The sequence below is a fragment of the Alsobacter sp. SYSU BS001988 genome, assembly GCF_054796215.1.
Map to the genome: position 1 here is coordinate 110165 of NZ_JBTAMK010000002.1, position 445310 is coordinate 555474.

Annotated in this window: 424 protein-coding genes, 2 tRNA genes, 2 other RNA genes and 3 pseudogenes (1 of these 431 cut by a window edge); 180 read left to right on the forward strand and 251 right to left on the reverse strand. The window is 69.9% G+C overall.

Annotation, left to right across the window (positions count from 1 at the left end; translation table 11 throughout):
- From ACYVO7_RS04500 to ACYVO7_RS04520, 5 genes are all read right to left on the reverse strand, one after another.
- Window positions 1-16, reverse strand: the beginning of a protein-coding gene (locus ACYVO7_RS04500) for a glycosyltransferase family protein (protein WP_460448653.1). It extends 671 nt beyond the left edge of the window; 16 of the gene's 687 nt are visible here — the first part of the coding sequence; it begins with the start codon at window positions 14-16; its stop codon lies off the left edge, out of view.
- A gap of 183 nt (window positions 17-199) precedes the next feature.
- Complete coding sequence (locus ACYVO7_RS04505) at window positions 200-1051, reverse strand: SDR family oxidoreductase (protein WP_460448654.1); 852 nt, start codon at window positions 1049-1051, stop codon at window positions 200-202.
- Between the two features lie 65 nt (window positions 1052-1116).
- Window positions 1117-1377, reverse strand: coding sequence for a hypothetical protein (locus tag ACYVO7_RS04510; protein ID WP_460448655.1), 261 nt, complete (start codon window positions 1375-1377; stop codon window positions 1117-1119).
- 82 nt (window positions 1378-1459) lie between these two features.
- A complete protein-coding gene (locus ACYVO7_RS04515; RefSeq protein WP_460448656.1) occupies window positions 1460-3625 on the reverse strand; it encodes an HWE histidine kinase domain-containing protein in 2166 nt (721 codons plus the stop codon).
- A 135-nt stretch (window positions 3626-3760) separates the two neighbouring features.
- Window positions 3761-3913, reverse strand: coding sequence for a hypothetical protein (locus tag ACYVO7_RS04520; protein ID WP_460448657.1), 153 nt, complete (start codon window positions 3911-3913; stop codon window positions 3761-3763).
- 176 nt (window positions 3914-4089) lie between these two features.
- On the opposite strand from ACYVO7_RS04520, the gene ACYVO7_RS04525 reads away from it, so the two are divergent.
- Window positions 4090-4632, forward strand: a complete 543-nt coding sequence (locus tag ACYVO7_RS04525; RefSeq protein ID WP_460448658.1) for a hypothetical protein — start codon at window positions 4090-4092, stop codon at window positions 4630-4632.
- Window positions 4633-4701: 69 nt separating this feature from the next.
- Here the strand turns inward: ACYVO7_RS04525 and ku are convergent, their stop codons facing one another.
- The gene (gene ku / locus ACYVO7_RS04530; protein ID WP_460448659.1) at window positions 4702-5733 is read right to left on the reverse strand and encodes a non-homologous end joining protein Ku; all 1032 of its coding nucleotides are present in this window, start codon (window positions 5731-5733) and stop codon (window positions 4702-4704) included.
- A gap of 415 nt (window positions 5734-6148) precedes the next feature.
- Between ku and ACYVO7_RS04535 the strand changes: the two genes are divergently transcribed.
- Window positions 6149-6862 carry an outer membrane protein gene (locus tag ACYVO7_RS04535; protein ID WP_460448660.1) on the forward strand — a complete coding sequence of 238 codons (714 nt, stop codon included), beginning with the start codon at window positions 6149-6151 and terminating at the stop codon, window positions 6860-6862.
- Window positions 6863-7056: 194 nt separating this feature from the next.
- On the opposite strand, the gene ACYVO7_RS04540 is transcribed toward ACYVO7_RS04535, so the two are convergent.
- The 4 genes from ACYVO7_RS04540 to ACYVO7_RS04555 all read right to left on the reverse strand — a co-directional run bounded on the left by ACYVO7_RS04540 (window position 7057) and on the right by ACYVO7_RS04555 (window position 10325).
- Window positions 7057-7416, reverse strand: a complete 360-nt coding sequence (locus ACYVO7_RS04540; protein ID WP_460448661.1) for a response regulator — start codon at window positions 7414-7416, stop codon at window positions 7057-7059.
- Between the two features lie 145 nt (window positions 7417-7561).
- Window positions 7562-7753, reverse strand: a complete 192-nt coding sequence (locus tag ACYVO7_RS04545) for a hypothetical protein (protein WP_460448662.1) — start codon at window positions 7751-7753, stop codon at window positions 7562-7564.
- A 32-nt stretch (window positions 7754-7785) separates the two neighbouring features.
- On the reverse strand, window positions 7786-9915 hold the full coding sequence (locus tag ACYVO7_RS04550; RefSeq protein ID WP_460448663.1) for a hybrid sensor histidine kinase/response regulator: 2130 nt from the start codon (window positions 9913-9915) through the stop codon (window positions 7786-7788).
- 188 nt (window positions 9916-10103) lie between these two features.
- Window positions 10104-10325: a Rho termination factor N-terminal domain-containing protein gene (locus ACYVO7_RS04555; protein WP_460448664.1), complete on the reverse strand. Its 222-nt coding sequence runs from the start codon at window positions 10323-10325 to the stop codon at window positions 10104-10106.
- A 176-nt stretch (window positions 10326-10501) separates the two neighbouring features.
- On the opposite strand from ACYVO7_RS04555, the gene ACYVO7_RS04560 reads away from it, so the two are divergent.
- The gene (locus ACYVO7_RS04560; RefSeq protein WP_460448665.1) at window positions 10502-12829 is read left to right on the forward strand and encodes a mechanosensitive ion channel family protein; all 2328 of its coding nucleotides are present in this window, start codon (window positions 10502-10504) and stop codon (window positions 12827-12829) included.
- Window positions 12830-13104: 275 nt separating this feature from the next.
- On the opposite strand, the gene ACYVO7_RS04565 is transcribed toward ACYVO7_RS04560, so the two are convergent.
- Window positions 13105-13980, reverse strand: a complete 876-nt coding sequence (locus ACYVO7_RS04565; RefSeq protein ID WP_460448666.1) for a transglutaminase family protein — start codon at window positions 13978-13980, stop codon at window positions 13105-13107.
- Between the two features lie 173 nt (window positions 13981-14153).
- Between ACYVO7_RS04565 and ACYVO7_RS04570 the strand changes: the two genes are divergently transcribed.
- The 3 genes from ACYVO7_RS04570 to ACYVO7_RS04580 all read left to right on the forward strand — a co-directional run bounded on the left by ACYVO7_RS04570 (window position 14154) and on the right by ACYVO7_RS04580 (window position 15546).
- Window positions 14154-14432: a hypothetical protein gene (locus ACYVO7_RS04570; protein ID WP_460448667.1), complete on the forward strand. Its 279-nt coding sequence runs from the start codon at window positions 14154-14156 to the stop codon at window positions 14430-14432.
- Between the two features lie 263 nt (window positions 14433-14695).
- Window positions 14696-15055: an ElaB/YgaM/YqjD family protein gene (locus ACYVO7_RS04575; RefSeq protein WP_460448668.1), complete on the forward strand. Its 360-nt coding sequence runs from the start codon at window positions 14696-14698 to the stop codon at window positions 15053-15055.
- Window positions 15055-15546 (forward strand): hypothetical protein, encoded by a 492-nt coding sequence (locus ACYVO7_RS04580; RefSeq protein WP_460448669.1) that lies wholly within the window; start codon window positions 15055-15057, stop codon window positions 15544-15546. The genes ACYVO7_RS04575 and ACYVO7_RS04580 overlap by 1 nt, the downstream gene beginning before the upstream one ends.
- Before the next feature lie 81 nt (window positions 15547-15627).
- On the opposite strand, the gene ACYVO7_RS04585 is transcribed toward ACYVO7_RS04580, so the two are convergent.
- Window positions 15628-16431, reverse strand: a complete 804-nt coding sequence (locus ACYVO7_RS04585) for a response regulator (protein WP_460448670.1) — start codon at window positions 16429-16431, stop codon at window positions 15628-15630.
- Between the two features lie 216 nt (window positions 16432-16647).
- Between ACYVO7_RS04585 and ACYVO7_RS04590 the strand changes: the two genes are divergently transcribed.
- From ACYVO7_RS04590 to ACYVO7_RS04615, 6 genes are all read left to right on the forward strand, one after another.
- Window positions 16648-16896, forward strand: coding sequence for a NepR family anti-sigma factor (locus ACYVO7_RS04590; RefSeq protein WP_406854175.1), 249 nt, complete (start codon window positions 16648-16650; stop codon window positions 16894-16896).
- Window positions 16896-17465, forward strand: coding sequence for a sigma-70 family RNA polymerase sigma factor (locus tag ACYVO7_RS04595; RefSeq protein ID WP_406854176.1), 570 nt, complete (start codon window positions 16896-16898; stop codon window positions 17463-17465). Before ACYVO7_RS04590 ends, ACYVO7_RS04595 begins: the two co-directional genes overlap by 1 nt.
- A gap of 164 nt (window positions 17466-17629) precedes the next feature.
- Window positions 17630-18691 carry a type III polyketide synthase gene (locus ACYVO7_RS04600; protein ID WP_460448671.1) on the forward strand — a complete coding sequence of 354 codons (1062 nt, stop codon included), beginning with the start codon at window positions 17630-17632 and terminating at the stop codon, window positions 18689-18691.
- Window positions 18688-19194: an isoprenylcysteine carboxyl methyltransferase family protein gene (locus ACYVO7_RS04605; RefSeq protein WP_460448672.1), complete on the forward strand. Its 507-nt coding sequence runs from the start codon at window positions 18688-18690 to the stop codon at window positions 19192-19194. Before ACYVO7_RS04600 ends, ACYVO7_RS04605 begins: the two co-directional genes overlap by 4 nt.
- Window positions 19195-19297: 103 nt before the next feature.
- Window positions 19298-20167 carry an HD-GYP domain-containing protein gene (locus ACYVO7_RS04610; RefSeq protein ID WP_460448673.1) on the forward strand — a complete coding sequence of 290 codons (870 nt, stop codon included), beginning with the start codon at window positions 19298-19300 and terminating at the stop codon, window positions 20165-20167.
- A gap of 155 nt (window positions 20168-20322) precedes the next feature.
- Complete coding sequence (locus ACYVO7_RS04615) at window positions 20323-20655, forward strand: 2Fe-2S iron-sulfur cluster-binding protein (protein ID WP_460448674.1); 333 nt, start codon at window positions 20323-20325, stop codon at window positions 20653-20655.
- Window positions 20656-20662: 7 nt separating this feature from the next.
- On the opposite strand, the gene ACYVO7_RS04620 is transcribed toward ACYVO7_RS04615, so the two are convergent.
- From ACYVO7_RS04620 to ACYVO7_RS04655, 8 genes are all read right to left on the reverse strand, one after another.
- Window positions 20663-21694, reverse strand: a complete 1032-nt coding sequence (locus ACYVO7_RS04620; protein ID WP_460448675.1) for a cysteine synthase A — start codon at window positions 21692-21694, stop codon at window positions 20663-20665.
- Window positions 21695-21870: 176 nt separating this feature from the next.
- A complete protein-coding gene (locus tag ACYVO7_RS04625) occupies window positions 21871-22623 on the reverse strand; it encodes a MetQ/NlpA family ABC transporter substrate-binding protein (RefSeq protein ID WP_460449120.1) in 753 nt (250 codons plus the stop codon).
- A gap of 82 nt (window positions 22624-22705) precedes the next feature.
- Window positions 22706-23371 carry a methionine ABC transporter permease gene (locus tag ACYVO7_RS04630; RefSeq protein WP_460448676.1) on the reverse strand — a complete coding sequence of 222 codons (666 nt, stop codon included), beginning with the start codon at window positions 23369-23371 and terminating at the stop codon, window positions 22706-22708.
- A complete protein-coding gene (locus ACYVO7_RS04635) occupies window positions 23361-24467 on the reverse strand; it encodes a methionine ABC transporter ATP-binding protein (protein ID WP_460448677.1) in 1107 nt (368 codons plus the stop codon). The genes ACYVO7_RS04630 and ACYVO7_RS04635 overlap by 11 nt, the downstream gene beginning before the upstream one ends.
- 362 nt (window positions 24468-24829) lie before the next feature.
- Window positions 24830-25360 carry a ferritin-like domain-containing protein gene (locus ACYVO7_RS04640; RefSeq protein WP_460448678.1) on the reverse strand — a complete coding sequence of 177 codons (531 nt, stop codon included), beginning with the start codon at window positions 25358-25360 and terminating at the stop codon, window positions 24830-24832.
- A gap of 92 nt (window positions 25361-25452) precedes the next feature.
- Window positions 25453-27729: a glycoside hydrolase family 3 N-terminal domain-containing protein gene (locus ACYVO7_RS04645; protein ID WP_460448679.1), complete on the reverse strand. Its 2277-nt coding sequence runs from the start codon at window positions 27727-27729 to the stop codon at window positions 25453-25455.
- A gap of 121 nt (window positions 27730-27850) precedes the next feature.
- Window positions 27851-28642, reverse strand: coding sequence for an MBL fold metallo-hydrolase (locus ACYVO7_RS04650; RefSeq protein ID WP_460448680.1), 792 nt, complete (start codon window positions 28640-28642; stop codon window positions 27851-27853).
- A 107-nt stretch (window positions 28643-28749) separates the two neighbouring features.
- Window positions 28750-28971: a hypothetical protein gene (locus tag ACYVO7_RS04655; RefSeq protein ID WP_460448681.1), complete on the reverse strand. Its 222-nt coding sequence runs from the start codon at window positions 28969-28971 to the stop codon at window positions 28750-28752.
- A gap of 250 nt (window positions 28972-29221) precedes the next feature.
- Between ACYVO7_RS04655 and ACYVO7_RS04660 the strand changes: the two genes are divergently transcribed.
- Window positions 29222-29476, forward strand: a complete 255-nt coding sequence (locus ACYVO7_RS04660) for a hypothetical protein (protein ID WP_406854188.1) — start codon at window positions 29222-29224, stop codon at window positions 29474-29476.
- Window positions 29477-29593: 117 nt separating this feature from the next.
- Here the strand turns inward: ACYVO7_RS04660 and ACYVO7_RS04665 are convergent, their stop codons facing one another.
- The gene (locus ACYVO7_RS04665; RefSeq protein WP_460448682.1) at window positions 29594-29773 is read right to left on the reverse strand and encodes a CsbD family protein; all 180 of its coding nucleotides are present in this window, start codon (window positions 29771-29773) and stop codon (window positions 29594-29596) included.
- A 285-nt stretch (window positions 29774-30058) separates the two neighbouring features.
- Here ACYVO7_RS04665 and ACYVO7_RS04670 point away from each other — a divergent pair, with 285 nt between their 5' ends.
- Both ACYVO7_RS04670 and ACYVO7_RS04675 read left to right on the forward strand, forming a co-directional pair.
- Window positions 30059-30748 carry a helix-turn-helix domain-containing protein gene (locus ACYVO7_RS04670; RefSeq protein ID WP_406854190.1) on the forward strand — a complete coding sequence of 230 codons (690 nt, stop codon included), beginning with the start codon at window positions 30059-30061 and terminating at the stop codon, window positions 30746-30748.
- 255 nt (window positions 30749-31003) lie between these two features.
- Entirely contained in the window at window positions 31004-32083 is a 1080-nt protein-coding gene (locus ACYVO7_RS04675) for an AraC family transcriptional regulator (protein WP_460448683.1), read from the forward strand.
- On the opposite strand, the gene ACYVO7_RS04680 is transcribed toward ACYVO7_RS04675, so the two are convergent.
- From ACYVO7_RS04680 to ACYVO7_RS04730, 11 genes are all read right to left on the reverse strand, one after another.
- A complete protein-coding gene (locus ACYVO7_RS04680) occupies window positions 32067-33368 on the reverse strand; it encodes a flavin monoamine oxidase family protein (RefSeq protein ID WP_460448684.1) in 1302 nt (433 codons plus the stop codon). The genes ACYVO7_RS04675 and ACYVO7_RS04680 overlap by 17 nt on opposite strands.
- A 67-nt stretch (window positions 33369-33435) precedes the next feature.
- Window positions 33436-35058 carry a response regulator gene (locus tag ACYVO7_RS04685; protein WP_460448685.1) on the reverse strand — a complete coding sequence of 541 codons (1623 nt, stop codon included), beginning with the start codon at window positions 35056-35058 and terminating at the stop codon, window positions 33436-33438.
- On the reverse strand, window positions 35055-36803 hold the full coding sequence (locus ACYVO7_RS04690) for an ATP-binding protein (protein ID WP_460448686.1): 1749 nt from the start codon (window positions 36801-36803) through the stop codon (window positions 35055-35057). Before ACYVO7_RS04690 ends, ACYVO7_RS04685 begins: the two co-directional genes overlap by 4 nt.
- Window positions 36800-37825 carry an ATP-binding SpoIIE family protein phosphatase gene (locus ACYVO7_RS04695; RefSeq protein WP_460448687.1) on the reverse strand — a complete coding sequence of 342 codons (1026 nt, stop codon included), beginning with the start codon at window positions 37823-37825 and terminating at the stop codon, window positions 36800-36802. The genes ACYVO7_RS04690 and ACYVO7_RS04695 overlap by 4 nt, the downstream gene beginning before the upstream one ends.
- Window positions 37826-37834: 9 nt before the next feature.
- Window positions 37835-38188 carry an anti-sigma regulatory factor gene (locus ACYVO7_RS04700; RefSeq protein ID WP_460448688.1) on the reverse strand — a complete coding sequence of 118 codons (354 nt, stop codon included), beginning with the start codon at window positions 38186-38188 and terminating at the stop codon, window positions 37835-37837.
- A 34-nt stretch (window positions 38189-38222) separates the two neighbouring features.
- Window positions 38223-38609, reverse strand: coding sequence for an STAS domain-containing protein (locus tag ACYVO7_RS04705; RefSeq protein ID WP_406854197.1), 387 nt, complete (start codon window positions 38607-38609; stop codon window positions 38223-38225).
- A gap of 9 nt (window positions 38610-38618) precedes the next feature.
- On the reverse strand, window positions 38619-39485 hold the full coding sequence (locus tag ACYVO7_RS04710; protein WP_460448689.1) for an STAS domain-containing protein: 867 nt from the start codon (window positions 39483-39485) through the stop codon (window positions 38619-38621).
- Between the two features lie 181 nt (window positions 39486-39666).
- On the reverse strand, window positions 39667-40329 hold the full coding sequence (locus tag ACYVO7_RS04715; RefSeq protein WP_460448690.1) for a hypothetical protein: 663 nt from the start codon (window positions 40327-40329) through the stop codon (window positions 39667-39669).
- 299 nt (window positions 40330-40628) lie between these two features.
- Window positions 40629-40982: a response regulator gene (locus ACYVO7_RS04720; protein WP_460449121.1), complete on the reverse strand. Its 354-nt coding sequence runs from the start codon at window positions 40980-40982 to the stop codon at window positions 40629-40631.
- An 11-nt stretch (window positions 40983-40993) separates the two neighbouring features.
- Window positions 40994-42511 (reverse strand): RAD55 family ATPase, encoded by a 1518-nt coding sequence (locus ACYVO7_RS04725; RefSeq protein WP_460448691.1) that lies wholly within the window; start codon window positions 42509-42511, stop codon window positions 40994-40996.
- The gene (locus tag ACYVO7_RS04730) at window positions 42508-43320 is read right to left on the reverse strand and encodes a sensor histidine kinase (RefSeq protein ID WP_460448692.1); all 813 of its coding nucleotides are present in this window, start codon (window positions 43318-43320) and stop codon (window positions 42508-42510) included. The genes ACYVO7_RS04725 and ACYVO7_RS04730 overlap by 4 nt, the downstream gene beginning before the upstream one ends.
- A 112-nt stretch (window positions 43321-43432) precedes the next feature.
- Between ACYVO7_RS04730 and ACYVO7_RS04735 the strand changes: the two genes are divergently transcribed.
- The 3 genes from ACYVO7_RS04735 to ACYVO7_RS04745 all read left to right on the forward strand — a co-directional run bounded on the left by ACYVO7_RS04735 (window position 43433) and on the right by ACYVO7_RS04745 (window position 45234).
- Complete coding sequence (locus ACYVO7_RS04735; protein ID WP_460448693.1) at window positions 43433-43684, forward strand: hypothetical protein; 252 nt, start codon at window positions 43433-43435, stop codon at window positions 43682-43684.
- A gap of 105 nt (window positions 43685-43789) precedes the next feature.
- On the forward strand, window positions 43790-44821 hold the full coding sequence (locus ACYVO7_RS04740; RefSeq protein ID WP_460448694.1) for an L-idonate 5-dehydrogenase: 1032 nt from the start codon (window positions 43790-43792) through the stop codon (window positions 44819-44821).
- A 98-nt stretch (window positions 44822-44919) separates the two neighbouring features.
- Window positions 44920-45234, forward strand: coding sequence for a hypothetical protein (locus ACYVO7_RS04745; RefSeq protein WP_460448695.1), 315 nt, complete (start codon window positions 44920-44922; stop codon window positions 45232-45234).
- Window positions 45235-45279: 45 nt separating this feature from the next.
- Here ACYVO7_RS04745 and ACYVO7_RS04750 read toward each other — a convergent pair whose 3' ends face one another.
- The 11 genes from ACYVO7_RS04750 to ACYVO7_RS04800 all read right to left on the reverse strand — a co-directional run bounded on the left by ACYVO7_RS04750 (window position 45280) and on the right by ACYVO7_RS04800 (window position 57924).
- Window positions 45280-47481, reverse strand: coding sequence for an amylo-alpha-1,6-glucosidase (locus ACYVO7_RS04750; RefSeq protein WP_460448696.1), 2202 nt, complete (start codon window positions 47479-47481; stop codon window positions 45280-45282).
- 140 nt (window positions 47482-47621) lie between these two features.
- Window positions 47622-48770 (reverse strand): glycosyltransferase family 4 protein, encoded by a 1149-nt coding sequence (locus ACYVO7_RS04755; RefSeq protein ID WP_460448697.1) that lies wholly within the window; start codon window positions 48768-48770, stop codon window positions 47622-47624.
- A 152-nt stretch (window positions 48771-48922) separates the two neighbouring features.
- On the reverse strand, window positions 48923-49627 hold the full coding sequence (locus ACYVO7_RS04760; protein ID WP_460448698.1) for an ABC transporter ATP-binding protein: 705 nt from the start codon (window positions 49625-49627) through the stop codon (window positions 48923-48925).
- Window positions 49628-49630: 3 nt separating this feature from the next.
- Window positions 49631-50392 (reverse strand): ABC transporter ATP-binding protein, encoded by a 762-nt coding sequence (locus ACYVO7_RS04765; RefSeq protein WP_460448699.1) that lies wholly within the window; start codon window positions 50390-50392, stop codon window positions 49631-49633.
- Between the two features lies 1 nt (window position 50393).
- Window positions 50394-51392, reverse strand: a complete 999-nt coding sequence (locus tag ACYVO7_RS04770; protein WP_460448700.1) for a branched-chain amino acid ABC transporter permease — start codon at window positions 51390-51392, stop codon at window positions 50394-50396.
- Window positions 51393-51396: 4 nt separating this feature from the next.
- A complete protein-coding gene (locus ACYVO7_RS04775; RefSeq protein ID WP_406854210.1) occupies window positions 51397-52281 on the reverse strand; it encodes a branched-chain amino acid ABC transporter permease in 885 nt (294 codons plus the stop codon).
- 57 nt (window positions 52282-52338) lie between these two features.
- Window positions 52339-53577, reverse strand: coding sequence for an ABC transporter substrate-binding protein (locus tag ACYVO7_RS04780; RefSeq protein WP_460448701.1), 1239 nt, complete (start codon window positions 53575-53577; stop codon window positions 52339-52341).
- A 57-nt stretch (window positions 53578-53634) separates the two neighbouring features.
- Window positions 53635-56025: a xanthine dehydrogenase family protein molybdopterin-binding subunit gene (locus ACYVO7_RS04785; protein ID WP_460448702.1), complete on the reverse strand. Its 2391-nt coding sequence runs from the start codon at window positions 56023-56025 to the stop codon at window positions 53635-53637.
- Complete coding sequence (locus ACYVO7_RS04790; protein WP_460449122.1) at window positions 56022-56495, reverse strand: (2Fe-2S)-binding protein; 474 nt, start codon at window positions 56493-56495, stop codon at window positions 56022-56024. Before ACYVO7_RS04790 ends, ACYVO7_RS04785 begins: the two co-directional genes overlap by 4 nt.
- Before the next feature lie 11 nt (window positions 56496-56506).
- Entirely contained in the window at window positions 56507-57394 is an 888-nt protein-coding gene (locus ACYVO7_RS04795) for an FAD binding domain-containing protein (protein ID WP_460448703.1), read from the reverse strand.
- An 89-nt stretch (window positions 57395-57483) separates the two neighbouring features.
- Entirely contained in the window at window positions 57484-57924 is a 441-nt protein-coding gene (locus ACYVO7_RS04800; RefSeq protein WP_460448704.1) for a GlcG/HbpS family heme-binding protein, read from the reverse strand.
- A gap of 109 nt (window positions 57925-58033) precedes the next feature.
- Here ACYVO7_RS04800 and ACYVO7_RS04805 point away from each other — a divergent pair, with 109 nt between their 5' ends.
- A complete protein-coding gene (locus ACYVO7_RS04805) occupies window positions 58034-58912 on the forward strand; it encodes an NAD(P)-dependent oxidoreductase (RefSeq protein ID WP_460448705.1) in 879 nt (292 codons plus the stop codon).
- Window positions 58913-58915: 3 nt separating this feature from the next.
- Here the strand turns inward: ACYVO7_RS04805 and ACYVO7_RS04810 are convergent, their stop codons facing one another.
- A complete protein-coding gene (locus ACYVO7_RS04810; RefSeq protein WP_460448706.1) occupies window positions 58916-59824 on the reverse strand; it encodes a LysR family transcriptional regulator in 909 nt (302 codons plus the stop codon).
- Between the two features lie 107 nt (window positions 59825-59931).
- Here ACYVO7_RS04810 and ACYVO7_RS04815 point away from each other — a divergent pair, with 107 nt between their 5' ends.
- From ACYVO7_RS04815 to ACYVO7_RS04880, 14 genes are all read left to right on the forward strand, one after another.
- Window positions 59932-61038, forward strand: coding sequence for an LLM class flavin-dependent oxidoreductase (locus ACYVO7_RS04815; RefSeq protein WP_460448707.1), 1107 nt, complete (start codon window positions 59932-59934; stop codon window positions 61036-61038).
- Window positions 61035-61838: a 3-oxoadipate enol-lactonase gene (pcaD, locus tag ACYVO7_RS04820; RefSeq protein ID WP_460448708.1), complete on the forward strand. Its 804-nt coding sequence runs from the start codon at window positions 61035-61037 to the stop codon at window positions 61836-61838. Before ACYVO7_RS04815 ends, pcaD begins: the two co-directional genes overlap by 4 nt.
- A 26-nt stretch (window positions 61839-61864) precedes the next feature.
- Window positions 61865-62755 (forward strand): polysaccharide deacetylase family protein, encoded by an 891-nt coding sequence (locus tag ACYVO7_RS04825; protein ID WP_460448709.1) that lies wholly within the window; start codon window positions 61865-61867, stop codon window positions 62753-62755.
- Between the two features lie 124 nt (window positions 62756-62879).
- Window positions 62880-64616 carry a CocE/NonD family hydrolase gene (locus ACYVO7_RS04830; RefSeq protein WP_460448710.1) on the forward strand — a complete coding sequence of 579 codons (1737 nt, stop codon included), beginning with the start codon at window positions 62880-62882 and terminating at the stop codon, window positions 64614-64616.
- Window positions 64617-64742: 126 nt separating this feature from the next.
- The gene (locus ACYVO7_RS04835; protein ID WP_406854221.1) at window positions 64743-65990 is read left to right on the forward strand and encodes an ABC transporter substrate-binding protein; all 1248 of its coding nucleotides are present in this window, start codon (window positions 64743-64745) and stop codon (window positions 65988-65990) included.
- A 61-nt stretch (window positions 65991-66051) separates the two neighbouring features.
- Window positions 66052-66918 carry a branched-chain amino acid ABC transporter permease gene (locus ACYVO7_RS04840; protein WP_460448711.1) on the forward strand — a complete coding sequence of 289 codons (867 nt, stop codon included), beginning with the start codon at window positions 66052-66054 and terminating at the stop codon, window positions 66916-66918.
- Window positions 66915-67850 (forward strand): branched-chain amino acid ABC transporter permease, encoded by a 936-nt coding sequence (locus tag ACYVO7_RS04845; protein WP_460448712.1) that lies wholly within the window; start codon window positions 66915-66917, stop codon window positions 67848-67850. Before ACYVO7_RS04840 ends, ACYVO7_RS04845 begins: the two co-directional genes overlap by 4 nt.
- Window positions 67847-68602, forward strand: coding sequence for an ABC transporter ATP-binding protein (locus ACYVO7_RS04850; protein ID WP_460448713.1), 756 nt, complete (start codon window positions 67847-67849; stop codon window positions 68600-68602). Before ACYVO7_RS04845 ends, ACYVO7_RS04850 begins: the two co-directional genes overlap by 4 nt.
- Window positions 68592-69317 (forward strand): ABC transporter ATP-binding protein, encoded by a 726-nt coding sequence (locus ACYVO7_RS04855; protein ID WP_460448714.1) that lies wholly within the window; start codon window positions 68592-68594, stop codon window positions 69315-69317. Before ACYVO7_RS04850 ends, ACYVO7_RS04855 begins: the two co-directional genes overlap by 11 nt.
- Before the next feature lie 5 nt (window positions 69318-69322).
- Window positions 69323-69829 carry a (2Fe-2S)-binding protein gene (locus tag ACYVO7_RS04860; protein WP_460448715.1) on the forward strand — a complete coding sequence of 169 codons (507 nt, stop codon included), beginning with the start codon at window positions 69323-69325 and terminating at the stop codon, window positions 69827-69829.
- Window positions 69826-71937 carry a xanthine dehydrogenase family protein molybdopterin-binding subunit gene (locus ACYVO7_RS04865; protein ID WP_460448716.1) on the forward strand — a complete coding sequence of 704 codons (2112 nt, stop codon included), beginning with the start codon at window positions 69826-69828 and terminating at the stop codon, window positions 71935-71937. The genes ACYVO7_RS04860 and ACYVO7_RS04865 overlap by 4 nt, the downstream gene beginning before the upstream one ends.
- A gap of 9 nt (window positions 71938-71946) precedes the next feature.
- The gene (locus tag ACYVO7_RS04870) at window positions 71947-72840 is read left to right on the forward strand and encodes an NAD(P)-dependent oxidoreductase (RefSeq protein WP_460448717.1); all 894 of its coding nucleotides are present in this window, start codon (window positions 71947-71949) and stop codon (window positions 72838-72840) included.
- Window positions 72837-73826, forward strand: a complete 990-nt coding sequence (locus tag ACYVO7_RS04875) for a Gfo/Idh/MocA family protein (RefSeq protein ID WP_460448718.1) — start codon at window positions 72837-72839, stop codon at window positions 73824-73826. Before ACYVO7_RS04870 ends, ACYVO7_RS04875 begins: the two co-directional genes overlap by 4 nt.
- A gap of 26 nt (window positions 73827-73852) precedes the next feature.
- On the forward strand, window positions 73853-74926 hold the full coding sequence (locus tag ACYVO7_RS04880) for an amidohydrolase family protein (protein ID WP_460448719.1): 1074 nt from the start codon (window positions 73853-73855) through the stop codon (window positions 74924-74926).
- A gap of 70 nt (window positions 74927-74996) precedes the next feature.
- Here ACYVO7_RS04880 and ACYVO7_RS04885 read toward each other — a convergent pair whose 3' ends face one another.
- From ACYVO7_RS04885 to ACYVO7_RS04900, 4 genes are read right to left on the reverse strand one after another with little or no spacing between them, the layout of a single operon-like run.
- Window positions 74997-75692, reverse strand: a complete 696-nt coding sequence (locus ACYVO7_RS04885; protein ID WP_460448720.1) for a TetR/AcrR family transcriptional regulator — start codon at window positions 75690-75692, stop codon at window positions 74997-74999.
- A 46-nt stretch (window positions 75693-75738) separates the two neighbouring features.
- On the reverse strand, window positions 75739-76272 hold the full coding sequence (locus ACYVO7_RS04890; protein WP_460448721.1) for a flavin reductase family protein: 534 nt from the start codon (window positions 76270-76272) through the stop codon (window positions 75739-75741).
- A gap of 7 nt (window positions 76273-76279) precedes the next feature.
- On the reverse strand, window positions 76280-77503 hold the full coding sequence (locus tag ACYVO7_RS04895; protein ID WP_460448722.1) for an acyl-CoA dehydrogenase family protein: 1224 nt from the start codon (window positions 77501-77503) through the stop codon (window positions 76280-76282).
- A gap of 14 nt (window positions 77504-77517) precedes the next feature.
- The gene (locus tag ACYVO7_RS04900; RefSeq protein WP_406854234.1) at window positions 77518-78015 is read right to left on the reverse strand and encodes a VOC family protein; all 498 of its coding nucleotides are present in this window, start codon (window positions 78013-78015) and stop codon (window positions 77518-77520) included.
- A gap of 146 nt (window positions 78016-78161) precedes the next feature.
- Between ACYVO7_RS04900 and ACYVO7_RS04905 the strand changes: the two genes are divergently transcribed.
- Window positions 78162-79118: a cyclase family protein gene (locus ACYVO7_RS04905; protein WP_460448723.1), complete on the forward strand. Its 957-nt coding sequence runs from the start codon at window positions 78162-78164 to the stop codon at window positions 79116-79118.
- Window positions 79119-79167: 49 nt separating this feature from the next.
- Here ACYVO7_RS04905 and ACYVO7_RS04910 read toward each other — a convergent pair whose 3' ends face one another.
- The 11 genes from ACYVO7_RS04910 to ACYVO7_RS04960 form a co-directional block, all read right to left on the reverse strand.
- On the reverse strand, window positions 79168-80001 hold the full coding sequence (locus tag ACYVO7_RS04910; RefSeq protein WP_460448724.1) for a beta-keto acid cleavage family enzyme: 834 nt from the start codon (window positions 79999-80001) through the stop codon (window positions 79168-79170).
- Window positions 79998-81086 carry a LacI family DNA-binding transcriptional regulator gene (locus ACYVO7_RS04915; protein WP_460448725.1) on the reverse strand — a complete coding sequence of 363 codons (1089 nt, stop codon included), beginning with the start codon at window positions 81084-81086 and terminating at the stop codon, window positions 79998-80000. The genes ACYVO7_RS04910 and ACYVO7_RS04915 overlap by 4 nt, the downstream gene beginning before the upstream one ends.
- 2 nt (window positions 81087-81088) lie before the next feature.
- Window positions 81089-81856: an SDR family NAD(P)-dependent oxidoreductase gene (locus ACYVO7_RS04920; RefSeq protein ID WP_460448726.1), complete on the reverse strand. Its 768-nt coding sequence runs from the start codon at window positions 81854-81856 to the stop codon at window positions 81089-81091.
- Window positions 81853-83157, reverse strand: a complete 1305-nt coding sequence (gene hisD, locus ACYVO7_RS04925; protein WP_460448727.1) for a histidinol dehydrogenase — start codon at window positions 83155-83157, stop codon at window positions 81853-81855. Before hisD ends, ACYVO7_RS04920 begins: the two co-directional genes overlap by 4 nt.
- An 87-nt stretch (window positions 83158-83244) precedes the next feature.
- Window positions 83245-84723, reverse strand: a complete 1479-nt coding sequence (locus tag ACYVO7_RS04930; RefSeq protein WP_460448728.1) for a protein adenylyltransferase SelO — start codon at window positions 84721-84723, stop codon at window positions 83245-83247.
- 90 nt (window positions 84724-84813) lie between these two features.
- The gene (locus tag ACYVO7_RS04935) at window positions 84814-85485 is read right to left on the reverse strand and encodes an aspartate/glutamate racemase family protein (RefSeq protein WP_460448729.1); all 672 of its coding nucleotides are present in this window, start codon (window positions 85483-85485) and stop codon (window positions 84814-84816) included.
- Window positions 85482-86282, reverse strand: a complete 801-nt coding sequence (locus ACYVO7_RS04940) for a DeoR/GlpR family DNA-binding transcription regulator (RefSeq protein ID WP_460448730.1) — start codon at window positions 86280-86282, stop codon at window positions 85482-85484. The genes ACYVO7_RS04935 and ACYVO7_RS04940 overlap by 4 nt, the downstream gene beginning before the upstream one ends.
- Before the next feature lie 74 nt (window positions 86283-86356).
- Complete coding sequence (locus tag ACYVO7_RS04945) at window positions 86357-87277, reverse strand: class II fructose-bisphosphate aldolase (protein ID WP_460448731.1); 921 nt, start codon at window positions 87275-87277, stop codon at window positions 86357-86359.
- 16 nt (window positions 87278-87293) lie between these two features.
- A complete protein-coding gene (locus ACYVO7_RS04950; protein ID WP_460448732.1) occupies window positions 87294-88574 on the reverse strand; it encodes a TRAP transporter large permease in 1281 nt (426 codons plus the stop codon).
- Window positions 88574-89044, reverse strand: a complete 471-nt coding sequence (locus ACYVO7_RS04955) for a TRAP transporter small permease (RefSeq protein ID WP_460448733.1) — start codon at window positions 89042-89044, stop codon at window positions 88574-88576. The genes ACYVO7_RS04950 and ACYVO7_RS04955 overlap by 1 nt, the downstream gene beginning before the upstream one ends.
- 57 nt (window positions 89045-89101) lie before the next feature.
- Window positions 89102-90091: a TRAP transporter substrate-binding protein gene (locus ACYVO7_RS04960; RefSeq protein WP_460448734.1), complete on the reverse strand. Its 990-nt coding sequence runs from the start codon at window positions 90089-90091 to the stop codon at window positions 89102-89104.
- Window positions 90092-90261: 170 nt separating this feature from the next.
- Between ACYVO7_RS04960 and ACYVO7_RS04965 the strand changes: the two genes are divergently transcribed.
- The 6 genes from ACYVO7_RS04965 to ACYVO7_RS04990 all read left to right on the forward strand — a co-directional run bounded on the left by ACYVO7_RS04965 (window position 90262) and on the right by ACYVO7_RS04990 (window position 95822).
- Window positions 90262-91110 (forward strand): DUF4344 domain-containing metallopeptidase, encoded by an 849-nt coding sequence (locus ACYVO7_RS04965; RefSeq protein WP_460448735.1) that lies wholly within the window; start codon window positions 90262-90264, stop codon window positions 91108-91110.
- Between the two features lie 79 nt (window positions 91111-91189).
- Window positions 91190-91600, forward strand: a complete 411-nt coding sequence (locus ACYVO7_RS04970) for a CopG family transcriptional regulator (RefSeq protein ID WP_460448736.1) — start codon at window positions 91190-91192, stop codon at window positions 91598-91600.
- 70 nt (window positions 91601-91670) lie between these two features.
- Window positions 91671-92783 (forward strand): extracellular catalytic domain type 1 short-chain-length polyhydroxyalkanoate depolymerase, encoded by a 1113-nt coding sequence (locus tag ACYVO7_RS04975; RefSeq protein ID WP_460448737.1) that lies wholly within the window; start codon window positions 91671-91673, stop codon window positions 92781-92783.
- Window positions 92780-93460: a spermine/spermidine synthase domain-containing protein gene (locus ACYVO7_RS04980; RefSeq protein WP_460448738.1), complete on the forward strand. Its 681-nt coding sequence runs from the start codon at window positions 92780-92782 to the stop codon at window positions 93458-93460. The genes ACYVO7_RS04975 and ACYVO7_RS04980 overlap by 4 nt, the downstream gene beginning before the upstream one ends.
- A gap of 146 nt (window positions 93461-93606) precedes the next feature.
- Entirely contained in the window at window positions 93607-93873 is a 267-nt protein-coding gene (locus ACYVO7_RS04985; protein ID WP_406854251.1) for a GlsB/YeaQ/YmgE family stress response membrane protein, read from the forward strand.
- Window positions 93874-94103: 230 nt separating this feature from the next.
- On the forward strand, window positions 94104-95822 hold the full coding sequence (locus tag ACYVO7_RS04990; protein WP_460448739.1) for a methyl-accepting chemotaxis protein: 1719 nt from the start codon (window positions 94104-94106) through the stop codon (window positions 95820-95822).
- Window positions 95823-95894: 72 nt separating this feature from the next.
- Here the strand turns inward: ACYVO7_RS04990 and ACYVO7_RS04995 are convergent, their stop codons facing one another.
- The 3 genes from ACYVO7_RS04995 to ACYVO7_RS05005 all read right to left on the reverse strand — a co-directional run bounded on the left by ACYVO7_RS04995 (window position 95895) and on the right by ACYVO7_RS05005 (window position 100267).
- Window positions 95895-96272 (reverse strand): response regulator, encoded by a 378-nt coding sequence (locus ACYVO7_RS04995; RefSeq protein WP_460448740.1) that lies wholly within the window; start codon window positions 96270-96272, stop codon window positions 95895-95897.
- Between the two features lie 101 nt (window positions 96273-96373).
- Window positions 96374-98788, reverse strand: coding sequence for a methyl-accepting chemotaxis protein (locus ACYVO7_RS05000; protein WP_460448741.1), 2415 nt, complete (start codon window positions 98786-98788; stop codon window positions 96374-96376).
- A gap of 459 nt (window positions 98789-99247) precedes the next feature.
- Window positions 99248-100267 carry a LacI family DNA-binding transcriptional regulator gene (locus ACYVO7_RS05005; protein ID WP_460448742.1) on the reverse strand — a complete coding sequence of 340 codons (1020 nt, stop codon included), beginning with the start codon at window positions 100265-100267 and terminating at the stop codon, window positions 99248-99250.
- A 152-nt stretch (window positions 100268-100419) separates the two neighbouring features.
- On the opposite strand from ACYVO7_RS05005, the gene ACYVO7_RS05010 reads away from it, so the two are divergent.
- The 6 genes from ACYVO7_RS05010 (at window position 100420) to ACYVO7_RS05035 (ending at window position 106378) form a co-directional block, all read left to right on the forward strand.
- On the forward strand, window positions 100420-101436 hold the full coding sequence (locus ACYVO7_RS05010) for a TRAP transporter substrate-binding protein (protein ID WP_460448743.1): 1017 nt from the start codon (window positions 100420-100422) through the stop codon (window positions 101434-101436).
- A 44-nt stretch (window positions 101437-101480) separates the two neighbouring features.
- Window positions 101481-102020, forward strand: a complete 540-nt coding sequence (locus ACYVO7_RS05015; RefSeq protein ID WP_460448744.1) for a VOC family protein — start codon at window positions 101481-101483, stop codon at window positions 102018-102020.
- A 4-nt stretch (window positions 102021-102024) separates the two neighbouring features.
- Window positions 102025-103299: a ribulose-bisphosphate carboxylase large subunit family protein gene (locus ACYVO7_RS05020; RefSeq protein ID WP_460448745.1), complete on the forward strand. Its 1275-nt coding sequence runs from the start codon at window positions 102025-102027 to the stop codon at window positions 103297-103299.
- Window positions 103296-104606, forward strand: a complete 1311-nt coding sequence (locus tag ACYVO7_RS05025) for a four-carbon acid sugar kinase family protein (protein ID WP_460448746.1) — start codon at window positions 103296-103298, stop codon at window positions 104604-104606. The genes ACYVO7_RS05020 and ACYVO7_RS05025 overlap by 4 nt, the downstream gene beginning before the upstream one ends.
- Window positions 104607-104712: 106 nt before the next feature.
- Complete coding sequence (locus tag ACYVO7_RS05030; RefSeq protein ID WP_460448747.1) at window positions 104713-105357, forward strand: DUF47 domain-containing protein; 645 nt, start codon at window positions 104713-104715, stop codon at window positions 105355-105357.
- Between the two features lie 16 nt (window positions 105358-105373).
- Window positions 105374-106378, forward strand: coding sequence for an inorganic phosphate transporter (locus ACYVO7_RS05035; protein ID WP_460448748.1), 1005 nt, complete (start codon window positions 105374-105376; stop codon window positions 106376-106378).
- Between the two features lie 21 nt (window positions 106379-106399).
- On the opposite strand, the gene ACYVO7_RS05040 is transcribed toward ACYVO7_RS05035, so the two are convergent.
- Entirely contained in the window at window positions 106400-106726 is a 327-nt protein-coding gene (locus ACYVO7_RS05040; protein ID WP_460448749.1) for a hypothetical protein, read from the reverse strand.
- 522 nt (window positions 106727-107248) lie between these two features.
- On the opposite strand from ACYVO7_RS05040, the gene ACYVO7_RS05045 reads away from it, so the two are divergent.
- Window positions 107249-107716: a GAF domain-containing protein gene (locus ACYVO7_RS05045; RefSeq protein ID WP_460448750.1), complete on the forward strand. Its 468-nt coding sequence runs from the start codon at window positions 107249-107251 to the stop codon at window positions 107714-107716.
- A 179-nt stretch (window positions 107717-107895) separates the two neighbouring features.
- On the opposite strand, the gene ACYVO7_RS05050 is transcribed toward ACYVO7_RS05045, so the two are convergent.
- Window positions 107896-110376 carry a PAS domain-containing protein gene (locus ACYVO7_RS05050; protein WP_460448751.1) on the reverse strand — a complete coding sequence of 827 codons (2481 nt, stop codon included), beginning with the start codon at window positions 110374-110376 and terminating at the stop codon, window positions 107896-107898.
- A 700-nt stretch (window positions 110377-111076) separates the two neighbouring features.
- On the opposite strand from ACYVO7_RS05050, the gene ACYVO7_RS05055 reads away from it, so the two are divergent.
- Window positions 111077-111478 carry an ETC complex I subunit gene (locus ACYVO7_RS05055; RefSeq protein WP_460448752.1) on the forward strand — a complete coding sequence of 134 codons (402 nt, stop codon included), beginning with the start codon at window positions 111077-111079 and terminating at the stop codon, window positions 111476-111478.
- Between the two features lie 262 nt (window positions 111479-111740).
- Here ACYVO7_RS05055 and ACYVO7_RS05060 read toward each other — a convergent pair whose 3' ends face one another.
- On the reverse strand, window positions 111741-111974 hold the full coding sequence (locus tag ACYVO7_RS05060) for a hypothetical protein (RefSeq protein ID WP_460448753.1): 234 nt from the start codon (window positions 111972-111974) through the stop codon (window positions 111741-111743).
- Between the two features lie 224 nt (window positions 111975-112198).
- Between ACYVO7_RS05060 and ACYVO7_RS05065 the strand changes: the two genes are divergently transcribed.
- Entirely contained in the window at window positions 112199-113410 is a 1212-nt protein-coding gene (locus tag ACYVO7_RS05065; RefSeq protein ID WP_460448754.1) for an alkene reductase, read from the forward strand.
- Window positions 113411-113508: 98 nt separating this feature from the next.
- On the opposite strand, the gene ACYVO7_RS05070 is transcribed toward ACYVO7_RS05065, so the two are convergent.
- The gene (locus ACYVO7_RS05070) at window positions 113509-114027 is read right to left on the reverse strand and encodes a phosphate-starvation-inducible PsiE family protein (protein WP_460448755.1); all 519 of its coding nucleotides are present in this window, start codon (window positions 114025-114027) and stop codon (window positions 113509-113511) included.
- A 251-nt stretch (window positions 114028-114278) separates the two neighbouring features.
- On the opposite strand from ACYVO7_RS05070, the gene ACYVO7_RS05075 reads away from it, so the two are divergent.
- A complete protein-coding gene (locus ACYVO7_RS05075) occupies window positions 114279-114989 on the forward strand; it encodes a TMEM175 family protein (protein WP_460448756.1) in 711 nt (236 codons plus the stop codon).
- 179 nt (window positions 114990-115168) lie between these two features.
- Here the strand turns inward: ACYVO7_RS05075 and ACYVO7_RS05080 are convergent, their stop codons facing one another.
- The 11 genes from ACYVO7_RS05080 to ACYVO7_RS05130 all read right to left on the reverse strand — a co-directional run bounded on the left by ACYVO7_RS05080 (window position 115169) and on the right by ACYVO7_RS05130 (window position 126305).
- Window positions 115169-115852, reverse strand: a complete 684-nt coding sequence (locus tag ACYVO7_RS05080) for a DUF5335 family protein (protein WP_460448757.1) — start codon at window positions 115850-115852, stop codon at window positions 115169-115171.
- Window positions 115853-115855: 3 nt separating this feature from the next.
- Complete coding sequence (locus tag ACYVO7_RS05085) at window positions 115856-116749, reverse strand: DnaJ C-terminal domain-containing protein (RefSeq protein WP_460448758.1); 894 nt, start codon at window positions 116747-116749, stop codon at window positions 115856-115858.
- Window positions 116746-117348: a nucleotide exchange factor GrpE gene (locus ACYVO7_RS05090; protein WP_460448759.1), complete on the reverse strand. Its 603-nt coding sequence runs from the start codon at window positions 117346-117348 to the stop codon at window positions 116746-116748. Before ACYVO7_RS05090 ends, ACYVO7_RS05085 begins: the two co-directional genes overlap by 4 nt.
- A 25-nt stretch (window positions 117349-117373) precedes the next feature.
- Window positions 117374-119962 carry an ATP-dependent chaperone ClpB gene (gene clpB, locus ACYVO7_RS05095; RefSeq protein ID WP_460448760.1) on the reverse strand — a complete coding sequence of 863 codons (2589 nt, stop codon included), beginning with the start codon at window positions 119960-119962 and terminating at the stop codon, window positions 117374-117376.
- Window positions 119963-120001: 39 nt separating this feature from the next.
- A complete protein-coding gene (gene dnaK / locus ACYVO7_RS05100) occupies window positions 120002-121903 on the reverse strand; it encodes a molecular chaperone DnaK (protein ID WP_460448761.1) in 1902 nt (633 codons plus the stop codon).
- Between the two features lie 117 nt (window positions 121904-122020).
- Window positions 122021-122674 carry a BON domain-containing protein gene (locus tag ACYVO7_RS05105; RefSeq protein WP_460448762.1) on the reverse strand — a complete coding sequence of 218 codons (654 nt, stop codon included), beginning with the start codon at window positions 122672-122674 and terminating at the stop codon, window positions 122021-122023.
- 12 nt (window positions 122675-122686) lie between these two features.
- Complete coding sequence (locus ACYVO7_RS05110) at window positions 122687-123097, reverse strand: PRC-barrel domain-containing protein (protein WP_460448763.1); 411 nt, start codon at window positions 123095-123097, stop codon at window positions 122687-122689.
- A 120-nt stretch (window positions 123098-123217) separates the two neighbouring features.
- Window positions 123218-123682, reverse strand: coding sequence for a DsbA family protein (locus tag ACYVO7_RS05115; protein ID WP_460448764.1), 465 nt, complete (start codon window positions 123680-123682; stop codon window positions 123218-123220).
- A gap of 28 nt (window positions 123683-123710) precedes the next feature.
- On the reverse strand, window positions 123711-124238 hold the full coding sequence (locus tag ACYVO7_RS05120) for a redoxin domain-containing protein (RefSeq protein ID WP_460448765.1): 528 nt from the start codon (window positions 124236-124238) through the stop codon (window positions 123711-123713).
- A gap of 495 nt (window positions 124239-124733) precedes the next feature.
- Window positions 124734-125456, reverse strand: coding sequence for a helix-turn-helix domain-containing protein (locus tag ACYVO7_RS05125; protein WP_460448766.1), 723 nt, complete (start codon window positions 125454-125456; stop codon window positions 124734-124736).
- Window positions 125457-125738: 282 nt separating this feature from the next.
- On the reverse strand, window positions 125739-126305 hold the full coding sequence (locus ACYVO7_RS05130) for an Hsp20/alpha crystallin family protein (protein WP_460448767.1): 567 nt from the start codon (window positions 126303-126305) through the stop codon (window positions 125739-125741).
- A gap of 198 nt (window positions 126306-126503) precedes the next feature.
- Between ACYVO7_RS05130 and ACYVO7_RS05135 the strand changes: the two are divergent.
- Both ACYVO7_RS05135 and ACYVO7_RS05140 read left to right on the forward strand, forming a co-directional pair.
- Window positions 126504-126593 (forward strand): annotated as a pseudogene (locus tag ACYVO7_RS05135) (integrase core domain-containing protein); the annotation flags it as partial.
- A gap of 447 nt (window positions 126594-127040) precedes the next feature.
- The gene (locus ACYVO7_RS05140; protein WP_460448768.1) at window positions 127041-129167 is read left to right on the forward strand and encodes a methyl-accepting chemotaxis protein; all 2127 of its coding nucleotides are present in this window, start codon (window positions 127041-127043) and stop codon (window positions 129165-129167) included.
- A 521-nt stretch (window positions 129168-129688) separates the two neighbouring features.
- Here the strand turns inward: ACYVO7_RS05140 and ACYVO7_RS05145 are convergent.
- From ACYVO7_RS05145 to ACYVO7_RS05155, 3 genes are all read right to left on the reverse strand, one after another.
- A tRNA-Lys gene (locus ACYVO7_RS05145) sits at window positions 129689-129764 on the reverse strand.
- 231 nt (window positions 129765-129995) lie between these two features.
- Entirely contained in the window at window positions 129996-131567 is a 1572-nt protein-coding gene (locus tag ACYVO7_RS05150) for a 2-isopropylmalate synthase (protein ID WP_460448769.1), read from the reverse strand.
- 335 nt (window positions 131568-131902) lie between these two features.
- Window positions 131903-132361 carry a BLUF domain-containing protein gene (locus ACYVO7_RS05155; RefSeq protein WP_460448770.1) on the reverse strand — a complete coding sequence of 153 codons (459 nt, stop codon included), beginning with the start codon at window positions 132359-132361 and terminating at the stop codon, window positions 131903-131905.
- A gap of 131 nt (window positions 132362-132492) precedes the next feature.
- Between ACYVO7_RS05155 and ACYVO7_RS05160 the strand changes: the two genes are divergently transcribed.
- Window positions 132493-132852, forward strand: coding sequence for a hypothetical protein (locus ACYVO7_RS05160; RefSeq protein WP_460448771.1), 360 nt, complete (start codon window positions 132493-132495; stop codon window positions 132850-132852).
- A 4-nt stretch (window positions 132853-132856) separates the two neighbouring features.
- On the opposite strand, the gene ACYVO7_RS05165 is transcribed toward ACYVO7_RS05160, so the two are convergent.
- From ACYVO7_RS05165 to miaA, 15 genes are all read right to left on the reverse strand, one after another.
- Complete coding sequence (locus ACYVO7_RS05165; RefSeq protein ID WP_460448772.1) at window positions 132857-133576, reverse strand: NUDIX hydrolase; 720 nt, start codon at window positions 133574-133576, stop codon at window positions 132857-132859.
- Between the two features lie 8 nt (window positions 133577-133584).
- Window positions 133585-134490, reverse strand: a complete 906-nt coding sequence (locus ACYVO7_RS05170; RefSeq protein ID WP_460448773.1) for a PhzF family phenazine biosynthesis protein — start codon at window positions 134488-134490, stop codon at window positions 133585-133587.
- A gap of 12 nt (window positions 134491-134502) precedes the next feature.
- On the reverse strand, window positions 134503-135624 hold the full coding sequence (locus ACYVO7_RS05175) for an endonuclease/exonuclease/phosphatase family protein (protein ID WP_460448774.1): 1122 nt from the start codon (window positions 135622-135624) through the stop codon (window positions 134503-134505).
- A 67-nt stretch (window positions 135625-135691) separates the two neighbouring features.
- Window positions 135692-136540, reverse strand: a complete 849-nt coding sequence (pdxY, locus tag ACYVO7_RS05180) for a pyridoxal kinase PdxY (RefSeq protein ID WP_460448775.1) — start codon at window positions 136538-136540, stop codon at window positions 135692-135694.
- 127 nt (window positions 136541-136667) lie between these two features.
- Complete coding sequence (locus ACYVO7_RS05185) at window positions 136668-137588, reverse strand: hypothetical protein (protein WP_460448776.1); 921 nt, start codon at window positions 137586-137588, stop codon at window positions 136668-136670.
- 121 nt (window positions 137589-137709) lie between these two features.
- Complete coding sequence (locus ACYVO7_RS05190) at window positions 137710-138123, reverse strand: DUF1236 domain-containing protein (RefSeq protein WP_460448777.1); 414 nt, start codon at window positions 138121-138123, stop codon at window positions 137710-137712.
- 282 nt (window positions 138124-138405) lie between these two features.
- Complete coding sequence (locus ACYVO7_RS05195; RefSeq protein WP_460448778.1) at window positions 138406-139428, reverse strand: ABC transporter substrate-binding protein; 1023 nt, start codon at window positions 139426-139428, stop codon at window positions 138406-138408.
- Window positions 139429-139488: 60 nt separating this feature from the next.
- A complete protein-coding gene (locus ACYVO7_RS05200; protein WP_460448779.1) occupies window positions 139489-140283 on the reverse strand; it encodes an ABC transporter permease in 795 nt (264 codons plus the stop codon).
- Entirely contained in the window at window positions 140280-141116 is an 837-nt protein-coding gene (locus ACYVO7_RS05205) for an ABC transporter ATP-binding protein (RefSeq protein ID WP_460448780.1), read from the reverse strand. Before ACYVO7_RS05205 ends, ACYVO7_RS05200 begins: the two co-directional genes overlap by 4 nt.
- A 165-nt stretch (window positions 141117-141281) precedes the next feature.
- A complete protein-coding gene (gene ilvC, locus ACYVO7_RS05210; protein WP_406854276.1) occupies window positions 141282-142301 on the reverse strand; it encodes a ketol-acid reductoisomerase in 1020 nt (339 codons plus the stop codon).
- Between the two features lie 260 nt (window positions 142302-142561).
- Entirely contained in the window at window positions 142562-143200 is a 639-nt protein-coding gene (locus tag ACYVO7_RS05215) for a glutathione S-transferase family protein (protein WP_460448781.1), read from the reverse strand.
- A 23-nt stretch (window positions 143201-143223) separates the two neighbouring features.
- The gene (gene ilvN, locus ACYVO7_RS05220) at window positions 143224-143769 is read right to left on the reverse strand and encodes an acetolactate synthase small subunit (protein ID WP_460448782.1); all 546 of its coding nucleotides are present in this window, start codon (window positions 143767-143769) and stop codon (window positions 143224-143226) included.
- A gap of 35 nt (window positions 143770-143804) precedes the next feature.
- Window positions 143805-144488: a glutathione S-transferase family protein gene (locus ACYVO7_RS05225; protein ID WP_460448783.1), complete on the reverse strand. Its 684-nt coding sequence runs from the start codon at window positions 144486-144488 to the stop codon at window positions 143805-143807.
- A 142-nt stretch (window positions 144489-144630) separates the two neighbouring features.
- On the reverse strand, window positions 144631-146391 hold the full coding sequence (locus ACYVO7_RS05230) for an acetolactate synthase 3 large subunit (protein ID WP_406854279.1): 1761 nt from the start codon (window positions 146389-146391) through the stop codon (window positions 144631-144633).
- A 283-nt stretch (window positions 146392-146674) separates the two neighbouring features.
- Window positions 146675-147622 carry a tRNA (adenosine(37)-N6)-dimethylallyltransferase MiaA gene (gene miaA / locus ACYVO7_RS05235; protein WP_460448784.1) on the reverse strand — a complete coding sequence of 316 codons (948 nt, stop codon included), beginning with the start codon at window positions 147620-147622 and terminating at the stop codon, window positions 146675-146677.
- Between the two features lie 33 nt (window positions 147623-147655).
- On the opposite strand from miaA, the gene serB reads away from it, so the two are divergent.
- Window positions 147656-148567, forward strand: coding sequence for a phosphoserine phosphatase SerB (serB, locus tag ACYVO7_RS05240; protein WP_460449123.1), 912 nt, complete (start codon window positions 147656-147658; stop codon window positions 148565-148567).
- 256 nt (window positions 148568-148823) lie between these two features.
- Here the strand turns inward: serB and ACYVO7_RS05245 are convergent, their stop codons facing one another.
- From ACYVO7_RS05245 to ACYVO7_RS05275, 7 genes are all read right to left on the reverse strand, one after another.
- Window positions 148824-150320 (reverse strand): DegQ family serine endoprotease, encoded by a 1497-nt coding sequence (locus ACYVO7_RS05245; RefSeq protein WP_460448785.1) that lies wholly within the window; start codon window positions 150318-150320, stop codon window positions 148824-148826.
- 181 nt (window positions 150321-150501) lie between these two features.
- Window positions 150502-150696: a DUF2065 domain-containing protein gene (locus ACYVO7_RS05250; RefSeq protein WP_460448786.1), complete on the reverse strand. Its 195-nt coding sequence runs from the start codon at window positions 150694-150696 to the stop codon at window positions 150502-150504.
- A gap of 106 nt (window positions 150697-150802) precedes the next feature.
- The gene (hflC, locus tag ACYVO7_RS05255; protein WP_460448787.1) at window positions 150803-151771 is read right to left on the reverse strand and encodes a protease modulator HflC; all 969 of its coding nucleotides are present in this window, start codon (window positions 151769-151771) and stop codon (window positions 150803-150805) included.
- A complete protein-coding gene (hflK, locus tag ACYVO7_RS05260) occupies window positions 151768-152895 on the reverse strand; it encodes an FtsH protease activity modulator HflK (RefSeq protein WP_406854284.1) in 1128 nt (375 codons plus the stop codon). The genes hflC and hflK overlap by 4 nt, the downstream gene beginning before the upstream one ends.
- Before the next feature lie 163 nt (window positions 152896-153058).
- Complete coding sequence (locus tag ACYVO7_RS05265; RefSeq protein WP_460448788.1) at window positions 153059-153568, reverse strand: dihydrofolate reductase; 510 nt, start codon at window positions 153566-153568, stop codon at window positions 153059-153061.
- A 5-nt stretch (window positions 153569-153573) separates the two neighbouring features.
- A complete protein-coding gene (locus ACYVO7_RS05270) occupies window positions 153574-154059 on the reverse strand; it encodes a GNAT family N-acetyltransferase (RefSeq protein ID WP_460448789.1) in 486 nt (161 codons plus the stop codon).
- Window positions 154060-154090: 31 nt separating this feature from the next.
- Window positions 154091-154885: a thymidylate synthase gene (locus tag ACYVO7_RS05275; protein WP_460448790.1), complete on the reverse strand. Its 795-nt coding sequence runs from the start codon at window positions 154883-154885 to the stop codon at window positions 154091-154093.
- 110 nt (window positions 154886-154995) lie between these two features.
- Between ACYVO7_RS05275 and ssrA the strand changes: the two genes are divergently transcribed.
- From ssrA to ACYVO7_RS05295, 4 genes are all read left to right on the forward strand, one after another.
- Window positions 154996-155362: a transfer-messenger RNA gene (gene ssrA, locus ACYVO7_RS05280) on the forward strand.
- A gap of 25 nt (window positions 155363-155387) precedes the next feature.
- Entirely contained in the window at window positions 155388-156029 is a 642-nt protein-coding gene (locus ACYVO7_RS05285) for an SspB family protein (RefSeq protein ID WP_460448791.1), read from the forward strand.
- 18 nt (window positions 156030-156047) lie between these two features.
- On the forward strand, window positions 156048-156287 hold the full coding sequence (locus tag ACYVO7_RS05290; RefSeq protein ID WP_460448792.1) for a DUF4169 family protein: 240 nt from the start codon (window positions 156048-156050) through the stop codon (window positions 156285-156287).
- A complete protein-coding gene (locus tag ACYVO7_RS05295) occupies window positions 156284-156565 on the forward strand; it encodes a ribbon-helix-helix domain-containing protein (protein ID WP_460448793.1) in 282 nt (93 codons plus the stop codon). Before ACYVO7_RS05290 ends, ACYVO7_RS05295 begins: the two co-directional genes overlap by 4 nt.
- Here the strand turns inward: ACYVO7_RS05295 and ACYVO7_RS05300 are convergent.
- The gene (locus ACYVO7_RS05300; protein ID WP_460448794.1) at window positions 156547-160392 is read right to left on the reverse strand and encodes an AsmA family protein; all 3846 of its coding nucleotides are present in this window, start codon (window positions 160390-160392) and stop codon (window positions 156547-156549) included. The two genes, ACYVO7_RS05295 and ACYVO7_RS05300, sit on opposite strands and share 19 nt — an antisense overlap.
- Before the next feature lie 89 nt (window positions 160393-160481).
- Entirely contained in the window at window positions 160482-161933 is a 1452-nt protein-coding gene (locus tag ACYVO7_RS05305) for an FAD-linked oxidase C-terminal domain-containing protein (protein ID WP_460448795.1), read from the reverse strand.
- Between the two features lie 147 nt (window positions 161934-162080).
- Between ACYVO7_RS05305 and ACYVO7_RS05310 the strand changes: the two genes are divergently transcribed.
- Window positions 162081-162614: a thioesterase family protein gene (locus ACYVO7_RS05310; RefSeq protein ID WP_460448796.1), complete on the forward strand. Its 534-nt coding sequence runs from the start codon at window positions 162081-162083 to the stop codon at window positions 162612-162614.
- A 9-nt stretch (window positions 162615-162623) separates the two neighbouring features.
- Here the strand turns inward: ACYVO7_RS05310 and ACYVO7_RS05315 are convergent, their stop codons facing one another.
- Window positions 162624-163256: a LysE family translocator gene (locus ACYVO7_RS05315; RefSeq protein WP_460448797.1), complete on the reverse strand. Its 633-nt coding sequence runs from the start codon at window positions 163254-163256 to the stop codon at window positions 162624-162626.
- A 278-nt stretch (window positions 163257-163534) separates the two neighbouring features.
- Here ACYVO7_RS05315 and ACYVO7_RS05320 point away from each other — a divergent pair, with 278 nt between their 5' ends.
- A complete protein-coding gene (locus tag ACYVO7_RS05320) occupies window positions 163535-165907 on the forward strand; it encodes an ATP-dependent helicase (protein WP_460448798.1) in 2373 nt (790 codons plus the stop codon).
- A gap of 63 nt (window positions 165908-165970) precedes the next feature.
- Here ACYVO7_RS05320 and ACYVO7_RS05325 read toward each other — a convergent pair whose 3' ends face one another.
- Window positions 165971-167149 (reverse strand): YihY/virulence factor BrkB family protein, encoded by a 1179-nt coding sequence (locus ACYVO7_RS05325; RefSeq protein WP_460448799.1) that lies wholly within the window; start codon window positions 167147-167149, stop codon window positions 165971-165973.
- A gap of 123 nt (window positions 167150-167272) precedes the next feature.
- Between ACYVO7_RS05325 and ACYVO7_RS05330 the strand changes: the two genes are divergently transcribed.
- Complete coding sequence (locus ACYVO7_RS05330) at window positions 167273-168193, forward strand: 50S ribosomal protein L11 methyltransferase (protein WP_460448800.1); 921 nt, start codon at window positions 167273-167275, stop codon at window positions 168191-168193.
- 100 nt (window positions 168194-168293) lie between these two features.
- On the forward strand, window positions 168294-170120 hold the full coding sequence (locus ACYVO7_RS05335) for an aminopeptidase P family protein (protein ID WP_460448801.1): 1827 nt from the start codon (window positions 168294-168296) through the stop codon (window positions 170118-170120).
- On the opposite strand, the gene ACYVO7_RS05340 is transcribed toward ACYVO7_RS05335, so the two are convergent.
- The 11 genes from ACYVO7_RS05340 to murB all read right to left on the reverse strand — a co-directional run bounded on the left by ACYVO7_RS05340 (window position 170117) and on the right by murB (window position 183564).
- Entirely contained in the window at window positions 170117-170419 is a 303-nt protein-coding gene (locus tag ACYVO7_RS05340; RefSeq protein WP_460448802.1) for an AzlD family protein, read from the reverse strand. The genes ACYVO7_RS05335 and ACYVO7_RS05340 overlap by 4 nt on opposite strands.
- Window positions 170416-171129, reverse strand: a complete 714-nt coding sequence (locus ACYVO7_RS05345) for an AzlC family ABC transporter permease (RefSeq protein ID WP_460448803.1) — start codon at window positions 171127-171129, stop codon at window positions 170416-170418. The genes ACYVO7_RS05340 and ACYVO7_RS05345 overlap by 4 nt, the downstream gene beginning before the upstream one ends.
- A 76-nt stretch (window positions 171130-171205) precedes the next feature.
- The gene (ligA, locus tag ACYVO7_RS05350; RefSeq protein ID WP_460448804.1) at window positions 171206-173329 is read right to left on the reverse strand and encodes an NAD-dependent DNA ligase LigA; all 2124 of its coding nucleotides are present in this window, start codon (window positions 173327-173329) and stop codon (window positions 171206-171208) included.
- A 44-nt stretch (window positions 173330-173373) separates the two neighbouring features.
- Window positions 173374-175050 (reverse strand): DNA repair protein RecN, encoded by a 1677-nt coding sequence (gene recN, locus ACYVO7_RS05355; RefSeq protein WP_460448805.1) that lies wholly within the window; start codon window positions 175048-175050, stop codon window positions 173374-173376.
- 71 nt (window positions 175051-175121) lie between these two features.
- Window positions 175122-176006: an outer membrane protein assembly factor BamD gene (locus ACYVO7_RS05360; protein WP_460448806.1), complete on the reverse strand. Its 885-nt coding sequence runs from the start codon at window positions 176004-176006 to the stop codon at window positions 175122-175124.
- A gap of 174 nt (window positions 176007-176180) precedes the next feature.
- Window positions 176181-177125, reverse strand: coding sequence for a UDP-3-O-acyl-N-acetylglucosamine deacetylase (gene lpxC / locus ACYVO7_RS05365; RefSeq protein WP_460448807.1), 945 nt, complete (start codon window positions 177123-177125; stop codon window positions 176181-176183).
- Window positions 177126-177437: 312 nt separating this feature from the next.
- Entirely contained in the window at window positions 177438-179168 is a 1731-nt protein-coding gene (gene ftsZ / locus ACYVO7_RS05370) for a cell division protein FtsZ (protein WP_460448808.1), read from the reverse strand.
- An 88-nt stretch (window positions 179169-179256) separates the two neighbouring features.
- Window positions 179257-180519, reverse strand: coding sequence for a cell division protein FtsA (gene ftsA / locus ACYVO7_RS05375; RefSeq protein WP_406858633.1), 1263 nt, complete (start codon window positions 180517-180519; stop codon window positions 179257-179259).
- A gap of 56 nt (window positions 180520-180575) precedes the next feature.
- Entirely contained in the window at window positions 180576-181406 is an 831-nt protein-coding gene (locus tag ACYVO7_RS05380) for a cell division protein FtsQ/DivIB (RefSeq protein ID WP_460448809.1), read from the reverse strand.
- A 125-nt stretch (window positions 181407-181531) separates the two neighbouring features.
- Window positions 181532-182455, reverse strand: coding sequence for a D-alanine--D-alanine ligase (locus ACYVO7_RS05385; protein ID WP_460448810.1), 924 nt, complete (start codon window positions 182453-182455; stop codon window positions 181532-181534).
- A gap of 131 nt (window positions 182456-182586) precedes the next feature.
- On the reverse strand, window positions 182587-183564 hold the full coding sequence (gene murB, locus ACYVO7_RS05390; RefSeq protein ID WP_460448811.1) for a UDP-N-acetylmuramate dehydrogenase: 978 nt from the start codon (window positions 183562-183564) through the stop codon (window positions 182587-182589).
- Window positions 183565-183638: 74 nt separating this feature from the next.
- Between murB and ACYVO7_RS05395 the strand changes: the two genes are divergently transcribed.
- The gene (locus tag ACYVO7_RS05395) at window positions 183639-183881 is read left to right on the forward strand and encodes a type II toxin-antitoxin system RelE family toxin (protein WP_460448812.1); all 243 of its coding nucleotides are present in this window, start codon (window positions 183639-183641) and stop codon (window positions 183879-183881) included.
- A 12-nt stretch (window positions 183882-183893) separates the two neighbouring features.
- Window positions 183894-184286, forward strand: a complete 393-nt coding sequence (locus tag ACYVO7_RS05400; RefSeq protein WP_460448813.1) for a helix-turn-helix domain-containing protein — start codon at window positions 183894-183896, stop codon at window positions 184284-184286.
- A gap of 14 nt (window positions 184287-184300) precedes the next feature.
- Here ACYVO7_RS05400 and murC read toward each other — a convergent pair whose 3' ends face one another.
- The 15 genes from murC to ACYVO7_RS05475 form a co-directional block, all read right to left on the reverse strand.
- On the reverse strand, window positions 184301-185716 hold the full coding sequence (gene murC / locus ACYVO7_RS05405) for a UDP-N-acetylmuramate--L-alanine ligase (RefSeq protein WP_460448814.1): 1416 nt from the start codon (window positions 185714-185716) through the stop codon (window positions 184301-184303).
- A gap of 25 nt (window positions 185717-185741) precedes the next feature.
- Entirely contained in the window at window positions 185742-186851 is a 1110-nt protein-coding gene (gene murG / locus ACYVO7_RS05410) for an undecaprenyldiphospho-muramoylpentapeptide beta-N-acetylglucosaminyltransferase (RefSeq protein ID WP_460448815.1), read from the reverse strand.
- On the reverse strand, window positions 186851-188008 hold the full coding sequence (ftsW, locus tag ACYVO7_RS05415; protein WP_460448816.1) for a putative lipid II flippase FtsW: 1158 nt from the start codon (window positions 188006-188008) through the stop codon (window positions 186851-186853). Before ftsW ends, murG begins: the two co-directional genes overlap by 1 nt.
- Window positions 188009-188011: 3 nt before the next feature.
- Entirely contained in the window at window positions 188012-189427 is a 1416-nt protein-coding gene (gene murD / locus ACYVO7_RS05420) for a UDP-N-acetylmuramoyl-L-alanine--D-glutamate ligase (protein WP_460448817.1), read from the reverse strand.
- 202 nt (window positions 189428-189629) lie between these two features.
- Entirely contained in the window at window positions 189630-190733 is a 1104-nt protein-coding gene (mraY, locus tag ACYVO7_RS05425; RefSeq protein WP_460448818.1) for a phospho-N-acetylmuramoyl-pentapeptide-transferase, read from the reverse strand.
- Between the two features lie 11 nt (window positions 190734-190744).
- Complete coding sequence (locus ACYVO7_RS05430; protein WP_460448819.1) at window positions 190745-192184, reverse strand: UDP-N-acetylmuramoylalanyl-D-glutamyl-2,6-diaminopimelate--D-alanyl-D-alanine ligase; 1440 nt, start codon at window positions 192182-192184, stop codon at window positions 190745-190747.
- Window positions 192181-193626, reverse strand: a complete 1446-nt coding sequence (locus ACYVO7_RS05435) for a UDP-N-acetylmuramoyl-L-alanyl-D-glutamate--2,6-diaminopimelate ligase (RefSeq protein ID WP_460448820.1) — start codon at window positions 193624-193626, stop codon at window positions 192181-192183. Before ACYVO7_RS05435 ends, ACYVO7_RS05430 begins: the two co-directional genes overlap by 4 nt.
- 27 nt (window positions 193627-193653) lie before the next feature.
- The gene (locus ACYVO7_RS05440; RefSeq protein WP_460448821.1) at window positions 193654-195480 is read right to left on the reverse strand and encodes a peptidoglycan D,D-transpeptidase FtsI family protein; all 1827 of its coding nucleotides are present in this window, start codon (window positions 195478-195480) and stop codon (window positions 193654-193656) included.
- Between the two features lie 7 nt (window positions 195481-195487).
- A complete protein-coding gene (gene ftsL, locus ACYVO7_RS05445; protein WP_406854319.1) occupies window positions 195488-195907 on the reverse strand; it encodes a cell division protein FtsL in 420 nt (139 codons plus the stop codon).
- Window positions 195908-196924 carry a 16S rRNA (cytosine(1402)-N(4))-methyltransferase RsmH gene (gene rsmH, locus ACYVO7_RS05450; RefSeq protein WP_460448822.1) on the reverse strand — a complete coding sequence of 339 codons (1017 nt, stop codon included), beginning with the start codon at window positions 196922-196924 and terminating at the stop codon, window positions 195908-195910. It lies immediately after the preceding gene.
- A complete protein-coding gene (gene mraZ, locus ACYVO7_RS05455; protein WP_460448823.1) occupies window positions 196921-197427 on the reverse strand; it encodes a division/cell wall cluster transcriptional repressor MraZ in 507 nt (168 codons plus the stop codon). Before mraZ ends, rsmH begins: the two co-directional genes overlap by 4 nt.
- A 350-nt stretch (window positions 197428-197777) precedes the next feature.
- A complete protein-coding gene (locus ACYVO7_RS05460; RefSeq protein WP_460448824.1) occupies window positions 197778-199136 on the reverse strand; it encodes a cytochrome P450 in 1359 nt (452 codons plus the stop codon).
- An 86-nt stretch (window positions 199137-199222) separates the two neighbouring features.
- Window positions 199223-199612, reverse strand: an RNA gene (gene rnpB / locus ACYVO7_RS05465) — RNase P RNA component class A.
- 71 nt (window positions 199613-199683) lie between these two features.
- Entirely contained in the window at window positions 199684-200550 is an 867-nt protein-coding gene (locus ACYVO7_RS05470) for a lytic transglycosylase domain-containing protein (RefSeq protein ID WP_460448825.1), read from the reverse strand.
- Window positions 200551-200792: 242 nt separating this feature from the next.
- Window positions 200793-201617: a transglycosylase SLT domain-containing protein gene (locus ACYVO7_RS05475; RefSeq protein ID WP_460448826.1), complete on the reverse strand. Its 825-nt coding sequence runs from the start codon at window positions 201615-201617 to the stop codon at window positions 200793-200795.
- A 400-nt stretch (window positions 201618-202017) separates the two neighbouring features.
- Here ACYVO7_RS05475 and ACYVO7_RS05480 point away from each other — a divergent pair, with 400 nt between their 5' ends.
- The 4 genes from ACYVO7_RS05480 to ACYVO7_RS05495 all read left to right on the forward strand — a co-directional run bounded on the left by ACYVO7_RS05480 (window position 202018) and on the right by ACYVO7_RS05495 (window position 204404).
- Entirely contained in the window at window positions 202018-202296 is a 279-nt protein-coding gene (locus ACYVO7_RS05480) for a hypothetical protein (RefSeq protein WP_460448827.1), read from the forward strand.
- A 68-nt stretch (window positions 202297-202364) separates the two neighbouring features.
- A complete protein-coding gene (locus tag ACYVO7_RS05485; RefSeq protein ID WP_460448828.1) occupies window positions 202365-203075 on the forward strand; it encodes a TerB family tellurite resistance protein in 711 nt (236 codons plus the stop codon).
- The gene (locus ACYVO7_RS05490; protein ID WP_460448829.1) at window positions 203075-203845 is read left to right on the forward strand and encodes an N-acetylmuramoyl-L-alanine amidase; all 771 of its coding nucleotides are present in this window, start codon (window positions 203075-203077) and stop codon (window positions 203843-203845) included. The genes ACYVO7_RS05485 and ACYVO7_RS05490 overlap by 1 nt, the downstream gene beginning before the upstream one ends.
- 118 nt (window positions 203846-203963) lie before the next feature.
- Complete coding sequence (locus tag ACYVO7_RS05495) at window positions 203964-204404, forward strand: DUF2852 domain-containing protein (RefSeq protein ID WP_460448830.1); 441 nt, start codon at window positions 203964-203966, stop codon at window positions 204402-204404.
- 62 nt (window positions 204405-204466) lie between these two features.
- On the opposite strand, the gene metF is transcribed toward ACYVO7_RS05495, so the two are convergent.
- The 3 genes from metF to ACYVO7_RS05510 all read right to left on the reverse strand — a co-directional run bounded on the left by metF (window position 204467) and on the right by ACYVO7_RS05510 (window position 207237).
- Window positions 204467-205405 (reverse strand): methylenetetrahydrofolate reductase [NAD(P)H], encoded by a 939-nt coding sequence (metF, locus tag ACYVO7_RS05500; RefSeq protein ID WP_460448831.1) that lies wholly within the window; start codon window positions 205403-205405, stop codon window positions 204467-204469.
- Window positions 205405-206436 carry an ArsR/SmtB family transcription factor gene (locus ACYVO7_RS05505; RefSeq protein ID WP_460448832.1) on the reverse strand — a complete coding sequence of 344 codons (1032 nt, stop codon included), beginning with the start codon at window positions 206434-206436 and terminating at the stop codon, window positions 205405-205407. Before ACYVO7_RS05505 ends, metF begins: the two co-directional genes overlap by 1 nt.
- A gap of 93 nt (window positions 206437-206529) precedes the next feature.
- Window positions 206530-207237, reverse strand: coding sequence for a B3/B4 domain-containing protein (locus ACYVO7_RS05510; RefSeq protein WP_460448833.1), 708 nt, complete (start codon window positions 207235-207237; stop codon window positions 206530-206532).
- A gap of 159 nt (window positions 207238-207396) precedes the next feature.
- On the opposite strand from ACYVO7_RS05510, the gene ACYVO7_RS05515 reads away from it, so the two are divergent.
- Together ACYVO7_RS05515 and ACYVO7_RS05520 are read left to right on the forward strand one after the other, a co-directional pair.
- A complete protein-coding gene (locus ACYVO7_RS05515; RefSeq protein WP_460448834.1) occupies window positions 207397-208551 on the forward strand; it encodes a peptidoglycan-binding protein in 1155 nt (384 codons plus the stop codon).
- Window positions 208552-208584: 33 nt separating this feature from the next.
- Entirely contained in the window at window positions 208585-208761 is a 177-nt protein-coding gene (locus ACYVO7_RS05520; RefSeq protein WP_460448835.1) for a hypothetical protein, read from the forward strand.
- A gap of 6 nt (window positions 208762-208767) precedes the next feature.
- Here ACYVO7_RS05520 and ACYVO7_RS05525 read toward each other — a convergent pair whose 3' ends face one another.
- The gene (locus ACYVO7_RS05525; RefSeq protein ID WP_460449124.1) at window positions 208768-210222 is read right to left on the reverse strand and encodes an AMP nucleosidase; all 1455 of its coding nucleotides are present in this window, start codon (window positions 210220-210222) and stop codon (window positions 208768-208770) included.
- A 229-nt stretch (window positions 210223-210451) separates the two neighbouring features.
- Here ACYVO7_RS05525 and ACYVO7_RS05530 point away from each other — a divergent pair, with 229 nt between their 5' ends.
- Window positions 210452-212533, forward strand: a complete 2082-nt coding sequence (locus tag ACYVO7_RS05530; protein ID WP_460448836.1) for an FIST N-terminal domain-containing protein — start codon at window positions 210452-210454, stop codon at window positions 212531-212533.
- Between the two features lie 33 nt (window positions 212534-212566).
- Here the strand turns inward: ACYVO7_RS05530 and ettA are convergent, their stop codons facing one another.
- A complete protein-coding gene (gene ettA, locus ACYVO7_RS05535; RefSeq protein WP_460448837.1) occupies window positions 212567-214222 on the reverse strand; it encodes an energy-dependent translational throttle protein EttA in 1656 nt (551 codons plus the stop codon).
- Window positions 214223-214459: 237 nt separating this feature from the next.
- Between ettA and ACYVO7_RS05540 the strand changes: the two genes are divergently transcribed.
- Window positions 214460-214535: transfer RNA gene (locus tag ACYVO7_RS05540), tRNA-Ile, on the forward strand.
- A gap of 12 nt (window positions 214536-214547) precedes the next feature.
- Here ACYVO7_RS05540 and ACYVO7_RS05545 read toward each other — a convergent pair.
- The 3 genes and pseudogenes from ACYVO7_RS05545 to ACYVO7_RS05555 all read right to left on the reverse strand — a co-directional run bounded on the left by ACYVO7_RS05545 (window position 214548) and on the right by ACYVO7_RS05555 (window position 217803).
- On the reverse strand, window positions 214548-216266 hold the full coding sequence (locus ACYVO7_RS05545; protein WP_460448838.1) for an FAD-dependent oxidoreductase: 1719 nt from the start codon (window positions 216264-216266) through the stop codon (window positions 214548-214550).
- 10 nt (window positions 216267-216276) lie between these two features.
- Window positions 216277-217082, reverse strand: a pseudogene (locus ACYVO7_RS05550) (shikimate dehydrogenase family protein).
- Window positions 217083-217122: 40 nt separating this feature from the next.
- Complete coding sequence (locus tag ACYVO7_RS05555) at window positions 217123-217803, reverse strand: hypothetical protein (RefSeq protein WP_460448839.1); 681 nt, start codon at window positions 217801-217803, stop codon at window positions 217123-217125.
- 196 nt (window positions 217804-217999) lie between these two features.
- Here ACYVO7_RS05555 and ACYVO7_RS05560 point away from each other — a divergent pair, with 196 nt between their 5' ends.
- The 7 genes from ACYVO7_RS05560 to ACYVO7_RS05590 all read left to right on the forward strand — a co-directional run bounded on the left by ACYVO7_RS05560 (window position 218000) and on the right by ACYVO7_RS05590 (window position 224097).
- Window positions 218000-218719: a TetR family transcriptional regulator gene (locus ACYVO7_RS05560; RefSeq protein ID WP_460448840.1), complete on the forward strand. Its 720-nt coding sequence runs from the start codon at window positions 218000-218002 to the stop codon at window positions 218717-218719.
- Window positions 218720-218747: 28 nt separating this feature from the next.
- Window positions 218748-219653, forward strand: a complete 906-nt coding sequence (locus ACYVO7_RS05565) for an NAD-dependent epimerase/dehydratase family protein (protein ID WP_460448841.1) — start codon at window positions 218748-218750, stop codon at window positions 219651-219653.
- Window positions 219654-219664: 11 nt separating this feature from the next.
- On the forward strand, window positions 219665-220885 hold the full coding sequence (locus tag ACYVO7_RS05570) for a M24 family metallopeptidase (protein WP_460448842.1): 1221 nt from the start codon (window positions 219665-219667) through the stop codon (window positions 220883-220885).
- Between the two features lie 4 nt (window positions 220886-220889).
- On the forward strand, window positions 220890-221717 hold the full coding sequence (locus ACYVO7_RS05575; RefSeq protein WP_460448843.1) for a sugar phosphate isomerase/epimerase family protein: 828 nt from the start codon (window positions 220890-220892) through the stop codon (window positions 221715-221717).
- 1 nt (window position 221718) lies between these two features.
- On the forward strand, window positions 221719-222537 hold the full coding sequence (locus tag ACYVO7_RS05580) for a sugar phosphate isomerase/epimerase family protein (RefSeq protein ID WP_460448844.1): 819 nt from the start codon (window positions 221719-221721) through the stop codon (window positions 222535-222537).
- A 34-nt stretch (window positions 222538-222571) separates the two neighbouring features.
- Entirely contained in the window at window positions 222572-223330 is a 759-nt protein-coding gene (locus ACYVO7_RS05585; protein WP_460448845.1) for an SDR family NAD(P)-dependent oxidoreductase, read from the forward strand.
- A gap of 68 nt (window positions 223331-223398) precedes the next feature.
- Window positions 223399-224097 (forward strand): hypothetical protein, encoded by a 699-nt coding sequence (locus tag ACYVO7_RS05590; RefSeq protein ID WP_460448846.1) that lies wholly within the window; start codon window positions 223399-223401, stop codon window positions 224095-224097.
- Window positions 224098-224226: 129 nt separating this feature from the next.
- On the opposite strand, the gene ACYVO7_RS05595 is transcribed toward ACYVO7_RS05590, so the two are convergent.
- The 8 genes from ACYVO7_RS05595 to ACYVO7_RS05630 form a co-directional block, all read right to left on the reverse strand.
- Window positions 224227-224958 (reverse strand): amino acid ABC transporter ATP-binding protein, encoded by a 732-nt coding sequence (locus ACYVO7_RS05595; protein WP_460449125.1) that lies wholly within the window; start codon window positions 224956-224958, stop codon window positions 224227-224229.
- 64 nt (window positions 224959-225022) lie between these two features.
- Window positions 225023-225667 (reverse strand): amino acid ABC transporter permease, encoded by a 645-nt coding sequence (locus ACYVO7_RS05600; RefSeq protein WP_460448847.1) that lies wholly within the window; start codon window positions 225665-225667, stop codon window positions 225023-225025.
- 10 nt (window positions 225668-225677) lie between these two features.
- On the reverse strand, window positions 225678-226340 hold the full coding sequence (locus ACYVO7_RS05605) for an amino acid ABC transporter permease (RefSeq protein WP_460448848.1): 663 nt from the start codon (window positions 226338-226340) through the stop codon (window positions 225678-225680).
- Entirely contained in the window at window positions 226337-227221 is an 885-nt protein-coding gene (locus tag ACYVO7_RS05610) for a sugar phosphate isomerase/epimerase family protein (RefSeq protein ID WP_460448849.1), read from the reverse strand. The genes ACYVO7_RS05605 and ACYVO7_RS05610 overlap by 4 nt, the downstream gene beginning before the upstream one ends.
- Complete coding sequence (locus ACYVO7_RS05615; RefSeq protein WP_460448850.1) at window positions 227221-228276, reverse strand: Gfo/Idh/MocA family protein; 1056 nt, start codon at window positions 228274-228276, stop codon at window positions 227221-227223. Before ACYVO7_RS05615 ends, ACYVO7_RS05610 begins: the two co-directional genes overlap by 1 nt.
- The gene (gene aroQ / locus ACYVO7_RS05620; protein WP_460448851.1) at window positions 228276-228710 is read right to left on the reverse strand and encodes a type II 3-dehydroquinate dehydratase; all 435 of its coding nucleotides are present in this window, start codon (window positions 228708-228710) and stop codon (window positions 228276-228278) included. Before aroQ ends, ACYVO7_RS05615 begins: the two co-directional genes overlap by 1 nt.
- Before the next feature lie 87 nt (window positions 228711-228797).
- Window positions 228798-229634, reverse strand: coding sequence for a transporter substrate-binding domain-containing protein (locus ACYVO7_RS05625; protein ID WP_460448852.1), 837 nt, complete (start codon window positions 229632-229634; stop codon window positions 228798-228800).
- A gap of 175 nt (window positions 229635-229809) precedes the next feature.
- The gene (locus ACYVO7_RS05630) at window positions 229810-230199 is read right to left on the reverse strand and encodes a YybH family protein (protein ID WP_460448853.1); all 390 of its coding nucleotides are present in this window, start codon (window positions 230197-230199) and stop codon (window positions 229810-229812) included.
- Between the two features lie 185 nt (window positions 230200-230384).
- On the opposite strand from ACYVO7_RS05630, the gene ACYVO7_RS05635 reads away from it, so the two are divergent.
- The 6 genes from ACYVO7_RS05635 to ACYVO7_RS05660 are packed head-to-tail and all read left to right on the forward strand — an operon-like array spanning window position 230385 to window position 237766.
- Window positions 230385-232217 carry a gamma-glutamyltransferase family protein gene (locus ACYVO7_RS05635; RefSeq protein ID WP_460448854.1) on the forward strand — a complete coding sequence of 611 codons (1833 nt, stop codon included), beginning with the start codon at window positions 230385-230387 and terminating at the stop codon, window positions 232215-232217.
- A 38-nt stretch (window positions 232218-232255) separates the two neighbouring features.
- Window positions 232256-233776: an ABC transporter substrate-binding protein gene (locus ACYVO7_RS05640; RefSeq protein WP_460448855.1), complete on the forward strand. Its 1521-nt coding sequence runs from the start codon at window positions 232256-232258 to the stop codon at window positions 233774-233776.
- Between the two features lie 50 nt (window positions 233777-233826).
- Window positions 233827-234822 (forward strand): ABC transporter ATP-binding protein, encoded by a 996-nt coding sequence (locus ACYVO7_RS05645; protein ID WP_460449126.1) that lies wholly within the window; start codon window positions 233827-233829, stop codon window positions 234820-234822.
- Window positions 234819-235934 carry an ABC transporter ATP-binding protein gene (locus ACYVO7_RS05650; protein ID WP_460448856.1) on the forward strand — a complete coding sequence of 372 codons (1116 nt, stop codon included), beginning with the start codon at window positions 234819-234821 and terminating at the stop codon, window positions 235932-235934. The genes ACYVO7_RS05645 and ACYVO7_RS05650 overlap by 4 nt, the downstream gene beginning before the upstream one ends.
- Before the next feature lie 3 nt (window positions 235935-235937).
- Window positions 235938-236879, forward strand: a complete 942-nt coding sequence (locus tag ACYVO7_RS05655) for an ABC transporter permease (protein WP_460448857.1) — start codon at window positions 235938-235940, stop codon at window positions 236877-236879.
- Window positions 236880-236899: 20 nt separating this feature from the next.
- Complete coding sequence (locus tag ACYVO7_RS05660; RefSeq protein WP_460449127.1) at window positions 236900-237766, forward strand: ABC transporter permease; 867 nt, start codon at window positions 236900-236902, stop codon at window positions 237764-237766.
- 52 nt (window positions 237767-237818) lie between these two features.
- Here ACYVO7_RS05660 and mddA read toward each other — a convergent pair whose 3' ends face one another.
- Complete coding sequence (gene mddA, locus ACYVO7_RS05665; RefSeq protein WP_460448858.1) at window positions 237819-238613, reverse strand: methanethiol S-methyltransferase; 795 nt, start codon at window positions 238611-238613, stop codon at window positions 237819-237821.
- 262 nt (window positions 238614-238875) lie between these two features.
- On the opposite strand from mddA, the gene ACYVO7_RS05670 reads away from it, so the two are divergent.
- The 3 genes from ACYVO7_RS05670 (at window position 238876) to maiA (ending at window position 242527) form a co-directional block, all read left to right on the forward strand.
- Window positions 238876-240615, forward strand: coding sequence for a cache domain-containing protein (locus ACYVO7_RS05670; protein WP_460448859.1), 1740 nt, complete (start codon window positions 238876-238878; stop codon window positions 240613-240615).
- Window positions 240616-240786: 171 nt separating this feature from the next.
- A complete protein-coding gene (locus tag ACYVO7_RS05675) occupies window positions 240787-241767 on the forward strand; it encodes an ABC transporter substrate-binding protein (protein WP_460448860.1) in 981 nt (326 codons plus the stop codon).
- A gap of 91 nt (window positions 241768-241858) precedes the next feature.
- Window positions 241859-242527 carry a maleylacetoacetate isomerase gene (gene maiA, locus ACYVO7_RS05680; RefSeq protein WP_460448861.1) on the forward strand — a complete coding sequence of 223 codons (669 nt, stop codon included), beginning with the start codon at window positions 241859-241861 and terminating at the stop codon, window positions 242525-242527.
- Between the two features lie 45 nt (window positions 242528-242572).
- Here the strand turns inward: maiA and ACYVO7_RS05685 are convergent, their stop codons facing one another.
- Window positions 242573-243355, reverse strand: a complete 783-nt coding sequence (locus ACYVO7_RS05685; protein ID WP_460448862.1) for a DUF4394 domain-containing protein — start codon at window positions 243353-243355, stop codon at window positions 242573-242575.
- 147 nt (window positions 243356-243502) lie between these two features.
- On the opposite strand from ACYVO7_RS05685, the gene ACYVO7_RS05690 reads away from it, so the two are divergent.
- From ACYVO7_RS05690 to ACYVO7_RS05705, 4 genes are all read left to right on the forward strand, one after another.
- Entirely contained in the window at window positions 243503-244105 is a 603-nt protein-coding gene (locus tag ACYVO7_RS05690; protein WP_460448863.1) for a sigma-70 family RNA polymerase sigma factor, read from the forward strand.
- Entirely contained in the window at window positions 244102-244878 is a 777-nt protein-coding gene (locus ACYVO7_RS05695) for an anti-sigma factor (protein ID WP_460448864.1), read from the forward strand. The genes ACYVO7_RS05690 and ACYVO7_RS05695 overlap by 4 nt, the downstream gene beginning before the upstream one ends.
- Window positions 244879-245015: 137 nt before the next feature.
- Entirely contained in the window at window positions 245016-245909 is an 894-nt protein-coding gene (locus tag ACYVO7_RS05700) for an alpha/beta fold hydrolase (protein ID WP_460448865.1), read from the forward strand.
- Between the two features lie 110 nt (window positions 245910-246019).
- Window positions 246020-246238, forward strand: a complete 219-nt coding sequence (locus ACYVO7_RS05705; protein ID WP_460448866.1) for a hypothetical protein — start codon at window positions 246020-246022, stop codon at window positions 246236-246238.
- A 348-nt stretch (window positions 246239-246586) separates the two neighbouring features.
- Here ACYVO7_RS05705 and ACYVO7_RS05710 read toward each other — a convergent pair whose 3' ends face one another.
- Complete coding sequence (locus tag ACYVO7_RS05710) at window positions 246587-247357, reverse strand: hypothetical protein (protein WP_460448867.1); 771 nt, start codon at window positions 247355-247357, stop codon at window positions 246587-246589.
- Window positions 247358-247359: 2 nt separating this feature from the next.
- On the reverse strand, window positions 247360-247821 hold the full coding sequence (locus tag ACYVO7_RS05715; protein WP_460448868.1) for a hypothetical protein: 462 nt from the start codon (window positions 247819-247821) through the stop codon (window positions 247360-247362).
- Window positions 247822-248100: 279 nt separating this feature from the next.
- Here ACYVO7_RS05715 and ACYVO7_RS05720 point away from each other — a divergent pair, with 279 nt between their 5' ends.
- The gene (locus tag ACYVO7_RS05720; protein WP_460448869.1) at window positions 248101-248373 is read left to right on the forward strand and encodes a hypothetical protein; all 273 of its coding nucleotides are present in this window, start codon (window positions 248101-248103) and stop codon (window positions 248371-248373) included.
- Window positions 248374-248409: 36 nt separating this feature from the next.
- Window positions 248410-248655, forward strand: a complete 246-nt coding sequence (locus ACYVO7_RS05725; protein ID WP_460448870.1) for a hypothetical protein — start codon at window positions 248410-248412, stop codon at window positions 248653-248655.
- 80 nt (window positions 248656-248735) lie between these two features.
- Here the strand turns inward: ACYVO7_RS05725 and ACYVO7_RS05730 are convergent, their stop codons facing one another.
- From ACYVO7_RS05730 to ACYVO7_RS05755, 6 genes are all read right to left on the reverse strand, one after another.
- Window positions 248736-249758: a Gfo/Idh/MocA family protein gene (locus tag ACYVO7_RS05730; RefSeq protein WP_460448871.1), complete on the reverse strand. Its 1023-nt coding sequence runs from the start codon at window positions 249756-249758 to the stop codon at window positions 248736-248738.
- Window positions 249755-250798: a Gfo/Idh/MocA family protein gene (locus tag ACYVO7_RS05735; protein WP_460449128.1), complete on the reverse strand. Its 1044-nt coding sequence runs from the start codon at window positions 250796-250798 to the stop codon at window positions 249755-249757. Before ACYVO7_RS05735 ends, ACYVO7_RS05730 begins: the two co-directional genes overlap by 4 nt.
- Complete coding sequence (locus tag ACYVO7_RS05740; protein ID WP_460448872.1) at window positions 250795-251982, reverse strand: extracellular solute-binding protein; 1188 nt, start codon at window positions 251980-251982, stop codon at window positions 250795-250797. The genes ACYVO7_RS05735 and ACYVO7_RS05740 overlap by 4 nt, the downstream gene beginning before the upstream one ends.
- 190 nt (window positions 251983-252172) lie before the next feature.
- Window positions 252173-254113 (reverse strand): methyl-accepting chemotaxis protein, encoded by a 1941-nt coding sequence (locus tag ACYVO7_RS05745; protein ID WP_460448873.1) that lies wholly within the window; start codon window positions 254111-254113, stop codon window positions 252173-252175.
- Window positions 254094-254570: a chemotaxis protein CheW gene (locus tag ACYVO7_RS05750; RefSeq protein ID WP_460448874.1), complete on the reverse strand. Its 477-nt coding sequence runs from the start codon at window positions 254568-254570 to the stop codon at window positions 254094-254096. The genes ACYVO7_RS05745 and ACYVO7_RS05750 overlap by 20 nt, the downstream gene beginning before the upstream one ends.
- Before the next feature lie 84 nt (window positions 254571-254654).
- A complete protein-coding gene (locus ACYVO7_RS05755; RefSeq protein WP_460448875.1) occupies window positions 254655-254888 on the reverse strand; it encodes a hypothetical protein in 234 nt (77 codons plus the stop codon).
- Window positions 254889-255027: 139 nt separating this feature from the next.
- Here ACYVO7_RS05755 and ACYVO7_RS05760 point away from each other — a divergent pair, with 139 nt between their 5' ends.
- Both ACYVO7_RS05760 and ACYVO7_RS05765 read left to right on the forward strand, forming a co-directional pair.
- Window positions 255028-257796: an ATP-binding protein gene (locus ACYVO7_RS05760; protein WP_460448876.1), complete on the forward strand. Its 2769-nt coding sequence runs from the start codon at window positions 255028-255030 to the stop codon at window positions 257794-257796.
- Complete coding sequence (locus ACYVO7_RS05765; RefSeq protein ID WP_460448877.1) at window positions 257793-258179, forward strand: group II truncated hemoglobin; 387 nt, start codon at window positions 257793-257795, stop codon at window positions 258177-258179. Before ACYVO7_RS05760 ends, ACYVO7_RS05765 begins: the two co-directional genes overlap by 4 nt.
- A gap of 8 nt (window positions 258180-258187) precedes the next feature.
- On the opposite strand, the gene ACYVO7_RS05770 is transcribed toward ACYVO7_RS05765, so the two are convergent.
- Together ACYVO7_RS05770 and ACYVO7_RS05775 are read right to left on the reverse strand one after the other, a co-directional pair.
- On the reverse strand, window positions 258188-258880 hold the full coding sequence (locus tag ACYVO7_RS05770; RefSeq protein ID WP_460448878.1) for a methyltransferase domain-containing protein: 693 nt from the start codon (window positions 258878-258880) through the stop codon (window positions 258188-258190).
- A gap of 36 nt (window positions 258881-258916) precedes the next feature.
- Window positions 258917-259312: a response regulator transcription factor gene (locus ACYVO7_RS05775; protein ID WP_460448879.1), complete on the reverse strand. Its 396-nt coding sequence runs from the start codon at window positions 259310-259312 to the stop codon at window positions 258917-258919.
- A gap of 274 nt (window positions 259313-259586) precedes the next feature.
- Between ACYVO7_RS05775 and ACYVO7_RS05780 the strand changes: the two genes are divergently transcribed.
- Window positions 259587-259820 (forward strand): hypothetical protein, encoded by a 234-nt coding sequence (locus ACYVO7_RS05780; protein WP_460448880.1) that lies wholly within the window; start codon window positions 259587-259589, stop codon window positions 259818-259820.
- Here the strand turns inward: ACYVO7_RS05780 and ACYVO7_RS05785 are convergent.
- Window positions 259793-261028, reverse strand: coding sequence for a dipeptidase (locus tag ACYVO7_RS05785; protein WP_460448881.1), 1236 nt, complete (start codon window positions 261026-261028; stop codon window positions 259793-259795). The genes ACYVO7_RS05780 and ACYVO7_RS05785 overlap by 28 nt on opposite strands.
- A 115-nt stretch (window positions 261029-261143) precedes the next feature.
- Here ACYVO7_RS05785 and ACYVO7_RS05790 point away from each other — a divergent pair, with 115 nt between their 5' ends.
- Window positions 261144-261557 carry a response regulator gene (locus ACYVO7_RS05790; RefSeq protein ID WP_460448882.1) on the forward strand — a complete coding sequence of 138 codons (414 nt, stop codon included), beginning with the start codon at window positions 261144-261146 and terminating at the stop codon, window positions 261555-261557.
- A gap of 22 nt (window positions 261558-261579) precedes the next feature.
- Here the strand turns inward: ACYVO7_RS05790 and ACYVO7_RS05795 are convergent, their stop codons facing one another.
- The 12 genes from ACYVO7_RS05795 to ACYVO7_RS05850 form a co-directional block, all read right to left on the reverse strand.
- The gene (locus ACYVO7_RS05795) at window positions 261580-262608 is read right to left on the reverse strand and encodes a sensor histidine kinase (RefSeq protein ID WP_460448883.1); all 1029 of its coding nucleotides are present in this window, start codon (window positions 262606-262608) and stop codon (window positions 261580-261582) included.
- A gap of 4 nt (window positions 262609-262612) precedes the next feature.
- Window positions 262613-263077: a response regulator gene (locus tag ACYVO7_RS05800; protein WP_406854419.1), complete on the reverse strand. Its 465-nt coding sequence runs from the start codon at window positions 263075-263077 to the stop codon at window positions 262613-262615.
- A complete protein-coding gene (locus ACYVO7_RS05805; RefSeq protein WP_460448884.1) occupies window positions 263077-265332 on the reverse strand; it encodes an ATP-binding protein in 2256 nt (751 codons plus the stop codon). The genes ACYVO7_RS05800 and ACYVO7_RS05805 overlap by 1 nt, the downstream gene beginning before the upstream one ends.
- The gene (locus tag ACYVO7_RS05810) at window positions 265325-265885 is read right to left on the reverse strand and encodes a biliverdin-producing heme oxygenase (RefSeq protein ID WP_460448885.1); all 561 of its coding nucleotides are present in this window, start codon (window positions 265883-265885) and stop codon (window positions 265325-265327) included. The genes ACYVO7_RS05805 and ACYVO7_RS05810 overlap by 8 nt, the downstream gene beginning before the upstream one ends.
- A 246-nt stretch (window positions 265886-266131) precedes the next feature.
- Entirely contained in the window at window positions 266132-267532 is a 1401-nt protein-coding gene (locus ACYVO7_RS05815; protein WP_460449129.1) for an MATE family efflux transporter, read from the reverse strand.
- 156 nt (window positions 267533-267688) lie between these two features.
- A complete protein-coding gene (locus ACYVO7_RS05820) occupies window positions 267689-268156 on the reverse strand; it encodes a BA14K family protein (RefSeq protein ID WP_460448886.1) in 468 nt (155 codons plus the stop codon).
- A gap of 120 nt (window positions 268157-268276) precedes the next feature.
- Window positions 268277-268939 carry a hypothetical protein gene (locus ACYVO7_RS05825; protein ID WP_460448887.1) on the reverse strand — a complete coding sequence of 221 codons (663 nt, stop codon included), beginning with the start codon at window positions 268937-268939 and terminating at the stop codon, window positions 268277-268279.
- A 155-nt stretch (window positions 268940-269094) separates the two neighbouring features.
- Window positions 269095-271116: an RNA polymerase sigma factor RpoD gene (gene rpoD / locus ACYVO7_RS05830; protein ID WP_460448888.1), complete on the reverse strand. Its 2022-nt coding sequence runs from the start codon at window positions 271114-271116 to the stop codon at window positions 269095-269097.
- Window positions 271117-271374: 258 nt separating this feature from the next.
- Complete coding sequence (gene dnaG / locus ACYVO7_RS05835; protein WP_460448889.1) at window positions 271375-273333, reverse strand: DNA primase; 1959 nt, start codon at window positions 273331-273333, stop codon at window positions 271375-271377.
- An 85-nt stretch (window positions 273334-273418) separates the two neighbouring features.
- Window positions 273419-274240, reverse strand: coding sequence for a nucleotidyltransferase domain-containing protein (locus tag ACYVO7_RS05840; RefSeq protein ID WP_460448890.1), 822 nt, complete (start codon window positions 274238-274240; stop codon window positions 273419-273421).
- 3 nt (window positions 274241-274243) lie between these two features.
- Entirely contained in the window at window positions 274244-274861 is a 618-nt protein-coding gene (locus tag ACYVO7_RS05845; RefSeq protein WP_460448891.1) for a Uma2 family endonuclease, read from the reverse strand.
- A gap of 122 nt (window positions 274862-274983) precedes the next feature.
- Entirely contained in the window at window positions 274984-275436 is a 453-nt protein-coding gene (locus ACYVO7_RS05850; RefSeq protein WP_460448892.1) for a GatB/YqeY domain-containing protein, read from the reverse strand.
- A gap of 281 nt (window positions 275437-275717) precedes the next feature.
- Here ACYVO7_RS05850 and carA point away from each other — a divergent pair, with 281 nt between their 5' ends.
- Window positions 275718-276926, forward strand: coding sequence for a glutamine-hydrolyzing carbamoyl-phosphate synthase small subunit (carA, locus tag ACYVO7_RS05855; RefSeq protein WP_460448893.1), 1209 nt, complete (start codon window positions 275718-275720; stop codon window positions 276924-276926).
- Window positions 276927-276994: 68 nt separating this feature from the next.
- Here the strand turns inward: carA and ACYVO7_RS05860 are convergent, their stop codons facing one another.
- Entirely contained in the window at window positions 276995-277522 is a 528-nt protein-coding gene (locus ACYVO7_RS05860) for a hypothetical protein (protein WP_460448894.1), read from the reverse strand.
- Between the two features lie 193 nt (window positions 277523-277715).
- Here ACYVO7_RS05860 and ACYVO7_RS05865 point away from each other — a divergent pair, with 193 nt between their 5' ends.
- Both ACYVO7_RS05865 and ACYVO7_RS05870 read left to right on the forward strand, forming a co-directional pair.
- On the forward strand, window positions 277716-278096 hold the full coding sequence (locus ACYVO7_RS05865; protein ID WP_460448895.1) for a c-type cytochrome: 381 nt from the start codon (window positions 277716-277718) through the stop codon (window positions 278094-278096).
- Between the two features lie 82 nt (window positions 278097-278178).
- Complete coding sequence (locus ACYVO7_RS05870; protein WP_460448896.1) at window positions 278179-278892, forward strand: class I SAM-dependent methyltransferase; 714 nt, start codon at window positions 278179-278181, stop codon at window positions 278890-278892.
- 12 nt (window positions 278893-278904) lie between these two features.
- Here the strand turns inward: ACYVO7_RS05870 and ACYVO7_RS05875 are convergent, their stop codons facing one another.
- A complete protein-coding gene (locus ACYVO7_RS05875) occupies window positions 278905-279345 on the reverse strand; it encodes a GtrA family protein (protein ID WP_460448897.1) in 441 nt (146 codons plus the stop codon).
- Window positions 279346-279622: 277 nt separating this feature from the next.
- Between ACYVO7_RS05875 and carB the strand changes: the two genes are divergently transcribed.
- From carB to ACYVO7_RS05895, 4 genes are all read left to right on the forward strand, one after another.
- A complete protein-coding gene (gene carB / locus ACYVO7_RS05880; RefSeq protein WP_460448898.1) occupies window positions 279623-282955 on the forward strand; it encodes a carbamoyl-phosphate synthase large subunit in 3333 nt (1110 codons plus the stop codon).
- A gap of 131 nt (window positions 282956-283086) precedes the next feature.
- Entirely contained in the window at window positions 283087-283560 is a 474-nt protein-coding gene (gene greA / locus ACYVO7_RS05885; protein ID WP_406854433.1) for a transcription elongation factor GreA, read from the forward strand.
- Window positions 283544-284059, forward strand: coding sequence for a hypothetical protein (locus ACYVO7_RS05890; RefSeq protein ID WP_460448899.1), 516 nt, complete (start codon window positions 283544-283546; stop codon window positions 284057-284059). Before greA ends, ACYVO7_RS05890 begins: the two co-directional genes overlap by 17 nt.
- A 109-nt stretch (window positions 284060-284168) precedes the next feature.
- Entirely contained in the window at window positions 284169-284678 is a 510-nt protein-coding gene (locus ACYVO7_RS05895) for a DUF2852 domain-containing protein (RefSeq protein ID WP_460448900.1), read from the forward strand.
- Window positions 284679-284757: 79 nt separating this feature from the next.
- Here the strand turns inward: ACYVO7_RS05895 and ACYVO7_RS05900 are convergent, their stop codons facing one another.
- Window positions 284758-286419 (reverse strand): L-lactate permease, encoded by a 1662-nt coding sequence (locus ACYVO7_RS05900; RefSeq protein WP_460448901.1) that lies wholly within the window; start codon window positions 286417-286419, stop codon window positions 284758-284760.
- Window positions 286420-286749: 330 nt separating this feature from the next.
- Here ACYVO7_RS05900 and ACYVO7_RS05905 point away from each other — a divergent pair, with 330 nt between their 5' ends.
- From ACYVO7_RS05905 to ACYVO7_RS05915, 3 genes are all read left to right on the forward strand, one after another.
- A complete protein-coding gene (locus ACYVO7_RS05905) occupies window positions 286750-287763 on the forward strand; it encodes an extensin-like domain-containing protein (protein ID WP_460448902.1) in 1014 nt (337 codons plus the stop codon).
- 86 nt (window positions 287764-287849) lie between these two features.
- On the forward strand, window positions 287850-288113 hold the full coding sequence (locus ACYVO7_RS05910) for a SemiSWEET family sugar transporter (protein WP_460448903.1): 264 nt from the start codon (window positions 287850-287852) through the stop codon (window positions 288111-288113).
- A 66-nt stretch (window positions 288114-288179) separates the two neighbouring features.
- Window positions 288180-288536: a DMT family protein gene (locus ACYVO7_RS05915; RefSeq protein ID WP_460448904.1), complete on the forward strand. Its 357-nt coding sequence runs from the start codon at window positions 288180-288182 to the stop codon at window positions 288534-288536.
- A 7-nt stretch (window positions 288537-288543) separates the two neighbouring features.
- Here the strand turns inward: ACYVO7_RS05915 and ACYVO7_RS05920 are convergent, their stop codons facing one another.
- Entirely contained in the window at window positions 288544-288816 is a 273-nt protein-coding gene (locus tag ACYVO7_RS05920; RefSeq protein ID WP_460448905.1) for a hypothetical protein, read from the reverse strand.
- 149 nt (window positions 288817-288965) lie between these two features.
- Complete coding sequence (locus tag ACYVO7_RS05925) at window positions 288966-290168, reverse strand: pyridoxal phosphate-dependent aminotransferase (RefSeq protein ID WP_460448906.1); 1203 nt, start codon at window positions 290166-290168, stop codon at window positions 288966-288968.
- Between the two features lie 132 nt (window positions 290169-290300).
- On the opposite strand from ACYVO7_RS05925, the gene ACYVO7_RS05930 reads away from it, so the two are divergent.
- Complete coding sequence (locus ACYVO7_RS05930; protein WP_460448907.1) at window positions 290301-291296, forward strand: Bug family tripartite tricarboxylate transporter substrate binding protein; 996 nt, start codon at window positions 290301-290303, stop codon at window positions 291294-291296.
- 249 nt (window positions 291297-291545) lie between these two features.
- Here the strand turns inward: ACYVO7_RS05930 and ACYVO7_RS05935 are convergent, their stop codons facing one another.
- Genes ACYVO7_RS05935 through ACYVO7_RS05945 form a run of 3 tightly spaced genes read right to left on the reverse strand, consistent with a single transcriptional unit; the run spans window position 291546 to window position 294451 of the window.
- The gene (locus ACYVO7_RS05935) at window positions 291546-292460 is read right to left on the reverse strand and encodes a LysR family transcriptional regulator (RefSeq protein ID WP_460448908.1); all 915 of its coding nucleotides are present in this window, start codon (window positions 292458-292460) and stop codon (window positions 291546-291548) included.
- The gene (trxB, locus tag ACYVO7_RS05940) at window positions 292460-293422 is read right to left on the reverse strand and encodes a thioredoxin-disulfide reductase (protein ID WP_460448909.1); all 963 of its coding nucleotides are present in this window, start codon (window positions 293420-293422) and stop codon (window positions 292460-292462) included. Before trxB ends, ACYVO7_RS05935 begins: the two co-directional genes overlap by 1 nt.
- Window positions 293423-293464: 42 nt before the next feature.
- Window positions 293465-294451, reverse strand: coding sequence for a mitochondrial fission ELM1 family protein (locus ACYVO7_RS05945; RefSeq protein WP_460448910.1), 987 nt, complete (start codon window positions 294449-294451; stop codon window positions 293465-293467).
- A gap of 104 nt (window positions 294452-294555) precedes the next feature.
- On the opposite strand from ACYVO7_RS05945, the gene ACYVO7_RS05950 reads away from it, so the two are divergent.
- The gene (locus ACYVO7_RS05950) at window positions 294556-295017 is read left to right on the forward strand and encodes an Lrp/AsnC family transcriptional regulator (protein ID WP_460448911.1); all 462 of its coding nucleotides are present in this window, start codon (window positions 294556-294558) and stop codon (window positions 295015-295017) included.
- 12 nt (window positions 295018-295029) lie between these two features.
- On the opposite strand, the gene ACYVO7_RS05955 is transcribed toward ACYVO7_RS05950, so the two are convergent.
- A complete protein-coding gene (locus tag ACYVO7_RS05955; protein ID WP_460448912.1) occupies window positions 295030-295695 on the reverse strand; it encodes a TetR/AcrR family transcriptional regulator in 666 nt (221 codons plus the stop codon).
- A 146-nt stretch (window positions 295696-295841) separates the two neighbouring features.
- Between ACYVO7_RS05955 and ACYVO7_RS05960 the strand changes: the two genes are divergently transcribed.
- Window positions 295842-297083, forward strand: coding sequence for an amidase (locus tag ACYVO7_RS05960; RefSeq protein WP_460448913.1), 1242 nt, complete (start codon window positions 295842-295844; stop codon window positions 297081-297083).
- A 1133-nt stretch (window positions 297084-298216) separates the two neighbouring features.
- The gene (locus ACYVO7_RS05965) at window positions 298217-298531 is read left to right on the forward strand and encodes a hypothetical protein (RefSeq protein ID WP_460448914.1); all 315 of its coding nucleotides are present in this window, start codon (window positions 298217-298219) and stop codon (window positions 298529-298531) included.
- 27 nt (window positions 298532-298558) lie between these two features.
- On the opposite strand, the gene ACYVO7_RS05970 is transcribed toward ACYVO7_RS05965, so the two are convergent.
- Together ACYVO7_RS05970 and ACYVO7_RS05975 are read right to left on the reverse strand one after the other, a co-directional pair.
- Window positions 298559-299815: a DUF1501 domain-containing protein gene (locus ACYVO7_RS05970; protein WP_460448915.1), complete on the reverse strand. Its 1257-nt coding sequence runs from the start codon at window positions 299813-299815 to the stop codon at window positions 298559-298561.
- 14 nt (window positions 299816-299829) lie between these two features.
- Window positions 299830-300798, reverse strand: coding sequence for a DUF1800 domain-containing protein (locus tag ACYVO7_RS05975; protein ID WP_460448916.1), 969 nt, complete (start codon window positions 300796-300798; stop codon window positions 299830-299832).
- Between ACYVO7_RS05975 and ACYVO7_RS05980 the strand changes: the two genes are divergently transcribed.
- From ACYVO7_RS05980 to ACYVO7_RS05995, 4 genes are all read left to right on the forward strand, one after another.
- Window positions 300791-301252: a hypothetical protein gene (locus ACYVO7_RS05980; RefSeq protein ID WP_460448917.1), complete on the forward strand. Its 462-nt coding sequence runs from the start codon at window positions 300791-300793 to the stop codon at window positions 301250-301252. The two genes, ACYVO7_RS05975 and ACYVO7_RS05980, sit on opposite strands and share 8 nt — an antisense overlap.
- 198 nt (window positions 301253-301450) lie before the next feature.
- Window positions 301451-304396 (forward strand): excinuclease ABC subunit UvrB, encoded by a 2946-nt coding sequence (gene uvrB, locus ACYVO7_RS05985; RefSeq protein WP_460448918.1) that lies wholly within the window; start codon window positions 301451-301453, stop codon window positions 304394-304396.
- 258 nt (window positions 304397-304654) lie between these two features.
- Entirely contained in the window at window positions 304655-305032 is a 378-nt protein-coding gene (locus tag ACYVO7_RS05990) for a PilZ domain-containing protein (RefSeq protein WP_460448919.1), read from the forward strand.
- 100 nt (window positions 305033-305132) lie between these two features.
- Window positions 305133-305645 (forward strand): DUF427 domain-containing protein, encoded by a 513-nt coding sequence (locus ACYVO7_RS05995; protein WP_460449130.1) that lies wholly within the window; start codon window positions 305133-305135, stop codon window positions 305643-305645.
- A gap of 73 nt (window positions 305646-305718) precedes the next feature.
- Here ACYVO7_RS05995 and ACYVO7_RS06000 read toward each other — a convergent pair whose 3' ends face one another.
- From ACYVO7_RS06000 to ACYVO7_RS06025, 6 genes are all read right to left on the reverse strand, one after another.
- Window positions 305719-306366 carry a ribonuclease T2 family protein gene (locus tag ACYVO7_RS06000; protein ID WP_460449131.1) on the reverse strand — a complete coding sequence of 216 codons (648 nt, stop codon included), beginning with the start codon at window positions 306364-306366 and terminating at the stop codon, window positions 305719-305721.
- A 182-nt stretch (window positions 306367-306548) separates the two neighbouring features.
- Entirely contained in the window at window positions 306549-307076 is a 528-nt protein-coding gene (locus ACYVO7_RS06005; protein ID WP_460448920.1) for a hypothetical protein, read from the reverse strand.
- Window positions 307077-307196: 120 nt separating this feature from the next.
- Entirely contained in the window at window positions 307197-307727 is a 531-nt protein-coding gene (locus ACYVO7_RS06010; protein WP_460448921.1) for a winged helix DNA-binding protein, read from the reverse strand.
- A gap of 201 nt (window positions 307728-307928) precedes the next feature.
- A complete protein-coding gene (locus ACYVO7_RS06015) occupies window positions 307929-308918 on the reverse strand; it encodes a TRAP transporter substrate-binding protein (RefSeq protein ID WP_460448922.1) in 990 nt (329 codons plus the stop codon).
- A gap of 35 nt (window positions 308919-308953) precedes the next feature.
- The gene (locus ACYVO7_RS06020) at window positions 308954-310267 is read right to left on the reverse strand and encodes a TRAP transporter large permease (RefSeq protein ID WP_460448923.1); all 1314 of its coding nucleotides are present in this window, start codon (window positions 310265-310267) and stop codon (window positions 308954-308956) included.
- Between the two features lie 3 nt (window positions 310268-310270).
- On the reverse strand, window positions 310271-310819 hold the full coding sequence (locus tag ACYVO7_RS06025) for a TRAP transporter small permease (RefSeq protein ID WP_460448924.1): 549 nt from the start codon (window positions 310817-310819) through the stop codon (window positions 310271-310273).
- A gap of 396 nt (window positions 310820-311215) precedes the next feature.
- Between ACYVO7_RS06025 and ACYVO7_RS06030 the strand changes: the two are divergent.
- Window positions 311216-312710, forward strand: a pseudogene (locus ACYVO7_RS06030) (hydantoinase/oxoprolinase family protein); the annotation flags it as partial.
- 26 nt (window positions 312711-312736) lie between these two features.
- Window positions 312737-314845, forward strand: a complete 2109-nt coding sequence (locus ACYVO7_RS06035; RefSeq protein ID WP_460449132.1) for a hydantoinase B/oxoprolinase family protein — start codon at window positions 312737-312739, stop codon at window positions 314843-314845.
- A gap of 1 nt (window position 314846) precedes the next feature.
- Here the strand turns inward: ACYVO7_RS06035 and ACYVO7_RS06040 are convergent, their stop codons facing one another.
- Both ACYVO7_RS06040 and ACYVO7_RS06045 read right to left on the reverse strand, forming a co-directional pair.
- Window positions 314847-315260 (reverse strand): type II toxin-antitoxin system VapC family toxin, encoded by a 414-nt coding sequence (locus ACYVO7_RS06040; protein ID WP_460448925.1) that lies wholly within the window; start codon window positions 315258-315260, stop codon window positions 314847-314849.
- The gene (locus ACYVO7_RS06045; RefSeq protein ID WP_460448926.1) at window positions 315260-315514 is read right to left on the reverse strand and encodes a type II toxin-antitoxin system VapB family antitoxin; all 255 of its coding nucleotides are present in this window, start codon (window positions 315512-315514) and stop codon (window positions 315260-315262) included. The genes ACYVO7_RS06040 and ACYVO7_RS06045 overlap by 1 nt, the downstream gene beginning before the upstream one ends.
- A gap of 115 nt (window positions 315515-315629) precedes the next feature.
- Here ACYVO7_RS06045 and ACYVO7_RS06050 point away from each other — a divergent pair, with 115 nt between their 5' ends.
- The 3 genes from ACYVO7_RS06050 to ACYVO7_RS06060 all read left to right on the forward strand — a co-directional run bounded on the left by ACYVO7_RS06050 (window position 315630) and on the right by ACYVO7_RS06060 (window position 317660).
- The gene (locus ACYVO7_RS06050; RefSeq protein WP_460448927.1) at window positions 315630-316202 is read left to right on the forward strand and encodes a type 1 glutamine amidotransferase domain-containing protein; all 573 of its coding nucleotides are present in this window, start codon (window positions 315630-315632) and stop codon (window positions 316200-316202) included.
- Between the two features lie 82 nt (window positions 316203-316284).
- Window positions 316285-317151 (forward strand): 23S rRNA (adenine(2030)-N(6))-methyltransferase RlmJ, encoded by an 867-nt coding sequence (locus tag ACYVO7_RS06055; RefSeq protein ID WP_460448928.1) that lies wholly within the window; start codon window positions 316285-316287, stop codon window positions 317149-317151.
- A gap of 287 nt (window positions 317152-317438) precedes the next feature.
- Complete coding sequence (locus ACYVO7_RS06060; protein ID WP_406854464.1) at window positions 317439-317660, forward strand: cold-shock protein; 222 nt, start codon at window positions 317439-317441, stop codon at window positions 317658-317660.
- Between the two features lie 78 nt (window positions 317661-317738).
- Here ACYVO7_RS06060 and ACYVO7_RS06065 read toward each other — a convergent pair whose 3' ends face one another.
- Both ACYVO7_RS06065 and ACYVO7_RS06070 read right to left on the reverse strand, forming a co-directional pair.
- The gene (locus ACYVO7_RS06065; protein WP_460448929.1) at window positions 317739-318506 is read right to left on the reverse strand and encodes an outer membrane protein; all 768 of its coding nucleotides are present in this window, start codon (window positions 318504-318506) and stop codon (window positions 317739-317741) included.
- A 297-nt stretch (window positions 318507-318803) separates the two neighbouring features.
- A complete protein-coding gene (locus ACYVO7_RS06070; RefSeq protein ID WP_460448930.1) occupies window positions 318804-319436 on the reverse strand; it encodes an outer membrane protein in 633 nt (210 codons plus the stop codon).
- 314 nt (window positions 319437-319750) lie between these two features.
- On the opposite strand from ACYVO7_RS06070, the gene ACYVO7_RS06075 reads away from it, so the two are divergent.
- Both ACYVO7_RS06075 and ACYVO7_RS06080 read left to right on the forward strand, forming a co-directional pair.
- On the forward strand, window positions 319751-320611 hold the full coding sequence (locus ACYVO7_RS06075) for a glycosyltransferase family 2 protein (protein WP_460448931.1): 861 nt from the start codon (window positions 319751-319753) through the stop codon (window positions 320609-320611).
- Window positions 320608-321345, forward strand: coding sequence for an SDR family oxidoreductase (locus tag ACYVO7_RS06080; protein WP_460448932.1), 738 nt, complete (start codon window positions 320608-320610; stop codon window positions 321343-321345). Before ACYVO7_RS06075 ends, ACYVO7_RS06080 begins: the two co-directional genes overlap by 4 nt.
- A 351-nt stretch (window positions 321346-321696) precedes the next feature.
- On the opposite strand, the gene ACYVO7_RS06085 is transcribed toward ACYVO7_RS06080, so the two are convergent.
- The 4 genes from ACYVO7_RS06085 to ACYVO7_RS06100 form a co-directional block, all read right to left on the reverse strand.
- Window positions 321697-322506, reverse strand: coding sequence for a TetR/AcrR family transcriptional regulator (locus ACYVO7_RS06085; RefSeq protein ID WP_460448933.1), 810 nt, complete (start codon window positions 322504-322506; stop codon window positions 321697-321699).
- Window positions 322507-322619: 113 nt separating this feature from the next.
- On the reverse strand, window positions 322620-323471 hold the full coding sequence (gene proC, locus ACYVO7_RS06090) for a pyrroline-5-carboxylate reductase (protein WP_460448934.1): 852 nt from the start codon (window positions 323469-323471) through the stop codon (window positions 322620-322622).
- A gap of 86 nt (window positions 323472-323557) precedes the next feature.
- Window positions 323558-324061, reverse strand: a complete 504-nt coding sequence (locus tag ACYVO7_RS06095; protein WP_406854471.1) for a type III secretion system chaperone family protein — start codon at window positions 324059-324061, stop codon at window positions 323558-323560.
- Window positions 324062-324353: 292 nt separating this feature from the next.
- A complete protein-coding gene (locus tag ACYVO7_RS06100; protein WP_460448935.1) occupies window positions 324354-324629 on the reverse strand; it encodes an accessory factor UbiK family protein in 276 nt (91 codons plus the stop codon).
- A gap of 190 nt (window positions 324630-324819) precedes the next feature.
- Between ACYVO7_RS06100 and lgt the strand changes: the two genes are divergently transcribed.
- Genes lgt through pgeF form a run of 3 tightly spaced genes read left to right on the forward strand, consistent with a single transcriptional unit; the run spans window position 324820 to window position 327572 of the window.
- Entirely contained in the window at window positions 324820-325662 is an 843-nt protein-coding gene (lgt, locus tag ACYVO7_RS06105; RefSeq protein WP_460448936.1) for a prolipoprotein diacylglyceryl transferase, read from the forward strand.
- Complete coding sequence (locus ACYVO7_RS06110) at window positions 325659-326771, forward strand: class I SAM-dependent methyltransferase (protein WP_460448937.1); 1113 nt, start codon at window positions 325659-325661, stop codon at window positions 326769-326771. Before lgt ends, ACYVO7_RS06110 begins: the two co-directional genes overlap by 4 nt.
- 36 nt (window positions 326772-326807) lie before the next feature.
- Complete coding sequence (gene pgeF / locus ACYVO7_RS06115) at window positions 326808-327572, forward strand: peptidoglycan editing factor PgeF (RefSeq protein ID WP_460448938.1); 765 nt, start codon at window positions 326808-326810, stop codon at window positions 327570-327572.
- Between the two features lie 68 nt (window positions 327573-327640).
- On the opposite strand, the gene ACYVO7_RS06120 is transcribed toward pgeF, so the two are convergent.
- Both ACYVO7_RS06120 and ACYVO7_RS06125 read right to left on the reverse strand, forming a co-directional pair.
- Complete coding sequence (locus ACYVO7_RS06120; protein WP_460448939.1) at window positions 327641-329455, reverse strand: hypothetical protein; 1815 nt, start codon at window positions 329453-329455, stop codon at window positions 327641-327643.
- A gap of 120 nt (window positions 329456-329575) precedes the next feature.
- Window positions 329576-330463, reverse strand: coding sequence for a branched-chain amino acid aminotransferase (locus tag ACYVO7_RS06125; protein WP_460448940.1), 888 nt, complete (start codon window positions 330461-330463; stop codon window positions 329576-329578).
- Between the two features lie 169 nt (window positions 330464-330632).
- Here ACYVO7_RS06125 and ACYVO7_RS06130 point away from each other — a divergent pair, with 169 nt between their 5' ends.
- The 3 genes from ACYVO7_RS06130 to ACYVO7_RS06140 are packed head-to-tail and all read left to right on the forward strand — an operon-like array spanning window position 330633 to window position 333269.
- Window positions 330633-331157 carry a MarR family winged helix-turn-helix transcriptional regulator gene (locus ACYVO7_RS06130; protein WP_460448941.1) on the forward strand — a complete coding sequence of 175 codons (525 nt, stop codon included), beginning with the start codon at window positions 330633-330635 and terminating at the stop codon, window positions 331155-331157.
- Window positions 331154-331876 (forward strand): response regulator, encoded by a 723-nt coding sequence (locus tag ACYVO7_RS06135; protein ID WP_460448942.1) that lies wholly within the window; start codon window positions 331154-331156, stop codon window positions 331874-331876. Before ACYVO7_RS06130 ends, ACYVO7_RS06135 begins: the two co-directional genes overlap by 4 nt.
- A 46-nt stretch (window positions 331877-331922) precedes the next feature.
- Window positions 331923-333269 (forward strand): ATP-binding protein, encoded by a 1347-nt coding sequence (locus ACYVO7_RS06140; RefSeq protein ID WP_460449133.1) that lies wholly within the window; start codon window positions 331923-331925, stop codon window positions 333267-333269.
- 31 nt (window positions 333270-333300) lie between these two features.
- On the opposite strand, the gene ACYVO7_RS06145 is transcribed toward ACYVO7_RS06140, so the two are convergent.
- The 4 genes from ACYVO7_RS06145 to uvrC all read right to left on the reverse strand — a co-directional run bounded on the left by ACYVO7_RS06145 (window position 333301) and on the right by uvrC (window position 336839).
- Window positions 333301-333768 (reverse strand): molybdenum cofactor biosynthesis protein MoaE, encoded by a 468-nt coding sequence (locus ACYVO7_RS06145; protein WP_460448943.1) that lies wholly within the window; start codon window positions 333766-333768, stop codon window positions 333301-333303.
- A 1-nt stretch (window position 333769) separates the two neighbouring features.
- The gene (gene moaD / locus ACYVO7_RS06150) at window positions 333770-334021 is read right to left on the reverse strand and encodes a molybdopterin converting factor subunit 1 (RefSeq protein WP_406854484.1); all 252 of its coding nucleotides are present in this window, start codon (window positions 334019-334021) and stop codon (window positions 333770-333772) included.
- A gap of 10 nt (window positions 334022-334031) precedes the next feature.
- A complete protein-coding gene (gene pgsA / locus ACYVO7_RS06155; protein ID WP_406854485.1) occupies window positions 334032-334613 on the reverse strand; it encodes a CDP-diacylglycerol--glycerol-3-phosphate 3-phosphatidyltransferase in 582 nt (193 codons plus the stop codon).
- Between the two features lie 108 nt (window positions 334614-334721).
- Window positions 334722-336839, reverse strand: coding sequence for an excinuclease ABC subunit UvrC (uvrC, locus tag ACYVO7_RS06160; RefSeq protein ID WP_460448944.1), 2118 nt, complete (start codon window positions 336837-336839; stop codon window positions 334722-334724).
- Between the two features lie 222 nt (window positions 336840-337061).
- Between uvrC and ACYVO7_RS06165 the strand changes: the two genes are divergently transcribed.
- The 11 genes from ACYVO7_RS06165 to ACYVO7_RS06215 all read left to right on the forward strand — a co-directional run bounded on the left by ACYVO7_RS06165 (window position 337062) and on the right by ACYVO7_RS06215 (window position 345661).
- Window positions 337062-338213, forward strand: a complete 1152-nt coding sequence (locus ACYVO7_RS06165; RefSeq protein ID WP_460448945.1) for a M24 family metallopeptidase — start codon at window positions 337062-337064, stop codon at window positions 338211-338213.
- A gap of 47 nt (window positions 338214-338260) precedes the next feature.
- Window positions 338261-338821: a hypothetical protein gene (locus ACYVO7_RS06170; protein ID WP_460448946.1), complete on the forward strand. Its 561-nt coding sequence runs from the start codon at window positions 338261-338263 to the stop codon at window positions 338819-338821.
- A gap of 153 nt (window positions 338822-338974) precedes the next feature.
- Window positions 338975-339919 carry a ribose-phosphate pyrophosphokinase gene (locus ACYVO7_RS06175; RefSeq protein ID WP_460448947.1) on the forward strand — a complete coding sequence of 315 codons (945 nt, stop codon included), beginning with the start codon at window positions 338975-338977 and terminating at the stop codon, window positions 339917-339919.
- Window positions 339920-340051: 132 nt separating this feature from the next.
- Complete coding sequence (locus ACYVO7_RS06180; protein ID WP_460448948.1) at window positions 340052-340429, forward strand: YciI family protein; 378 nt, start codon at window positions 340052-340054, stop codon at window positions 340427-340429.
- Complete coding sequence (locus ACYVO7_RS06185; RefSeq protein ID WP_460448949.1) at window positions 340429-341703, forward strand: RNA polymerase sigma factor; 1275 nt, start codon at window positions 340429-340431, stop codon at window positions 341701-341703. Before ACYVO7_RS06180 ends, ACYVO7_RS06185 begins: the two co-directional genes overlap by 1 nt.
- Window positions 341704-341817: 114 nt before the next feature.
- On the forward strand, window positions 341818-342489 hold the full coding sequence (locus ACYVO7_RS06190) for a 50S ribosomal protein L25/general stress protein Ctc (protein ID WP_406854494.1): 672 nt from the start codon (window positions 341818-341820) through the stop codon (window positions 342487-342489).
- Between the two features lie 104 nt (window positions 342490-342593).
- A complete protein-coding gene (gene pth / locus ACYVO7_RS06195) occupies window positions 342594-343202 on the forward strand; it encodes an aminoacyl-tRNA hydrolase (RefSeq protein ID WP_460448950.1) in 609 nt (202 codons plus the stop codon).
- Between the two features lie 47 nt (window positions 343203-343249).
- Complete coding sequence (locus tag ACYVO7_RS06200) at window positions 343250-343492, forward strand: hypothetical protein (RefSeq protein WP_460448951.1); 243 nt, start codon at window positions 343250-343252, stop codon at window positions 343490-343492.
- Window positions 343483-343923 (forward strand): type II toxin-antitoxin system VapC family toxin, encoded by a 441-nt coding sequence (locus tag ACYVO7_RS06205; RefSeq protein ID WP_460448952.1) that lies wholly within the window; start codon window positions 343483-343485, stop codon window positions 343921-343923. Before ACYVO7_RS06200 ends, ACYVO7_RS06205 begins: the two co-directional genes overlap by 10 nt.
- An 87-nt stretch (window positions 343924-344010) precedes the next feature.
- The gene (gene ychF / locus ACYVO7_RS06210; protein ID WP_460448953.1) at window positions 344011-345108 is read left to right on the forward strand and encodes a redox-regulated ATPase YchF; all 1098 of its coding nucleotides are present in this window, start codon (window positions 344011-344013) and stop codon (window positions 345106-345108) included.
- A gap of 52 nt (window positions 345109-345160) precedes the next feature.
- Window positions 345161-345661 (forward strand): GNAT family N-acetyltransferase, encoded by a 501-nt coding sequence (locus ACYVO7_RS06215; RefSeq protein WP_460448954.1) that lies wholly within the window; start codon window positions 345161-345163, stop codon window positions 345659-345661.
- Between the two features lie 2 nt (window positions 345662-345663).
- Here ACYVO7_RS06215 and ACYVO7_RS06220 read toward each other — a convergent pair whose 3' ends face one another.
- The 13 genes from ACYVO7_RS06220 to ACYVO7_RS06280 all read right to left on the reverse strand — a co-directional run bounded on the left by ACYVO7_RS06220 (window position 345664) and on the right by ACYVO7_RS06280 (window position 358979).
- Complete coding sequence (locus ACYVO7_RS06220) at window positions 345664-347748, reverse strand: hypothetical protein (protein WP_460448955.1); 2085 nt, start codon at window positions 347746-347748, stop codon at window positions 345664-345666.
- A 22-nt stretch (window positions 347749-347770) separates the two neighbouring features.
- On the reverse strand, window positions 347771-350587 hold the full coding sequence (locus ACYVO7_RS06225; protein ID WP_460448956.1) for a DUF4159 domain-containing protein: 2817 nt from the start codon (window positions 350585-350587) through the stop codon (window positions 347771-347773).
- Window positions 350588-350589: 2 nt separating this feature from the next.
- Window positions 350590-351531, reverse strand: a complete 942-nt coding sequence (locus tag ACYVO7_RS06230) for a DUF58 domain-containing protein (protein WP_460448957.1) — start codon at window positions 351529-351531, stop codon at window positions 350590-350592.
- Between the two features lie 9 nt (window positions 351532-351540).
- On the reverse strand, window positions 351541-352545 hold the full coding sequence (locus tag ACYVO7_RS06235; protein WP_406854501.1) for an AAA family ATPase: 1005 nt from the start codon (window positions 352543-352545) through the stop codon (window positions 351541-351543).
- 276 nt (window positions 352546-352821) lie between these two features.
- On the reverse strand, window positions 352822-353091 hold the full coding sequence (locus ACYVO7_RS06240) for a hypothetical protein (protein ID WP_460448958.1): 270 nt from the start codon (window positions 353089-353091) through the stop codon (window positions 352822-352824).
- Between the two features lie 86 nt (window positions 353092-353177).
- Window positions 353178-354455 (reverse strand): CCA tRNA nucleotidyltransferase, encoded by a 1278-nt coding sequence (locus ACYVO7_RS06245; RefSeq protein WP_460448959.1) that lies wholly within the window; start codon window positions 354453-354455, stop codon window positions 353178-353180.
- Window positions 354452-354709, reverse strand: a complete 258-nt coding sequence (locus ACYVO7_RS06250; RefSeq protein WP_460448960.1) for a DUF6111 family protein — start codon at window positions 354707-354709, stop codon at window positions 354452-354454. The genes ACYVO7_RS06245 and ACYVO7_RS06250 overlap by 4 nt, the downstream gene beginning before the upstream one ends.
- Complete coding sequence (locus ACYVO7_RS06255; protein ID WP_460448961.1) at window positions 354706-355371, reverse strand: CoA pyrophosphatase; 666 nt, start codon at window positions 355369-355371, stop codon at window positions 354706-354708. The genes ACYVO7_RS06250 and ACYVO7_RS06255 overlap by 4 nt, the downstream gene beginning before the upstream one ends.
- On the reverse strand, window positions 355368-355961 hold the full coding sequence (locus tag ACYVO7_RS06260) for a DUF1285 domain-containing protein (protein ID WP_460448962.1): 594 nt from the start codon (window positions 355959-355961) through the stop codon (window positions 355368-355370). The genes ACYVO7_RS06255 and ACYVO7_RS06260 overlap by 4 nt, the downstream gene beginning before the upstream one ends.
- A gap of 31 nt (window positions 355962-355992) precedes the next feature.
- On the reverse strand, window positions 355993-357195 hold the full coding sequence (locus tag ACYVO7_RS06265) for a low temperature requirement protein A (protein ID WP_460448963.1): 1203 nt from the start codon (window positions 357193-357195) through the stop codon (window positions 355993-355995).
- The gene (locus ACYVO7_RS06270; protein ID WP_460448964.1) at window positions 357192-357470 is read right to left on the reverse strand and encodes a hypothetical protein; all 279 of its coding nucleotides are present in this window, start codon (window positions 357468-357470) and stop codon (window positions 357192-357194) included. Before ACYVO7_RS06270 ends, ACYVO7_RS06265 begins: the two co-directional genes overlap by 4 nt.
- Before the next feature lie 88 nt (window positions 357471-357558).
- The gene (hemF, locus tag ACYVO7_RS06275) at window positions 357559-358479 is read right to left on the reverse strand and encodes an oxygen-dependent coproporphyrinogen oxidase (RefSeq protein ID WP_460448965.1); all 921 of its coding nucleotides are present in this window, start codon (window positions 358477-358479) and stop codon (window positions 357559-357561) included.
- Window positions 358480-358496: 17 nt separating this feature from the next.
- Complete coding sequence (locus ACYVO7_RS06280) at window positions 358497-358979, reverse strand: tRNA (cytidine(34)-2'-O)-methyltransferase (RefSeq protein ID WP_460448966.1); 483 nt, start codon at window positions 358977-358979, stop codon at window positions 358497-358499.
- 313 nt (window positions 358980-359292) lie between these two features.
- Between ACYVO7_RS06280 and petA the strand changes: the two genes are divergently transcribed.
- From petA to ACYVO7_RS06305, 5 genes are all read left to right on the forward strand, one after another.
- The gene (petA, locus tag ACYVO7_RS06285) at window positions 359293-359829 is read left to right on the forward strand and encodes a ubiquinol-cytochrome c reductase iron-sulfur subunit (protein WP_460448967.1); all 537 of its coding nucleotides are present in this window, start codon (window positions 359293-359295) and stop codon (window positions 359827-359829) included.
- A gap of 29 nt (window positions 359830-359858) precedes the next feature.
- A complete protein-coding gene (locus ACYVO7_RS06290) occupies window positions 359859-361136 on the forward strand; it encodes a cytochrome b (RefSeq protein WP_406854513.1) in 1278 nt (425 codons plus the stop codon).
- A gap of 29 nt (window positions 361137-361165) precedes the next feature.
- Window positions 361166-362038, forward strand: a complete 873-nt coding sequence (locus ACYVO7_RS06295) for a cytochrome c1 (RefSeq protein ID WP_460449134.1) — start codon at window positions 361166-361168, stop codon at window positions 362036-362038.
- A gap of 112 nt (window positions 362039-362150) precedes the next feature.
- Window positions 362151-363026, forward strand: a complete 876-nt coding sequence (locus tag ACYVO7_RS06300) for an S-methyl-5'-thioadenosine phosphorylase (RefSeq protein ID WP_460448968.1) — start codon at window positions 362151-362153, stop codon at window positions 363024-363026.
- Window positions 363027-363095: 69 nt separating this feature from the next.
- The gene (locus ACYVO7_RS06305; RefSeq protein ID WP_460448969.1) at window positions 363096-363635 is read left to right on the forward strand and encodes an adenine phosphoribosyltransferase; all 540 of its coding nucleotides are present in this window, start codon (window positions 363096-363098) and stop codon (window positions 363633-363635) included.
- A 304-nt stretch (window positions 363636-363939) separates the two neighbouring features.
- Here ACYVO7_RS06305 and ACYVO7_RS06310 read toward each other — a convergent pair whose 3' ends face one another.
- The 3 genes from ACYVO7_RS06310 to ACYVO7_RS06320 form a co-directional block, all read right to left on the reverse strand.
- Entirely contained in the window at window positions 363940-364437 is a 498-nt protein-coding gene (locus ACYVO7_RS06310; RefSeq protein ID WP_460448970.1) for a MaoC family dehydratase, read from the reverse strand.
- Complete coding sequence (locus tag ACYVO7_RS06315) at window positions 364437-364892, reverse strand: MaoC family dehydratase (protein ID WP_460448971.1); 456 nt, start codon at window positions 364890-364892, stop codon at window positions 364437-364439. The genes ACYVO7_RS06310 and ACYVO7_RS06315 overlap by 1 nt, the downstream gene beginning before the upstream one ends.
- A gap of 135 nt (window positions 364893-365027) precedes the next feature.
- Window positions 365028-365528 carry an NUDIX domain-containing protein gene (locus tag ACYVO7_RS06320; protein WP_460448972.1) on the reverse strand — a complete coding sequence of 167 codons (501 nt, stop codon included), beginning with the start codon at window positions 365526-365528 and terminating at the stop codon, window positions 365028-365030.
- Window positions 365529-365650: 122 nt separating this feature from the next.
- Between ACYVO7_RS06320 and mbfA the strand changes: the two genes are divergently transcribed.
- Both mbfA and ACYVO7_RS06330 read left to right on the forward strand, forming a co-directional pair.
- The gene (gene mbfA, locus ACYVO7_RS06325) at window positions 365651-366622 is read left to right on the forward strand and encodes an iron exporter MbfA (RefSeq protein WP_460449135.1); all 972 of its coding nucleotides are present in this window, start codon (window positions 365651-365653) and stop codon (window positions 366620-366622) included.
- 34 nt (window positions 366623-366656) lie between these two features.
- Window positions 366657-367541, forward strand: coding sequence for a metallophosphoesterase family protein (locus ACYVO7_RS06330; protein ID WP_460448973.1), 885 nt, complete (start codon window positions 366657-366659; stop codon window positions 367539-367541).
- A 3-nt stretch (window positions 367542-367544) separates the two neighbouring features.
- Here ACYVO7_RS06330 and ACYVO7_RS06335 read toward each other — a convergent pair whose 3' ends face one another.
- From ACYVO7_RS06335 to ACYVO7_RS06385, 11 genes are all read right to left on the reverse strand, one after another.
- Entirely contained in the window at window positions 367545-368192 is a 648-nt protein-coding gene (locus tag ACYVO7_RS06335) for a hypothetical protein (RefSeq protein ID WP_460448974.1), read from the reverse strand.
- A gap of 297 nt (window positions 368193-368489) precedes the next feature.
- Window positions 368490-370322: a hypothetical protein gene (locus tag ACYVO7_RS06340; RefSeq protein WP_460448975.1), complete on the reverse strand. Its 1833-nt coding sequence runs from the start codon at window positions 370320-370322 to the stop codon at window positions 368490-368492.
- 58 nt (window positions 370323-370380) lie between these two features.
- Entirely contained in the window at window positions 370381-370533 is a 153-nt protein-coding gene (ccoS, locus tag ACYVO7_RS06345; protein WP_406854523.1) for a cbb3-type cytochrome oxidase assembly protein CcoS, read from the reverse strand.
- Window positions 370534-370543: 10 nt separating this feature from the next.
- Window positions 370544-372811 (reverse strand): heavy metal translocating P-type ATPase, encoded by a 2268-nt coding sequence (locus ACYVO7_RS06350; protein ID WP_460448976.1) that lies wholly within the window; start codon window positions 372809-372811, stop codon window positions 370544-370546.
- A gap of 42 nt (window positions 372812-372853) precedes the next feature.
- The gene (locus ACYVO7_RS06355) at window positions 372854-373360 is read right to left on the reverse strand and encodes a FixH family protein (protein ID WP_460448977.1); all 507 of its coding nucleotides are present in this window, start codon (window positions 373358-373360) and stop codon (window positions 372854-372856) included.
- Window positions 373357-374862 (reverse strand): cytochrome c oxidase accessory protein CcoG, encoded by a 1506-nt coding sequence (gene ccoG / locus ACYVO7_RS06360; protein ID WP_460448978.1) that lies wholly within the window; start codon window positions 374860-374862, stop codon window positions 373357-373359. The genes ACYVO7_RS06355 and ccoG overlap by 4 nt, the downstream gene beginning before the upstream one ends.
- A gap of 84 nt (window positions 374863-374946) precedes the next feature.
- Window positions 374947-375819, reverse strand: coding sequence for a cytochrome-c oxidase, cbb3-type subunit III (gene ccoP, locus ACYVO7_RS06365; protein ID WP_460448979.1), 873 nt, complete (start codon window positions 375817-375819; stop codon window positions 374947-374949).
- A gap of 5 nt (window positions 375820-375824) precedes the next feature.
- Window positions 375825-375974 carry a cbb3-type cytochrome c oxidase subunit 3 gene (locus tag ACYVO7_RS06370; protein ID WP_460448980.1) on the reverse strand — a complete coding sequence of 50 codons (150 nt, stop codon included), beginning with the start codon at window positions 375972-375974 and terminating at the stop codon, window positions 375825-375827.
- Between the two features lie 10 nt (window positions 375975-375984).
- Entirely contained in the window at window positions 375985-376719 is a 735-nt protein-coding gene (gene ccoO, locus ACYVO7_RS06375) for a cytochrome-c oxidase, cbb3-type subunit II (RefSeq protein WP_460448981.1), read from the reverse strand.
- Window positions 376720-376729: 10 nt separating this feature from the next.
- Window positions 376730-378388 carry a cytochrome-c oxidase, cbb3-type subunit I gene (gene ccoN, locus ACYVO7_RS06380; protein WP_460448982.1) on the reverse strand — a complete coding sequence of 553 codons (1659 nt, stop codon included), beginning with the start codon at window positions 378386-378388 and terminating at the stop codon, window positions 376730-376732.
- 305 nt (window positions 378389-378693) lie between these two features.
- Window positions 378694-381423 carry a hybrid sensor histidine kinase/response regulator gene (locus ACYVO7_RS06385; RefSeq protein WP_460448983.1) on the reverse strand — a complete coding sequence of 910 codons (2730 nt, stop codon included), beginning with the start codon at window positions 381421-381423 and terminating at the stop codon, window positions 378694-378696.
- A 252-nt stretch (window positions 381424-381675) separates the two neighbouring features.
- Here ACYVO7_RS06385 and ACYVO7_RS06390 point away from each other — a divergent pair, with 252 nt between their 5' ends.
- The 3 genes from ACYVO7_RS06390 to ACYVO7_RS06400 all read left to right on the forward strand — a co-directional run bounded on the left by ACYVO7_RS06390 (window position 381676) and on the right by ACYVO7_RS06400 (window position 384755).
- Window positions 381676-382164 carry a response regulator gene (locus ACYVO7_RS06390; RefSeq protein WP_460448984.1) on the forward strand — a complete coding sequence of 163 codons (489 nt, stop codon included), beginning with the start codon at window positions 381676-381678 and terminating at the stop codon, window positions 382162-382164.
- Window positions 382164-383585, forward strand: a complete 1422-nt coding sequence (locus tag ACYVO7_RS06395; RefSeq protein ID WP_460449136.1) for a TadE/TadG family type IV pilus assembly protein — start codon at window positions 382164-382166, stop codon at window positions 383583-383585. The genes ACYVO7_RS06390 and ACYVO7_RS06395 overlap by 1 nt, the downstream gene beginning before the upstream one ends.
- A gap of 72 nt (window positions 383586-383657) precedes the next feature.
- Window positions 383658-384755, forward strand: a complete 1098-nt coding sequence (locus ACYVO7_RS06400) for an ATP-dependent DNA helicase (RefSeq protein ID WP_460448985.1) — start codon at window positions 383658-383660, stop codon at window positions 384753-384755.
- An 18-nt stretch (window positions 384756-384773) separates the two neighbouring features.
- On the opposite strand, the gene ACYVO7_RS06405 is transcribed toward ACYVO7_RS06400, so the two are convergent.
- Window positions 384774-385748: a D-2-hydroxyacid dehydrogenase gene (locus tag ACYVO7_RS06405; RefSeq protein ID WP_460448986.1), complete on the reverse strand. Its 975-nt coding sequence runs from the start codon at window positions 385746-385748 to the stop codon at window positions 384774-384776.
- Between the two features lie 199 nt (window positions 385749-385947).
- Between ACYVO7_RS06405 and ACYVO7_RS06410 the strand changes: the two genes are divergently transcribed.
- Complete coding sequence (locus ACYVO7_RS06410) at window positions 385948-386166, forward strand: hypothetical protein (protein ID WP_460448987.1); 219 nt, start codon at window positions 385948-385950, stop codon at window positions 386164-386166.
- A 28-nt stretch (window positions 386167-386194) separates the two neighbouring features.
- Here ACYVO7_RS06410 and ACYVO7_RS06415 read toward each other — a convergent pair whose 3' ends face one another.
- The 3 genes from ACYVO7_RS06415 to ACYVO7_RS06425 form a co-directional block, all read right to left on the reverse strand.
- Window positions 386195-387811 (reverse strand): peptide chain release factor 3, encoded by a 1617-nt coding sequence (locus tag ACYVO7_RS06415; RefSeq protein WP_460448988.1) that lies wholly within the window; start codon window positions 387809-387811, stop codon window positions 386195-386197.
- 305 nt (window positions 387812-388116) lie between these two features.
- Window positions 388117-389517 carry a DUF2865 domain-containing protein gene (locus ACYVO7_RS06420; protein WP_460448989.1) on the reverse strand — a complete coding sequence of 467 codons (1401 nt, stop codon included), beginning with the start codon at window positions 389515-389517 and terminating at the stop codon, window positions 388117-388119.
- Between the two features lie 141 nt (window positions 389518-389658).
- Entirely contained in the window at window positions 389659-389946 is a 288-nt protein-coding gene (locus ACYVO7_RS06425; protein WP_460448990.1) for a hypothetical protein, read from the reverse strand.
- Between the two features lie 149 nt (window positions 389947-390095).
- On the opposite strand from ACYVO7_RS06425, the gene ACYVO7_RS06430 reads away from it, so the two are divergent.
- Both ACYVO7_RS06430 and ACYVO7_RS06435 read left to right on the forward strand, forming a co-directional pair.
- The gene (locus tag ACYVO7_RS06430; RefSeq protein ID WP_460448991.1) at window positions 390096-390536 is read left to right on the forward strand and encodes a YsnF/AvaK domain-containing protein; all 441 of its coding nucleotides are present in this window, start codon (window positions 390096-390098) and stop codon (window positions 390534-390536) included.
- Window positions 390537-390570: 34 nt separating this feature from the next.
- Window positions 390571-391527, forward strand: coding sequence for a DUF2382 domain-containing protein (locus ACYVO7_RS06435; protein WP_460448992.1), 957 nt, complete (start codon window positions 390571-390573; stop codon window positions 391525-391527).
- Between the two features lie 39 nt (window positions 391528-391566).
- On the opposite strand, the gene ACYVO7_RS06440 is transcribed toward ACYVO7_RS06435, so the two are convergent.
- The 4 genes from ACYVO7_RS06440 to ACYVO7_RS06455 all read right to left on the reverse strand — a co-directional run bounded on the left by ACYVO7_RS06440 (window position 391567) and on the right by ACYVO7_RS06455 (window position 395994).
- Window positions 391567-392541 (reverse strand): DUF2865 domain-containing protein, encoded by a 975-nt coding sequence (locus ACYVO7_RS06440; protein WP_460448993.1) that lies wholly within the window; start codon window positions 392539-392541, stop codon window positions 391567-391569.
- A 216-nt stretch (window positions 392542-392757) separates the two neighbouring features.
- Complete coding sequence (locus ACYVO7_RS06445; protein WP_460448994.1) at window positions 392758-393369, reverse strand: hypothetical protein; 612 nt, start codon at window positions 393367-393369, stop codon at window positions 392758-392760.
- Between the two features lie 115 nt (window positions 393370-393484).
- The gene (locus ACYVO7_RS06450; RefSeq protein WP_460448995.1) at window positions 393485-394366 is read right to left on the reverse strand and encodes a PCC domain-containing protein; all 882 of its coding nucleotides are present in this window, start codon (window positions 394364-394366) and stop codon (window positions 393485-393487) included.
- Window positions 394363-395994 (reverse strand): acyl-CoA synthetase, encoded by a 1632-nt coding sequence (locus ACYVO7_RS06455; RefSeq protein WP_460448996.1) that lies wholly within the window; start codon window positions 395992-395994, stop codon window positions 394363-394365. The genes ACYVO7_RS06450 and ACYVO7_RS06455 overlap by 4 nt, the downstream gene beginning before the upstream one ends.
- Window positions 395995-396187: 193 nt before the next feature.
- On the opposite strand from ACYVO7_RS06455, the gene ACYVO7_RS06460 reads away from it, so the two are divergent.
- The 15 genes from ACYVO7_RS06460 (at window position 396188) to ACYVO7_RS06530 (ending at window position 421834) form a co-directional block, all read left to right on the forward strand.
- A complete protein-coding gene (locus tag ACYVO7_RS06460) occupies window positions 396188-397204 on the forward strand; it encodes a TRAP transporter substrate-binding protein (protein ID WP_460448997.1) in 1017 nt (338 codons plus the stop codon).
- A 200-nt stretch (window positions 397205-397404) separates the two neighbouring features.
- Window positions 397405-399279 (forward strand): TRAP transporter large permease, encoded by a 1875-nt coding sequence (locus ACYVO7_RS06465; protein ID WP_460448998.1) that lies wholly within the window; start codon window positions 397405-397407, stop codon window positions 399277-399279.
- A 138-nt stretch (window positions 399280-399417) separates the two neighbouring features.
- Window positions 399418-401382: an autotransporter assembly complex protein TamA gene (locus ACYVO7_RS06470; protein ID WP_460448999.1), complete on the forward strand. Its 1965-nt coding sequence runs from the start codon at window positions 399418-399420 to the stop codon at window positions 401380-401382.
- Entirely contained in the window at window positions 401382-405668 is a 4287-nt protein-coding gene (locus ACYVO7_RS06475; protein WP_460449000.1) for a translocation/assembly module TamB domain-containing protein, read from the forward strand. Before ACYVO7_RS06470 ends, ACYVO7_RS06475 begins: the two co-directional genes overlap by 1 nt.
- Before the next feature lie 303 nt (window positions 405669-405971).
- Complete coding sequence (locus ACYVO7_RS06480) at window positions 405972-407417, forward strand: NAD-dependent succinate-semialdehyde dehydrogenase (protein WP_460449001.1); 1446 nt, start codon at window positions 405972-405974, stop codon at window positions 407415-407417.
- 230 nt (window positions 407418-407647) lie between these two features.
- A complete protein-coding gene (locus tag ACYVO7_RS06485) occupies window positions 407648-409195 on the forward strand; it encodes an acetolactate synthase large subunit (RefSeq protein ID WP_460449002.1) in 1548 nt (515 codons plus the stop codon).
- A 417-nt stretch (window positions 409196-409612) separates the two neighbouring features.
- Entirely contained in the window at window positions 409613-411253 is a 1641-nt protein-coding gene (gene treF / locus ACYVO7_RS06490; RefSeq protein ID WP_460449003.1) for an alpha,alpha-trehalase TreF, read from the forward strand.
- Window positions 411254-411315: 62 nt separating this feature from the next.
- The gene (locus ACYVO7_RS06495) at window positions 411316-411987 is read left to right on the forward strand and encodes a response regulator (protein ID WP_460449004.1); all 672 of its coding nucleotides are present in this window, start codon (window positions 411316-411318) and stop codon (window positions 411985-411987) included.
- On the forward strand, window positions 411962-414442 hold the full coding sequence (locus tag ACYVO7_RS06500; RefSeq protein ID WP_460449005.1) for a sensor histidine kinase: 2481 nt from the start codon (window positions 411962-411964) through the stop codon (window positions 414440-414442). The genes ACYVO7_RS06495 and ACYVO7_RS06500 overlap by 26 nt, the downstream gene beginning before the upstream one ends.
- Before the next feature lie 95 nt (window positions 414443-414537).
- Window positions 414538-415632, forward strand: coding sequence for an ABC transporter substrate-binding protein (locus ACYVO7_RS06505; protein WP_460449006.1), 1095 nt, complete (start codon window positions 414538-414540; stop codon window positions 415630-415632).
- A gap of 221 nt (window positions 415633-415853) precedes the next feature.
- Window positions 415854-417524, forward strand: a complete 1671-nt coding sequence (locus ACYVO7_RS06510) for an ABC transporter permease (RefSeq protein WP_460449007.1) — start codon at window positions 415854-415856, stop codon at window positions 417522-417524.
- Window positions 417517-418581 carry an ABC transporter ATP-binding protein gene (locus ACYVO7_RS06515; RefSeq protein ID WP_460449008.1) on the forward strand — a complete coding sequence of 355 codons (1065 nt, stop codon included), beginning with the start codon at window positions 417517-417519 and terminating at the stop codon, window positions 418579-418581. Before ACYVO7_RS06510 ends, ACYVO7_RS06515 begins: the two co-directional genes overlap by 8 nt.
- A gap of 6 nt (window positions 418582-418587) precedes the next feature.
- On the forward strand, window positions 418588-420360 hold the full coding sequence (locus ACYVO7_RS06520; RefSeq protein ID WP_460449009.1) for a M14 family zinc carboxypeptidase: 1773 nt from the start codon (window positions 418588-418590) through the stop codon (window positions 420358-420360).
- Between the two features lie 78 nt (window positions 420361-420438).
- The gene (locus ACYVO7_RS06525) at window positions 420439-421266 is read left to right on the forward strand and encodes a hypothetical protein (protein WP_460449010.1); all 828 of its coding nucleotides are present in this window, start codon (window positions 420439-420441) and stop codon (window positions 421264-421266) included.
- 112 nt (window positions 421267-421378) lie between these two features.
- Window positions 421379-421834 (forward strand): BLUF domain-containing protein, encoded by a 456-nt coding sequence (locus ACYVO7_RS06530; protein WP_460449011.1) that lies wholly within the window; start codon window positions 421379-421381, stop codon window positions 421832-421834.
- A 69-nt stretch (window positions 421835-421903) separates the two neighbouring features.
- Here the strand turns inward: ACYVO7_RS06530 and minE are convergent, their stop codons facing one another.
- From minE to minC, 3 genes are all read right to left on the reverse strand, one after another.
- Complete coding sequence (minE, locus tag ACYVO7_RS06535; RefSeq protein WP_406854566.1) at window positions 421904-422176, reverse strand: cell division topological specificity factor MinE; 273 nt, start codon at window positions 422174-422176, stop codon at window positions 421904-421906.
- Entirely contained in the window at window positions 422173-422988 is an 816-nt protein-coding gene (gene minD, locus ACYVO7_RS06540) for a septum site-determining protein MinD (RefSeq protein WP_460449012.1), read from the reverse strand. The genes minE and minD overlap by 4 nt, the downstream gene beginning before the upstream one ends.
- A gap of 71 nt (window positions 422989-423059) precedes the next feature.
- Window positions 423060-423770: a septum site-determining protein MinC gene (gene minC / locus ACYVO7_RS06545; protein WP_460449013.1), complete on the reverse strand. Its 711-nt coding sequence runs from the start codon at window positions 423768-423770 to the stop codon at window positions 423060-423062.
- A 214-nt stretch (window positions 423771-423984) separates the two neighbouring features.
- On the opposite strand from minC, the gene ACYVO7_RS06550 reads away from it, so the two are divergent.
- On the forward strand, window positions 423985-424281 hold the full coding sequence (locus tag ACYVO7_RS06550; protein ID WP_460449014.1) for a hypothetical protein: 297 nt from the start codon (window positions 423985-423987) through the stop codon (window positions 424279-424281).
- Between the two features lie 16 nt (window positions 424282-424297).
- On the opposite strand, the gene ACYVO7_RS06555 is transcribed toward ACYVO7_RS06550, so the two are convergent.
- Window positions 424298-424528: a hypothetical protein gene (locus ACYVO7_RS06555; RefSeq protein ID WP_460449015.1), complete on the reverse strand. Its 231-nt coding sequence runs from the start codon at window positions 424526-424528 to the stop codon at window positions 424298-424300.
- Window positions 424529-424691: 163 nt separating this feature from the next.
- On the opposite strand from ACYVO7_RS06555, the gene ACYVO7_RS06560 reads away from it, so the two are divergent.
- Window positions 424692-425201 (forward strand): response regulator, encoded by a 510-nt coding sequence (locus ACYVO7_RS06560; protein ID WP_460449016.1) that lies wholly within the window; start codon window positions 424692-424694, stop codon window positions 425199-425201.
- A gap of 71 nt (window positions 425202-425272) precedes the next feature.
- Window positions 425273-425683: a (R)-mandelonitrile lyase gene (locus ACYVO7_RS06565; RefSeq protein ID WP_460449017.1), complete on the forward strand. Its 411-nt coding sequence runs from the start codon at window positions 425273-425275 to the stop codon at window positions 425681-425683.
- A 19-nt stretch (window positions 425684-425702) separates the two neighbouring features.
- On the opposite strand, the gene ACYVO7_RS06570 is transcribed toward ACYVO7_RS06565, so the two are convergent.
- The 4 genes from ACYVO7_RS06570 to mnmA all read right to left on the reverse strand — a co-directional run bounded on the left by ACYVO7_RS06570 (window position 425703) and on the right by mnmA (window position 428681).
- Window positions 425703-425948 carry a hypothetical protein gene (locus ACYVO7_RS06570; protein WP_460449018.1) on the reverse strand — a complete coding sequence of 82 codons (246 nt, stop codon included), beginning with the start codon at window positions 425946-425948 and terminating at the stop codon, window positions 425703-425705.
- Between the two features lie 100 nt (window positions 425949-426048).
- Window positions 426049-426834 carry a 2', 3'cyclic nucleotide phosphodiesterase SpdA gene (gene spdA, locus ACYVO7_RS06575; protein ID WP_460449019.1) on the reverse strand — a complete coding sequence of 262 codons (786 nt, stop codon included), beginning with the start codon at window positions 426832-426834 and terminating at the stop codon, window positions 426049-426051.
- Window positions 426835-426851: 17 nt separating this feature from the next.
- Window positions 426852-427493 carry a class I SAM-dependent methyltransferase gene (locus ACYVO7_RS06580; protein WP_460449020.1) on the reverse strand — a complete coding sequence of 214 codons (642 nt, stop codon included), beginning with the start codon at window positions 427491-427493 and terminating at the stop codon, window positions 426852-426854.
- A gap of 3 nt (window positions 427494-427496) precedes the next feature.
- Window positions 427497-428681: a tRNA 2-thiouridine(34) synthase MnmA gene (mnmA, locus tag ACYVO7_RS06585; protein WP_460449021.1), complete on the reverse strand. Its 1185-nt coding sequence runs from the start codon at window positions 428679-428681 to the stop codon at window positions 427497-427499.
- 244 nt (window positions 428682-428925) lie between these two features.
- On the opposite strand from mnmA, the gene ACYVO7_RS06590 reads away from it, so the two are divergent.
- The 8 genes from ACYVO7_RS06590 (at window position 428926) to ACYVO7_RS06625 (ending at window position 436168) form a co-directional block, all read left to right on the forward strand.
- On the forward strand, window positions 428926-430515 hold the full coding sequence (locus tag ACYVO7_RS06590) for a flagellar hook-length control protein FliK (protein WP_460449022.1): 1590 nt from the start codon (window positions 428926-428928) through the stop codon (window positions 430513-430515).
- A 20-nt stretch (window positions 430516-430535) separates the two neighbouring features.
- Window positions 430536-431201: a flagellar hook assembly protein FlgD gene (locus tag ACYVO7_RS06595; RefSeq protein ID WP_460449023.1), complete on the forward strand. Its 666-nt coding sequence runs from the start codon at window positions 430536-430538 to the stop codon at window positions 431199-431201.
- Window positions 431202-431320: 119 nt separating this feature from the next.
- On the forward strand, window positions 431321-431596 hold the full coding sequence (sciP, locus tag ACYVO7_RS06600) for a CtrA inhibitor SciP (RefSeq protein ID WP_460449024.1): 276 nt from the start codon (window positions 431321-431323) through the stop codon (window positions 431594-431596).
- Between the two features lie 164 nt (window positions 431597-431760).
- Entirely contained in the window at window positions 431761-433401 is a 1641-nt protein-coding gene (fliF, locus tag ACYVO7_RS06605; protein WP_460449025.1) for a flagellar basal-body MS-ring/collar protein FliF, read from the forward strand.
- A gap of 55 nt (window positions 433402-433456) precedes the next feature.
- On the forward strand, window positions 433457-434080 hold the full coding sequence (locus ACYVO7_RS06610; RefSeq protein WP_460449026.1) for a FliH/SctL family protein: 624 nt from the start codon (window positions 433457-433459) through the stop codon (window positions 434078-434080).
- Between the two features lie 15 nt (window positions 434081-434095).
- Complete coding sequence (fliN, locus tag ACYVO7_RS06615) at window positions 434096-434452, forward strand: flagellar motor switch protein FliN (protein WP_460449027.1); 357 nt, start codon at window positions 434096-434098, stop codon at window positions 434450-434452.
- Between the two features lie 11 nt (window positions 434453-434463).
- Window positions 434464-435825, forward strand: a complete 1362-nt coding sequence (gene flbD / locus ACYVO7_RS06620; protein ID WP_460449028.1) for a sigma-54-dependent transcriptional regulator FlbD — start codon at window positions 434464-434466, stop codon at window positions 435823-435825.
- A 94-nt stretch (window positions 435826-435919) separates the two neighbouring features.
- Window positions 435920-436168, forward strand: a complete 249-nt coding sequence (locus ACYVO7_RS06625) for a hypothetical protein (RefSeq protein WP_460449029.1) — start codon at window positions 435920-435922, stop codon at window positions 436166-436168.
- Window positions 436169-436175: 7 nt separating this feature from the next.
- On the opposite strand, the gene ACYVO7_RS06630 is transcribed toward ACYVO7_RS06625, so the two are convergent.
- The 4 genes from ACYVO7_RS06630 to ACYVO7_RS06645 are packed head-to-tail and all read right to left on the reverse strand — an operon-like array spanning window position 436176 to window position 443030.
- Window positions 436176-437285 (reverse strand): mandelate racemase/muconate lactonizing enzyme family protein, encoded by a 1110-nt coding sequence (locus ACYVO7_RS06630; protein WP_460449030.1) that lies wholly within the window; start codon window positions 437283-437285, stop codon window positions 436176-436178.
- A gap of 7 nt (window positions 437286-437292) precedes the next feature.
- Complete coding sequence (locus ACYVO7_RS06635; protein ID WP_460449031.1) at window positions 437293-438441, reverse strand: iron-containing alcohol dehydrogenase; 1149 nt, start codon at window positions 438439-438441, stop codon at window positions 437293-437295.
- Window positions 438442-438501: 60 nt separating this feature from the next.
- Window positions 438502-440520, reverse strand: a complete 2019-nt coding sequence (locus ACYVO7_RS06640) for a hydantoinase/oxoprolinase N-terminal domain-containing protein (protein WP_460449032.1) — start codon at window positions 440518-440520, stop codon at window positions 438502-438504.
- Window positions 440517-443030: a GcvT family protein gene (locus ACYVO7_RS06645; RefSeq protein ID WP_460449033.1), complete on the reverse strand. Its 2514-nt coding sequence runs from the start codon at window positions 443028-443030 to the stop codon at window positions 440517-440519. Before ACYVO7_RS06645 ends, ACYVO7_RS06640 begins: the two co-directional genes overlap by 4 nt.
- Before the next feature lie 474 nt (window positions 443031-443504).
- Between ACYVO7_RS06645 and ACYVO7_RS06650 the strand changes: the two genes are divergently transcribed.
- Window positions 443505-445049, forward strand: a complete 1545-nt coding sequence (locus tag ACYVO7_RS06650) for a trimethylamine methyltransferase family protein (protein WP_460449034.1) — start codon at window positions 443505-443507, stop codon at window positions 445047-445049.
- Window positions 445050-445310: the final 261 nt, after the last annotated feature.

Consider the following 445310-nt stretch of genomic DNA (forward strand, 5'->3'; position numbering starts at 1 on the left):
AGGTCGTGGACGGCATGTGCTGGGGCGACCCTTTCGACGATCTCGCGCCCGCGCAGGCGGGAGGACGCCTTGGCGTGAACGGCCTGCAGGCTGCGCGGCGGGATTGATCAGTGCAAATCGTCGCAGGTGAAACGTTCAAACCCCGGCCGGAGTTCCCTGCCGGGATCAACAAACCTTGCGGGGGCAGCGTCGGAGCGGGTCAGCCATTCACGATCGTTCCGCCGTTGGGATGGATGACCTGGCCTGAGACATAGGACCCGTCCTCGCTCGCCAGGAACACATAGGCCGAGGCGACTTCGCGCGGCTGTCCGGGGCGAGCCATCGGCACGTCGGCCCCGAAGCTCTTGACCTTCTCGGCGTCGAAGGTCGCCGGGATGAGAGGCGTCCAGATGGGACCTGGCGCCACGGCGTTGACCCGGACCCCGTCCTTGGCGAGGGCCATGGAGAGCGACCGCGTGAAGGCGACGATCGCCCCCTTGGTGGAGCTGTAGTCCAGCAGTTGCGGGCTGCCCTTGTAGGCCGTCACCGACGTCGTGTTGATGATGCTGGAGCCCGCCTTGAGATGCGGCCTCGCGGCCTTGGCCATGAAGAAATAGCTGAAGATGTTGGTGCGGAAAGTGCGCTCCAGCTGCTGCTCGGAGATCCCGGTGATGTCCTCGACCTGGTGCTGTTCGGCGGCGTTGTTGACCAGCACGTCGAGGCCGCCGAAAGCGGAGACCGTCTTGTCGACCGCCTCCCGGCAGAGCGCCTCCTGTCCGACGTCGCCTGCGATGGCCAGCCCGCGGGACCCCTCCGCCTCGATCAGGCGGATCGTCTCCTGCGCGTCTTCGTGCTCCTCCTTGTAGACGATCGCGACCGAGGCGCCCTCGCGCGCCATGGCGACCGCGACCGCGCGGCCGATGCCGCTGTCTCCTCCCGTGATCACGACGGACTTGCCGGCGAGCCGCCCCGCTCCCGGGAATTTGGGAGCGTAGTCCGGCTTCGGGTTCATCTCGCTCTCGTGGCCGGGCTGGCTCTTCTGATGCTGGGGCGGGAGCGTCTGGTCTGGCATGGGGTGGTCCGTTCCTGATGGCTGGCGTGGTTCTGGGCCCGCGTCCGCAGCCCGTGCGTCGGCGATCAGCCGTCGGCGTCCTGGGCCAGGCCCGTGCCGATCAGGCCGCAAACCGCAAGGCCGCTCGAGACGCTGGCGATGAGCGCCAGCGCCGCGCCGGGCGTGTCGCTGGTCATGACGAGGCGGCCGAGCCCCTGGGCGTCCAAACCGACGAGAGCCGCGGTGAAGCCCGCCCCGAGCGCGAAGCCGCCCGCGAGGTTGAACATGAGGAAGCGCGGCCACTCCGTCAGGCGGCGCGCCGCGGCAAGGTCTACAGAGCGTTTCATCCGCTGGGTTTCCGCCGTCGCGTGGCTGACCAACGGGGGCCATGCGGGTTCGTTCCCGGCGGCGCGGAACGGAGCGGAGCTTTCAGCCGGCCCAGACTTTTGGGGCGCTAGGCTCGGCGCCGAGGGGCCGGATGTGGGACGCCGGAATGTCGATCGTCCAGCTGAACCCGCTAGGATCATAAGCCAGCTGGGCGCGTCCGTTCAGGGCCCGCGGCACGAGCCGCTCGATCACGGCGTGCCCGAAGCCCTTGTGCCGCGGCGGCTCCACCCGGGGCCCGTTCCGCTCGCGCCAGGTGAACACGAAGCGGCCGTCGGCCTCGGGCCCCGCGGACCATGCGATCTCGATCGAGCCGCCGGGCGTCGAGAGCGCGCCGTATTTGGCGGAGTTGGTCGACAGCTCGTGCAGCGCCAGGCCGATGTTCTGGGCCGCCTCGGGCTCGAACCGCACGTCCTCGCCGGTCAGCCGGATGCGCGACCCGATCAGGTCGCGCCAGTGGCTGAGCTGGGTGCGGACGAGCTCCGAAACGGACGCGCCCTGCCAGTTCTCGTTGACGAGGATGTCGAGCGAACTCGCAAGGCCCTGCAGCCGCCCGGAGAAGCGGGCCTCGAAGTCGCGGGCGGACACGCTGGTCGTGAGCGTCTGCCGGGCCATCGCCTGCACGACGGCCAGCAGGTTCTTGGTGCGGTGGGTGAGCTCCCTCAGGAGGATGCGGTTGTGGGTCTCGCGCTGGCGCCGGTCCGTGACGTCGACGCTGGCGCCCAGGATCCCGACGATGCCCCCCTTGGCGTCCCGCTGCGGCTCCACCCGGACGAGCTGCCAGGTCTCGACGCCTCCGACCGCCACCCTGAACTCGCCGGCGGCGGGTTCGCCCAGGTCGAGCACCCCCTGCTTCAATTCGGTGAGCTTGCGGGACAGGTCGGCCGGAAAGACGTCCGCATCCGTCCGGCCGACGAAGTCGGCGGCGATGCGGCCGTGGAAGTCGCGGCTCATCCACGAATAGCGAAGGTCCGGACCCTGGGCGAAGACCGTGATGTCGGCGCCCTTGAGGGCGACCTGGAAGCGCTGGACGGTGGTGCGCAGCTCGTCGCTCACTTGCGCCAGCTGCTGCTGCACCTGCCGCTCGCCGGTGAGATCGATGATCGCCCCGATGAGTCCGGTGAGCGCGCCGGCCTCGTCCACGACGGGTTCTGTCCTGACCCGGAACCACCGGCGCCCGCCGGACACGTCGACGCTGTACTGGTAGTCCCGGGCCTTGCCGGTCTCGAGCACGGACGTCTTGGCCGGGATCACGATGGCGGCCACCTCGGGAGGCAGGAAGTCCTCCTCGCGGGACCCGATGATCTTCTCCCGGGCGTAGCCGAAGACGTCGCGGCTGATCCACGTGAAGATCCTGTTGATGTCCTGCGTGAAGACGACGACGTCCGCCGCCCGCAGGGCGACCTCGAAGCGCTGCACCGTTCCGGCGAGCTCGCGCGTGCGGATCGAGACGTCTTCCTCCAGCCGCTCATTGGCTTCCCGCAGCCCCTCGCGGTTGCGGGCGGCGTCGCCCAGGGCGCGGTAGGTGCTGATGATCTGGTGAACCCCGAACAGCAGGATCGCCAGCGCGGCGAGGCCGCTGAGAAAGAGCTGCCGGCGGGCCGCGCTGCGGTAGCCCTGCTCCAGGCGCGCGATGTCGGACCGGTTGCTGGCGATGAACGCCAGGACGCTGGACCGAAGTTCGGCCTCCTCGGCGCGGCCCGAAGCCTGGCGCAGCTCCGTCGCGGCCTGCTCGCGCTCCCCGGCCTGGGCGAGGCGCACCAGCCTGTCGGCCTCGGCGAGCCGGCGCTCCAGCAACGAGCCGATGCGCGCGAGCGTGTCCTTTTGACCCGGGTCCGCCCGCGCCTTCAGCGTCGCAAGCGCGGCGTTGGCCTGCGGCGCGAGATCCCGGATGCGGAGCGCCTGGGCGTCGTCGCCCAGCATGATCGCGGATGTCTCGGCGCTGGTGATGGCCGCGAAGGTCGATTCGAGCTGGTAGGCGTTCTCGCGGATCTCCGCGGCGCGCATGCTCAAGGTCGCGATGCGATCGGTGTTGATGACGGCCAGCATGGCGGCGACGGCCGCCGCGACCAGGACGGCGACGGCCAGGATGGCGACCCGCCCTCCCCGGTGGAACGTCGGCGCGGCCCGGCCGGCCCCGGCCCATCGTTCCGCACGAGCCGAATCTGACGGCTCCGCAGGCGCCGCTGGGTCTCCTCCCGATCGCTGCATGTCTGCTTTTGCCCCGACCCGAGCGCAATGCGTCCGTCCGGCGACGTGGCCGCCAGACGCCTGAACGCGCCGTTCAGCGAAAAGGTTCCGCTTCCGCTTGGGTGCTTCTTCGATGATGTCGGCCTCTGCCCGGGATCAGCGCCCCACGGTGAAGTAAAGGACGACGCCGGCCAGGATCGCGAGGCCGAGGCCCATGCTGAGGACGTACCGGACATTGTGGCCCGTCACGCCCTGCCGGGCGCGCGTTTCGTTCCTGCGGGTCGGCTCGTCCGGCAGCTGGTCTGACATCAGGATCTCCAGGCTTCGGGCGAACGGCACCCACGCGGTCATCCTGCGAAACGTCCACACGAGCGAGGGGGTTCCGTAGCGGGCGCAACGAACGGATGTCGGGAACGGATCGAAGTGGAACACGTTTGTCCCTCGCCAGCCCATGCCGTCACGGTGTCGAGCGTTTCGAGGTCTCCATGTCGATCCATGCCTTTCCTCCTGGCGTACGCATCCTGCTGCCGGCCGACGCGCTCTTCGTCATCGACGTGCTGCGTCGGTTCGAGCGCTTCCGCCACGGCTATGACCAGAAGCATCTCGACGCCGCCGCGGCCTCCATCCGGGAGCGGCTGGGCGACGGGGCCGTCGACGGCCTGATGTCCGACGCGCTGCTTCTCGACAACGAGCTGCGCCTGCGGACCAGCGGCGCCTTCGAATGCATGCCGGAGGGCGCGCCTTCGGCGACCGAGCACGAGCTTCTCCTGATCCGGATGATCGCCTGCATGCAGGCCGGCGAGTTCAAGGCGGCGGCGGGGCACGCCACCCAGTTGGAGATCGTCCAGAGCCGCGCGCTCTTGATGCTGGTGAACAAGATCGCCGCCCGGCTGGCCGACCATGGCCTGCGCCTGGACCGCGGCGTGCTGGAGCCGAGCTGGTCCCTCCCCCACGCGCCGCCGCCGCGCGGGTCGGCCGGAAGGGCGCCGGGCCTGCGGATCGTGGCGTCGGCCAGCACGCTGGGCTGAATGCCGAGTTCCCGAACGAAAAAGGCCGGAGGTCCTCGCTCCGGCCTTTTCGATTCCGACGCCGGGGCGTCAGGCGCTCTTGCGCCCGCGCGTCGGCTTCGCCCCGCCGGACGGCGCTGGCTTGCCTTTCGCGGCTGAAGACCGTGCGGCCTCGTCCTTGGCCTTGCCGGGCGCCTTGGCGACGGGCTTGCTGGGCGCAAGAGGCTTCGCCCCTGCGGCCGCAGGGGCCTTCGCGGCGGGAGCCTTGCCCTGCGCCTTGGCCGGCGCCTTCCTGGCGGCGGCCGGTTCCGGCGCGGCGGCCGCCCGCTCCGGCGGCTTGCGCTCGTCGGCCGCGAGGCTCTTGCGCAGCGCGTCCATGAGGTTGACCACGTTGCTCGGCTTGGGCTGGGCCGCCGCCGCGGGCGCGGCCCGTCCTCCCTGCTTGGCCTTCACCAGGTCGACGAGCGCGTTCTCGTAACGGTCTTCGAACTTCGACGGATCGAAGGAGCCCTTCATCCGGCCGATGATATGGCCGGCGAGGTCCAGCATGTCCGGCGGGATCGCGATGTCGGGGATGTCCTCGAAATAGGCGTCCGGCGTTCGAACCTCGTAGGGGTAGCGCAGCGTCGCCGCGAACAGCCCCTTGCCGCGGGGCTCCAGCATGACGATGCGCTCGCGCCGGTAGAGGACCACGCGCGCGATGCCGACCACGTCGTGCTCGCGCATGGCCTCGCGGATCACCGCAAAGGCCTCCTGGGCGACCCTGTCGTCCGGCGCGAGGTAATAGGGCGCATCGACATAGAGCTCGTCGATCTCGGACCGCGGGACGAAGGATTCGATGTCGATCGTATGGCTGCTCTCGATCGCGATTGCGTCGATGTCCTCGTCCTCGATGATGAGGTAGTCGCCCTTGGCGACCTCGTATCCCTTGGCCTGGTTCTCCGTCTCCACCACGTCGCCCGTGTCGGGGTCGAACATCTGGCGCCGCAGGCGGTTGCCCGTCGCGCGATTGACGGTGTGGAAGGCGACCCGGGCCGAGGCCGTCGAGGCGGGATAGAGCGCGACGGCGCAGGAGACGAGGGAAAGCTTGAGGTATCCCTTCCAATTGGCACGCGGCGCCATGACTCAACTCCTGCGCGGCGAACCACGCTCGCCGGACTCTCGAACGTGAGTCGTCCGGGACTCGTTCCACGACACTGATTCATTCGTGATGCAACGTCGGACGACATTATCGCAAACATTAATCAAGAACCCCTCCGAGGCTCCTGCGAGGCTGCCCAGCATTCGCCACATTCAGGCCGATATCCTGCCATCCCGCAAAGTCAACGCTTGGTTAACGCGAAGCTCAAGCCGCCCTGTTTCCATCGGAAACACGGGACGTTGCTGGCAACGACCGTTACTGGAAAACCACACAACGCTCGTTCAACGTCTTCAGACCCCTTCCGGGGCGCAACCTGAATTGAACAGCACCGTTGTGGCGGGTACAGTCTGACAGGCTCAAGCCTCGAGACTCACTCCTCGATAAGGATGCGAAATAATGATCCGTAATCTTCTCCTCGCTGCCACGGCGCTGACCGTGATGTCGGCAACGGCTTCTGCGGCCGACCTGCCGACCTCGAAGGGCGCCCCGATCGCCCCGATCGTCTACGCTCCCGTGTTCACCTGGACCGGCTTCTACGTCGGCCTGAATGCCGGTTACGGCTGGCAGGAGAGCCGCTCGGTCACCTTCTACAGCACCACGACCGGCGCGAACCTCGCCACGTTCAGCAATGGCAGCGACGGCGGCTTCGTCGGCGGCGGCCAGATCGGCTACAACATGCAGTTCGGCCAGTTCGTCGCTGGCGTCGAGGCTGACATCCAGTACGCCGACCTCGGCGGCAACAACAACGGCTTCGCCCCCTACTACTTCGGCGGCAACGGCAACAACGGTAACTACTTCGGCACCGTTCGCGGCCGTCTCGGCTTCGCGTTCGACCGCGCCCTCATCTACGTGACGGGCGGTCTGGCTTACGGCGACGTCGGCTCGAACGTGTTCAGCAACAGCGACACCCGCGCCGGCTGGACCGTCGGCGGTGGTCTCGAGTACGCCTTCACCCCGAACTGGACGGCCAAGATCGAAGGCCTCTACGTCAACATCGATCGCGGCAACAACAATGGCGGCGTTCTCCTCGCCGTTCCGGGCGTTGCGGTTGCGACCAACAAGAACAACGACTTCGGCGTTGTTCGCGTGGGCGTGAACTACAAGTTCTAATCCTCAGCTCACTCTGAGGCTTGACGGCCCGGCGGATCGTTCCGCCGGGCCTTTTTCGTTGTGGGACGGGCGAAAGCCGCGCCCAGTCCGGCATAGGCATGGCGAAGCCCGCCCCGGACAGGCGGTCGCTCCGCTGTCCTGCGCGTTCCTGACGCCCTGTCTGGAGGCGTGGAGGCCCCGTTCGACCTCGAGGCTCAGCCCTTGCGGGCGACCGCCATCAACCGGTCGATCGTGGATTGCAGCTCGGCGACCTGGAACGGCTTGCCGAGATGCGCGGTCGGCGGCTCCGGAGTGATCGGCTGCGGCCCCTGGCCGGTGTGCCCGGTGGCGAAGATGATCGGCAGGGCGGGGGAACCGGTGCGCATCGTCTCGGCGAGATTGTGCCCGGAGATGTCCGGCAGCCCCACATCGGTGATGACGAGGTCGATGTCGTCATGCTCGCCGAACAGGGTCAGCGCCTGGTCGCCGTTCAGCGCCTCGAGCGGCCGGTGGCCGAGCTCCTCGAGCATGTCCACGAGCGTGAGCGCGATCAGCGGCTCATCCTCGACCAGCAATATTTTCAAAGACGCCCCGCCCAACCCGGATGATCCTCAGCAAGAGTCACGGGCGTGATGACGTGAACCCGACGCCCGTTGACCGAGACTATCCCGTCGATTGCAGCGTTTCCAGCGTTCGATGGAGTACCGAACCGTACTCAGCTCAAGAATGCTTCGTCTTGGTCGACGGCCGATGCTCGTCCGGGGCGGTCGAACGGGGCGCATTGACCGGCGTGTGGTCGTCGGGCCGCGCTTCAGCGGTCTGTTCAGTCGTGCTTCCGGGCTGGCCCGGACGCCTGGCCGGCGCGCCCTTCAGTTTGCGGCGGGCGTCCTCGTCATTGTTCTGGGTGGTCATCGCTGGCTCCGTTGTGGAGTGAAACGGACCGGCTAGCCCAGGGTTCCTTCCGGCTCGCGCAGAACGGCGTCGACGCGCGTGACGAGCTGGGCGACCGTGTAGGGTTTCGGCAGGGGATCGAGGTCCGGATCGCCCGGCCCCGCGCCGTCGCGCAGATTGGCGTAGCCGGTGGTGAGCAGGATCCTGATCCGGGGGTGGCTGGCGGCGACATGGCGCGCCAGAGCGCGCCCGTCCATGCCGGGCAACCCGATGTCGCTGAACAGCAGCGAAACGGATGGGCTCTCGTCGAGCATCCGGCTGGCCTCCTCGGCGTCGCCGGCCTCGATGACGTGGTGGCCCAGCTCCCGGAGCGCCTCGACCGCGAAGCGCCGCACCTCGGCCTGGTCCTCGACGACGAGGATGGTGGATGTCGGAGCGGACGGCGGCGCGTGGACGGCCTCGGGGCCGGACGTGGACGGCGCCTCCAGGCTGGGCGGGGCGAGCGGCAGCAGCATGCTGATCGTGGCGCCGCGGCCCGGTTCGCTGGTCAGGAGCACATAGCCGCCCGACTGCTTGATGAATCCATAGACCTGCGACAGGCCGAGGCCGGTGCCCTGCCCGTGCGGCTTGGTGGTGAAGAAGGGCTCGAACACCTTATCCTGCAGCTCGGCCGGGATGCCGGAGCCGGTGTCGGACACGCTCACGGCCACATAGGACCCGGGAGGAGCCGCGCCGCCCTCGACCTCGATGTCGACCCGCCGCGTCGAGACCACGAGCTCGCCGCCCTGCGGCATCGCGTCCCGCGCGTTCACGGCAAGATTCAGGATCGCGCTCTCCAGCTGGTTCGGATCGACGTCGACCGCCGGGAGATCCGGTTCGGTCCTGGTCTGCACCGAGATTTTCTCGCCCAGCGTGCGGTGCACGAGCTCGGTCATCCCTCGCACGAGCTGGTTGAGGTCCACGCGACGTGGCTCCAGAGGTTGCCGGCGCGAGAAGGCCAGCAGCCGCTGCGTCAGCATCGCCGCGCGCAGGGCGCCCTCCTTGGCCAGCAGAGCGGACCGGCGCGCCCGCGCGTCGTCGGGGCCGAGGCGCCGCAGCAGCATATCCAGGTTGCCGATGACGACCGTCAGCAGATTGTTGAAGTCATGCGCGATGCCGCCGGTCAGGCGCCCGACGGCCTCCATCTTCTGGCTCTGGCGAAGGGCGTCCTCGGCCTGCTCCCGCCGCCTGGCCTCCTGGCGAAGCTTGCCGAGGGTCGCGTTCTCCCGCCGGGCCTGTCGGTAGGCCGAGACGCTCAACAGGAACAGCGCCATCGCGCTGGGAGCGCCGAAGGCGAGATAGCTCAGCATCGTCGCCCGCCACGCCCGGACCACCGAGGACCAGGGAAGGCCCGCCGTCACATAGATCGGGTACTCCGGCACGCTCCGATAGGCGACCAGCCGTCTCTCCCCGTCGAAGTTCGACGTGCCGAAATAGAGCCCCGAACCGGGTCGCTCGGCGATTTCCCTCTCCAGCCCGGTCGCGCGTTGGCGGGCCCCCAGAAGCTCAGCCATGGAGGTCGGATAGCGCACCAGGGCTACGCCGTCGTTTCGGAACAGTCCCATGGTGTAGCCGGCCCCGGCCGTGACCCTGCCGTGGAACGCGCGGAAATATTCCGGCTCCACCGACACCGCGGTGACCCCTCGAAAGCGCCCGCCCGGGTCCTCGCGACGCCAGGCGAGCTGGAAGAAGACGGATCCCGTCGCTTTGCCCTGGAGAAGCTGGCTCACATGCGGGGGGGCGCCGGGCTGCAGCTGCGTCTGGAAATAGGCGCGGTCGCTGACGTTCAGGCCGGCCGGCACGGGACTGGCGCTCAGGAGCGGCTGACCCGACGCGTCGATGACCCATGTGTTGGTGATCTGCGGCAGGCCGGCGACCAGCCTGGCGAGCTGCAGCCGCAACTCGGCCTCGCGCGTCTGGATCTCCTCGTCCGTCAGCCCCCGGATGACCTCGTTCGTGTAGGTCGCGACGAGCTTGTGGGTGTCGAAGGTCTTGATCGCATGCTCGTAGACGAGATCGAGCGTCTGCAGCAGCCCCCGGCGAGCCGTCCGGACCTCCGTCCGATAGGACACGTGGCCCAGAACCGCCAGGAGGACCACCGGCGCGAGGACGGAGAGGACGACGAGAAGGCGAAGCGCGCGCATGCGTCAGACAGGCCTGCTGCGCCGCAACGAAGCGCCCGGCCTCAACACATCCGCGGTGCCATCCCGATACGCCAACCGCCAGAACGCTCCCAAGCAGGCGACTCGCCTGTCGCCCGCAGGACGCGAGTGTTCACGGTTTCAACCGCAACGGGAAGTCGCACTTCTCCTTACGGAGCGATCCGTTCGGCTCAGCGCAAAGCGTGGGGGCGAGGCCGAAACGCCGCGTCGAGCACATGCTGCAGCACGTAGAACTGGCGCAGGCTCTCCACCAGTTCCTCCTTGTCCATCGAACTGGCGCCCGCGACGCCCAGTTCTCGGGCGTAGGACCGCAGATCTTCGGTGATGGGGTCCATCGCCTGGGCGGGGTGCGCCTCTCCGGCGGAGACGCTCGGGGGTCTGACGTGACGCATGGGGAACGCAACTCCAGGTCCGGCGCATCGCGGCTCGGACGATCATCTTTGGCCGACGAAACGTCCTATGAAGAGAACGGTTCCTGCCGTCCCCGGAACCGCCGGCCCGGAACTCCGCCGCCAGGCAGGCGTTGGACTGATCGTTTCCGCGCGGAGCCTTGCCTTGAGCATTTCAGATGAGTGACCCGGTCCGGCCGACGCGCCGGCTGGCGGGCTTCGCCGCGCTGGCGCTGGCGTCGCTGCTCCTGGCGGCGGCCCCGTGGGCGTCCGCTCTCGCGGCGTCGTCGCCAAGCAGCTCGGCCCTGGTCCCGTTCTCGCTCAACTCCGGCAAGAAAGACGGCGACGCCAAGGCCGTTCCTCCCGACGATCCCGCCAAGGTGCCGGACTTCGTCAGCCGCCTCGACGACCGGCAGGCCCGGGCGCTGCTCCTGGACACGTTGAGCGGAAAGCCCAAGGGCGAGGAGGCGCGGGACCGCGACACCGTCAGCGACATCTTCGGGAGCGTGCTCGCCGCCGCCCGGCAATATGCGGCGCGGATCGTCACGGTGGCGCAGGCCTGGCCGCAGCTGCTCACGCTGGACGAGCGGCTCACCGACTATCTCGGCACGACGCGGCCCGGCCTGGTGGCGCTCCTGGGATGGATCGCGCTGTCCTTCCTCGCCGCCGGAGCGGTGGAATATCTGGTCCGCCTGCTGTTCGAACGCCTGCTGGCGCGGCGGCGGCGCCTGCGCGGCCTCCCCGCTCCGCCCCAGACCCTGCGTCACGGCGGCAGGCTGGGGGTGCGATGCGTCGGACTGGCCTCCTTCATGGCGGTGTCGTCCGGCCTGATCCTGGCGGCTCCGCACGCGATGTCGTCCGTCCAGCAGGACTTCGCGCTCTCGATCGCGGCCGGGGCGCTGCTGGTGCGCCTCGCCGATACGCTGGCCTATCTGTGCATCGCCTATTTGGTGCCGCCTTCGGAGCGCGCCCATCGCCGCGTGCCGCGCAACGCCGTCCGGCTCGCCGTCGTCAGCACCCATGCGACCATCATCATGGGCGCGCTCATCCTAACGGATCTGCGCGGCGCGGGCGTCGCCTTCGAGGCGAGGCTGATCGTGGGCCTCGCGCTCTGGTGCGTGCTGGGGCTGTGCGTCTTCGCCGGCCTCGGCCGCCTGAAGGCGATCACGGCCGAGCCGAGTCTGGACGGCCCGCTCGCCCGCGAGGGCGTGATCTTCCGGTGGCTGCGCCTGCACTGGTACGGCCTCGCCCGGGCCGTGGTCGGCGCGGTCTGGCTGTTCACGGTCCTCGCGGCCCTGGAAGCCGGGCCGATGGCGTTCGAGGCCGGCGTTCTGAGCCTGTTCGTCGTCGCCTATACGCCCGCGGCCGTGCGCCTGCTGACGCTGGTGCTGCGCCGCAGCTTCGCCCGGCAGCGAGGCCATGACGAGAAGTCGGATCCGCCCTGGATCACCAGCATCGTGCGCTGCGCCCGGATCCTGGCGACTGTCGCGGCGCTCTATGGGCTGGGGCGCGTCTGGGGCCTCGACGTCTTCGCTTATGCGAGCGATCGACTGGGCGAGAGCGTCGCCCGCATGGTCATCGACGTCGCCATCATCCTCCTGCTCGCCTATGTGGTCTGGGAGATCATCCGAGCCATCATCCGCAGCGAATCCGCCGGCGACCCGGTCGACCCGGACGAGCCCGAGATCTCGTTCGAGGAAGGCAGCATGAAGCCGCAGACGCGGATGCAGACCTTCCTGCCCCTCGTCGAGAAGTTCCTCTTCGTCCTCGTGCTCATCGTCGCCGGCATGATGATCCTGAAGACGCTGGGCGTGGACACCGGCCCGCTCCTCGCCGGCGCCGGGATCATCGGCATCGCCATCGGCTTCGGCGCCCAGACGCTCGTCAAGGACATCGTGTCGGGCATCTTCTTCCTGTTCGACGACGCGTTCCGGCTCGGGGAATATGTCGAGATCGACCAGACCCGCGGCACCGTCGAGGGCATCTCGATCCGCAGCCTGCGCATCCGCCACCACCGCGGCGCGGTCCACACCGTGCCGTTCGGCACGATCCAGCGCCTCACCAACTACAGCCGCGACTGGATCATCCTGAAGCTGGAGTTCCTGCTGGCCTTCGAAACCGACCTGAAGAAGGTCAAGAAGATCGTCAAGGACATCGGCAAGGAGCTGATGGAGGACGAGGAGTATGGCCAGCACTTCCTCGAACCGGTGAAATCGCAAGGCGTGCGCCGGATGGAGCAGATCGGCATGGTCATCGGCGTGAAGTTCATGGCCAAGCCGGGCGAGCAGTTCATCCTGCGCCGCGAGGTCTATCAGCGGGTCCGCGACGCCTTCGAGAAGAACGGCATCGCCTTCGCCCGTCCGCAGGTCGTCGTGCAGGTGCCCAACGCCAAGATGTCGCCGGAGGAATCGGAGGCCATCGCGGCGGCCGCCGCGGAGGCCGCAGACATGCCCCCGCCTCCTCCGCAGGAGCTGAAGCAGGGCGGCGGCGCCAAGAAGGCCAGCTAGGCCGGCGCGTCGGCCGCGGCGGGAACGCCGTCGCGGCTGGCGCGTTCGCCCCCGGCACATGGAGGACACGGATGCCGAATGAACCCGCGCCGCAGCCAGGGCCGACGCCGACGCCCCCGACCCCGGCTCCCGGACCGTCGCCCGGCATTCCGCCGAACCAGCCGGACATTCCGGATCCGACACCCGGGCCGGACATTCCGTCCCCGGGGCCGATTCCCGGCATGCCGCCCGCAGGCGACCCGCTGCCTCCCGGGCCGCAGGCCTGACCTGCCCGATCAGCGCCGGGTCGTCACGTCCACGTCCACCTTCATGCCGGTGAAGTCGCCCGATCGGCCCGTGAACGCGCCGCTGATCGGGATCGCCTGGCTGGGATCGCGGGTCACGGCGATGCGCAGCAGCGCATCGGACCCGATGATGCCATTCGTCGGGTCATACTCGATCCACCCCGCGCCGGGCAGATAGGCCTCGACCCAGGCATGCGTCGCGCCGGCGCCCTGGACGCCGTGCGGCCCGCCGTCGAGGGCGGGATCGTAGAGATAGCCGGACACGAAGCGGGCCGCGACGCCCAGGCTGCGCAGGGCCTCGATCATCAGCAGCGCGAAATCCCGGCATGTCCCCGATCCGAGCTCCAGCGTCTCCTGCGGCGTCTGGGTGCCCTCCTCGTTGCGCACGCCATAGCCGAAATGCTGGCGAATGGAGGAGTTGATCGACGACACCAGCTCCAGCGTATCCATCGGCTGGGCGGTGACGAACGCTTTCGCCCAGGCCGCGAGCGCGCCTTTCGGGTCGGGATAGTGCAGGTCCACGAGCCGCCCGAGATCCTGCCTGTCCTCCGAGGAGTAGATGAAAGGGTAGACCCGCGCTTCGGGCGTCACCTCGACCCGGCGCGGATCGCCTGGATAGCGCTCGATCTGGAGGGTGCTTTCGATGCTGAGCTCCGTCGTAGGCTCGTCGAAGCGGGCCAGGGCGATCGAATTGCCGAACACGTCGTGCATCCATCGCAGCGTCGCCTTCGGCGAGATCGACAGGTCCGCCTTGACCAGGCGCAGATCGTGGCTGTCGCGCGGCCTCAGCATCATGCGGTGCTCCCCCAAACGGACCGGGTTCGCATAGGTGTAGGTGGTGGTGTGGCGCACCGTGAGGTGAATCACGCAGGGCTCGCTGACGTTGGAGAGGCGCAGGCCAACACCTGGCCGTGCGGTCAGGTTCCAGGATCGCGGCAGGCATGCGTCGGGCTGGAACTGCGCGACCGCTTCCGACGTTAGAGCGCATCCGCGTGAGCGCGGTGCGAAAAGGGCGTCAATCGTCCTGGGAGGCGGGCTGCATGAGTACAGAGACGCTGGTGTCGCACGACGCCCCGACGCCCGTTCCCGCCGCCCTGCGCAACAGGAGCGAATTCCTCGAGGAGCTCGCGCGCCGCGGAGCGCGCTCTCCCGATCTCCTCGGCGCCTTCGAGGACATGGTCAGCTTGGTCGGCTGCCTGATGGCGCTGGACGACGATGCGGAGCCGGACCGTTGGCGGCGCGAACGCGAGGGCTATGACGCCCTGGCGCGGGCGAGGCGCTCTCTCCACCGCTGCGCGATGAGCCGAGGGCTGGTCTGAATTCAAGATTTTCGGCGCGCCTGGGAACTTCTCCGCAGGCGACGCGTTTGGGCTGGGAGCGTCGACGCGACGGGACGAATGCCCCCTCTTCCCCTCGAGCCGACGCCTCCTGAAACCCGCAACGACCCCGTCGTTGCGGGTTTTTCTTTGCTGTGCGGCACGCTGCGGCGGAACGTGGGAACCGTCCGTTCCACGCTCGCGTTGCGGCTTCAAGTCCCAGGGTATGCGCCCCGGCCTGCGCCCGCGCGGCGTCAGCGTGAATTGTGAAGGAGTTCCATCCCATGCTTGGCAGTCAGGACCGGATGTCCGACGTTCGCGAGGATCTGACGAACGTCCGCAACGACCTTGCGCGGCTCGCCGACACCGTCTCCCGGATGGTGTTGCATCGGTCCCGCGACGCGCAGGGATCGGTCCGCGGCGCCGTCGACCAGGCGCGCGAGCAAGTTTATGGCCGCGCCGAGGACATCACCAAGGCCGGCGCGATGCTGACCAGCGAGGCGCGCGACCGGCTGCTGGACTACAATGCGGAGTTTGAAAACCGCATCGAGCGCAACCCGATCAGGGCGGTGCTGATCGCGGCCGGGATCGGCCTGGTCCTTGGTCTCCTGAGCCGTTCACGCTGATGATCCAGATGCTCGCTCAGCTCAAGGACAGCGCCCTGCGCCCTGTCCGCACGATGGTCAGCAATCTCGTCGAGGACGTGATCGAGATCGCCCTGATCGTCATCCTGGCTCTGATCGCCGCCGGGTTCGGCGTCGGCGCGCTCTATATCTGGTTCGCCGACCGCTACGGGTCATTGCACGCGGCAGGATACATGGCCGGGATCTTCGCGGGCCTCGCCGTGCTGGTCGTGATCATCCGTTTGATCACCAGTTCGGCGCGCCGGAAGAAAGCGGAGCGCGAGCGGCAGCGTCTGGCCGACCAGGCGAGCCGGGCGGCCGGATCGGCGCTCGACGTGACCGCGCTGCTCAGGACCATGGGCGTGGGCGGGACCAAGGACCGGATGGCGGCCGGGCTCGCACAGTCGATCACGAGCCGGGTCAGCCCCTGGACGCTGGTCGGGCTGTCCGTGCTGGCCGGCTTCGTGGGCGGGCGGGTTCTCGACAAGGACTGAATGGGCGCGACGACGTCGCCAGCGAAAAGGCCGCGCAACGGGTGCGCGGCCTTTTCGATTCAGGACGAAGGCGTCGGGCGTTCAGCCCACCGCCGACTTCGACTTGCGGTGCGATTTCTGGTCGAAGAACAGCGCCTGGCTGATCACGGCCTTGACGGTCTCGACCCGGAACGGCTTGGTGACCAGGAACGCCGGCTCCGGCCGCTCGCCCGTGAGGAAGCGCTCCGGATAGGCGGTGATGAAGATGACCGGAACCTCGAAGCTCTCCAGGATGTCGTTCACGGCGTCGAGCCCCGACGAGCCGTCGGCCAGCTGAATGTCGGCCAGCACCAGGCCCGGCTGCTGCCGGCGGACCGCCTCGACCGCCTCGTTGCGCGTGCGGGCGACGTCGATCACCCGATGGCCGAGACCCTCGACGAGCGCCTCGAGATCCATCGCGATGATCGGCTCGTCCTCGATGATGAGCACGTCGGTCGCCATCTGCTGGGCGATTTCGCGGCCGGCTTCGTCGATGAGAGTGGAGACCTCGTCCGGCGTGCGGCCCATGGCGCCGGCGATCTGGTCGTGCGTGAAGCCTTCGACCGAGCTCAGCAGGAACGCCACCCGCGCGGGGGGCGTGAGCGCAGCGAGATTGCGGGTCATCCCTCCGGTGGTCAGAGGCGAATCGGTCATCTGATTGACCGCGATGGATCCCCAGACCTTCAGGAAGGCGCGATAGAGCGCCACGCGTGGCTCCATCTCACGATCGAAGGAGCCTGGATCCGCGATCAGCGCTTCGAGGGTCGCGACCGCATAGGCGTCGCCGCCCTGCTGAGTCCCCGTCAGCGCGCGCGCGAAGCGGCGCAGATAGGGCAGATGCGGTGCGATCGCCTGAGCAATTGACATGGGCGAGCCTTACAGCTTGAGAAGACATTGAGGAGGCGAGCGGTCAGCCATTCCGAGGCAAGCCGAACCTTGACCTCACGGTAACGACATTCCCCCGTAAAAGTTCCGAGCGAGCCCCGGAACCGGGCGGCTCAAGGGACGTTAGTCCCCCGGGCCCCACGCCCGAGGTCGCTCTTCCCCCTATGTAATGCCGCGATCCGCGATGTGGAGGCCTGGATGGACGAGAAGAAGCGCCGGCGACGGGATCGTACAGGGACCAGCATGGATCAGCAGATGGGTGTGTCGGGCGATGCGTCTGTTTCGCCGCAGGGTGGAGCTTTGGATCCCGACGTCAACGCGCAGATCGGACGTCAGCTCCGGTCCATCTACGAATCCGTCGTGAACCAGCCCGTGCCGGACCGTTTCCTGGAGCTTCTCAACCAGCTGGACGTCAAAACCGGGGGAGAGAAGAAGGAAGCCGAGTGATGGACGACGCAGGCCGCCGAATGAAGGACGACCTGCTCGGCGCCGTCCCGGCGCTACGAGCCTTCGCCATGTCGCTATGCGGCAATCCCGACCGGGCCGACGATCTCGTCCAGGAAACCCTGTTGAAGGCGTGGGGCAACCGAAACTCGTTCACGCCGGGCACCAACGTCTCGGCCTGGCTCTTCACCATCCTGCGCAACGTCTTCTACTCCGAGCACCGCAAGCGGCGCCGCGAGGTGGAGGACGCCGACGGCCAGATGGCGGCCAGGCTGGCGACCCATCCCGCCCAGGACGGGCACATGGACCTGGCGGACTTCAACACCGCGCTCCAGAAGCTGCTCCCCGACCAGCGCGAGGCGCTGATCCTGATCGGCGGGTCGGGCCTCTCCTACGAGGAGGCGGCGCAGATCTGCGGCTGCGCGGTGGGCACGATCAAGAGCCGCGTCAACAGGGCGCGGAACCGACTGGCCGAACTGCTCTCCGTGAACACGGTGGGAGACTTTGGACCGGATTCGCGCTGGCGCCCGGCGCTCAGCCAGTACACCCGGGCGGGCACCGAGGACCGGTGACGTCCGCCGCCGGCGCGCCAGGGGCGAAGCCGGCCTTCTGTCGCGCCAAGATGCGGCATGACCGCGCGCGCGCTCGCAAAGGTGATGCGACTTTGAGCCTCGCACGTTCGTAAGGTGCCGATGACGCGGCCAGCGTCGTCCCTTTCGAATGTCGAGGCCGTTGCATGACCGCTCATTTGTCCCCTCGCCTTTTGTCCGTCGCGACGGCGTCGCCTCCCCACGTGCTCCACCAGAGCGAGGTGACGATGAGGGCGCGGGACATCTTCGGGCGTCGCAAGGGCGAGTTCGACCGCATCGCGCCCGTCTTCGAGAACGCCGGCATCCGCACGCGCCGCTCGGTCCAGCCGATCGCCTGGTACTCCGAGCCCGCCGGATGGCCCGAGCGGACGCGCGCCTACCTGGAGGGCGGCTGCGACCTCTTCATCGCCGCGGCGCAAAACGCTCTCGACAAGGCGGGCCTGCAGGCGTCGGACGTGGACACGGTGGTGACGGTCTCGTCCACCGGGATCGCGACGCCCAGCCTGGAGGCCCGTGCCGCCGAGCGCCTCGGCCTCAGGCCGGACGTCGCGCGCATCCCGGTGTTCGGGCTGGGATGCGCGGGCGGCGTCACCGGGCTGGGCCTCGCGGCCAAGCTCGCCAGGGCGACCCCGGGCAGCCTCGTGCTGCTGGTCTGCGTAGAGCTCTGCACCCTGTCCTTCCGCGGCGAAGCGTTCTCGAAAGCCAACATCGTCGCCACCGCCCTGTTCGGAGACGGCGCCGCGGCGGCGCTCCTGCGCGCCGGCGACAGCGAGGGCGCGGTCGAGATCACCGGCTCGGCCGAACACCAGTGGCCCGGGACGCTCGACATCATGGGATGGGACGTCGGCGCGGAGGGGCTGGGCGTGGTCTTCGCCAAGTCCATCCCGCCCTTCGCCGAGGAGCATCTCGGCGCCGCCATGGAAGGCCTGCTGGCCCGCATGGGCCTGGCCCGCGAGGACGTGGGGCGCTTCGCCTGCCACCCCGGCGGCGCGAAAGTGATCACGGCTTTGGAGCGCTCGCTCGGCCTGCCGCAGGGCGAACTCGACGTCGAGCGCGAGGTGTTGTCGGAGTTCGGCAACATGAGCGCCCCCACCGCGCTCTTCGTCCTCGACCGTGTCCTGGAGCGGCCGGGACCGGACGTCACGGTGCTCACCGCCATGGGGCCGGGCTTCACGGCCTCGGCCTGCGCGCTGGCGAGGGTGGCGTGACCTCCGCGACGGTCCTGCTGCTCGCGCTCACCGGCCAGCGACTGGCCGAACTCGCCTGGGGGCGCAGCAACACGACCCGGCTGATCGCCCGGGGGGCGCTGGAACTGGCCCCGGGGCACTATCCCCTGATCGTCGCCTTCCATGCGGCGTGGCTCGCCGGACTGTGGCTGATGGGGCGCGACCAGCCGATCTGGACGCCCGCGGCGGCGGCCTTCGCGGCGCTGCAGGGCCTGCGGCTCTGGGTGCTGGCGACGCTCGGTCGCCGCTGGACCACGCGCATCCTGGTCGTCCCCGGCGAAAGCCTGGTGAGACGCGGCCCCTATCGCCTGTTCAAGCACCCCAACTACATGATCGTCGCGGCGGAGATCGCCGTCGCGCCGCTGGCGCTGCACATGCCGGTCTACGCCGCCGTCGCGAGCGTCATCCATGCGGGCGTGCTCGCCATTCGGATCCGCGAAGAAAACATGGCTCTTGCAAGTTTCACGCGCGCTAATACTGTTTGATACTTAAGGTAGAAAAGACGCGCAGCAGTCGGCCCGTTCGATCTGTAACGTTATATCATGGTTTGTTAGCATGCTGCGCCTCAGCTTCAGCTGGCGCCCTTTCATGCAACGTTTCAAATCCAGCTCTTCGACCATGACGCGCGCCGCCCCAGACGGCCAGCCCGTGGGGAAGGTGTCCAGCGCCGGAACGCCATGGTCCGTCGCGCCGCGGTCGAGCGCCTCGCTGCTCTGCACCGTCGTCGGTCCACCGGCTGTGGCCGCGGCTGCGGAGAAGTCGCCCTCTGCGGCGCCGAGCGGCGCGAGGTTCGGCGGCGAGGACGTGCTGCGCCGCTGCCTCTCAGGCGGCGCGATCGCCTCCGTGACGGAGATCGAGGAGGCCAACGCCAAGCTGTTTCAGGACATCCGGCGGACCGGCGTGGCGGACTGGGTCGAAAGCGTCCGCCGCCATCACGACGGCACCTTCCAGCACTGCATGCTGGTGAACGGCCTCGTTGCGGCGTTCGTGGACCGCCTGGGATTTTCGCGCCGCGACGTGGCCCGGGCCATGCTGGCCGCCACCCTGCACGACATCGGCAAGGCCAGGACCCCCGTCCACATCCTGGACAGCCCCCTGAAGCTCACGCCCGAGGAGTTCGCCGTCATGCAGCGGCATCCCACCGACGCCATCGAGATGCTGGCCGAGGGCGATCCGCTCGATCCGGCGGTGCTGGACGCCATCGAGCATCACCACGAGTATCTCGACGGCTCGGGCTACCCGCATGGCCTCTGCGGGTCGCAGGTGCTCGACCTCACCCGGCTGCTCACGATCAGCGACATCTTCGCGGCTCTTTCAGAGCGGCGGTCCTATAAGCCCCCGATGGCGCCCGACGAGGCGTTCAGGGTGCTCGAAGACATGGGGCCGAAGCTCGACCAGGCTCTGGTCAAGGCGTTCCGTCCCATTTCCGAGATGCTGCCGCCGTCCACAAACACGTGATTCATCTGTAAAACAAAAATTTCCACAGAGCATGATTGAAATTACCTCGCCCATGCTGCATGGTGCCGGAACGCTCCGGTCGTTGCGCCGGATCAATGCTGACCATTGCGCGTTCGTGGTTGAACCGAAGCGCCGGCGTCGAGGATTGAACGGGCATGCACATCAAGGTCGTCGATCACCATGGAACGGAGCACACGCTCGAAGCCCTCGACGGCTGGCGGGTGATGGAGGTGATCCGAGACTGGGACGTCGGCATCAAGGCCGAATGCGGAGGCGCCTGCGCCTGCGCGACGTGCCATGTCTATGTCGACCCGGAGTGGTTGGACCGGCTGGCGCCGCCCAACGACGAGGAAGTCGACCGGCTGGACGACGCGCCGCTCGTGGAGGCCAATTCCCGCCTCTCGTGCCAGATCCTCATGAGCGAGGACCTGGACGGATTGAGGCTGCGCCTGGCGCCCGGTTCGGAACCGGAGGCGGTCGCGGCCTGAGGGCCGGCTAGACCAGCGGCGCCGTCACGCGAGACGCCATTTCGAGCCAATGCGGCGTCGGCAGGCCCTTCGTCTTCAGGAAGGCCGGGTTGAACAGCTTCGACTGATAGCGGGTCCCATAGTCGCACAGGATCGTCACGATGGTCTTGCCGGGGCCCAGCCGCTCGGCCAGACGGATCGCGCCCGCGACGTTCACGCCCGACGATCCGCCGAGGCACAGCCCCTCATGCTCCAGCAGGTCGAACACGATCGGAATGGCCTCCTCGTCGGGGATCTGGAACGCCGCGTCGACGGGCGCGCCCTCGAGATTGGCCGTGATCCTGCCCTGCCCGATCCCTTCCGTGATGGACGAGCCGGAGGATTTCAGCTCTCCGTGCTCGTAGAAATTGTAGAGCGCCGCGCCCATCGGGTCGGCGAGCCCGATCTGGATCGCCGGGTTGCGCTCCTTGAGCGCCATCCCGGTCCCGGCGAGCGTGCCCCCGGTGCCCACCGCGCAGATGAAGCCGTCGACCTTGCCGTCGGTCTGGGCCCAGATCTCCGGCCCGGTCGTCTCGATATGGGCCTGGCGATTGGCGAGGTTGTCGAACTGGTTGGCCCAGATCGCGCCGTTCGGATCCGAGGCGTTGAGCTGCTCGGCCAGCCGGCCCGACACCTTCACGTAGTTGTTGGGATTGGCGTAGGGCGCGGCCGGCACTTCGACCAGATCCGCGCCGGCCAGCCGCAGCATGTCCTTCTTCTCCTGGGACTGCGTCTCGGGGATCACGATGACCGTCTTGAAGCCGAGCGCGTTGGCGACCAGGGCGAGCCCGATGCCGGTGTTGCCGGCGGTGCCTTCCACGATCGTCCCGCCCGGCCGCAGGGCGCCCCTGCGCACCGCATCCTGGATGATGAAGAGCGCGGCGCGGTCCTTCACCGACTGGCCGGGGTTCATGAACTCCGCCTTGCCCAGGATGCGGCAGCCGGTCCGTTCGGAGGCTCGCTTGAGTTCGATGAGGGGAGTGTCGCCAATGGCGTCGACGACGCCTGAACGGATGGACATGGTCGCGCCTTTACGCCTGTTCGGCCAGGAAGCCGACGAGGGGCGGCACTATAGGCCGGGCGCCGCCGGGATCAACCCAAACGCGTGGGCCGCCGCAGAATGGTCCGTTTCACGTCCAAGGCCGGAAAAAGGCGGCCCGGCCCCCGCGAGAGCCGGGCGTTTCGGCGGTCAGGCGCTCACCAGCTCGTCAGCACCGCGCCCTTGAACTTGGTCTCGATGAAGGCCTTCACCTCGGGGGTGCGATAGGCGTCGACCAGGTCCTTGACCCAGGGCTTGTCCTTGTCGACGGCCCGAACGGCGATCACGTTGACATAGGGTCCCTTGGGCTCCTCCAGCAGGATCGCGTCGCGCTGCGGGCTCAGGCCGGCGGGCTCGGCGTAGTTGGTGTTGACCGCCGCCGCGTCCACGTCGTCCAGGGTGCGCGGGGCCTGGGCCGCGTCGATCTCGATGAATTTCAGCTTGCGCGGGTTCTCGACGATGTCGAGAACGGTGGGCTTGAAGCCGACGCCCTGCTTGAGCTTGATCACGCCCTTGTCCTGCAGCAGCAACAAGGTGCGCCCGCCATTGGTCGGATCGTTCTGGATCGCCACCGCGCCGCCTGCCGGGATCTGATCGAAGCTCTTGTGCTTCTTCGAGTAGATGCCCATCGGGAAATTGACCGTCGTGGCGACGCTCACGAGCTTGTAGCCGCGGTCCTTCACCTGATTGTCGAGATAGGGCTGGTGCTGGAACGAGTTGGCGTCGAGTTCGCCGGCGTCGAGCGCCTGGTTGGGCACCACATAGTCCGAGAACTCCTGGATCCTGAGGTCGACGCCCTTCTTGGCCAGCACCGGCTTGACCGCCTCGAGGATCTGGGCGTGCGGCCCGGGCGTGGCGCCGATACGGACAACCTGGTCGGCGCGCGCGGCGGCGGATCCGAGCAGGGACAATGCGAGCGTGGACGCGAGCAGGGCCCGCCGGCTGAGAGACTGGGACACGGTGTATCTCCGTTTAGGTCGGTGCTGAAGGAGGTCAGGGTTGGCGCAGGCGCCGGTTGAGGCGCTTGGCGAGGCTGTCGCCGAGGCTCTGGACGGCCTGGACGAGGACGATCAGGACCACCACCACGGTGGCCATCACCTCGGGCATGAAGCGCTGGTAGCCGTAGCGGATTCCAAGGTCGCCGAGGCCGCCGCCCCCTACCGCGCCGACCATCGCCGAGTAGCCGATGAGGCTCACGACCGCGAGGGTCAGGCCGAGCACGATGCCGGGCAGCGCCTCGGGGATGAGCACCTTCCAGACGATCTGCAATGGAGTCGCCCCCATGGCGCGCGCGGCCTCGATCAGGCCATGGTCGACCTCCCGGATCGCGCCTTCGACGATCCGCGCGATGAACGGCGTCGCCGCCACCGTCAGGGGCACGATCGCGGCGGCGGTGCCGATCGAGCTGCCGGCGATCAGGCGCGTGAAGGGGATGATCGCCACGACGAGGATGATGAAGGGCGTCGACCGCGCCGCGTTGACGACAAGTCCGAGCGCCGCGTTCACGGCCGGGGCGGCGAAGAGCTCGCCCTTCCGGCTGGCGGCGAGGAAGACGCCGAGCGGCAGGCCGAGCAGGCTGCCGATCACGGCCGCGACGGCCACCATGGACAGGGTGTCGAGGGTCGCCTGCCAGACGAGGCGCAGCAATTCAGGGGACATGGCCGACGACCTCCGAGCCGAGCTCCAGACGCGCAAGCGCCGACAGAGAGGCCGACAGCCCCGGCTCGTCGGAGGGAAGACTGACGAGCAGGCTCCCATAGGGACGGCCGGCGATGCGTTCGATCCGCCCCGCCAGGATGTTGAAATCGATGCCCAGAACCCGCGTGAGCCGGCTGATCACCGGGCTGGTGGCGTTTTCGCCCGTGAAGGTGATCCGCACGACGGCGCTGCCGCCCGGGAAAGCCTCCGGCCGAAGCGTCTGGGCGATGTCGGGAGGCGGCTCGACCCCTGTCACCGACGCCAGGAAGCTGGCGGTCGTGGGATGCCGGGGTTTCGTGAGCACGTCGAAGACGGCGCCCTCCTCCACGATGCGGCCGGCCTCGAGCACGGCGACGCGGTCGCAGATCTCCTTGATGACCTGCATCTCGTGCGTGATGAGCAGGATCGTCAGGCCGAGCCTGTCCCTCAGGCTGGCGAGCAGCTGCAGGGTGGAGGAGGTCGTCTCCGGATCGAGCGCCGACGTAGCCTCGTCGCAGAGGAGGACCGTCGGATCGGTGGCGAGCGCCCGGGCGATGCCCACGCGCTGCTTCTGGCCGCCGGACAGTTCCGCCGGATACCTGTCGCGCTTGTCGGAGAGGCCGACCAGCGCGAGCAGCCGCTCGACCGTCCTGCGCGCCTGCGCCTTGTCGCCGCCCGCGATTTCGAGCGGCAGGGCGACATTGTCGAACACCGTCCGGGACGAGAGGAGGTTGAAGTGCTGGAACACCATGCCGACCGAGCGCCGCACGGTGCGCAGCGAGGCCTCGTCCAGTCCGGCGACGTTCACCCCGTCCACCCAGACGGCTCCGCCCGTCGTGCGCTCGAGCCCGTTCACGAGACGGATGAGCGTGGACTTGCCCGCTCCCGACCGGCCGATCACGCCCACGATGGAGCCCTTGGGAACCGAAAGGTCGATGCGGTCGAGCGCCGTCAATGCGGGCTGGCCCCGGCGCGGCCCGAAGACCTTCGAGGCGTTCTCAAAGCGGATCGCAGCCGTGGCCGGCTGACGCTCATGCAAAGGCGGGCCGTTTGGGGCGACCCTCAAGGGGGCGTTCATGATCATCTCTCGTGAAAGGTCTCGACGCAGGCCGGACGCAGAGCGGGCTTACCGCCAGGCTCGCATGGGCGTCAGACGGTCGGGACGCTTCGGCGCGCTGCGAGGCGCGATCGCTGTATCGTTCGGCATGCGGGTCTCCCGGTCACGGAGCCCACGACGTCGTCGTGGCGCTTTAGCGTTTGGTGACGCGGCGCAAGCTGCTGGCTCAAATGCCCGCGGCGGCGACGCCGAGCGCGTCGCAGCCAGGAGAACCTACCTGTTTTGACGGGAGACGCAATCGACAAAACGGAAAAACGTTCGTTATAACGGAATGGCCGCTATGCGTTGGGAAGGCCCCGGCGTGGCCGGAGCCTTCCATAGGCTTAGCGGTCGGCCCGCGAGCCGCTCGCCTTCAACTGCAGGTATTTGGTGGTCACCGTGGCGACGTTCTGGTCGATCCACGACGCCATCTGCTGCTCCTCGCGCAGCGACTGCTCCAGGATCTGGGCTTCCTGGGTGAAGCCGCCGGCCTGGGCCATCGCGATCAGCGACTTGTAGGACGCGATCTCGAAGTTCTCGAACGCCAGGTTTGCGAAGGTGTTCTTCAGGATCTCGTCATCCGCCGTCGCGTGCATCATCGCGCCCAGATTGGCGGTGAACTGCATGGCGGCGTCCTTGATCACCGACCGGCTCTCATCGAAGCGCGCCAGAAGCTGGTCGATCCGCTCCTCCTGCTGGTTGGTCTCCTGCAGGTGCCTGCGCAACGCCTGGGCGACCTCCGGATAGGATTCCAGCCGCTCGAGCTGCCGCTCAATCAGTTGCCTCGCCTGCTTCTCCAGCGCGTGGGCGTTGCGCAGTCCGGTCACGAATTCCGATCGGATCGTGTCCGCGGAACCGTCGCTCGTCATCGTCATGGTCCATCCTCCAAGGGTTGGGAGAACCGGCCTAACGATGGCGGACTGGCGATGTTCCGCCCCCCGGATAGCGCGTTCGGAAACGCCGGCCGCTACGGGGTCGGGCGCGCCGTGTCGACCCGGGCCGGTTGCTGGACCATCACGGAAGACGGCCGGTACTCCAGCACCGTCATCCGCGTGCGCCCGGAATGCGGCCCCACATGGACCTCGACCGGGCCGCCGCCGTCAGGGGCGGCGAAGCGGCCGCCGGGCTGCCAGTAGGCGAGGTCGCTCTCCTTCAGGGTGAAGGAGATGACGCCCGTTTCGCCGGGCTGCAGGGCGACGCGGCCCATCCCGCGCAGCTCCCGCACGGGACGCGACAGGCGCGCCACCTTGTGGCGGACATAGAGCTGCGCCTGCGCGACCCCGGGCCTCGGGCCGACATTGGTCACGTCGACCGTGACCTGCACCGACTGGCTCCCCACCATGCGCAGCCGGTCCAGGCGGGGTTCGCCCATCTCGAAGCGCGCATAGGAAAGCCCGTAGCCGAAGGGGTAGAGCGGCGTCGACGGCAGGTCGATATAGGCGCTGGTGTAGGGCTTGTAGGTCTCGGCCGCGGGCCGGCCGGTCGGCAGGTGATCGTGGTAGATCGGGATCTGGCCGACCGACCGGGGGAAGCTGATGGGCAGCCGCCCGGTGGGCTCGTTCAGTCCGAACAGCGTGCGGGCGACCGCGAGGCCGCCTTCGCTGCCCGGGAACCAGGCTTCGAGAATGGCCGGCGCGTCGCGATCGAGATCCTCGATGGTCAGCGGCCGCCCATTGAACAGCACCACGGCGGTCGGCTTGCCGACGGCCAGCACCGCGCGGGCCAGCGCCAGCTGGTCGCCCGGCAGGTCCAGGGAGGCCCGGCTCGCCGCCTCTCCGCTCTGGGTGGCGTGCTCGCCGAGCGCGAGCACGACGACGTCCGCCGTCGCGGCGAGCCGCACGGCCGCGGCGACGTCCGCAGCCGTGGAGCGCTCGACCGAGCCGGCCGCCAGCGCGGTGACGCGCGCCGACGGGCCGAGCACCTGGGCGATCCCCTCCTTCAGGGTGATCGTCGCGTCAGGATCGCCGTGGGCGGCCCAGGGCCCGAGCGTGTCGGCGCCGGCGTCCCCGAGCGGCCCGATCACGGCGACGGACTGGGCCGTGGCGGCGAAGGGGAGCACGTCCCGGTCGTTCTTGAGCAGCACGAGCGACTTCTCGGCCAGCGCGAGCGCGACGACCTTGTGCTGCGCGCTCCCGATCACCTCGGCTTCGCGTTTTTTGTCGGAGCGGCCGAAGGGCTGGTCGAAGAGGCCCAGATCCTCCTTCAATTGCAGGATTCGCCGGACGGAGTCGTCGAGCTGTCCGCCGTCGACCAGCCCCTCCCGGACCAGCAGCGGGAGCGACCCGACATAACTCCGGCTCTCCATGTCCATGTCGGTGCCGGCCTGGAACGCGATCCGGCTGGCGTCGAAGGCGTCCTCGGCGACCCCATGCACCGGAAGTTCGCCGATCGCGCCGAAGTCGCTGACGACGATGCCCCGGAAGCCCCATTCGCGCCGCAGGACGTCGCGCAGGAGGCGCTCATTGGCGACGCCCGGCATGCCGTCCACGGCGTTGAACGCGGCCATCACGCAGCGCGCGTCGGCGTCGACGGCGGCCTTGAAGGGCGGCAGCTGCTGCTCCCGCAGGGCCCGCTCCGACAGATCGAGGGCGCTGTAGTCGCGGCCCGCCTCGGTCGCGCCGTTGCCGGCGAAGTGCTTGACGCACGACGCCACGGAGTCGGGCGCAGAGAGCGACCGTCCCTCCAGCCCATGGACCCGGGCGGCGGCGATCTGGGCCCCCAGCCAGGCGGACTCGCCGCTCCCTTCCGCCACCCGGCCCCAGCGCGGATCGCGCGTCACATCCACCATGGGCGCGAAGATCCAATTCACCCCGGCGGCCGACGCCTCGGTGGCCGAGACCCGCTCGCCGGCCTGGATGGCCTCCATGTCCCAGCTGGCGGCCTGGCCCAGCGGAATGGGCAGGATCGTCCGATAGCCATGCAGGACGTCGAACCCGAGAAGGAGCGGGATGCCGAGCCGTGTCTCGGTCAGCGCCATGGCCTGGAGGCTGCGGGTGTACTCGGCGCCATAGACGTTGAAGAGCCCGCCCGCCTGCCCTTTCAGGATCGCGTCGCGAACGCTCTGGGGAGCGAAAGGCCCCGTGACGGCGTGGTTGCCCGAGACGAGATTGAGCTGGCCGACCTTCTCCTCCAGCGTCATGCGCGAGAGAAGCTCCTCCACGCGCGGGCTCGCCTGGGCGGATTGAACGGCGGCGCAGGCGGCGAGCGCCAGCGCCGCGCAGGTTCGAAGCCAGGAACAAGCCATCTGGAGTCTCGCCATTGATCAATCGTCAGCAGGGCGTCGGGGTCGTCGGGACCATAAGCTCAGCCCGGGCGCGCAGCAATCGCCCAGGCCGGACAGGCGATCACGTAAGCTCGATGGACGCTCAGCGCCCGGGAAGCACGATCACCGTGGGCGTCTCGGGCAGGGTCTCGCGCGACACGATGAGGACCGGATCGTCGCGCCGCTCCACGGGCCATTGCCGGCCGGCGCGGTCGAGGAAGCGGGCCAGAGTGGCGGAGCCGAAATAGTGCATGGGAATCATCACCCGTGCGTTGAGCTGGCCCAGCACCTCGATCATGCCTTCGAGGTCGAGCGTATAGCCCCCGTCGACGGGCACGAGGACCACGTCGATCCGTCCCAGATTCTTCAGGTGACCGGGCAGCAGCGTGTGATGCAGGTGACCCAGATGGGCCACGCACAGGCCCCCCGTCTCGAACACGAAGATGGAGTTGCCGTCCCGTTCGGTGCCGCCGGACCAGTCGCGGATGCTGGTCGGCACGTTCCTGATGTGCACGTCCCCGACCACGACGTCGTGCCGGGCGGCTCCGCCGTTCACGTCCCAGCCCCGCAGCACCAGCGGGATGGAGGGATCCGGCCGGTCGGTGAAGTGCGTCGAGTGGGCGTGGTTCATGGTCACGGCGTCGAGCCGGCCGGGCGGCCGCAGATAGTCGTTGTAGTCCGTCGCGATGCGGATCCCGCCCGGGCTCTCGATGACGAAAGTCGCGTGTCCGATGAAGGTGAGGCCGACCTGTCCGACGCCGAGCGCCGCAGGCTGGATGAACGGCCGCGTCGAGGAGACGAGGCCCGTGCAGGGCGCCTGGCGCTCCTCGGCCTGCGAGAGGGTCGAGGCGACGGCGCCGACGCAGGCCAACAACACTGTGGCGAACCTGATCATCCCCGGCCTCCCTCAGCGCGCCGTCATCCAATCATCGTTCCGCGTTTCCCGCCATATGGGTCTTGTCCGGCGGGCGCGACGGGTCGTCGCGCGCCGCCAACGTCGGATCAGGCCGACCGGGCCAGCTCCACCACCACGCCGTCGCCGAGATCCGCCAGCGCCGCGGTCAGCTCCTCCTGGAGACGGAGGTTCTCGCGGCCACGCGGCGCCACGCTCACCACGATCCGGGACGGAGCCTGCGATGTCGAAATCCGGGGCTCGGTGATTTTCTGTTCCGCGAGGAACGGCGCGAGCCTGCGCCTGATCTTATCGTCATCGATAGAAGCCATCGAAGCCCTCCTGAAGGTGCAAGAGACTGCAATATTGAAGGGGAGCCCGGGTGCTGCACTGCACAGCGAGCTTGCCGCACTGCAGCACGCCGAGAGCCGCCGCGTCAACTCACGGCTGTGTCGCACGCGCCTTGGCGACCCCCCGCGCCGACTCTCCGGCGACAAGCTCAGTCTTCACGGAACGCATTGATCAGCCTGACGTTGTCAGGACAGCGAACACGTGTGGTCGCATGACAAACGAGGGAACGTGATGAAGACTGTTGCAATCGCCATCGCCCTGGGGCTGCTCGGCTCGTCCGCCGCGATGGCGCAGAGCGTCACCATCGACACCGGCGGTCATCGGGGTTGGGACCGCGGCCGCCACGAGGGCTTTCGCATGCATCGCGACCGCGACGTTTCGGTCCGCCGCGTGGAGACCGGTTCGGTGGGTTGCCGCACCACGACGATCCGCAAGCGCAATTTCGACGGCGACATGGTCGTGAAGCGCATCCGCCGCTGCGACTGACCGTCGCGGTCGTGGACGTGAGAAGGCCGGCGCTCGCCGGCCTTTTTCGTTGGAGACATGCTCCAGACGAAAGGGGCCGGCTTGGCGCCGGCCCCTGTCCGTCCCTGCGGGTTGGCCTTAGCGGGTGGCCTTCTTGACCGCGTCCTTCACGTCGCCGACGGCGCTGCGAGCCTCGCCCTTGGCCTTGTCGGCCTTGCCCTCGGCCTGCATCTTCTGGTCGCCCGTGAGCTTGCCGGCCGCGTCCTTCACGGCGCCCTTGGCTTTGTCGGCCGCGCCCTTGATGTGCTGCTTGTCCATGCTGCGCTCCTCTCGTGGTGTCTCGTCCCACAACGCATGGGGAGGCCGCTTGTTCGCGCCCTGCCGGATAATTCGGCCGCGCCATTTCTCGGTTTTCGATCTTTACACTCTGTAATACAACCTATGAGATAAATCGCGTCTCGGATTGTCATGCATTGCAACGCATGACGGCGCAACTTCTACGCACGGTCAAGTGGGTGATTCGCGTAAGCCGCGAAAAGCTCCCTGACCTCAAACGGTGGATGGCCCCCTGCTCCAACCGCCTCGTCTTGAAGGAAACTTCGTATGTTGATGACCATTCAGCAGAGCTACTCCGTCGAAGGTCTTCGTTCGACGCCTTTGTTCCGGGACTCCTCGCCCGGAACTCTCGAGCATTTCTCACGACTGTGCCTGGTTCAGCGCGTTCCATCCGGAACGGAACTGATCGGCGCCCGTGAACGACCGGGCTTCGTCCACATCATCCTGGACGGCGCGGTTGAGCTGTTTTCGACGGAAGCCGGTCGCGAGGCCATGCTGTGCACCGTCCGCGACGGCCTGGCCGTGGGCCTGGACGCCCTGCTGTCGAGCGACGAACCCGTGCATGGCGCGCGCACTCTCACCACCGCCCGCCTCCTGGCGGTCCCGGGGGGAGCCCTTGCGCCGGCGCTCGCCAGCGACGCCGGCCTCGCCATGGCGGCCGCGGTGATCACGTCGACGCTCTCGACCCGTCTCGCCAAGGAGCTGGCGGAACAGAAGCTGCGCACCTCGATCGAGCGTCTCGCCCACTGGCTGCTGCGCGTGCAACGCCATTTCGGAGGGGCGGAGCGTTTCGAATTGCCCTATTCGAAGCGCACTCTCGCGCTTCGGCTCGGGATGACGCCCGAGAGCCTGTCGCGCAACTTCGCCCAGATCGAGAAGAGCGGATGCCGGATCGACGGCCCGTTCGTCACCGTCACCGACGCCGCCAAACTCGAGTCGCTGGCGCGGATGAACTGACGGGTCCGCTCGCGTGGGCGGCCGAATGGCCGCCCTGCGACACGAGATCGCATATCGCCGCGCATTCGGCGTACGCTTTGGCACGGGCTATATTGATTCCGCAATTGAGCGAAGTCATTTGGTTGACCTACAAGCGAGTAGCACGCCTAAGTAGGCTGTGGCTCCAGAATCGCACAGATGGTCAGCATCCGCCAAAGTCGCCCCCATCGAGACCCGCCCCCCCACAGCCGACTGCCCGTCTTGCGGCCGGGCTTCATGCGCGTTGGCCCGCTGGCGGCCGCATCGGACGTGCTCGCGGACTTCGGGCGCACCCTGGAGGACGCCTGCCGGGCGTCCGGAGTGAGCGCAAGGCTGCTGCGGGATCCCGATTCCGTCATCTCTTTCGAGGACTGCGGACGCTTCCTGCAGGCTGGGGCGGCCCTGTCCGGCGCTCCTCATTTCGGCCTCCTGGTGGGGGTCGCCGCGACCCCGTCCTCGCTGGGGCTGGTCGGCTTCCTCGCCCAGCATGCGCCGACCGTGCGCTCCGCCCTGGCCAATCTCAGCGCCTTCATGCACCACCAGGGACGCGGGCTGCTCATCCTGGTGGACGAGAAGGACGACGTCGTCACGCTCAACTGCATGGTTCTGCACGCGCAGGTCACGGGACTGGTCCAGACGTCCGAGATGGCTCTGGGCGTCGCCTGGACCACCCTGAAGGCGATCTGCGGCCCGGACTGGCGCGCCATCCAGGTCTATCTGTCCCGCAGCCGGCCGGAGGAGGCTGGACCCTATCGGAACTTGCTCGAGGCGCCGGTGCGGTTCGATTCCGAGGAGGCCGGCATCGAATTTCCGACGTCGTGGCTGGACCGCCCCGTGCCGGGCTCCGACAAGGCGCTTTACCGCTTCCTGCGGGGCCAGATCGAGGCGGCGGAGGAGCTGACCGAGCACTCGATGTCGGAGGAGGTCAGCCGAATCATCCGGACGCGGCTGCAGGACAGCGACCTCTCCGTCGATGCGGTGGCGGCGGCCATGAGCTTCAACCGTCGCACCCTCAGCCGGCGGCTCGCCGCCGAGGGCGTGAGCTTCTCATCCCTCCTGGCGGCCGTCCGATACGACGTGGCCAAGCGGCTGTTGCGCTCCACCGCCATCCCGCTGAGCGAGATCGCCTTGTCGCTCGGCTATTCGGAAGCCAGCGCGTTCACCCGGGCGTTCCGCGAGTGGTCGGGCGCGAGCCCTCAGCAATGGCGGACCGACAACCAGAGCCCGCTGGCCCGCGTCTCGAAGGCCCTGAAGCCGCAGGGAGCGGTCGGCGCGTCGCCGCAGGCCGACAGGCCCGGGCTCACGCCGGATCAGTAGTCGCGGCCTTGTGCGCCATCAACACGGCTTCGGCGGCCTTGCGGCCGGCCAGCGTGGCGCCGCCGACCGTCATGGCCCCGCCGATGGTGTCCGCGCCGCCCGACGTCGCCTCGCCCGCCAGGAAGACGCGCCCGCCGATCGGCGCCGCCAGCGCCTGCCTCGCCGCCGCCTCGCCGGGAGGAGCGTAGGAATAGGACCCGCGCGCGTACGGGTCCGTGACCCAGTCCGACAGACGTCCGGCGCGCAGGCGATCCCTGGCCCGGACGCCCACCACGCCGCAGAACGCATCGAGGAGCGCGTGGACGGCGGCCGTCTCGCCCGCGTCGATCAGGTCCCGGGCGGGCGTCCCGCCGATCGTGCCGATCACGATGTTTCTGTCGAAGGGCCAGAGCTCCAGGTTGAAGCCCGTCTCCAGCGGATAGATGTCGCTGGGGGAAGGCCAGTCGAAGCGCTCTCCGTCGAATTCGAGGACCACCTTGGTCAGCGCGCCCATCCGCAGCGCGCCGATGGCGTCCCGGACCGGCGACGGCGGAACAGGGTCGAAGCGGATCCCCTCTCCGGCCAGCACGCCCAGCGAGACGGTCACGATCACGGCGCGGGCCCGGATGGCGCCCCAGGCGCCCTCGACGACCACGCCTGCGCCTCCCCACGCGATGCGCGACACGGGGCTGTCGAGCCGGATCGGCAATCCGGCCGCCGATGCGGCCACAAGCGCGCCATAGCCGGACGGAACGGTCCTGTCCGGCCCTTCCCAGAGCTGCCGGAGATCAGCCAGCCCGATCCGCCCGGGATCTTCCCCGATCGCCTGCCGTCCGTACCGGTCGGCCGCCTCCCGCACCTCCACGGGCTCGTCCCGCACGAGGTCGGCCAGCGTCCGGTCGGGTCCATCGTCGGCCGCGTGCATGAGGTCCCCCAGCCGGTCGGCGCCCGCGCGGCGTCGCCGCCGCTCCGGCTCGCCCAGGCGCACCCCGTCGCGGAAGGGCGCGCCGCCGCCCCAGCCGCGGTGAGGCGGCAACGGCGTCCCGAGGGAGCGTGCGATGTCCACCCACGGATTTCGGTCGGCGTAGTGCACATAGGCCGCGCCCGCGTCGAACGGCGTGTCGCCGCACCGGTCCGTGAAGGCCCGTCCGCCCACGCGCGCGCGCGCCTCCAGGACCAGCACGCCGGTTCCCGCAGCCTGCAACGCCCGAGCCGCCGCGAGCCCAGCCGCTCCCGCCCCCACGACGACGACGTCGACGTCGTTCAGCTGGTCGGATCCGGCGATGCGCGATGAAGGAATGGACATGAAGAGGCGCCTCGGGCTGCGAAGCTGGGATGTAGGGCCAGCCTGCGCCCGGTCCAGCCGCCGCGGCTCAGCCCCCGCGGCCCAGCTCGTCGCGCAGCCGCGACGCGAGTTCGTGCAGGGCGAACGGCTTGCGCAGGAGATGGTGCGCGCCCGGCACCCCGGCGAGCGCGCGGGTGTCCGCATGCCCGCTCGCGAACACGATCGGCAGGTCGGGCAGGAACTCCTTCAACTGCTTGGCGGTCTCGGCCCCGGTGAGGCCGGGCATGACATAGTCCAGCACGGCGATGTCCACAGGGATTACCCGGGCCAGCCGCAGCGCCTCGTCTCCGTCGACCGCCGTGACCACCTGATAGCCCAGCTCGAGCAGCGCGGCCGACATGACCGAGCGCACATCCGCGTCGTCCTCGATCAGCAGCACCGTTTCCTGCTTCCCCGGCTGGGGCTCGCTCTCGGGCGGCGCGGCCTCCTCGATCGCGTCAGCCGCCGCGGCCGGAAGCAGGATCGAGACGGTCGTTCCCTCTCCGGGCTGGGTGTCGATCGTGGCGTGGCCGCCCAGTTGTCGGGCGACCCCGTAGACCTGCGACAGGCCGAGCCCGGTGCCCTGCCCGGCGGGCTTCGTGGTGAAGAACGGATCGAAGGCGCGGTCCTTCACGTCGGCGGGCATTCCGGGCCCGTTGTCCTTCACCGAGATGCAGATCCAGGCTTCGGCGTTGGCGTCCGCCGGCTGCGACGTGCGGGCCGTCGCGAGCACGATCCGGCCTCCGCCCGCCATCGCGTCGCGGGCGTTGATGGCGAGGTTCACCAAAGCGAGCTCGAGCTGGTTGGCGTCGGCGAGCACCAGCCCGGCGTCCGGATCGAGCTCCGTGCTGATCTCCACCATGGGGCCAATGGACTGCCGCAGCAGCGATTGCATGCCGCCGATGAGCTGGTTGACGTCCACGGGCCGCGCTTCCAGCTCCTGCGTCCGTGAGAAGGCCAGCAGCTGGGAGATCAGCTTGACGCCGCGCTGGGCGGCCTGGAGGGCGTGGCCGGCGATCTCGCCGACGCGCGGCTCCGTCGACCGCCGCTGGATCAGGTGCAGGCCGCCCACGACGGCCGCGAGCAGATTGTTGAAGTCATGCGCGATGCCGCCCGTGAGCTGGCCGATCGCCTCCATCTTCTGCGCCTGGACGAGCGCGGCCTCCGCCTTGGCGCGCTCGGCGATCTCGGCCTGCAGCCGCGCATTCGCCTCCGCGAGCTCGCGGGTGCGCTCCTCGACGCGCTTCTCCAGCGTGTCGTTGAGACGCAGCAGCGCGCTCTCGGCGTTGCGGATCCGAAACAGCGCCCCCACCGCCGCGATCAGTTCCTCCGGCTCGGCCGGCTGGGTCATGTAGGCGTCGGCGCCGCTGTCCAACCCCTTGGCCCGGTCCGCGCTGGCCACCAGCGACGCGGAGACCTGCAGGACCAGGATGCGCGGGTGCTCGCGTTTGATCCGCTTGCAGATCTCGATTCCGTTGATGTCGGGGAGCTTGATGTCCAGGAGCACGACCGCCGGTTGCCGCTCGGCGACCATGCGCAGCGCATCCGCGCCGGTTCCGGCCTCCACGACGTCGTAGCCCGCCCTCTGCAGCGTGCGGGTCTTGGCGTAGCGGAGCGGCTCGGTGTCGTCGACGTTCAGGACGAGCTGCGGCTCGGCGGAGGTCTGGCTCATGCGCGTGGTCCCGCCACCCCGGCCAGCAGGGAGAGAAGCACGTCGCGCGAGAGCGCCTCCTTGCTCAGGAGGGCCCTCGCCGGCGCCAGGCGGCTGCGCAGCTCCGGATCGATCACGTGCGACGTCGACATGATCACCGGCAGCGAGCGCATGTCCGGATCGTCCTGGAGGGCCTGCAGGACCGCTGGACCGTCCAGTTCAGGCATCTGCACGTCGAGGAGAAGCACGTCCGGCCGCGCCTGCCGGATGCGCTGCAGGGCTTCCACGCCGTTGCGCGCCTCGACGAGTTCGTACTGGCCGTCGGACCCGATCAGCTGCCGGACGATGTAGCGGAAGGATTCGTCGTCGTCGGCGACCAGGACCTGGCGCGGCGACCCTCCTCGCGCATCGCCCGACGGATGGTCGGCGTAGCTGGACGGGATCGTCAGCGTGAAAGTGGAGCCCTGGCCCGGGACGCTCGCGACCGTGACGTCGCCGCGCAGCAGCTGCGCCAGCTTGCGCGAGAGAGGCAGGCCCAGCCCCGTGCCCTTGGCGCGCGCCTGCAGCCGGTTCTCCAGCTGCACGAATTCGTCGAAGATCTTGCCTTTGTCCTCGGCGGCGATGCCGATCCCCGTGTCGGCCACGCTGAACGAGACCCTGTTTCGGTCGGCGTCCCAGGATGCGCTCACCACGACCGAGCCGGCCTCGGTGAATTTCAGCGCGTTCGAGATGAAGTTGCGCAGAATCTGGGCGACCTTGCCCTCGTCGGTGCTGAGCAGCGGCAGTCCGTCCGCGTCCTCGAAGACCAGCGCCACCCGCTCGGTCGTCTGCAGAGGCCGCATGGCCCCGCGCAGGCCGCCGAACAGCTCCGTGACGCTGAAGCGGCTCGTGCGGACGTCGAGCTTGCCGGCCTCGACCTTGGCGAGATCGAGGAGGTCGTTGACCAGTTCGGTCAAATGTTCGGCCGACTGGCGGATATAGCCGACCTGCCGCATCTGCTCGGGCGTCAGGTCCCCGTCTATCCTGTCCTGCAGCATGCGCGAGATCGCCAGGATCGAGTTCAGCGGCGTGCGGAACTCGTGGCTCATATTGGACAGGAAGCGCGTCTTGAGATCGCTCGCCTGGCGCAGCTGCTCGGCCTTCTCGTCGAGCTCCGAATAGAGCGCCACCACGCCGCGATTGGTGTCCTCCAGCTCGCGGCCGAGCTTCTCCAACTCCTCGTTGCGGTCCTTCAGCTCCGAGAGGCTGGCCACGAGCTCCCGGTTCTGGTCGCGCAGAGCGGACATCGGGTCGCCGTCGAGCTCCTTCGCCACGGCGGCGGCCACCGCCGACAGCGCCGCGGCCGGCAATCGGGCGAGCCTCGCGGAGCGCCGTTTTCGCAGCTCCACCGTCGTCCCGGCGTTCGGCGCGGTCTGGACGTCGAAGCCGTCCATCAGGCGCTTGGCGCCGAGGATTCCGAGGCCCATGCCGGTGAGGGAGCGATAGCGGCCTTCGAGGATGGTGGAGAGGTGCGGGATGCCCGGGCCCTGGTCGGCGATCCGCACCACCATTTCCTGGGGCTGACGGTCGAGGTCGACGAGGAACTCGGCCCGCCCTCCCCCCGCATAGGCGAAAGAGTTGCGGGCGACCTCGGATACGGCCGTGGCGATGCGGGTCTGGTCCTGCGCGTCGAAGCCGAGCTTCTCCGCGATGCGCCGCGCGCGCTGGCGGACGAACACGACGTCCGTCTCGCTGGCGATGCGGGTGGACAGGATCGGCAGGGTCATGACGGCCGCGCCCTCGCGACCAGCACCGTGGCGTCGTCCCGCCCCCTGTTCTGGTCCCGCCAGAGGACGGCGGCGATCAGGCTGGGATGGGCGGCGAGAATGCCGGGATACCGGTCCAGCGACCAGTTGGTCGAAAGCCCGTCCGAGTGGAGGATGAGGTGTCCGCCCGCCGGAAGTGCGTATTCGAAGGCCTGGACGCGCCGCGCCATCAGCCCCGCGGTGCCGTTGTGCGACACCATCCGGCGCACGTCTCCGGGCGATGCGATCGCGCCCGCGATGTTGCCGATCCCGCCGAAGAGGACGCGGTCGCGGCCGAGATCCACGAGGGCCACCGCAATGGCCGCCCCCCGCGTGGCGCGCAGTCCGTCATGGATGCGTTCGAGGCTGTCGACCGGATCCGAATCCTTGCCGGCCGCGCCGGCGAAGAGGCGCACGGCGGCGGTGGAGGCCTCCGCGGCGGCCGCGCCGTGGCCGAGCCCGTCCGCCACCAGGATGGCGGGCTGGCCGTCGCGGAAGGACGCGATCGAATAGGCGTCCCCGCAGGCCTCTTCGCCCGGCTTGGGCGTGGAGATCGCCCCCCAGCACATTCGGCTGTCGGCCGTCGAGGCCGCCTGGCCTGCCGGGGACGATTTCTCCAGCCTGGCCACGACGACGGTGCCGAGGCCCGGCCAGGACGCGATGTCGCTGAATTGCGAGAGCCGCTCGATGGCCCCGAGGCCCTGCCCGGCGCTGCCGCTGCTCGAATGCCCGTCCCTGCGGCAGGCCGAGACGTCGCCCATCCCGGGCCCGCGGTCCACGGCGATCAGCTCGACGCCTTCCCGTCCCTGTTCGGAGAACAGCGAGGCCAGGACCGAGCCGCCGCCGCCATGCTTCACGAGGTTCGTCGCCAGTTCGGTGGCCACGATGGCGGCCCGGCCTGAATCGACCTCCGAGAACCCCACGCGGTGCGCCAGAGCCGTCGCGGCCCTGCGCACTTCAGACACCTGGCTGGCTTCGGTCACGCTGATCGCCTGGGTAGCCATGGGGGATCCTCAAGACCAGCGCACGATGGTGACCCGCGTCCCCTCGCCGGGAGCGGAATCGATGGAGAACTCGTTGGAGAGCCGTTTGGCTCCACTCAATCCCAATCCAAGCCCTTTCCCGGACGTGTAGCCGTCCTTGAGGGCGAGCTGGATGTCGGCGATGCCGGGTCCCTGGTCCTCGAACGTCAGCCGCACGCCGCGCCGGCCGCCGTCCTGGATGATCTGCAGCCGCGCCGTTCCGCCCCCGCCATAGTCGAGCGTGTTGCGGGCGAGCTCGCTGGCGGCGGTCACGATCTTGGTCTGGTCCACCAGGCTCAACCCGATCTCGATGGCGCGGGAGCGCACGTCCTGGCGCACTCTCACGATGTCATCCGAACTTCGGATGGGCATGACATCGTCACGAATGACGGCCACTGAACTCTCCGAGCCCACGAAGGCGTTTCTGAATCAGCAGCATGCCGCGTTCCACGTTCAGCGCGGTCTTCACGCCGGTGAGCGAAAGGCCGAGTTCGACCAGCGTGATCGCGACGGCCGGCCGCATGCCGACCACGACGGTTTCGGCGTCGAGCATGCGTGAGACGGCCGCGATGTTGTCCAGCATGCGCCCAATGAAGCTGTCGACGATCTCCAGGGACGAGATGTCGATCAGCACGCCCTTGGCGTGCGTGGCCGCGATCTTGGCGGTGAGGTCCTCCTCGAGCGCCAGTGCCAGACGATCATGCATGTCGACCTGAATGGTGATCAGCAGGGCGTCGCCCATCTTGAGGATGGGGATACGGTCCATCTTGGGTCCTCACCGCTGCATGTCGCCCGGGGCGGGAGCCCCGACGTCGACCACGCGCTTGCCGATCCGCTGCAGGGCCAGAGCGAGAGCGTCGGCCAGGCTCGCTTTCGAGACCACGTTCAACTCCACCCCGAGATGCACCATCGTCTGGGCGATCTGCGGGCGGATGCCGCTCACTACGCAGTCGGCGCCCATGAGGCGCGCTGCCGCCACGGTCTTCAGCAGATGCTGCGCCACGAGGGTGTCGACGGTCGGAACCCCGGTGATGTCGATGATGGCGATCTCGGCCGAGTGATCGACGATGGACTGCAGCAGGTTCTCCATCACGACCTGCGTGCGCTCGCTGTCGAGCGTGCCGATGAGCGGCAAGGCCAGCACGCCGTCCCAAAGCTTGACCACCGGCGTGGACAGCTCGGAGATCTCCCGCTGCTGCCGGATGATCACCTGCTCGCGGCTCTTCTGGTAGATCTCGATCGTCAGGAGCGCGAGCGCGTCGATGGCCTTCATGGCCTCGTTGCTGGTCGCCAGGGCGGAGGCGCCGCCGTCCGCCTCCTCCCGCAGCGCCTCGAACAGCGGCGCCTTCACGGCCAGGACGAAGTTGGCCGTCTCGCTGGGCGTGAATCCCTGGACTGCGCGCGAGCGCGACAGGGACGCCAACATGTCGGTGATCCCGTCGCCGGGAGAGGCCGCGCCCGGACCCTTGGCGAGATACGGCCCGAGAAGCCCGAGGAAAGTGCGGCACTCGGACGCCAGCTCCGCATCCTTGATGCGGCCCGTCTGGAGCGTGCTGTCGGCCCTGAGAGCCTGGAGCCAACGTTGAAGAATGCCTGCTTCGTGCTGAGTGACGATCCGCGCCCAATCGGCCGTGACGGCCATGTCTCATGTCTCCCGATGCGGGAAGGCGCCGGATTGTCTCACACGTCCAAACGCGTGGTCGAAACCACGCGGAAGTTCAGCAGGACCGCCCCTGACCCCTCACCCAAGCCGCAGCTGAGCGTAAACTCGCAGCCAAGATGACGGTTCCCGCATAGGTTCAGCTTTTTTCAAGGCGCCCGGATCAGCTGTCCTGACCGGCGAAGGGCGGTTTCCTGGCCTCGACCAGGCGGATTTCCGCTGCGACCTCGATGGCGTCCAGAGCGGCCAGCATCTCCGGATCGCTGGTGAGCTGGCTGGCGCGCGCCGTCGACGCGATCGTCGCCGCCAGCCGCTGCGACTCGCTTTCGTCGGGGGGACCCTCGTCCCGGTCGAGTTCGCCGGGGATCGTGAGCCGGTGGCTGGCCACCACGAGGAACACGACCTTCGGACCGCCATCCGCCGAGTAGGGCATGGTGAGCCTGACATACTCGTAGGGTTGCCCGCGCCACCTCGCGGCGATCTTCCGGCAGACAGGACGGCCGAGCCGCACGGCCTCGCCATAGTGCTCTTCCACCATCGCGCCGAAGACCCTGTCGGCGTAGTCGGCCGTGGTCCGGCCGGACATGTTGAGGCCGTCGGGGTTCGTCGTCGCCCGTGCGTAGTGGAGGAAGCGATAGGCCCCGCCGGGCTGGACATGCATGAGGTGCACGCGCCCGGCCATGAGGCCGACCAGCGACGGATCGAGGTCCTTCAGGCGCGGCAGCGCGCCGAACCGCGTCTCGGACCAATGATCGTTCAGGGTCTTCAGAGCCTTCGTCGGAAGGTCCTCTGCGGGGATGATGGACGAGCTGATCGGAGAAAACATGGCGAGCCCTGAGGCCTTCTCCATCGCCCGGCGAGAGGCGCTTGGCAAGCGCCCCGACGGCGCCTCTCACGAAAGTCTGACGTTATGACGATGAAGTCCCGGAACCTAACCGTTGGCGTATCCGTTATGTTTGCAAGTTGAAACGCAGGAGGACGACGATGGGTCTGGGAAAAGGAGCTCTTCTTTGGATGATCGGCATTCCGCTTCCGATCATTATTCTTCTGGCGCTGTTCTGGCGCTGAAGCCTGAAAGTCGGTGACCAGCTAACGGCCTCGTGGATCATGGATCCGCGGGGCCGTTTACTTTGAAGACAGGACCTGTTGTATGGCGAGCAGCACGTCTCCGATCAGGAAAGGCTTGCGCAGGAAGGCGACATACCCCCTGCATCGCTCCCGCACCGTCTGCTCTGGCAGCGAGCTCATCATGATCACCGGGATGTCCCTCAGCCGCTCGTCCCGAGCGAGGGCTTCGAGCGTTTTCGGTCCGTCCAGGACCGGCATCATGTAGTCGAGCAGGATCAGGTCCGGCTTGTCCGAGAGGGCGCGGTCGATGCCCTCCTTGCCGTTATTCGCGACAGAGACCCGATACCCGTCGTCCCCGAGCACGTCCTCAAGCACCTCGGCGATCGCCCACTCGTCGTCGACAACCAGCACTGTGCGCAAGATCAGTCTCCGCGTCCGAGCTGGTCCGGCGCAGCGGCGGCCGGGGAGAGCGCCTGGGCGCCGTCGGACATGGACGAGAAGCCGCCGAGCAGCCGTTCAGCGGCGGTCGCGTCGCTTTCGATGATCAGGCCGCCCTCCTCGATCCGGTAGCGGCGGAACTGAAGGCTGGTCTTGGACTCGCGCACCTTCAGCACGGCGATCAGCCGGTGCAGTTGCGAGCGGGTGCCGACGAAGCGCATCAGGACGATGTTGTCGGCGACGGGCGACATGTCCCGGACGGAAAGTCCCGCGAGCGGTTGCCCGGGAACGATGCCTGCGAGGTCCATCTCGGCCGTCGAGAAGGTCGACACGGAACGCGAGCGCAGCTCGTTGCTGAGCGCCGTCAGCAAGGGCCCCACCCGGCCCTGTTCGCTGGCCAGCTTGGCGAACCCGTCGATGCCGTCGATGAACAGCCGGCGGACGCCGCGCTTGCGCACGATGTCGAGAAGCGAGTCGCACACCGCGTCGACGACGCCCTCCGTGACGGGGTTCCAGAGCACGCCCACATGGCCGCTCTCGATCAGGTCCACGACGGGAAGCTTCAGCCCCTTCGCCTTCACGGCGATCGAACGCGGGCTCTCGTTGAAGCTGAAATAGAGCCCGGGCTCCGACTTGCCCCCTCCGCCCAGGAACTGCAGCCCGACCGTGCTCTTGCCGATGCCGGCGGGGCCAAGCAGCAGGGTCATGGAATGGCGGCTCGGGCCGCCGCCCATCATGTCGTTCAGCAGCCCGACGCCCGTGTCGATCCGCGGACCGTCCGCGTCGTCCAGATAGGTCGGCTTCGCGTAGAGCGCCTCGATGCGCGGATAGACCTGCACCCCATGATCGTTGATCACATAGGAGTGTACGCCTCCGATCATGGGGCCGCCCCGGAACTTGTGGACCTGCAGCTCACGGTCGGACCGCCGGCCATAGGATCGGTTCTGCAGCTCGAAGAGGCCGTCCACCATCGTATGTTCCGCCGACACCATCCGCTGACCCGTATAGGCGCTCGTCAGCAGGAACATGGTGCAATCCGTCAGGCCGGCCTGCGTCTGCAACTCGTGAATGAACTTCTTCAACTCCCGGGGAGAGGCTGCGGTTTCCTCGGCCGAAACGAGGCCGTCCAGCACGAGGGTGGTCGCCTGACGGCTCCTGATCTCCCGGCGCAGCATGTCGACGAGGCCCTTCAGCCCGTCTTCCTCCAGCGTCTTGAAGCCGCTCAGATACGTCACCTGGTCGGGGACGCGGTTGGGGTCGAAGAAGCTGAACGCGCCCAGATGCCCGATCATGCGCGCGTGGCTCTCGGCCAGCAGCGTCACATAGAGCGCCCGCCCGCCCGTGGCCGCGGCGCCGAAGCAGATCTGATTGGCCAGGATCGTCTTTCCAGCGCCGGGAGCGCCCTGGATGATATAGATCCCGCCCGTGAGGACGCCGCCTCCGAGCAGGGTGTCCAGACCCGGGATGCACGTGGGTGACCTCGGCAGTCCGCGATGCTTCATACCCGCCCCTCCATCTCTCGCGACGACGCGCCCCCGTCGGCGTGGCGCGGAAGCGTGACGCGGAACGCCGCGCCTCGACCCGCCTGCGACGACACGTCGATCGCGCCTCCCATCGCCTCCGCCAGCTGGCGGACCACCCACAGACCCACGCCGAACCCGCCCGCGGTGGAACCGCCGGCGAGGACGCGCTCGAACCGCTCGAAGATCCTGTCCCGGTTGTCCGGACTGATCCCCGGACCTTCGTCCGCCACCTCGAAGACGACGCTCGACGCGTCTTCGAACAGCGAGACCGTCACCGGCGTGCCCGCCCCATATTTGATCGCGTTGCTCACCAGGTTCTCCAGGATCTGTTCCGCGGCCAGCCTGTCCAGGGTGGCCGGCAGGGCGGCGGGCGCCCGAAGCGTGATGGCGCATCCCGCATAGGCGGCCGCCGGACCCAGGCTCTCCACCACATGCCGGGCCGTCTCCACGACGTCGTGGAGTTCGGGCTGCAGGTGGAACTTGCCCGCGTTCATCCGGGTCACGTCCAGCAGCATGGTGACGCGCTTGATGTAGTGCAGCACCAGCTTCTCGGCCCGCTCCGCAGCCGCGCCGACCGCGGCCGCGCTCGTGGTCGGCTCGCCCGAAAGCCTCTTCAGCCGCTGCACCTGCGCCAGGATCGGCGTCATCGGATTGCGAAGCTCATGCGCCACCAGGGCGAGGAAGTTGTCCCGCGACGCCACAGCCAGACGCAACTCCGCAATCTCGGCTTCCAGGCTGATCGGAGCCGCCGGCGCGTCATCCCGATCGGGCCCGATTGGATCGACCATGGGACGTGGCGCTCGGCTCGTGCTCAACAATTCGGGCGACCATAGTTCGGGATGCGCGAAAGAAGCAAGCATCCAGAACCCGCTCGCCCGTGTATCGCAAGCAGTCTAACGTTTGTCGGTGAAGAACCTCGCTCCGACCCAGCACAGACATGAACAAAGCAATTCTTATTTTTGGAAAAGATCATTTCTTCTTCTCTACGGCCAGGCTTCGGGATTTGGGCAGGAACAATGGTCCGCCGGCCGCGTTGACGCCGAAACCTTGGCGCTGGAGGCCGCCGTGGAGATCACAGCCGAGTTGCTGTTCGCCCTGACGGCGGCGGTTTTCGCCGTCTACGAGTTCGCGCTGGAGATGACGCCCCGTTAGACGCAGCGGCGCTCGTCCCGACGCGACGCTTGTTCACGCGGCGTTTTGCGCTATGCAGTCCGACGTCTCAGCGCCGGCGAGCCGGCGCGATCAGCGGAGGGTTCCATGCGCGGCGTACGTATCCATTCGGCCAGGGACCTGCGCGTCGAGACCGTGGAGGTCACGCCTCCGGGACCGGGCGAGGTGCGCATCCGGATCGCGGCGGGCGGGATCTGCGGCTCGGACCTCCATTATTATCAGGACGGCGGCTTCGGCGTCGTCCGGGTGAAGGAGCCCATGGTGCTGGGCCACGAGATCGCCGGTTCGATCGCCGAACTGGGCGAAGGCGTGTCCGGCCTGGCCATCGGCCAGCGCGTGGCGGTCAACCCGAGCCGCCCCTGCGAGCGCTGCTCCTATTGCCGCGAGGGCCTTCATCAGCACTGCACCGACATGCGCTTCATGGGCAGCGCCATGCGCACGCCCCATGTCCAGGGCGGCTTTCGTCAGGAGCTGACCGCCTCCGCCCTGCAGGCCATCCCGGTGAGCGACGGCGTCAGCATGGCCGAAGCCGCCATGGCCGAGCCGCTCGCGGTCTGCCTCCACGCCGCGCGCGTCGCCGGCCCGCTGCTGGGCAAGCGGGTGTTGGTGACCGGCTGCGGACCCATCGGCGCGCTGTCGATCCTGTGCGCCCGGCTGGCCGGAGCCGCGGAGATCGTCGCCACCGACGTCGCCGACGCCCCGCTGGCGATCGCGTCACGCATGGGCGCCGCCCACACCATCAATGTCGCGAAGTCGCCCGAGTCCCTGGCTCCCTACGCGGTCAACAAGGGCGTGTTCGACGTCCTGTTCGAGGCGTCCGGCAACCAGGCCGCCCTGCGCGGCGCGTTCGACGTGCTTCGGCCCGGCGCAGTGATCGTCCAGGTCGGCCTTGGCGGCGACGCCACGCTGCCGCTCAACACCCTCGTGGCGAAGGAGCTGCAGCTTCGCGGCACCTTCCGCTTCGACGCCGAGTTCCAACTGGCCGTCGAGCTCATGAACAACGGGCTGGTGGACGTGAAGCCCCTCCTCACCGCCAGCGTGCCGTTCGAGAACGCGATCGAGGCGTTCGAGCTGGCCGGCGACCGCTCGCGCGCCATGAAGGTCCAGCTCACCTTCTGACGTTCGCCGGGTTCGGGCCAGCGCGCTCCGTCGATCCCGGCGAACCATGGCCGCCGCTCGCCGTTGTTCCGGTCCAAGACCGATCAACGGAGAGAGCGATGGCGAACGCCAGCAAGAACAACATGGGCTCGGGCGCGCAGGGCAAGGGCGCCGGCGTCGGCGCGATGACGGACGACTCGATCCTGGACGGCAGGCTCGAGGAGAACATGGTGTTGAGCAACCGCGACAAGTCGCGTCACACGGGTGAACGCGGCCTCGACGGCAAGGCGGTCCAGACCGATCAGTTCCAGGACCACAGCGCCAATCACCTGGCCGATCCCGCCGAGGAGGCCGGCCAAACCAGCGCGCAGGCGGGCGGCCCCATGACCGATCAGGACGCCAGCCAAAGCAGCCTCGACAAGGCCGGCCGCTAAACTGCGGGAACGACCGGGCGGGGCGACGCCCGCCCGGTCGACGGCCTATTTGCAGACGAGGACGGTCGCCCCGCCCGACCGGCGCAGCACGTTCAGCGCCACGTCTCCGCTGTATTTGTGGATCCTGACATCCATGACGGAGCTTCCCAGGCGCAGCCCCCGCACGACGATCTCGTCCAGGAACGACGGCAGCACCGGGTCGCTCAGGCGGATCTCGTTGCGCTGCTCCGACATGTCGAGGCCGAGGCACGCCGCCAGGAGCCCGAAGGGCGCTGCGGCCGCCCACGCCTGGGGCGAACACGCGACCGGATAGCCGACGGGACCGCGCCGGCGCTTGCGGAGGAAGCCGCAATAGAGCTCGGGCAGCCGCCGATGCTCCTGGTAGTTGGCCGCGTCGAAGATCGCCTGCGACACGAGGGCCGCCTCGCGCTTCAGGCCGTACCGGCTCAGGCCGATCGCCACCATGGCGTTGTCATGGGGCCAGACCGAGCCGTTGTGATACGACATGGGATTGTAGCGCGGCTCGCCCCGCGCGAGCGTGCGGACGCCCCAACCGCTGAAGCCGTCCTGCGACAGCAGCGTCTCGGCCGTGCGCTTGGCGCGCTCCGGCGAGGCGATCCCGGCGAACAACGCGTGGCCGGCGTTGCTGGTCCTCACCCGGCAGGGCTTCTTGTCGCCATCGAGAGCCAGCGCGTAGGTGCTCAGCTCCTCGCACCAGAAGACCTCCTCGAAGCGGGCCTGCAGCGCGCTCGCGGCCGCCAGCTGCCGCTTGGCTTCGCCGGGGTGCCCGAGCGCGGCCGCCATTCTGGCGGCGTGCTGCCGCGCGGCGAAGAGATAGGCCTGGACCTCGACCAGCGCGATCGGCCCCAGGGCCGACGAACCGTCCGCGTGGAAGATGGAGTCGTGGCTGTCCTTCCAGCCCTGGTTGGCCAGCCCGTGCTCCGTCTCGCGGAAATACTCGACGAAGCCGTCGCCGTCGCGATCGCCATAGGTCTCGCACCAGCCCATGGCGGCTTCGATCGAGGGCCAGATCGAGCGGATCAGCCCGATGTCGCCGGTGCGCTCGTAATACATCCCGGCCAGCATGACGAAGAGCGGGGTGGCGTCGACGGTGCCGTAGTAGCGGCGGAACGGCACTTCGCCGGTGCGGGCCATCTCGCCCTGACGCCGCTCGTGAAGGATCTTTCCGGGCTGCGCGTCGGCCCGGGGATCGACTTCGGTCGCCTGCGTGGCGGCGAGATATCTGAGCACGCCGGCCGCAACGGCCGGGTCGATCCACAGAAGCTGCATGGCCGTGATGATGCCGTCCCGGCCGAAGACGGTGCTGTACCAGGGGATGCCGGCGTAGGGGTAGAGCCCATGCTCGGTATCGGTCGTCAGCATGTAGAGGTCCGAGGTCGAGCGGCAGAGGAACTCGTTGAAGATCTCGTTCGAACTCTCGACCGTGGCGATCCCGCGCGTCGCGGCGCGCCCCGCGCGTCGCTTGTCCCGGAACGCCGTGACGAAGTCAGGCGGCGCGCCGCGCTTCTCCTCCTCGCACACGACCTGGATGATCAGGGAGCTTCGGCCGCCGGCCGGCAGGGTGAGGGCGAAGCGCGCCCTCCCGACATCCAGCTTCGCGGGCGGCTCGGAGAAGATCATGGTCATCGTCCGGCTGACGCCGTCCAGCCCCGTATAGGCGAACTCCACCCGGTTCGGCCCCGTGACGCGCGACGAAACGGTCCCGCGGCGCAGACGGTCGACGCCGCGCACCTCGAAGAGATCGCGGAAATCCGAATCAAAGAGGATGTCGAGGGTGAAGCTCCTCGGCTTCTTCTCGAAGTTCTTCAGGCCGATGCGTTCGAAGCAGACGCTGTCCCACAGGAACTTGGTGCGGTCGAGCGAGATCGTGTCGCGCGGAACGCCGTCGTCGTCCTGCGGCCTGATGTCCGGATTGGTGAGATCCACCGAGAGCGCCGCGTTGTCGTCCTGCAGCACCGAGCTCAGCAGCAGAGGCCGCTTGCCTTCGAACCGCAATTCGAACCGGGACAGATAGCGGGTGTCCCGGAAGAACAAGCCTTCCGGAGATCCGGGCCGCGTGCCGATGTCCCCATAGGCGTCCAGGACCGCGAAGGCGTCCTCATGCTTCAAGGTTCGCAGCGGCCGGTCGACCAGGGAGACTTCGGCCTCGATATAATGCTCCGAGACGTGGTCCTGCTGCTCCTGCGGGTCCGGGGCGCTTTCGCGAGTCTTGGGAAGTCCCATCATGAGTGCGCTTGGTCCTTGTCTCTGTGGCGCCGGGCGTAGATGCGCCCGACGAATCGCGGCAGATCCTTACGTCCGCTTCGGGCAGGAGGATGGCCGCGCCATGCCCGGCGCCGCTATTCCGGGGCCGTGTCCCGCAAGCCTCAGTTCGCCCGCAGGATGGACTGCGGCATCGCGAGGGCCGGACGCGGCGCGCTGACGGGCGCCGGCCGCAAGGGCGGCCTGCCGTCGCGCCCGAACAGGGGCACGGGCGCACGGGCCTCGCCGGTGTCGGAGCGCAGCGCCGCATAAGTCTCCACATAGGCGCGGGCCATATGGGTGGCCGTGAAACGCTCCTCGAAGCGGGCCCGCACGGCGGCCCGGCTCATGGAGCGGGCGCGTTCGACCGCCTTCACGGCTTCGTCGACGGACGACACGATGCAGCCCGTGACCCCGTCGTCGACGACTTCGGGCACGGAGCCCAGCGGCCAGGCGATCACCGGAGTCCCGGACGACATGGCTTCGATCATCACGAGGCCGAAAGGCTCGCACCAGTCGATCGGGAACAGCAGCGCCATGGCGCCGCCCAGGAAGGCGCATTTCTCCCGGTCGTTGATCTCGCCGATGAACTCGACCAGCGGGTGGTCCAGCAGCGGAGCGACGACCTTGTCGAAATAGTCCTGGTCCGCCTTGTCGACCTTGGCTGCGATCCTGAGCGGAACGCCGGCCTTGATCGCGATCTCGATGGCGCGGTCCGGCCGCTTCTCCGGCGAGATCCGGCCCAGAAAGGCGAGATAGTCGCCGCCCTTGGCGTTGTACGGGCAGTGCGTCGCCGGCAGTCCGTGATAGATCGTCCGCCGCCAGTTGCATCCGGCCGGCATCGGAAGCCGCTGATTGTCGGAGATCGAGACCAGGGGCATGTCCGGGAAGCCCCGGTAGATCGGGTGGAAGTCCGGCAGGTCGAGGCGCCCATGCATCGTGGTCAGCGTCTTGTGGGCGATGTCCTGGCAGAGCGGAAACTGGATGAGGTCCACATGGAAGTGGATCACGTCGAACTCGGCGGCCCGCTTGCGCACATGGTCGACCATCACGAGGTGGCTGGCCAGATGATCGCGGATGCCGGCGAGGCGAAGTCCTTCGGGAGCCATGGGGCACAACTTCGCAGAGGTGAGCGAATCGCCGCTGGCGAAGAGGGTGACGTCATGGCCGTCGGCCACCAGAGCTTCCGTCAGCCAGGAAACCACCCGTTCCGTTCCCCCGTAGAGCTTCGGCGGAACAGCCTCCGCCAACGGGGCGACCTGTGCGATCTTCATGCGTCGAGCCTCACTCGTTCAGGCCCCTGCGCGACGGTTCACGCCAGTGGCCTAGGCTCAACCCGGACCGATAAGGTCGGTTCCGCATAAAAGTTTCGCAAGACCGAAGGCCGTCGGGAACCAATCCGCAGCCCTGTTCGAACGCCCGCGCGTCAAACGGCGCAGTAGCGTTCCTGGATCTCGGCGTCCGCCAGCAGCTCGCTCGCAGACGCATGATGGGCGATAGCGCCCTGGTCCACCACATAGGCGCGATCGGCGATGCCGAGCGCCAGCTCGACGTTCTGCTCGACGAGCAGAATGGTGGTCCCCTGAGCCTTCATGGCCCGGAAAAGCTCGAACATCTCGTCCACCAGAACAGGCATGATGCCTTCGGACGGCTCGTCCAGCATGACGAGTTTGGGATCGGAGATCATCGCGCGGGCGATGGCGAGCATCTGCTGCTCGCCGCCGGACATCGTGATGGCGGTCTGGTCCAGCCGTTCCGCCAGTCGGGGGAAGATCTCCGCGGTCCTGGCGATCAGTTCGTCCTCGCGCCTCTTGTTGGCCGAGGCGATCAGTCCGAGCCTCAGATTCTCGCGCACGGTCAGCCCGGGCACGATTCGGCGCTCCTCGGGCACATAGGCGAGGCCCTTGCCGAAGCGCACATGCGCCGGCCGGCCCAGCATCTCCTCTCCCAGGAAGGAGACGTTGCCCCGGGTCTTGTCGAGCAGGCCCATGATCGATTTCAGCGTCGTGGTCTTGCCCGCGCCGTTGCGGCCGATGAGGCAGACGATCTCGCCCTGCTTCACCTCCAGGTCGATGCTCTGGAGGACATGGCTGGAGCCGTACCAGGCCTGCAGGTTGCTCACCTTCAACATCGCCTAGTGCTCCCGCTGGCCGAGATAGACCCGCTTGACGGTCTCGTTGCGCCGGATGTCGTCAGGCGATCCCTCCGCCAGGAGTTCTCCGTGATGCAGCACCAGCAGCCGGTCGCTGATGCCCATCACGAGCTTCATCTTGTGCTCCACCAGGATGACGGTCCGCTCCTGCCCGAGCCGCACGATGAGGTCCATCATGGTGCGGGTCTCCTCCGGGCTCATGCCGGCGGTCGGCTCGTCGAGCAGGAGTAGGCGCGGCTCGCTGGCGAGCGCCATCCCGATCTCCAGGGCCCGCTGTTCGCCATGCGCCAGGCTGCCCGCAGGTCGGGTCCGGCGGTCGGCGAGCCCGACGCGCTCGAGCAGGTGGTCGGCCTTGTCGGCGAGCTCGGTCATGGCGGCCCTGGGCCGCCAGATGTCGAAGCGCGACGTCAGCGCCTGCGCGGCCACCCGGACGTTCTCATGCGTCGAGAGCTGCGGGAAGACATTGGTGATCTGGAACGACTTGGCCACGCCCATGTGGGCGAACTGGTGCTGGGCGAGGCCCGTCACGTCCCTGCCCTCGAACTCCACCCGGCCGCTGGACGGCGCGAAGGCGCCCGAGAGCAGGTTGAAATAGGTGCTCTTGCCGGCGCCGTTCGGGCCGATGATCGACGTGATGGCGCCGCGCCGGAATTCCGCCGAGATGTCCTTCAGGGCCGTGAAGCCGCCGAAGCGCTTGCCGACCTTGAACGTGCGCAGGATGACTTCGGAAGACGCCGCGCTCATCTCAACGCTCCATCCAGTGCAGGATCGTGCCCCAGATCCCGCGCGGGAAGAACAGCACGCAGACCACGAAGGCCGCTCCGACGAGGAGCTGCCAGTGCACCGTCCAGATCGACACCAGGTTCTCCAGGAGCAGGAACACCGCCGCGCCGACGAACGGCCCGAAGAAGGTGCCCATCCCTCCGAGCAGGCACATCATCACGGCGAGGCCCGACGTGTCGTAATGCAGCGTCTCGATCGGGACGATCGACAGATGCAGGGCCAGGAGCGCCCCCGCCAGGCCGCAGAAGCCGCCGGAGAGGACGAAGGTCAGCAGCCGCGCCTTCACGACGTCGTAGCCCGACGCCCGGGCGCGCGCCTCATTCTCCCGCACCGCTTCGATGACGGCGCCGAAGGGGGACGCGAGGATGCGCGACAGGACGAACATGGCCGCGATCACAAAGGCGGCGATGACGTAGTAGCGCGTCAGCGGGTTCAGGAAATCGAGCGTGAGGCCGAACAGGTCGATCGTCCGCACGTCGATGCCGCGAAGGCCGTTCTCGCCGCCGGTCCATCCGACCGCCTGGTAGAAGAGGTAGTACACGCATTGCGACAGAGCGAGCGTGACCATCGCGAAGTAGATGCCGCGCGTCCGGATCGCCAGGGCGCCGATGACGCAGGCCATGACCACGCCCGCGACCGTTCCCACCGCCACGGCTGCGAACCAGGGCGCGCCGAAATGCACGATGGCGATGCCGCACAGATAGGCCCCGGTTCCAAACAGCGCCGAGTGTCCGAAGGACAGGAGGCCCAGATAGCCGAACAGCAGGTTGAACCCCAGCGCGTAGAGCCCGTAGATCAGGATCATCACCGCGAGCGCCTTGAACGGCACCAGGAGCGGGAACACGAGCAGGAACAGCGCCGCCAGCAGAACCCTGTGGCGTCGCGCGAGCTCCACGAGGCGGATGCGCGCCAGCGGGGCGACGGCGACGGCCGGAGCGCGTGAGGTTTGGTCCAGGCTCATCGGTTCAGCTCATCAGTCCGGCGCGGCCGAAGAAGCCTTGCGGGCGGACCAGAAGCACGACCGCCATCAGGAGGAAGATCGAGACCTTCGCCATTTCGGGCGCGAACAGGGAGGTCAGGCTCACCACCACCCCCACGAGCAGCCCGGCCAGGACGGCGCCCATGAGCGAGCCCATGCCGCCCACCACGGTCACCACGAAAGCCTCGGCCAGGATAGGGCCTCCCATCTCGGGGATGACGCCCTGGAGGGGAGCGGCCAACAGTCCCGCCACGCCCGCGATGGCGGTGCCCAGCCCGAAGACGACGAGCCAGACCTTGGAGACGTCGACGCCGAGGATGCGCACGATCTGCGGATCGCGGGCGCCGGCGCGGATGATCAGCCCATAGCTGGTCTTCTCCAGAAAGACCCAGAGGCCGGCCAGGATCACGGCCGTCACCCCGATGACGAAGAGACGGTAGAGCGGGAAGTAGCCCACGCCGATGTCGACCGCGCCTTGCAGGGCTTCGGGCGTGTCCACCGGATAGCCGGTGTTGCCGAACGCGATGCGGACCAGTTCGACCATGATGTAGCTGAGCCCGAAGGTCAGCAGCAGCGGATAGTCGATGCCCCGCCCGTAGAGCGGCCGGATCAGCACCCGTTCCACCGCCAGCCCGACCGCGCCGATCGCAAGCGGGACGCCGACCAGGCACAGCCAGAAATTCGCGCCGTGCATCAGCATCCACAGGCCCACATAGGCGCCCAGCATGTAGAACGCGCCATGGGCGAAGTTCACCACCGTGAGCATCCCGAAGATCAGCGACAGGCCGATCGCCAGCAGCACATAGACGGCCCCCAGCGCCACGCCGGTGAACAGTTGCAGACCGATGAGGTCGAGCGAGAGGCCCGCCATGATGTTCTCCGCTTGATGGCGCGCACGCGATCCCGTGCGCGCCATGTCAGGCCGTGGTCAGGAGTGTCCGAGCGCCTGGCAGGTGCGCAGATTGGCTTCGTTGGGCTCGTCGGTCGCGACGATGTTGAACACGTCGGGATCGTTCGCGGCCGCCGCCTTGGACTCGATGATGAGCACCGACTGGACCGACTGGTGGTCACATTTGCGGTAGTATTGCGGGCCCTTGTAGTAGTCGTACTTCAGGGCCTCCATGGCGGCGATCACCGCTTCCTGCTCGGTCGTGCCCGCGGCCTTGGCGGCCATCAGCAGCGTCTTCACGCCGCCATAGGCCAGTGAGCCGTAGTCGGACGGCACGCGCCCGCCATGCTGCTTGCGGAAGCGGTCGTTGAAGGCCTTGGCGGACGGCAGCTTCGATTCCAGCCCGTAATAATAGGACGTGCCGCCCGTGACGCCCTCGAAGGCCTGGGCGCCGGCCGCGATGCGGCCCGTGTAGAGCAGGATCGGGGTGATGATCTTGATCGACTTCTTGACCCCGAAGTCGGTCGCCTGCTTCAGGGCGATCTGCTGGTCGCGGCCGAAATTGCTGATCGCCAGGATGTCGGGCTTCAGGGCCTGGATCCGGGGCAGCAGGGCCGAGAAGTCCGTCGCGCCCAGCGGGTGGCGGATGTCGGCGAGGGTCTCGACCCCGAACGCCTTGCCGGCTTCCTGGAAGCCGCGGACCATCTCGTGCCCATAGGCGTAGTCGGCGGTCAGGAATACGACCTTTTTGCCGAATTTCGGGAAGGCGTAGCGGCCGACCGCGCCCGCCGTCATGTGCGGGTTCAGCGCCTCGTGGAAGGTGTAGCGGCTGAAATCGGCCGCCTCATTGATGGCGTCGGACTGGCTGATGGAGTTGTAGAGCACCTTGCGAGCCTTGGTGACGTTGTTCACCGCCAGTTGCACGGCCGCCGAGAGGCTGCCGACGATGAACTGCACCTTGTCGTTCTCGATCAGCTCGAGCGCGCGGGTCGCCGCCTCGCCGGGGTTCAGCCGGTCGTCGCGCACGAGCAGTTCGGCCTTGCGGCCGTTCAGGCCGCCGCTTTCGTTGAACTCGGCGATGGCGACCTCGGCCGCGCGCACCTGGTCCTGCGCCTCAGCCCCGTAGGGTCCCGTCAGCGGCACCGGGAAGCCGACCTTGATCGGCCCTTCCTGCGCCCGCGCGATGTTGAACATGAACGGCGAGGCCGCCAGCGCCGCTCCGGCCCCCAGCACCTTGCGCCTGTTCCAGCCGTGCGGTCCCTTCGTGTCCTCGGTCATGCTTCCCTCCTGGCGTCGTCCCGTTCGTCGGGCGCGTTCGTTGAGCGATGTGTCATGTCAGCTGATCGTCTTCAGCGCACGCAGGATCGCCTCGGGCGTGAGCGGAATCTCGGTCAGAGTCGCCCCGAAGGGCGACAAGGCGTCGTTGACGGCGTTGGCGACCGCGGCGGCCGCCCCTGCGGTGCCGGCCTCGCCCGCGCCTTTGGCGCCGATCTCGGATTCGGCCGTCGGCGAGACGATGTGGCCGACGTCGATGTCCGGCATCCCGGCCGCCATGGGAACGAGATAGTCGGCCATGTTGCCGTTCAGGAGCTGCCCGCGGTCGTCATAGCGGCAGTGCTCCATCAGGGCGGGGCCCAGGCCCTGCACGACACCGCCGCGCACCTGCTCGTCGACCAGCTGCGGGTTGAGGATGGTGCCGCAGTCCTCCACGACCCAGTGGCGCAGCAGCGTGACGAATCCCGTCTCAACGTCCACCTCGAGCCATGACGCCTGGACGCCATTGGTGAAGGCGAAGGGATATTTGCGCGGAACGTAGTGGCGCGTCGCCATCAGCTCCGCCTGGAAGTCGCCAGGCAGGGTGTCGGGGCGGAAATAGGCGATGCGGGCGACCTCGTCGAGGCCGATGCGCTCCCGGCCCGTGTCGCGATCCACCACCAGTCCCGACGCCACGTCCAGGCTGTCGGGATCGGCCTGCAGCACGGCCCCGGCCACCTTGAGCACGTTCTGGCGCAGCGCCTTGCCGGCCTGCCAGGCGGCTTCGCCGCCGATGCCCGCGGCGCGCGATGCCCATGTGCCGCCCCCATAGGGGGTGTTGTCGGTGTCGCCCAGGATCACCCGGACCTTGTCCATGGAGACGCCCATGGCGGTCGCGACGATCTGGGCCGTGATGGCCTCGGAGCCCTGGCCCTGCTCGGTGATGCTGGTCTGGCAGACCACCGCGCCGGTGGCGTCCAGCTTCACGGTCACGCCGTCCTGCGACGAGATCCTGGCGCCGCCGACCCCGTAGAAGGCCGCGCTCGGATTGGTGACCTCGATGAAGCTCGCAAGGCCGATCCCGCGATAGATTCCGCGGTCCCGAAGCCGGGCCTGCTCCGCCCTGAGCCCGTCGTAGTCCATCATGGCCAGCAGCTTGTCGAGCGCGGCGTGATGGGACAGGGCCTCGAATTTGAGCCCGGAGGGCGAGTCGGTGGGGTAGGCGTCGTCGCGGATGAGGTTGCGGCGGCGGATCTCGACCGGGTCCATCCCGATCGCTCGCGCCGCGAGGTCGACGAGCCCTTCCGTCACCGAGCAGGCGATGGGATGCCCCACGGCGCGGTACTGGCACATGACGTTCTTGTTCTGGAACGCCACCCGGGCGCGGGCCCGGTAGTTGCGGGTCCGGTAGGGTCCGCCCACGAGATTGACGACCTGATTGGCCTCGATCGCGCTCGTGCGCGGATACATCGAGTAGGGGCCGATGCCGGTGAGGTCGTCGATCTCGAAAGCCGTGATCTCGCCGTCGCTCTTGACGGCGATCCGCCCCTTGCAGCGGTGGTCGCGGGCGTGGATGTCGGTGACGAAGCTCTCGATCCGGTCCGCCACATATTTCACCGGCCGCCGCAGCAGCTTGGAGAGCGCGGCCGTGGCCATGTCGTCGGCGTAGACATGGACCTTGATGCCGAAGGACCCGCCCACGTCCTTGCAGACCACCCGCACCTGGGATTCGGAGAGCCCCAGATGCAGCGCGAAGATGTTCTGCATCATGTGCGGGGCCTGGGTGCCCTGATAGACGGTCAGGCGCTGCTCGCCGGGGTTCCAGTCCGCCACGATCGAGCGCGGCTCGAGCGTGACCCCGGTATGCCGCCCGAAGACGAACTCGGCTTCCGCCACGGCGTCCGCCTGGGCGAAGGCGTCGTCCACCGCCCCGGCGTCGAGGCGGCGCTCGAAGGCCAGGTTGTCGCCGAGATCCGGATGGATCACGGGCGATCCCGCCTCGAGCGCGTCGGCCATGTCGGTGACCGGCTCGAGCTCCTCGTACTCGACCTCGACCCGTTCGGCGGCGTCCTCGGCTTCCGCGCGGCTGCGCGCCACCACGGCCGCGACCGCCTCGCCCACCCAGCAGGCGCGGTCCACCGCGATCGCGTGCTGGGGCGCCGATTTCAGGCCCTTGAGATGCGACAGCACGCCCACCCATGGGGTGCAAACCTTGGCCAGTTCGGCCCCGGTCACCACGGCCACGACGCCGGGCATCGCCCGCGCGACGTCCGCGTGGACGCCGAGGATGCGGGCGTGCGCGTGGGGAGACCGCACGAAGGCGACATGCGTCATCCGCGGCAGGACGAGGTCGCTGACATACTGCCCGCGCCCCTGCAGCAGCCTGCCGAGATTGGGCCGCGGCACCGAGCGACCGATATAGGAGTTGGGCCGGTCGAGCGCCGTGAGGCCGGGTTCGACGACGTCGCTCATCGCGCGCCCTCCGAGCGCTGGCGGGCCGTCGCGTCCACCGCGTCGACGATGGCGTGATAGCCGGTGCAGCGGCAATAGTTTCCGGACATGTGATCGCGGATGGCCTCCCTGTCGGGACAGGGGTTGGCCGCCAGCAACTCCTGGGCGGTCAACAGCATGCCGGGCGTGCAGTAGCCGCACTGCAGCGCGTTGCGCGCCTCGAAGGCCGCCTGCAGATCGGCGATCTCGCCCGTGTCCGACACGCCCTCGATGGTCTCGACCACCCCCCCCGACGCCTGCACGGCCAGTACGAGGCAGCCGCGGACGATGTCTCCGTCCAGCCGCACGGTGCACGCCCCGCAGACGCCGTGCTCGCATCCGATATGGGTGCCGGTGAGGCCCAGTTGTTCCCTGAGGAAATCCGCCAGATGCTGGCGCGGCGGCGCCTGAGCCGTCACGGCCTCGCCATTGACCGTGAGGGCGACCTCCATCGTCGAGCCGGTCACGCCGCCCTCCCCTGCCGCGAGCGGAGGCCCGGGACCATGCCGGCCAGAACCCGATGGAGCAGAACTCCCGCAAGGTGCAGGCGCATCGCCCCGGTGGCCTGGAGGTCGTCGGGCGGATCGAGATCCTGGGACAGGGCGGCGCGCGCTCTTGCGACAGCCTCCAGGCTCGGCGCACCCCCCTCCAGCGCGGCGGCGGCGGACTTCGCCAGCATGGGCCTGTCGCCCACGGAGAAATAGGCCAGCCTGACCTGCCTCAACTCGCCTGCGTCCGACAGAACGGCCGAGCAGGCGAGGCCCGCGAGCGCATAGTCGCCGTTGCGGCGCGCCAGCTCCAGGAAACCCGAGGTCCGCCCGGCCGGCGCCGCCGGGATCTCGACCGCGGTGAGGATCTCGCCGGGCTGGAGCGCGGTCTCGTAGATGCCCGTGAAGAACGCCTCCGCCGGGATCCTGCGCTCGCCGCTCCGCCCCTCGACCACGATCGTCGCGTCGAGCGCCAGCATGCAGGCCGGCAGCTCGGACGCCGGATCCGCATGGGCGAGATTGCCCCCGATCGTGCCGCGGTTGCGGATCGCGGCGTGCGCCACATGGCGGACCGCCTCGCGCAGGAGCGGATGCCTCGCGGCGACGAGGTCGGAGGACAGAAGGTCCGCGTGGCGCGTAAGCGCGCCGATGCGGAGCGTCCCGTCATGGTCCTGTACGCCGCGCAGATCCCCGATATGCGAGATGTCGATGAGGATCTCCGGCGCGAGCAGGCGCAGATTCAGGGCGGGAACGAGGCTTTGGCCTCCCGCCAGCAAGCGCGCTCCATCGCCGTGCCGCGCCAGCAGCTCCAGCGCATGCGGCACCGATTCGGCCCGGGCGTAGTCGAACGCCGCAGCTTTCATCGTGGGCTTCCCATCCCTGCACGTCTCCGGCGGGAGTAGAGCGTTCCCCCCGGAGGTCGTCAAGCTTGTTTATCGCTCGATTATTAGCCTCAGCTGGCGACGCCGGGATCGGCCTTCAGCCCCGCCGCCTCGATGCCCGCCACCGCGCAGATCTCGTCATTGTCGGAGATGTCGCCCGAGATCCCGACCGCCCCGATGATCGTCCCTTCCTGGTCGCGGATCAAGACGCCGCCGGGGACGGGCACCATTCGGCCCTGGCTGGCCGCGGCGAGCGCGGTGAAGAAGGCCGGCGCCTTCGCGGCCCTGCCGAACAGCTCGCGCGAGCCGAACCCCATTCCGAGCGCGCCCCAGGCCTTGCCGGTGGCGATGTCGACGCGCAGGATGCCGGACCGGTCCTCGCGCTTGACCACGACGGGGTGGCCGCCGGCGTCGAGCACGACCACCGTCAGCGGTTCGAAATTGCGGTCGCGGCCGGTCTTGAGCGCCACGGATGCGATCTCGTCGGCCTGGGCCAGGGTCAATGGGTTCATGTCGTTCCTCCGCGCCGCGCGCCGTTGCGCCGCCGTTCGACCTCGTTTATCGCTTGATCATTAGACAGCGCGGCCGCGAACGCAATGGCCGTCAGCGGGAGAGGCGTCCATGGACAAGACGGTCGGGATCATCGGGCTGGGCATCATGGGCGGGGCGATCGCCCGCAACCTCGTCGATCGCGGCTGGACCGTGGTGGGGACCGACGTCGACCAGAACCGCTGCTCCGAGTTGTCCGCGGCCGGGGTGCGGATCGCATCCGGGGCGGCCGACGTCGCCCGCGCCGCGCCGGCGATCCTCACCAGCCTGCCCAGTCCGAAGGCCGTGGCAGCCGTCGCCCAGGAGATCGCCGAAGCCGGCGTGGAGCGCAGGATCGTGGCGGAGGTCAGCACCCTCGCGCTGGACGACAAGCTGGCCTTCCAGCAGACGCTGGAGGCCGCCGGACACGTCCCGCTCGACTGCCCGCTCAGCGGCACCGGGGCGCAGGCCAAGAACCGGGACCTCGTCGTCTACGCCAGCGGCGACGCCGCCGCGATCCAGTCGCTGTCCCAGCTTTTCGGCGATTTCGGCCGCAAGACCGTCAATCTCGGCGCCTTCGGCAATGGCAGCCGCATGAAGTTCATCGCCAACCTGCTGGTGGCGGTGAACAACGTGGCCTCCGCCGAGGCGATGGTGCTGGCCATGAAGGCGGGCCTGAACCCGGACGACGTGGTCGACGTGATCGGCGCGGGCGCGGGCACGTCCCGCGTCTTCGAGCTTCGCGCTCCCATGATGGCGCAGGACGTCTATGAGCCCGCCACCATGCGGGTCTCGACCTGGCAGAAGGACATGGCCGTCATCGAGGCCTTCGCCCGCGAGCTCGGCTGCGAGACGCCCTGCTTCTCGGCCACGCGGCCCGTCTATGACGAGGCCATGCGCCAGGGCCTGGGCGACCAGGACACGGCGGCGGTCTGCCGGGTGCTGGAGGACAAGGCGGGCTTCACCCGCTGACGCCTAGCGCGGCAGGATGCCGGCGATCCGCGCGGACTCCGCCGTCAGCAGATCGGCGAACAGCCGCGCGGCGGGCGCCAGCGCCTTGCGGGCCGGCTCGATCAGGACGAATTCGGCCGAGAGCTTGGGCTCGTCCAGCGGCCGGATGTCGTAGCGGGCGCCGTCGAGATCGCCGGCCATGATGACGCCGGGCAGGATGGCGACCCACTCGCTTGCGGCGACGAATTCGAGGGTTCCCATCATGGCGTCGAGCTCGAGCCGCGACCGGACCTCCACGCCATTGGTGGCCAGGTAGGTCTCGATGTTGCGGCGCCGGGTGTTCTGGGGCCCAGGCAGGACGATGTCGATCGGGCCGAGCGCGCTGAGGCGCACCGGGCTGAGATGCCGCCCCGCCCTCCCCCGGGCCGCCACCAGCATCTCCCGGTCGCTCAGGATGCGCGTGGTGGTCAGCCCCACGTCGCCCTCGAAGGCGGGCACGATCGCGAAATCCAGTTCACCCTGGCGGACCTTCTCGGTGAGGACCGCCGAATAGGCTTCGAGGATGCGGACCTCCGCGCCCGGCGCCTGCGCCATGAAGGCCTTCAGGGTCGGCGACAGCACCGCGCGCGTGAAGGTCGGCATCAGCCCGACTTTGACCTCTCCGCCGGACCGCGCGATCGCGCTGGCGGCGTGGCCCGCCTCGTCGAGGCGGCGCAGGATGGCGACGCACTCGCCGTAATAGCGACGGCCCACCGCGGTCGGCGCGACCAGCCGCCCATCGCGCGAAAACAGCTGCGCGCCCAGCCCCTGCTCGAGTTGGCGGACATGCTGCGACATGCCCGACTGAGTCGCTCCCTCCCGCTCCGCCGCCGCCGTGAAGGAGCCTTCCTCGAACACGGCCACGAAGGACCGGATCTGCCTGAGGGACTGCATGAGCATCAAGATCCATAATGCCAGGAAGTAGGAATAATCATTTTTTGCGCTGAAGGTCGAGGCCTTACGCTGCCGCCAAACACGACAGATACATCGAGGAGCGCCTGATGCAGCTTGGCTTCTTCACGATGCCGATCCACCCGCTCGACAAGGATTGGCGCCAGTGCCTGGCGGAGGACCGCGAGGCCTTCGTGCTGGCGGACGAACTCGGTTTCGTGGAGGCCTATGCCGGCGAGCACGTCACCGACAAGGCCGAAAACATCACCTCCTGCATCACATTCCTGGCGTGGATCGCGTCCGCCACGAAGCGCATCAGGCTGGGCACCGGCACGGTGAACATGCCGAACGCGCATCCGGCGGCCACGGCGGCGCAGATCGCCATGCTCGACCACATGCTGGACGGGCGATTCAATTTCGGGATCAGCCCCGGCGGGCTGCTGTCCGACGCCGAACTGTTCGGCAATCTCGACGCGAACCGGAACGAGATGTTCTTGGAGGCGATCAACGCCATCCTGGCGATCTGGGACGGCGAGGCGCCCTACGACATCAAGGGCAAGTACTGGACGATCTCCACCGCCCGCACGATGATGCCGGAGATCGGGCAGGGCACGATGCCCAAGCCCCTGCAGCGTCCTCACCCGCCCATCGTCGTGACCGCGGTCGCGCCCTTCTCAAAGGGCGTCACCGAAGCGGCGGCCCGGGGCTGGGACCCGATCTCGGCCAACTTCCTTATGCCCGAATGGGTGAAGAGCCACTGGCCCAAATATGTCGAGGGCTGCGAGAAAGGCGGCCGCCCCGCCGATCCGGCGAACTGGCGGGTGGCCAAGAGCGTCTTCGTCGCCGACGACGCCGCGACCGCCAAGGCCTACGCGATGGACCCGGACGGCCCCTATGTCTCTTACTACCGGTCCCTCTTCACCAAGCTGAAGAAGAACGGCCGCATCGAGCTCTTCAAGACGCGGCGCGATCAGCCCGACGACGAGGTGACGCTGGAGTCGGTCTGCGATCGGCTGATCATCTACGGGACCCCGGACAAGGTCGCGGACGACCTCCTGGCCTTCCGGGAGACCGTGGGCGACTTCGGCACGCTGCTCTACGCCGGAAAGGACTGGAAGGACCGGGCTCTCGGGCGGCGCTCCATGGTCCTGCTCGCCGAAAAGGTGCAACCCTTGGTGAACGCCGCCTCGCCGCGCGCGACGCAGGCCGCCGAATGAGCGCCTCCGTCCTGGTCGACTGCGGCGGATTCCGGCTCGCCGCCGAGGTGTCCGGCGCTCCCGAGGGCGCGCCGTGGCTGGTGCTGTCGAACTCCCTTGGGGCGTCCCGCGCCATGTGGGCGCCCCAGCTCGCCTGGCTCGGCCGGCGCTTCCGCGTGCTGGGCTACGACCAGCGTGGACACGGCGAGTCGGACGCTCCGGCGGGACCCTACGGGTTCGATGACCTGACGGGGGACGTCATCGCCCTCATGGACCATTTCGGCGTCGGGACGGCGAGCTTCATGGGGCTGTCGCTCGGCGGCATGACCGGGCTCGGGCTCGCCCTTCGCCACCCGTCCCGCTTCGACCGGGTCGTCTGCTGCGACGCCCGCGCGGACGCCCCGCCGGCTTACGTCCAGGGGTGGACCGACCGCATCGCCGCGGTGCGCGCCGGGGGCATGGGCGCCATCCTCGCCGGCACCATGGAACGCTGGTTCGTCCCGCAGACGCGGGACGCCCGGCCGGATCTCATGGCCGCCATGCAGGCGATGTTCATGGCGACGTCGCCCGCGGGCTATATCGGCTGCGCCGAGGCGCTGAAACGCCTCGACTACCTCAAGGACCTTCCCGGCCTGAGCATTCCGGCGCTGTACGTGGTGGGCGACAGCGACCTCGCCGCCCCGCCCGCGACCATGCGGGCGATGGCGGATGCGACCCCCGGCTCCCGCTATGCGGAGATCCCCCGAGCGGCGCACCTGGCCAACATCGACAACCCCGCCGACTTCGCTTCCGCCGTGGGTCCCTTCCTCGGCCTCGCCTGACGTCTCCCCGATCCCGGACGATCCCCATGGCTCTCAGCGACCGCATCCCCTACCAGGCCATCGTCGATCGGCCGAAGCTGACGCTCCCCGGCGGCGCGAGGCTGGCCGTGTGGGTGATCCTCAATGTCGAGGAATGGCGGATCGAGCGGCCGATGCCGCGCACGGTCCTGCCGCCCCCGATGGGCCAGCCGCTTTTGCCTGACGTGCCGAACTGGTCCTGGCACGAATACGGGATGCGCTCGGGCTTCTGGAGGCAGTACGAGGCCCTGACGAGCCGCAACATCCCGACGACCCTGGCCACGAACGGAAGCGTCTGCCTCACCTACCCGCGCGTGGCCGGCGCCGCACGGGAGGCCGGCTGGGAGTTCATGGGCCACGGCTTCCTGCAGGGGCCGATGCACAAGCTCGAGGACCAGCGCGGCGCCATCAGGCGCGCCGTGGACGAGATCGCGGCGTTCTCCGGCAAGCCGCCGCGCTCGTGGGAGAGCCCCGGCCTGACCGAGACTGAGGAGACCCTGGATCTCCTGCGCGAGCACGGAATCGAATATGTGGCCGACTGGGTCATCGACGACCTGCCGCAGGAGCTCGCCACCCCGCACGGGACCATCACGACGATCCCCTACACGGTCGAGACCAACGACATCGTGGTCTTCGCCCTGCAGCACCAGACATCCGACCAGTTCCTGCGCCGGGGCATGGACCAGTTCGACCGTCTCTACCAGGAGGGGGCCGACAACGCCCGCGTGATGGCCATCTCGATCCATCCCTACATCACCGGCGTCCCGCACCGGATCCGCTACCTGGAGGACCTGCTGGACTATGTCGCCCAGCATGAGGGCGTGGCTTTCATGACGGCGAGCGAGATCGGCGACTGGTACTCCGGGCAGATGGCGGCGCACGCGAAAGGCGAGCGCTGACCGACGGACGCCACCTAATTTTTCGTTTGATAAATTAGCAGCGCCCGTCGATACTTTCGGCCAACGAGAACGGCCTCGCCGGGTCCCACCCGGAACGAAGGCCACGAAACGGGAGGCGCCCCGCATGGGCCACACGACCATTCAGGACGGCATGCGCATCGACTGGGATGTCGAGATCGCCACGGATGACGGCGTCGTGCTGAAGGCTGACGTGTTCCGTCCCGTCGAGGACGGGCGCTATCCGGTTCTGCTCACCTATGGCCCCTACGCCAAGGGCCTCGCCTTCCAGGACGGGTATCCGAGCGCGTGGCAGAAGATGGTCGCCGGCCACCCCGACGTGGCCTACGGATCGACCAACAAGCACCAGAACTGGGAGGTGGTGGACCCGGAGAAATGGGTGCCTCACGGCTATGTCTGCGTGCGGGTCGACTCGCGCGGCACGGGGCGCTCGCCTGGCTTCGTCGACCATTTCTCGCCCCGCGAGACCCGCGACTTCTACGAGTGCATCGAATGGGCCGGGGTCCAACCCTGGTCGTCCGGCAAGGTCGGCCTCTCGGGCGTGTCCTATTACGGCATCAACCAGTGGCACGTGGCGTCGCTCCAGCCGCCCCACCTCGCCGCCATGTGCATCTGGGAGGGCTCGGCGGACTGGTACCGCGACATGACCCACCACGGCGGCATCCTGTCGACCTTCTGGGCGAACTGGTACGACATGCAGGTCAAGACCGTGCAGTACGGCCTGGGCGAACGCGGTCCGCGCAGCAAGGCGTCGGGCCTGCTGGTCTGCGGCGACGAGACGATGTCGGACGAGGAGCTGGCGCGCAACCGCTGCAGCTTCGGCGACGACATCCTCGCCCATCCTCTGGACGACGAGTATCACCGCGCCCGCTCGCCGCAATGGGACAAGGTCACGGTCCCCTTCCTCTCCGCCGCGAACTGGGGCGGACAGGGCCTGCATCCCCGCGGCAATTTCGAGGGCTTCACCCGCGCGGCCTCGACGGAGAAATGGCTGGAGGCGCACGGCCTCGAGCACTGGACGCATTTCTACACCGATTACGGCCGCGACCTGCAGAAGCGCTTCTTCGACTGCTTCCTGAAGGGCGAGCGGAACGGCTGGGCCGAACAGCCCCGGGTGCTCCTGCAGGTTCGCCACGTGGACCGTTTCGAGCCGCAGGGCGCGACGGCCTGGCCCCTGCCCGACACGCGCTGGACGAAGCTCTATCTCGATCCTCATCGCCAGACGCTGTCCCTCACGCCCCCTTCGGCCAAAGCCGAGATCCCGTTCGCCGCGATGGGCGACGGCCTGACCTTCATGTCCGAGCCTCTGGAGCGGGAGACGGAGATCACCGGCCCCCTCGCGGCGGGCCTGCGGGTGTCGTCGTCGACGGCGGACGCGGACATCTTCCTGGTTTTCCGGGTGTTCACCGCCGACCTGCGCGAGGTCACCTTCGTCGGCGCCATCGATCCCCACACTCCGATCGCCCAGGGCTGGCTGCGGGCGTCGCATCGCAAGCTCGATCCGCAGCTGACGCAGCCCTGGCGGCCTTACCACGCCCATGACGAGGTCCAGCCCCTGACTCCAGGAAGCCCGGTCGATCTCGACGTGGAGATCTGGCCGACCTCGATCGTCGTTCCGGCGGGATGCAGGATCGCGCTCTCGGTCCGGGGCCGCGACTACAAGTGGCAGGAGACGACCGGCGCGCGGCTCTCCAACTTCAAGAACGAACTGACCGGTTGCGGCCCCTTCCTGCACGACGATCCGCGGGACCGCCCGGCGTCGCTCTTTGGCGGAACCACCACGCTGCATCTCGATCCGGACGGGTCGAGCTACGTCCTGCTGCCCATCATCGACCGGGCCTGAGAAGCCCGGCGCTGCGCCAACTGAACATGTGCTCAACCTCAAGTTGAACATGAAGAGACCCAGCTCCGCGATTCAGAACAAAGCAAACGCTACCGGGAAGAACCGTCCTCAAGGGAGGCATCATCCATGACCATCTCACGTCGCACATTCGTTCAGGGCGCGGCCGGCGTCGCGCTCACCGGCGTCGCAGCGCCGGCCGTTCTCGCCCAGTCCTCGGACCCGATCCGGGTGGGCCTGCTCACCGTCAAGACGGGACCGTTGGCCTCCGGCGGCATCGACATGGAGCGCGCCCTGGTCATGTACCTGAAGGAGCGTGACAACATGCTCGGCGGGCGCAAGGTGGAGCTGATCGTCGCCGATACGGCCGGCGTGCCGGCGACCGCCCGCACCAAGACGCAGGAGCTGGTCGAGAAGAACAACGTGCATTGCATCATCGGCCCGCTGGCCGCCTTCGAGGCGCTGGCCATCGACGACTATCTGCGCCAGGCCCAGATGCCAACGCTCTCCGTCGCGGCCGCCGAGGACATGACGCAGCGCAATCCGAACCCCTGGTTCGTGCGCGCCACCTCGACCTCGGCGCAATGCGCCCACCCGATGGGCGAGTACTGCGCCAAGGAGCTGAAATACAAGCGCGTCATCACCATCGCGGACGACATCGCCTATGGCCACGAGATGTGCGGCGGCTTCCAGCGCACCTTCGAGGAGAACGGCGGCAAGATCATCCAGAAGCTCTTCCCGCCGCTGACGGCGCCCGACTACGGCACCTATGTGGCGCAGCTGAAGAACGACGCCGACGCCATCTTCCTCGGCTTCGCCGGCTCCAACGGCTTCCGTTTCCTGCGCCAGTTCGTCGAGTACGGCCTCAAGGACAAGATCCAGGTGGTCGGCGGCATGACCGCCCTCGACGAAGGCGTGCTGCGCAACATGGGCGACGAGGCGCTCGGCATCATCACCGCGTGCTGGTACTCCGCCGAGCTCGACGCCAAGCCGAACCAGACCTTCGCGCCGGCCTTCCGCAAGGAATTCAAATACGATCCCGGCTTCTACGCGGCCGGCACCTATGTGGACGGCGCCGTGCTGGAGGCGGCCGTCAAGGCGGTCAACGGCAAGGTCGAGGACAAGAAGGCCTTCATGGCCGCCCTGCGGGCCACCGACGTCGACACCGCCCGCGGGCCGGTGAAGTTCGACGAGTACGGCAACGTGGTCGGCAACGTCTATCTGCGCAAGGTGACCCGCAAGGACGGACGGCTGGTCAACTCGGTCATCAAGACCTACCCGAACGTCAGCCAGTTCTGGACCTACGACCCGAAGGCGTTCCTGGCCAATCCGGTCTATTCGCGGGACTACCCGCCGGCCAAGAACCTCGAAAAGTAGGCCCTCGCCCCCGCGGCGCGGACGCCCCGCGCCGCGGCTCCCTTCCCGCCCAGGGACGCCCATGCAGTTCTGGATCATCCAGGGTTTGAACAGTCTGGCTCTCGGTGGGCTGCTGTTCCTGCTCGCCTCCGGCTTCTCGCTCATCTTCGGGCTGATGCGGCTCGCCAACCTCACGCATGGGGCGTTCTTCATGCTGGGCGCCTATCTGGGCGCGAACGTGCTGCGCAGCTACGAGGGCGCCAATCTGTGGTTGGCGGCCCTGCTGGCCGGTCTGGCCGTGGCGGCGGCGGGCGGCGTCCTAGAGCGGCTGGTCTTGCGCCAGCTGGCCGGCAATTCGCTGGGGCAGGTGCTGGTCACCCTGGGCGTGTCGTTCATCATCGCCGACGCTTGCCTGATGATGTGGGGCGGCGACCCCATCCCGGTGCCGACGCCGCCCGGCCTGTCGCGCCCCATCCTGCTTTTCGGCTTCGCCTTCCCGACCTATCGCCTGGTCGTCGTGGTCGCCGCCGTGGTGGCTGCGCTCGGGCTCTACCTGATGCTGGAGCGAACCCGCCTCGGCGCCATGATCCGCGCCGGCGTGGACGACATGCAGATGGCGCGGGCGGTCGGCATCCCGGTGTCGCGCCTCTTCACCGCCGTGTTCTGCCTCGGCGCGGGGATCGCGGGCGCCGGCGGCGTGCTGGGCGGCCCGATCCTGTCCGCCTATCCGGGGCTGGACGCCGACATGCTGCCCCTCGCCCTCATCGTGGTGATCCTGGGCGGCGTCGGCAGCCTGCTCGGCGCCTTCGTGGGCAGCTTCATCATCGGCCTGATCTACACCTTCGGCACCGCGCTCTTTCCGGACCTCGCCTATGTCATCCTGTTCCTGCCGATGATCGTGGTCATCGCCTACCGCCCGCAGGGCCTCTTCGGACGGATCAGCGCATGAACCGCATCGTCCTTCCGGCCGTCCTTCTCGTGCTGGCGTTCCTGCCGCTGGTCGCGGGCGACTTCTACGTCAATCTCGGCAGCCAGATCCTCATCGCGGCGATCTTCGCGATGAGCCTGAACCTGCTGGTCGGCTATGGCGGCCTGACGTCGCTCGGCCACGCCTCCTTCCTCGGCTTCTGCGCCTACGCGTGCGCCTGGGCGAGCCTTCGGCTGGGCTTCGGCCATGGCGCCGCGGCGGCGCTCGCCATCGGGATCACGACCCTGATGGCCGCGCTCTTCGGGCTGATCGCGCTGCGGGCCACCGGCCTCGGCTTCCTGATGATCACGCTGGCGCTCTCGCAGGTGCTCTGGGGCCTCGCCTATCGCTGGGTCTCCGTCACCAACGGCGACAACGGGCTCTCCGGCGTCAGCCGCCCGCATCCGCTCGGCGTCTCCATCGAAAGCGCCGCGGCCTATTACTGGTTCACGCTGGCGGTCGCCGCCGTCGCGGCCCTGCTGATGGGCGTCTTCGTGTCGTCGGCTTTCGGCTCCAGCCTGCGCGGCACCCGCGATCAGGCCCGCCGGATGGCGGCGCTGGGCCACGACGTCTGGATGATCCGCTGGATCACCTTCATCTATGCCGGGTTCTGGGGCGGCGTGGCCGGCCTCCTCTACATCTACTATCACAAATACATCCACCCGACCGCGCTCTCCATCACGAACTCGGCGGAGGGCCTGCTCGGCGTGATCGCCGGCGGCTCCGGCACGCTCGGCGGCCCCGTGATCGGCGCCACGCTGGTGGTGCTGCTGAAGAACTACGCCTCCGCCTATATCGAGCGCTGGAACATGCTGCTCGGCTTCGTGTTCCTGTTCATCGTGCTGGTGATGCCGGAGGGCATCGTGCCCGGCGTGAAGCGGCTCTACGCCCGCGCCCGCGGAGGCGCGCGATGATCGAGAGCGACGGCGCGCCGGCGCTGGAAATCATCGATCTGCGCAAGTTCTTCGGGGGGCTCCCGGCCACCCAGGACGTCAACATGCGGGTGATGCCGGGCGAGCGGCGCCTGATCATCGGGCCGAATGGCGCGGGCAAGACGACCTTGTTCAACCAGATCGCCGGCGACTTCCTGCCCAGTTCGGGAACGATCAGGCTGTTCGGACATGACGTCACCCGGATGAAGCCGCAGCAGCGGGCCCATCTGGGCCTCTCGCGCACCTACCAGATCATCACGCTGTTCCCGAAGGACACCCTCGAGCACAACATCGTGCTCGGCCTGCTCGGCCTGCGAAAGGCGCGGTGGAACATGTTCCGGCCCTTGTCCTTCTACCCGGACATGCGCCAGGAAGCCCGACGCGCCCTGGCCCAGGTGGGCCTGGAGCATCTGGCGGACCGCAAGGTCTCGGAGCTCGCCTATGGCGAGAAGCGGCGCGTCGAGATCGCGATGGCCCTCGCCCAGAGGCCGCGCCTTCTGCTGCTCGACGAGCCCCTGGCCGGCCTGTCCAGCGAGGAGCGCGGCTCCATCAAGAAGCTCATCGCCGCCATCCCGCGGGAGACGACGCTGATCATGATCGAGCACGACATGGACACCGCCCTGGACCTCGCCGAGACCGTGACCTTGCTGCACTACGGCAAGGTGATCGTGGACGGCCCGCGCGACGCCGTCATCGCGGACCCGCAGACGCGCGAGGTGTATCTTGGCCACTGACGCGCTCACCCTCACGGACGTTCACAGCTATTACGGGGACAGCCACGTCCTGCAGGGCGTCTCCTTCAGCCTGAAAGCCGGCGAGGTGCTGGCCCTCCTCGGACGCAACGGCGCGGGCAAGACGACCTGCATCAGCACGGTCGTCGGTTTTCTGACGCCGCGCCGCGGCGAGATCCGGCTTTTCGGCGAACCGATCGGCGGGCTGACCCCGGAGGCGATCTGCCGCCGCGGCATCGGTCTGGTCCCGCAGGGGCGGCGCATCTTCCCGTCCCTGACGGTCCGCGAGAACCTCATCGTGGCCCGGCGCAGCGGCGACGACGCCCGCAAGCCGTGGTCGCTGGAACGGATCTACGATCTCTTCCCCCGCTTGCGCGAGCGCCACGGCCAGCTCGCAGGCTCCCTCTCGGGCGGAGAGCAGCAGATGCTGGCCTTGGGGCGCGCCCTGATGGGCAATCCGCGCGTCCTCCTCCTGGACGAACCGTCCGAGGGCCTCGCCCCGCTCATCGTGGCCGAGGTCGGCCGCACGATCGCGCTGTTGAAGAGCGAGGGCCAATCCATCGTCCTGGTCGAGCAGAACAGCAACCTGGCCCTGGACCTGGCCGACCAGGTGGTGATCCTCACCACCGGACAATGCGTGTTCGACGGAGGCATCGACGAGATCCGCGCCAACGAGGCGGTGCTGACGCAAAATCTCGGCGTGTTCCAGGGCCATTGATCGCCATGGCCGAGTCTCTCTCGCTCACGGTGAACGGACGGCCCGAGGTCCTGGCCGTGTCGCCCGACCTGCCGCTCCTGACCGCCCTGCGGCGGCATCTCGGCCTCAAGGGCGCGCGCTTCGGATGCGGGGAAGGCCAGTGCGGGGCCTGCACGGTGCTGGTCGACGGACGCGCCATGCAGGCCTGCCAGACGCCGCTCTGGTCGGTCGAAGGCAGGTCCGTCACCACGATCGAGGGCCTGGCCGTCGATGGCGAGCCGGGACCCATCCAGCAGGCCTTTCTGGACGAGCAGGCGGCCCAGTGCGGCTACTGCACCAACGGGATCATCATGACCCTGGCGAGCCTTCTCTCGGCCGGGCCCCGCCCCAGCCGTTCGGCCGTCGTCGAGGCGCTGGACGAGCGGCACCTGTGCCGATGCGGGGCGCATCCCCGCATTCTCCGGGCCGTGGACCGGCTGCTGGAGAGCGCGCCCCCCGGCTCGCCCGATCCCAGCGCGGGGGCGCCCGAATGACGGCCCTCCCCGCCGACCTCGCCCTCAATCCGCTCCTGTCGCGCTGGTTCGCCGTCGAGGCCGACGGCGCCGTCACGATCCGGACCGGGAAGGTGGAGCTCGGCCAGGGCGCGGTGACCGCCATCGCGGCGCTGGCCGCCGCCGAACTCGGCGTCCCGCTCACGCGGCTTCGGGTGGTGGCCGGCGATACGCGCGCCGCGCCGGACGAGGGCATGACGGCGGGAAGCCTCTCCGTCGAGCAGGGCGGCGCGGCGATGCGGGTCGCCGCCGCCCAGATCCGCACCCTGTTCGCCGCGGCCGCAGCGGCCCGGCTCGGCTGCGCCGCGGACGCGGTGATCGTCCAGGATGGGATGTTCTCCGGTCCCGGCCGCAACGCCAGCCTGTCCTATGCGGACCTCGCGCCACAGGTCGATCTCGACCGGTCCGCCGCCGATCTGCCGATGCCCGACCTCCTTGGCGGCGTCGCCGCGGAGCGCGAGCCGCGGCTCGATCTCAGGGCGAAGCTGACCGGCGCGGCCTTCATCCAGGATCTCGACCGTCCGGGCCTGCGGCACGGCCGCGTCGTGCGCCCTCCCCGGCCCGGCGCGGAGCTGACGTCGCTCGACCGGGCTGCGCTCGCCGCCCTGCCCGGGGTCGTGGCCGTGGTGGTCGACGGCTCCTTCGTGGGCGTCGTCGCCGACCGCGAGGAGGACGCCGACCACGCCGCCGCCGCCGCGCAACGGCTCGCCGCATGGACCGCGCCGGACCTGCCCTCGGTCGATGACGAAGGCGCCTGGATGGAGAGGGTCGAGCCTGTCGCCACGATCCCGGTCGTCCGCGACGACGGCGAAGCCGCGCCTGCGGAGCGCCGGCATGAGGCGGCCTATTCCCGCCCCTATCTCGCGCACGCGTCGATCGGACCCTCCACCGCGCTGGCGGAGTGGAGCGGCGACGGCCGCCTCACGGTGTGGTCGCAGACCCAGGGCGTCTATCCGTTGCGCGCCCAGCTCGCGCGGGTGCTCGAGATTGCGCCAGAGATGGTCGACGTGGTCCACGCCATGGGGGCCGGCTGCTACGGCCACAACGGCGCCGACGATGTCGCGCTGGACGCCGCGCTCCTCGCCCGGGCCGCGCAGGCGCCGGTGCTCTGCCGCTGGACCCGCGCCGACGAGCTCTCATGGTCGCCCTTCGGCGCGCCGATGCGGATCCGGCTCGCGGCGGGCCTGGACGCGCAGGGCGCGATCGTGGACTGGACGCACGAGGTGTGGAGCCCGCCGCACGTCGCGCGGCCGGGCTTCGGCTCCGGCGTGAACCTCCTGGCCGCCCAGCATCTTGCGAAGCGCTCGGCGCCCTCCCCGGTCGTGCAGTTTCCAGGCCCGTCCGGCGCCGGAGACCGGAACGCGGTTCCGCTCTACCGGGTCGGCCGCCGCAGCGTCGTCCATCATCTCTTGCCGCAGGGGCCGCTGCGCAGCTCCGCGCTGCGCTCGCTGGGCGCCCACGGCAACGTCTTCGCCATCGAGAGCTTCCTCGATGAGCTCGCCGCGTTGGCGGGCCGGGATCCGCTGGAGTTCCGCCTGGCCCACATGGAGGATCCGCGCGCCCGCGCCGTGCTGGCGGCGGCGGCCGAGGAGGCCGGATGGGATCCGGCCGAGCCCGGCGGCGAGGGGGTAGGCAGCGGCCTCGCCTTCGCCCGCTACAAGAACATGGGCGGCTATTGCGCGATCGTGGCGCGGGTCGAAGTGGCCGAGACGGTCAGGCTGACGCACGTTGTCGCCGCCGTCGACTGCGGCGCGGTGGTCCACCGGGACGGCCTCGTGAACCAGATCGAGGGCGGCGTGGTCCAGGCGGCGAGCTGGACCCTGAAGGAGCAGGTCCGCTGGACCGCCGAGGGCGTGGCGACACGGTCCTGGGCCGACTACCCGATCCTACGCTTCTCCGAATGCCCGCGCATCGCGGTCCGGATCATCGAGCCGACAGGCGCGCCCCCGCTCGGCGCCGGCGAATGCGCGACGGGGCCGACGGCCGCCGCGATCGGCAACGCCGTCGCGCATGCGCTCGGGGTCCGGGTGCGCCACATGCCGCTCACGCCGGAGCGGATCGAAGCCGCCATCCATGCATCAACATTCTGAGGTCGCAGCATGAACATCGGACTCTGCGGAACCGGGCGCATGGGAGCCGCCATCGCCCAGCGCCTGCTCTCCGTCGGCCACACGGTCACGGTCTGGAATCGGGACAAGGCGAAGACGAAGCCGCTCGCCGACGCCGGGGCGGCCGTGGCGGACACGCCGGCGGCCCTGGCCGCAGCCTGCGACCTCACCATCACGATGCTGCTCGACGACGCCGCGCTGGACGCCGTCTATTCAGGCCCGGACGGCCTTCTGTCCGCCGACCTCTCCGGCAAGGCCGTCATGGACATGAGCACGGTGCTGCCCGAGACCGAGGAGAGGATCGGCGCCGCGGCGCGGGCCCGGGGCGCGGCCTTCGTCGAGTGCCCGGTCGGCGGCACCGTGGGTCCTGCGCGCGACGGCAAGCTGTTCGGCCTCGTCGGCGGCGACGACGCCGACGTGGCCCGTCTCCGCCCGGTGCTCGACCAGCTCTGCCGACGGGTCGAGCATGTCGGGCCGGTGGGCTCCGGCGCACGCCTCAAACTCGCGATCAACCTGCCGCTTCTCGTCTACTGGCAGTCGCTCGGCGAGGCCCTGGCGCTGTGCAAACCCCTGAACCTCCCGCCGGAGCGCCTCGTGGACATCATGGCGGACACGTCGGGCACGACCAACGGCATGAAGCTGCGCGCGCCCGACATCGCCAAGGCGCTGGCGGGCCAGCCGCTCGGCGCCCCGGCCTTCGACGTGCGGGCGGCCCGGAAGGACCTCGCCACCATGGTGGCCTACGCCAGGACGCTCGGCCTCGAGCTGCCGACGGCGCAAGGAGCCCTCGGCTCCTTCACGGAGGCCGCGCAAAGCGGGCTGGAAGGCCAGGACGCGATCAGCGTCCCGGTGCGCTGGGCCGGAAAGACGGGTGCGCGCTCATGATCAGGGCCGCCGTCATCGGGCTCGGCTGGTGGGGCCGAACCATCCTGCGCGAATTGCGCGACAGCAAGGCGGTCACGGTCGTGCTGGGCGTGGACCCCGATGCGGCCGGCCGCGAGGCCGCCGCGGCGGCGGGCCTGGCCGTCTCGGCCCGCTTCGAGGATGCGATCGAGCGCGCCGATGTGGACGCCGTCATCCTGTGCTCGCCGCACAAGTTCCACGCCGTCCAGATCGTCGCCGCAGCGGGCGCCGGCAAGCATGTCTTCTGCGAGAAGCCGCTCTGCGCCACCGCCGCCGAGGCCGAGCGGGCCATCGCGGCGGTGCGGCGGGCCGGCGTCCAGCTGGGCATCGGCCATGAGCGCCGCTTCGAGCCCGCCGTCATCGACCTGCGACGCCGGTTCGCCACGGGCGAGTTCGGCGAGACGTTGCTCATGGAGGGCAATTTCAGCCAGGACAAGTTCCTGGCCCTGCCGCCGGACAACTGGCGACTCTCCGCCACCGAGGCCCCCGTCGGGCCGCTCTCGGCGACCGGCATCCATCTGGTGGACCTCGCCATCATGCTGTTCGGGCGTCCCAAGGAGGTCTGGGCCCGCCTCGCCACCCGGGCGACCCGCTTCGCCAATGGCGACACGCTGTCGGTGACGCTGGGCTTCGCCAACGGAGCCACGGCCCAGATCACCGCCATCCTGACCACGCCCTTCGTGGGCCGGCTCGCCGTCTATGGATCGACCGGCTGGATGGAGATCCGCGACCGCACGCATCCGGAGAACCCCACCGGCTGGGACGTCACCACCCTGCGGCGCGGCGAGGCGCCCACGACCATCTTCCAGCCGCCGCACCCCGTCGTGCGCGACAACATCGAGGCCTTCGCCCGCGCGGCCTCGGGCGGCGCGGCCTATCCGGTGTCCCTCGACGACATGCTGGACAATGTCCGCGCCTTCGAGGCCGTCACCCGCTCGGCCGCCAGCGGCCGCATCGAAACCGTCTGACGCAGAAATCCCGCCAGGAGACGTCCATGTACGACGACAAGAAGAACCGCTACGGCCGCACCGCGGCGCGCCAGCACACGGCGCTGGGCCGCGCCCGCCGGCCCTCGACGCCTACCATCGACATCCATTGCCACATCGCGGTCCCGGCCGCCGGCCAGGTCGCCGGACCCCATGTCGACCTCACCAAGGTGCCGCTGGCGCACTTCGCCGACGACGCCACCAAGGCCATCAACGCCCTGCAGGAGAAGGACCGCTCCAAGGTCATGGTGGACATGGACGCCCGCCTCTTCGACATGGAGGCCATGGGCGTCGACATCCAGGTCGTCGCGCCCGTTCCGCCGCAGTGCTACTACAGCGTCGATCCGAAGATCGCCGAAAAGGCGCATCTGCTCGCCAACGAGGGCGTGGCGGAGTTCTGCTCCCAGCGTCCCGACCGCTTCGTCGGCCTCGGCGTGACCACCATGCAGGAACCGGAACTCGCCGTCCGCGAACTGGAGAACGCGGTCACGAAACTCGGCCTCAAGGGCGTGCAGATCCTCACCAGCGTCAATGGCGAGGAGCTGTCCCACGAGAAATACCGCCCGTTCTTCGCCAAGGCGGAGGAGCTCGGCGCCTTCATCATGATGCATCCGAACGGCTTCACCCATGGAGAGCGGTTCACGAAGTTCTACTTCAACAACGTCATCGGCAATCCGCTCGAGACGACCATGGCGCTGCACAACCTGATCTTCACCGGAACGCTGGCGCGCTTCCCGGAGCTCAAGCTGATGGCCGTGCATGGCGGCGGCTTCCTGCCGGGCTATTCGGGCCGGATCGACCACGCCTGGGGCGCGCGCGACGACAGCCATGCGGATCTGCCGCTGCCGCCTACGACCTATCTGCGGCAGGTCTATCTCGACACGGTGGTGTTCACCTACCACCAGCTCGCCTACATGATCGAACTCTTCGGGCCGGACCGCATCCTGATGGGCACCGACTATCCGTTCGACATGGCCGAATACGACCCCATCGGGCATATCGGCGGCCTGGACCTGGACGACCGCACGATGTCGGCCATTTGCGGGGGCAACGCCGCCCTGGCGCTTGGATTGAAGCTCTGACGCGAACGGGCCGCCTTCGCCCCGACGGGAGAAGGCGGCCGCCTCGTTCGTCGCCCGAGAAGGCGACGCCTCAGCCTTCCCCGGTCCGCCTCACGGCCGTGTTGCGGGCCTTCACGGTGGTGCCGAAGACCCGCGCGATCCCCTCCAGGAAAACGTCGAGCGCGTTCGAGATGACGCGCGACTTGTCCTCCAGGACGGGCGAGTTGTAGATGTATTTCCGCACGCCATAGTAGAAGATGCCGCCATGCAGCACCCAGGCGAGCTCCAGCTCGGCCGGGGGCGGCGTCTTCAGGGCGGGAAGCCCGGCTTCGTGCCTGTATTCCTCGACGATCCGGTTCAGGATCCGCGACTCCACCACGCCGACGTACCAGCGGTTGATCTCGACGCCCTTCAGGCCCGAGAACAGATAGATCCTGATCCACTCGCGCGTGAAGATCGCATCCGTATAGGCCTCATAGAACTGCTGCAGCCGCAACCGGATGGGTTTCGACCTGTCGCCCAGCAGCTCGTCCCATTCGGGCTTCCAGCGGTCCAGATAGACGCTGCGATAGACGGCCTGGATCAGTTCGTCCTTGCTGGGGAAGTAGCGATAGAGCAGCGGCTGCGTGACGCCGAGCTTGCCGGCGAGTTCGCGCGTGCCGCCGCCGAAGCCTTCTTCTGCGAAGAACTCCGCCGCCTTGCGGATGAACTCCTCACGGCGCGCTTCGGGCGAACGCCGCTTCTGCTTGGGCCGGGTTGCGCCCGGCAGAGTGTCGGCGGTGCTCACGCGTTCGTGCTCGCAGGTCAGGAGCGGCCCAGGGATGGCGGCCGCGTCAGGAGCCGGGTGTGAAGGACCCGAACGTTCCGCGGCTGAACAGCAGCGGCTCGTGGCCCCCGTAGCTATAGGATTCGACCGCGCCGAGGAAGATCACATGGTCGCCCCCGTAATAACGATAGGCGTTCCGGCACTGAAACTCGGCCACGACGTCGTCCAGGATGGGCGCTCCTCCCAGCCCCGGCTTCCACGCCACCCCGGCGAACTTGTCGTCGGAGGCGCGGGCGAAATGGCGCGCCAGGTGCTCCTGATGCTGCGCCAGCACATTGACGGTGAAGTGGCTCGCCTCCTGGAACACCGGCAGGCTCGGCGAATGCATCACCAGGCTCCACAGCACCAGCGGGGGGTTGAGCGACACCGACGAGAACGAATTCGCCGTGAGGCCGACGCGACGCCCGTCCGCCGCGACGGCGGTGATCACCGTCACGCCCGTGCCGAAACATCCGAGCGCGTTGCGGAAATCCCGGGGATCGAGGGTGTGCTGGGCGGCGAGCGCCTCAGAGGTCTCCGCCGCGGCGGTCGCCTGGGTCATGGCCGCCTCACAGCGTGGGGTTTTCGGAGGGGAGGCCGAGCGCGACGCGGCCGAAATTGGCGCCGGCCGCATCGAAATTGAACGCGATATGCGAGTTGACCGCGTGCGCGTCGCGGAACTGCCTCTGCAACGCTCCCGCCCGGTACAGCCCGCCCGCGCCGCTGGCCTGGAACAGCAGCGACACCGCGTCCGTGCACAGGTTGACCGCATAGGCGCCGTCGCGCCGATACGCGGTCTTGACCGTGAGGTCCGGAACGCGGCCCGCGCGAGCGTCCTCCATCGCCTCGATGCAAATTCCCCGCATGATGCGGCGCGCCGCGTCGACCCGCGCGGCGGCCGCCGCCACCTTGATCTGGATCGACTGGAAGTCCGCCAGCTTGGCGAGATTGTATTTGGAGGCCCGCTTGCGGGCCGAGGCCTCGTAGTCCTCGAGACACCCCTGGGCGTTGCCCAGCGCGACGCCGGACAGCACGAAGGGAAAGAGCGCGAAAACCGGCAACCGGTAGAGAGGACCGGGATTGGCGGCGCTGCCCGGCGTGGCGCCGCCCGCGACGGCCGAGACCGCAAGGGTCATGTGCTCGGGAACGAAGACGTCGGACATCTCGACGTCCTGGGAGCCGGTGCCGCGCAGGCCGGCGCTGTCCCAGGTGTCGATGATCTGGTACTCGCGGCGATGCACGAGGAAGATGCGGTACTCGCTCGCCTCTGCCTCGTCGTCGGACGCCGTGATCCCGGCCAGCATGTTCCAGTCGCTCGGCTCGACGCCGGAGGAGAACGGCCACCGGCCGGACAGCCTGTAGCCGCCGTCCACCTTCCTGGCCCGGCCGGCCGGGAACACGAAGGAGGAGGCGATCAGCGCGTCGGGATTCTCGTTCCAGACCAGGTCCTGGGCGGCCCGTTCGAACATGGCCAGCATCCAGTGATGGCTGCCCAGGTTGGCGACGTTCCAGGCCACCGAGGCGTCGCCGCGCGCCAGTTCGGCCGCGAAGTCGACGAGAGCCACATAATCGAACTCGGACCCGCCCACGCGCCGGGGCTGGACGATGCGGAAGAGCCCGGCGGCGTGAAGGTCCTTCTCCGTCTCCGGAGGCAGGCGGCGCAGGTCCTCCGTCCGGGCGGCCCGCTCGCGCAACACGGGAACGAGCGTGCGGGCGCGCTCCAGCATCGCGTCATAGTCCTGGACTTCGGCGGGCTGACTCTTGGGGTCGAACTTCACGACCGTCTCCATCATCCTGTCCTCCCGGTTCAGGCGCTCTTGGCGCGGCCCTGCAGATGCGGCCGGTCGTAGTAGAGCGACGCCTCCAGGGCCTCGCCCTGCTGCTCGGCGAACTGCGAGAGGCTCTTCAGGTGCGGGATCCGCGACCGGTCGAGCGTCGACACGTCCGGCCAGTCCACTTCCAGGAGATTGCCGCCGGGGTCGCGCAGATACATCTGGACGGAGCCGTCGGGCAGCTCGTTCACGCTGTTGCGGAAGGTCTTGCCATCGAGAGCGTCCATGTCCCGGGCGGCTTCATACACGGCGTGGAAGTCGTCCACGTCGATGGCGAAGTGCTGGAAGGTCGGGACGGCGTCCTCGAGCTCGAAGACGTGAAGCTGAAGGTCGCCGCAGCGCAGATACTGCGTCTTGAACCCGAAATTGTAGGTCGGGATGCGCTCCATCCCGAACACCTTCTCGTAGAACCGCACGGACTCTTCCATGCTCTTGGCCCCGACGGACAGGTGGTTGAAGCCCAGCGCCTTCATGGCTCGCTCCCTCGTTGATTATCGAGCGATAAATTAGCCCAGATCGCGGCGCAGGGCAATCCCCTTCCGCCGGCCCGTTGACATCCTGGCGAACTTATTTTTCATACGATAAATAACGCGGATCACGCAACACGGGGAGAGACATCATGCCGAAGCCGGTGAACCGGGAGGCGATCGACAAGGCGGCCCAGGAGCTGTCGAATTGGGGCCGCTGGGGCGCCGACGACCAGATCGGCACGCTCAACAACATCGAGCCTTCCGACATCGTGGCGGCGGCGGGCCTGATCCGGAAGGGCAAGGTGTTTTCGCTCGGCCTCTCCCTGAAGGAGCCGATTCAGTCGGGTCTGTTCGGCGGCCGCTGGAACCCGATCCACACCATGCTGGCGACCGGCACGGACGCGGCAGCCGGCAACCAGGACGAGCCCTTCCCCTATCTTCGCTATGCGGACGACGCGATCAACATGCCCTGCCAGGCGTCGACCCAGTGGGACGCGCTCTGCCACATCTTCAATGGCGACAAGATGTATAACGGCTTCGACGCCAAGCTCGTGGACGCCCGCGGCGCCAGGAAGCTCGGCATCGAGAATGTCCGCGACAAGATGGTGGGCCGCGGCGTCCTGCTCGACATGGCGCGCTGGAAAGGCGTCGAGTCGCTGGAGGATGGATACGCCATCACCAATGACGACATGGACGGCTGCGCCAAGGCCCAGGGCGTCGAGATCCGCAAGGGCGACTTCGTGATCGTCCGGACGGGCCACCAGGAGCGGTGCCTCGCCAAGAAGGACTGGACCGGCTACGCCGGCGGCGACGCGCCGGGTTTCGCCTTCGAGACGGCGTACTGGATCCGCCAGCACGACATCGCGGCGATCTGCTCCGACACCTGGGGCTGCGAGGTCCGCCCGAACGAGACCAGGGACGCCAACCAGCCCTGGCACTGGGTGGTGATCCCGGCGATCGGCGTCTCCATGGGAGAGATCTTCTACCTCAAGGAGATCGCCGAGGATTGCGCGCAGGACAAGGTCTACGAGTTCTTCTTCGTGGCCCCGCCCCTGCACCTTCCGGGCGGCGCCGGCTCGCCGATCAACCCGCAGGCGATCAAGTAGGCTCCGCCTAAATGAGGCGCGCGATCCGGAGATGGCGCGCCTCGAGCCCCTAGAAGGGCCTGCCCAGCGCCCGCAGCGCGTCGTCGCGGTTCGCGCGCGGGCGCGGCACGCCGGCCAGACCGCGGCGCAGATCCGCGAGGCGTTCCGCGTTGCTCTCCGCCCGGGTCCCGTCGGCGTTGAAGAAGCTGTTCTCGAAGCCGATCCGGCACTCGCCGCCCAAGGCGGCAGCGCCCACCAGCGAAGGCGTCTCCGCCCGGCCGAAGGCGCACACCATCCAGTCGGTGCGATCCAAGCGATTATGCCGGTCGAGGCAGGCCAGCAGGGGGATGAGCTCGCCCGGGTTGCTCTCCTGGCCTGCGGCGTAGCGGCCCAGCGGGAAGATGACCGAGTGGCGTTCTCCCGGCAGCACGCCGCGCGCGACCAGGCTGACGAAGCGCTCGGTCTCCTCGACAGAATAGAGGATATGCTGGACGGCGACGCCCTCGCGATGCGCCCAAGAGTAGAGGTCCGCGCCCTCCGCCATGGCCGCCTCGTCCGGGATGAGCTCCTTCAGGGCGATGCTGACCGCCTCCGGCCGCACCGCCCGGACGGTTGCGATCTGCTGGGCGGGCGTGAAACGGCCCACCGCCTCGGTGGTGATCTGCAGGACGAGGTCGGCCCCGGCCTCCCGGCGGATGGCGAGCGACGCTTGCTTGTAGAGGTCCGCGTCCAGCGTATGCAGCCCCTGCGCGTCGCGGACATGCACGTGGACCGCCTGGGCGCCGCCGGCGTGGACCTCGGCGCAGGCCCGCGCGGTCGCCTCGATGGTGATCGGCAGGTTGGCATGGTCGCTGGGCATGCGCCGGGCCCCGTTCGGGGCCACCATGATGGTCAACGGTTTCATTCGTGCGTCCTCCCCTCGCCCGCCGGGCTGGCCCCGGCTTCCGGCGCCCAGATCGTTCGGTCATCGTCGCGCACCAGGCCGAAGGCCGGCCTTCGGGCGCTGTCGCGCACCACCAGGGCCCCGGCGAGGGCGACGTGGTGCGCCGGGCGCTCCTTGCCCTCGATCTGGCCCAGCAGGATATCCACCGCCGCGTCCACCATGGGGGCGACCGGCTGCTCCACCGTGGTCAGCCCGTAGCTCGCCCATGCGGCCGGCGGCGCGTCGTCGAAGCCCACCACGGACAGGTCGTCCGGCACGCGCAGGCCCAGTTCGTGTCGCGCCACGTCCATCACGGCGATCGCCATGTGGTCGTTGGCGCAAAACAGCGCGTCCGGGCGCGGGCGGGCGCGGAGCAGCGCTCGCGCCGCGGCCCGGGCGCCCTCCTGCGAATAGGCCCCGACGGCCCGGGCCACCGGTCCGGCCCCGGCCTCCGTCAATGCGGCCCGATAGCCGCGCTCGCGATCCCGGTTGGTCGAGGACGCTTCCGTTCCGGCGACGTAGCCGAAACGCTCATGCCCGCCCGCCAGGAGAAATCGCGCCACCAGCCGCCCGCCATCGAGATTGGCGCTGGCCACGCTCGACACATGCGCGCGGTCCGCTGTGCGGTTGATCAGCACCAGCGGGATGCCGGCCGCCGCGCATTCGTCCGCAAGCCCCGACGACAGCGTCGTGGAGGCCAGCACGATGCCGTCCACCTGGTAGGGCAGGATCTGGGCGACCAGCGGATCGGCCGACGCGTCGGGCGCCCCCGTGAACAGCAGCAGCCGATAGCCGCGCTGCTGCAGCACGGCGGAGAGGCGGGCCAGGAGGTCCGGATAGAACGGGTTGGCGAGATGCCCCATCACCACCGCGATCATGCGCGAGCGGCTGGTGATCAGCGACCGTGCGATCGCGTTGGGCCGGTAGCCCAGCGCCGTGGCGGCCTCCATCACGCGGTGGCGCGTCTCGGGCGCGATGCTGGCCCCGTCCGTGAAGCAGCGCGACACGGCGGAGCGCGACACGCCTGCGCGCCGCGCCACCTCGAAGGACGTGACCCGGCGCGCCATCGCTATTCGGCGGTCCAGCCGCCGTCGACCATGAGGGACGATCCGGTCATCAGCCGCGACGCGTCCGACGCCAGGAACACGACCGGGCCCATCAGGTCCTCGAGCTCCCCGATGCGGCCGAGCTTGATCTTGGACAGGATCATGTCCCGGAAGGCCGGATCGGCCAGGAAGGGCCGGGTCATCTCGGTCAGGATGAAGGTGGGACAGAGCGTGTTGACGCGGATCCCCGCCGGTCCGAACTCGATGGCCATCGCCTTGGTCATGCCCTCGAGAGCGAATTTGGACGCGCAATAGAGCGTCCGCTTCACGCCTCCCACATGGCCCATCTGCGACGAGACATTGATGATCGAGCCCTTCACGCCCGCATCGGCCATGGCGCCGGCCACGTTGCAGGCCACGAAATAGGCGGCGCGGACATTCAGGTCCATCACGGCGTCGAAATCCTCCGCGGTGATCTCCCGCATCGGCTTCGGCCGATTGGTCCCGGCGTTGTTCACCAGGACGTCGAAGACGCCGGCCGAGGCCAGCAGGCGCTCGGTCTCGGCCAGGTCGGTGACGTCGAGGCGCAGCGCGCAGGCCCGGAAGCCCGCGGCCCTGAGCGCCTCCGCGCCGGCCTCGATCTCGTCGGACGAGCGGGCCGCGAGCGTGACGTCCGCCCCGGCCTCGGCGAGGGCGGTGGCGGCGGCCAGCCCGATGCCCCGCCCGGCTCCGGTGACGAGCGCGCGCTTGCCGTCCAGCCGGAACGAGGGCGTCCGAAGCAGCCCGCTCATTCCGCGGCCTCCCCATAGGCGATGTTGCGGCCGCCATAGCGGCGGACCCGGACATTCGCCTGCTCGGCGTGTCCCACGAAGCCCTCCAGCATGCACAGGCGCGAGCAGTATTCGCCCACCATGGCGGAGGCCTCGTCGGTCAGAACCTTCTGCCAGGTGCAGGTCTTCAGGAACTTGCCCACCCACAGGCCGCCGGTGTAGCGGGCCGCCTTCTTGGTGGGCAGCGTGTGGTTGGTGCCGATCACCTTGTCGCCGAACGCCACATTGGTGCGCGGCCCCAGGAACAGCGCGCCGAAATTGCTCATGTTGTCCCGGAACCAGTCGTCCCGGTCGGTCATGACCTGGACGTGCTCCGACGCGATCCGGTCCGCTTCCGACAGCATCTCCTCATAGCCGTCGCAGACGATGACCTCGCCATAGTCCTGCCAGGCGATGCGCGCGACGTCGCCCGTGGGAAGCACGCCGAGAAGCCGCTCCACCTCGGCCATCGTCTCGCGGGCCAGCTCCTCGGAATTGGTGATCAGGACGGCCGGAGAGGTCGGTCCATGCTCGGCCTGCCCCAGCAGATCGGTGGCGCAGATCTCGGCGTCCACCGTCTCGTCGGCGATCACGAGCGTCTCGGTCGGACCGGCGAACAGGTCGATGCCCACCCGGCCGAACAGCTGGCGCTTGGCTTCGGCCACATAGGCGTTGCCCGGGCCGACCAGCATGTCCACGGGCTTGATCGTCTCGGTGCCCACCGCCATCGCGGCGACGGCCTGAACCCCGCCGAGCACCAGGATCTCGTCCGCTCCGCCCATCTGCATCGCCGCCACGATGGCCGGGTGCGGAGCGCCGCGATGGGGCGGCGCCGACGCGATGACGCGCTTCACGCCCGCCACCTTCGCGGTGACCACGCTCATATGCGCCGAAGCGACCATCGGGTAGCGCCCGCCGGGCACGTAGCATCCGACGGCGTTCACCGGGATGTGCTTGTGACCCAGGATCACGCCCGGGAGCGTTTCGATCTCGACGTCCTGCATGGAGGCGCGCTGCGCCTGCGCGAAGCCTCTCACCTGCTTCTGCGCGAAGGCGATGTCCTCCAGATCGCGAGGCGCGACCTTGTCCATGGCGGCCCTGACGTCCGCGGGCGACAGGAAAAACTCACGGGGCGAGTAGCCGTCGAACTTCTCGGAAAGGTCCCGGACCGCGGCGTCGCCGCGGGCCTCCACATCGGCCAGGATGGCTTCGACCGTCTCGCGAACCTTGCGGTCCACCTCTTCGCGAGCAGCTGCGTCCTTGCCCTGCTTGAGATAGCGCATCGTTCCTCCACGGTGTCGTTGCAAACGTGTGCAACGACATTAGCGGAATCCGCCGCGGGCGCAAGACACGCCTCCCCCAAACGAGGCTCAGGTGCCGCAGAAAGTCCGGTAAGGGACGTCGCTCCTGGGCGGGGCGTCGGCGTAGCCCGCATGGTCCGGCCGGGGATCGAAAGGGCGCGTCACGGCCTCCAGCATCTCCTCGAAGGGCCCGAAATCCTGCCGCTCCACCGCCGCCTCGATCATGGCTTCGACGAGATGGTTGCGCGGGATCACGGCGGGGTTCGCCAGCCGCATCGACCTGGCGGCTTCCGCCGGGTCTCGTCCGGCTGACGCCAGGCGGGTCCGCCAGCGCGCCAGCCAGGCGTCGAGGGCCGTCGCGCCGCCCAGCAGGGCGCGCAGCTCCCCGTCATGCGCAGGGCCCGGCGCCGCGTCGGCCAGCTTGCGGAACGTCAGGGTGAAGTCGGCCCGGGCCTCCGCCATCAGGCCGAGCAGGTCCTGGGCCAGCGCCAGGTCGCCCTCCTGCTCGCCGGACAGGCCGAGCTTGCGCCGCAGGCCTCGCAGATAGGCGTCGTTGAACAGGTCGACGAAGCGGTCGAGGGCCTCCTGCGCCTGCGCGACCGCTTCATCCTGGTCGTCGGCCAGGAGCGGCAAAAGACACTCCGCCAGCCGCGCCAGGTTCCACTGCGCGATGCCGGGCTGATTGCCATAGGCGTAGCGGCCGTTGCGATCGATGGAGCTGAACACCGTGGCGGGATCATAGGCGTCCATGAAGGCGCATGGCCCATAATCGATCGTCTCGCCCGAGACGGACATGTTGTCGGTGTTCATCACCCCATGGATGAACCCCAGCAGCAGCCACTGGGCGATCAGCTCGGCCTGCCGGCCGATGACGCCGTCCAGCAGCGCCCGGTAGGGGCGCGGCGCCGTGCGGGCCTCCGGGTCATGCCGCTCGATCACGTGGTCGGCCAGTTGGCGCAGGCCCTCCAGATTGCGGCGCGACGCGAAGAACTGGAACGTCCCGACCCGGATATGGCTGGATGCGACGCGGGTCAGGACGGCCCCGGGCAGCACCTCCTCGCGCAGCACCGGTTCGCCTGTCGTCACCGCCGCCAAAGCGCGGGTCGTGGGCACGCCGAGGGCCGCCATGGCCTCGCTCACCAGATACTCCCGCAGAACGGGTCCTAGGGCGGCCCGCCCATCGCCGCCGCGCGAGAACGGAGTCAGCCCGGACCCTTTCAGCTGGATGTCGCGGCGTGCGCCCGAACGGTCCACGACCTCGCCCAGCAGGATGGCTCGCCCGTCGCCGAGCTGCGGCGAGAAGTGGCCGAACTGGTGGCCCGAATAGGCGGCCGCCAGCGGCTCCGCGCCCTCCGGCACACGCTGGCCGGCCAGGATCTCGACGCCCTCGGGAGAGGCGAGCGCGTCGGGATCGAGGCCGAGGTCGCGGGCCAGTTCGCTGTTGATCTTGACCAGCCTCGGCCCGGCCACCGGCGTCGGGTTCACGCGGGCGAAGAAGCCCGCCGGGAGCCGGGCATAGCTGTTGTCGAAAGGAAAACTCAGGGTCATCGGGCTGCTCCTGAGCCCGAGATAGTGCGCGAGAGCGCAAGTTGGGAGGGTTCCGGCGCGATCGGAGCGAAACCGACGGAGCCGATGTCCCTAAGCCCGCCGAGCGCGCAGGGCCTCGAGCGTCGCCGCGACCGCGAAGGGCGGGCTGGCCAGGACCTTGCCGCGGTCCGCCTCCGGCAGGCCCGGGACCACCCGGGCCATGGACGCCTGGGCGAGCACGATGGTGTCGTTGCGGCCTGCGGCCTCCTTCATGGCCGTCAGGATCGCGTCATCATGGGCCGCCTGGTCGCCCCTCATCAGGGCCTCATAGGCGCCCGGCGCGAGAATGCGTTCGATCGTAACCGATCGGCCCCCGGCGGCGGCCGTCCCGGCGATCAGGTCGGAGGTCGGCCGCAAGGTGGTCGGCAAGGTCGCCATGACGGCGATCCTGTCGCCGCGCCGGACGGCTTCCCGGGCCATCTCGGCGTCGACCCGCACGATGGGAGCCTTGACGCCGGCCTGGGCCTCCGCGCCGAGTTCGCCGACGGACGAGCAGGCGTTGAGGATCACGTCGACCCCGCGCTCGTCCGCGATCCTGGCGTAGGACGACCATCGCGGCGATACTGCGGAGAGGTCGCCCCCCTTGTCGCGAAGCTCCGGCAGAATGGAATCGTCGAGCAGGTTGACGATCCGCACGCCCGGCAGGGCCTCGCGGAACAGCCGTCCGAACAGGTCGACGGTCGCCGGCGAGGTGTGGATGATCCCGACGCTCGGGTTGCTCATGACGGCGTCTCCTCCAGAACGGAATCGCAAAGCGTGACCGCCGTGCCGGCGCTTTCCAGCAGGGCGACGGCCTCGGCCGGGGCGTCGGCGGTCGTCAGAAGTCGCGCCACCTCGCCGGCGCTGGCGAAGGTGGCGAAGCGGCGGGAGCCGAACTTGGCGCCGTCGGCGAGGATCACCGTCTCGCGCGCGGCGGCGATCATGGCGCGCTTCACCTCGGCCTCGTACGGATCGGCGCTGGTGAAGCCGCGCTCGGCGTCGACGGCGGCCGCGCCCAGGAAGGCCCAGTCGGCGCTGACCTGGCTGAGGTCGCGTTGCGCCTGCGGCCCGATCATGCTGAGAGACCCGGGCACGAGCCTGCCGCCGATGACATAGACGGCGGATTCCGGAATGTCGGCGCAGACCTGCGCCACCGGGATCGCGTTCGTGATGATGGTCAGCCGCCGGTGCCGCCTCAGGCATCGCGCAAGCGCCAGCGTGGTGGTCCCGGCGTCGATGATGACGGACTGCCCTGGTTCGACCAGGGCTGCGGCCGCGGCGCCGATCGCCGCCTTCGAACGCTCCTGCACCTGCGCGCGCTGGTCCACCGGCGGGATCCCGAGGGCCGCGAGCGTGGTCGAGGGGCGCAGGACCGCCCCGCCGAACACCGCGTCGGCGACGCCCTCGGCCGCCATGGTCTTGATGTCGCGCCGGATCGTCTCTTCCGACACGCCGAACGACTTCGCCTCTTCGGAGACGCGGATGCTGCCGCGCTCGAACAGGCGGCGCCGCAATCGGCGGTTCCTCTCGGCGCTGAGCATCCGGCGAATCTCCTGGTCGGGCCTCCCTTCGCCATAGTGGCGACCCGAGGCCGGCTCAAGCGCTGCGACGCGGTTCAGGCCTTGCCGGCGCTGAGCAGGTAGGTCTCGATCTTGTCCATGACGGTGCGTTCGACGGCGTCCTGCGCCAGCCGCATCTGGTCGGCGGGAAGCGCGCGGCAGGCCTCGTCCGTCAGCCTTTCGGTGCGGCCCAGCGCGGTCAGCATCGCGTGCTCGAGGTCGGTGGCGATGTTGACCTTGCTCACCCCGCCGCCCGGGATGCGGATCGCGTCGTGGATCATGTGGGGCGGGACTCCGGACCCGCCGTGAAGCACCAGATGCACGGGAGTCAGCGCGCGGATCGCCGTCAGCCTGGCGAGGTCCACCCGCGGCTGGCGCGTGATGTAGTGCCCGTGCAGCGTGCCCACCGCCACCGCGAGCGCATCGACCTTTGTCTCGTCGACGAAGCGGAGCGCTTCGTCGGGATCGGTGAAGTGCTCCTCGTCCTCGTCGGTCTCGATGAAGTCGGTCGTGCCGATCTTGCCGAGCTCGGCCTCCACCGACACGCCCCGCGCGTGGGCCCGCCTCACGACGTCGGCGCTGACCGCGATGTTCTCCTCCAGCGGCTTGGCCGACTGGTCGATCATCACCGAGGTGAAGCCCGCGTCCATGGCGGCCTCGATGACCGCAAGCTCAAACGTATGGTCGAGATGCAGCACCACGGGCACGTCGAGGCCCTCCGTCTCGACCGCGTCGAAGAACGCGTCGGCGAACTGGCGCGGGACCGTGCCGTAGCGCTCGAACTCGCGCTGGGAGATCTGGACGATCAGGGGCGAGCGGGCGCGCATGGCGCCGCGCAGCACGGGCCGGATCATGCTCGTATAGCGGGGCGCGAACGACCCCAGGGCGTAGCCGCCCTGCTCGGCCGCCCTCAGGGCGGGCGCCAGGGGACGCAGCGTCGGGGCGCGGCTGGACGTCGGAGCTTGGCTTGCAGTCATGGTCGATCCGATAGGTTCACATCACGAGGCGCGGGACGATCAGCACCAGGACGGGGAAGAAGAGAAGAAGGACGTCGACCGCCACCAGCGGGATGAGGAACGGCGCCACCGCCACGACGATCCGGTGCAGGCTGATGCCGGAGATGCGGTTCAGCACGAAGAGCACCATGCCGAAGGGCGGCGTGAGAAGCCCGATCATCATCGTGAGCACGATGATGACGCCCATATGCATGGGATCGAGCCCGCTCGTCTTCATGATCGGGAGAAGCACCGGCGTGAGGATGATGATCGCCGCCGTCGCCTCCAGGAAGCAGCCCACGATCAGCAGGAAGACGATGATCATCAGTCCCACCACATGCGGGTCCGTGGACACGCCCGCCATCCATTCCACCATGGCGTCGGTGAGGCCGGCTCGCGTGACCAGATAGCCGTAGATCATCGCCATGGCGACCACGAGCATGATCACGCCCGTATCGACGACGGTGGACCGGGCGATCTCGATCAGGTCGGCGAGGCTCACGGCGCGGTACACGACGACCGACAGGAACGTGGCGTAGAGCGCCGCGATCGCGGCCGCCTCGGTGGGCGTGAACACGCCCGACACGATGCCGCCGATCAGGATCACAGGCGTCATCAGCGGCAGGAAGCCGTCCTTGAAGGACGCCCACACGGTCGCCCAGCGGAACGCCGCCCCGCCCGGCAGTCCGCGACGACGCGCGATGGCGGCGATCCAGAGCATCAGCGCGCCGCCCATCAGGAGACCCGGGATGAGCCCGGCCATCAGGATTCCGCCGACGGAGACGTTCGCCATCAGGGCGTAGATCACCAGCGGCACGCTGGGCGGGATGATGGGCCCGATCGTGGAGGACGCCGCGATCACCGCCACCGCGAAGTCTTCCTCGTAGCCCTCCTCGCGCATGGACTTGATCACGACCGTGCCGAGCCCCGCGGCCTCCGAGACGGCGGTGCCGGTCATGCCCGCGAAGATGATGCTGGCCACGACATTGACCTGCGCCAGCCCGCCCCGCATCGAGCCGACGAGCGACTTGGCGAAGTTGTAGATGCGGTAGGTCACCCCGCCGACATTCATCACCTTTCCGGCGTAGATGAAGAACGGCACGGACAGCAGCATGAAGTTGTCGATGCCGGAGACGGCCTTCTGGACCATGAAGGCCGGATTGAAGCCGACGCCGCGCTCGATCAGGGTGATCAGGATCGACGTGCCAGCCAGCGAATAGGCCACCGGGACGGCGGCGATGAAGAGCCCGAGCAGGGCGAACACATAGGGACCGACCATCAGCGCGGCCTTCCGATCAGCCGGCGCGCATCGGTGACGAGCGGCGCGATGCTGTAGAGCGCCATCAGTCCGAAGCTGGCGGTGAACGCCAGATAGGCCCAGCCATTGGAGATCCACTCCACGGTCGCCAGCGTGGTCGGCCACACCGACTGCACCAGCGGCAGGCTGGCCAGGAACATGAACAGGATGATCGCAAGGCTCACGATCCGCACCAGCGGGCCCATGACGGCGTTCCACCGCGGCCCGATCAGCTCCGGCAGCGTGTCGATGACGATGAGCGAGGCCTCACGTGCGCCGATGGCGGCGCCGACGAAGGCGAGCCAGATGAAGACCAGCCTGCTGACCTCCTCGGTCCAGGGCACCGAGACGGACAGCACGAAGCGGCACAGGATCTGGAGGTTCACGAGCGCGAGCGCCGCTGCAAAGAGCAGGGCCGCGATCACGTCCAGCGCGCGGTTGAGGGAAGCCATGATGGGAGCCTGGGCAAGGGCGCGCGGAGCGAAAGCCCCGCGCCGCCTCGTTCGCGGTTACTGGATTTTCGCGATCTCGTCGGCCGAGGTCACCGACCACAGCTCCGCGAAAAGCTTGTCCAAGGCGGGCTTGGCCTTCGCCATGAAGGGCGCGTAGTCGGGCTTGGTGAACTGCATCCCGGCGGCCTGCAGCTTGTCTCCAAGCGCCTTCTCGCTGGCCGCCGACAACTCGTCCCCATAGGCCAGGGCCTCCTTGGCGGCCGTGTCGATGATGGCCTTCTGGTCGGCCGGCAGACCCTGGTACAGCTTGTCGTTCATCAGCCACAGGGACGTCGCGTAGAGGTGCCCCGTGATGGCGATGTATTTCTGCGCTTCCTGGAGCTTGAAGGTGTAGATCTGGTCGAAGGGACCGTCCGACCCCTGGACCACGCCCAGCTTCAGCGACGTGAACAGTTCGGGCAGCGCGATCGGGACCACCACCGCGCCCACGGCCGTGAAGGCGTCGATGAAGGGCCGTGACTGCCCCATGCGCAGCTTCATGCCCTTGACGTCATCGACGCTGTTGATCGGGCTGTTGGAGGTGAGGTGCCTGTAGCCCCGACCCATCATGCCGACGGTGTGGAGCCCGTGCGACTTGGCGAAGATGTCCCTGACCTCGGAGCCGAGCTTGCTGTCCCAGGTCTTGTAGACATGCGCCTTGTCGCGGAAGACGAACGGCGCATCGAAGAAGGAGTATTTCGGGGCGAGCGAGACGATCGGATAGGTGCCGAAGACGGCCATCTCCAGTTCGCCGAGCTTCAGCGCCTCGACATTGTCCTTCTCGCCGCCCATCTGGCCGCCGGCGAAGATCTTCACGTCGATCGCGCCCTTGCTGCGCTCCTTGACGATGTCGCCGAACCGCTTGGCGGCCTGCATCATGTCCGTGCCCTGGTCGAAGGCGCTGGCGATGCGGATCGTGACGGGCTTCGACTGGGAGAGCGCGGGGGCGGCGGCGAGAAGGGACAGCGTCAACCCGCCGACCAGGCCGACGAATTTGCGGCGCAGCATGATGTTTCCTCCGAAGGCGGCTTCTTCGAGCCGCTGCAATGCTTCATAGCACCTCAAAAATTCCCACACAATCCCACATTTTCGGGCAATTCACGCCAGAGATGGACCAACCGGCGATTGCGATTACAGTCAGCGTGACCGTGACCGCGAGACCAGCGACGGAGGATCCCATGCGCTCCCCACGACTGACCAACACCGTTCTCGCGGCCATGACGGTCGCCTTGGTCCTGGTCGCCGCGCCGGCGGCCGACGCCAAGCCCGCGCCTCGCAGGGCGGGCGTCGAGGTCCGCTACGACCCGCCCAAGAATCCCGAGCACCAGCGCATCTACGACGAGCTCCGTAACAAGAGAGTCCTCGAGCGCGTCCGCGACAGGCTCGCCGGGATCTCCTTGCCTCGCCCCTTGCTGCTGAAGACGGAGGGCTGCGACGGCGACATCAACGCGGCCTATGATCCTGACGAGAGCGCGATCGGCATCTGCTACGAATATTTGGCCTACATCCAGGAACTCGCGGGGAAGATCCCGCCCGACGTGGCCGCCAAGGAAAGCCTCACGCCGGCGAACTACGTCATCGGCCCCTTCCTCGAAGTGACCTTGCACGAGCTGGCCCATGCGATCTTCGATCTGCGGAAGGTGCCCGTTCTGGGCCGCGAGGAAGACGCAGCCGACCAGGTGGCGACCTATGCGCTCCTTCAGTTCGGAAAGGACGAAGTCCGACGCGTCATCTCCAGCATCGCCGTGATGTACGCCTCGGAAGCGCGCGAATCCGCCCCGAAGCTGAAGGACTTCGCCAATGAGCACGGCCTGCCCGCACAGCGCTTCTTCAACCTGATCTGCATCAGCTACGGGTCCGACCCGAAGATCTTCGGCGACGTCGTCTCGCGCGGATACCTGCCAGCCGATCGGGCTGAGCAGTGCCCCGGAGAGTACGCCCAGGTGAAATACGCTTTCGACACCCTGATCCGGCCTGCTCTCGGCGCCCGCAAGCCCCCCGCTGCGAAAGCCCGTCGGAGACCCTGAAGGAAACGGCGAGCCGCCCCTTGCTCCCGGCGCCATCCGTCCCATATACCATCCACACGGATGGCGAGGAGATGGCGCTTTGGCCCTGGACGCACGACAGAGAACGCCCGACAGCGAGAAGATCACGATCAATCTCGGCTTCGTCGACCTGGGCCATGTCGACCTGCTCGTCCAGGACGGCTTCTACTCCAACCGATCCGACTTCATCCGCACCGCAATCCGCAACCAGCTCGACCGCCACTCCGAGGTGGTGAAGAAGTCGGTGGTCAGGCGCCGCCTTGACCTCGGCCTTCGCCATTACAGCCGGCAGGATCTCGAGAAGGCCCGCGACGCCGGCGAGATGCTCCGGATCCAGGTGCTCGGCCTCGCCGTGATCGGCGCTGACGTCACCCCGGACCTCGCGCGCGAAACGATCGCGTCCATCACGGTGCTCGGCGCTCTGCAGGCGAGCCCCGACGTGAAGGCCGCGCTGGGCGACCGCATCGGCTAGCCCCCGCTCCGTTTCCAAATGACCAGACGATCGCCGCCCCCGCGCGATCGTGACCTTAAGGACCATGCTCATGAACAGCCTGCCCAAGATCGACATCATGGAGGCGACCCGTCTCACCCGCGAAGGACGGCTCCAGGAGGCCATGGCTGTCCTGAGAGGCGGCGCGGGGCAGGAATCTCGCCCAGCCGCGGGCGCGGCCGAGGCCCAGCCCGGAACGGGATTCCTGAGCCGCCTTCGGCGCCTGGCGCACGCCCCGACCAGCCAGGGCGGCCCCCGCCCCGCGCCCGAGCCGATGCCCGGCGGAGCGCGCTTCCTGGCGAAGAGCTTCACCAACGCCGCGGGAACGCGCGCCTACAAGGTCTACATCCCGTCCTCCTATACTGGCGATCCCGTCCCCCTCGTGGTGATGCTCCACGGCTGCACGCAGTCGGCCGATGACTTCGCCGCCGGAACCCGGATGAACGTCCTGGCCGAGGACATGCGGTTCATCGTCGTCTATCCCGAGCAGTCCAAGGCTGCGAACCCGTCCAAGTGCTGGAACTGGTTCAACCCCGCCGATCAGCGCCGCGACGCCGGCGAGCCGTCCATCATCGCCGGGGTGACCCGACAGGTGATGCGCGACTATGCGGTCGAGCCTACTCAGGTCTATGCGGCCGGCCTGTCGGCCGGCGGCGCCAAGGCCGCCATCCTCGGCGTCGCCTATCCTGACCTCTACGCCGCAATCGGCGTCCATTCGGGGCTTGCCGGCGGCTCGGCCCGGGATGTCCCGACGGCTTTCGCCGCCATGCGCAAGGGCGGCGCTCCGGGCGCGCGCCAGCCGGGGGACCGCAGCCAGCCGGCGCCCGCGATCGTCTTCCATGGCGACCGCGACGCGACGGTGCATCCGAGCAATGGCGAGCACGTGATTTCGCAGGCGCGGCCGAGCGAGCCTCACGCCGGGGAGCTGTCCGTGGAGGTCAGGACCGGGTCCTCCCCCGGCGGGGTGGGATTCACGCAGACCATTCACGCGGCCGCCGACGGGCGCTCGCTGCTGGAGCACTGGACGCTTCACGGATCGGGTCACGCGTGGTCGGGCGGCAGCCCGGCGGGGACCTATACGGATCCGAAAGGGCCGGACGCCAGCCGGGAGATGATGCGCTTTTTCCTGCAGCACCGCGCCTCCGGCAGCGGACCCGCGCGATGAAGCCCTGGGTTCATCTCGGCGTCGCCCCCGTTCCGGGCGACGCCGGCGAACTGAGGCTGATGCGCCGGGACGCCGAGTTCTCGATCAGGCTGGGCCACACGGAGCTGATGAACAGCCGGCTGCGGGGCTCCGAAGAGGCGCTCGCGACCCTCGCCTTCGCCCGGACGCCCGGCGCGGAGGCGGGCCGCATTCTCATCGGCGGGCTCGGGATGGGCTTCACCCTGCGCGCCGCCCTGGCGGCGCTCGGCCCACGCGCCCATATCGACGTGGTCGAACTCGTCCCGGCGGTCGTCGCCTGGGCGCGGGGACCCATGGCGACGCTGTTCGGCGACAGCCTGTCCGACCCCCGGGTCCAGATCCACGAAGCGGACGTCGCGGCCGTGATCGGCGCAGCCCGGCAGGTCTATGACGCCATCCTCCTGGACGTCGACAATGGGCCCGAAGGCCTCACCCGCTCCGCGAATGACGGGCTCTACGACGTCGCCGGCCTCGGCGCCGCAATGGCGGCGCTTCGGCCGGGCGGGGTCCTGGCGGTATGGTCGTCCGCTCCCGATGCGGCTTTCACCCAGCGCCTGCGCCGCGTCGGGTTCGCGGTGACCGAAGAGCGTCCCCGCGCCAACGGGAAGACGGGCCGCGGCGCCCGGCACGTCATCTGGCTCGCCGTCCGTCCGGCCTGAAAAGCCGCCCGGAACGTGACATCCACCGGATCGACTGTAAAAAAGACGCCTCTTTCGGGCCGAACTGCAACTTTCGTGGGTCTATCCCTGTTGTTTCGCCAGAAGCAGGGTTGAATAGACAACCGGCGGTACACGCAGAGGAAACGATGAGCATCATCTGGACCATCATCATCGGGTTCGTCGCCGGAGTGATCGCCAAGTTCATCACTCCAGGGGACAATGAGCCGGCGGGGTTCATCCTCACTTCGATCCTGGGCATCATCGGCGCATTCGTGGCGACGTATCTCGGCCAGGCTCTCGGATGGTATCGGCCCGGCGAGGGCGCGGGGTTGATCGGCGCGGTGGTGGGCGCCGTCATCGTGCTCGTGATCTGGGGCATGATCGCCGGACGCCGGGCGCGCACGACGCTCTAGAACGCCCGTCCTTCATCGACAGGGCCAAGGCCGTCGCGCGAAAGCGCGGCGGCTTTTTTCGTCCTGGCCTGGCCGCGACGGTCACCCGAATTCGGTAAAGTCTTTAAACAGACCGATACTCGTTAACTTATCATTTGTTGTAAACTGCAACCTTGGGTTTAGGAGACGATTGACGCTCTTCTGCGCCGGCCGGTCGCGCCGCCGGCGGCGTCGGATGCGAGGGGGCACGCATGATCTCGTTGGGAAGTCTTTTCGGCGGAGCGGACGAGGGCTACGCCGCCGCCCTGAATCGATCGCAGGCGGTGATCGAACTGTCGCTCTCGGGCGAGATCATCACCGCCAACGCGACGTTCCTGAAGACGATGGGCTACGCCCTGGACGAGATCCGCGGCAAGCACCACAGCATCCTGGTCGACCCCGCCGAGCGCGACGCCGCCGCCTATCGCGAGTTCTGGGAGAGGCTGCGCCGCGGCCAGTTCGACTCGGGCCAGTATCGCCGCATCGCCAAGGACGGGCGCGGCGTCTGGCTGCAGGCCAGCTACAATCCCGTTCTGGACAAGTCCGGCGCTCCCGTTCGCGTCGTCAAGTTCGCCGCCGACATCACCGCCGAAAAGACCGCCATGGCGGAGATGACCGGCCGGCTGAACGCCCTCGACCGGGTTCAGGCGACCATTGAATTCGGGCTCGACGGCGTCGTCCTGACCGCCAATCCGAACTTCCTGAAGGCGGTGGGCTACACGCTGGACGAGATCAAGGGACGGCATCACAGCATGTTCGTCGATCCGGCGGAGGCCCAGACGGCGGAATACCGGCGGTTCTGGGACAAGCTGCGGAAGGGCGACATCGAGGCCGGCCAGTTCCGGCGGATCGGCAAGGGCGGCCGCGAGGTCTGGATCGACGCCAGCTACAACCCGATCTTCGACGCGGACGGAAAGCCCTGCAAGGTGATGAAGTTCGCCACGGACGTGACCGCCCAGATCCGTGCCTCCATGGCGATCGAGAAGGCGGCCAGCGCGGTGGTCGAGGCAGCCAAGGACAACGACCTCAGCGCCCGCATCGTCCTGAACGACGCGTCAGGGGCGATGAGGAACCTCGCGGAAGGCGTCAACCAGCTGCTTGAGACCTTCTCGGGGATCATCGATTCCGTCCGACAGGAGTCGCGCAGCGCCCTGAGCGCGTCGAGCGAGATCGCCACCGGCAACGAGGACCTGGCGAACCGCACGGAGCAGCAGGCCGCCTCGCTCGAGGAGACCGCGGCGACGACCGAGCAGCTCGCCGCTTCCGTGAAGTCCTCGGCCCAGTCGTCGCGACAGGCCGCCGAACTGGCCGCGGAGGCGACCGGCGTGGCCCAGGCCGGCGGCGAGGTGGTGCGCAGCGCCGTTTCGGCGATGGGCCGCATCGAGGACTCCTCGCGCAAGATCACGGACATCACCTCCGTCATCGACGAGATCGCCTTCCAGACGAACCTGCTGGCGTTGAACGCCGCGGTCGAGGCCGCGCGAGCCGGCGAGGCCGGCAAGGGCTTTGCGGTGGTCGCCTCGGAGGTGCGCACGCTGGCGCAACGGTCGAGCACGGCCGCCAAGGACATCACCGCGCTGATCAGCGAGGCGGCGTCGGAGGTGGCGGCCGGAGTCGCCCTGGTGCGGCGGGCCGGCGAGGCGCTCGACCAGATCGTGGTCGCCTCCAACAAGGTCTCCGCCACCGTGTCGGAAATCTCGGCCGCGTCGGGCGAGCAGTCGAGCGGCATCGAGGAGATGAGCCAGGCGATCGCCCACATGGACGAGATCACGCAGCAGAACGCCTCGCTGGCCGAACAAGGCGCGGGAGCGGCCGCGTCGCTCGCCCAGCATGTCCAGCATCTCGCCGAGTTCGTCGAGGCCTTCAAGACGGATCGCCGGGAAGAGCCCGCCAGAGCGGCCTCCGTCGCGCGGCTGCGCGCTCGGGCCTGAGACGACGAAAGAAAGGGCGCCGGGCTTCTCGCCCCGGCGCCCTTCATTCGGCCCCCGGCGGACGACCGCGGTTCAGGCGCTCATCAGGTAGGGAGCGGCGGGCGACGCCTTTGCGATGCACGCGTGCAATTGAGTGGCCGTGAAAGGCTTCAGCAGGAAGGCCTCGATCTTCAGCCCGTCGATCATGACCCGCGTTTCGGGCCTGCTGTCCGCCGATATCATCACGAACGGAATCTGCGCCGTCGCCGGATTGGCGCGGGCGATCCGGGCCACTTCGGCGCCGCTCATCGGCTCCATGTGGAGATCGCAGATCACGAGCCCGTAGTCCTTCTGCCGCAGAAGGGACAGCGCCTGCGCGCCGTCGGCCGCGCCGTCGACGTCGCGGCAGCCGATCGCGTGCAGCATGGAGGTCAGCACGCGCCTCATGGTGGAGTAATCGTCGACGATCAAAATGCGATTGCTTCTCAGGGCCAAGTTGGGTTCCCCCCTTCGGTGAAGTCCTCGATGTCCCGGGGGTGGGCGCGAGGTGGGCTGATGACGGTGAAAGGACGTCAGCTGGCGCGTCGGAGCGCGGGCTGGCGGGCGGCTCGCTCCGGGGCGGAATTGATCCGGAACCCGGACACGAGATTCTCGAGACCTTCGATCTGCTGGCTCAGCATGGACGCCGACGCGGCGCTCTCTTCGGCCAGCGCCGCGTTCTGCTGCGTGGCGTTGTCCAAAGAGGAGACAGCCTGGCTGATCTCGTCGATACCCGTCGCCTGTTCGCTGGTGGCGGATGAGATCTCGGCAATCGTCGCCGCCACGGAGTGCGAGGCCTGGACGATGCTCTTCAGCGCCTCGCCGGCGGAATTGCCGAGCTTCACGCCGGAGAGCACCTCCGCCACGGAGGCGTTGATCAGGCCGGAGATGTCCTTGGCGGCCGCGCTGGAGCGCTGGGCCAAGGTGCGGACTTCGGAGGCCACGACGGCGAAGCCCTTGCCCGCGTCGCCGGCTCGCGCCGCCTCCACCGCCGCGTTGAGCGCCAGCAGGTTCGTCTGGAACGCGATCTCCTCGATGACGGAGGTGATGTCCGCGATGCGGCGCGACGAGGCTTCGATCCGGCCGATCGCCTCGACGGCTTCGCCGACGATGCGGCCGCCCTCCTCCGCACCCCGCTTGGCCTCCACGGCGAGGCCGGCCGCCTGGGTGGCGGACTGCGCGCTCGCCTTGACGGACGCGGCGAGCTGCTCGGTGGTGGCGGCGTTCTCCTCCAGGCTCGCGGCCTGGTCCTCCGTCCGGGCGGCGAGATCCTCGGAACCGGCGCGGATCTCGGCCGCCGCGGTGGCGACCTCCGAGGCGGTCTTCTGGATCACGGTGATCGTCTCGGCCAGACGCGAGATCGTGTTGTCGATGCTGGCCTTCAGATTGCCGAAGACGCCGTTGTAGTCGCCCTGGACGGGGCGCGTGAGATCGCCCACGGCCAGCGCCGAGAGCGAGGCGCCGAAGTCCTCGACGGCGGACACCACGAGATCGGAGACGGAGTTCAGCCCCTGCGCGATCTCGCGGGCGGTGCTCTTCTTGCCGACCATGTCGACCCGCCGGGTGAAGTCGCCCATCGCGGCGCCACGCACGATCTCTGCGATCTCACGCTCGGCTGCGAGCTCCTGGGTGATGTCCGTCCACACGAGGGCGTGGCCAAGCTTCACGCCGTTGGCGTCCGCCACATAGCTCATGTCGACGTCGATCACCCGCCCGCCGACCTCGTAGCGCACGCGCCGGCGGCGTCCGTCGTCGGAGATCAGCTCGCGGCCCAGTTTCACGTTCTGGCGGTAGTAGTCGATGTGTTCGCCATACATCGCCTGGATCGAGAAGTCTTCGCGACCCTCTCGCAGATAAGGCTCGATCTGCATGAAGAAGTCGACGAGCCCGGAGCTCATGAACGAGATGCGCTCCTCCGTGTCGGTGATCATCAGCATCGCGCCGGAACCATTCAGGCCGGCCGTCGTCAGCGCATGCTCGCCGGTCATGCTCTGAAGCCGCTTGAGCGCGCGGGCGATGTCGCCGAATTCGTTCCTGAGCTCCGTGCCCTGCACAGCCGTGAGGAAGTCGCCGGACTGGAAGCGCTGGATCGCGGTGAGAACGAAGTTCATCGGCCGCCGGATGGACCTGATCACCAGGAACAGGATCAAGGCTCCCAGCGCCAGGCAGACGGCCAGGACGGCGATGTTCCCCAGCCGCTGCTGTTCGAACGTCGAGATGCGGGCGTCGAGCAGGCGAACGAGCTCCTTCTGCGCCGTGGGCCAGATCGCATCGACGGCGGCGACTTCGGCCGCGATCGCGGCGGAGAGATCCTTCACCAGCGCGCCCTGTCCGCCGGTCAGCAACGTCTCGACCAGCGATGTGACGTTCGCGCCCGCCTTGTCGAGAACGACGACCTTGTCGGCCAGCGCCTTCCTGAGGGTTCCATCCGCGTTGCCGTCCATTGCAGAGCCGAGCGAACCCGCCGCCGCCGAGCGGGCCAGCCTCAGGCGCGTCGTCGCGTCGACGAGGGTCCGATAGGCGGCGAGCTCGGGCTTGCCGGCCTTGCCGAAGGGAGCTGCGGCGGCGGAAGCCGCCTGCAGAGCCGAACGCAGCTCCGGCAGCCGCACCGTCACGGCATCCATGACGTAATAGGAGTCGAGATCGGGATCGAGCGTGAGATTCGACCCGTCGGCCACCTTCGAAATGGCGGACTGCCCGGCGGCGGCGATCGCCGCGGCGTCGCCGGACTTCAGGCTCGCGACGAAGGCGCCGACAGCGTCCGTGCTCTTGAGCGTTTCGTCCCGGCTCTTCTCGCTCGCCCGCGCCGAGTCCAGCGCGACCGCGCCGGCCTGCGGATCGGGCGAGACGAAAGCCTGCCAGAGCCTGTCGATGTAGCGCGCTCCGACGTTCTCGACTCTCGCGAACTGAATGTCCTTGTCCACCTGATGCAGGTAGAGCGTCGTCATAAGTCCGAACGGAACCGCTACGACGGCGAGAATCGCCGCGATTTTCAAGCCCACGGTCAAACGTGGTTTTTTGAACGATGCCAACATGTCGCCCCGGTCCTTGCATCCACCGATGCGCAGCCGCGATATTCGCCTGCGTGCACATCGCCGATCACACAATCTAACCGGGCATGCCCTATGAAAAGGTTACGAAACTATCAGAGAGACATACGTATATTTCCGATCATGGACTTGATGCAATTGCATAAAAAGACGCCAGGTTTGTCACAGCAAACTCATTATTTGACGTGTCAGTAGCGGGCCGGAAACGAAAAGGCCCTGAGCCGCGGCATGCCCCCGGCCGTCCCCACCCTGTTCCACGAGCTTCCGACGGAGCCGAATGGCTGTTTCCGCTCGGTCTTCCAGCGCCTTTATCGTCCGGCGGGAGAGCGTCCCGTCGTTTCGCCGAGCGCGCCTCGCCTAGGGCAGGTTCTCGCGCAGTACGATCTCGCTCCTCGGCCGCTCGACCCCATCGAGAGGGTCCCGCCCGGCGCGCAGGTTCCCGAAGATCGTGACGCAGTCGATCAGGGCGTCCTGCGGGTTTTGCGTGATCACCGCGTCCATGACGCCGTCGATGAGAAAGCCCCTCGTGTCCGGCGTCAGGCCGTGCCCGATGAAGACCACCTCCTGTTCGCGGCCCGCCTCCCGCAAGGCCCGCGCGATGCCGTCCGCGCCTCCGCCGATATTGTAGACGCCGGCCAGGTCCGGGTGCTGGGCCAGCAGCATCTTGGTCTGGCGGTAGTTCTTCGCCCCGTCGTCATGGCCTTCGCGCAGCCCCACCACCTGGATCGCAGGATAGAGCTCCTCGAAGAGATGCAGGAAGCCCATCTCCCTTTCCTCATGGGCGCGGTAGCTCAGGCTTCCGGCGATCATCGCCACCTTGGCCGAGCGGGCGCCGATGAACCGCGCCATCAGGTAGCCGGCGGTCCGGCCCGCCGCCCGGTTGTCCAGGCCCACATAGGCGACCCTGCGGGTGTTGGCGATGTCGGAGATCAGCGTGACGGTGGGGACGCCGCGCTCGGCCAACGCGTTGACGGCTTCGCGCACCGCCGGGTGCTCCAGCGCCATGAACGCCACCCCGTCGACCTCGCGGGCGGCGCGGCGCAGATGCTGCGCCAGGAGATCGGGCTTGAAGCTTTCGATGAAGTCGACGCGCGCCCGCATGTGCGATGACGCGAGCCGCTCCTGCGAGGAGGCGATCAGGCGCCCGAGCATCCCGAGATAGCGGTTGGTTCCGGCCGGCAGCAGGAAAGCGAGCCGCATCGCTTGCAGCGCGCCTTGCGGCGCCGCGCCGGGCTTCACGTCATAGCCCACCTCCGCGGCCGCCTTCAGCACCCGCTGGACCGTGCCGGCCCGCACGCCGGGCCTTCGGTTCAACACCCGGTCGACGGTCGCGGTCGACACGCCCGCGCGCTGCGCCACGTCCGTGATCCTGGACATGAGCCGATGCCGCTTGCGGTCCTCAGGGGTGGGAATCGGGGCGCTGCTGTCCATCAATTTCCATCAGAAATGCCGTTTGACGCTCCGGCGAGACCCTTCCTATCGTGAAAGGACGAACGACAAAACATCAAAAACCATCAAAGGAGGAAGCCATGGCCGTCCTGACCCGCCGAACCGTGCTCCGGGCTCTCGCCGCCGCGCCGGCTGCGACGGTCGTCGGCATGCCCCTGGTCGCCAGGGCCGCCGAGTTCGAGCTGAAATACGGCAACAACCTCCCGCTCACCCATCCGCTCAATATCCGCGCCCAGGAGGCGGCGGACCGGATCAGGACCGAGACGAACGGCCGGGTCGACATCAAGATCTTCCCGAACAACCAGCTTGGCGGCGACACCGACATGCTGAGCCAGGTCCGCAACGGCGCGATCACCTTCTTCACGCCTTCCGCCCTCGTCATCGCGACGCTCGTCCCCGTGGCCGCCATCAACGCGGTGGGTTTCGCGTTCGCCGACTATGACCAGGTCTGGTCCGCGATGGACGGCAAGGTCGGCGCGCATGTCAGGGCCGCGATCTCCAAGGTGAACCTCTTCGCCTTCGAGAAGATGTGGGACAACGGCTTCCGGCAGATGACCACGAGCGGCAAGCCGATCGAGACCGCCAAGGACATGGACGGCCTCAAGATCCGCGTCCCGGTCAGCCCGCTGAGCATCTCCATGTTCAAGGCGCTGGCGTCGGCTCCCGCCAGCCTGCAGTTCAGCGAAGTCTACTCGGCGCTGCAAACCCGGATCGTCGACGCCCAGGAGAACCCGCTTCCCATCATCCAGGTCGCGAAGCTCTACGAGGTGCAGAAGAACTGCGCTCTCAGCAACCACATCTGGGACGGGTTCTGGTTCATCGCCAATGGCCGCGCCTGGAACGGCCTGCCGGCGGATCTCCAGACGATCGTCTCCAACGCCATCAACGAGGCCGGCGTGAAGCAGCGCGAGGACATCAAGGCGCTGAACGCCACCGTCCAGAAGGACCTCGAATCCAAGGGCCTGGCGTTCAACAGGACCAATCCGGACAGCTTCCGCGCCAAGCTGCGCAACGGCGGTTTCTACAGCGAGTGGAAGGGCCGCTTCGGCGACGAGGCCTGGGGGCTGCTGGAGGGCGCGGTCGGCAAGCTCGCCTGAACGGCCTCTCTCCGACGACACTCACGAACACGAGAAAGCATCTCATGAGCCGCTTCTTTGGGCAGATCCGCCAGCTCGGCTATGTCGTCCCCGACATCGAGGCGGCGATGGACTATTGGAGCCGGGTGCTGGGCGTCGGCCCGTTCTTCTACAACCCCAAAGTTCCGATCCGGAACTACCGGTATCGGGGCGAAACCTACGAGCCGCACAACTCGGTCGCGCTAGCCAATTCCGGTCCGTTGCAGGTCGAACTGATCCAGTGCCGCAACGACGTCCCGTCGATGTACCGGGAATTCACGCAGGCGGGCCACAGCGGCCTGCAGCACGTGGCCTACTGGACGCAGGACTATGACGCCGACATGGAGAGGCTGGCCGCCCAGGGCTTCACGCCGGTGATGAGCGGCGAGGTCGGCGAGCGCGGGCGCTTCGTCTATTTCGACACCCATTACCATCCGGGCACCGTGATCGAGCTGTCCGAAGTCTCGGGTCCGAAGGGCGAGATGTTCCGCCTCATCCGCGAGGCCTCCGAGACCTGGGACGGCAAGGACCCGGTCAGGCCCTTCCCCGACCTCAGCGCGCTCTGATCCCATGACGGGCGAACGGTTCGAAGCGTCCTACCTCATCGAAACGCCGCTCGACCCGGCCAAGGTCGCGCAGGTGATGGCCGGCGAGCAGTCCTGCGGGACTTTCGCGCGCGTCCATGGCGAGACGGACGCCCTGCGCGAGCGGGCCGCCGCAGAGGTGATCGCCGTCGAGGAGCTCGAGGCCGCGCCGGTCCCCAGCCTGCCGAACGCCTGGCTGGCGCGGCGCGGCGCGTCCGGGCCCTACCGGCGCGCCCGCGTCCGCATCGCGTTCCCCAACGCCAATGTCGGCGCCAATCTGGCGACCCTGGCGTCGATCGTCGCCGGCAATCTGTTCGATCTCGGCGAAACGACCGGACTGAGGCTCGACGGCGTCCGCCTGCCCGGCGACTACCGGCGCCGGTTCGCGACGCCGGCTCAAGGGGTCGCCGGAACCCGCAGGCTGGCCGGCGTGGCGGAGGGGCCGCTGATCGGCTCCATCATCAAGCCGAATGTCGGCCTGTCGTCCGAGGAGACCGCCGCGCTCGTCGGCGTGCTCGCCGGGGCCGGCCTGGATTTCATCAAGGACGACGAGATCTGCGCCGATCCGGCCCACGCGCCCCTCGCGACCCGCATCCCCGCCGTGATGGCCGCCGTGCGCCGACACGCCGACCGGACCGGCAAGCGCGTGATGGTGGCCTTCAACATCACCGACGAGACGGACGCGATGCGCCGCCACGCCGACCTCGTGGCCCGTGAGGGAGGCTCATGCGTGATGGCCAGCCTGAACTGGTGCGGATTCTCCGCCATCGAGAGCCTTCGCCGCAGCACGGATCTCGCGCTGCACGGACACCGCAACGGCTATGGCGCGTTCTCGCGCCACCCCATGCTGGGCGTCTCGTTCCAGGCTTATCAGACGCTGTGGCGCCTCGCCGGCGTCGACCACATGCACGTGCACGGGCTGCAGGGCAAGTTCGCCCAGGAAGACCAGGAGGTCGTGGCCTCCGCGCAGGACTGCCTCACGCCTCTTGCGGAAGGCTTAGACGATGCGGTCCTGCCCGCCTTCTCGTCGGGCCAATGGGCCGGGACGGTCCCGGCGACCTTCGAGGCCGTGGGCGGGACGGACCTCCTCTTCATGGCCGGCGGCGGCGTCATGGCCCATCCGGGAGGCCCCGCGGCGGGGGTCGCCAGCATTCGACAGGCCTGGGCGGCGGCGACGGAGGGCGAGGAGCTCAACGCGGCCGCCGCGAGGATGCCGGAACTCGCGGCCGCGCTCGCCTTTTTCGGAAGGCCCGCCCCGTGACGGGCGGCGTCCGGCGTCGCCCGCGCCTGGGCTGGTACGGCGATGATTTCACCGGTGCGACGGACACGCTTTCGACCCTGGCGGAGCATGGTCTGCGTGCGCTGCTCTTCCTGGGCTCCCCCACTCCGGAGAGGCTCGCCGGGGCCGGCAGGCTGGACGCCGTCGGCGTCGCCGGCGCGTCCCGCGCCCTGGCGCCAGACGCCATGGCGGCCGAACTCGGCCCGGTGGGGCGCTTCTTCGCCGACCTCGGCGTTTCGGTGCTGCACTACAAATGCTGCTCCACCTTCGACAGCGCCCCGGACGTGGGCAGCATCGGCGCGGCCGTCGCCACGCTGCGCAACGCCGCGCCGAACGCCTTCGTCCCGATCGTCGGCGGCCAGCCGAACCTCTCCCGCTACTGCCTCTTCGCCACGCTCTTCGCCGCGGCGGGCGCCGGGGGCGAGGTCGTGCGGATCGACCGCCATCCCACCATGAGGGCGCACCCCGTCACGCCCATGGGAGAGGCGGACCTGCGCCTCCACCTCGCCAAGCAGGGCCTCGCCGGCGTGGCTTCGCTCGACTACCGGGCCTATGAGGCGGGCGACCCCGGGCGCGCGCTCGACGACGTGCTGCGAGCCGGGCCGCCGGCGGTTCTGATGGATGTCTCGCGGGCCGATGACCTGCCGGTGATCGGCCGCCTGATCTGGGCGCACGCCCTGCGCTCCCCTCTCCTCGCCGTCGGCGCCAGCAGCGTGGCGCAGGCTCTGGCGGCGGCGTGGCCGGATGGTGCGCTCTCGCCGCGAGTCCGCGCCGCGGCGCCGGCGAGCAGCGGCCCCGTCTTCCTGATGGCAGGCAGCCTCTCGCCTGTCACGCGCGCCCAGGTCGAGGCCGCCGCATCCTTCGAGCGCATCGACGTCGACGCCGCGAGGCTCGTCGACGACGCCGTCCTGGCGCAGAGCGTGCGGGCGGACGCCGTGAAGAGCCTGCGGCAGGGACGCAACGTCATGGTGGTGACCGACCGCCCGGACGGCGCGCCGCAACGCGCCGCCGAGGTGGCGCAGGCCACCGCGGAGCTCGTCCGCCTGGTCGTGGACGAAGCGCCGATCGGCCGCCTGGCCATCGCGGGCGGCGACACCTCCAGCATCGCGGTGCGCAAGCTCGACTTCTGGGGCCTTTCGCACGAGGCGCGGGTCGCCGGCGGCGTTTCGCTTTGCCGCGGGCGCAGCGACGATCCTCGCCTCGACGGCCTCGACATCGTCCTGAAGGGCGGCCAGATGGGACCGCCGGACCTGTTCGAGCGGGTGGCGCACGGCTCTGACGCAGCCTGACGGCGTCTTGGGGCGGGATAGGCGGACTCTTCGTCACATTTCTGTTGCGGCCGGCCGCAGGGCTGGCCTAGCTGGCCATCCGCGTCAATGGCCGAGGCTGATCGACATGCTCAAATGGTTCAGGGCGATGCTGCCGCGCGAAGACAGGTTCTTCGACCTGTTTGAGCAGCACTCGCGAACGCTGGAGGCCGGAGCCGACGCTCTCCAGAAGCTCCTGGAAGGCGGAGACTCCGTCCCTCACTGGTGCCAGGAGATTGTGCGGCACGAACACGCGGCCGACGAGGTGGCGCACGAGGTTCTGCTCGCGGTGCGCCGGACCTTCATCACGCCCTTCGACCGGGGCGACATCAAGGACCTGATCCAGTCGATGGACGACGCCATCGACCAGATGCACCAGACCGCCAAGGCGATCACGCTCTATGAGCAGCGCGTCTTCGATCCGCCCATGCAGGAGATGGCGGCCATCATCGCCGATTGCGCGCGCCTCACCATCAAGGCCGTGCCGCTGCTGCGCAATGTCGGGACCCATGCGGGGGAGATCAACGTCTTCGCCGAGCGGATCACGACGCTGGAGGGCCGGTCCGACGACCTGCACGACCAGGGCCTGCGCGACCTGTTCCGCCGCCACCGCGACGGCAACGCCATGGACTTCATCGTCGGGACCGAGATCTACAAGCACCTCGAGCGCGTGGTCGACCGTTTCGAGGACGTGGCGAACGAGATCAACGGCATCGTCATCGAGCACGTCTGACCCCGACGGGAACGCCATGGACCCCACAATCGCCTTCCCACTCCTGGTGGGCCTGATCGCCGTCGCGCTCGTCTTCGATTTCCTCAACGGACTTCACGACGCCGCCAACTCGATCGCCACCATCGTGTCGACGCGCGTGCTGAAGCCGCGCTACGCGGTGATCTGGGCGGCCTTCTTCAACTTCATCGCCTTCCTGTTCTTCGGGCTGCACGTCGCCCAGACGCTCGGAACGGGGATCGTGGACGTCGACATCGTCACGCCGCGCGTGATCTTCGGCGCGCTGACGGGCGCCATCGTGTGGAACGTCGTGACCTGGGCCCTCGGCATTCCGTCCAGCAGCTCCCACGCGCTGATCGGCGGGCTGGTGGGCTCCGGCGTGGCGAAGGCCGGCCTGAGCGCGGTCGTGTGGAGCGGCTTCCTCAAGACCGCGGCCGCGATCGTGCTGTCGCCGCTCGTCGGCTTCGTGCTGGCGCTCCTGCTCGTCCTGATCGTGTCCTGGGTCTTCGTGCGCGCCACCCCCTTCGCGGTGGACAGCTCCTTTCGCACCCTGCAGTTCGTCTCGGCCTCGTTCTATTCCCTGGGCCATGGCGGCAACGACGCCCAGAAGACGATGGGCATCATCGCCGTCCTGCTCTACTCGCAAGGCATGATGGAGGGCGGCTTCCACGTTCCGACCTGGGTCGTCCTGTCGTGCCAGTCCGCCATGGCGCTGGGGACGCTCTTCGGCGGATGGCGGATCGTGCACACGATGGGGTCGAAAATTACCCGGCTGACACCCATGCAGGGCTTCTGCGCCGAGACGGGCGGCGCGATCACGCTGTTCCTGGCGACCTGGCTCGGGGTCCCGGTCTCGACGACTCACACCATCACGGGCGCGATCGTCGGCGTCGGAGCGGCCCGGCGCGTCTCCGCCGTCCGCTGGAACGTGGCGAGCAGCATCGTCGTCGCCTGGGTGGTGACCCTGCCGGCGGCGGCCGTCATCAGCGCGGCGGCCTATGCGGCCGTGGGCCTCTTCGCCTGACGATATCCCGGGGCGATCCGCTCAGCCCTGGCCCTGCCGGACGCGTTTGCTTCCCGTCGAGTCGCCTGTCTCGCGTTTGCTGGCGATCCAGCTCCAGACCCAGGTCCGCTCCCAGCCGTCGGCGTCGGACGGATCCACCCCGAACACCAGCACGGACTCCTCCGGCTGGAGACACCCCCGAACCGTCTCGGCGATGCGCCCCGCGGGCGCGTCCGACCACACCAGCCATGTCTGGCCATTCAGCCGGATCCAGTCGGCGAAAGGCTCCAAGGCCGCATCGATGGAATGCGGATCGATGGGAGATGCGGCCCAGCGAATGCTGAGGACGAACATTTTGTGCATACGCATCCATACAACTTCGCGAACGCTGGGAAAAATGACATATGTCAATAAACTCCTCGAGCATCAAGTCCGGCGGCGGCCCGAGGTCGATCCGACCCACCAGCGCAGGCGGCGGCGCCGGTCGGGAATCCCCGCATGGGCTGCCGGCCCGACGCCGCGAAAGACCGGAAACCGGAGTATGCCAGCGGGGCGCCTCAAGCTGAGCCATTCTTGCCCCCATGTTGAAACGGAAATTCTAGCGAACGCGGAACACCCAAACGAAAGGAGCAGTTTTTGCTCAACCGCGGCGCTGACCTGATTTTAGTCGAAATAAGAAAGGACTTCGTCGGTAGGATGCGATACTATTGAGACGTCAAATGACATCTGCTCATTAATTCCATGCCTATCTTGTCGATCTGTTTCTTAAGAATGCATTCTGCTTTAACGAAGCTGTGGACTTCTGCCCCAATCATTCCGGACTCAGGCAACCTGATGCACCCCCTTCCCCCAAATGAGCCCACACGGCTGAGAATCCTGGACGAAACGGGCATGCTCTTTTCGGAGCCCTCGGACAAATTCGACCGACTGTGTGAGTTGGCGGCGGAGTTGTTCGAGGTCCCCATGGCCGCCGTCGCCCTGATCGGGAGGGATGTTCAGTGGTTCAAGGCCAAAATCGGCCTGACCAACCGGATAACGTCGCGTGACGCCGCTTTCTGCAACTATACGATCCTCCACGACGAGGTGCTCGTGGTGAGCGATGCGACGCGGGACCATCGGTTCGCGACGAACCCGATGGTGACCGGCGACCCGGGGATACGCTTCTATGCGGGCGCGCCGATCGTCTTTTCGCCAGCAGTTCGTCTTGGATCGCTTTGCGTGCTCGACACTCGACCACGGGCCTTCAGCGCTCTTCAGAAAAAATGCCTCAAACACATGGGCGAAAGCCTCGGCGCCGAAATGCGCCTCATCTACGCGTTCCGCATGTTTCACCGGGCCATCAGGATGGATGCCGCGTGAACAGATCCGCCACCTGGAGCGACCATGTGTCAGTCTGCCTCGTTCCCGAGCCGGTCCCGCACCCTCGCAAGCTGGCCGATGGACGCCTCTGACCTGAGCGCCAGTCTCGCCCTCTGACGGACCGGAGCATTGATCCTCGCCGCGCTTGGCGGACTGCTCAAGCTCGCTGCCAGCACCTCTCAGTCCGCGTTCAGGTCGGCCAAGGCGGCGAAGCGCACGACTTCAGAAATGGTCTTGACCCCGAGGTGCTGCATGAGATGCGCGCGGTGAGCCTCGACCGTTCGCGGGCTGATCCCGAGCGCCCGCCCCATCTCCTTGTTCGTCTTGGCCAGCAGCCCGTCCAAGACCTCACGCTCCCGCCCCGACAGCTCCGCGATCTGGGCCCGAGCATGATCAGCATGCTTGTTGCGCTCCCCGGACGTGCGAATGCCGGCCGCGGCGGACGCGATCGCGGCCAGCAACTGAGCTGGCTGAAAAGGAATCGCCAGAAAGTCCGTTGCCCCGGCTTTCATAACATTCACCCCGAACATGACGTCTCGCTGTGCTTCCCCCAAGGCGATTACCGGTAGGCCGATTCCTCGGGCCTTGAGCTCCCTCGGGACCGCAAGGCCACCGGGTTGATGCAGGTCGAGGACGACGCACCCCGCTGTGAGGGCCGGTGCGGCCTCCAAGAAGGCCCTGCCGGACGGGAAGCTCCTGGCGTCATAGCCGGCCTCCTTCAGGAGGCGCGAGAGGCTCTCTTGGGACGCCTTGCCGCCGTCGACCAGATAAACAAATCGCCCCTCGTGCGGCGTGACATCTTCTGCGATGCCGCCCAACCGGTGGATCTCCCCCTGCTCATTGCGGATCGGGAAAAAAGTGTTGCGGATCCAGCGCACGGCCCCGTCCGGCCGGATGACACGGAACTCCTCCAATGCGACCTCACCGGAAGCTGCCTTGTCGAACGCATGAAGGACCCGTGGCCTGTCATCAGGACGAACGACCTCGACCAAGCGACTTTTGTCCGGGAGAAACGAGATCCGCGGCGCACCGAAGACCCTCTCAGAGGCCGGGCTCAGATATTCGAGCGCCCCGTCTCTCGCGTTGGCGACCCAGAGCACGTTGGTCGAATGCGCCGCGAACTCGCGGAAACGCTCCTCGGCCAGCTTGCGGCCGTGAATGTCGGTCGCCACGCTTAACCATCCGGTGACGGGTCCCTCGGCGTCACGTACCGGAACGACCCGCGTCATGAACCAGCGATATGGCCCGTCGTGTCGGCGGATGCGCGCCTCGACTTCGAAAGCAACGCCCCCCTCCAGATGATGCAGCCAGGCGGCGCGGTTTGCGCTGCGATCGCTCGGGTGGAATAGGAGCTCCGGCCAGCGTTCCGGAGGCTCGTCTGTGATGCCCGTGTATGTGGACCATTGCTCATTGGCGAAGGTGACCGCGCCCACCGGATCGACGTACCAGATGAGGGCGGGGATCAGGCTCGTGAGCTGCCGAAAGCGCTCTTCGCTCTGGTTCAAGGCGCCCTCAGCCCGGGCCCGCTGGATAGACGCCCAGGTCCGATCCGCAACCTCGCGGATGAGCTCGATCTCAGCATCCCTCCAGTGGCGCGGCTTCACCTGATGGACGAACAGAACCGCGGCGAGAACGCCGTCTTCGACCAGGGGGATGTTGATGACTGCGCGGCCCCAATCGGCCCAATAATCGGCTCCCGGCATGCGCGCTTCGGCGAGCGCATCGTCGTGTCGGGTCATGCGTCCGGCGCGAAGATCCTGCGTCAAAGCCGCGCCGAGGTCCTGCAGACGGGGCTGCCCGGTGATGCTCGGCATGCCGGCGCGGCTCCAGACGGTGTTCACGCTGAGCGTCTCGTCGGGGGCGATCTCCAAAAAGCCCACACGGTCCGTCTCCAGACGTTCGCCGAGCATCTCGGCCGCCAGGCGCATCGCCTGGCGAGGGTCGCTGATGATCTTCAGCCGGTCACTCAAGGTGAGGAGGAAGGCTTGGCGGGCCTCGCTCTCGAGCAGGCGTTGCTCACTGCGCTTACGTTCGGTGGCCTCGACCGCCGCGCTAATGAAGCCGACGGGCTCAACGTGCTCCAAGGTCGTCCGGACCAGCGGTCGATCTTCGGGCTGAATAGCAAGCGAATTCAGGACGCCGGTTCCCGGGTCCCACGTGGACAGTGAAGACCCCATAAGATCGATAGCCGCCTGGAGGCGGGCGAGCGTTTCGCGCAGCGCAGCCTCTTTCCGGACGCGCCGGGTGGTCTCAAAGAACGTGCAGAGCACTCCACCGACATATCCCTTCTCGTCCCAAACGGGGCTGCAGGAGATGGAGAACCAGGATTCCTCTCGAGAGTCTCCGCGCAACGCCATGAGGGGCGGCTCATCGGAAAAGCTGGCTTCGCCCTTCATCGCCCTGGCGGTGATCGGTCCGAGGATGTCCCAAGCCTCCGCCCAGACCTCAGGGAACCCCACCCCGAGCCCCTCCGACTTGTTGACCATGATCGGAACGCACGCTTCATTATAGAAGCTCGTAAGCGCCGGCCCCCAAGCCAAGAAGGCCGGGAATGTGGAGCTGAGTAGGTTGGTTACGGCCATGCGCAGCGATGGCGGCCAGGTCTCAGGCGCTGCGAGAGGCGTGGTGGCCCAATCGTAGCTGCGCACCTGTGCGCCCATGTGCCCCCCACCGGGCAACCATTCAGCGCTACTCATGAGAGTCCTGTGAGAGACCGGTCGAACATACCCCGGTTCTTCCCGTCCGGAATCGCCAATCGTCATCAATGCCGGCTGCCCTCGGATCAGCGGGCGTTTCTGGAAAGCCGGTCTTTCTGGGTGTGTCGTAGCTCTATCGCTAGCGGGAAGCGAATACGTGTCGTTCCTACGTAGGACGACCGCCACGAGCACCAATGCCGCGGGCGTCAGTGTTCGGGCGCCGCAGCGGTTCGCGCAGGGCGCCGAGGCCAGCGCCGGGCGCTTCTGACGTTCAAAGGAAGGACTTGCGCCGCAACCCGGTGATCACCGCCTTCTATGCCGCGCAGTGGGCTGGCGGGCGATGGAGTGCGGCGGCGTCACCCTGCCGGTCGACCTCGCCCGGTCGAAGCGGCAGCGTTCGAACGTGGCCGGATGTCAAAGCGGCCGGCGATCTGAGGTTCGGATAGCTCACCATCTCTGTTCGGTTCAGCGAGCAAGCGCCCCGGACGGCGGGGGATCGGCCCCCTGCTGCGGGTTCACCCTTAGGACTCCGCCTCTCGGAGGAGGTGTGGTGACGAGTTTACGTATGCCAAAGCGCCCACGCCATGGTCGCCGGGGTCCGGAAGGAAGGAATAGATCTCATCGTCTGGAAACAGATCCAGGATCGAATGTAAGGACTGGAGCCATGACATCGCAAAGAGACCCGGTGGATCGCCTGCACAACCAAGGGTGGGCTCCTCGCCTTCTGCCCGGCTCCAACACGCAGGCCGGTTCGCTGCCGACCGTCCGCATCCATCGACCCGACCGCCCCGGGCTGTCATCCGCACCCGCACGGACAGGGTGGGTCCTGGAGTTCGAGCGCAGCTCGGCTCCATACATCGAGCCGCTCATGGGCTGGACCGGAGGCGACGATCCGTTCGGCCAGATCCGATTGAACTTCCCGGACCTGCAAAGCGCCATAGCCTTTGCCGAGCGGCATGGCTGGCCGTACCGGGTCGAGGATCCGCCACCGCGACGGGCGTACCTTCGGTCCTATGCCGACCGGTTCAGGTACGACGTCGCGAACGCCATTCGGCGCGCCGAGTGATTGGCCACTTGGCGCCTGAGTGACATGGAGTCACCCCGACGCCAACCGCGTCGCATGGGAGGTCTCGCCAAGGACGCGGCTCGCATCGATCGAAGAGCTCTGGAGATCCCAGGCGCACGGCCTTGCAGCGCTTGTTCGGCCGGAGACGCAGTCCATGCACCCGCACCGCCCACCGATCCGGCCGAAGCCTTTTTCGCTCTGGCAGCTTCGGGAGGCGGAGCCCTGCTGCTCCACGCGGTCGTGAACAGGCCGCCGGCGCGGGTCACCGTCCCCCACCTGTCTGCGGGCCTCTTCGTACGGTCGTGGCTGCGGTGACCCAGTCCTCCCACATGCTTGGGTCGGCCGGCGATCCGTCCGCCCATTTCAGTCCGCCGATCACAAAGTCGAGCGCCCCGGCAGCTTCTCCGTGGCGCCGACGGATGGCGTGCAGAAACAGGCCCATCGCGTCGAAGGCTTCAGTCAGGGTCAATGTTTCGGAGGCCTGAAGCTTCTTCATCACCGATATCCCGCATGGGCAGCCGGCCGGAACGGAGGCCGAGATTATTATCGGATATTGACCGCTTCGAGTTCGGCCGACGCTGATGGACATCAGGGCCTGCGATTGTCCCGTTCCTATGATCGGGCCGCTGCGGATGGCCCGCCAAGTGCGCAGGGCTTTCGGATCGGCTGATCCGGGCGGCCCGGCCATGTCGGCCGGAGTGCTTGCGAAGGAGGCTCTCCATGGAAGAGACAGCGACGCTCTCGCGACCGCCCGGCCCTGCGACATCTTCAGAGACCGACGTGCTGTTCCAGCCCTACCGGCTGGGCCCTTTCGAACTTCCGCATCGCGTCGTCATGGCGCCCCTCACCCGCTCACGCGCGCGGTCTCCGGGCAATGTGCCGAGCGCTCTTGCGTGTTGCTACTACGCGCAGCGGGCTTCCGCGGCGCTCATCGTGAGCGAGGCGACACAGATCTCAATGCAGGGGCAGGGCTATGCCTGGACCCCCGGCATCCACAGCAGCGAACAGGTCGAGGCGTGGCGCCGCGTCACCAAAGCCGTGCACCAGGCCGGCGGACGCATGTTCTGCCAATTGTGGCACGTCGGCCGGATCTCGCATCCGGCCCTGCAGCCCGACCACATGCTTCCCGTCGCCCCATCTGCCATCAGTCCGGCGGGCAAGGCCTTCATCGAGAATGAGCGGGGCGAAGGGGAACTCGTCCCCTTCGTCCGGCCGCGCGCCCTCTCCCTCGAAGAGATGCCTTATGTTGTGGGGCAGTACGAGCGCGCGGCGAGGAACGCCCAGGCCGCAGACTTCGACGGGGTCGAGATCCACGCTGCAAACGGCTACCTGCTCGACCAGTTCATCGAAAGCGGCACGAACCGTCGCACCGACGCGTATGGCGGTTCGGTGGAGAACAGGACGCGACTGCTGCTGGAGGTCGCCGAGGCGCTCTCTCGGATCTGGGGACCAGACCGCATCGGGGTCCGGATCTCGCCGCTTGGCAAGATGAACGACATCAGCGACGACGACCCGGAAGCCACCTTTGGCTACGTCGCCGAGCGGCTTGGCGAATTCGGCTTCGCCTATCTCCACGTGGTCAATCCGGCCATCGAGCACATGCAGAATGGGGAGCCGCCCGACCAGCGGTCTCTCGCGCTCGTCAAGCTGATCCACGACAGGTTCAAGGGGACGCTGGTCGCCGCCGGCGGTTTCGACGCCAGGGCCGCTGCGCAATGGATTCGCGAGGGGCGGGTCGACCTCGTCGCGTTCGGCCGTAAGTTCATCGCCAATCCTGATTTGCCTGAAAGGTTGCGCACCGGCGCCCCGCTCAACGTCGACGACCCGACCACCTATTATGGCGGCGGCGAGAAGGGCTACACGGATTATCCCTCTCTGGCCCAGGACCGCGGCGAACAGCCCGGGGCCTGCGTCGACCAGAGCTGGAGATGATGAGCGCCAGCCGGAGACGCCGGATCAACAAGCCGTCCGCCAGCCGGGACAGGAAAGGCTGGCCCGAAATGGCGGATGTCGCCTGGCCGTAGCCGACCTCAGACCTCGACGTTGTTTTTGGTCGCCTGCGGCTCTTCTTTCCAGTCCTGATCGCGCACCAGCCAGTACACGACGCCGAGCGCCATCACCGCCATGGCCAGGCCGATAATCGTCCACGGCTCCGTCTTGCCCGTATCCAGGACGATGAATTTGCGGACGAGCGCCAGCAGCGAGACGAGAACGACGGTGCGAACCTGGATGATGCTCTTCTTCCGCTCCAGGACACCCACGATGGAATGATTGAGTTCCAACGCGATGAGAACCGTAAGAACCATCCCGAAAATGGCGTGGAACAGCGCCTGTTCCGCCGGATCGATGAGCCCGAACAAGAGAAGGATGGCGATCCGGAAGGTAAGGTTCAGCACGGCTCCGACGATGACCAGACTGATCAGGACCGTGAGCAGGAGCGAAATGACCTGTTCAAATCTCCCATAGAACGTCAGCGTGCTCCATGCGGTGCGCGTTTCGTCAAACGCGCGCCCGTAACGGTCGAGATGATGGGACCAGGAAGTAGACACGGCATAAGCCCCCGACGTGACCGTGTTCCCCAGAGTTATTCCGGGACCGAACGGGCCGACCTTGTCTTTCTGGACAGCCCGGGGGAAAGGCCGCTCCGACATGAGAAAGTGCAGTGTACTCGCGACGGCCGTACTCGTCACCGCAACAAGCCTGCAATTCGTCGTTAGCTGACGGCTGTCAGAGAAGACCGGGGGGCGTCCCGGTATCAAGAATGCGTCTGAGGATTCGGCAATGAGGCGGGTAGGACCACATGACCACGCCAGTACTCCTATCGGAGAAACGCGAATGGAACGGGGCCGTGCCAGCCTCCGAAGAGCCCTCGCCGGCGCGCATCGAGGCGTTCAGCGACGGTGTCTTTTCGATTATCGCGACGCTGCTGGTTCTGGACCTGCGGGTGCCGCGCGAGGCGATGCTGCGCGGTCAGCCGCTTCTGACAGCGCTTGCTGACCAGTGGCCGCTCTATCTCGCATATGTTGTGAGTTTCCTGCAAGTCGGCGTGGTTTGGGCGAACCATCATACGATGTTCCATCACATCAAGAAGAGTGACCATGTCCTTCTCGTCTTGAATTTACTTCTTCTGATGTGCATTGCCGTGCTGCCATTCACCACCGCGATACTGTCGGAGTATGCCAAGTCGAACTTTACGGACCTGCGCGTGGCGGCATTCACGTACAGCGCCCTACTGGGCCTCGCAGGAGTCTTCTTCGTTCTGATCTGGAAGCACGCCGACCGGCGTGGCCTGATCCAGCCTCACGTGGACGAGCACCGAATCGCGGCGCTCGGCCTGCACTGGCTTTTCGTCCCCTTATTATATGGGCTGGCGTTCCTGCTTGTTTTTATAAACCCCTATCTGGGCATGTCGGTCTATCTCCTTCTCCTTTTCTACTATGCTTTTCCCGGCCCGATCTTCATCCGCTGGATGACGAGACGCAGGACCCGTCAGGGCGGGCCGGCCTCGTAGCAACGGGCCCGACCGTAATCCGGGTAGCAGTCGACCTTCGTGCGGGAAGGGCGAGACTCGCGGGGGCGCCGCAATCGCGGGATCCTGCCCAGGATCCCGCAGCGCGCTCCGGCGCGACCGGCCTCTGGCCGCACCGCGCCGAAGGGACTGGCCCTCCGCTCCGCCGGGGGACGCTGTCCTCAATGAGGCGCGGGCAGCATCAACGGATCGCGGAACTTGATGATCTGACGCGTCTCGTCGGCCGATGTCACTTCGATCGTCAGTAACCCGACCGGACCGGTGTCGACGTAGATGTCCTTCGGCTTCCGGATCATGTGGTCGACGTCCTGGAGCGAGACCTCGACGAGGTCGTTCTTGGGGTCATAGGCGATGCCCAGGAGCGGCAGCCATTCCGCTTCGATCTCGTCTCCGAGTTGGAGGGAGAGAACCTCAATTTCCGCCTGTTTGCCCTGCAGCGTGCGCGAGAGACTCGCGAAGAAGCCGGACCATTCGGACTTGGGCAGCGTGCTTGCACTCATCGGAAATCTCCCTTGCCGCATGACGAAGACGAGCTCCCCCTGCCCCGGTCGGTCCTGAGCGCCGTAAGGCGATCGCGTCGCCGGGCCGCCCCCCCGCAGAAGCGGCTGCAGGATGCTCCTGAGGGCGCAAATCTGGTCGACGAGGTCGAGGATGACCGGCACGGCCTCGTCGTTGACTCCCAGATCGCGACGAAGGTCCACGATCAGTTGGACCCTGGCGAGATCGATGGCCTGGAAGATCTCCCGCCCTCCCGAAAGCCGGGGCAGCAGCCAACCTTCGGCGATCCAGATGTCGAGCTCTTCCGCCGGCACCGAGGCAAGCCTTCCGAGGTCTAACCGGTCCATCGCCTACCTTCCCCTCTCGTGAGTTTGGGTGGTCGGCTCCCAGCCCTTAAGCAAGTTTTCCAGGGCCGGATCGGGTTCGAGCGGCAGCATGATCCTGAAAGTCACGTACTCGTCGCCGCTTCTCCCGTCGGGCCGGCGGACTCCCTTGCCCTTGAGGCGCATCACCTTGCCCCCGTTTGTCCACTTCGGGACCTTCATGGTGACAGGCCCTGTGGGGGTGGGCACGACCACGCTTCCTCCGAGCACAGCTGTTTTGAGAGGAAGCGGCTGGTCCAGCCTTATGTCGTCGCCCTCCCGTCGGAACAGCGGATGCGGCCGAACCGCCACTTCGATGAGCGCATCGCCCTGAGGGCCGCCGGCGCGGCCGGGCGCTCCCTTGCCCCTGAGGCGGAGCACCTGGCCGTCTTCGACCCCGGGCGGGATCGTAACGTCGAGAGTGCTTCCGTCCGACAACCTGACCTGGCGCGTGGCGCCGTTGACGGCGTCCATGAAGTCGATCGGCAACCGGTAGCGCACGTCCGCGCCGCGCGCCCTCGCGCCGGCGCCGCGGCCCATGCCGAAGATGCTGAACAGGTCCTCGTCGGCGAAGTCCGCGAACGCGGCGTCGCCGCCGTAGGGGTTGGGCTCGCCAGACTGCGCAAAGTCGCTGTAGTAGCGCTGTCGCGCCCTCGGATCGCCTGACGCGTCTATCTCGCCACGGTCGTATCTCCCCCGCTTCTCGGGGTCGTTCAGAAGGTCGTAGGCTGCCGACAGCTCCTTGAACTCATTCTCGGCCTGCTTGTTGCCGGGATTGAGGTCAGGATGCTTGCTCTTGGCCAACCGCCTGTACGCCTTGCGGATCTCGGCCGCCGGCGCGTCCTTCTTCAGGCCCAGGATCTCGTAAGGGTCACGGCTCAAGGACCTCTCCCCATCGGCGCTGGGGCCCTGGCGCCAGTCTGGTCGGGATCCGGATCGTCGCCCACTGCAGGTGAGGGTCCACCCCCCGCGACGGCGACGCGTGCGGGACGCAGGAGCCGATCATGGATCGTATATCCCTCCTCGAGCACATCGACGATCCGTCCGGACGGCAGGTCCGGGCGGTCAAGATGTGCGATGGCCTCGTGTCGCTCAGGGTCGAAGGCGGCTCCCTTCGCCTCGAGCCGACGCACGCCGAAACGCCCTAATACGCCTTCCATCTGGCGAAAGGTCGCGCGCACGCCCTCCAGCAGGGATCCGTCCAGGCCAGTAGCGACCTTGGCTTCCTCGGCGGTGCGGATCGCCCGGGCGAGATTGTCCACCACGGAGAGCAGTTCGCGCGAGAAATCGGTGACCGCGAACCGGCGCGCATCCTCGCCGGCCCGCTCTGCCCTGCGGCGCGCGTTTTGCGACTCCGCAAGGGCGCGCAGGAGCTGATCGTGCCGCTCCGCGGCCTCTTCCGGCTGCCCTGCAGCCCCTGGGGCGGCTTCGGTCGCTTGGGCCGCTTTCTGGTTGTCCTGATCAGCCGGACCGGCCGCCATGGCTGCCTCCTGACAATGTCCGCCGTTATGCTGCGTGCGCCAGCAACGCCGCGCGAAGCGAGAGCCGTCCGTCCTTCACCAAGACCTCGACCACGTCGCCGTCCTGGACCGTTCCCGACAGCAGCATCGAGGCCAACGGGTTCTGCAGCTCCCGCTGGATGACGCGCCGAAGCGGCCTTGCGCCGTAGACAGGGTCGTATCCGGTATTCGCCAGCCAGGTCCGAGCCGTATCGTCGATCCGGAGCGTAATCTTGCGCTCGGAAAGCCGCCGCTGCAGATCGGCAAGCTGAATGTCGACGATCCGACGCATGTCCTGCCGACCGAGGCGGTTGAAGAGCACGATCTCGTCGAGCCGGTTCAGGAACTCGGGCCGGAAGGTCTGGCGGACCATGTCCATCACCTTGTCGCGCGCTTTCTCGGCCGGTTGCCCTTCTGGAAGGGCGGCCAGGAACTCGGCCCCGAGATTGGAGGTCAGGACGATGATGGTGTTCCGGAAGTCGACCGTGCGGCCCTGGCCGTCCGTGAGCCGCCCGTCGTCGAGCACCTGCAACATGACGTTGAACACGTCGGCGTGGGCTTTTTCGACCTCGTCCAGCAGCATCACCTGATAGGGCCGCCGCCGCACCGCTTCAGTCAGGGTTCCGCCTTCCTCATAGCCGACATAGCCCGGAGGCGCGCCGATCAGCCGCGCGACGGAATGTTTCTCCATGAATTCCGACATGTCGATGCGGGTCATGGCCTGCTCGTCGTCGAACAGGAATTCGGCCACGGCTTTGCAAAGCTCGGTTTTCCCGACTCCCGTCGGCCCCAGGAAGAGGAAGGAGCCGATCGGCCGCCGGGGATCCTGAAGTCCCGCCCTTGCCCGCCGGATGGCGTCCGCCACCACCTGCAACGCCTGGTCCTGGCCGACGACGCGTTCGCGCAGCTTGTCTTCCATATGGATCAATTTATCGCGCTCGCCTTCGAGCATCCGCTCCACTGGAATTCCGGTCCACTTGGACACGACCGCGGCGATATCGTCCGCCGTGACCTCCTGCTTCAGCATGCGGTTCGCCGCGTCGGAAGACGCCTCGGCGATCTGACGCTCCATGGCCGGGATGACCGAATAGAGAAGTTCGCCTGCCCGGGCGAGGTCGCCCCGCCGCTGCGCCGCCTCGAGCTCCATGCGCGCTTGGTCGAGCTGCTCCTGCAGGCGCTGGACCGCCCCGAGGCGCTCCTTCTCGGCTCGCCAGCGCGCGGTCAGCTCCGCAGACTCCCGTTCGAGTTCGGCGAGTTCGTGCTCGACCGCGCGCAGGCGCTCCTTGGCGCCGGGATCCGACTCTCGGTTGAGGGCCTCGCGCTCGATCTTGAGCTGGATGATACGCCGGTCGATGTGGTCGATGGGCTCGGGCTTCGAGTCGACCTGCATCCGGAGGCGGCTGGCGGCCTCATCGACCAGGTCGATGGCCTTGTCCGGAAGAAACCGGTCCGCGATGTAGCGATGCGACATCGTAGCCGCCGCCGTGATAGCGGCGTCCGCAATGCGGACGCCATGGTGCACCTCATATTTCTCCTTCAAGCCTCGCAAGATCGAAATTGTCTCCTCGACTGAAGGCTCGCCCACGACGACGGGCTGGAAGCGGCGGGCCAGCGCAGCGTCCTTCTCGATGTGCTTGCGGTATTCGTCGAGGGTCGTGGCGCCGATGCAGTGCAGTTCGCCCCGCGCGAGGGCCGGCTTCAGCATGTTGGAGGCGTCCATCGCTCCCTCGGCCTTGCCCGCCCCGACCAGGGTGTGAAGCTCGTCGATGAACAGGATCACGTCCCCGGCCGCCTGCAGCTCCTGGAGGACGGCCTTGAGGCGCTCCTCAAACTCTCCGCGGTATTTCGCGCCCGCGAGCAGGGCGCCGAGGTCGAGGGCCAGCAGGCGCCTGTCCTTGAGCGCTTCCGGAACGTCGCCGTTGATGATCCGCTGAGCCAAGCCCTCCACGATGGCGGTTTTCCCGACGCCCGGCTCCCCGATCAGGACCGGATTGTTCTTGGTCCGCCGCGACAGCACCTGGACGGTGCGGCGGATCTCCTCGTCGCGGCCGATCACCGGATCGAGCTTGCCGGCCTGCGCCTCCACGGTGAAGTCGCGCGTGTATTTCTCCAGCGCATCATAGCTCTGTTCAGCGGATGGGCTGTCGGCCTTGCGGCCCTTCCTGAGATCCTCGATGGCGCGGCGCAGGCCTTCTTGCGTCACTCCCGCCTGCCGGAGCGCGTTCCCGGCTTCCCCCGGCGACGTGACCAGCGCCAGCAGCAGGGTCTCAACCGTGACGAAGGCGTCGCCCTGCCGCTTGGCGAACTGCTCGGCCTCCTCGAAGACGCGGCTGGCCTCGGCGGTGAGGTAAATCTGACCGGCCGCCCCTCCCTGAATGACCGGAATTTTGGCGAGCGCCCGGTCGACCGCCGCCGCGACGGCGTCAGGGCGACCGCCGCTCGCCTCGACCAGGTTCGTGGCGAGGCGCTGGTCGTCCTCCAGCAGGGCCTTTAGCAGATGCAAGGGCGTGAACTGCTGGTGCCCACTGCGCAAGGCTCGATCCTGTGCGGCCTGGACCAGCTCCTTGAGGCGATCAGTGTACTTGTCGATCTGCATGGCTCCGCCCTCGCCCCGTGCCGCGCTCGAAGTTTTGCGTCAGCTCCTTCCGGCGTTGCGGTTGGCGCCGTCCACCTCGCTGAACTCCGCGTCGACCACATCTTCGCCGGGAGAACCGCTCGGCGCGGCGGACGAGCCGGACCCGGCGCCTGCAGCCACCGCGATCTGCAATGCGGCCTGCGTCAGGCGTTCCGCCGTGCTACGGATGGCCTCGACATTGTCTTCTGCGATAGCCCGCCTCACGAGGGCGATGGCTTTGTCCACGTCCGCCCGGACCTGTTCGGGGATCCGGCTCCCCGCCTCGGTCAGTTCCTTCTCGGCCGAATAGACGACGGCGTCGGCCTGGTTGCGGGCGTCCACGAGTTCCCTGCGCTTGCGGTCCTCCGCAGCATGCGACGCCGCCTCCTGGACGAGGCGCTGGATATCCGCTTCCGAGAGCCCGCCCGAGGCCTGGATCCGAATGGTTTGTTCCTTGCCGCTGGCCTTGTCCTTCGCAGAGACGTTGACGATGCCGTTGGCGTCGATGTCGAACGTGACCTCGATCTGCGGCAGGCCGCGTGGCGCAGGCGGGATGCCGACCAGGTCGAATTGGCCGAGCAGTTTGTTGTCTGCGGCCATCTCGCGCTCTCCCTGGAACACACGCACCGTCACTGCGGTCTGGCTGTCCTCGGCGGTCGAGAAGGTTTGGCTCTTCTTCGTCGGAATGGTGGTGTTTCTCTCGATCAGCTTCGTCATGACGCCACCGAGCGTCTCGATGCCGAGCGATAGCGGCGTCACGTCGAGTAGCAGAACGTCCTTGACGTCGCCCTGGAGGACGCCGGCCTGGATCGCGGCCCCGATGGCGACGACCTCGTCGGGATTGACGCCCTTGTGGGGCTCCCGGCCGAACAGCTTCTGAACGGTGTCCTGCACCTTCGGCATGCGGGTCTGTCCGCCGACGAGAACGACCTCCCTGATGTCCGCTGCCTGAAGGCCCGCATCCTTGAGGGCGGCTGTGCAGGGATCGACCGTCTTCTGGATCAGATCGTCCACGAGAGCCTCGAGCTTCGAGCGGCTCAGCGTTAGGGCAAGGTGCTTCGGGCCGTTCTGGTCGGCCGTGATGAATGGCAGGTTCACCTCGGTCTGCGTGGCGCTGGACAGCTCGATCTTCGCCCTTTCCGCCGCGTCCTTCAGGCGCTGCAGTGCGAGCCGGTCCTTGCGCAGATCGATGCCGTTCTCTTTGCGGAACTCGTCAGCGATGTAGTCGAGGATGCGCTTGTCGAAGTCTTCACCGCCCAGGAACGTGTCGCCGTTCGTCGAGCGCACCTCGAAAACGCCTTCGCCTACCTGCAGCACGGACACGTCGAACGTGCCGCCGCCCAGGTCGTAGACTGAGATTGTTCCTTGGCCCTGCTTTTCCAAACCGTAGGCGAGCGCGGCGGCCGTCGGCTCATTGATGATGCGCAGCACGTCCAGCCCGGCGATGCGCCCCGCATCTTTCGTGGCCTGCCGTTGGGCGTCATTGAAATAGGCCGGGACCGTGATGACGGCTTCCGTCACCGGAGAGCCCAGATAGGCCTCGGCCGTCTCCTTCATCTTCTGAAGGATGTAGGCGCTGATCTGGCTCGGGCTGTATCGCTTGCCCCTGACCTCCACCCAGGCGTCGCCATTGTCGCCGGGGACGATCTTGTAGGGGACCATCTCCTTGTCCTTTTGGGTCGTGGGGTCGTCATAGCGCCTCCCGATCAGGCGCTTGATGGCGAAAATCGTGTTCTCGGGATTGGTGATGCTCTGCCGCTTGGCTGGCTGACCGACCAGGATCTCCCCCCTGTCGGTGAACCCGACCATGGACGGCGTGGTCCTGTTGCCTTCGGCATTCTCGACGACCTTCGCCGCTCCGTTTTCGACGACGGCGACGCAGGAGTTGGTGGTGCCCAGATCGATGCCGATCGCTTTCGCCATGGTGGTTCTCCGTCAGCGGCTGCGGCCCGCCGGGGGCCGGAGGGAAGTCGCCCCGGGCCAGGGAGGAGTGACCCGGGGCGTATCCGGCAGCGCCCGGCTAGCGGCGCTACCGAAAGATCACGGACTCACGACGATGCGGTCCTCGACCTTGGTCACGCCCGGCGCCGACCAGGCCACGCGCTCGGCCTCCTCGCGCTCGATCCACGACCGGACGGTGCCCTTGAGCACGACCTCGGCGCCGTGCGTCTCCACGGTGATGCGGTTGGCGTCCACCTCTGCGTTGCGCTTGAACGCGTCCATGATCTTCTGCTTGATCTGGGACGGTTCGGCCGCAGGCTTCACCACAATGGAATTGGTGATCCCTTTCACGCCCTTCACGGGTCGTACGGCGCCTTCGGCGGCGGCGCGGCGGTAGTTCCAGTCAACCGTTCCTTCGAGGGTCACCCACCCGGACTTCACCGTCACCGTGATCTTCTCCCAGGTCAGGGGAAGAGCGGACTTCAGCGCAGCCACGGCGTCGCTGGCGATGTCAGGGTCAGGACGCTGATCGACGTTCGGTATTCTGACTTCGATGTCGTTCGCGACCGCGGCTACCCCCGCCACCCGCTTTGCGGCCCGCTCGGCCTCGTACTTGTCGACATAGCTCTTGACGAACCCCGCCAAGGTCACCACGCCGTTGTTGACCGTCGTTGCGATGTCTTTCGCGTCGAGATCAGGGTTCCACGTGATCTCTTCTCTCACATCCCGTTCGATATCTGCGTCCGTCCTCATGGCTGTTCTCCGCTAGCTGCTGTAGTGGAATTCGGTCAGCCCGGTGAGAGCCTCCCGCGAGGCCCCTGGAAGCTCGATTTTTTTGCCGTCGTCACTGATTTTGAGCGAGTTGTACGGCACGGCGATCAGATGACCGCCGAGACCCAGGAACCCGCCGACCTGGAGGACGGCGAAGAGCTGCTTCTTCTCGTCGATGATGATGTCATCAAGACTGCCGATGCTTTCGCTCTTGTCATTGGTGACTTTGGATCCGAGTATCTTCTTGGCCCTGAAGCCTTTCGCGACCGCCGCGACATCGACCTTCACGAGCTGGACGACTTGCGACATCGCGGAACTTGGAGGGAGCATGGCCCCAATGACGACGAAAGCCGCGCCAAGTCCCAATCCTGATCCGATGCAGTATCGGCGAGAGACGGTGACCATGATGAATCTCCTGGGCTGAGAACAGAGAAGGATCAGCTTCGATCGGTTGTCATGACAGCGTCGCACCTGCTGACCGCCAGTGACTGCGGCCAGTCCTCCGGCGTCTTTCAACAGCCGTCGTTAAACTGGAAGAGCGTTTTGGATCGCCAGCATGAGATCTTCGTAGGCGTACGAGCCGTTGTGACGTATCCCGTTGATGTAGAAGGACGGCGTTCCGTTGACGCCGCTCCTGACGCCTCCGAGGAAATCGGACTGTATCCTGGGTCGATACTTGCCGTAGGCGATGACCTCCTGGAGTTCGGCGCTGGGCAGGCGAAGGCCCTTGGCCAGGGCCACAAACAGGGGAAGGCCCAGCCCTTCCTGATTCTCGAACAGCGCGTCATGCATGTTCCAGAACCGTCCGTGATCGCCTGCGAACTCGGCGCTTTCGGCCGCCGGTTCCGCCAACGGATGAACCTCCGTCAGGGGAAAATGCCGGAACACGAAACACAGGGTGGGCCCCAACTGCTGGCGGATGCTGGCGACGACAGGGTGCGCCATCCCGCAATGCGGACATTCGTAGTCCCCGTATTCAACCAGCGTCACGGGGGCCCCGAGGTCACCGCGGATGTGGTCAGCTGGCCCGACCGGCTCTCGCAACTGTGCCATTGTGCATTTCCTGCTGTGGCTGGCCCGGCTGTGGCAGGCTTTCCAAAGCCTCCAGAATGCCGTCAGCACCGGGGTTTACGGCGATCGGCGAGCGGTAACTCCACGCGATGACGCCTTGGGTGTCGATGACGAACAGGGCGCGTTCGCAAACCCCGTCCTGCTCGCGATAGGCGCCGTAACTCCGCGCGACCGCGCCTTTCGGGTGGAAATCGGCGAGAAGGGGAAAGTGGAGGTTGCGCTCGTGGGCGAACGCCTGGTGGCACCAGACGCCGTCCACGGAAATCCCGAGCAGTTCAGCCTCGAATTTGCGGAATTCAGGCAGGATCTGATTGTAAAGAGTGACCTGGTCGCCGCAGACCGGGCTCCAGTCGGCCGGGTAAAACGCCAACACGATGGGTTTCCCGTAAAAATCACCGAGGGTGAGCTCCTGATCGGGAGTAACCTTGAGCGTGAAGTCTGGCGCTTTGGTCCCGGGAGAAAGGATTCCGCTCATTGCTGACTCCTTGCACGTCTTCTCTCTTCTGGGCTGGAAGCATGGGATACCGGAACCGGCGGCGCCCTGACGGCGGTCAGCAAAACGCCCCGCGGCGTCTGGATCCTCCGAGCCTGTCATGGATTTGCGCCGGCTCCGCCTTCTCTTGGCTCTTGCAAAGCTCGAAGACGGCGACGATCAGAAGGACGCCAAAAATGAGCGAATAGGCGCACGTCCCGTCACAGCGGCCGGCACGCAGCCGCTATGGCGCCCCGGGAAGCGAGAACCGGCATGGCCGCTCGCATGGTTCCGATGGCCAGCAAGGAACCGAAGACGAGCACGGACGCGGATCCGACGTCGTCGCTCGTCATGTTCGGCCGGCGGGGAACATTCGGGATTTCGACGGCGCTCAGGGGATCGCGGCTTCGGACCACGCCGACGACTTCTCGAATGCGCACGCTATAGCGCCGGGCGCGGATGGACCGGCGCTATGGTCGAGCCCCTGCGCCGTCTGACTTACCCCTGGTCCTGGCGGGTGCTGCAAGCCATCGAGAGTTGCTGCAGACCTGACGGATTTCGGAGGTACACAATACGTCCGGTGATGGAAATGAACTCACGAGCGCGCAATATCGTGAACGCGCGGCTGACAGTCTCGCTTGAAAGCCCGAGATAATCTCCGATGTCATAGCGCGACATCTGAAGTTCTACGCGAGTTCGGGCCGACAGTCGTTCGGCCAGATCGAGCAGAAAATACGAAAGCTTCTCGATCGACGTGCCTCGCGCCAACCATCGCAGCTGCTCCGCCCGTTCGCTGTTCCTGACCAGCCAGTTCCAGAGTTGTCGAGCCAAAGTCCTATCGGTCTCCAGCCACGAGTCGAACTGGCTCGGTTCGAACTTGATCAGATGAAGGTCCGACACCGCTTCGGCGGTCGCCATATAGGTGCTTGTGCAACTGATTCCGAAGATGTCGCCGGGCACACAGAAGGACTGGACGATTCGGCGGCCTTCGCTCGTTTGTTTGACCGTGCGCCCAAGGCCGTGCGCAACCTGGAAGATTGCACGGCAAGGCTCCCCTTCCCGATAGATGGTGTTCCCTGCCGGGGTAAGAACGATCTGCCGAGCTGAAGGTGTCCGGAAGCTGTCTGCGTGGGACGGATGACCTTCAAAGCAATCCGAAGCGAAAACCGAGCCGATTCTTGGCCAATTCACCCCCGCTAGATCGAAAGCGTGCTGGGTCATGTCCTGTGTCCCCGGATCGAGAGTGAGCACTTGAGAGTGCACCGGAGACTTTGAGCGCCAATCGACCGGGTACAGTCGGATGTTCCCTAGGGGGGACACCGTATCCGGGATGGTTTCGGCGCACGCGGCGCGCAGGTCGCGCAGATCGGCCAGGCGAGGCGGCCCCCAGCGGCCGGGCCGGCCTTTTCGGGTGAGGAGGGCGGCAGCCCGCGGCTGAGCGTCAGGCCCTTGCGGAGCGCCCTCCTCGCATCAGGACTGAGCGTACACCGTAGGGAGCTGCCTCTACCCGGGCCCGGCGCGCTTCTCGCCAGACGAGGACTGATCGCCCGCGGAGGACTGATCGCCGGTTGAGGAGCCAGCGTTCGCCGCTCCGCTCTGGATCGCCACTTTTTGCGGCCGGTTCGCTCCTTGAGACTTCGGGATCACCAGTTTCAGCACACCGTTTTCGAAGCGGGCTTGGATCGCCTGGGGATCTACGTGGAAGGGAAGCTGAAGATTACGCTGGTACGTTCCGAAATGCCGCTCCACGATGTGGAAATTTTCCCGATCGTCTCTCTTCTCGGCGCTTCTGGTCGCGCGGATCGTCAGCATGTCGCCGTCGACCGTCACGTCTATGCTCGACTGGTCGACGCCGGGGAGATCCAGGCTGATGCGGAGTTCCCCGTCTGTCTCGCTGACATTCATGGCCGGCCTGACGAGTTCGCTCGAATCCTCGAGGGCGGACATCCATCCACCCGCGAGCAGGTCTCGGGCAAACCGGCCGATGTCACGGTCCAGGTAGTAGAGCGGCGCGGGTGCGATCCTGCGCTCCGCGAGGCCTGTGTAGGGCCTGGAAATAGACTGTGCCATGGGACACCTCATGTTCAGGAGCACGAACGGCTCCGCTCTCTTGAGGTCGTGGAGTCTGGTCGAACCTATCGATCCGTGCCGTGACGACCATCAGCAAATCGCAAGGGGGCCAGTGAATTGTCCGGCGTCAGGCGGGGGCTTCGCAGGACCCGCTTCCCCACAGCTTCGGACAACTCGCGCCCCACGATCGTCCGCCGCTTCATCGCGCCGGGAAAACCGATGCGGAACGGCTGTTGCGAGAGCTTTAACGGGCGCATGCCCGACGAGCTCTTAAACGAGAGCCGGTTCGCCAATGAGCTCGAGCTGAGCCATTTTCGCCCAATGTTCAAACGCAGAACATGGCGAACGGAGAAAGTCCAAGATGGTGAGCAGTTTTTGCTTACTGATGTGCTGATTGATCTCTGTTGAAAATAAGAAACAGGTTTCATCAACATTATGCGCTAGCTTGAAACTACGACTTGGCCTGATCTGTCCTGACATGTTCGTCCTCCAGTGCCGCTTCCCCCAGCGCATGAGATTGGGACGAGCCAGCCCAGTTCAACCGCTGTGGTCATCGTGCTCCACGAGGAGAACCGCCACACTTGAGCCTCCGCCAGCGGAGGAAACCGCAATGTTCGTACGCTCGTGGTGACGCGCGGCATGGTCATTCCGGTGATGAGGATCGCTGCGGTCTCTTAGCCGAGCAGGCATAAAGAGAAAGGTTGGCGCGTCAGACGGCGCGCCAAGGAGAAATGCATGTTCAGTGTCAAGAAAACATTCGTAGTTCTGGCTGCCGTGAGCCTTGTGTCGGGTGCGCTGCTGGCAGGAGCCTTGGTCGGATACAGCAAAGCTTCAAGTTCGGTCAGTTCGGCCTATGATGTAAAACATAGGTCGTATCTGCTCGCCGACGAGTTTCGCCAAAGCTCAGATGACCTTACCCGACTTGCCCGAACATACGTCATCACAAGCGATCCTATCTACAAGCAGCAGTACAACGACATCATCGCTATTCGGAATGGGACGAAGGCGCGCCCACGCGACTACCACCGGATTTATTGGGATTTCGTGGCTGCGGGTGAAGAGCAGCCTCGCCCGATCGACCGGCCCATCCCGCTTCTGGACCTCATGAAGCAGGCCGGGTTCACGGCGGAGGAGTTCGCAAAACTTGAAGAGGCGAAAGGCAAGTCGGACGGTCTCGTCGCACTCGAAGTTGAGGCCATGAATGCGGTCGAAGGCAAGGATCGGCTGAGCAACCCCGCACCCGCTAATCCGGCCCGGGCGCGCGAACTTGTCCATTCCAGCCAGTATCACCGCTTCAAGGCGGAGATCATGAAGCCGGTGGACGAATTCTTCGTGCGCCTTGAGCAGCGCACACAGGGCAACGTCGCGGAGGCCGAGGCGAGGCTCAGGTTCTTCGAGTACGCGACCTATCTCGCGGTCCTGATGCTAGTCTGCTCCGTGGTTGCGCTTGCCGGCTTTGTGTGGAGGCGCGTGCTGACAGGATTGGAAGGGATACGCGGCGCAATGGCCGCGATTATGGGGGGCGATCTACACGCCGAGGTTCCCGGCAGCTCCCGCACCGACGAGATCGGCGAAATGGCGGGAGCCGTGGTGCGGTTCCGGGACGAGGCCGCGCGGACGCAGGCTCTCGAAGGGCAGGAGCGATCGGCTGCGCAGCACCGTGCCGCCATGGCCGTGGAGATGGCCCAGGTCGTCAAGGAGGTCAGCACTGTCGTGGACGCCGCCGCCAATGGCGACTTCAGCCGGCGTGCGCTTGCCCAAACGAGCCAGCCGGAGCTCGGAAAGTTGATCGAAGGCGTCAACACCATCAATGCAGCCGTAGATCGGGCGACGGGCGAGTTTTCCGTGGTGCTCGGAGCGGTGGCCAACGGCGACCTGACCCGCACGATCACCACGGCTCATGCCGGGCGGTTCGGCGAACTGAAGGAGGCCGTCAACACGACTGTGGCCCGTCTCTCGGAAACCGTGACGACGATCCAGTCCACGACCGTGGACGTCGGCAATGCGGCGAAGGAAATCAACCTGGGGGCTGATGATCTGAGCAAGCGGACCGAAGGCCAGGCCGCGAGCCTCGAAGAGACTGCTGCGACGACCGAAGAGCTCGCAGCATCGGTCAAGGCCAGCGCCAAGGCTTCGCGTCACGCTGTCGAGGTCGCCGAAGAAGCAATGCAGGTGGCCCAGGACGGCGGCGAGATCGTGCGGAAGGCCGTGGACGCCATGGCTCGCATCGAGTCCGCGTCGCAGAAGATCACCGACATCACCTCTGTGATCGACGACATCGCCTTCCAGACGAACCTCCTGGCGCTCAATGCAGCGGTGGAGGCCGCCCGGGCGGGCGACGCCGGAAAGGGCTTTGCGGTGGTGGCCTCGGAAGTCCGCACACTTGCCCAGCGCTCGAGCGAGGCGGCCAAGGACATCTCGGGCCTGATCATGGCCTCGACGGCGCAGGTCTCGGAAGGTGTGCAGCTGGTGCGCTCGGCCGGCGAGGCGCTCGGGCAGATCGTGCAGGCGTCCCGCAAAGTCTCTGCGACGGTGACCGAGATCTCGGCTGCGGCGGGCGAACAGGCCAACGGCATCGACGAGATGAGCCAGGCCATCGCTCACATGGACGAGATGACCCAGCAGAACGCCGCCTTGGCCGAAGAGAGCGCAGCTTCGGCTGCCTCGCTGACGCAGCAAATCCAGACATTGGACGAACTCGTCGCCGGTTTCCGAACCAGCGCGGGCGCGCCACGCAGCGAGCCAGAGAGACTGATCCAGGTGGCCGATGCAGCCTTCCGGTCGCGCGAGCCTGCCCTTGGAGAACCGCGCCAGCTCCGGAAGTTGGCGGCCGGTGGTTCATCAACCTGGAAGCGGTTCTGAGGTCGGCGACATCCAGGCGCCTTGCGGCGTCGTCTTCGGTCAGGCGCCTCAGGCGCCTTGCCGGTGACGAACTCGGCGACAGGGTCGGAGCCGGCCCACCTGATCCGACCCTCGATGGTTTTAAATGAGTACGGCCGATAGGTCTCGGCCGCCGGCGTCCCATCCGGCTCGCCGCGCACGACGGACGCCGCCACATTCCCATCGGGCTCGCGGCGCTTCCACGTGGCGGCCGGAACCCCAAGCTTCCGCATGTCGTCCGGCGGCATGGACCTCCACGATGGCCGCCGTGAAGATCGCCGGGCGCTCAAAGCGATTCGGTGGACTGGACATGGGCTTGGCGAAGTCAGGTCGATCCTCGGCAGCCGCTGCCTGAGCCGCGACGTCAGGCTTACTGACAGCGCCATCGGCGAGCTCGAAGAGAAGCAGCCGCAACGAAGGGCATGAGCCAGATGTGGAACTCAGAGGCGAGTCTCAGCTCCGCCTCGCGCACGCCCTTCCAACCGGAGAACGTGGGACTTTGATGGTGGGCGCTGTAGGGCTCGAACCTACGACCCGCTGATTAAGAGTCAGCTGCTCTACCAACTGAGCTAAGCGCCCATCAAAGTCTCGCGATTGGTCCGGACCGGCGATCGCCTGGTCCGGCGGGGAGGACGAAAGCTTCCGGAGAGGAAGCGACAGGGCCTCGCCCCCGCGACGAGGGGGTGATTAGCAAACGGCGCCGGGCGTGTCCAGCGCCTCGGCGCATTTTAGTGAAGATCGGGACCCGGCCGGGCTGGATCCCGCGGAAACGGGCGGAGCGTGCCGGCGCCCCGCCCCGTCCGGGCCTGTTCAGCCCGCCTGCAGCGCCTCGGGCTTGCCGCGCAGCCGCTTCGTCATCAGCTTGTTGAGCGCGCCCAAATAGGCGCGCGCCGAGGCGACCAGCGTGTCGGGATCCGCCGCCTTGGCGGTGACCGACTTGCCGTCCTCCGAGAGGCGCACCGACACCTCGGCCTGGGCGTCCGTGCCCTCGGTGACCGCGTGCACCTGATAGAGCTCCAGCCTGGCCTCGTGCGGCGCCAGCGCCTTGATTGCGTTGAAGCAGGCGTCCACCGGGCCGTTGCCGCTGGCCTGCACGGTCTTGTGGGTTCCCTCCACGTCCAGCGTCAGGGTGGCGAGCTGCGGGCCCTGGGTGCCGGCGATCACCGTCAGGGCGACGACCTTGATACGGTCATGCGCGGTCAGGATCTCGTCGTCGACCAGCGCCTCCAGGTCCTCGTCATAGACATGCTTCTTGCGGTCGGCGAGGTCCTTGAAGCGCTTGAACGCGTCCTCGAACGCGTTCTCGCCCAGATCGTAGCCGAGCTCCTTCAGCTTCTCGCGGAAGGCGTGGCGGCCGGAGTGCTTGCCCATCACCAGCGACGTCTTGGAGACGCCTACCGACTCGGGGGTCATGATCTCGTAGGTCTCGGTGTTCTTCAGCATCCCGTCCTGGTGGATGCCGCTTTCATGCGCGAAGGCGTTCCGGCCCACGATGGCCTTGTTGTACTGCACCGGGAACGACGTCACCGCGGCGACCAGCTTGGAAGCGCGGGTGAGCATGCGGCTGTCGACGCCGCAGGCGTACGGATAGGCGTCGCTGCGCGTCTTCAGCGCCATCACGACCTCCTCGAGGGCGGCGTTGCCCGCGCGCTCCCCGATGCCGTTGATCGTGCACTCGATCTGCCGCGCGCCGCCCTGCACGCCGGCCAGCGTGTTGGCCACCGCCATGCCGAGGTCATTGTGGCAATGCACCGAGAAGACCGCCTTGTCGGCGTTCGGCACGCGGGCGCGGACGGTCCGGAACAGGGCCGCATACTCCTCGGGCGTGGTGTAGCCCACCGTGTCGGGGATGTTGATCGTGGTCGCGCCGGCCCGGATGGCGGCCTCCACGCAGCGGCAGAGGAAGTCCATCTCGGTGCGGGTGCCGTCCTCGGCCGACCATTCGACGTCGTCCACCCAGTTCCGGGCGCGGGTGACCGACGCCGTCACCATCTCCAGGACCCGCTCGGGCTCCATCTGGAGCTTGTACTTCATGTGCACCGGCGAGGTGGAGATGAAGGTGTGGATCCGGGGCTTGGCGGCGTGCTTCACGGCCTCGCCGGCGCGGTCGACGTCCTTCTGGCCGGCGCGCGCCAGACCCGCCACGGTCGCGCGCTTCACCCGCTTGGCGATCTCGGTGACGGCTTCGAAGTCGCCGTTGGAGGCGATCGGAAATCCCGCCTCGATGATGTCGACGCCCATGTCGTCGAGCAACACGGCCACCTGCAGCTTTTCCTCCAGCGTCATGGAGGCGCCGGGCGATTGCTCGCCATCGCGCAACGTGGTGTCGAAGATCAGGACGCGATCCTGGGAGGCGTCGCCGGCGGTCTGGGGCGCAGTCATGGGGTGTTCCTTCTCGTGGCTCGCGCCCGCCGCTCATGGGCGAAACAGGGCGCCGTTCGTGTTCGGCTTCCGGCTGTCCCCTGAGCGCCAAGGCGCGTGCGCCCGGCCGGCCCTCAGGGGCGGCTAAGGAGAAGAAGCCCGGAAAGAAGCAGCGAAGCCGACGCGCACGCATCCGCCGGACGGACCGAAGCGGTCTCCGTCTGCAGGCGGCGATGGGTGGCGGATCGAGCCACGGCGTCCTCGTTCATCGCGGCGACGCGCCGCGAGCGCACGTTCATAACCGATCCGGCCCGCTCAAGGCAAGCTGGCCCTTTCGCAGCCGGACGCCGCGGCCGCTAGTGGGCGAGGCCCAGCGCCGCCTCCGCCGGAGGCGTCCAGGGCTGGACCCCGTCCATGGAGGCGAACAGATCGAGGAGTTCGTCGGCCGCCCGGTCGTACGGAACGATGGCGCGGCTGAAGCCCCGTTCCAGAAACGCCAACCGATTCTCGATGGACTTGTAGACCATCGCGAAGCGCCAGCCTTCCCGCAGCAACCGCGGCGCCGGCCGGGCCTCGATCAGCCGCAGATCGAAATGACGGGGATCTCCGGCGATGCGGTGAAGCATCCTGCGCACCGCGCCTTCGGGACCTTCGATCTGCTGGCAGAACCAGTGGGGCGTGCACAGCAGGAAGCTGTCGATGCCGAAGACGACGTTGTTGCGCGTGGCCTGAACCGAGATGTCGACGAAAGCTTGAGCCGACCCGTCCTCTCGAACCGGAAGAACGTGGCTGCTCACGTAGAGCGCCCGGAACATGCCCGCAGCCTCCAAAGATCATGAAATAGATTAACAATTTTTAAAATGATTCGCACGGCCTTCGGTCGCCTCCTGGTTGACGGGCCGGCGCGACTCTCGACACTACCGTCTTCCGATCTGGAGCCTCCTTGATGATCCGCCGCTTTGCTTTCGCCGCCCTCTGCGCGTCCCTGTCGGCCTGCAACGCCACCCAGGCGCCCGGGCCCGTGGCCTCGAGCGCTCCGACGGCGTCGGCCTACGCCAATCTTCCGGTCGGGGTCTCGCCGCCGGGCTTCCGGCTGCCGGACGGCGCGGGATGCGCGGGCGCTGTGGCCCGCTACACGGCCATCATGGACAACGACCTGAACTCCGGCCACACGAGCCAGTCCGTCTACGACCGGATCAAGGGCGAAATCGCCCAGGCATCGGCGGCCTGCTCCGCGGGACGGGAGGCCGAAGCCGAAGGCCTGATCCGAGCCAGCAAGGCCCGGCACGGCTACCCGCAGGGGTGAAGGCTCAGGCCTCGCCCAGCGCCTCTCTCAGATAGGCGCAGACGAAAGGCGGCATGGCGGCTTCGTCGATGTCGCCCGCTCGGCGCACGATGCTGATGTCCGAGAGCTCCGGCTCCTTCTGGCGCGACAGCTCCGCCAGGATGCGCTGGCGCAGCGGCTCCGCCGCCTCCCGAGCCTGCGCCAGGCGCATGAGCGCGATCCGCTGTCCATGCGTGACCACGGTCCAGTCATCCGCGAAGGCGACATCGGCCGCGGTGAGGCCGGTCTCCTCCTCCAGCTCCCGCGCCACGCTGCCCGAGAGGTCGACGGCGTCGCCCACCACGTCGCTCAGGTCAGGGGTCCCGGCCGGGAAGTAGACTTTCCCGGAATTGGCGGTATGCGGCCCCATCACGCCCAGCAGATAGGCCCCGTCGGCGGAGCGCAGCGCCGCCATCGCGAAGGCGTTGCGCATGGTGCGGTCGGGAAACCCGAAGTCGCGCCAGGCGATGAACCGCGAGAAGCCGGTTTCCAGATAGGAGGCCCGGAACACGTCGCCCTCGACCCCGCCGCTGTGCAGCACCAGCACGCGGCCGTCGAAGAGCGCGGGATTTCCGGCTGCAAGCTCGGCCCAGTGGGCCTCGATGCGCTCGCGCTCGGCCTCCGCCCACGCCCAGGGGCGCTGCACGAGCCGGCACTCTACGGCGGCGACCCGGGCGATGACCGGCGCGGCGCTGAGGTCTCCCATCGGCGCATTCACAGGCGCAGCGCTCCTTCGGAGATCACGATCGCGCTGCCGCCGATCGTCGCTCGCGTCAGCCGGCCGCCTTCCACCGAAAGCCCGAGCGTGATCTGGGAGGGCCTGCCCATCTCGTAGCCTTGTTCGATCACCATCGAATGCTCCCCGTCAGCCGGCCGGTCGAACCGCATCACGACGCCCGCGAAGGCCGCCACCGCGGAGCCCGTGGCGGGGTCCTCCATGACGCCCATGTCGGGCGCGAACATGCGGGCGTGGTAGGCGCTGCCGGCGTGGGTGGTCTCCCGGGTGTAGACGAAGGCGTTGGGGTGGTCGGCCGGCCGGGTCCCCTCCTCCCACCGAGAGAGGTCGGGCTTGGCCCGCGCCACCGCCTCCCGGCTGGCCAGGGGCGCGAAGGTGAAGCCGTTGCCGGCCGAGAAGACCGAGCAGCGATGCGAACCGAAGCCGATGTCGGACGCCTGGAGCGACAAGGCCGCGGCGACCGCCTGGTCCGGCGCCGGCGCCCCGACCTCCTCGGGCAGGCGCGGCAGCGTGAAGGTCGCCTCTCCGCAGCCCTCGTGCTTCACCTCGACCACGCAGGGCACGAGCCCCACCTTCTCCTCCAGGCCGAAGCCCAGCACGCCATGGCCCGCCCCGTGGTCCAGGCCGCCCAGCAGCACCGCCGTTCCCACCGTCGGATGTCCGGCGAAAGGCAGCTCCCGCCCGGGCGTGAAGATGCGCAGCCGCGCGCGTTGCCGGGGATCCTCCGGCGGCAGGACGAACACGGTTTCGGAGAGGTTGAACTCCCTGGCGATCCCCTGCATGGCCACGTCGGTGAGCCCTTGCGCGTCGAGGACCACCGCGAGGGGATTGCCCGCCATCGCAATTTCGGTGAACACATCCAGCGTGAAGAAACGACGGCGCATGGCGACCTCCGTTCAGGGAGCCGAGGAAAGGGCGGGAAGATCGATCTCGACGACCAGCAGACAATGGTCGCTGGCCTTGGGCCGGTCCCATCCGACGCGCGGATAGCGGTCCCCCTTGAGGGCGAGCGACGCGATGGACCGGTCCGGATCGCGCGGGTCGAGCGGCGTGCGGTAGGGAAGGCCGCGGCGGACGATGGTCACGGCCGCGCCGCGCGCGGCCAGCGCCGGAGACAGCAGAACATAGTCGAGCTGGACATGCTCCTCGCGGATGCGCTGCTCGGTTTCCGACCAGGCCCGGTGGAAGTGCGTCCAACGCTCATGGACCGGCAGGTCGGCGACGGGGTTGACCCCGAAGCCCTCGATGAGATCGTCCAGGCCCGACGGGGTCCGCGCGGTCACGGATCCGCCCGGGCCGATGATCTCGCGATAGTCGTTGAGGTCCCCGGCGACGATCCAGTGCGCCTCGCGCCAACGCTCGCCGAAGCGTCGGCGGATCAGCGCCCGCACGGCCTGGGCCTCGGCGCGGCGCAGCGGCATGGTCGCCGCGCGGCCGTCGTCCTTGCCGTTGTTCATCGACTTGAGATGGCAGACGAACAGGGTCAGCGGCGCGCCGTCCAGCTGGAGGTCGACCATCAGGCAGTCGCGGTTGAACACGCGGTCGTCCGGCCTGATGCCGAAGGCGGCGATCTCTGGGCCGTAGACGCCGAACTCCCCGAACGTCGCTTCCCGATGGGAGGCGACCTTGACCTGGTCGGCCGCAAGCAGGTTTCGCCTGGCCGCGAAGGCCACGTCGATCCCGCGGCGGTCGTTTCCCTCCACGAGCTTGAAGTGGCCGTAGCGGATGTCCGACATGCGGTGGACGTAGTTGGCGAAGAACGCCTCCAGCACGCGCAGGCTGTCCACCTCCTGCAGGCAGATCAGGTCGGCTCTCGATTCCGCGACCGCCAGCGCGGTCATCTGGCGCTTGTCGTCCTCGAGCGTGAGGCCGACGGAGCGCTCGGCCGTCTCGCGCTCGATCGGCCGGGCGAACTCGGCGAGCGACATGGCCGCCGTCACGTCGCCCCGCTGCGCCTCTGCGAAACGCCAGCGCGACGAGAGGTTCTCGATGTTGAAGGTGGCGACGCGAAGCTTCATGCCCCTTCATCCCACCCCGGGGCCCGCGCTGGCAAGGCTGGCGGGCGCCGCATTCCAGGTTCAGGGATCAAACGCGCTCCACCGGGAAGCGGCGCGTCGGCGCCACGAACTCGTCCTGCGCCGCCACGGTCAGGATCTCGCGCGACCCCGCCTCCTCGGTCCGCTTGAGCAGGCCGTAGACGGAGGCCGCCGCCTCGCCGAGCGCATGGGCGGCCGACCGGCTCCTCAGCCAGTGCACGTAGAACAGCGCCGCGATCGCGTCGCCCGCTCCGTTGACGCTGACGCCGAGCCGGGGCGTCCGCACCCGGTGCGTTCCCTCCGCGTCCGAGGCGAGGAGATCGATGGCGTCCGCGGGCGTCTCGTCCGACAGGAACGAGGTCACCAGCGCCACCTTGGGGCCGAGGCGATGCGCCGCCTCCAGCGCAGCCTTCGCCTCCGCGAGGGTCCCGCAGCGGCGCTCGGCCAGGAGCTCCAGTTCGAACTGGTTGGGCGTGATCACGTCGGCCGCGGGGACCGCCTGCTCGCGCATGAACTCCGGAATCCCGGGACGCACGAAGACGCCTCGGCCCACATCGCCGATCACCGGGTCGCAGCAATAGGTCGCCTGCGGGTTCGCCTCCCTCACCCGCGCGACGGCGGACAGGATGGCCTCGCCGATGCCCACCGAACCCATATAGCCGGACAGGACGCCGTCGCACGAGCCGAGCACGCCCCGCTGGGCGACGCCGTCGACGATCTCCTCGATCATCGAGCCGTCGAAGACCCGCCCGGTCCAGTGGCCGTACCCGGTGTGGTTGGAGAACTGCACCGTATGGATCGGCCACACGTCGCATCCCAGCCGCTGCATGGGGAACACGGCCGAGGCGTTGCCCACATGGCCATAGGCGACATGGGACTGGATGGACATGATGTTCATAGCCTGAACATCGCCGCCGGCGCGTGTCGCGACAAATGAAAAGCCGTGATGCCGGGGATCGATCCGCGTGAAACCACATGCGAAAGCGGCCGGGATCGACCCGGCCGCCCAATTCGAAGTCAAGGGGTCACTGCGCGGTCGAGCCGGAGCCTTGCGGCTTCATGCTCTGCGACCCGCCGGAGCCCTGCATGCCCATCGAGCCGCTCGCCTTGCCGCTCGTCCCGGACATGGAGCCGGAGGTCGACGAGCGGGAGTTCACGGACGCGCCGCCCTGCTGGCGGACCGACCCGGTCTCGACGTTGCGCGAGCGCTCGCGGGTGGCCGAGGCCTCGCCGCGGGTCGTGCTGCGCTCCGCCGAGAAGCGGGCCTCGCCGCGCTGCACGCGGCTGCTGCGCACCGAGACGCTGGCCGACGGCTCGCTGTCATAGCGATGCACGGTGCGACTGCGGCGCGTCACGGACACGGACGGCTCGTCCTCATAGCTGCGCACGATGTGCCGCTTGCGCTTGATGGTGAGCGACGGCTCCTCGACATAGTGGCGCCGATGCTTGCTGCGGATCACGACCTTGCGGGACGGCTCGTGAACGCGGTGGACGACCTTCTTGCGCCGCACCACGGTCGTGCTCGGCTCATCCTCGTAACGGGTGACGGAGCGATGCCTGACGGAGACGCTCGGCCCCTCCGAAACGCGGCTGCGCGTCCGGATCGAGACCCCGCTGTCCTCGCGGGTCCGCGAACCGACCGTCGTGCGTCCCTCTACGTGCGTGCTGGAGCGCTCCGCGCGGGCCGAGCCGCCGGTCGTCTCCGAGCGCGACGTGCCCGCCGCCCCGGACGACTCCGACTTCGCGCTCTGGGCCGTCGCGCCCCGCTCGCCGCGGCTCTGGCCGCCGGCTTTCTGGCGCTGCAGGCTGGAGCCCGAATCGGACCCCGCGCTCATGGACGAACCGCCGGACGCATTCGATCCGGCCGAACCGGCCGACGGGCTGGTTTGCGCCAACGCCGTCGTGCTGATCAGCGCGAGGGCGAGGCCGAGGCTGGCGATTTTCATACCGTTCTCCTTCGTCAGGGACGGGAGGCTCTGGCCCGGCGATCCCGGGGGCCGTCACCGTCCGCGGTTGCGGGACAGGCGCGGCGTCGAGGCGCCGCGCCGGCTGAAACGTTAGTCCGGGTCAGTCGATGACCTGGACGATGCGGCGGGTCTGCGGGTCGACCAGCACAGTGCGGTCATTGACCACCGAGTAGCGGTAGGTGGTCTTCACGCCGGCGCTCGCCGGAACCTCATAGATCTGCACGTTCCGCGGCAGGCTCTCGCCGACGACGACCTTCTCCTGCACGCGCACGGAAGGATGGCGCTCCTTCACGACATATTCCTTGAACCGGGTCTCGTCCGGGCCGGTCAGCCCGCCCACGATCGCGCCCGTGGCTCCGCCCACGACGGCTCCGACCGGGCCGCCGACGACGGCTCCGCCCACAGCGCCCGCGGTCGCGCCTGCGGCGGCTCCGCCGGAGGACTGGGCCTGAGCGGCGATCGGCATGGCGATCAGCGCCGCCAGGGCGGCGCACGAAAGAAGCTTCGTATTCATGGCGTCTTCTCCTCGATCGCCCCCGCCCTCACAACGAGTAAGCGCGGTGACGGTTCCAGGCGGGGCGACCCCCGTGAAGAAACGGCCGTTTGTGAATAGGCATTCATGATGGACATGAACAGACGTTCACGGATCAGCTCCCTCTGATTGCTTTGCAGCGCGGCATGCCTATTCAAAGCGAGCGAAGATCGTAACGGAGCTGAAAGCAATAACGCCCCGGATTGCTCCGGGGCGTTGAGGGATCCGGGCGAGGCCGAATCGTTCAGGCGAGGTTCGGGCCGATCATTTCACCATCTCGGCCGCCTTCTTGGCGAAGCGGGGATCGAAGGTGTCGGCCAGATTGACCTTGGCGTCCTTCAGTTCAGGCTCGAACTGCTTCAGCATATCGTTGGTGCTGGTCATTCCGCTTTCGGAGATCACGCCGGTGATCGAGTAGGTGGGCTTGGAGTTCTTCACGGCGAGAACATAGAGCGCCTTGTCGCCCAGCAGGTACTCCTCCGGGACCGCCGCGGCGATCTCCTCGGGCGAGGACTTCTGGATCCACTGCAGGGCCTTGTAGAGGCCGTTGGTGAGCGCCTGGACGGTGTTGGGGTTCTTGTCGGTGAAATCCTTCTTGGCGTAGAGCACGGCCGCCGGGTTCGAGCCGCCGAACAGCGCCTTGGTGCCCTCCTCCGTCCGGGTGTCCACGACGATCTTGATGTCGCCGGACTGCTCCAGCATGGACAGCACGGGCTCCAGGTGGGAGATCGCGTCCAGCTGGCCGTTGCGGATGGAGGCCACGGCCGACGCCGCGCTGCCGACGCCGATGAAGGACGCGTCCTGCGGCGTCAGCCCCTCTTTGGCGAGCAGGAAGTTGACCAGCATGTTGGTGGAGGAGCCCGGCGCGGTGACGCCGATCTTCATGCCCTTGAGGTCCTTCGGCGACTTGTAGGCGGCTGCCTTGGCCTTGGCGACGCCGACGGCGATGCCCGGGAACCGCCCGAGCTCCAGCACGGCGCGGATGTCCTGCCCCTTGGCCTGCATCCGGATGGTGTGCTCATAGGCGCCCGTCACCACGTCCAGCGAGCCGCCGATCAGGCCCTGCAGCGACTTGGCGCCCCCCGCGAAGTCGGAGATCTCCACGTCGAGCCCCTGCTCCTTGAAGAAGCCCTTCCGCTCGGCGATGGTCAGCGGCAGGTAGTAGAGCAGCGCCTTGCCGCCGACCCCCAGCTTGACCTCCTTCTTCTCCGGCGCTTGCGCGAAGGCCGCGCTCCCCGCCAGAAGCAGCGCGGCAGCCGCCGTCGCAATCAGCCTGAAGGGATTCATGTTTTCACTCCCTGTTGGTGTAATCCTGGAGCGCCTTCGCGCCCTGGTTGAAGCGCTGCATCACACATGCGAGGCGGGCTGCGGCCGCCAGACCAGCAGCCGGTTCTCGATCATGGTCACCAGCCAGTCGATGACCAGCACGAAAGCGGCCAGGATCACCATCCCGGCGAAGACGCCCGTGACGTCGAAGACGCCTTCCGCTTCGTGGATCAGGTAGCCCAGGCCCGCCGCCGAGCCCAGATATTCGCCCACCACGGCGCCGACCAGGGCGAAGCCCACCGATGTGTGGAGCGACGAGAACATCCAGCTCAGCGCGGAGGGCCAGTAGACGTGCCGAAACAGCTGGCGCTCGTTCATCCCCATTAGCCTGGCGTTCGCGAGGACCACCGGGCTCACCTCCTTCACGCCCTGATAGACGTTGAAGAACACGATGAAGAAGACGAGGCTCACCCCGAGCGCGACCTTCGACCAGATGCCGAGCCCGAGCCAGAGCATGAAGATCGGCGCCAGCACCACCCGCGGCAGGGCGTTCGCCATCTTCACATAAGGGTCGAAAACCGCCGCGACCGTGGGCTTGCGGGCGAACCAGAATCCGAAGAGCACGCCCCCCACCGAGCCGATCAGGAAGGCCAGGACGGTCTCGCTGAGCGTGATCGACAGGTGCTTCCAGATCTGCCCGCCGGCGAACAGCTTCCAGATCCGGCCGATCACCTCGAGCGGCGTCGAAAAGAAGAATTTGGGCAGCAGGTACACGCCGCCGATCGGGACCGTCGATCCGACATGCCAGATCAGGAGCGCCACGACGGCGACGAGGGCCTGCAGGACGAGCAGCCGGGTCCGGCCGGGACCGCTCACGCCGCTCCCCCATAGGCCTTGACGACCTCGTCCCGCAGCTCGCCCCAGATGGCCCTGTGGAGGGCGTGAAAGCGCGGATCGAGCCTCACCTCCGACACGTCGCGCGGGCGCGGCAGGTCGATGGCGTGGTCGCCGATGATGCGCGCCTTCGGTCCCGCCGACATGATCACCACCCGGTCGGCGAGCGCGATCGCCTCCTCCAGGTCATGGGTGACGAACAGCACCGCCTTGCGGTCGGCGGCCCAGAGCTCGAGCAGCAGCGTCCCCATGATCTGCCGGGTCTGCGCATCCAGCGGGCCGAAGGGTTCGTCCATCAGCAGGATCTTGGGATCGCGGATGAGGACCTGCGCCAGCCCGACGCGCTTGCGCTGGCCGCCCGAGAGCTGGTGCGGGTAGCGGTCCGCGAACGCCGCCAGCCCCACGCGGCCGAGCCAGGCCCGGGCCTGCTTGCGGGCCTCGGCGGACGAACGTCCTCCGACTTCGAGCGCGATGGCGACATTGTCCAGCGACGTCTTCCAGGGCATCAGCGCGTCCTGCTGGAAGAGGTAGCCGGCCTTGGCGTTCAGCCCGGTCAGGTTCTCGCCGAAGATCGTGACCGAACCGCCGGCCGGGCGCAGAAGGCCGGCGGCGGCGTTCAGCAATGTGGACTTGCCGCAGCCGGTCGGCCCCACGATGGCGACGAACTCGCTGTCGGCGACGCGCAGGGTGGTCGGCGCCACGGCCTCATAAACCGGCTGCGATCCGCCCCCGTACGTGATCGAAACGCCGTCCAGCGCCACAGCAGGAGGCTTCACCCCCGGCGCATCGCGTTCGATGACGCGCAACACCACCATCTGGAACGCTCTCCCGCACGCTTCGCCGCCGCCGCAGCGGCCCTTGTTTTCGGCCCGCAGGGTAGTGAGCGCAACTCCTAAGGGCAAGAAAAAGCCCCCGCCGATCGCTCGGCGGAGGCTGTCCCGTCACGGACGCGGGTGCGGGCGCGAGAGCCCGCCCGAGTCTCAGTTCTTCGACTTGTCGACCAGCGCCTTGGCCTTGATCCAGGGCATCATGTCGCGCAGCTTGCCGCCGACTTCCTCGATCTGGTGGGCGGCGTTGCGGGCGCGGACGGCCTTGAACGAGGTCTGGTTGACCTTGTTCTCCAGCATCCAGTCGCGCGTGAACTTGCCGGTCTGGATGTCGTTGAGGACGCGCTTCATCTCGGCCTTGGTCTCCGAGGTGATGATGCGCGGGCCGGTCACGTACTCGCCGTACTCGGCGGTGTTCGAGATCGAGTAGTTCATGTTGGCGATGCCGCCCTCGTAGATGAGGTCGACGATCAGCTTCACCTCGTGCAGGCACTCGAAATAGGCCATCTCGGGGGCGTAGCCCGCCTCGACCAGCGTCTCGAAGCCGGCGCGGATCAGCTCAACGAGGCCGCCGCAGAGCACGACCTGCTCGCCGAACAGGTCCGTCTCGCACTCTTCCTTGAAGGTCGTCTCGATGACGCCGGCGCGGCCGCCGCCATTCGCGGAAGCGTAGGAGAGGCCGAGGTCATGCGCGTTGCCGGAGGCGTCCTGGTGGATCGCGATCAGGGTCGGCACGCCGCCGCCGCGCTGGTACTCGGAGCGCACCGTGTGGCCGGGGCCCTTGGGGGCGACCATGAGGACGTCGAGGTCCTTGCGCGGCTCGATCAGGTTGAAGTGCACGTTGAGGCCGTGCGCGAACATCAGGGCCGCGCCCTGCTTCATGTTCGGGGCGAGCTCGTCGCGGTAGATGTCGGCCTGCAGCTCGTCCGGGGTGAGCATCATCACCACGTCGGCCCACTTGGCGGCTTCCACCACGGTCATGACCTTCAGGCCTTCGCCCTCGGCCTTCTTCACGGTCGGCGAGCCGGCGCGCAGCGCCACCGCGATGTTCTTCACGCCGCTGTCGCGCAGGTTCAGCGCGTGGGCGTGGCCCTGCGAGCCGTAGCCCACGATGGCGACGTTCTTGCCCTTGATCAGGTTGATGTCCGCGTCGCGGTCGTAATAAACGCGCATGGGTGTCGTCCTCTCTTGGGCTCCCGCCCCCGGCGGTTCGGCCCTCTGCCTGTTGGTGTTCCGTCCGGCCGGGTGGTGGATGGAGGTCCCGGCGGTGCTTTACTGGTCGCAAGGCCCGTAAACAAGCCCCACGCACAAGGTCCGCGCGCATGGACGCCATGCGGCCGCCGACACAATCTTGCTCCCCGACGCGGTGCGGCGACGGCTTCCGTCGCCTGACTTCGTCGAAGCGACAGATCCGGTCCCGCGGCTCCGGGTCGTCAGGGAAGCTGCAGCCCTTCCCGCTCGAACACGCGGCGGACCGCCGGCCGCTCGGCCATCCGGCGGGCATGAGCCGTCCAGTGGGGATAGGCCGCCGGCATGTCGAAGCCCAGGGTCGGGCCGCGGCCCCACAGCCAGAACACCAGGACGTAGAAATCCGCGACCGAGAGGCTGTCGCCCGCCGCGAAGATGCGGCCAGCGAGGCGCGCATCCACCTGCGACCAGACGTCGAGGCACGTCTCGCGCCCCTTCTCCATCACCTCCGCCTTGGCGGCGTCGCTCGAGGCGTAGCGTTCCGGGCGGCGCACATGCGCGTAGGAGACATGCACCGTCGACGAGCACCAGGCCAGCCATTCGGCGCAGCGCGCCTCGTCGCGGGGATCGTCGGGCCAGAGGCCCGCCGCCGGATGCGTCCGGGCGACATAGCGCAAGATGGCGGGAACTTCGGTGAGCACCCAATCGCCATCGACCAGCGCCGGGACGCGGCCCTTCGGGTTGAGCGCCAGATAGGCCGGCGAACGCTGCTCCCCCTCGGCGAAATTCACCCGCACCGGCTCGAACGCGGCGCCGGCCTCCTCGAGGACGAGATGCGCGGCGAGCGAGCACGCCCCCGGCGAATGATAGAGCTTCAGCGACATGGAGATCTCCTGGCTGTCCGGGTCTAGATCGCTTCCGCGCCGCGGCCCATCGCGGCGATGCCGGTCCGCGACACCTCGACGAGGCCCACCACCGCCATGACGCGCAGGAAGCGCTCGATCTCTTCCGTCGCGCCCGTAAGCTCGAAGACGAAGGAGGTGAGCGTGGCGTCCAGCGTCCGCGCCCCGAACGCCACGGCCAGCCGCATGGCCTCGACCCGGCTCTCGCCGGAGCCGACGACCTTCACCAAGGCGAGCTCGCGTTCGATCGCCTCGCCCTGGACGGTGAGGTCCACCACCCGGTGGACCGGGACGAGGCGGTCGAGTTGATGCTTGATCTGCTCGATCACCTGCGCGGTCCCGGTGGTCACGATCGTGATGCGCGAGACATGCGCCTCATGTTCGGTTTCCGAGACTGTCAGGCTCTCGATGTTGTAGCCGCGCCCGGAGAACAGCCCCGCGATGCGGGCGAGAACGCCCGGCTCGTTGTCGACGAGCACCGACAAGGTGTGGCGCGCCGGAGGCTGCGTCTTCGGGGCGTCGGAATAATGGGATTTCATCGGCATGTTCATCGTAGCCCCTTCCACATCGGTTTCGCCGCCCGTCCTCACCTGGCCCTGAAGGGCCCGATCGCGGGCTCATCGACCTCGTCGTGAGCGACGACCCACGATTCGCGCATCCCCGCCTCCTGCCATTCCACGAAGGCCGGATGGTCCAGGACGGCGTCCATATAGGCCCGGACAGGGCCCGGCACGGCGATGCTGTAGGTCTGCAGGCGCGTCACCACGGGCGCGAACATCGCGTCCGCCGCCGTGAAGGCGCCGAACAGGAACGGCCCGCCGGCGGGAGCGCCGAAGCGCTCCCGCGCAAGGGACCAGAGCTGCGCCACCCTGGCGACGTCCTTGGCGACAAGCTCGCCGCGGTCCATCGCGGCGAAGCGCTTGCGCAGGTTCATCGGACAGGCGGACCTCAGCCCGCGAAAGCCGGCATGCATCTCCGCCGAGATCGTCCGCGCGAAGGCCCGGGCCTTGATGTCCTCCGGCCAGACCCGCTTCTCGGGAAACCGGTCGGCCAGATAGTCCATGATCGCCAGCGACTCCCACACGGTGACGTCGCCGTCCACCAGGATCGGCACCGTCGAGCCGGCCTGATAGGCGCTGACGCGCGGCCGGAACTCCGGCGTATCGAGCGGGAACAGGTCCTCCTCGAAGGGGATGTCCAGAGCCCGCATCAGGATCCACGGCCGCAGCGACCAGGACGAGTAGGCCTTGTTGGCGATGACGAGCTTCATGGAGCGGCTTCCTGGAGCAGTGCGACGCGCGGGGCGCCTGGCAGGTCGCCGGCCGCGGCGGCGCGGTCGGCGATGACGAGGGTTTCAGCGTCGCCGCCGAGAGAAGTCGACGGCGAGCAAGAGGTGCGGGGCGCCGATCGCCTCACACCAGTTCGCGCCCCCTGGCGTCGATGATGTCGCCGGTCTCGCCTTCGAAGTCGGGCAGGATCATCTCGTTGTGAGCCTTCCCGGACGGGATCATGGGGAAGCAGTTCTCGTTCTTCGACACGATGCAGTCGAAGATCACGGCCTTGGGACTGTCGATCATCTCCAGGATCGCGCGATCGAGATCGTCCGGATCCGAGCAGCGGATGCCGTGCCCGCCATAGGCTTCGGCCAGCTTGACGAAGTCCGGCAGCGCCTCCGAGTAGCTCTCCGAATAGCGCCCGCCATGCAGCAGCTCCTGCCACTGGCGCACCATGCCCATATACTGATTGTTCAAGATGAAGATCTTCACCGGCAGCCGATACTGCAGCGCCGTCGACATCTCCTGCATGTTCATCAGGATCGAGGCCTCGCCGGCGATGTCGATGACGAGCGCGCCCGGATGGGCCATCTGCACGCCCACGGCCGCCGGCAGGCCGTAGCCCATGGTGCCGAGGCCGCCCGACGTCATCCAGCGGTTCGGCTCCTGGAAGTGGAAATACTGCGCGGCCCACATCTGGTGCTGGCCGACCTCCGTCGTCACATAGACGTCCCGGTCCTTGGTCAGTTCGTACAGGCGCTGGACCGCGTATTGCGGCTTGATCACCTTCGGATCCTTGCGGAACCCGAGGCAGTTGCGCTCGCGCCAGCCTTCGATCCGCTTCCACCACTCGGCGTGGGCGGCCTTGTCGACCTGCGGCGCCTGGGTGCGCCAGAGCCGGACCATGTCCTCCAGCACGTGGCCGCAATCGCCCACGATGCCGATGTCGACCCGCACGTTCTTGTTGATGGACGAGGGATCGATGTCGATGTGGATCTTCTTGGACCGCGGCGAGAAGGCGTCCAGCCGGCCGGTGATGCGGTCGTCGAAGCGCGCGCCGATGCAGATCATGACGTCGCAGTCATGCATCGCCAGGTTGGCCTCATAGGTCCCGTGCATGCCCAGCATGCCGAGCCACTGCCGATCGGCGGCCGGATAGGCGCCGAGCCCCATCAGCGTGGAGGTGATCGGGTAGCCGGTCAGGCGCACGAGTTCGCGCAGCAGCGCGGACGCCTCCGGGCCGGAGTTGATGATGCCTCCGCCCGTATAGAAGACGGGCCGCTTGGCCGAGGCGATCAGGTCGACCGCGGCGCGAATGCGGTTCATGTCGCCCTTGATCTGCGGGCGATAGGTCTTGTGCTGGTTCGACATGGGCTTGGCGTAGGAGCCCTTGGCGAACTGGATGTCCTTCGGGATGTCGACCACCACCGGCCCCGGACGCCCGTTGGAGGCGACGTAGAACGCCTCGTGCAGGATGCGCGGCAGGTCTTCGATGGAGCGGACGAGATAGTTGTGCTTGGTGCAGTGGCGCGTGATGCCGACCGTGTCGCACTCCTGGAACGCGTCCGAGCCGATGAGATGCGTGGGCACCTGGCCGGTGATGCAGACCAGGGGGATGGAATCCAGCATGGCGTCGGTGAGGCCGGTGACCGCGTTGGTCGCGCCCGGACCCGACGTCACCAGCACGCAGCCGACCTTGCCGGAGGAGCGGGCGTAGCCCTCCGCGGCGTGAACGGCCCCCTGCTCGTGCCGAACCAGGACGTGCTTCACCTGGTCCTGATGGAAGATCGCGTCGTAGATCGGCAGCACGGCTCCGCCGGGATAGCCGAAGATGTGCTCGACGCCCTGGTCCTGGAGCGCCTGGACGACCATTTCGGCGCCGGTCATCTGTCGGGTCATCGGTTTGCTCCCATCAGGTTCGTTCAAAGGGTGGTCGGTCGGACGGTCGGCGTTCGGGACGTTCAGGCAACAAAAAAGGCCCCGGTGAGGGACCTCGGACACGGCGCCATCGTCGGGATTGCGGTCTATGACCGTCCCGTCTCTGGCGCCCCGGTTACAATAAGAATGTTGCGCACGCGCGCGTCCCTCGATTGCGAAACGTGCGGGACCGTAGTCGCCCGCCGAAAACCCGTCAAGCGCTTTCCGAGGAGAGCTTGAGCCCGAGCCGCCTCGCCCGGCGGCCTCATGGCGATGTCACCGGCGGCCCCTCGACGAAGCTGAGGCTCGCCAGCATCGCCCTCTCCGCTTCGGCGGGCGTCAGCCAGAGCCAGCCTTCGCCCTGGTGCCGGAACCAGGTGAACTGCCGCTTGGCGTAGTGGCGCGTGTCCGCCTTGGCGCGCTCGATCGCCTCGGGCAGCGCCATCTCGTCCCGCAGCGCCTTGATTAGCCACGGCGCGCCATGGGCCCGCATGGCCGGGAGCGCAGGGTCGAGCCCCCGCGCCGCCAGGGCCTTCACCTCCTCCAGCGCGCCCAGGCTCACCATGGCGTCGAATCTCGCGTCGATCCGGCGGTAGAGATCGTCCCTGTCCGGGGCGAGGAACACCCTCAGGCAGGCCTCCGGCTCGAGGAGGCGTCCCTGCCGCTCGCCCTGGAAGCGGACGAGCGGCCGCCCGGTGGCCTGGAACACCTCCATGGCGCGCACGATCCTCTGGCGATCGCTCGGCCGCAGCGTGGCCGCCGTGTCCGGGTCGCGGTGCGCCAGCTCGGCGTGGAGCTGCTCGGCCGGCACATCCGTGGTGGCGGCCCGCACGGCCGCGCGGACCTCCTCGGGGACCTCCGGGATCTCCGAAAGGCCCTCCAGCAACGCCTTGAAATAGAGCCCCGTCCCGCCCGTCACGATCGGGATCCGCCCGGCCGCCGTCTGCGCGCGTAGCTCGACCGCGGCCGCGCGCGACCATTTTCCGACCGAGTAGGCTTCCGCCGCGTCGACATGGCCGAAGAGCCGGTGCGGGGCGGCCTTCTCCTCGTCCGGGCTGGGACGGGCCGTGATGATGCGCAGGTCCCTGTAGACCTGCATCGAATCGGCGTTGATCACGGCGCCGCCGAGACGCCGAGCCAGGTTCACCGCGAGGGCGGACTTGCCGCTCGCGGTCGGTCCTGCGATGAGGATGGCCTGGAAACCGTGCGCCACCGCGCGTCACCCGCTGAACACTGCAAGGCCATGATCGACCACGTCGCGACGCTCGTCTGCCATCCCGAACGCCCGGCGCTTTCCGATGCGCTGCTTGCGCGCGTCGCGCAAGTCCTGCCCGGGGCGCAATCTCCTCGCATGCTGAATCCGGGGCTGGCGGCGGACATCCCGTTCCGCATTCCGGCGGCCGCGACGGACGAACCTTACGACGCCCGCGCGCAAGCGGATCGCGCCCGCGCCGCCCTGGACGGAGCTCCCGTCGACGTCATCGTCCAGCCGGTCGCGACCCGGCGCAAGCGGCTCTTCCTGGCCGACATGGACTCCACCATGATCGGCCAGGAGTGCATCGACGAACTCGCCGATTTCGTCGGCCTGAAGGAGAGGGTGTCGGCGATCACCGAACGCGCCATGCGCGGCGAACTCGCCTTCGAACCCGCCCTGCGCGAGCGGGTCGCGCTGCTGGCCGGGCTCGATGTCGGCGTGGTGGATCGCATCATCGCCGAACGCATCACGCTGACCCCCGGCGGCCCTGCCCTGGTGCGGACCATGCGGCGGGACGGCGGCTATGCCGCGCTGGTCTCGGGCGGGTTCACGCTGTTCACCGGCCCGATCTCGAGCGCCGTCGGCTTCGACGAGCATCGCTCGAACATTCTTCTGACTGACGGGACCAGGCTGGCCGGGCGCGTCCAGGAGCCGATCCTCGGCAAGGAAGCAAAGCTCGCCACGCTGGTCGAACTGCGCAACCGCTTCGGCCTCGCGCACGCGGACACGCTCGCGGTGGGCGACGGCGCCAACGACCTGGCGATGCTCAACGAAGCCGGTCTCGGCGTCGCCTTCCGGGCCAAGCCCGCGGTGGCCGCCGCCGCGCATGCCCGCGTCGAGCACGCCGACCTCACCGCGCTCCTCTACGCGCAGGGATACCGGGTCGAAGATTTCGCGGAATAGATCTCATCAAGCCCAGTGCTCCAGACCCCTCATCCTGAGGAACATCGCCTCTTGGCGATGTGTCTCGAAGGTGAGGTGCACGGAGAAGGCTCTCCAAAAAAGAAAGCTGAGTCGCCGGGGCATCCCCTTCTCCCCGGAACGGGGAGAACGCAGCCGAGCGCAGCGAGGCCGGATGAGGGGGAGCCGCCCGCCCGGCCACCCTCACCCCAGCCCTCCCCCCGTCCCGGGGAGAGGGGGCCGATCGAGCTTGCGTGGGTCAGTCCAGCCCGACGGCCACGAAGCGCACTTCGCCCTGGGCGTTCGCCACAAGCAGGAGGGCGGACTTCTTGCCGTCCTTCTTGAGGGCGTCGATCCGGCGCGCCACGGCGTCGGGCGTCGTCACGGGCTCCTGCTGAACCTCGACGATGACGTCGCCGGGCTGGATGCGCTTGTCGGCGGCCGGGGAGTTCGGGTCGACGCGGCCCACCACGACGCCCTTCACGTTGTCCTTGATGGAGTAGCGCCGGCGCAGGTCGTCCGTCAGCCCCGAGAGCTCCAGGCCCAGCGCCTTCTTGATCGCCGGCTTCTCCGGCTCGCCGCCGCCCTGGCCGTTGCTGGCGAACTTGGCCTGCTTCTCGCCGTCCTCGAGACGGCCGAGCTTCACCGTCTTGGTCTCTTCCTTGCCCTTGCGGATGATCCCGACGGCGACCTCCTTGCCCACCGGCGTCTGGCCGACGATGCGGGGCAGGTCCTTCGATTCCTTCACGTCGACGCCGTCGAACTTGACGATGACGTCGCCGGCCTCGATCCCGGCGGGCTTGGCCGGGCCCTTCTCGTCGATGCCGGCCACCAGGGCGCCGCGCGGCGATCCGAGGCCGAGGCTCTCCGCGATGGCGTCGTCGACGTTCTGGATGCGGACGCCGAGCCAGCCGCGGCGCGTCTCGCCATATTGCACGAGCTGGTCGATGACGGGCTTGGCCATGTTGGACGGCACCGAGAAGCCGATGCCGATGGAGCCCCCCGAGGGCGACAGGATGGCGGTGTTGATGCCGATGACCTCGCCGTCCATGTTGAACAGCGGTCCGCCCGAATTGCCCTTGTTGATGGCCGCGTCGGTCTGGATGTAGTGGCCGTAGCTCTGGTCCGAGATGTCGCGGTTGCGGGCGGACACGATGCCGGCCGAGACCGACCCGCCGAGGCCGAACGGGTTGCCGATGGCGATCACCCAGTCGCCGATGCGCGACTTGTCGCTGTCGCCGAACTTCACCGACTTGAGCGGCTTGTCCGACTTCACCCGCAGCACGGCGAGGTCGACCTTGGCGTCCTTGCCGACCACCTCGGCTTTCAGCTTGCGGCCGTCATTGAAGATGACGGTGACGTCGTTGGCGTCGCCGATCACGTGGTTGTTGGTGATCACGAGACCCGACGGATCGACCACGAAGCCGGAGCCGAGCGAATTGGAGCGGCGCTGCGGGCGCGGGGCGCCCTGCTCGCCGTTCTGCCCGCGTTGGTTGAAGAAATCGTCGAAGAACTCCTGGAACGGCGACCCCGGCGGAAGCTGCGGCGTGGGTACCGAACGCTGCTCCGTCACGGTCGTGGACGCCGAGATGTTGACCACCGCATCGGTGACCTGCTCGGCGAGGTCCGCGAAGGACTCCGGCGCGGACCGGGCGAGGGCCAGAGTGGGGGCCGCGATCGAGCCGGCTCCGAGGGCCGCGGCCGCGGCCGCCGCGATCGCCGTGCGCCTCAGGGTGATCAGGATGGGCTGGGCCATGGACGTCCTCTGTTCATTCGCGTGATGGTCCGCAGCCGAGAGGCCGGAAGGCGCCCGCAGGCCGGACCATCGCAAGGGGGCGGGTTGGTCGCTGAGTTAGAGAGAATTTAGGGCGGATTACGGGCGCAGGCGAGAGGCCGCGAGAAACTCACGCCGACCGCGCGCCATGCCGCACGCAGCCTCAGCGCAGGGCCGACCGGCAGAGCCAGACCAGCGCCACCCCAAGCGCGGCGCTGACCAGGCCCACGGCGCGCATGCGGCCCTCGCCGAGCGCGAGCGCCTCGGTCATGCGGCTGCGCACGAAGGCCGGGAAGGCCGCGAACAGCAAGCCCTCGATGGCGAAGACGAGGCCCACCCCGGCCATGAAATCCGTCACGCCCGGGCCTCTCCCGATCGAGAAGAGCCCCGGGGCTTGCGCGCGGCGCCCGGGCCGCCTGGATCGCCAGGCGCCCGGCCGCCGCCAGGAGGGAAGGCTCGCCCGGTCAGGGCTTGGCCTCGCCCGGCGCGGGCGGAGCCGCAGTCGAGACGCCCGGAGGCGGCGCGGGGGCCAGCGTGGCCGGCAGCCGTCCCTGCTCCTTGGGCTTGGCCGTCGGATCGCCGAAGTAGCGGAAGAACTCCGAGTCCGGCGTGAGCACCATGCGGGTGTCGCCGGTCTTCATGGCGGTCTCATAGGCCTGCATGGAGCGGTAGAAGGAGAAGAAGTCCGGATCGCGGTTGAACGCGTCCGCCAGCAGCCTGTTCTTCTCGGCCTCGCCATTGCCTCGCAATTCGTCCGCGCGGCGGGTGGCGTCGGCGCGCAGCACCACGACGTCGCGGTCCGCCTTCGCCTTGATGGTCTGCGACATCTGCGAGCCGTTGGCGCGGATGTCCGCCGCCTCGCGCTGGCGCTCCGTCTGCATGCGCTGGAACACAGCCTGGCTGTTCTGCTCCGGCAGGTCCGCGCGCCGCAGCCGCACGTCGACGACCTCGATGCCGAGGCCTCCGGCCTGGCGGTTCACGTCGTCGCGGATCTTGTGCATCAGCGCCTGGCGGTCGGTCCGCACCACCGCGGTGAAGCTCGCGTCCGCCAGGACCGTGCGGACGGTCGAGTTGACGATCGAGGTCAGCCGCGAGGCCGCCCCCGGGACGTTCCCGACGCTCTGGTAGAAGCGCAGCGGATCGGTGACCCTGAAGCGCGTGAACGCGTCGACCACGAGGCGCTTCTGATCGGAGGCGATGACCTCCTGCGAAGGCAGCTCGAGATCGAGGATGCGCTTGTCGATGTCGACGACGACGTCGATGAAGGGCGCCTTGAAGTAGAGGCCCGGCTCCGTGATCGGAGCGCGCGCCACCTTGCCGAAGCGGAACACCAGCGCCTGCGAGGTCTGCTGCACCACGAAGGTGGAGCTGTAGAGCAGCACGGCGAGGAGAAGAAGCGCGATGGCCGTGACCAGACGGACGGTCGAGTTCATTTCTGCGCTCCCTGCGTCGGACGGCGCTGGAGTTCGTTGAGCGGCAGATATGGCACCACGCCCTGTCCATTCCCGTTCTTGTTGTCGAGGATGATCTTGTCGGTCCCGCCGAAGACGCGTTCCATCGTCTCCAGATACATGCGCTCGCGAGTGACGTCGGGCGCCTTGCGGTATTCCTCATAGACCTGCTTGAAGCGGCTCGCCTGGCCGTTGGCCTCGGCGATGATGCGCTCGCGATAGGCCTCCGCCTCCTGGACGATGCGCGCGGCCTCGCCTCGGGCCTCGGGCACCACCTTGCTGGCGTAGGTCTCGGCCTCGTTGCGGGCGCGGTCCTGGTCCTGGCGCGCCGCCTGGACGTCGCGGAACGCGTCGATGACCTGCTGCGGCGGATCCACTTTCTGCAGCTGGACGAGGCGGACCTCGACGCCGGACTTGTAGGTGTTCAGCACGTCCTGCATCAGCTGGCGGACTTCGGTCTCGATCGCGCCGCGGTCGGTGGTCAGGATCTGCTGGATGTTGCGGCGGCCCACCACCTCGCGCATCGAGGCCTCGGCGACCGCCTTCACGGAGGCTTCGGGCGCCTGGATGTTGAAGGCGTAGTCGGCGGCCCGTGCCGGGTTGATCTGCCACTGCACCGCATAGTCGATGTCGACGATGTTCTCGTCGCCGGTCAGCATCAGGCTCTCTTCCAGCACGTCGCGGAAGCCGCTGCGGCGGTTGCCCTCGGCGCTGCGGTAGCCGACCTCGGTGGTGTTCACGGTCGTGACCGGGCGCTTCTCCACGCGGCCGATCGGCGCGGGATAGTTGTAGTTCAGGCCGGGCTGGGTGGCGCCGACATATTTGCCGAACACGAGGTTGAGGCCGATCTCCTCCTGGCGCACCGTGTAGAAGCCCGTCGCCAGCCACAGGAGCACGGCGCCGAGCGCGATGGCGGCGACGCCGCGCCCGCCCATCCCGCCGCCCGGCATCACCTGGCGCAGCTTGTCCTGGCTGCGGCGAAGGAGCTCTTCCAGGTCAGGCGGAGAGCCGTTGCCGCCCCCGCCGCCCTGCGGACCGGTGCCCCATGGCCCCTGCTTGCGGGGTCCCCAGGGGCCTCCCCCTCCGCTTTGATTGCTCCAAGGCATCCAGGTGTCCTCTTCCGCTCTGGTCGTTGTTATGCCTGGGCTTCGCCCCGAAGGGCCCGCCAAGGCGCGTTTATCGCACGGAAGTGGGGTGTCGTCTGCGCTTCGTCAACGGAGGCTCGGCCGGATGGTTGACGAAGATCGCGCAGGGTGGCCGCCGGCGGCCCTATCGGCGGACGAAATCGATGAACGAGAAGGCGAATTCGTCGTCGGGTCCGGCCGGGTGGTCCTCGCGCCGGGCCTCCCGGAACCGGGTGGAATCGATCTGCGGAAACGTCGCGTCGCCGGCCGGGGCGCTCTTCACCAGCGTGAGGTGAATCCGGTCGACCAGATCCATGGTCTCGGCGTAGATCTGCGCCCCGCCGCCGATCACCACGCTGTCGGCCTGCATCCTGGCCCCGATCTCCTGCGCCAGGCGGAGCGCCTCGTCCAAACCGTGCGCCACATGCGCGCCCGGCGCGGCGAAGCCCGGATCGCGTGTGACGATGATGCTCTCGCGCCCGGGCAGCGGCTTGCCGATCGACTCGAACGTCTTGCGACCCATCACGAGGGGACGGCCCAGCGTCAGGGAGCGAAAACGCCGCAGATCCGTCTTGATGCGCCAGATCAGCCCGTTGTCCCGGCCGATGACGCCGTTCTCGGCCGCAGCCACGACGCTGACGAGAGGCAGCGCCATCCCGCTCACCGCGCCTGGTCGGCGAGGCGCCACAGCGCCTCTCCGGTGACGCGGCACCGGGTCCAGTCGTCGAGCGTCTCGGCCCCCTGCGCCTTGTAGAAGGCGATGGACGGCTCGTTCCAGTCGAGAACCTGCCACTCGAGCCGCGCCAGGTTCTCGGCGACGCAGCGCTTGGCCAGATTCGCCAGGAGGGCCTTCCCGAGCCCATGTCCCCGGGCCTGCGGGCGGACATAGAGGTCTTCCAGGTAAAGTCCGCAGCGGCCTCGGAAGGTGGAGAAGCTGTAGAACCACAGCGCGAAGCCCGACGCCTCGCCCCGGTGCTCGGCGATGTCGCAGAACACCTTCGGCGCCTCGCCGAACAGCGCCTCCCCGATCATCTCGGGCGTGGCGTCGATCTCATGCGACAGGCGTTCATACTCGCCGAGCTCGCGGATCATGGCGAAGACGAGGGGCGCATCGCCGCGGGCGGCGGGACGAACGGAGAGGGTCATGGGCGACTCTGAATTCGCGCTTCGGGCGGCCTCAGACCGCCACCGGCGCCCGGATGGCGGGGTGGGGGTCGTAGCCTTCGATCACAACGTCCTCGAACGCGAAATCGAACAGGCTCTTCACGTCCGGGTTGAGGACCAACCGCGGCAGGGGCCTCGGCTCGCGGGTCAGCTGCAGCCGCACCTGCTCCAGGTGGTTCGAATAGAGATGCGCGTCGCCGAAGCTGTGCACGAACTCGCCGGGCTGCAGGCCCGTGACATGCGCCACCATGGCGGTGAGCAGGGCGTAGCTGGCGATGTTGAACGGCACGCCGAGGAAGACGTCGGCCGAGCGCTGGTAGAGCTGGCAGGAGAGCCGGCCGTCCGCCACGTAGAACTGGAACAGGCAATGGCAGGGCGCGAGGGCCATCCTGTCGAGGTCGGCCGGGTTCCACGCCGACACCACGAGACGGCGCGAGTCCGGATTGCGACGGATCTCGTCGAGAACCCACCGGATCTGGTCGACCGTGCCGCCGTCCGGCTTCTCCCAGCTGCGCCACTGCTTGCCGTAGACGGGGCCGAGATCGCCCTGCTCGTCGGCCCACTCGTCCCAGATGCTCACGCCGTTGGCCTGCAGATAGGCCACGTTGGTGTCGCCGGCCAGGAACCAGAGCAGCTCGTGCACGATGGACTTCAGGTGCAGCTTCTTGGTCGTCACCAGGGGGAAGCCCTGTGCGAGGTCGAAGCGCATCTGGTGGCCGAACACGCTCAGGGTGCCGGTGCCGGTCCGGTCGGACTTCGCGGTCCCCTTGCTGAGGATCCGTCGCATGAGGTCGTGATAGGCGTGCATGGCGCTCCCCGAGAGCGTCGAGCTTAACCCGATTCACGACGCCGAACAGCGGCCCTGCAACCTGCATGACGCGTTGTCCAGCGCTCTTTTCGCTGCGCTTTCGCCCCCAGCCCCTTCCGTTCGCGGGAGGGAGGCCCTATATTCCGATCGTCGCCCGAAAGGGCGTCTATAGCGATAAACGGTCATCGGAATAAGCCTTACGGACCCGGGGGCGGTACCCGGCGCCTCCACCAGAACCCAGCGCCTGCTCTTTTGAGCTGGGCTCCGGCGGGGGCGAAATAGGATCGACGTGGGTGTAAAGGGTGCTCTTTCGCTCGGCATGGTACCGCCGTTATCGGGCTAAACTTATAGTTGCCAACGACAACTATGCTCAGGTTGCGGTGGCCGCGTAACGCGGTCTCTGACGCCTAAACAAAGCCCTTGCGGGTAGCACCGTAAGGCGGGGCCCGGAGGCGCCTGGCAACAGAAGCCTCCACTTTCCCTTCCTTGCGCCGGTTCAGGAATGCCGCAGGACCTCATCCGCTACGATCTTCTGGTCCAGGACGCGCTCAAGGGCGTGGTCCGCAAGGTTCTTGCCGATGCGGCGGCTCATGGCCTCCCGGGCGAGCACCACTTTTACATTTCCTTCCGCACCGGCGACCCTGGCGTGCGCATCTCCAACCGGCTCCGCGAGAAATATCCGGAGGAGATGACGATCGTCCTCCAGCATCAGTTCTGGGACCTCGGCCTCACCGAGCACACCTTCGAGGTGGGGCTCTCCTTCTCGGGCGTGCCGGAACGTCTGCTGGTCCCGTTCGATTCGCTGACCGGCTTCTTCGATCCCTCCGTCCAGTTCGGCCTGAAATTCGAGCTCTCCGGGGCCGAGGACGCCGACAATGACGAGGGCGACGAGGACGACGCCGAGGCCTCTCCGGCCGGCGCTCCTTCGACCTCGTCCGCCAAGGGCCCGGCCGCGCTGCCCTCCCCGAAGCAGGGCGCCGCAAAGGGCGGGCCCGCCAGGATCGCGCCGGCCAAGCCCGGTCCGGGCAAGCCGGCCGCTGAGGCCGGGTCGGCGACCGCCAAGGGCGACGCCGACGAGGACGCCGACAAGGCGGCCAGCGGAGCCGAGGTGGTCAGCCTCGATGCGTTCCGCAAGAAGCCCTGAACGCCGCCGCGGCGTCCCATGACCGCAGACATCGTCAATCTCCGGCGCGCCCGCAAGGCGAAGGCCCGCACCCAGGCGGACGCCGCCGCGGCGGAGAACCGCGCCAAATTCGGCCGTCCCAAGGCGGAGCGCGACCTGCGAGCGGCCGAGGACCAACTCGCCGCAAGGCGCCACGAGGGTCACCGCCTGAACGCGGCCGACATCGATCCCAAACCCACAGCCGGCGAGGCCGGAAGCCGGACGGACGACCCGTCTTGAGCGCCCACCGCTCCTCGATCGTCAAGCGCTCGGTGCTGCTGTCCGGGCATCGCACCAGCGTCTCCATCGAGGAGCCCTTCTGGGAGGCTCTCAAGGCCATCGCCCAGATCCGGGGCCTGAGCCTCAATGGCCTGGTGACCAGCATCGACGCAGCCCGGCAGGGCGAAAACCTGTCCTCCGCGATCCGCCTCGCCGTGCTGGCCCATTACAGGGCCATGGCCCCCGTCGTCCCCCCGGCCGAGCGCGCCGCGGCGCCGGCTCAGGGCGCTGCGGGCTGACCGGGGCTTCCCGCCGGGATGCTCGGCGGCGGCGGAGGCGGCGGCAAGGGCGCGATGGACGCCGAAGGCGCCGCCCGGCCCAGGATTCGCGCCGCCTCCGCGGCCCCGTTGGGGTCGTCGCTTCCCGGCCCCTTTGCGGACGCGTCGGCCTGCCGGGCCTGCTCGGCCGCCCTCGCCTCTTCGGCCCGCCGGGCGCCCTCGGCGGCGATGCGGCTCGCGTCCTCCTGGGCCTGAAGACGCAGCCGCTCCTCCTCGGCGCGCTGCATCTGCAGGCGATGCTCCTGCGCCCTTTGCTCGGCCACGCGTCTGGCCTCGGCCACGAGCCTCGCCTCCTCGGCCTTGCGCGCCTCCTCGGCGATCCGGGCCTCCTCGGCGGCCTTCGCCTCTTCGGCCTCGCGCCGCTCGCGCTCCAGCCTGTCGCGGTCGGCCTTGAGGCGCCGCACGAAGAAGGACCGCTCGCGCAGGTCCGCCTCCAGGGCCTCCATGCGCTCCAGCTCGCGGGTGACGGCGTGCGTGGTGAGGGTGTTGGTCAGCAGCGACACGTCGAACTCGCGCTCGGCCGGACCGGTCCGCGTCTTGCGCCAGACCACGCCGGCTTGCGGAGCGGGGCCGAGCCAGCCGGCAGGCGCCTGCGCCGTCATGTTGGCCCGGCCGTCGAAGCGTCCGGTCTTGAGGTCGAAGGTGGCCGCCCCCTGCAGGCTCGTCTGGCCCTCGACCAGAACCGGCCCGGCCCGCACCACGCCTCCCGTGATGGTGACCGGAGCGTCGAGGGAGGGCACGATCAGCCCTGAGCGCTCCAGCGCGGCCTTCAGGGCTCCCCCGACGCGCTGCACGTCCGGATAGCTGGAGTCGGCGTCGAGCGCCTGCGCGGTGGCGGGCAGCGCCTGGGGATCGAGCTTCGGGATCACCATCGAGCGGATCTGAAGGCGGCCGCCGCCCGCGAGCGAGGCGGCCAGCGCCGACGCGGTCTCGCCCGCCGCCGCGCCGTCGAACTCGGCGTCGACCGTCCCGGCCACCTGGGCGTCGGGGAACAGCGCGGGAAGCGACACGCCCGTCAGCGTCAGCTTTCCGCCCAGATTGGCGAGCCCGCCCTGCCGGCGGATGGTCAGCCCGCCGCCGAGCCGGCCCCCGCGGTAGCCGCCGTCGAGCTTGGCCAGCTCCAGGTTCTCGGCGGTCCAGCGCATCGTGAAGGACGGGTCGGCGGCGACGCCTGCGTCCCCCAGGTCCAGGACCTTGCCCCGGACCGCGATGGTGGTGGCGAAGGGCGGCGGCAGCACGGACGCGAAGCGGCTGGACGACCAGACCGCCCCGGAGATGGGCGGCTGCGTCGGACCGAGGGCGAGGCCCAGGACCGTCGCGGCCGAAATCCTGTCCAGCGTCAATGCGCCATCGAGCGTGTCCTTCTCCAGGTCGACCGCGAGCCGGCCCGCGAAGGGCTGCGCCGCGACGGTCCCGCTGAGATCGGCGAAGGTCCAGCGGCCCTCCGCCGTCGACACCTCGGCGCGCGCCTCGACGGGCAGGCGGCTGAGCACGTCGGGTCCCGGCGCCGCGAGGAGCTGCATCAGCGGCCCGGCGTCGGCGGCGCTGAGCGTGAACCGTCCCGCCACGTCCGGATCCTGGGCGGTCTGGCCGATCCGGCCCTCGCCCGACAGCGTCGCCCCCGCCGCGTTGGCGGCCACCTTCAGGGTCGCCCCGCCGCCGAACCGGCCGTCCACGTCGATCGCGAGACGCCCTCCGCCAAAGCCCGACAGCGCCAGGGCGTCGAAGCCGAGCTGGCGCAGGAAGGGGCCGCTTTCCGGGGCGTCGAGCTTCAGGCTGGCCGTGACCTTGTCGGCCGACTGTCCGCCGCCGAGAAGGGCGGAGCCGGACAGCCGCGACCCGGCCGCCGACCCGTCCACCGAGACCGTGGTCGGTCCGGTCGCCCCGGCGGAGCGGGAGGCCGTAAGCTTCAGCTTGAGCGGGCTGAGCGCGGCGGCGCGCGAGGCCAGCAGGCCGGGGAAGCGCCCCGGCGCGACCTTGCGCAGGAGCTCGGCCAACGGCTCCACCCTGCGGGCGTCGACGACGGCCTCCAGCTTGCCGCCCCTCTCGCCCACCTGGCCCGAGGCGGTGACCGAAGCGCCGCCCACATCGGCGATCTCGAGCGTGTCGATCGTCAGGCCCGCCCTCGTCATCGACAGCTTCACGCCGAGCCGGCCGGCGCCGACCGAGGGACCCTTCGCCTGCCCGACCCTGACATTGCGGGCGTTCAGCGTCACGGCGACGTCCACGCCTTGCGCCGCCGCCGAGAGCGTCGAGACGTCCGGCGCCTGCTCGATGGCGAGGCCGTCGGACGTCAGCTGCGCCTCGAACAGTCCCCGCGCCGACGCCTCGGGCGGCGTATAACGCACCGCGCCCTGCAGGTTGGAGCGCTCCACCCGCAGCTTCAGCCCCCTCGCCGCCATGACGCTGGGGGACAGGGACACGTCGGCCTCCACGCCGACGTCCTTGGCGTCGCCCAGCCGGCCGGATCGGCCCGAGCGCTCCGCCTCGGCCCAGCCCAGCAGCCGGGAACCGTCCTTGGAGGCGACGCGGACATGCCCCTCGAAACGTCCGCCATTCGCCAGTTCGGCGCGGCCGGAGAGCTGCACGTCGGACCCGCCCGGCAGCCCCGCCTGGAGGCGCTCGATGACGATCGCCGGGCCGTTCACGACGATGTCGGCGTTCGCGCCGGTCACCACGTCGCCGCCGAACAGCAGCGAGCCCGCTTTCACCGTGGCGGCGATCGGCAGGGGCGGCGAAAGCCCGCCCTCGTCGAGGCCGAACGCGTTGATCCAGGCGCCCAGCACCTCGGCCGGAGGCGGCGCGGTCCGGCCCTGGAGCGTGAAGGGCTTGTCGAGATCGATCTGCTTGGCCTCCAGCGCGAGCTTCAGGCGGGGGGTGACGCCGAGGTCGAGCTGGCCGTCTCCGCTGAACTTGGCCGGGATCTCCTCGCCCCCGGCCTCCAGTTCCGCCTGGCTGAGCTGGCCGGTCCGGCCGTTCAGCCTCAGCGCGGCCGAAAAGGTCCAGGGCTTCTGAGAGAAGCCGTCGCGGTCCGGCCAGCGCAGCCGCCCGCCGGCGAGAAGCCGGCCGTCGAAGGCGTGGGCTCCCGACCCGTCGACGGCGATCCGCCCGTCGATCTCGCCGCGCTGATGCCCATTCACCGCCTGGATGACGAGCTTGAGCCGGGCGCCCTGGGGCTCGGGCGCCCCCGTGGCCACCCGCAGGTCGACGGGGGTGGAGCCCACCAGCGCGCGGGCGTTGGCCCGCCACGGCCCGACGAGGGCCTGCGCGTCCGCTTCTCCGTCGATGTCCGACACGAGGGACGACCGCCCGGTCATCTCGTCCTTCAGGCTCAGCACGCCGTCGCGCACGACCAGCCGCTCGACCGCGACCGCCTGGACGGCGTCGAGAGCCGACGCGAAGTCCGAGAGCCCGACCACGTCTCCCGACGCCGACAGGGAGGCCTCGAGGCGCGGCTGGTCCAGGAACGCCTCGACCACGCGCACCTCGCCGCGCAGGAGGGGCATCACGGCCACTTCGACCGCCAGCCGGCCCATCGCGACGACCGGCCCGGTCCCGGAGCCGGACGCGCTCCGGTTCAGCGTGACGTCCTGCACGTCGAGCCGCGGCGATGGCAGCAGCCGGACCGAGATGGGCCCGGCGATCGACACCGGGGCGCCGATGGCGGCCGCGACCTTCTCCTCGATCGCGCCCCGATGCGCGGTCCAATCGACGAAATACGGTCCGGCGAGCGCCGTCGCGAGGACGACGATCGCCAGGATCGCCAGGCCGGTCAGAAAATCACGCAAGGATCAGCGTCTCGCTCCATGGGGAGAAACCGGCCCACCTTAGCCGACTTCGTGGCGCGAGGGTGACGCCGGATGCGCCGCGGCCAGCCTCACGCGGTCAGGACCTCGGGATGAACAAGGGGCGCGGGAGGCAGGATCTTGCCCGGGTTCATGATGTTCATGGGATCGAGCGCCGCCTTGATCGCCCTCATCGCGTCCAGCGTGGCCGCCGGATGCTCCTGGGGAAGATACTTCATCTTGGTCTGGCCGACGCCATGCTCGCCCGTGCAGGTGCCCTCCATCGCGAGCGCGCGCTCCACGAGGCGCTTCACGAAACCCTCCACCCGGGCCACCTCGTCGGCGTCCTCGATGCTGACCAGCGGCAGGACGTGGAAATTGCCGTCGCCGACATGCCCGACGATCGGCGCCAGCAGCCGGCTCTCGGCGATGTCGCGCTGAGTCTCCTCGACGCATTCGGCGAGCCTGGAGATCGGCACGCAGACGTCGGTCGAAATGCTCTTCGCCCCGGGCCTCAGGGCGTGCGCCGCCCAATAGGCGTCATGGCGGGCCTGCCACAGGCGCGTCCGCTCCTCCGGCTTGGTGGCCCATTCGAACGCGCCCCCGCCATGGTCGGCGGCGATCTCGCCGAAGCGCTCGGCCTGTTCCCGGACGCCCTGGTCGGTGCCGTGGAACTCCACGAACAGCATGGGCCGCTCCGGCAGGTCGAGCTTGGAATAGAGGTTGATCGCCCGGATCTGGGCCTCGTCGGCGAGTTCGATGCGCGCCACCGGAATGCCGGACTGGATCGTCACGATCGTGGCGTCGCACGCCGCCTTGATCGAGGGAAACGAGCACACCCCGGCCGAGATCGCCTCGGGGATGCCGTGCAGCCGGAGCGTGATCTCTGTGATCACCCCCAGCGTGCCCTCGGCGCCCACGAACAGCCTGGTCAGGTCGTAGCCGGCCGACGACTTGCGGGCCCGCCGGGCGGTCTTCACCACCTCGCCATTGGCCAGCACGGCCGTCACCGCGATGACATTGTCCTTCATGGTCCCGTACCGGACGGCGTTCGTCCCGGAGGCGCGCGTCGACGTCATCCCGCCCAGGGAGGCGTCCGCGCCGGGATCGATCGGGAAGAACAGCCCCATGTCGCGCAGGTGCTCGTTGAGGGCCTTGCGGGTGATCCCCGGCTCGACCACGCAGTCGAGATCCTCGGCGTGAACGGCGAGCACGCGCTTCATCAGGCTGGTGTCGATCGAGACGCCGCCCAGCGGCGCGTTGGTGTGGCCCTCGAAGGAGGTGCCCGTCCCGAACGGGATGATGGGCGCCCGCTGCGCGGCGCAGAGCTTCACGATCTCGACGACCTCCTCGGTCGTCTCCGGATAGACGACGATGTCCGGCGGTTGGTTCTCCGTCCAGGTCAGCGTGTTCGCGTGCTGCTCGCGAACCGCCTGGCTCGTCACCACGCGGTTGCCGAACCGCCGGCTGAGGTCGAGCGTCAACGAGACGATCGCCTCGTGGCTGAGCCTCGGGGGTGCGGCGTCTTGCGGCGCTTGCGTCATTGCGTCTTGCCTTCGCTGGGGCGTTTGGGGGATCATCCTAACCGGCTTGCCCGAAGGGGCAATATGGCCGGCCGCCGATGCATGGCCGGCGCCCATGGACGCATGGCGCCTGAGGCGCCGCGGCGTCAGCGGTCGGCGACGGAGCACATGGCCAGGACGTCAGAGAATTCAGCCTTTTTCTTTGCGCCCTTCGTGTCCTCCACGATGCGCATCGAGCCGGCCTGGATCGACTATAACGGCCATCTCAACATGGCCTATTACCACGTTCTGTTCGATCGCGCGGTGGATGAGGCCCTGTCCCGCGTCGGCTTGGGCGAGGATTACGTCCGGGAGCGCAAGGCCTCCACCTTCACGGCCGAATGCCACGTGCAGTACCGGCGCGAAGTGCATCTGGCCGACGCGGTCCGGGCGACCATGCAGCTCATCGAATTCGACCAGAAGCGCATGCATGTCTACATGGAGCTTCGGCACGCGACCGAGTTCTGGCTCTCCGCCACCTCCGAGAACATGATGCTCCATGTCGACCTGACGGAGCGCAAGGTCGCGCCGTTCCCGCCCGACATCCTCGCCAGCCTGGCGATCATGAAGGCCGCCCATTCCGGCCTGCCGCGTCCCGAGGCGCTGGGCAGCGTCATCGGCATCCCGGCCCGCGCGCTGGCGGCCAAGCCCGGCGTGCACTGAACATCCGCCTCACGCCCGCGCCGCGATGCTCCGCCCCGCGTCGGTCAGCGACTTCAGCCCGAACAGGATGAAGGTGACGCCCACCACGCGCGACACGATGCGTCCGTGCTTCAGGAAGAACCGGCGCACGACGGGCAGGCCGGCCCAGAACAGGATCACGAGATAGCCCAGCAAGAAGCCCAGGATCGCGGCTCCCATCAGGCCGGGCGCCGTGTCCCACGCGATCTCGGCCGCATGGCGCACCGTGAGCGCCGTGAACACGGCCAGCGACACCGGATAGGCCTTGGGATTGGTGAGGCCGAAGGCCAGCCCGGCGCGGATCGGCCGCAGCCCGCCCACCGGCGCTCCGCCGTCGCCCCCCTTGGCCAGCACCGCCTTCGCGCCCAGATAGATGAGATAGACGCCGCAGCCGATCCCCAGCGCGTCGAAGAGCGCGGGCCCGACCTCGTTGACGCCGACGATCGCCGCCAGCGCCAGGCCGCCCCACACGATGTCTCCGGCGAGATGACCAAACAGGAAGCGCGCCCCGGCGGTCCGTCCGTGCTGGGCGGCCAACGCGAAGACGGCCAGGAACGCCGGCCCGGGCGTCACGGCGTAGATGAAGCCGGCCAGAACCGTGGCGAGGAAGAGGGAAGAGGACATCGGAAGCCCGGAAAGGATGGGCCGGAGAATGGGCCTTTTTGGGTTAGAACCGCAAGCCGTCCTGGGCCGGGTCCATCCCGTCGCGCCCGGAACCCACAGTCAATGCGGCGCGCCGAGCCGCCCGGATCGACTTCGCCCCCCTTTCGCTCCATTTTGAGATAAGAACGAATCGGAACCATGCGCGATCGACAGGACGGCGCGGCGGCCGGCTTCGGCCCGCCTCGAGTTTCGGCTCGCCGTCACGCCCTTGCCGGATCGCCCGCCGACGGAAAGCATTCGTGAGCAACCCTCTCAGCCTCGACGACGAGTATGTCCCGCGCCCAGGCGGCCTGGCCTCCCGGGCGCGCGCCGGCGTGTCCGGCGGGGCGGCCGCGCATTATCTGGCGAACCTGAACCCGGAGCAGCGCCGCGCGATCGAGGCCACCGAGGGTCCCGTCCTCGTGCTGGCCGGCGCCGGCACCGGCAAGACGCGGGTCCTCACCACCCGCATCGCCCACATCATCGCGTCGGGCCTCGCCTATCCGTCGCAGATCCTGGCCGTGACCTTCACCAACAAGGCCGCCCGCGAAATGAAGGAGCGCGTCGGGCATCTCCTGGGCGGGGTCGCCGAGGGGATGCCGTGGCTCGGCACCTTCCACGCGATCGGCACCAAGATCCTGCGCCGCCACGCCGAACTGGTCGGGCTGCGCTCGGACTTCACCATCCTGGACACCGACGACCAGATCCGCCTCATGCGGCAGGTGATCCAGGCCGAGAACATCGACGAGAAGCGCTGGCCGGCCCGCGCCCTCGCCGCCTTCATCGACGGCTGGAAGAACCGCGGCCTGACGCCCGACAAGGTGCCGGCGGGCGAATCCGCCGCCTTCGCCAACGGCAAGGGCGGCAAGCTCTACGCCGCCTACCAGGCCCGGCTGAAGCAGCTCAACGCCGCCGACTTCGGCGACCTGCTGCTGGAGAACCTGCGCCTGTTCCGGGAGCAGCCGGACGTGCTGCAGTCCTACCAGGAGCGGTTCAAATACATCCTGGTCGACGAGTACCAGGACACCAACGTCGCCCAGTATCTGTGGCTGCGCCTGCTGGCGCAGGGCCGCCGCAACGTCTCCTGCGTGGGGGACGACGACCAGTCGATCTATGGCTGGCGCGGCGCCGAGGTCGACAACATCCTGCGTTTCGAGCACGACTTCCCCGGCGCGACCGTCGTGCGCCTGGAGCGCAACTACCGCTCCACCGGCCACATCCTGTCCGCCGCCTCCCACCTCGTGGCCCACAACGAGGGCCGGCTCGGAAAGACTCTGCACACGGAGGACGAGGCCGGCGAGAAGGTGACGCTCACCGGCGCCTGGGACTCCGAGGAGGAGGCCCGCCTCATCGGCGAGGAGATCGAGGCGCTCCAGCACAAGGGCCAGTCGCTGGCCCAGATGGCCGTGCTGGTGCGCATCTCGGCCCAGATGCGCGAGATCGAGGACCGCTTCGTGACGCTGGGCCTGCCTTACCGGGTGATCGGCGGCCCCCGCTTCTACGAGCGCCTGGAGATCCGGGACGCCCTCGCCTATCTGCGCTGCGTCGCCAATCCGACGGACGACCTCGCCTTCGAGCGCATCGTCAACACGCCCAAGCGCGGCCTCGGCGACGCCACCATCGAGCAGTTGCACGTCTATGCGCGCAAGGCGCGGGTGCCGCTGATGCAGGCCGCCCGGCTGCTCGTCGAGACGGACGAGCTGAAGCCCAAGCCGCGCAGCGCGCTTCGCGATCTCACCGCCGCCTTCGGCCGCTGGTCCGGGCGGGTGGAGGGCATGAAGCACAACGAGCTCGCCGAGCTGGTGCTGGAGGAGTCCGGCTACACCGAGATGTGGCAGAAGGACCGCACGGCCGAGAGCGCCGGCCGGCTGGAGAACCTGAAGGAGCTCGTCCGCTCCATGGAGGAGTTCCCGGATCTCGGCGGCTTCCTCGAGCACGTGTCGCTGGTGATGGAGGCGACCGACAACGACAGCACCGAGAAGGTGTCGATCATGACCCTCCACGGCGCCAAGGGCCTGGAGTTCGACACCGTGTTCCTGCCCGGCTGGGAGGAGGGGCTGTTCCCCAACCAGCGCGCGCTGGACGAGAGCGGCAAGGCCGGACTGGAGGAGGAGCGCCGCCTGGCCTATGTGGGCCTGACCCGCGCCCGCCGGCGCGCCAAGATCTTCTTCGCCTCGAACCGGCGCATCCACGGCATGTGGCAGTCGACCATCCCGTCGCGCTTCGTGGACGAGCTGCCCGAGGACCATGTCGAGGTGACCGAGGCGCCCGCCCATTACGGCGGCTATGGCGGCAGCCGGTTCGAGCGGACGCAGCCCTTCGGGTCGACCTACGACACCCCGGGCTGGCAGCGCGCCCAGGCTCGCGCGCGGGAGACCGGCGGCTTCGGCGAGCGCGGCCCTTCCGCTTATGGCGCCCCTTCCGGCGGGCGCCGGGGACCGCTCCAGATCGAGGGCGAACTCGTCGCCAAGTCGACCGGGACGACCAGCGACTTCTCCGGCGGCGACCGCGTCTTCCACGTCAAGTTCGGCAACGGCTCGGTGGCGGCGGTGGACGGCAACAAGCTCACGATCGATTTCGACAAGGCGGGGCGCAAGATGGTGCTGGACGGGTTCGTGCAGCGGGTGGGCTAGCGCCTGCGACCGTCGGTTCGCGGGATTTGACCCGGCCGCTGTCGCCCGGGCCAGCGGGCCTGCTCACGTGGACTTGCCCACCGTGTCCGCCATCACCGCGCCGCGGGCGCCCATGGGGGCGCCCTTCTTCTCGGTCGTGTCGCGCGCGGTCTGGTGCTCGATCTCCGAGTTCAGCTCGGCTCCGGCCAGGATGATGATCGTCGAGACCCACATCCAGATCATGAAGCCGATGGCCGCGCCCAGGGACCCATAGGTCTTGTCGTAATTGGCGAAATGCGAGGCGTAGATCGACAGCCCGCCCGAGGCCACCACCCAGACGACGGCGGCCACGGCGCTGCCCGGCGTCACCCACCGCCATTGCGGCTCCGTGCGGCTCGGCCCGTAGCGGTAGAGCAGCGCCAGCGCGAGCACGACGATCAGCAGCAGCGCCACCCAGCGCCCGATCGCCACCACCCAGGTGAGCGCCGGTCCGAGCGGCAGGACGTTGAGCACGATCGGGACCACCACCACGGCGCCGATGGCGAGGATCAGGAACACGAACCCGCCCAGCGTGAAGGCCAGCGAGATGGCGTTCAGCTTGATGAAGGAGCGCTTCTCCGTCTCGTTATAGGCGATGTTGAGCGCGTCCAGCATCGCCTTGACGCCGGAATTGGCGCTCCACAGCGATATGAGCAGGCTGACGATGAAGGTGATCCCGAGCGTGCTCGAGCCCTTGGCCGTCACCGTCTTCAGCTGCTCGCCGATGATGTCGGCCGCGCCGTAAGGCAGGATCTCCTTGGCCTGGTCGAGATGGCTCTGGATGGTCGCCGGATCGGCGAACAAGCCGTAGATCGCCACGAAAGCCGCGATGGCCGGAAACAGCGCCAGCAGCGCGTAGAAGGTCACGCCCGCGGCGATCGCCATCACGCGGTCGTTGTTGATCTCCTCGTAGGTGCGCCAGAGGATGTCCTTCCAGCCCGGCGTCGGGATCTCCGTCGGGCTCGTGGCGGAGCGGCCCCGCCCCGGCTGCGCCGCATCGGCCGGTCCTCCATGCGTGGTCTTCCGCCGAGGGTCGGCGGCGGCGCTCTCGCGCTCCGCGGAGCCTGCGTCGGGGTTCCGCTCCAGGAGCCCGGCCACGGCCCCGGCGACGCTCATCGCCAGCAGCCGGATGGCGGCCGAACGCAGGGCCGAGCGCTTGCGCCGGCGACGCGGCGCGGGGCGGCTCTTGGGCTGGGTCCTGGGACGGCGGGAGAGCAGGGGCATGAAGCGGATCCATGGCGTTCCCCCGCAAAAGGCCGGGCTCTGCAAACGATTGCTGACGAAGCGAGGTTCCATCCTGGTGCGGCGACGCCCGTGACAGGGCCGCGCGCCGCTGTATAAGAACCCATGCTCGAAGGACTTCCACCCCACCGCCCGACCCACGTCATGCGCCTCGTCGCCGACGAGACGACCGCCCGCAGCGTGGCCGACATCATCGTCGAGACGTTCGACCCGGCCGAGACCGCCGCCGCGGCCTTCGAGAACGAGACGACGCTCGCCTGGGAGGTGGAGGTGTATTTCTCCGAGCCGCCGGACGAGCCCTCCGTGCGCGACCTTATCGCCTCGGCGGCCGGTCCGGACGCGGCCCAGCGGCTCACCTTCGAGACCATCGGCGAGAAGGACTGGGTGAAGGCCTCGCTGGAGGGGCTCAGCCTGGTGCGCGCCGGCCGTTTCACCGTCCATGGCGGCCACGACCGCGCCCGCATCCCGCTCAACACGATCGGCATCGAGATCGAGGCCGCGCTCGCCTTCGGCACGGGCCATCACGGCACGACCCGGGGCTGCCTCTTGATGCTGGACGCCATCCTCAAGCGCCGCGCCCCGCGCCATGTCCTGGATGTCGGCTCCGGCACGGGCGTGCTCGCCATCGCGGCCGCCCGCGCCCTGCATCGTCCGGTGGCGGCGGGCGACATCGACCCTGTCGCGGTCGAGGCCGCGCGGGAGAACGCCCGCAACAACGCCGTGGGCGGCCATCTCCGGCCAGTGGCGGCCAAGGGCGTGGAGCATCCGGCGCTGAAGTCCCGCCGCTTCTACGACCTGATCTTCGCCAACATCCTGGCGCGGCCCCTGATGCGCCTCGCGCCGTCCATCGCGGCCGTCGCGGCCCCCGGGGCGGACGTGGTGCTGTCGGGCCTCATCCCGCGCGACGTGCCGGGCGTCCTGGCCGCCTACCGGGCCCAGGGGCTGCATCTGGTGCGCAGGATGGAGCTGGAGGGCTGGGCCACCCTCCAGGTGCGCGCCGGCGGAGCCGCGCCTCGCCGCCTCTGAGGGTCGAGGCCTCCCGCGTTTCGGCGTGTCCGGGCCTGTCTTGACGCCATCTCGCCGGTCGTGCACGGCTTTGCGCCTGTTCAGCGAGGATGTGCGCGCCATGGCGAAAGCGGTGTTCCAGTCGTTCGAGGAGAAAGCCGACCCCGCGCGGGGCGCGGCGCGCGCCGCGGCGTTGCGGGCCGAACTGGTGCGGCGCGGCCTGGACGGCTTCGTCATCCCGCGGACGGACGAGCATCAGAACGAATATGTGGCGGCCTGCTCGGAGCGCCTGGCCTGGCTCACAGGCTTCACCGGCTCCTGGGGCCTGGCCATCGTGCTGCGCGACGAGGCGGCGATTTTCGTCGACGGCCGCTACACCGTCCAGGTGCGCGAACAGGTCGACACGGCGGTCTTCACGCCGGAGCACCTGATCGACTCGCCGCCCGAGGCCTGGCTGGAGAAGCGCCTGAAGCCGGGGAGCAAGCTCGGCTTCGACCCCAACCTCCACACCCATGACGGCGCGAAGCGGCTGGAGAAGGCCTGCGCCAAGGCCGGAGCCGAACTCGTCCCGGTGGTCGGCAACCCGGTGGACTCGGTGTGGGAGGACCGCCCCGCGCCCCCGCTCGCGCCGATCGTGCTGCACCCGACCGCCTTCGCCGGCGTCTCCGCCTCCGACAAGCTCGCCCGCATCCAGGGCCGCCTCCAGGAGCTCGGCGACGCCGCCCTGGTGATCACCGATCCGCACGCCATGGCGTGGACCTTCAACATCCGCGGCGGCGACGTCTCCCACACGCCCCTGCCGATGGGCTACGCGATCGTGCCGCGCGAAGGGCGGCCGAGCCTCTTCGTGGAGGAGTGCAAGCTCTCCAACGAGGTGCGCGCCACCCTGTCCGACCTCGCCGAGGTGGAAGGCGAGACCATGCTCGACCGGCGGCTCGCCCAGCTCGGCGCGACCAAGCAGAAGGCCCGCTTCGACCAGGCCACCGCGTCGCGCCGCCTGGTGAGCCTGTTCGAGAAGGCGGGCGGCTCCGCCGACGTGGGAACCTGCCCGGTCGCCCTGATGAAGGCGGTGAAGAACGACGCCGAGATCGCCGGCTCCCGCGCGGCGCATCGCCGCGACGGCGCCGCCATGGTCAACTTCCTCGCCTGGTTCGCCCGCGAGGCGCCGCAGGGGCGGCTCACCGAGATCGACGCCGCCGTGGCCCTCGAAGGCTTCCGCCGCGACACCGGGGAGCTCGTCGACGTCTCGTTCCCGTCGATCGCCGGCGCCGGCCCCAACGCCGCCATCCCGCATTACCGCGTGACGGAGCGCTCCAACCGCCGCATCGAGCCCGGGATCTTCCTGATCGACTCGGGCGCGCAGTACCGCGACGGCACCACCGACATCACCCGCACCATCGCGGTCGGGACGCCCACGGCGGAGATGCGGGACCGCTTCACCCGCGTGTTGAAGGGCCACATCGCCATCGCGACCGTCGTGTTCCCGAAGGGCGTCTCCGGCGCCCAGCTCGACGCCTTCGCGCGCCGGCCGCTGTGGGACGCCGGGCTCGATTTCGACCACGGCACCGGCCACGGCATCGGCAGCTATCTGTCGGTCCACGAAGGCCCGCAGCGGCTCTCCAAGCTGGGCGTCACGCCGTTGGAGGCCGGCATGATGCTGTCGAACGAGCCCGGCTACTACAAGAGCGGCGAATACGGCATCCGCATCGAGAACCTCATCCTCGTCGAACGCCGCGAGATCGCCGGCGCCGAGCGCGAGATCTACGGTTTCGAGACGCTCAGCTTCGCGCCCATCGACCTCGCTCTGGTGGAGCCGGCGCTGATGACCGAGGCCGAGATCGCCTGGCTCGACGCCTACCACGCCAAGGTGCGCGAGCTGATCGGCCCGCTGGTGGCCGGCGACGCCGCGCGCTGGCTTCAGGAGGCCGCCCGCCCGATCGCGAGCTAGAGGCCGAGGCTCCGCAGAGCCACGATCGAGGCCACGCCCACGCCCACCACGCCGAGCAGAGGCAGGCGCGTGGCCGCCAGGGTGGTGATCGCCGCCGCGGCGGTCTCCGCCTTGCCGGTGGCCAGCAGCGCCGGCGCGATCACGGCGATCAGGACGGCGGCCGGGATCGCCTCGAACGCCGCCCTGGCCCGGCCCGCGAGCCTGAGCCGGCCGACCAGGAACAGTCCCGCCGCCCGGGTCGCATAGGTCACCGCCGCCATGGCCAGGATGGCGGCCAGCGTCGTCGCATCGACCGTCATGCCGGGCTGTCCGTCGCGGCCGCCGCCGGTTCTGCGGCGCCGTAGGCGTAGGCCGCGACGATCCCGGCGATCGCGCCCGCCGCCACGTGCCAGGGCGGGCCCGCCGTGACATAGGCCAGCGCCGAGGCGCCGGCGCTCGCCGCCACCGTGACGGCGGTGGCGCGCCCCTTCCAGAAGCCGGCCACGAGGCCGATGAACAGGGCCGTGAAGGCGAAGTCGGCGCCGAGCCGCCTGGGGTCGCCCAGGAAGGATCCGCCCACCGCGCCCAGCGTCGTCCAGATCACCCAGTTGAGCCAGAAGAGCGCGCCCGTTCCGGCGAAATAGGCGAAGGTCAGCGGCCTGTGCAGGGCGCGCCGCTCCGCCATGGCCCAGTTCTCGTCCGCCATCGTGAAGACGCCGAGCGCCCGCTTCCACGGCGCGAAGCGCGCGATCTTCGGCGCCAGCGAAGCCCCCATCAGGATGTGCCTGGCGTTGATCAGCAGCGTCGAGAAGGCCAGCACGGCGATCGGGGCGGGCGTGCGCCAGACCTCGACGGCCGCGAACTGCGCGCCTCCGGCGAAGACGAGCCCGCCCATGAGCGCGACCTCGGCCGGCGACAGCCCCTTGCCGGCGCAGAGCGCCCCGAACAGGAGGCCGATCGGGATGGCGGCGATCATGGCGGGCGCGATGTCCCGCAGGCCGTCTCGGATCTCGTGGACAGGAGAAGACATGGCGAATCCGGCGTGAAGGGCGGGGATCATCGTGGCGTTCGGGCGCCCGGTCCACCCGGTTCCGGCGCGCCCGCCCTCAGGCTTCGGCCTCTCCGACGAGCTTCAGCCAGGCGTCCTCGTCCATCACCTCGACGCCGAGGTCGCGGGCGTTGGCGAGCTTGGAGCCCGCGCCGGGGCCGGCCACCACGATGCTGGTCTTCTTGGAGACCGATCCAGACACCTTGGCTCCGAGGCGCTCGGCCATGGCCTTGGCCTCCTCGCGCGTCATCTTCTCCAGCGCGCCCGTGAACACGACCGTCTTGCCGGCGACCGGGCTCTGCGACGCCACCGCCTCCGGCGGCTCCGGCGTGACCTGCTCCAGCAGCTCGGCGACGACCTCGAGATTATGCGGCTCGGCGAAGAAATCGACGATCGACTCGGCCACCACGGGGCCGATCCCCTCGATCGAGGTGAGCTCGGCCAGGGCGCCCGAAGCCGGGTCGGCGGCCGCTGTCGCGAGGTCCCGGAAGGCTTCGGCGCTCATGCAGTGGCGCGCCAGCAGCTTGGCGGTCGTCTCCCCCACATGCCGGATGCCGAGCGCGAAGATGAAGCGGTGGAGCGCCACCCTGCGCCGCGCCTCGATGGCGGCGAAGAGGTTGCGGACGGAGGTCTCCCCGTAGCCCTCGCGGTCTTTCAGGCGGCGCGTGGAGCGCGCGTCGCGCGCCTGCAGGGTGAAGATGTCCTGCGGGCGGGTGATCAGCCCGTCCCTGTAGAACGCCTCGATCTGGCGGTCGCCCAGCCCCTCGATGTCGAAGGCGTTGCGGGACGCGAAATGGCGCAGCCGCTCCACCGCCTGGGCGGGGCAGATCAGCCCGCCGGTGCAGCGGCGGACCACGTCCTCCTTGCCGGTTTTGGGGTCGATCTCCCGCACGGCGTGGCTGCCGCAGGCCGGGCAGAGATGCGGGAACGCGTAGGGCGCGGCGCCCTCGGGCCGCTTCTCCAGCACCGGGCCGAGGATCTGCGGGATCACGTCGCCGGCGCGCTGGACAGTGACTGTGTCGCCGATCCGCACGTCCTTGCGGGCGATCTCGTCCTCATTGTGCAGGGTGGCGTTGGTGACGACCACGCCGCCCACCGTGACCGGCTTCAGCCGCGCCACGGGCGTCAGCGACCCCGTGCGCCCGACCTGGATCTCGATGTCCAGCAGCTCCGTCGTGGCCTTCTCGGCCGGGAACTTGTGCGCCGTCGCCCAGCGCGGCGAGCGCGACACGAAGCCGAGGCGCCGCTGCAGGTCGAGGTCGTCCACCTTGTAGACCACGCCGTCGATGTCATAGGGCAGGCTGGCCCGCTGCTCCTCGATGGCCCGATACTGGGCGAGCATCTCCTCGATCGTTTCGCAGCGGCGCATCAGCGGGTTGGTCGGCAGGCCGAAGCGCGCGAAGGCCTCCACCATGCCGGACTGCGTGCGCGCCGGCATGTCGCCCTTCACCTCGCCCCACGCATAGGCGAAGAAGCGCAGCGGCCTTGCGGCCGTGATGCGGGGATCGAGCTGGCGCAGCGACCCCGCCGCCGCGTTGCGCGGATTGGCGAAGGGCGGCTTGCCCTCGGCCTCCTGCCGGGCGTTCATGGCGGCGAAGTCGGGCTTGGTCATGTAGACCTCGCCCCTCACCTCCAGCACCTCCGGCGCGCGCTCGATCCGGTTCGGGATCTCGCCGATCGTGCGCACATTGACGGTGACGTCCTCGCCTTCCTCGCCGTCGCCGCGCGTCGCCGCCACGACCAGTTCGCCGTTCTCGTAGCGCAGCGAGCATGAGAGGCCGTCGATCTTCGGCTCCGCCGTCACGGCCAGCGGCTTCTCGGCCGGCCAGTCCAGGAATCGCCGCACGCGGCCGACGAACTCCTCGACCTCCTCGTCCGAGAACACGTTGGCCAGCGACAGCATGGGCACGCGGTGGCGCACCTTGGCGAACTTCTCGGAGGGCTTCGCCCCGACCTGGCCGAGCCCGTCAGCCTCCTTCAGCGCCGGAAACCGCGCCTCGATGGCCTGCGCCCGCAGGCGCAGCGCGTCATAGGCGGCGTCGGAGATCGTCGGCGCGTCCTGCTGATGGTAGCGGACGTCGTGCTCGGCGATCTCGGCCGCCAGCGCGGCGTGCTCGGCCCTGGCCTCGCGCGCCGTCATCGCCTCGGGCGCGAGCGCCCTCAATGCTTCGCCCTTCGCCATGTCTCGGTCAGGTCTCCGGCCTGGATGCTCTCACGGGCTGAACGTCAGTCGGCGGCTTCGAGCAGCCGCCTGGCGGCCGCGCGCGCTTCGTCCGTGATGGTCGCGCCGGCGAGCATGCGGGCGATCTCCTCCCGGCGGGCGGCCTTGTCGATCGGCAGCACCCGCGTGGCGATCCGCTCCTCGCCCCCCTGCGGCGTCTCGACCGGGTTCTTGGCGATGAGGAAGTGCCTCTCCGCCCGCGCGGCGACCTGCGGCGCGTGGGTGACGGCCATCACCTGCACGCGCGCCGAGAGGCGCGCCAGCCGCGCCCCGATGGCGTCCGCCACGGCCCCGCCGGCGCCGCTGTCGATCTCGTCGAAGACCAGCGTCGGCGCCGATCCCCGGTCGGCCAGGGACACCTTGATGGCCAGCATGAAGCGCGACAGCTCGCCGCCGGACGCCACCTTCATCAGCGGTCCCGGCCGGGTGCCCGGATTGGTCTGCACCCAGAACTCGACGCGATCGAAGCCCTCCGGGGCTCGGCTCGCCTCGTCGGTCTCGATCTGCACGATGAAGCGCGCGCGCTCCAGCTTCAGCGGCGGAAGCTCGCCGTTCACGGCCTCCTCCAGCGCCGAGCCGGCCGCCCGGCGCGCCGTCGACAGGGCCCGGGCCGCCGCCGCATAGGCGTCCTCGGCGGCCTGCGCGGCCGTCGCCAGGGCGGCGAGCCGCTCCTCGCCCTGCTCCAGGTTCTCCAGGTCGCCCCGGAAACGTTCGCGCAGCTCGGGCAGCCGGTCGGCCGGCACGTCGTATTTGCGCGATGCGGCCCGCACTGCGAACAGCCGCTCCTCCACCCGCTCCAGCACGCGAGGGTCGAAGTCGGCGGCGCGCTGCGCCTCCTCGAGGGCCACCCGGGCCTCGTCGAGGGCGTTCAGGGCGTTGTCGAGAGCCTTCACGCTGGGCGCCACCAGCTCCGGCGCCTGCGCGCCGCGCCGCTCCAGGCGGCGCAGGGCGGCCGACAGCGTCGCCACCGAGGAGCCCTGCCCGGCCACCGCCTCGTAAGCCTCGTTGATCTCGCCGACCACCTTCTCGGCCTGCATCATGCGCTGCCGCTCGGCCGCGAGCTCCTCCTCCTCGCCGGCCAGCGGCGCGAGCTTGTCGAGCTCGGCGAGCGCGTGCGCCAGGAAGTCGGCCTCCTTGCGGGCGGCGTCAATGCGGGCCTGCTGCTCGGCGAGCGCGTCGCGCGCCGTCTTCCAGGCCCGGTGCGCCTCGCCCACCGCCGCCGAATCGCAGGCCCCGAAGGCGTCCAGCAGGGCCCGGTGCGCGGCCGGATCCACCAGGGCCCGGTCGTCGTGCTGCCCGTGGATCTCCACCAGCGCGGCGCCGATGGAGCGCAGCGCCTGGACGCTGACGGGCTGGTCGTTGACGAAGGCGCGGGTGCGGCCGTCGGCGAACTGGATGCGCCGCAGGATCAGGTCGCCTTCGTCGGGGATGTCATGGCGCTTCACGACCGCTCGCGCCGGGTGCCCGGCCCCGAGGTCGAAGACGGCGGTCACCTGGCCGCGATCCTCGCCGTGCCGCACCAGGGAGCCGTCCCCGCGGCCGCCGAGGGCGAGCGAGAACGCGTCGAGCAGGATGGACTTGCCGGCGCCGGTCTCGCCGGTGAGGACGCTGAGGCCCTCCCCGAACGGGATGTCCAGACGGTCGATAAGGACGATGTCGCGGATCGCGAGCTGAACGAGCATGCGCTATGTGTCGCGAGCCGCCGACGAAAAATCAACAGCCGAAACCGCAGGCGATGTCGCGCCCGGGCGGATCAGCCGATGCGGAACGCCCGCATCGCCTTGCTCATCCAGGAGCCGCCGTCCTCGCGCGGCTCCAGACCCTTGGTCTGCAGCAACGCGTAGGTGTCCTTATACCAGCGACTATCCGGGAAGTTGTGGCCCAGAATGGCGCCGGCGGTCTGGGCCTCGCCCACGATGCCGAGCGCCATATAGGCTTCGGCGAGACGCGCGAGCGCCTCCTCGATCTGATTCGTGGTCTGGTACTGGCTCACCACGAGGCGGAACCGGTTGATCGCCGCCGTGTAGTTGCGCTTCTGCAGATAGTAGCGGCCGACCGTCATCTCGCGCCCGGCGAGCTGGTCCTTTGTGACCTGGATCTTGAACTTCGCGTCCGAGGCGTATTCGGATTGCGGCCAGCGGGTCACGACCTCCTGCAGGGCCAGCAGCGCCTTTTCGGTGCGCTCCTGGTCGCGGGTCACGTCCGGGATCTGGTTGTAGTAGGACATGCCGACCATGTAGGCCGCATAGGCGGCGTCCGGCGTCGAGGGATGCAGCGTCAGGTAGCGCTTGCCCGAGTTGATCGCCTCTTCGTAGTTGCGGCCGGTGTAATAGGCGTAGGTCTGGAGGATCAGCGCCTTCTTGGACCACACCGAGAACGGGTACTGCTTGTCGAGGTCGGAGAACTTCTTGGCCGCGCTGTCGAACTCGTTCTTCTGCAGCAGGCCCAGGCCCTCATTGTAGATCGTCTCCGCCGGAACGGACGGGGTGATCTCGGGCTTGTACTTCTCGTCCTTCTCGAAGGGATTGAAGTTCGAGATGGTGTCGCACGCCGCCATGGGAAGGATCAGCGCCAACGCGAACAGCGAACGCGCGATGCGGGCGCCCTTCGGCGAGATGTTCCGGGTCTGGAAGCGCATGAAAGCGAGGCCCTCAGGTGTACGCCGCCCCAGTGGGGAGAGCATGGAGCGCGGTTGACGCGCGCTTGTGTAGCGCAAGGCGATCCTGATCGCTACCCGTGAGCGCCGCTCAAACGTGAATCGCCGGCATCGCCCGCCGAGGCGGGGCGCCGACGCCACACGGGACGGGTCAGCTCAGTGGGTTTCGGCGGCGAAGGCCAGAGCCGGCCGCGCGGCGCCGGCCTCGGCGTGGCCGCTTTCGCGGCGGCCGCTCTCCACGATCGCGTAGGCCGAGCGGTCGGCGAAGAGCGCCTGCAGCACGGCGATGTTCATGCGGTGGCCGCCGCAATAGGAGCGGTACTGGCCCAGGATCGGAGCGCCGGCGAGCGAGAGGTCGCCCACCGCGTCGAGGGTCTTGTGGCGGACGAACTCGTCCGCATAGCGCAGGCCCTCGGGATTGATCACGCCGTCGTCGCCGAGCGCGACGGTGTTGTCCAGCGAGGCGCCGAGCGCGAAGCCGGCCTTCCAGAGGCGCTCGACGTCGCGCATGAAGCCGAAGGTCCGGGCGCGGGCGACGTCACGGCGGAAGGTCGAGGGCTCCAGATCGAGCACGCGCTTCTGGCGGCCGATCAGCGGCGTATCGAAATCGATCTCCACCTCGAGGCGGAAGCCGCGGGCGAAGGGACGCAGCTCTGAGAAGGAGCGGCCCTGCTCGACGCGGACCGGCTTCAGGATCTTGATGTAGCGGCGATTGGCCGACAGGCGCGTGACGCCAACCTGGTCGATGCCGTCCACGAAGGCGGCGGCTGAGCCGTCCATGATCGGCACTTCCGGCCCGTCGATCTCGACCATGACGTTGTCCACGCCGAGGCCGGAGAGAGCCGCCATGAGGTGCTCGATGGTGGCGACCGCGCCGGAGGCGGCGTCGCCGATGATCGTGCACAGCTCCGTCGCGCTCACCGCGCTGTGCTTGGCCTCGATGAGGCGCTCGCGTCCGCCGTCGAGGCGGGTGCGGAGGAAGGTGATTCCGGTGTCAGAGTCGGCGGGATGGAGGATGATGCGGACCGGGGCTCCTGAATGGACGCCGAGGCCCTGGAATTCCACGCGGTCGATGAGCGTCGTTTGTTTTTGACCAGCCATCATTCCGTTCCACACATCCGTCGTCCGCGACTGAAGCGCCGCCTTCGACCGTCCGTGCTCTGTTTGACGCGCCCCTGCGAGAGTTCTGAGGCTCTTTGTTCTCGAGCCGCTTGGGCCCGTCTCGCGATCCGGAACATACAGAAGGCCCGGAGTCGGGCCAAATCACGCTTTCTAACGCTTTGTAACACATGCCCTGATTGCATTTATTTCAAATGCAATGGAACCAAACGGCATGGTTTCGAAAGGCTGAAAGCCCGGAGCCTTGCGGCCCCGGGCTTCCCGGAGATGCGGAGTTGAGAAGCCGTCCGGCCGTCAGTTCGACTGCCGGCGCAGGAAGGCCGGGATTTCAAGCTGGTCGTCCTCCATCCGCTGATTCGGCCGGCCGTGCATGTCGAGGCCGCCCTGCGGGGCGCGCGCCTGCGGCGCCTGGCGCTTGGCGTATTCCTGGTGGACGGGAGCCGGATGCTGCGGCTGGGCCTGCGGCGCGTAGTGCTGCTGCGTCGGCGCCGGCCGGGGCTGCGGCTGCTGCGCCGCCGGAGCCTGCGCCGGGGCCGGCTCGTCGCGTCCGTCGCGGCGGCCGAAGCCGGCGGCGGCGAGGCGCTCCATCAGGGTGACGCGCTTCTTCTCCAGCTGGGGTGCGGGAGCGGCCTGCGGGGCCGGGGCGCGGTTCTCCATGATGCGCTGCCCGGGCAACGGCAGCTCGTCGACGCGCGGCATGCGGGGCGGACGCACCACCTCCTCGGGACGCGGCGGGATGAAGGCCGCGGGCAGCGGAGCCGGCTCGTGCATCGGGGCGTGGACCGGCTCCGGAGCGGGCTCGTAGTTGGGCTTCGGCTGCATCGGACGCAGGGTGACGTCGTTGTGCATCATCGGCTGCGGCGCGGGAGCGGGCTCCGGCTGGACGTAGGCGTGATGCGCCTGCGGGGCGGGGGCCGGCTCCGGCTGCGTCTCGATGCGCGCGACCGGACGCTGCGCCTGCGCCATCTGCTCGTGACGGGTGCGGACCTGCGTACGCAGCCGCTCGGCCACCTCGGCGATGCCGGCGTCGACGGCCGGGGCGGAGCCCTTCTCCAGAAGGTCGCTGTCGATGCCGGTCGCCACGACCGACACGCGCACGATGCCTTCCAGCGAATCGTCGCGGGTCGCGCCGAAGATCACGTTGGCGTCCTGGTCGACCTCCTCGCGGATGCGGGTCGCCGCCTCGTCGACCTCGTACAGGGTCAGGTCGGAGCCGCCCGTGATCGAGATCAGCAGGCCGCGCGCGCCCTTCATGCAGACGTCGTCGAGCAGCGGGTTGGCGATGGCGGCCTCGGCGGCGCGCAGCGCGCGCTTCTCGCCGGTGGCCTCGCCCGTGCCCATCATCGCCTTGCCCATCTCGCGCATCACGGCGCGGACGTCGGCGAAGTCGAGGTTGATCAGGCCTTCCTTGACCATCAGGTCGGTGATGCAGGCGACGCCCGAATAGAGCACGCGGTCGGCCATCGCGAAGGCGTCCGCGAAGGTCGTCTGCTCGTTGGCCACCCGGAACAGGTTCTGGTTCGGGATGACGATGAGGGTGTCGACGGCCTTCTGCAGTTCGTTGATGCCGGACTCGGCGAGCCGCATGCGGCGCACGCCCTCGAACTGGAACGGCTTCGTCACGACGCCGACCGTCAGGATGCCCATGTCGCGGGCCGCGCGGGCCACGACCGGGGCCGAGCCCGTGCCGGTGCCGCCGCCCATGCCGGCCGTCACGAACACCATGTGGGCGCCCGAGAGCTGGTCGCGGATCTCGTCGATGACCTCCTCGGCGGCCGCGCGGCCGACCTCCGGCTGCGAGCCGGCGCCGAGGCCCTCGGTCACCTGGATGCCCATCTGGATCACCCGGTCGGCCTTGGACATCGTCAAGGCCTGCGCGTCGGTGTTGCCGACGACGAATTCGCAGCCCTGCAGGCCCAGCTCGATCATGTTGTTGACCGCGTTTCCGCCGGCGCCGCCGACGCCGAACACGGTGATCCTGGGCTTGAGTTCGCGAATGTCCGGAACCTTGAGATTGATGGTCATGTCCTTGGCCTCTCGATGTGTCGGGCGCCCCGCAGCGCCGGTGTTGACGTGGGGAAGGCGGCCGCCGCGCCGCCGTCCCGATCCCTGTTTAGAAACTGTCCTTGAGCCACTGCCCCATCCGGGAGAAGTAGCCGTCCGTCCCGGTGGCGCGGTAGGCCATCGGGCGCGGCACGAAGTGTTCCAGCCCCGCCACCTGGGGGTAGACCAGCAGGCCGACCGGGGCCGCGAAGGACGGCCCCTTGGCGGCCTCCGGCAGCCCCTGGACGCCCAGCGGCCGGCCGATGCGCACCTGCTTGGAGACGAGCGTGCGCGCCAGCTCCGGCAGTCCGGTCATGAGCGCGCCGCCGCCGGTCAGCACGACCCGCCGGCCAGTCTCGGCCGAGAAGCCCGCATTCTTGAGGCGGTCGCGCACCAGCTCCAGCATCTCCTCCACCCGCGGGCGGATGATGCGGACGAGGTGCGACTTCGGCACGTGGTTCACGGCGTCGCGGTCGTCCTCGTCCACCGACGCCACCGCGATGGTCTCGCGGTCGTCCGAGGCGGTCGCGATCGTCGAGCCGTAGAGCGTCTTCAGCCGCTCGGCGTGCGCCACGCTGGTGGAGAGGCCGCGGGCGATGTCCATGGTGACGTGGTTGCCGCCCACCGCGATCGCGTCGGTGTGCACCAGGTGCCCGCCGGCGAACACGCCGATGGAGGTGGTGCCGCCGCCGAGGTCGATGACCACGGCGCCCATCTCGGCCTCGTCGTCGACCAGCGCGGCCAGGCCCGCCGCGTAGGGCGTGGCGACCACGGCCTCCACGTCGATGTGGCAGCGCTCGACGGCCAGCATGAGGTTGCGCACGGCGTTCTGGTCCGACGACACGACATGCATGTCGACGCCGAGCTTCTCGCCCACCATGCCGTGCGGATCGTTGATGCCCTTGGTGGCGTCGAGCGCGAAGCCCGTCGGCAGCGAATGCAGCACGGTCCGGCCGGGCCGGGCGCCCGTGGTGCTGGCCGCCTCCAGGACCCTGTGGATGTCGCTGTCGCCCACCGCCGAGCCGCGCAGGCCCACATGGGCGTGGTAGGAGTCCGAGCCGAGCCGTCCGCCCGTCATGTTGACGATCGCGGCCCGGATCTCGACCTTGGCCATGCGTTCGGCCGCGTCCACGGCGAGCCGGATGGCCTGCTCGGCTCCTTCCAGGTCCACGATGGCGCCGCCCTTGAGGCCGCGCGACCGCTGGTGCCCGATGCCGATGATGCGGGCCCGGTGCGTGCGGCCGCGGAGCAACTCGCTCTCGGCCACGGGATCGAGCCTCGCCACCAGGCAGGCGACCTTGGAGGTGCCGATGTCGATGATCGACATCACCATGCTCTTGCGCGGCGAGAGCGGCTTCAGGCGAGGAGTCAGGCTGGGGTGACGATGGCTCACGTCGCGCTGCCCTTTATCTTGCTTTTGGCCTTGAGCGCTTCCGCGCGGGCGGTCGCCGCCTCCTCCCCGAGCCGCATCACGACCCGGTCGGGCATGCGCAGATCGATGGCGAGGACGTCGCGTTCGAGGATCTTCTGGTCTTTCATCAGGCCCGAGAGCCGCGCCAGCGCGTCGCGGACGCCCTCCTCGGGCAGCCGCACGTCGACGCCGTTGTCGAGCTTCAGGTTCCAGCGGCGCTCGCCGACGAAGACGCCGGCGCGGACATGCGCCTTCACGTCGGGGGCGGCGTCCATCAGCCGCGTGAAGGCGGCGGCCTTGAGGTTGGCGCCCTCGCCCACCACCAGCGGCAGCCGGTTGAAGCGCGGATCGGTCAGCCTGTCCGTCACGGTGCCGTCCGCCGACACCACGAAGACCTGGCCCTGCTTCTGCCAGAGCGCGAAGGCTTCGCGCTCCACCAGCGTGATCGCCAGCCCGCTGGGATAGAGCTTGCGGACCGTGGCGTCCTTCACGAGCGGCAGGGTCATGAGCCGCTCGCGGGCGGCCGCGGCGTCGAAGAAGGGCAGCGAGCCGCGCGGGTCGATGCCGGCGACCTGCAGCACCTCGGTCTGGTTCAGCTCGACCAGCCCGGCGATGGTGACGTTCTTGATCGTGAACCCGAAGGTCCGGGCCAGCACGTCCTGCGGCGCGCCGTAATAGGCCACGAAGGATTCGTACTGCCCGCCCTTGACCGCGCCGAACAGTCCGACGCCGGAGAACAGGGCCGCCAGCAGGAGCGTGCCGGCGAAACGGGGAACGCGGGTCCCGGCGCGCTCGGAGGCGCGGACCACCGGCTGGCGCGTCTTCGCCAGGGCGCGGCCCCTCGGCGAAGCGATGACGCGCGTCGGCGCGACGACCGAAGCGCCGGCGCCGGCATAGGCCTGCGATGCGGCGAGCGGAGCCTGAAAAGGCTCGGCTACCGATCGCAGGAGGCGTCCTCCACCATCCATCGAACCAACTCACCGAAACTATGGCCCGCGTGGGCCGCCAATTCCGGCACAAGAGAGGTCTCGGTCATTCCGGGTTGCGTGTTGACCTCGAGACAGACGAGCTCGCCGGTTCCTTCCGGCCGATCGTCGTATCTGAAGTCAGCGCGACTGACGCCCCGGCAGCCAAGAGCTTGATGCGCCGTTAACGCCAACTCTTGAACCAGTTGGTAAATATTCGGTTTAATTTCCGCCGGAAGGACGTGGATGGACCCCCCCTTCGCGTACTTCGCGTCATAGTCGTAGAACATGCCGGTGGCGGGCCGGATGTCGATCACGCCGAGCGGCCTGTCGCCCATCACGGCGCAGGTAAGCTCCCGTCCCGCCACGTAATTTTCCACCAGCATCATTTCCGAGATGGCCCAGTCCTCGCGCCCCAGCTCCTGCGGCGGGTGGGTCCGATCCTCACGCACGATGATGACCCCGACCGAGGATCCTTCGTTAACGGGTTTGATGACGTACGGAGGCTCCATCACGTGCCGCTTGGCCGCCTCCAGGCGGTGCACGGTGACGCCGCGAGGCACCGGGACGCCGGCGGCGGCCATCACCGCCTTGGCCCGGTCCTTCTGCATCGCGAGCGCCGAGGCGAGCACCCCGGAGTGGGTGTAGGGGATGCGCAGCATCTCCAGGATGCCCTGCACGATTCCGTCCTCGCCCCAGCGGCCATGCAGGGCGTTGAAGGCGACGTCCGGCTTCAGCTCCGCCAGCACGGCGGCGATGGAGCGGTCCACGTCGATTCGCGTGACCCGGTAGCCCTCGCCCTCCAGCGCCTTGGCGCAGGCGGCGCCCGAATTCAGCGACACCTCCCGCTCGGCCGAGAGCCCGCCCATCAGAACCGCGACATGCTTGGTCATCGTGTTGTCTCCTGTTTCGCACGGGCGGCCGGTCCCTTCTCCCACAGGAGAAGGTGGCCCGAAGGGCCGGATGAGGGTCCAAAAGCGATTCGCTGACCTGAAACGGAGTCAGGTCTTCGACCTTCAGACCCTCATCCGTCAGCTTCGCTGACACCTTCTCCCGGAGGGAGAAGGGCGCCGCGCTGGCCCAGTGTCAGCCCGACCCGCTTGATCTCCCATTCGAGCTCGACGCCCGAGGTTTCGCGCACGCGCCGGCGGACCTCCTCGCCGAGGCCCTCGACCTCGGCGGCGGTCGCGCCCGGCTGCGCGATCAGAAAATTGGCGTGCAGCTCGGACACCTGCGCATGGCCCATGCGCAGGCCGCGGCAGCCGGCCTTGTCGACGAGCTCCCAGGCCTTGAGCCCCGGCGGGTTCTTGAAGGTGGAGCCGCCCGTGCGGGTGTTCACCGGCTGGGACGCCTGCCGGGCCTGCGTGATGTCGTTCATCTCGGCCAGGATGGCGGCGGGATCGCCCGGCCGCCCCTCGAAGGTCGCCTCGGTGAAGATCACGTCCTCGGCCACGCCGCAGTGGCGATAGGTGAAGCCCATGTCGGCCAGCGCGTAGCTTCGGACTGTCCCGTCCCGCGATACGCCCCGGCAGGAGACGAGGACGTCCCTGGTCTCTCCGCCGTAGGCGCCGCCGTTCATGCGCAGGGCGCCGCCGATCGCGCCCGGGATGCCGCGAAGAAAGGACAGCCCCGCCACGCCGGCCTCGGCGGCCGCGCGCGCGACCTTCACGTCCGCCGCGCCCGCTCCGGCGCGGATGCGCAGCCCGTCGACTTCGATGGACTGGAAGCCCTTGCCGAGGCGCACCACCACGCCCGGAACCCCGCCGTCGCGCACCAGCAGGTTGGAGCCGAGACCGACCACGAGAATCGGAATGTCGGATGGGCAGCCGCGCAGGAAGGCGGCGAGGTCGTCCTCGTCGGCCGGCTGGAAGAGCGCCTGGGCGGGTCCGCCCGTGCGGAACCACGACAGCCCCGCCATGGGCGCGTTCGCCTCCAGCGAGCCTCTCAGGCCCGGCGCAGCGGCATGCAGCATGGCGGTGATGTCTGCGAACGGGGGGGTCATGCAGCCGCCGGTTGGTTGCGCGCCATCGCAGGCAAGCAATAGCTTTGCGCGATATTGCTTCTCGGAATAAATTGATGTTGAAGATCGCTTTGTCCGGAGAGGCGCGGCGACAGCTGCGCGGGTTGCCCGAACACGTTCAGGTCGCCGTCAGGGACAAGCTGGAACGTTATGCGGCGACCGGCGCTGGCGACGTCAAAGCGATGAGTGGACTGCCCGGTCTGCGGCTGCGATGCGGAGACTACCGCATTCTGTTCGACAAGGCCGGCGGACAGATCAGGGTTCGGGCGATCGCCCATCGAAGCAAGATTTACAGTTGAGGACGCAGCAGGATGGGCAAGCCGCAATTCGTCCGGACCGACGCAGGCGAGGAATACGTCTTCCTGCCGCGCGTCGAGTACGATCGCCTTCTGAAGCTCGACGCGGAGGACAAGGCCGAAGAGGAGTGGGCGAGGCGCGTGTTCGCCGAGACGCAGGCCAAGCTCGACCGAGGAGAAGAGATCTTCCTCCCGGACGAGACCTGGACCGAGATCGAGACCGGAACCCACCCCATCGAGGCCATCCGCCGCTACCGGGGGCTGACCCAGACCGCGCTGGCCGCCCAGGCCGGGATCACGCAGGGCTTCCTCTCCGAGATCGAGAACCGCAAGAAGACCGGCGACGTCTCCGTGCTGAAGCGCATCGCGGCGGCGCTCAAGGCGCCGCTCGACGTCATCGTGGAATGAGGTAAGCCCGGCGCTCATCCCTTCGCGCCATCGAGGGCCGCCAATTCGCCCGGCAACGCGTAGGCCCAGTTCGTGATGGTGCCCGCGCCGAGGCAGACCACGTAGTCGCCGGGCTGGGCGACGCCATAGACCAGGCTGGCGAGTTCGGCCGGCCCGCTGAGCCGCATGACGTTGCGGTGGCCATGCGCCTTGATGCCCTGCACCAGCGAGTCGCGATCCGCGCCCGGGATCGGCTGCTCGCCGGCCGCGTAGGTGTCGGCCACGATGACGACATCGGCGTCGTTGAAGCAGGTCGCGAACTGGTCGAACAAAGCCGACAGGCGCGAATAGCGATGCGGCTGCACCACCGCGACGACGTTGCCGGTCGTGGAGGCGCGGGCGGCGCGCAGCACGGCCGCGATCTCCACCGGGTGATGGCCGTAGTCGTCGAAGATCGCGACTCCGTTCCATTCGCCCGTGCGGGTGAAGCGGCGCTTCACGCCGCCGAAGGCGCCGAGCGCCTCGCGGATCTTCCCGGGCGTCATGCCGAGATGGTAGGCCACCGCGATCGCGGCCGTGGCGTTCAGCGCGTTGTGGTGGCCGGGCATCGGCATGGTGAGGTCGTCGATGCGCGTGACCTCGCCGCTCTTGCGGTCGCGGATCTGTACGCTGAAGCGCGAGCGGCCGCCCGTGAGGTCGATGTTGGACAGGCGCACGTCCGACTGCGGGTTCTCGCCATAGGTGATCACCCGGCGATCCTCGATCCGCCCGACGAGCTCCTGCACGGTGGGATGGTCGAGGCACATCACGGCGAAGCCGTAGAAGGGCAGGTTCTCGACGAAGGCCCGGAACGCGTCCTTGATGGCGTCGAAGGTCTTGAAGTGGTCGAGGTGCTCCGGGTCGATGTTGGTGATGATGGCCACGTCGGCGGGCAGCTTCAGGAAGGTGCCGTCCGACTCGTCCGCCTCCACCACCATCCAGTCGCCGGCGCCCAGGCGGGCGTTGGTGCCGTAGGCGTTGATGATGCCGCCGTTGATCACGGTCGGATCGAAGCCGCCGGCGTCCAGCAGGGTGGCGACCAGCGAGGTCGTGGTGGTCTTGCCATGCGTGCCCGCGATGGCGACGCATTGCTTCAGGCGCATGAGCTCGGCCAGCATCTCGGCGCGGCGCACCACGGGCAGGCGCCGTTCGCGGGCGGCCATCAGCTCCGGGTTGTCGCGCTTGATCGCGGTGGACACCACCACGACGCCCGCGTCTCCCAGGCCTTCGGCCGTATGCCCGATCGAGACGGCGATCCCCTTCTCGCGCAGCCGCTTGACGTTGGCGTTGTCGGAGGCGTCCGAGCCCTGCACCGTGTAGCCGAGATTGTGCAGCACCTCGGCGATGCCCGACATGCCGATGCCGCCGATTCCGACGAAGTGAATGGGGCCGAGTTCTGCCGGCAGCTTCATGATTCGGTCTCCATCCTCGTCTGTGTCAGCGGGTCTGACCGGCTGCGGCGACCTCGACCACGAGGTCGGCGAGGCGCTCGGCCGCATCCGGGACGCCGGCGCTTTTGGCCGCTTCGGCGGCCCGGGTCAAACCCGAAGGGTCGCGCAGACGCGCCGCGATCTCGCCGGCGAGGCGCTCGGGCGTGAAGTCCGGCTGCGGAATCACAGTCGCCGCCCCGATGGCCGCAAGCGTCACCGCATTGGCGGCCTGATCGCCGTCGAGCGACTGCGCCAGCGGCACCAGAATGGACGGACGCCCGATCACGGCCAGTTCAGCGACCGTCGACGCGCCCGAGCGGGCGACCACCAGATGCGCCTTTGCGATCCGGGCCGGCATGTCGCCGAAGAAGGGCGAGACCTCGGCGGCGACGCCGAGCCGCGCATAGACGTCGCGCACGCGCTCAAGATCCTCCTCGCGCGCCTGCTGGACTACGGCGAGCCGGCCCCGCTCCGCCGCGGAGAGCCGCTCCAGCGCGGGCGGGACGACGTCGCTCATGACGCGGGCGCCCTGGCTTCCGCCGAACACGACCAGCCGCAGCGTTCCGTCCGGGGCGAGGGGCTCGAACGGCGTCGCGGCGGCGTCGAGGACGGGCTGGCGCACCGGGTTCCCGGTGACGCGCTGCTTGGCCTTCAGGGCGCCGGAGACGCCCCGGACGTCGGGGAAACCGGTCGCGATGAGCCTGGCGCGGGGCGCCAGCAGCCGATTGGCGCGGCCGAGCACCCCGTTCTGCTCGTGGATGATGGCGGGCGTCCCGCGCAGCGCGGCGGCCAGCACCGGCGGCACGGTGGGGTATCCGCCGAAGCCCACCACCGCCGACGGACGCAGCCGGCCGATGAGGCTCCAGGACGCCATCAGGCCTTGCGCCAGCCTGGCGCCCGCCGCCAGCATCCGCGCCGGAGAACCTCCGCTGGGCGTGGCCGACGGGATCTCGTGCGTCTCCTCGGCCGGGAAGGCCTTGCCGTACTTGGTCGCGCGCTCGTCCGTGGCGAGGTGCACCGTCAGGCCCCGCGCGGCGAGCGCGTGGGCCAGCGCCTCGGCCGGGAACAGGTGGCCGCCGGTGCCCCCGGCCGCGAGCAGGATCAGGCCCTTCGCCATCAGGCGTAGGCCTCCTCGTCGCGGCGCGCCGGGACGATGCGGTCGTAATACTCCGAGCGCGGCCGGCGGCGCGTGACGGCCAGCAGGAAGCCCATCGCGAGCGCGAGCGAGATCAGCGACGAGCCGCCATAGCTGATGAAGGGCAGCGTCATGCCCTTGGCGGGCATCAGGTGCACGTTCACCGCCATGTTGATGACCGACTGCAGCCCGAACAGCATCACCAGCCCGGCCGCCGCCAGCCGGCAGAACGGCTCCTCGTTGCGGCGCGACAGCACCAGGCCGCGCAGCACCACCAGCGCGAAGATCGTCAGGAGCCCGATGCAGACGAAAATGCCGAACTCCTCGGCCGTCACCGCGAAAATGAAGTCCGTGTGGCTGTCCGGCAGGATGCGCTTCACCGTGCCCTCGCCCGGCCCTTTCCCGAGCCAGCCGCCCTGCACGAAGCTGTCGATGGCGTTGTCCACCTGGAAGGTGTCGCCCGAGGCGGGATCCAGGAAGCGGTTGATGCGCGCCGCCACGTGCGGCAGCAGGTGATAGGCCACGAACAGGCCCAGCATGCTGACGCCGCCGAGCCCCGCCACCCAGAAGAGGTGAAGGCCCGACAGAAAGACGAGGCCGCACCACACCAGGGTGATCAGCATGGTCTGGCCGATGTCCGGCTGGAGGACGAGCGGCACGATGGTCCCGGCCAGAAGGGCGAAGCCCACCACGTTGCCGGGCACGTCGCGCCGGCGGCCTCCTTCCGAGAAGGCCCAGGCGGCCAGGATCACGAAGGCCGGCTTGACGAATTCCGAGGGCTGGATGGCGACGCCCGCGAAGGAGATCCAGCGCCGGGCGCCCTTGACCTCCGCGCCGAACAGCAGCGTGCAGACCACCAGCGCCATGGCGATCAGGTAAAGCGCCAGGGCCGTCCGCCGGACGTGGCGCGGGCTGAAGAAGCTCACGACCATCATGATCCCGAAGGCCGGGGCCAGATAGGCGATCTGCCGCGTGACGAAGTGGAACGTGGGCAGTCCCAGGCGCTCGGCCACCGGCGGGCTTCCCGCCATGCACAGCACGATCCCGAGCACCATCAGCACCATCAGGCTGAACAGCAGCATGCGGTCGACGGTCCACCACCAATGAGCGAAGGGCGAGCGTTCCAGACGTGACGGCATGGGTCAGGCCTTTCCGGGCGGGGAGGCGTGGGTCGACAGCGTTTCGGGAAGAGCGAGCACGAGGTCGCGGAAGTGCGTCCCACGGACCTCGAAATTCGGGTACTGGTCGTAGGAGGCGCAGGCGGGAGAGAGCAGCACGACGGGCTCGGCCGCGTCCGAGGCCGCGGCGTCCGCCGCCGCCGCCGCCACGGCCGCCTCCAGCGCGCCGCAGCGCGTATAGGCCGTGCGGCCTTCCAGGGTGGCGGCGAAGTCGTCGCTCGCCTTGCCGATCAGGTAGGCCTTGGCGACCCGGCCGAAGAGCGGGGCCAGCGGGGCGATGCCGCCCTCCTTGGGAACGCCGCCGATGATCCAGTGGATGTCGGACGGGAAGGCCGCGAGGGCCTTTTCGGCCGCGTCCGCGTTCGTCGCCTTGCTGTCGTTGACGAACAGCGTCCGCCCGATCCGGCGGACCTGCTCCATGCGATGCGCCAGCCCGGGGAAGCTCGCCAGGCCCTTGCGGATGACCTTCTCGTCAACGCCGATCGTCTCGAGCGCCGCGATCGCGGCGGCCGCGTTCTGGGCGTTGTGCGCGCCGCGCAGCGAGCCGATCCCGGCGAGGTCGGCCAGCACGATGCGCTTGCCGGCGAGGCGGCGCGCGATGATGTGGTCCTCGGCGCTGATCCCCTCCTCCAGCACGCGTTCGACCGAGATCGGGATGACGCGCCGGCCGGCGCTCCGCAGGCGGGCCTCGATGGCGCGGCACCAGTCGTCGTCGACGCCGATCACGGCCACCTCCGCGCCGGCGACCAGCCGCTCCTTGATGGCGGCGTAGTTCTCCATGGTCCCGTGGCGGTCCAGATGGTCGGGCGTGATGTTGAGCAGCACCCCCACGGTGGGCGCCAGCGAGGGCGCCAGGTCGATCTGGAAGGACGAGCACTCCACCACATGCACCCGCCCGGCCGCGGGCGGCGCGAGCGAGAGCACCGCCGTGCCGATGTTCCCGCCCATCTGGCAGTCGAGCCCGGCCTCGCGCACCAGATGGGCGATCAGCGCCGTCGTGGTCGATTTGCCGTTGGTGCCGGTGATGGCGATGAAGGGCGCGTCCGGGGCCGTGGCGGCCCGCTCGCGGCAGAACAGCTCGACATCGCCGATGATCTCGACCCCCGCGGCCCTCGCCTTCTCGACGGTCCAATGCGGGACCGGATGGGTCAGCGGCACGCCGGGCGAGAGGACCAGGGCAGAGAAGCCCGACCAGTCGGCCTCCGCGAGGTCGACGACCGGCACGCAGGCCTCCACCGCCTGGCCGCGCGAGGTCGGCTTGTCGTCCCAGGCGGCCACCTGGGCGCCGCCCGCCGCCAGCGCCTGCGCGGTGGCGAGGCCCGAGCCGCCGAGGCCGAACAGCGCGACGGAGCGCCCGCGGAAACAGGTGACGGGGGTCATGCGCAAAGCCCCCGGCTGAGCCCGACCATCCCCTCGTCCTGAGGAGCATCGCCCCTGGGCGATGCGTCTCGAAGGACGAAGGACTGCAGCGGAGCTGCGCCTCTGAGCGAATAGGATCCCCTCGTCCTTCGAGACGCCATGCTGGCGCATGGCTCCTCAGGATGAGGGGTTTCGTGGGACCAAGAAGGCAGCGCCATCCCGCTCACCGCAGCTTCAGCGTCGACAGGCCGACCAGCGCCAGCACGATGGCGATGATCCAGAACCGCACCACGACCTGCGGCTCGGACCAGCCGAGCTGCTCGAAGTGGTGGTGGATGGGGGCCATGCGGAACACCCGCTTGCCGGTGAGCTTGAAGGAGGCGACCTGGATGATCACCGACAGCGCCTCCAGCACGAAGAGGCCGCCCACGATCGCGAGCACGATCTCGTGCTTGGTGGCGACCGCCACGGTGCCGAGCATGCCGCCCAGCGCCAGCGACCCGGTGTCGCCCATGAAGATCTGCGCCGGCGGCGCGTTGAACCACAGGAAGCCGATGCCGGCCCCGATCATGGCCCCGCACAGCACCGCGAGCTCGCCGGTGCCGGGCACGAAATGGATCTGGAGATAGTTGGAATAGATCGCGTTGCCGGACAGGTAGGCGATGAACCCGAAGGTGGCCGACGCGATCATCACCGGCACGATGGCGAGGCCGTCGAGGCCGTCCGTCAGGTTCACGGCGTTGCCGGCGGCCACGATCACCAGCGCCCCGAAGGCGATGAAGAACACGCCCAGGTTCAGCAGCACGTCCTTGAAGAACGGCACCGCGAGCGCGCTGGCCAGCCGCACGGCGCCATAGCCGGGCATCTTGGGGATCAGATAGGCGATCACCACGCAGGCCGCGCCAGCGATCACGAACTCGATGGCGAGGCGCGAACGGCCGCCGAAGCCGGCGTGGCTCTGCTTCGTCACCTTGAGATAGTCGTCATAGAAGCCGATCGCCCCGAAGCCGAGCGTCACCAGCAGCACAACCCAGACATAGGGGTTGGACAGGTTGCCCCAGACCAGGGTTGAGAACAGGAACCCCGACAGGATCATGAGCCCGCCCATGGTGGGCGTGCCCTTCTTGGCGAGATGGCTCTGCGGCCCGTCCGTGCGGATCGGCTGGCCCTTGCCCTGTTTCAGGCGCAGTCCGTTGATGATCCGCGGACCGAAGAAGAAGACGAAGAACAGCGCCGTCGCGGTCGCCCCGCCGGTCCGCACCGTGATGTAGCGGAAGACGTTCAGGATGCTGAGCGAGGCGGAGTATTCGGAGAGCCAGGTGAGCATGGGTCGCGGCCTCAGGCGGCGTTGGTCGCGAAGCGCGACTTGAGGGCGGCCACGACGAGGCCGGTGCGGCTCCCGTTGGAGCCCTTGACGGTGACGACGTCGCCGGCGCGCAGCGCCCCGGCCACGAGGGGCGCGAGTTCGGCGGAGTTGGCCGCATAGGCCCCCCGCTTCTCCATCGGCAGAGACTGCCAGAGATGCTTCATCAACGGACCCGCCGCGAAGACGAGGTCGACCCCGTTCTCCTCCACCGCCGAGGCGAGCCCGGCATGCAGCTCCGGCGACTCGGGGCCGAGCTCCAGCATGTCTCCCAGCACGGCGATGCGGCGCCCGCGCAGCCCCACCGGGGCCTGGCCGAGCACGCCGAGCGCGGCGCGCACCGAGGCCGGGTTGGCGTTGTAGCTCTCGTCATAGAGGGCGATGTCGCCGCCCGGCGCCGGCAGCCGCACCTGTTCGCCGCGTCCGGACGGGGGCGTGACGTCCGCCATCGCGATGGCGGCCAGAGCCAGGTCGCCGCCGAGCGCCTCCACGACGGCGAGGACGCCGAGGCTGTTCATGGCCGCGTGCTTGCCGGGGCTGCCGATCCGGTAGGTCACCGGCTCGCCGAACAGGGTCGCCTCCACGATCGTCATGTCGGGCTTCAGGATCGCCCGGGTCAGCCGCACGTCGGCCTCCGGGCGCTCGCCGAAGCTGACGATGCGGCCGGCCGGCGAAGCCTCGGCGTGGCGGCGCAGCCGCTCGTAATGGGGGTTGTCGCGGTTGATCACGGCCGTCCCGCCGGCCTGCAGGCCGGTGAAGATCTCCGCCTTGGCGTCGGCGATGGCCTCGATCGACCCCAGATTCTCCAGATGGACGGGCTCCACGGTCGTGATCAGCGCCACATGCGGCCGCACCATCGCGACCAGCGGCTCGATCTCGCCGGCGTGATTCATCCCGATCTCGAAGACGCCGTAGCGGGTCGCCTGCGGCATGCGCGCCAACGTCAGCGGCACGCCCCAATGATTGTTGTAGGACGCCGCGGAGGCGTGCGTCGGGCCCTGCGCGGCCAGCACGGTTCGCAGCGCCTCCTTGGTGCCGGTCTTGCCGACCGAGCCCGTGACGGCCGCGATGCGGGCGTCGGTCCGGGCGCGCGCGGCGAGGCCGAGCCGCTGCATCGCGGCCAGCACGTCCGGCACGGCGAAGAGCGCGCCCGCGCCGGCGAACCCGGCCGCACGGTCCTCGGCCACGACGGCCGCGCCCGCGCCTTTCTCCAGCGCTGCGGCGACGAAGTCATGCCCGTCGCGGGCGTCGCCCTTGATGGCGAAGAACAGCTCGCCCGGCTGCAGCGTGCGGGTGTCGATCGAGACGCCCGTCACGGCCGCCGGCGGTTCTCCGACGGGGCGAGCCTCCATGGCGGCGGCGAGATCGGCGGCCAGCCAGAGGGCGGCGTCGGCGGAATGGGAAGATGCGGTCACGGTCGAGCCTCGGCCAGCGCGGCTGCGACCGCGTCGTGATCAGAAAAGGGAAGAACCCGGTCGCCTATGATCTGGCCCGTTTCATGGCCCTTGCCGGCCACGAGCAGGACATCCCCGGGCCGGAGCTCCGACACGGCGGTCCGGATCGCCTCGCCGCGGTCGCCGATCTCGCGCGCGCCTGGCGCCGCGGCCAGGATTTCGGCCCGGATCGCGGCGGGGTCCTCGCTGCGCGGATTGTCGTCGGTGACGATGACGACGTCCGCGTTCTCGGCCGCGATCGCCCCCATGATGGGGCGCTTGCCGCGGTCGCGGTCGCCGCCGCAGCCGAACACGCACAGGATGCGTCCCGGCGCATAGGGGCGCAGCGCCGCCAGCGCGCTCGCCAGCGCCTCCGGCTTGTGCGCGTAGTCGACGACCGCCAGCGCGCCGCCGCTCTCGCCGACCCGCTCGAGCCGGCCCTTCACGCCCGTCAGGCGCGACAGGGCCGCCAGCACGCGCGACAGCTCCTCGCCGCTCGCCAGCGCGAGCCCCGCCGCCACCAGCGCGTTGGAGGCCTGGAAGTCGCCCACGAGCGGCAGGTGCACGTCGAAGCGCCGGCCTTCGGCCTCCACGATGAGGTGCTGGCCGAAGCCCTCGCGCTGCAGCGAAGCGAGCCGCAGGGTCTTGCCCTGCCGGCCCGTGCTGACGATGCGCAAGCCTCGCGCCTTGGCCGCCGCGATGACGTCGCCGGCGTGCTCGCCGTCGGCGTTGACCACGGCGGCGGCGTCGGCCGGCAACAGGGCGTCGAACAGCCGGAGCTTGGCCTTGAGGTATTCCTCGAGGGTGGGATGATAGTCGAGATGGTCGCGGCCGAGATTGGTGTAGCCGCCGGCGACGAGCCTGACGCCGTCGAGGCGGCGCTGGTCGAGGCCGTGCGAGGACGCCTCCATGGCGAGATGGGTCACCCCTTCCCCGGCCAGCCCGTCCAGGGTCTCGTGCAGCGTGATGGGATCCGGCGTCGTCAGGGAGCCGTAGACCGCGCCGCCCGGGGCCACTACCCCTATGGTGCCGAGGCTGGCGGCCCTGTGCCCGCAGGCGGCGAAGATTTGGCGGGTGAACTCGGCGACCGACGTCTTCCCGCTGGTTCCGGTCACGGCCACGATCACGCCAGGCTGGCGCGGATGCGCCCGCGAGGCGGCCAGGGACAGGGCGCGGCGCACGTCCGGCACGCGCACATAGGCGACCGAGGGGTCGAGGTCGGCCGGACGCTCCGGCTGGCCGACGACCGCCACGGCACCGTTCGCGACCGCCTGCGCCGCGAAGGAGAGCCCGTCGGCCTTGACGCCGGGGGTCGCGAAAAACGCGAAATCCGGGCCCGCCTTGCGGCTGTCCGCCGTCAGTCCCGCGATCCCGCGGTCGCCGTCGGGCACAGGCATGTGCGGAAAGAGCTCTGCGAGCCTCATGGGCGCGGTCTCATCTGGGCGATCTCATCAGCGCGTCCCCCACGCCCCCATGCGGGCCATGACCGGGAACGGAGCGACAGGCGGGTCGAACCGGGGCGGCAGCCCCAGGATGGGCGCCACGCGTTCGATCACCTTACCGGTGGTCGCGCCCGCATTCCAAGCGGCGGTCGCGAACCCGTAGGTTTCGGGCAGGCCCTGCGGTTCGTCATAGATGACCAGGAAGAGGTATTTCGGCTTGTCGGCCGGCGCAATCGCCATGAAGGTCGTGAACAGCCGGTTCTTGCTGTAGCGCCCGCCGATGACCTTTTCGGCCGTGCCGGTCTTGCCGCCGACGAAATAGCCCGGCACCGCCGCCTTGCCGGCCGAGCCCTTCTCGGCGTTGAGCCGCATGACGAAGCGCAGCGCCTCGCTGGTCTCCGGCTTGATCACCCGGTGGCCGAGCTTGGCCGCGTCCTCGGCGGTGCGCTTGAGCACCGTGGGCGTCAGGAAGTTGCCCCCGTTCACCAGGGCGCCCACCGCCGCCACCGCCTGCATGGGCGCGACCGCGAGGCCGTGCCCGAACGCGATCGTCATGGTGTTCAGCTCGCCCCAGCGGGCCGGCACGATCGGCTCGGCGCTCTCGGGCAGCTCGGTCCGCATGCGGTCGAGCTGGCCCATCTTCTTCAGGAACTCCTTGTGGCCCTGCACGCCGATGGCCAGCGCCATGCGGGCGGTGCCGATGTTGGAGGAGTGGATGAACACCTCTGGCACCGTCAGGACGCGGTTGGTGCCGTGGTAGTCGTGGATGCGGAAGCGGCCATAGGCCAGCGCGCCGCGGGCGTCGAAGCTGGAGTTGATCGAGACCTTGCCGCTGTCCAGCGCCATCGCGGTGGTGAGCGCCTTGAAGGTCGAGCCCATCTCGTAGACGCCCACCGTCATCCGGTTGATGCGGTTGGGCTCAAGCGCGTCGACGGGATTGTTGGGGTCGTAGTCCGGGAGCGACGCCAGGGCGACGATCTCGCCCGTCGTCACGTCCAGGATCATGCCGGCGCCGGCCTTGGCCTTGTACTTCTCGATCCCCTTGGACACCTCGTCCCGCAGCGCATGCTGCGCCCGCAGGTCGATCGAGAGCTGGACCGGCTTCAGGTCGGTGGCCTGCCGGGCGAACCCCGCAAGGCCGAGATCGGCCATGCCCTGGCCGTCGATCCACTTCTCGATGCCGGCGATGCCCTGGTTGTCCAGATTGGTGAAGCCGAGCACATGCGCGGCCGCTGGGCCGTTGGGATAGACCCGCTTGTTCTCGGGCAGGAAGCCCACGCCCGGCAGGCCGAGGCGGTAGACCTCCTGCTGCTGCTTGGGGGTGATCTCGCGCTTCACCCAGACGAAGCCCTTCTTGGAGCCGAGCTTCTCGCGCAGGTCGCGCGCGTCGACGTCCGGCAGGACCGCGGTGATCAGCTCCACCGCCTCGTCCTTGTCGATGATGCGGCGCGGCTCGGCGAACACCGACACCGTCTTGATGTCGGTGGCCAGGATCTCGCCGTTGCGGTCGACGATGTCGGGCCGGATGCCGGCCGTTTCCTGCTGGGCGCGCTTGTAGCTGGTCGGCGGATCGGGCCTGAGCCCCAGCTGCACCAGCCGTCCGGCGATCACCGCGTAGATGATCGTGAACCCGGCCGCCACCATGAAGACGCGGTGCCCGCTCTTGTCGAGGCGCATCCGGAACAGGTTGTGCACCGCGCCCAGCACCCCGCGCGGGCCGCGGCCGGCCGGCGGCGCGGCCGCCTCGTCGTGACCGCCCCCGCTTTGTCCGCCAGCATGGGCGGAATCGGCCTCGCGGCCGGCCATCGGATCGGGAGAACCCTGGTGGTCGCTCATGCGATCCTCACTGCTGCTTCTTGCGGGTGGAGGACGTGGTGGTGGTCGTGTCCGTCCGCGCGCTGGTCTTGCCGGGCTCGGGAGTCGGGGTGTTGGTCGGCAGCGCGAGGCCGAGGGCCTCCAGCTTCTTGCCGATCGAATCCACCGGCGCCGGCCGCATCGGGATGTCGGACCAGCGGACGATCTGCTGCACCGCGCCGGGACCCAGATCGGTGTTCTGGTCCGAGAGCGTCTGCAGCCGGTCGGGCTTGTTGAGGAACTGCCACTCCGCGCGCAGCACGGCGATCGCCTCGCGCTCGCGCGAGATCTTGTTCTTCAGCTTCGTCACCTGCTCGGACAGGTAGATCGTGTCGTACTTGATCCGGTACGCGTAGAGCGCCGACCCGATCAGGGCGACGATCGCGACGAGATGGAAAAAGCGGCGCATTCAGCGACCCTTCTTCTTCGGACCGCCCGGGGGAGCGGCCTCGGGAGCCGGAGCCAAGGTGCGTTCGGCCGCCCGCAGCTTGGCCGAGCGCGCCCGCGGATTGGCGGCGAGCTCGTCGTGCTGGGCGGTCAACGGGCGGCGGTTGACGAGCGTGAAGGTCGGCTCCTGGGTCGCCACCGCCGGGGCGTGGCGCGAGGGCGCGGCCTCCCGGCCGGCGCGCTCCGTCAGGAAACGCTTCACGATGCGGTCCTCGAGGGAATGGAAGGTGACGACGACCAGCCGCCCGCCGGGGCGCAGCGCCCGCTCCGCCGCCTCGAGCGCCCGCTCCAGCTCGCCCAGCTCGTCATTCACGGCGATGCGCAGGGCCTGGAAGGTGCGGGTGGCCGGATGGATCCCGTCGGGGCTCTGCCGCACCACCGACGAGACGATGTCGGCCAGCCGCTTCGTGGTCGTGATCGGCTGCTCCTTGCGGGCGGCCAGGATGGCCCTGGCGATGGCCCGCGACCGCCGCTCCTCGCCATACTGGTAGATGAGGTCCGCGAGGGGCCCCTCCTCCATCCGGTTGACGAGGTCGGCGGCGCTGTCGCCCGCCTTCTCCATGCGCATGTCGAGCGGGCCGTCGAAGCGGAAGGAAAAGCCGCGTTCGGCGTCGTCGAGCTGCATGGAGGAGACGCCGATGTCCAGCACCACGCCGTCCAGCGGCGTGAAGCCGAGCCGCTCCGCGACGGCGTCGAGATCGCCGAAGCGGGCCTGCTCCAGGACGAGCCGGCCCTGCATCTCGGCGACGAGCGCCTGGCCCGCCGCGATCGCCTCGGGGTCGCGGTCCAGCGCCAGGACGCGCAGGTCCGGCGCGGCGCCCAGGATGGCGCGCGTATAGCCCCCGGCCCCGAAGGTGCCGTCCAGATAGCGTCCGCCGGGCTGGGGGGAGAGCGTGTCCTGAACCTCCCGCGCCAGCACGGGAACATGACGAGCCGGTCCGCCAGCGGCGTCGGTGACCCGACCGCCGCGACCCGTCATCGTTCCCGTGCTCCGGGGTCGTGACCCTGCCGCAACGCGCCGGCAGGCTCCTTCTTGAGGACGCCGCTGAGTTCCTTCTTGAGATCCCTCACCTTTCGCCTGGCCTCGTCGAGATGACGTTGGAAACGAGAGGGCTCCCAGATCTGGAATTTGTGCCCCAGCCCCACGAAGGTCACCGCATCCGTGATCCCCGCGTGCGACTTGAGCGTTTCGGTGAGACCGACCCGGCCCTCCGGGTCGACCTTGAGCACTTCGCTGATGCCGTAGAGCGCCGTCGAGAAGTGATCCCGCTCGTCCGAGAACGGCGGCAGCGTCTCGATGAGGCTGTCGATCTCCCGAAGGAGTCCGTTGCCTCCGGCGTCCAGCGCGTCCGCCTCCAGCGATGGGTGCACGTAGAGTCCCTCGAACCCGTCCTTCGCCAGGACGGACCGGAAAGACGCCGGGATCGATACGCGACCTTTCGCATCCAGTTTGTTGGTGAAGCTGGATACGAAGCGGTCCATCGAACTCCAGACCCGCACACATGACCGAAGACGCCGCAGCGGCGTCAGCACCCCGGCCGTCGGTGGAGCCGCAAACGACCTTCACGGGAGCGGCGGCCTCCGCCGCGCCAGCGTCTGTCGGATGGGATCCGTACGTCTCGAACGGGATGATTTGGGATAGCATGGGATCATATGGTCGTCAATGGACGCGGGCCGCCGGAGGACGCACCGATTCCACCTCCGGCATTACGGTTGCTTAACGTTAACGAACGGTTGAGAAGGGGGTTGTGCCCGCCCCGCCTCGCCCCTTCCAGGGCGTGAAAACCCCTGGGCGAGCGCAAGCGTGCGAAGGCGTTCCGGGGAAAGAAGCGTCAGGCCGGCCGGCGGTGGACCCGCATGGTCAGGCCGCCCTTCGGCCGCACCGTGACGCGCTGCACGGGCCCGGGCGCATCCGCTCCCGGCTGCATCTCGAAGCGGTGGCTGCGCAGCAGCGTGGCGAGCAGGATCACGGCCTCCTGCAAGGCGAAGGCCGCCCCGATGCAGATGCGAGGCCCGGCCCCGAACGGCAGGTAGGAGAAGCGCGGGACGGCGTCGCGCGCCGGGGCCAGGAAGCGCTCCGGGCGAAACGCGTCGGGCTCGTCCCACAGGCGCCTGTGCCGATGGACGACCCAGGGCGAGATGAAGACGGTCGCGCCCGCCGGAAGCGCATGGCCGGCCACGACGTCCGGGGCGATGGCCTCCCGGCTCAGCGTCGCGGCCGGCGGGTAGAGGCGCATGCTCTCCTCGATCACGGCCTTGACCAGGGGCAGCCTGTCGGGCGCGGCCGCCGGATCGTCGTCGAGCGGCCCTGCGGCGTCGACCTCCGCCTCGCATGCGGCCCGGACGCCCGGGTGCGCGCCCAGCAGCAGCAGCGTCCAAGTGAGCGCGTTTGCGGTGGTCTCGTGCCCCGCCGCCATCAGGGTCAGGACGTTGTCGCGGATTTCGCTTTCCGTGAGCCCCTGCCCCGTCTCGGGGTCGCGGGCGTCGAGGAGCGCGGCGATCAGGTCGTCGCGGCCCTGCGCGCCGGGCTCGCCCCGCCGCGCCGCCACGAGGTCGTCCACGACGCGGCCGAGCGTCTGGACGGCGCCGCTCCCAAAAGCCCGGCCAAGCCGCGGCAGCCACGCCGGAGCGCCGAGGACGTCGAGGGGATCGATCCGGCCCGCCGTGGCGAGGTAGCGCCGCAGGGCCGCGGTGACGATCTTGGGCTCCGTCCCGAGCCCGCCTCGCAGGATCGTGCGGCTGAGAACGTCCAGCGTGAGCTCCGCCATCGCCTGGTCGACGCGGATCGCCGCGCCGTCCGGACAGGCGTCGAGGGTCGCGCGGAACGCCAGGCCGGCGTCCAGCATGGCGCGGGCGTGGAGCGCCGTGCGGCGCGGCGTGAACAGCGGGGCCAGGGTGCGCCGCTGGCGGCGCCAGTCCGCCCCGTCGGCCGTCAGCACCCCCTCGCCGAAGATCGGCTTGAGGACGCGCAGCTGCATCGGGTCCTTGCGGTAACTGGCGGCGTTGTCGATCAGGATGTGGCGGATCGCGGCCGGGTCGCTCACCACCGCGGTGGTCCCGAGCAGGCCCCGCATCGGCACGAACAGCTCCTCGTAGTGCCTGCGGATCAGCAGGCTGAGCGGATTGGTGGCGATGCCGAGGAGGAAGGCCGCGGGTCCCGCCGGGCGCTCGCGCGGCGTAGGGATCGGCAAGCGGGGTGCGAACGCCGTCATGCCGGGACAATGGGCTCAGCTCCCCGAGGGCGCAAGTTGGGCGCCGGGGCGGTTGGGGGAAGAAGAACGCCAGTCGGCCTGTAAGCCGGGTTCTGTAGGGCCGCGGCGCTTGCGCGTCGCGACGTGACGGCCATTCCTCTGGGACGATCGTTACCGACCGCCTCGAGCAACCAACCCGGGCCACAAGGGATTGAGACATCCCCGCGGCGGTTTCCCGCCGCCATGGCCCCTATTCGGTTTTGCTCCCGGCGGGGCTTGCCATGCCGCCTCTGTTGCCAGACGCGCGGTGCGCTCTTACCGCACCCTTTCACCCTGACCCCGGCCGGAGCCGAGGCGGTTTGCTTTCTGTGGCGCTTTCCCTGGGGTCGCCCCCGCCGGACGTTATCCGGCGCCGTGTCTCGATGGAGCCCGGACTTTCCTCCCTCCTCGCGGAGAGCGGCCGTCCAGCCGACTGGCCGGGCCGGTATGGCGGAGCGGGCCGGCGCGGTCAAGCGACGCGCCGGCCAGGATCAATGTCCGGGCAGCCTCAGTTGCTGGCCATGATGGCCCGCGCCTTGCCGCAATAGGCGCGGTTGGCGGCGTTGATGCGCTGGGCGTAGTGGCCGCTCTGGTAGCGCATCACCGTCGCGCAGGTGTTGCCGCCCGACATGCGGTAGGCCTGCGCCAGGTACTTCATCCCGTAGGTCAGGTTCGTCTCGGCGTTCTTCAGGCCGGCCGCGCCGCCCGAATAGCCGAGCCCGCGGGCCGTCTGCGGCTTGATCTGCATGAGGCCGACCGCGCCGCCATTGCTGGCGCCGGGATTGTAGCGGCTCTCGATGCGCACCACCGCGTCGGCGAGCGCGAACGGCACGCCGTTGGCCGCCGCATGCTTGGCGATCAGGCCCTTGATGCCGCCCCGCGCTTCGGCGTCGAAGCCGAGCGCCTTGCCGTGGCGCGGCGCCTTCTCGGGAGCGGCGTCATGCTCCTTGCCGCTCGCCCGGGCGGCGGTCTCGACCGCCGCGGAGGCGGTCGGCAGCTCCGTGGCGGAGGCGGAGGCCACCACGATCGGCTTGGCGGACGCGGCCTTGTCGTCGGCGGTCTTCGTGGCCTCCGCCGTCCTGGCGTGCGAGGCCTTCTCGCCGGCCCTGGCGGCGCGGGCTTCGCGAGCGCGTTCGGCGCGGGCGAGCCTGGCGGCGGCTCGGCGCTCGGCCCTCGATGCGCGCGCGTCCCGGCTCTTGTGGACCTTCGTCGTCTCGACCGGCGCCTCGGCCGCGGCGGCTTCCTTCTTGCGCCCCTCCTGCATCAGGACGGCCAGCGGGCTGGACGTGTCGTTCAGGCTGGCGGAGGCGTGGGTGGCCGAAACGCCCGTGATGGCGCAGGCGGCGAGAATCGCCGCCCCGATCGTGCTCTTCATTCAAATCGCTCCAATGGGAGAAGAAAACCGGCGAGGCCTGCGGCCCGTCTTGCCGGTGGACGCCGTCATGGCGCCCATGGGGTGGCCGGCGTCCCCGTCCCCTGCGGCGCAGGCGGATCATCCGGGCGCGCGCTTCTGGCGCTCCCGGCGAGGGCGTCGACCGTCACGGACCGTGGACCCCGCGGGCGCGCGTTCGCGCCCGGCGATGGGATGCCGACGATCCGGATCTGCGAAAGAGGGGGTTAGTTCGCCGCCACCGTGGTCTTGACCTTGGCGCAATAGGCCCGGGCGGCGCCCGTCATGGAGGTGGCCCGGTGTCCGGCCTGGTACTTCAGGATGGTCCGGCAGGTGTCGCCGCCGGAGAGGCGGTAGGCCTGTGCGAGGTAGAGCATTCCGTACTGGAGATTGGTGTCCGCGTTGAGGAGGCCGCCCGCCGCGCCGGAATAGCCGAGCGAACGGGCCGTGCTGAGGCTGATCTGGGTGAGGCCGAGATTGACGCCGTTGCGCGCGGCCGCGTTGTAGCGGCTTTCGACGCGCACGACGGCGTCGGCGAGAGCGGGGGGAATGCCGTTGCGGGCGGCGTGCTGGGCGATGAGCGCCCGCACCGAACCGGCCGGGATCGCGCCGGCGTCGGTGGCGTCCGCCACGGCCTGCGCGGCGGCCGGGACGGCGTCCGCCTTGGCGAGCGCCACGACGGCGGACTTGGCCGAGGATTTCTCGATGGCGGCGGAGCGTGCGCCGTCGCGCGTCTCCCCGATGGCGATGATGCCGGCCTTCAGGCGGCGGGCGCGCAGTTCGGACTGATCCGTCCTGGCCCCGGACGGGGCGGCGCCGAACAGGGCGGCGAGGGAGGGAGAGACGGGAGACGCGTCGGCGGACGGCTTGGCGGGAACAACCGCGTCCTTGGCGCGTTCCTGGTCCACGCCGCGCTTTGCGGCCGCATCGGTGGATTCCTGGCTGGCCGTCGCGCGCTTCGCGGCCCGACTCTCGGCCAGGGCGGGAGACATCGTGACGGCGATCATCGCCAAGCTCGCGCCGAACGCCGGCAGCTTCGCGCTGGCAATCATGGTGGATCCTTTCGCCAAAAAACCATCCACTAGCTCCCTAGAAGGACGCCGCGCAGGGTAAGCCAGAATGAGGCCAAGATGTGGCTCTTGGCAACCCCGACGTTACGTCAGGGGTTTTCACCTATTCAGCGCAGCCTAAGGCATAAGTTGTTTTATCTATCGAATTCACGCGCTTTGCTTGGCAAGACTCGGTGTCTACTTACCCCCTAAACAATCGTAAGAATTGGCGCCGCCCGTCCCGGGTGGGCGGTTTCGCTCGCGCCGGAGCGCCGGCGACCACGCCAGGACCGGCCTCCGGTTGAGGGGCAAGGTAAGTACCCGTTGTTGCGGAGCTGGAGCGGAGCTATAAGGAGGCGCTCGCTGCGGCGGGCCGCTCCGTGTCAGTTCCGAGGACATCGTCATGAAGAAGTGGATAGCCATCGGCGCCGTGGCGCTCACGCTCGCCGGCTGCGGCAGCACCCAGGGCGACCGGGCGCTCGTCGGCGGGGCCATGGGCGCCACGGCCGGCGCCGTGATCGGCGGGCTGGCGACCGGGCGGGCCGGCGGCGCCGTCGCGGGCGGCATCATCGGCGCCGCGGGCGGAGCCATGGTGGGCGCGGCGACGGCGCCCCCGCCCGAGGTGCGCTGCTACTACAGCCGCTATTACGGACGTGAGATCTGCCGCGAGGTGCGCTACTGAGCGCACGGCCGGCGATGATTTGACGAACGCCGGCGCAAGCCGGCGTTTTGTCGTGAGGAGACGCGAAGATGTGGGGCAAGCTTGGCGGCGCGGGCCTCGGCTTCGCCATCGGCGGGCCGATCGGGGCGCTCATCGGCGCCCTGGCGGGGCATGTGGTGGTGGATTCCGAGCACGGCCTGTTCGGCGGCGACGCCGAGATCGTGTTCACCACGGGCCTGATCGCGCTGTCCGCCAAGATGGCCAAGGCCGACGGCGTCGTCACGCATGACGAGATCGCGGCCTTCCGCCAGGTCGTGTCGATCCCGGACGACGAGGTCGCCCACGTCACCCGCCTGTTCGACCTCGCCAAGCAGACCTCGGCCGGCTTCGAAGCCTATGCGGGCCAGGTGGCCGAGCATTTCCGCGGCAAGCCCGAGCTCCTGGAAGACGTGCTGGACGGCCTCTTCCACATCGCCAAGGCCGACCGGGCGATCCACGAGGCGGAGCGCCGGTACCTGGCCGAGGTGGCGCGCATCTTCGGCTTCGACGCGCGCGACTACGCCCGCATCGAGGCCCGCCACGTCCGCGTGCCGACGGACCCCTACGTGGTGCTGGGGGCCGAGCGCAGCTGGTCGGACGAGGAGCTGCAGGCCTGGCGCCGCAAGCTGGTGGCCGAGAACCATCCCGATCGGCAGATCGCGCTCGGCCTTCCGGCCGAGGCCGTCGGCATCGCCACCCAGCGCCTCGCCGCCATCAACGAGGCGTGGGAGGCCATCCGGCTCGAGCGCGGGCTGCGCTGATGGCCCTCCTCGTCCCGGACAGCCCCCTCGCCCAGAAGGTCGTTCCGTCGCCGAACTCCGGCGAGCGCCGCAACGGACGACGCCCCGACATGCTGCTGCTGCACTACACCGGCATGCGCGACGCCGCCTCCGCGCTGCAGCGGCTCGCCGATCCCCTGGCGGAAGTGTCCTGCCACTATGTGGCGCTGGAGGACGGCCGCATCCTCCAGATGGTTCCCGAGGCGGCCCGCGCCTGGCACGCGGGCGCTTCCTCATGGGCGGGCGAAACCGACCTGAACTCCGCCTCGATCGGCGTGGAGCTCGTCAATCCCGGCCATGACGGGGGCTATCCGGACTTCCCGGACGCGCAGATCGAGGCGGTCACGGCCCTGGGGCTCGACATCGTCGCGCGCTGGCGCATGCCGGCCGATCGCGTGCTGGCCCATTCGGACGTGGCGCCCGGCCGCAAACTCGATCCGGGCGAGAAGTTTCCCTGGGAGCGGCTGCACCGCGCCGGCCTGGGCCATTGGACGAAGCCCGCCCCGCTGGGCGACGGCCGCTCCTTCGGCCCCGGCGAGGAAGGCCAGCCCATCCAGGCGCTGCAGGCCATGTTCGGGATGTATGGCTACGGGCTGGAGGTCACGGGCGTCTACGACGCCAGGACCGAGGCGGTGGTCGCCGCGTTCCAGCGCCATTTCCGGCAGGACCTGGTCGACGGGGTGGCCGACGCCTCCACCATCACCACCTTGCGGGACCTGATCCGCTCTCGCCCGGCCCCGCCCTCCGCCTGAACGCGGGGCCGATGTCCCGGCCGTTCTTTCCGCCTTGCGAGCGCCTCAATCGATCACCATCTGCGGCGCTCGTCCGGATCCGTGCCCCCGGACCATCTCGCCCGCGAGGAGGCCCAACGTGAATCCCATCCCTGACCAGACCAATGGCGGCTTCGGCTGGCGCTGGAAGCCCGTCGACATCGTCGTGCTCGTCATCGCCTTCGCGATCTACTGGCCGCTGGGCTTCGGCGTGCTCGCCTGGAAGCTGTGGAACGACCGCCAGCCGATCCCGCAGGACCTCGGCCAGGCGCTGCAGACCGGCTTCGAGCGCCTCCAGCGCGGTTTCGAGAGCCTGTTCGGCTCGTTCTCGGGCGCCGGCCTGACGGGCTCCGCGCCCGCCCCCACCGGCAACGCCGCCTTCGACGCCCATGTCCGCGAGGAATGGGCCCGCTTGGAGGCGGACCGCCAGAAGCTGGCCGACGAGATCGCAGCGTTCCGCGCCTTCCTGGCGGCCGAGCGCTCCGGCGATCGCGACGTCTATGAGCGCTTCCGCCAGAACCGCGGCCCCGGCACGTTCTGACGAAAGCCTCTGTCGATGCATGAAGGCGCGGGGGACCATCCTCCGCGCCTTTTCGTTTGCGCCTATTGGGCCGCCATCGGGAGCGGCTCGTCGCCGGCGTGGTCCGCCTCGGCCTGGGGCCGCATCCCGAGAAGGTGACAGATGGCGTAGACGAGGTCGGCGCGGTTCATCGTGTAGAAGTGGAAGTCCCGGACCCCGCGGTCGAGAAGATCGATGACCTGTTCGGCCGCCACCGCGGCGGCGATCAGGCGGCGCGTCGCGGGGTCGTCGTCGAGCCCCTCGAAGCGGTCCGCCAGCCAGGCCGGGACGCTCGCCCCGCAGCGCGCCGCGAAGCCGGCGGTCTGGCGGAAGTTCTGCACCGGCACGACGCCGGGCACGATCGGGATGTCGATCCCGCGCGACCGGACCTTGTCCAGGAAGCGGAAATAGACGTCGTTGTCGAAGAAGAACTGCGTGATGGCGCGGGTCGCGCCGGCGTCGACCTTGGCCTGGAGCACGTCGAGGTCGTGCTGCAGGGACGGGCTCTCCGGATGGCGTTCGGGATAGGCCGAGACGAACACCTCGAAGTCGCCAGCCTCGCGCACCCCGCGCACGAGTTCGGCCGTGCTCTGGTAGCCCTCGGGATGGGCCGCGTAATGCGCGCCCACGCCGCCCGGCGGGTCGCCCCGCAGCGCCACGATGTGCCTCACGCCGGCGGCGGCGTAGTCGCGCACCACCGCGTCGACCTCCGCCCGGCTCGCGCCCACGCAGGTCAGATGCGCCGCCGGCAGCAGCGCGGTGTCGCGCACCAGGCGGGTGACGGTCGACTGCGTCCGCTCGCGCGTCGTGCCGCCCGCCCCATAGGTGACGGAGACGAAGTCGGGCCCGAGCGGGGCGAGCCGGTGGATCGAGTCCCACAGGGCGGCCTCGGCGTCGTCGGTCTTCGGCGGGAAGAACTCGAACGACACCCGGATGGGACGCTTGCCGCAGCGGCGGCTGACGCGGACGGGGGCGCGCGACATCAGGCGACCTCCTGGCTGGAGCGTGACGGCATGTCGGTGACGACGCGGCGGTCGCGTCCCACCCAGAGCGACACGGTGAGGCGGTCGGAGACGTCGCCCGGCCCGGCCAGCGCGCGATGCGACACGGCGTCGAGCCCGGCTTCGTCGAGCCACGCCTCGATCTGGTCGCGGGCGAAGCCGAGCCGCCGGTGAGCGTGCGCCTCGCGCAGGAACTCCAGCCCGTGCGGGGCGAAGTCGACCACGATGATGCGGCCGCCGGGCGCCAGCAGCGCCGCCGCCTCGCGCAGCGCCCGGGCGGGGTCCTCCAGGAAGTGCAGCACCTGGTGGACCACGATGAGGTCGAAGGCGTCGCGCTCCACCGGGGGCGCATAGATGTCGCCCTGCCGCAGGACCGCGCCGCGCACGCCCGCGCGCTCCAGATTGGCGCGCGCCACCGCCAGCATGGCGTGGTTGCTGTCGACGCCCACGACGCGCTGCGCGCGGGGCGCGAGCAGCGTCAGCATCCGGCCGGTGCCGGTGCCCAGGTCCAGCAGCGCCCGGATCGGGCGCGGCCCGACGGCGTCGAGCACCGCCGTCTCGACCTGGTCGTCCGAGACGTGCAGCGAGCGGATCCTGTCCCACTCGACGGCGTGCCGGTTGAAGTAGGCCTGCGCGGCGTCCGAGCGCGCGGCCCGCACGGCGGCGAGACGCGCCTTGTCGGCCGCCACCACCGGATCCGCCGGATCGAGCCGGGCCGCGAGCAGGCGCGCCAGGGCCCCGGCGGGCGTGCGCTCCGCGATGCGGAAGAACGCCCAGGCGCCCTCCCGGTGGCGCTCGATCAGGCCGGCTTCGGCCATCAGCTTGAGATGGCGCGAGATGCGCGGCTGCGACTGGGCCAGGATGTCGGTCAGGTCCGAGACGTTGAGTTCGCCTTCCGCCAGCAGGGACAGCACCCGCAGCCGGGTGTCCTCTCCGGCCGCTCGCAGCGACCCCACGAGATCCTGGAGGCTGACGAGCGGGTCCTGGGGCGGAGGCAAGAACGCTTTCGACATAAAGATATGTTTATATCGGCATCACGCTCCTGGCAAGCCTGGACGTCGCCCCGGCGAAAGGCGGCGTCGCATCGGGAGCAGGATGCAAAAGGACTAGAACTCCACCGTGGGAGTCGCCGCGTCCGCCACGACGATTCGGCAGGTTGCGCCGCAGACGCGCCCGAGCCACGCCGCGAGGTCGTCCGCAGCGGCCCTCGCCTCCCCCTCGCCGTTCGATTGCAGCGTCACGACCGCACGTCGGGTGTCGGGCGTGATGATGCTGCGCGCGTCCTGGCGCCAGTTCCAGCGCCGGCAGAGGACGTGGCGGGCGTCGGCGTAGACCACCTCGCCCGGCTTGGGCGGATCGTTCGGGTCTTCCCCGGGCTCGGCCGCCATGTCCATGAAGGTGTCGCCCGGACGGGAGAACCGGAACGCCAGCGGCGGCGCGATCCTGTCCAGATCGTCTGCGCCCACGCACAGCACATGCGCGAGCGACACGGCGTTGTAGGCGTCCACGAAGCCGTTGATCCGCGGCAGCTCGCGCCCGGCCAGCACGTTCTTCACGAGCCGCTCGACCGAGCAGCGATAGCTCGTCTTCTTGATCCCGAACGCCCGGTAGGCGGAGCGCCAGGCGGCGACGCCCGGGATGGCGGACAGGTCCGTCCCGCCCCACCGCGCCCGGCAGGCCTCCTCGCGCTCGGCGATCGCGGCCGCCAGTTCGGCGGAGCGCTCCGCCGGGATGGAGAGATCGTCCGCCACGACGACGGCGGCGGAAAACAGCGGGAAGTCGCGCGTCAGCTCTTCAATCGTCAGATGAGTCATTCGTCATTCACGGGAGTTGTCGTGGGCCGCAACCAAGCATTGTACCTCCCCCGAATTCGTGATGAACTCAGGCTTCGGCATTGTCGAATTTTAGGCGCTCGCGTCCAGCGCCGGAACCTGTTTTCAGCATCAATTGTCGCGAGGTCCGCCGTGAATGGAATGGACGTTCTTGTGATCGCCGAGCGCCTGGTCGGCGACGACCACATCCCCGGTTCGCACGTCAACTACAGGTCGCCCGTCCCGGCCAACCGGTGGACCTCCGCCGACCTCGCGAGCTGGAGCGTCTACCAGGCTTATGGCCTGCTGTTCGGCTGCGACCCCTCCGGGGCCGCGGGCACGGCGAGCCCGGGAGCCTGGCGCGACGACGCGCAGCGCCGCGGGGCCCTGGTCGGCGTGGAGCAGGCGATCCGCACGCCCGGCGCGATCCTGCTCCGCTTCAGCCCCGACGGGCCGCCCGAATTCGGCCACGTCGCCCTCTCGTGCGGAGATGGACGCACGATCGAGGCGGCCGGGCAGCGGCGCGGCGTGGTCGTCGGAGACGCCATGGGACGGCGCCGCTGGGACGCGGGCGTGTTCCTGCCCGAGTTGACCTACGCCAGCCGCGACGCGACGCGCCAGCAGGACGCCGTGCTGCGCGTGGAGGCCTTCCCGCAGCCCTCCCCCGAGGTGCGCGAGATCCAGCTGGCGCTGATGGCCGCCGGCTACGACCCCGGCCCCATCGACGGCCTTTTCGGCCGCCGCACGGAGGCCACCGTGGCGGCGTTCCAGGCCAGCCAGGGCCTCATCGTCGACGGCGAGGCCGGCCCCGAGACCCGCGCGGCGCTCGCCTCGGGCGCCGACGCCGGGGAGCTGGCGCAGGACGCGCCCTATCCGGCGCCCAACCCCGCCGGCCAGCGCCCGCCGCTTCCGGCCGCCCCGGCCAGGACCACCGATTTCCAGGCGCTGAGGGCCGAGTACAGGGCGCTCTTCGCCGGCATGGTTCCTGCGCCGGGCCGGCGCGCGGCCATCCAGGAGGCGGCCGAGCGGGTGCTGCGCTCGCGCGAGCCGGCCGAGCGGGTCGGCGCGCAGCTCGGCGGCGCGCCCTGGCATGCGGTGGCGCTGATCGCCGAGATGCAGAACGGGTCGCGGCTGGACCTGCACCTCCACAATGGCGACCCCTTGACGGACCGGACCGTCACGGTCCCTCGCGGACGGCCTCCGGCCGGCCGGCCGCCCTTCGCCTGGGAGGAGTCCGCGGTCGACGCGCTGACGCTTTTGGGTTTCGCCTCGCCCGCTCCCGACTGGTCGCTCTCGCGCATCCTGCACCGCCTGTAGGCCCATGGCGGGTTCGGTTCCCGGCAGCATGGCGTGTTCGCGCCCCACCTGTGGTGCGGATGCCAGCATTACGTCTCCGGCGCCTACGGGCCCGACGGCTGGGACCCGGGCGCGGTCGCGGACAGGATCGGGGCGGCCGTGATCCTGGACGCCCTGGTGCGGCGGGGCGAGATCCCGCCCTTCAGCCCGGAGGCCGGCCGGCTGCTCTGACGCTCGTCAGCGGAAAGGCGGCTCGTCGAAGCTGCGCAGCTTGCGCGAATGCAGCTGCTCGCGCTGGCTCTTGAGCATGTCGAGGGCCGCGATGCCGATATTGAGGTGCTCGCCGATGGCGCGCTCGTAGAAGGCGTTGGCGGCGCCCGGCAGCTTGATCTCCCCGTGCAGGGGCTTGTCGGAGACGCACAGCAGCGTTCCGTACGGCACTCTCAGCCGGAAACCCTGCGCGGCGATCGTGCCGCTCTCCATGTCGACCGCGATCGCCCGCGACAGGTTGATGCGCCGCCGCTCCTGCGTCCAGCGCAGCTCCCAGTTCCGGTCGTCGTTGGTGACGACCGTGCCGGTCCGCAGCCGCCGCTTCAGCGCCTCGCCGCGGTCTCCCGTCACCTGCGCGGCCGCCTCCTGCAGGGCGACCTGCACCTCCGCCAGGGCCGGGATCGGCACGTCCGTCGGCACCAGCGCGTCGAGGATGCGGTCCTGCCGCAGATAGCCGTGCGCCAGTACATAGTCGCCGATCACCTGGCTCTGCCGCAGCCCGCCGCAATGGCCCACCATCAGCCATGCGTGGGGCCGCAGCACCGCCAGGTGATCCGTGATGTTCTTGGCGTTGGACGGGCCGACCCCGATATTGACCAGCGTCACCCCCATGCCGCCGGGCGCGGTGAGGTGGTAGGCCGGCATCTGGAAGCGGTGCCAGGGCGCGTCCGCCACCAGGGCGTCGACCTCGGCCGACGGCATGCCGGGCCGGATCACGCCGCCGCCGGGCAGCGCCAGCGCATCGTGCGGGCCCGCGCCCTGCGCCAGCTTCTCCACTCCCCACCGGACGAACTGGTCCACATAGCGGTGATAGTTGGTGAGCAGGATCCAGGGCTGGATCGATCGCCAGTCCGATCCCGTATAGTGCACCAGCCGCCGCAGCGAGTAGTCGACCCGCACCGCGTCGAAGAGCGACAGCGGCCGGGGCTCTCCCTCGCGGATGACGAAGTCCCCGTCGGCGATCTCGTCGCCCACCGCCGACAGCAGCGGGGTCGGAAAGAAGCGCGCCAGCTCGGCCGCCGTCACGCCTCCGCGCCCCAGCTCGTCGCCGCGCTCGAACACATACGGATAGGGGATTTCCTGGTCGCCCGGGCCGACGGAGATCACGGCGCCGAACTCGTTCACCAAAGGCCGCAGCTGCTCCAGCAGATAGGTTCTGAACGCCTTCGGCTGGGTGATCGTCGTGGTGTAGACGCCGGGGGCCGGAAACTTGGCGAAGGCCCGCCGGTTGGTCGCCGGCACGCCGTCCGGTTGATAGACCAGCGACAGCGCCGGATAGCGGAACGCGCGCCGCTCCTCGGCGCTGGGCGGCGCTCCATGCGCCAGATAGCGCTCCAACGCCCCACGAAGGGCCGCGGTCGCGGCGTCGTAGAGCCGCTCGAGCGCATCCACCGCGTCCTCGGCGGACGCGACGATGCGCATGGCGGGCTGGTCGTGATGCAGGTCGGCGCCGGAAACGGACACGATGATCCTCGCTTGCGTTTCCTCAGCCAGATACGCCGGGCGGCGGGGGGAAGTCAAAGCGGGGCCGGCGCTTCGCAAGCCGCGCGCCTCCGTGGCGACGCATCGTCCACAGCGTCGATTTAACAATTGTCAATCAAATCTTCAGCTTCAGGCGCCACCTTGTGCAACCGACCCAACCGGATGCGCCATGCTCGCCCGCCTCTTCCAGCACTTCTCGCCGCAGGTCCAGCCCGCCGCGCCGGCGACTCTCGTCCAGCCGGACCCGGCGCGCGAGGAGCCCCGGCCCGCCCCCGTCCACATCGCCACCCGCGTCCTCAGGATCCGGGAGCTTGCGGACCTGAAGGCCGACGCGTTCCACATGAACGGCGAGCCGGCCGCGCTGACGCTGGCCTTCGTCACCCCGCACGGCGACTTCGCGGCCGCCATGGACGCCCTGCGCCGCGTCGCCCCCGCCGCGACGACGCTGCTGGGCGTCTCCACGGCGGGCGAGCTGTGCAGCTCGCCCGAAGCCTCGCTCTATCTCCCGGCCGACGCGCCGTGGGACACCGTCGTCGTCCAGACTTTCTCTCGGGCGATGATCGCCGACGTGTCCATCGCGGTCGTCGACCTCCATTGCGGCGACATCCGCGCGGGCGCGGTCAGGCACACCGAGGCGGAGCGCGTCGCGCTGATCCGCCGCGAGGTGGAGCAGATTTCGCCCCGTTTCACCATCAACATGCAGGACACGCTGGCCCTGACCCTGGTCGACGGCCTGTCGGCCAGCGAAAGCTTCCTGATGGAGGCGATCTACCAGAGCGGCCGCTTCCCCTGCCTGTTCGCAGGCGGATCGGCCGGCGGCGCCTTCGATTTCAAGAACACCTGGCTCTATGACGGCCGCCGCGCCGTCCAGAGCGTCGCGATCCTCGCCTTCCTGAAGGTGGCGCCGGAATTCCGCTTCGGCGTCCTGAAGACGCACAATTTCCGGCGCACCAAAACCAGCTTCCTGGTGCTGGAGTCCGACCTGCCCAAGCGCACCGTGTCCTTCGTCGCCGGAGAGGACCACCTGGAGCCGGCGTCGATCATCGACGCGCTCTGCAAGGTCCTGAAATGCACGCGCGCGGATCTCGCGGCCAAGATGCGCAAGCGCACGCTCGGCATCGAGCTCGACGGCGAGATGTATGTGCGCTCCATCGCCAATATCGACCTGGAGAAAGGCGCCATCGCCTTCTTCTGCGACATCGGGCGAGGCGACCGGCTGTGGCTCCTGGAGGGCGAGGACATCGCCGACTCCACCGCCCTGGCCTTTGCGGAGTTCATGCGCGACAAGCCGCGGCCGGTCGGCGCCATCCTGTCGGACTGCATCTGCCGGCGGCTGAACAACGGGCCCGACCTGGCGCGCATCCGCCTCTTCGACGGCGTCCCGACGGCGGGGTTCTCCACCTTCGGCGAGCTCCTGGGCATCAACATCAACGAGACCCTGTGCGCCATCATGTTCTTCCACGTCCCGGCCGGAACGCCGTTCCGGGACCGCTACGTGGACGACCTGCCGGTGCACTACGCCCGCTTCTCCAGCTACTTCCTGCACCGCCGGGTCGCTCACGCCGACTATCTCGGCCAGGCGCGCCGCCGGCTCATCGACATGCTCAAGCATGAGCTGGAGGCCGGGGCGCGGCTGGTGGAGCAGATCAACCTGGTGAGCCAGAAGGTCGGCGACCTCTCAAACGACATCGCCAGCGTGGAGGCCAAGCTCACCGACACCACCTCGGCGCTGGGCGTCTACGAAAGGTCCCGCGCGCAGCTGGACGCCGAGCTCGGCAAGCTCACCGAGGTGGGCCGCGGCATCGAGACGGTGCTCAACGTCATCAAGGGCATCGCCGACCAGACGGCGCTGCTCTCGCTCAACGCCACGATCGAGGCGGCGCGGGCGGGCGACGCCGGGCGCGGCTTCGCGGTCGTCGCCAACGAGATCCGCAAGCTCTCCACCGACACCAAGATCGCGCTGGAGAAGGCCGCCCACGGCATGGAGCGCTCGGGCGGCGAGGCCATCTCGCTCATCCAGTCGGCGGTCGACGCCGTCGGGCGCCAGGTGCACGACACGTCCCAGACCGTGCGCGTCGCGCGCGGCTCCAGCCAGCGGCTGGAGCTGGAGCTGCGCGGCGTGCTGGAGGTGGCGCGCACCCGCTTCGACGAGCTGCGCACGGAGCTGGGCAGCTTCAGCGACTACAACGACCAGGTCACGCGCCTGTCGCGCGTCGCGTCCCGCCTGGCCGAGCTGGACCGCGCGGCCTGAGCGGCGCGGTCCTGGAGGAAGCGGGCAAGCGCCTCAGCGCGAGAACTTCTTGTACTTGATCCGGTGCGGGATCGTGCTGTCGATGCCGAGGCGGCGCTTCTTGTCCTCCTCGTAGTCCTGGAAGTTGCCCTCGAACCACTCGACATGGCTCTCGCCCTCGAAGGCCAGGATGTGGGTGGCGATGCGGTCGAGGAAGAAGCGATCGTGGCTGATCACCACGGCGCAGCCGGCGAAATCCTCCAGCGCCTCCTCCAGCGCCCGCAGCGTGTCGACGTCGAGGTCGTTGGTCGGCTCGTCGAGCAGCAGCAGGTTGGCGCCGCTCTTCAGCATCTTGGCCAGATGCACGCGGTTGCGCTCGCCGCCGGAAAGCATGCCGACCTTCTTCTGCTGGTCGCCGCCCTTGAAGTTGAACGCCGCGCAATAGGCGCGCGAGTTGAACTCCCGCTTGCCGAGATAGATCACGTCGTTGCCGCCCGAGACCTCCTCCCAGACGGTCTTCTTGTCGTCCAGCGCGTCGCGCGACTGGTCGACATAGCCGAGCTTGACGCTCTCGCCGATCGTGATGGAGCCCGCGTCCGGCTGCTCCTGGCCGGTGATCATGCGAAACAGCGTCGTCTTGCCCGCGCCGTTCGGCCCGATGATGCCGACGATGCCGCCGGGCGGCAGCTTGAAGGTCAGGCCGTCGATGAGCAGGCGGTCGCCATAGCCCTTGGACAGGTCCTGGAAGTCGATGACGTTGTTGCCCAGCCGCTCGGCCACCGGGATGATGATCTGCGCGGTGGTCGGCGCCCTGTCCGACTGCTTGGCGACGAGGTCCTCGTAGCGCTGGATGCGCGCCTTGGACTTGGTCTGCCGCGCCTTCGGCGAGGCCTGGATCCACTCGCTCTCGCGCTCCAGGGCGCGCTGGCGCGCCTCGTCCTCGCGGCCCTCCTGCTGCAGGCGCTTCTGCTTCTGCTTCAACCAGGACGAGTAGTTGCCCTCGTACGGGATGCCGCGGCCGCGGTCGAGCTCCAGGATCCAGCCGGTGACGTTGTCCAGGAAGTAGCGGTCATGGGTGACGATCAGGATCGCGCCCGGATAGTCGCGCAGATGGCCTTCCAGCCAGGCGATGGACTCCGCGTCGAGATGGTTGGTGGGCTCGTCGAGCAGCAGCAGTTCGGGCTGCGACAGCAGCAGCTGGCACAGCGCCACGCGGCGGCGCTCGCCGCCGGAGAGCTTGGAGACGTCCGCGTCGTCCGGCGGGCAGCGCAGGGCGTCCATCGCCTGGTCGACCTTGGAGTCGAGATCCCACAGGCCCTTGGCCTCGATCTCGTCCTGCAGGGCCATCATCTCGTCCGCGGTCTCGTCCGAGTAGTTCATGGCGAGCTCGTTGTAGCGGTCGAGCACGGCCTTCTGGGGCGCGACGCCGTCCATGACGTTCTCGCGCACCGATTTCGCCGGATCGAGCTGCGGCTCCTGGGCGAGGTAGCCGACGCGCGCGCCCTCTTGCACCCAGCCGTCGCCCACGAACTCCTTGTCGATGCCCGCCATGATGCGCAGGAGCGTCGACTTTCCGGACCCGTTGACGCCCAGGACGCCGATCTTGGCGGTGGGGTAGAACGACAGGTGGACGTTATCGAGAACCTTCTTCCCGCCCGGATAGGTCTTGGAGAGGCCCTGCATGTGATAGACGTACTGATAGGAGGCCATGGCCGCCCTTCCGTTCTGCGCCGAGTGGGACTGGATTGCGGCCTATCTAGCAATCGCGGCTTCGCCCGGCAAGGGACGCGACCGCAACGCCTCCGCCCGGGAAGCGCCCCGTCCGGCCGGCCGTCGAGCGACAGGCCCGCCCAACGCTGAAGAACGCGCCGGCGTCGCGTCCAGGGCTCGTCTTCGAGGCCCATGGAGGGGTTGCGCACCGGGTCGCGAAACCCTAGGAAACGCAAGGGGCCTGTAGCTCAATGGTTAGAGCCGACCGCTCATAACGGTCTGGTTGCAGGTTCGAGTCCTGCCGGGCCCACCACCCTCCCTCCCGTCACTCCGTCGTGCGCCCCAGGGCGTGCTGGACGGCGCGGTAGGCGAAGGCGATGGCGGGGCCGATGGTGACGCCGGGGCCCGGATAGGTTCCGCCCATGACGGAATGCGCCTCGTTCCCGCAGGCGTAGAGGCGCCCGATCGGCCGGTCATCGGCCTTCAGCACCTGCGCCCACGGGTCCACCGCCAGGCCCGTCGCCGCCCCGATGTCGGCCGGATAGAGCCGCACCGCGTAGAAGGGCGGGGCGTCGATCCTCCCCAGAGTGGGGTTGGGCAGGCCGGCGGCCGCGTCGCCGTTCGCCCGGTGATAGGCGGTCGAGCCGCGGCCGAATTCGGGATCCACGCCGGTCTCCGCAAAGGCGTTCATGGCTGCGACGGTGCTTTCGAGCGCGGCCGCGTCGATCCCGAGCTTCCCGGCCAGCTCGGCCAGGGTCCGGCCCTCGACCAGATAGCCGTCATCGAGGAAGGGCCGAAGCGTCTTCGCGCCCATGCGGACCATGCCGAGGCCGTATTTCCGCAGGCCCGCCGCGTCGGTCACGATGAAGCTCGGGATGCAGGGGGCCGTCCCGTTCGCCTCGAACATCGCTTTCGCGAACAGGTGGTAGGACGTGGACTCGTTGACGAAACGCCTGCCGGCCTGGTTCACGCAGACCGTGCCGGGCTTGCTGCGGTCCATGACGAAATGCGGGAAGACCGCCGTGCTTCCGTCGGCCCGCTTGCGGATCGAGACCGGCGCCCAGAACGCGTGGTCCTGGGCGCCTTCGCCGAACCGCGCCCCGAGACGGAGCGCGAGGTCCTGCAGGGCGCCGGTCGCGCCGGGCGCGCATGGGCTCTCGGCCGGCGCGGGCGCGTGCAGCATCTCGGCCCGGCGGGCGGGGTGGCGGGTGAAGCCTCCCCCGGCGAGCACGACGCCGCGCGCCGCCTGGACGCGCCGGACCACGCCCTCGCTTTCGAGCACGACGCCCTCCACCCCGGCCGGGCCGGCGACCAGTTCGCGCGTCTCGGTCCGGACGAGGATGTCGACGCCCCGCTTCTTCAGCGTCAGCAGCATGCGCCCGATCAGGGCGTTGCCCATGACCAGCCTTGTCCCGCGCCGGCCGGCCAGCCGATCCAGCCCGTATCGGCCGAGGATCCTGACCGCATGCAGCGTCGAGGCGAGGTTTTTGCCGAGCTTCAGCAGGTGGCCGATGTCCGTGCGGTCCACCATCATGCCGCCCAGGATGGTGAATTCGGGGATCGGCGGGCGGATCAGGCCGAGATCCTCGCCCAGCTGTCGTCCGTTGAACGGCAGGGGCTCGAGGGCCCGCCCCCGCAGGGTGGCGCCCTCATGCTGCTGCTCGTAGTCGGGATGCGTCGCGTAGGGACGGAAATGGACGTCGCTGTCGCGTTCGAGCCGCGCGATCGCGGCCGGGCCGCTCTCCAGGAACGCGTCCCGCAGGCTCCGCGGCGCATGGTTTCCGACCACGGCGGACAGGTACCGGGACGCGTTCTCGACCGTATCCTCCGCCCCGACCGTGGCCGCATGCAGGGAGTTCGGGATCCAGGCCGACGCGGCCGACAGGGCCGTCGTGCCGCCCAGATGCCCGGTCCGCTCCACCAGCAGCACCCGTGCGCCGTCCAGCGCCGCGAAGGCCGCGGCCGCCATTCCGCCCGCCCCGGCGCCGAGCACGACGCAATCGTAGGCCGCCCCGTCGACGATCTGGTCGAGCGTCCGGATCACGGGCGCGGCCTCAGGACGGGTCGGCGAAGAGGAGGAAATCGACCATCGCTCCCTGCAGGGCCTGGTACATGTCGGTCCCGGTCGACGTCCTGCAGCCGAGCCGGCGCGCCGCCGCCACCAGCGGAGACACCGCCGGGGACGTGATCACGCATCCCACCATCATGGCGGCGGTCAGGCGGGCGAGATCCACCGGCGGCGGGTCTTCGGGCCGCATGCCCGCCGGGGTCGCGTTGGCGATCAGGTCGAAGCCCGACGGGTCCGGCGAGCCCACGCTCACCTTGGCTCGGCCGAGGCCGTCGAGGCGGCCGATCAGGCTGTCCCGGCGCGACGCGTCCGCGTCGTGGATGGCGAGCGCGCTCACCCCGGCTTCCACGAGGGCCAGCGCGATCGCCGACCCTGCGCCGCCAGCGCCGACCAGCAGCGCGCTTCGGCCGGCCGGGTCGAAGCCCTGCTGGCGGAGCGCGCCCACGAAGCCGAGGCCGTCCACCATCTCTCGCCATGCCATCCGCCGTCCGGATTGCGGCGCATGATGTTGCAGGCGCGCAGGAATCGGGCCCTGTCGGTCGCCGTTCGGCAATGCTCGAAGCAGCCGAACTTGTGCGGCACGGTGACGATGACGCCGTCGAGGTTCTTGATCCGGTCGCAACTTGCCAGGAAGGCCTTCAGGTCCTCGGTCGCCACCTGCACGGGGGCCAGCAGCCCGTCATGGCCGCGCGCCGCGAAGGCGTCCGTGACGCCGGCCGGCGACTTCACCTGCGCGATCGGGTCTCCGACGATGATGTTGAGGCGGGTCGCGCCGCTGAGTTGAAAAGGCACCTTGCACGCTCCTGGAGCCGGCGCGAAGCCCGCGCCGTCCTCACCGCATCGGGGACAGAAGTTCGAACTCCAGCGCATAGGCGTTCGAGGCGATGTCGCGCGCCCCCGCCCCGGCCAGGATCGCCCGCATGTCGGCGTCGGCCCGCGTCAGGACGGCGGGGCCGAGGCCTTCGACCAGGACGAGATGGCTGAAGGTCGCCGGGTGGACGCTGGGCCGCATGCGCGTCTCCGCCGTCTCGCCGCCGGTCGCCGCCGCTTCGTGCCTGGCCACGTGGACGGCCGTCACTCCGGGGAGCGCCCGCAGGCGCAGCGCCGCCGCCGCGAGGTCGCCCTCGAACCGGGCCCGGTCGCCGTCAGGGGCGGCGAGGCGGACGGTGGCCATGCCGCCGCCGACGCCCTGCCCCACCGTCAGCAGCACCTCGCAGCCGCCCCGCAGGAAGGAGGTCATGGTCGGCTGCACGCGGTTAGACCACGCGGTCGGGTCGTTCAGGCGCGCCAGATAGCCGGGCGAGCGGAACGTCTCGAGATGCGCGCCCTCGTAGAGCGTGAAGGTGGGATGGGGCTCGAGCGACCAGTCGGTGAAGCGGCGGCCGCGCAGGAAGCCCGGGACGCCGAGCCGTTCCGGCATGTGCTCGTGGGTGTGCCAGGCCTGGTACTCGTCCTCATGGCCGGGCTGAACGCCATGCCAGATCCCCACAAGCGCTTGTCCCAACAGCGGCATTTCGCATATCCGGATTGCGACGGCGCCGTACGCGGCCCGCCGGGCCCTTGCGCGAAGCCGCGGAACGTCCCAACGTCTTGCGCCGCAGCTTATTATCTGACTAGTTAGTGAATTAGGGCGCCGGTGTCAAACGACGTCCCTGAAGCCGGCGCGCCGGCGGCCCCGGACATGGCCTCGCCAGGATGAGAACGAGTCGATGACTCTGGACCGAATCGACCCGCGAACGACCCGCCGCCGCCCGGGCCGCCCCCGGAGCCACGGCGCGGGCGAGGCGGGCCCCCAGGGTTCGGCCGAGGGACCCCAGGCCGACATCCTGCGCGTCGCGACGGAGGAATTCGCCGCCAACGGGCTGAGCGGCGCGCGCGTCGACGCCATCGCGGAACGCACCCGCACGACCAAGGGGATGATCTACTACTACTACGGCAGCAAGGAAGGCCTCTACATCGCCGTCCTGGAGCGCGCCTACAGTTCCATCCGCTCGGCCGAGGATCACGCCCGCTTCGCGAGCCTGCCGCCCCGGGAGGCCGTCACGGCGCTCGTGGAGGCCTCCTTCGACTTCCATTGGAAGAACCCGCATGTCGGGCGCCTGATCAGCATCGAGAACATCAACGGGGCGCGCTACCTCGAGCAGGCGCCGCGCATCAAGGAACAGAACGTCTCGGCGATCGCGGCCTGGGATCTGGTGCTGACGGCCGGCCAGAAGGCGGGGCTCTTCCGCCATGACGCCAGCCCGGTCGACCTGCACGCCTTCGTCAGTTCGCTGTGCCTGTTCCGGGTGACCAACAGGGCGACCTTCAAGGCGATCTTCGACATCGACTTCGCCGACGACGCCGTGCGCGCGCGGCATCGCAGGCTCATCGTCGCGATGGTCCTCGATTTCCTCTGCGGCGCGGACCACGCGCCGGCGCAGGCCTGAGCAGCCTGGATCCAAGGGAGTGCAACGCATGAAGATCCTGATCACGGGCGGCGCCGGCTTCCTGGGCGCCTGGATCGCCAAACGCCTCGTCGAGGGGGGCTGCGAGGTCCGCATCTTCGACCGCAACGACGATCCCCGCCTGGTGCGCGCCATCGTCGGCGAGGCCGGCGACGCCATCGAGTTCCGCACGGGCGACGTCACCAGCGGCTCGGACGTCCTCGCGGCCGCCGAGGGCTGCGCCAGCGTCGCCCATCTGGCGGCGCTGCTGACGCCGGCCTGCCAGGCCGACCCGATCCGGGGCGCGAACGTCAACGTCAACGGAACCCTGAACGTCTTCGAGGCGGCGCGGACGCTGGGCCTGCGATCCGTCGTCTACGCCAGCAGCGCCGGGGTGTTCGGCCCCGCGGATGGCGTCCATCCCGCGCCGAGCACGCTCTACGGCGCCTACAAGCTCGCCTGCGAGGGCATCGGCCGCGCCTACGCGATCGACCATGGGGTGGCGAGCGTCGGCTTCAGGCCCCTGGTGGTCTATGGGCCGGGCCGCGAGGTCGGCTCCACGGCCGGGGCCACCCTCGCCTGCCGCCACGCCGTGGAGGGCCGCCCCTACGCGATCCCGTTCACCGGCGAGACGGACATGATCTTCGTCGACGACGTCGCGGCCGCGTTCGCGGCGGCGCTCCTGCGCCCCATCAAGGGCGCCCATGTGTTCAACCTGCGCGGCGAGGTCGCCAGCGTGGACGCCATCATCGCCGAGATCCGCAAGCGCGCCCCCGGGGCCCGGCTCACGGCCGAAGGCCCGCCCGTCCCGATCACGTCGCAGATCGAGGCGCATGACCTGGCCCCGGTGCTCGGCCCGTTGCCGACCACCTCGCTGGCCGAGGGGATCGAACGCACGATGGCGTTCTACCAGGCCGCCGGCCGGTCGGCGGCCTGAGGCGCATGGCCATGGCCCCGACCAGCCCCGCGCCGGCCCTCCCCTTCTCCTTCGCCGCGCTCGACGACCGCCTGGAGGAAGCCGGCGTCGACATTCTCGTCGCCAGCTCCAGGCACAACCTGGCCTATCTGCTGGGCGGGCACAGGCACCACTTCTTCGAAGCCGCCGAGGCCATCGGCGTCAGCCGCTACCTGCCGCTGCTGGTCTATCCGAAGGGGCGGCCGGACCAGGCGGCCTACATCGCCTTCCGCAACGAGAAGGACGCCATCGCGAACCGTGCGCTGGAGGGCCGCGCGCTTTGGCCCGCGGCGGTGCGCGCCGGCGCGTCCGGCGTCGCCGACGCGGCGGCGCTGGCGATCGACCACATCCGCGCGATCGGCGGCCCGGGCGGCCGGATCGGCGTCGAGACGCACTTCCTGCCCTGGCTCGCCGGCCAGGCGCTGCGGGACGCCTTCCCGGCCCATGGCCTCGTCGACGCGAACCGCCCGCTGGAGCGGCTGAGGGCCGTCAAGAGCGACGCGGAGCTGGACCGCCTGCGGGAGGCGTCCGAACGGGTGGTCGCCGCCATGCAGGCCGTCATGCGCACGACCCGTCCCGGAACCTCCAAGCGCGCCATCGAGCGCGCCCTCAGGCGTGAGGAGGAGGCGCGCGGGCTCCTGTTCGACTATGCGCTGATCACGCTTGGAACGAGCCTCAACCGCGCTCCGTCCGACCAGGTCTGCCGGGATGGGGACATGATGTCTCTCGACTCGGGCGGCAATCTCGACGGCTATATCGGCGACCTCTGCCGCATGGCGGTGTTCGGGGAGGCCGACGCCGAGCTGGAGGACCTCCTGGGGGAGGTGCGGACCGTGCAGGACGCGGCGCGCAAGCCCCTGGCGCCCGGCGTTCGCGGCGGCGACGTGTTCTCCTTCGCCCAGGCGGCCCTCGCCGCCCTGCCCTCCGCCGCATGCACGACCTTCGTGGCGCACGGCATGGGCCTCGTCAGCCACGAGGCGCCCAGGCTCACCGCCCAGGGTCCGATCTCCTATCCGGCGGACGACGCCGACCTGCCGCTCGAGGCCGGGATGATCCTCTCGATCGAGACCACCCTTCAGCATCCCCGCCGCGGCTTCATCAAGATCGAGGACACCGTGGCGATCACGCCCGACGGACATGTCGGCTTCGGCGACGAAGGCCGCGGATGGACCCGGGCGGGCCTTGAGCAGCCGCCCCGAAAAGCAGGACCCTGATCCCATGCCGTCTCACGCCATCGGCCTCGCGCCGCTCGGGTTTCTCGACCTCTCGCCGCCGGATTTCGTCCGGACGGCGGGCGCCGCCGGCTTCGGGTCCGTCGGGATCAGGACCCGGGCGGCGGTCCCGGGAGGCGTCGAGCACCCGATGGACCGGAACCCCGCCCTCATGCGCGAGACCCGGGAGGCCATCGCGGCGACCGGCGTGCGCGTGGTCGGCGTCGAGCAGGTCAGCCTGTTTCGCGACACCGTCATCGACACGGTGCGCCCCATGCTGGAGGCCGGCGCCGCCATCGGGGCGACCCGCGTGCTCTGCTCCGGCGACGACGAGGACCTCGCGGTCGTGGCCGACCGCTTCGCCGAGCTGTGCGAAGCCGCCGCCGCGTTCGGCCTCACGGTGGACCTGGAGTTCATGCCGTTCCGCGCGCTCAAGACCTTGGAGCAGGCCCGCCAGACGATTCTGCGCTCGGGGGCCCACAACGCCGCCATCGCGGTCGACGCGCTGCACCTGATGCGCTCGGGCGGCGGCCCGGCCGCCCTCGCGGCGATCGAGCCCAGGCTCATCGGCTGCGTCCAGCTCTGCGACGCGCCCGCGGTCCCGCCCGCCGCCGCCGACCTGGCCGCGGAGGCGCGCGAGCGGCGGCTGCCCCCGGGCGAGGGAGGGCTCCCGCTGAGGGCCATCCTCGACGCGGTCGGGCCGGATCGCCCGATCGACGCGGAGGTTCCGCTCGGCCGGTCCATGCCGGACGCCGATCCGCTCCAGCGCGCGACGCTCGTCTATCAGGCGACCGCGCGCGTCCTCGCCGCCGCCCGGCCCGGCCAGGGCGCCTGAGATGGCCAAGGGCGGCCTCGGGGCGCACACCTTCGGCTGCGTCTGGGACATGGACGCCGCCGCCGCCGTGGAGGCGCTGGCCGAGCAGGGCTTCACCCGCTTCGAGTTCATCGCCATGGCGCCGCATCTCGATCCGCGGCGCGCCTCGCCCGACGCGGCGCGGACGATCCGGCGCGCCCTGGAGGCCGCGCATGGCGAGGCGCTGGCGCTCGATCTCCCCAGCAACGACGTCAACCTCGCCAGCACGTCGCCCGACCTCGTCGACTTCACCATCGAGAGCTACGCGGCCGCCCTGCGCATGGCGGGCGAGATCGGGGCGCGCTGGGTCGTGGTGCTGCCCGGCCGCCGGCACATGCTGCTGCCCCCGCGCGACGACCGGCTTCTCGACGTCTTCCGCGGCGCCCTGGAGCGGCTGGTCCCGCTGGCGGAGCGCTCCGGCGTCCGGCTGCTGATCGAGAACCATCCGCAGACCCTGCTGCCCGACGCCGCCTCGATCGCGGCCTTCCTGGCCCGCGAGGGCCATGGGCTCGTCGACGCGCTCTACGACCTCGCGAACGGCGTCGCGATCGGCGAGGACCCCGGCGCCGCGCTCTCCGCGCTGGAGCCGTTCCTCGCCATGGTCCACGTCTCCGATACGCCCGCAGGCCAGTGGCGCCACGACCCCATCGGGACGGGCGCCGTCGACTTCGACGCCGCGCGCGACGCCCTGGCCCGCCTGAGCTTCGCGGGGCCGGTCGTCGCCGAGATCATCGCGCCGGATCCGGTCGCCCAGCTCGTCCGCGCCCGGGCCGCGCTGCAGGCGCGCGGCTGGCCCGTGTGAGGCTTCGCAAGAACGGTTGCTGGAGGACACGCACATGACGGATCGGCTCAGCGCGGCGGGCCCCGCCCGGCCGCGGATCGCGGTCATCACCGGCGGCGCCGGCGGGCTCGGCTACGCCATCGGCCGCCGCCTGGCCGCCAACGGCGACACGGTCGTCCTGTGGGACATCGACGCCGACGCCGTTCGAAGGGCGGCGGCCTCCCTGCCGGGAGCGCGCGCGGCGGTCGTCGACGTGACGCGGCAGGACTCGGTCGATCAGGCGGCCCGGGCCGTGATGGACGACCTCGGGGCGATCGACGTCCTCGTCAACTCGGCCGGGATCACCGGCCCCAACAAGCTCCTGGCCGACTACTCCTTCGAGGATTGGCGGCGCGTGATGGCGATCAATCTCGACGGGACCTTCCTGTGCTGCCGCGCGGTCACGCCCCTGATGCTGAAGGGCGAGAACGGTCGGATCGTCAACCTCGCCTCCATCGCCGGCAAGGAGGGCAACGCCAACGCCTCCGCCTATTCGGCCTCCAAGGCGGGCGTGATCGCGCTCACCAAGTCGCTCGGCAAGGAACTGGCGCAGACCAGCATCCGGGTGAACTGCGTCGCGCCGGCCGCGATCGAGACGGAGCTCCTGCGGCAGATGACGCCGGAATTCACGCAATTTGTCATCTCCAAGATCCCGATGGGGCGCCTCGGCCAGCCCGACGAGGTCGCCGCCATGGTGGAATGGCTGGCCTCCCCGGCCTGCTCGTTCTCGACCGGAGCCGTTTTCGACATCTCCGGCGGCCGCGCGACCTACTGAGCGGCCCCGCTTCCGCCCGCGACCGGGCGGCCTCCACGGGTTCACGACTTCAAGCAGGGACATCGACGATGAGCGGATTGTTGGGCCAGGGCGCCCTGGTGAACTGGGGCGGCGTCGTCGCCGAGCAGGAAGACGACTACAACATGTGGCACAGCCGCGAGCACATGCCGGAGCGCCTGGCGGTTCCGGGATTCCGGCGCGGCCGCCGCGGCGTCGCGGTGGACGGCGCGCCCGAGGCGCTGAAATATTTCATGATGTACGAGGCCGTGGACGCCGACGTGTTCATCTCGGCGCCCTACCTCTCGCGCCTGAACGACCCCACGCCTTGGACGCGCCGCATCCTGTCTGCCTATATCGCGCCGTCGCGCACGATCTGCCGGGTCGTCGCCACCAAGGGCTTCGGCGCCGGGGGATGGCTGGCGACGCTCCAGCTGCGGCAGGTGGACCGCGCGAAGCTCCGCGACTGGTCGCGCGGCGACTGGATCGACCGCGTCATGGGGATGAACGGCGTCCTGGCCGCCCACGCGCTGGAGGGCGATCCGCAGCTCGGCCAGCAGCCCACGGCCGAGAAGACGTTCCGCGAAAGCCGCGGCGACCGCGATGTGACCGTGGAGTTCGCGCTGCTGGTGGAAGGCTTCGACCTCGGCCCGACCGAACAGGCGGCCGCGTCCGTGGTGGAGCGCGTGCGAAGCGAGCTCGGCTGCGAGGCGCTGACGACGCTGTACCGGACGCAGCACGTGATCACGAACATCGACGTGGGCGCCTGAAGCGGCGCCCTCCCCGGCCTGCGGCGCCGAGAGCCTGCTGCGTTCAAAAGGAAACGCAGCAGGTTCCCGGTTGTGTGGTGGTCGCATGCTTCCAGCGAAAAGCCGGAGCCCATATTTTCGCAGCATCCTCTAGTGATGCCGCAGGATCTCGCCCAGGAAAGCGCGCGTGCGGTTGTGCTGCGGCGCCTTGAAGAAGCTCTCGGGATCGTTCTCCTCGACGATCTCGCCGTCCGCCATGAAGATCACCCGGTCGGCGACCTGGCGGGCGAAGCCCATCTCGTGGGTCACGCAGATCATCGTCATGCCGTCGCGGGCGAGCGACACCATGGTGTCGAGCACTTCCTTGACCATCTCGGGGTCCAGCGCCGAGGTCGGCTCGTCGAACAGCATGGCCTTGGGCTCCATGCAGAGCGCCCGCGCGATGGCGACGCGCTGCTGCTGCCCGCCGGACAGCTGCGCCGGGTATTTCTGGGCCTGATCGCCGATCCGAACCCGCTCCAGATACTTCTGGGCGATCTTCTCCGCCTCGGCGCGCGAGAGCTTGCGCACCCGCATCGGCGCGAGGATGCAGTTCTCCATCACGGTCTTGTGCGGGAAGAGGTTGAACTGCTGGAACACCATGCCGACCTCGCGCCGCACGGCGTCCACGGCCTCCTGGCTGTCGCTCAGCCGGTGCCCGCTGACGATGATCTCGCCGGCCTGCACGGGCTCGAGGTGGTTGATGCAGCGGATCAGCGTCGACTTGCCGGAGCCCGAGGGGCCGCACAGCACGATCTTCTCGCCCTGCGTCACCGTGAGGTCGACGCCCTTGAGGGCCTGGAAGGTCCCGTACCACTTGTCGACCTTGCGCATCTCGATCATCGGCGCGGCGCTGCGCGGGGAGGCGACGGCATCGGCGGGGGTCATGGTCGTCACTCCTTGATGCTCACTTGGCCGTCGCGGCCGACATGCGGCGCTCGAGCGCCCGGCCCCATAGCGACAGCGGCCAGCACATGGCGAAATACATCGCCCCGACCACGCCGAAGACCAGGATGGGCCGGTAGATCTGGTTCGACACGATCGAACCCGACCGGGTGAGCTCGATGAAGCCCACGATCGCGGCCAGCGACGTGCCCTTCAGCAGCTGCACGCTGAAGCCGACCGTGGCCGGCAGGGAGAGCTTGAACGCCTGCGGCATCACGACGTCCACCATGCGGCTCGTATCGTGCAGGCCCAGCGCCAGCGCGGCCTCGGTCTGTCCGTGCGGAACCGCCTGGATGGCGCCGCGCCAGATCTCGCCCAGGAAGGCCGACGCATGGGCCGTCAGCGCGATGCCGACCGCCGCCCAGGCCGGAAGATTGAACCCCAGCAGCGGCAGGCCGAAATAGGCGACGAAGAGCTGCATCAGCAGCGGCGTGCCCTGGAACAGCCCGATCCAGGCGATCGCCGGGATGCGCAGCCAGGGCTTGTCCGACACCCGCATCAGCGCGATCAGCACCCCGAACGGGATCCCGCCCGCGAAGCCCATGGCGGCCAGGGCGAGCGTCCAGCCCAGGCCCTGCAGAAGATAGACGACGTGCTGGAATTCCATGAGCGTCGCCTCAGCGCTGGGGATAGCTGAAGGCCCAGCGCCCGATGCCGGACAGGAGCCACATCGTCAGGAGCGAGATCAGCAGATAGATGAAGGTGAGGGTGAAATAGACCTCGAAGCTGCGGAAGGTCTCGGCCTCGATCCGCTGTCCCACATAGGTCAGCTCATAGGCGGAGATCGACGTGCAGATCGCGGTCGTCAGCGTGAGCAGGATGAACTGGCTCGACAGCGAAGGGTAGATCGCCCGCAGCGCCGGCCGCAGCACGATGAACCAGAACACCTCGTGCTTGTGCAGGCCGAGCGCCAGGCCCGCCTCCGTCTGCCCTTTCGGGATGCTCTCCACGCCGCCGCGGATGATCTCGATGGCGTAGGCGCCGCCGTTCAGCCCCAGCGCGATGATCGCCGTGACGGTCGGGCTGAACCGGACGCCCGCGAGCGGCAGGGCGAAGTAGATGAAGAAGATCTGCACCAGGAAGGGCGTGTTGCGGATGACCTCGATGAAGGCGTTCACCAGCAAGGACGGAAACGCCCTCTGCGAGCGCAGCACCGCGACGCCGAGCACGCCGATGACGAGGGCGAGCGTCATGCCGGACAGCGCGAGATACATGGTGCCGAGCGCGCCCGACAGGATCGCCGGCCACGCGTCGAACACCACGCTGAAATCGAGCTTCACGATCCTGCCCCCGTCCCCTGCGATCGGCCGGCGCCGGCCTCCAGTCTATCCGACAATCCCGGCCTGTCCTGGGGTTTGATCTCTCCCAGCGTCGCCTTGGCCGAGGCCAGTCCGCGCTTGGCCCAGGCCGCCGGCGACCAGCCGGCCGACTCCGCGTCGTTGGGGACCTCGACCGCGATCGGAAGGCCCGCCGGAAGGGCGGCGAAGATGGGCGCAAGGTCGATGCCGCCCTCGCCGGGCATCAGCCGCGCGTGGCGCGCCGCATGGTTCAGCACCTCACGGGAGGACGGAATGTCGGCCGGCCCGTCGCAGATCTGGGCGTAATGGAGCCACGCCGGCGGCAGGGCCGCGATGTCGGCGACCGGCGTCCGCGAGCGCGACACGTGCAGCGCGTCGACGATCACGCCCTGGTTGGGCTGGCCGGCGGCCTCCAGCACCCGCCGCGCGGCGGCCAGGTCGCGGAGCTCCGATTGCGGCATGAACTCCAGGTCCATGCAGAGGCCGAAGGGCGCCGCCGCGGCGCAGAGCTGCGCGTAGGAGGCCGTCAGCCGGCTCTCGTCCGGGTCGTCCCCGGCGACCAGCAGGACCCGGGCGCCCAGGTCGGCGGAGCACTCCAGCAGCCGCAAATGGCGGTCGACTTCGAAATCGGGTCCCAAGCGGACCATCTCGACGTCGAAGACGCCGATTCCGCGATCCGCCATCAGGCTGCGCAGGTCGCGCACCCGCGTGGGCTGGTCCATCAGCGGGAAGGCGACGCCGCCCGGCGAGGCCGGCGCGAGACGCAGGCCCACGAAGTCGTACCCGGCCTCGGCGGCCGCCCGCGCCGCGTCTTCCGGCGCGGCGCCGAGGCACGTCAGGAACGACAGCGACCACTGGCGCATCAGGACAGGGCCCCGGCCTCGGCCAGCATCTCGGCGATCGTGACGGAGCGGTTCTCCTGCCCGGCCCGAGCCGCCGCCAGGGTGGCGGCCAGCGTCAGCATCCCGTCCCGCGCCGAGGTGAGCGGGGCGGCGTCGCCGCGGATGACGTCGAGGAAGTGGTCGAGCTGGTTCACATAGGTCAGCGACCGCTCGGGCGCCCGATGCTCGCGCACCAGCGGGTCCTGCCAGTCTCCGTCCGGCTTGTCGTGACGCCACAAATAGAGGTCGGACACCGACAGCGAAGCCTTCCGGCCCGCCAGGAACAGGCAGGCGCCCGGCTGGGTCGGATGGTAGAGCGCCTGGCCCGACGTGTACTCCCAGGCCCAGGGGCTGACCGCCGCGTCCGAGATCACGAAGGACCCGAGCGCGCCGTTCTCGAAGCGGATGGCGAGGCTGGCCGTGTCCTCCACCGCAAAACCGCGCACGGCCGACGACGTGAAGGCCCGGACGCTCTCGATCTCGCCCACGAGCCAGCGCAGGACGTCGATGTCGTGGATCAGGTTGATCAGCAGCACGCCGCCGCCGGGCTTGCGGCGCCAGTCGACGAAATAGCCGTCCGGCTTGTCGAAGAGCGTCATGCCGTTGACGGCCACCAGCGGCCCGAGCGATCCGTCCTCGATCGTCTTCTTGGCCGCACGGATGTCGGGGCTGTGCCGGCGCTGGTGGCCGACGAGCACCGGAACGCCGGTCCGTTCGGACGCCTGCACGATGGCGAACGCCGACGCGACGCTGTCGGCGACCGGCTTTTCGACGAGGCAGGGGAGCCCGCGTTCGATGCAGGCCACGGCGACCGGCTCATGCAACTGGTTCGGCAGGGCCACGATGACGCCGTCCGGCCTCGTCGCGTCCAGCATGGACTGGAGGTCGGCGTGGCATGGCGCGCCCATGCGCCGGGCGAGTTCGGCCGCCTCGGGGGACGGGTCGCAGACCGCGGCCAGCGTTACGCCCGGATGAGCGGCGATCAGCGCGGCGTGCTCCCGTCCGATCAGGCCTGCGCCGACCAAAGCGAGGCGCATCACCGCGTCATCTCCGCCATGGCGCGCAGCGCGAGGCGATAGCCGAGGGCGCCGAACCCGGCCATCACGGCCGTCGCCGTCCGGGACACGAGCGACTTGTGGTAGATGTCCTCGCGTTTGTGCACGTTGGACAAATGGAGTTCGATCTTCGGACCGTCGAACATCTTCAGCGCGTCCAGGATCGCGATGGACGTGAAGGTGTAGCCCGCCGGATTGATGATGATGCCGGCCGCCTGCTTCCGGGCCGCGTGGATCGCCTCGATGATCTCGCCTTCGAAATTCGACTGGCGAAAGTCGATCTCCAGCCCGAGCTCCCGGGCGTCGGCCTCGCACCACTGGCGGATCTCGTCGAGCGTCGTGGAGCCGTAGATCTCGGGCTCACGCTCCCCCAACAGGTTCAGGTTGGGGCCGTTCAGGATGAAGATCGTCGGCATCTTGCGTGTTCCGGGGGAGGGCGCGCGACGCGGCGGGCCTGGCCGCCGCGTCGCCTGACGTCGAGCCTCTCTGAAGGGAGAAGCGCGTTACTTCTTGGCCGTGAAGGGCACGCCTTCGAGCGACTTCGGGAAGTCGGGCAGCGACGCGTTCAGCCACTTCTTGTTGATCGCTTCGAGCCGGCCGTCCGCCGTGATCTTGTCGACGAAGCTGTTCAGCCAGGCGTTGGTCTTCTCGTCGCCGAGCAGGCTGCAGATGCCCATCCACTGCTCGTTGAAGACCACCTTCTGCTCGAAGTCGTTTCCGGGCGCGGCCTTGTCGAGATTGATCTTGTAGGTGGTGTTGCCGCCGATGGCGTCCACCTGCCCGGACACCAGCGCCTGCATGTTCGAGCTGTCGTCGTCGAAGCGGCGGATGTTGGGGATGTCGCCCAGCGCCGTCGTGATGGCCTTGTCCTGCGCGGCGCCGCGCGGCACGCCGATGCGCAGGTTGCGGGCGTCCTCGATCTTCTCGATCTTGTGCTTCTTGCTGGCGAGCAGGATGATCTTGAGCCCCGCATAGGGCTTGGAGAACTGCACCGCTTTGGCGCGGTCCGGGTACATGCCCATGACGGCCATCTGCAGGTCCACCTTGCCGGTGAGCAGGTTGGGGATGCGGGCCGAGACGACGTTCGGCACGAACTCGACCTTGACGCCGAGCTCCTCGCCGATCAGCCGGCCGACGTCGACGTCGTAGCCGATGTTCTGGCCCGAGGAGTCGAAGGAGCCCCAGGGGGCCTGCTCGCCCATGACGCCGATCCGGATCACCCCGGCCTGCTTGGCCTTGTCGATGGTCTGCGCGACGGACGGGGTCGCGGCCGCGCCGATCAGACCGATCAGCGCTCCCACGGCCAGGGCCGCATTCCGCACGGCGTTCATGCTCGTCATGTCTGTCTCCTCCCTGTTTTTGTTCGAGGCTGCGCAGCGGCCACGTCCTGGCGACGGGTCCCCCGTTCGGCTTGGCTGTAAATTGACTAACTAGTTGGTCGATGTCCAGCGCGTTTCAGCCTGCGCGGCCCGAAACTGTCGGCCCGCCCTGCGATGTGAGGCGTGGATCCCGGCGCTATCCGCCCTCGATCTGGGAGACGTGGTTGAGCGCGATCACCCATCGCCCGTCGCGCTTGCGCATCAGGCGGGTGTTGACGCCCGTCTGGTTCCCGGCGGGTCGCACGAGCGCATAGTCGCTGATCAGCTGCGCCGCGTCCGGGGCGAGGATCTCGATGCGGATGTTCGAGAACGTCAGCTGGCCCTGCGAGCCGGGCGAGCCGCCATAGTCGGCGATGTAATGGTCCAGCGTGCCCTGCCAGTCCTTCTGGATGCGCCCGCGCGAGACGAAGATGACGTCCGGATTGGCGAAGCCTTCCATGTAGCCGCGCAGGTCGCCCCTGTTCCAGGCGTCCTGCATGGCGGCGATCACGGCGCGGATGGCGGCTTCTTCTTCGGCGTTGGACATCGGCGGCTCGGACCTCGGGTGCGGGGCGGGCGAGCAGGACACACGCCCGGAGCATTGCACGCAAGAGATGTAGCGACCGCACCGTGCTGGGCTGGGTTGCGCTAAAGCGGTTGACCTCGGCGACCTCCGTTGAAATACGCATGGCCTGCGAGAGAGTTCTTCGCGTTCAGCAACTTGGAAGCGCCATGACGTTCACGACCCGACCTGAACTCAGGGGCACCTTCGGGGCCGTTTCGTCGACGCATTGGCTCGCCTCCACGGTCGGCATGTCGATCCTCGAGAAGGGCCACACGGCCTTCGACGCCGCCGTCGCGGCCGGGTTCGTGCTGCAGGTGGTGGAGCCGCATCTGAATGGCCCGGGCGGCGAAGTCCCCATCATCGTGACGCCCGCCGGCGCGGACGCGCCGATCGTGATCAGCGGGCAGGGCCCGTCGCCGGCCGCCGCGACCGTGGCCCATTTCCGTTCGCTCGGGCTCGACATCATTCCGGGCACCGGCCTGCTGCCGGCCTGCATCCCGGGCGCCTTCGGGGCCTGGCTGACGCTGCTGCGCGACTACGGTACCGCGGACCTCGAGGACGTGCTCGCGCCGGCGATCTCCTACGCCCGCACCGGCCACCCGCTGGTGCCGCGCATCGCCAACACGATCGCGCAGATGCGAGAGCTGTTCACCACGCATTGGCCGAGCTCGGCCGAGATCTACCTGCCAGGCGGCGTCGCCCCGGAGGCCGGGCGGCTGTTCCGCAATCCGCAGATCGCCGCCGTCTATGGCGAAATCCTGGAGCGGACGCGGGGCGCCGGCGGCCGCGAGGCGCGCATTCAGGCCGCGCTCGACTTCTGGTACCGGGGCCCGATCGCCGAACGCATCGCGGACTTCTGCGCCACGCAGGAGGTGTGGGACGTCTCGGGTCGCCGGCACAAGGGCCTGATCACCGCGCAGGACATGGCGGACTACGCGCCGAAGGTCGAGAAGCCGGTCTCGGTCGCGTATGGCGACTACGAGGTCTTCAAGTGCGGAGCCTGGTCGCAAGGCCCGGTGCTGCTGCAGATGCTGCAGATCCTGAAGGGCACGGACATCGACCGGCTCGACCCGACTGGCCCGGACTTCGTGCATCTCCTGGCCGAGACCGCAAAGCTCGCCATGGCGGATCGCGAGTGCTGGTACGGCGACAGCCCGGATGTGCCGCTTGAGACGCTACTGTCCGCCGCCTATGCGGATGAGCGCCGCGCGCTGATCGGCGCCGAGGCGTCGATGGCGTTCCGCACCGGCTCGCCCGACGGCCGCGCGCCGATTTTGCCGCCGCTGCGTCCCGTCGGGACCATTCCGCAGCCGGGCGTCGGCGGCGGCGAGCCGACGGTGGCGCGGCAGGTCGCGCCCGCGATCGACCGGCAGGGCGAGGCCGCCTTGACGCCCGAAGGCGCCCAGCGCGGCGACACCGTGCAGGTGAGCGCGGTGGACCGCTGGGGCAACATGGTGTCGGCGACGCCGTCCGGCGGCTGGTTCCAGTCGAGCCCGGTCATTCCGGGGCTGGGCTTCAGCCTCACCACGCGCGGCCAGATGTTCTGGCTGGAGGAAGGGCTCCCATCCAGCCTCAAGCCCTCCAGGCGGCCGCGCACCACGCTGACGCCCTCCACGGCCTTCCGCGACGGCAAGCCCTACATGGCCTTCGGCACGCCGGGCGGCGACCAGCAGGACCAGTGGCAGCTCATCATGCTGCTGCGCCACATCCACCACGGCATGAACCTGCAGGAGGCGATCGACGCCCCCTCGTTCCACACCGACCACCTGCCGAGCTCCTTCTGGCCGCGCGAGGTGAGCCTCGGCTCGCTGACGCTGGAATCCCGCTTCCCGCAAGCTGTGCAGGACGATCTCGCCCGGCGCGGCCACAGGATCACGGTCAATGATCCGTGGTCGGAGGGCCGGCTCGCCGCCGTGGCGCGGGAGATGGACGGCGAGGTGCAACTCGTGAAAGCGGGCGCGAACCCGCGCGGCGTGCAAGGCTACGCGGTCGCGCGATGACGCCCGCATCGAACAATCAAAACAGGAGAGGGACGTCGATGAAACCGATCTATCTCGCGCTCGCGGCCAGCCTGGCGCTCGGCGGCCTGGCGGCCGGCAGCGCCCCGGCCGCCGCGCAGAACACCCTGCGCATCGGCCTGCAGGACGATCCCGACACGCTGGACCCGGTGTCCAATTGGAGCTTCGTCGGCCGGCACGTGCTGCAGTCGCTGTGCGACAAGATCGTCGACATCGACGAGAACGGCCAGATCATCCCCATGCTGGCGACGAGCTGGGAGTGGAACGCCGACAGCACGGCGCTCACCCTGAAGCTGCGGCCCGACGCCGTGTTCCATGACGGGACCAAGATCGACGCCGCCGCGATCAAGTACAATCTCGACCGCGAGCTCACCATCAAGATCTCCCGCCGCAAGGCCGAGATCAGCGCCATCGCGTCCGTCGACGTGGTCGACCCGCTCACAGTGAAGATCAACCTGAAGGAGCCGTCGGTGCCGCTGCTCGCGGCGCTCAGCGACCGCGCCGGCATGATGATCAGCCCCAAGGCGGGCGAGGCCCTGGGCGAGAAGTTCACCGACGCGCCGGTCTGCTCCGGCCCCTACAAGTTCGTGGAGCGGGTCACGCAGGACCGCATCGTGCTGGACAAGTTCCCGCAATACTATGCGGCCGACAAGTTCCACTTCGACCGGCTGGTCTATCGCGGCATGCCGGACTCCAATGTCCGCCTGCTCAACCTGCGCTCGGGGCAGCTCGACCTGATCGAGCGCATGGCCGCCACCGACGTGAAGGCCGTCAAGGCCGACAAGGGCTTCACGGTCGTGCCCGTGGTCGGGCTCGGCTATTACGGCATCACCTTCGACATCAACGGCGAGGGCGCGGATCTCGACGCCGGCAAGAAGGAGCTCGTCCGCCAGGCCTTCAGCCTCGCGATCGACCGCGAGGCCATCAGCAACGTGGTGTTCGACGGGCAGGCCAGCATCGGCAACCAGCCCTTCCCGCCGACGAGCCCCTATTACGACAAGAAGTTCCCGGTGCCTGGACGCGACCTCGCGGCCGCCAAGAAGAAGATGGCCGAGGCCGGCGTGAAGTCCGTCAACCTGGAGCTGCTGGTGCCCACCGACGCCGAGCGCCAGCAGGTGGCCCAGCTCGTACAGGCCATGGTGGCCGAGGTCGGCATCACGATGACGATCAAGCCGACCGAGCTGATGACGCTGCTCGACATCGCCCGCCAGGGCAAGTTCGAGGCGCATCTGGTGGGCTGGAGCGGCCGCGTCGACCCGGACCTCAACATCACCCCGATGCTGGCATGCGGGGCGTCCGGCAACGACGCCAAGTACTGCAACAAGGATCTCGACGGGATCCTCGCCAAGGCGCGCTCCATCGGCGACGCCAACGCCCGCAAGGTCGAGTACGACAAGGCCAACGCGATCCTGCAGAAGGATCTGCCGATCGTGTACCTCTACCATTCGCAGTGGATCTTCGCGCACAACGCCAAGATCACCGGCATGAAGCCGGCCCCGGACGGCATCATCCGCCTCTCCGGCGTGAAGCGCGCGAACTGAGGCCGATGAGCATCTCCACCGCCTCGCCCGAGACCTCGCCGACCCGCTCCATGCGGGCCGGCGGGGACGCGCCCACTGTTCTGGACGTCCGAGACCTGCGGGTCACGTTCACGTCCGACGGGCGCACCGTGACGGCCGTGGACGGCGTCAGCTTCACGGTGAAGAAAGGCCGCACGCTCGCGATCGTGGGCGAGTCCGGCAGCGGCAAGAGCGTCACCTCGCTGGCGGTGATGCGGCTGTTGCCGGAGCACTCGGCCCGGATCTCCGGGTCGGTCGCGTTCGAGGGCCGCGAACTCCTCGCCGAGCCGAAGAGGGCCATGCGCGACCTGCGCGGCGACCGGATGGCGATGATCTTCCAGGAGCCGATGACGTCGCTGAACCCGTCCTACACGATCGGCGAGCAGATCAACGAAGTCATCCTGCGCCACCGCCCCTTCACCAAGGCGCAGGCGACCGACCATGGAATCGCGATGCTGCGCCTGGTGCGCATCCCGTCGCCCGAGGCGCGCTACGCGCAATACCCGCACAATCTCTCCGGCGGCATGCGCCAGCGCGTGATGATCGCCATGGCGCTGGCCTGCGACCCGGAGCTGCTGATCGCCGACGAGCCCACGACCGCGCTCGACGTCACCATCCAGGCGCAGGTCCTCGACCTGATGCGCGAGCTGCAGGGCAAGACGGGCGCCGCCGTCATTCTGATCACGCATGACCTCGGCGTAGTGGCGGAGGCCAGCGACGACGTCATCGTGATGTATGCCGGGCAGGTGGTGGAGCAGTGCTCGGTGGAGGACCTCTTCACCTTCCCGCAGCATCCCTACACGGTCGGGCTGCTTGGCTCGCTGCCGCGGCTGGACGAGAAGCGCGACCGCCTGGTCGCCATCACCGGAACGGTGCCCGACATGGCGCATCCGCCCTCGGGCTGCCGCTTCCAGGCGCGCTGCCCCTTCCGCATCGAAAAATGCGCCGAGACGCCCGCCCTCATGGAAATCACGCCCGGCCATTCCAGCCGCTGCTGGCGCGCGCCGCTGGAGACCCTGGTTCCGTGAACGCGTCCCTGTCGGCGGCCCCCGGGCCGATCATCGAAGTCCGCGACGTCGGCAAGAGCTACGTGGTGAAGCGCAGCGTCTTCGGCCGGCCGCTGGCGCGGCTCGGCGCCGTCGACGGCGTTTCGCTGGCGCTCATGCCGGGCGAGACGCTCGCGATCGTGGGCGAGTCCGGTTGCGGCAAGTCCACGCTGGGCCGGCTGATGATGCGGCTCATCGAGCCCAGCGCCGGGCAGGTCTTCATCGCCGGCCGCGACGTCACCGCGATGAGCCACGGCGCGATGCGCGAGCAGCGGCGGCACGTGCAGCTGATCTTCCAGGACCCCTACGCCTCCCTCAATCCGCGCATGACCATCGGGCAGACCATCGCCGAGCCGCTGATGCTGCAGAACATCGTGCCGGCCGGTCAGCGGGCGCAGCGCGTCGCCGAACTCCTCGACATGGTGGGCCTGCGGCCCGAGCTCGCGAACCGCTATCCGCACGAGTTCTCGGGCGGCCAGCGCCAGCGTGTGGTGATCGCCCGGGCGCTCGCCCCGGAGCCCGACGCCATCATCTGCGACGAGGCCGTTTCGGCGCTGGATGTCTCGATCCAGGCGCAGGTCCTGAACCTGCTCAAGGACCTTCAGGCGCGGCTCGGCCTCGCCTATGTGTTCATCTCGCACGATCTCGGCGTCGTGAAGCACATCGCCGACCGGGTCGCCGTGATGTATCTCGGCAAGATCGTCGAGATCGGCGCGGCGGACGAGATCTTCCACGCGCCGCGCCACCCCTACACGCGGGCGCTTTTGTCGGCCATCACGGTCGCGGCGCCGCCCAGCCGGCAGCGTGCGCGCGCCGCGAGGCTGCATGGCGACCTGCCGAGCCCGCTGGCGCCGCCGCAGGGCTGCCGTCTCCACACCCGCTGCCCGCATGCGCGGCCGGCCTGCCAGACGGTGGACATGAGCCTCGACGTCGAGCCCAGCGGCCACGCCAACGCCTGCGCGTTCTGGCGCGAGCTGCCGCCGCAGGACGAGTCGGAGCGCATCCGCGAGCCGCGCAACCCCAAGCTGGAGGAGCTCTTCGGAGCCTTCGAGGCCATGGCGGCGCAAAAGGCCGCGTCAGCGGCGGAGGGCTGAGCCATGTCCTCGCTGCTCCTGCGCCGGCTGCTGCAGCTGGTCCCCACCATCGTCATCCTGTCGCTGATCATTTTCTCGCTGCAGCACATGCTGCCCGGCGACCCGGCCCTCGTGCTCGCCGGCGAGAACCCCGACGAAGCGACGCTCGCCGCCATCCGGGCGCAGTACCACCTCGATCAGCCGATCGTGGTCCAGTACCTGTACTGGGTGAAGGGCGTGCTCACCGGCGACCTCGGCGAGTCCATGCGGCACAACCGGCCGGTGCTCGACCTCATCCTGCTGAAGCTGCCCGTGACGCTGCAGCTCGCCGTGATGGGCATCATCGTGGCGCTGGTTCTCGGCATCGCGGGCGGCGTGATCTCGGCGCTGCGCCAGAACACGCCGGTCGACTACGCCGCCAACATCGTGTCGCTGGCCGGCATCTCGGTGCCGAACTTCTGGCTCGGCATCATGCTGATCCTGTTCTTCTCCGTGCACCTCAATTGGCTGCCGGCCTCGGGCTTCGTCAGCCCCTGGGAGGACTGGCGCATGAACCTCGCCACCACGGTGATGCCGGCCTTCGTGCTCGGCACCGCCATCGCGGGCGTCATCATGCGACACACCCGCAGCGCCATGCTGCAGGCGCTGGAGAGCGACTATGTCCGCACCGCCCGCGCCAAGGGCCTGAGCGAGTGGGTGGTGGTGTTCAAGCACGCCATGCGCAACGCGCTGACGCCGATCATCACGCTGGGCGCGCTGGAGTTCGGCGCGCTCCTGTCGGGCGCGGTGCTCACCGAGCAGATCTTCACGATCCCGGGCTTCGGCAAGCTGATCGTCGACGCGGTGTTCACCCGCGACTACCCGGTGGTGCAGGGCGTCGTGCTGGTCACGTCGCTGTTCTACATCACTCTGAACCTGCTGGCCGACATCGGCTACATCCTGGTCAACCCGCGTTTGAGGAGCTGACCGTGGCGACTTCCCAAACGATCGCCGCTTCGCCCTCCGCCGTCCGGACTGGTCTGTTCCAGAGCCGCGTCTGGCGGCGGCTGGCCCGGCGCAAGAGCGCGCTGGTCGGGCTCGCGGTGGTGCTCCTGATGGTGTTCGTCGCCGTCTTCGCGCCGCTGCTCGCGCCCTATGATCCCATCGCGCAAAGTTGGACGGCGGTGCGCAAGGCGCCGTCGGCCGCCCATTGGCTCGGCACCGACGAGGCCGGCCGGGACATGCTGTCGCGCATCATCTGGGGCGCGCGCGCGTCCCTGATGGCGGGGCTGACCTCCGTCGGCATCGCGATGGCGATCGGCGTGCCGCTCGGGCTCGCGGCCGGCTTCCTGGGCGGCCTCGTGGACGGCCTCATCAGCCGCTTCACGGACGCCATGCTGGCCTGCCCCTTCCTGATCCTCGCCATCGCCTTCGCGGCCTTCTTCGGGCCGAGCCTGTTCAACGCCATGCTGGCGATCGGCATCACCGCCATGCCGCTGTTCATCCGGCTGACGCGCGGGCAGGTGCTCTCCATCAAGGCCGAGGACTACATCGAGGCGGCCAGCGCGGTCGGCAATCCGCAATGGCGCATCGCTGTGCGGCACATCCTGCCCAACATCCTGCCGCAGCTCATGGTGCAGGCGACCCTCACCATCGCGTCCGCGATCATCGCGGAGGCGAGCATGTCGTTCCTGGGGCTCGGCCTGCAGCCGCCCGCGCCGTCCTGGGGGTCGATGCTGAACTCCGCCCAGCGCTTCCTCGGCAACGCGCCCTGGATGGCGCTTTGGCCCGGCATCGCGATCTTCGCGACCGTGCTCTCCTTCAACCTTCTCGGCGACGGCCTGCGCGACGCGCTCGACCCGCGGTCGCGGTGACGCGAAAAGGCCGAGGCGCACCCGCCTCGGCCTCTGGAGACGCGGCGTCTCCTCACCCCTCGGTCGACGGCGCGGCCGGTCCAAACCTCTGGACCTCAGGCCCGTCCGACCGGCGCGCGGCGCCCAGCGACGGCGTCGGGATCAGCATGGAGACCCGCCTGCGGTAATCCGCATAGGCCTTGCCGAAATACGCCAGCAGATCGCGCTCCTCCAGCTGGATGCCCACCAGGATGTAGGCCGTGCACACGGCCGCGAACATCAGGTGTCCCGTCGTCATCACCGGCGCCGACCAGAACGCGACGATGAAGCCGAGATAGATGGGATGCCGGACCCAGCGATACAGGTAGGGCGTCTTGAACGCCGCCTGGGCCATGGGCCGCCCCGTCCAGCCGGCGAAGGCCTGGCGCAGGCCGAAAAGCTCGAAGTGGCTGATCATGAAGGTGCTCGCGAGCACGATCCCCCAGCCGAGCCAGAAGCCCGCGCGCAGGGCGCCGGCCATCATCCCGTGGGCCTCCCAGGCCACGCCCGGAAGCGGTCGCCACCTCCAGAACAGGAGCGCCAGGGCCGAGCTGGCGAGGAAGACGAACACGCTCCTCTCGATGGTCGACGGGACGAACCGCGTGAACCAGCGCTTGAAGGCGGGCCTCGCCATCACGCTGTGTTGCATCGCAAACAGCGTCAGCAAGGCCAGGTCGACGCCGACGCTGGCGACGGAGAGTTCGGCCGGGCCGTCGTCGATGCCCTTGGGAACCCCAAAGCCGCCCGTGAACCCGACGGCGTACAGGAACACGAGCAGGAAGAACGCGTAACTCAAGACGCCGAAACCCAGGCGAAGCGTTTTGGCCATGTGACCCTCCCTTGACGAGGAGAGCCTGACGGAGACGCCGGGCCCGCGATGTGCTGCGCGTCACAGCCGTTCCCCTCCCCGCCCGGGGAGGCCCGGCTTCGATCCTGGTCGAAACTCGTGCTACTCTGCGGGACACCGTCTCGTCCCGCGCCTCAGGTCGCGCGCCTGAGGGCCTCTTGAACGTCGGCGCGCCAGCGACGGCTTTCGGCGGCGAGCGGCGCCCGAATGGTCGAGTCGAAGCCGCTCACGCGAGCCGGTCCTCATGAAGTGGCGACCTCAAGTCCGCGGCCTCTTCCAAAAATACCTGCTCGTGCTGTTTGCGGCCGTCGTCGTCCCCCTGGCGGTGAACGGCGCCAGCGAGGCCTGGCTCGGCTATCGCGACCAGAGGGCGCGGCTGGACCAGCTGCTCGGCCTGCAGGCCACGTCGGCGGCGGCCAGGATCGAAGGCTTCCTGGACGGCCTCGCCAGCCAGCTGGGGTGGCTCGTGCAGCTGCCGTGGAGCGACGAGCCCGACGACCGGCGGCGGACCGACGCGCTGCGCCTCCTGCGCCAGACGCCGGCCGTCGCCAGCCTCACAATCGTCGACGGCGCGGGACGCGAGCGCCTCCACGTGTCGCGCATCGGCCTGAACCGGACCGAGAGCCGCGACGACCTCTCCGCCGAGCCGGCCGTCAAGGGCGCCTTCTCGGCCCGGATCTGGTACGGCGACGTCAGCTACAACCGGGGCTCCGAGCCCTATCTGACGGTGGCGATCGGCGGCAACCGCCGGTCCGTCGGCGTGGTCGTCGCGGAGGTCAACCTCAAGCTGATCTGGGACGTCATCTCGGCCATCAAGGTCGGCGAGACCGGCTTCGCCTTCGTCCTGGACAGCCCGGGTCGGCTCATCGCCCATCCGGACATCAGCCTGGTCCTGCGCGGGGCCGACGAGGTCACGCTGAAGCCGTTCCGCGCCATCCGCCTGGCCGTGGGCCGCGCGGGCGCCGGCATCGCGACAGGCCGGGACGCCCACGGCGCCGCCGTCGCGGCGGCGGCCGCTCCGGTGCCGGGCCCGGACTGGACCGTCGTCGTCGAACAGCCTTTGTCCGAAGCCTTCGGCCCCATCTATGACGCGCTGCGCCGGACAGCCGGGCTGCTCCTCGCCGGCGCGGGCTTCGCGGGCCTCCTCGCCTATGTCCTGGCGTTGCGAATGACGAAGCCGATCCGGCTTCTCGAAGAAGGCGCCGAGCGCATCGGAGCCGCCGACTTCGAGCACCGCATTTCGATCAAGTCCGGCGACGAATTCGAGCGCCTGGCGGAACGGTTCAACATCATGGCCGCCGAGCTGGCCGTCTCGCGGGAGCGCGAGGAGCGCATCGCCCGGCTCCGGCGGTTCCTCGCCCCCCAGGTGGCCGAACTGGTGGACCGGACGGGCGACGACAGTGTCCTCGACGGGCGCCGCACCAATGTGGTGGTCGTCTTCGGCGACCTGCGGGGCTTCACGGCCTTCTCGGCGCGGTCGACCCCCGAGGAGGTGATGAGCGTCCTCGCCGAGTATTACGAGACGCTGGGCAAGGTCATCACCCGCCATGCGGCGACGCTCATCAGCTACTCGGGCGACGGCCTCATGGTCCTCATCAACGCTCCCGTCCCGGTGGACGATCCCGCCCTCCAGGGCGCCGACCTGGCGGTGGAGATGCAGCGCGACGTCCAGGAGCTGCTCGTCGGCTGGCGGGCCCGCGGCTACCTGATCGGGTTCGGCGTGGGCCTGTGCATGGGCGCGGCCACGGTGGGCCGGATCGGATATGAAAGCCGGCTGGACTACACGGCGATCGGGGCGGTCGTGAACCTCGCCGCCCGGCTCTGCGCCTCGGCCGCCGACAGGGAGATCCTGATGGACGCCACGGTCGCCGACGCCGTGCGCGGCAAGCACGCCGTCGGCGCGCTCGGCGCGCTGCCCATCAAGGGCTACGACGAGGAGGTCGCGGTGTTCCGGATCGCCATCGGCGAGCCCGTCCTCCGCTGACCCCGTCCGGGCGGGCGCATGCCTCGTCCGACTGTCGAAGAGCCGGCGCTTCGGGTATCGTGCGGCGGCCTCGTCGAGATCCACGCGACTGGAGGACATGACGGTGATGACGGCCGACGCCAGGGCTGACGCCCGGATCGCCTCTGACCCCTGCGCCGGAGCCGAAAGCCCATGAACCGGCGCGACGTGCTCCTCCTGGCCGGAGGCGCGGCGGCGCTGGCCCTTCCGGCGCGGGCGCAGACGGCGGCCATGCCCGTCATCGGCTATCTGTGCCCTGAATCGCCGACGCTGTTCGCCAGCCGCCTCCAGGCTTTCCGCAAGGGCCTGGCCGAGAGCGGCTTCCTGGAGGGACGCGACTTCGTCATCGACTATCGCTGGGCGGAGGGAGACTACGACCGGCTGCCGGCCCTCGCCGCCGAGCTGGCGAGCCGGAAGGTCGCCGTCATCGTGGCCGCCGGCGGCGCGCCCGTCGCGCTCGCGGCGCGGGCCGCGACCTCGACCGTCACGATCGTGTTCGAGATGGGGGGCGACCCCGTCCAGCTCGGCATCGTCGACAGCCTGGGGCGCCCCGGCGGCAACATCACCGGCGTCTCCAGCCTCAGCGTGGAGGTCTCCCGCAAGCGCCTGGAGTTCATGCGCGAGCTGATCCCGAACGCGTCCCATTTCGCGATCGCCGTCAACCCCACCAGCCCCACCGCGACCTCGCAGGTCGCCAACCTCCACGCGGCCGCCGAGAAGCTCGGCGTGGGCGTCCACGTCCTGCGCGCCAGCAGGGAGGAGGAGTTCGACGCGGTCTTCGCCGCCGCGGCCCAGCTCGGCGCGGGCGGGCTGGTCTTCACGTCGGACCCCTATTTCGCCTTCCGCAGCGATCAGCTCGCCGCGTCCGCCGTGCGCCACGCCATGCCGGCGGTGACGCAATCGCGCGACTTTCCGCTCGCGGGCGGCCTGATGAGCTATGGGGGCGATTTCACCCAGTCCCACCGGCGCGCGGGCGGCTATGTGGGGCAGATCCTGAACGGCGCCAAGCCGACCGACCTGCCGGTCCAGCTCGTCACCAAGGTGGAGCTCTTCGTCAACGTGAAGGCGGCCGAGAAGCTGGGGCTCGTCTTCCCGCCCTCGATCATCAGCGGGGCCGACGACGTCGTCGAATGAGCTCGTCGCAGGGACGGCCGCGTCCCGCACTCTCCGGTTCCGTCGGCGCCCGCGCCATGCCACGATCCGCCGCCCACCGGAGACGCGCCGCATGACCGACGAGCCGACCTACGAACTGTTCTCCTTCTGGCGATCCTCCGCCACCTACCGGGTGCGCGTCGCGCTGGCGCTGAAGGGGCTTTCGGCCCGCGAACGCAACGTCGATCTCGACGCCGGAGAGCAGCGCGGCGCGGACTTCCTGCGGGTGAACCCGATGGGCGCCATCCCGGCGCTCGTGCAGGCGGGCGGGCCGACGATCACGCAGTCGCTGGCCATCCTGGAATATCTCGACGAGACGCATCCGCAGCCGGCCCTGCTGCCGGCCGATCCGGTCGGACGCGCGCGGGTGCGCTCCATCGCGGCGGGGCTCGCCTCCGACACGCATCCCCTGATCACGCCGCGCATCCGGCGCTATCTCACTACCCAGGGCGGCTTCGACGACGCGGCCTGGCGGCGCTGGCAGATCCAGTGGTTCTCCACCGGCCTGCAGGCCCTGGAGGCGCGCCTGAGCGCCGAGGCGCAGACGGGCGCCTATTGCCACGGTGACAGCGTCACCATGGCCGACATCTGCCTCGCCAGCGTCGTGGCGGTGATGCGGGTGTTCAAGATCGAGGTCGCCGACATCCCCACCGTCGACGCCATCATGGCGCGCTGCGAGGCGCAGGAGGCCTTCGCGCGGGCCCATCCGCTGCGGCAGGCGGGCGCGCCCCGGCCGGCGTGACGGCGGCGGGCGCAAGGCCCGCCGCGCGCCGTTGTCGCAAGCCGCCTACATCGCCGGCATGACGGCGATGTCGGTCACCGCGCCGCCGAGGCCCGAGATCTTGCCCACCGGCGTCGCCTTGCCGGTGGCGAGGTCCACCTTGTGCAGCGTGTCGTCGGCCATCAGCCAGCCCTCGTTGGAGCCGCCCTCGCCCGCCGCGATGTCGAACGCGTAGGCCGCGCCCTTGACGCCGAGCTTGCCCACCGCGCCGAGCACGCCGTCATTGGGCGGGGCCTGCTTGAGCAGGCCGCCGATGGTCGCGTCGACGTCGTAGAGGGTGGTCTCCTTCGCCCCCTTCATGGCGTTGGTGTAGGCCCCGGCCACCACCTTGGGCGTCTCGCCTTTGTGCATGTCCGCCTCGGCGAATTTCAGCTTGCCGTCGGTCGTCACCTTGCCGTCGTCGACATTGGCGCGCAGATTCGTGCCGTCGGCGCCGATCACGCGCAGGCGGTCGGCCACGGGGTTGAAGTCCACCGTGGCGGCCACGCCCGCCGGGAGCATCGCGTCGAGCTTGGATTTCATCGTCGCCTTGCCGGTGGCGGGATCGATGGTCACCACCGCGCCGGTGGAGACCAGGCCGTAGAGCATTCCGTCGGCCGGGCGCACGTCGATGCCCAGCACCGTCCCGTCCACGCCGGAGATCTTCATCGCCTTGCCGGCCTTCATCGCCTTGGCGTCGACCATCGCCAGCATGTTGTCGCCCATCAGGGCCGCGACCGTCTGAGCCTGGGCGCCGCCCGCGGTCGCCAGTCCGCCGGCCAGCGCCAGCGCCATCATGGATGTCTTCATCGCCGTTCTCCCTTGGCCGATCCCGTCGGCCTTGCGGTGCGGCTACACGCGGGCCGGACGCGCGGATGCAGCGGCGGCGCGATTTATTTTCGCCCCGGCCGTCTCCGAACGCATCCGACGAGGCCCGCCGCGTGTATGCAGGAGGCCATGCAGCTTGATCCAGCGCCCGGCGGGGCCGCCGCCCTGCGCCAGCCGCCCCTCCCCAACCCCGGCGACGCGTTCGACGCGGCGGCGGCCCTGCGCGGCTGCGCCGGCGGCGACCGCGCGGCCCTGCGGGCGCTCTACGACGCCTTCGCGCCCCGCATGCTGGGCGTGGCGATGCGCCTCCTGCGCCGGCGCGACCTCGCCGAGGAGGTGGTGCACGACGCCTTCATGCGCATCTGGGAGAAGGCGGCGAGCTACGACCCCGCCCGCGGCGAGCCCGCGACCTGGATCTTCACCATCCTGCGCCGCCTCGCCCTCAACGTGCTGCGCGGCGAGGCCCGCACCGATCTCGTCGAGGACTACGACCGCCTCGACGTCGCCTCCGACGAGGCCGACGCGGAGGCCGTGGTGTCCGCCCTCTCGGACGCGGACGCCCTGCGCCGCTGCCTGGAGCGGCTGGAGCCGCTGCGCCGCCACGCCATCGTTCTGGCCTACACGCGCGGGCTGACCCACGGCGAGCTGGCCGGGCGCCTCGGCGTGCCGCTCGGCACCGTGAAGTCCTGGATCCGCCGCAGCCTCGCGGCCCTGCGGGAGTGCATGGCGTGACCCCGGCCCGCACGGACGACCTCGACGGCCTCGCCGCCGAATACGCGCTCGGCCTCCCGACGGGCGAGGACCTCGCCCGCTGCGAGCGCCTCGCCGCCGAGGACGCCGGCTTCGCCGCCGCCGTCGAGGCCTGGCGCGAACGCCTCGCCGGGATGGACCGCGCCGCCCCCGCGCTCGCCCCGCCCGAGGCCCTGTGGAGCCGCATCGAGGCCGGGCTCGCGGCGGCCGCCCCCGCCCCCGCGCCCCGCACCGCGGCGGCGCGCCCTGCGGCGGCGCGGCCCGCGGCGGCGCGGCCCGCGGCGCCGCCGCCGGATCCGTGGTGGCGCGCCCTGTGGGGCGACCTGCGCGTCTGGCGCGGCGTCGGCCTCGCCGGCGCGGCGGCCGCGCTCGTCCTGGCCGTGGCCTTGGGTTCGGCCCTGCGCGAAAGCCGCCGCGCGCCCGTGCTGGTCGCCATCCTGCTCGGCGAGGCGGACAGGCCCGCCGCCGTCGTCAACGCCTTCGCGGACGGCCGCACCGAGCTCGTGCCGCTGGACGCGATCACGGCGCCGCCCGGCCGCTCGCTGCAGGTCTGGACGCTGTGGGACCGGGCCCGCGGGCCGGTCTCGGTCGGCCTGCTCGACGCCCTGCGCAGCGTCGACCTCGCCGTGAAGGGCCTGCCGGCCCCGGCGCGCGACCAGCTCTACGAGGTCACCCTGGAGCCGGCCGGCGGCTCTCCCACGGGCCGGCCCACCGGCCCCGTGCTGATGAAGGGCCTCGCCGCCCAGGCGCTCTGAGCCCGCGACGTCGCGCCGCTGGGCGCCGACCCGGTCGCCGGCGAACGACCGTCCGCCGTCCTGGTTGCCCTTCCGGAGAGCGCGGCCGCCCGCGGCGGGGGCCGCACGGGAAGGCCGAGCGCTGGAAGGCGGAGACGATGACGGACCTGCAAGCGCCCGCGCGCGGCCGCGGCGAGCGCCCCATCCGGCGGCGCGTGCTCGACCTCGGCGACGGCGGCCGGGCGCATGTGCTGGAGCAGGGGCGCGGCCCGCCCGTGCTGCTGCTGCACGGCATGGGCGGCCTTGGCGCCGAGATCCTCGCCCCGCTGGGCCTCCTGGCCGACCGGTACCGCCTCATCGCGGTCGACCGGCCGGGCTATGGCGACAGCTTCGGCCGGCCGGAGGACGCCATGTCGCCCGCGCAGGCGGCCTGGCTGCTCGACGTGCTCGACCGCCTCGGCGTGCCCCGCGCGCTGCTGGTGGCCCATTCGCTCGCCTCCGCGCATGCGCTCTGGATGGCGGACCTCGCGCCCCGGCGCATCGCTGGGCTGGTGATGGTGGCGCCCTTCTGCCGGCCCACCCGCCCCGCCGCGATGCCGATGCTGCGCCTCGCTTCCGCCCCTTTGATCGGCGCCGCCATCCGCCGCGCGCTGCCGACGCTCGCCCCGTGGATCGCGCGGCGCAAGCTGTCGCGGCTCTTTGCCGGCGACGCCCCGGCCTCGCTGCGGCGCCTGCCCTTCGGCAAGATGGCGCAGCCCAGCGCCGTGGCCGCCATGGCGGCCGAGCTGAACGCCTTCAACCAAGGCGCGATCCCCCTCGCGCTGCGTCTGCGCCGGCTGGAGGTGCGCGCCGTCATCGTGGCCGGCGGCCGCGACGAGGTCGCCCCCTGGCGCCGCCACGCCCTCTGGGCCGCCCGCCGCCTCCCCAACAGCGCCGGCCTCGTCCTGGGAGAGGTGGGCCACCTCCCCCACCACGTCTGCCCCGCCGTCGTCGCCGCCGCCCTGGAAAGCGCGCGCGACGGCGGGGGGCGGTCGGAGATGGGGGTGATTTAGGACCAGGAAGCCGTTTGCGTTCTCTCAGCTTGATAATTATCATCCGACAGGACTCAGCTCACGCGGCGGCCACCAAGCGCGGCCCGCACCTTTCCACCATGGAGCCTCCCATGTCCGGCGTCCGAGACAACGGGCAAGACGATCTCCAGGCCTATTTGGCCGAACTGGCCAAGATCGCGGGACTGATGGACGGCGTCCTCGGAACCGTCGTCTTCGATCCCCACGACCCCATCAGCATCGAGGCCGCCATCCGCCAGGCGGAATCGCTCATCGACCAAGGAACGAGCGCGAGTCGGGACGACTTGGCCGCGGGGGCAGTGGGAGCGTAGGAGGGGCTGGTTGAGGTTGAGCAGGTGAGTTGAGGCGCCGACGCCAAAGTTCCCTGTTGTTGGGGCGTTGAGGCCCGTAGGCCGGATGCCCCACAGCGCTGGCGTGGTCCGTAGGCGACGTGGGACGCTTGAACCAACACGTCTGGGCGGGCCTCGTCGCCACGGTGCTGGAGAGCGCGCGACTCGCGGGGGATTGCCCAAAACGCGGATGATCAGGTGATCTTCAGCTAATGGCAGTTTCAGACGCAGACTCAGACGTTCAGCGAACCTTCGTCGCTTCCTGAATGCGGCCGCTGGTTGAACCGTCTGACACGTGCTCAGCCGCTCCAATTTTTTGTTGCATTAGCCCTACGGCTTAACAAGGAGGCCCGACTTCTCGACGTGCGCTTGGCCGGTGGGCAGTATCTGCACGGTTGCGCTGGCCTCATCGAAGTGTACGAAGGCCTTCTTGTGCAGGTCCAGTAAGACTTTGCGCTTGAAGTTGGTGCCGTTCCTGTACTCCGCCCAAGCCTGCAATTGGGCGGCGGACACAGCTTTGCCCTCGGCATAGAGGAGGATTAGCACCTTCTGGCCCGCGGTTTTGGCGGGTTCGAGCACACGGCGCAAGTCGCCGCTAGCCCAGATCATGTTGAAAGTGCGAGCAGTGACCGCCTCCACGACCGCGTGCGAGTCCGCCAGCGTAAGTTGCGAGTAGTTCCGGACAAGTTCACCCATCACCCACTTCATGCTACGCAAAAACAGCTCGGCATCCATGTGGTTAGGACTGATCTCGACTGACACGTGGCCAATGGCTCGGTTATTCCTAAGTTCATACAGAGCAGCCAGAAGCTTCGGAACCTGCATGCACAGGGAGCGGCCCTTGGTGCCGTTGTGTTGCTCTAGATCGCGACACGCCTGAGCGAAGTTGCTCGGCTTGGACGGCGTCGCCACATAGTTGCCCGTCGCGTGGCCCGCGCACACGCAGTAGGCGATTTCGCAGAACTTTCCCGCCTTGAGTCCGACCTTCTCCCAGTCGGCTGCTCGGAACTCATCAAGAGCCTGCTCGAACTCCTCGATTAAAGGATTAAGCAATCCGGCCGGGATGGCAGTCAGGGTATCATTGAGGGTTGGAAGGCCCAAAATCAGTCTCGATCCCAAAAGTACTTCCAGGAGCCACTGCCTTCTTTGGTTCGTTGAATCTCGTTCCGCCCGAACATATTCGTAAGTGCTGCGCCAACTTGGTTTGAGTTGTGCGTCCAGCCTTTGCTCTTGAGCCCCTCAACAATCTCACCAGTGGTGTGATGCCTCTTAAAAAATCCGTCATTCTTCAGCGAAATGATTCGATCAGCGCATGAGTGCCCCTTCGGCGGTACGCTTCGCTTCTTGCCCCTCGCTTTAGCTACTTCTTCAGAAGACGCGACTTCCGGCTGTGACGATCCGCCCGCGTCAGCTGCAAGACCAGCGTGGGTGTTCGGCGGGCGGCTCCCGAAGCCGGCCTCCTCCAGTAGTGGAAAGAGCTTAGAGAGCAGACCCTCTACGAAGTCCTTCTCACCTTCGATTTCGACCACGCCAGCAGGCGCATCAACGTGGACCCTGTTTGTCAACTGGTTCTCCCAAAAGCATGCTATTTGATTAATGATAAAACGTTAGCGGAAATCCGCAAAAAAGCAATCTGTTTTCGTTCTGTGATGTGCAAAGGCTTTAGCTGCTGCCCATAGGCATATGCATCATGGTCGATCCGTCGCTGATCGAACGGGCCGCTGACCTTCCTTGTAAACAGTTATGCTATCCGTCGCTATTAGCCGCGGGTCCCCCCGCACAAACCACCCACCCCCGTGAACCCACCCCGTCCCGCGGCGTTTTCCTCCCCTCAGGAGGAGCCCATGACGGTACGCGATCACAACAACCGATCCGAGAAGCAGAAGGGCCATGTCCCGCTGAAGCAGGGGGAGGCTGACCGGAACGAGGCCAGCCAGGGGCATCAGGGCCAGGAGCGCGGGGGCACGCAGGCGCGGTCCGGCGCGGACGAGCGCCATGACGGGCGCGGCCGCCAGGACGGCGGCGGCGACGGCGCGGGCGGCGCGCCGCGCGTCCAGGGCCAGGGCGGCCATCCGGCCCACCGCGACGGCGGCCCCGGCCAGCACAACAGCAAGTGACCCCGAGCAAGTGACCCACGAGCGAGCGAGGACCCCATGAGCGACAAGCCGCACAACGCCGGCGGTCAGGAGAGCGAGCTGACCGCCAACGCCCGCAAGGCGCTCCGCATGAAGACCGAGGCCGGCCCGCAGACCCGCATCCCCGAGCACGAGACCGCCCGCGAGGGCGGCGTGGGCGCCAGAGGCGGGCAGGTCAACCGCACCGACACGATGGTCGGCAAGGAGCCGACCTCCACCCCCAACCTGAAGCGCAGCCACAACGCCCGCACGGGCGACGCCTGAAGTCCCGCGCGCTCTTGCGCGCGGCCCCGAGGCCGGAGCGCCGGGACGGCCCAGCCGTCCCGGCCTTCGCGTGAGCGGCGTCAGCCCCGCCCGGGCCGCCGGAAGCCGGCGACGTCGAGGATCTCGTCGACGAGCTGCTGCGAGGCCAGCGCCTCCTCGCCGGTCACCACGGGCTCGCGCCCGGTCCGGATCGCCTCCAGGAAATCGGCGATGACGGCGCGGTGCGCGTCATGCGGGAAGTCCATGATGTTCGCCCCGCTTCCGGTGGCGCCCTCCGCCTCCACGGTCTCGCTGCGCCCGTCCAGGAAGGCGAGCTCCAGCCGCCCGCCGACCAGCGAGGCGTGGCCCTTGCGGCCGATGATCTCGATGCGCTCGGGATGGCCCGGATAGGCCGCCGTGGTGGTCATCAGCGTCGCCGGCGCGCCGTCGCGCGTCTCCAGCAGGGCCGAGACGTAGTCCTCCGTCTCCATCCGGTGCAGGCCGGTCGTGCGCGCCTGGGCGGCGACCACGCGCGACACGCCCACCAGCGAGCGGAACAGGTCGAGCGAGTGGATCGCCTGCGTCAGCAGCACGCCGCCGCCGTCGCGCGCGAAGGTGCCGCGGCCGGGCTCGTCGTAATAGGCCTGCGGCCGCCACCACGGCACCGCCAGGGAGGCGGCCTCCAAGGCGCCGAGCTCGCCGGCTTCGAGCGCCGCCTTCAGGCGCAGGCTCGCTGGGCGGAACCGGTGCTGCAGCACCACGCCCAGCGTCCGGCCGGCGCGGCGCGCCGCCTGCGCCAGCGCGGCGCCGCGTTCGCTGGTCAGCTCCAGCGGCTTCTCCACCAGCACGTGCTTGCCGCGCTGCAGGCACAGGGCCGAGACGTCGAGATGGCTGCTCGGCGGGGTCAGCACGATGACGGCCGCCACGCCCTCGTCGGCCAGCGCGGCCTCCATGTCGGTCGTGGTCCGGAACGGGAACCGCCGGCCGTAGTCCTCCGCCCGCTCCGCCGTGCGGCTCACCGCCCAGCGCACCTCCGCCTGGTCCTGCAGGTCGAGCAGGCTCTTGGAATGCGGCAGCGAGGCCGGCCCGAGCCCGATGATGGCGACGCCCGTCCTGGCGGTCATGTGTCTTGTCCCTGCTCGGCCGGCCTGCCCGCGCCGGCGGGCAGCCGCGCCGCCTGCGCCTGCGCCTGCAGGGCCAGCCGGCATACGGTGAAGACGTGGCTCTGCGCCGCCGCCGTCTCGGTGCGGCCGGCCACGTCGGCGATGAGGTCGCGGAAATAGGTCAGCGGCTCGCCCGAGGCGTCGATGTGGCGCACGCCCGCTCTGTCGACGACGAAGACGTGGTCCGCGCCCGGCCGCCCGGCGAGGTCGACATATTTGCGCAGCTCGATCGTGCCTTCCGTGCCCAGGATGGTGAGGCGCCCGTCGCCCCAGGTCGGCAGGCCGTCGGCCGTGAACCAGTCCACCCGCACATAGCCGCAGGCCCGGTCGCTGCGCAGCAGGATCTCGCCGAAATCCTCGAAGTCCGGCAGCTCCGGCCCGCCGAAATGCCCCGTCGCGGAGGCTACGATGTCGGCGTCGGTCGAGCCCGTGAAGTGCAGGAACTGGTCGATCTGGTGCGACGCGATGTCGGTGAGGACGCCGCCGAACCGCGCCTTGTCGAAGAACCAGGCCGGGCGGATGGCCCGGTTCAGCCGGTGCGGCCCGAGCCCGATGGTCTGCACCACCCGGCCGATCGCCCCGTCGGCGATGAGCTTTCCCGCCACGATCGTCGCCGGCACGATGAAGCGCTCGGAGAAGCACACCGAGAAGATGCGCTTGGTCTGCGCGACGGCCGCCTCCACGGCGGCGAGCTGCTCCAGGGTGGTGACGCCGGGCTTGTCGACCATCACGTCCTTGCCGGCCCGCATGGCCCCCACCGCCAGCGCGGCGCGGTCGGACGGGATGGCGGCGCAGACGATCATGTCGACGGAGGCGTCGTCCAGCAGCGCGTCGCGGTCCATCGGCTGCAGGTCCGGGAAGCGCTCCCGGAAGCCCGCCAGCACGCGCGGGTCGCTGGTCTGCGGGTCGAAGCCGGCGCATGTCGCGCCGGCGTCGAGAAGGCCGCCCACCATGTGGTAAATGTGCCGGTGGTCCAGCCCGATGGCGGCGAACCGCATCAGTTCGGCGCCCCGTGGCCGACGCCGATCTCCTGGTCCCAGCGCCGGAACGCGGCCACCAGCCGCTCCGGGGTGAGCGGCGGCTTGGTCGGCAGCCGGGCGATCAGGTCGTCATAGGTCGGCCGGCCATACTCCTTCAGCACGTCGCGGCTCTCCTGCGGGGCCATCGCCAGGGTGACGCCCTTCACGGCCGGGCCGGGGTAGAAATAGCCCTTGTCATAGGTCCCGGCCTGCGATTCCGGCTTCAGCATGTGCGACATCAGCGCCAGCAGGACGGGGATCTTCGCCTCGGCGGTCCCCTTCGGGATGCACATGAACTGCGTGTCGGGGATCCAGTGCGTGTTGGCCAGCACGAAGACCTCGGCCTCCTTGGGCACGATGCCGAGCGCGCGCGGGTTGATGTCCCACCCGAAGGTGGAGACGATCACGTCGCGCGTGCCCTCGCCCAGCTCCTTCATGGTCGGCGTGGTGCCGCCGGGATAATAGTCGATGCCCGTCCCGAGCTCCTTCAGATAGGCCCAGGTCTTGTCCCAGCCCTTCATCGGGTCGGCGGGGTCGGCGTCGTTGAGGATGTAGGGCAGCCCCTGCAGGAAGGTCCAGCCCGGCCCGGAATTCACCGGCCGCGCATAGGTGAAGCGCTTGGGGTTCTGCTTCACATAGGCGAGGAACTCCTCGGCCGTCTTGGGCACGGTCTTCAGCCGGTCCGGCGCGTATTCGAAAAGCGGCCCGGAGGGCGAATAGGCCACCGCCACGCCTTCGTTCTGGCCGAAATTGCGCTGCATCATCAAGGCCTGCTCGTGATAGACCTCCTCGGCCTTGGGCAGCAGCGCGGCCTGCGACTTCCACACGTCGACCCAGAGGCCCTGCTGGATGCCGTCCGACATGGCGCCCGGCCCGGTCAGCACGAGGTCGATGTCGACCCGGTTGGCCTGCTGCTGCGCCTTCAGCTTGGCGGGCAGCTCCGGCGAGGGCGCGCGCGAGAAGTTCACCCGGGACACGAGCTTCGGGTTGTCCTTCACGAAGCGCTCGATGGCGGCCTGCGTGAGCTGCAGGTTCCCGGCGACGTCCACGATGTTGAGAGCGACGGGACCCCCGGCCGGCGTCCCCTGCGCGAAAGCTCCAGTGGCGTGCAGCGCGGCGATGCTCGCCGCCCCGCCCACCACGCTGCGGCGTGTGAAGCGTGTCATGGTTCCTCCCCCGTGTCGGGCCGTCATTGGTCGCGGCCGACCCCCCCCGCCCGGCCCGCGCCTGCGCGCCGACCGGACTTGCACGGCATCCTGAACGAACGGCGGGCCGATGCAACGGCCATCTCGCATGCGAACGCCAGCGGGGCGCCCCGGCCTGGGACGCCCCGCTCGCTCGTCGCCTGCGCTGCTCTCAGAACTCTTCCCAGCTGGCGCCGTCGTTCCCGGCCCGCCGCGCGGGCGAGGGCCGCGAGGCCGCGGCTCTGGCGGCGCGCGCGGGCGGCGGCGGCGCCTTGGGGGCCGGCTTGGCGGCGGAAGCCTTGGCTCCCCCGCCCGCGTCGCCGTGGCTTCGGGCCGCGAAGGCGTCCGCCGCCAGGCGGCGCAGGCGCGCCGGCTCGCTCGTCGGCCGGTCCGCGGGCGGCGCCGCCGGCGCGACCGCGGGCGCAGCCGCCCGCGGCGCCTGGGCGGTGCGGAAGGTCGCCACCAGGTCGTTCAGCCGCTGCAGCTGGCTGGTCAGGGCCCCCGCCGAGGCGGCGCTCTGTTCGGCCAGCGCGGCGTTCTGCTGGGTCATTTCGTCCATGTGGGCGACGGCCTGGCTCATCTCGTCGATGCCGCTGGCCTGCTCGGTGCTGGCCGAGGAGATCTCCGACACCGTGCCGGCCACCTTCTGCGAGGCCTCCACGATGCGTCCGAGCGTGTCGCCCGCGGACCGCACCAGCTTCACGCCCTGCGCCACCTCCGAGGAGGACGAGGTAATCAGCCCGGTGATGTCCTTGGCGGCCTCGCTGGAGCGCTGCGCCAGCGTCCGCACCTCGGAGGCGACCACCGCGAAGCCCTTGCCGGCCTCCCCCGCCCGGGCCGCCTCGACGGCCGCGTTGAGCGCGAGCAGGTTCGTCTGGAACGCGATGTCGTCGATCACGGAGGTGATGTCGGAGATCTTCTGCGACGCCGCCTCGATGCGCGCCATCGCCTCGACGGCCTCGTTGACGATCTGTCCGCCGGTCTGGGCGACGCGCGTCGCCTCCTCGGCGAGGTCCACCGCCTGGCGGGACGACTGCGCCGACGCCTTCACGGAGGCGGCGAGCTCCTCGGTCGTGGCGGCGGTCTGCTCCAGCGACGAGGCCTGCTCCTCGGTCCGGCGCGACAGGTCGTCCGCGCCGGAATTGATCTCCCGGGACGCGGTCGCCACGTCGATCGCCGTGGTCTGGATGGTCGTGACCGCGTCGGCCAGCCGGGCGATCGTCTCGTTCAGCGCCTCCTTGAGGTCGCCGAGCTTGCCGCCATAGCGCTGCGTGATCGGCTGCGTCAGGTCGCCCGCGGCCACCACGGTGGCGGTGCGGGTGAAATCGGAGATCGCCGCGTCGGTCGCCGCGCAGAGCTCGTTCATCAGCGAGGAGATCTCGCGCATGAAGCCGCTCTTGTCCTCCAGCGGGATCCGGCCGGAGAAGTCGCCCGCCGCCGCGTTCTTGGCCACGTGGGACACCTGGTCCTGCATGGCGACCTCGGCCGTCATGTCGCGCCATTCCAGCATGGCGCCGCGGCGCTCGCCCTGGGCGGTGACCACCGGGGTGACCAGGAGGTCGAAGGTGCGCCGCCCCATCCGGATCCGCGCCACGTGCGGCTGGCTGAGCCGCTCCAGCATGCGCTCCTGGTGGGCGGGGTTCTTGTGGAACACCCCCATCGACTTGCCGAGGATGTCGTCGGGGTCGAAATTCGGGAAGGCCGTGCGGAAGTCCTGCACATGCTCCCGGAACAGCGACTTCACCGACGTGTTCATGAACACGATCCGGTGATCGCTATCCACGAGCATGATGCTGCCCATGGCGCACTGAAGCGCCGCTGCGGCGCGCTCGGCGTCCTGGCGCCCCGCATCCGCGTCGGCGAGCGCGCTCTCCAGCCCGCCGGCCGCGCCGGAGCTGCCGAGCTGCGCCGTGATCCGAGACAACGGGCGCAGCAGCCCGCCCGTCACCAGATGGGCGGCCGCCGCCAGGACCAGAAGCTGGAAGGCCAGGAGCGAGCCGCCGGCCGCGGCGTCCATCCCGCCCCGGATCAGGAGCCATGTCCCGAAGGCGGCGGCGAGCGCGGCCGACCCCAGCGACGCCGCAAGGCCGAGCTTAACCGTTTGCGCGTTCATCGCCGGTTCCTTTCGCGATCGAGGCGAGCTCCAGCAGGGCCACGATCGTTCCGCCCTTCACTGCGAGGGTGCGGACAAGGTCGTCATGATCTCCGTCGATGGCCGGCGCGGCCTGCAGTTCGGCGGGCGAGACGTCGACGATGTCGGAGACGGCGTCCGCCAGGACGCCTTCGAGGCGATCGCCATTGGCGACCACGATGACCACGCTCGACCTCGATATGGTGCTCGGGCCAAGGCCGAGGCGCTGACGCAGGTCGATGACCGGCACGATGACGCCGCGCAGATTGATCACGCCCAGGACGTGATCGGACGAGTTCGGCAGAGGGGTGGTCTGCTGCCACCCGCGGATCTCGCGGACGGCGGAGACGTCTATGCCGAATGAGCGTCCATTCGTTTCAAATGTCACGAGACGTTCTGCCAATTTGCACCTGTGAGGAACTGAGGTCGTCAAAATCAATCACAACTCAAATTAGTAAAACTGGGGTAAATCAATCTTCAATTGAAGAGCAAGCACAGGTTGCAGTGAGGCGGGGTCGCGCGTTCACGCCGGGTCGTTGCGCCGCTTCGCGCGCTCGATCAGCTCGGCCTCCGGGATCGGAACCGTCGCGGTGCTGCCGAAGGTCTCGCCGGGAGGACTCCCGGGCGCGATGCCGCCGGGCTCCAGCGGATCGACGTCCTCGTCCTCCACCGGGAGCGTCGGCTCGATCGCGTCGGGGCGCTGGTCCGGGGGGATGTCGTCTGAGGCGGGGCGCCTGGGCGCGGGGGTCTGGGTCATGGCCGGTCCTCCTGCGACGGCAATGCCGGGCCGGGGCGCCGGGTTCCTTCGGCTTGACGTCGTCAGGGCCGCGAATTGCCGAGGGTGGCCGCGTGGGTTACATGCTTGCGGATCGATTCTGGCGAGGGGGCGCGCGCCGGTGCAAGGCAGTGCGGACGAGGCGGACCTGTCGTCGTCGCGCGGGCGCGCGGAAGGTCCCGCGGGCTGGCATTCGCTGGGGCGCTTCGTCGGCTTCATGGGCCTGTCAGGCCTCGCCATGATCCTGGTCGCTTTCCTGCTGCTCGCGCTCGACCAGCGCTCGCAGGTGCAGCGCAACGCCAGCCGCGACCTGCAGGCCACCGCCTATCTGCTGGCCGACCATGCGAGCCGGCTGTTCGAGGTCTCCGACGTCGCCCTGCGCAGCTCCACGGTCGCCATCGCGGACATGGACTGGGCCGCGATCCGGCGCTCCGAGGACCTGTTCCGCCAGTTCAGGGCCCTCAGGCAGGCGCTGCCCTATGTCGAGGACGTCTGGCTGAACGATTCCAGCGGGATCCTGCAGCTCACCAGCTACGCCTTTCCGACCCCGGCCTCCGACGCCTCGGACCGCGAGCCCTTCGCGGCCCTCCGCGAGCCGACCGACCGGCTCTATCTCGGCGAGCGGATCGTCGGGCGTGTGACGAACCGTCCCACCTTCCTGCTGGCGCGGCGCCTGGAGCATGCCGACGGAAGCTTCCGGGGCATGGTCTCGGTCACCGCCGACCTGAACTATTTCGACGATTACTGGAACCGGGTCCGCCTGCCCTTCGACTCGCAGGTGACGCTCCTGCGCCAGGAGGCGCTCGACATCCTGGCCCAGCATCCCGCCCCGGCGCCGGGCCAGGGCTTCGCTCCGCCGCCCGCCGACCTCCTGCGCGGCTCCCTGGCCCGGTCGCCCGAGAGCGGCCTCATCGGCGAGGACGGCGGGCTGGACGGGGACGGGCGCGTCGGCGCCTATGAGCGGGCCGGCGACCTGCCGATCTATGTCTATGTCAGCGTGTCCAAGAAGGCGCTGCGGGCCGAGTGGGCCCAGAGGGTGACCACCTACGGCCTCTTCGCCGGAGCCGGGTGGATCGCTTTCGGCGCCCTGACCATGATGGGCTTCCGCCAGGCGAGGCGGGACGGCGTCGCCACCGCCGCCCTCCAGGCGGCGCGCGCCAAGCTGGTGGAGTCCAACGCCCTCCTGGAGGTGACCGTCGCGGAGCGCACCACGGAGCTGCGCGCCAGCGAGGGCCGGCTGAGGCTGCTGGTGGAGAGCGCCACCGACAGCGCCATCATCACCATGGACCTCACCGGCCAGATCACCCACTGGAACGTCGGCGCCCGCAACCTGCTCGGCTGGGAGCCCGCCGAGGCGATCGGCCAGAACATCCAGATCATCTTCACTCCGGAGGACCGCGCCGCCGGCGCTCCCAAGGCCGCGCTCGGCGCCGCCCTCACGGAGGGCCGGGCCAACGAGGAGCGCTGGCTCCAGCGCAAGGACGGCTCGCGCTTCTTCGCCGCCGGCGCGCTCCTGCCCATGCGCGGCGGCGAGGCGGGCGCGCCCTCCGGCTTCCTCAACATCCTGCGCGACCGCACCCAGGAATTCGCCATCGAGGAAGGCAAGCGCACCCTCAACGAGACGCTGGAGCGCCTCGTGGCCGAGCGGACGTCCGAGCTGGCCGCCGCCAACGAGCGCCTTGTGGCGGAGGCCGCCAGCCGCCAGCGCGCCGAGGAGCAGCTGCGCCAGTCGCAGAAGATGGAGGCGCTCGGGCGCCTCACGGGCGGCGTCGCGCATGACTTCAACAACCTCCTGACGGTGGTCACCGGCAACCTCGACATGCTGAAGCGCCGGCTCGAGGTCGGCCCGGACGACCGCGCCCGCAAGCTGATCAGCCAGGCGATGGAGGGCGCCGACCGCGCCGCCGCCCTCACCTACCGGCTGCTCGCCTTCTCGCGCCAGCAGCCGCTCGCGCCCGAACCCGTGGACGCCAACAAGCTCGTGGCCGGCATGTCGGACCTGCTGCGCCGCACGCTGACGGAGAACATCGCGATCGAGACCGTGCTGGCGGGCGGGCTGTGGCGCACCCACGTCGACCCCAACCAGCTCGAGAACGCGCTCCTGAACCTCGCCGTGAACGCCCGCGACGCGATGCCCGACGGCGGCAAGCTGACCATCGAGACCGCCAATTCCTACCTGGACGACGACTATGCGGCGACCCGCGAGGACGTCCGCTCCGGCCAATACGTCATGGTGGCGGTCTGCGACACCGGCTCGGGCATGACGCCCGAGGTCATGTCGAAGGCGTTCGAGCCGTTCTTCACCACCAAGCCGGTCGGCAAGGGAACCGGGCTCGGCCTCTCCCAGGTCTATGGCTTCGTCAAGCAGTCCAACGGCCACGCCTCGATCTATTCCGAACCCGGCCACGGCACGACCGTGAAGCTCTATCTGCCCCGCTTCAGGCAGGCGGGCGAACCGCGGACCGAGGTCGTCGCGAGCGCCGCCGCGCGCCCGTCGGGCGTCGTCGCCCAAGGCCGCGGCGAGACCGTGCTGGTGGTCGAGGACGAGCCGCTGGTCCGCGACTTCTCCGTCAACGCGCTCGAGGAAGCCGGCTACCGGGTGCTGTCGGCCGAGGATGGGCCGGGCGGACTGGCCCTGCTCGACGCCCACCCCGAGGTGGCGCTGCTGTTCACCGACGTCGTCCTGACCGGGCCGATGAACGGCCGCAAGGTGGCGGACGAGGCCCTGAAACGCCGCCCGGACCTGCGGGTCCTGTTCACGACCGGCTACACCCGCAACGCCATCATCCACCATGGCCGGCTGGACGACGGCGTGAACCTGCTGGGCAAGCCCTTCACCGCCGAGGCCCTCGCCGAGAAGGTCGGCGCGCTGCTGGCGGGGGGCGCATGAGCGCCCAGGCCGCGCCCTACGCCCTGATCGGCGGCGAGGCCGCCGTCCGGGCGCTCACCCGGCGGTTCTACACGCTGATGGACGAGCTGCCCGAGGCCGCCGCCTGCCGGGCGATCCACCCGGCCGACCTGGCGGGCAGCGAGGCCAAGCTCTTCGACTACCTCACCGGCTGGCTCGGCGGTCCCCCGGTCTATGTGCAGAAGAACGGCCCGCCGATGCTGCGCGCCCGTCACCTGCACGCTCCCATCGGCCCGGACGAGACCGAGGGCTGGCTCGCCTGCTTTCGCCAGGCCTGGGCGGAGACCGTCGACCATCCCGCCGTGACGGCGGCGGTGCTGCCGCGCGTCGAGGCGCTCGCCCGCCACATGCGCAACCGCGGCTGACGCCCCGCTCAGACCCGCAGGTCGGAGCGGCGGACCTCGAACACGCTGGCCCCGGTCCAGCTGCGCCAGTGATGCTCGGGCAGGTTGATGTCGCGCAGCGTCGCCTCGTTGAAGCGCTCGGTGGCGTCGTAGCGGGCCGGGATGCGGAAGATCATCCCGATCGTCTCGTGGATGAAGTCCGCCGCGAAGCGCCGCACATGGATCATGGGCCCGAAGCGCTCGATCATGTCGGCGGCGGGCAGGTCGACGAGCTCCTCCGAGAAGCCGCCCGGCAGGATCGGCATGGTGAAGAGCATCACCCCGTCCGGCTTCAGCGCCTGCGCCAGACGCACCAGCGGGACCGTGTAGCTGCAGCGGATATGCTCCAGCACGTGGTTGTGGACGATGAGGTCATAGGTCCCGCGCGGCAGGTCGAAGACGTCGCGGCAGAGGTCGAAGTGCCGCGCCCCGAGGCCCGGATATTTGCCGGGCTCGATGTCGGCGGCCTCGTAGTTGCGCCCCCCGACGCCGCGCAGCAGCGCCGCCAGGCCCCGCTCCGGCGCGAAATGCAGGATCCGGGCGCCCGGCTGCAGCTTGAGGCGCTCCTGGACGTGCAGCCCCACCAGCCGGGTGCGCTCCAGCGATCCGCAGGACTCGCAGCGGACCTTGGGCCGCTTGGGCATGTCGGAGAAGGCGGTCCCGCCGCACAGGTTGCATCGCATCGCGGCGCCTCGTCGTGTTGGGAGCGGCGGGGCGCGTCAGGCCCACCGGTCGGCGGGCGCCGGGTTCGGCAGCCGCCGCAGGACCGAGCGCACGCGCGCCAGCAGCTCGCGAAGGTCGTAGGGCTTCACCACATAGTCGTCCGCGCCGAGCTCCAGGCCAACGATCCGGTCGATGTCGGAGCCATGCGCGCTGGCGATGATGATCCCGGCCGAGCTCTGGTCCATCAGCCAGCGGGCCAGCGAGAGCCCGTCCTCGCCCGGCATGGAGATGTCGAGCACCGCGACATGAATCGGCTCGCGGCCGGCCAGGTCCCGGAACGACGCCGCGTCCCGCGCCGACAGCACCCGGTAGCCATGCCCGCTCAGATATTCGGCGACCGCCTCGCGCAGGTCCGCCTCGTCCTCGGCGATCGCCACCGTCGCGACCGACATGTCCGCCCTCGACGGCTCACGCCCCAGATCGTCCATGCTGCACGCCCCCGTCTCGGACCGAGCCGAGACCACGCCCCGAGGCCCGACGCTAGCATTCCGGCGGCGCCGCCACAACGCGGAGTCTGGCGTCCGGCCGTCCACCTCGCGCGGCTGCGGCCGGCCGATAAATTAACCATTGGTTAGGGAACAAGGATCCGGCGGCAGCGTTGACGTGAGCGCAACAGCGCCGGGCCGTCCGGTCGGTTCGCCGACCGCTCGAGACGAGGGGAACGACATGCCGCATCTGGATTCGCGCGCCATCGACGTCGACGCCGAGGGCCTCGACCGTCTCCGCAGCGTGATCGCCACCGCCGCCGGCGGCGCCCTCGCCTATGATCCGGACGCCTTCGCGCTCGACGGCGACCACCGCGCCGTCGCGGCGCCCCAGCCGGTCATGAAGACGGCGCGCGCGCCCGTCCCTCGCCGGGCGCTGCGCCTCTCCTACGACGCCGCCGTCCTCTGGGCCTGAGCCGGGGCCGGCCGGCCCCGCTTCGCGGCGTCCCGCCCGTCATAGTCGGCCACCGTCCCGACCCGCGGCGCCTGCGTCCGGCGCAGCCGGCGTGAGGCGCGCTCCACCTGCCGGAAGGCGCGCAGGAAGTTGCCGCCCGCGATGCCCGCGATGGCGTCGTCCGACCAGCCCCTGCGGATCAGCTCCGCCAGGAGATGCGGGAAGCGGCTGACATTCTCCAGCCCGACAGGGACCCGCCCGCCGAAGAAGTCGGACCCGATGCCCACATGGGCGAGGCCCGTCTTCTGCACGATGTATTCGATATGGCCGCACAGCTGCTCGAGCGTCGCCTTCGGGGCGGGGCCGCTGCGCCGCAGATGCTCCTCCTCGGGTCCGGGCTGCGCCGGGCTGGGCGCGGCCTTGCCCCATTGGTCCGAAAGCGGCCGGTACCAGTCGCGCACCTGCTGGTTGATGAAGGCCGGCACGAAGGTCGCCATCACGACCGCGCCGGCGCCCTTGACGCGGGCCAGCACGTCGTCCGGCACGTTGCGCGGATGATCGCACAGCGCGAAGGCGTTGGAGTGGCTGAACACCACCGGCGCTTCGGAGAGGTCCAGCACCTGGTGCATGACGCTGTGGGCCACATGGGCGAGGTCGATGACCACGCCGAGCCGATTCAACTCCTCGATCACCGCCCGCCCGAAGGCCGTCAGGCCGCCATGGCGCGGCGCGTCGGTGGCGCTGTCCACCCAGTCCAGCGTCTCGTTGTGGCAGAGCGTCATCAGCCGCATGCCGGCGCCGTACCAGATCCGCAGCGGCGAGAGGCTGTTCTCCAGGCCCACGCCGCCCTCAACGGTCAGGAACGAGGCGATCTTGCCCAGCGCCTTGGCCCTGGCGACGTCCGAGGCCTTGCGGGCCGGCAGGAACACGTCCGGGTAGCGCTCCTCCATCTGCAGGACGACGTCGAGCACCTCCATCACGGTGCGGCCCGGATGGGGCGAGTGGGTCGGGATGAAGCCGGCCCAGAACTGGGCCGCGACCTTGCCCTCCTTGAGTCGCGGGATGTCCGTGTCGTGGCCCTGGTGCACGCGCCCGGGCTCCCACACGGCGACGTCGCCCCTCGCGTCGCGGTCGGCCCGGATCACCCAGGGCAGATCGTTGTGTCCGTCGAGCAGGGGGAAGCGGTCGAGCAGGTCGAGGGCGTGCGCGAGGGCGCGGTCTTTGGCCATGGTTCACTCCGGGGTGGGGCGAATCGGCCACACCCGATCCCTTGAGAATGGGCGGGAAAGCTGACGCCTCGGAAATCGAACGTAAAGCTCGGAACCCGCAGGACGGGTCTGCGTTATGCGACCCATGATGGATTTCTCCGGCCTGCGTGTCCTCGTCGTCGAGGACGAACTCCTGGTTGCGCTCGCGCTGGAGGACATTCTCAACGACATGGGCTGCGAGATCATAGGCCCGGTCTCCCAGATCGAGGAAGCCGAGACTTTCGCGCGCACGCGCGACCTCGACGCCGCGATCTTGGACGTGAACGTGCGCGGCCGCCTCATCTACCCCGTCGCCGAGGTCCTCGCCGCGCGCGGCGTGCCGGTGCTGTTCTGCAGCGGCTATTCCGACACCGCCGTGCTGCCGGCCCCCTTCCGCGCGCTGCCGCAGGTCGCCAAGCCCTATGACGAGAGCGCGCTGCGCCGCGCCATGGAGAAGGCCTTCGGCCATTTGCGGGCGGAAGGCCGGGCGCAGGGATCCGTCCGGGCCTGACCCCTAGAGCCTGGAGCATGCTCTAGGCCTGGACCTGGATGTCCCGCGGCTCCGGCGTCAGCGGGAACGTCAGCACGCATTCGACGCCCGTCGGCGGGAAGGCGAGCTTCACCGACCCGCCGAGCTCGAAGCCGACGCTGCGCTGGATCAGCGTCGATCCGAAGCCGCGCTTCAGCGGCTCGGCCACGGGCGGCCCGTCCTGCTCGCGCCAGGTCAGCGTCAGCGTCTCGCGCTCGTCGGCTTCGCCGATCCTCCAGTCGACGAACACCCGCCCCTTGTCGGACGACAGCGCGCCGTATTTGGCCGCGTTGGTGGCGAGTTCGTGGATGATGAGGTTGACGGTGAGCGCGTGCTGGGGCGGCAGCTGCACGGGCTCGCCGCTCAGCACCACATGGGCGCCGTCGCCGCGGCGGAAGGGCCTCAGCGCCTCTTCCAGCAGCTCGTCGAGATCCATGTCGCCCCAGTTGGCCCGCAGCAGCAGCGAATGCGCGCCCGCCAGCGCATGCATGCGGCCCATGAAGGCGCCCTCGAACTCCGGCAGCGAGCCGCTGCGCCTGAGCGTCTGCTGGGCGATGGAGATCACGGTCATCAGCGTGTTCTTCACCCTGTGGCTCAGCTCGGCCACCAGGAGCCGCGTGCGCTCCTCGGCCCGGCGGCGCTGGTGGCGCACCTCCGACTCGCGCAACGCCCGCTCGACCGCGGGGCCGAGCCGCTGCAGCCGGGGCTTGAGCACATAGTCGGTCGCGCCCTGCTTCAGGGACTCGATCGCGATCTCCTCCCCCAGCACGCCCGAGACGAAGATGAAGGGCGTGTTGGGCGAGAGCTCCCGCGCCAGCGACAGCGCCGACATGCCGTCGAAGCTCGGCAGCGAGAAGTCGGACAGGATGAGGTCGTAGCCTCCCTCATGCAGCTGGGCGGTGAAATCCTCGCGGGACTCGACGCGCTGGATCGTGAAGGTCAGCCCGCTCTTGGCCAGGTATTCGGACACCAGGTCCGCGTCGAGCTCGCTGTCCTCGACGAGTAGGATGTTCACCATCGCGCGTTGGTCCATTCCATCACTTGCCGACGGCGGAGCGGCGGGCGCCGGGGGGCGGCGGCTCGTTGAGGATGGCCCAGAACATTCCCAGCTCCTGGATGGCTTCGAAGAACTCCTGGAAGTCAACGGGCTTGACCACGAAAGCGTTGACCCCGCGCTGGTAGCTGGCGACGAGATCGCGCTCCTCTCGCGAGGATGTGAGCATCACGACCGGGATCGGGCGCAGGTCCTCGTCCTTCTTGATCTTCTCCAGCACCTCCAGCCCGTCGATCTTCGGCAGCTTGAGGTCGAGCAGCACCACCGCGGGCTCGCCCGGCTCGCGCTGGGCGAAGGCGCCCTTGGAGTAGAGGTAGTCCAGCGCCTCCGCGCCGTCGCGCACCACGACCACCTCGTTCGCGAGTTGGCACTTGGCCAGCGCCGCCAGGGTCAGCTCCACGTCGCGCGCGCTGTCCTCCACCAGCAGGATGGGTCTCAGTTCGGCCATCAGCGCCGCTCCATGTGAGGCAGGGAAAAGGAGAAGCACGCGCCCTGGTCGACCACGGCCTCGGCCCAGGCCCGGCCGCCATGGCGCTCGACCATGCGGCGCACATTGGCGAGCCCGATGCCGGTGCCTTCGAAGTCCTCGGCCCGGTGCAGGCGCTGGAAGACGCCGAAGAGCTTGCCCACATAGGCCATGTCGAAGCCGACGCCGTTGTCGCGCACGCTGTAGACCGTTTCCGCGTCGCGCCGCTCGCCGGCGATCTCGATGACGGCGACGTCCTTGCGGGCGGTGTATTTCAGCGCGTTCGAGATCAGGTTCTGCCACACCTGCCGCAGCAGGCTCGGGTCTCCGAAGGTCGGCGGCAGGAGGCCGATGCGCCACTCGATGGCGCGGCCCTCCATCTCGGGGGAGAGCAGGCGGCGCACCTCCTCGACGAGCTTGCCCATGTCGATGCGGACGGGATTGAGCGTCACCCTGCCGGCCTGGGAGAAGCTGAGCAGGTCGTCCACCAGCCGCCCGGCCGAGAACGCCGACTGGATGATGTTGGAGAGGTAGTGCGACGCCTTCTCGTCGAACTTGTCGCCGTCGCGTTCGCGCAGCAGCTCGGCGTAGCCGACGATGTGGCGGAAGGGCGCGCGCAGGTCGTGCGAGACCGAGTAGGAGAACGCCTCGAGCTCCTTGTTGGACTTCTCCAGCTCCTCGCTGAGCTCCGCCATCTGCTCGGCCCGGCGCAGCACGATGTCGACGACCGCGCCGCGCAGGTTGCGGGCCGCGTCGACCTCGGCGGCGGACCAGGGCATCGCGGTCAGCCGCACCGTCTCCTTCCAGGCCTGGAAGGACGTGCGCGGATGCAGGCGCTCGGAGTTCGGCTCGGCGATCTTGCGGGGCTCGCCCGCCCACTGGACGGTGCGGATCACCTCGGGCCGGAACCACAGCACATAGCTGGCGTGGATCTGCGAGATCGAGATCGCCAGCACGCCGCTGGCGCGGTCCTTCAGGGACGCCGCGTCCGGGACCACGCCGGCCAGGGAATCGGTGGCGAAGACGCCGTCCTCGAGATGCGGGCCGATCTGGTGGGCCAGCGCCAGGATCTCGTCCGGGCTGGGCGTCTCGCCCACCCGCCTCACCTCCAGGTCCGACACCACGGCCGCGCCGGCGGCTCCGGTGAGCGCGAGCAGGCGCTCGCCGTCCTGGGTCAGGCCGTTGAGGAACTGCGGCGCCACCGCCATCGAGGTCAGCAGCCGTCCGTGGATCTCCTGCAGGCGCACGCGTTCGGCCGCCTCGGCGTAGAGGCTGAGCCCGGCCAGGCGCATCGCCACGAGCTGGCCGATGAAGTCGCAGGCCGACCTCACCGGCTGCGGCGCCCGCCGGCTCTTCGCGTTGTGGCACGAGATCAGGCCCCAGAGCCGGCCATTGACCACGATCGAGATCGACATGGACGCGGCCGTGCCCATGTTGCGCATATATTCCAGATGCACCGGCGAGACGCTGCGCAGGACCGAGAAGCTCATGTCCAGCGGCTCGGGCGGCCCGCCGTCGTCGGCGCGCAGGATGGGAACCGGCGTGTAGGCGGCGTTCGGGATCTGGCGCACGCGGTTCAGCCGGTAAAGCTCGCGCGCCTGGGCCGGGATGTCGCTCGCCGGGAAGCGCAGGCCGAGATAGGAGGGCAGCGCGTCGTTGCGGCTTTCGCCCCGCACCGCGCCGTTCCAGGCCTCGTCGAAATCATAGACGAGCACGCGGTCGAACCCGGTCGTGCGCCGGACCGCGGCCGCCGCGCTCTGCGCGATCTCCGCCACGGTGGTCGCCTCCTGCAGGTCCGTCGCCAGGCGCCGGACGTCGGCGTAGAGGTCGTCGGCGTGGTGGGGCCCGCCGGTCGCCTCCTCCAGCTCCAGCACGACCAGCCCGCCCGCCCGGTGCGCGACCGGGTGATAGGCCGCGCTCCCGACGTCCACGACCCGCGTCGGCGCGAAGCCCGGCCCGGAGGCGAGCCCCTCCAGAAGCTCGGCGCCGCCGTCGCGCAGCACCTGCGCCAGCGGCCGGCCCAGCGCCTGGGCGGCCTCCACGGTGAGCGCCGCCGCCGCGTTGGCGCTCACCTGCCGGATCGTCCAGTCCGCGGGATCGAGCGCGAACAGCACGCCGTGGGGCTGGATGGCGCCCGGCGTGCGGATCGGCTCGCGCGCGCAGCCGTCGAGCACGGCGTCCGTCACCGGCGCCCGCCCGCCCGGCGCCCCGGCCGTCATGCCGACCGCCTCATCCATGGCGCGTCTCCGCGGGCGCGCACAGGCAGGCCTGCAGGCTCCCGAAGGTCGCGAGGGCGGCGCCCACGATGCGGTCGTCCGCCGCCGGCGAGGACAGCGACGCCAGGGCGTCCTGGAACGCCCGCCAGCGCGCCGCGACGTCGCGCCCGTAGCTGGCGAAATAGGTCGCCCCCGGCCCGGCGAGGCCCAGCCGGCGCGCGACGCTCCTGGCGATCACCTGCCCTCCCATCGTCGATCCCTCGAGCACGTAAAGCGATCCCATCGCCTCCTCGACGTCGCCCAGCCGCGGGATGCGGGGCGTCTCGCGCGACGGCGCCAGGCCGAGCGCCGCGAGGTCGGCCGCCAGCAGCGGCAGCTTGCGGCGGGGGCCGAAGAAAGCCTCGTCGCCGACCAGCTCGCCGATGCGCGGCTCCCAGATCCGGAAGAACGCATGGAAACGCGCGAGCAGCGCGCCGTAGCGCTCCAGCGTCAGCCCCGGCCCGAGCATGTCCAGATCGGCCTCGATCCGGTCATGCGCGGCGCGAGTTTCGGTTCGCAATCTCGTCAGCAGCATCGCGGCGTCGGCGTCCCGGTCAGTCGCCGGTCGCGCGACAGCGTCGTCCGGCCCCGTCCGGTCCGAACGCAATCCCCCTAACGCCGAAACCGCCGCGCGGTTCCGGACCCTTTCGCCATTTTTCAAAGGATCGGCGCGCCCCGCCTGAGGGGGGCGTCAGCCAGGGGAAAACGAGCATGGGGGGGCTTCCTCGTCGCCGGCCCCTGACCGTACCGCGCCTCGCCCCGGGGCGTCCAGCGTGTCCGTTCAGCGCAGCTCCGCCGTCAGGCCGAGCCGGTCGCGGCGCATCCAGCGCACCAGCATCAGGCCCGCCACGATGGCGAGCCCGGTGGCGAGCCCCGACCAGATGCCCGCGCCGCCGAAGCCCAGCGGAAAGGCCAGCACGGCGCCGAGCGGCAGCCCGACGCCCCAGTAGCCGATGGCCGCGTAGATCATCGGCATGCGGGTGTCGTGCAGGCCGCGCAGCATGCCCTGCCCGACGGCCTGCGCGCCGTCGGCGACCTGGAACAGCGCCGCGAAGGCCAGGAACAGGACCGCGGTCTCCACCACTGGCGCGTTGCCGGGAGCCGAGGCGTCCAGGAACACGCCGATCAGCGCGCGCGGGGCGGCCAGCATCGCCGTCGCGGTCAGAACCATGGCCCCGACCCCGAGCCCGAACGCGGTCCAGCCGGCGAGCGTGGCGGCCTCCCGCTCCTTCGCCCCGTAGGCGCGCCCGACCCGGACCGTCGCGGCCTGCCCGATGCCGAGCGGGATCATGAAGGTGAGCGACGCGATCTGGATCGCCACCGCGTGGGCCGCCAGCGAGGTCGGCCCGATGATCCCCATCAGGAACACCGCGCCGTTGAAGATCGACACCTCGAAGACCAACGTCGCCCCGATCGGCAGGCCCACGCGCCAGAAGGCCCGGAACCGCGGCCAGTCCGCCCGCCAGACCCGCCCGAACAGCCGGTAGCGGCGGAACCGCCGGTCCAGCGAGACCACGCCGGCCAGCACGGCGAACATCAGGATGGTCGCGCTCAGGGTCGCCAGCCCGGAGCCCGTCAGGCCGAGCCGAGGCGCGCCCCAGTTGCCGAAGATCAGCAGCCAGTTGAACAGCGCGTTGGCGGCGAGCCCGAAGAACACGCCCAGCATCGCCCAGGCGGGACGCTCCATCGCAGCCATGAAGGAGCGCAGGACGAGATAGAGGAGGAACGGCGCCATGCTCCATTGCAGCATGTGCAGATAGGCGCCCGCCTGCGCGGCCAGCCTCGGCTCCTGCCCGAGGCGCAGCAGCACGGCCTCGCCGTTCCACAGCACCGCCCAGCACGGAACGCAGATGCACAACGCCGCCCAGAAGCCCTGGCGGACGGTGCGGCGCACCTCGCGCACGGCGAACTGGTTGCGTCCCCTCTCGGTCGCCACCAGCGGCGCCGTGGCGCTCATCACGCCGATGCCGAAGATGAGGAAGAAGAAATAGAGGTTCGCCCCCAGCGCGCTCGCCGCCACCGCCTCCGGCCCGAGCCGGCCGAGCATGAGCACGTCCGTGGCCGTCATGCCGGTCTGGGCGAGGTTGGTCAGGATCAGGGGCCAGCTCAGGGCCAGGGTCGAGCGGACCTCCCCGACCCATGCGGCGCGGGTCGGGCGGGAGACGGCGGCGATGGTCATCAGCGATGTTCTAGAGAGAAGGGCGCCTTGCGAGAAGGCGGGTCGCCCGAAAAAGAGGCGGTTGCGGCGGCATGGCTCCCATCCGCCTATGCGGGGCTCGCGCTCCGGCCACGAAAAAGGGGCCCGCCGAAGCGAGCCCCTGGTTCACGCCTCAAGGCCTTACGGGCAGGGATGGCGCAGCCCGTCATAGCCCAGGAAGGTGCCGCTGGCCGGGTCGTAGGACCGGTAGCGCTGGGCGCAATAGGCCGACCCGCCGCCGCCATAGGCGTAGCCCGGCTCCTCGATCACGGTCGTGCGCGGCTGCGAGAGGGCCCCGCCCAGGATCGCGCCGGTCGCCAGGCCGGCGATGCCGGCGGCCGCGGCCGCCCCGCCATAGCCCCAGCCGCGGCGATAGCCGTAGCCGCCGCCGTAATAGCCGCGCCCGTAATAGCCGCCGCGATAGCCGTGGCCGCGCCCGTAGCCGCCGCGCCACTGGACCTGGGTGGCCAGCGCGGCGTCGCTCGCCGCCTGCGCCACGGGCGCGCCCGCCGCCGGCATGGCGGCCGCTGGACGCGCCGCCATCGTCGCGCCCGCCAGCGAGGCCGCCGCGAAGATCATCAGGGACGTCCTGGGAAGAACCATGGTCATGCAAAGCTCCTGTCGTGTCGACGACTGTTGCAGGGTCAACGCGCTGGGCGGCCAGGAGGTCCCCGGCGCGCGACATCGCGCCTCACCGCCGGGCCGGGCCGGGCGTCGCGGATCGTCGCGTCAGGGCTTGGGCTCGGACCCGGTCGATCCGCCCGTCGAGGAGCCGCCCGTCGACGAGCCGGCGCCCGGGCCGGTCCCCGAGCCGGAGCCGGACGGCGCCATGGTCTTGGCCCGGTCCATCAGGCTGATCGCGGCGTCCACGCAGGCCTTCATGGGCTCGCCAGGGCTGCACTGCACACCCAGGCGCACGTCTCCGGCCCGCAGCATGAACCGGGCGCCCGCGCGACCCATGCCCATGCCCATGCCGCCGCCCATTTCGCCTTGGCGCATCATGCGGCGCATCATCTCGCCATGCATGCGCATCTGCTCGGGCGACATGCCGCCCTCGTCCATGCGGCGCTCGCGCCAGCCGCCCCGCCCGGAGTCCCGGCTGCGCCAGGAATCGTCCCTGCCGCCGTCGCGGCCGCCGCTGTCGTCCCGCTGGGCGGACCGGGATCCGGCGTCGCCGTGGCCGCGCCAGCCGGACTCGTCGTGGCGGCTCCACTCGCTGCGGCCGGAACGGCCGCCCCCGCGGTCGCCGTGGTCGCTGTCCCAGTCGCCGTCGTCATGGCCGCCCATGCGCATGACGTCGCCGCGGCGGTCCCAGTCGGGCGCGCCGGATTGAGCGTGCGCCGACAGCGGCAGGCAGGCGAGCACGCCCGCCAGAACGAGGATCCTGCGCATCGTTGAGCTCCATGGATGTCGTTGCGGTCCCGCGGCCGTTCGCCGGCCACGCAGACCCGACCCCCAACGCGCCCCGCCCCCGCGCCGTTCCGCGAGCGACGCCCCGGAGACGGCGAACCCGAAGGCTCGCGGTCCGCGGGGGACGGCTGGTCCGGTCAGTTGTCCAGGAAGCTGCGCAGCTTGCGGCTGCGGCTGGGGTGCTTGAGCTTGCGCAGCGCCTTCGCCTCGATTTGGCGGATGCGCTCGCGGGTCACCGAGAACTGCTGGCCGACCTCTTCCAGCGTGTGGTCGGTGTTCATGCCGATGCCGAAGCGCATGCGCAGCACGCGCTCCTCGCGCGGGGTCAACGACGCGAGAACTCGCGTCGTCGTTTCGCGAAGATTGCTCTGGATGGCCGCGTCGATCGGCAGGATGGCGTTCTTGTCCTCGATGAAGTCGCCGAGATGGCTGTCTTCCTCGTCGCCGATGGGCGTCTCGAGGGAGATCGGCTCCTTGGCGATCTTCAGCACCTTGCGCACCTTCTCCAGCGGCATGGCGAGCTTCTCGGCCAGCTCCTCCGGGGTCGGCTCGCGGCCGATCTCGTGCAGCATCTGGCGCGACGTGCGGACGATCTTGTTGATCGTCTCGATCATGTGCACCGGGATGCGGATGGTCCGGGCCTGGTCGGCGATCGAGCGCGTGATCGCCTGCCGGATCCACCAGGTCGCGTAGGTCGAGAACTTGTAGCCGCGGCGGTACTCGAACTTGTCCACGGCCTTCATCAGGCCGATATTGCCCTCCTGGATCAGGTCCAGGAACTGCAGGCCGCGGTTCGTGTACTTCTTGGCGATGGAGATCACGAGGCGCAGATTGGCCTCCACCATCTCCTTCTTGGCCTGCCGGGCCTCGCGCTCGCCCTTCTGCACCATGTGGACGAGCTTGCGGAACTCCTGGATCTCCAGGCGCGTGTCCGCCGCCAGCGTATGGATCTCCTGGCGGATGTCCTTGATGGTGTCCTTCTCGGAAGCGATCAGCTCGCGCCAGCCGCGGGTGCCGAGCTTGGAGACGCGCAGAACCCATTTGGGGTCGAGCTCGGACCCCTGGTAGTTCTTCAGGAAGTCCTCGCGCGACACGCGGTAGCTCTCGGCCAGGCGCATCAGCCGGCCCTCGAGGCCGATCAGCCGCTTGTTGATGTCGTAGAGCTGCTCCACCAGCGCGTCGATGCGGTTCTGGTTGAGCGACAGCGACTTCACGTCGGTGACGATCTCTTCCTTGAGCTTCTTGTACTTGCGCTCCTGGGCGGGCGACAGCGAGGTGTTCTGCAGCTTGGACTCGACGTTCTGGTCCTGCAGGCGGCCCAGCTTCTTGTAGGCGTCGGCGATGCGGTCGAAGGTCTCCAGCACCTTCGGCTTCAGCTCGGCCTCCATGGCCGACAGGGAGACGTTGTTCTCCATGTCGTCCTCCTCGAGGTCTCCCTCGGGGATCGGCGCCTCTTCGCCCTCGGCGCGCGCCTCCGGCTGCGGCGGGGCGACGCCGTCGACGGCCTCGCCCTCCTCGCCGTCGACCTTCGGGCCGCCCTTGCCTTCGGGGCCCGCATAGGTGGCTTCCAGGTCGATGATGTCGCGCAGGAGGACCTTGCCCTCCATGAGCTCGTCGCGCCAGATGATGATGGCCTGGAAGGTCAGCGGGCTCTCGCACAGGCCCGCGATCATGGCCTCGCGGCCGGCCTCGATGCGCTTGGCGATGGCGATCTCGCCCTCGCGGGAGAGCAGCTCCACCGAGCCCATCTCGCGCAGATACATGCGCACCGGATCATCCGTGCGGTCGGTGGGCTCGGCCTTCTCGGCCCGCGCCACGACGGCGCGCGGGGCCGCCTCCACGAGGTCGCCCGGCTCGTCGTCGTCGTCGGCCGCGGCGGCGCCCTCCTGGCCCTCCGTTCGCTCGGTGTCGGCTTCCTCCGATTCCACCACGTTGATGCCCATCTCGTTGAGCATCGCGTAGATGTCCTCGATCTGGTCCGAGGAGTTCTGGTCCGAAGGGAGGACCTCGTTCAGTTCGTCATAGGTGACATAGCCGCGCTTCTTGGCGAGCTTGATCATCCTCTTGACGGCCTGGTCGGTCAGGTCGAGAAGCGGGCTGTCGACCTGCGGCGCCTCAGCCACGTCGCCCTCGTTCTTCTCAGTCGTTTTGGTCGCCATGCCCGGTCGCTCCAAGCCTGTCCCGCCCCGCCGCGGGTGAATGTTCAACGCAGAAACGGGCGGCAAGGACCATAGGTCCATCCGCCCTTATCGTCTTGTCATCCGGATCAAAGTCGCGAATCGTTTAAGTCACCCTTAACCACGCGCGTCATTCCGGTCGTCACGCCGCCCCTGCGCATCGCCCGACGCAGGCCCGACCGCGGATGGGATCTTCGCCGGTCCTGGCCGCCGAGCGTCCCGAGAGAGGGCGCCGGAGGGTCATGGCCGGGAGGTCAGGTCGTCGTCCCGCCCGCCCCTCTCGATCTCCGCCTCCATCCCGTCGATGGCGGAAAGCTGCAACCGGAGGTCTCGGATCCAGGCGAGGCTGGCCTCGCTCTCGTCCTGGGCGAAGGCCATCTCGGCCATCCCGAGCTCTTTATGTAGCGTCCGCGCCTTGTGATGCAAGGTCGTGGCCTGACGAAGGCTTTCCCTCACTTCGACGGGATCGGCTCCGGAGTCAAGACACCACCGGTCGCCGGGGCGCACCGCCGCCTCCACCCGGGCGAGCAGCGGGCCGACCCCGCGCAGCTCCAGCGTCTCGCGCGAGACGTCCGCTCCGCCGGCCGCCCTGTCGGCGTCCAGGTCGACCAGCGCCTGGCGCAGGCGGTTGGTGTCGGGATGGGCGAGATCGAGCTCCAGCAAGGCCTCCGCCTGGCTGGCGAGCAGGTCCGGGTGAGCCACGAGCGCCGCCAGGATCAGCGCTTCCCGGGGCGAAATGGTGGGCGTCTTGGAGAAGAGCGCGCTGCGCGCCAGGCTTTCCGACGCCCGCACCGGCTCGCCCGAGAAGCCGCCCTGGCGCCGTGGGTCGCGCCCGCGCGCGCCGCCCCGGCCCGCGGCGAAGCCCTGACCGCGGCCGCCCTGCCCATAGCCGCCCTGCTGCGGGCCGGATTGCTGGCCATAGCCGCCGCCGCGGGGCGAGAGCTGGCGCAACCGCGCCTCCATCTCGGCCCGGTAATGCTTGCGCAGGTCCTCGTCGCGGATGCCGGCCAGCAGCGCCCGCAGGCGCTTCTCCAGCATGGCCTTGCGCTCCGGCGTGTCGAGCGGGCCGGCCTCGACCTCGCGCGTCCACAGGATCTCGACCATGGGGGACGCCCCGTCGAGCACCCGCGCGATCGCCTGGCCGCCGCCCGAGCGCGCGAGGTCGTCCGGATCCTGCCCTTCCGGCAGCAGCGCGAAGCGCACCGACTTGCCGGGCTCCAGCAGGGGCAGCGCGACGTCGATGGCCCGGAAGGCGGCGCGCCGTCCCGCCTTGTCGCCGTCGAAGCACAGGATCGGCTCGTCGGCCATGCGCCACAGCAAGGTCAGCTGCTCGGGCGTCAGCGCCGTGCCCAGCGGCGCGACCGCGTGGGGAAAGCCCGCCGTCGCCATGGCGATCACGTCGACATAGCCCTCCACGGCGATGACGGTCCCCTTGTCATGCGCGGGCTTGCGGGCGTTGTGGTGGTTGTAGAGCACCGCGCCCTTGTGGAAGAGCGTCGTCTCGGGGCTGTTCAGGTACTTGGCGGGAACGTCGGCCGCCAGCGCCCGGCCGCCGAAGGCGATCACGCGGCCGCGCACGTCGCAGATCGGGAACATCAGCCGGTCCCGGAACCGGTCGAACGGGACCGGCACGTCGTCGCCATGCACCAGCAGGCCCGTCTCGATCATGGCCTCGACCGGGACGCCCTTGCCGGCGAGGTGGTCGCGCAGCGCATGCTTGTCGGGGGCCGCGTAGCCGAGGCCGAACCGCTTGCGGATCTCGCCGCCAAGCCCGCGCCCCTCGCAATAGGCCCGCGCCTTCAGGCCGGCCTTGCTCTCCAGCTGGCTTTCGAAGAACGCCGCCGCCAGCGCCATCACCTCATGCAGGCTGCGGGCCTTGCGCTCCTGCTCCTCGGCCTCGCGGGAGGCCTTGGGCAGCGTCACGCCGGCGAGGCCGGCGAGCTTCTCCACCGCCTCCGGGAAGGCGACGCCCTCCGTCTCCATCACGAAGGCGAAGATGTCGCCATGCTTGCCGGAGGAGAAGTCGTGGAAGAAGCCCTTCTGGTCGTTGACGAAGAAGGACGGGGACCGCTCCGCGTTGAAGGGCGACAGCCCCTTCCATTCCCGTCCCGCCTTGGCCAGCCTCACCCGCTTGCCGACGACCTCCGACACCGGAAGCCGGGCGCGGATCTCGTCGAGAATGCCGGGCGGATAGCGCATGGATGCTGTGTAGCGGAAATCGCCACGAAGGGTCGAGCCTTCCCCGCTATTCACAGGCGCCGGGAGGCCGTGCGCGGCGGCGCGCTCAGCCCGGCCCGAAGCGGCTCAAGAGATCCCGGAACAGAACGTCCGCCGTCGCCCTGTGGTCCGCGGTGGAGAACTCGGCGCGCCACGGGGCGTCGGCGTGCTCCAGTTCGCCCCAGCCCAGCATCAACAGCGGCTGCGGAACGGGGCCCCGGCCGAGCTCGCGCGTTTCGCGCTTGAGCGCGACAAGCAGGTCGATCTCCCGCCGCGCGTCGGCCGGCAGGTCTGTTTCGTCGCACAACGCGGCGAACGCCATCGGGGCCACCGCCGCTCCGGGCCGCATCCGCAGCCAGCGCAGGGCCAGCGCCGGCCGCAGGAAGTAGAAGAGTTTCTTCAGGTTCACGTTCGACCAGTCGTCGCCGACCCGGCGGCGCATGCTCAGGCCGAGATAGTAATAGTGCCGTGACACCGCGGCCCGATCCAGGACCGAGGCCGCGAACGCCAGGAGGGCGTCCCGAAACGCGGCGTCGCCGCGGTACAGGAGCGGCGAGCCAAGCCACTCCACCGCGACAGCATTGCCTTTCAGCAGCAGCCTGAGCGTCTTTTGCAGGTCCCATCCGCCCACGTCGAGCACGGCGTCCTGCCGCAGCTCCAGCACGTCGCGCGGCGGATACAGGCTGAGGTAGCGCTCAGGCTGCCGGACATAGATGAAGCGGCAGTCATAGTCGCTGTCCGGGGACGGGAAGCCCCAGGCCCGGCTGCCGCTCTCGATCGCCCACGGGATCGAGATGTCCTCCTCCGCCATCGCGGCGGCCAGCACCGAACCGATGTCGGCCACGACGGCGGGATCCATGCCGGCCTCGGCGGGCGCCAGCGTGCGCAACCGCTACTCCGCCAGGTCCAGATCGGGAAGGTCCAGATCGGACAGCCGCAGCGTGAGCTCCGGCGCCGCCGCCGGGACCGCCGTCGCCGCGGCGTCGAGGACCGCGACCGAACCGTAGCCGTCCGGGCCAGGAGCGCGGTGGACGTGGATCACGAGCCGCCTGGCGTCGATGACCCAGAGCTCGCCGATCCCGTGCGCGGCGTAAAGGCTGGCCTTGCGGCCCAGGTCGAAGCGCAGGCTCGTTTCCGCAATTTCGACCGCGAGCAGCACAGTGTCGCCGCGCAGCTCGGAGAGCTTGGTGCGCGTGCGATAAACGATCAGGTCGGGCTCCACGAAGGTGTCGCCGGAGAGCCTGAAGGTCGTTTCAGGGATGAGTTGAAGATGGTCCGGACAGGCGCGGTACCAGGCCCTGAGCAGCGCGGCCTTCAGCGTCTCGCGCCGGATTCCCTTCGGCGACATGGGCACGAGTTCTCCGCCGATGAGTTCGACGCGCTCGTCCTCGGCCAGGAGGCCGATATCCACCATGCGCTCGACCTCCGCGACCGTGAACGCCCGGCGCGGCAGGCCTTCGGCGGCCTGCGTCGTGCGCACGGGGGCGGGGACGCGAATGTCCATCGGCATGAACCTATCATGCCAAGCTGGGGTCGTTTAGCGAGCGCAGATTGCAAAAGCATAGGGGCGAGTAGCGAATGGCGAATCGAGGTCGCCTCCCCCTTCGCCATTCGCCACTCCTCATTCGCCCCTCAGCCTTGCAGCTTCGCCTTGATCGCCGCGCTGGCCTTGCCGAAGTCCATCTGGCCGGCGTAGCGCTCCTTCAGGGCGGCCATCACCTTGCCCATGTCGCGCAGGCCCGCCGCGCCGGTCCCGGCGATGGCGTCGTCGATGGCGGCGGAGACCTCGGCCTCGTCCATCTGCTTGGGCAGAAAGCTGGAGATGATGGCGATCTCCTCGCTCTCCTGCTCGGCGAGCTCGGGACGGCCGTTGTCCTGGTAGATCTTCAGCGATTCCTGGCGCTGCTTGATCATCTTCTGCAGCAGCCCGAGGATCTCGTCGTCGGAGAGCGGGTCCTTGCCGGCGCCGCGCGCCTCGATGTCGCGGTCCTTCAGCGCGGCGGTGATCAGCCGGACGGTGGAGATGCGGCGCTTGTCGCCGGCCTTCATGGCCTCCTTCAGCGACGTGGTGAAGTCCTCGCGCATGGCGCTTGTCTTTCCTGGTTGAGGCGGCGCGCCGGCCTCCCGGGCTTCGGGGCGGCGATGCAGGCCTGGGCTTAAGTGGCTGAAACCTGTTGTGAATTCCAGAAGCAATTCGGGTTGACGGGCTCTGTTGCGCGTCCTAGTTTGCCGGCCCGGCGCTCGGGTCCTGCGGACTCGGGTCGATAGCGTGCGGCGCTGCGTGTTCCCGGCGTTGACTTCCCGGCGGTCGAGTGTCCTGAGCGCAGCGTCTTCGCCGCGCCCGGGCGGCAGGATTTAGGACGAAAATGGCGAAGCTTCAAGATCAGGCCCACGGGCAGGCTGACGATGGCGGCTGGGCGGAGCCCCGCGCGACGGCGCTTCTGGTTCTGGCGGACGGCACCGTGCTGGAGGGGACCGGCGTCGGCGCGGTCGGCGAGGCCCCCGGCGAGGTCTGCTTCAACACCGCCATGACGGGCTATCAGGAGATCCTGACCGACCCCTCCTATGCGGGCCAGATCGTCACCTTCACCTTCCCGCATATCGGCAATGTCGGGGTCAACGACGAGGACGTCGAGACCATCAACATGGCGGCGTCCTCGGGCGTGCGCGGCGTCATCCTGCACACCGCCGTCACCGATCCGTCCAACTACCGGTCGAGCCGCCATTTCGACCTGTGGCTGAAGGCCCGCGGGATCGTCGGACTGACCGGGATCGACACGCGCGCGCTCACCGCCCTGATCCGCCAGAAGGGCATGCCGAACGCCATCATCGCGCATGATCCGTCGGGGAGCTTCGACGTGGAGGCGCTGAAGCGGCAGGCCGCGGCGCTGCCCTCCATGGACGGGCTCGACCTCGTCCCGATGGTCACCACCGCCCAGCGCTTCGACTGGGACGAGACCAGCTGGGCCTGGAGCAAGGGCTTCGGCCGGCAGGAGGCCCCCAAGCGCCACGTGGTCGCCATCGACTACGGGGTGAAGCGCAACATCCTGCGTCTCCTCGCCGACCGGGAGTGCAAGGTCACGGTCGTGCCCGCCACCGCCACCGCCGAGGACATCATGGCCCTGCGGCCGGATGGCGTGTTCCTGTCCAACGGCCCGGGCGACCCCGCCGCGACCGGCGAATACTCCGTGCCGGTCATCCGCGCCCTGCTGGACGAGAAGATCCCCACCTTCGGGATCTGCCTCGGCCACCAGATGATGGCGCTCGCCGTCGGCGCGAAGACCGCCAAGATGCACCAGGGCCACCACGGGGCGAACCACCCGGTGAAGGACTTCACCACCGACAAGGTGGAGATCGTGTCCATGAACCACGGCTTCGCGGTGGATCGCGACAGCCTGCCGGCCAACGCCCGGGAGACGCATGTCTCCCTGTTCGACGGGTCCAATTGCGGCATCGCGCTGACGGACCGGCCGGCCTTCTCGGTGCAGCACCATCCGGAGGCCTCGCCCGGCCCGCAGGACAGCCACTATCTGTTCGACCGCTTCGTCCAGCTCATGGACGACAACAAGCGCTGAGCCTCGCTCCTCGCCGCGAGGGCGGCCCCGCGGGGCCGCCCTGTTGGTCATGCTGCGAGGCGAAGGCCTCAGCGGGCGCCCTGGAGCCCCTTGTCCATCAGCGTCCGCCCGGCGTTCGTGAGCGCCTCGCTGACGCCGGCGTCCCGCACCGCGTCGGCGGCCGCCAGCATGCGCGATCCGGCGAGGAAGAGCTCGCCCGAGGTGAGCTTCTCCTTCTCCTCCCACCACCACGGGGGCGGAGGCGGAGGCGGCCAATGGCCGATCGGCGGCCAGCCGATGGGCCATTTCGGCCAGCGCGGGCACAACTCATCGAAGTCGGCCACCTTCGACAAAGCGAGCCGCACCAGATTCTTGCCCGTCTCTCCGCCGACGCCCTCGGCCGTGCGGGTGAGGGCGATGATCTCGGCCAGATGCGCGTCCGCCGCCGCGATCACGGCGACCTCGCGGGTGGGCTGCGGCTGCGACCCGTGCTCGCGCCGCTCCACGGCGGCGCCCAGCGCGCCGATCGGCCCATGCGGGAACACCGCGTCGGCCGCCTCGGGCCGGATGCGGACGATGAGTTGGGCGAGGAATTTGTACGCTGTCTTGTCGACCATGATGCGCCTCCTGGTTTCGGCCGTGAAAGCGGCTCTGGGAGGAGAACCGCTCTCCAGACGAAGCCTAGGCCTGGCTGTTCCGGGCGAGTGTGAGGCGCATTACACGCCGTGCGAGCGGACCCCGCCGGCTTGCCAGCGCCGGGATGGCGGCCCACGATGCGGCCTCCCCCATCCGCGACACCAAGAGGCACCCATGACCATCGCGGCGCGGCTCGGCGGAGCAGCCCTCGTCCTCGCGATCCTGCTGGCCGGCGCGGGGACGGCCGGCGCGGCCTCCCTCAAGGAGGGCCGCGCGCTGGCGCAGAAGAATTGCGGCCCCTGCCACGCCGTGGGGGCCAAGGGCGCGAGCCCCAACCCGAAATCGCCGCCCTTCCGCACGCTGAGCCAGCGCTATCCCATCGAGTCGCTGCAGGAGGCGCTGGCGGAAGGCATCACGGTCGGCCATGAGGGCCTCGACATGCCGGAATTCCGGTTCGCGCCGGCGCAGATCGACTCGCTCGTGGGCTACATCAAGAGCCTCGCGCCCGAAAAGCCGGCCTCGCCCTCCCGGCCGAAGGGGCCGCCGAAGCCCTGATCCGAGGTCCCGGTCCCGCTTCCCGCGCAATCGCGCTACAACCCTGTTCGGGCCGCGTCGGCCCGGGAGTGCGCGGTTCATCATGGCCAGCTCGTGGCGCGATTTCTTCGACGGCGAACATTCCATCTATGTGAATGCGCGGCACAAGGCGCTGCACGACCGCATGGTCGCGCGCGACGTCGCCGCCATCGTGGCCTCGCTGGCCCCGCCGGGCCGCCCGCTGGCCGTGCTGGACTTCGGCTGCGGCGAAGCCACGGAGGCCCAGGAGGTGGCGCGGGTCTCCTCCAGCCTCATCCTGTCGGACGCCGCGCCCGCCGTGCTGGCGCGCGTGCGCGAGCGATATCGCGGCGATCCGCGCATCCGCGTCCTGGACCCCGGCGAGGTCGAGGCGCTGGCGCCCGGGAGCCTGGACGTCGTGGCGGTCAACTCGCTGCTGCAATATCTGCCGCGGGCGGAGCTCCAGCGGCTGCTGGAGGTCTGGCGCGAGCTTCTGGCGCCCGGGGGCCATCTCGTCGTCGGCGACGTCGTCCCGCCCGACGTCAGCCCGCTGACCGACGCGGCCGCGCTGCTGCGCTTCGGCTGGCAGGGCGGCTTCCTGGCGGCGGCCGGCGCCGGGCTCGTCCGCACCGCGCTGTCCGACTACCGCAAGCTCCGGGCCGAGCTCGGGCTGTCCACCTATGACGAGAACGCCATGCTGTCGCTGCTCGAGAACGCCGGCTTCGAGGCGCGCCGCCGCCGCCCCAATATCGGCCACAACCAGGCCCGCATGACCTTCGTGGCGACCCGGCCGGACTGACGCGCTCAGGCGTCACGGAGGAGCGGGCGGAACCTCGGATCGTCCGCGGAAGGTCCACCAGCGGTTGGCCGCGAAGCTCCACACCATCACGAGCCCGGTGGTGGCGAGCTGCGCCAAAAGGTAAGGCGCGCCCGCTCGCCCGTGCAGCAGCGCCATGGAAAGCCCGGTCAGGCCGAAGCCGACCCCCGCCACCAGGGCGAAGCGCCATGTCGCCTCGCCATGCGGCCGGTCGCTGCGGAAGGCGTAGCGGCGGTTGAGCCCATAGGAGACGACGCCCCCCGCCACATAGCCGGCCAGCGTCGCCCAGACCGCATGGACGCCCAGGAGCTCCACCAGCCCGACGAGCAGCCCGTAATGGACGACCGCCGCCGCCACCCCCACCCCCGCGAAGGCGGAGAACTGGCGCGACAGGGCTGCGGCGGCGGTGCGGGACGTCGGTCGGAATTCGGACACGGGGCGCTTTTGGGCCGTGTCGCCGCCCCGGTCAATGCCGGGGCAGCCGAGTCCACAGGCTGCGCGGCCTTGGCCCTTCCCACGGCTCCGATTCTCGTTTAAGGACACGCGACTTTCGGCGGGAAGTCTCGATGACCGGCGTCCCCGCCCGAAACCTGATCCAGGTTCCCGCGAGGACGCGCTCCGGCCGCAGTTTTGGCCCATAGCGCGGCCTTTTTTTGTGCGCGCGTCCAGGCGGGACCACCCGCCTCGCGCCGAGCCATGATGACGAGGCGACATGCCGAAGCGGACAGACATCTCCACCATCCTGATCATCGGCGCGGGGCCCATCGTCATCGGCCAGGCGTGCGAGTTCGACTATTCGGGCACGCAGGCCGTCAAGGCCCTGAAGGAAGAGGGCTACCGCATCGTCCTGGTGAATTCGAACCCGGCGACGATCATGACCGACCCGGACATGGCGCACCGCACCTATGTGGAGCCCATCACCGCGGAGGTGGTGGAGAAGATCATCGCCAAGGAGCGCTACGCCGTTCCGGGCGGCTTCGCGCTGCTGCCCACCATGGGCGGCCAGACCGCGCTCAACTGCGCGCTGTCGCTGAAGAAGATGGGTGCGCTGGAGAAATACGACGTCGAGATGATCGGCGCCACGGCCGAAGCCATCGACAAGGCCGAGGACCGCGAGCTCTTTCGCGACGCCATGACCAAGATCGGGCTCGACACCCCCCGCTCGCACCAGATCAAGACGCTGGCCGGCGCGCTCGACGCCCTGGCCGACATCGGCCTGCCGGCCATCATCCGCCCCTCCTTCACGATGGGCGGCACCGGCGGCGGCATCGCCTACAACAAGGCCGAGTTCATCGAGATCATCGAGCGCGGCATCGACGCCTCGCCCACCAACGAGGTGCTGGTCGAGGAAAGCGTGCTCGGCTGGAAGGAATACGAGATGGAGGTGGTCCGCGACCGCGCGGACAACTGCATCATCATCTGCTCCATCGAGAACATCGACCCGATGGGCGTCCATACGGGCGACTCGATCACCATCGCGCCCGCCCTGACGCTGACCGACAAGGAATACCAGCGCATGCGCGACGCCTCGCTGGCGGTGCTGCGCGAGATCGGCGTGGAGACCGGCGGCTCCAACGTGCAGTTCGCCATCGACCCGGAAACGGGCCGCATGATCGTCATCGAGATGAACCCGCGCGTGTCGCGCTCCTCGGCGCTGGCCTCCAAGGCCACCGGCTTCCCGATCGCCAAGGTCGCGGCGAAGCTGGCCGTCGGCTACACGCTGGACGAAATCGCCAACGACATCACGGGCGGGGCCACGCCGGCCTCGTTCGAGCCGACCATCGACTACGTGGTCACCAAGATCCCGCGCTTCGCCTTCGAGAAGTTCCCGGGCGCCGAGAAGACGCTGACCACCTCGATGAAGTCGGTCGGCGAGGCCATGGCGATCGGCCGGACCTTCCAGGAATCGCTGCAGAAGGCCCTGCGCTCGCTGGAGACGGGCCTCACCGGCCTCGACGAGATCGAGATCGAGGGGCTCGGCCTCGGCGACGACAAGAACGCCATCCGGGCCGCGCTCGGCACGCCGACGCCGGACCGGCTGCTCCAGGTCGTGCAGGCCATGCGCTACGGCTTCGACGTCGAGCAGATCTACCAGGCCTGCAAGATCGACCGCTGGTTCCTCCAGCAGCTCTGGTCGCTGGTCGAGACCGAGAACAAGATCAAGGCGCTCGGCCTGCCGACCACCCCCGGCGCCTTTCGGCAGTTGAAGTCCATGGGCTTCTCGGACGCCCGCCTCGCCGTGCTGGCGAAGCTCCCCGAGGCGGAGGTCTCGAAGCGCCGCCGCGCGCTGGAGGTGCGCCCGGTCTACAAGCGCATCGACACCTGCGCGGCCGAGTTCGCCTCGCCCACCGCCTACATGTACTCGACCTATGCGCCGCCCTTCGCGGGCGCAGTCGCGGACGAGGCGCAGCCCTCCGACCGCCGCAAGGTCGTGATCCTGGGCGGCGGGCCCAACCGCATCGGCCAGGGCATCGAGTTCGACTATTGCTGCTGCCACGCCTGCTTCGCGCTGAGCGACGCCGGGTTCGAGACCATCATGGTCAACTGCAACCCGGAGACGGTCTCGACCGACTACGACACCTCCGACCGGCTCTATTTCGAGCCGCTCACGGCCGAGGACGTCACCGAGATCCTGCTGAAGGAGAAGGAGAACGGCACGCTGGTGGGCGTCATCGTGCAGTTCGGCGGCCAGACGCCGCTGAAGCTCGCCAAGGCGCTGGAGCAGGCGGGCGTCCCGATCCTCGGCACCTCGCCGGACGCCATCGACCTCGCCGAGGACCGCGACCGCTTCAAGCGCCTGCTCGACAAGCTCGGCCTCAAGCAGCCGCAGAACGGCATCGCCTATTCGGTGGAGCAGAGCCGCCTGATCATGCAGGACCTCGGCCTGCCGCTGGTGGTGCGCCCCTCCTACGTGCTCGGCGGCCGCGCCATGGAGATCATCCATGACGAGGCGATGTTCGATAAATACCTGCTAGGCACCCTGCCAGAGCTGGTGCCCAACGACATCAAGGCCCGCTATCCGAACGACAAGACCGGCCAGATCAACACGGTGCTGGGCAAGAACCCGCTGCTGTTCGACCGCTACCTGACCGACGCCATCGAGGTCGACGTCGACGCGCTTTGCGACGGCAAGGACGTCTATATCGCCGGCATCATGGAGCACATCGAGGAGGCGGGCATCCATTCGGGCGACAGCGCCTGCGCGCTGCCGCCGCACTCGCTGCCGCCCGAGACCATCGCCGAGCTGGAGCGCCAGACCCGCGAGCTGGCGCTGGCGCTCGACGTCGGCGGCCTCATGAACGTGCAATACGCGCTGAAGGACGGCGACATCTACGTGCTGGAGGTCAACCCGCGCGCGTCCCGCACGGTGCCCTTCGTCGCCAAGGTGATCGGCGAGCCCATCGCCAAGATCGCGTCGCGCATCATGGCGGGCGAGAGCCTGGCGAGCTTCGGCCTCCGGCCGAAGACGCTCGACCATATCGGCGTGAAGGAGGCCGTGTTCCCCTTCGCGCGCTTCCCGGGCGTCGACGTGCTGCTCGGACCGGAGATGCGCTCCACCGGCGAGGTCATCGGCCTCGACAGCTCCTTCGGCATCGCCTTCGCCAAGAGCCAGCTCGGCGGCGGCGCCTCGGTGCCCAAGTCCGGCACGGTGTTCGTCTCGGTACGCGAGGACCACAAGCCCCGCATCCTGGACACGATGCGCACGCTGGCGGACCTGGGCTTCAGGATCGTGGCCACGTCGGGCACGCAGCGCTATCTGGAGGATCGCGGCGTCCACGCCGCCAAGATCAACAAGGTGCTGGAGGGCCGGCCGCACGTGGTCGACGCCATCAAGAACGGCGAGATCCAGCTCGTCTTCAACACCACCGAGGGCAAGCAGGCGCTTCAGGACTCCCGGTCGCTGCGCCGGGCGGCCCTCTTGCATAAGGTGCCATATTACACCACGCTAGCAGGAGCCGTGGCTGCGGCGCAGGGGATCAAGGCCTATGCGGGCGGCGATCTCCAGGTTCGCGCGTTGCAGGACTACTTCACGGCCCGTGACTGAAACTCGCCGGACGGCGGGATTCACTGTCCGAACGCGGTCCGCATGAGTCCGAGCCCCTGAAAGGGGGGCCCGGGACGGCGGCCTTTTCGGGTTTGGCGGCTCTTGCGGATCAAGATCGAACGGAAGCAATGATGGACAAAGTTCCGATGACCCCCTCGGGCTACAGGGCCCTCGAGGAGGAGTTGAAGACCCGCCAGCAGGTCGAGCGTCCCCGCATCATCCAGGCGATCGCGGAGGCGCGCTCCCATGGCGACCTCTCCGAGAACGCCGAGTACCACGCCGCCAAGGAGCAGCAGTCCCTGAACGAGGGCCGCATCGCGGAGCTCGAGGACAAGCTCTCGCGCGCCGAGATCATCGACGTCGCAAAGCTGTCCGGCTCGACCATCAAGTTCGGCGCGACCGTGAAGCTGATCGACGAGGACACGGACGAGACCAAGACCTACCAGATCGTCGGCGAATCCGAAGCCGACGTGAAATCCGGCAAAGTGAGCATCACCTCTCCGATCGCCCGCGCGTTGATCGGTAAGAAGACGGGCGACTCGGTGGAAGTGAACACGCCCGGCGGAGGGAAAAGCTATGAAATCGTGGATGTCGCTTTCGTCTGACCGGCGCAGCGTCCTTAGGGCGGGGCTCGGCCTCGCCGCCGCGGCCGCGGCCGGATCCCTCGCCGGCCCCCTGCCGGCGCGCGCGCAGGGCTTCGCCATCCGGGGCGTGTCGGTCGACGTCCGGCCGCTGGAGGCCCGCGGCCTCAACGGCTTCGCCGAGGCGCTGGGCGCCGCGGTCCACCGCCAGTTCCTGGCGCAATTCGGCGACCGCATCACCGGCGACCGCCGCGCTCCCCTGCTGATCGTCACCCTCACCAGCCTGTCGATGAACGCCTCCGCCGGTTCGGCGGGCGGCCGCGCCGGCCGGGGCGGCGGCGGAGGCGGCGAGAGCGACTACCTCCAGGGCGAAGTCAGCCTCGGCGGCCAGAGCTTCCCGCTCCTGGTGCAGCAATATTCCGGCAATGGCGGCTCCTGGCGCGACCCCAATATCGACCGCCGCCGCGTCGAGGCCCTCGCATTCGCCTTCGCGCAGTGGTCCCGGCGCAAGATCGGCGCCTGACGTCCTTCGCCATCCTGACGACCGAGGGCCGGGGCCGACGCTCCGGCCCTTGACATTGGCGCGCGCCGATCCGATGTGAATGAGCGTTACATTCACATGGGAGGGACGAATGTCCTGCTCTGCTGCTTATGGTCGATATGAAGGCCGCGACTGGCGCGGCCGCGAGGGACGCGCCCGGTGGCGTCCGCTGGAGCTCGCCGCGATGATCGCCGGCTTCGTGTTCTTCTGGCCGGCCGGGCTGGCGATCCTGGCCTGGAAGGGCTGGAAGGAAGGCTGGTGGTTCGCCGGCTGCCGCGGCCAGGACACCGAGCAGGGCGGCCGAGGCGGCGCGCAGTGGGGCGGCTTCGGCGGCGGCGGTCAGGGCCCCGGCCCCGGCTGGCCCCGGCGCGAGCTGCGCCGCGACAGCGGCAACTCGGCCTTCGAGGACTACAAGCAGGCGGAGATCGCCCGCCTTCAGGCCGAGTTCGACCGGCTGGTGGAGGAGCAGCGCGCCTTCGGCGAACACCTGGAGAGCCTGCGCCGCGCCAAGGACAAGGAGGAGTTCGACTCCTTCCTGGCCAGCCGCCGCGGCCCGCAGGGCGGCGGCCCCCAGGCCGCCCCCGGCCAGCCCCAGGCCTGACGGCGCCACGGCCATGAAGAAGGGCGCGCCCTCGCCGGCGCGCCCTTTGTCGTGAGCGGGTTCGGGCGTCGGCGCGCCTCTAGTGGATCACCATCGCGCTGAACGGCCAGACATAGGCCTGCAGCATCACCAGCACGCCGACCAGGCAGGCCAGCACGATGGAGTGCCAGAACACGAAGCGCAGGATCGTGCCCTCGTGCCCGAACCAGCCGGTCGCCGTCGAGGCCACCACGATCGACTGGGCGTCGATCATCTTGCCCATGACGCCGCCCGACGAGTTCGCCGCGCCCATCAGGATGGGCGACAGGCCGAGCTGTTCGGCGGTGATCTTCTGCAACCCGCCGAAGAGCACGTTGGAGGCCGTGTCGGACCCGGTCAGGGCCACGCCGAGCCAGCCCAGCAGCGTGCCGAAGAACGGGTAGAGCACGCCCGTCGCCGCGAAGGCGAGGCCCAGCGTGGCGTCCAGGCCCGAGTAGCGGGTCAGCGTGCCGATGGCCAGCATGGCCATGATGGTCATCAGCGAATAGCGCACCACCCAGAGCGTCTGTCCGTAGGCCCGCACGAGTTGGCCGGGCGTGAACTTCATCACGAACCCGGCGATGATCGCCGCGATCAGGATGCCGGTGCCGGTGAAGGACAGGTAGGTGAAGGCGAACACCGCGCCCTCGTTGGCGGGCTTGGCCACCACCGGGGGCACCTTCTGGATCACGTTGTGCAGGCCCTCCACCGGGTAGTTCCAGGTGAAGATCGGGTTGACCAGGTTCTTGAACCACTGGCCGCCCCAGATGATGACCACCACCGACAGGATCGCCCACGGAACCCAGGACATGCGCACCTGCTCGGGCGTCGCCTGCGGGATCGCGGGCGGCGGCGGGGGCGCGCTCAGGGCCGAGTCGTCCTTGGTGCGCAGCGCCGGCGAGAGCCACAGCTCGGCGGGCTGCCAGACCTTGAGGAAGCCGATCAGGCAGGCCATCGAGACCAGCGAGGCCGCGATGTCGACGATCCAGGGGTTGATGTAGTTCGACACCACGAATTGCGGCACGGCGAAGCTGACGCCGCAGACCAGGATCGCCGGCCAGATCTGCATCATGCCGCGGAAGCCCGCGAAGGCCCAGATCAGCCAGAACGGCACGATCAGCGAGAAGAACGGCAGTTGCCGCCCCACCATCGCGCCGAGCAGATAGGGGTCGAGCCCGGTCACGGTGGCGAGGCCCTGGATGGGCGTGCCGAGCGCCCCGTAGGCCACCGGCGCCGTGTTGGCGATCAGCGACAGGCCGGCGGCCGCGAGCGGCGAGAAGCCGAGCCCCATCAGGATCGCGCCCGTCACCGCCACCGGCGTGCCGAAGCCGGACGCGCCCTCGAAGAAGGCGCCGAACGAGAAGGCGATCAGCAAGAGCTGCAGCCGCCGGTCCGGCGTGATGCCGCCGATGGATTGCTGCAGGATCTGGAACCAGCCTTTCTCCACCGTGAGCCGGTAGAGGAAGATGACGTTCAGGATGATCCAGCCGATCGGGAACAGTCCCGTCACCGCGCCGAACACCGCGGCCCGGATGGCCACGCCGGCCGGCATCGTGAAGATGAAGATGGCGACGAGCAGCGCCAGGATCAGGGCGATGAAGGCGGCCACATAGGCCTCCACCTTGCCCCAGGCGATCAGCCCCAGCAGCGCCACGACCGGCAGCGCCGCCAGCAGCGTCGAGAGCACGGTGCTCCCCGTCGGATTATAGACTTGTGCCCACATGGCGTCCCCCAATCCCCAGCCCCGGGCCGTCGAAAGCGGCGCGGCTTCGATCCGCCATGGGGCGGAGGCCGGTCGGGAGCCGGCCGGGAGCGAGATTTGCACGGCCACACGGGGCGTTCGACTGAAAGTTTCAGATATCCACCGAAGCTCTCCGGGGCGATGCGCCGGGGTCACGGCGGGGCGCGGCGCGATTCCTGACGCCGGAAGGACACGGCCCCGCTTTCGTTTATCGTCCTTAAAGAAACCGGTCGCATTGTCGCGATCATGAGACGCGGAGTAGCCCTGTATCTAGTCGGCTCCGCCGTCCTCGGTCTGTTGTCGGGTTGCGGCATGTTCGTCTACGAGCAGCGCGCCCCGTGGCGAGACGAGGCGGAGCAAGCCTGCCTCGCCTCCAAGGCCGTGCAGGTCACCGCCTATGTGGAGCCGGCCCGGGAGATCTCCGGCCCCGGGTCCTGCGGCATGTTGCGGCCCTTCCGGGTCTCGGCGGTGGCGGACGGAACCGTCGCCCTGTCCAGCAAGGCCACCTGGGCCTGCCCGGTGATCCCCGTCATCGACGGCTGGGTCAACGAGGTCGTGCAGCCCGCGGCCGAGATGTATTACGGCAGCCGGGTCGTGGAGCTGAAGGCGGGGTCCTACTCCTGCCGCAGCGTCATGAACCGCCATGGCGGGCCGCGCTCCGAGCACGCCTTCGGCAACGCCATGGACGTGATGGCCTTCCGCCTGGCGGACGGCCGCGAGGTCTCGGTGGCGCGCGGCTGGCGCGGCCAGCAGCCCGACCAGGAGTTCCTCCGGGAGGTCTTCGTCGGCTCCTGCGAGCGCTTCACCACGGTGCTGGGCCCCGGCTATCCGCAGCATGACGACCACCTGCATCTCGACCTCGCCCGCCACTCGGGCGGGCGGCGGGTGTGCAAGCCCATCATCAAGTTCGCGCCGCGCCTCGGCGCCTATGCGGCGGCGGGCGGCGCCATCACGCCGCGGCCGATGGGCGGCGGCTACGGGACTGCGGCGGCCTCCCGCTACGGCGAGCCCCCGCCCGGCTCGGCCGACCGGCGCCCCGTCCCGCTCGGCGGGGCCCAGGCGCTGTCGCAGCCCGTCTACGGCCAGCAGAGCGGCGCCTCCCGGGCGCCCGCCTACGGCCAGGGCGGCGGATACGCCCAGCCCCGCCCGGCGACCTATCCGGGCCTTCGCCCGGGCGGCCCGATGCAGCTCGAATTCCCGGGCGCGGGCGCGAGCACGCCCGAGGGCATGGACATGGACGAGCCGATCGAGGCCGACGACGACCCCTTCGCGGCGCAGCCGACCGCGCCCGCCCGGGCCCCCGTCCCGCCCCGGCGCTATCCCTGAGCCCGGCCGCGCCGGCGGCGGATTGACAGGACGGCGCGAACGTCGCATGCGGGCCGTCGGCCCGTGCGGGCGAGCGGAGCCCGACCGTGCTGAACCCCGTGATGATCGAGGCGATCGGCAGCCTTGCGGCGCTGATCACCACCCTGTGCTGGATCCCGCAGGCCTGGCGGGTGATCCGCACCCGGGAGACGCGCGCCATCTCGCTGCCCGCCCAGATGGCGCTTCTGATCGGCGTCGGCATGTGGCTGGTCTATGGCGTGCTGATGGGCATCGCCCCGCTGGTCTGGTCCAACGTCGTCACCTTCGCGCTGGTGGCCGTGATCGTGGCCATGAAGATGCGCTTCGGCTGATCCGGCCCTTTCCGAAGGCCGCCGGCCGCCTACTTAGCCCAAGCCCGCCATGTCGAGAGATCCCGCATGACCGTGACCCACTCCGCCCTGGTCCTGCCCGTGCTGCTGCTCATCGCCTCGAACGTCTTCATGACCTTCGCGTGGTACGGCCACCTGAAATTCCCGGCCGTGTCGCTGCCGATCGTCATCGTGGCGAGCTGGGGAATCGCGTTCTTCGAATATTGCCTGGCGGTGCCCGCCAACCGAATCGGCCACACGGTCTATTCGGCGGCGCAGCTGAAGACCATCCAGGAGGTCGTGACGCTGGCCGTCTTCGCGGCGTTCTCGGTCACGGTGCTGAAGGAGCCGCTCACCCTCAACCACGCCGTGGGCTTCGCGCTCATCGCCGGCGGGGCGTTCTTCATCTTCCAGGGCCCGCTCTGAGGCGGCCTCAGCGCATGGCGAAGACGGACGGCCCCGCCCGCAGGACGCGCGCGGCCGCCGCCTGCCGGACGGGCGCGGCCTTGGCCGGCGCGGCGGCGATCGCCGGCCCGCTGGAGCGCACCGGGCCGCCGACGGCCACCGCCACGGTTCCGGCCAGCAGCGCGGCGACCAGCGCCAGCGAGATCCGCAGCTGACGCCACGCCTCGAAGCGCGACACGCTCAGCCGGCGCTCCGGCAAGGGCAGGCGGATCGGGTCGTCGGTGCGCAGGGTGCGGGTCATGGCGGGTCTCGGCTCGGGTCTCGACGGCCGGGACCATGCTCCCCCCGCCCCGTCCCGCCTGTGCGCCCGCGCACATGGGAGTCCCCGGACCGCGAGCCTTCAGGCTCGCCCCGGCGCCGCATGCGGGCCCGAAGGCCCGCGCCGGAGGCCTAGCGCAGGCTGGCGCAGAAGCGCTGGATCTTGCTGCAGGCTTCCTCGAGCAGCGCGTTCGAGGTGGCGTAGCTGATGCGGAAATTGGGGCCGAGGCCGAAGGCCGTGCCGTGGACCGCCGCGACGCCCTCCGACTCCAGCAGCTCGGAGACGAAATCCTCGTCGCTGGAGATCACCTTGCCGCTCGGGCCGGTCTTGCCCATGGCCTCGGCGCAGGACGGGTAGACGTAGAAGGCGCCCTCCGGAGTCGGGCACTTGAGGTACTTGGCCTGGTTCAGCATCGAGACCACGAGGTCGCGGCGCTCCTCGAAGGCGGCGCGGGCCTTGACGATGTAGTCCTGCGGGCCGTTGAGCGCCTCCACGGCGGCCCACTGGGCGATGGAGCACGCGCCCGAGGTCTGCTGGCCCTGCACCATGTCCATGGCCTTCATCAGCTCCAGCGGGCCGGCCGCGTAGCCGATGCGCCAGCCGGTCATCGCATAGGCCTTGGACACGCCGTTCATGGTGAGCGTGCGGTCGATGAGGCTGGGCTCCACCTGGGCCGGCGTGGTGAACTCGAAGTCGCCGAACACCAGGTGCTCGTACATGTCGTCGGTGAGCACCCAGACATGCGGGTGGCGCACCAGCACGTCGGTGATCGCCTTCATCTCGGCCCTGGTGTAGGCCGCGCCGGAGGGGTTCGACGGCGAGTTCAGGATCAGCCACTTCGTGCGGGGCGTGATCGCCCGCTCCAGGTCGGCGGCCTGCAGCTTGAAGTCCTGCTCGATCGGGCAGTCGACGAAGACCGGCTTGCCGCCGACCAGCAGCACCATGTCGGGATAGCTCACCCAATAGGGCGCGGGGATGATGACCTCGTCGCCCGGGTTCAGCGTGCACACGAAGGCGTTGTAGAGCACCTGCTTGCCGCCGGTGCACACGATGGTCTGGTTGACCTTGTACTCCAGCCCGTTCTCGCGCTTGAACTTGCCGACGATGGCCTCGCGCAGCGGGTTGATGCCGGAGACGGGGGTGTACTTCGTCTCGCCGCGCCGGATGGCGTCGATGGCCGCGGCCTTGATGTTCTCGGGCGTGTCGAAGTCGGGCTCGCCGACCGAGAGGCTGATGATCTCGCGCCCCTGCGCTTTCAGGTCCCGCGCCTTCTGCGTCACGGCGATCGTGGCGGAGGGCTTTACGCGGGAGAGAGCGTCGGCGAGAAAGGCCATGGTCGGGCTCCGAGAGAGGCTGTGGCGGTCGTTCCCGGAACGGCCGCTCCCGGAACGGGGCGGACCCTAGTTCGCACGTCCTGTCACGTCCAGCCAAAAGCCGTGATCAATAAGCACAAACGGAGGAATGGAATGGGCTTTTCACGTCGCGCCGCGATCGCGGCCGCCGCCGCGCTGGCCGCGGGCGCGCTGGCCTGCGCCGCGCCCCCCGGCGGCGCATGGGCGCAAGCCTTCCCCAGCCGCACGATCACGCTCGTGGTCCCCTATCCGGCCGGCGGACCGGTCGACGTGGTGGCCCGCCTCATCGCCCAGGAGGCCGGGACGGAGCTCGGCCAGTCGATCATCGTGGAGAACCGCGCCGGCGCCAGCGGCATCGTCGGGTCGCAGGCGGTGGCCCGCGCCGAGCCGGACGGCCACACTCTGGTGCTGGGCACCAACCAGACCCACGCCACGAACCAGAGCCTGATCAAGAGCACGTCCTACGAGGCGGCGCGCGACTTCGCCCCCGTGGCCGGCGTCGCCGACATCCAGCACGTCCTGGTCGCCCGCAAGGACCTCCCGGCCCAGACCGCCGGCGACCTGGTGAAGCTCGCCAAGGACAAGCCCGGCGCCCTCACCTACGGGTCGACCGGCAACGGCTCGGCCTCGCATTTGGCGGCCGAGCTGTTCAAGACCCGCGCCGGCGTCGACCTGCTGCACGTGCCGTTCAAGGGCGCGGCCCCGATGACGACGGAGCTGCTGGCCGGGCGCATCGACGTGGCCTTCGCCACCCTGCCCAGCGTCATCGCCCAGATCGAGGCGGGCGAGCTGAAGCCGCTCGCGGTGGCGAGCGCGAAGCGCGCCGCCAAGCTGCCGAACACGCCGACCCTCGGCGAGCAGGGCGTCCCGGGCGTCGAGGCCGACGCCTGGTTCGCCCTGTTCGCGCCGGCCAAGACCCCGCAACCCGTGGTGGACAAGCTCTACCGGGCGGTCGCGGCGGGACTCGCCAGGCCGGCCGCCCAGGAGGCCATGGAGCGGCAGGGCCTGACGGTGGCGATGAAGTCGCCGGCCGAGCTCGGCGCCATGATTCCCGGCGAGGTCGCCAAATGGGCCGAGGTCATCCGCATCTCGGGCGCGCGCGTCGACTGAGCCGCCGCGCAAAAAAAAGGCCGGGCGTCTTGCGACACCCGGCCATTTTGGAGCTGTTCCGGATCGCAACCCGAAAGCCGTCCAGAGGGGAACGGCCCAGACGCAGCGTCGACACCGGGAGGGGAGGTGGAGACTGCGTCCGGAACCACCCCCTATATGCGGGCCGGGAGCTTTGCGTTCAACGCAGATGCCCTCATATCAGGCATGCGCTGCACGCGTGCTGGGCGGCATGGCTCGGTTTGCGGGCGCTCAATAGGTCCAGCGCTGCGCCTTGCTGACCAGGAAGTCGCGGAAGACCTGCACCCGGGCGACGCTCTTCATCTCTTCCGGATAGACGAGATAGCTGTCGAGCGCCGGCATCTCGTCGCCGTTGAGCACCTGCACGAGGCCGGCCTCCGGCTCGATGAGATAGTCGGGCAGCACCGCGATGCCGATGCCGCGCTCGCAGGCGCGCTTCAGGGCGGTGATGTTGTTGACCGTGAGGGCCGCCTGGCGCGGGTGCTTGGCGTCCCGCCCCACGGTGGTGAGCCAGTGCACGTCCTTGAGGTAGGACGGCGTCTCGCCCCCATAGGTGAGGATCCTGTGCTCCTCCAGCTCGGACACGTCGCGCGGCTGGCCGCGGCCCTTGATGTATTCGGCCGACGCGTAGGCGTGGAAATGCACCGTGAACAGCCGGCGCTGGATCAGGTCCCCCTGCACGGGCTGGCGCAGCCGAATGGCGACGTCCGCCTCGCGCATGGACAGGTCGAGCTCGTCGTCGGTGAGCAGCACCTGCAGCTTGACCTCAGGATAGAGGTCGAGGAACTCGCCCAGCCGCGGCGTCAGCCAGTTGGAGCCGAGCCCCAGCGTGGTGGTGACGCGCAGCTCGCCGTTGGGCTTCTCGCGGCTGTCGGTGAGCCGGGCCCGGGTGGACTCCAGCTTCAGCATCATCTCCTTGGCGGTGCGGAACAGCTGCTCGCCCTGCTCGGTGAGGATGAGCCCGCGCGCGTGGCGGTGGAACAGCGGCACGCCGAGATCGCGCTCCAGCGCCCCGACCTGACGGCTGACCGCCGACTGGCTGAGGCCGAGCGCGTCGCCCGCATGGGTGAAGCTGCCGGCGTCGGCCGCCGTGTAAAAGATGCGGACCTTGTCCCAATCCAAGGTGTTGTGCAGGGAAAAGGGCATCACTCCGCGGCCTCTCTCTCGATCAGGACGCCGGCGAGAAACTTTTCCGCATCCAGCGCCGCCATGCAGCCCAGCCCGGCGGCGGTGACCGCCTGCCGGTAGGTCTCGTCGGTGACGTCGCCGGCGGCGAACACCCCCGGGATGTTCGTCGTCGTGTGGCCCGGATGGGTGTGGATGTAGCCGGAGGGCCGCATCTGCACCTGCCCCTTGAAGAGCTCGGTCGCGGGCTTGTGGCCGATGGCGACGAAGACGCCGTCCGTCTTCACCTCGCTGAGGGCGCCGGTCTTGGTGTTGCGCAGCCGCACATGGGTGACCCCCGGCGGGTTCTGGCCGCCGCAGATCTCGTCGACGGCGCCGTCCCAGACCACCGAGACGTTGGCCTGCTGGAACAGCCGCTGCTGCAGGATGCGCTCCGCCCGGAACGCGTCGCGCCGGTGCACGACCGTGACGCTCCTGGCGATGTTGGCGAGGTAGAGCGCCTCCTCGACGGCGGTGTTGCCGCCGCCCACCACCACGACGTCCTTGTTGCGGAAGAAGAACCCGTCGCAGGTGGCGCAGGCCGAGACGCCGTAGCCCTTGAAGGCCTCCTCGGAGGGCAGGCCCAGCCACTGCGCCTGCGCGCCGGTGGCGATGATGAGGCTGTCGCAGGTGTAGACCTGGCCGCTGTCGCCCGTCAGCCGGAACGGCCGCACGCCGAGCTCGGCCTTGACGACGTAGTCCGACACCATCGTGGTCCCGACATGCTCGGCCTGCTTGCGCATCTGCTCCATCAGCCAGGGGCCCTGGATGACGTCGGCGAAGCCGGGATAGTTCTCCACGTCGGTGGTGATCATCAGCTGCCCGCCCTCCTGGAGGCCGGAGATGAGCACCGGCTCCAGCATGGCGCGGGCCGCGTAGATCGCGGCCGTGTAGCCGGCCGGACCGGACCCGAGGATGATCAGCTTGGCGTGCAGAGCGGACATGTCGCGCGTCTCTTGGAGCGCGGAGCGGGCGCTCACATCGATTTAGGCGGGGGTGCTCCTGCGCCGCAGGTATGCGGCTTCGATCGCCGAAGCGATGACTGGGGTGCTATCTAATGCCGGGTATGCATGGCTTTCAAGCCGACCTTGAAAGAAACGCACAGCTCCGGCCTCATTCAGCGCGATTATCTGTCGCCTGAGCCGGTCCGACCCCTTTTTGCAGCGCCAGGACGGCTCGAAGACGAGCACCGGCCGGCCTGTGGCGCAGGCCTCGCCGACCATGTTGGCGGAATCGGCCGTCACCACGATCGCGTCGGCCAGGGCCAGCATGGCGATGTAAGGATTGTCGCCCGTCCCGTCCCAGAAGTATCCGCCCTTGCCGCGCAGGATGCTGCGCACCCCTTCCACCAGCGCGGGAGGCGAACGGCGAGACGCCGTCGCCATCAGGCCAGCCCCCGTCTGCGCCAGCGCGCCGATCTGGCCGGTGAGCCGCAGGATGTCCTCGCCGGTGAAGACGTGGTGGCGGCTGTCGCCGCCCAGCAGCAGCGCCACCCGCGGGCGGGGCAGCGCGGCGAGCGCGGCCGGCGGCGCGGCGCGCGCGGCGGCCAGGCGCTCGGGCGTGACCCGGTGCGGCGAGGTCAGGGTCGCCAGCACGTTGGGGCCGCGCAGCCGGTCGTGCTCGGGAACCCAGATGAAGTCGGCCGCGCCCGTCCCGGTGCGCGGGTCCTTCAGGAAGACCGTGAAGGTGCGCCCGCCCGACGCCCGCTTGAGCGCCTTCAGGGCCGGGACCGCCCGCCTGCCGCTGGCGATGGCGATGTCGGGCGGGGGTCCCGCCAGCGGGCCGCCCGCCCTCCCCGGCGCCTCGCGCGGGTCGACCGGGCCCCAGGGCGCCAGCCACGACCAGGGCGCCCGCGGCGCCACGCGCCGGATCTCGGGCGCCAGGCCCAGGCCCTCGGCCACCCCCAGGCACTGCCCTTCGTCGCCGGCCTTGCCGTCGGTGATGATCCAGCAGGTGGTGGCGGGAGGGAGCATGGGACGCGAGTCGCACGGAAAAGCCGGCCGGGCAAGGCCCCGCCCTTCCCCGCCGAACCGTTCACGTCTAAACAGGGCCTATCGCACCGCAGCGGAATCGCCCCTTGCCGACACGCCTCGACGACATCGACCTGAAGATCCTGCGGGAGCTCCAGGCGGACGGCCGCATGACCAATGTGGAGCTCGCCCGGCGGGTCGGCATGTCGGCGCCGCCCTGCCTGCGGCGCGTGCGGGCTTTGGAGGAGGCCGGAATCATCCAGGGCTACCGCGCGCTGGTGGACGAGAAGGCGCTCGGCTTCGAGATCGTGTTCTTCGCCTTCGTGCACCTCTCCAGCCAGGCCGAGGCCGACCTCGGCGGGTTCCAGGCGCGGATGCGCGACTGGCCGGCCGTGCGCGAGTGCTGGACGCTCTCCGGCGACATCGACTTCATGCTGAAATGCGTCGCGCCCGACCTCAGGGCCTTCCAGGCCCTGGTGGCCGAGCTGACCGCCCTGCCCAATGTGCGCACCATCCGCACCGCCGTCGCGCTCGACAAGGTCAAGGACGAGCCGATCGCGCCCATCTAGGGCGCAGGGTGGTCAGGCCGGGGCCTTTTCGGCCGCCGCCCGGTCGCGCGCGCCCCTCAGCAGCGCCTCGACGCCGCTGACCAGCAGGTCCTCGGCCTCCCCCGGACGGGTGCGCCCGAAGCAGCCGGCGCGCTCCAGGCTGGCGACCCCGTGGCTGAGCGCCCAGACCTGCCGGGCGAACGCCTCCGCGTCGACCCCCGCCCCGCCATGCTGGGCGAGCGCGCCGGCCACCCCGCGCAGCAGGATCTCGTAGGCCGGGCGGCCGGCGCCGTCCGCATCCTCGCCTGACGGCTGCGCCCGCTGCGAGAACATGGCCGCGTAGAAACCCGGCTCCTCGCGGGCGAAGGCCAGGTAGGCCCTGCCCATGGCGGTGAACCCAGCCTGGCCGGGCGCCGAGGACAGCGCCGCCGCCAGCCGCTGGCCGAAGAGCCCGAAGCCCTCGGCGGCGACCTCGGCCAGCAGGGCCTCGCGGTCGCGGAAATGCCGATAGGGCGCGGCCGGGCTGACGCCCGCCAGCTTGGCGGCGTCGGTGAGCGAGAAGCCCTCGGGCCCGCGCTCGCCCAGGAGCTGGCGCGCCGCCGCGATCAGGGCTTCGCGCAACTGGCCGTGATGGTAGCCCCGGCGCCTGAACGGGCCGCAGCCATGGGGAGGCCCGGGCGGGCCGTGGCGCCAACGCATGACGCAGCGTTAGCCCAAGCGGACCGGCTCCGCAAATGCGCCGGACGCGGCGCGCGGAGGCGCTTTCGCCCGCCCGCGCAGGGCCGCTATGGTGGCGCGCGCCCGGCGAGTCCCGCCGCGGCGGCGCATCACGCGAGACCCGGCCCATGCTTTCCCTTGTCGACATCCTCCGCCGCATCGACGCCGGCCAGACGACCGCGGCGGACGCCGTCCGCGACGCCCGCGACGCCGCCATGGCGCGCAACCCCGAACTGAAGGCCTTCGTGCGCTTCGCCGAGCCGGCTGCCGCCTCCGCGCCGGGACCGCTCGCCGGGGTCGCCGTCGGCGTGAAGGACGTCATCGACACGGCCGACATGCCGACCGAGCTCGGCTGCCCGGCGATCTACGGAGACTGGCGCCCCCGCGCCGACGCCGCCATCGTGAGCCGCATCCGGCAGCTGGGCGGAACCATCCTGGGCAAGACCGAGACCACCGCCTTCGCCTATCTGGACCCCGCCCCCACGCTGAACCCGCATCGTCCCGACCGCACGCCCGGCGGCTCCTCGGCGGGCTCGGCGGCGGCGGTCGCGGCCGGGCTCGTCCCGCTCGCGGTCGGCACCCAGACGGCCGGGTCGGTCATCCGCCCCGCCTCCTTCTGCGGCGCGGCCGGGCTGAAGCCCTCCTTTCGGCTGCTGCCCGCCGTCGGGGTGAAGACCACGGCCTGGACCCTCGACACGCTCGGCCTCTTCGCCGCGTCCGCGGCCGACCTCGCTCTGGCGCTGGAGCTGATCTCCGGCCGCGCGATGACGCCGGCGGGGGACCCCGGCGCGCCGCGATTCGGCGTCGCCGCCATGCCGCATGCGGGCGAGCGCAGCGCGGAGTCGATGGCGGCCCTGGAGACGGCCGCCCGGGCGCTGGAGCGCGCCGGCGCGGGCGTCCGCTCCGTCGACCTGCCCGAGCCGCTGGTCGAGGCGGACCGCCGCCAGCCCACCCTCTACCAGTTCGAGCTGCACGGCTCGCTCGGCTGGGAGTGGCGCGAGCGGCGCGCCGACCTGCCGCCCGGGATCGCCGCCGCGCTGGCGGCCGGCGAGGCCACGCCGGCCGAGGACTACGACGCCGCCCGCGGCGCGGCCCGGCGGGCCCGCATGGCGGCCCGCGACCTTTTCGACGGCGTCGACGTCCTGCTGACGCTGTCGGCGCCCGGCCCCGCCCCGGGACGCGAGACCACCGGCGAGGCGCGGTTCAACCGCCTCTTCACGCTGCTCGGCGCGCCCTGCGTCAACGTGCCGGGCCTGCGCGCCGCCGACGGCATGCCGATCGGCCTGCAGGTGGTCGCGCCCTTCGCCCGCGACGCGCGCTGCCTGGCCGCGGCGGCCTTCCTGGAGCGGGCCCTGCGTCCCGTTCTGTGACAACCAACTCTTCTATAAGACTCGGGCCATCTGCGCGACGTCGACGAAGAGCGGCCATGGAAGATGGCATTCCATCCTGGGCATGACCTTCGAATAAAGAAGTCACGTCTACTCGTTACTTGAACAGCATTCTCCATACATGAAGAAAGCCCCTCAACGAATACACAGCATTTGAAACATCTTCCGCATGCTGCAGAGCAGCAAGAAAATCGCTTGCGCAATGCCGGAAGGCTGATAGCGTTAGGATAGTGTTAACCGCCCCAGGAGGACCACATGGCCCTAGTCCAGCGGCTCAACATGATGGCGATGTGTGCGGCGTTCGCGTTGGTCGGCGCTGTGGTGTTCGGCCTCTTCTGAGGCCGGTCCGGAGGGGCGCAAGCCTCGATCCGGAGAGAGTGGGGCTCAGATCGCTGACCGAGCCGCCGAAGAGGTCATGACGGTCAGGCGCATCCGCAGGATGGCCTGACATGTTCGGCGGAACCCTGGCGAACCAGGCGTTTCAGACGACCCATCACAAACGATGATCTTCGCCGCCGTCGGTCCCCGTGATCGGCGGCGGTTCTTGCGTGGCGGTCTCGTGGCCGTGGTCCCCGGAACGGGACGCGCCGCGCGCCCCGTCGCCTGCGGGCGCGGGGGTGGGCGGTCGGCGGCTCTCGCGCGCGGCGCCTGAGGCTGGCGCAGTCTCCCCCGCCGTCCCGCGGCGGGTCGGGCCGCGCATCGCCCGGACGCGGCTCGGAGCGGAGGTCTCCCCATCCGCGGGAGCGAAGCCTGACCCTGCTCCGCGAGGAACGACCGTAACCCTGCGTCGTCCGGGACCGGGCTTGACTCCGCACCGGCAGGGGGCGGCCGAGGAGGCCGCGGGGGTTGCGGACGAGACTGCGTCCGCCGCAGGAGGCGTGAGCCTCGGCGCGCGAGAGCCCGACCGCTCCGGCCCGCATCGCCGGTGGGCGGCGCGGGCGCGAAACCGAAAAGCTCGTTGCGGATGCGAAGAAGGCCGGCGCCGGCCCCGCCCGCATCCGGGCCGAAGCGATATAGGACTATTTTGCTAAAGTGTCAACCCGCCCCTCTCCTCCAGGGCGAGGCGGGGCGGGCGAAAAGGCTGCGTCGGGGGCGTCGTCGTGGTAGGATCGCGCATGCGTCGAACCGGAGTCCCCATGGCGGGCGTGGCGGCGCTGGCCCTGCTGGCCGGCGGAGCGTCGGCGCTGGCGGAGGGGCGGTTCGCGCCCTGGGGGCCGGACCCGCCGCTGCCGCCCTGCACCTGCCGGGCGCAGGGACAGACCTACCAGATGGGCGAGACGATATGCCTGCGCACCGTCGAGGGTTCGCGCCTGGCGCGCTGCGTCATGGTGCTGAACAACACCTCGTGGGAGCCCACCGCGACCCCCTGCCCGCAGGCGCGCGGGCCGTTCAGCCCCGCCCTGCAGCGGTCGCTTCCGGGTTCGGGCTGACCGGGTCCGCCCGCCGCAAGGGGCGGGTCAGGCGATCAGCCCGCGCAGGGGCTGGACCGCGCTGGAATCGGGGAACACCGCGGTTCCCAGCGCCGTCCGCGACAGGCCGAGATGCTCGGCGAGCACGCCCTTCAGCACGGCCCGGAGATCCGTGGTCGGCTTCAGGTCGCGCTTCTCGTAGAGCTGCGCCTCCTTGAGGCCCGGCCAGTCGGCGACGACCCGGCCGCCCTTGACCGCGCCGCCCACCAGGAACGCGCAGGTGGCGCTGCCATGGTCGGTGCCCACGGTCCCGTTGACGCGTGCGGTGCGGCCGAACTCCGTCACCGCCAGGATCGCGGTGTCCTTCCACACCGGACCCAGGGTCTGCTCGAAGGCCGCGAGGGCGCCGTCCAGGCCGCCGAGCAGCTGCGCCAGCTGGCCCGTCGCGCCGCCCTCGTTGGCGTGGGTGTCCCAGCCGCCGAAGGCGAGCGCGGCCAGCCGCGGCCCGTCGTCCTGGGCGATCAGCCGCGCCGCGCCCTCGGCGGCGCGCTTCATGGCCTCCGCGCCGCCGCCGCCCTTGCGGGCCTGCGCGCCGCCGTTGCGGGTGGCGATCATGTCGGCGTCGAGCCCGCGGACCAGCGCGTCGCCGAGCGCCGGGTCCTTCAGGCGATAGAGGTCCAGCACCCGCGCGGCGAGGTCGTCGTCCGCCTTGGGCAGGCCCTGCGGGCTCCAGCCCAGCACCGGCGCCTTGCCGCGGATCACCAGCGGCGTGGTGGCCCCGACCCCGACGCCGCCCAGCCGGGCGATGCGCTCGCCCTTGGGCAGCGCCGCGAGGGCGCGGTTCAACCAGCCGCTGTCCACCGCCCCGACCCCCGGCAGGCCGCTCTCCAGCACGTCCTGGCCGTCGAAATGCGAGCGCCCCCGATAGGGCGTGGCCGCCGCATGGGCCACCAGGGCCTGCCCGGCCTTGTAGAGCCGGGCGAAGTTCGGCATGGCCGGATGCAGGGCGAAGAAGCCGTCCAGCGGCAGCGCCGGAGCGTCGCCGCCGGCCGAGAGCGCGATGCCGGCGCGCAGGGCCTCGTAGTCGGGATCGCCCAGCGGCGCGACGGCCGAGAGCCCGTCCATGGCGCCGCGCAGCACGATGGTGACGAGACGCGGGTCCCTCCCGCCCGCCGCATGGGCGAAGCGCGGCGCGAACGCCCAGGCGAAGAGCGCTCCCCCGGTCACCAGCACGGCGCGACGGGAGGCGTCGGGGGTCTCGCAGCAGGCCAGGGACCCGGGCCCGGACGAAATCATGGGCGACATGGCGCGCTCCTGGCTCATCGACGCTGGAATTCGGGAGACATGAACAGCAGGGCCAGTCCCTGCGCCCGGCTTTCCGCGCGGGCGACCGCCTGCCGGGTTTCGGCCGAGGCGGCCGCGCCGATCACGGCGTCGAGCAGGGCGTTGGGGTCCAGCCGGGCGTTCTGCCGGCCCCACTGGGCGGCCGCGTCGAGGCGCGCCGAGACGCCTTCGGGCGAGGCCCACTCGGCCGACAGGTCGGAGAAGCCGTTCGGGCCGATCGGCTGCCACAAAGGCTGCCCGAGCAGGGCGAGCAGGCTCGTCACCGCGCCCGGGTCCGGCGGCCTGCCGGTCGCCCGCAGCGCCGCGACGACGAAGTCCTGCGGGGTCCTCAGCTTGGTCGCCGGGGCGGACCACGCCTCCGGCGCGCCCACCAGCGCGCGCGTCACCGCGCCGAGGTCGCCGCGCGTCTCCAGGAAGGTCTTCGCCAGCCTGTCCACGAGCAGCGGCGGCGGCGCGTCGGCGACGAAATGGCGCGCCAGCTTGCGGGCGATGTGGCGCGCGGTCGACGGATGCGCGGCGAGGTCGGCCAGCACGGCCTCGCCCTGGCGCTGGGCGTCCTCCCCGTAGACCTTGCCCAGCACGGCGTGGTCGCCCGGTTCGTGCCGGGCCGCCGCGAAGCTGAAGCGGCCGCCCAGCTCCGGGTCCTTGTCGGGCTCCGCCACCGTCCATCCGGTGATGATGCGCGACAGGCTGGAGACGTCCGCCTGCGTGTAGCCGCCGTCGACGCCGAGCGTGTGCAGTTCCAGGATCTCGCGGGCGAGGTTCTCGTTCAGCCCGCGCTTTCCTTGCTGGCCGGCGCGCGAGGCGGGCCCGATCGATTGCTGGTTGTCCAGGTAGTAGAGCATCGCCGGATGCTGCTCGACGGCCTTCAGCATGTCGCCGAAGCGGCCGAGGACATGGGGACGGATGGCCTCCCGCTCGAAGCTCCCCGCCAGCATGCGCACGCCCGGACCCTTGCCGGCCGAGATGGCGAAGTGGTTGGACCAGAACAGCGTGAGGCGCTTCCACGAGCCCGTTGTCCGTGGCGGCCAGCCGGGCGAAGCGCGCCGCGGCCTCGGCGCGGAAGTTGCTCTGCTCGGGGGTCTCCGGCGCCTTGGCCTGCGGCGCCATGGCGCGGGCGGCGGCCGAGTCGTCCTGCATGGCCATGCCGGGCGCGGCCGCGAGTTGGGCGCGCTTCTGCTCCCGGCGCATCCTTTCGGCCTGCCGGGCCTCGACCAGGTTTTCGGCGCTGGGCTTGAGCGCGGGGTAGCCGGCGACGTTCTCCAGCGGCCGCACCGCGGCGGGGTTGACCTGCGCCAGCACGAAACCTCGCGGATCCCCGGCCGCGCGGGCGAGGTCGCCGGGGGCGGCGCCGAGGCCGAAGCGGTTCAGGGCGGTGAGGACGAGGCGGGGATCTGAGGGCATTGGCGGGCGTCCGAGCTGCGCAACAGAACGGCAGACAGAGGCGACATTGGGGCCTAACAATCGTTAAGGTTTGGCGCCCGGTTCCATGACAAGGAGCGGCCTTCCGCCGGATCGGCCTCCGTCGACGCGGGCCTGCGTTGCGCATCGCCCCGGCGGCTTGCCCCGGGCGCTGACTCGTCCCATCTTCCCGGCATGGCGAAAGCACCGAAATCCCCCGCGCGCGCCGCGGCGCCGTCCTCCGGCCGCGACAGCGCGCTCAGCCCCCGCGCGCCCCGCTCCAAGGCGTCAAAGCCGGAGCTGAAGCCGCTGGACGAGCATCTGGCCGCGCTGCTCAACCCCGGCATCGCGCGCGAAGCGGCCAAGACGGCGCGCTCGGGCTCCGGCTTCGCCGAGTCGCCGCAGGCCGGCTACGACCCCGACGACGTCGAGGGCGTGGATCCCGCTCTGGCCCGCAAGCTCGGGCTCGATTTCCCGGCCGACGGCGACAACGGCCGCGCCGCCCCCGGCGCCGCGGCCCGGCGCGCCAAGGCGGCCCCGCCGCCGCTCGAGGGCGAGATCCACCCCGGCAACCGCAAGCGCGACGTCGGTCTCTCGCGCGAGGACATCCTGAAGGCCGCGCCCAAGCGGGTGCGCCAGGGCAACGTGCTGCGCGACGAGGACGACGACGACCAGGTGCGCGGCAACGGGCTTGTGGGCGCGACCGCCACCATGGACTCGCTGAAGGCGCTGCTGGAGCAGGGCGACCCGAACCTGCGCGAGAAGAAGCCCTGGGCGCCGCATCGGCCGCCCCGCCCGGACAAGTCCGAAGGCGGCAAGCGCTTCGACCTCGTGTCCGAGTTCGAGCCCAAGGGCGATCAGCCCACCGCCATCGCGGAGCTGGTCGAGGGCGTGAAGCGCCATGAGCGCGACCAGGTGCTGCTCGGCGTCACCGGCTCGGGCAAGACCTTCACGATGGCGCAGGTGATCGCCCGCACCAACCGGCCGGCGCTGATCCTCGCCCCCAACAAGACGCTGGCGGCGCAGCTCTACGGCGAGTTCAAGAGCTTCTTCCCGAACAACGCCGTCGAGTACTTCGTCTCCTACTACGATTATTACCAGCCGGAGGCCTACGTCCCGCGCACGGACACCTATATCGAGAAGGAATCCTCGATCAACGAGCAGATCGACCGGATGCGGCACGCCGCCACGCGCGCCCTGCTGGAGCGCGACGACGTCATCATCGTGGCCTCCGTGTCCTGCATCTACGGCATCGGCTCGGTCGAGACCTACACGGCCATGACGTTCACGGTGAAGATCGGCGAGCGGCTGGACCAGCGCCAGCTCCTGGCCGACCTCACGGCCCTGCAATACAAGCGCAACATGGGCGACTTCTCGCGCGGCACCTTCCGGGTGCGCGGCGACGTGGTCGAGATCTTCCCGGCCCACTACGAGGACCGAGCCTGGCGCATCAACCTCTTCGGCGACGAGGTGGAGAGCATCCAGGAGTTCGATCCGCTCACCGGGACGAAGTCGGCCGATCTCGAATTCGTCAAGATCTACGCCAACTCGCACTATGTCACGCCCAAGCCCACGCTGCAGCAGGCCGTGAAGAGCATCAAGGACGAGCTCAAGCAACGCCTGGAGGAGCTTTACCGCATGGGCCGCCTGCTCGAGGCGCAGCGGCTGGAGCAGCGCACGCTGTTCGACATCGAGATGCTGGAGGCCACCGGCTCCTGCGCGGGCATCGAGAATTATTCGCGCTATCTCACCGGCCGCCGGCCGGGCGAGCCGCCGCCGACGCTGTTCGAATACCTGCCCGACAACGCCATCGTGTTCACGGACGAGTGCCACGTCACGGTTCCGCAGATCGGCGGCATGTACAAGGGCGACTTCCGCCGCAAGGCGACGCTGGCCGAATACGGCTTCCGCCTGCCGTCCTGCATGGACAACCGCCCGCTCCGCTTCGAGGAGTGGGAGGCCATGCGGCCGCAGACCGTCCATGTCTCGGCCACGCCGGGCTCCTGGGAGATGGAGCGCACGGGCGGCGTCTTCGTCGAGCAGGTCATCCGACCCACCGGCCTCATCGACCCGGTGATCGACGTCCGCCCGGCCCGCGCGCAGGTGGACGACCTGCTGGGCGAGGTGCGCGAGGTCGCGGCGCATGGCTACCGCACGCTCGTCACCGTGCTGACCAAGCGCATGGCCGAGGACCTCACCGAGTACCTGCACGAGAACGGCGTGCGGGTGCGCTACATGCATTCCGACATCGACACCATCGAGCGCATCGAGATCCTGCGCGACCTGCGCCTCGGCGCCTTCGACGTGCTGGTCGGCATCAACCTGCTGCGCGAGGGCCTCGACATTCCGGAATGCGGCCTCGTCGCCATTCTGGACGCCGACAAGGAAGGCTTCCTCCGGTCCGAGACGTCGCTGATCCAGACCATCGGCCGCGCCGCCCGCAACGTCGACGGCAAGGTCATCCTCTACGCCGACCAGGTGACGGGCTCCATGGAGCGCGCCATCCAGGAGACCAACCGCCGCCGCGAGAAGCAGAGGGCCTGGAACGAGGCCAACGGCATCACGCCCGAGAGCGTCAAGCGCAACATCGGCGACATCCTGGAAAGCGTCTACGAGCGCGACCATGTCCGTGTCGACACCGGCGTCGCCAAGGAAGGCGCGCTGGTCGGCCACAACATGAAGGCCACTTTGGCCGATCTCGAGAAGAAGATGCGCGAGGCCGCCGCCAATCTCGATTTCGAGGTCGCGGCCCGCCTGCGCGACGAGATCAAGCGCCTGCAGGCCACCGAGCTGGTGCTGGCCGCCGACCCCATGGCGACCCAGACCCAGGTGGACGAGAAGACCGGCGGCTACGCCGGCCCCAAGAAATACGGCCGCGCCGGCAACCTCCCCCCGGCCGAGCCCAAGCGCGGCCGCGGCGCGGGCACGACGGGGGACGACCGCTTCCCGGACGGGCCGCGCTTCTCGGACGACACGCCGACCGACCTGCCGCCCACCCGGGCCCGCAAGCCCACTTTGGACGAGATGGGCCCCCACAATCTCGGCGGCGGCCTCGGCCGCCCCCTCGGCGGCGAAGCCGCAGCCCGCAGCAAGGCCGGCCGCCCCGGCACGCGGGCGTTCCGGGGCGGGAAGAAGGGCTAGCGCCCAGCCGCCGCCGGCCGAACCCCACCACCCCCTCATCCTGAGGAGCAGGCCCTCTTGGGCCTGCGTCTCGAAGGACGAGGGCTCCAGCGCCCGCCGCCCGCGCAACCTCCTGGACCCCCTCCTCCTTCGAGACGCCTCGCTGCGCGAGGCTCCTCAGGATGAGGGGCGTGGGGGCGATGGCTCGATGTCAGGCGAGGCGGTCCGCCAGCCGCTAACATCAATTATCATTTAACAATTCTCCCCTAGATTGCCGGCATGTCCAACAGCCACCCAGGCGCCGACGGCGAGGTGAACAGGCGGGCCCATCCGCGGCAGCGGACGATGCTGCCCGGGCGGGTGCTGTTCGACCATGGGCGCAACAGCATCGAATGCGTGATCCGCAACCTGTCGGCGGGCGGAGCGCGGCTGCAGATCAGTCCCGCCGTGATGGTGCCGAGCCGGTTCGAGCTCCTGGACGGCAAGTCGGGGCAGCGCCGGATGGTGCGCCAGGTGTGGCGGGCGGGCGACCTGATGGGCGTCGCCTACGAGACCGCCCCGGAAGCGTCGGCGAAGCCCGCGCCGCCGGACGAAGAGACGCTGCGGCAGGAGAACGCCGCGCTGAAGCTGCGGGTGCAGCAGCTCAGCGAGGGCTGACCGGCGCCCGCCGGGCCGGGACGCGGCGCCGCAGGGGCTCGACGCGGGCGCGGCGCGCTCCACCTTTCGGGGGAGCCCCGCCGCCGGAACCTCCGCCATGATCCGCCCCGTCCCCCTGCCGCCCGGCCCCGGCCAGGAGAGCGTCTGGGACTACCCGCGCCCGGCCATCGTGCGGCCCTCGACCCGCCGGGTCGAGGTCGTGTTCGGCGGCGAGATCCTGGCCGACACGCGCGCCGCCTGGCGGGCGCTGGAGACGAGCCACCCGCCGACCTACTACCTGCCTCCGCAGGACGTCAGGATGGACCGGCTGGTCCCCCTGCCGGGCGTCGGCAGCGTCTGCGAATGGAAGGGTCCGGCCGTCTATTTCGACATCGTCGCGCCGCAGCCGGAGGGCCCGCCGCGCATCGCGCGCCGGGCCGCCTGGGCCTATCCGCGGCCGACGCCGGCCTTCGCGGCGATCGCCGGCTACATCGCGCTCTATCCGGGGCTGATGGACGCCTGCCGGGTGGACGGCGAGGCGGTGCGCCCGCAGGAGGGCGGGTGCTATGGCGGCTGGATCACGCCCGACGTGGTCGGGCCGTTCAAGGGCGGCCCCGGCACGCAGGGGTGGTGAGCATGCCCTCGCTTCCTGGCGGTCGCATGCTTTGGCGCGAAAAGCCGGTTTCCACCTTTTCGCAGCATGCTCCCTAGCGGACCGCCGGGACCCTGATCTCGCGCGCGCGGCAACCGCGGCGGTCGATCTCGCGGCAGGCCTGGAACTGGCGCAGGTCCTTGCTGAGGCAGATGCGGACCTCCTGCAACGTCTCATTGCGGCAGGCGACGCTCATCATGTCGACGCGCAGGCCCGGATTGGCGGCCACAAAGGCGCGCTCGAGGTCGATGGCCGTCCAGGTCTGGTCGGCCGAGGGCTCCTTCAGGCCGGGAGGGATCACGACCTTGTCGCGGGCGGCGCGAACGGAGGAGAAGTAGTCGGTCGGGCTCTGGCCCGAACAGACGCCGTGCTTGCGCCACTCGTAGCGGGCGAGGCCCTCGTCCGGGAAGACGCCCTTGGCGGCCTCGACGGCGATGCGGGACGGCGAGCGCCCGGCCGGCGAGCACTCGGACGGGAAGCCGCGCTCATATTGCGGCCAGAGGCCATGCACGACGAAGCCGAGCTTCGAGCCGGAGCGGCACTGCTCGCGCCCCTTGTCGTCCCCGCCCCCGACCGAGCAGAAGCCCGGCGACCAGGACAGGGCCAGCACGTAGAAGTCGAAATCGCCGGCCGCCCCGCCGCGGCGCTCGCCGCCCTCCTGGGCGCCGGCCGGGCCGGACGCCGACAGGCCGCAGGCCGCCATGAGCCACGCAAGAGCGCACGCCCGCAGGACCCGGCCCGCGGCGTGGACAGTTCGCCCGAATGACATGGGAAAGCTCCGATCGAGGAAATGCAAGGCGCTGAAATCGATGCTGAAACGTTCGGGAGAGGGGCCGTCCAAGCGAGGCCCCGGCGGGCGGCCCGACACGACGGGCCGCCGCAAGGTCAGGGCCGCGCCATCTTGCAGGCCGGCGAATAGGCGCGCTCGCGGTCGAAGCCGGTCACGCAATACTCCACGCCCCAGCCCCAGCCGATGAAGCCGAGATCCTCCGCGACCGAGTAGTCGATGCGGTGGCGGCGCCCGTCATTGACCAGGACGGTCCCGGTGCAGAACAGGCGGGGGATGTAGTCGAGGCCCCAGGGCCGGAAGCCCAGCACCCGGACCGTCTCGAAGGCCACGATGGCGGCGGCGGAGTTCCAGTAGCTGCTCTCGGTCTCGGAGAACCGGTCCTGGATCTTCGTCAGGACGGCCGGATCCGCGCAGGCGGGGATGTTGGCCGGATAGGCGCTGTAGGGCAGCGTCCAGCGCTCGGCCGGGACACGCTCCTCGGCGGAGGCGGAAGACGCCAGGGACGCGGCGAGAAGCGCCGTCCCGACGAGCGCCGAGGCGGCCGTAGCCCGAAGGCCGGCCGTCAGAACCCCCGCCCCATGGACGCCGGCCGCCCGGCCGCGCCCCGATTTCATGCTTCGCATCAACCTGCTCCGGTACACTCCGCCTCACGATGCGGAAGCGTCGCCATGGGGTCAAGTGCACGGCGGACACGCCGGCCCACAATCATGGCGGGAATCAACCGGCCCTCCCGCCCAGGGGCGTCAGAGCGACGCGGCGGCGCGGGCGGCCTGGTCGTAGTGGCCGGACAGCGCCCGCATCGTGGAGGCCACCTCCGACAGCTGCTTCTCGTCGAAGCCGAAGCCCTTGACGGCCTTGACCAGCAGGCCCTCCCGGATCTCGCGGTACCGGGCGCAGGCCTCCGCCCCCGGGGCGGTGATCGCGATGGTCTTCTCCTTGCCGGCCTTGCCGCTCTTCACCAGCTTCAGACGCTCCAGCTTCTTCACCGCATAGGTGACGAGGTGGGTGTCCTCGACGTTCAGCACGAGGCAGATGTCGGCCAGCCGCTTGGCCTTGCCGCGGTGGTTGACGTTGTGCAGCACCAGCACGTCCAGCGCCGAGAGGTCCGGGAACCCGGCCGCCGCCATGGCGCGCACCATCCAGCGGTGGAAGGCGTGCGAGGCCAGGATGAGGCCGAACTCGAACTCCGACAGCGCCGGCAGCGCCCCCGAGGCGAGATGCGCCGAGGAGACGATGGGTCCGAGATCCGGGGGGCTGCGCGGGCGTTCGGGCATGGGTGCAGGTGGTTCGATCTGTTGACGGCCTCAAGCGGCGCCCCATCCCCGGCGCGCCGATGGCGCGGAAGGGGATCCAGGGCACTGGGCGCAGTCTGTGGCCCGTCGCCCCTGGATCCCCTTCCCCTGCGCGGGTTCGCCGCTCCGGCCGGGGATGACGGAGGCGTAATCGGGCCGCCCCTGGGAGCCGCCCTTCTTCGCTCACATCTTCTTGTAGGCGTCGACCACGGCCTGGCCGTCGGCGCCGGCCTTCTTGATCCAGTCGGCGGTCAGCTGGTCGCCGATCTTCTTGAAGCCCTCGGCCAGCGCCGGGCTCGGCGCCTGCACCTTCATGCCCTTGGAGGCGAGCTGGTCGAGGTACCACTTGGTCTTGTCCTCGGAGAGCTTCCAGCCGCGCTCCTGGGCGGCGGCGGCGGCCTTCACGACGACGTCCTGGGTCGCCTTGTCCAGGGCGTCGAAGGCGGCCTTGTTGACGAAGATGATGTTCTTCGGCAGCCAGGCCTGCGTGTCGTAGAAGTGGTCGAGGCTCTCCCACACCTTGCTGTCATAGCCGGTCGCGCCGGACGACATGAAGGAGTTCACCACGCCGGTGGCCAGCGCCTGCGGCAGCTCCGCCGCCTGGATGGTGACCGACTGCGCGCCGACCAGCTCGCCGATGCGCGCCGTGCCGACATTGTAGGACCGCCACTTCAGGCCCTTCATGTCCTCGACCGTGTTGAGGTCCTTCTTGGCGTAGATGCCCTGCGGCGGCCACGGCACGGCGTAGAGAGCCGCGAGGCCCTGGCTGGCCAGCTTCTTCTCCACGGCCGGACGCGAGGCGTCCCACAGCTTCTTGGAATCCTTGAAGCTGGTCGCCAGGAACGGCACCACGTCGACGCCGAAGATCGGGTCCTCGTTCTCGTGGAGCGACATCAGCACCTCGCCGATCTGCGCCTGTCCGGTCTGCACCGCGCGCTTGATCTCGGGCGCCTTGAACAGGGAGGCGTTGGCGTGGATCGTGATCGTCAGCTTGCCGCCGCTGCCGCTCTCCACGTCCTTGACGAATTGCTGCAGGTTCTCGGTATGGAGGTTGTCCAGCGGATAGGCGGTGGGCAGGTTCCACTTGGTCTGGGCGCCTGCGGAGCCCGTGAACGCCAGGGCGCCGAAGCCGGCGAGGATGGCGGTGGCTGCGATGTTCTTCAGTGTCGTCATCGGCGATCCTCGTACGGGTTGAATGGTCGGGGTCTTCAGTCGGGGAAGGCGAGCTTCGGCAGCACCAGGACGATCTGCGGGAACGTGGTGATGATCAACACCGCGACGTTCAGCAGCAAGAAGAACGGCAGTGCCGCCTTGGCGATCGTCATGGTGTCCTTGCCGCTCATGTTCTGCAGCACGAACAGGTTGAAGCCGACCGGCGGCGTGATCTGCGCCATCTCAACATGGATGATGAGGTAGACGCCGAACCAGACGAGGTCGAACCCCGCCTGCTTCACCATCGGCAGCACGATCACGGCGGTGAGCACGATCATCGAGATGCCGTCGATCAGGCAGCCCAGGATGATGTACATGCAGGTGAGCGCCAGCACGAGCATGTGCGGGGAGAGCTGCTGGCCCTTCACCCACTCGGCCAGCGCCGCCGGAATGCCGGTGAACGCCATCGCGGCGGTCGTGAAGGCGGCGCCCGCCAGGATCAGCATGATCATGCAGGTCAGGCGCGTGGCGCTCATCACGCTGTCGAAAAAGGCCTCGCGGGTCAGCGTGCCGCTCCACCAGGCCAGCGCCAGCGCGCCGGTGACGCCCCAGGCGGCGCATTCCGTGGCGGTCGCGAAACCCAGGATCAGCGACAGAAACACCACGGCGATCAGCAGCATGCAGGGCAGCAGCTTGGCCGACTGGCGCAGCTTGTCCATGAACGGCATCGAGGGATCGCGCGGCGGCTGCTTGTCGGGATTCAGCAACGCCCAGACGATGACGTAACCCATGTAGAGCGCCATCACGAGCAGTCCGGGCAGGAAGCCGCCCAGGAAGACCTGCAGCACGGAGACGTTCGCCGTCACCGCGTAGACGACCATGGGAATGGACGGCGGGATCAGCAGGCCCAGCGTGCCGGAGCCCGCCAGGGTGCCGAGGCTCATGCGCTCGTCATAGCCGCGCTTCTTGAGCTCGGGCAGCGCGATCTTCCCGATGGTGGCGCATGTGGCGGCCGAGGAGCCGGACACGGCGGCGAAGATGCCGCAACCGATGATGTTGGTGTGGATCAGGCGCCCAGGCAGCCACTGGAGCCAGGGCGACAGGCCCCGGAACATCTGCTCCGACAGCCTTGTCCGGAACAGGATCTCGCCCATCCAGATGAACAGCGGCAGCGCCGCCAGCGTCCACGACGCCGACGCGCTCCAGACGGTGGTGGCGAGCACCTGCCCGATCGGCACATTCGTGCTCAGCACCATCGCCAGGAGCCCGACGAGGCCGAGGCCGACCGCGATCCAGACGCCGCTCGCCAGAATAAGGACGAGAAAGCCGAGCAGGATCATCGACAGTTCGGGAAGGGAGATGGCCGCCATGGTTCAAACTCCCCCGCCCGAGGCAATGCGCTCGATCAGTTCTTCGGGCGTCGCAGCCGGCTCCAATTCGTAGGTGGGCCGGCGGCCCTGGAGCGCCACGGTCAGCTCATCCACGATCGCGATCAGCAGGATGGCGAGGCCGAGGACGAAGCCCGACTGGGGGATCCAGAGCGGGATCACGACCACGCCCTGGGACATGTCGCCGAACCGCCAGGAATCGTAGGCCAGCCGGCCCGCCTGCCACGTGAAATAGCCGATGAAGGCCATCGCGATGCTGAGCGACAGGATCTCGGCGGCTTGCCGGGAGCGTCCGCCAAGCCGCTCCAGCAGCAGGCCGACCCGGATCATCTCGCCCCGCTTGAACGTATGGGCGAGGCCCAGAAACGCCATCGCGACCAGCGACCAGGCGGCGAAATCATCGCCAGACGCGACGTTCAGGTTGAGCTCCCGACCGACCGAGAGGAGCATCATCAGGAGGAAGATGGCGATCAGGAAGAAACCCGCCAGCACGCCGGCGCCAAGGTAGAGCGCGTCGAGGAAGCGGCGGATCATTGGGCCACGCTCCGGCTCGCGACGGAGCCAGGCGCCCGTGGGTGGCTGCGGGAAATCATTGGCGGGCAAACCCTTTCCCTGAGCGGACGAAGGCCGGGCCATCCAATCACGGCCCGAAGCGGATGCTAAGCGGGGATTTCACGACGTCAACAATTTATCGACGTTTTGCGAAAACTGCTTTCCATCGGGGCCGGACGGCGGCTAGGCTCCGGCCAGGCCTCCCATGCAAGCGGGCGGCCATGTTGGTTTGACGCCGTCACCGTCGGCGGCGCTCGCGCCGGGACGGGGATCCAGGACAGGGGCGCCCGAGGTGCGCGCTCGCCAGATCCCCTTCCCCACTGCGCCTGCGGCGCTCCGGCCGGGGATGACGGCGAAGCAGGTTCGAGGGAGACCATCATGACGACGGCGCGCTGGGACTTCTGGATCGACCGCGGCGGCACCTTCACGGACGTCATCGGCCGCGACCCGCAGGGCGCGCTGCACGCCCGCAAGCTGCTCTCCGAGAACCCGGAAGCCTATAGCGACGCCGCCGTACAGGGCATCCGCGACCTGCTGGGGCTGGCGCCCGGCGCCCCGATCCCGGCCGGCGCCATCGGCGACGTCCGCATGGGCACAACGGTCGCCACCAACGCCCTGCTGGAGCGCAAGGGCGAGCGCACGCTGCTGGTGACCACGAAGGGATTCCGCGACGCCTTGCGCATCGGCTACCAGGCCCGGCCCGACATCTTCGCCAAGGCCATCGTGAAGCCCGAGCAGCTCTACGCCGAGGTGGTCGAGGTCGCCGAACGCGTGCGCGCCGACGGGACCGTGGAGCAGACGCCGGACCTCGCCGCAATCCGGACGGAACTGGAGGCCGCCAGGGGCGCCGGCTTCAAGGCGGTCGCGGTCGTGTTCATGCACGCCTATCGCTACCCGGAGCATGAGCGCCAGGTGGGCGCGCTGGCCCGCGAGCTCGGCTTCCCGCAGGTGTCGGTCAGCCACGAGGTGAGCCCGCTCATCAAGCTGGTGGGCCGCGGCGACACCACCGTGGTGGACGCCTATCTGTCGCCCATCCTCGGCCGCTATGTGCGGCAGGTCGCCTCCGAACTGGACGTCGAGCGAAGCGGCGCCCGCCTGATGTTCATGATGTCCTCCGGCGGACTCACGGCCGCCGACCTCTTCGCCGGCAAGGACGCGATCCTCTCCGGCCCGGCCGGCGGCGTGGTGGCGCTGGCGGAGACCGGCAAGGAGGCGGGCTTTGGCCGGGTGATCGGCTTCGACATGGGCGGCACATCGACCGACGTCGCCCATTTCGACGGCGAGTACGAGCGCGCCTTCGAGACCGAGGTGGCCGGCGTGCGCATGCGCGCCCCCATGATGCTGATCCACACGGTGGCGGCCGGCGGCGGCTCCATCCTGCATTTCGACGGCGCGCGGTTCCGGGTTGGGCCCGACTCGGCCGGCGCCAATCCCGGCCCGAAATGCTACCGCCGCGGCGGGCCGCTGGCCGTGACCGACGCCAACGTGATGCTGGGCAAGCTGAACCCGGCGTTTTTCCCGAAGATCTTCGGGCCCAACCAGGACCAGCCGCTCGACGCCGACAGCGTGCGCGCCGCCTTCGCGGAGCTCGCCGCCCAGGTGGGCGACGGGCGCAGCCCCGAGGAGGTCGCGGACGGCTTCGTCCGGATCGCCGTCGCCAACATGGCCGAGGCGATCAAGAAGATCTCGGTGGCGCGCGGCTACGACGTCACCCAATACGCGCTGAACGCCTTCGGCGGCGCCAGCGGCCAGCACGCCTGCCTGGTCGCGGATGCGCTGGCCATGAAGACGGTGCTGATCCACCCCTTCTCGTCGCTGCTGTCGGCCTACGGCATGGGCCTCGCCGACATCCGCGCCACGCGCCAGCAGGCCATCGAGGAGCCCTTTGCGCCCGCCGTCCTGGCCACGCTCGCCCGCGAGGCCGACCGGCTCGGCGCCATCTGCCGCGACGAGGTGGCCGGCCAGGGCGTCCCCGCCGACGCCGTCGCGCTGCATGTGCGCGCCCATGTCCGCTACGCCGGCACGGACACCTCTCTCGAGGTCCCCGTGGAGGTCGCCGCGCTGGCCTCGGACCGTGACTCTCTCCTCGCCGCCATGCGCGAGCATTTCCAGGCGGCGCACCGGGCGCGCTTCGGCTTCATCGACGAGACCAAGCCGCTCGTGGTCGAGGCGATCTCGGTGGAGGCTGTCGGCGGCGGCGCCGGCATCGCCGAGCGCGAGGAGGCCGTCGCGGCCGCGCCCCTGCCGGAGCCGATGGAGCGCACCCGCATCTACAGCGCCGGCGCGCTGCGCGAGGCGGCGGTCTTCGCCCGCGAGCAACTGGCCCCCGGCCACGTCGTGCGCGGCCCCGCGCTGGTGATCGAGCCCCACCAGACGGTGGTGATCGAGGACGGCTGGCAGGCGGCGCTCACCGCCAAGGACCACCTCGTCCTCACCCGGGCGGTGGCGCTCCCCAAGCGGACGGCGGTCGGCACCAGCGCCGACCCGGTGATGCTGGAGATCTTCAACAACCTGTTCATGTCCATCGCCGAGCAGATGGGCGTGACGCTGCAGAACACCGCCTATTCGGTGAACATCAAGGAGCGGCTCGACTTCTCCTGCGCGGTGTTCGACCACGAGGGCGCGCTGGTGGCCAACGCCCCGCACATGCCGGTGCATCTCGGCTCCATGGACAAGTCGGTGGAGACCATCATCCGGCTGAACGAGGGCCGGATCCGGCCTGGCGACGTCTACATGCTGAACGCGCCCTATAATGGCGGCACGCATCTGCCCGACATCACGGTCTGCACGCCGGTGTTCGACCGCGCGGGCGACAAGATCCTGTTCTGGGTGGCGTCGCGCGGCCATCACGCCGACGTGGGCGGCGTCGCGCCGGGCTCCATGTCGCCGCTGGCGACCACGATCGAGGAGGAAGGCGTCTATATCGACAACTTCAAGATCGTCGACCAGGGCCGTTTCCGCGAGGCCGAGACGGAGGCGCTGCTGCTCGGCGCCAAATACCCGGTCCGCAACGTCGTCCAGAACGTCAACGACCTGAAGGCCCAGATCGCCGCCAACGAGAAGGGCGTGCGCGAGCTCTCCAAGGTCATCGGCGAGTTCGGGCTCGATGTGGTGCAGGCCTATATGGGCCACGTGCAGGACAACGCCTCCGAAAGCGTGCGCCGCGTGCTGGACCGGCTGCGCGATTGCGAATTCACCTATCCGATGGACCAGGGCTGCGCCATCAAGGTCCGCATCACGGTGGACAAGGCGAAGCGCGAGGCCACGGTCGACTTCACCGGCACGTCGCCCCAGCGCGGCGACAATTTCAACGCGCCCGCCCCGGTGACCCGCGCGGCGGTGCTCTACGTGTTCCGCGTGATGGTGGACGACGACATCCCGATGAACGCCGGCTGCCTGCGGCCCATCCGGATCGTCGTTCCGGAACAATCCATGCTCTCGCCCGAATATCCGGCCGCCGTGGTGGCCGGCAACGTGGAGGTGTCGCAGGCGGTCACGAACTGCCTGTTCGGCGCGCTGGAGGCCATGTCGGCCTCTCAGGGCACCATGAACAACCTCACCTTCGGCAATGACGAGTACCAGTATTACGAGACGATCTGCTCCGGCTCGCCCGCAGGACCCGGCTTCAACGGCACGCCCGGCGTCCACGTCCACATGACCAACTCCCGCCTCACCGATCCCGAGGTGCTCGAATATCGCTTCCCGGTGCTGCTGGAGGACTTCCACATCCGCCTCGGCTCGGGCGGCAAGGGCCGCTGGAACGCCGGCGACGGCACCAGCCGCACCATCCGGTTCCTGCGCCGAATGGAGTGCGCCATCCTGTCCAGCCACCGCAAGGTGCGGCCCTTCGGCATGGACGGCGGCGAGCCCGGCGAAGTCGGCCGCACCCTGGTGCGCCGCCTCGACGGCCGCGTCGACGAGCTCGGCGGCTGCGATCAGACGGTGCTGGAGGCGGGCGAGGCCGTGACGGTGGTGACGCCGACGGGCGGCGGGTTCGGCAAGGGGTGAGCTAAGGCGCGGCGGGAACGGTTTCGATGTCGGTGGACCGCAAGTGCCGGTCCATCGTCAGGAGAGAAGCGCCGGAGGCTTTGGCGAGAGCAAAATGGAAGCAGTCGAAGTTGCTCAGGCGGCGTTTGCCGATTCCGTGATCCTCGGCCACTCCGACCGCATAGGACAACACGGCCCTCAGGTCAGCGGCGTCGCGGAGCGCAATTCCGCGCTCGTCCAGCCAATCGACCACGACACGTTCCGCCTCCCGATAGGAGCAGTCCAACTGCCCGGGCGACGACAGCACGATGATCGACTCCCACGCGGCGAGGACCGAGGTCCAAGGCGAAACGGCTTCGAGAAGCGCAGTCTCGTAAGCCGTCGCCGTCTCCTCGCCGGCCATGATCGCGACGATCGCGCAGGCGTCGACGTACATCAATCGTCCCCGGTGAGGTCGTGGTCGAGCGCGTGAAAGGCGTCAGGCGTGACAGGCTGGCGATCCTTCCTGAACTTCAGCCCATGCTTTTCCAGGATCCGACGCGCGGTCTCGGAGGGCTTTTCGCGCCTGAGACGCTCCTGCAGCGCTTCACGGAGCGCCAGCACGACAGCGTCCGTGATGGTCCCGCCCTCGATCTCGGCCAGGCGGCGGGCCAGGACGTCGGCCTCGGGATTCCTGATGCTGAGCGTCATGTGTGGCCTCTAACGTGTGGCCAGCATCGTATAGCATCGTGCTGCGACAGAATACCCCGGAACCGCCCCCTCCCCTCCGCGTTGGCCCGGATCCCCATCGCAAACGGAGGTAGCCATGACCGATATCGGGCAGGCCAAGATTCTCATTCTCGCGACCGACGGCTTCGAGCAGTCGGAGCTTCTGAAGCCGCTGGAGCAGCTGAAGGCGGCCGGCGCCACCGTCCATGTGGTCTCGCCGGAGAAGACCATGAAGCCCGGCGAGATCCGCGGCTGGGACCAGACCGACTGGGGCCAGAGCGTCAAGGTCGACAAGACGCTGTCGCAGGTGAGCGCGGACGACTATGACGCCCTCGTGCTGCCGGGCGGCCAGATCAACCCGGACAAGCTGCGCATCGAGCCCCAGGCCGTGCAGCTGGTGAAGACCTTCTTCGACAGCGGCAAGGTGGTGGCCGCCGTCTGCCATGGCCCGTGGCTGCTGGTCGAGGCCGGCGTCGCCAAGGGCCGCACCGTCACGTCCTGGCCGTCGGTGAAGACCGACCTCAAGAACGCCGGCGCGACCTGGGTCGACCAGCAGGTGGTCGTCGACAAGGGGCTGATCACTAGCCGCAAGCCCGACGATCTCGACGCCTTCGTGGCCAAGATCATCGAGGAGGTGAAGGAAGGCCGGCACGAGCGCCGCGCCGCCTGAGGCAGGCTCCCCAGACAGACCGCCGGGGAGGGCCAGGCGCCCTCCCCGTTGACCCGCGGCCCGAAACGCCCTTCATGGCCGCATGAATTACCGCCACGCCTTCCATGCCGGAAACTTCGCCGACGTGCTCAAGCACGCCGTGCTGGCCCGCATCCTCGTCCATCTCGCCCAGAAGCCCGCGCCCTTCCGGGTCATCGACACGCATGCGGGGATCGGCCGCTACGATCTCGCCGGACCGCTCGCCGAGCGCACCGGCGAGTGGCGCGACGGGATCGGCCGGCTGGAGGCCCGGCCCCTGGCGGGCGAAGCCGCCGCCCTGCTCGAGCCCTATTGGCGGGCCGTGCGCGAGACGCGCGCCTTCCACGGTCCCACCGCCTATCCGGGATCGCCGCTGATCGCGGCGGCGCTGACCCGGGCGCAGGACCGGCTGGTCTTCATCGAGAAGCACCCCGAGGACGTGCGGCGCCTGACCCAGGCGCTGGACGGCGACAAGCGGGCGAAAGTGATCGAACTCGACGGCTGGACCGCGCTGAACGCCTATGTGCCGCCGGTGGAGAAGCGCGGGCTCGTGCTCATCGACCCGCCTTTCGAGGAGCCCGGCGAGTATGAGCGCCTGGCCGAGCGCCTCGCCAAGGCCTGGGCCAAGTGGCGGACGGGGACCTACCTGGCCTGGTTCCCGGTGAAGGACGTCCGCCAGCGCGACGCCTTCTACGAGGCGGTGAGCGACAGCGGCGTCGCCAAGACGCTGCGCATCGAGATGCTGCGCGAGCCCGCCAACGACCCCGCCGTGCTGGCGGGCTCGGGCCTTCTCGTCGTCAACCCGCCCTGGACCCTCGAAGCCGAGATGCAGACCCTGGGACCGCCGCTCGCACGGCTGCTGGCGCGCAAGGGCGACGGGCTGTTTCGCTGCGACTGGCTGGTCGAAGAGGGTCGTGCGGCGCGCGACTGAAGCACATCGCACGGGCGCTGAAGGCTATACAGCATTTCCAACAGACTAATCCGTTCGACATAGGACCGAGACGGAAGATCCTGGCGATTTCGTCTTGAAACGTTGCCTGAGTTGACGGACATTTTACATGCGTTCGAGTGGGGCGAGAGAATAAAGCTGTTGGCGCGACTACGCCGGCCCGCCATGCGCGCGCCAGCCGATCGACGCCGCCCTTCGCACCCGTTCGGCGCCGGGCGTAACGGCGCGCGCGAGGGCGCGCGCGGCGACCCGAAAGGGAGCGAACCAGCATGACGCAGCAGGGCGTGGTGAAATTCTTCAACACAGAGAAGGGCTACGGCTTCATCAAGCCGGACGATGGCGGACGCGACATCTTCGTCCATGTCACGGCGGTGTCCCGGGCGGGACTGCCGTCGCTCGACCAGGGCCAGAAGGTCTCCTACGAGATCGAGCCCGACAAGAAGGGCAAGGGCCCCAAGGCCGTGAACCTGACGGTCCTGGCGCACGCCTGAGCCTCGACGCAAAAAGGCCCGGCGGGTTGAGCGCCGGGCCTTGCGCATCGCTGCGGGGCGAGGCCCCGCGCGCGACGCCTAGAACTTGTAGTTCAGGCCGGCGCGGACGATGTCGCCGTCCACCTTGGCCTTCGAGCCGACCGTGAAGGCTCCGACGGGGCCGGAGCCCACGAGGGCGGTCTTCTGGTCGCCGAGATTGTAGTAGAGATACTCGATCTTGGTGGTCAGGTTGTTGGTGAAGGCGTATTCGACGCCGGCGCCCACCGCATAGCCGACCGCCGTGTCGGACTTGGAGCCCGCCCAGGCCGCGCCGGTGTTGAGCGAGGCCGCCGTGCTGCTCTTCACGTTCCCGAAGGCCAGGCCGCCGGTGCCGTAGACGAGCGCGCGGTCGAACGCGAAGCCCGCGCGGGCGCGGGCCGTGCCCAGCCAGTCGGTCTTGGACTCGGTGGAGACCGAGGACGTCAGGACGCCCGAGGATCCGACGAAGCTCTGGCGCTTGCCCGAGCCCAGATAGTTCACGTCGCCCTCGACGCCGAGCACCATCGAGCCGATCTGGTGGTTGTAGCCGGCCTGGGCGCCGCCCGTGAACGAGCCCTTGTCGTCCTTCAGGCGGGCCGGAAAGAGGCCCGCCGGCGACGCGCCCGAATACAGGAAGGTCGTGCGGTTCTCGCCGAAGCGGTAGCCGGCGTTCGCGCCGACATAGAAGCCCGTCCAGGTGAAGACCGGCGCATAGACGACCGGCATGGGCGCGGGAGCGCTGCGGCGGCCGGGCAGGTCGGCGGCGAAGGCGACGCCGGACGCGGAAACGAGCAGCGCGGCGGCGCCGAGGGACAGAATGGACTTCATCGGTATGCTCCTGGAGGGGGCGGGGCGACTGGCCCCGCCATTGACGCGACGCCCGCGGGCCGGCGAAACGCCAGCACGCCTGAAATGAGCGTCAGCAGATGGGAAGCGATCCGGGGAGGATCGCGGGATCGTTGAAGGATGATCCAGCAGCGGTATCGCTGGAGATCATGGCCGCATTGCGATGACAATCAGCGCTTTTGGCGTCCTTCGAACATGATGTCCGGCCCGAAAGGGCCAGACGGCGCGGCGGGAATAGCCGCCGCACAACCTGGAATACTGTGGGTCACGCTCTACAATTCAGAACTTGTAGTTCGCGCCCGCGCGAATGACGTTGATGCTGTTGTCGACCTTAACGGGGCCGAGCAGCGGCCCCGGATATTCGGCGTCGCCGAGGCCGTAATGGAGGTACTCGGCCCGCACGGTGACGCTGGGCGCCATCATCATCTCCGCGCCGCCGCCCACCACATAGCCGCTGCGCGTGCTGCTGGCCTTGCCGCCGAGCGCCTTGATCTCGGTGGCCGCCATGGCCACGCCGCCGGTGAGGTAGGGCATGATGTTGCCGGCCGCGTAGCCCAGCCGGGCGCGGCCGCTGACCAGCCATTTCTGGCGGGTCTTCTCGCTGAAGCTGGTGTTGCTGACGCCGGAGACGCTGGCGTCCGCCTCGACGCCCGCCACCACCGGGCCGGCCTGGAGGTTGTACCCGACCTGCCCGCCGGCCACCATTCCGGAGGTGCTGGCCGGGCCGGCCTTGCCGAATCCGCCGCCGGCATGCGCGCCGGCGTAGAGCCCGCCCCAGTTGGCGACGGGAGCGGAGTAGCCCGTGCTGGCGTAGGGATCGGAGCGCGACGGCAGGTCGGCGGCCTGGAGCCGCCCGTTGACCGAAACGGTCAGCAGCATCGCGACGGGAACGATCATGCGCACAATGGACATCGAAAGAACCTCGTACTCGCGGCCGAACCCGCGGCCGACTTGAGAAGAAGCAATACGTCAGGCGCCCGTTAGTGTTAATCGAAGCCGCAAAACAGCGTCAATTTTGAATGAATGTCTCGAGATCGCGTTTACGCCGTCTTAGGACGGGTGAACAAAAACTTAAGATTTCCGGGTCCGAACCTCACGAAAGCCCGCCGGGCCTCCCCGGCGCGGCGGGCCCGATGCGGCCCGCGCGGGGCCCGCGGCCACGCCTTCCCGGGCCGGCCGGCGGCGGGCCTTGTTCCGGGGCGCCGGACGTGGCAAGGCCAGTCGCGATGAGCGCCACCAAGCCCCCCTTGTCCGTCTTCATCATCGCCAAGAACGAGGCCGACCGCATCGGCCGCACGATCGAGGCGGTGCGGAGCATCAGCGACGACGTGATCGTCATCGACAGCCTGTCGACCGACGGCACGCAGGCGGTCGCCGCCGCGCGCGGCGCGCGGGTGGTCGAGCACCCCTTCGAGGGCTACGGCCCGCAGAAGCGCTTCGGCGAGACGCTGTGCCGGCACGACTGGATGCTCAATGTCGACGCCGACGAGGTCGTACCGGAGGATCTCGCCCAGGAGATCCGGGCGCTCTTCGACGGCGGCGGCCCCGGCGCCGACGCCTACCGGATCCGGATCGCCGAGATCTTCCCCGGCGAGGGCCGGCCTCACCGCTTCGCCTATGCGCTCGCCCCGGTGCGGCTCTACCGCAAGGACAAGGGCACCTATTCGGTCTCGCCGGTGCATGACCGGGTGGATCTGGTCCCCGGCGCGACGGTGCGCAAGCTGCGCGGCACGATCCACCACTTCTCGGTGCGCTCGCTGGGCGACCAGATGGCCAAACTGAACCGCTACACCGACGCGCTCGTAGACGACCTTGCGGCGCGGGGCGAGACCATCAGCGTGTTCAGGCTGGTGGCCGAGTTCCCGGCCAATTTCGTCAAGGCCTATCTGGGCCGCCGTCACTTCCTGCGCGGCGCCTACGGATTCATGACCGCCATGAACTTCGCCTTCTACCGCTATCTGCGGGTCGCCAAGCACATCGAGCTGCGCCGCCGCGAGAAGGCGCTGCGCCAGGCGGGCGACGCGCGCGCGGACGTCGCCGGCGCAGGTCCCGCCGGCAAGGACGCCGCCGGGAACGGGCCGGCGTGACCCGGCCGGCCGCGCTGGTCACGGGCGGCGCCAAGCGCATCGGGGCCGCCATCGTGCGGCGGCTGGCGGAAGCCGGCTATGACGTCGCCATCCACTGCCGGGGGTCGCGCGCGGAGGCGCAGGAGCTCGCCGCCTCGCTGGGCCCCGGGCCGCGGGTCGCCATCGTGGCGGGCGACCTCGCCGACCTCGACGACGTGGAGCGCCTGGTGCCGGAGGCCCATGCGGCGATCGGGCCGCTGTCGCTCCTGGTCAACAGCGCCTCGCTGTTCGACGACGACCGCCTCGACCGGCTCGACCGGGAGCTGTGGGACCGGCACTTCGCCGTGAACCTGCGCGCTCCGGCCTTCCTGGCGAGCGCCTTCGCCCGGCAGGCGCCGGAGGGGGCGTCGATCGTCAACCTGCTGGACCAGCGGGTGGAGCGGCTGAACCCGACCTTCTTCTCCTACACGCTGACCAAGGCGGCCCTGCACGCCGCCACCACCACGATGGCGCAGGCGCTGGCGCCCGCCATCCGGGTCAACGCGGTCTCGCCCGGCCCCACCTTGGCCAACGACCACGACGGCCAGAACGGCCTCGCTCACGAGATCGCCAACGTGCCCCTGCGCCGCGGGGTTGACCCCTTAGAGATCGCCGACGCGGTGCTCTACCTCGCCGCCGCCCGCAGCGTCACCGGCCAGACCCTCGCCGTCGACGCCGGCCAGCGCCTCGGCTGGCGCACCCCCGACATCGCCTGACCCGCCGGCGCCCGGCCAGGCTGAGCAAAGCCCCCTCCAACCCCCTCATCCTTCGAGATGCCTCGCTGCGCGAGGCTCCTCAGGATGAGGGGGGGGTGGTTGGACCGAGATGGTTCAAGCGCCAGGGCGAGCAGTCAGGCTCGCACCCCAAAACCCCCGCACTCCCCTCACCCTGAGGAGCAGGCCCGCTTTGGGCCTGCGTCTCGTAGGACGAGGGCTCCAGCAAGCTGAACCGGCGGAGCGCCCTGGAGGCCCTCGTCCTTCGAGACGCCTCGCCGCGCGAGGCTCCTCAGGATGAGGGGGTGGGTGGTTGGACCGAGCCGCTCGCCGCAAAAGGGCGGGTCCGGCTCGTTAGATGGCGGCGGCGCCGGCTTCGTCCTCGGGGTAGTCCCGGTCGCGCGAGGCGCGGGGGCGTTCGCGGAAGCGGCGGCGGCCGTCGGCGACGCGCTCCAGGACGGCGCGGAACGGGGCGGCGAGGCGGCAGAGGTCGCCGATCCCCCGCATCACATTGGCTCCGCGCCGCAGTTCCCGGTCCAGCGTCGCCATGGTGCGGGCCAGCCCGGGATCGTCGTCGTCGAGCCAGGTCTCCAGCGTGCGGGCCCAGACCAGCACCGCGCCCTGCACGCGCACCGCGCCGAGCGCGTCGCTGGTGTCGATGCCGGCCGCGGCCAGCATGAAGCGCATGGAGTTGACGGCGAGCTGGTTCATGGCGGCCAGCGACAGCGGGTCGCGGCGCATCGCGGGCGAGATCCGGCGCAGCGCGTCGCGATAGGGCGTCAGCGCGTCGATGCGGCGCATGAGCACGTCGAAGAGACGCTCCTTCATGCTCTCGTCGGCCAGGTCCTCGGTCGAGACCTCCAGCACGGCCTTGTCGATGCGGCGGGACAGGCCCGCCAGGATCGCGCCCTTGGACGGGAAGGCGTCGCGGAACTCCGCCAGGGTCACGTCGGCGCGCGCGGCGATCTCCGGGATCTCGATCTCGTCCCAGTCGCGCTCGGCGGCGAGCGCCATCAGGGCATCGATGATGCGGTCGCGCGGCGCCCCGGAGGGCGCGGCGGGCGGCGGCGCGGAGGACCCTGCGGTCGCGCCGGATGCGCCGGCCTCGCCCGGATAGCCGTCGTCGGCTCCGGGGGTGCGCTTGCGGTTCGGTTGCTTGGCCATCGGGCTGCTCCGGGAGGTGCGTGTCTCCCGAAGATAGGGTGCCGGGGCCGCTTTGGCCAACGGCGGAACGCCGCGCCCCGGACGGCCCGACCTGAGCCGGCGGACGGCGCGGCTCAGCCGCTCAGCTCTTCGGCCCGCTTGCGCGCCGCCGCGACCGCCCGGTCCATCAGCGGCGCGAGGCCGTCCGGCGCGGCCAGCACGGCGAGCGCCGCGGCCGTGGTGCCGCCGGGCGAGGTGACGTTCTCGCGCAGCGTCCCGGGCGTCAGGTCGGAGCGGTGCAGGAGCTCCCCGGCGCCCTCCACGGTGGCGCGCGCCAGCCGCTCGGCGAGATCGGGCGGCAGCCCCTGCGCCGCCCCGGCGCGGGCCAGGCACTCCACCAGGTGGAACACATAGGCCGGGCCGGAGCCGGACACCGCCGTGACGGCGTCGATCAGCTCCTCGCTCTCCACCCATTCGACCAGCCCGACGCCCGACAGCAGCGCGTTGGCGATCTCGCGCTGCCGGTCCGAGACCTCCGGCGTCCCGGAGCAGCCGGTCACGCCGCGCTGCACGGAGGCGGGCAGGTTCGGCATGGCGCGGATGGCCGCGCGGGCGCGCGGCAGGCGCGAGCGCAGGTCGGCCAGCGTCTTGCCGGCCAGGATGGAGATGACGAGCGTGTCGGGTCCGGCGAGATCCGTCAGGTCGCTCGCCGCGTCGTCCAGCATCTGCGGCTTGATGCCCAGCACCAGCGCCTCGGGCTCGCTCACCTGCGAGAGCGGCGGGTTCAGGGTGACGTCGTGGCGCTCGCAGAACGAGACGAGGCCCACATGCACGTGCGGATCCAGCACCGTGATGCGCTCGCCCGGAAGTCCGGTCCGGATCCAGCCCTCGAGCAGGGCGCCGCCCATCTTGCCGCAGCCCACCAGCACGAGAGAGGACGGAAGCCGCGACGGATCCTTTCGGGCCAAATCCTGGGACGTCGACATGGCGCTGCCTCGATGCGCGGCCCGCGGGGCCGAAGGCTCCTTTATGGCGTCAGCCCGCCGGCGCTGTCGAGAGCCGCCGCAACCCGTCAGGCGTGCCCGACGGTCTCGAACATCGCGCCTTCCATCGCCTCGCGCGGGGTCTTGCCCGCCCAGAGCACGAACTGGAACGCCTGATAGTAGCGGTCGCACGCTTCCGTGGCGACCTTGAGGAGGGTCTCGCACTGGCGCCCGTTCGGCTCCGCGCCGCCGGCGAGCAGCAGCGAATGGCGGAACATCACGACGTCGTCATTGGCCCAAAGGTCGAAATGGCCGACCCAAAGCTGCTCGTTGATGAGGGAGATCAGCTCCAGCATCTCGCCGCGGCGGCGCGACGGCACCTTGAGGTCGAACGCGCAGGCGACGTGAAGCGCCTCCAGCTCGTCCAGCCAGGTGAAGGCGATGTGGTAGTCGCACCAGCTTCCGCCTACCGAAACGGAGATCTCGTTCACGTCGGCCCGGTCGAACGACCACTCGTGGACGCTGGCGAGGCGCTCCACGATGTCGAGCGGATGCTCGTTGCGTTCGACTGCTTCTAGTTCCATGGCGGACATGCCGTTCCCCGGCTCGCGTGGCGACACCTGTTACGCGCTCGAACGCCATTCGGCGAAACTGACGCGGCCGTGGGCGCCGCGGGGCGCCGGGACCTTTCGCCAGGGATGCCGGATCGCCCGGAAGAGTTTGAACAACCCTCTGGAATCGAACCGCGAATCACCCCTTGTTTCGACGATACAGCGTGCGAGTCACGACGCACAACGAGCGAGTTGGACCCTCGTGGATTCTGACCCCCGGCACAATTCGCGCGGCCGGTCTGTCCACAACCGATGCAGCGCGCCGGCCGATCAATCAGAGTTCGGCGGCTGCATCGCCCGAGGTCGCCCCGGCGAGCCTCGCCTCCAGGGCGGCGACGCGGGCGGCCAGGCGCTCGTTCTCGTCGCGGGCCAGGACGGCCATCTCGCGCACGGCCTCGAACTCCTCGCGGGTGACCACGTCCATGTCGCGGATGAAGCGCTCGAACTGGGCCTTCACGACCCCTTCCGCCTCGCGCCGGACGCCCTGCGCCATGCCGGCGGCGTCCGTGAAGAGGCGCGCCATGTCGTCGAGTATGCGGTTCTGGGCCATGTCGGTTCTCCTCTGGGCGCGGATCGGGAGCGCAGGTCGAAGCGCCGCCCCTTCCGCCCACATGGGTTCGCCTCGCCGCCGGCTCAATAGCACGCCGGACCGGCGCGCGCAGCATTCGGCCGCGCTTGACGCGGCGTGCGCCTCCGGCCCATTCAGGCGCTCCGCGGCGACGCCGCGTCCGGAGCCGGCGATGCCCCTCTTCGCGATCCCGTTCCCCGTGATCGACCCCGTGCTGTTCAGCGTCGGGCCGCTGGCCATCCGCTGGTACGCGCTGGCCTATGTGGCGGGCCTGGTGCTCGGCTGGCTCGTCATGCGGCGGCTCTGCGCCGCGGACGGCCTCTGGGCCGCCAGCCAGAAGCGCCCGACCGTGGAGGACCTCGACGACCTCCTGGTCTACGCCGCGCTCGGCGTCGTCCTCGGCGGCCGCATCGGCCACGTGCTGTTCTACGGCTGGCCCTATTACAGCCAGAACCCGCTCGAGATCCTGCAGGTCTGGCGCGGCGGCATGGCCTTCCACGGCGGCCTGATCGGCGTCCTGGCCGCGATCCTGATCTTCGCCCGCCGCAAGGGGCTGTCGGCCCTTACAGTGTTCGACCTGTTCGCCGTGGTGGCCCCGATCGGCCTGTTCTTCGGGCGGCTCGCCAACTTCATCAACCAGGAGCTCTGGGGCCGGCCGACCGACGTGCCCTGGGCCTTCGTGTTCCCCCGCGCCGACGACCTGCCGCGCCATCCGAGCCAGCTCTATGAGGCCGGCGCGGAGGGCCTGCTGCTGCTCGTCGTCATGGCGCTGGTCGTCCGCCGCGTCGGCTTTCGCCGGCCGGGTCTGCCGGCGGGCGTGTTCGCGGTCGGCTACGCGCTGGCCCGCAGCTTCTGCGAGATGTACCGCCAGCCGGACGAGAGCGAGTTCATCAACGCCTGGTTCACCATGGGGATGGCGCTCTCCCTGCCGATGCTGCTCGCCGGGCTCGCGCTGATCTGGCGCGCGCTGCGCCGGCCCCGGCTCGCGCCCGCCGCGGGCCGCCCCGCGCCATGACGCCGCTCGGCCGCCGCCTGGCCGCCGAGATCGCCGCGGCGGGGCCGATCAGCGTCGCCCGCTACATGGCGGCGTGCCTGGGCGACCCGCTGCACGGCTATTACGCGACGCGCGACCCCTTCGGCCCCCAGGGCGACTTCGTCACCGCGCCCGAAATCTCGCAGATGTTCGGCGAGCTCATCGGGCTGTGGTGCGCGGAGGCGTGGATGCGCCTGGGTTCGCCCCCCGTCCTGCGGCTGGTGGAGCTGGGGCCGGGCCGCGGCACGCTGATGGCTGACGCTCTGCGCGCCGCCCGGGCGCTGCCGCCCTTCCGCGCCGCGCTCGACGTCCGGCTAGTCGAGACGAGCCCGACGCTGCGCGCGCGGCAGGAGGCGGCGCTGGCGGGCGCGGGCGTCCCGGTCGCGTGGGCGTCGGACGTGGACGAGGTCCCGGCCGGCCCCGCCCTCGTCATCGCCAACGAGTTCTTGGACGCCTTGCCGATCCGCCAGTTCGTCAAGGCCCAGGACGGCTGGCGCGAGCGCCTCGTCGGCCTGGCGGAGGGCGACCCCGCCGCGCTGCGCTTCGGCCTCGCGCCCGAGCCGGAGCCGATGCTCGCCGACGCGCCGGGGGAGCCCGGGGCGGTGCTGGAGGTCGGCGAGGCCGGGCTCGACATCGCCCGGCGCCTCGCCGAACGCTTCGCCGCGACCGGCGGGGCGGCGCTGGCGATCGACTACGGCCATGTCCGGCCGGGCTTCGGCGACACCCTGCAGGCCGTCCACGGCCACGCCTATGCGGACCCGCTGGCCGAGCCGGGCGAGGCAGACCTCACCGCCCATGTCGATTTCGCGGCCCTCGGGCGCGTCGCCCGGACGGCGGGCGCGGTCGTGCACGGGCCCGTGACGCAGGGCGCGTTCCTGCGCGGCCTCGGCCTGGCGGAGCGCGCCGCGGCGCTGAAGCGCGGCGCCGCTCCGCCCGTCGCCGCCGCCGTGGACACCGCGGCCGCCCGGCTCGCCGACGGCGGGGACGGCATGGGCGAGTTGTTCAAGGTCCTGGCGTTCGGCTCGGCGGGGATGGGCGCCCTGCCCGGCTTCGGCCTCCCCGGAATTGACACAGGCGGCCCGCATCCCTGAGCGTCGCTCCGCAGCCCCTCGAATCGGAACCCGCGCATGATGATTCGCTCCGACGACCTCGACATGCCCGGCGTCGCGCACGCCTTCTTCACCCGGCAGGGCGGCGTCTCCGGCGGAATCTACGCCAGCCTCAATGGCGGCATTGGGTCGAACGACGACAAGGCCGCCATCGCGGAGAACCGGCGCCGCATGGCGCAGGCGCTGGGCGTCGCGCCCGAGAACCTCGTCAACGTGCACCAGGTGCACTCGCCGGACGTGCTGGTCGCCGAAGGTCCCTGGCCCGGCGACCGCCCCAAGGCGGACGGGCTGGTCACCCGCACGCCCGGCGTCGCCCTGGCGATCTCGACGGCCGATTGCGGGCCGGTGCTGTTCGCCGATCCGCAGGCCAGGGTGGTCGGCGGCTGCCATTCGGGCTGGAAGGGCGCCTTCACGGGCGTGCTGGAGACGACGCTGGAGCGCATGGAGGAGCTGGGCGCCGACCGGCGCAACGTGGTCGCCGTGCTGGGCCCGATGATTTCGGCCGCCGCCTATGAGGTGGGGCCGGAATTCGTCGGCCGCTTCCATGAGCAGGACCCCGACAATGCGCGCTTCTTCCAGCCGAGCGCGCGCGACGGCCACGCCATGTTCGACCTGCCGGCCTATATCGCGGCGCGGCTCGACGCCGCCGGGGTCGGCCGCTTCGTCGACCTGAAGCTCTGCACCTATGCGGACGAGGAGCGCTTCTACAGCTACCGCCGCAACACCCATCGCGGCGCCCCCGACTATGGCCGCCTGATCTCAGCCATCGCGCTCACGGACTAGGGCGCTCCGGGGGTTCAGCCTTCTGGAGCCCTCGTGCTTCGAGACGCAGGCCCGAGGGGGCCTGCTCCTCAGGATGAGGGCAGCGGAGGGGGGCTAGGATGCGCGGCGCGGTGCAGCAGCGCGGCGAGGGCGCGCCGGCGGCGTCGCGCGAGGGCGCGGAGGCGCCCCTCTTCCTCCGGCCAGCCGGCATGGGCGGCGGCCGCCATCTCGGCCGCGCCCAGGTGGAAGGCCGCGTAGCAGGGCGCCAGGAAGTCCACGAGCTCCGGATCGACCGGCCGGCCCGCCGCCGCCCCCGTGCGCTGGATCAGCCGGGCGACGGCCGGAGCGTCGAGGCCGAACTCGACCGCGGCGCCGGCCACGTCCCACGCGACGTCCTGCGGGCCGACGAGGTCGTGCGAGAAGGCGTGGTCGAGCGCGTCCGTCTTCAGGAAGGCGCCGTCGGGCGCGACAAGCCATTCCGGCGCCATCAGCCGGTTGTCGGTGATCACCGGAACGACGCGACGCTGCAGCATGACGGCGCGATCGCGGTATGGCGCCGTGGCGCCGTGCGCCTCCTCGCCGAAGGCCTCGGCGGCGTTGACGGCGAGCATGTGGGCGAGACCGGCCAGCGACGCCCCGAGCGGGACCGCTCCCCCGGCGGGATCGGCCGGAAAGGCCCGCGCCCGGAACCCGAGATAGTCGGCGAGCCTGTCCCGGAAGCGCGCGCCCTGGAGCGCCTCCTCCGGCGCCGGCCGCGCGTCGTCGCGCCAGCGCTCGACCAGGAAGCCGTGGCGCCAGCCGGCCGGGGCGGGGGTGAAGCCGGCCTCGGCGAGGCGCTCGGCCCGGCCCAGAGCCGAGGCGCCGAGCCGGTCGAGTCCGCTGAACTTCACCAGCCAGCGCCGGCCGCCGGACGACGCCAAAAATTTCAGCCGCTCCTGCCCGGCGTTGACGGCGGGCCAGCCCGTTTCGGAGGGACCGCGCTGGACCGCGCGCCAGCCGCCGCCCGAGATCTCCCGCAGCGGGCCGTCGAGAGGCCCGACGACGCTCTCGGCCCAGCCCTGCAGCCCGCGCCGCGGATCGTCCGCGCGCAGGACGAGGTTTTCGAACGGGACGTGCAGCCGCCGCAGGCGCCGCCACTGCGCGCGGTGGCGCGGATCGGCCTGCGGGCCGGGCTCGCCCGCATGGCTCGGCAGGAGCGCGATGCGCTCCGGCGCCGCGCCACGGTCGAGCAGCCAGTCCGCCACGCCGCCGAAGGAGCTGCCGGAGAGGCCCGGCCCCTCGTCCGCGATGGCGAAGCGGGCGCCGGCCGGCGCGGCGCGCAGCCGCGGCCCGGGCTCGGCCTTGCGCCGGAAGGGATCGCCGCCCGGCCGGACCGTGTGGACCGTCGCCGCGCCCTCCCCGGCCGCCTCGGCGCCAGCCGCCGCCATGGCGGCGAGCCCGGTCCCGATGCTGCGCAGGCCGATGACGTGCAACGGCTCGCGCCCGGCGAGCGCCCGCGCGGCGACCCCGTAGGCCTCCGGATAGAGCGCATAGAACGCATAGCCTTCCGGGCGCTTGCAGCGCAGCGGCCCTGCCGGCGCCCCGGCCGGCAGACCGGGCCAGTCCTGCGGCGGCGGCCGGGTCTCGAAACCGCTCTCCCAGGAGGCCAGCAGCGCACGCGCCATGTCCCGCAAGGCGTCCATGACGAGCAGGGAGGCCGGGCCGGGCCCGTCCGCGCCGGCCGCCTCGGCCTCGGCGTCGGCCAGCCCCTGCGCCAGCTCGCCCGCCGCGATGAAGGCCTGCGCGAGGCCGGAATGGCGCGAGAGCGGCTCGGCCTCGCCGCAGGCCCGTCGCCAGGCGAGCCGGACCTCCGACCATTCGGCGACGGGGTCCGCCGCCCTGACCGCATCGCCATAGACCAGCACGCGCCATCTCCGCCGCGGCCCGCGCCGCGCCCGACAACGCGTGAAGGCCGGAGCGGTTACGCCCCGGCCTTCGAGTCTTCCAGGAAGTGCGGGCCCGAAGGCCCGCGGTCCGGTTCGGCCTCAGGCGGCCTTGGCCTTGGGCTGCACCTCGGCCGCGTAGTCTTCGACCATGGCGCGGCTGAGGGCGCCGGGCGTGTAGCGGTTGGGGCCCACCTCGGAGACGGGCGTCACCTCCGCGCCCGTGCCGCAGATGAAGCACTCGTCGAAGGAGGCGAGCTCCTCCGGCATGATCCGGCGCTCGACCACCTCGATCCCGCGCCGCTTGGCGAGGTCGATGACGGTGCGGCGGGTGATGCCGTCCAGGAAGCAGTCCGCGATCGGGGTGTGCAGCGCGCCGTCCTTGGCGAAGAACACGTTGGCCCCGGTGCATTCGGCGACCCTGCCCTGCCAGTCCAGCATGAGCGCGTCGGCGTAGCCCTTCTTCTCCGCGCGATGCTTGGAGATGGTGCAGATCATGTAGAGGCCGGCCGCCTTGGAGTGGCACGGCGCGGTCATCGGGTCGGGGCGGCGATAGTCGGCGATGTCGAGGCGGATGCCCTTCATCTTCTGCGCGAGGTCGAACATCGAGGGCCAGTCCCAGACCGCGACGGCGACGTTGATGGTCGAGTTCTGCGCCGCGACGGCCATCATCTCGCTGCCGCGCCACGCCACCGGGCGCACATAGCAGTTCGCGAAGCCGTTCTTGGCGACGACCTGCGCCTTGATGGCGTCGAGCTCGGCCACCGAATACGGGATCGTGAAGTCCAGGATCTCGGCCGACTTGTGGAAGCGCTCGGAATGCTCCGTCGACTTGAAGATCCGGCCGCCATAGGCCCGCTCGCCCTCGAACACGCAGGACGCGTAGTGCAGGCCGTGCGAGAGTACGTGCAGCTTGGCGTCCGCCCAGGGCACGAACTGGCCGTTGAACCAGATGACGCCTTCGCGCTGATCGAACGGGATGACGGACATGGATGTTCTCCTTGGGATGCACGGCCCTGGATGGTCGCGGTCCGGTCAGGAACGCTCGTCGGAGCGCCTCCTGCGGTTCTTTCCTTTCGCCGCGAGGGCTTGACGAGTAACAATCAAGCTGGGATATGTCAACATCACTGACGTAATCAGCCCGGGGCGCCCCCACGCGATGCAGACAGCCCTCGAAACGCGCAGCCAGGCCGGGACGGATCATACTCCCGATCGGCCCCTGTATGACCTGATCGAGCTCCTGTTTTTCGCCTATCGCGATTTCGTCGGCGATCCCGACCGCACGCTGGAGCAGTACGGCTTCGGCCGCGCGCATCACCGCGTGCTGCATTTCGTCGACCGCAATCCCGGCCTCACCATCGCGGCGCTGCTGGACATTCTGAAGATCACCAAGCAGAGCCTCAACCGCGTGCTCAAGGAGCTGCTCGAGAAAGGCTATGTCGAGCAGCGCGCCGGCAAGTCCGACCGGCGCCAGCGGCTGCTCTTCCCCACCCCGCGCGGACGCGCCCTGGCGCTCGACCTCGCCCGCATGCAGACGCGGCGCATCGCCCGCGCGCTGGAGGAGAGCGGCCCGGGCTCGGACGCCGCCGCCCGGCGCTTCCTCGCCGCCATGGTGGAGCCGGCCGAGCGTCCCACGGTGGCGCGCCTCGCCCATGACGACGCGGAACTCGGGGGCTCGTCGTGAACGCCTCGCGGTCCGCCGCGGCCCCGCCGGACGACGCCCCCCACATCCTCGTCGTGGACGACGACCGGCGCCTGCGCGATCTCCTGGGCCGCTTCCTCTCCGAGCACGGCTATCGCGTCACGACGGCGCAGGATTCGGCCGAGGCGCGGGCGCGCATCGCCAATTTCCTGTTCGACGGCTACGTGCTGGACGTGATGATGCCGGGCGAGAACGGCTTCGAGCTCGCCCGCTGGGTGCGCGAGACATCCTCCGTGCCGATCCTGATGCTGACCGCGCGCGCCGACGCCAAGGACCGGGTCAAGGGCCTCGAGATCGGGGCGGACGATTACCTGCCCAAGCCCTTCGAGCCGCGCGAGCTGCTGCTGCGGCTGAAGAACATCATCCGGCGCACGACGCCCGCGGCCGCCCCGGCCCCGGGCGCGTCCCAGGAGGTGGTGCGGTTCGGCCCGTTCACCTTCCGGCTGGATCGCGGCGAATTGCGGCAGGGCGACGAGATCGTCCGCATCACCGACCGCGAGCGCGAGATGCTCACCGTGCTGGCCTCGCGCCCCGGCGACACCGTGCCGCGGGAGGACCTCGCCGGCTCGGGCGAGGTCTCCAACGAGCGCACCGTGGACGTGCAGATCAACCGGTTGAGGCGTAAGATCGAGGCGGATCCGGCCAACCCGCTGCTGCTGCAGACGGTGCGCGGCATGGGCTACCGGCTTTTCCTGGATTGAGCCCTCGCGCGTGAAACTCGGCAGCGGACTCCAGACCAGCACTGTCCTGCGGCCGCCCGTGGCGGCCTATCACCGGCTGAGCCGCTGGTTCGGCAAGCGGATGCCCAAGGGGCTGTTCGCCCGGGCGCTGATCATCATCATCGCCCCGATGGTGATCCTGCAGTCGGTGCTGGCATACGCCTTCATGGAGCGCCACTGGCAGACGGTGACGCGGCGGCTGTCGGCGGCGGTGACGCAGGACATCGCCGCCATCATCGACATGGCCGAGAGCTACCCGCAGGACAAGGACTACGAGACGCTGAGCCGCATCGCCAGCGACCGCCTGGGCCTCGACGTGGAGATGCTGCCGCCCGGCCCACTGCCCCCGCCGGCGCCCAAGCCGTTCTTCTCGATCCTGGACAGCACCCTCTCGCGCGAGATCCGCACGCAGATCGGCCGGCCCTACTGGATCGACACGGTGGGGCGCTCCAACATCATCGAGGTGCGGGTCCAGCTCGACAGCGGCGTGCTGCGGGTGCTGACGCGCCGCTCGCAGGCTTATGCGTCCAACTCGCACATCTTCCTGATGTGGATGCTGGGCACCTCGATGGTCCTGCTCAGCATCGCGGTGCTCTTCCTGCGCAACCAGATCCGCCCCATCCTCAAGCTCGCGGCGGCGGCCGAGAGCTTCGGCAAGGGCCGCGACATCGAGTTCCGGCCGCGCGGCGCCCGCGAGGTCCGGCAGGCCGGCCACGCCTTCATCGAGATGCGACGGCGCATCGAGCGCGCCTTCGAACAGCGCACCGCCATGCTGAACGGCGTCAGCCACGACCTGCGCACCATCCTGACCCGGTTCAAGCTGTCGCTGGCCCTCATGGATGAGGACACGCCCGAGCTGGAGCCGCTGAAGAAGGACGTCGACGAGATGAGCCGCATGCTGGAGGCCTATCTGGCCTTCGCGCGCGGCGACGCCGGCGAGCATTCGGCCGCCATCGACATGGGCGCGCTCCTGGAGGACCTGAAGACCGACGCCGAGCGCCAGGGCCACGCCACGCAGGTGTCGATCAGCGGCGACCCGGTCGCCACCGTGCGCCCCGACGCGTTCAAGCGCTGCTTGGCCAATCTGGTGAACAACGCCGTCCGCCACGGCGACCGCATCGCCATCTCGGCCGCCCGCGACCCGCGCTGGCTCACCATCACGGTCGACGACGACGGCCCCGGCGTGCCGGCCGACCAGCGCGAGGAGGTGTTCAAGCCCTTCGTGCGGCTCGACGAGGCCCGCAACGTCGACGAGGGCGGCACCGGCCTCGGCCTCGCCATCGCCCGCGACATCGCCCGCTCGCATGGCGGCGACGTGACGCTGGGCGAAAGCCCGCTCGGCGGCCTGCGGGCGATGGTGCGGGTGCCGGTGTAGGGCGAGCGGACCGCGGTCCGGAAGCCCCCCCTCACCACCGATCGGCGGCGGCGTCGTCGGCGGCCTTGGCTTCGACCCAGTCGCCGGCGGAGCCGTCGGCGTGGTGCTCCTTCTTCCAGAAGGGCGCCCGGGTCTTGAGGTAGTCCATCAGGAACTCAGCCGCCTCGAAGGCCGCGGTGCGGTGCGCGGCGGCGGTGACGACGAGCACGATCGGCTCGCCCGGCGCGATGCGTCCGTGCCGGTGGATCGCGGCGACGCCCTGCAGCGGCCAGCGCGCCAGGGCGGCATCGACCACGCGGGCGATCTCCTCCTCGGCCATGCCGGGATAATGCTCGAGCTCCAGCGCCGCGAGCTTGCCGCCCTCGGCGCGGCACAGGCCCGAAAACGTCACCAAGGCGCCGATGTCGGTCCGCCCCGCGGCGATCCGGTCGATCTCGGCCGCGGCGTCGAACGGCTCGGCCTGGATCCTCACCGTGACCGGGACCGGGGCGCCGCCCATCTCAGCCGCCCGTCATGGGAGGAAAGAACGCGATCTCCTGCGCGCCGGCGAGCTCCGCCGTCGGCTTCACGTGGCGCCGGTCGATGGCGGCGCGCACCACGCTGGGGTTCTCGAAGGCGTGGGCGTATTCCTCGCCCCGGCCCGCCAGCCATCCGGCGAGGTCGGCCACCGTGCGGACCTCGGCGGGAAGGTCGAGCGTCTCCTCGGCCTTGCCGATCCGCTCCCGGACCCAGGCGAAATACACGATCTTCATCGCCCGTCCCTCACGCGCCGTGGTCCACGATGTGGTGGATGCCGGCGCGGAAATAGTCGTAGCCGGTGTAGAGCGTCAGGATCGCCGAGATCCACAGGAGCCCGAGCCCGATCTTGACCGTGCCGGGCAGCACGTGCTCGCCGGCCGGCCCGGCCAGCAGGAACCCGATCGCGATCAATTGAAGCGTGGTCTTCCACTTGGCCACCGTCGAGACGGGGACGCTGACGCGCAGCTCCGCCAGATATTCCCGCAGGCCCGAGACGAGAATCTCGCGCGACAGGATCACGATGGCGGCCCAGATCGCCCAGCTGTTGATCGTGCGGTCGGCCACCAGCATGAGCAGCGTGGCGGAGACCAGCAGCTTGTCGGCGATCGGGTCCAGCATCCGGCCCAGCGTGGACTGCTGCTGCCAGGCGCGCGCCAGGTAGCCGTCGAAGAAATCCGTGATGGCGGCGACCGCGAACACCGCCAGCGCCGCCCAGCGCATCCAGAACTCTTCGGGCCAGAACATGCACGCGACCACCACCGGGACCGCGACGACGCGTCCATAGGTCAGCACGTTGGGTAGATTGAGGGGGTTTGCCCGCCGCATATTGCTCGCCAGGGTCATGCGCAGCCGAGGAAACATGCCGGAGGGAGGGGCGTCAACCGGCGCGCCCGCGCATTCGACGGCGTCACGGTCGATCGCCGGGGCGCCATCTCAACTCCGGCTCTCGTGGAAGTAGTCGTACACCGCCCGGGCGGTCGCGGCGTTGACGCCCGGGGCGGTCGCCAGATCCTCCAGCGAGGCCCGGGCGATCGCCTTGGCGGTGCCGAAATGCAGCAGCAGCGCCCGCTTGCGGGCGGGCCCGATGCCGGAGATCTCGTCCAGCGGGCTCTTGGTGAATTCGCGCTTGCGCTTGGCCCGGTGCGTGCCGATGGCGAAGCGGTGCGCCTCGTCGCGCAGGCGCTGCACGAAATAGAGCGCCGGATCGCGCGGCGCGAGCTTGAACGGCTCCCGGCCCGGGACGAAGAAGGTCTCGCGGCCGGCGTCGCGGTCCGGCCCCTTGGCGACGCCGACGAGCGGCACGCCGGACAGGCCGATCTCCTCCAGGGTCTGGCGCGCGGCGTCGAGCTGCCCGCGGCCGCCGTCGACCAGCACGAGATCCGGCCAGGCCGGCATCTCGCCCGCGTCGCGCTCGCCCGCGTCTGTGGCCGAGGGTCCGCCCGGTCCGGGGGCCGGGGCGGCGTCGCGCGGGCTCTCCTTCATCAGGCGCGAGAACCGGCGCTTCAGCACCTCGCGCATCATGCCGTAGTCGTCGCCCGGGGTGAGCTCCTCCGAGCGGATGTTGAAGGTGCGGTAATGCGCCTTCGAGAAGCCCATCGCCCCGGCCACGATCATGCCGCCCACCGCGTTCGTGCCCATGATGTGCGAGTTGTCGTAGACCTCGATCCGCCGCGGCGGGCGCGGCAGCGCGAAGGCCTCCGCGAGCGCGCCCAGCAGCTTGTGCTGCGACGACGTGTCCGCCAGCCGCCGGCCGAGCGCCTCGCGGGCGTTCTTGGCCGCGTGCTCGACGAGGTCGCGCTTCTCGCCGCGCTTGGGGGTCGACACCTCGACCCGCCGCCCGGCGCTGGTGGAGAGCGCCTCCTCCAGCAGCGCGCGCTCCTCGATGTCGTGCGACAGCAGCACCAGCCGGGCCGGCGGCTTGTCGTCGTAGAACTGGGCGATGAAGGCGGCCAGCACCTCGGCGGCGGGCGTCGACTTGTCGGCCTTGGGGAAGTAGTCGCGGTTCCCCCAGTTCTGGAAGTTGCGGAAGAAGAACACCTCGACGCAGAACTGCCCGGCCTCCTCGTGAAGCGCGAAGACGTCCGCCTCCTCGGTGTTCTGGGGGTTGATGTCCTGCGAGCCCTGGATCGCCGACAGCGCCGCGAGCCGGTCGCGGTACCGGGCCGCGCGCTCGAACTCCAGCTCGTCGGAGGCCTTCTGCATGTCGGCGGCGAGCTGCGCCTTCACGCCCTTGCTCTTGCCGCGCAGGAAGTCGCGCGTCTGCGCCGCCAGCCTGGCGTATTCGACATGGCCGATCTCGCCCGTGCACGGGCCGGAGCAGCGCTTGATCTGGTGCAGCAGGCAGGGACGGGTGCGGTTCTCGTAATAGCTGTCCGAGCAGCTGCGCAGCAGGAAGGCGCGCTGCAGGGCGTTGAGCGTGCGGTTCACCGCCCAGACGCTGGCGAAGGGGCCGAAATAGTCGCCCGGACGGTTGCGCGCGCCGCGGTGCTTGGTGATCTGCGGCGATACGTGGTCGCCCGTGAGCAGGATGTAGGGGAAGGACTTGTCGTCGCGCAGCAGCACGTTGAAGCGCGGCTTCAGCTGCTTGATGAGGTTGGCCTCCAGCAGCAGCGCCTCGGTCTCGGTCTGGGTGGTGACGAACTCCATCCGGGCCGTCTCGGCGATCACCCGCAGGATGCGGGTGGAGTGGCCGACGCCCCGCGCATAGCTGGCGACGCGCTTCTTCAGGCTGCGCGCCTTGCCCACATAGAGGACGCCGCCCTCCGCATCGATCATGCGGTAGACGCCAGGCCCGTTGGGCAGCGTCTTCCAGAAGGCGCGGATCACCTCCACGCCGGCCTTCACGCGCGAATTCGCGCCCGGCAGGTCGAAGTCGAGCTCGGCGCCCTGCGCCTGCTCCTCGGCCTCGGCCTCGGGCTCGATGTCCTGGCCGTCGAGGTCGTCGTCCTCGAGCTCGACCAGGCTGCGGTCGGCGAACTCGTCGAATGTGTCCTGGGGCGCGTCCTGCGTCCCGTCGGACGCGGGCCGACTCGTGCGGGGTCCGGATGTCATGGGCCAGATGTAGGACGAACGGACGTTGGAAAAAAGGAGCGAGCGGTCCATCACCGCCGACACGGCTCTCCGTCCGGGTCGACTGTTTGCCTCGCGCCCAGGACGGCCGGGCCGCCTGAGCGTCTCCCTCCACGCTTCATGGACGGCGCCCGCCCGGCGGCCTATAGGGCTCAGGCGGGCGCGGGCGTTGGCGCGGCGCGCCGCCAGACTGGAGAACCGCCCGTGGCCCTGCACTTCACCTCCGACGAATTCGACGCCCGGCGCCGCCGGTTCCTCGCCGCGCTGGCCGAGCGCAGGCTCGACGGCGCGCTCCTGTTCGCCCAGGAGAGCATGTACTGGCTGACGGGCTACGACACCTTCGGCTTCTGCTTCTTCCAGTGCCTCTATGTGGGCGCGGACGGCCGCATGGCGCTGCTGACGCGCTCCGCCGACCTCAGGCAGGCGCAACATACGTCCACGATCCGCGACATCCGGATCTGGCGCGACGGGCGCGACGCCGATCCGGCCGCCGACGCCGTCGCCATGCTGCGAGACCTCGCCGCGGCCGGCAAGCGCATCGGCGTGGAGTTCGACAGCTACGGCCTCACGCACGCCAACGGCCGCCGGCTGGAGGCCGCCTTCGCGGGCGTCGCCGAGCTGGTCGACGCCTCCGACGTCATGCCGCGCCTGCGCGCGGTGAAGTCCGCGGCCGAGATCGCCTATGTGCGCCAGGCCGCCGCCCTGTCGGACGCCGCCGACCGGGCCGCCCTGTCGGCGATCCGCGCCGGCGCCGACGAGGGCCATGTCCTGGCCGCCCAGCACGCGGCCGTCTTCGAGGGCGGCGGCGACTATCCGGGCAACGAGTTCATCATCGGCTCCGGCCGCGACGCGCTGCTGTGCCGCTACAAGGCGGGACGCCGGACGCTGGACACGCGGGACCAGATCACGCTGGAGTTCGCCGGCGTCTACCGCCACTACCACGCCGCCGTGATGCGCACGGTCGTGGTCGGCGAGCCCCGGCCGCTGCACCTCGCCTATCACGCGGCGGCGCGCGACGCGCTCCTGGCCTGCGAGGCCGCCCTGAAGCCCGGCGCGACCGCCGGCGAGGTCTTCGCCGCCCACGCCCGGGTGTTCGACGAGCACGGCCTCTCCTCGCACCGGCTGAACGCCTGCGGCTACTCGCTGGGCGCGAAGTTCACCCCGTCCTGGATGGATTGGCCGATGTTCTACGCCGGCAATGACTGGGTGATCGAGCCCGGCATGGTCATGTTCGCCCACATGATCCTCATGGACTCCGACACCGAGACGGCCATGTGCCTCGGCCGCACCTATTTGGTGGGGGACAAGCGGGCCGAAGCCCTCAATTGCGGCGATCTGGACCTCCAGCTTCGCTAGGGTTAAAAGATCCATAACGAGTCCGCTGAAGCGGGCCGGGAGGGGTCATGCGGTCAGGGCACGGGTCACACGCGTTTCGGCGCGTCGGCGTTTGGGCGTCGGCTCTCGCGGCCGTGGCGCTCCTGGGCGGATGTCAGACGTCCGACCTCTCGACGGCCCGCTACGAGGCCCCCGGCGTGCCGGTCGCGCTCGGCGACGTGGAGGGCGCCCCGGAGGCCATCAAGGCCCGCGTCTCCGCCGAGATCGCCACGCAGGCCAGCGCGCGCCGCATCGAGATCGTCGAGGCCGCCAGCCAGCCCCGTTACCGCCTGAAGGGCTACCTCACCGCCTACCCCACCGAAACCGGCGACACCGCGCTGAGCTTCGTCTGGGACGTGTTCGATTCCTCGAACCAGCGCGCCCGGCGCGTCACCACCACCACGGTGGCCAGCGGCCAGGGCGAGGACCCCTGGTCGAAGATCGGCGAGACCCAGATCGCCAAGACCGCGTCCCAGAGCATGAACCAGGTCGCCGCTTTCCTGTCGGCCTCCGGCGCCTCGGGCGCGGGCGCCCCGGCCGGCGACTCCGCCCCGCCGACGCGCGCCCTGGGCTTCACCGCGACGCCCTGACGCCGGGTCCAAGGCCGGCGCGGGTGTGCATGTCGTCCCGCCGTCATATTGTTTGCGGCTTCGCAGGCTGCTAAGAGCCGGACGACCGCCGGTTCTCGCCCGAGTCCGGCTGTGCGGCGACGCGCCCTAGCGGACCACAACGGAGCCTGCCGGATGAAGACTGCCATCAAGCTCGTGGCGGGCAATTCCAACCGCGCCCTCGCCGAGGCGATCGGCGCCTATCTGGAGGTGCCGCTCGCCAAATGCCAGGTCCGGCGCTTCGCCGACATGGAGATCTTCGTCGAGATCCAGGAAAACGTGCGCGGCCAGGACGTCTATGTCCTGCAGTCGACTTCGTTCCCGGCGAACGACCACCTGATGGAGCTGCTGATCATCATCGACGCGCTGCGCCGCGCCTCGGCCCGACGCATCACCGCGGTGCTGCCCTATTTCGGCTACGCCCGCCAGGACCGCAAGGCCGGCCCGCGCACGCCCATCTCGGCCAAGCTCGTCGCCAACCTGATCACCGAGGCGGGCGCCGACCGCGTCCTCACGGTCGACCTCCACGCCGGCCAGATCCAGGGCTTCTTCGACATTCCGACGGACAACCTGTTCGGCGCGCCCGTGATGGTGCGCGACGTCAAGGAGAAGATGGACCTCAGCAACGTCATGGTGGTGTCGCCGGACGTCGGCGGCGTGGTCCGCGCCCGCGCGCTGGCCAAGCGCATCGACGCGCCGCTCGCCATCGTCGACAAGCGCCGCGAGCGCGCCGGCGAGAGCGAGGTGATGAACATCATCGGCGACGTCACCGGCCGCACCTGCATCCTGGTGGACGACATCATCGATTCCGGCGGCACGCTGTGCAACGCCGCCGACGCGCTGCTCGCCCACGGGGCGAAGGAAGTCTACGCCTACATCACGCATGGCGTGTTGTCGGGCGGCGCGGTCGCCCGCATCGCGGCCTCCAAGCTGAAGCAGCTGGTGCTGACCGATTCCATCCAGCCCACCGAAGCCGTGAAGGTGGCGCGCAACATCCGCGTCATCTCGGTGGCGAGCCTGCTCGGCGAAGCCATCCAGCGCACCGCGCTGGAGGAGAGCGTGTCGAGCCTGTTCGACTGAGCGTCGCCGGACGCCCCCGTCCCCTGAAAAAGTTTGGGGCGGATGTCGAAATCCGGGATCATCGATCCTCATCGGGTCAGGCGGACAGGTCCGCCCGCGGCGGACCCGCCGCAACCCAGCCCGGAGGACGCGATGGACTACGTCTTGATGTTCTATGAGCCCGCCGAAGCCTTCGGCGAGCGCACCAGCCCCGAGACCGCCGGACCCTATTGGGGCGCCTGGAGCGCCTACATCCAGGCGCTCCAGGCCTCCGGGCTCGTGAAGGGCGGCGCCGGCCTGCAGCCGCCCCGGGCGGCCGCGACGGTCCGCCTCAAGGATGGGCGGCGCCATGTGCAGGACGGGCCGTTCGCCGAGACCAAGGAGCAGTTGGGCGGCTTCTTCCTCATCGACGCCCCCAGCCTCGACGTCGCGCTCGAATGGGCCGCCCGGAGCCCCGCCGCATCCTATGGCTCCGTCGAGGTGCGGCCCGTGATGCCGCCCATGCAGGCGGGCTCGGGCCCGGCCGGCTGATGGGCGAGGACGCGCGCCGCTCCGCCGAGGGCGCGGCGCGCGCCTCCTACGGGCGCCTCCTCGCCTATCTGGCGGCGTGGTCGCGCGACGTGTCCCTGGCCGAGGACGCCCTGGCGGACGCCTTCAGGCTGGCGCTCGAGACCTGGCCCGATCGCGGCGTCCCGGACCGGCCCGAGGCCTGGCTCCTCACCGTCGCGCGCCGCCAGATCGGGCACGCCGCCAAGCGCCGTCGCATGCGGGCCGGCCTCGTGGCGGAGCTGGAGCGCGCGGCCGACGAGGCGCAGGACGCCGCAGACTCCGCCCGGGACGAACGCGACATGCTGCCGGACAAGCGCCTGGAGCTCCTCTTCGTCTGCGCGCATCCGGCGATCGAGCCTGCGGCGCGCACGCCCCTGATGCTGCAGACGGTGCTGGGCCTCGACGCCGCCCGGATCGCGTCGGCGTTCCTGACCTCGCCGGCCGCCATGGGGCAACGCCTGGTGCGCGCCAAGGCCCGCATCCGCGAGGCCGGCGCGCCGTTCGAACGTCCCGACGCGCAGTCCTGGGCGGCGCGCCTGGAGGACGTGCTGGCGGCGGTCTACGCCGCCTTCGGCGCCGGCTGGGACAGCGCGCCCGAGGCCGACCCGCAGGGGCCCGGGCTGGCCGAGGAGGCCCTCTATCTCGGGCGACTGCTGGCCGGCCTCCTGCCGAACGAGCTGGAAGCGGCCGGACTGCTGGCGCTGATGCTCCATTGCGGGGCCCGGCGCGCCGCGCGCCGGTCGCCGGCGGGCGCGTTCGTCCCCCTGTCGGAGCAGGACCCCGCATTGTGGTCGGCGTCCATGATCGCCGAAGCCGAGCGCGTGCTCGCCCGCGCCGCGAGGCTGGGCCGTCCCGGCCGCTATCAGCTGGAGGCCGCGATCCAGTCCGTGCATGCGCAGCGGGCCGTCACCGGAGCGACCCGCTGGGACGTCCTCTGCGCCCTCTATGACGGGCTCGCCGCCCTGGCGCCGACCGTCGGCGTCCTGGTCGGGCGCGCGGCGGCCCAGGGCGAGCATGCGGGGCCGGACGTGGGGCTGGCCCAGCTCGACGCCTGCGCGGCGGAGGCGCGGGACTACCAGCCCTACTGGGCCGTCCGCGCCCACCTCATGGCCCGGGCCGGCCGGACGGCGCAGGCCCGCGAGGCCTTCGAGCGCGCGGCGGGCCTGAGCGAGGACGCGAGCGTCCGGGCCTTCCTGATGGAGCGCCGGGACGCGCTGGAGCGAGGCCCCGGCCGGAAAGCCCCGCGGGCGGGCTAGTCGCCCGCGTCCTTTTCGGCTATAGACCCGCGCGCGTCCGCCAGACACCCCTGGAGGCACGGGCGCGTCGTTCGGGCCGCCTGCGGGCGGCCTTGCTCATGAAGGAACACGAAAATGTCCACCACCGTGAAGCAGCTCGAGGCTGCCAAGCGCGTTCAGGGCGGCAAGGGGGCCGCGCGCGCCATTCGTCGTCTGAGCCGCATCCCCGCCGTGATCTATGGCGGCGGCGAGGCGCCCGTCTCGATCTCCCTCGACCAGAAGATCGCCACCCAGCTGATCTTCGCCGGCCACTTCCTCACCACGCAGTTCGAAATCGACGTGGAAGGCGAGAAGAGCCGCGTCCTGCCGCGCGACTACCAGCTCGACCCGGTCACCGACCGCGTCATGCATGTCGACTTCCTGCGCCTGCGCCAGGGCCAGCAGATCCGCGTCGAAGTGCCGGTGCACTTCATGAACAACGAGGCGTCGCCCGGCCTGAAGCGCGGCGGCACGATGAACATCGTCCGCCACACGGTGGAGCTGTTCGTGCCGGCCGACAACATCCCGGCCGCGCTCGACGCCGACCTGACCGGCCTGGAGATCGGCGACAGCCTGCACATCTCGGCCATCAAGCTGCCCGAGAACTGCAGGCCGGTGATCGCCGACCGCGACTTCACGGTGGCCACCATCGTCGCGCCGTCCGGCCTCAAGGACGCCGCCGCCGATGACGCCGCCGCCGCGGCCGCGGGCGCCGCCGCCGCCGCCGCCGCGGCTCCGGCCGCCAAGGCCGCTCCGGCCAAGAAGTGATCCGGACGGCCTGAGCCGTTCGCTTCGCATGACGGCCGGGCCTCGCGCCCGGCCGCTTTCGTCTGAGGCCACGCGCCCGCGCGGCCCGCTGGGACCCAGCCCGCATGCTCCTCTTCGTCGGCCTCGGCAACCCGGGCTCGCGCTATGCGGGCAACCGGCACAATATCGGCTTCATGGCGGTGGACGCGATCGCCCGCCGCCACAAGGCCCCGCCCTGGCGCCGCCGCTTCCAGGGCGACGCCACGGAAGTCACGATCGGGGGCGAGCGGGTCGTCCTGCTGAAGCCCGAGACCTTCATGAACGAGTCCGGCCGCGCCGTCGGCGAGGCCATGCGGTTCTTCAAGATCGCCCTGAAGGACGTGGTGGTGTTCCACGACGAGCTCGACCTCGCCCCCTCCAAGCTGCGGGTGAAGCTCGGCGGCGGCAACGCCGGCCATAACGGCCTGCGCTCCATCTCGGCGCTGTGCGGCAACGACTATCGCCGGGTCCGGATGGGAATCGGCCACCCGGGCGACAAGGCGCTGGTCCACGCCTATGTGCTGAGCGACTTCGCCAAGAGCGAGCGCGACTGGGTCCAGGACCTCTGCGACGCCTGCGCGGACAACGCCGAGCTGCTGGCCCAGGGCGAGGACGCCACGTTCCAGAACAAGGTCCACCTCGCCATGGAAGGCCGCGGCTGGGGCGACGTGAAGGGCATCAAGGACCGGGATTGACAGGCCCTCACGAACTCACGATTTCACGAAAACACGGAGTTCGTGGCATGAAGAACGTGACGATCAGCATGGATGACGAGACCGCCGCCTGGGCCCGGGTCGAGGCGGCCAAGCGCGGCAAGAGCCTGTCGCGCTACGTCGGCGACGTTCTGGCCGTCGAGCGTGGCAAGGCGTCGGCCCCCGGCGCCCCGGCCGATATCGCCGATTGGATCGGGTCGGCGCGCGGGCTGTTCGCCACGCCCGAGGAGGTGGATCGGTTCGTCAGGGCGGAGCGCGACCAGTGGGACTGAGATCCCGGCTGGACGGTCGCCTCGTTTACTTCGACGCCACCATCTTCATCTACGTCCTGGAAGGTTTTCCGGCGTTTCAGAGCCAGCTGACTGACATTCGCGACGGCGTCCGGGCGGGATCGTTTGAGGTCGTCACCAGCGAACTCACATTGTGCGAAGTCCTCGTCGCGCCCTTCCGCAAGGACGACGCCTCGAAGGTCGCCGCCTATGTGGATTTCCTGGAGAAGAGCAGGGCCGTTTCGCTGCTGCCGACGACGAGATCCATCCACAAGCGTGCGGCGCTGATCAGGGCTTCGGTCGGCCTGAAAACCGCTGACGCGATCCACGTGGCCAGCGCGATGGACGCGGGCTGCACCGCGTTTCTCACCAATGACCGGGGTCTGCGCACTCCGCAGAAGCTGGAACGGGTGCTTTTCGCGGCTCCGCACTGACCGACCCGCCATGGCCGCCTTGCTTTTCCGGCCGTTCCCCACCACAACGCGCCTTGGCTTTTCAGGCGTCTCAGAACCGGACCACCCATGGGCTTCAAATGCGGCATCGTCGGCCTGCCGAACGTCGGCAAGTCGACCCTCTTCAACGCGCTGACGCAGACGGCGGCCGCGCAGGCGGCGAATTATCCGTTCTGCACGATCGAGCCGAACGTCGGCGACGTGGCGGTGCCGGACCCGCGCCTCGACGCGCTGGCGGCCATCGCCGGGTCCGCGCAGATCATCCCGACGCGCATCACCTTCGTGGACATCGCCGGCATCGTGCGCGGCGCCTCCAAGGGCGAGGGGCTCGGCAACCAGTTCCTGGCCAATATCCGCGAGGTCGACGCCATCGCGCATGTGGTGCGCTGCTTCGAGGACGGCGACATCACCCATGTGGAGGGCAAGGTCGACCCGATCGCCGACATCGAGACGATCGAGACCGAGCTGATGCTGGCCGACCTCGAGAGCCTGGAGAAGCGCGTCGTCTCGCTCGAGAAGAAGGCCCGCGGCGGCGACAAGGAGAGCAAGGAGCAGCTGGACATGGTCCAGCGCTGCCTGAAGCTGCTGCAGGAGGGCAAGCCGGCCCGCATCGTCGAGCGCAAGCCCGAGGAGGAGAAGCTCTTCCAGGGCCTGAACCTGCTCACCGCCAAGCCGGTGCTCTATGTGTGCAACGTCGAGGAAGCCGCCGCCCATGACGGCAACGCCTTCTCGGCCAAGGTGTTCGAGCGCGCCCGGGAAGAGGGCGCGGTGGCGGTCGTGGTCTCGGCCAAGATCGAGAGCGAGATCGCGGTGCTCGCCCCCGAGGAGCAGAAAGAGTACCTGGAGGCCGTCGGCCTGGACGAGCCCGGCCTCAACCGCGTCATCCGCGCCGGCTACGACCTCCTGCATCTGCTGACCTATTTCACGGTGGGCCCGAAGGAGGCGCGCGCCTGGACGATCACCAAGGGCACCAAGGCCCCGGCGGCGGCGGGCGTGATCCACACCGACTTCGAGAAGGGCTTCATCCGCTCCGAGACGATCGCCTATCCGGACTACGTGGCCCACAAGGGCGAGGCCGGCGCGCGCGAGGCGGGCAAGTTCCGCCTCGAAGGCAAGGAGTATGTCGTGGCCGACGGCGACGTGCTGCACTTCAGGTTCGCCAACTAGCCTCGCGTCCGTTCCGCCCGAACGCGGACCCGCAGCCTTCGAGCCTCATCCCATGACCGACCTGTCCCTCGCCATCCGGCCCGAGAACCCCGGCGAAGCCGACGTCATCGAGAAGCTGCACGAGCGCGCCTTCGGGCCGGGCCGCTTCGCCCGCACGGCCTTCCGCCTGCGCGAGGGCGTGCCGCACGAGGAGGCGCTCTCCTTCACGGCGCTGGTCGGCACGCTGGTGGTCGGCTCGATCCGGCTGACCCGCATCAGGATCGGCGCCGCCGAAGGCCTGCTGCTGGGGCCCGTGACGGTGGAGCCCGCCTTCATGGGCCGGGGCATCGGCATGGCGCTGGTGCGCCGCTCGGTGGAGGCCGCCCGGGCGCAGGGCCACCGGCTGGTGCTGCTGGTCGGGGACGAGCCCTTCTACGGCAAGGTCGGCTTCCGGCGCGTCCCGGCGGGCCGCCTCGCGATGCCGGGACCGGTCGATCCGGCCCGGCTGCTGATCCTGGAGCTCCAGCCGGGCGCCTTCGAGGGCGTCTCCGGCCCGGTCGCGCCGATCGCCTGAGATCAGCGCGCCGGCTTGCCGAGGCGCGATTCGCCGAGCCACGTCATCAGCAGGCTGGCGAGCAGCAGGACCAGCCCGACGAAGCCGAGGAAGACCGGGAACACCGACACGCCCCGCACCACATGGGCGTCGGTGTTGCGCAACGCGATGAAATCGCCGCCCGAGAAGCGCGCGCCCGACGCCAGCGTCAGGATGGTCGGGATGCGCGGCGCCTCCCCGGCGCGCTCGGAGACGCGGCGGACCGAGCCGCCGGTCGCGGCCGCGATGGGGCCGAGCTTCTCGGTGGTGGAGACCACCTCCTGGTACTCGCGCGGGTTCGGCGGGCCGACGCTCACGAAGGCGGTCAGCTTGCCGTCCGTCAGGCGGTAGAGGCCCGGCTCGTCGGTCTCGACGGAGGCGCGCCACAGGCCCGGGCTCGCGCCCTCCAGCGTGGTCACGCGAGTCTTGCCCGACGGACTCGTGAGCGTCACGTCCGCCACCGTGTCGGCCAGGGACTGGCGCTCGACCGTCACCACATTGCCCCGGGCGGTCGCGCGCAGCGCCTCCTCCTCGAGGTCGGGCTCCTTCATCAGCCAGTGGCCCAGCCGGCGCAGCAGGTCGAGATGGGGGCCGCCGCCGCGGAAATTGCGCGCCCACAGCCAGGAGTGGTCCGAGAGCAGCAGCGCCACCCGGCCCTTGCCCTCGCGCGACAGCACGAGCAGCGGCTTGTCGTCCGCGCCCGACATCACCGCCGAGCCGACCTTCACGTCGGCCGAGATCAGCCGCAGCCATTCGCCCCAGGTCGGCGGCTCGCTCTCCGAGCCCGGCAGGTTGCGGGTCACCGGATGGCGCGCGCCGGTCGGCGTCACATGGGCCAGATAGGGTTTCTCGACGATCTTGCCGTCCGGCGTCGCCGGGATGGCGGCCGCCAGGGGCGTGCCGGCGAGGCCGGCCCGGCTGGCGAATTCCGGCCCGGCCGCGACCAGCACGGCGCCGCCGTCGCGCACATAGCGCACCATGTTGGCGAAGTAGACGCCGGGCAGGATCGACTGGTTGGCGTAGCGGTCGAAGATGATGAGGTCGAACTCGTTGATCTTCGTCTCGAACAGCTCGCGCGTCGGGAAGGCGATCAGCGACAGCTCGTTGATGGGCGTGCCGTCCTGCTTCTCGGGCGGACGCAGGATGGTGAAGTGCACCAGGTCGACATTGGCGTCGGACTTCAGGATGTTGCGCCAGGTCCGCTCGCCCGCGTTGGGCTGGCCCGAGACGAGCAGCACGCGCAGCTTCTCGCGGATCCCCTCGACGGGCACCACGGCCTTGTTGTTGTAGGCGGTGAGCTCGCCCGGGGCCTCGTCCGCCTCGATCTCGATGACGTTCTGCCCGCCATGCTCGATGCGGATCGGCAGCCGCACCGTGTCGCCCGGCGTGGCGCGGCGCTCGGCCACCACCGTCCCGTCGCGGCGCACGACGACGCGCACCGGCTCGCTCTGGCCGGGATCCTCGACCTTGAGCCGGATCACCACGTCCTTGCCGACGATGCCGAAGCGCGGCGTGTCCAGGAGCGCGATGCGCCGGTCGCGCTCGCCCGGATGCCCGGTGACGAGCGCGTGCAGCGGCGCCTTGAGGCCCAGCGCGGCGGCCTGCTCGGGGATGTCGTGGACGACGCCGTCCGTCACCATGATGGCGCCCGCCACCCGGTCAGGCGGCACGTCGGAGAGGCCGGACTCCAGGGCCGAGAACAGGCGCGTCCCGTCCTGGCCGCCTCCGGCCTCCTTCACGTCGATGATCCGGGTTTCGACATCGGGCAGCGCCTCCAGCCGCTTGCGCACGGCGTCCACGACGGCGCTGGTCTGCGCCGCCCTGTCGCCGAGGCCCTGCGACGCCGAGCGGTCGACCACCACGGCGGCGACGTCCTTCAGGCGCTCGCGGTCCTCCTGCACGAAGGACGGATTGGCGAGCGCCGCCAGGAAGGCCGCCACCGCCAGCGCGCGCAGCACCGACCCGCGCTGGCGCAGGACCAGCGCCAGGATCGCAGCGCCGCCGGCCACGATCGCCAGGACGATCAGGACCGGAAGGGGCAGCAGGGGGGACCAGTCGACGCTCGTCATGAAGTCCTCGTGATCCGGGCCGTCACTGGCCGAGCCGCTCGAGCAGCGCCGGGACGTGCACCTGGTCGGCCTTGTAGTTGCCGGTCAGCGCGTACATCACGATGTTCACCCCGGCCCTGAAGGCGAGCTCCCGCTGCCGCGCCCCGCCGGGCACGAGCGGATAAAGCGGCTCGCCGCGCCGGCCGGTCGCCCAGGCGGCCGCCATGTCGTTGCCGGTGATGATGATGGGCGAAACCCCGTCGCCGGCGCGGGCCGGGCGCTCGGCGTCCGGGCCCTCGCGCGGCAGGGCCTCGATCCAGGTCTGGCCGTCGGCGTAGCGTCCGGGGAAGCTCTCGATCAGGTAGAACGCCTTGGTGACCACGTGGTCGCGCGGCACGGGCTCGAGCTGCGGCACGGCGATGCCCGACAGGATGTGCCGCAGCGCCAGCGTCTCGGGCGTGGGCGGCCCGCCGGGGCGGCTGGTGCCGGCGTCGCGGGTGTCGAAGATCACCGTGCCGCCGCCCTTCATGAAGTCGTCCAGCTTGCGCACGGCGGCCTCGCCGGGCGTCGGGCGGCCGGCCACGATGGGCCAGTAGATCACCGGATAAACGGAGAGTTCGTCCCGCCCGGGATCCACGGAGGCGGGATCGGCCGGGCTGAGCGCCGTGCGGGCGGACAGGAACGAGCTGAGCCCGGTGAGGCCCGCGCGGCTGATCTCGTCCACGGCGGCGTCGCCCGTCAGCACATAGGCGAAGCGCGTCGCCAGCGCCGCGTCGAGCTCCCTCGGGCTCACGGGCGGCCGCGGCTCCGCCGCGAAGGCCGGCGGGGCGTGGCCCGCCGCCAGCGCCAACGCGAGCGCCAGCACGAGACTGGCGGCCGCGCCGGCCCCGCGAGGCCGGGCGCGGCCGAAGGCCATGCGGCCGCTGAGCCAGAGCACCGCCAGCGTATCGGCGGCGAAGCCGATCAGCGCCAGCGCGATCAGCCAGGGCCGCAGGTCGATCGGCGGCTGCCGCAGCAACGGCTGCATCGTCGCCCCGTAGCCCGCCATGTCCAGCGGCCGGAGCACGGCGTCCGGCGCGAGCGCGTTGACGGCGACGGGCGTATCGGGCGAGCCGTAGAACCCGGGCGGATGCTCCAGCGAGGCCGTGAGCGCGCCCGTCAGGGCGATCGGCCGCGCCGTCGCGGGCGCCGGCTGGAAGGTCCCGAACCCGTCCAGCGTGCGCAGGGGCGCGGCCGTCACGGGTGCGCCGTTGGCGGCGCTCTGCGCCTGCGCCTCGCTGGTCCCGGCTAGGGCCGCGACGCGGCGCAGCATGTCGACGAAGAGGCCGGACAGCGGCAGGTTGGACCAGGTGGTGTCGGCCGTGACATGGACGAGGGCGATGAGCCCCTGCCCCCGCCGCTCGGCTGTGATGATCGGGGTGCCGTCCGCCAGCGCCGCCCATGTCTTGCGGCTGAGATCGGCGTCCGGCTCGGCCAGGAGCTGGCGCGTGACCCCGACGTCGGCGGGCGGCGTCAGGCCGAAGAACGGGCTGGCGCGGTCGAACGGGGCCAGCGTGCGCGGGCTCTCCCAGGACAGGGCGCCGCCGAGCGCACGGCCGCCGCGCCGCAGCCGCACGGGCGAGAGCTCGTCCCCGGTGGCCGCCGCCAGGCGCGATCCGGCGAAGCGCAGCAGAAGCCCGCCGTCGTCGACGAACTTGCCCAGGCGCTGGCGGATGTCGGGCGGCAGCGCGCCGATGTCGGCCAGCACCAGCATCGAGACCTTCTCGTCCAGCAGGGCGTTGATGGCCTCGTTGGGGCCCATGCGGGGCTCGCGCACGTCGGCGTAGGGGCCGAGCGCGCGCGTGACGTAGTAGGTCGGCGACAGCAGCGGCTGCGCGGTGTCGACCGTCGCGCCGGAGACGACGCCGATGCGCCTGCGGCGGCTGGATTCGTCCACCAGCGCCACCGCGCCGGCGGTGCGCTCGTCGGCGACGTCGAGCCGGGCGATCTCGTTGCGCAGGTCGACCGGCAGCGCGACGCTGGCGCGGCTCTCCGTCTCGCCGCCCCCGAACGCGAAGGCGGCCTCGCCGAGCGGCAGGCCGCGGCGGTCGAGCGCGCGCACGACGCCGGCGTCCCGTCCGTTGGGCTCGGCCCGCAGCACCCGCACGGTCATGCCGGCGGCGGCGTTCTCGACGCCGGCCAGCGCCAGCGGCCGCGCCGCCGGCCCGGCCACGATGGTGAGGCTGCGGTCGCCGACGGCGGCCTTGAACGCGTCGCGGAACGCGCCCTGCTCGCCCAGCGCGAGGCCGTCGGCGATCCATACCAGCTCGGCCTTCGGTTCGCGCTCCAGGAACCGGCCGAGCGGCGCCAGGACGGCCGTGCGGTCGGGGCCGTGCGGGGCGGGCTTCAGCGCTCGGACCCGGTCGAGCGCCGCGCCGGCGTCGCCGAGGCGCACGTCCGCCAGGGGCTCGCCGGTCGCCAGGATGGCGACGCCCCGGTTGTCGCGCGCCGCGCCGCGGATCACGTCCTCGGCGGCGTTGACGCGCTCGCGCCAGTCGGGCGCGGCGGCCCAGCCGGAATCCATCAGCACCAGGATCGGGCCGCTTCGGCCGATGGCCTGCTTCAAGGCGTTCCACACGGGCCCCGCCATGGCGACGATCACGAGGCCGGCCACGACGAGGCGCAGCAGCAGCAGCCACCAGGGCGTCCGGGCTGGGCTCTCCTGCCGGGGGATGAGGTCCAGGATCAGGCGCAGCGGCGGGAAATCGATGCGGCGCGGCTGGGGCGGCGTGACCCGCAGCAACAGCCAGAGCGCCGGGAGCGCCGTCAGCGCCAGCAGGACGGCCGGGGCGGTGAAGCCGAGCGACAGCGATTCGAACATGCTCAGCCTCCCCCGCCGATGCGCACGCCGGCCATGCCGGCGTCCCGCTCGGCGATGCGCGCCGCCAGCGACAGCAGCGCCTCCGAGGCGGGCCGGTCCGTGCGATGCACCGCAAAGGTCCATCCGCGGCGGGCGCAGGCCTCCCGGATGGCCTCGCGATGAGCCTTCATGCGGTCCAGCACCAAGGCGCGGAACGCCCCGGCGTCGCCGACGCGCAGCGTCTGCGGGCCTTCCAGCTCGGCCAGCACCGCCTGGCCCTCGAAGGGGAACGTCTCCTCGACCGGGTCCAGCACCATCACGAGGTGGCCGCCCGCGCCGCGCGCCGCCATGCGCTCGATCGCCTCGCGGACGCGCGCTGCAGGAGTGAGGAAATCGCTGATCAGCACGGCCTCGGTGAGCGGCGCCAGCGGCAGGCCGGGAGGCCCGTCGGCGGGCTCGGACCGGTCGGCCGCCAGCGCCTCGGCGATGCGGTCGACGATGGAGCGCGAGGCCTGCGGGTTGGTGAGGCCGATATGGCCGACCCGCTCGCCGCCACGCACCAGGATGTCGGCCAGCGCGAGGCCGAGCACGACGGCCCGGTCGATCTTGGGCGCCTGCGCCAGCGCCGACGCGTAGCCCATCGAAGCGGAGCGGTCGATCCACAGCCAGACCGTGTGGGCGGCCTCCCATTCACGCTCGCGGACATAGTAGCGCTCGTCGTCCCGGGCCGAGCGGCGCCAGTCGACCCGATGCGCCGGCTCGCCCGGCATGAAGGTGCGGAACTGCCAGAACGCCTCGCCGGAGCCGGCCTGCCGGCGCCCATGGATGCCGTGCGCCGCGGTGGCGGCGATCCGGCGCGCCTCGATGGCGAGCCGGGGCAGGCGCCGGGCGAGATCCAGCGCGCCGGTGGCGTGCCGGTTCCCGACCGCTCGTTCCGCCGTGTCGAGAACCCGGACCTTGACCATCCCGGCGCCCTAGCCGATCCGTTCGACGAGGCGCCGGATCAGGCCGCCGATGGTCTCGCCCTCGGCGCGCGCCGCGAAGGTGAGCGCCATGCGGTGCTTCAGCACGGGCTCGGCCAGCGCGGCGACGTCGTCCAGCGACGGCGCGAGGCGCCCCTGCAGCAGCGCGCGGGCGCGCACCGCCAGCATCAGCGACTGGCCGGCGCGCGGGCCCGGGCCCCAGGCGAGATGCTGGGCGATGGCGGCGTCGCCCTCGCCCGGCCGGGCCGAGCGGACGATGTCCAGGATCGCCTCCACGACGCTCTCGCCCACCGGCAGGCGCCGCAGCAGGCGCTGCGCCGCCATCAGGTCCTCGCCGCTCATGGCGGCCTTGGCGCGGGCCGCGCCGTCCGTCGTCGTCTCCAGCAGGATCCGCCGCTCGGTGGCGGCGTCGGGATAGCCCACGTCGATCTGCATGATGAAGCGGTCGAGCTGGGCCTCCGGCAGCGGATAGGTCCCCTCCTGCTCGATCGGGTTCTGGGTGGCCAGCACGTGGAACGGGCGCGGCAGGTCGTGCGGTTCGCCCGCCACCGTCACGTGATACTCCTGCATGGCCTGCAGCAGGGCGGACTGGGTGCGCGGGCTGGCGCGGTTGATCTCGTCCGCCAGCAGCAGCTGCGAGAAGATCGGGCCCTTCACGAAGCGGAAGGCCCGGCGCTTGTCGACCGTCTCCTCCAGCACCTCCGAGCCGAGGATGTCGGAGGGCATCAGGTCGGGCGTGAACTGGATCCGGCGGCTCTCCAGGCCCAGCACCACCGCCATGGTGTCGACCAGCTTGGTCTTCGCCAGGCCCGGGACGCCGACCAGCAGGCCGTGCCCGCCGGACAGGACGGTGATCATCGCGTTCTCGACCACCTGGGTCTGGCCGAACACGACGCCGCCGATCGCCTCTCGGGCGCGGGTGATCTGCTCGAGGGCGGCTTCCGCCGAGCGCACGATCATGGCGTCCAGGCTGGCGGCGTTGGCGGTGTCGGTCATGGGCGGCCCTCGCTTGGACGCTTCGGCGCCACAAGGGCCGGGCGTCACGATCGCGTCGTCAGTGGTCCAGCATCGCGCGCCAAGGGCCAGCGGTTCAAGCCCGGCGGGATGCCGCGCCGTCCCTTCTCCCGCACGATTGCGTGTCGTCTCCCGAGATCGCGCGGAGAACGCCGCAACGCCAATCGAGACGCCTCTAAGCTCACGACCGGCTGAGGCGAAAACGTGGCGGGCGCGAGCGTCGTTCCGTCGCTGCGCGGCGCACAGGCGCGCTTGCGCTCAATCGGCCGTCGGCAGGCGCCGGATCGTGAACTCGATCCGGCCGTCCTCCAGCTCGCGCCACCACTCGATCTCGGTCATGTAGGCCGCCTTCGGGAACCGCGAGAACGCCTCCCGGGCCTTCTCCCGCGCCTCCTCGCGCGGCAGCGTGAAGGTCTCGCGCTTCCAGGCGTCGCTCTTGGAGGCGGACCGCCCCGTCCGCGCCTCCTCGCCGGCGCGCTGCGAGAGCCGGCGCGCCACATCCGCAGGTCGAAAGGGCTCTCGGCTCATCGGGATACGCCTCACGCGAGAGCGAGCCGCCGCTCTCGCGTCGAATGTAGCGCGCGCGCAGCCGAAAGGGGAGTCGGAAGGGAGGGTCAGCCCTCCGCCAGCGCCTGCGCCAGCATGGCGTCGAGCCGGCCCGGATCGTCGGGGAAGCCCGCCGCGATCCAGAGCTCCTCGGCGCGGGCCAGGATGGCCCCGACCCGCGGGCCGGCGGGGACTCCGTGCGCCAGGACGGCGCGGCCCGTCCAGGGCCGGACCGGGACAGGCTCATCCAGCGCCGCGAAGGCCGGGCGAAGCGCGTCCGGGCGGGCCTCGCCCGCGTCGCGCGCCGCCAGGACGGCGAGCGCGTCGCGCGCCGGCCCCGCGCCGCGCCGATAGGCCAGCGCGCGCCAGTCCTGGACCGAGAGGCCGAAGGCGCGCCCATGCAGGGCTTCCAGGAGGGCGGCGCAGGCGTCGAGCCGCTCGGCCTCTGGGTTGGACAGCCGCAGCCGCAGGGCCAGCAGGCCGGCGTCCTCGCGCACCCGCACGGCGAGCGCGGCGAGGCGCAGGACGGGATCGGCGCCGGCCGACGCCACCGCCGTCATGGCGTGCGGATCGGGCGCGATCCCCAGAATGCGGTCGAGAAAGCCGCACTCGGCGAGGATCCGGGCCAGCTCCGGCGCCCGGCGCGTCGCCAGCAGCTTCATGAGCTCCGCCCTCACCCGCTCGCTGGAGAGCCGCGCCAGGCCGGCCCGCAGGCGGATCGACGCCCGCAGGGCCTCGGGGTCGAGCGGGCCCTCGCCATACTCCGCGGTGAAGCGGAACAGGCGCAGGATGCGCAGATAGTCCTCGCGGATGCGCGTCTCGGCGTCGCCGATGAAGCGCACGCGGCGCAGAGCCAGGTCCGCGAGCCCGCCGACATGGTCGACCACCTCGCCGTCGGGCCGCGCATAGAGAGCGTTGATGGTGAAGTCGCGCCGTTGCGCGTCATGCGAGAAATCGCGGCCGAACGCCACCACGGCGCGGCGCCCGTCGGTCTCGACGTCCTCGCGCAGGGTCGTGACCTCGAAGGGATGGTGGTCGACCAGCACCGTGACGGTGCCGTGCTCGACGCCGGTCGGCAGGGCGCGGAACCCGGCCGCCTCGGCGCGCCGCGTCACCTCGGCCGGGAGGGCCGTGGTGGCGACGTCGACGTCGCCATGGGGCAGGCCCAGCAGGGCGTTGCGCACCGCGCCGCCGACGACCCGGGCTTCCTCGCCGTCGCCGTCGAGCACGGCCAAGAGCCGGCGCAGTTCGGGGATGTCGAGCACGCCGGGCGACGGCATCCGCGCGAAGGCGGGCTGCGGGAGGAGGCCGCCGGGCGCCCGGCCGGAGGACGACGCCCCGGTCACTCCACCCGGCCGGGCACGAAGCGCCCGTTCTCCATGTGGGCCGGCACATAGGCGCCCTTGCTGCGCGGCGCCGACAGGCCGGTGTAGACGAGCCACAGGCTGGCGAAGGCCAGCCCGGCGAGCAGCAGCCAGGAGACGCGGCCGTTCCAGTGCACGCGGGCCAGCGGCGTGCGCTTGCGCGCCACGAGCCAGAGCGCGTAGAGCGCGAAGGGCACGAGGAACAGCAGGAACTCTTCGATGAAGGCGCGCGTCATTCGGCGTAGAGCCTCTCATACATGTTCCGCAACATGCCCGCGGTCGCGCCCCAGATATAATGTTCCCCATACGGCATGGCGTAGTAGTGCCGCAGCGACCCTTTCCACTCCCTTGCGTGCCGCTGGTGGTTCGCCGGATCCATCAGGAAGGCGAGCGGCACCTCGAACGCGACGTCGACCTCGTTGGGGTTGATGGTGAGGGCGGTCCCCGCCTCCACGATCGCCAGCACGGGCAGCACCCGAAAGCCGGTCGAGGTGAGATACGCGTCGAGATAGCCCAGCGGGCGGACCCGCTCGGAGGCGAGCCCGATCTCCTCGCGCGCCTCGCGCAGCGCCGCTGCGACGGGCGAAGCGTCCATGGCGTCGATCTTGCCGCCCGGGAAGGCCACCTGCCCCGAATGGTCGCGCAGATGCGAGGCGCGCCGGGTCAGCAGCACGGTCGCGTCGCCGCGATGCGCCACCACCGGGACCAGCACGGCGGCGGGCCGGTGCAGCGCGCCGTCCGGCGACAGCATGGGGGCGAGCTGGTGGTCGCCGCGCTCGGGGATGCGGGCCGGATCGAAGGCGTGCTCGGGCGGCTCCAGCCGCAGCCGCTGCCGGGCCCGGGTCTCCAGCGCCTCCGGGGCGAACGGCGTCTCGATGACGGAATGCGGAACGGTCACGACCACTCCGCCGCTTCCGCCGCGTCCGCCATCGGGAAGAACGTCCCGCCTGCCGCGACCCCGAACTTCGCTTCGCCGGCGACCTCGCGCACCTCGCCGAGCGCCACGAGATCGTAGAACACGGGCCGGACGACGCGCGCCCACAACCCGCCCCGCACCAGCACATAGGGCCGCAGGCCTCCCGTCGCCTCGCGCTCGAAGCGCAGCGGATGCTCCGCGTCGGCCTCCACGACGTCGTCCACATTGGTGCGGAAGGACAGCCGACGCGCGGCGCCGTCGCCCTCGACGGTCATCTCCACCGCCAGGAACGGCGCGTCCTCCACCACGATCCCGACCATCTCGACCGGCGTCACCAGCACGAAGCGCTCCGGATCGCGGCGCAGGACCGACGAGAACAGCTTCACCAGCGCCGGCCGGCCGATGGGCGTGCCCATGTAGAACCAGGTCCCGTCGGCGGCGATGCGCATGTCGATCTCGCCGCAGTAGGACGGGTTCCAGAGATGGACGGGGGGCGGCCCCTTCCTGGCGGCGGCCCGGGCGCCGGCCGTCAGCGCGTCGAGGGCGGGCGGATCGTGGGTCTGGCTGGTCATGATGAGAGAATAGGGCGGCCCGCGGCCGGTTTCATCTGTCGTGCTTGGCGGACGTGCCGGTCCCCCGCGGGGCGAGCGAACGCGACTCCCACGCGGCGACCACGATCAGCACCAGCGTGGCCAGGAGGCTCAGCGCCGCCGGCGAGAGCCGCAGCGTCAGGGGCGCGGCGACCAGCAGCGCGACCAGCACGGCGATGCCGGTGAGGTGCGACAGCTGCAGCCAGCCGCGCACCGCGCGCTTGAAGAGCAGCGTCCCGGCCAGAAACACCAGGGGCCCGCCCACCACGGTGGCCAGCGTCTTGCCCTCCCCGTCGCCGTTCGGATGGGCGAGCACGAACTCGTCGCCGACGGCCGTGATGATCACGCCCGCCACGATCGGCAGGTGCAGATAGGTGTAGGCGAGGCGCGCCAGGCGGCCCGGATCGTCGGAATCGGCGAGCTCCCGGCTCCCCGCCTCGGCGCCGAGATCGAAATAGATCCACCACATCGCCAGGCTGGCCACGAAGGAGGACACGAAGGCGGTGACGGTCCAGCCGCTCCACTCGGTCCTTCCGAAGGTGGCGCCGGTGACCAGGATCGATTCGCCGAGCGCGATGATGATGAAGAGCCCGCAGCGCTCGGCCATGTGGCCGCCCTCGACCTTCCAGTCGCTGACCGCCGAGGCCCCGAGGCCCGGGACCCAGAATTTCAGGATCGGGGCGACGCATTGCAGCGCGGTCGCGACGCCCCAGACCCACAGCCGGGCGTTGCCGTCGATGAAGCCGCCCACGATCCACAGCAGCCCGGCCGCGCAGTGCCACGCCAGGATGCGCCGAAAGTTCATCCGCAGCGCGGTTTCGCTGCCCGGGATGGCGGCGACCACGAAGGCGGACCGCCCGATCTGCATCAGCGCATAGGAGACGCCGAAGGCCGGCGCGCGCTGGCCGAAGGCGTCCGGGATCGAGGTGGACAGCGCCAGCCCGGCCAGCATCATGCCGAACAGGACGGCGCGCACCTGCGGGCGGTCGGGATCCAGCCAGTTCGTGGCCCAGGACGTGTCGATCCACACCCACCACACCGCCACCATCAGGATGCCGGTGCGCAGCATGGTGAGGGCGTCGAAATGCTCCACCAGCGTATGGGAGAGCTGCGTGACCGCGAAGACGAAGACGAGGTCGAAGAACAGCTCCACATAGGTGACGCGGTGATGCCCCTCGGTCGGCTCGCCCCGCAGCAGACCCTGGGCTTCGCTCATGCGGGGCTGCGCCCGAGTCTCCACCAGACGGCCGCAGCCACCAGCGCCGGCGCGGCGAAGACGAGCAGGAAGGAGGGGATCTCGTCCGCGACGGTGACGACGGCCGAGCTCGCCCCCACCCACAGGTTGATGACCGCCGCCACCAGCCAGACCGGGACGAAGGCCAGCGCGGCGCGCCGCATCCCGGCGGCGCCGCCCGGCCCGACGAGGCCGCCGATGACGAGGACGAGCCCGAGGAGGACGACGCCGCCCAGGATCACCAGAAAGGTATGCATCGCGCGCGCAGCCGGGCTCGGGAACGGGCGATCATGATGGAGAACGCGCGGCGCGCCGTCCAGCGCGGGACGACGCCGGTCCGGCGCGTCACGGCCACCGGACGCTGGGCGGCATGCTGGACAGGATGCTCTCCACGTTGCCGCCCGTCTTCAGGCCGAAGATCGTGCCACGGTCGTAGAGGAGGTTGAACTCGACATAGCGGCCCCGCCGGACCATCTGCTCCTCGCGGTCCTCCGGCGTCCACGGCGCGCCGACATTGCGGCGGGCGATGGGCGGGTAGGCGCCCAGGAAGGCCTCCCCGACGGACCGCGTGAAGGCGAAGTCGGCCTCCCAGTCGCCGCTCTCCAGGTAGTCGTAGAAGATGCCGCCGATCCCGCGCGGCTCGTTGCGGTGCTTCAGGTGGAAATACTCGTCGCACCACGCCTTGTAGCGGGCGTAGTCGGCGACCTTGTGGGGCGCGCAGGCCTCCCGCATGGCGGCGTGGAACGCCGCCGCGTCCGGGTCCTCCTGGGTGCGCCGGCGCGCCAGCACGGGCGTCAGGTCGGCTCCGCCGCCGAACCACGCCTTGGTGGTGACGACGTAGCGGGTGTTCATGTGCACCGTGGGCGCGTTCGGATTCCACGGATGCGCGATCAGCGACACGCCCGTGGCGAAGAAGCGCGGATCGTCCGACGCGCCCGGGATCTGGCCGCGGAACTCGGGGGCGAACTCGCCGAACACCGTCGAGATGTGGACGCCGGCCTTCTCGAAGACGCGGCCGCGCAGCATGCTCATCTCGCCGCCGCCGCCCGGCTCGCCCGAGGAGTCGGTGCGCGTCCAGGGCTTGCGCTCGAAACGGCCCGGCTGCTCGGCCCCGGGAAAGAACGGGCCGGCCGCCTCGTCCTCCAGCCGCTCGAAGGCGGCGCAGATCCGGTCCCGGAGGGTCCTGAACCAGGCCGCCGCCTCGCGCTTGCGGCGGTCGAGCTCGTCCGGGGTGGTGGGCGGCGTCACGCCGGAGGCAGAGGTCATGCGGGCGGTCTTTCGGATCAGCGAGGCGCGCCGCCGGAGGGCGGGAAGCCCCCGGTCTGGCGCAGGGCTTCGCCGAGGATCATGGCGGCGGCGACCGCGATGTTCAATGACCGCAGGCCTTCCCGCATGGGGATGAAAATGCGCGCGTCCGCCGCCTCGTGCACGGCCTCCGGCGCGCCGGCCGACTCGCGGCCCAGCATCAGGACGTCGCCGTCGCGGAACCGGAAGTCGGCGTAGGCCTTGGCCCCCTTGGTGGTCGCCAGGACGAGGCGCAGGCCCGCCCCGCGCCGCCAGGCGTCGAAGGCGGTCCACGACACGTGCCGCTCGACGCCGACCTGGTCCAGATAGTCCATTCCGGCGCGCCGGAAGGCGCGGTCGGACACCGGGAAGCCGGCGGGCTCGATGATGTCGGCCGTCACCCCCATGCAGGCGCACAGGCGCAGGATCGTCCCGGTGTTCTGGGGAATGTCGGGCTGGTAGAGGGCGATGCGGAGCGGCACGGCGGACCTGCGTCGGGCGGCGAGGCGCGCGGCTGAAGCCTGGCCGGGCGAGAGCGCCCGAAACGCCGCTTCCGCGCGCTTGCGCCGCAGGATTTCCAGAATGGGCGGGAAAGCCGCCCAAGCCCCTCCCAATCAGCATTCCGCACTATAGACAAGCCTAATCCGCCGTGCGAAACAGCCGCCGCGCGGCGACTCCCGGTCGCATTGCGAGCCCATGCCTTTGCGCGCATACCGCCGGGACTAGCTTCCAGGAACGATCAATCCAGCCCTCTCCGGGATTCTCCGGCGGGGCGCAGGTTGAGGGGATGACTACGTGGCCACCAAATCCGCAGCGACCGCGGCCGAACCGACCCGGCGGGACTTTCTCTTCATCGCGACGGGAGCGGCGGGCGCCGTCGGCGTCGCGGCCGCGCTCTGGCCGTTCGTGTCCCAGATGGGTCCCGACGCCGCCACCATCGCGGCGGGCGCGCCGGTCGACTTCGACCTGACCCCGGTGGCCGAAGGCCAGATCGTGAAGCTCTTCTGGCGCGGCAAGCTGATCTTCGTCCGCCATCGCACCCCCGAAGAGATCAAGGAAGCCCAGACCGTCAACCTCGCCTCGCTGCCCGACCCGCAGGACGACGCCGCGCGCGTCAAGCCCGGCAAGGCGCAGTGGCTCATCGTGTACGGCAACTGCACCCATCTGGGCTGCGTGCCGCTGGGCCATGAGGGCGCGTTCCACGGCTGGCAGTGCCCGTGCCACGGATCGGTGTTCGACACGTCGGGCCGCATCCGGCAGGGGCCGGCGCCGACCAACCTGCCGGTGCCCCCGTACCAGTTCACCTCCGACACCAAGATTCAGATCGGCTAAGGCCGGAACGCGCGTTTCAGGATCAAGCCATGAGTGCACCTTCCACCTATGTTCCGAAGAGCGCGTTTGGGAAGTGGTTCGAAAGCCGCCTCCCCGTGATGGGCCTTCTCCACTCCTCGTTCATCGTGTTCCCCAATCCGCGGAACCTGAACTACCTGTGGACCTTCGGCGGCATCCTGGCCTTCATGCTCGTCGCCCAGATCATCACCGGCGTGGTGCTGGCGATGCACTACACGCCCAACGCCAAGATGGCCTTCGACAGCGTCGAGGCGATCATGCGCGACGTGAACTACGGCTGGCTGCTGCGCTACCTGCACGCCAACGGCGCGTCGATGTTCTTCGTCGCCGTCTACATCCACATCTTCCGCGGCCTCTATTACGGGTCCTACAAGGCCCCGCGCGAAATCCTGTGGATCCTGGGCGTGATCATCTTCCTGCTGATGATGGCGACGGCGTTCATGGGCTACGTGCTGCCCTGGGGCCAGATGTCCTTCTGGGGCGCGACGGTCATCACCAACCTGTTCTCGGCCTTCCCGGTCGTGGGCGAGACGATCGTGACCTTCCTGTGGGGCGGCTACTCGGTCGACAACCCGACCCTGAACCGCTTCTTCTCGCTGCACTACCTGCTGCCCTTCATGATCGCGGGCGTCGTGATCCTGCACATCTGGGCGCTGCACGTTCCGGGCTCCAACAACCCGGTCGGCGTCGAGAAGAAGACCGAGAAGGACACGCTGCCCTTCCACCCGTACTTCACCGTGAAGGACGCGCTCGCGCTCGTCTGCTTCATCATGCTGTACATCTGGTTCGTGGCCTACCAGCCGAACTTCCTGGGTCACGCCGACAACTACATCGAGGCGAACCCGGCCGTGACGCCGTCGCACATCGTGCCGGAGTGGTACTTCCTGCCGTTCTACGCCATCCTGCGCGCCATCCCGAACAAGCTGATCGGCGTGCTGGCGATGTTCGGCTCGATCGCGGTGCTGGCCTTCCTGCCCTGGCTCGACACCTCGCGGGTGAAGTCGGCGAACTACCGCCCGCTCTACCGCCAGTTCTTCTGGCTGTTCGTGATCTCGGCCGTCGGCCTCGGCTGGCTCGGCGCCAAGCCGCCGGAGGGCGGGTATGTGCTCGCCTCCCGCATCCTGACGGCCTATTACTTCGCGCACTTCCTCATCGTCCTTCCGCTTCTGGGCCTGTTCGAGACGCCGCGGCGCCTCCCTGGCTCGATCGCCGAGGCGGTGCTCGGCAAGGGCGGCTCGGCCTCCGCGATGGCGGCCGGGGCGGCCCAGTCGCCGAACACCAAGGGCTGAGCGGGACTTCGGGGATCAAGACGATGACGATGAAAACGATGCACCGCCTCGCCGCCGGCGTCCTGGCTCTCGCCGGCGTCGCCTTCGCGGCGCCCGCCCTGGCGGCCGAGGGCGCGGTGGTCCCGCCGCGCCAGAGCTGGACGTTCTCGGGCCCGTTCGGGCACTACGACGCCACCCAGCTGCAGCGCGGCTTCAAGGTCTACCGCGAGGTCTGCGGCAACTGCCACGGGCTGCGCCTGCTGGCCTTCCGCAACCTCGCCGAGGAAGGCGGACCCGGCTTCTCCGAGTCGCAGGTCAAGGCGCTCGCGGCCGAGTACAAGGTCAAGGACGGTCCCAACGAGTCCGGCGACATGTTCGACCGCCCGGCCCGGCCGGCGGACCGCATGCCGCCGCCCTTCCCGAACCCGCAGGCCGCCGCGGCGGCCAATGGCGGCGCGGTCCCGCCGGACTTCTCGGTGCTGGCCAAGGCGCGCACCTATGAGCGCGGCTTCCCCTGGTTCCTGTTCGACATGGTCACGCAGTTCCAGGAGCAGGGCGTCGACTACGTCACCGCCCTGTTGAACGGCTACGAGGAGACCCCGCCGCACGGCGTCGAGGTGCCGGCCGGCAAGTACTACAACACCTATTTCCCGGGCCACATCATCTCCATGCCGAAGCCGCTCAGCGACGGCCAGGTGGAGTATCCCAAGACCCAGGACGGCAAGCCGCAGGCGCCCGAGACGGTCGCCCAATACGGCAAGGACGTCGCCGCCTTCATGATGTGGGCCGCCGAGCCGCATCTGGAGGCGCGCAAGCAGCTCGGCTTCCGGGTGCTCAGCTTCCTGCTCGTCTTCGCCGGCCTGCTCTACTTCACCAAGAAGAAGATCTGGTCGAAGGTCGACGGCCACGCGGTCACGCACTGACCGGCCCGCGGCTGCGGCGCAGAATCAGGGAAGGGCTCCGGGTTCGGAGCCCTTTTTCGTTGGGCGGGCGCGCGCCGGGCTCTATTCTGGCTTCCGCAACGAGGAGGGGCGCATGACCAAGGCCGTGCTGGGCGTCATCGGCGGATCCGGGATCTACGATCTCCCCGGGCTGACCGACATTCGCGAGGAGCGCGTCGCGACGCCCTGGGGCGAGCCGTCGGACGCGCTGCGCTTCGGCCGCATCGGGGCGACGCCCATCGTGTTCCTGCCGCGCCACGGGCGTGGCCACAGGCTGTCGCCCTCCGACATCAACTCCCGCGCCAATATCGACGCTCTGAAGCGCGCCGGGGTCACCGACATCGTGTCCCTGTCGGCCTGCGGCTCGTTCAAGCCGGACCTGCAGCCCGGGCTCTTCGTGCTGGTGGACCAGTTCGTGGACCGCACCCATCGGCGCGAGAGCTCGTTCTTCGGAGCGGGCTGCGTCGCGCATGTCTCCATGGCGCATCCGGTCGGGCCCCGCCTCGTCGACCGCCTCGCGGCCGCCGCGGAGGCGGAAGGCGTGCCGCACCGCAAGGGCGGGACCTATCTGTGCATGGAGGGGCCGCAATTCTCCAGCTACGCCGAATCCGTCACCTACCGGCATCTCGGCTATGACGTCGTCGGCATGACGGCGATGCCGGAGGCCAAGCTCGCCCGCGAGGCCGAGATCACCTATGCGACGCTGGCCATGGTGACGGATTTCGACTGCTGGCATCCCGAGCACGACGCGGTGGACGTCGCCTCCGTCATCGCCACCATGCACGGCAACAGCGAGAAGGCCCGGCGGCTCGTGGCGCGCCTGGCGCGGGATTTCCCGGCCGAGCGGGAGGACTGCCCGGCCGGCTCGCACCGGGCGCTCGACAACGCGATCATGACGGCCCCCTCGGCGCGCGATCCCGCGGCGCTGGCCAGGCTGGACGCCGTGGCCGGGCGCGTGCTGCGCGCCTGAGCGACGCTGGACCGACGCCGGGCGGCGGCTATGATGCGCCGCCCCCCTCGCCTTTCAGGACGCCCGCCGATGACGCTCCCCTTCGACCTCAAGGCTGCGATCCGCACGATCCCCGACTATCCCAAGCCCGGCGTCATGTTCCGCGACATCACCACCTTGCTGGGCGACGCGCGCGCGTTCCGCCGCACCGTGGACGAGCTGGTGCAGCCCTATGCGGGGCTCAAGGTGGACAAGATCGCCGGGATCGAGGCGCGCGGCTTCATCCTGGGCGGGGCGGTGGCGCACCAGCTCTCGGCCGGCTTCGTGCCCATGCGCAAGAAGGGCAAGCTGCCCCACAAGGCGGTGTCGATCGCCTATTCGCTGGAATACGGGCTCGACCACATGGAGATGCACGAGGACGCCGTGGCGCCGGGCGAGAGGGTGATCCTGGTCGACGACCTGATCGCGACCGGCGGCACCGCCGCGGCCGCGGTCGCCCTGCTGCGCCGGATGGGCGCCGAGGTGACGTCCTGCGTGTTCGTGGTCGACCTGCCGGAGCTGGGCGGGGCGGCCAAGCTGCGCGCCATGGACGTCGAAGTGCGCACGCTCATCTCCTTCGAGGGCCACTAGCCCGGCGGCGTGCAGCGCCGAGACAGGGACCCAAGAGGTGAGACAGGGCGCCCTGCGCCCGGCCTCTCTGGATCCCCTTCCCGCGCCTGCGGCGCGCCGGGGATGACGGCTGTGGGGTTTGCGTAACCCCCTCGTCCTTCGAGACGCCATGCTGCGCATGGCTCCTCAGGATGAGGGGGTTGGTGGGGCTGAACCGTTGGGGAGCGCTGCAGCGGGCCCCCTCGCCCCGGAACGGGGAGAGGGCTGGGGTGAGGGGTGGTGGCGCTCCCCCCGTCATTCCCGGCTTTTCGCGCCCGGGCCGCCCTCACCCCGGACGACGTTGGTGAAAGGCGATGCCGACGAACTCGAACACCCGCGCGCCGTGCTGGTTGACGCCCACATTGAGGTGCTCGACCAGCCCCCAGCCCGGCCGCGAGCCGGAGGGCCGGGCGGCGATGAGCGTGCTGGAGAACGACACCGTGTCGCCGACATAGATCGGCTTCAGCCATTTCAGGTCGCGGAACCCCGGCGACGGGCCGAAGCCCGGGATGGGCAGGCCGACGGCGGCCAGTTCGGCGTCGCGGCGCGCCTTGGCGGCGATGCGCAGCCGCATCCAGACGCCCACGGTCTGCCACCCCGACGCGCAGAGCGCGCCGAAATGGCTCGCCCGGGCGGCCTCCTCGTCCATGTGGAAAGGCTGCGGATCATAGGCCGCCGCGAAGGTCTTGATTTCGTCGGCGGTGAAGATGTGGGAGCCGAGATTCTCGGTCTCGCCGACCTCGAGATCTTCCAGATAGCGGGTGCGGAGGGGCGCGCCGGACATCACGCGGCCTCCGGTCGGGCGACGCCGAAGATGATGCTGTTGGTCTGCTCCATCACCACGTCCCCGGTCTGGTTCAGCACCTCGAACCGGAACCGCACATAGCCGCGGTCGCCGCGGCTCGACCGGCGCGAGTCGAGCACCGTCTGGCGCACGCTGAGCCTGTCGCCGGGGCGGACCGGCCGCTTCCACTTCACTTCGTCGATGCCGCCGGACCCCATGCCGGTCGAGTCCGCCAGGACGTTGTCGTAGAGCATGCGCATCAGCATGGAGCAGGTGTGCCAGCCCGAAGACCCGAGCCCGCCCAGCAGCGTGCCGGCCGCGGCCGCTTCGTCCAGATGCATGGGCTGGGGATCATACTGGCTGGCGAAGGCGATGATCTCCTCGCGCGTCACCAGATAGGACCCGTAGGTCGTCACGGCTCCGGGCTCGAAATCCTCGAAACTCAGGCGGGGCATGGCTCCTCCGGTCAGGCTCTGTCGGCCTTGGTCGTCCAGGCGAAAGTGCCGGAGCGCGTCGTTCCCCGCAAGCCGGTCGCGCAAGACCCAGGCTCGCGCGCCGCGCAGGCTCGCGCCGCGGGCGATGGCGCCGCCTCACCAATAGGGCGACGGCTCGCTCTCCCCCGCGATCTCGGCGAGGCGCGCCCGGGTGCCGCGCGTGATCTCCTCCGGCAGGGCGTCGAGGCGGAAGAAGCGGCCCTCCTGGATCTCCATGTTGGGCGGCTTCGGCGGCCCCACCCGAAAGCTGCGGGCGACATAGACGGCGACATGGTCGCGGCGCGACATGAAGCGGTTCAGGAACACGCCATGCAGCCGCGGCGCGCCGGTGATCTCGATGTTGGTCTCCTCGATCACCTCGCGGGCGAGCGCCTCCAGCAGCGTCTCGCCGGCCTCCACGCCGCCGCCGGGCATCTGCCAGCCGCTGACATAGCCGTGGCGCACCAGGAAGACGCCGCGCTCCTCGTCCAGGATCGCGGCGCGCACCCCCAGCGTCATCGGCCGGGAGAGGCGGAAATAGAGATGCGCCATGCGCCGCAGCAGGTCGGGGCCGCGGAAGGCCTCTTCGGGTTCGGGCTGCATCAGGTCCGTCGTCATGCTGCGTCATCCATGGCCCTACGCTAGCGCACGAGCCGAGTCGAGCGGGGGCTTGCCCGACGCCGAAAATACATTAGAAGAATTCCAATCTAGTGATCGTCGCCGGGAGCTCCGCCATGCCGCTGAAAACCTTCGCCGACCTGACCGAACGCGAGGTCCTGGCGCTCGCCATCAGCAGCGAGGAGGAAGACTCCCGCATCTACCAGACCTTCGCCGACCAGCTGCGCGAGCCCTATCCGCATTCGGCCGCCATCTTCGACGACATGGCCGAGGAGGAGCGCGGCCATCGCGGCATGCTGTACGGGCTCTACCGCGAGAAGTTCGGGGAGCACCTGCCCCCGATCCGCCGCGAGGACGTCAAGGGCTTCCTCACCCGCCGCCCGATCTGGCTGACCAAGAGCCTGCCCGTCGACAAGATGCGGCAGGAGGCCGAGATCATGGAGATGCAGGCGGCCCGCTTCTACGAGAAGGCCGCGTCCCAGACGCTCGACGTCTCGGTGCGGGAGTTGCTGACGCGCCTCGCCGACATCGAGCGCGGCCACGAGAAGAAGGCCGGCGAGATCTCCGAGCGGCACATGGCGGGCGACGCCGGAGCCGAGGAGGAGGCGACCCGCCGCCGCATGTTCGTGCTGCAATATGTGCAGCCCGGCCTGGCGGGGCTGATGGACGGCTCTGTCTCCACTTTGGCGCCTCTGTTCGCGGCGGCCTTCGCCACCCACAGCAACTGGGAGACCTTCCTGGTCGGCCTCGCGGCGTCGATCGGCGCGGGCATCAGCATGGGCTTCGCCGAGGCGCTCTCCGACGACGGCTCGCTGACCGGGCGCGGCGCGCCCTGGATGCGCGGCGCGATCTGCGGCCTGATGACCACGATCGGCGGCATCGGCCACACCCTGCCCTATCTGGTGCCGGACCGCTGGCCGAACGCCTTCTACATCGCCACCTCCATCGCGGCCGTCATCGTGCTGATCGAGCTCTGGGCGATCGCCTATGTGCGGGCGCGGTTCATGGACACGCCCTTCCTGCAGGCGGCCTTCCAGGTGGTGCTCGGCGGGGTGCTGGTGTTCATCGCGGGAATTCTGATCGGCAGCGCTTGACCCACGGGCCGGACCGGGAGAGAGGTTCCCCCGCATGTTCCGGCTCGCCCACCTCTCCGATCCCCATCTCGGACCGCTCCCCAAGCCTCGCCTGCGCGAACTCGCGGGCAAGCGCATGACCGGCTACATGAACTGGCGCCGCGGGCGCGACCGGATCCACGACATGGGGATCCTGGAGCGGCTCGTCGCCGACATGAAGAGCTTCGAGCCCCAGCACATCGCCTGCACGGGCGATCTCATCAATATCGGCCTGCATGGCGAATTCCAGGTCGCCCGCGAGTTCCTGCAGGAGCTCGGCGCGCCCGACAAGGTGAGCTTCGTCCCCGGCAACCACGACGCCTATGTGCGCACCACGATGCGCGACATCGAGCGCTTCCTGTCGCCCTGGATGACGTCGGACAACGGAAAGTTCGAAGGCTTTCCCTATGTGCGCCTGGTCGGCCCCATGGCGATCGTCGGGCTGTCCTCCGCGGTCCCGACCGGGCCCTTCGTGGCCTCGGGCACGCTCGGCCGCGAGCAGCGCGAGAAGATCGCCAACGTGCTGGCCTTCCTGGCCCAGCAGCCGCTGGCGCGCGTGATCCTGATCCACCATCCGCCCCACCGCAGCGGCAGCAAGACCGGCCGCGGGCTGACCGATTCGGCCGCGCTCGAGGAGATCCTCGCCCAGACGGGCGCGGACCTGATCCTGCACGGCCACAACCACGTCACCTCGGTGAACCGCATCGCCGGGCCCGGCGGCAAGCTGATCCCGGTCGTGGGCGTGCCGTCCTGCTCGGCCATCCGGGGCACGTTGACGCACCGCGCCGGCTATCACCTGTTCGACATCGACCTCACCGAGAGCGGCCCCGTGATCACGGGGCGCACCCGCGGCCTGCAGGCCGACGGAGCCATCATCGACATCGGCACGCTGCCGCTCTGAGCGTCAGCCCAGGAGGGGCAGGCCCAGGAAGGCCATGCCGCCGCGCGCCTTCCACCAGGCGGCCAGGAACAGCAGTCCCGCGCCCACGATCATCCCGAGCAGGAACGCGAAGACGAGGTCGCCGATGGTGTAGCGGCGCTCCCGCCGGGGCGCGGCCTCGATGGCGGCGGCTCTCGCGAGGGGCTCCGAGGCGGGCTCCGCCGGACGCGAAGCGGCCAGCGGCGACAGCGTCTCGCCGGCCAGGGCGCGTTCGCGTTCGACCAGGCGGCGGCCCAGATAGGACGTCACCGCCTCGACGATCGGCTCCAGCCGCTCGCTCTCGGCGAGCGCCAGGCGCCCGCCCCGCGTGTCCTGGATGAACCGGAAGGTGCGCCGGTCGCGGCCCATCTCCACATAGGCCACCATGTCGACGAATAGACGCGGCTTCTCAGCGCCGACGATGCCGAAGTCGAACATCTCGGCGTCGTTCGGGATCTGCGCCACCACGGGCGCCAGCTCTTCCCGAAGCATCTCCAGCCGGGCCAGTTCCGCGCCGCGCAGCTCAGCCATGGCGCCGGACCGCTCGGCTTCCTCGATGCGCGCCTGGCGCATGGCCGCTTTCAGGTCCGGACCGCGAGACCGCTTGGGAAAGGCGAAGACGGGGTCGTCCATGAACGGGCTCGAATACGCTGGTGGTCACCGGATTGGTGAACAGAGAGTAAACGCTTGCGGGGCCGCCCGTAAAGCGCGCCCGGTTCGCCGGACCCAGCCGAATGCAGCGTTGCTCCGCCTGTCAGTTCGGGCGTCGGAAAAGCCCCTCATTTCGACGGTTTAGAGGCGGTGTGTGAACTGCTTCACATATGAGGCGAACGTCATCGACTAAAGTCGAACCGGCGGCCGACCAGCCGCTCATGTGCTCGACAAACTTGGCCGGACCTCAACGGTCCGGCCGCCTTTGCCGGGGCCAGGTCAGCCCGCGCCGACGGAGCGCAGGCGATACACCCGCAACGGCCCGTTCCGGACAGCGAGCTCCAGCCAGGCCGGCGGAGCCCCAGCCGCGAGCGCCGCGGCCAGGCTGCCCGCGCCGTCCTGTTCGGGCGTGCGCCCGCACAGCGCCACATAGCGCACGCCCCGCCCCCGGAGACGCTCTTCCGCGCCGTCCACGCTCCCGGCCAGCAGGTCGTGGGACGCCAGGATTCCCGCTGCGTTTCGGTGATAGGGCGCGCCCAGCACCGTGTGGGCCGTGGTCCCGGCCAGGATCAGGGGGCCGAGATCGACCCCGGCCAGCACGAGCCCGGGCGGCAGGGCGCCGATCGGCGCATACACGTTGGGCTCGGCGCAGCCCGGCGCCGAAAGGCTGGTCTGTCCCGGGCCGTGCGGGAGCGCCGCGACGGGCGCAGGGGCCGCGCTGGCGCTGGCGACGCCGGACGGCGCGCCTGGACCCGTTCCGAAGGCCATGTTGAGCAGCATGCCCGGCGCAGAGACGGCCAGCACGCCCGCGAGCGCCGCCGTCCCGACGCGATCGGGCGTGACCTGCAGGCGCCTCACCGCCGTCGCAAGACCGGCCGCGATCAGCGGGCTGGCGAAGGCGTTGACGTAATAGGCGCCGCGGATCTGCCCGGCCGCGACCAGCAGCGCCACGCCTATCAGGACGAGGCACAGCGTCGGGCCTGCGGCCCGGGTCGGGGGCCCCTGCGCCAGGACGGCCCAGGACGCCGCGCCGAAGGCCGCGGCCACGACCGTGCTCGCGGCCAGCATGTCGGCGCTGCGCAGCAGCCTGAGCAGAGGCTCCATCTCCTGCACGCCTTCCAGCCAGACGGGGCCGAGGCGAGGATCGATCTCGGCCACCGGCCCCAGCAGGCAATGCGGCCCGAAAACCGCCACGGCGGCGAGCGCCACGGCCCCCGGCGCGACGGCGAGGGCCAGCCTGGCGGCGCCCGACGGCGTGCGCCGCATCAGGAGCGCGCCTGCCGCCAGCGCGAGCCCGCCCGCGACGGCGGCGCCCAGATAGGGGGCGGAGATCGCGTCGCAATGCGCCGCCAGCACCTGCTGCGGCGGGACCGTCGCCGCCGTGAGCAGCGCGGCGCCGCCGGCGAGGCCGAGCCCGAACAGGACGGCGCCGGGCGCAGCCCGGTCGGGATCATGGGCGCCCATCAGCGCGGCCGCGCCGCACAGCACGATGAGATAGGGCAGCGTCTCGACCCCCACCGCCAGCATCACCGCGCCGGCGAGCCCGGCCGCAAGGCCGGCCCAGCGCGCCGCCGGAAGGCGCAGCACCGCCGCCACCGCCGTCAGGCAGGCCAGGATCTGCACGTTGTGGTGATCGATGCGGCCGGCGAAGAACTGCGTGCCGGCCGGGCCGACGACGCAAAACAGCATGAGCGCGACCGGAATGGCGGCGCGGCCCGCCAGACTGCGGGCGATCGAGGCCACCGCGGCCAGCGCCGGCAGGAGCAGCAGCGTCGGCCAGAGCGCCGCGGCGACCCGCTCGGCGGCGTCGGCGGGCAGCGGCAAGCGCAGGAGGGCGATCAGACCGGCGATGGGAGCGTCGACCAGCCGCGACCAATGCATCACGAGGCCGTCCGGCGGATCGACGCGATGCTGCGTCAGGTCGAACCAGCCCTGACCGGCCAGGAGGTCCCGGACCTGGACCAGCCGCATCACGTCGTCGGTGTCGAGGTCGCGGACGCCGAAGACGCTCGTGGACTTCGCCAGGAACAGCGCGCCGGCGACGCCCCAGGCGAGCGCGACGGCGCTGCGGGGCTGCATGCGCCCGGCGAGGAATGCGGATAGACGGCTCATGGCGACCCCGTTTCTGGGGCGCAGCATACGGATCCGACCTTAACGAAGCGCCCTCGGCTCAGCCCTTGCGGACGTCGTCGTCGTCCAGGATGCGCACCGCCGCGCCGTCGAGGTCGTCATACTGGCCGCTCTTCAGCGACCACAGGAAGGCGCCCAGCCCCAGGAGGCCGAGGCTGAGCGCGATGGGCAGCAGATAGACCAGGATGTTCATGACGGGCTTTTCACGGGATCACGCGCGCCGGGCGCTGGGCCGGAGCCGCGGCGCGCGGCGGCCTTTGCTGCGTAACCGGCGAGGACGCTGCGGGTTCCGTCGCCCGGATGCGGGCCCGCAGCGCGTTCAAGGTGACGATGATGGAGGAGCCCGACATGGCGGCCGCCGCGATCAGCGGCGTGACATGCCCCATAATGGCCAGCGGCACCGCGACGAGGTTGTAGACGACCGCAATCCCGAGATTCTGGCGCATGATGACGTTCGCCTTGCGGGCGAGCTCCAGCGCGTCGGCGACCGGCTTCAGGCGCTCGCCCAGGAACAGGGCGTCGGCCGAAGCCTGCGCGAGATGCGCGGCGGTGACCGGCGACAGCGACGCGTGGGCGGCGGCGAGCGCCGGGGCGTCGTTCAGCCCGTCCCCGACCATCAGCACGCGGCGCCCCTCGGCCGCCATGGCCTCCAGGGCGGCGATCTTCTGCGCCGGCTTCAGCCCGGCTCGCCAGTCCTCGACGCCGAGCGCCCGCGCCGCCTCGGCGACCGGCCGCTCGCGGTCGCCCGACAGGATGGCGATCGCATAGCCCCGCCGGCGCAGCGCGCCCACGACCGCGACGGCGTCGGGCCGAAGCGTCTGGTGCAGCAGCATCACGGCCCGCCTCTCGCCCATCCGGACCGCGATCAGCGTGGCTTCCGGATCGCCCGCCAGGGCCTCGGCCGCCAGCGCCTCGGCCCCGCAGAAGGCGGCGCTTCCCAACCGCGCCTCGACGCCGTCGACGGTGGCCGCGACGCCGTGGCCGGCGTCCTCGCGCGCGCCCGGATAGGGCGTCGACCCCAGCGCGCCCGCCGCGAGAGCCGCCGCCAGCGGATGCCGGCTCGACAAAGCGAGGCGCCGGGCGGCGTCGAGCAGGTCCGGCGCGATCTCATGCGCGTTGGCGACGCGCGGTTCGGGCGAGGTCAGCGTCCCGGTCTTGTCGAAGGCGATCACGTCGCAGGCGGCGAGCCTTTCGATGGCGTCGCCGCTCTGCAGCAGCACGCCGGCCTTGAACAGCGCGCCGGAGGCGACGACCTGCGTGGCCGGCACGGCCAGCGCCAGCGCGCAAGGGCAGGTGATGATCAGCACTGCGATCGCGGTGATCAGCGCGTCATGGAGGCCGGCGCCGAGCGCCAGCCATCCCAGCGCCGTGGCCAGCGCCGTCACATGCACGATCGGCGAGTAGACGCGCGCGGCACGGTCGGCGAGCCTGAGATAACGCGAGCGCGCATTGGCGGCCGTCTCGACCAGCCGGTTGACCTCGTCGAGCAGCGTGCCCTCGGCCGCGGCCCTGACCCGCACCACGAGGGCGCCCTCGAGATTGACCGTGCCGGCGTACACCATCGCGCCGGGGCCCACCGGCTCGCGCGCCGTCTCGCCGGTGACCAGGCTGGCGTCCACCAGCGACCGGCCGTCCTCCACGACGCCGTCGACGCAGACGCGGTCGCCGGGGCGCAGCATCACCCGGTCGCCGGGCTTCACGGCCTTGACGGGCGCCTCGCGGATCTCCCCGTCCGTTCCGATGATGGCGGCGGTCTCGCCCCGAAGCGCGAGGAGGTTGCCGGCGACGGCCCGCGTCCGGCGCCGCATCGTCTGGTCGAGCGCGCGTCCGAGCAGCAGGAAGAACAGGAGCATCACGGCGGAGTCGAAATAGGCGTGATGGGCGTGGTGGATCGTCTCGTAGAGCGACATGCCGAGGGCCAGCGACACGCCGAGTGAGATCGGCACGTCCATCGTCATGCTGCGCGCCCGGATGGCCCGAATGGCGTTGCGGAAGAAGGGCTGGCCCGCATAGGCGGCCGTCGGCAGCGCGATCAGGGCGGAGAGCCAGTGGAACAGGTCGCGCGTCTCGTCGGTGATGTCGCTGACATTGCCGGACCAGACGGACACCGAGAGCAGCATGATGTTCATGGCCGCGAAGCCCGCCACCGCGAGGCAGCGCAGCAGGAACCGCATCTCGGCGGCCTCGATCTCCTCCTGCCGGGACGGCTCGAAGGGATGCGCCCGGTAGCCGAGCTCGCCCAGCCGCGCCAGGACCCGGGAGGCGTCGAAGCCGGGCTCGCGCCATTCCACGGCGAGCCGCCGGTTGGTGTAGTTCAGCCTGGCCGAGACGAGCTCCGGCAGGCAGCGCAGCCCGCGCTCGATGTCGCCGATGCAGGCCGCGCAGGTGATCCCCTCGACGGCGAGGTCGAGGCGCCGGGCGCCGTCGGGGCGGGTCTCGATCAGGGCGGAGTAGTCGAACGCGGGGGACACGTGAGCCTCCTGGCGGCCGGACGCCCGGCCTGGACGGGCGCCTTACGGCAGCATGATGCGGCTGCGCGAGCGGAACACGCGCTGGTCGCCCCGGGCGATGTCGAGCACCAGGTCCCACTGGCCCGGCGCGACGCCCTCGACCGCCGCGCCGAAGCGCCCGCCGCCCTGGGCCGCAAGGTCGACGCGGCGGTCCTCCCGCTTGTCGGCCGGCCGTTCGAGCGTGGCGCGCATCTCGACGCCCGCCAGCGCCATGGCGTTGCGGTCGGACGCGGCGACGTCGATCCGCGCATGGCCGTCGGGGCCGCGCGTGACCGAGGCGTTCACGGTCCAGCCGAGTTCGGCCTGGCGCCGGGCGTCGGCCAGCTCGGCGTTGAAGGCGAGCCCATCCTTGTAGGGCGTGGCGCTCTCCATGCCGCTGAAGGTCTTGATGGCGACATGCATCATGTAGCCGTTCACGGCGAACACGACGCCGAAGAAGCCCAGCAGGATGAGGATCACATGCCGCCCGTTGAGGCGGAATCCACGGCCGTTCATGGCGACGTCGCTCATGGCGCGCTCCCCGGTCCCTTGAAGAAGTCGTCCGCATAGGCCGTCGCGCCGCTGACGATGTCGGTCAGGCGGAAGCGCAGGTTGCGGGATTCGGCGGCGTCGCCCTTGGGCGTGGTCACCAGGGCCCGCAGCTCGCGGGTCTGGTCCGGGAGCACCTCGAGGACGGCCGACTGCTCGGCCCGCCCCGGCTCTCCGATGATCTCCAGATGCGCGTCCGCGATGCCGAGGATCTCCAGCCGGTAGGGCCGCGCGTCCAGAGACTTGTTGGTGAGCCGCACTGTGAAGGCGTTGCGGATCGAGCCGTCGGCCAGCTTCACGAAGACGGGGTTGCGGTCGTGCAGCGCGCTGACCCCGATCGTGGTGCGGGTCGCCAGCGTATAGGCCATGAAGCCCCCGATGGCGGCCATCAGCCCGGCGTAGAGCAGCGTCCTCGGCCGGACGAGGTGGTACTCGGGCTCCTCGCGCGCGATTCGCCGCTGCACGTTGACGTCAGTGTCGTAGCCGATCAGCCCGGTGGGCCGTCCGATCCTGGCCATGACGTTGTCGCAGGCGTCGATGCACAGCCCGCACTGGATGCAGCCGAGCTGCAGGCCGTCGCGGATGTCGACGCCGGTCGGGCACACATTGACGCATTGCCGGCAGTCGACGCAGTCGCCCGCCGGCTCGCCGCGCAGGCGCGCCGCCTCGGCCTTCTTGGCGGAGAGGCGCGGCTCGCCCCGGTCGTACCGGTAGGTGACGTTGAGGGCGTGCTCGTCGGTGAGCGCCGCCTGGATGCGCGGCCACGGGCACATATAGAGGCAGACCTGCTCGCGCATGAAGCCGGCGAGCGAATAGGTCGTGAAGGTCAGGATGCCGATCCACACATAGGCCACCATGGGCGCCTGGAACGTCACCAGCTCGCGCACCAGCGTCGGCGCGTCGGCGAAGTAGAGCACCCAGGCGCCGCCGGTCCACCAGGCGACGAGAAGCCAGATGGAGTGCTTCAGCACCTTCTGGCTGATCCGCTCCAGGTCCCATGGCCCCTGCGCCTTGCGGATCTGCTCGCGGCGGTCGCCCTCGATCAGCCGCTCGACGGCGTAGAAGAGGTCGGTCCAGACCGTCTGGGGACAGAGATAGCCGCACCAGAGCCGGCCCGCGACGGCGTTCATCAGGAACAGCCCGAGCGCGGCCAGCACCAGGAGCCCGGTGATGTAGTAGAGCTCCTGCGGCCAGATCTCGATCATGAAGAAGTAGAAGCGCCTGTTCGGCAGGTCGAGCAGAACGGCCTGGTCGGGGGCGTTCGGCCCCCGGTCCCATCGGACGAAGGGCAGGAAATAGTAGACGCCCAGCGTGACGATCAGGATCGCCCACTTGATGGTGCGGAACTTGCCCTTGACGGCCGCCGGGAAGATGTCCTTGCGGGCCTCGTAGAGCGGGGCGTCGTCGTCCAGGTCGGCGACGGCTGCGGGGAAGCCGCCCGTGGCCGGAATGGGCTTCTGGGCGCCGGTTTCGACGGGTCTCATGGCGGATGCCTCGAAGAGCCGAATGGGGGAGCGGGTCCGGCGCTCTTCGTCCGCCGGACCCGGGCAGAGAGGGAGAGGCGGGCCTTACTGGCCGCCGCCCAGGGAGTGCACATAGACGGTCAGGGCCTTGATGGTGGTCGCGTCGAGCCGGCTGGCCCATGTCGGCATGACGCCGCCGCGGCCGTTCATGATCGTCTCCTCGATGGTGGCCTGGTCGCCGCCATACAGCCAGATATTGGCCGTGAGGTTGGGCGCGCCGACCTCCGGGTTGCCCTTGCCGGCGTCGCCGTGGCAGGCGGCGCAGTTCTCGGCGAAGAGCTTCTGGCCCTTGGCCGCGTCGCCGCGCTCTGGCTTGTTCCCGGCCAGCGTCCGCACATAGGCGGCGAGGTTCGGGATCTCGGCCTTGGGGATGACGCCGTCCTTGCCGAAGGCCGGCATCGGCCCCATGCGGGAGTCCGGATCCTCGTTGCGGATTCCGTGCAGGATGGTCTGCTGGATCGCCTCCAGCGAGCCGCCCCAGATCCACTGGTCGTCGTTCAGGTTCGGGTAATTCTTCGCCCCCTGCGCGCCCTGCCCATGGCACGGAGCGCAGTTATCGCCGAAGGCGGCCTTGCCGAGCGCCCGCGCCACCGTCAGCAGCTTGGGATCCTTCTCGATGTCGGCCAGCGGCGCGGCGGAGAGCTTGGCGACGGTGTCGCCGCGCATCGCCGTCAGGGCGGCCATGTCCTGCTCGATGGCCGTGCGGGTCTGGTACCCGAGCACGCCCCTGGTGTAGCCGCTGACCAGCGGCCACGCCGGATAGGCGATGACATAGCCCACGCCCCAGACGATGCAGGCGTAGAACAGCCACAGCCACCAGCGCGGCAGCGGCGTGTTCAGCTCCTGGATGCCGTCCCAGTCATGCCCGGTCGTGGCGACGCCCGTGACGGCGTCGAGCTTGGTGTTCTCGGCGGCCATCGCGGTCAGTCCTTCTCGAGCGGCAGGCGCGCAGCGTGATCGAACTGGGCGCGGTTCTTGGGGTTGAGGGCGTAGGCGAGCGCGAGGGCGAACATCACGACGAAGCCGACGGTCCCCCAGGTTTGGGCAGTCTCAGACAGGAATTCGTAAGTCACCGACGCCTCCTCAGCGCACGTTCGCCTTGTCGTCGTAAGTCTTGAAGTCGACCATCGTGCCCAGCACCTGCAGGTACGCCACGAGGGCGTCCATCTCGGTGACCTCGGACGGATTGCCGTCGAAGTCGCGGGCCAGCGCCTTGGGGTAGCGCTTGGCGAGGTCGGCCGCGCCCGGGTCGTCGTTGGCCGCCTGGGCCAGGATGTCGCCCTTGGCCTTGGCGATCATCTCGGTGGTGTAGGGCACCCCCACGACGGCCTGCGCCCGCATGTCGTCGGCGATGTGCTCGTAGTCGAGCGCCGTCGACGCCAGGAACGGGTAGCCGGGCATGATCGACGCCGGCGCCACGGCGCGCGGGTTGACCAGGTGGGCGCGCTGCCACTCGTCCGAATACTTGCCGCCGACGCGTCCCAGATCCGGCCCGGTGCGCTTGGAGCCCCACTGGAACGGATGGTCGTACATGCTCTCGGCCGCCAGCGAGTAGTGGCCGTAGCGCTCCACCTCGTCGCGCAGCGGGCGGATCATCTGCGAGTGGCAGTTGTAGCAGCCCTCGCGCAGATAGATGTTGCGGCCCGCCAGCTCGAGGGGCGTGTAGGGACGAACGCCCTGCACGGCCTCGATCGTGCTCTTCAGGTAGAAGAGCGGGGCGATCTCCACGAGCCCGCCGATCGCGACCGCGACCAGGATGCCCACGAGGAGGACGAGCGAGTTCTTTTCGAAGACTTTGTGCTTGGCCCAGACGGACATGTGAGCCCCCTTACTCTGCCGGAACCAGCTGGGGACGGATGTCCGCGACCGCCTGGGTCTCGGGCGACGTGATCGTCTTCCAGATGTTGAAGGCCATGATGAGAGCGCCGGCGAGGAACAGTCCGCCTCCCAGCGCGCGGATGACGTAGAAGGGATGCATCGCCTCTACGGTCTCGATGAACGAGTATTCGAGGAAGCCCAGGCTGGTGTAGGCGCGCCACATCAGACCCTGCAGGATGCCCGACACCCACATCGCCGAGATGTAGAAGACGATGCCGATGGTCGAGACCCAGAAGTGCCAGTTCACCAGCCGCAGTGAATAGAGGCGGCTGCGGTTGAAAACCCACGGCACCAGGCAGTAGATCGCCCCGAAGGAGACGTAGCCGACCCAGCCCAGCGCGCCCGAATGCACGTGGCCGATGGTCCAGTCGGTGTAGTGGCTGAGCGAGTTCACCGACTTGATCGACATGAGCGGCCCCTCGAAGGTCGACATGCCGTAGAAGGCGACGGACACCACCATCATGCGCAGCACCGGATCGGTGCGCAGCTTGTCCCACGCGCCCTGCAGGGTCATGAGGCCGTTGATCATCCCGCCCCAGGAGGGCATCCACAGGATGATCGAGAACACCATGCCGAGCGTCTGCGCCCAGTCGGGAAGAGCCGTGTAGTGCAGGTGGTGCGGGCCCGCCCAGATATAGATGAAGATCAGCGCCCAGAAGTGCACGATGGACAGCCGGTAGGAATAGACCGGCCGCTCGGCGCGCTTCGGGATGAAATAGTACATGATGGCCAGGAAGCCGGCGGTGAGGAAGAAGCCGACCGCGTTATGGCCGTACCACCACTGCACCATGGCGTCCTGCACGCCGGACCAGACGATGTAGGACTTGGGCGAGTAGATCGACACCGGCACGGCGGCGTTGTTGCCCAGGTGCAGCATCGCGATAGTGACGATGAAGGCGAGGTAGAACCAGTTGGCCACGTAGATGTGCGGCTCCTGGCGCTTCCACAGCGTGGTCAGGAAAACCAGCAGATAGACGACCCACACCACCGTCAGCCAGAGATCGGCGTACCACTCGGGCTCGGCGTATTCCTTGCCCTGCGAGATGCCGAGCAGGTAGCCGGTGCCGGCGATGACGATGAAGAAGTTGTAGCCCAGCACCACGAACCAGGGGGCGATGTCGCCCGCCAGCCGCGCGTGGCAGGTGCGCTGCACGACGTAGAAGGACGTCGCGATCAGCACGTTGCCGCCGAAGGCGAAGATCACCGCCGAGGTGTGCAGCGGCCGCAGGCGGCCGAAATTGATCAGCCCGAAGTCGAAGTTCAGCGCCGGGAAGGCCAGCTCGAGCGCCGCGTAGAGCCCCACCGTGAAGCCGGCGATGCCCCAGAACACCGCCGCGATCGTGGCGAACTGGATCGGGCCGTAGCTGTAGTTCGGCCGGCCGTCGACGACCTGCGCCGGCGCCTCGGCCGGCCGGTTGGAGTAGCGGTTGAAGATCGCGAACACCGCCGCGACGCTGCCGGCCGCGAACAGATAGGCGTGGAAGGCGTAGGCTGGCGTCCACGCTTTCGCGGCGATCAGGATCGAGAGGGCCGCGAGCGCCGCGAACGCGATCGCGGCTCCCCCCTCGCCGATCGTGATGCTCTTACTGGTAGACGCCGTATGCGCCATGTTCTCCCCCTTGGGACCGTGATCCGCTCTCAGCGCCTCTCCCGAGCGACGCCTGGCATGGACCAAGGGCCGCGGGGATCGGCTGGATTGGGGGCACCATGGGGAGGGGGCCGGGGGCGCGCGTTGACCTCGATCAATATGCCGCCGAGACAAAAGGCCAAGCCGGCCGATATCGGGCCGAAACGGCTGGAATTCGAGGCTGCGCCTGCGAAGCGGGCCGGATGCGAAGGACTACGTAGGGGTTCGCCACAGGGGCCCCGGAACGACGGTTCCGGCCGTCCGGCGTCGGCCCGGGCCGGACCGACTCAGGCGGCGGACTTGCGCGCGTCCGGCCGGCGGTGGGGCTCCAGGGCGGCCAGCGTCGCGTCCAGCTGCTCGCGCAGCTCGGCGACGGCCGCCGCGTCGACCCGCCCGCCATCCACGCGCACGCGCTTCTCGCAGGCGCCCGCCAGCGCCGCGACGCGCACCGCGCCGATGTTGAAGCTCATGGATTTCAGCGCATGCGCCGCCTTGGCCTGGTCTTCCGGGTCGGCGTCGAGCGACGCCTCCAGCTCGGCCAGCGCCTTGGGGGCGTGGTCGACATACAGGCCCACGATGCGGGCCAGGAAGGCGCCGCCGTCCGAGGAGGCCATGCCCTCCAGTTCGCCGAAGGTCGCGGGATCGAGCAGTTCGGCCTCGCCCGCCGGGTCGGCCTCGTCCTGAGCCAGGGGAGCGGGCGCCGGGGCGGCCGCGCCCTCCTGGCCGGCGAGCCACGGCGCGAGGCTCTCGGCCAGGGCGGCGATCGTGAACGGCTTGTGCAGGATCCCGTCCATGCCGGCGGTCGTCCATGCGTCGGCGGCCGAGCCGACCACATGCGCCGTGAGGGCGATGATCGGCAGGCGGGCGCGGCCCTCCTGCGCCTCCAGGGCGCGGATGCGCCGCGACGCCTCGAAGCCGTCCATCTCCGGCATGCTGCCGTCCATCAGGATCAGGTCGACGCCGCCGCGCCGCGCGATCTCGACGGCGCCGCGGCCGTCCACCGCGACCTCGGCCTGCACGCCGAGCCGCGCCAGCGCCTCCACGGCGACCTCGCGATTGACCGGGCTGTCGTCCGCCACCAGCACGCGCCGGCCCTGGAAGCGCGGGACGGAGTCCGTGCGGCCGCGGCGTTCGCCGCCCAGGGCGCGAAGCGACTGGCCGAGCGCCAGGCGCCGGCCGAGTTCGTCGAGCTCCGCCGCCGCGAGCGGCCGCACCAGGAGCGCGTCCGCGACCCCGCCGGTCTCCAGCTGCCGCTCCGCGCCGTCCCCCATGGTCGTCAGCGCCACGACGCGCCGCGCGCCGGCCCGGCTCTGGCGGGACGCCGCGGCCAGCACCGACCCTTCCGCGAAGAGCACGTCACAGGCCGGCAGCGCGCCGTCCGGCCCGGCGAGTTCGGCGGGATCGCGCCGCTCCACCCCGTAGCCGCACGCCGCCAGGTGGTCGGCGGCGACCCGCGCGGTGGCGTCGCCCCGCACCGCCACGATGGCCAGCGGGCGCTTGCCGTCCAGCGCCGGCGCCCGCGGCAGGGCGCGCGCCGCTCCCGCGTCGCGGACCGGGATCGAGAACGCGAAGGTGGAGCCCCGGCCGGCCTCGCTCGTCACCCGGAACGAGCCTCCCATGGCCTCGACGAGGCGCTTGGAGATGGCGAGCCCCAGACCCGTGCCGCCGAATTTGCGCGTGGTGCTCTGGTCCACCTGCGAAAAGGCGGAGAACAGCTTGTCGATCTTGTCCGCCGGGATGCCGATGCCGGTGTCGCTCACCGCGAAGCGCAGCCGCGACGGGTCGTGCGGGTCGAGACCGATCGAGAGCAGGACATGGCCGCGCTCGGTGAACTTGATGGCGTTGTTGACCAGGTTGCCGATCACCTGGTTGAGCCGCACCGGATCGCCCAGCAGCGTCGCGGGCGTGTCGGGGGCGACGTGGGCGGCCAGATCGAGGCCCTTGTTCTGGGCGCGCTCCCAGAACAGGCTGAGCACGGTGTCGGCGGCCTCGGCCGGGTCGACCGGGATCTGCTCCACCTCCATCTTGCCGGCTTCGACCTTGGAGAGGTCGAGGATGTCGTTGATGATCGCCAGCAGGCTCTTGCCCGAGCGCGCGATGACCTCGGCGTAGCGGCGCTGCCGGGCCGGCAGGTCGCCGGCCGAGAGCAGCTCCGCCATCACCAGCACGCCGTTCATGGGGGTGCGGATTTCGTGGCTCATGGTGGCCAGGAAGTCGGACTTGGCCGCGTTGGCGGTCTCGGCCGCGTTCTTGGCCACGCTGAGATCGTGCGTGCGCTCCAGAACCTGCTGCTCCAGATGCGCCCGGTGGTCCGCCAGCTTGACGTCGCGCTCGCGGATCTCATGCATCATGGCGTTGAAGCTTCCGACGAGCTGGCCGACCTCGTCATTGGCCTCCTGACGGGCGACGCTGTGGAAGTCGTGCTGGTCGCGCACGCGGGCCATGGTCGCCGCGAGGCTGAGGACGGGCTGGGTGATCGAGCGCTGCATGCGCAGCGCCGCCGCGAGGCCGAGGCCGATCGCCGCGACGCCGCCCGCCAGGCTGATGGCGACGGTGCGCATGAGCGCGGCCATGAGCCCGTCGGCCGGCATCACCAGGATGAGACGCCCGATGGGCTCGCGCCCGGGGAACCTCACGGGCTCGACCACCTGGATGGTGCGGCTGCGCAGCATCGCCCAGAGCGAGGCGTCCGACTGGCCGCCCAGGCTGCTGTCGCGCACCAGCCGCGCCGTCTGCCCGAGATCGGCCAGCATGCGCCCGTTCAGCGCCTCGACGCCGATGAACGAGATGGAGCCGCCGCCCTCGCTCCCGTCGAAGGCCCGCATGCCGACGAGGGCGTCATAGATCTGGGCCTCGTTCTCGCTCTCCACGCCCTTGGCCACCGCGGCGGCGAACACCCGCGCGGCGTTCACCAGGATGGTTCGCCGGCTCCTGGCGAACTCGTCGGCCGTGTGCGCGACCGCCACGAGCGTGCTGGCCAGCACGGTCAGGCTGACGGCGGCCAGGACCAGCCGCACGAGCTTCGTCCGAATGGACCGGAATGGAGGGGCAGCAGACAAGGCGATGTTCCGGGGATCCGATGCTTAATGAGAGCATCGAGATCTGACGAAGGCCTTAATGATCATTGGTCTAGACAAAAATCAACTGGAGGATGCACGTCGGTTGAAGCGGAAAATTGTGTGTGCATCACTGAGAACTGCACAGTTGGAGCAATAAATGCTTCACGTTTGCCCGATAGTTTCAGCCCAAATGCTTCAGAGTGCATAGAAATGCTGCTCGGGAAACGAAACCCGCTCGAACTGGCGTTCATCTCGGAAGACGGAGCCAGAATTCTCGTCGCTGACGACGACCCGATCCTGCTCGAATTCGCCAACCTGCACATCGCCTCGTCGCAGGTCGAGGTCGTGACGGTCGAGGACGGCGTCGCCGCCTGGGAGCGCCTGGAGGAAGGCGGATTCGACCTCGCCATGGTCGATCTCGACATGCCGCGCCTCGACGGGCTCGGCCTGATCATGCGGATCCGGGCCGAGCCGAAGCTGGCCGCTCTGCCGGTCGTGGTCGCCACCGGGCGCGACGACCTCTTCGCCATCGATAGGGCCTACGAGGTCGGCGCCACATCCTACGTCACCAAGCCGATCAACTGGCGGCTGCTCACCTACCAGCTCCGCTTCGTGCTGCGCGCCGACCGCGCCGCCAAGGCGGCGGCGCTGGCCCGCAGCCAGAGCCCCGCCGGCGATCTGGGAGCGGCGGCCGCGTGATGGCGCTTCGAGCGGTCTCGCGCGTCCTCCGGAGATTCGCCCGGAACACCAGCGGCGGCTTCGGCGTGGTCGCCGCGGTCGCCATGCCGGCCCTGGCGAGCGCCGCCATGCTGGCCGTCGATCTCAGCAAGGTCTACCAGCAGCAGAGCGTCCTGCAGTCGGCCGCCGACAGCGCCGCGATCGCCGGCGCCAGCGAGTTGCGGGTCGCCAACGCCGACTCCCGCCGCGTCGCCACCGTGTCGCTGAACTACGTGGCCGCCAAGATCGGGGCGAGCCTCAGCCCGACGCAGCCCGACAGCTCCGCCATGACGACGGCGCAGCAGCCTTCGGCCGGAGGCGCCGCGGCCCCGCAGACCTCCACCGCGCTCCTGATCAGCCGCAACGGCGACCTCACCAACGTCACCAGCGTCTATGACGGCGCGGGCGCGACCGTGGCCATCAAGCTGCGCCAGGACGTCGCCACCGTGATGGCCCGCTATGTCGCGCCCTCCCTGACGGAGGTCGAGGCGACGTCGACGGCCCGCATGATGGGCGCCGCGCCGCTGTGCATGATCGCCCTGGAGGAGGCCAGCAGCCAGGCGCTGTGGCTGCAGGCGGGCTCGCGGGTCACGGCCAATGGCTGCGCGGTCTACTCGAATTCCTCGTCCTCGTCGGGCCTCGTCGTCGACGCGACCTCCTCGGTCACCGCCACGAAGGTGTGCAGCGTGACGACGCCGGCCTCCCGGGTGAACTCCACGCCCGCGCCGGTCGCCTGCCCGGCGCTGCGGCCCGACCCGCTGGGCTACAGGACCGCGCTGGCGGCCTCCTGCCCGCTGAACCTGCCGCCGCTCGTCATCCAGGGATCCGCGAGCGTCATGCTCCCGCCGGGCCTGTATTGCGGCGGCATCACCATCAAGGACGACGCCGTCGTCACCCTCACGGGCACCAGCGGTCTTCCGGGCGGAATCTACGTCATGGGAGGCGACCTCCAGGTCAAGAACAAGGCCGTGCTCAAGATGCTCGATTCGAACGCCGGCGCGGCGTTCTACTTCACCGGGCAGAAGAGCCGCTTCGCCTTCGACGACGAGACGCAGGTCGCCCTCTCGGCGCCGCGCACGGGCGAACTCGCCGGCTTCCTGTTCTTCGAGGACCCGGGCCGGGCGACGTCCGGAGACGCGCCGCTGAACTTCGAAATCAAGAGCAAGAAGGTCACCCAACTGCTCGGGACCATCTACCTGAAGAACGGGATCCTGCGCATGGACCTCAACGCCAAGGGGGCAGGCGCGATCGCCGACCAGTCCGCCTTCACGGTGGTGGTCGCCCGCAAGGTGCAGCTGAAGGACGGCCCCAACCTGGTGCTCAACAGCAACTACGCCGGCACCTCGGTCCCCGTGCCGCAGGGCGTGGGCCCCACGGGCGGGATCGTCGCCCTCTCGAAGTGACCGTCACGCGGGCGGCGCCGCGCGCGGGAATCGACTAGTGTTCCGGTTTTGGACACGAGACAGGTTCTCCGCATGGAATGGTCGCCCCAGCAGGACGAAGCGCTGAAGCAGGTCGCCGCCTGGCTGAAGCGCGGGACTCCGCAGGTGTTTCGCCTGTTCGGATTCGCCGGCACCGGCAAGACCACGCTCGCCCGGCACTTCGCCGAGGGCATCGACGGCGAGGTCGCCTTCGGCGCCTATACGGGCAAGGCGGCCCATGTGCTGCGCCAGAAAGGCTGCGCCGACGCCGCCACGATCCACAGCCTGATCTACAGGCCCAAGGCGATGGAGGACGAGGAGGCGCCGCTCTTCACGATCAACCGCGAGAGCGCGGCCAGCAAGGCCGACCTCATCGTCATCGACGAGTGCTCGATGGTGGACGAGGAGCTCGGCCGCGACCTGCTCTCCTTCGGCGTCCCGGTCCTGGTGCTGGGCGACCCGGCGCAGCTGCCGCCCGTGAAGGGGGGCGGATTCTTCACCGAGCACGAGCCCGACGCCATGCTGACGGAGGTGCACCGCCAGGCGCGCGACAACCCCATCATCCGGCTCTCGATGGAGATCCGCGAGGGCGCCGAGCGCCTCGCCGTCGGCGAGTACGGCGACAGCCGCGTGATCCGGCGCGCCGACATCGACGCCGGGGCCGTGCTGGGCTGCGACCAGGTCCTGGTCGGCCTCAACAAGACGCGGCGCCTCTACAACCGCCGCATGCGCGAGCTGAAGGGCTTCCGCGACCCCATGCCGGCCGTCGGCGAGAAGCTCGTCTGCCTGCGCAACGACAAGAAGAAGGGCCTGCTGAACGGCGGCGCCTGGACCGTGAAGGCCCTGCGCGAACCGCTGAAGGGCTTCGTGCGCCTGGAGCTCACCCCCGAGGACGAGGGCCGCCGCAAGGCCGTGAAGGTGAAGGTGTTGCGCGAGTTCTTCGAGGGCGAAGGCGAGGAGATCCCCTTCATGATCCGGCGCGAATCCGACGAGTTCGACTACGGCTACGCCATGACGGTGCACAAGTCGCAGGGCTCGCAATGGGACGACATCGTGCTCTTCGACGAGAGCTGGGCCTTCCGCGAGCACCGCACGCGCTGGCTTTATACGGGCCTCACCCGCGCGGCGCGGCGGATCACGGTCGTGGTCTGATCCGCCCCGACGGCGGGCTCACACGATCGCGTTGCGCAGCTCGGCCTCGCCGCGCCACAGCCGGCCGAGATTGTCCATCAGGATGGCCAGCACATTGGCCTCGTAGCGGCGAGTCTCGCCGGCCGAATGCGGCGTGACGATCACGTGCGGCATCGCCCAGAGCGGCGAAGCCGCGGGCAGCGGCTCGTCGTGGAAGCAGTCCAGCCCGGCTCCGGCGATGCGGCCCTGGGCCAGCGCCTCGGTGAGCGCCGCCTCGTCCACCACCTTGCCGCGCGCCACATTGATGAACAGCGCCCCCGGCTTCAGGGCCGCGATCGCGTCGCGGCCGATCAGGCCTTGGGTCTCCGGCGTCAGCGGGCATGTCAGCGCCACCACGTCGGCCTCGGCGAGCGCCTCGTTCAGCCGGTCCGGGCCCACCACCGCGTCGGCGACGCCCGGCAGAGGCGCCGTGTTGCGCTTCACCGCCACGATCCGCATGTCGAAGGCCCGCGCCAGCGCGGCCAGCCGCGACCCGATGCGCCCCATGCCGACGATGACCAGCGTCTTGCCGCCGAGCTCGTCCTCCCGGCGGGTGCGGTCGCCGATCATCGGGCGCCAGTGGCGCCTCGCCTGGTCGTCGCGGGCGAGATGCAGATGGCGGGTCAGCGACAGCAGCAGCCCCATAGCGTGCTCGGCCACCGCGCGCTCGTTGCCGCCCTGGGCGCTGGCGAGCCTCACGCCGCGGCTCTTCAGCAGCTCCTTGTTGAACTGGTCGGTGCCGGCGCTGATCGACTGCACGAAGCGAAGCTTCGGCGCCCTCTCCAGGAGCGCGTCCCGCCACGCGAAGGAGATCACCAGGACGTCGACCTCCGGCATGCGCGCCATCAGGGCCTCCGGCGTGGAGACCTGGAAATGCCGCACCCCGGTGTCAAGCGCCGCGAAGGCGTCGGCGAGCTGGTAGGCCCCATGCGCGAAGCCGATCGTCAGGGAGGAACGGTCAGGGATCAGGCTCATGGCGGTCTCTCGGGGACGCAGGACCGCCCAGCATTAGCGCCTGCGCGGCCCCCCGGGAAGCGCGGCCGCGCGGCTACGCACAATTGCGAATGGCGCGCGCGGCGCCAGCGGGAGAGACTGCCCGCATCCCCCCGCAGCGCCGCGCGACAGCGGCCCATCATTTGCGCCCGACCGGGCCGTCACTGGGGGAGACACCATCATGATCGAGGCCGCCATCGTCGCCGCTTTCACGATCGCCGGGCTGCTGCTCGGGGTCCTCGCCGGGGTCAAGCCCAGCTTCGTCCTGTTCGCCCTGGCCTATGCGGCGGCCGGCGCCGCGCTGGTCGCGGCCGTGCGCTCCACCGGGCCCAGGATGGCGGAGAACGACGCGCAGCCGGCGCTCGAGCAGCCCGAGCCCGCGCGCGCCGAGGCCGCCTGAGCGGCCGGGGTCCTCCCCAGGCCGCGGGTCAGGCCGCCTTTTCGCGGATCTGGTAGTCCTTGATGTCGGAGAACCGCACCTTGGGAGCCCGCTCCTCGTCGTAGCGCAGCGAGAAGGGGCTCGCCGCCATGAACACGGGCGCGCCGTCGAGATCCGACGCGATCGCCGACATGTTGGCGTCGATGAACTTGTCGAGGTCCGGCCGGCTGTCGGAGGCGATCCACCGGCAGATCGCGAAGCGCGTCTGCTCGTAGTCGATCGGCAGGCCGTATTCGGCCTGCAGCCGCTCCTTCAGCACGTCGAGCTGCAGCGCCCCCACCACGCCCACGATGGCGCCCGAGCCGTCATGCGGGATGAAGAGCTGCACCACGCCTTCCTCGGCCATCTGCTGCAGCGCCTCGCGCAGCTTCTTGGCCTTCATGGCGTCCTGAAGCTTCACGCGGCGCAGAATTTCGGGCGCGAAGCTCGGGACGCCGCGAAACAGCAGGTCCTCGCCCTCCGTCAGCGTGTCGCCGATGCGCAGCGTGCCGTGGTTGGGGATGCCCACCACGTCGCCGGCCCAGGCCTCGTCCGCAATGGCGCGGTTGCGGGCGAAGAAGAACTGCGGCGTGTTCAGCGCCATCGGCTTGCCGGTGCGCACCAGCTTGGCCTTCATGCCGCGGCTGAGCCGGCCCGAGCACACCCGCATGAAGGCGATGCGGTCGCGGTGGTTCGGGTCCATGTTCGCCTGGATCTTGAACACGAACCCGGTCATGCGGGGCTCCTCGGCCTCGACCCGGCGCACATCCGCATCCTGCCCGCGCGGCGGCGGCGCGAAGGCCGCGAGCGCGTCGATGAGGTCGCGGACGCCGAAATTGCGCAGCGCGCTGCCGAAGAACACCGGGGTCAGATGCCCCTCGCGGAAGGGCTTCAGCTCGAAGGGCCGACAGGCCTCGCGGGCCAGCATGATCTCCTCGGCCCAGGCGTCGCGCTCGTGCTCGGGCAGCATCTCGAGCACGGCCGGGGAGTCCGGCCCGTTCACGGGCTGCGCCTCGTCGTCCGCGTCGAGCCGGCGGACGGTGTTCTTCGCCAGGTCGTAGGTGCCCGCGAAGGAGCGGCCGCGGCCGATGGGCCAGTTCACCGGGGCGGTGTCGAGCGCCAGCGTCTTCTCGATCTCGTCGAGAAGATCGAAGGGATCGCGGCTCTCGCGGTCCATCTTGTTGATGAAGGTGACGATCGGAATGTCGCGCAGGCGGCAGACCTCGAAGAGCTTGCGGGTGCGCGCCTCGATGCCCTTGGCGGCGTCGATCACCATGATGGCCGAGTCCACCGCCGTCAGGGTGCGGTAGGTGTCTTCCGAGAAGTCCTCGTGGCCGGGCGTGTCGAGCAGGTTGAAGACGCAGTCGGCGTATTCGAAGGTCATCACCGAGGTGACGACCGAGATGCCGCGCTCCTTCTCGATGCCCATCCAGTCGGAACGGGCGCTGACGCGGTTCTTCTTGGCCTTGACCTCGCCGGCGAGCTGGATCGCGCCGCCGAACAGCAGCAGCTTCTCGGTCAGCGTCGTCTTGCCCGCGTCCGGGTGCGAGATGATGGCGAAGGTCCGCCGGCGGGAGACGGGCGAACCGTCAGTCTTGCTGGCGTCGGTCTTGGAACCGTCGGTCATGGAACCTGCGATCGTGCTGCTGGGCGGCCCGCCCGAGCCGGCGGCCGCTTCCCTGCGACAGAATGGACCAGGGTCTTTCGCACTTGCGGAAGACAGTCGTCGCCCCACATAATCGCTTACCGAAACAATTGAAAGGAGGTGATCCAGTGTCTCATTGTCATCAGCCGCGCCTGACGGTCTCGACCTGGATCTCCGCCCGTGCGGAGCTTCGCGCCTGAGAAGGCGCAACCGGGTCCCGTGAGGACCGCGGACCGACAATGGAAAGGCCGTCCCGCGAGGGGCGGCCTTTCTTCTTGGGCGTCGCTTCAGCGCCGCGGCGGGTCCCGTAGCGTCCCCGTCTCGGCGGGGTCGGGCCGCGGGCGGGGCTCCGGCGCCCGCTGCGCAGCGCGCGCCGGACCCGCCGACATGGGCCCGGGAGCGGCCGGGCCGACCGGGATCGCCGCCGCCTCCTGGGCGGCTTCGGCCCGCAGCTTCGCCCACGCTTGGGCGCGCGACAGCCGGTCCGCCTCGTTCTCGTCGAGGATCACGTCGGGATGCGGGGACGCCAGCACCCGCTCCGCGGGCCGCAGCAGGGCCTCCCAGGATTGGCCCTGGATCTTGCATCCGCAGCCCGGATTGACGCTGCGCCGGTAGAGGAAGGCCGACCGCAACGCGCCGTAGCGCTGTCCGCCCATCGAGACCGCGTCCGCCATCGCGCCGCCGGCCGATGTCCTGAAGACTTCGGTCCGCGCGCCCGGGCAGAGCGACGTGCACATATCCTGCGCGTCGCCGCCGCGGATCGATTGATTCAGGGGAAAGTAGAACCCGTCGCAGGTGCGCACGCAGGCGAACCGGCCGCCCTTGGCCATGAAGCGCTTGCGCAGCGGCGAGCCCGGCGGCTCGACGGGCGGCTCGGTGACCGCATAGGCGCCGGCCTGCGCGACGGAGGCGAGATATCCCGCGCTGATGCGCGTGGGAGCCGGGGCGGCGATCCAGAGAGGCGGGAGGGCCGCGATCGCGCCGGACGTGGGCGGCGGGGCGGGCTGAGGCTGGCGTCCCTCTGCCGCCGGCGCGAAAGCGAGCGTCGACGGCGACAGGCTCGCGTCCGTGGGTCGCGGCGCGGCCGGAGGGGCGATCCGGGGCGGGACCGGCGCCCGCGCCTCGATCCGGGCGTCGCGCGCCGGCGGCCGCGTCTCCGCATCGGCGTCAGCGGCGCGGGTCCGCTGCGGCGTGGCGGCCGGGACCTGCGCGGCGGGACCGCGCCTGGCCGCCCGCGGCTCGACCGGCCGCGGCAGCCGGGCCTCAGGCGCGCGCTGCGTCGCTTCGGCCACGCCGGGCGCAGGGGCCGCGCGGCCTCGCGGCGCCTTGGCCCGGGGGACCGGGGCGGCCTGGGCCGCCGCTTCGTCGGCCTCGACAGGAGCCAGCGCCAGCGGCGGCCGCGAGCCCTCGGGCCCGCACGCCGTCACGCGCTTGCCGAACCAATGATTCAGCTGCAGCTCGCGATGGATGGCGGCGAGCCGCTCGGCCAGCACGGCGCAGTAGTCCTCGGCGCCGGTGATCACCGCCGGCCGTCGCGCGCACCCCATCGCCCCGTAGGAGGCGTGCAACTGCCCATATTCGCTGCGCAGCGCGCCATTGATCGCGGCGCGATCGCTCCAGGGCCAGCGGCGTTGGTCCGGGCAGCCCTCGGCCTGCGCCGACGACGCGATCGCCAGGCCGAGCAACACGGAAAGGGACGTTAAGCATCTCGAAGCCATGGCGAAAACTTGCCATGATCATCTCACGCCATGCTTAAAGAGCATGGTTAGCAAATATCAAAGATGAAACTGCCGAAATCGTGGTTAACGAAGGGTGACCAAGGCGGCCCTTCAGCCTGCGGAGCCGCTCACGAGCCGCAGGCGCGGCCTCTGGGCCCCGCTCATGAAGGTCAGCGCCACCCAGTCCTCGCCGGCGGCGCTCTCGATCGCGCGGTAGCCGAAGCCCTGCGCGAAGGCGCGGGCCTGCTCCAGGGCGTCGCGGCCGATCCGCGCGTCGAAGCGCCTGAGCCCCGCCGCCATGCTGGCGGCCAGGACGCCGATCTCGAACCCCTCGTCGAACTCAGCCGACCGGCCCGGGAAGCGGACCGTCAGGCCATCCTGCACAGTCATGCGACGCATGAAGATATCCCCTGCGTCATTTCTCGGACAACATGGTTAACGAATTCTGAGCAGCCTCCGGCGCACGCGCGCGGCCCGGATGGAACATCGGCGAAGGTCCCGAATTGGAGTTCCGACGAATCACCGAAGCGAGGCGGCGCTCAGCACCCATGACCCATGATCACCACGACCCAGCGCACCGCGCCACGCCGACGCACGGCCAGACCGACGTCCTGCCCCTCGCCGAGGAGAGGCTCGTCGTCGGCAAGGAGGACGTCGTCACCGGCCGGCTGCGCGTCCGGACGCAGACGAAGGAGACGCAGGAGATCGCCAGCCTCGACCTGGCGAGCGAGGACGCCGACGTCGTCCGTGTCCCGATCGGGCGCGAGGTCGACGCCGCGCCCCCGGTCAGGACCGAGAACGACGTCACCATCGTGCCGATCCTCGAGGAGGTGATGGTGGTGGAGAAGCGCCTCGTCCTGAAGGAGGAGCTCCATATCCGCCGCCGGACCACGGTCGAGAGCTTCGAAGCCCCCGTCACGCTGCGCCGCCAGGAGGCGGTCGTCGAGCGCGAGGACGCCACGGGCGCCGCCGCCGACAGCCGCCCGTGAGCTCGTCAACGCCAGCAGGGTCAGGAGAGCCAGAATGAGCGATTCAGTCCAGGCCGGGACGGCCACCCCCACCGACCGCGCCCAGCACACGGTCGCGGCGCTGTTCGACAGCCGCGCCGAGGCCGAGCGCGCCGTCGACGCCCTCATCGAGGAGGGCTTCGACCGCGACGACGTCCGCCTCATGCCGGAGAGCGAGCGCGACCACGAAGGCTCCGACCTCGTCGAGGCGCCGCGCGCCGACACGGGATTCTGGGCCTCGCTGCGCGACATGTTCTTCCCCGAGGAGGACCGGCACGTCTACGCCGAGGGCCTGCGCCGCGGCGGATACCTGGTGTCGGTGCGCACCAGCCCCGAGCACTACGAGAAGGCGATCGACATCCTTGACGACGAAGGCACGATCGACCTCGACGAGCGCGAGGCAGCCTGGCGCACGCAGGGCTGGTCCGGCTACGCCGGATCGGACTACGAGCCCGGCTCGTCGCTGGGCGGAGACGCCGCGCCCGCTCCGGCCCCGGCCCGGACCGAGCCCGCCTCCCGGCCCGCCGCCATGACCACCACCGAGGACGCGTTCAACGTCGAGGGCGGCCGCCAAGGCGAGCAGGTCATCCCGATCGCGGAGGAGACCCTGCGGGTCGGCAAGCGCATCGCCCGGGGCGGGCAGGTGCGGGTCCGCAGCTACGTCGTCGAGACGCCCGTCTCCGAGCAGGTGAACCTGCGCGACGAGCACGTCACGATCGAGCGCCGTCCCGCGGACAGGCGGCTATCCGGCGCCGAGGACCCCTTCCGCGAGCGCACGGTCGAGATGGACGAGGCGCGCGAGGAGCCGGTGGTCTCCAAGGAGGCGCGCGTGCGCGAGGAGCTCGTCGTCAACAAGGACGTCGAGACGCGCAACGAAACCGTCAGCGACAAGGTCCGCCGGACCGAGGTCGAGGTCCAGGACGATCGCAACGCCCGCAGCGCCGGAACCGGCGGCGAGCCCGGCCGGCGATAGGCGCCCACGCGGTCAGCTCCTGGCCGAGGCGCAGGGGCGTCACTGCCCCGCCGACGCCTTGGTGACCGCGCCCGTCTCGATGTCCGAGGTCGGGTTCAGGGAGGATTGCGACAGCTCCAGCGGGGTCACGCTTCCGGGCGCGATGACCCTCACGGCCGCGGGTCCCGGCCCCGCCGAGGCCGGCTCGGCGGAGGCCGCGGCGGTCGCCCCGGCGGGCCTGACGATGATGTCGTTGTCGCCCGGCTCGCCGGCCGGCGGCTTGCGTTTCGCTCCCTTGAGGGCGGCGGACTTCGATCCGGCCGCCGACGCCTGGGCCATCCGGGCCGCGAGGGCGGCGTCGACCACGATGTCGGAACTGCGCCTCGCGATCATGCCCTCGGCCTTGGCGAGAGCCTGCGCCCAGCTCTGCCCGTCGCCCTTGCAGGAGCAGCTCTTGTCGACGGACGTGCGGTATTTGAGGGCGTTCGGCAGGGCCGTGTAGGCCTGGCCATGGGTCGAGACCGCCTCCTGGATCGCGCCGCCGTCCGGCATGCGGAACACGGCCGTCTCCGCTCCCGGGCAGAGCGACTGGCACATGCCCTCGACGTCGCCGTCCTCTGGCTTGGCCGAGAGCGGGAAGAAGAACCCGTCGCAGGTGCGCACGCAAACCAGCTTGCGCCCGCCGCGCGGCGAATATCCGCCCGACGCCGAAGCCTTTTCGACATGCTCCCGGTCCGAACAGGCCGCCGCGATGGCCCCGCGCAGCTGCGCCTTGCGCGCCTGGACGTCGGCGCCGCCGCCGCCCGAGACCGCGGCCGATTGCAGCGAGCGCAGCCGGGCCGCGACGCCCTGGCAGGCGGGCGGCGGCCCGAAGAACAGGAACCCTCCGCCATTGCAGCCCATGTCGCGATAGACGGCGGCGAGTTGCGCATACTCCTGGCGCGCCGCAGCGCCGCCCCCGTCGCCGAGGCTACGGTACTCGGCCTTGAGCTGCCGGCATGGAGCCGACTGGGCCAGCGCCCCTGTCGAGGCCATGACGCCCGCCACCAACGCCAGGAGCGCGGCGGCGGGCCGATTGTGTCTGCACGGTGTCGATCCCATGGCGATCAAACCGACGTCGGGGGCCGAAGTTCCTCGGAAAAATACCGCCCGGCGGCAGGAACCCGCGCGGTCTCAGGCATGGTTGAGAAGACCTGAATCCAGGCCTTCCCCATCCTTCATCTCACGGCTTCGGAGTCGCCCGATCGCGGCTCAGCGCCAGCGCCGGCCGCCGCCCCAGTGGCCGCCGCCACCCCAGTGACGACCGCCCCAGCCGCCTCCGGCGAACCGCGCGCCGCCCCAATGCGGTCGGCCCGCATAGCCCCAGCGGGCGCCGCCGCCATACCAGCGCGGCCCGCCATAGCCGTAATAGGCGTGTCGGCGATAGGCGTAGCCCGGGTAGCCATAGCCGTAGCCATAGGCCGGGTAGCCGTAGCCATAAGCCGGGTAGCCGCCATAGTAGTAGGAATCGTAGTAGCGGTCCTGCGCCGCGCCGGCCGCGATCGCGCCGGCGACGAGGCCGAAGGCGCCGAGCGCAGCCCGGGCCCCGGCCCTGTCGTCATAATAGGGGCGATGCGCATAGCGCCGGTGATGATAGCGCGTGGCGTAGTGACGGACGCGGTGGTGATGCCTGACGGCTGCGTGACGCCGCGCCCGGTAGGCGACGTCCTGCAGGACGCCCTCGCCCGCGAGCGCGCCGGCGTTGACGACCGGGAAGGGCGCGGCCGACGCCGTCTGGACCGGCGCGCCGCCCAGCAACGCGGCCGCCGCTCCGGCGGCCAGCAGGCCTCGCAATGAGAACCATCGGTGAATCGAAAGCGCCATGGCGTCCTCCGTGCGCGGCTCGGCCCCCTCGACAACGCCGGATGATCCGACCCTGTTCCTGTCAGGCGCGCCCGCCGCGTTCAGGATCAGTTTACCACGAACTTGGCCGCCCGGGCTATTGCGGCGCCTCCGCCATCAGGACCTCGAAGGTGATGCAGACCGGGCATTCTCCCGGAACGAGCCGCCCCGCATGGATGCGGCCTTGCGTGTCGACGAGCGTCACGTCGATCTCGGCGCGCCATTCGCCCGCCTCGTCCCGCGCCACGCGCCCGCGCTGGACGAAGACCTCCGTGGCGATGTCTGCGACCCGCGCGCCGTCCGCGAAGAGAGGCTGGATCAGGCTCCCCACGCAGCCATGCAGCTCCGCCGCCGCAAAGCCATGGCGCCGGGCGAGCTCCGCCATGGCGCCGCAGAAGTCCTCGTTCGGCCTGACCCGCGCCAGCGCCGTGCGGGGGCCGGAGGCCGGAGCGCCGCCCGCCCCGGCCTGCGGGGCCGGATGGAAGATCTTGAACGCCGTCTCGGGATCCTCGACCGCCTCGATCCCGTGTTCGGCGACGCCCCAGGCGGCGATCCCGATCGGCTCGGCGATGACGCAGTCATGCGGCAGCAGGTGGCCGCCGGTGCGCCGGCCGTCGCTTTCCCGCCAGACGCCATGGACATGGACGAAGGGCGCCCCGTCCCGCAGCCCGAAGGTGGCGTTGGCGCGCTCCAGCCGGGTGACGCCGGCGGGTTCGTGCGGCGCGCTGTACCAGGCCGCGTGCACGCCGTCGGTGGAGAGCGCCGGCATGACGTAGCGGAACGGCGCGAAGGCGCCGCCTTCCAGCGCGGCCGCGCCGCCCCGGATCCCGGCCCCGGCCATGAAGCCGGCGATCGCCTCGTTGATGGTCAGCCCGGCCGCGAGCGCGCCCGACGCGGAGAGGCTGCGGCCGGCGAGGCTGGCGATCCGGTCGGGATGGGCTGGCCCCGGGTGCCGCAGCGACGTCACCCGCGCGTTCACGTCGCGGCTCCGTCGAGCGGCAATAGACCCCGGCTCTCCAACTCCTCGCGCACCATCTTCTTGGTGATCTTGCCGTAGCCCGACTTCGGCAGCGCGTCCCAGAAGAACACCCGCCGCGGCAGCTTGTAGCGGGAGACCTTGTCTCCCATCCAGGCCACGAGCGCGCCTTCGTCGAGCGTCGCTCCTGGGCGCAGCACGCAGACGGCGACGCCGATCTCGCCCCAGGTGCGGTCCGGCACGCCGAGCACGGCCACCTCGGCGATCGCCGGATGGGTCAGGATCTTCTCCTCGACCTCGCGGGGATAGATGTTCGAGCCGCCCGAGATGTACATGTCGGACTGCCGGCCCGTGATGTAGACGAAGCCCTCGCGGTCCATGAAGCCGAGATCGCCGGTGCGGAACCAGCCGTCGCGGAACGCCTTGGCGTTGGCCTCGGGATTGTCGTAGTAGCCGGCGAACACGGCCGGCCCGCAGACGCAGATCTCTCCCGTCGCGCCGGGCTCGACCTCCCGGCCGGCGTCGTCCTGAATCTGCACCTGCATGCCGGTGCGCTCGACGCCGCAGGTCCCGAGCTTGAGGTCCGGCCCGTCCTCGGCCTCGTGCAGCGCCGCCGGCAGGACGGTGATGTTGCCCGTCACCTCGCCGAGCCCAAAATACTGCACGATCACCGGCCCGAGCTTGCGCAGGGCGTATTTCTGGTCCTCGCGATACATCGGCGCGCCGGCGTAGATGACGTGCCGCAGCGAGGAATGGTCGTGGCGGTCCACCCCCGGGTGCTCGACCAGCATCTTCAGGATGGTCGGCACCGTGAACATGTTGGCGACGCGGTGTTCGGCGATGAGCCGCCAGGCCTCCTCGGCGTCGAAGCGATCGCCGGGCGGCAGCACGGTCTTCACCGCCCGCGCGGTCTGCACCAGCTGGTGCACGCCCGCGCCGTGCGACAGCGGCGCGACCACCAGGGAGGCGTCCTGCTCGGTGACGCCTGGCGTCAGGTCCGCCAAGTGATTGGTGATGACGAACGCCATCTGGCCATGGGTCAGCACCGCCGCCTTGGGCCGCCCGGTCGTGCCCGACGTGAAGAAGAACCAGCACGGATCGTCGTAGGACACGTCCGCGGCCCGCACCGTCGCGCCCCGATGCTCCTCGATGAGCGCCGCGACGCTGACCTGCGCGAAGGGCGCCTCGCCGAAGCTCGCCAGGACGGCGAGGTCCGGGGCCGCCGCCTTCACGGCCGCCGCGTGGGCGGGAAACTCGGCCTGGCAGAGGAACGCCTTGGCCCCTGACGCGCTGGCCAGATAGGCCACCTCGTCCGGCACGAGGCGGAAATTGGTCGGGACCCACACGGCGCCGAGCCGGAAGGCCGCGAACATGGATTCGAACATCTCGTTGCAATTCTTCGCGTGCACGAGGACGCGGTCGCCCTTGCCGACGCCGCGCGCCTGCAGGGCTGCGGTCAGCCCATGCGTCCGCTCCTCCAGCTGCGACCACGTCCACGAGCGCTCGCCCCACACGAATCCGTCGCGATCCGGAAAGCGCCGGGCGGCCTGGCTGAGGATGTGGGCGAGGTTCATGACCCGGTTGGAAACGCGGGCCGTTCCGCCGCGATAGTGCTCGTTTTCCCGGGACATCAGCCTCTCCTCCCCGTGTTCCACGTTGACCGGACGGGCATTCTGCTTAGATTGAGCCGTCCTTCGCCGGGTCCGAGTGGACCACCGGATGACGAAAAAAAGCAACACGGGGGTGAAACGGAACGCCTCTGCACGAGACGCAGTCCTTGCGTCCGGGCGGCGCGGCGGATCACCCACTGGGAGATAGCCCACGATGGCACGTTTGACCCGCCGCGATCTTCTCGCAACCACCGGCGCCGCCTTCGCGGCCGGCTCATTCGGCATCATCGGACGCGCGTCCGCCGCCGAGTTCACCTACAAGTTCGCCAACAACCTGCCGGCCACGCACCCGCTGAACGCGCGCGCCCAGGAGGCGGCCGAAAAGATCAAGTCCGGCACCAATGGCCGGGTCGAGATCCAGATTTTCCCGAACAACCAGTTGGGCTCCGACACCGACATGCTGAGCCAGGTGCGCTCCGGCGGCGTGGAGTTCTTCACCCTGTCGGGCCTGATCCTGTCGACGCTCGTCCCCGCCGCCTCGATCAACGGCATCGGCTTCGCGTTCCCGGACTACGACACGGTCTGGAAGGCCATGGACGGGGACCTCGGCAATTATGTCCGCGGCCAGATCGGCAAGGCCGGCCTCGTCGTGATGGACAAGATCTGGGACAACGGCTTCCGCCAGACGACGTCGTCGTCGAAGCCGATCGTCACGCCCGACGACCTGAAGAACTTCAAGATCCGGGTGCCGGTGAGCCCGCTCTGGACGTCGATGTACAAGGCGTTCGATTCCGCCCCGACCTCGATCAATTTCAGTGAGGTCTACTCGGCCCTGCAGACCAAGGTGGTCGACGGCCAGGAGAACCCGCTGGCGATCATCGCGACGGCCAAGCTCTATGAGGTGCAGAAGTTCTGCTCGCTCACCAACCACATGTGGGACGGCTTCCACATGCTGGCCAACCGCCGCGCCTGGGAGAAGCTGCCAGAGGCCGACCGCGCCGTCGTGGCGCGCGAGTGGAACGCCGCCGCCATCGCCGAGCGCGCCGACGTCGCCAAGCTCAACGCCGGCCTCAAGGGCGAACTGGAGGGCAAGGGCCTCGCCTTCAATCAGCCCGACCCGGCGCCCTTCCGCGAGAAGCTGCGCTCGGCCGGCTTCTATTCCGAGTGGAAGGGCAAATATGGCGACGAAGCCTGGGCCCTTCTCGAGAAGGCCGTGGGCAAGCTCTCCTGAGAAAACCTGACGCCCCCTCATCCTGAGGAGCCATGCGCAGCATGGCGTCTCAGGGGACGAGGGGGTCCAGCGCGCTCGAAGGCGCAGCTCCGCTGGAGTCCCTCGTCCTTCGAGACGCAGGCCCAAGCGGGCCTGCTCCTCAGGATCAGGGGCTTGGGGAGGCGAGCAGTTGGCGACGATGCGGCCGGGCTTCGAGGATCATGGCGAGTTTGCAGACAATTGAGCCGGCCGTTGCGGTCGTGTCCGGCTGGCGCGGCCTGGCCGCCCGGACGGAGGCCGCGATCGGATGGCTGGTGGAGATCCCCGCCGCCCTGCTGGTGGTGGCCGAGATCGTCGTGCTCTTCGCCGGCATCGTGGCGCGCTACGTCCTCCACAAGCCGCTGATCTGGTCGGACGAGCTCGCCTCGATCCTGTTCCTGTGGCTCGCCATGCTGGGCGCCGTCGTGGCCTTCCGGCGCGGCGAGCACATGCGCATGACGGCGCTGGTCGGCATGGTGGGACCGCGCGCGCGGGCGTTCCTGGACGCCGTGGCGGTGTGCGCCGCCCTGGCCTTCCTGCTGATGATCGTCTACCCGGCCTATGACTACGCCTATGAGGAAAGCTACATCGTCACGCCCGCGCTGGAGATCCAGAACGTGTGGCGCGCCGCGGCGCTGTGCGTCGGCGCCAGCCTGATGATCCTGCTGGCCCTGCTGCGCCTCGCCCGGGTCGCGGATCTCGGCGTCACGCTCGCGGCCCTCGTCCTCGTGGCGGCGCTGTCGGCCGTGTTCTGGTTTGCGGGGCCCGCCCTGAAGCCGCTGGGCAACCTCAACCTGATCATCTTCTTCATCGGCGTCGTCGCCGCGACGGTGCTGTCGGGCGTGCCCATCGCCTTCGCGTTCGGGCTGGCGAGCTTCGGCTACCTCGCCACCACCACGAGCGTGCCCATGCTGGTCGTGATCGGGCGCATGGACGAGGGCATGTCCCACCTCATCCTGCTCTCGGTGCCGCTCTTCGTGTTCCTCGGCCTGCTCATCGAGATGACCGGCATGGCCAAGGCCATGGTGCAGTTCCTCGCCAGCCTGCTCGGCCACGTGCGCGGCGGGCTCTCCTATGTGCTGGTCGGCGCGATGTACCTCGTTTCCGGCATCTCCGGCGCCAAGGCGGCCGACATGGCGGCGGTCGCGCCCGTGCTCTTTCCCGAGATGAAGCGCCGCGGCGCCAAGCCGGGCGACCTCGTGGCGCTGCTGTCGGCCACCGGCGCCCAGACCGAGACGATCCCGCCGAGCCTCGTGCTGATCACCATCGGGTCCGTGACGGGCGTCTCCATCGCGGCGCTGTTCACCGGCGGGCTGCTGCCGGGCGTGATCCTGGCCATCACTTTGTGCGTGGTCGTGCGCTTCCGCTACCGCAACGAGGACCTCTCGCATGTGGTCAAGGCCAGCCGGGCCGAGATCGGGCGCACCTTCCTGATCGCGCTGCCGGCGCTGGCGCTGCCCTTCATCATCCGCGCGGCGGTGGTGGAAGGCGTCGCCACCGCGACCGAGGTCTCCACCATCGGCATCGTCTACTCGCTGGTGGTCGGCCTGATCGTCTATCGGCAGTTCGACTGGGCGCGCCTGAAGCCGATGCTGATCGAGACGGCGGCCCTGTCGGGGGCGATCCTGTTCATCATCGGCGCCGCCACCGCCATGGCCTGGGCGCTCACCCAGTCGGGCTTCTCGCGCGACCTCGCCGCCCTGATGGCCAAGGCGCCGGGCGGCGGCGCCACTTTCATCGCCATCTCGATCGTGGCTTTCATCGTGCTCGGCAGCGTGCTGGAGGGCATCCCGGCCATCGTGCTGTTCGGGCCGCTGCTCTTTCCCATCGCCCGGCAGCTCGGCGTGCACGAGGTCCACTACGCCATGGTGGTCATCCTCTCGATGGGCATCGGCCTTTTCGCGCCGCCCTTCGGCGTCGGCTACTACGCCGCCTGCGCGATCGGCCGGGTGAGCCCCGACGAGGGCATGGGGCCGATCTGGGGCTACCTGTTGGCGCTGCTGGTGGGCCTCGTCGTCGTCGCCGCGGTGCCGTGGATCTCCATCGGCTTTCTCTGAGGCTGGAGTCCGTTTCGTACATGGGCGGCGAAACGTCGCCTCGGGATGCAATCCAAGATTGCATCCGTTAACGTGCGGCCGAAGGGAGCCGGAACAATCGTCTTGATCCAGCGTTCGCTCCCCAGAGGGAGCGTTCGGTTGGCGGCAAGGAGAGTGGCGGCGTGCGTATGCGTCCTGGCGGGGCTGTCAGCCCTTCCGGGCGGAGACGCGCAGGCGCTCGACATCCTCGGCCTGTTCGGCCTGGGCGCAAAGCCGCCGGCCCCGAGCCCCACCACCTATCCGTATGATCTGACCATCGAGGCCCCGGGCGCGCCCAGGGACGTGCGCCAGGCCGTGGAGGACGCCTCCAACCTGGCCCGCCTCAAGACCGAGGCGCCCGGCGCGGCCGACCAGCTCGTGCGGATCGCCCAGGCCGACCTGCCCCGCATCACCGACGCGCTCTGGGGCATGGGATACTATTCCGCCTCCGTCGTCATCGAGGTCGCCGGCGCGCCGCTGGCCCTGGGCGCCCTGCGCCCCGAGGCCGCCGCCCGCGCCGCCGAGGCCTATCGGGGCCGGGCGCTCGTGCCGGTCCGAATCGTGGCCCAGGCCGGGCCGCAATATCGCTTCCGCCGCATCGTCGTGCTCGACGACGCCTCCGGCCTGCCCTTCTCGCCCGACGAGCTGCCGCAGCGCGCCGTCAAGCTGCGGCCCGGCGATCCCGCCCGCTCGGCCGACGTGATCGCGGCCGAGGCCCGGATCGTGGACCATTTCCGCGAGAAGTCGCACCCCTTCGCCAAGGTGGTTTCGCGCGCTCCGGTGGTGATCCACCCCGAGCAGGCGATGGACGTCACCCTGCGGGTCCGGCCCGGGCCGACGGCCGGCTTCGGGGCCATCACGCTGTCGGGCGCCGAGGGCGTCGACCACGCGGTGGTGCGGTCCTTCATCTACACAGAGCCGGGCGACCCGTATTCGGTCACCGCCATCAACGGCGTCCGCAAGTCGGTCGGCCGGATCGAGGCGCTGGGCTCCGTGCGCATCCGCGAGGCCGAGAGGCTGGACGCGAACGGAAACCTGCCGATCTTCGTCGAGCTGACGGAGCGCAAGCAGCATGCGCTCGGCGTCTCCGCCCTCTACTCCACCACGGACGGCCCGGAGGTGCGCTCCTACTGGACGCATCGCAACCTGTTCGGCGGCGGCGAAGTGCTGCGCATCGAGGGCAGCACCTTCTACGCCGGCCGGGCGCTGGGCGAGCCGGCCCGCAACCGCGACGAGAAGCGGCTGGTCTCCTCCGACATCGGCGGCCGGTTCGGCTTCACCTTCCTGAAGCCCGGCCTGTGGGGCACGCGCAACGACCTGCTCGTGTCGGCGCTGGCGGCCCGCGAGAAGGGCTACGCCTATACGGACCGCCGCGCCGGCGGCGAGATCGACCTGCGCCACCGCTTCTCCGATGTGAGCTCCGCCCAAATCGGCGTCCGGGCGGAGCGCGGCCGCACCAGCGACGCGCTCGGCAACATCGACTACACGCTCGTCGGCGTCCCGGTCTCGTTCACCTACGACTCCACCGACAAGCCGCTCGATCCCAGCCGCGGCGTCCGCTTCACCGCCTCGGTGACGCCCTACCCCACTTTCCTGGGCTCCACCGTCGGCATGACTATCGCCAAGGCCAACGCCTCGGCCTATTACGCGCTGGACGAGGACGCCCGCTACATCCTGGCGGCGCGCCTCGGCCTCGGCTCCATCCTGGGCGCGGACCTGGAGGACATCCCCTCCAACTACCGCTTCTACGCCGGCGGCGGCGGCTCGGTGCGCGGCTACCGCTACCAGAGCCTCAGCCCGCAGGTCGGGCGGTTCCCGATCGGCGGCCAGAGCCTGGTGGAAGGCTCCGTCGAAGCCCGCATCAAGGTGACCGACACGATCGGGGTCGTGCCCTTCGTCGACGCCGGGCAGGCCTATGCGGAACGCTATCCGCGCCTCAATCAGCCGCTGCGCGTCGCCGCCGGCCTCGGCCTTCGCTACTACACCTCGATCGGGCCGATCCGGCTGGACGTCGCCACCCCGCTCAACAAGCAGAAGGGGGACAAGCCCGTCTCCCTCTATATCAGCATCGGGCAGTCCTTCTGATGAGAGCCGCGCGCGCCATCCTGCTCGGACTGCTCGGCCTCGCCGCCCTGGCGGGCGCCTATCTGGCCGGCGACGGCCCTGCGCGGGCCCAGAGCGAGCAGAACTCGCTCGCCAGCCTGCTGTCCTGGGCGCTGTCCACGCCGGAGAACCGCGTCCGGGTGGGCGCGGTGGAGGGCGCGCTCTCCTCCGACGCGGTGATCCGCGACGTCCAGATCTCCGACCGCGAGGGCGTCTGGATCACGCTCGACCGGGCCAGGATCTCCTGGCGCAGGACGGCGCTGCTGGCGCGGCGGCTCGAGATCGACGCGCTCGAGGTCGACCGCCTCACGGTCGCGCGCCGCCCGGTGGCCACCGAGACGGACGCCGCGCAGGCCGCCGAGGCGCCCGCCCTGCCGGCCCTGCCGGTGAAGCTGATCGTCAAGCAGTTCGCCATGAAGGAGCTTGCGCTCGGCGAGAAGGTGCTCGGCCAGGCCGCCCGGATCGCCGTCCAGGGCGACGCCGTGCTGGGCGCTCCTGCGGAGGGCCTCTCGCTGCACCTGCAGGCGACGCGGCTCGACGCCCAGGGACGCTTCGCCGCGGCGGTCAATTACGTGCCGCAGAGCGCGCAGCTCGATCTCAACCTCGACTTCACCGAACCGGCCGGCGGCCTCGTCGCCAGCGTCATCAACCTGCCGGGCCAGCCCCCGATCGACCTGAAGGTGCAGGGCCGCGGGCCGCTGGACGGCTTCCAGGCGTCGCTGAACTTCGTCTCGGGCCCGCAGCTCGGCGCCCAGGGCCGCGCCGTCGTCACCCGCGAAGGCGCGGGCCGGCGGGTGGCGCTAGCGCTGGGCGCCCGCATCGAAGCCCTGCTGCCGCCTGTGGTCGCGCCGGTCTTCGCCGGATCGACCGACCTGAACGGCGACGTGCTGGTGGGCGACGACGGAAGCGTCGCCTTTCGCCAGCTCGACGTCACCGCCCGGGCGGCGCGGCTCACGGTGGGCGGCGCGGTCGACCCGCAGCAGAACCTGGACCTCAGGCTCGCCATCCGCTCCCTGCCGACCGACGGCGCCAAGACCCGCGCCGGCGAGGTCGAGATCGGCCGCCTCGTCCTCGACGCCACCGCCAAGGGGCCCGCGACCGCCGCCGCCGTGCAGGCCCGCCTCGACGGGCGCGAGATCGCGACGCCCTGGGGCAAGGTCGCCTCGATCGCCGGCTCGCTCGGCGTCGAACCCGCGGCCGCCGGCGCGGCCGACGCCCGCTCCGCCGTGGCCGTGGACCTGCATGCGGCGGGGGTGGCCCCGGCCGACGCCGGCGAGGCCCGCGCGCTGGGCGACCGCATCGACCTCGTCGCCAAAGGCCGGGTGGACGCCTCCTTCGTCGCCGATCTCGGCGAGGCCCGCCTGACCACGCCCACCCTCCAGGCGTCCTGGACGGGGATCGTGGGCGCGCGCCGCCTCGACGGGGCGGCCTCCGTCCGGATCGCGCGGCTCGCCGCCTTTTCCGGGCTGGTCGGGCGCGAGCTCGGCGGTTCGGCCGACCTGAGCGCCAAGGTGACGGGAGACCCCCGCCGCTACCGCATCGACGCCGCGCTGGACGGACGCCTGGCGGACGCCCGCATCGGCGCGCCGCCCTTCGACCGGCTGATGGCCGGCGCAGTCTCCATCAAGGGCCTCGCCCGGCGCCTTCCGGGCGGCCTCGGCTTCTCGGACCTGCGCATCGAGGGACCCAATGTCCGCACCCGCCTCGACGGCGACGCCACGACGGAGGCCGCCAACCTGGCCGCGCATGTCTCCGCGCCCGACCTGAAGCGCGTCGACGAGCGCATCGCCGGCTCCGCCGAGCTCGACGCCAGGCTCACCGGCTCCCTCGAGCGGCCGGACCTGAACGCCACCGTGGCGCTGCGCGATGCGCGCGCGCTCGGCAAGGCGATCCCGCGCCTCGTCGTCGACATCGCGGCGACCAACCTCACGGGCGAGCTCGACGCCCGCCTGCGCCTCGACGGAGAGGTCGACCGCAAGCCGGCGGCCGGGCGGCTTCATTTCGCCACCCTGGGGGCCGTCCGAAAGCTCGACGACCTGGACGTCCGGATCGGGTCGGTCCACCTCGCCGGCGGCGTGACGCTGGACGAGAAGGACCTCGCCGTCGGCCGCATCGCGCTCGCGGCGGGGGACCTCGGCGACCTCTCGGCGCTGGCGCTGACGCCGCTGGCGGGTAAGCTCGACGCCTCCATCGACCTGACGTCCGCGAACGGCCGGCAGGACGCCGCCGTCTCGGCCCAGGGCGACCGGATCTCCGTCGCCGGCCAGACCTTGCGGCGTCTCGACGCCAGGCTGACCGCGACCGACCTCTACGCCGCGCCCGTCGTGGACGGGACCGCGACCGCAGACGACGCGGTGCTGGGCGGCGTCAAGCTCAACGCCGTCAGGCTGGCGAGCCGCGGGACCCAGCAGGCCAGCGCCTTCACGCTCACGGCTTCCGGCGACGCCGCGGTGGCGGTCGAAGGGCGCCTCCTGGCCGGACCGCCCATCCGGGTCGACCTGGCGAAGGCCAGCCTGCGCCGCAACGGCCAGACCCTGGCGTTGGCCGGCCCGAGCACGCTGACGATCCAGGACGGCGAGGTGGCGATCCCCGGCCTCGCCATCGAGGCCGGCCGAGGCCGCATCCGCATCGCCGGCCGGGCCGGGGCGCGGCTGGCCCTGACCGCCGACGCCGTGGCCGTGCCGCTCTCCATCGCCGACATCGCCTCGCCGGGCCTCGGCCTGCAAGGCGTGCTCGACGCCCACGCGGAACTCGGCGGAACCGCCGCCGCGCCGACCGGCCCCTACCGCCTCTCCGTCTCGAAAGCCGGCAACGCCGCGAGCCGCGCGGCCGGCGTCCCGCCCATCGACGTCAAGGCCGACGGCCGGCTGGAGGGCGACCGCGCCACGGTGGCGGCCACGGTGTCGGCCGGAAAAGGCGCCGTGGTGCAGGTCGGCGGCTCGGTCCCGCTCTCGCCGCAGGGCGGGCTCGCCCTGACGGTCCGCGGTCCGCTCGACGCCTCGCTCGCCAATGGCATGCTGGCCGCCGGGGGCCAGCGCGTCACGGGCCGGCTGAATCTCGATTTGCGCGTGGAGGGACCGGCGGCCGCGCCTCGCATCGCCGGGACGGCAGCCCTCACGGGCGCGACCTTCGACGATCCGATCGCCGGCGTCCGCCTGCAGGCCATCGAGGGGCGCTTCGCCGCGCGCGGCGAGGACATCGCCATCGAGCGGCTCACGGCGGCCACCCGCAATGGGGGGACGCTGTCGGCTTCCGGCCGGGTTCGCATCGACCCCGCCGCAGGCTTTCCGGCCGACGTCAGGATCACCGGAACCCGCGCCGAGCTGGTCTCCAACGACACGGTGTCGGCCACCGCCAACCTGGCGCTCGCGTTGAGCGGCCCCGTCGCCCGCACGCCGCGCATCTCCGGCACGGTCGACGTCATCTCGATGGACGTCGCCATTCCCGAGAACCTGTCCGGCCCGGCGCAGCCGCTTCCGGGCACGCGGCACGTCGCGCCCGGCCCGGCCGCCCGCGCCCGCCTGGCCGCCGCGCGCCGAGCCGGGACCAAGCGCGCGGGCCCTCCCTTCGTGGCGGCGTTCGATCTCAACCTCACCGCCAACAACCGCATCTTCGTGCGCGGCCGCGGGCTGGAGGCCGAGCTCGGCGGGGCGCTGCGCCTGACCGGCACCAGCAGGGACCCGGTCGCGATCGGCGCCTTCAACCTGCGCAACGGCCGCTTCGACCTCGCCGGGCAGCGCATCGACCTCGTGCGAGGGCGCCTGACCTTCGCGGGCGACCTCACGCCCCAGCTCGACTTCCTGGCCCAGACCCAGGCCGCCGACGTGACGGCCCAGATCGCCGTCACGGGCCTGGCTTCGCAGCCCGACTTCGCCATCACGTCCACGCCGGGTCTGCCGCAGGACGAGATCCTGTCGCGCATCCTGTTCAACCGGGCGGCCGGCGGCCTCACCGGCGTGCAGGCGCTGCAGCTGGCGCAGACGATCGCGCAGCTTTCCGGCGGCGGCGGGCCGGACCTCCTGGGCAGCCTTCGCAAGTCGCTGGGCGCCGACAGCCTCGACATCACCGCCGGGGCGAGCGGCGGGCCGGCCGTCGGCGTGACCCGCTACATCAACCGCCGCGTCCGCATCGGCGTCCGCGCCGGAGCGACGGCCGCCGACACGGGCGTGGGCGTCGACGTCGACATCACCAAGAACATCAAGCTCCGCGGCCAGGTCGGCGCCGACGGCGGAGCCTCGGCGGGCGCGGCGTATGAGATCGAGTATTGATTCAGGCGTCCCTGGATGACTGAGCTGCGCATACACGCCGGCGAGACGCGCCGTCATCCCCGCCGACCTGCGCGCGGCGCCGAAAGAGTCTGGATCCCCTTCCCGGCGCTTCGCGCCGCCGGGAATGACGGCGAGATCGAAGCTCTCATTCGCGGCTCCGCTGCGACGCGGAAAGGTTCGAAGCAGCCGGGCCGTGACCGCGCAACAACCGCGCAAGGCCGATAGCCAAAGCTCACACTTTTCGCATACGTCACAACGCCGCCCGCACTACACTGCGCGAGACAAGAAACTCCGGAGGCACCCATGGCCAAGCTCCTTCCCTTCCAGCGCGAAAAGAACCTGATCGGGGGCGAGTGGGTCGACGCGGATTCGGCCGCGACCATCGAGGTCACGAATCCTGCCACCGGCGAGGTGATCGGCACGGTCCCGAACTGCGGCGCTGCCGAGACCAAGCGCGCCATCGCGGCGGCCCAGAAGGCCTTCGAGGGCTGGCGCGCCACCACGGCGGCCGAGCGCGCCGACAAGCTGCGCAAGCTCGCGGCCGCCATCGAGAAGAACAAGGAGGAGCTCGCCGTGCTCCTCACCACCGAGCAGGGAAAGTCGCTGGCCGAGGCCCGCGGCGAGGTCGGCATCAGCGCCGCCTATGTGCTGTGGTTCGCCGAGGAGGCGCGGCGCGTCTATGGCGATACGATCCCGTCGCCATGGGCCAACCGGCGCATCCTGGTCACCAAGGAGCCGGTGGGCGTGGTGGCCGCCATCACGCCCTGGAACTTCCCGTCCAGCATGCTGTCGCGCAAGCTCGGAGCCGCGCTCGCGGCCGGCTGCACGGTGGTGACCAAGCCCGCGACGCAGACCCCCTACTCCGCCATCGCGTGGGGCCTCTTGGCCGAGGAAGCCGGCATCCCGCCGGGCGTGATCAACATCCTGACCGGCTCGGCCGCCCAGATCGGCGGCGAGATGACGTCCAACCCGACCGTCAAGAAGGTGACCTTCACGGGCTCCACCGAGATCGGCAAGCTCCTGATGAAGCAGGCCTCCGGCACCATGAAGCGCATCTCCATGGAGCTCGGCGGCAACGCGCCCTTCCTGGTCTTCGATGACGCCGACCTCGACGCCGCCGTTGAGGGCGCCATCGGTTCGAAATACCGCAATTCCGGCCAGACCTGCGTCTGCGCCAACCGCTTCTATGTGCAGGCCGGCGTCTATGACGCCTTCGCGGAGAAGTTCGCCAAGGCGGTGCGCGAGCTGAAGGTCGGCAACGGGCTTGAGCCCGGCGTCACCCAGGGCCCGCTGATCGACGAGAAGGCGGTTGAGAAGGTCGAGGAGCACATCGCCGACGTGGTCGCCAAGGGCGGCCGCGTGGTCACGGGCGGCAAGCGCCACGCGCTCGGGCACTCCTTCTTCGAGCCCACCATCGTGGCCGACGTCACGCCCGGCATGAAGGTCGCCAAGGAGGAGACTTTCGGCCCGCTCGCGCCGCTGTTCCGCTTCGACACGGAGGAGCAGGCGCTGGCCATGGCCAACGACACCGAGTTCGGCCTCGCCGCCTACGCTTACACCCGCGACCTCGGCCGCGCCTTCCGGGTGATGGAGGGGCTGCAATACGGCCAGGTCGGCATCAACGCCGGCGTGATCACCACGGAAGTCGCCCCCTTCGGCGGCGTCAAGGAATCCGGCGTCGGCCGCGAGGGCTCGAAATACGGGCTCGATGACTACCTGAACATCAAGTACGGCTGCATCGGGCTCTAGCCGGCGCGCAACTCTCTCCCGCAGCGGGGGAGATGTCGGCGCAGCCGACAGAGGGGGGCGCTCGGGCGGAACTCCGTTCCGCCAAGCGGCGCTCAACCGCCCCCTCCCTGCCCTCCCCCGCTTCGCGGGAGAGGGTTCCGCCACGGCAGCCATTCAGATTTAATCGGAACGGCGGCGACGCGCGCCAACCTCATCCGTTACGAACCATCCTCCCAACCAAAGAGACCCCCATGAACGGCGCCGACCGGCTGTGCGATGTGCTGCTCGCCAACGATATCGACGTGTGCTTCGCCAATCCGGGCACGTCCGAGATGCATTTCGTGGCGGCGTTGGACCGCAAGCCCAAGATGCGCTGCGTGCTGGGCTTGTTCGAAGGCGTCGTGACGGGCGCGGCCGACGGCTATGGCCGGATGGCCGACAAGCCCGCCGCCACGCTGCTGCATCTCGGCCCCGGCCTCGCGAACGGGCTCGCCAACCTGCACAACGCCCGGCGCGCCCGCACGCCGATGCTCAACGTGGTGGGCGACCACGCCACCTATCACCTGCAGCATGACGCGCCGCTCACCAGCGACATCGCCAGCCTGGCGAAGCCGATGTGCCACTGGTACGCGGAGACGAAGACCCCCGAGGACATCGCCTCCACCACCGCGCAGGCCTATGTGGCCGCCATGACGCTGCCGGGCGTCGCCGTGATGACGCTGCCGGGCGACGCCGCCTGGGGCGACCTCGCCCCCGCGCCCGTCGAGCGCACGCCGTTGCCGGCCCTGCCCCACGTCAGCGCCGACGCCATCCGGGACGCCGTCGCGGCCCTGCGCTCGGGCAAGCGCGTCGCCATGCTGATGACCGGCAAGGCCCTGCGCACCGAGGGGCTCACGATCGCGGGCCGCATCGCGGCCAAGACCGGACTGCGCCTGCTCACCCCGCAAAGCATCAACCGCATCGAGCACGGCGTCGGCCGCGTTGCGGTCGACAAGGTGCCCTACCCGGTCGACCAGGGCGTCGAGCACCTCGCCGACATTGACGTGCTGCTGATGCTGGGCACGCAGGTCCCGGTGGCGTTCTTCGCGTATCCGGGCAAGCCCGGCCGCCTCATCCGCGACGATTGCGAGGTGCAGACGCTGGCCCGGCCCGGCGACGACCTCGTCCATGCGCTCAACTGGATCGCCGACGAGGTCGGCGCCAAGGAGCCGCCGCGCCTCGTTCAGCCGGGCGGACTCTCGGACGCGCTCCCCTCCGGCGCGCTCACGGCCGACTCGGTCGGCTACGCGGTGGCGAAGCTGCTGCCCGAGAACGCCATCGTGTGCGACGAGGCGGTGAGCTCCGGCCGCAAGTTCTTCAAGATCTCGGAGAACTCCGCCCCGCACACCTACCTGCAGCTCACCGGCGGCGCGATCGGGGTCGGCATCCCGATGGCGACCGGCGCAGCGGTGGCCTGCCCGGACCGCAAGGTGATCGGCCTGCAGGCCGACGGCAGCGGCATGTACACGGTGCAGGGGCTGTGGACGCAGGCGCGCGAGAACCTCGACGTCGTCACGGTGGTGTTCGCCAACCGCTCCTACGCCATCCTGCATGGCGAGATGCGCAACGTGGGCGTCAACCAGTTCGGCCGCAACGCCGCCCGCATGCTGAACCTGGACGAGCCTTTCCTCGACTGGGTCACCATGGCCAAGGGCATGGGCGTCGAGGGCGGCCGCGCCGAAACCATGGAGGAGTTCGAGAAGCTCTTCCGCGCGGCGCTGTCCCGCAAGGGGCCGTTCCTGATCGAGGCGGTGATCTGAGGCCCGGCGCGCAGACGGCGGCGCAAAGCAATACGCCCGGCTCGGCCGGGCGTGATGAAGGCGTTGTCCCCCAAGTGGGCTGTTCGGGGCGCTGCTTTTTTGTTGTGAGCCCCTTTTATCGGCGAACGTCTGGCCTTGACCTTCGGTGGCGCGGGTGATCAGGCCGGCCGCCTGGAACGTTTGCCCGAATATTCAGCAAGGATTCGAGCAAATTGTAAAGTCCCAGCTCACACGTTGCGGTTTTCCTGTCACAGCCGGGACACATTCGCGAGCCGGGGCCCCGCCGACGGCCACGACGCGATTGATGAAAGCCGCGAATCCAAGCGTCATGCAGAAGGGTTCGGAGCCATCCGATCCCGAACACAACGGCGGGCCGCAACCCGCCTCGGCGGCGGCCTGCGGGCTGGACGGTTTCGAATGGCCTCAGAAGCGCTCGCCCGGCTGTCGCCGGCGCTCTTTCCTCCCTATGGCGTCTGCGAGGAGCTTCCCCCCTCCCGTCTGTTCCGCGACCTCTTCGACGCGGTGCAGAGCGCCGGGCTGTTCCCGGACTCCAAAACCTTCGCGGACGCGGCGCCGCGCCTGCCGGCCGCCGACATCCTGAGGGCCTGGGAGGCCGAGAAGGACGCTCCAGGCTTCGATCTCGCGGTGTTCGTCGCGGCCCATTTCGCCTTGCCGATCGCCACCGAGACCGGCTTCATGACGCTGGCCGGGCGCGACGTGCCGGACCATATCGACGCGCTCTGGCCGATGCTGGAGCGCCACGCCGAGACGCCGCCCGCCGGCTCGTCCCTGCTGGCGCTGGCCCGGCCCTATGTGGTTCCTGGCGGGCGCTTCGGCGAGATCTACTACTGGGACACCTATTTCACCATGCTGGGCCTCGTGCGCAGCGGCCGCGTCGACCTCGCCCGCGGCATGGTGGAGAACGTGTCCGACCTGATCGAGCGCTACGGCCACATGCCCAACGGCAACCGCAGCTACTACCTGACGCGATCTCAGCCGCCCTTCTTCGCCCTCATGGTGGCCATGGTGGCGGGCCTGGGCGACCACGCGGCCGTCCATCGGCGCTACCTGCCGGCGCTGGAGCGCGAATACGCCTTCTGGATGGACGGTGCCCAGGAGATCGCGCCGGGCGGCGCCCACCGGCGCGTCGTCCGCCTCGCCGACGGCGCCCTGCTGAACCGCTATTTCGACGACCGGGCGACGCCGCGCGACGAGAGCTGGCGCGAGGACGTCGAGACCGCGGCGGCCGCGCCCGGCCGCGAGCCGACCGAGGTCTGGCGCGACCTGCGCGCCGCGGCCGAGAGCGGCTGGGATTTCTCCAGCCGCTGGCTCGTCCCGGGCGAGCCGCTCTCCTCCATCCGCACCACCCGGATCGCGCCGGTCGACCTCAACTGCCTCATGCTGCAGCTGGAGGTGACGCTCGGCGAAGCCTACGGGTGGGACGGCCGGCCGGACGAGGCGAGCGCCCTCAAGCAGGCCGCCCTGCGCCGGCGCGACGCCATCCAGGCGCATCTGTGGGACGCCGGCCGCGGCGTCTATGGCGACCTGCTCTGGGACGAGGGCGCGCTCACCGGCGTGGTCAGCGCCGCGACCCTGTTCCCGCTCTTTTGCGGAATCGCGACCAGCAGCCGGGCCCGGGCCGTGGCGGCGGCCGTGCGCACCGGGCTCCTGGGCCGCGGCGGCCTGGTGACCACGTCCGCCCGCTCGGGCGAGCAGTGGGACGCCCCCAATGGCTGGGCGCCCCTGCAGTGGATCGCCGTCTCCGGACTGTCGGACTATGACGAGCACGGCCTCGCCGACGAGATCGCGCGCCGCTGGATCGCCAAGGTCTGCACCGTCTATGAGGCCACCGGCAAGCTGATGGAGAAATACGACGTCCTCACCGAGGACCTCGCGGCGGGCGGCGGCGAATATCCCAACCAGGACGGCTTCGGCTGGACCAACGGGGTGACGCGCGAGCTGATGGCCCGCTACCCCGAGACGGCGCAGGTGTTCCGCCCCGGCGTGGCGGTCGCCAACGGGACGCCGGAGCGCGCCGTCGCGAGGGCGGCCCTCTAGGGTCCGGACTTCGCGCGCGCCCGAGCCGGTGCTAAAGCTGGGGCCGAGGGAGCCCCGGGCGCGTGCGCATACTTCTGGTCGAGGATTCCGAGGATCTGGGCGACGCCATCTCGTCCAAGCTGCGGCTGTCGGGGCACGCGGTGGAATGGGTGCGCGACGGCGACGCCGCGGCCGAGATGGCCGCCGCCGAGGCCTTCGACGCCATCCTGCTCGACATCAACCTGCCCGGCCGCGACGGCTTCGCCGTGCTGGCGGGCCTGCGCGCCGCCCGCATCGCCTCGCCGGTGCTGGTGATGACGGCGCGCTCGGAGATCGACGACAAGATCGGCATCCTCGACCTCGGCGCCGACGACTACATGGTCAAGCCCTTCGACCTGCGGGAGCTGGAGGCGCGGCTGCGCGCGCTGCTGCGGCGCCCCGCCGGCGCGCTCTCCAGCGCGGTCACGATCGGCGACCTCGTGATCGACCATGCGGCGGGCCTCGCCCGGCTCGGCGCCGCGCCGCTGGACCTCAGCCGGCGCGAGTTCCGCCTCCTGGAGATCCTGGCCAGCCGCCTCGGCCAGGTGATCCCCAAGCAGCGCCTCATGGACCAGCTCTTCAGCCTCGACGACGAGGTCTCCGAAAACGCGCTGGAGCTCTATGTCTCGCGCCTGCGCCGCAAGCTGCATGGCGCGCCCCTGTCGATCGTGACCGTGAGGGGCGCCGGCTATGCGGCTCGCACCCACGACGCCTAGCGGCTTCTCGCTCGGCCGGCGCCTGCTGGTCGCCGCCGGCGTCGCGCTCGCGGCCGCCACCGTGGCCCTGGTGGCGATCAGCGCGGTCTATTCGCGCCAGGCCGCCGACGCGGCGTTCGACCGCCTGCTGGCCGCCTCGGCCCTGTCGATCGCCGGCGCGGTGCAGGTCGAGGAGGGACGCGTCGCCGTGGAGGTGCCCTTCGCGGCTCTCGCCATGCTGGGCTTCGCGGCCGAGGATCGCATCTTCTACGAGGTGCTCGATCCGGAGGGAAAGCCCGTCACCGGCTACTCGGACCTTGGCGAGGGCCTGGCCCCGGCCCGCGCCGCCGAGCCGGTGTTCCAGAACCTCCGCTTCCGGGGCGACGAAATCCGCGTCGTGACCGTGGGGCGCCTGATCTCGCTCGCCGACCGGGCCGGATGGGTCACGGTCCGGGTCGGCGAGACCCGCGACGCCCGGGCGCTGCTCAGCGCCGAGCTGACGCGCCGCGCCGTCTGGCCGCTGCTGGCGCTGGCCGGCGTCGCGCTGCTGCTGGTCCATCTCGGCGTGCGCCGGGCGCTGCGGCCCCTGCGGGCCATCGAAAAGGAGCTCCGCGCCCGCGCGCCTAACGACCTGCAGCCGCTGCGCGCCCCGGCCCCGCACGAGGTCGACGAGCTCGTCACCGCCCTCAACGACTTCATGGCCCGCCTGGGCAACGTCTTCGGCCGCCTCAGCTCTCTGCTGGCCGACGCGGCCCACCAGGTGAGGACGCCGCTCGCGTCCCTGCGCGCCCAGGCCGAGATCGCCGTCGATGAGACCGACCCGGCGCGCCTGCGCGACCGCCTCGGCCGCATCCACGCCAATGCGGTGCAGGCCAGCCAGCTCGTCGGCCAGATCCTGATGGACGCCACCATCATCCATCGCCTCGAGAGCCGGGAGAACGCGCCCGTGCCCGTGGCCGGCGTCGTCGAGGATGCGCTGAAGAGCCTCGACCCCGCCGCCATGGCGCGCATCCGGACCCGAATGGACCCAGCGGCCGCCCAGGCGCTGGTCGCCGGCGACCGGGTGGCGCTGCGCGAAATGCTGAAGAACCTCGTCGAGAACGCCCTCCTGCACGCCCCCGAGGGTCCCATCGACGTGACCCTGGAGCAAAGCCGGCCGGACCGCGTGGCCCTGACCGTGCAGGACCGCGGACCGGGCATCCCGGACGACGAGAAGCAGGCCGTCCTGCAGCGCTTCCGCCGCGGCCGCGCCGCCCGCGACGGCACCGGATCGGGCCTCGGCCTCTCCATCGTGGACTCGGTCGCGCGCGGCCATGGCGGCGCGCTGACGCTGGCGGACCGTCCCGGCGGCGGGCTCGTCGCCTGCGTCGATCTCGCCGCGGAGCCTGCGCCCCACCGCCCGGCGCTGCTGGCGAGCCTTCTCGCCGCCGCCGGCGCGCTCGCGCTCGCCGCGCTGTCGGCGCCCGGTCCGGCGCGGGCGGCCGATCCGGTCGTCACCCGCTTTGAGGCCGCCGCGCCCTCGGGCCGCACCCTCGTCATCGCCGGCGCCACCGACCGGGCGCAGTTCGCGCCGGTGATCCGCGACTTCCAGGAGACACGGCCCGACGTCGCGGTCGCCTATGTGGATCTCGACACCAGCGACCTGCAGGAGCGGTTCCTCGCCGGCTCCATCCAGCCGCCCCCCGACCTGTTGATCAGCTCGGCGATCGACCTGCAGGTCAAGCTCGCCAATGACGGGCTGGCCCTGGCGCACGATTCAGCCTTCACCCGCGCGCTGCCGCCCTGGGCGCGGTGGCGCAACGAGGTCTTCGGCTTCACCTTCGAGCCCGCCGTGATCGTCACCAATCCGGACCTCGTGCCCGAGCCGCCCCGGTCTCGCTCGGCCCTGGCCCAGCTCATGGACCGCGACGCCGACCGCTTCCGCGGCAAGGTCGCCACCTACGACATCGTGCGCAGCGGCGTCGGCCACCTTCTGGCCGCGCAGGATGCGCAGGTCTCGTCGGTGTTCTGGCGGCTCGCCAGCGCCATGGGCGGGGCGGGCGCGCAGCTCGTCTGCTGCAGCGGCGAGATGATCGACAAGGTCGAGCGCGGCGAGCTGGCGCTGGCCTACAACGTGCTCGGATCCTACGCCTTCGCGCGCCGCGCCGCCGGCGCGCGGATCGGCGTCGCCATGCCCAGCGACTACACCCTCGTGCTCAGCCGCGTGATGCTGATCCCCCGCTCGGCCCCGAGCCCCGATTTGGCGCGCGCCTTCGTCGACCATGTGCTGTCGCCGCGCGGCCAGGCGGTGGTCGCCGGCAAGGCCGGGCTCGGCGCCATCCTGGGCGAAGGCCCGGGGACCGCGGCCGAGATCGCCCGCGAGGCCAAGGGCCCGCTGCAGCCGATCACGATCGGCCCCTGGCTCCTGGCCTTCCTGGACCAGCAGCGCCGCGCCCGCTTCCTGCAGTCCTGGCTGCAGATCGTCTCGCCCAACTGATCGGCCCGGCCGCCGACAGGTTCGCGACAGGTTCGCGCGTTAAGAACCCGTCAACGGGACAACGATCCCGGATAGGAAGCTCAAGGAGACAAGAGATGACGAAGCTCGCCCTTCCGCTCGCGTCGGGCCTGGCCCTCGCGCTCACCGCCGGCGTCGCCGCCGCGCAGGTCCCGCAGGGATACCCGGCCGACTACGCCGCCACGATCGAGGCCGCCAAGAAGGAAGGCAAGGTCGTGGTGTACGGCACGACCGACGCCGCCGCGGCCAACTTCCTGGTGAAGGACTTCGAGGCGCTCTACGGCCTCAAGGTCGAGTACAACGACCTCAACTCCACCGAGCTCTACAACCGCTTCATCGCCGAGGCCGCCGCCGGCCAGGGCACCGCGGACGTGACCTGGTCCTCCGCGCAGGACCTGCAGATCAAGCTCGTCAACGACGGCTACGGCGCCGCCTACAAGACGCCCGAGGCCGCCGCCATCCCGTCCTGGGCCAACTACAAGGACAGCGCCTACGGGGTCACCTACGAGCCCGTCGCCTTCATCTACAACAAGCGCCTCGTCCCGGCCGAGGACGTGCCGAAGAGCCACGAGGACCTGCTGAAGCTCCTCACCGCCAAGCCCGACGCCTACAAGGGCAAGGTCACCGCCTATGATCCCGAGCGCTCGGGCGTCGGCTACCTGTTCTTCACGCAGGACGACCTCGCCTTCAAGCAGGCCTGGGACCTGTTCAAGGCCTTCGGCAAGACCGAAATCAAGCTCTACACCTCCGCGGGCGCCATGCTGGAGCGCGTCACCTCGGGCGAGCACCTCATCGGCTACGGCGTGTTCGGCTCCTACGCCCTGTCGCGCTCCAAGAAGGACGCGAATATCGGCATCGTGCTGCCCAAGGACTACACGCTGATCGCCTCGCGCGTGGCGTTCCTGTCCAGCAAGGCCAAGAACCCGAACGCCGGCAAGCTCTTCCTCGACTACATGCTGTCGAAGCGCGGCCAGACCATCATCGCCAACCAGGCCGAGCTCTACTCGCTGCGCGACGACGTGCAGGGCGAGGCGACCGTCGCCAAGGTCAAGGAGCAGGTCGGGAACGCCATCCGGCCGATCCAGATCAACGCCGACCTGGCGTCGAACCTCGACACCGTGAAGCGCCTCAAGTTCCTGAAGCAGTGGCAGGCGGCCCTCAAGGGCAACTGAGGCGTCTGAGGAGAAGCCGCCACGCACCCTCCCCGCAAGGGGGAGGGTCGCCGCCGAGCGGCGGGGTGAGTTGAACGCCGCCGCCGGAGCCAAGACAGTCGGATCGCTCGCGCCCTCGCCGGGCGCGGGCCACCCCACCCCGCCGGCCTTTGGCCGTCGACCCGCTCCCTCCAGGGGAGGGTGCTGGGCGCAGCGCCGAGACCTGCGCCGGGAGAACCGCCATGCCCTTCGCCGTCTTCCGCTTCGCCACGCTGGCCATCATGGCGTCGGCGGTGCTCGCCCCCATCGGGCTGATCATCTATCAGAGCTTCCTGGACGGGCCATTCTTCACGCCCAACGTCCACTTCAGCCTCGACGCCTTTCAGTTCGTGCTGGAGGACGACGACTTCTGGGACGCCCTGAAGACGTCCATCATCGTGGCCGCCGGGATGACGGCGATCTCGATCCCGCTCGGCGTGGTGCTGGCCTTTCTGCTCGCCCGCACGGACGTGCCCGGCAAGACGTTCCTCGAGCCGCTGGTGCTCGTGCCGATCTTCATGTCGGCCGTGGTGCTCGCCTTCGGGTACGTGGTGGCGCTGGGGCCGGTCGGCATCTTCTCCACTTTCGTGAAGGGCATGATCGGCACGGTGCCGTGGAGCATCTACTCGGTCACGGCGATCACCATCATCGCCGGCCTTACGCATGTGCCGCACGTCTATCTCTACACCTCGGCGGCGCTGCAGAACCTGGGCGCCGACCTCGAGGAGGCCGCCCGCACGACCGGCGCGTCGCCCCTGCGGGTGGCCCTGACGGTCAGCCTGCCGATGGTGACCCCGGCCGTGCTCTACGCCGCCGTGCTGATCTTCTTCCTCGGCTTCGAGCTGTTCGGCCTGCCGCTGGTGCTGGGCGATCCCAAGGGCATCCTGGTGCTCGCCACCTACCTGTACAAGCTCACCAACAAGCTCGGCGTGCCGTCCTACCAGCTGATGGCCGTGGTGGTGGTCGCCATCATCCTGATCGCCATTCCGCTGGTCTATCTGCAGCGCCGGCTGCTGGCTCAGTCCAACAAATACGTCTCGGTGCGCGGCAAGGCCGCCAAGCGCGCGCCGCTGCGGCTGGGCGCGCTGCGCTGGCCGGCCTTCGCGATCATCATGCTGTGGTTCGTGGCGACGGTCGGCATCCCGGTGTTCGGCATCCTGCTGCGCTCCTTCGTGACCACCTGGGGCGAGGGCGTGCGCCTCGCCGAGGTGCTCACGCTGGCGCATTACCGCGACCTCGTGGACTACCCGAACGCCATCCACGCCATCGTCAACACCATCCTGATCGGCGCCATCGGCGGCGCCCTCTCGGTGGCCTGCTACACCGCCGTCGCGCTCGCCATGCACCGCTGGCGCTCGGGCTGGACGCGCATCGCCGACTATCTGGTGATGATCCCGCGCGCCATGCCGGGCCTCGTCGCGGGCCTCGCCATGCTGTGGCTGTTCCTGTTCCTGCCCCCGCTGCAGCCGCTGCGCGCGACGCTGGTGTCGATCTGGCTGGCCTACACGGTCGTGTGGCTCGCCTATGGGACGCGCCTCGTCGCCGGCACCATGCTGCAGATCGGCTCCGAGCTGGAGGAGGCGGGCCGCTCCGTCGGCGGCACGCAGGGCCGGGTCGCGCGCGACATCACGGTCCCGCTGGTCAAGTCCGGCATGCTGGCGGCCTGGCTGCTGATCTTCCTGATCTTCGCCCGCGAATACTCCACCGGCATCTATCTGCTGGGTCCCGGCACCGAGGTGATCGGCTCGCTCATGGTGTCGCTGTGGGGCACCGGCGCCATCGATCTCGTCTCGGCGCTCGCCGTCATCAACATCCTCATCATCTCGGTGGGCCTCGGCCTCGCCCTGCGTCTGGGAGTGCGCCTCCATGGCTGACCTCGTCATCGATAACGTCAAGCTGAGCTACGGCGACGTCGACATCCTCAAGGGCGTCTCGCTGTCGGTCGAAAAGGGCCAGATCGTCGCCCTGCTGGGTCCGTCCGGCTCCGGCAAGACCACGCTGCTGCGCTGCGTGGCCGGCCTTGAGCAGCCCTATGCGGGCCGCATCGCCATCGCGGGCAAGACCCTCTTCGACGGCGCCAAGGACATCAACCTGCCGCCCGAGGAGCGAGGCCTCGGCCTCGTCTTCCAGAGCTACGCGCTGTGGCCGCACAAGACCGTGTACGACAACGTCGCCTACCCGCTGAAGCTGCGCGGCGTCGCCGGCGCGCAGATCAAGACCCGCGTCGCCCGGGCGCTGGAGAGCATCGGCATCGGCCATCTGGGCGCCCGCTTCCCGCACCAGCTCTCGGGCGGCCAGCAGCAGCGCGTCGCGCTGGCCCGCGCGCTCGTCTATGAGCCGCCGGTGATCCTGCTCGACGAGCCGCTCTCCAACCTCGACGCCAAGCTGCGCGAGGAGGCTCGCGTGTGGCTGCGCCAGCTCATCAGCGAGCTCGGCCTGTCGGCGCTGTGCGTCACCCACGACCAGGTCGAGGCGATGGCGCTCGCCGACCGCATCCTGCTGCTCAACGGCGGCGTGGTCGAGCAGCAGGGCACTCCGGAAGAGATGTATGGCAGCCCGGCGACGCTCTTCGCGGCCGAGTTCATGGGCGCCAACAACCGCCTGCCCGGCAAGGCCGTGAGCGTGGCGCCGGGCGCGGCGTCGCTCCTGTTTGGCGACGAGCGCCTGGAGGGCGTGCCCTGCGGCCCGATCGCCGAGGGCGACGACGCCTATGGGGTCATCCGGCTGGAGCGCGTGCGGGTGGCCGACGGCCCCGGGCCGAACCGCATCCGCATGACGCTCACGGCGGAGATGTATCTGGGCGAGCGCTACGAGCTGCTCTTCCGCAAGGGCGACGTCACGGTGCGCATCTTCTCCGGCGCGCGCATCGCCGGCGGCGACCACTGGCTGGAGTTCCCGCGCGAGTCCTTCTGGGTCTGTCCCCGGGGCTGATCCCGCATGGCGGTGCTGCTCGACCTGCGCATCCCCCGCACGATCGACCGCCTGGTCGAGCGGCTGGCGGGGGCGGGCCTCGCCGGCGCCGACGTCGAGGCCTGGGTCTTCGAGGACGCGGCCGCCCGGGCCGCCGCCGAGGCGCAGCTGGCCGCCGGCGGCGTCGCGGCGCGCTTTCGCAGCGCCTACAAGCCGCTCGTGCACCACGTCCTGGAGGAGCTCGACCTCGCCGAGGCCGCATCCCTGGCGCTGCGCTACCCGGTCCATCCGGACGCCGCTCCGGCGCGCTTCCGCATGGAGGCCTACCCGCTGGCCGCCCTGGCGGGCGACGTCCCGCTCACGATGGAGCCGGGCGACGCCGGCCTCGACTATCGCCTCGACGTCGTCTTTCGGGACGGCCGCCGCGAGAGCCGCCGCGTCTTCGCGCCGAACCGGGTGCGGCCCGATGCGCTCGGCCGGCCGGCGCTGTCGCCTGCCGGATGGCTGCGGATCAGGCGCGCTCCCGGCGGCGCGCCAGACCGCGACGAGCCGGTGGAGAGCGACCTCGAAGCCGCCTTCGCGGCCGCGATGGCGGCGGTCGACGCCCATCCCTGGGGCGACGCGCAGCCCTATTTCGACAGGTTGCGCATCGCCGTCGGCATCGGCGGGGTCGAACGGCCCCTGCCGGTCCTCGACGAGCTCATGAGCACACGCGAGGGCCTGCACGAGGACCTCTATTTCTCCCTCCTGGAGCGATTCATCCGCCGCGCCGGCCTTCCCGACGGCGACCGCCGCCTGCGGCCGGGGCAGATCGCGCCCGACGTCTTCGCCGCCGAGGGCGACACGACGGTGCGGGTCGAGACGCTCCCCCACGAGCCTCCGCCGCCGGACGCCGCGGCCGAGCCGGTGGCCGACGACGCCGCGCAGGCGCCGCCTCCGGCCGCCGTGGCGGGCTCCCTCGCGCAGTTCGGCGGCCGCGCCCTGCTGGCCCGCTCGCGGCAGGGCCGGCCGGTGCGCGGCGTCGTCGTCGCGGGCGAGGGCCCCCCGGTCCTGATCACCGGCGGCCAGCACGCCAACGAGACCTCGGGCGTGGTCGGCGCGCTGCGGGCCGCCCGGGAGCTCGCCCGGCAGGGGGCGGCCTTCGCCCTGATCCCGGTCGAGAACCCGGACGGATATGCGCTCCACCAGTCGCTCATCGCCCGCAACCCGTCCCACATGCACCACGCGGCCCGCTACACGGCGCTCGGCGACGATCTCGAATACCGGTCGGCGCCGCCCTTCTATGAGGCCGAGGCCCGGAAGGAAGCGCTGCGGCTCACCGGCGCGGACCTCCACGTCAACCTGCACGGCTACCCCGCTCATGAGTGGACGCGGCCGCTGAGCGGCTATGCGCCGCGCGGTTTCGAGGCATGGTCGATCCCGAAGGGCTTCTTCCTCATCCTGCGCGTCCGGCCCGGGCTGCAGGCCTATGGCCGCTCGTTCCTGGAGCGGCTGACGGCCCGCTTCGCGTCAGACGCGGACCTGATGGCGTTCAACAGCGCCGAACTCGCCGCTTATGCGGCGCATGCCGGCGAGGTCGGGGTCCCGGTGCTGAACGGGATCGCCTGCGCGCTGGTCGAACGGCCCGAGCAGCCCTGCCGGCTGCAGCTCATCACCGAATATCCGGACGAGACCGTGTCCGGGGCCGCCTTCCTGCGCGCCCACCGCGTCCAGCGCGACGCGGCGCTGTTCGCCCGCGCCATCTTCGCCGAGGACGTCGAAAACGGCCTGTGGCCGCCCGCCCCCGAGGCCATGGCCTGAGACGCCCGCCGGAGCGGCGAAACTGACGGGCCCAGCCCGCGTTGTCCCCCTGAACCCCGCTTTCAGAGAGGGCCCGCCATGGCCGCACGTCACCAGGATCGCCTCCCGCAACGGCGGAGCGCCCGTCTCCCCACCCTGTGGCTCGGCTGCGCGCTGGGCATCCTCGCCGCCGCCTCGCCGGCCCTCGCCCAGAGCGGCGGCGGAGGAGGCGGATCCTCGGGCGGCGGATCCGCCGGGGGAGGCTCGTCGAGCGGCGGGGCCAGCTCCGGCGGCGTTTCGGGAGGCGCCGCAGGCGGCGTCGGCGGGGCCTCCGGGTCGGGACTTTCGACCGGCGCCTCGGGCACCGGCGCGGCAGGCGGCGGACCCGGCTCCATCACCGCGCCTCCCGGCACGGCCTTGTCCGGCACCGGTCAGGCGACCGGCCCGGCCCCGGCGCGCGGGACCGGCCAGCCCACCTCCTCGGGCGCGACCGCCCCCGACGCCTCCCCGGCCAATACGGGCGGGCCGCAGGGCGGGGCCCTCTCGGGCGGGCCCACGGGCGCGAACGCCGGCTCCGGCCAGACCAATGCGGGAGCCGTGAACAGCGGCCCCGTCAACGCCGCCAACCCGGCCGGGACCCAGGCGGGACCGGGCGTGAACGGGCCGGCCTCGCGCAGCGCCGGCGCAGGCGACGTCTGCGGCGACGTCCTCGCCAATCCGAGCAATTTCACCGCCAAGATCATCGCCGACTGCAAGGCCAAGACCGGCAAGCAGCCGGCTCCGCGCTCGGCGGAGATGAAGTCCAACGGCATCGCCCCGGTGGACCGCCCGTCGCAGGTCCAGAAGGCGCGCGACGCCGACGACAACCGCGCCGTCGGAAGCATCTGCAGCGGCTGCGGCGTGAGCCCGACCGGAAAGAAGCGCTAGCGCACCGGATACGAGCAAGCCTCGCGCTGTGATTGCGGCGCGAGGCGAAGATTAAGCGATTGTTCAGGGCTGGCCGGCAGCGTTGCCTGGGGCGCAATCACGGGCGAGACGCATGCCGCTGAGCAGACTGATCTATTACTCCCACCGCCGGATTCCGCCGCGCGAGGGTTTCCAGGCCATCAAGCAGATCCTGGACGTCTCCATCCGGAACAATCGGCGCAGCGGCGTCACCGGCTACATGGTCTTCGACGACCGCATCTTCGCGCAGGTGCTGGAGGGCGAACCGGAGGCCGTCGAGTCCACCTACGCCCGCATCGGACAGGACCGTCGCCGCGGCGACCTCGTGCTGCTGGATTCCAGCCGTCAGCCGGTCAGGGCCTTCACCGATTGGGCCATGGGCGCCACGCTCTGGCTCGACGAGATGACGTCCCTTCTGCGCCGGCGCGGCCTGACGGCGCTCGATCCCGAGCGCCTGGGCGCCGGCGGCGTCCTGGAGCTCGCGCTCGCCCTGCACTCCCGCGAGGCCCAGCGCAAGCAGCAGGCCCGCGAGAAGAGCCTGCAAATCTGATCCCAGGCTCCGAAACGAAAAAGGCGGCCGCATCGATGCGTCCGCCCTCGTCGACCGGAATCGCCGGACTCAGGCCGAGAGCGCGATGCGCACCCGCGCCTGGGTGGGGATGTCGACTTCCACCTCGAGGGTGGAGATCGCGTCGCCCCGTTCCATCTTGACCCGCACCTTGTCGGGCTCGACCTGCACGTGCTTGGCGATGACCGCCAGGATCTCCTCTCGCAGCACCCCGACGAGGTCGTTCTGGCCGACCATCGCGCGTTCATGGGCGAGGAGGATCTGCAGTCTGTCCCTGGCGACAGGCGCGGAGCCGCGGCGGCTGAAGAACTGCAAGAGGCTCATGCGGCTTTCCTTCCGAACAGCTTGCCGAACAGGCTGCGCCGGTTCTGGGGAACCGACATCGTGATGCTCTCCCCCATCAGGCGCTTGGCTGCGTCCGCATAGGCGCGGGCGGGCGTGCTCGCAGGGTTCGAAAGGGTCACGGGGGTGCCCAGATTCGAGGCGCGAAGCACCTCCTGGCTCTCCGGAATGATGCCGAGCAGCGGGATCGAGAGGATCTCGAGCACGTCGTCGACCTTCAGCATCTCGCCGCGCTCGGCCCGGGCGGTGTCGTACCGGGTGAGCAGCAGGTGCTTGTCGATCCGCTCTCCCTTCTCGGCCTTCAGGGTCTTGGAGTCGAGCAGGCCGATGATCCGGTCGGAGTCGCGCACGGAGGACACTTCGGGATTGGTGACCACGACCGCGAGGTCCGCATGCCGCATGGCGAGCCACGCGCCCCGCTCGATGCCGGCGGGGCTGTCGCAGATCACCCAGTCGAACTTGGCGCGCAGGTCTTCCATGACCTTGGCGACGCCTTCCTCGGTGAGGGCGTCCTTGTCGCGCGTCTGCGACGCGGGCAGCAGATGGAGGTTCTCGAGCCGCTTGTCGCGGATCAGCGCCTGCGGCAGCTTGGCGTCGCCCTGCACCACGTTGATGAGGTCGTAGACGACCCGGCGCTCGGCCCCCATCACGAGGTCGAGGTTGCGCAGCCCGACGTCGAAGTCGACGACGACCACGTTCTGTCCGCTCTGCGCCAGGGCGGCGCCCAGCGCTGCTGTGGAGGTCGTCTTGCCGACGCCCCCTTTGCCTGAAGTGACGACCAAGACCTTGGCCATTTCCGTCCGTCCTCCTCAACTGTGTCTCTGGCCGGCGCGCGTCGCCGGCTTACGCTGGTTCTCGGAATGCGTCAGTCCATCGCCGCCATCATGATGGCGTCCCCATCGAGCCAGGCCTGGACGGCGCGGCCACGGAGTTCGGGCCTTATCGCGTCGGCGACCTTGTAGAGGCCGTCCAGGGCGACAAGTTCAGCTTCCATTTTCCGGCAGAAGATGCGGGCCTTGGCCGCCCCGGTGGTGCCCGCGATGGCGCGGCCCCGCAGCGTCCCGTAGACGTGGATGGAGCCCCCGGCCACGATCTCCGCGCCGGACCCGACCGAGCCGGTGACGATGACGTCGCCCTGGGGATGGATGATGACCTGGCCGGAGCGGACCGCCCCGTCGATGATGAGCGCGTCCTGCGCCTTGACGGCCGGCGGCGCCGCATCCGGCGCCCGCGCCTGGGCGTCCAGCACCTCGGCGACGCCCGTGGTCTTGCCGCCGGTCAGGCAGGGCGGCAGGCCGTCGGCCGCAAGGCCGGGCTCCGCGCCCTCGATGCCCATCAAGCGCACATTGCGCTCGGCGAGTTCTTCGACCAGCTTGCGCAGCGCCTCCGCGTCGAGGCTGAGCCCCGAGACGTCGAGCACGACTGGCCGGCCGATGAAGAAGCCCGGAGACTGCAGCGCCCAGGCGTCGAACTCGACCAGCCAGTCAGCGACCGGCGCTTCCGGAGCCAGGACCAGCGCCAGGAAGGAACGGCCACGGAAACGGATGGACTGTCGGGGGGGCGTTGCAATCGTCACGGTTAAGATTCCCTTTCGCACCTTGATCTGAGAGCAGGATGGTTAACGCGGGGTTAAGGCGGGCTCATCCTCGTGACGACTTGTTTACGGTCCCCCGGAGAGGCCTCGGGGCCCGCTCCGGGACGCCCGCGAAGGACGTGCGCCGGCGTACGGTCCGGGCGCGTGGCACGCCCGATGCTCGGTCTGCTTCGCCTTGGTAAAAAGGGGGACCGCCATGCCTCGCGACGTCGATCTCGCCTGGACCCTGCAGTTTCGATTCGGCGGCGCGCGGCGCCGGCGCGTGCTGCGCACCGCGCGCGACGTGGTCGATCTGATCGCGGCGCTGACGGACGCCGAGCGGCGCTGCCTTCACTGGGCGTCCACCCTGGGGGCGATCTCCCGCGCGATGGGGTCCGGCCACGCCAAGGCGGCGCTCATCGCCACCGAGATGGTCGAGAACGCGCTGGCCGTCGAAGGCTGGCTACTGGCCGAATGCGCCGCGGACGAGGCTCCCGCCCTGCTGCACGCCTGACGGCGGCGGGCCGGGCTCAGCCGGACCCCGGGTCGGTCTCGCCCGACTTCACGTCGGGCAGCGCGCCCGCGCCGGGCGTCTTCTCCTCGTCGGTCAACTCCGGCGACGCGTGCGGGCCGGCCGGATGAAGCGCGCGAGCGTCGTCGCGGCCCTGGGGGCGCTGGCCCTCCGGCCGATCGGCGGCCCGCTCGGCCGGAAGCGAGTCGGCGCCGGTCCGCTGGTCCGGGGTCTTCGATCCTGTCGCCATGGCGTCCTCCTTGCCCTCAGGGCAACGGGCGCGGGAGCCCCAGGTTCCGCGCGTCCGGCTTGATGCTTTTCAAGCTCCCCGCCCAGCGAGGCCGCCGCATTAACGAAGCGTTAGGCAGGGCGCCTCATGGTACAACTTCTGGTAGCAAAACGATGAGATGACGGTGCGCGCAGAACTGCAGGCTTCGGTGTCTCAGAGCTTCAGCCTCGCAGAGCGGGCCGGAACCGTTCTGGTGGTCGACGACAGCTCCACCATGAGGACCGTCGTCAAGCGCATCCTGCAGACGCTGGAGATCGACAACGTCGTCGACGCGCCGGACGCCGCCACGGCCTTTACGCTGCTGCACCAGCGCTCCTTCGGGGTCGTGATCTGCGACCTGCAGATGGAGCCGCATGACGGCTTCCACCTCCTGCGCGGGCTGCGCGAGATGCCCGAGGAGATGGCCGAGACGCCCTTCATCCTGATGACGGCCAGCCTCGACGCCAAGCATGTCGAGGTCGCCCGCTATCGCGGCGCGGACGCCTACATCCTCAAGCCGTTCACCGCCGAGGCGCTGCGCCAGAAGCTCGAAGCCGTGCTGCCGATGGGCCGCTTCATCGCCCAGCCGGAAGCCGCGATGATCGAGCAGCACGCCATCGAGCGGCGGGTCAAGACCTTCATCGGCTCGCGCTAGAACGAACCGCTCCGCCCCGATGGCGCTCGGCCCCGCGCCGGGGCATGATGCCGCGGCACGAGGAGCGCTCCATGGAAATACGTCACGCCGGCGGCGTCCCCACCCGCCGCGCCCCCGCCGACGCCTTCACGGGCGTCGTCTGGCAGGATCCCGTCATCGAGGCGCCGGCGCCCGCCCGCATCAGGGCGGCCCGCGTCTCCTTCGAGCCCGGCGCCCGCACGGCCTGGCACACCCATCCGCTCGGCCAGACCCTCTGGGTGCTGGCCGGCGTCGGCCGGGTGCAGTCGGAGGGCGGCCCGGTCCGCGAGATCCGGCCGGGCGACGTGGTCTGGATCCCGCCCGGCGAGAAGCACTGGCACGGGGCCGCGCCCGCGACCGGCATGACGCATCTGGCCATGCAGGAAGCCCTCGACGGCGCGCATGTGACCTGGCTCGAACAGGTCTCCGACGCCGACTACGCCGTCGCCCCCCAGGCCGGTTGACCCAGCGGCCCGGGCGGCCTCAGCGCTCGCCGCGGGATGCGAGCGTCCAGCGCCGCCGGTAGGCCGCGGTCGAAAGATCGACATGCGCGGCCTGGGCTTCGCCGGGCGACAGCTCGTCCAGCAGGGTGACGCCCTCGTCGAACAGGGCCATCTCCTCCTGCACCAGCCTCACCGCCTCGTCGGGATCTTGAGCCGTGACGAGGTGGTAGGTCGGCACGGGCGACTGCGCTCCCGCGAGCTTGGCTTCGACGATATAGGCCTTCACGCTGGCGACCTCCGGCCGGAACGGGTGAGATGGCGGGCCGCAGGCCCGTCACCGGAACGCCCGACGCCATGCTATGGATGCAGCCGGGCCCGTCCAGCCGTCACGCCGTCCCCGGCTCCTGCGACAGCTCGTAATCGTCGGTGTGGACCACGACCCCGTGCGGGCCGAGCAGCAGGATGCCGTACGCGCCCGGCTCGTCGACCGACAGCGACGTGTCGCGCGCGTCGAGATCCATCGGCTGCTGGTGCACCGGGCTCTTGAACACGCAGAACGGCACGCCGCGATGCGAGCCGCTGATGGTGCGGTGGACATGGCCGGCCACGATCTGCCGGATGTTGGGCCGCCCCGCCAGCGCGGCGTAGAAGGCGTCGCCGTTCTGCAGCGCGATGGCGTCCATGCCGGCGAAGCCGGTGGCGTGCGGCGGGTGGTGCATGAAGATCGCCGCCGGCGCGCCGCCCGCCGCGTCGAGCTCGCGCCCGAGCCAGGCCATGCGCCGCGCGCAGAGCGCCCCCGCCGGACCCCGATCCATCACGGTGTCGAGCAGCAGCAGCCTGTAGCCGCCGATCGTCAGCGCCTCCTGGACGAAGCCGTCCGCGTCGCGCGCCGCCTCCGGGAACGCCGCCTGGAAGGCGGCCCGATCGTCGTGATTGCCGATCATCAGGCTGACCGGAACGGCGAGGCGCGCCAGAGCGCCCCGCACCCGCGCATAGGACGCCGCATCGCCGCGATGCGTCAGGTCGCCGGCCACGATCACCCGCTCGGCGTCCGGATGGCGGCGGTTGATGTGCGCCACGGCGGCCTCGAGACGCCGCAGCGGGTCGAGGCCGATGATCGAGACGCCCTCCGGCGTCATGTGGAGGTCCGTGAGGACGATCAGTTTCGACATGCTTTCCCCCACCCGCCTCACCCGGCCGCCTTGGCGATCCGGACCAACGTGAACAGGTCCAGCGGCGGCAGCGCCCGGCGCTCGACCAGCCGCATCCCGGGCGTGCGGTCGATCCAGTCGCCGATGATCGCGAAGGGGAATTCGGGCCGCCATCCCAGGCTGGCGCTGCGCCGGGCGAGCCAGTTCTCGCCCCAGGCGCGCAGGCCCGTCTCGGCGCCCACATGGTTGACGAGCACGATCTCGCCGCCCGGCTTCAGCACGCGGGCGAACTCATCCAGCGTCCCGTGCGGATCGGGAACCACCGTCATCACATAGGGCGCGACCACCGCCTCGAAGGCGCCGTCCGGGAAGGCGAGCCGGGTCGCGTCCATCACGCACAGCCCCGCCACATGGGCGAGGCCCTTCTCGGCCACCCGCTCCTGCGCCTTGCGCAGCATGGGCTCCGACAGGTCGACGCCCACCACGGTCGTGGCCGGGCTCCAGAGCGGCAGCTCCAGCCCGGTGCCCACGCCGACGTCCAGGATCACGCCTCCGGGCCGCTCCGAGGCGGCCGCGGCCGCCTTGCGCCCCGGCGCCATCACGGCCGTGAAGGCGAGGTCGTAGACCGGGGCCCAGCGCGCATAGGCGGCTTCGACGGCCTTGTTGTCGAGCTCTCCCACCGCTCAGCCGCGCGCGACGGCGGCCAGGGCCGGGCGGGCCGGCGCGACGGCGGCGTCCCGGGCGGCGCTGCGGATCACGCCGCCGCCCAGCACCCGCGCGCCCGGCGCGACGCTGTCGTAGAACACGCAGGCCTGCCCCGGCGAGACCCCGTATTCGCCGGCGAGGAGATCGACCGCGAGCTCCCCGCCCTGGCGGCGCAGCAGCGCCGGCTGCGGGTCGCGCGTGGACCGCACCCTGACGGCGATCTCGGTTCCGTCCTCCGGAAGCGCCTCCAGCGGCTGGTCGCCCAGCCAGTTCACCTCGCGCAGCGCCACCGAGCGGGTGGCCAGCGCCTCGCGCGGACCCACGACCACGCGCGCGTGCTCGGCCTCGATCCGCACCACGTAGAGCGGCTCCCCGGTGGCGACCCCGAGCCCCTTGCGCTGCCCCACGGTGAAATTCATCACCCCGTGATGCGCGCCCAGAACCCGGCCGTCCACATGCCGGATCTCGCCCGGCTCGGCCGCCTGCGGCTTCAGCTTGGCGATGATGTCGGTGTAGCGCCCCGTGGGAACGAAGCAGATGTCCTGGCTGTCGGACTTCTCGGCCACCGAAAGCCCGTAGCGCCGGGCCAGCTCGCGGGTCCGAGCCTTGTCGACGCCGCCCAGCGGGAAACGCAGCATGGCCAGCTGCTCGGGCGTCGTGGCGTAGAGGAAATAGCTCTGGTCCCGCTCCGGATCGGCGGCGCGGTGCAGCGCCCGGCGGCCGTCCGGCAGCGCCCGGCTGGACACGTAGTGCCCGGTGGCGAGCGCCTGCGCGCCCAGTTCGCGGGCGGTGTCGAGCAGGTCGCGGAACTTGATCTTGCGGTTGCACTCGATGCAGGGCACCGGCGTCTCGCCGATCATGTAGCTGTCGACGAAGCGGTCGATCACCTCGCGCCGGAATCGGCTCTCATAATCGAGCACGTAATGCGGGATCCCCAGCAGCTCCGCCACCCGGCGCGCGTCGTGGATGTCCTGCCCGGCGCAGCACGAGCCGGCGCGGTGCGCCGCGTCCCCATGGTCGTAGAGCTGCAGGGTGACGCCCACCACGTCGTAGCCTTCCTGTTTCAGGATGGCGGCCACTACAGAGGAATCGACGCCGCCCGACATGGCGACGACGACGCGCGTCTCTTCCGGTCGGCCCGGAAGATCCAGGCTGTTCAGCATGGGCGTCTGCACCGAGATCTCGGCCGGGAGAAGGTCCCGGCTCCATTGCGGTCATTCTACAGCCTCGCGCCCGACGGGGCCAGCAGCGCGCCGCGGCCCGGCAAAAGCTGCCGCCGCGGCAAGACATGTCCGGCGCCGGGCGATCGGCCGTAAAGCGAAGTGGCTCGATTCATTGGCGATTTCATGGCCGGCGGGCTGGCCCGGCGATTGCAGCGGGAACGGTGCCACTCTCTCGACGAGCACCATGTCCGCATCTCTCGCCCGCACGCCCCACAGCCCGGCAGCCGCTTCGAGGCCCTCGACGGCGCCGTCCCGCGCCGCGCCGCCGTCCTCCGGGGCGGACTTCGCCGCGCAGGTCGCCGCCGCCGACGCGCAGGACCGCGCCGCGCAGGCCGACGCCAAGCCGGCGGCCCGGACCCAGCCGGCCGGCCGCGGCGACGCCGCGCGCCCGGCCCGCCCGGGCTCCGACCGCAGCGACGCCGCGCCGGAGCGCGACGCTCCCGGCGCGGTCGGCCCCGCGACCCCGCAGGACGCGCCGCGCGACCCCGTCATCGCCGCGCAGGCCGCGGCTGCGCCGGACCTGGGCGACGCCGAGGCGACCTTGGAGGCGGAGCCCGACGCTGCGCCCGACGCCGGGGCGCCCGACCCGACCGCCGTCCCGCCCGAAGCTTCCGCGGCGGCCAATGCGGGCGGCCAGCCGCTCGTTCCGCCCGTTCCCGCCCCGGTCGTCGCCGACCAGCCGGCCCAGCCCCAGCCCCAGCCCTCCGCCGCCGCCCAGGCGGCCGCGGCCCCGCAGGCCGGCGTGGGCGCAGCCGTGGCGGCGACCGCCCAGGCGACCGCTGGCCCGCCTGTCGCGAAGGACGCGTCGGGACAGCCCGTCGCGGCCAGGCCCGGCCCGCGCGGAGCCGCCGTCGCGGCGGCGCAGACCGCCGACTCCGAGACAGCGGCCGACGCCGCGCAGGCCGCTCCCGCCGAAGGAGGCCTCGCCGAGGCCCTGAAGGCCGCGCTCGCCGAGGGGGACGCCCCCTCCGACGGCGACGCGGCGGAGCAGGACCCCAATCCCTCGGCTCCGCAAACGCCGAAGCCCGCCGCCAAGGACGCGGCGCTGGCCGCCCCCGCCGGGCTGGACGCTCCCGCCTCGCCCTCCCAGGGCGGGCCCACGGCCGGGAAGCCCGCCGCGGACCCCCGTCGCGCCGCCGTCGAAGCCGCTGCGCCCTCTGACAAGGCGCGCGCCGCCGAAAGCCCCGAGCCCCGGCGGACCGAGAAGCCCGAGGCCGCCTCGCAGGCCGCGGCGACTTTCCAGGCCCTGGTGAGCGACGTCTCAGCGCCGGCCGCGGCGCGCGCGCAGGACCCGGCCGCCGCCCTCGCCGCCCCCCAGGACCCCCGCGCCGCCGCCTCGCCGACTTCCGCGCCCGTGCCTCTCTCGGCGCTCCCAATCGAGATCGGCATGCGGGCGCTGCAGGGCGGCCAGAGCTTCCAGATCCGCCTCCATCCCGAGGAATACGGCCGCGTGGACGTCAAGCTGGACATCGACGGCGACGGCGCCGTCTCGGCTCAGCTGGTCGTCGACCGGGTCGAAACGCTGAACCTGCTCCAGCGCGACGCCAAGACGCTGGAGCGCGCCTTCGAGCAGGCCGGGCTGAAGACCTCGGACTCCGGCCTGCAATTCTCGCTCAACAGCAATCCCGGCGGCCAGGACAGGACCGGCCGGGACGCCCCCTCGCATCGCGGCGCGTCCGACTCCGCGCAGGAGGCCGACCCGCTGCCGCCGGATCTCGCCGCCGCCCTCCGCTCCATCCGGACCGGCGCGGGTGGGCTCGACATCCGGATCTGAACAGGCTTGGAGCCGACATCATGGCGACCGTCACCGGAACCACTTCCGCCTCGTCCGGCGCGACGTCGAGCGGCTCGACCACGGACCGGACGACCCTGGCGAACAATTTCGACCAGTTCCTCATGCTGCTCACCACGCAGCTGAAGAACCAGAACCCGCTCGATCCGCTGGACACCAACCAGTTCACCCAGCAGCTGGTGCAGTTCGCCTCGGTCGAGCAGCAGATCAAGACGAACACGCAGCTCACCAGCCTGCTCTCGGCCACCAAGTCGACGACCGCCGTCAATGCGCTCGGCTTCGTCGGCGCCACGGTCACGGCGGACGGCGCGACCGCCCACCTGTCGCGCGGCTCCGCCACCTGGACGCTGAACTCGCCCAAGGCCGCGCAGGCGACGATCACGATCAGGAACAAGGCGGGCGACGCGATCTACACCGAGAGCCGCAGCCTCAGCTCCGGATCCCAGCCCTTCAAGTGGAACGGGACCAGCAACAGCGGCGCGCCCCAGAACGACGGCGACTTCACCATCTCGGTGACCGCCACCGACACGTCCGGCGCCGCGGTCGCGGTCACGACCCAGATCGAGGGCGTCGTCGACGGGGTGGACCTGACCACCGACATCCCCACCCTGAAGATCGGCGCGGTCTCCGTCCCGATCGACCGGGTCAAGAGCATGCGCAAGTCGTGATTCGCGTCGGATGTGCGGTGGTCAAAAACCGCAGGTTGCGCTTAGGCAAATTTTAAGCGGAAGCTCCCTATGCTCATTCCCGACACTGGTCAGTCGAGTTGTGTTGTGTGAGCGTATCAATGACCGAGACCTACCGCCCGCGGGCGAAATACGTGATCGGCCCGGACGGCAGCCCGCTGACGATCGCGGATCTGCCACCCTCGAACACGAGACGTTGGGTGATCCGCCGCAAGGCCGAGGTGGTGGCCGCGGTGCGCGGTGGGCTGCTCAGCCTTGAGGAAGCCTGCAACAGGTACACCCTCACCGTGGAGGAGTTCCTGTCCTGGCAGGCTTCGATCGACGAGCATGGCCTCGCCGGACTGCGGACCACCCGGATCCAGCAATACCGCCACTGACCGTCCCCGCACCCAGGAAGCGCCGGCATCGTCCGGCGCTTTTCATTTTGCTCGATCCGCAGCCCGCCGAACCGCCATTAACCGGGCGCTAACCCTATGCCGGGCAATTATTGCCTAGCCGGAGGCCGTCGCCTCAGGGCTGGGCGTGATGTCGGGGTAAAGGCTTGCAGGGCCTCGTAGATTTTCTGAACAAGCTGGGACCTGCGCGCGTCGCCGCCATGGGGGCGGTGACCCTTGCGCTGGTGGGGTTCTTCGCCTTCGTGATCATGCGGGTCACCCAGCCCGCGATGGGGGTCCTGTACGCCGACCTGAGCGTCGAGGATTCCAGCGCCATCACGAAAGACCTCGACCAGCGCGCGATCAAATACGAACTGCGCGAAGATGGGCGGGCGATCTCGGTCGCCAAGGCCGACATCCCCAAGCTGCGCATGGAGCTCGCCAGCAAGGGCGTGCCCGCCGGGGGCAGCGTCGGCTACGAGATCTTCGACAAGGGCGACGCCTTCTCGTCGACGAGCTTCGTACAGGGCGTGAACGCCTTGCGCGCCCTGGAGGGCGAACTCGCCCGCACCATCCGGTCGTTGTCCAAGGTCCAGTCCGCGCGCGTCCACCTGGTGATCCCCGAGCGCAAGCTGTTCGAGCGCGACCGCGAGGCCCCGAGCGCCTCCATCGCCCTGAAGGTGACGGGCGAGCTCGACTCCGGCCAGGTCCGGGCCATCCGCCATCTCGTCGCCTCGGCCGTGGAGGGCATGAAGCCCGACCGGATCTCCATCGTGGACGAGCGCGGCCGCCTGCTCGCCGACGGCGCCAAGGGCGACGTGAACGGCTCGGCCGCCGTCGACGAGAAGCAGCAGGCCTATGAGCGGCGCTTGCGCCTGCAGGTCGAGGACATCGTGGCGAGCGTCGTCGGCCAGGGCCGCACCCGCATCCAGATCGCCGCCGACATCGACGTCAACCGCGTCCAGCAGACATCCGAGAGCTTCGATCCCGAGAGCCGGGTCGTCCGCTCCACCCAGACCCGCAACGAGAACCAGGCCACCACGGAGTCCAAGGACGGCCAGGTCACCGTCGGCAACGAGCTGCCCGGCGCCGGCAAGGACGCCAACGGCACGCAGAAGGACGCGTCGAGCAAGTCGGAGGAGATCGTCAACTACGAGATCTCCCGCACCACCCGCACCGAGGTCGTCGAGGGCGGCCGGGTGAAGCGGCTCTCGGTGGCCGTGCTGGTGGACGGCTCCTACACGCGCAGCCCGACCGGCGAGATCTCCTACCAGCCCCGCCCGCAGGAGGAGCTCGATCGGATCGCCGCCCTGGTGCGCTCCTCGATCGGCTTCGACGGCAAGCGCGGCGACCAGATCGAGGTCGTCAACCTGCGCTTCGCCGAGGCGCCGCCGATAGCCCAGGCCGCGCCCCCGACCGGCTTCATGGCGCTGCTGACACCGACCCGCGACGACATCATGCGCGGGCTGGAGATGACCGTCCTGTTCTTCATGGTGCTGATCGTCACGCTGGTGGTGGTGCGCCCGCTGGTGCGCACCATCATGGCGCCGCTGAAGCCGCAGCTGCAGCTGGCCGACGCCAGCGCAGGCGCATCCGGCGCGCGCGCCGCCGGCGCCCCTGGCGCGCCCGCCCAGCTCCCCATCCCGGCCTTCGAGGAGACCGAGGCCGGCCGCATGCTCGACATCGCCCGCGTCCAGGGCCAGGTCCAGGCGCGCTCGGTCGAACGGATCGGCGAGATCGTCAAGGAGAACCCGGCCGGCACCGCCACCATCCTGCGCCAGTGGATCAACGAAGAGACCAATCCGTGAGCCATTCCGTCCTGTCCTCCCCCGCCCCGCGCGGCAGCCGGCCTGACCCACGCCCATGACCGCGCAGGCCCAGAAATTCGCCTTCGACGAGGATTTCGGATCCGACCGCCGCAGCCAGGGCCTGCGCCGGCAGGCCGACGTCGAGCGCCTACAGCAGGCCGAGCAGGCCGGCTGGGAGCGGGGGCGCCTCGACGGCCGCCGCGAGGCCGAGCAGGAGGCCGCCATGCGCCTGTCGCACGCGATGGAGCAGGTCGCCGGCGCGGCGGCCGCGATCCTGTCGCGCCTCGACGACGAGACCCGCCGCTTCGAGCGCGAGACGGCCGAACTCTCGCTCGTCTTCGCCCGCAAGCTCGCCGGAGACCTGATCGCCCGCGAGCCGCTGGCGCCCCTCGAGGAGGCCGCCGCCGACTGCTTCCGGCAGCTGACCGGCGCGCCCCACCTCGTCGTGCGCGTCGCGCCCGATTTCGTCGACCAGGCCAAGGCCGCGCTGGAGCGCAAGGCGCTCGAACGCGGCTTCGACGGCCGCATCGTGGTCCTCGGCGAGGACGGCGTGCCGCATGGCGACTTCACCATCGAATGGGCCGATGGCGGCGTTCGCCGCGACATCGACGCCCTTGAACGCAGCATCGCGGAAGCAATCCAGCGCCATGTCGGCGCGGCCGGCTTTCGCAGAACCTGATCGGAGCGCGCCGCGATGCCGGGACCCGACGACATCCCTCTCCCCAACCTGAAGGGCGGAGACCTCGACCTGGGCTTCGCCGACGAGGGCGGCCTGCCCAGCCGGGACGAACACGTCACCGGCAAGGGCGCGGAGGACCTGGAGCACGTCTTCGACGTCCCGGTGAACGTCTCGGCCGTGCTGGGCCGCACGCGCCTGGAGGTCGGCGAACTGATGCGGCTGGGCCCCGGCACCGTGCTGGAGCTCGACCGGCGCGTCGGCGAGGCGATCGACATCTTCGTCAACGACCGCCTCGTGGCGCGCGGCGAAGTCGTTCTCGTGGAAGACCGCCTGGGCGTGACCATGACCGAAATCATCAAGGCCGACCGGTAGGAGATCAGGTCATGCGGCTTCTCATCGTCGGCGCCATGAAGGGCGCGCTCTCGCAGGCGACCAAGATCGCCATCGACCGCGGCGCCAGCGTCACCAACGCCGAAAGCGTCGACCAGGCCCTCATGGTGATGCGCGCCAAGGGCGCGGACCTCGTCATCATCGACGTCTCGCTCTCGGTGCGCGACCTCGTCGCCGCCTTCGAGGCGGAGCGGATCCGCACGCCCGTGGCGGCCTGCGGCACCGGCACGGACGCCCGCGCCGCCGTCGCCGCCATCCAGGCGGGCGCGCGCGAATACATCCCCCTGCCGCCCGATCCGGAGATGATCGCGGCCGTGCTGGAGGCGGTTTCGCGCGACACGCGCGCGCTCGTCTTCCGCGACGACGCCATGCAGCGCGTCGTCAGGCTCGCCGACCAGATCGCCCGCTCCGAGGCCTCCATCCTGATCACGGGCGAGAGCGGCGTCGGCAAGGAGGTCATCGCCCGCTACGTGCACAGCCGCTCGAACCGCCGCGACAAGCCGTTCATCTCCGTCAACTGCGCCGCCATCCCGGACGCCCTGCTGGAATCCGAGCTGTTCGGCCACGAGAAGGGCGCCTTCACGGGCGCGGTGGCGCGCCGCATCGGCAAGTTCGAAGAAGCGACCGGCGGCACGCTGCTGCTGGACGAGATTTCCGAAATGGAGGTGCGGCTGCAGGCCAAGCTGCTGCGGGCCATCCAGGAGCGCGTGATCGACCGCGTCGGCGGCGGCAAGCCGGTGCCGGTCGACATCCGCATCGTGGCGACGTCGAACCGCAACCTCGCCGACGAGGTCCGCAAGGGGACCTTCCGGGAGGACCTGCTCTACCGACTCAACGTCGTCAATCTCAGGATCCCGGCCCTGCGCGAGCGCACGCAGGACATCCTGGAGCTCGCCAACCACTTCGTCCGCAAGTACGCCGACGTGAACGGCGTGCCGGTGCGCTCGCTGTCGCCGGACGCCAAGCGCGCCCTGCTGGCCAATCCCTGGCGCGGCAATGTCCGCGAGTTGGAGAACACGCTGCACCGCGCCGTGCTGCTGGCGACGGGCGACGAGATCGGCACCGACGCGATCCTGACGCCCGAGGGCGAGGCCTTCGGCCACGCCCCCCGCGACCCCGCCGCCCGCGCTCTGGAGACCGCCGAGGCCACCGCCCGCGCGCTCGTCGGCCGCACGGTGGCGGACGTGGAGCGCGAGCTGATCCTCGACACCCTCGACCACTGCCTCGGCAACCGCACCCACGCGGCCAAGATCCTGGGCATCAGCATCCGCACGCTGCGCAACAAGCTGAACGAGTACACCGCAGAGGGCATCCCGGTCGCCGCCCCCGGGGAGGCGCGCGCCGCCGGGCTCTGAGCGCGGCGGATCACATTCCGGAGAGGAAGGCGGGCCTCAACCCGCCGTTAGGGAGGGCTGCGTCACGGTCGGCGACCTGGCGTGGAGCCCTCGCATGTCCCTGACCATCGTCAACGGTTACGCCTGCACGGATTGCGCCGACATCGCCAAGGCCAAGCGTGGCGAGGATCCGAACGCCAAGGAACCCGTCGCAAACGACGCTCAGGCCAAGGACCTGTCCGGCGCGCGACGGGATCCCGCCGTCACGCTGGGCGGCTCGCTGGCGCGCGACGACGCGTTCCCGACAGGGGACGAGCCTCCGGCCCCGCCCCGCGAGGGCGCGCTCGTGGACGTCTCAGCCTGATTCTGACTCACCCCACGCGGGTCGCGGCCAGCCGCCCCTCGTCGGGCGCGTAGCCCAAACCGGGAGCGTCGGACATCACGATCCAGCCGTCCGCGTCCACCCTGAGGGGCTCGGCCATCATGTAGTCGCGGCGGTCGAGGCCCCATTCGGGCGGGTCGAACGGATATTCCAGGTAGACGCCCTCCGTGAGCCCGCAGACCAGGTGGGCGTTCGCCGTCACCCCCATGCCGTTGGTCCAGGTGTGCGGCGTGAACACGAGCTTCGCGGCCTGCGCCATCGCGGCGACCCGGCGCAGCCCCGTGATCCCGCCCACCAGCGCGGCGTCCGGCTGCACCACGTCCAGGCACTGGTCGGCGATGAGGTCGCGGAACTCGTAGAGCTCGCGCGTCATCTCGCCGCCGGCGATCCGCACGGAGGTCATCTCGCGCAGCCGCCGCATGCCCTCGCGGTCGGCGCGGTGCAGCGGCTCCTCCATCCAGTAGACGCCGAGGCGCTCCAGCTCCTTCGCAACCGGCAGCGCGTCCTTCAGCGACCAGGCCGGATAAGTATCCCAGGGCATGCGCCAACCCTGGTTGCAGTCCACCATCAGCTCGAGCTTGGTTCCCACCCGCGCCCGCACGGCCTCGAGCGCCGCGATGTCCTTGCGCCAGTCGCCGCGGTGGAAGCGGATCTTCAGCGCCCGGAACCCCTGCGCGATGTAGCCCTCCGCCGCCTCCGCCAGCGCCGCCGGATCGCGCAGCGTGCCCGAGGATGCATAGGCGCGAACTCGGTCGGTAAGCCCGCCCAGCAGCTTGTAGACGGGCAGGCCCGCGATCTTGCCAGCGAGGTCCCACAGCGCGAGGTCGAGCGGCCAGCAGCGGCCATAGTGGAACTGGATGTTCTCCAGCACCCGGTAGTGCCGCTCGATGGCGAGCGGGTCCTGGCCAATGAAGAGGTGCTCGTGGCCGGCGAAGCCGACCATGAGGTCGCCGGACCCGACGCCCGTGAGCCCCTCGTCCGTGTGCACGCGCACGATCGTGGCGTCGAACGACGTCCGCGGCTTCGTGTCCCAGCTCGCATGAAAGGGCGGGTCGTACTGGAGCCGGTGCTGGGTGATCTCGATGCCGGTGATCTTCATGGCCGCCTCACCCCTGGCTCAGCACGATGGCCGCGAAGGCGTCGATGTCGGCGTCCGTCACGGGCCTGCGGTTGGAGCGCCGCATGGCCTCGTTCTCGGGCCGGCGCATCTGGGCGGCCAGCATGGCCGGGGTGACGCCCTCGCACTCGCGCGCGAGCGAGATGGTCACGCCCGTGGCGCGCATCAGCCGCTCAAACGCGACGGGCACGCGGGCGGCGTCCGCCGCCTCGCCCATGGCGGCCGCGACCGCCGCGAAGGGCCCGTCGTCGCCGACCACGTTCCAGGGCAGGGTCGCCACCATCGCACAACCGACCGCCCGGCCATGGTGGATCGGCCGCAGGGAGCCGAGCGCGTGCCCGATATTGTGCCCGATGGCGGTGCCGCAATTGTCGATCGCGACGCCGCCGAACGCCGCCGCGAGCTGCATGCCGGCGCGCGCCTTGAGGTCGCCCGGATGGCTCACCGCCCGCTCCAGATTGGCGGCGGCCAGCCGGATCGCCGCATGCGCGTAGACGTCGTTGGCCGCGTTGGCGTTGGCGTTGGTGCAGGCCTCGATGGCGTGCACCAGCGCGTCGATGCCGGTGGCGGCCGTGAGGTGAGGCGGCAGGCCGACCGTCAGTACGGGATCCAGGATGATGCGCGCGGCCTTGAGTTCGTCGCCCCAGAACCACTGCTTGGACCCGTCCGGTCCGCTCACGATCGCGACCCGCGTGGTCTCCGAACCGGTGCCGGAAGTGGTCGGGACGCAGATTGTCGGAAGGCCGCCGGCCGGCAGCGGCGCGGCGCAGAGCGCGTAGCTCATGGCCGGCACGGGCGAGCCCGCGACCGCGGCGATCAGCTTGCCGGCATCCATCGCCGAGCCTCCGCCGAGCGCCACGACGGCGCGCGCGCCCGCCTCCCGGGCCAGCGCCGCCCCGGCGTCCACCTGCGCGTGTGTCGGATCGCTCTTGATGTCGTCGAAGAGCACGGCCGAGAGGCCAGCGGCCCGCAACGCCGCGAGCGCCTCGTCCACCATGCCGGAGGCTTTCAGGCCCGGATCGGCGACCAGCAGAACGGCTGCCCCGGCGCCCGCCAGCGCGGCCGCCTGCGGGCCGATCTGCGCCAGGGCGCCTTCTCCCTGGATCATCGTCGGAATGCGATCGAGCGTGGAGATCATTCGGGTTCCCCTCCGGCGCGCCGGGCGCCACAGCCTAGCTTGGGCTTTGTCGCCCGCAAGTCACTCCGCCAGCGGCGCGCCCCAGCATTCGGCCACGACCGTCGCGGCCACGAGCCCGCGGTCGCCCTCCATGCCGGGCAGGTCGACGCGGTCGACATGGACGTCGATCTCCGCCCCGCCGCCCCCCATCGCGACCGCCCGGGCGCGGGCCATCTCGACGGCGATCTCCCGGGCCCGCGCCAGCGCCTCGCCGGGATCGCCCATCGGGATGGGCTCGCCCTCCGCGTGGATGCGGTAGGCGCCGACGCCGGAGGACGAGACGTCCACCACGGCCTGCGCTTTCACGACCCCCACGGCCGCCCCCACCGCGTTGGCGACGTCGCCATGCTCCGGCAGCACGACCTCGCTTCCAAGCCGCCGGCCGACCTCCGGGTAGAACACGGGCGCGGGACCGCCCACCGCCACCACGGGGACGACCGGGCCGATCGAGACGCGCAAATTGCGCCAGGGCCCCTGCCCGCCCGCGACGGCGTCCACCAGCCCGGCGGCGTCGCCGTCCAGCGGCTCCCCGGCGAGCGCCTCGATCACCACGCGGGCGGACTTGCCCGCCATGGCGTCGAACACCTCCCCGGCGAAGCGCCGCGCGGCCGCGTCGGCCTCGGCCGGGCCGAGCGGCCCCGCCATGCGCAGCCGCCGCTCCAGCACGAGCGCGCCGAGCCGCGCGCCCTCGGCCGACCACTGGCCCTGCAGTCCGAGCACATGCGCGGCGTCGCTCGGCGTGAACCCGGCAACCGCGACATGGCCGGCGCTGACCAGCCGCGCGAGCGCCTTCTGCTGCAGCGGGCCATGGATGACGTCGCCCATCGGGCGCGGTCCGCCGGCGATCGCCGCCAGGATGTCGCGCTCCCGCCCGGCCGCCTCCACCGCATCGGCGCCGGCGCGGCCGAACGGCCGCAGGAGGAACTTGCCCGCATAGGGCCCGCCCTCCGGATCGTTGAGCTGCGCTTCCAGCCGCCGCAGCACGTCCGGATGGCGCTGCGCCAGCAACGCCAGCGGCACGACCTTGCCGGGCGCCAGCGCGACCCGGTTGCGGGCGTCCACCGTGACCTCGCTGTCGCCGCCGAGCCCGAAGGTGCGCATCGCGATGGCGCGCACGAGGGTGCGCCGGCCGCCCACCTGCGCGCCCTCGCGGTCGAGCCGCGGCCAGCCGTTCTCCAGCACGGCGACGTCCGTGGTGGTGCCGCCCACGTCCGAGATCACGAAGTCCGACAGGGCGCACAGGAACTTCGCCCCGATCACGCTGGCGGCGGGCCCGGACAGGATCGTCTCGATGGGCCGCAGCGCCACGGCCTCGGCCGACGCCAGCGTGCCGTCGCCCTTCACCACCATCAGCGGGGCCGCGATCCCGTGGCGCGCCATGGCGGCCCGCACGGCCCCGATCAGGGCCGTGATCGCCCCGATGATGCGCGCGTTCAGCGCCGCCGTGAGCGCCCGGCGCGGGGCGTCCAGCGCATGCGCGAGCTCGCTGGACAGCGTCGCCGGGCGGCCGGTGACCCGCTCCACGATGTCGCGCGCCCGCCGCTCATGCGCGGGATTGCGCACGGACCACTGCGAAGCCACCGCAAAAGCGCCCACGCTGTCCCGCGTCTCCCGGAGAAACGCTTCCAGCGCGACAACATCCAGCGGCGCAGCCTCCGCGCCGCCATGGTCATGCCCGCCCGCGATGCGCCCGATGCGTGTGCCGGGCAGGGCCCGGGCGATCTCGGTCCGCTCCGCCATGGCGTCGTCGAAGCCGATCAGGATCGCGGCAACCGGCGAGCCATGCCCCTCCACGATGGCGTTTGTGGCCAGCGTGGTGGAGAGCGACACCAGCGCGATTTCGGTTCCCGTCAGCCCACCCGGCCGGCCCTCCCCGGCCTCCGCCAGCACCCGGTCGAGCGCCTCGCCGACGCCGATGGCGAGGTCGCCCCTGGTGGTGAGCGCCTTGGCCTTGGCCAGCACCCGCCGCGCGCCGGCGTCCACGACGACCGCGTCCGTATAGGTGCCCCCGGTGTCGATCCCGACGACGAGGCGGCTCACGCCCGCAAGCGCTCGTTCTGCGGGTCGAACGGGCTCTCCTCCACCACCGTGCAGCGGCGCTTCTCGCCCAGGATGGTGATCTCCAGCTCCTGCCCGAGTTCGCCGAGGTCGGGCCGCACCATGCCGAGCGCCAGCGACTTGCCGCAGCGCCAGCCATAGCCGCCCGAGGTGGAGCGGCCGATCAGCTCGCCATTGAGCCAGAGCGGCTCCGACCCGCGCGCGTCGGCGTCGGTGACGCCATGCACCTCCAGGGTGACGAAACGGTTCTTGAACCCCTTCTCGCGCCAGGCCACCAGGGCGTCGCGCCCGATGAACGCGCCCTTGTTCGGATGCACGAAGCGGTCGAGCCCAGATTCGAGCGCCGAATACTCGATCGACAGCTCCCGCGGGATCAGCCGGTAGCTTTTTTCCAGCCGCAAGCTGTCCATGGCCTTGATGCCGAAGGGCCGGATGCCGAAGGGCTTCCCGGCCGTCATGAGCTTGTCGAAGATGTAGTTCTGCATCTCGATCGGGTGATGCAGCTCCCAGCCGAGCTCGCCCACGAAGTTGACGCGCAGCGCCCGCGCCGAGGCTGCGCCGACTGAGATTGTCTGCCCGGACAGCCAAGGGAAAGCCCCGTTCGACAGGTCCGTGTCCGTGAGGCTTTGCAGCACCTCGCGCGAGCGCGGGCCCGCCAGCACCAGCACGCCGTACTGGGTCGTCACCTTCTGCAGGTCGACCGAGCCGTCGCGCGGGCGCAGCTTCTGCAGATAGTCCCAGTCGTGCCGCTCGAACGCGCCGGCGCCGACGAGGTAGAAGCTCTGCGGGCCGTCGCGGAACACCGTGAACTCGCAGCGCACGCCGCCGTTCTGCGACAGCAGATGCGTGAGCGCCATGCGGCCGACCTTCTTGGGGATGCGGTTCGCCAGGATGGAGTCCAGCCAGGCCTCCGCGCCCGGGCCGCTCACGACGTATTTGGCGAAGGCCGACATGTCCTGCAGGCCGACATTCTCCATCACGTTGCGGCATTCCTCGCCGACGAACGGGAAGTAGTTGGAGCGGCGAAAGCTCCAGCGCTCCCTCACCTTGCCGTCGCTGGTCGCCGGCGCGTGGTTCTCGTTGGTGAGCACGTCGTCGACGTTGAGCTCGTTCGCCGGGACCTCGTACCCCGGAGGCGCGAACCAGCCCGGCCGCTCCCAGCCGTAGACGGAGCCGAACACGGCCCCGAGCGCCTTCATACGGTCATAGCAGGGCGTCTGGCGAAGCGGCCGCGCGGCGGCGCGCTCCTCGTCCGGATAGTGCGTCGTGAAGACGTTGGCGTAGGCCTCCTCGTTCTTCTCGCGGAGGTAGCCGCGCGACGCGTAGGGGCCAAAGCGACGGGGGTCGACGCCCATCATGTCCACCGTCGGCTCGCCGTCCACGATCCACTCGGCCAACTGCCAGCCGGCGCCGCCCGCCGCCGTGACGCCGAAGGAGTGACCCTCGTTCAGCCAGAAGTTCTTCAGCCCCCAGGCCGGACCCACGATAGGGCTGCCGTCCGGCGTATACGCGATGGCGCCGTTATAGACTTTCTTGATGCCGACCTCGCCGAAGGCCGGCACCCGCGTGATGGCGGTCTCGATGTGCGGCGCGAGCCGGTCGAGGTCCTCCTGGAAGAGCTCGTATTCGCTTTGCGCGTCGGGCCCGTCCACGTAGCAGCAGGGCGCGCCGACCTCGTAGGGCCCCAGCAGCAGGCCGCCGGCCTCCTCGCGCATGTACCAGGAGCTGTCGCTCTCGCGCAGCACGCCCATCTCGGGCAGGCCCTGGCGCTTCCGCTCCTGGATGGCCGGATGCGGCTCGGTGACGATATACTGGTGCTCGACCGGGATCACCGGCACGTCGAGGCCCACCATCTGCCCGGTCTTTCGGGCGAAGTTGCCGGTGGCCGACACGACGTGCTCGCAGGTGATGTCGCCCTTGTCGGTCTTCACCAGCCATTCGCCGGAGGGCGTCGGCTCGATGCCGAGCACGGCTGTGTAGCGGTGGATCTCGGCCCCGCGGCTGCGCGCGCCCTTGGCCAGCGCCTGGGTGAGGTCGGCCGGCTGGATATAGCCGTCCTGCGGATGCTGGATCGCGCCCAGGATCCCGTCCGTTTCGCACAGCGGCCAGATCTCCTTGACCTGCGCGGGCGTGAGCACGTTCACGTCGATGCCGCCGATCGTCCTGGCGACGCCGGCGTAGTACATGAACTCGTCCCAGCGCGCCTTCGTGCGGGCGAGCCGGATGTTGGAGACCTGCCGGAACCCGACATTCTGGCCCGTCTCCTCTTCCAGGGTCTTGTAGAGCCCCACCGAGTATTTGTGCAGCTGGCCGACCGAGTAGCTCATGTTGAACAGCGGCAGCAGCCCGGCCGCGTGCCAGGTGGAGCCCGAGGTGAGCTCCTTGCGCTCGATGAGGACCACGTCGGACCAGCCCTTGCGGGCCAGGTGATAGAGCGTCGACACGCCCACCACGCCGCCGCCGATCACGACCACGCGCGCGTGTGTTTTCATGGTCCTGTTTCCTTCGAGCCTTGAACCGACGCGCCGGCCCGGCCGACGCTGCAGCCTCGACTGTCGAGGCCCGCGGCGCAAGCGGCTCACCGCCTGCCGACCCCGACTGTCGGATGCGCGCCATCGCATCCCTCTCCCCGGGACGGGGAGAGGGATGGGGTGAAGTGGCGCCGCTCCCCTCATCCGGCGCTTCGCGCCACCTTCTCCCCGTACCGGGGAGAAGGGCTCGCCCGGCGCCGCAGCCGCAATAGGGCCCCTCTCCCCGGGACGGGGAGAGGGCTGGGGTGAGGGTGGCGCCGCCGCTCCCCTCATCCGGCGCTTCGCGCTGCGTTCTCCCCGTAACGGGGAGAAGGTCTCGGTCGCCGCCGGACAACTCAGCGCCGCCCCCGTGCGAGGACAGGTCGCATCCCGAGCCTAGCCTGACGCAAATCGGGCCGCATCCCCGGCGGGCCGCGCGAGCAGGCGAGGAACGGCATGAGCGAAGAGGTCCAGAACCCCCGCGAGGCGCGGCGTGGGCGCGAGGCCCGCCGCGCCGCCCGGGCCCAGCGCTCGGCCGCGTCCATCCCCTATATCAGCCGCAACATCCCCCTCACCGACGTGCTCTCGGCCGAGGGCCTGGAGATCATCGAGCGCAACGCCGAAACCATCCTGCAGGAGGTCGGCATCGACTTCCGCGACTACCCCTCCGCGCTGAAGCTCCTGAAGGACGCCGGCTGCGACATCCAGGGCGAGCGCGTGCGCTTTCCCCGTGGGCTGGCCCGCAAGCTGATCGCGACCGCCCCGAGCGACTATGTCCAGCACGCCCGCAACCCGGAGCGCAGCGTCCATATCGGCGGCAAGGACACGGTGTTCGCGCCCGTCTACGGCTCGCCCTTCGTGCACGACATCGACAAGGGCCGCCGCTACGGCACCATCGAGGACTTCCAGAACTTCGTGAAGCTGGCCTATGCCAGCCCCTACATGCACCACTCGGGCGGAACGGTCTGCGAGCCCGTCGACCTGCCGGTCAACAAGCGCCATCTCGAGATGGTCTACGCGCATATGCGCTACTCGGACAAAGCCTATATGGGCTCCGTGACGCATCCGGACCGGGCGCAGGACACCGTCAATCTGAGCAAGATCCTGTTCGGCGAGGAGTTCGTCCGCGACAACACGGTCTGCACCAGCCTGATCAACGCCAACTCGCCCATGGTGTGGGACAACACCATGCTGGGCGCGGCCGAGGTCTACGCCCGCAACATGCAGGCGACCATCATCACGCCGTTCATCCTATCGGGCGCGATGAGCCCCGTCACGGTGGCGGGCACGCTCGCGCAGGTGCTGGCCGAGGTGCTGGCCGGCGTCTCCTTCACGCAGCTCGTGCGCCCCGGCGCGCCCGTCATCTTCGGCACCTTCGTGTCGACGCTCTCCATGCAGTCGGGCGCGCCCACCTTCGGCACCCCGGAGGCGGCGCTCGCGATCTACGGCGCGGGCCAGCTGGCGCGCCGCTGCAACCTGCCCTTCCGCACCGGCGGCTCGCTCTGCGCCTCCAAGATCCCGGATGCGCAGGCCGCCTACGAGAGCGCCCAGACGCTCGTGCCGACGATCCACGCGGGCGCGAATTTCGTGCTCCATGCCGCGGGCTGGATGGAGGGCGGCCTCGCCTCCTCCTACGAGAAGTTCATGATGGACTGCGACCAGCTCGGCGCCATGCACGTGCTGGCCAAGGGCATCGACCTCTCCGAGAACGGCCAGGGCATGCAGGCCTTCCAGGAGGTCGCGCCGGGCGGCCACTTCCTCGGCTGCGGCCACACCCAGGCGAATTTCGAGACGGCGTTCTACCGCTCGAGCATCTCGGACAACAACTCCGTCGAGCAGTGGGAAGCCGAGGGCCGCCTCGACGCCCCCCAGCGGGCCAACGCGCTCTGGAAAAAGACCCTGGCCGAATACGAGGCGCCCCCGATCGACCCCGGCGTCGACGAGGCCCTGCGCGAGTACATCGAGCGCAAGAAGGCCTCCATGCCGGACGCAACGCACTGAAGCGTAGCTCTCCACTGCGCTGTCATCCCCGGCGACCTGCGCAGCAGGTCGGGAAGGGATCCAGAGGCCATGGGCGCGGCTGCCCTGGATCCCCTTCCCGGCGCTGCGCGCCGCCGGGGATGACGGAGTGAGTTGCGCGGTTTTGAGCGCTTCCACGATAGCCGCCACTGTAGCGATACCCGGCATGGTCGAAAGGCTCGCCCCACGCTCGCCGACGCGCCCGCCCCTTTCCCATGACAGGTTTGTGATCCACCATGCGCC

Bases quoted from the DNA above. Each gene is read 5' to 3' on its own strand.
- ACYVO7_RS05525 (WP_460449124.1), bottom strand. From the start codon at position 210,222: ATGCGCATCGTCGCGTCCGCCGAGGACGCGGTGGATGCGCTCGAGCGG.
- ACYVO7_RS04940 (WP_460448730.1), bottom strand. From the start codon at position 86,282: ATGCTCAGCGCCGAGAGGAACCGCCGATTGCGGCGCCGCCTGTTCGAG.
- ACYVO7_RS04850 (WP_460448713.1), top strand. From the start codon at position 67,847: ATGATCGAGAGCGACGGCGCGCCGGCGCTGGAAATCATCGATCTGCGC.
- ACYVO7_RS06175 (WP_460448947.1), top strand. From the start codon at position 338,975: ATGAAGACTGCCATCAAGCTCGTGGCGGGCAATTCCAACCGCGCCCTC.
- ACYVO7_RS04585 (WP_460448670.1), bottom strand. From the start codon at position 16,431: ATGTCAATTGCTCAGGCGATCGCACCGCATCTGCCCTATCTGCGCCGC.
- ACYVO7_RS06445 (WP_460448994.1), bottom strand. From the start codon at position 393,369: ATGGCGCTTTCGATTCACCGATGGTTCTCATTGCGAGGCCTGCTGGCC.
- ACYVO7_RS04705 (WP_406854197.1), bottom strand. From the start codon at position 38,609: ATGGACCGTATCCCCATCCTCAAGATGGGCGACGCCCTGCTGATCACC.
- ACYVO7_RS06025 (WP_460448924.1), bottom strand. From the start codon at position 310,819: ATGATCCGCCGCTTCCTCGACGCGCTCTACCTTGGCGCCGGCGTGCTG.
- rpoD (WP_460448888.1), bottom strand. From the start codon at position 271,116: ATGGCGACCAAAACGACTGAGAAGAACGAGGGCGACGTGGCTGAGGCG.
- ACYVO7_RS05150 (WP_460448769.1), bottom strand. From the start codon at position 131,567: ATGACTGCGCCCCAGACCGCCGGCGACGCCTCCCAGGATCGCGTCCTG.
- ACYVO7_RS04710 (WP_460448689.1), bottom strand. From the start codon at position 39,485: ATGGCCGTCACGGCCGATTGGGCGCGGATCGTCACTCAGCACGAAGCA.
- ACYVO7_RS06215 (WP_460448954.1), top strand. From the start codon at position 345,161: ATGACCGACCTGTCCCTCGCCATCCGGCCCGAGAACCCCGGCGAAGCC.
- ACYVO7_RS06005 (WP_460448920.1), bottom strand. From the start codon at position 307,076: ATGCGAAGCATGAAATCGGGGCGCGGCCGGGCGGCCGGCGTCCATGGG.
- ACYVO7_RS05140 (WP_460448768.1), top strand. From the start codon at position 127,041: ATGTTCAGTGTCAAGAAAACATTCGTAGTTCTGGCTGCCGTGAGCCTT.
- ACYVO7_RS04745 (WP_460448695.1), top strand. From the start codon at position 44,920: ATGGCGAACGCCAGCAAGAACAACATGGGCTCGGGCGCGCAGGGCAAG.
- mraY (WP_460448818.1), bottom strand. From the start codon at position 190,733: ATGCTCACCTGGCTCTCCGAATACTCCGCCTCGCTCAGCATCCTGAAC.
- ACYVO7_RS05690 (WP_460448863.1), top strand. From the start codon at position 243,503: ATGCAGCTTGATCCAGCGCCCGGCGGGGCCGCCGCCCTGCGCCAGCCG.
- ACYVO7_RS04560 (WP_460448665.1), top strand. From the start codon at position 10,502: ATGAGTGACCCGGTCCGGCCGACGCGCCGGCTGGCGGGCTTCGCCGCG.
- ACYVO7_RS06645 (WP_460449033.1), bottom strand. From the start codon at position 443,030: ATGAAAACACACGCGCGCGTGGTCGTGATCGGCGGCGGCGTGGTGGGC.
- ACYVO7_RS05630 (WP_460448853.1), bottom strand. From the start codon at position 230,199: ATGTCCAACGCCGAAGAAGAAGCCGCCATCCGCGCCGTGATCGCCGCC.
- ACYVO7_RS05020 (WP_460448745.1), top strand. From the start codon at position 102,025: ATGACGGGCGAACGGTTCGAAGCGTCCTACCTCATCGAAACGCCGCTC.
- ACYVO7_RS06625 (WP_460449029.1), top strand. From the start codon at position 435,920: ATGTCCCTGACCATCGTCAACGGTTACGCCTGCACGGATTGCGCCGAC.
- ACYVO7_RS05845 (WP_460448891.1), bottom strand. From the start codon at position 274,861: ATGCCGATGGACATTCGCGTCCCCGCCCCCGTGCGCACGACGCAGGCC.
- ACYVO7_RS05125 (WP_460448766.1), bottom strand. From the start codon at position 125,456: ATGACCCAGCACGCTTTCGATCTAGCGGGGGTGAATTGGCCAAGAATC.
- ACYVO7_RS06240 (WP_460448958.1), bottom strand. From the start codon at position 353,091: ATGAGCCGAGAGCCCTTTCGACCTGCGGATGTGGCGCGCCGGCTCTCG.
- ACYVO7_RS04860 (WP_460448715.1), top strand. From the start codon at position 69,323: ATGGCCGAGTCTCTCTCGCTCACGGTGAACGGACGGCCCGAGGTCCTG.
- ACYVO7_RS05435 (WP_460448820.1), bottom strand. From the start codon at position 193,626: ATGAGGCTCGCAGAGCTCTTTCCGCACATGCCTGTGCCCGACGGCGAC.
- ACYVO7_RS05035 (WP_460448748.1), top strand. From the start codon at position 105,374: ATGGACCCCACAATCGCCTTCCCACTCCTGGTGGGCCTGATCGCCGTC.
- ACYVO7_RS06260 (WP_460448962.1), bottom strand. From the start codon at position 355,961: ATGACCAGCCAGACCCACGATCCGCCCGCCCTCGACGCGCTGACGGCC.
- ACYVO7_RS05725 (WP_460448870.1), top strand. From the start codon at position 248,410: ATGAGCGACAAGCCGCACAACGCCGGCGGTCAGGAGAGCGAGCTGACC.
- ACYVO7_RS06400 (WP_460448985.1), top strand. From the start codon at position 383,658: ATGGAATGGTCGCCCCAGCAGGACGAAGCGCTGAAGCAGGTCGCCGCC.
- ACYVO7_RS06040 (WP_460448925.1), bottom strand. From the start codon at position 315,260: ATGTACGTCGACGCCTGCGCGATCGTCGCGATCATGGCCGGCGAGGAG.
- ACYVO7_RS06230 (WP_460448957.1), bottom strand. From the start codon at position 351,531: ATGGTCAAGGTCCGGGTTCTCGACACGGCGGAACGAGCGGTCGGGAAC.
- ACYVO7_RS05505 (WP_460448832.1), bottom strand. From the start codon at position 206,436: ATGTCGAAAGCGTTCTTGCCTCCGCCCCAGGACCCGCTCGTCAGCCTC.
- ACYVO7_RS04800 (WP_460448704.1), bottom strand. From the start codon at position 57,924: ATGAACCCATTGACCCTGGCCCAGGCCGACGAGATCGCATCCGTGGCG.
- ACYVO7_RS06265 (WP_460448963.1), bottom strand. From the start codon at position 357,195: ATGAGCGAAGCCCAGGGTCTGCTGCGGGGCGAGCCGACCGAGGGGCAT.
- ACYVO7_RS04935 (WP_460448729.1), bottom strand. From the start codon at position 85,485: ATGAGCAACCCGAGCGTCGGGATCATCCACACCTCGCCGGCGACCGTC.
- ACYVO7_RS05790 (WP_460448882.1), top strand. From the start codon at position 261,144: ATGCGACCCATGATGGATTTCTCCGGCCTGCGTGTCCTCGTCGTCGAG.
- ACYVO7_RS06220 (WP_460448955.1), bottom strand. From the start codon at position 347,748: ATGACGAGCGTCGACTGGTCCCCCCTGCTGCCCCTTCCGGTCCTGATC.
- ACYVO7_RS05470 (WP_460448825.1), bottom strand. From the start codon at position 200,550: ATGAAGAGCACGATCGGGGCGGCGATTCTCGCCGCCTGCGCCATCACG.
- ACYVO7_RS04985 (WP_406854251.1), top strand. From the start codon at position 93,607: ATGAGCATCATCTGGACCATCATCATCGGGTTCGTCGCCGGAGTGATC.
- ACYVO7_RS06235 (WP_406854501.1), bottom strand. From the start codon at position 352,545: ATGACCGACACCGCCAACGCCGCCAGCCTGGACGCCATGATCGTGCGC.
- ACYVO7_RS05780 (WP_460448880.1), top strand. From the start codon at position 259,587: ATGCCGCATCTGGATTCGCGCGCCATCGACGTCGACGCCGAGGGCCTC.
- ccoN (WP_460448982.1), bottom strand. From the start codon at position 378,388: ATGGCGCATACGGCGTCTACCAGTAAGAGCATCACGATCGGCGAGGGG.
- ACYVO7_RS06525 (WP_460449010.1), top strand. From the start codon at position 420,439: ATGGCCGCACGTCACCAGGATCGCCTCCCGCAACGGCGGAGCGCCCGT.
- ACYVO7_RS05340 (WP_460448802.1), bottom strand. From the start codon at position 170,419: ATGACGGTCGATGCGACGACGCTGGCCGCCATCCTGGCCATGGCGGCG.
- ACYVO7_RS06410 (WP_460448987.1), top strand. From the start codon at position 385,948: ATGATCGAGGCCGCCATCGTCGCCGCTTTCACGATCGCCGGGCTGCTG.
- ACYVO7_RS06650 (WP_460449034.1), top strand. From the start codon at position 443,505: ATGAGCGAAGAGGTCCAGAACCCCCGCGAGGCGCGGCGTGGGCGCGAG.
- ACYVO7_RS05965 (WP_460448914.1), top strand. From the start codon at position 298,217: ATGCGTCGAACCGGAGTCCCCATGGCGGGCGTGGCGGCGCTGGCCCTG.
- ACYVO7_RS06070 (WP_460448930.1), bottom strand. From the start codon at position 319,436: ATGTCCATTGTGCGCATGATCGTTCCCGTCGCGATGCTGCTGACCGTT.
- ACYVO7_RS05590 (WP_460448846.1), top strand. From the start codon at position 223,399: ATGAGCGGATTGTTGGGCCAGGGCGCCCTGGTGAACTGGGGCGGCGTC.
- pth (WP_460448950.1), top strand. From the start codon at position 342,594: ATGCTCCTCTTCGTCGGCCTCGGCAACCCGGGCTCGCGCTATGCGGGC.
- ccoS (WP_406854523.1), bottom strand. From the start codon at position 370,533: ATGAACATCCTGGTCTATCTGCTGCCCATCGCGCTCAGCCTCGGCCTC.
- ACYVO7_RS05705 (WP_460448866.1), top strand. From the start codon at position 246,020: ATGTCCGGCGTCCGAGACAACGGGCAAGACGATCTCCAGGCCTATTTG.
- clpB (WP_460448760.1), bottom strand. From the start codon at position 119,962: ATGCAGATCGACAAGTACACTGATCGCCTCAAGGAGCTGGTCCAGGCC.
- ACYVO7_RS04755 (WP_460448697.1), bottom strand. From the start codon at position 48,770: ATGAAGATCGCACAGGTCGCCCCGTTGGCGGAGGCTGTTCCGCCGAAG.
- ACYVO7_RS06330 (WP_460448973.1), top strand. From the start codon at position 366,657: ATGTTCCGGCTCGCCCACCTCTCCGATCCCCATCTCGGACCGCTCCCC.
- hflC (WP_460448787.1), bottom strand. From the start codon at position 151,771: ATGAACTCGACCGTCCGTCTGGTCACGGCCATCGCGCTTCTTCTCCTC.
- ACYVO7_RS05820 (WP_460448886.1), bottom strand. From the start codon at position 268,156: ATGACCATGGTTCTTCCCAGGACGTCCCTGATGATCTTCGCGGCGGCC.
- ACYVO7_RS04730 (WP_460448692.1), bottom strand. From the start codon at position 43,320: ATGGTCGATCCAATCGGGCCCGATCGGGATGACGCGCCGGCGGCTCCG.
- ACYVO7_RS04965 (WP_460448735.1), top strand. From the start codon at position 90,262: ATGCGCTCCCCACGACTGACCAACACCGTTCTCGCGGCCATGACGGTC.
- ACYVO7_RS05890 (WP_460448899.1), top strand. From the start codon at position 283,544: ATGTCGCTTTCGTCTGACCGGCGCAGCGTCCTTAGGGCGGGGCTCGGC.
- ACYVO7_RS05645 (WP_460449126.1), top strand. From the start codon at position 233,827: ATGCGGGCCGGCGGGGACGCGCCCACTGTTCTGGACGTCCGAGACCTG.
- ACYVO7_RS05310 (WP_460448796.1), top strand. From the start codon at position 162,081: ATGGCCAGGACGTCAGAGAATTCAGCCTTTTTCTTTGCGCCCTTCGTG.
- ACYVO7_RS05360 (WP_460448806.1), bottom strand. From the start codon at position 176,006: ATGCGCTTCCAGACCCGGAACATCTCGCCGAAGGGCGCCCGCATCGCG.
- ACYVO7_RS05555 (WP_460448839.1), bottom strand. From the start codon at position 217,803: ATGCCGCTGTTGGGACAAGCGCTTGTGGGGATCTGGCATGGCGTTCAG.
- mddA (WP_460448858.1), bottom strand. From the start codon at position 238,613: ATGGCCAAAACGCTTCGCCTGGGTTTCGGCGTCTTGAGTTACGCGTTC.
- ACYVO7_RS05245 (WP_460448785.1), bottom strand. From the start codon at position 150,320: ATGGCCCAGCCCATCCTGATCACCCTGAGGCGCACGGCGATCGCGGCG.
- ACYVO7_RS05330 (WP_460448800.1), top strand. From the start codon at position 167,273: ATGCTCGAAGGACTTCCACCCCACCGCCCGACCCACGTCATGCGCCTC.
- ACYVO7_RS04670 (WP_406854190.1), top strand. From the start codon at position 30,059: ATGTTGATGACCATTCAGCAGAGCTACTCCGTCGAAGGTCTTCGTTCG.
- ACYVO7_RS05765 (WP_460448877.1), top strand. From the start codon at position 257,793: ATGAGCGCCCAGGCCGCGCCCTACGCCCTGATCGGCGGCGAGGCCGCC.
- ACYVO7_RS06000 (WP_460449131.1), bottom strand. From the start codon at position 306,366: ATGGCGGCCTGCGGCCTGTCGGCGTCCGGCCCGGCCGGCGCCCAGGAG.
- ACYVO7_RS04975 (WP_460448737.1), top strand. From the start codon at position 91,671: ATGAACAGCCTGCCCAAGATCGACATCATGGAGGCGACCCGTCTCACC.
- ACYVO7_RS05640 (WP_460448855.1), top strand. From the start codon at position 232,256: ATGAAACCGATCTATCTCGCGCTCGCGGCCAGCCTGGCGCTCGGCGGC.
- ACYVO7_RS04655 (WP_460448681.1), bottom strand. From the start codon at position 28,971: ATGGCTTCTATCGATGACGATAAGATCAGGCGCAGGCTCGCGCCGTTC.
- hisD (WP_460448727.1), bottom strand. From the start codon at position 83,157: ATGCGCTATCTCAAGCAGGGCAAGGACGCAGCTGCTCGCGAAGAGGTG.
- ccoG (WP_460448978.1), bottom strand. From the start codon at position 374,862: ATGAGACCCGTCGAAACCGGCGCCCAGAAGCCCATTCCGGCCACGGGC.
- ACYVO7_RS06460 (WP_460448997.1), top strand. From the start codon at position 396,188: ATGGCACGTTTGACCCGCCGCGATCTTCTCGCAACCACCGGCGCCGCC.
- ACYVO7_RS05585 (WP_460448845.1), top strand. From the start codon at position 222,572: ATGACGGATCGGCTCAGCGCGGCGGGCCCCGCCCGGCCGCGGATCGCG.
- ACYVO7_RS06310 (WP_460448970.1), bottom strand. From the start codon at position 364,437: ATGTCCGGCGCGCCCCTCCGCACCCGCTATCTGGAAGATCTCGAGGTC.
- proC (WP_460448934.1), bottom strand. From the start codon at position 323,471: ATGTCGACGTCCCAGGATTTGGCCCGAAAGGATCCGTCGCGGCTTCCG.
- ACYVO7_RS04930 (WP_460448728.1), bottom strand. From the start codon at position 84,723: ATGACCCTGAGTTTTCCTTTCGACAACAGCTATGCCCGGCTCCCGGCG.
- ACYVO7_RS04960 (WP_460448734.1), bottom strand. From the start codon at position 90,091: ATGCTGCGCCGCAAATTCGTCGGCCTGGTCGGCGGGTTGACGCTGTCC.
- ACYVO7_RS04750 (WP_460448696.1), bottom strand. From the start codon at position 47,481: ATGATGGGACTTCCCAAGACTCGCGAAAGCGCCCCGGACCCGCAGGAG.
- ACYVO7_RS04595 (WP_406854176.1), top strand. From the start codon at position 16,896: ATGGACGACGCAGGCCGCCGAATGAAGGACGACCTGCTCGGCGCCGTC.
- ilvN (WP_460448782.1), bottom strand. From the start codon at position 143,769: ATGAACATGCCGATGAAATCCCATTATTCCGACGCCCCGAAGACGCAG.
- ACYVO7_RS05190 (WP_460448777.1), bottom strand. From the start codon at position 138,123: ATGAATACGAAGCTTCTTTCGTGCGCCGCCCTGGCGGCGCTGATCGCC.
- ACYVO7_RS04685 (WP_460448685.1), bottom strand. From the start codon at position 35,058: ATGAGCCAGACCTCCGCCGAGCCGCAGCTCGTCCTGAACGTCGACGAC.
- ACYVO7_RS06170 (WP_460448946.1), top strand. From the start codon at position 338,261: ATGCGGTCAGGGCACGGGTCACACGCGTTTCGGCGCGTCGGCGTTTGG.
- ACYVO7_RS06315 (WP_460448971.1), bottom strand. From the start codon at position 364,892: ATGCCCCGCCTGAGTTTCGAGGATTTCGAGCCCGGAGCCGTGACGACC.
- ACYVO7_RS05400 (WP_460448813.1), top strand. From the start codon at position 183,894: ATGGGCAAGCCGCAATTCGTCCGGACCGACGCAGGCGAGGAATACGTC.
- aroQ (WP_460448851.1), bottom strand. From the start codon at position 228,710: ATGCCGACGATCTTCATCCTGAACGGCCCCAACCTGAACCTGTTGGGG.
- ACYVO7_RS05040 (WP_460448749.1), bottom strand. From the start codon at position 106,726: ATGCGTATGCACAAAATGTTCGTCCTCAGCATTCGCTGGGCCGCATCT.
- ACYVO7_RS05720 (WP_460448869.1), top strand. From the start codon at position 248,101: ATGACGGTACGCGATCACAACAACCGATCCGAGAAGCAGAAGGGCCAT.
- ACYVO7_RS05970 (WP_460448915.1), bottom strand. From the start codon at position 299,815: ATGTCGCCCATGATTTCGTCCGGGCCCGGGTCCCTGGCCTGCTGCGAG.
- pgeF (WP_460448938.1), top strand. From the start codon at position 326,808: ATGATGATTCGCTCCGACGACCTCGACATGCCCGGCGTCGCGCACGCC.
- ACYVO7_RS06270 (WP_460448964.1), bottom strand. From the start codon at position 357,470: ATGCATACCTTTCTGGTGATCCTGGGCGGCGTCGTCCTCCTCGGGCTC.
- uvrC (WP_460448944.1), bottom strand. From the start codon at position 336,839: ATGACATCCGGACCCCGCACGAGTCGGCCCGCGTCCGACGGGACGCAG.
- ccoP (WP_460448979.1), bottom strand. From the start codon at position 375,819: ATGGCCGCCGAGAACACCAAGCTCGACGCCGTCACGGGCGTCGCCACG.
- ACYVO7_RS05900 (WP_460448901.1), bottom strand. From the start codon at position 286,419: ATGTGGGCACAAGTCTATAATCCGACGGGGAGCACCGTGCTCTCGACG.
- fliN (WP_460449027.1), top strand. From the start codon at position 434,096: ATGCCGGGACCCGACGACATCCCTCTCCCCAACCTGAAGGGCGGAGAC.
- ACYVO7_RS05000 (WP_460448741.1), bottom strand. From the start codon at position 98,788: ATGACGACGCTCTACCTGCATCAGGTGGACAAGGACATTCAGTTCGCG.
- ACYVO7_RS04600 (WP_460448671.1), top strand. From the start codon at position 17,630: ATGACCGCTCATTTGTCCCCTCGCCTTTTGTCCGTCGCGACGGCGTCG.
- ACYVO7_RS05230 (WP_406854279.1), bottom strand. From the start codon at position 146,391: ATGACCCGACAGATGACCGGCGCCGAAATGGTCGTCCAGGCGCTCCAG.
- ACYVO7_RS05810 (WP_460448885.1), bottom strand. From the start codon at position 265,885: ATGCTGCTGACGAGATTGCGAACCGAAACTCGCGCCGCGCATGACCGG.
- ACYVO7_RS05610 (WP_460448849.1), bottom strand. From the start codon at position 227,221: ATGCGCCAGTGGTCGCTGTCGTTCCTGACGTGCCTCGGCGCCGCGCCG.
- ACYVO7_RS05510 (WP_460448833.1), bottom strand. From the start codon at position 207,237: ATGACTCATCTGACGATTGAAGAGCTGACGCGCGACTTCCCGCTGTTT.
- ACYVO7_RS06555 (WP_460449015.1), bottom strand. From the start codon at position 424,528: ATGGCGACAGGATCGAAGACCCCGGACCAGCGGACCGGCGCCGACTCG.
- ACYVO7_RS04845 (WP_460448712.1), top strand. From the start codon at position 66,915: ATGAACCGCATCGTCCTTCCGGCCGTCCTTCTCGTGCTGGCGTTCCTG.
- ACYVO7_RS04570 (WP_460448667.1), top strand. From the start codon at position 14,154: ATGAGTACAGAGACGCTGGTGTCGCACGACGCCCCGACGCCCGTTCCC.
- ftsW (WP_460448816.1), bottom strand. From the start codon at position 188,008: ATGCCGTCACGTCTGGAACGCTCGCCCTTCGCTCATTGGTGGTGGACC.
- ACYVO7_RS04980 (WP_460448738.1), top strand. From the start codon at position 92,780: ATGAAGCCCTGGGTTCATCTCGGCGTCGCCCCCGTTCCGGGCGACGCC.
- murG (WP_460448815.1), bottom strand. From the start codon at position 186,851: ATGGCGAAGGGCCTGATCCTGCTCGCGGCCGGGGGCACCGGCGGCCAC.
- ACYVO7_RS04815 (WP_460448707.1), top strand. From the start codon at position 59,932: ATGCAGCTTGGCTTCTTCACGATGCCGATCCACCCGCTCGACAAGGAT.
- ACYVO7_RS05155 (WP_460448770.1), bottom strand. From the start codon at position 132,361: ATGTTCCGGGCGCTCTACGTGAGCAGCCACGTTCTTCCGGTTCGAGAG.
- flbD (WP_460449028.1), top strand. From the start codon at position 434,464: ATGCGGCTTCTCATCGTCGGCGCCATGAAGGGCGCGCTCTCGCAGGCG.
- ACYVO7_RS06335 (WP_460448974.1), bottom strand. From the start codon at position 368,192: ATGGACGACCCCGTCTTCGCCTTTCCCAAGCGGTCTCGCGGTCCGGAC.
- ACYVO7_RS06050 (WP_460448927.1), top strand. From the start codon at position 315,630: ATGACCGATATCGGGCAGGCCAAGATTCTCATTCTCGCGACCGACGGC.
- ACYVO7_RS06060 (WP_406854464.1), top strand. From the start codon at position 317,439: ATGACGCAGCAGGGCGTGGTGAAATTCTTCAACACAGAGAAGGGCTAC.
- ACYVO7_RS05160 (WP_460448771.1), top strand. From the start codon at position 132,493: ATGATCCGCCGCTTTGCTTTCGCCGCCCTCTGCGCGTCCCTGTCGGCC.
- ACYVO7_RS05945 (WP_460448910.1), bottom strand. From the start codon at position 294,451: ATGCTCCCTCCCGCCACCACCTGCTGGATCATCACCGACGGCAAGGCC.
- ACYVO7_RS05600 (WP_460448847.1), bottom strand. From the start codon at position 225,667: ATGGAATTCCAGCACGTCGTCTATCTTCTGCAGGGCCTGGGCTGGACG.
- ilvC (WP_406854276.1), bottom strand. From the start codon at position 142,301: ATGCGCGTTTATTACGACCGCGACGCGGACATCAACCTGATCAAGGGC.
- ACYVO7_RS06020 (WP_460448923.1), bottom strand. From the start codon at position 310,267: ATGGCGGCCATCTCCCTTCCCGAACTGTCGATGATCCTGCTCGGCTTT.
- ACYVO7_RS05745 (WP_460448873.1), bottom strand. From the start codon at position 254,113: ATGAACGCGCAAACGGTTAAGCTCGGCCTTGCGGCGTCGCTGGGGTCG.
- ACYVO7_RS05895 (WP_460448900.1), top strand. From the start codon at position 284,169: ATGTCCTGCTCTGCTGCTTATGGTCGATATGAAGGCCGCGACTGGCGC.
- ACYVO7_RS06595 (WP_460449023.1), top strand. From the start codon at position 430,536: ATGGCGACCGTCACCGGAACCACTTCCGCCTCGTCCGGCGCGACGTCG.
- ACYVO7_RS04505 (WP_460448654.1), bottom strand. From the start codon at position 1,051: ATGCCAGACCAGACGCTCCCGCCCCAGCATCAGAAGAGCCAGCCCGGC.
- ACYVO7_RS05930 (WP_460448907.1), top strand. From the start codon at position 290,301: ATGGGCTTTTCACGTCGCGCCGCGATCGCGGCCGCCGCCGCGCTGGCC.
- ACYVO7_RS06565 (WP_460449017.1), top strand. From the start codon at position 425,273: ATGGAAATACGTCACGCCGGCGGCGTCCCCACCCGCCGCGCCCCCGCC.
- ACYVO7_RS06430 (WP_460448991.1), top strand. From the start codon at position 390,096: ATGACCCATGATCACCACGACCCAGCGCACCGCGCCACGCCGACGCAC.
- ACYVO7_RS05685 (WP_460448862.1), bottom strand. From the start codon at position 243,355: ATGAAGACATCCATGATGGCGCTGGCGCTGGCCGGCGGACTGGCGACC.
- ACYVO7_RS04875 (WP_460448718.1), top strand. From the start codon at position 72,837: ATGATCAGGGCCGCCGTCATCGGGCTCGGCTGGTGGGGCCGAACCATC.
- ftsL (WP_406854319.1), bottom strand. From the start codon at position 195,907: ATGCGCCGCTTTTTCCATCTCGTCGCGATCGTCGCCCTGATCGGGTCG.
- mnmA (WP_460449021.1), bottom strand. From the start codon at position 428,681: ATGCTGAACAGCCTGGATCTTCCGGGCCGACCGGAAGAGACGCGCGTC.
- ACYVO7_RS06510 (WP_460449007.1), top strand. From the start codon at position 415,854: ATGCCCTTCGCCGTCTTCCGCTTCGCCACGCTGGCCATCATGGCGTCG.
- ACYVO7_RS06515 (WP_460449008.1), top strand. From the start codon at position 417,517: ATGGCTGACCTCGTCATCGATAACGTCAAGCTGAGCTACGGCGACGTC.
- ACYVO7_RS05850 (WP_460448892.1), bottom strand. From the start codon at position 275,436: ATGCGCGAGGACTTCACCACGTCGCTGAAGGAGGCCATGAAGGCCGGC.
- ACYVO7_RS06520 (WP_460449009.1), top strand. From the start codon at position 418,588: ATGGCGGTGCTGCTCGACCTGCGCATCCCCCGCACGATCGACCGCCTG.
- ACYVO7_RS04955 (WP_460448733.1), bottom strand. From the start codon at position 89,044: ATGGCTTCCCTCAACCGCGCGCTGGACGTGATCGCGGCCCTGCTCTTT.
- ACYVO7_RS04825 (WP_460448709.1), top strand. From the start codon at position 61,865: ATGGCTCTCAGCGACCGCATCCCCTACCAGGCCATCGTCGATCGGCCG.
- dnaG (WP_460448889.1), bottom strand. From the start codon at position 273,333: ATGCGCTATCCGCCCGGCATTCTCGACGAGATCCGCGCCCGGCTTCCG.
- ychF (WP_460448953.1), top strand. From the start codon at position 344,011: ATGGGCTTCAAATGCGGCATCGTCGGCCTGCCGAACGTCGGCAAGTCG.
- pcaD (WP_460448708.1), top strand. From the start codon at position 61,035: ATGAGCGCCTCCGTCCTGGTCGACTGCGGCGGATTCCGGCTCGCCGCC.
- ACYVO7_RS06505 (WP_460449006.1), top strand. From the start codon at position 414,538: ATGACGAAGCTCGCCCTTCCGCTCGCGTCGGGCCTGGCCCTCGCGCTC.
- uvrB (WP_460448918.1), top strand. From the start codon at position 301,451: ATGGCGAAAGCACCGAAATCCCCCGCGCGCGCCGCGGCGCCGTCCTCC.
- ACYVO7_RS06010 (WP_460448921.1), bottom strand. From the start codon at position 307,727: ATGCCCGAACGCCCGCGCAGCCCCCCGGATCTCGGACCCATCGTCTCC.
- ACYVO7_RS04760 (WP_460448698.1), bottom strand. From the start codon at position 49,627: ATGTTGAAGGTGAGCAACCTGCAGGCCTGGTACGGCTCCAGCCATGTC.
- ACYVO7_RS05575 (WP_460448843.1), top strand. From the start codon at position 220,890: ATGCCGTCTCACGCCATCGGCCTCGCGCCGCTCGGGTTTCTCGACCTC.
- ACYVO7_RS05290 (WP_460448792.1), top strand. From the start codon at position 156,048: ATGACCGCAGACATCGTCAATCTCCGGCGCGCCCGCAAGGCGAAGGCC.
- ACYVO7_RS05440 (WP_460448821.1), bottom strand. From the start codon at position 195,480: ATGAGCGACCACCAGGGTTCTCCCGATCCGATGGCCGGCCGCGAGGCC.
- ACYVO7_RS05065 (WP_460448754.1), top strand. From the start codon at position 112,199: ATGGAAGAGACAGCGACGCTCTCGCGACCGCCCGGCCCTGCGACATCT.
- ACYVO7_RS04795 (WP_460448703.1), bottom strand. From the start codon at position 57,394: ATGAAAGCTGCGGCGTTCGACTACGCCCGGGCCGAATCGGTGCCGCAT.
- carA (WP_460448893.1), top strand. From the start codon at position 275,718: ATGGCGAAGCTTCAAGATCAGGCCCACGGGCAGGCTGACGATGGCGGC.
- ACYVO7_RS04550 (WP_460448663.1), bottom strand. From the start codon at position 9,915: ATGCGCGCGCTTCGCCTTCTCGTCGTCCTCTCCGTCCTCGCGCCGGTG.
- ACYVO7_RS04900 (WP_406854234.1), bottom strand. From the start codon at position 78,015: ATGAAGGCGCTGGGCTTCAACCACCTGTCCGTCGGGGCCAAGAGCATG.
- moaD (WP_406854484.1), bottom strand. From the start codon at position 334,021: ATGAAGATCGTGTATTTCGCCTGGGTCCGGGAGCGGATCGGCAAGGCC.
- ACYVO7_RS04665 (WP_460448682.1), bottom strand. From the start codon at position 29,773: ATGGACAAGCAGCACATCAAGGGCGCGGCCGACAAAGCCAAGGGCGCC.
- treF (WP_460449003.1), top strand. From the start codon at position 409,613: ATGGCCTCAGAAGCGCTCGCCCGGCTGTCGCCGGCGCTCTTTCCTCCC.
- ACYVO7_RS05335 (WP_460448801.1), top strand. From the start codon at position 168,294: ATGGCGAAAGCGGTGTTCCAGTCGTTCGAGGAGAAAGCCGACCCCGCG.
- lpxC (WP_460448807.1), bottom strand. From the start codon at position 177,125: ATGGCTGGTCAAAAACAAACGACGCTCATCGACCGCGTGGAATTCCAG.
- ACYVO7_RS04895 (WP_460448722.1), bottom strand. From the start codon at position 77,503: ATGATGGAGACGGTCGTGAAGTTCGACCCCAAGAGTCAGCCCGCCGAA.
- ACYVO7_RS04580 (WP_460448669.1), top strand. From the start codon at position 15,055: ATGATCCAGATGCTCGCTCAGCTCAAGGACAGCGCCCTGCGCCCTGTC.
- ACYVO7_RS05185 (WP_460448776.1), bottom strand. From the start codon at position 137,588: ATGAAAATCGCCAGCCTCGGCCTCGCCCTCGCGCTGATCAGCACGACG.
- ACYVO7_RS06340 (WP_460448975.1), bottom strand. From the start codon at position 370,322: ATGAGCCGTCTATCCGCATTCCTCGCCGGGCGCATGCAGCCCCGCAGC.
- ACYVO7_RS04645 (WP_460448679.1), bottom strand. From the start codon at position 27,729: ATGGCTTGTTCCTGGCTTCGAACCTGCGCGGCGCTGGCGCTCGCCGCC.
- ACYVO7_RS05075 (WP_460448756.1), top strand. From the start codon at position 114,279: ATGACCACGCCAGTACTCCTATCGGAGAAACGCGAATGGAACGGGGCC.
- ACYVO7_RS05785 (WP_460448881.1), bottom strand. From the start codon at position 261,028: ATGGCCAAAGACCGCGCCCTCGCGCACGCCCTCGACCTGCTCGACCGC.
- ACYVO7_RS05915 (WP_460448904.1), top strand. From the start codon at position 288,180: ATGACCGTGACCCACTCCGCCCTGGTCCTGCCCGTGCTGCTGCTCATC.
- ACYVO7_RS06225 (WP_460448956.1), bottom strand. From the start codon at position 350,587: ATGTTCGAATCGCTGTCGCTCGGCTTCACCGCCCCGGCCGTCCTGCTG.
- dnaK (WP_460448761.1), bottom strand. From the start codon at position 121,903: ATGGCGAAAGCGATCGGCATCGATCTGGGCACCACCAACTCCTGCGTC.
- ACYVO7_RS06500 (WP_460449005.1), top strand. From the start codon at position 411,962: ATGCGGCTCGCACCCACGACGCCTAGCGGCTTCTCGCTCGGCCGGCGC.
- ACYVO7_RS04990 (WP_460448739.1), top strand. From the start codon at position 94,104: ATGATCTCGTTGGGAAGTCTTTTCGGCGGAGCGGACGAGGGCTACGCC.
- ACYVO7_RS04535 (WP_460448660.1), top strand. From the start codon at position 6,149: ATGATCCGTAATCTTCTCCTCGCTGCCACGGCGCTGACCGTGATGTCG.
- ACYVO7_RS06395 (WP_460449136.1), top strand. From the start codon at position 382,164: ATGGCGCTTCGAGCGGTCTCGCGCGTCCTCCGGAGATTCGCCCGGAAC.
- ACYVO7_RS04840 (WP_460448711.1), top strand. From the start codon at position 66,052: ATGCAGTTCTGGATCATCCAGGGTTTGAACAGTCTGGCTCTCGGTGGG.
- ACYVO7_RS04835 (WP_406854221.1), top strand. From the start codon at position 64,743: ATGACCATCTCACGTCGCACATTCGTTCAGGGCGCGGCCGGCGTCGCG.
- ACYVO7_RS05865 (WP_460448895.1), top strand. From the start codon at position 277,716: ATGACCATCGCGGCGCGGCTCGGCGGAGCAGCCCTCGTCCTCGCGATC.
- trxB (WP_460448909.1), bottom strand. From the start codon at position 293,422: ATGTCCGCTCTGCACGCCAAGCTGATCATCCTCGGGTCCGGTCCGGCC.
- ACYVO7_RS05570 (WP_460448842.1), top strand. From the start codon at position 219,665: ATGGCCCCGACCAGCCCCGCGCCGGCCCTCCCCTTCTCCTTCGCCGCG.
- ACYVO7_RS04790 (WP_460449122.1), bottom strand. From the start codon at position 56,495: ATGGAGGTCGCCCTCACGGTCAATGGCGAGGCCGTGACGGCTCAGGCG.
- ACYVO7_RS05170 (WP_460448773.1), bottom strand. From the start codon at position 134,490: ATGCGCCGTCGTTTCTTCACGCTGGATGTGTTCACCGAAATTGCGATG.
- ACYVO7_RS05990 (WP_460448919.1), top strand. From the start codon at position 304,655: ATGTCCAACAGCCACCCAGGCGCCGACGGCGAGGTGAACAGGCGGGCC.
- ACYVO7_RS04880 (WP_460448719.1), top strand. From the start codon at position 73,853: ATGTACGACGACAAGAAGAACCGCTACGGCCGCACCGCGGCGCGCCAG.
- ACYVO7_RS05565 (WP_460448841.1), top strand. From the start codon at position 218,748: ATGAAGATCCTGATCACGGGCGGCGCCGGCTTCCTGGGCGCCTGGATC.
- ACYVO7_RS05515 (WP_460448834.1), top strand. From the start codon at position 207,397: ATGGACGTTCTTGTGATCGCCGAGCGCCTGGTCGGCGACGACCACATC.
- ACYVO7_RS04610 (WP_460448673.1), top strand. From the start codon at position 19,298: ATGCAACGTTTCAAATCCAGCTCTTCGACCATGACGCGCGCCGCCCCA.
- ACYVO7_RS05675 (WP_460448860.1), top strand. From the start codon at position 240,787: ATGAACCGGCGCGACGTGCTCCTCCTGGCCGGAGGCGCGGCGGCGCTG.
- ACYVO7_RS05475 (WP_460448826.1), bottom strand. From the start codon at position 201,617: ATGATTGCCAGCGCGAAGCTGCCGGCGTTCGGCGCGAGCTTGGCGATG.
- ACYVO7_RS05110 (WP_460448763.1), bottom strand. From the start codon at position 123,097: ATGGTCACCGTCTCTCGCCGATACTGCATCGGATCAGGATTGGGACTT.
- maiA (WP_460448861.1), top strand. From the start codon at position 241,859: ATGACCGACGAGCCGACCTACGAACTGTTCTCCTTCTGGCGATCCTCC.
- ACYVO7_RS06055 (WP_460448928.1), top strand. From the start codon at position 316,285: ATGAATTACCGCCACGCCTTCCATGCCGGAAACTTCGCCGACGTGCTC.
- ACYVO7_RS05980 (WP_460448917.1), top strand. From the start codon at position 300,791: ATGCGCACGCCCGGACCCTTGCCGGCCGAGATGGCGAAGTGGTTGGAC.
- ACYVO7_RS06300 (WP_460448968.1), top strand. From the start codon at position 362,151: ATGACCAAGGCCGTGCTGGGCGTCATCGGCGGATCCGGGATCTACGAT.
- ACYVO7_RS05860 (WP_460448894.1), bottom strand. From the start codon at position 277,522: ATGGTCGACAAGACAGCGTACAAATTCCTCGCCCAACTCATCGTCCGC.
- ACYVO7_RS06290 (WP_406854513.1), top strand. From the start codon at position 359,859: ATGAGTGCACCTTCCACCTATGTTCCGAAGAGCGCGTTTGGGAAGTGG.
- ACYVO7_RS06435 (WP_460448992.1), top strand. From the start codon at position 390,571: ATGAGCGATTCAGTCCAGGCCGGGACGGCCACCCCCACCGACCGCGCC.
- ACYVO7_RS05385 (WP_460448810.1), bottom strand. From the start codon at position 182,455: ATGACCAAGCATGTCGCGGTTCTGATGGGCGGGCTCTCGGCCGAGCGG.
- ACYVO7_RS06045 (WP_460448926.1), bottom strand. From the start codon at position 315,514: ATGACGCTCAGCATCAGGAATCCCGAGGCCGACGTCCTGGCCCGCCGC.
- ACYVO7_RS06065 (WP_460448929.1), bottom strand. From the start codon at position 318,506: ATGAAGTCCATTCTGTCCCTCGGCGCCGCCGCGCTGCTCGTTTCCGCG.
- ACYVO7_RS04510 (WP_460448655.1), bottom strand. From the start codon at position 1,377: ATGAAACGCTCTGTAGACCTTGCCGCGGCGCGCCGCCTGACGGAGTGG.
- ACYVO7_RS05740 (WP_460448872.1), bottom strand. From the start codon at position 251,982: ATGACACGCTTCACACGCCGCAGCGTGGTGGGCGGGGCGGCGAGCATC.
- ACYVO7_RS05775 (WP_460448879.1), bottom strand. From the start codon at position 259,312: ATGTCGGTCGCGACGGTGGCGATCGCCGAGGACGAGGCGGACCTGCGC.
- ACYVO7_RS05215 (WP_460448781.1), bottom strand. From the start codon at position 143,200: ATGTCGCTGAAGCTCTATCATTCGCCGGGGGCGTGCTCGCTCGCCGCG.
- ACYVO7_RS05795 (WP_460448883.1), bottom strand. From the start codon at position 262,608: ATGGACCAACGCGCGATGGTGAACATCCTACTCGTCGAGGACAGCGAG.
- ACYVO7_RS06185 (WP_460448949.1), top strand. From the start codon at position 340,429: ATGGGCGAGGACGCGCGCCGCTCCGCCGAGGGCGCGGCGCGCGCCTCC.
- ACYVO7_RS04785 (WP_460448702.1), bottom strand. From the start codon at position 56,025: ATGAGCGACGTCGTCGAACCCGGCCTCACGGCGCTCGACCGGCCCAAC.
- ACYVO7_RS06130 (WP_460448941.1), top strand. From the start codon at position 330,633: ATGCAGACAGCCCTCGAAACGCGCAGCCAGGCCGGGACGGATCATACT.
- ACYVO7_RS05045 (WP_460448750.1), top strand. From the start codon at position 107,249: ATGCTCTTTTCGGAGCCCTCGGACAAATTCGACCGACTGTGTGAGTTG.
- murD (WP_460448817.1), bottom strand. From the start codon at position 189,427: ATGACCCCCGTCACCTGTTTCCGCGGGCGCTCCGTCGCGCTGTTCGGC.
- ACYVO7_RS05225 (WP_460448783.1), bottom strand. From the start codon at position 144,488: ATGAAGCTCGTCATCGCCAACAAGGCCTACTCGTCCTGGTCGCTGCGG.
- ACYVO7_RS05305 (WP_460448795.1), bottom strand. From the start codon at position 161,933: ATGACGCAAGCGCCGCAAGACGCCGCACCCCCGAGGCTCAGCCACGAG.
- ACYVO7_RS05080 (WP_460448757.1), bottom strand. From the start codon at position 115,852: ATGGACCGGTTAGACCTCGGAAGGCTTGCCTCGGTGCCGGCGGAAGAG.
- minE (WP_406854566.1), bottom strand. From the start codon at position 422,176: ATGAGCCTCTTGCAGTTCTTCAGCCGCCGCGGCTCCGCGCCTGTCGCC.
- ACYVO7_RS06180 (WP_460448948.1), top strand. From the start codon at position 340,052: ATGGACTACGTCTTGATGTTCTATGAGCCCGCCGAAGCCTTCGGCGAG.
- ACYVO7_RS04810 (WP_460448706.1), bottom strand. From the start codon at position 59,824: ATGCAGTCCCTCAGGCAGATCCGGTCCTTCGTGGCCGTGTTCGAGGAA.
- ku (WP_460448659.1), bottom strand. From the start codon at position 5,733: ATGGCGCCGCGTGCCAATTGGAAGGGATACCTCAAGCTTTCCCTCGTC.
- murB (WP_460448811.1), bottom strand. From the start codon at position 183,564: ATGACCCCCCCGTTCGCAGACATCACCGCCATGCTGCATGCCGCTGCG.
- lgt (WP_460448936.1), top strand. From the start codon at position 324,820: ATGCCCCTCTTCGCGATCCCGTTCCCCGTGATCGACCCCGTGCTGTTC.
- ACYVO7_RS05595 (WP_460449125.1), bottom strand. From the start codon at position 224,958: ATGATCGAGATGCGCAAGGTCGACAAGTGGTACGGGACCTTCCAGGCC.
- ACYVO7_RS06480 (WP_460449001.1), top strand. From the start codon at position 405,972: ATGGCCAAGCTCCTTCCCTTCCAGCGCGAAAAGAACCTGATCGGGGGC.
- ACYVO7_RS04675 (WP_460448683.1), top strand. From the start codon at position 31,004: ATGCGCGTTGGCCCGCTGGCGGCCGCATCGGACGTGCTCGCGGACTTC.
- ACYVO7_RS04620 (WP_460448675.1), bottom strand. From the start codon at position 21,694: ATGTCCATCCGTTCAGGCGTCGTCGACGCCATTGGCGACACTCCCCTC.
- ACYVO7_RS04870 (WP_460448717.1), top strand. From the start codon at position 71,947: ATGAACATCGGACTCTGCGGAACCGGGCGCATGGGAGCCGCCATCGCC.
- ACYVO7_RS05175 (WP_460448774.1), bottom strand. From the start codon at position 135,624: ATGAAGCTTCGCGTCGCCACCTTCAACATCGAGAACCTCTCGTCGCGC.
- ACYVO7_RS05490 (WP_460448829.1), top strand. From the start codon at position 203,075: ATGGCCCTCCTCGTCCCGGACAGCCCCCTCGCCCAGAAGGTCGTTCCG.
- ACYVO7_RS04740 (WP_460448694.1), top strand. From the start codon at position 43,790: ATGCGCGGCGTACGTATCCATTCGGCCAGGGACCTGCGCGTCGAGACC.
- ACYVO7_RS06635 (WP_460449031.1), bottom strand. From the start codon at position 438,441: ATGATCTCCACGCTCGATCGCATTCCGACGATGATCCAGGGAGAAGGC.
- ACYVO7_RS05265 (WP_460448788.1), bottom strand. From the start codon at position 153,568: ATGGCGCTGCCTCTCGTCAGCGTCGTGGCTGCGGCCGAGAACGGCGTC.
- ACYVO7_RS06390 (WP_460448984.1), top strand. From the start codon at position 381,676: ATGCTGCTCGGGAAACGAAACCCGCTCGAACTGGCGTTCATCTCGGAA.
- ACYVO7_RS04830 (WP_460448710.1), top strand. From the start codon at position 62,880: ATGGGCCACACGACCATTCAGGACGGCATGCGCATCGACTGGGATGTC.
- ACYVO7_RS06405 (WP_460448986.1), bottom strand. From the start codon at position 385,748: ATGAGCCTGATCCCTGACCGTTCCTCCCTGACGATCGGCTTCGCGCAT.
- ACYVO7_RS04950 (WP_460448732.1), bottom strand. From the start codon at position 88,574: ATGGTCGGTCCCTATGTGTTCGCCCTGCTCGGGCTCTTCATCGCCGCC.
- rsmH (WP_460448822.1), bottom strand. From the start codon at position 196,924: ATGACGGGTCGCGGCGGTCGGGTCACCGACGCCGCTGGCGGACCGGCT.
- ACYVO7_RS05055 (WP_460448752.1), top strand. From the start codon at position 111,077: ATGACATCGCAAAGAGACCCGGTGGATCGCCTGCACAACCAAGGGTGG.
- ACYVO7_RS04680 (WP_460448684.1), bottom strand. From the start codon at position 33,368: ATGTCCATTCCTTCATCGCGCATCGCCGGATCCGACCAGCTGAACGAC.
- ACYVO7_RS05635 (WP_460448854.1), top strand. From the start codon at position 230,385: ATGACGTTCACGACCCGACCTGAACTCAGGGGCACCTTCGGGGCCGTT.
- ACYVO7_RS06295 (WP_460449134.1), top strand. From the start codon at position 361,166: ATGAAAACGATGCACCGCCTCGCCGCCGGCGTCCTGGCTCTCGCCGGC.
- ACYVO7_RS05485 (WP_460448828.1), top strand. From the start codon at position 202,365: ATGTGGGGCAAGCTTGGCGGCGCGGGCCTCGGCTTCGCCATCGGCGGG.
- ACYVO7_RS05670 (WP_460448859.1), top strand. From the start codon at position 238,876: ATGAAGTGGCGACCTCAAGTCCGCGGCCTCTTCCAAAAATACCTGCTC.
- ACYVO7_RS06085 (WP_460448933.1), bottom strand. From the start codon at position 322,506: ATGGCCAAGCAACCGAACCGCAAGCGCACCCCCGGAGCCGACGACGGC.
- ettA (WP_460448837.1), bottom strand. From the start codon at position 214,222: ATGGCCTCCTATCAGTACGTCTATCACATGCAGGGCCTCTCCAAGACC.
- spdA (WP_460449019.1), bottom strand. From the start codon at position 426,834: ATGTCGAAACTGATCGTCCTCACGGACCTCCACATGACGCCGGAGGGC.
- carB (WP_460448898.1), top strand. From the start codon at position 279,623: ATGCCGAAGCGGACAGACATCTCCACCATCCTGATCATCGGCGCGGGG.
- ACYVO7_RS05800 (WP_406854419.1), bottom strand. From the start codon at position 263,077: ATGGCCGAACTGAGACCCATCCTGCTGGTGGAGGACAGCGCGCGCGAC.
- ACYVO7_RS04765 (WP_460448699.1), bottom strand. From the start codon at position 50,392: ATGAGCGCGGCGTCTTCCGAAGTCATCCTGCGCACGTTCAAGGTCGGC.
- ACYVO7_RS05870 (WP_460448896.1), top strand. From the start codon at position 278,179: ATGGCCAGCTCGTGGCGCGATTTCTTCGACGGCGAACATTCCATCTAT.
- ACYVO7_RS06095 (WP_406854471.1), bottom strand. From the start codon at position 324,061: ATGTCCGCCATGGAACTAGAAGCAGTCGAACGCAACGAGCATCCGCTC.
- ACYVO7_RS04590 (WP_406854175.1), top strand. From the start codon at position 16,648: ATGGACGAGAAGAAGCGCCGGCGACGGGATCGTACAGGGACCAGCATG.
- ACYVO7_RS06590 (WP_460449022.1), top strand. From the start codon at position 428,926: ATGTCCGCATCTCTCGCCCGCACGCCCCACAGCCCGGCAGCCGCTTCG.
- pdxY (WP_460448775.1), bottom strand. From the start codon at position 136,540: ATGAACATCATGTCCATCCAGTCCCATGTCGCCTATGGCCATGTGGGC.
- ACYVO7_RS06355 (WP_460448977.1), bottom strand. From the start codon at position 373,360: ATGAGCGACGTCGCCATGAACGGCCGTGGATTCCGCCTCAACGGGCGG.
- metF (WP_460448831.1), bottom strand. From the start codon at position 205,405: ATGTCGCGCGCCCCCGTCCGCGTCAGCCGCCGCTGCGGCAAGCGTCCC.
- ACYVO7_RS05005 (WP_460448742.1), bottom strand. From the start codon at position 100,267: ATGTCCAGGATCACGGACGTGGCGCAGCGCGCGGGCGTGTCGACCGCG.
- ACYVO7_RS05730 (WP_460448871.1), bottom strand. From the start codon at position 249,758: ATGACCGCCAGGACGGGCGTCGCCATCATCGGGCTCGGGCCGGCCTCG.
- ACYVO7_RS06455 (WP_460448996.1), bottom strand. From the start codon at position 395,994: ATGTCCCGGGAAAACGAGCACTATCGCGGCGGAACGGCCCGCGTTTCC.
- ACYVO7_RS05015 (WP_460448744.1), top strand. From the start codon at position 101,481: ATGAGCCGCTTCTTTGGGCAGATCCGCCAGCTCGGCTATGTCGTCCCC.
- ACYVO7_RS06415 (WP_460448988.1), bottom strand. From the start codon at position 387,811: ATGACCGACGGTTCCAAGACCGACGCCAGCAAGACTGACGGTTCGCCC.
- ACYVO7_RS04715 (WP_460448690.1), bottom strand. From the start codon at position 40,329: ATGTTTTCTCCGATCAGCTCGTCCATCATCCCCGCAGAGGACCTTCCG.
- ACYVO7_RS04905 (WP_460448723.1), top strand. From the start codon at position 78,162: ATGCCGAAGCCGGTGAACCGGGAGGCGATCGACAAGGCGGCCCAGGAG.
- mraZ (WP_460448823.1), bottom strand. From the start codon at position 197,427: ATGGACCGCTTCGTATCCAGCTTCACCAACAAACTGGATGCGAAAGGT.
- ftsZ (WP_460448808.1), bottom strand. From the start codon at position 179,168: ATGACCATCAATCTCAAGGTTCCGGACATTCGCGAACTCAAGCCCAGG.
- ACYVO7_RS05905 (WP_460448902.1), top strand. From the start codon at position 286,750: ATGTTCGTCTACGAGCAGCGCGCCCCGTGGCGAGACGAGGCGGAGCAA.
- ACYVO7_RS04865 (WP_460448716.1), top strand. From the start codon at position 69,826: ATGACGGCCCTCCCCGCCGACCTCGCCCTCAATCCGCTCCTGTCGCGC.
- ACYVO7_RS05130 (WP_460448767.1), bottom strand. From the start codon at position 126,305: ATGGCACAGTCTATTTCCAGGCCCTACACAGGCCTCGCGGAGCGCAGG.
- sciP (WP_460449024.1), top strand. From the start codon at position 431,321: ATGACCGAGACCTACCGCCCGCGGGCGAAATACGTGATCGGCCCGGAC.
- ACYVO7_RS05165 (WP_460448772.1), bottom strand. From the start codon at position 133,576: ATGGGAGACCTCAGCGCCGCGCCGGTCATCGCCCGGGTCGCCGCCGTA.
- ACYVO7_RS05655 (WP_460448857.1), top strand. From the start codon at position 235,938: ATGTCCTCGCTGCTCCTGCGCCGGCTGCTGCAGCTGGTCCCCACCATC.
- ACYVO7_RS05030 (WP_460448747.1), top strand. From the start codon at position 104,713: ATGCTCAAATGGTTCAGGGCGATGCTGCCGCGCGAAGACAGGTTCTTC.
- ACYVO7_RS05395 (WP_460448812.1), top strand. From the start codon at position 183,639: ATGTTGAAGATCGCTTTGTCCGGAGAGGCGCGGCGACAGCTGCGCGGG.
- ACYVO7_RS06200 (WP_460448951.1), top strand. From the start codon at position 343,250: ATGAAGAACGTGACGATCAGCATGGATGACGAGACCGCCGCCTGGGCC.
- ACYVO7_RS05615 (WP_460448850.1), bottom strand. From the start codon at position 228,276: ATGCGCCTCGCTTTGGTCGGCGCAGGCCTGATCGGACGGGAGCACGCC.
- ftsA (WP_406858633.1), bottom strand. From the start codon at position 180,519: ATGGTGATGTCGATCATCGACATCGGCACCTCCAAGGTCGCCTGCCTG.
- ACYVO7_RS04915 (WP_460448725.1), bottom strand. From the start codon at position 81,086: ATGGCGCGCCGGGTCACGTCCTTCGAGGTGGCGCGGCGCGCAGGCGTG.
- ACYVO7_RS04890 (WP_460448721.1), bottom strand. From the start codon at position 76,272: ATGACCCAGGCGACCGCCGCGGCGGAGACCTCTGAGGCGCTCGCCGCC.
- ACYVO7_RS05580 (WP_460448844.1), top strand. From the start codon at position 221,719: ATGGCCAAGGGCGGCCTCGGGGCGCACACCTTCGGCTGCGTCTGGGAC.
- recN (WP_460448805.1), bottom strand. From the start codon at position 175,050: ATGCTCGTTCAGCTCGCGATCCGCGACATCGTCCTTATCGACCGTCTG.
- ACYVO7_RS05090 (WP_460448759.1), bottom strand. From the start codon at position 117,348: ATGGCGGCCGGTCCGGCTGATCAGGACAACCAGAAAGCGGCCCAAGCG.
- ACYVO7_RS04635 (WP_460448677.1), bottom strand. From the start codon at position 24,467: ATGAACGCCCCCTTGAGGGTCGCCCCAAACGGCCCGCCTTTGCATGAG.
- ACYVO7_RS04945 (WP_460448731.1), bottom strand. From the start codon at position 87,277: ATGACTGCAAGCCAAGCTCCGACGTCCAGCCGCGCCCCGACGCTGCGT.
- ACYVO7_RS05060 (WP_460448753.1), bottom strand. From the start codon at position 111,974: ATGAAGAAGCTTCAGGCCTCCGAAACATTGACCCTGACTGAAGCCTTC.
- ACYVO7_RS04910 (WP_460448724.1), bottom strand. From the start codon at position 80,001: ATGAAACCGTTGACCATCATGGTGGCCCCGAACGGGGCCCGGCGCATG.
- ACYVO7_RS06110 (WP_460448937.1), top strand. From the start codon at position 325,659: ATGACGCCGCTCGGCCGCCGCCTGGCCGCCGAGATCGCCGCGGCGGGG.
- ACYVO7_RS06475 (WP_460449000.1), top strand. From the start codon at position 401,382: ATGAGAGCCGCGCGCGCCATCCTGCTCGGACTGCTCGGCCTCGCCGCC.
- ACYVO7_RS06530 (WP_460449011.1), top strand. From the start codon at position 421,379: ATGCCGCTGAGCAGACTGATCTATTACTCCCACCGCCGGATTCCGCCG.
- ACYVO7_RS06465 (WP_460448998.1), top strand. From the start codon at position 397,405: ATGGCGAGTTTGCAGACAATTGAGCCGGCCGTTGCGGTCGTGTCCGGC.
- ACYVO7_RS06145 (WP_460448943.1), bottom strand. From the start codon at position 333,768: ATGGGCGGCGCCCCGGTCCCGGTCACGGTGAGGATCCAGGCCGAGCCG.
- ACYVO7_RS06190 (WP_406854494.1), top strand. From the start codon at position 341,818: ATGTCCACCACCGTGAAGCAGCTCGAGGCTGCCAAGCGCGTTCAGGGC.
- ACYVO7_RS06320 (WP_460448972.1), bottom strand. From the start codon at position 365,528: ATGACGACGGACCTGATGCAGCCCGAACCCGAAGAGGCCTTCCGCGGC.
- ACYVO7_RS04805 (WP_460448705.1), top strand. From the start codon at position 58,034: ATGGACAAGACGGTCGGGATCATCGGGCTGGGCATCATGGGCGGGGCG.
- ACYVO7_RS05960 (WP_460448913.1), top strand. From the start codon at position 295,842: ATGCTTTCCCTTGTCGACATCCTCCGCCGCATCGACGCCGGCCAGACG.
- ACYVO7_RS05345 (WP_460448803.1), bottom strand. From the start codon at position 171,129: ATGTCTTCTCCTGTCCACGAGATCCGAGACGGCCTGCGGGACATCGCG.
- ACYVO7_RS04640 (WP_460448678.1), bottom strand. From the start codon at position 25,360: ATGACGATGACGAGCGACGGTTCCGCGGACACGATCCGATCGGAATTC.
- ACYVO7_RS05275 (WP_460448790.1), bottom strand. From the start codon at position 154,885: ATGCACGCCTATCACGACCTCATGCGACGGATCCTCAGCAAGGGGACC.
- ccoO (WP_460448981.1), bottom strand. From the start codon at position 376,719: ATGTCCGTCTGGGCCAAGCACAAAGTCTTCGAAAAGAACTCGCTCGTC.
- ACYVO7_RS06100 (WP_460448935.1), bottom strand. From the start codon at position 324,629: ATGGCCCAGAACCGCATACTCGACGACATGGCGCGCCTCTTCACGGAC.
- ACYVO7_RS05955 (WP_460448912.1), bottom strand. From the start codon at position 295,695: ATGCGTTGGCGCCACGGCCCGCCCGGGCCTCCCCATGGCTGCGGCCCG.
- ACYVO7_RS06015 (WP_460448922.1), bottom strand. From the start codon at position 308,918: ATGACGACACTGAAGAACATCGCAGCCACCGCCATCCTCGCCGGCTTC.
- ACYVO7_RS05325 (WP_460448799.1), bottom strand. From the start codon at position 167,149: ATGCCCCTGCTCTCCCGCCGTCCCAGGACCCAGCCCAAGAGCCGCCCC.
- ACYVO7_RS06305 (WP_460448969.1), top strand. From the start codon at position 363,096: ATGACGCTCCCCTTCGACCTCAAGGCTGCGATCCGCACGATCCCCGAC.
- ACYVO7_RS05480 (WP_460448827.1), top strand. From the start codon at position 202,018: ATGAAGAAGTGGATAGCCATCGGCGCCGTGGCGCTCACGCTCGCCGGC.
- ACYVO7_RS06550 (WP_460449014.1), top strand. From the start codon at position 423,985: ATGCCTCGCGACGTCGATCTCGCCTGGACCCTGCAGTTTCGATTCGGC.
- ACYVO7_RS05825 (WP_460448887.1), bottom strand. From the start codon at position 268,939: ATGCGCAGGATCCTCGTTCTGGCGGGCGTGCTCGCCTGCCTGCCGCTG.
- ACYVO7_RS04545 (WP_460448662.1), bottom strand. From the start codon at position 7,753: ATGACCACCCAGAACAATGACGAGGACGCCCGCCGCAAACTGAAGGGC.
- ACYVO7_RS05770 (WP_460448878.1), bottom strand. From the start codon at position 258,880: ATGCGATGCAACCTGTGCGGCGGGACCGCCTTCTCCGACATGCCCAAG.
- ACYVO7_RS05625 (WP_460448852.1), bottom strand. From the start codon at position 229,634: ATGACGAGCATGAACGCCGTGCGGAATGCGGCCCTGGCCGTGGGAGCG.
- ACYVO7_RS05755 (WP_460448875.1), bottom strand. From the start codon at position 254,888: ATGACCCAGACCCCCGCGCCCAGGCGCCCCGCCTCAGACGACATCCCC.
- ACYVO7_RS05805 (WP_460448884.1), bottom strand. From the start codon at position 265,332: ATGGATGAGGCGGTCGGCATGACGGCCGGGGCGCCGGGCGGGCGGGCG.
- ACYVO7_RS05010 (WP_460448743.1), top strand. From the start codon at position 100,420: ATGGCCGTCCTGACCCGCCGAACCGTGCTCCGGGCTCTCGCCGCCGCG.
- ACYVO7_RS06485 (WP_460449002.1), top strand. From the start codon at position 407,648: ATGAACGGCGCCGACCGGCTGTGCGATGTGCTGCTCGCCAACGATATC.
- ACYVO7_RS05105 (WP_460448762.1), bottom strand. From the start codon at position 122,674: ATGAGGACGGACGCAGATATCGAACGGGATGTGAGAGAAGAGATCACG.
- ACYVO7_RS04775 (WP_406854210.1), bottom strand. From the start codon at position 52,281: ATGGCGGGCCTCTCGCTCGACCTCATCGGTCTGCAACTGTTCACCGGC.
- hflK (WP_406854284.1), bottom strand. From the start codon at position 152,895: ATGCCTTGGAGCAATCAAAGCGGAGGGGGAGGCCCCTGGGGACCCCGC.
- ACYVO7_RS04525 (WP_460448658.1), top strand. From the start codon at position 4,090: ATGTCGATCCATGCCTTTCCTCCTGGCGTACGCATCCTGCTGCCGGCC.
- ACYVO7_RS04615 (WP_460448674.1), top strand. From the start codon at position 20,323: ATGCACATCAAGGTCGTCGATCACCATGGAACGGAGCACACGCTCGAA.
- ACYVO7_RS06440 (WP_460448993.1), bottom strand. From the start codon at position 392,541: ATGGCCTCGACAGGGGCGCTGGCCCAGTCGGCTCCATGCCGGCAGCTC.
- ACYVO7_RS06630 (WP_460449030.1), bottom strand. From the start codon at position 437,285: ATGAAGATCACCGGCATCGAGATCACCCAGCACCGGCTCCAGTACGAC.
- ACYVO7_RS05315 (WP_460448797.1), bottom strand. From the start codon at position 163,256: ATGTCCTCTTCCCTCTTCCTCGCCACGGTTCTGGCCGGCTTCATCTAC.
- ACYVO7_RS04770 (WP_460448700.1), bottom strand. From the start codon at position 51,392: ATGAGCCTGGACCAAACCTCACGCGCTCCGGCCGTCGCCGTCGCCCCG.
- ACYVO7_RS06250 (WP_460448960.1), bottom strand. From the start codon at position 354,709: ATGACGCGCGCCTTCATCGAAGAGTTCCTGCTGTTCCTCGTGCCCTTC.
- ACYVO7_RS04515 (WP_460448656.1), bottom strand. From the start codon at position 3,625: ATGCAGCGATCGGGAGGAGACCCAGCGGCGCCTGCGGAGCCGTCAGAT.
- ACYVO7_RS05205 (WP_460448780.1), bottom strand. From the start codon at position 141,116: ATGGTGGTGTTGCGCGTCATCGAACGCGATGCGCCGGGGGTGAAGCCT.
- ACYVO7_RS05530 (WP_460448836.1), top strand. From the start codon at position 210,452: ATGCTCGCCCGCCTCTTCCAGCACTTCTCGCCGCAGGTCCAGCCCGCC.
- ACYVO7_RS04725 (WP_460448691.1), bottom strand. From the start codon at position 42,511: ATGAAGCATCGCGGACTGCCGAGGTCACCCACGTGCATCCCGGGTCTG.
- ACYVO7_RS04780 (WP_460448701.1), bottom strand. From the start codon at position 53,577: ATGACCGAGGACACGAAGGGACCGCACGGCTGGAACAGGCGCAAGGTG.
- ACYVO7_RS04695 (WP_460448687.1), bottom strand. From the start codon at position 37,825: ATGGCTACCCAGGCGATCAGCGTGACCGAAGCCAGCCAGGTGTCTGAA.
- ACYVO7_RS05560 (WP_460448840.1), top strand. From the start codon at position 218,000: ATGACTCTGGACCGAATCGACCCGCGAACGACCCGCCGCCGCCCGGGC.
- ACYVO7_RS05925 (WP_460448906.1), bottom strand. From the start codon at position 290,168: ATGGCCTTTCTCGCCGACGCTCTCTCCCGCGTAAAGCCCTCCGCCACG.
- ACYVO7_RS05285 (WP_460448791.1), top strand. From the start codon at position 155,388: ATGCCGCAGGACCTCATCCGCTACGATCTTCTGGTCCAGGACGCGCTC.
- ACYVO7_RS04650 (WP_460448680.1), bottom strand. From the start codon at position 28,642: ATGATCAGGTTCGCCACAGTGTTGTTGGCCTGCGTCGGCGCCGTCGCC.
- ligA (WP_460448804.1), bottom strand. From the start codon at position 173,329: ATGGCGAAGGGCGAAGCATTGAGGGCGCTCGCGCCCGAGGCGATGACG.
- ACYVO7_RS04660 (WP_406854188.1), top strand. From the start codon at position 29,222: ATGAAGACTGTTGCAATCGCCATCGCCCTGGGGCTGCTCGGCTCGTCC.
- ACYVO7_RS04555 (WP_460448664.1), bottom strand. From the start codon at position 10,325: ATGCGTCACGTCAGACCCCCGAGCGTCTCCGCCGGAGAGGCGCACCCC.
- ACYVO7_RS05120 (WP_460448765.1), bottom strand. From the start codon at position 124,238: ATGAGCGGAATCCTTTCTCCCGGGACCAAAGCGCCAGACTTCACGCTC.
- ACYVO7_RS05195 (WP_460448778.1), bottom strand. From the start codon at position 139,428: ATGAATCCCTTCAGGCTGATTGCGACGGCGGCTGCCGCGCTGCTTCTG.
- ACYVO7_RS06425 (WP_460448990.1), bottom strand. From the start codon at position 389,946: ATGCGTCGCATGACTGTGCAGGATGGCCTGACGGTCCGCTTCCCGGGC.
- pgsA (WP_406854485.1), bottom strand. From the start codon at position 334,613: ATGCGGCGGGCAAACCCCCTCAATCTACCCAACGTGCTGACCTATGGA.
- ACYVO7_RS06125 (WP_460448940.1), bottom strand. From the start codon at position 330,463: ATGTCCGTCATCCCGTTCGATCAGCGCGAAGGCGTCATCTGGTTCAAC.
- ACYVO7_RS05270 (WP_460448789.1), bottom strand. From the start codon at position 154,059: ATGACCCTCTCCGTTCGTCCCGCCGCCCGCGGCGATGCGCCCCTCGTC.
- ACYVO7_RS05700 (WP_460448865.1), top strand. From the start codon at position 245,016: ATGACGGACCTGCAAGCGCCCGCGCGCGGCCGCGGCGAGCGCCCCATC.
- ACYVO7_RS06610 (WP_460449026.1), top strand. From the start codon at position 433,457: ATGACCGCGCAGGCCCAGAAATTCGCCTTCGACGAGGATTTCGGATCC.
- ACYVO7_RS05050 (WP_460448751.1), bottom strand. From the start codon at position 110,376: ATGGGCGCACAGGTGCGCAGCTACGATTGGGCCACCACGCCTCTCGCA.
- minD (WP_460449012.1), bottom strand. From the start codon at position 422,988: ATGGCCAAGGTCTTGGTCGTCACTTCAGGCAAAGGGGGCGTCGGCAAG.
- ACYVO7_RS04630 (WP_460448676.1), bottom strand. From the start codon at position 23,371: ATGTCCCCTGAATTGCTGCGCCTCGTCTGGCAGGCGACCCTCGACACC.
- ACYVO7_RS05935 (WP_460448908.1), bottom strand. From the start codon at position 292,460: ATGCCCTTTTCCCTGCACAACACCTTGGATTGGGACAAGGTCCGCATC.
- ACYVO7_RS06075 (WP_460448931.1), top strand. From the start codon at position 319,751: ATGAGCGCCACCAAGCCCCCCTTGTCCGTCTTCATCATCGCCAAGAAC.
- ACYVO7_RS04920 (WP_460448726.1), bottom strand. From the start codon at position 81,856: ATGAGCGGGCTGCTTCGGACGCCCTCGTTCCGGCTGGACGGCAAGCGC.
- murC (WP_460448814.1), bottom strand. From the start codon at position 185,716: ATGAAGCTGCCGGCAGAACTCGGCCCCATTCACTTCGTCGGAATCGGC.
- ACYVO7_RS05920 (WP_460448905.1), bottom strand. From the start codon at position 288,816: ATGACCCGCACCCTGCGCACCGACGACCCGATCCGCCTGCCCTTGCCG.
- ACYVO7_RS04690 (WP_460448686.1), bottom strand. From the start codon at position 36,803: ATGACCCTGCCGATCCTGTCCACCCGCATCGCCAGCGAGACGGACGTC.
- hemF (WP_460448965.1), bottom strand. From the start codon at position 358,479: ATGACCTCTGCCTCCGGCGTGACGCCGCCCACCACCCCGGACGAGCTC.
- greA (WP_406854433.1), top strand. From the start codon at position 283,087: ATGGACAAAGTTCCGATGACCCCCTCGGGCTACAGGGCCCTCGAGGAG.
- ACYVO7_RS04520 (WP_460448657.1), bottom strand. From the start codon at position 3,913: ATGTCAGACCAGCTGCCGGACGAGCCGACCCGCAGGAACGAAACGCGC.